Genomic DNA, 411,084 nt, shown 5'->3' on the forward strand with positions numbered 1-411,084 from the left:
GATCGCGGAGCACTACGACCCGCGCTACCGCAGACCCAGCCGCGAGACGCGGGAAGAACTCGGGGTTGTGGCGCTGGACACGCTGTCCGAGGCCGCGCTGGCCCGCGCCTCAGAGCGCGTGAGAGAGCTTTCCGGCTGATCGCCCGCACAGGAGGGTCGACCCAATCGCGAACGGCTGGAAATCAGGGGGATTGGGATCGCGGGCGCCCGTGAATAGACGTCCTATCTCCCTTGATGAGGGACGGTCGCCCGCGCGCGCCTCCCCTCATCTTGCCTGAAATACCTCGGGGGTCCGGGGGCAGAGCCCCCGGCGCTGTCCTCCCATAGGCAAGCCTCTGGCGGTTTCGATCACCGCTTCAAATCAATGCGATCCGCGGAGGCCCCGATAGGCCGGGGCCCGGCTGGGCCCGCGTAGGTCGCCCTTCTGGTCCGGCGCGTCAGAGCCCCCGCGCCTCTTCCCGCAGGCGCACCTCGAAGGCTGTGCTCAGATGGTCGCGCAGCGCCTGGGCGGCGCGGTCGCCGTCGCGGGCGGCGATGGCGTCGACGATCGCCTGATGCTCGGCCAGCGCCGTCTCGCCGCGGCCCTCGGCAGCCAGGGACGTCTTCGCCATCAGCGCCATGGAGCGATGCACCATTCCCAGTTGCTGCAACAGATAGCGGTTGTGCGAGGCGCGGTGGATCTGCGCGTGGAAGCGGCGGTTGGCCTTGGCCAGCGCCTGGGGATCGCCGAGCAGGGCGCGATCCTCCTCGACCATGGCGGCGAGCACGGTGATCTCCTCCCGCGCCGCATGCTGCGCGGCCAGCCGCGCAGCCAGCGCCTCCAGCTCCGTGCGCACGGCGTAGAGCTCGGCCAACTGGTCGTGGCTGAGCGAGGCGACGATCAGCGAGCGTCCGTCCCGGGTCAGCAGCGCCTGCGTCTCCAGCCGTTGCAGCGCCTCGCGAATGGGCGTGCGGCTCACGCCGAAGCGGTCGGCCAGTTCGCTCTCGACCAGCCGGTCGCCGGGGCGGTAGACCCCTTGGTCGATCGCCTCCACGATCAAGGTATGGGCATCCTTCTGGGCTGGCTGCACGCGCGATCCTCCTGAAACGGTCGGCGCAAGGTAGCGGCGGGGCGCGGGCGGGGCAACGACTCGACAGGGCGGGCCCGGACGCCTATGGCCCGCCTATGCAGCCCGACTTCGCCCATGTGACGACCTGGGTCTTCGACCTGGACGAGACGCTCTATCCGCCCTCCATGCCGCTCTTTCCCCAGATCGAGGCGCGGATGGTGCGCTGGATCATGGATTTCCTGAAGGTCGACGAGGCGCAGGCCGACACCCTGCGCGCCCGCTGGTGGCACGATCACGGCACCACGCTGGCCGGGCTGATGCGGGAGCATGAAATGGACCCGGACCCGTTTCTGGAAGACGTCCACGACATCGACTTCTCAGTGCTCGCCCCCGACCCGGAGCTGCGCGCCGCCATCTCGGCCCTGCCCGGCCGCCGCATCATCTTCACCAACGGGACCGAGCCCTATGCCCGGGCCGTCCTGGACGCGCGGGGCCTCGACGGTCTTTGGGACGCGATCCACGGGATCGAGCACGCGGATTACATCCCCAAGCCGCACCCGGCGGCCTATGACGCGATCTTCGCCCGCGACGGGTTGGACCCGCGCCGCGCCGCCATGTTCGAGGACATGGCCCGCAACCTGGAGGTGCCCTGCGCCCTTGGCCTCGCGACCGTCCATGTCGCGCCCGAGCGTGCGCCGGGCGACCATATCCGCCATCACGCGCCGGACCTCGCGGCGTTCCTCCGCGGCATCCTGGCCCCTGGTTCCACGGCCCAGGCCGTATAAGTGATGGATATGGAGCACGACACCGATATCCTGATCTCCGGCGCGGGCCCCGCGGGTCTCGCAGCCGCCTGCGTGCTGGGCGCCGAGGGCCACCGGGTCACGTTGGTCGACCCGGCCCCGCCCATCACCGGCGAGGACGCACCCGGCGCGGACCTGCGCACGACCGCCCTGCTGCAACCGGCCCGCACCCTGCTGGAGCGGGCGGGCGCGTGGGACGGACTGGCGGCCCATGGCACGCGGCTGGACGTGATGCGCATCGTCGACGCCTCGGTGAAAGCGCCCGCCGCGCGCGACTTCCTGGCCAGCGATATCGGTGAGGAGACGTTCGGGTGGAACCTGCCCAACTGGCTGCTCCGGCGCGAGCTGCTGGCCCGGTTGGCGGAGCTGCCCAATGTCGAGACGCGGTTCGGGCAAGGCGTCGTCGCTCGCTTCGCGCGCTCCTCCGCCGCGCGCGTGACGCTGTCGGACGGGGCGGGGGTGACGGCGGCTCTGGTGATCGCCTGCGACGGGCGCGACTCGCCGCTGCGCGAGATGGCCGGAATCGGAGCGCGCACGGTGCGCTATGGGCAGACGGCCCTGGTCTTCGCGGTGGCCCATGACCGGCCCCACGACCATGTCTCGACCGAGGTACATCTGAGCGGCGGCCCCTTCACCCTCGTGCCTCTGCCCGACCGGGACGGCGTGCACCGCTCCGCCGTGGTCTGGATGGACGAGGACGCGGAGCAGACCCGGCGGATGGCGCTGGACGACGCCGATTTCTCGGCCGAGGCCAATGCGCGCTCCGCCGATGTCTTGGGTCCGCTGCGCGTGGTCAGCCCCCGCGCCGCCTGGCCGATCATCAGCCGCCTCGCCGATCGCCTGACGGCGCAGCGCCTCGCGCTGGCCGCCGAGGCGGCACACACCATGCCGCCGATCGGGGCGCAGGGTCTGAATACCTCGCTCAAGGACATCGCCGCCCTGCGCGACCTGGCCGCGACTCACCCATTGGGCAGCCCCGAGATGCTGGCCGCCTATCAGCGGCGGCGCTGGCCGGACATGGCGGCGCGGATGGCCGGTATCGATCTGCTCAATCGGACCTCGATCGCGGGCCATGCGGGCCTGCACGCGCTGCGCGCCGCCGGGATCCGGGCGATCCACGACATCGCGCCGATCCGGCGCACATTGATGCGGATGGGCCTCGGGAGCTGAGGCGGCCGAAGGCCCGCCCGCCTCAGATGTCTCGGGTCAGCCTGGGAAGACTTGGTCGACGACGCGCTCCAACCGGGCGACGGTCCCGTCCACATCCTTGAGCTTGTCCAAACCGAACAGGCCGATGCGGAAGGTCGAGAAATCCACCGGCTCGTCGCATTGCAGCGGCACGCCCGCCGCGATCTGCATCCCCAGCGCGGCAAAGGCCTTGCCGCTCTTGACCTCGTCCGAGGGCGCATAGCAGACGACGACGCCCGGCGCCGCGAACCCGTCGGCCGCGACCGAGCGCACGCCGCGCGCCGCGAGCATCTCCCGCACCTTCGTTCCCAGCGCCCATTGCGCCTCCTTCAGGCGCTCGAACCCGTATTCCTTCGTCTCCAGGAGCGTATCGCGGAACTGGCGCAGCGCGTCGGTCGGCATCGTCGCGTGATAGGCGTGCCCGCCCGCCAGATAGGCCTCCATGATCGCGGACCACTTGCCCAGGTCGATGGCGAAGCTGTCGGACTTGGTCTCCGCCAGCCGGGCCTTCCCCCGCTCCGACAGCATGACCAGACCGGCGCAGGGCGACGCGCTCCAGCCCTTCTGGGGGGCGGAGATCAGCACGTCGACGCCGGTGGTCTTCATGTCGACCCAGACACAGCCCGAGGCGATGCAGTCCAGCACCATCAGCGCGCCGACCTCATGGGCGGCCTCGGCCAGCGCCGTGATATAGTCGTCCGGCAGGATGACCCCGGCCGAGGTCTCGACATGGGGCGCGAAGACGATGTCCGGCTTCGCGTCGCGGATCCGGGCCGTGACCTCTTCGATGGCGGCGGGCGCGAAGGGGGCGCGGCTGTCATTGCCGGTCTGGCGCGCCTTGATCACCTCGACGCCGCCGGTGAAAGCACCCGCCTCCATGATCTGCGACCAGCGATAGCTGAACCAGCCATTGCGCACCACGAGGGCCTTGGCCCCCTGGCCGAACTGGCGCGCCACGGCCTCCATCCCGAAGGTGCCGCCGCCCGGCACGATGACGGCGTGCTCGGCGTTGTAGACCTCGCAGAGGCCCGCATGCAGATCGCGCATGACCTCCTGAAATGCCTGGCTCATGGAGTTCAGCGAGCGGTCCGTGAAAACGACCGAGAATTCTTCAAGCCCCTGCGGGTCTACGGTATCGAGCAATGCCATGTCATGTCCTCCGTCTCAGCCGGTCTTTCTCATGCGGGATCGAGCGGGGCAAAGACAATCTCATGCGCGGGCCGATTTTGGACCTCGTGACGCAGCCCCCGGCGGGATGTTATCCTGCCGGCGGAGGTGCGCGGTGACAGATCGGATCGACCACGCGAGGGAACAGGCCGGGCCTGCCGTCATCCTGCTGCATTCCAGCGTGGCCGGCGCCGGGCAGTGGCGCCGGACGAAGGCCGCGCTCGGCGACAGGTTTCATTGCATCGCGCCCGACCTCTACGGCTACGGCGCGTCCCCCGGCTGGTGCGGGCCGGGGCGGCAGACGCTGGACGATCAGGTCGCGCTGATAGAGGCCGCGCTGCCGATGGAGGGGTCATTCTCGATCGTCGGGCATAGTTTCGGCGGCACCGTCGCGATGCAGTTGGCGGCCCGCCACCCGGACCGCATCGACCGGCTGGTGCTGATCGAGCCGAACCCCTTCCCGCTGCTGGCCGAGGCAGGACGCGACGCGGCGTTCGGGGAGGCGAAGAGTCTGCGCGCCCATATCGCCCGCGCGGGGATCGACGGAGACTGGGCACGGGCCGCGGAGGTCTTCGCCGATTACTGGACCGGCCTGGGGAGTTGGGCCGCGATGCCCTCGACGCGGCGCGACGCCTTCGCCCGCGCGCTCCGCCCCAACCTGCATGAATGGGATGCCGTCATGGAAGACGCGACGCCCCTGGTCCGTTGGCGCGCCAAGCTGCCGCACAAGACGACCGTGATCTCCGCCCAGGACACCGTCCGCTCGATCCGCGAAATCGTCGCGCTGATGGAGGAGGCCTGCCCCCATTGGCAATTCATCCGCCTGCCCGAAGGCGGTCACATGGCCCCTCTGACGCGTCCGGACGCCGTCAATGGCCGTCTTGCCGAGATCCTGGGCGCCCCGCGGTCATAATGGCCCCGGCCGCCGTTCCTCGCTCAGCATGACATTGGCCTCCACCTCGCCCACGCCGGGGAGGCCCATGATGCGGCGGCGCAGGACGCGCTCGAAATCGGAGAGATCGCGGGCGACGACACGGAGGCGGTAATCGTAGCGGCCCAGAACATGCTCCACCCGCCGCACCTCGGGGATGGCGGAGACGGCGCGCTCGAACCCATCCAGATCGACACGGCCCTTGGCCCCCAGCTTCACGCCCAGAAACACGGTGACGCCAAAGCCCAGCTTTTCCAGATCCAGCGACAGCTCCCGCCCCGTCAGGATGCCCGCCTTGCGCAGCCGGTCCAGGCGCCGCCAGGCCGCCGCCTGACTGAGCCCCACGGCACGCCCCACCGCCCCCGCCGAAAGCGCGGCATTGGCCTGAACCACCTTCAGGATCGCCCGGTCGAGATCGTCCATTCCGCCCCTTCTTCTGGCCGAAAGTACTCCGGAGAGCGCGAGAGGAGACCTCTCGCAGGCGCGCGCGGGGCTCGATGCCCCGCGCGCGCCTCCTCCCTCAGACGGGCAGCACCGCGTCCGTCTTGACCCGCGTGACATGCATCAGCGCCTCGATATCGGCGATATGCGGCAAGGTCAGGATGCGGTCGCGGTAAAGCTCCCTCCAATGCGCAAGATCGCGGGCGATGACTTGCAGCCGCGCATCGACCCGGCCGAGGAAGGTCTGGATCTCGATCACCTCGGGCACCTCGCGCGCGGCGGCGAGAAAGCGGTCCAGCGCCCGCGGCTCCGCCTTGTCGAGGGTGAAGCGCAGCGAGACCTCAACCTTGTAGCCCGCCGCCTTCCAGTCGATCACGCCATGGACGCCGCGCAGCACCCCGTTTTCGCGCAGCCGTTCGATCCGGCGGGCGACGGTCGCGGGCGGCAGACCGAGCTCGGCCGCGAGGTCACCGGCCGAAAGCTCCGGCTCGGCTTGCCAACGGCGAAGGAGGGCGCGCTCCTGGTCGGTGAGCATGATTTCTCCGTTTGCTGCCGGTTTCGTGCATGACTTTCTCGCAGATCAGCATTCGACATGCCAGCCTCGCATGGCCCGCGCCAGGATCCACGCCTAGACGGTGCGTCATCTGAGCGAGGAGACAGACAATGCGCGTTTACTACGACCGCGACTGCGACGTGAACCTGATCAAGGACATGAAGGTGGCGATCCTGGGCTACGGCTCCCAGGGGCATGCCCATGCGCTGAACCTGCGCGACTCGGGCGCCAAGAACGTGGCCGTCGCGCTGCGCGAAGGCTCGCCCAGCCGCAAGAAGGCCGAGGCCGAGGGCCTTCAGGTCATGGGCATCGAGGAAGCCGCCGCCTGGTGCGACCTGATCATGTTCACCATGCCCGACGAGCTTCAGGCCGCGACCTACAAGGCCCATGTCCACGACCACCTGAAGGAAGGCGCAGCCATCGCATTCGCCCATGGCCTCAACGTCCATTTCGGCCTGATCGAGCCCAAGGACGGCGTCGACGTCATCATGATGGCGCCCAAGGGCCCCGGCCACACCGTGCGCGGCGAGTATCAGAAGGGCGGCGGCGTGCCCTGTCTCGTGGCCGTCCATAACGACGCCTCGGGCCGCGCGCTGGAGATCGGTCTGTCCTACTGCTCCGCCATCGGCGGCGGCCGCTCGGGCATCATCGAGACCAACTTCCGCGAGGAGTGCGAGACCGACCTCTTCGGCGAGCAGGCAGTGCTCTGCGGCGGCCTGGTCGAGCTGATCCGCATGGGCTTCGAGACGCTGGTCGAGGCGGGCTACGCGCCCGAGATGGCCTATTTCGAGTGCCTCCACGAGGTGAAGCTGATCGTGGACCTTATCTACGAGGGCGGCATCGCGAACATGAACTACTCGATCTCGAACACCGCCGAGTATGGCGAGTATGTCTCGGGTCCGCGCGTCCTGCCCTATGACGAGACCAAGGCCCGGATGAAGGCGATCCTCACCGACATCCAGACCGGCAAGTTCGTGCGCGACTTCATGACCGAGAACGCCGTGGGCCAGCCCTTCTTCAAGGGCACCCGCCGCCTGAACGACGCCCACCAGATCGAAGAGACCGGCGAGAAGCTGCGCGCCATGATGCCCTGGATCTCCGAGGGCAAAATGGTCGACAAATCGCGCAACTGAGCCGCAATTGTTGACGGGACGGCCGCCGAATGGGGCGGCCGTCTCATCTCCGGGCCGTCCATGCCGCCTCGACGGGGCCAATCGGCCTGGAGAGCAACGGGGGCATGACTGAGCCAACTGCCCCCACCCGCATGACCCGGGACCATGCCCGACTTCTGCAAAGCTATGCCCGCGGCACCGGCGCCGCGCGCCCTCCGGCCGCGACCTTCCTGCTCGGCGTCGCGTCCACGCTGCTTCTGACCCCCGTCGGCCTCGGCCTGTTCATCGCCGCCTGCGCCGCGCTCCTGGTGGCGGAGCGGATCGGCGGGGTCGCCGCCGACCCGCTCCCCTGGGCCGCCCTCCTCGCCATGGGCGCGGTGAGCGTCCGGCAGGCCTCCCATGTGCGGCGAGCCCCGGGCCGGAGCCGCCTGCGGCGGGCGGGGATCGCGGCGGATCGCGCCGCGGGCGAGGTCGAGGAAGAACGCCACACCATCGCCGAAGCCCGCCTCCTGCGAGACCCCGACCAAGGCGGCCGGATCCTGCTTGTCCACACCGAGGACGACCGCGTTTTCGCGACCTACGATTACGCCAGCTTCGCCGGCCCCGAGGCCGACGCGGCCGCTCCCGGGATCACGGCACGGCGCGAGATGCGATTCGTCCGCTTCCCGCAAAGCGGCATCTAGGAAGTGCTCTTCGAGGGCGAGGCGGTCCCGACCCGCCCTCCGCTCGTTCTGGAGGCCGATCCGGACGACTGGCCGGTCGATGGCGCGTGGTGGGACGTGCCCTGGGACGCCGTGCCGGAACGCGCCATGGGCCTCTGAGCCGGACCACCCCCCGCGCGGGGGCGGCATCGGCCCCTGCGGACCGGGGCGGGGCCGCGATCAGACGTCGGCTGGCGTGCCGAAGCTGTCCTTGTCGGCTGCCAGCGTGGATTTCGGGGCTCGCGGATCCTTCATCCGTTCGATGGTCTTGTGCTGCGCGACCAGCGCAAAGAGCACGCCGGTCAGCAGGGTGCCAAAGGCGAGAACGGGGAGGAGGAGGTCGGTAAGCATCTCTGTCTCCAACAATTTCACTTGTCGGCCAACGCGGGTGCGAAAGCAGTGGTTCCCCTGGACCGCCGGGCGCGCTAGTCCGCCGCACATGGCGCAGACCACAGATACGCCGGTTTCGGCCCCCACGGCCGGGAACTGGGCCTCCATGCTCTCCCTCGGCGTGATCTGGGGCGGGAGCTTCATGGTCGTGGCCATCGCCTTGCGGGGCTATGGGCCGGTCACGGTGGCCGCAGCGCGGACGGGCCTCGGCGCGCTGTCGCTGCTGGCGCTGGCCCTGGCGCTGGGACGGCCGCGGCCGCGCTGGGACCCGGTGCTCGCGGGCTTCGTCGTCGCGCTGGGATTGCTGACGGCGGCGCTCCCGTTTCTTCTGCTGGCCTGGGGGCAGCAGCATGTCTCCTCCGCGTTCGCCGGGCTGGCCATGGCGGTCCTGCCGCTCTTCCTTCTGCCGCTCGCCCATCTCTTCGTTCCGGGCGACCGGCTGACGACGCGCAAGGCGGGCGGGTTCGCGTTGGGACTGGTGGGCGCGATGGTGCTGCTCGGCCCAGGCATCACCGCCGCGGGCAGCGGGGATCTGGTGGCGCTGGGGCGCATCGCCTGCGTGGGCGCCACGATCTGCTATGCCTTCGGCTCCATCCTCACCCGCCGCTGTCCCGAGATCGACGCGCTGTGGCTTTCGGTGCTGACATTGCTCGTGGGGGCCGCCGCGCTGGTGCCAGCCATGCTGGCGATCGAAGGCGTGCCGGGCGCGGCCCCGCCGCTGGTGCTGGGCGCGATCCTGTTCCTCGGCCTGGTGCCGACGGCCTTTGCCGCGCTCTTGCGCGTGCAGGTGATCCGCAGCGCGGGGCCCAGTTTCATGACCCTGGTCAATTATCAGGTGCCGGTCTGGGCGATGCTTTTCGGTGCCTTGATCCTGGGCGAAGACCTGCCGGGCCGCTTCTATCTGGCGCTCGCGCTCATCGCCTGCGGATTGGCGGTCAGCCAATGGCGCCGCGGCCATTGACAGCCGCGTCCCCGCGCCGGAGACCCATGGGATGATCGACTTCCGCCCTGTCGGCTACGTGATCGGCCTTCTGCTGCTGGCCCTGGGCGCGTCCATGGCGCTGCCGATGCTGGCCGACATCATGCAAGGCAACGGCCATTGGCCCGTCTTCTTCGAGAGCGGGATGATCACACTCCTGGTGGGTATGTGCCTCGCGCTCTCCTGCTCGAACGCGGTGCGCGACCGGCTGTCACTGCAACAGACCTTCCTGCTGACGACCACCGTCTGGGTCGCCCTGCCGATCTTCGCCGCCCTGCCCTTCATGCTGGGCGCGACAGAGGTCAGCTACACGGACGCCTTCTTCGAAGCGATGTCGGGCCTGACCACCACCGGCTCGACCGTGCTGACGGGGCTGGACACGCTGCCGCGCGGATTGCTGCTCTGGCGGGGGATGCTGCAATGGTTCGGCGGGATCGGGATCATCGTCGTTGCGATGGTCTTCCTGCCGGAACTCAGGGTCGGCGGCATGCAGATCTTCCGCTCCGAGGCGTTCGACACGATGGGCAAGGTGTTGCCGCGCGCCGCCGAGATCGCCTCGCAGATCAGCACCATCTATATCGGGATCACGCTGGCTTGCGCGCTCGCCTATTCCGCGGGCGGGATGGGGCCGTTCGATGCGGTGGTCCACGCGATGACGACCGTGTCGACCGGCGGGTTCGCCAATTACGACGCCAGCTTCGCGCAGTTCTCGGGCGGGCTCGAATATGTGGCGACCGTCTTCATGCTGGCAGCGGCGCTGCCCTTCGTGCTCTATGTGCAGCTTCTCAACGGGAACGGCAGGCCGCTGATCCACAACAGCCAAGTCCGCGCGTTCCTTGGAGTGGCGGCGGCCCTGACGTTGGTCATCGCGCTGGTCCTGATGGTGCGCGCGAGCTTTCCGGCGGAGCAGGCGATGCGCGAGGCGCTGTTCAACATCGCCTCGATCCTGACGGGAACGGGCTATACCAGCGTCGACTACATGAATTGGGGGGCCTTCGTCATTGGCCTGTTCTTCTTCATGGGCCTGATCGGCGGCTGCGCCGGCTCGACCTCCTGCTCGATCAAGATCTTCCGCTACCAGATCCTTCTCGCGGCGATCAAGGCGCAGATCCGGCGGGTCCATTCCCCCCACGGCATCTTCATGGCGCGCTACGACGGGAGAACGGTCACCGAGGACGTGCTGTCCTCGGTGATGGCGTTCTTCGTGCTGTTCATCGTGACGCTGGGCGTCTTCGCGGTGGCGCTCGCGATGACCGGGCTCGACTTTCTGACCTCGGTCTCCGGCGCGGCGACGGCGGTGGCGAATATCGGGCCGGGCCTGGGGCCGGTGATCGGGCCGTCCGGCAACTTCGCGCCGCTGAACGATGTGGCCAAATGGCTGCTCTCGGCGGCGATGCTGATCGGGCGGCTGGAGCTGGTGGTCGTCTACGTCCTGTTCACGGCGCGCTTCTGGCGGGGGTAACCGCCCGGCCGAGAGGGCGGAGGGGGCTCTGCCCCCGCCTTCGGCCCCCCGGAGTATTTCCAGCCAGAAGAAGAGAGGACGCCGTCAGGTGCGGGTGGGGCAGTCCGCCCGGAGGCATGGCGGGGAGGGCGGCACCGCGGGTTCGGTGATCGGCAGGCCCTGGATCTTCGGCGGCACGACCGGAGCGGCGCCGGGGGCGCAGGGGAGCAGCATCAGGGTCAGGGCGAATTTCATGCCCTCTCAACGCCACCGGACCCGGCCGGTTCCCGGGCGCGCGGAGGCCTCACTCCTCGGAGACGTTCTTCGTCGCCTTCTGCTCCCACTTGCCGGACTCCTCGGACCAGTAGCGCGCGGGGAGCCCGGCCGCGACCAGCTCCTTCCACTGTTTGCGCGCCCGGGTCAGCGCCTCTCCGTCGAGCCCGTCGAAGATCACGCAGGTCCGCGTGAGGCCGCGGACCTCCTCGGGCGGGGCCTCCGCCCCGTCCAGCGCCATCAGCACGGTGGCGCCATTGGACGCGACGCCCGTGGTCAGCAGGATCGGCTGCGCCGCGTCATGGGCGCCGCCCGCCAGCCCATGCGGCAGGAACGCGTCCGACGGGCCCAGCCACAGCGCATCGTCCAGCGCGCGCAGACGCTTCGCATCCGGGCTCCGCACCGCGATGCGCCAGCCCGCCGACAGGCAGCGGGGCAAGAGCGTGTGGAGCGTCTCCGCCGGCGAGCGGCGGGTGAGGTGGTAGAACCAGACCTCACCCATTCTCGTAAGCGTCGCGCACCAGCCGGTCGAGCGCACGCACGCCCCAGCCGGTGGCGCCCGCGGGCGACAGGTCGGTGCCCTTGGAGACCGAGGCCACGCCTGCGATGTCGAGATGGATCCAGGGCGTGCCGTCCTTGACGAAGCGTTGCAGGAACTGCGCCGCCGTGATCGAGCCCGCGGGCCGCCCGCCCACGTTCTTCATATCGGCCACGCGGCTTTTGAGCTGCTTGTCATAGGCCTTGCCCAGCGGCATCCGCCAGGCGCCCTCGCCCTCGGCCTCGGCGGCCTTCAGGAAGGCGCCCGCGAAGGTGTCGTCATTTGAGAAGACGCCCGCGTTCTCGTGGCCCAGGCCGATGATGATCGCGCCGGTCAGGGTGGCGAGGTCGACCATGCCCGCGGGCGAGAACCGCTCTTGGGCGTACCACATCACGTCGCACAGAACGAGGCGGCCCTCCGCGTCGGTGTTGATGATCTCGACTGTGTCGCCCTTCATCGAGGCGACCACGTCGCCGGGGCGGATGGCGCCTCCGTCGGGCATGTTCTCGACCAGGCCGACGAGGCCCACGACATTGGCCGTGGCCTTGCGCTTGGCGATGGCGTGCATGGCGCCCGCGACGGTGCCCGCGCCGCCCATGTCCATCGTCATGTCCTCCATCCCCGCCGCGGGCTTGAGCGAGATGCCCCCGGTGTCGAACACGACGCCCTTGCCGATCAGAGCCAGGGGGGCCTCGTCCCCACCGCCCTTCCACTGCACCACGACGACCTTGGAGGGCGAGACGGAGCCCTGCCCCACCGCCAGCAGGCAGCGCATGCCGAGTTCGGCCAGCTTGTCCTCCTCCAGCACCTCGACCTCGCAGCCGAGATCCCGCAGCGCCTCCAGGCGCGCGGCGAACTCGGTCGTGGTCAGCACGTTGGAGGGTTCGTTGACCAGATCGCGGGTCAGGAACACGCCCTCGGCCTGCGCGGCACGGTCGACCCAGGCGGCGGCCATCTCGTCGGGCTTGGCGCAGAGCACGGAGATCCCGGCGGCAGGCTTGGCCTCGTCCCCGGTCTTGTGGTCGGTGAAGTCGTAGCCGCGCAGCGCAGCGCCGAGCGCGAGGTCCAGCGCGGCCCCATGCCCGCCCGCGATCAGCGTCAGCGGCTTCGTCCCCCGCTCCCCGGCGAGCTTCGCCCCCGCGCCCAAGGCCGTCTCGCGATCGGCTTTCTTGTCGAGGCGGACGAGGACGACGCGCTCGGCCTCCATTCCCGACGGAAAGCCCAGGGACATCACCTCCCCAGCCTTCATCTTCTCCCAGCCCTCGGACTCGACCGCCCGCTTGATGGCGCCCTTGGTCAGCCGGTTGAGCCGGCGTGCGCCCTGGTCGAGCTTCCCGTCCCCGGGAATGAGGGCGGCGACGACCCCCTCGGCGGAGGCGAGCGCGTCGAGATCCAGCGCGGAAAAGGAAACGGCGGCGGGGTGTGTCATCAGCGGCTCCGAAGTTGAGATCGCCGCGAGGGTAGTGCGCGGAAGAGGGGTTTTCCAGGCACCATCGGACGCGAGGGTTTGCCGCCCGCGCGGGCTGCGTCTAGAGAGGAGGGACTCACGTCCTGAGGGGGGCAATGGGCACGTTCGACCGATACTTGGCGGGCCAACTTCTGACCTATTTCGGCTTTTTCAGCTTGGTGCTGGTCGCGGTCTACTGGGTCAATCGCGCCATCGGCCTGTTCGACCGCCTGATCGAGGGCGGCGCGGGCCTCGGCCTGTTCCTGGAGTTCACGGCCCTGTCGCTGCCCAATGTGATCTTCATCGTGCTGCCGGTCTCGGCCCTGGTGGCGGTGCTCTACGGCATCAACCGGATGAGCGCCGACAGCGAGATGGTCGTGGCGCAGACGACCGGCCTGGGCCCCTGGCATCTGGCGCGGCCGGTGGCGATCTTCGGGTTGATCGTGGCGCTGATGGTGACGGTGCTGGCGCATCTGCTGGTGCCCGCCTCGCGCACCGCGCTGGCCGAACGCGGCGCGGCCCTGAGCCAGGACGTCACCGCGCGCTTTCTCAAGGAAGGCGAGTTCCTGCATCCGGGCGACGGCGTCACCGTCTATGTCCGCGAGATCACCGAGGCGGGGGAACTTCTGGGGCTGTTCCTGCAAGACCGGCGCCATGGCGAGACGCGCACCTCCTACACGGCCGAGCGGGCGCTGCTGGTGCGGGGCGATGCGGGGACGCGGCTGGTCATGTTCGACGGGATGGCGCAGACGCTGACGGTGGCGGACCGGCGGATCGTGACGGTCAGCTTCGAGGATTTCGCCTACGATCTGGCCGGGCTGACCGAGGGCGCGGGCGACCGCCGCCGCGACCCGCGCGAGCTGCCGACCCTGGCGCTGCTGCGCGGGGATGCGGCGGCGCAGGCCGCCACCGGGGAAGGCCCGGCCGTGCTGGTCTCCGAGGGTCATATCCGGATCGTGGAAGCGATCTTCGCCTTCTCCGTTCCGCTCCTGGCCTTGGGCTGCCTGCTGCAAGGCGGGTATTCCCGCCTGGGGCTCTGGCGGCAGATCATGGTAGCCGTTCTGTTGGCAATCACTCTGAAGATGCTGGTCAACGCGGCAGAGAACGCGGCGCGGGACGATGGGGCGCTCTGGCCGCTGCTCTATGTGCCGCCCGGGCTGGGCCTGGGGCTGTCGGCGGCCTTGCTGTGGCGCGCGGCGGTCGGACGGCGGCCCTTCGCGCGAGGGTTGCCCGCGTGATCCTCGATTTCTACCTCGCGCGCCGCTTTCTGGGCCTCGTGATCATGGTCACGCTGGTTTTCGTCGGCCTGCTGCTGCCCCTCGACCTGATGGAGCAGCTCCGCCGCCTCGACGACGAGGGCGCGGGGATCGGCGACGGATTGCGACTGGCGGCGCTCAACCTGCCGGCGGCGCTCTATCAGATCCTTCCGCTGATCGTGATGCTGGCGACGCTGGCGCTGTTCCTGTCGCTCGGCCGTTCTTCGGAACTGGTGGTGATCCGGGCGGCCGGACGCTCGGCCGCGCGGGCCGTGCTGGCGCCGGTGGTGGCGGCCCTCGCGCTGGGCGTGCTGGCGCTCGTGATCGTGAACCCGATCGTCGCCGCCACCCAGGACGTCTATGAGCGCGAGCGGGACCGCTTCCGCAGCGGCATTTCCTCGATCCTGTCGGTCAGCGAGGAAGGCGTCTGGCTGCGCCAGGGCGACCGCGACGGGCAGACGGTGATCCGGGCCGCGCGGTCGTCGCTCGATGGGACCGTCCTGTTCGAGGCGACCTTCATCGCCTTCGACGGCAACGGATCGCCTGAGGAACGGATCGACGCGGCGCGCGCCGAGCTCAGCGATGGCGCCTGGACTTTGGAGGACGCGAAGCGCTGGCCGCTGGGCCGGTCCGACAATCCCGAGCGGGACTCGCAGGCGGTCGCCTTCGCCACGATCCCATCCAGCCTGACGGAGAACCAGATCCGCGACAGCTTCGGGGTACCCTCCTCGATACCGATCTTCGAACTTCCCGCGTTCATCCGACAACTCGACGCGGCCGGCTTTTCCGGCCTCACCCATCGGGTCTGGTTTCAGACCGAACTGGCGAATCCGGTGATGCTGGCCGCGATGGTGCTGATCGGCGCGGCCTTCACCATGCGCCATGTCCGATCGGGCGGCATCGGACGCATGGTGCTGCTGGCCTTGTTGCTGGGCTTCGGCGTGTTCTTCCTGCGCAGCTTCGCTCAGACCCTGGGCGAGAACGGACAGCTGCCCGCATGGCTGGCGGCCTGGTCGGCGCCGCTGGCGGCGGTGATGCTGGCGCTGGGGGTCATCCTGCAACTGGAGGACGGGTGATGCGGCAACTGGCGCTGGCCTTGCTTTTGTGGCTGCTGCCGCTCGCGGCGGCGGCGCAGACGGGCCCGGCGACTCTCGTCGCCGACCGGATCGATTTCGACCAGGGCCGTCTCGTGGCCTCGGGCGATGTCGAGATCTTCGCCGATGGCCGCATTCTCAGGGCCGAGCAGATCACCTATCTGCGCGAAGAGGACCGGCTGCTGGTCGAGGGGCCGCTGGTCCTGGTCGATGGCGACGACGCCGTGCTGGTCGCCGATTTCGCCGATCTCTCCGCGGATCTGCGCGGCAGCGTCTTGCAAGGCGCGCGGCTGGTGCTGGCCGACCGGTTGCAAATCGCCGCCGCCGAGATCGCCCAGGGCGAGGACGGGCGCTACACGCAGCTCTACAACGCCGTCGCCTCCTCCTGCACGATCTGCGAGGATGGCGAGGTGCCCACCTGGCAGATCCGGGCCCGCCGGATCGTCCACGACCGCGAGGAGCGGCAGATCTATTTCGATCAGGCCCGCTTCGAGGTCGCCGGCGTGCCGATCGCCTGGCTGCCCCGTTTGCGCCTGCCCGACCCGACGCTGGAGCGCTCCTCCGGGTGGCTCCGACCGCGCTTTTCCTCCGACAATCTGCTCGGCACCGGCGTCACCGCCCCCTATTTCTTCACGCTAGGCCCCTCCCGCGACCTGACCCTGAGCCCCTTCGTCACCAATCAGGAGACGCGGAGCCTGGGCTTCCGCTACCGTCAGGCCTTCGACGCGGGCGAGGTGACGGTCGAGGGCGCCATCGGCCAGGACGGGATCCAGAAGAACGGCACGCGCGGCTACGTCTTTGCCGAAGGGACTTTTGCCCTGCCCCGCGACTACCGCCTCGTCTGGGACCTGGAGGCGGTCAGCGACGACGACTACCTCGTGCAATATTCGATCACCGATCGCGACCGTCTCGACAGCCGTGCCGCCATCGAGCGGATCGACCGCAACAGCCGCATCGTGGCCGAGACGATCCTCTACAAATCGCTGCGCGACGGCGAGTCGAACCGTTTCATCCCCACCCGCGTCCTGACCGTCGAACGTCAGGGCCGCGTTCGGCCCAACCTGCTGGGGGGGCAGCTGCTCTGGACCCTACAGGCCCATGGGCGGGAGCGGACGGCCACCCATGTGCCCGAAGGCGAGGCCGAGAACGCCGCGCGCGACGTGCTGCGGGCCTCGGCCGCCGTCGATTGGCGCCGCAGCTGGGTGACGGGAAACGGGCTGGTCTGGACCAGCCTCGCCGGGATGCACCTGGATGCCTATAGCGTGCGCCAGGACGCCAACTTCGAGGACACCACCTTCGCCCGCGCCGTGCCCTATGCCGGCCTGGAGTTGCGCCTGCCCCTGGAGCGGCACTCCGACGGCACGCGGGAGGTGCTGGAGCCGGTGCTCCAGTTCTTCCTGGCGCCGGACAGCAAGCGCCGCACCCCGGACGAGGACAGCCTGACGCCGGAATTCGACGGCGGAAACCTGTTCGCGCCCAGCCGCTTCGCCGGCCGCGACACGCGCGAGCTGGGCAGCCGCATCAATCTGGGCCTGGGCTACACCCGCTACGACGCCTCCGGCTGGGTGGTGGGGGGCCAGGTGGGCCGCGTGATCCGCGCGGGCGATCTGGGGCAATTCCGCTCGGGCACCGGGCTCGACGGGGATGCGTCGGATTGGCTGGTCTCGCTCCGCGCCGCCTATGGGGAGCGGCTCCAATTGCTGAGCCGCTCGACCTTCGACGACGGGTTCACCTTTTCCCGGTCCGAGACCTCGCTGCGCTGGATCGGCGCGCGCTATGAGCTCGACACGCAATACACCTGGCTCGAAGCGGACGAGGAAGCCGGGCGTCCGATCGACACCTCCGAATGGACCGTCGACGCCTCGCTGGCGCTGGGGGGCGACTGGACGGGCCGGGTCAACTGGCAGTATGACTTCAACACCAACGACGCCAGCCGCGCCGGGCTGGGCCTGACCTACCGAACCGACTGCGTTTCGGTGGATTTCGACGTGGAGCGCCGCTTCACTTCGACGACGACCCTGCGCCCCTCCACCAGCTTCGGGCTGTCGGTCGGGCTGGCGGGTTTCGGGGCCGAGGACCGGGCGAGACGGGCGCGCAAATGTGGGCTTTGAGAGGGCCGGGCGGCAGATGACAAACGGATTTCTTCGTGGGCTCGCATTGGCGCTGGCGCTTGCGGCGGCGCCTGTGGCGGCGCAGGCCCAGGGGCAACCCTTTGCCCCCGCGGTGATCGTCAACGGCCAGGGCATCACCAACTGGCAGATCGAACAGCGCGCGCGGTTCTGGGCCCTGCTCAACGCACCGAACGCGACCTTCGAGGGCGCGCGGGAGGCGATGATCAACGAGACGCTTCAGATCCAGGCCGCCCGCAATGCCGGGCTGCAACTGACGCCCGAGGAACTGGACCAGGGCATGGTCGAGTTCGCCGCCCGCGGCGGTCTGGAGCCGGAGCAGTTCATCACGCTTCTGGAACAGGCGGGCGTCGCGGGCGAGACCTTCCGCGACTTCGTGCGGAACGGCCTCTATTGGCGGCAACTCGTGCAGCAGCGCTTCGGCCCCCGCGCGCGCCCCACCGATGCCGAGGTCGAGCGCGCCGTCGCCCGGGGCGGCAGCGGCGCCGGCGGTGTGCGCGTGCTGATTTCCGAGATCTCCATCCCGCAGACCCCCGAGACCCGCGACGAGGTCGCGGCCCTGACCGAGCGCCTGTCCGAGGAGATTTCGGGACAGGCGAGCTTCGAGAGCGCGGCGCGGCGCTTCTCCCGGTCTTCGAGCGCCGGACGGGGCGGACGGCTGGAGTGGCGGCCGCTCTCGACCCTGCCGCCGCAGATCGCGAGCCGCGTTCTGGCGCTGGAGCCGGGCGAGGTCTCGGACCCGGTGGATCTGGGCAGCTTCGTCGGCCTCTTCCTGCTCCGCGACTTGGACGAGAGCGGCGCGACCACGCCCGAGCCGATCTCCATCGAATATGCCGAGTATCTGATCCCCGGCGGCCGGTCCGAGGCCGCGCTGGCGCAGGCGGCCCGGATCGACGCGAACACCGACACCTGCGACGACCTCTATGGCGTGGCTCAGGGCCAGCCGCCCGAGGTGCTGCGCCGCGAGGTCGCCCCGGTGGAGGAGATCCCCGCCGACCTGCGCGCCATCCTGGCCACGCTGGACGAGGGCGAGGTCTCGACGCTGCTCAGCACGGGCGGCGCGCTGCGCCTCGTGATGCTCTGCGGCCGGGTGGCCGAGATCCCCGAGGATCCGGATGGCGCGCTGCAATCGGCGGGTCAGGCGATCCTGAACCAGCGGCTGGAAGCCTACGCACAGGGCTTCCTGGACGAGCTGAAGGCCGACGCGATCATCACCGATGGCTGAGCGCCCCATCGCCGTCACCTGCGGCGAGCCTTCGGGCGTCGGCCCCGAGGTCATCGCCGCCGCGCGCCGGGCGCTGCCGGACCTGCCCTTTTTCGTGATCGGAAATCCGCAGCACTTCATGGGCCTTGAGGTCGACGTTCAAGTGATCTCCGCGCCGGAAGAGACATCCGGCACGGCGCTCTCCGTCTTGCCCCACGACATTCCCGGCCCGCGCCGCCCCGGCCTGCCCGACCCCGCGCAGGCGGCCGGCATCGTCTCAGCCATCGCGCGGGCGGTGGAGCTGGTGCAGGACGGCGCGGCCTCCGCGCTCTGCACCGCGCCGATTCACAAGAAGGCGCTGAAGGACGGGGCGGAGTTCGCCTATCCCGGCCATACCGAGTATCTCGCCGCCTTGGCCGGCGATGTGGACGTGGTGATGATGCTCGCCTGCCCGGAGCTGCGTGTCGTGCCCGCCACCATCCACATCGCGCTGGACCGGGTCGCCCAGGAGCTTACGCCCGACGTGCTGGAGACGGCGCTGCGCATCACCCATGCGGGGCTGCGCCGCGATTTCGGCATCGACCGACCCCGCATCGCCGTGGCGGGACTGAACCCCCATGCGGGCGAGGGCGGCACGATGGGCCGGCAGGAACAGGAGTGGATCGACGCGCTGGTGACGCGGCTGACGCCCGAACTGGGCTGCTTCGGGCCGCTCTCCGCCGACACGATGTTCCACGCCAAGGCGCGCGCGGGCTATGACGCGGCGGTCTGCATGTATCACGACCAGGCGCTGATCCCGATCAAGACCATCGACTTCGCGGGCGGCGTGAACGTGACCCTGGGCCTGCCCTTCATCCGCACCTCGCCCGATCACGGAACCGCCTTCGACATCGCGGGCAAGGGGCTGGCCGATCCCACCTCGATGATCGCGGCGCTGCGGATGGCGGCCGACATGGCGGCACGGCGGGCCGCGTGATCGACGATCTGCCCCCGCTGCGCGAGGTAATCGCGGCCCATGACCTGCGGGCCAAGAAGTCCATGGGCCAGAACTTCCTGCTGGACCTGAACCTGACGGCCCGCATCGCACGTCTCTCGGGGCCGTTGGAGGGCGCGCGGGTGCTGGAGGTCGGCCCCGGCCCCGGCGGCCTGACCCGGGGCCTGCTGGCCGAGGGCGCGGCGCAGGTGCTGGCGATCGAAAAGGATGCGCGCTGCCTGCCCGCCCTGGCGGAGATCGCGGCGCATTATCCCGGGCGTCTGACCGTCCTGAACGCGGACGCGCTGGAGGTGGATGCCGCCGCCTATCTGGACCCGCCTTGGCGCATCGTCGCCAACCTGCCCTACAATGTCGGCACCGAGTTGCTGGTCCGCTGGCTCACACCCGCCGAATGGCCCCCGCCCTGGGAGAGCCTGACCCTGATGTTCCAGAAGGAAGTGGCGGAGCGGATCGTCGCCGGGCCCGGCTCAAAGGCCTATGGCCGCCTGGCAGTTCTGGCGCAGTGGCGCTGCGACGCGGCCATCGTCATGACGCTGCCGCCCGAGGCGTTCAGCCCGCCGCCCAAGGTGCATTCGGCCGTCGTGCATCTGACCGCCCTGCCCGCGCCCCGCTTCCCCGCCGATCCCGCCGTTCTGGAGCGGGTCGTGGCCAAGGGCTTCGGCCAGCGGCGGAAGATGCTGCGCGCGGCGCTCAAGGGGCTGGTGCCGGATGTGGAGGACCGCCTGCGCGCCGCAGGAATCGCCCCGACCGAGCGGGCGGAGCGTGTCGGGCTGGAGGCCTGGTGCGCGCTGGCGCGGGCCGTGGCCGAGGGCTGAGCCCTCAGACCTCTTCGGAGGGTTGGGTGTCGGCCTTCCCCTCGGCCTCCTCGACGGGGGCCTTGCGGCGGGCGCGGCTGCGCTTGGGCTTCTCGGCCTTCTCTTCGGCGGCAGGCGCGGCGGCGGCGGCCTCGTCCTCTGCCTTCGGCGCTTCCGCCTTGACCTTCGCACGGCTGCGCTTGGGCTTGGGCGGCGTGTCTTCGACCGGCGCGGACTCCGCGGCCGTCTCGGGCGTCTCGACCAGTCCGCTCTCGCGGTCGCCGGTGTCGATCACCTCTTGGGAGGTATCCTGCTGCCGGTCACTGCGGTCTCGGCGGCGGTTCCGGCTCTCGCCGCGATTGCCCTGCTCGCCACCCTGGCTGGCCTGATCGCTCCGCCCGGTCTGCGAACCGCCGGAGCTCTGCTGGCCTTGCCCGCCCGGCTGGTTGCCGCCCTGCTGCTGCTGGCGGGCCTCGATCTCCTTTTGGGCGGCGGCGAGCATCCGCGTGTAATGCTCGGCATGCTGCTGGAAATTCTCGACCGCCACCCGATCGCCGGACAGCTGCGCGTCGCGGGCCAGCTGGTTGTATTTGTCGATGATTTGCTGGGGCGTGCCGCGCACCTTGCCCTCCGGTCCCGAGCTATCAAAGACGCGGTTGACGATGTTGCCGCCCTGGGGGCGGTTGTTGCGGTTCTTGTTGCGCGAGCGCGACTTGGAGCTTCTCATACCGGGATAGGGTCCGCTTTGATTTTGCCGGGGACCCTGCCCGACATCACTGCGGGTCGATGGGTCCGGGTTTCTCGGGCGTTGCATCCGGGGCGGAGGCTGCGCCTTCCGTCATCCGCTGGTTGCAAGAGAGTTATGGGTGCCGGGACGGCCGGATACAAGTCGAATGTTGCGTTTAGCGCGGCTTTTTGCCCGAAACGACACGGTTTCTGCCGTCCAGGTCGTTCAAAAGCTGAATTTCGGTCAGCCCCGACTGCTCGAACAGGGCGTGAACGGCCTGTCCCTGGGTCGGCCCGATCTCTACCATCAAGCGCCCGCCAGGGGCGAGTCGCGCGGGCGCATCCCGGGTGATCACGCGATAGGCGGCAAGGCCGTCGCCCCCGGGGGTGAGAGCCAGATGCGGCTCGTGCAAGACCTCGGGCGAGAGCCCGGCCATCTCGGCCTCCGCGATATAGGGCGGGTTCGACACGATCAGATCGAAGGTGCCGTCGATGCCATCGACCCAATCCGCCTGGCGGAACGCGGCGCGATCCGACAGGCCCAGCCGGGCCGCGTTGCGGGTGGCGACCGCCAAGGCCGCTGGCGACAGATCGGTGCCCAGCCCCCGCGCCTGCGGATAGGCGTCCAGGATCGAAAGCAGGATACAGCCGGAGCCGGTGCCCAGGTCGAGGACGCTCGACAGAGCGGACGAGACGGCCGCCTCCACAAGCGTCTCCGTCTCCGGCCGCGGATCGAGCACGTCGGCCGTGACCTCGAACTCGTGCTTCCAGAAGGCCCGGCGACCGAGGATGTGAGAGACCGGTTCGCGCGCGGCGCGGCGGGCGATGGCGGCCTCCAGATCGGCCCCTTCGAAAGCGCGCTTCAGGCGGCGCAGGTCGCCCGCCGGATCGGGCACGCCCGCCGTCGCGAGCCGCGCAATCGCGTCGCTCACGCGCCCATCTCGGCCAGTTGCGCGGCCTGCCTGTCGGCGATCAGCGCGTCGATGATCCCGTCGAGATCGCCCTGCATCACCTGTGGTAGCGAATAGAGCGTCAGGTTGATGCGGTGATCGGTCAGACGGCCCTGGGGAAAATTGTAGGTCCGGATCCGCTCCGATCGGTCGCCGGAGCCGACCTGGGACTTGCGGTCGGCCGAGCGCTCCGCATCCGCCGCGGCGCGTTGAGCGTCGTAGAGCCGCGCGCGCAGCACCTGCATGGCAATGTCGCGATTGCGGTGCTGGGATTTCTCGGAGGAAGTGACGACGATGCCGGTCGGGAGGTGCGTGATCCGCACCGCCGAGTCGGTCGTGTTGACATGCTGTCCCCCGGCCCCGCTGGCGCGCATCGTGTCGATGCGGATGTCCGAGGCGGGGATGTCGATATCGACCGCTTCGGCCTCGGGCAGGACGGCGACGGTGGCGGCGGAGGTGTGGATACGCCCGCCGGATTCGGTGGCCGGAACCCGCTGGACGCGATGCACGCCGCTCTCGAACTTGAGCCGGGCGAAGACGTTGTCGCCTTCGATCCGCGCGACCAGTTCCTTGACGCCGCCCAGGTCGGTCTCCTGCCGCTCTACCACATCCATCGACCAGCCGCGCGCCTCACAATAGCGGCGATACATCTGCTCCAGGTCGCTCGCGAAAAGCGCGGCCTCCTCGCCACCGGTGCCGGGGCGGATCTCCAGGATGGCCGGGCGCGCATCGGCCGCGTCGCGCGGCAAAAGCGCGATCTGGAGGTCGGCCTCCGCCTGTTCCAGCGCGGCGTCAAGCGTCGCGATCTCGTCGCGGGCCAGCGCGGCCATCTCCGGGTCCGACAGCATCGCCTCGGCCTCGGCGCGCTGGGCCGTGAGGTCGCGATAGGCGCGGACCTGCTCGGCCACGGGCTTGGCTTCGGCATATTCGCGGGTCAGCGGCCCGATCTCGGCGGCGTCGGGGCCAGCATTCAGCCGCGCTTCGAGATACTCGAAGCGAGCGAGGATCTGATCGAGGCGGTCGGAGGGGATCATCCGGCGGACATGCGGCGAGACGCGCGGGGGGTCAAGGGCGGCTGTAGCGGGTCAAGGCGCGATAATCCTTGCGCGGCCCCGTGACGCGCCACCGGACCGACCAGGCCGGCCAGGCAGAGACGTCGTAACGCAGGCGGTAGTCGTCGGGCGGGCAGTCGTGTTCGGCGTCCAGGGCGGGCCAGAATCGGTGGAACGGCCGCCCGTCGCCGAAGGCGACGACGATGGCTTCGCCTTCCTGTCGCCACAGCGTCTCGCGCCGCGCCTCGAACGCGCCGCCACCCTGGCTCAGCCGCCCCGTCTCCACGCAGCGCCAGCTTGCGCCCTCCGGCAGCCACTCGGCCAGCCCCTCGAACCGCGCCGCTCCGCCGCCCGTATGGCGGATCACCCGCGCCACGCGCCAGCGCCCTGCCAGATCCTCCACCCTCATCGCAGAAGCGCGTCCACCACCGCCCAGACCGCGTGTCCGCCAAAGATCAGCAGCGCACAGAACACAGCGAAGCTGCCGAGGTCTTTCGCATGCTTGGCGAAATCGCTGATTTCGGGCGAGACCCGATCGACGATCAACTCGATTGCGGTGTTGAGCGCCTCGATCCCCAGCGAGGCCAGAAACAGCGCCACGGCCACCGCCCATTGAATCGGCCCCACCCCGGCCAAAGTGAAGGCTAGGGCCGTTCCCGCCATCATCCCCGCCTGCAATTGCGCCGCCCGCTGCGTCATCAGGTAGCGGCCTCCGGCGAGCGAATATACCAACGTGTCCCAGAGATGCGCCCAGACGGGTTTCGTTCCCTTCGGCGGCGGCTGGGTCATGGGCGTTCCCTTTCCCGGCGGGTCGGCGTAACAGGCCTGCGTCCGACCTCAAGAGGCCCGCGCATGATCCCCCGCTACTCCCGCCCCGAGATGGTGTCCATATGGTCGCCTGAGTCCAAGTTCCGCATCTGGTACGAAATCGAAGCCCATGCCTGCGATGCCATGGCCGCGCTCGGCGTCATCCCGAAGGAAAACGCCGAGGCCGTCTGGAAGGCCAAGGATGTCGAGTTCGACGTCGCCCGCATCGACGAGATCGAGGCCGTGACAAAGCATGACGTCATCGCCTTCCTCACCCATCTCGCCGAGCATGTCGGCAGCGAGGAGGCCCGCTTCGTCCACCAGGGGATGACCTCGTCGGACGTGCTGGATACGGCACTGAACGTGCAGCTGACCCGCGCCGCCGACATCCTGATCGCAGACCTTGAAGGGCTGCTCGCGGCGCTGAAGCGCCGGGCGATGGAGCACAAGGACACGATCCGCGTCGGCCGCTCCCACGGGATCCATGCCGAGCCCACGACGATGGGCCTGACCTTCGCCCGCTTCTACGCCGAGATGGACCGCAACCTGCGCCGGATGCGGACCGCCCGCGAAGAGATCGCGACCGGCGCAATTTCCGGCGCGGTCGGGACCTTCGCCAATATCGACCCCCGTGTCGAAGCGCATGTTTGCGAAAAGCTGGGCCTGATCCCCGAGCCGATCTCCACCCAGGTGATCCCCCGCGACCGCCATGCCGCGTTTTTCGCGACCTTGGGCGTGATCGCCAGCAGCATCGAGAACGTCGCCATCGAAGTGCGCCACATGCAGCGCACCGAGGTGCTGGAGGGGGCGGAGTTCTTCTCGCTCGGGCAGAAGGGCTCCTCGGCGATGCCGCACAAGAAGAACCCCGTGCTGACCGAGAACCTGACCGGGCTCGCCCGGCTGGTGCGAGGCATGGTCGTGCCCGCGATGGAGAATGTCGCGCTCTGGCACGAGCGCGACATCTCCCATTCAAGCGTCGAGCGGATGATCGGACCGGATGCCACGATCACGCTGGACTTCGCGTTGGCGCGGCTGACGGGCGTGATCGACAAGATGCTGATCTTCACCGAGAATATGCGTTCCAACATGGACACCTTCCCGGGTCTCGTGATGTCCCAACGCGTGCTGCTGGCGCTGACCCAAGCGGGGGTCTCGCGCGAGGACGCCTATGCCATGGTGCAACGCAACGCGCTCAAGGTCTGGGAGGACCGGGTCGATTTCCGCGAGCAACTCCTGGCGGACGAGGCGGTGGTCGCGGCGCTCGGGAAAGAAGGCATCGAGGCGCAGTTCGACGAGGCCTATCACACCAAGCATGTCGACACGATCTTCGCCCGGGTGTTCGGGGACTGACCCCGCCTTACCTGCGACAGAATGTTATTTTGCCGCGCCACCCGGCCGCGCTATCGTTACGTCACCCAACAGTGATAGACGGAGACGACGATGACCAAGCTGAAGATGATCCTCGCCGCCGCCGCCCTGGTTGCCGCGCCTGGACTGGCCTCGGCCCAGTGCAGCTGGGGCAAGTCCGAGCAGGTGACGATGTCCTGCGCGCCGGGCACGACCTGGGACGCGACCGCCGGGGTATGCGTGCCCGAAGCGACCGGCTGAGCCAAGGCGCGACCTCGACAGAAGGCCCGGCCCCCAGGCCGGGCCTTTCCTATTTCATCGCTTGCCCCGCGACATAGACCTGGGCCACCGCCCGATCGTCCCCCATCATGATCGTCGGAAAGACCGCCTGCCACAGGTCTTCGGCCCGAGCGGCACGCTGCGCGATGGCCGGCGTCGACGCTAGGTCCAGGACCACCAGATCGGCAGCCGCTCCGGCGGCCAGCGTCCCGACCTCGTCCTCCGCATGGAGCGCGCGCGCGGATCCTTCGGTCGCGAGCCACAGCAGCTGCGCGGGATGCAGCGCCGTCCCGCCGAGCTGCGCGATCTCGTAGGCCGCCGCCATCGTCCGCAACATCGAAAAGGAGGAGCCGCCGCCGGTATCGGTGGCCAGCCCCACGCGATGCGTGCCGAAGAGCGAAGGGTCGAACAGCCCCGACCCTATGAACGTGTTCGAGGTCGGGCAGTGAACGAGGGCCGCGCCGATCTCCACCAGCCGCGCCCTCTCCCGCTCCGTCAGATGGATGGCGTGGCCGTAGAGGCCCCGCGCGCCCAGCAGGCCATGCGCCTCATAGGTGTCCAGATAGTCCCGCGCCTCGGGGTAGAGTTCGGCGACCCAGACCAGCTCATCGGTCTGCTCAGACAGATGGGTCTGCATCAGGCAGTCGGGATGCGCCGCCCAGAGCGCGCCCAGCGCCTCCAGCTGCTCCGGCGTCGAGGTCGGCGAGAAGCGCGGCGTGATCACATAGCGGGCCCGGCCCTGCCCGTGCCAGCGGGCCAGCAGCGCCGCGCTATCGTCATGGGCCGACTGCGCCGTGTCCCGGAGATCGTCCGGCGCGTTGCGATCCATGCAGGTCTTGCCCGCCCAGACCGCCATCCCCCGCGCCGCACCCGCCTCGAAGATCGCGTCCACGCTTTCGGGATGGATCGTGCAATAGCTCGCGAGCGACGTCGTCCCATTCGCCAGCATCAGGTCCAGCGTCCGCCCGGCGATCTCGGCGGCATAGGCGGGATCTCCGAACCGCGCCTCCTCCGGGAAGGTGTAGCCGTTCAACCAGTCGATCAGCCGCTTCCCCCAAGAGGCGATGATGGCCGTCTGCGGGTAATGCATATGCGCATCGACGAAGCCCGGCAGGATCAGACCCGCGCCGTGGTCGATCTCCGCCGCGCCGGGATGGGCCGCGCGCATCGCATCGACCGGGCCGTGACCAAGGATGCGCCCGCCATCCACGGCGACGGCACCCCGGCTGTCGTGCCTTGCCGTCGCTTCCGGCGGCGCCTCAAAGGGACTTCCATGAAACTTGAGCACCTGCCCCAGGATGAGCGTCGTCATCGTCTCGCCTTCCCGCTCCGACTGCCCGAAGATCGCCAGGGCGTCCGTCGCGACCGCCCCCATTCTTCCCTGCTTAAATATCCCGGGGGTCCGGGGGCTGGCCCCCGGCTCCGTCCGCTCAACACGCGCCACAGCCAGGGGATCGCCGCCGCTCTTAGCCCGGCCGCGAAATCCCCGCTACCCCTTCCGCGCCCCCCGCGTTATCAGCCGCTTGTGCAGAGCGGGAGCACGCCATGACCGATCCAGAGACCGAAATGCTGGCCGAGGAACCGGAAACGGAGGCGGAACTCGACGAGCCCCGCCTCTCCGCCATCCGGGACGCGCTGTCGGACCGCGACCGGACGGCGCTGGACGATCTACTCGAGCCGCTCCATGGCGCCGACATCGCCGACCTGCTGGAGCAGATCGACGAGGGTCAGCGGATGGTGCTGATCGAGCTCTGGTCGGGCCAGATCGACGGCGAAATCCTGTCGGAGTTGGACGAGTCGCTTCGCCAGGAGGTGCTGAGGGCGCTGCCGGCCGAGGACGTGGCCGAGGCCGTGCGGGAACTCGACACCGACGACGTGGTCGATCTGGTCGAGAACCTGGAGGACGAGGACCAGGCCGGCGCCATCCTGAAAGCGCTGGACGACATCGACCGCGTCGCGGTCGAACAGGCCCTCACCTATCCGGAATACTCCGCCGGGCGCCTGATGCAGCGCGAGGTCGTGATCGCGCCCTCGTTCTGGACGGTCGGTCAGACCATCGACCACCTGCGCTCGGCCGAGGATCTGCCACAGCAATTCTACCACGTCATCCTGGTCGATCCCCGGGTCCGGCCGGTGGGCTACGTGACGCTCGGCAAGATGTTGTCGAGCCGGCGCGACACGCCGCTGAGCGAGATCGAGGAAGAGAGCTTTCGCACCTTCGAGGTCACCGACCCGGAGGAGGACGTGGCCTACGCGTTCAACCAATACCACCTGATCTCCGCCCCCGTGGTGGATGCGGATGACCGGCTGATGGGCGTGATCACCATCGACGACGCGATCCGCATCCTCGACGAGGAAGCCGAGGAAGATATCCTCCGCCTCGCCGGCGTGGACAGCGAGGAGGCGATCTCCAACCGGACTCGCGACGTGGTCCGGCGGCGCTTTCCATGGCTGGCCGTGAACCTCGTAACGGCGATCCTGGCCTCGATCGTGATCGCGCAGTTCGATGCGGTGATCACGCAGATCGTGGCGCTGGCGGTGCTGATGCCGATCGTGGCGTCTATGGGCGGCAATGCCGGGACGCAATCGCTGACGGTCGCGGTCCGCGCGCTGGCGACGCGCGACCTGACCGGGGCCAATGTCTGGCGCGTCATCCGTCGGGAGGTGGCCGCGGGCGCGATCAACGGCGCCGCCTTTGCCGTGATCATGGGGATCGTAGGCGTCGTCTGGTTCGGCTCGCCGATGCTGGGGGTCGTGATCGCGGTGGCGATGGTGATCAACCTCGTCGTCGCCGGGCTGGCCGGAGTGGGCATCCCGGTGGTCCTGGAAAAGGTCGGCATCGACCCGGCCCTGGCCTCCGGCGCCTTCGTGACGACGGTGACGGATGTGGTGGGCTTCTTCGCCTTCCTGGGGCTCGCCGCGCTCTGGCTGCTGTGAGGGGGGCGGGGAAATCCCCGCCCTACCTCGCGTTGCCACGTAGGGCGGGGGTCTCCCCGCCGCTGGCGGTCACGCCGCCGCGTCCAGGAGGGCCTGGGCCGCGCCCCGGGCCGCGTCCGTGATGGTGTCGCCCGCCAGCATCCGTGCGATCTCGTCCACCCGATCGGCCTTGGCCACCGGAACGACCGTGGACGTGGTCACCTCGCCGGCCACCCGCTTTTCGACCCGCCAGTGATGCGCTCCGAGCGCCGCCACCTGCGGCGAGTGGGTCACGACGAGAACCTGCCCGCCCTCGGCCAGCGCCTTGAGCCGACGGCCCACCGCATCCGCCGTCGCGCCGCCGACGCCGCGGTCGATCTCGTCGAAGATCAGCGTCATGGAGCGGTCGCCCCCGGTCAGGCAGACCTTGAGCGCCAGCAGAAAGCGCGACAGCTCCCCGCCCGAGGCGATCTTGTTGAGCGGCCCGGACGGCGCGCCGGGATTGGTCGCGACCTCGAAGGCGGCGGAATCCACGCCCGTCGGGCCCGGCGTGCCCGGCTCGAGCAAGGTGGTGAAGGTGGCGCGGTCCATCTTCAGCGGGGCAAGCTCCGCCGCCATGGCGCGGTCGAGACGCGCCGCGGCCTCCTGGCGGCGCGCCGTCAACGCGGCCGCGGCGGCGTCGAACGCGGCCCGGGCGTCCGCGACAGCGGCGCGCAAGCCGCTCAGTTCGCCGCCGGACGCGTCGAGAAGGTCGAGCCGGCTGCGCAGATCGGCGGCGAAGGCGGGCAGGTCGTCGGGGGCCACGCCATGCTTGCGGGCGGCGGCGCGGATGGCGAAGAGCCGCTCCTCCGTCTCCTCCAATTCGCGCGGGTCGAAGGAGAGCCGGTCGAGGCAGGCTTCGACCCCGGCCTGCACCTCTCCCAACTCGATCATGGCCCGGCTCAGCGCATCCAGCGCCGGGCCCAGCGCATCCCCTGCCCCTTCCGCCGCGCCGTCGAGCCAGCGGGTCGCGTCCATCATCTGCCCCTCGGCGCCCTGCGGCCCGATCGCTTCGAAGGCGCGGGCGACGTCGCCCTTGATCCGCTCGGCGTTTTGCATCAGGCGGCGAGCGGAATCGAGCGCCTCGTCCTCGCCGGGCTGGGGGTCGAGTTTGTCCAACTCGTCGGTGGCGTAGCGCAGGAAGTCCTCCTCGGCGCGCGCCTCCTCGGCCTTGGCCTCCGCCTCGGCCAGGGCCTTCTGCGCGGCCGAAAGCGCGCGCCAGGCGCGGCGCACCTCGGAGGTGTCTGCCCCCGCGAAGGCGTCGAGCAGCGCCAGATGCCCCCGCACGTCCAGGAGGCCACGGTCGTCATGCTGGCCATGCAACTCCAGCAGCGTATCCGAGAGCGCGCGCAGCACCTCGCCCGTCACGCGAGTGCCATTGACCCAGGCGGTCTTGCGCCCGTCCCGGGTGTTGACCCGGCGCAGGATCAATTCGCCGTCCTCGGCCTCGATCTCGTATTCCGCCAGAACCGTCCGGGCCGGGTGCCCTTCCGGCAGCTCGAACACCGCCGTGACCTCGCCCTGCTTGGCGCCCTGCCTCACAAGCTCCGCCCGGCCGCGCCAGCCCAGCACGAAGCCCAAGCTGTCGAGCAGGATCGACTTGCCCGCTCCCGTCTCGCCGGTCAGCACGTTCAACCCGCCACCGAACTCCAGCGAGAGGCGGTCGATGATGAGCATGTCCTTGATGTCGAGCGAGCGAAGCATGGCGCATGAATTAACCCGCGCCAGCGTCCTTGGCGAGGGTCGTCAGACGCGGCGCGGTGACCGTCACGCCCAGAAGAGGTCGTCGAACTCGATCCTGGTGCCCGCGCCAAGCTCCGCCACCACTTCCAGCGTTCCATCCCGATCCCAGTCGATGGAAATCTGGCCTGTGGATTTGCGATAGGCCGCAACGCCGCTTTCGAGAAAACCGACAACCTCTGCCTCGGTCATCGCCCGGACCCGCGGATCGGCGGCGGTGTCGTCGAGCAGCAGCGCGTCGTCGAAGACCAGCCGGTCCATATCGTCGAAATCGGTGATCGTGACGCGAAGATCGTCCTCCTCCTCGATGAACGGGTCGCCCCCGATCACGAAGTAGTCCCGGCCCGCGCCCCCGGTCAGGACGTCCATCCCGCCCCATCCGATCAGAACGTTCCGCCCTTCGTTGCCGACGAGCTCGGTGTCTTCTCGCGCATAGGGGGGTTCGGCGACGAGCCACATGCTGCCAGCGCCGGGCACGGCAACGATCCGGTCGATGCCGCTCATCTGGATTTCGACGTCACCATATTGGAACACGGTGTCAAAGCCCGCATCCGTGAATATCGGCAGATGGTTTTCGGGACCGGTGCTCATGTCGTCCCGCGTGCGCGGGTTGAAGTCATCGATCCCGACGGGAAACACGTGATAGACGTCATCGCCGGGCCCACCCCACATGGACGTGCCATTTGCCCCGGAATAGAGGGTGTCGTTGCCCTCACCGCCCCAAAGGATAACGTTCGGAGTATCGCCCCGCTCCAACGACCCGATCAGGACATCGTCCCCGGGGCCGCCGATCCCTTCCCCCACCGGCGTGCCCGCATAGAGCGTATCGTTTCCGCCCAGACCGTCGGTGCCGCGCTCGCCATAGATGGCGAAGTCTTCGCCATCGAGGTTCGTATGCTGGAACGAGAGATAGTCGTCTCCCTCGGTCGGTGTGGTGGAGACGCCCGGCTCCGGGCCGGTCAGGAATGCGAGGCGCGGATCTGGGAGGCCGGAAGGAAGGGGACACATCGCAGCACTCCATTGGCAGTGTGGCATGCGCACTCAATCCTAGAACGAATTTGGGCGCGAGGACAACCGGTCTGGCCCCTCCCCCGTGTCTTGCGCCCTACAGCCAGCGAGAGACGGTCGATGATGGGCGGGGTCGCGGATATCGGCGAGGCGGAGCAGGACGCGATAATTTCCTGGGATCGGTCCCCCGGATTTCCGTATCACGCCCATCCGCGGGCAGGGGGTTTGGCATCACTCTCTGTGCTGCGCAACGTCCGGCTTTGTGACGCGTTCCGGGCGACATCGGGGTGCGGAATTGCGGAAAGGATCTCGGACTTGTCCGACAGTACGACCGAAGCGATCCGTAATCGTTGGAACCGCCAGCAAGCCCCCAACAGCCGCGTGCACCCCCGATGGTGGAAGAGCAAGGCCGTCTGGACTCATGTCAATCGGACCGCCTTTGGGATCATCCGGGATACAGGCCGTTACGAATACGACACCTGGCTCTCGCCAGTCACCTGTCAGACGCACCATACGAACGTGGCATCTCCGTCGGCTGCGGTATCGCGACGAAAGAACTCAATCTGCTGAAATCCGGGTTGGCAAAGCAGTTCGACCTCTACGACCTCACTACGGCCCGCAGGGACGAGGCGCTGCAGGATGCCGCCAAGCTCGGGCTGGAGGATAGAGTTACCTTCGGGACGAGCGATGCATTCGAGACGCAGCCGGAAGAGGTCTACAACCTTGTCTATTGGCACGCCGCACTGCACCACATGTTCGACGTCCCGGCCGCTGTAGCCTAGTCTCATAGGGCCATGCGGCCTGGCGGGGTTTTCGCCTTCAACGAGTATGTCGGCCCCGCGGCGCTTCCAATGGCCGGAAGAGGATCAAGAGATCGCGCAAATGGCCCGGCGGTCGATCCCGAAATCGACGCGCGCGCCTGCGCTGGAACAAGGCTACCGACTGAAATCGGCGATCTGGTGCCCGATCGAGGAGGAGATGATCGACCATGAACCCTCCGAATCCGTTGATAGCGAGCGGACCCTGCCCGCCATCCGCGCGCAGTTCTCGGACAGGACGATCCAACCCATTGGCGGCCTGATCTATATGATGGCGCTGGGAAACGCCGTCTCCTACGCAAAGGGCGAAAACGAGCAGCGCTGGCTGCGCGATTGGCTGCATGTCGATTGGGGGGCTCGCCATGGCCGGCAAAACCTATTTCGCCGCGGGCATCTGCCGAAAGTAGACCGGCCTCAAGGCCGGCGCAGTGGTAGCAGCCCCGCTACAGCCAGCGTCCCCGGATCGTCCGGTCATAGATCGAGCGCAGCCAACCCGTCCCTGCGGCTTCGGGTGCCAACCCCTGGCCGGTGAGCTGGCGGTAGGCGTCGTCGTAGAAGGGCGAGGACTGGAAGTTGTAGCCCAGGATCGCGCCGGCCGTCTGCGCCTCGTCGGTCAGTCCCAGGGCGAGATAGGCCTCGACCAGCCGCATCAGCGCCTCGGGCGTGTGGGTCGTGGTCTGAAACTCCTCCACGACGGCGCGGAAGCGGTTGATGGCGGCCGGGTAGTGGCCCCGCTTCAGGTAGTAGCGGCCGATCTCCATCTCCTTCGACGCGAGATGGTCGAAGGCCAGATCGAACTTGAGGATGCTGGAGCGCGCGTATTCGCTTTCGGGATAGCGCTCGATCACGGTGCGCAGCGCCGAGAGCGCCTGGAAGGTCAGGCCCTGGTCGCGGCCGACCTGGTCGATCTGGTCGTAATAGGTGAGCGCCAAGAGATACTGGGCGTAAGCCGCGTCCTCATCCGCCGGATAGAAGTCGATGAAGCGCTGCGCGGCGGCGCGGGCGTTCTCGTAGTCGCGGTCGGCATGGTAGGCGAAGGCCTGCATGATCAGGCCGCGCCGCGCCCATTCGGAGAACGGGTAGAGCCGCTCGATCTCGGCGAAAAGCTGCGCGGCGTCGTCGGGATCGCCGCGATCGAGCTCCCGCTCGGCCTGCTGGAAGATGACCTCGGGCGCGGTGTCCTCGATCGACAGCTCCTGGTCGCCACGACCGCAGGCGGCCAGCACCAGCGCGCCGCAGATGGCGATCACCGGGGCGCTTCTCAGCCTGCCCGTCCGGCTTGTCCTCATGGTCGCGTCCCTTGCCCGGTCTGCCCTGTCGGGCGTGTCGCAGGTATAGGCGGGACCGGCGGGGGTGTGAAGCATCGGGCGGAGGATCATCCGTCAGAGATGCGCGAACACATCCTTTTCCAGCCCCGCGCCGGGAAGCACGTCGCACTCCCCTTCGGAGAGGGTGCGAACCCGGTAGGCGAGCGGGTCGGCAAAGAGCGCATGCAGCAGACGGTTCGTCATCTCGTGCCCGCCGCGGATCGAGGTGAAGCGGCCCAGGATCGGCGCACCGGCCAGAGCCAGATCGCCCAGCGCGTCCAGCATCTTGTGGCGCACCGCTTCGTCCGCGTGGCGCAGGCCGCCCGGATTTACCACCCGGTCGCCATCGAACACCACGGCATTGTCGAGCGAGCCGCCCAGCGCCTTGCCGGCGGCGCGCATCGCGTCGACATCCTGCTGACGGCAGAAGGTCCGGCTGTCGCAGAGCTCGCGCACGAAGGTGCCGTTCGACAGCCGCAACACCTTGTGCTGCCGGCCGATCGCCCGGTCGGCGAAATCGATCGAGAAGTCGATTTCCAGCTCGCTCGCGGGCTCCAGAACGGCGGTCCGCTCTCCATCGGTCACCGAGACCCGGCGCAGCACCTCGATGGCGTGGACGGGCATGGCCTGGCGGCGGATGCCGGCCTTGAGAATGGCGCGCACGAATTCGGCGGCGGAGCCGTCGAGGATCGGCACCTCCGGCCCGTCGATCTCGACGATCGCGTTGAGGACGCCGCAGCCGGCCAGCGCGGCCATGACATGCTCGACCGTCGAGACGGACACCCCGGCCTCGTTGACGAGCAGCGTGCAGAGCGGCGAGGTCTGCACGAGGTTGTGACGGGCGGGGATCATGTTGTCCCCGTCGACATCGGTGCGGCGGAACCAGACCCCGTGATGGGCGCCGGCCGGATGGATCGCGATGCGGGCGGGCAGGCCGGAATGGAGACCGACGCCGCTGAGCCGGATGACGGATTTGACCGTGGTTTGCATCTGCGTCGACCTCGTCTTTTTGGCGGGAGGTCGTGGCGCCTCCTCTGTCGAGGGTCAGCTATGGCGGTGCGGTCCGCAGCACAATTCAACCATGGTTACGGACTGAAACAGGCCACCGAGGGCAGTGGCGGAAATGCGCCGATCCCAAAGATGCGCTCTAAATTTGCAGAGAAATCAACGTCACATCCGGGCACGGATGCGTGACCCGGTGCCTTGCCGGCGCCCCTTCGTGATGACGTGGGAACGGAATTACGTCAGTCCGTTGCCATCCCGAGACAGTCGAGGCGCCCGCACGTCCGGTCCGAAACGGATGACGGCGGCCCCCCGAAGGAGGCCGCCGCCCGTCGCTTTGGGTCTTTGAAGACTGCGGTCAGTTGGCCTGACGGCGCAGGAAGGCCGGGATCTCGATCCGCTCTTCTTCGGGCTCGGCGGCAGCGGCCGGGCGCTTCGGCGCCTGAGGCTCGACCGGAGCGCCATCGCCGGACCCGGTCATCCGGTTGATCAGGGAACCGATGCCGAAGCGCTGGCCGTGATGCTCGCCCGACGGCGCGGAGGGCGTGCGGGGAGCGGCAGCGCGCGGGGCGGCGGGCGCTTCGGCGCCCCGCTCGGAGCGCTCACCGCGCAGCACGGCAGCGCGCAGGCGCTCCATGGTTTCGGGCGACGGCGAGCCGGGGCGCGGGGCGGTGAAGCTCGCCGCGGGCTCGGCCGCTTGCGCCGGCTCGCTCTGCGCCGCGGCGCGATAGACGGGCGCCTCGGGCTGGGGCGACGGGCGGTGGCTGAAGAAATCCTCGACCGGGACTTCCTCTTCTTCGGCCGCCGCGGCGGCCGCGTCGAAGAAGTTCGGCTCCTCCGGTTCGGTCCGCGCGGCGACGGGCGCCGGGGCAGGCTCGGGCTCCGGCTGGCGGGCGACCGGGGCGGGCGCGGCAGGCGCTTCCACCGGGACAGCGGCCTCGGACAGGCGGCGGCGCGGGACCGGCATCTCCTGGCTGGCGGCGGCGTCGATCCCCGTGGCCACGACGGAGACGCGCATCATGCCTTCCATCTCAGGCTCAAGCGTGGAGCCGACGATGATGTTGGCGTCCTCGTCCACCTCCTGGCGGATGCGGTTCGCGGCCTCGTCCATCTCGAACAGCGTCAGGTCGTAGCCACCGGTGATGTTGATCAGCACGCCCTTGGCGCCCTTCAGCGACAGCTCGTCGAGCAGCGGGTTGGCGATGGCCTTTTCGGCGGCCTCGATGGCGCGGTCCTCGCCCTCACCCTCGCCGGTGCCCATCATGGCCTTGCCCATCTCGTCCATGACGGAACGGACGTCGGCGAAGTCCAGGTTGATCATGCCCGGACGGACCATGAGATCAGTCACGCCCTTGACGCCCTGATAGAGCACATCGTCGGCGAGCGAGAACGCCTCGGTGAAGGTCGTCCGCTCGGTCGCAAGGCGGAACAGGTTCTGATTCGGGATGATGATCAGCGTGTCGACGACCTTTTGCAGCGCCTCGACGCCGGCCTCGGCTTGGCGCATCCGCTTGGCGCCCTCGAACTGGAACGGCTTGGTGACGACTCCGACGGTTAGGATGCCTAGCTCGCGGGCGGCCTGCGCGATGATCGGCGCGGCGCCGGTGCCGGTGCCGCCGCCCATGCCGGCGGTGATGAAGCACATATGCGCGCCGTCGAGACGGGCCACGATCTCTTCGATGGATTCCTCGGCGGCAGAGGCGCCGACCTGCGGCCGCGCGCCCGCGCCCAGACCCTCGGTGACGTGCACGCCCAACTGGATGCGGGCCTGGGCCTGGTTCTGCTGGAGCGCCTGAGCGTCGGTATTGGCGACGACGAACTCAACCCCCTCCAGATCTTTCTGGATCATGTTGTTGACGGCATTCCCGCCCGCCCCTCCGACACCGAAAACGGTGATACGCGGACGGAGGTCGAGCTCGGCGGTCCCGCCGGGCATGGAGAGATTCAATGTCATCGTTGATCCACCTGTATTGATGGCCCGCCACAGGCCTCTGCTCACGTTCTCGGACGATCTCGCGTCGCCTTCTTAGCGTCACAGTTTAGCGAGGGTGTTGCCACGCGTCACCACCAAAAACGAATCGGCATGTCGACTTTTGGCAGATCAGCAACGCCGCCATCCGGCGCCGCAGCCGAGCGCCGACCGCCCTGCCCCGCCCCCCCGTGTCGGCCTTGCCAGAACGCGGGCGCGGAGCGATGCTGTCTTCGCTACATCAAGGGAGGTCTCGACATGACCGTAGAGCGAACGATCCTTCTCGTTGTCGGCGTCATTGTGCTGGCCAGTGTCCTTCTGGCGGTCACCGTCAGCATCAAATGGCTCTGGCTGACCGGCATCCTGGGCGCGCATCTGATCCAGGCATCCTTTACCGGCATCTGCCCGGTGGTGATGACGCTCAAGAAGATGGGGCTGCCGACCAAGGCCGGCTTCGCCTGATCCGCCCCATCACCAATTGTCCTTGAACCAACGCACGGCGCGGCGCAGCGGCGCGCCGTGGGTGCGGGCGGGGATGTAGTCGAAATCCCAGAATTCGTCCTGCGGCTCGGCACCCTGCATGCAGAGCCCCACACAGGCGGCGAAAGCAGGCCCCTTGGCCGCCTCGGGCAAGCCCTGAACCCTGAGCGGGCGGCCAAGACGCACCTGATTGCCCAGCACCCGCGCCGCCAGCGCGTCGAGCCCCGGGGTCTGGGACGCGCCGCCGGTCAGCACGATCCGCTGCGACGGCAGATCGCGGAAGCCAGCCGCGTCGAGACGCGCGCGCACCTCCTCCAGGATCTCCTCGACCCGGGGCCGGATGACACCGATCAGATCGGTCCGCGTGATGGTGCGGCGGTCATGGTGCCAATCGCCGGTCTCGCCCTCCAGCGCGATCTGCTCGCGGTCGTCCATGCCGGTGGCGACGACGCCGCCGTAGCGCGTCTTGATCATCTCGGCCATCTCGCGCGGGATCAGGAAGCCTTGCGAGATATCGGAGGTCACATGGTCGCCGCCCATCCGGACGGTGTCGGCGAAGACCATGTGCTTGCGCATGAAAATCGAGATGCCGGTGGTCCCGCCGCCCATGTCGATGCAGGCGGCGCCGAGTTCCTTTTCGTCCTCGACCAGCGCGCTGGTGGCCGCCGCATAGGGGGCGGAGGCCAAACCCGCCAGCTCAAGATCGCAGCGGTGAATGCAAGTGAGCAGGCTCTCGATGGCGAAGGCGTCGACCGAGAGCATGTGGACATCGGCCCGCAGGATCTCGCCGGTCTGGCCCCGGGGATCGCGGAGGGTCGTGCGGTGGTCGATGCCGAAATTGACGGGCTGGGCGTGCAGGATCTCCCGCCCCTCCCCCAGATCGGGTGCGTCGACCGAGGCCAGAACGCGGCCCACGTCGTGGACGGTGCAGGGGCCGGATTCCAGCATGACCTCGCCCGAAAGGCCCAGGCTGCCGGGCCGGCCGCCGGAGAAGCAGGCGATGACATGATCGACGCGCACCCCCGCCATCTTCTGCGCGCCCTGCACGGCGGTGCGGATCGCGCGCTCGGTCTCGGGCATGGCGTCGACCTCGCCCATGCGGATGCCGCGGGACCGCGTCGTGGTGGCGCCGATCACCCGGAAATTCGACTGGCCGGCCATATGGCCCACGCCCTCGCCCTGGGGCGTATTCTCCTCGAAGCGGAGGACGAGACAGGCCGTCTTATGCGTGCCCACGTCCAGGATCGCCACGACGCCACGTTGCAGCGCGGCCTGACGCTTGCGGCGCATCGCGCGCTGGGCTTGGAACACACGGCTCATTCGTCGTCCTTCTCATAGCTCAGCCGTTCGAGATCCTGGAGGCGCTTGAGCTCTTCGCGCGCAGGGTCGGACAGCCGGAGGGTGGGGCGGTCGCCGAGCCTGAGGTCCACGACGGTCACGTCGCGGGCCAGCAGGTCGGTCGCGGAATGCATGGCCAGCACGCGGTCGAGCGCGGCGGCGGGCGCCTCTTCGGGCAACAGGATGCGCTGGTCGCGGGTCAACACCACGTCCCAGCGGCGCGCGCCGACACGGGTCAGCCCGACCAGCCGGTCGGCCACTGGGGCGGCGGCGGCGATCAGATCCAGCGCCTGCGCGGCCTCGCGATCAGCGCCCTCGCCCGCGATCAGCGGCAGGGCTCCGGCCATGGAGATGTCGTCGAGCTGGGCCACGTGATGGCCCGTCGCATCCAGCGCGGTGATCCGGCCCTCGTGCTTCCAGGCCAAGGCCGGCTCCCGCTCCGTCACCTTGAGCAGCAGAACGCCGCCGGAGCGGATGCGCACCTCGGCGCGCTTCACCGGGTCCAGTTCTTCCAGCTTGGCACGCAGCGCGGCGGTGTCCAACTGGAACTGGGACAGCGGCAGATCGACGGGGAGCACTTCCTGGATGTCTTCCTGGAGCTGCTTGGACGCGCCCTCAATACGCAGGAGCGAGACCATGAATTCCGGCCGGTCCTGCACCGAACGGATCAGCTCCTCCCAACGGTCGACGATGGCGGTCTGGCGTGCCTCGTCGTCGATGTACCAGACCGCCGCCGCCAGAACGGCGAAGCCCGGAAAGCCCCAGCGCACCAGCCAGCGGAACATGGGCGTCAGCCACAGACGCTGCATCCGGTAGTCGAGCTTGGAGGGCGCGGGGTCCTTCACCGGTCGCATGACGCGTCCTCCACCAACCGGACGCAGAGCTGCCCGAAGGTCAGCCCCGCATGCTGCGCCTGCTCGGGACTGAGAGAGGTCGGCGTCATCCCGGGCTGGGTGTTCGTCTCCAGAAGGATCAGCCCGTCCAGGCCCCGGCTCTCGTCCCAGCGGAAATCGGTGCGGCTGATCGACCGGCAGCCCAGCGCGCGATGGGCGCGCAGCGCGTAGTCCTGGCAGGCCGTGAAGATCTCGGCGGGCAAATCGGCCGGCAGCACATGAGCGGAGCCGCCCTCGGCATATTTCGCCTCGTAGTCGTACCAGCCGTCGGTCAGAATCTCGGTGACTGTCAGCGCCTCGTCGCCCAGCACGGTGCAGGTCAGCTCGCGCCCGGGCGCGTAGGTCTCGACCATGACCTCCGCCGGCATGGTGTCGGCCAGCTTGGGCGGGCCGTTCGCCCCCTCGTGGACGATGTAGATGCCGACCGAGGAGCCCTCGGCATTCGGCTTTACGACATAGGGCGGGGTCATCGCATGGGCCGCCTGCGCGGCATCGCGGCTGACGATGATGCTGTCGACCACGGGCAGCCCGTGGGCGCGGAAGATGTCCTTCGACCGCGTCTTGTCCATGGCGGTGGCCGAGGCCAGCACGCCGGAATGCGTATAGGGCAGGCGCAGCCATTCCAGCAGCCCCTGAACGCACCCATCCTCGCCCCAGCGCCCATGCAAGGCGTTGAAGACGATATCCGGCCGTAGCTCCGCTAGGCGCTCCGGGAGATCGGCGCCCGCGTCGACTTCGAAAACGCGATAGCCTTCTCCGCGCAGCGCTTCAGCACAGCCACGGCCGGTGGAGAGCGAGACGTCGCGCTCCGAGGAGGGACCGCCCATCAGGACGGCGATTTTCGAGGATGCCCTGCCCGACATACCTGCTTTCCTGCGCCTCACCGGGTCGCTTTCTTGCGCCTCGGCTTATTGTGTTTGCCCCGTGCCCAGTGCGGGCGATCTCTGACGGACCTGATCGGGGATCGGGGCCCTCAGTCCCCGGCGGGCTCTCCGACCCGCTTGATCTCCCATATTAGCGATATTCCGCTCGTCTCGTGAACCCTCTTTCTGACGTCTTCGCCAAGTGATTCGAGATCGGCCGCCGTGGCGCCGCCCCGATTGACGAGGAAGTTCGAGTGCTTGGGCGACATGATTGCCCCACCCTTTGTCGCGCCGCGCATCCCGGCCTCATCGATGACCTTCCACGCCTTGAGCTCATGGGTGTCGTCGGCGCGGCCGGTCGAGGAGTATCCGGCGGGGTTGCGGAAGGTGCTCCCGGCGCTGCGCTCCTTGGTGGGTTGGGTCGCGTCGCGCTTGGCGATCTGCTCGGCCATGCGGGCCTCCAGGGCGGCGGGGTCGCCCGCCGGCGCGCGGAAGGTGGCGCGGGTAACGACGGCGCCGTCAGGCAGGTCCGACGACCGGTAGGCGAGGTTCAACGCCGCGGCCGGCAGCGTCAGGGTGTGACCCGCGCGACTCACTGCCTGGATTTCTACGAGGTGATCCGCCACGTAAGTTCCGTAGCACCCCGCATTCATCGCCACCGCCCCTCCGATCGACCCCGGGATCGTCCGCAGGAAGGTGAGATCCCTGCCCGCCTGCGCCGCGCGGCGCGCGACATGCGCATCGAGCGCCGCGGCCCCCGCATGAACGAGGTCGCCCTCGATCTCGATGGCGTTGAAGCCCCGCCCCAGGCGGATCACCACGGCCCGCAGGCCGCCATCCCGCACGATCAGGTTCGAGCCGACGCCCATCGGGAAGACGGGCACGGACGGGTCGAGCGCGGCGAGAAACTGCGCGAGATCGTCCCGGTCGGCGGGCTGGAAGAAGGCATCGGCGGGTCCGCCGACCCGCAACCAGGTGAGGTCGGCGAGGGGACGGTCGGTCGTCAGCGGGCCACGGGTCTCGGGATAGGAGGTCATGCCGGTGGGGATATTCAGCCTGTCGCGCCAGGACAAGCGACCGGGTCAGGCGCGCGGGCCGGAAAACCGGACGCCCTACTCCGTCGGCCGTCCGAGCCGCGCCATCACCCAGCGCCAACCATAACGCAACGGCCAACGCAGCACGCTGCCCATGACCCCGGCTCCGATCAGCGCCCAGACCCAGCCCTGGCTGACCCAGATCCAGACCAGAAGCGGTACACCCACGGCGATCAGCCCGTAGGCGGCGGGCCAGGATTGCTTGGAGGTTAGGACGACCATCAGCACCCAGGCCACGACCACCCAGAGGCAGAGCGCGACTAGGGCCACGGGATCAGCCCCCCAGCGCCTCGGGTAGGGCATTGGCCCAGGCCGAGATCGTGCCGGCGCCCAGGCAGACCACGATGTCGCCGGGCCGCGCCTGCTCCTTGACCAGCCGTGCCAGGTCGGCCTCGTCGGTGACAGCGCGGGCGTGGCGGTGGCCGGTGCGGATCAGCCCGTGCACGAGGTCGTCGCGGGACGCGCCCTCAATCGGCTCCTCGCCCGCGGGGAAGACCTCCGCGATCCCGACCACGTCCGCCTCCGAAAAGCAGCCGCAGAACTCGTCGAAGAGCGAATGCAGCCGCGAGTAGCGGTGGGGCTGATGGATGGCGATCACGCGGCTGCCTTCGGCGATGGACTGGCGGGCCGCCTTGATGACGGCTGCGATCTCCACCGGGTGGTGGCCATAATCGTCGATGATCGGAACGCCGTTCCATTCGCCCACGCGGGTGAACCGGCGGTTGACCCCGCCGAAGCGCGCGAGGCCCTCTCGGATGACGTCGTGGGGGACGCCCAGCTCCCGCGCGACCGCCACGGCCGACAGCGCGTTGGAGACATTGTGATCGCCCGGCATTGGCAGCGAGCAGCCCTCGATCACCGCGCCTTCGCCCTGCAACTGGATGTCGAAATGCGCGACCCCGGCCTCATAGCGCAGCCCCACGGCCCGCACATCCGCCTGGGCGTTGAAGCCGAAGGTCACGACGCGCCGGTCGGTGACGCGGCCGACCAGGGCGCGGACCTCGGGATGGTCGGTGCAGCAGACGGCCAGCCCGTAGAACGGGACGTTGGAGACGAAATCGGTGAAGCCCTTGCGCAGGTTCTCGATGGTCCCCCAATGCTCCATGTGCTCGGGGTCGATATTCGTCACGATGGCGATGGTCGCGGGCAGGCGGTTGAAGGTGCCGTCGCTCTCATCGGCCTCCACCACCATCCACTCCCCCTGCCCCATGCGGGCGTTCGAGTCGTAAGCATGGATGATGCCGCCATTGATCACGGTCGGGTCCATCTCGCCCGCGTCCAGCAGGGCGGCGACCATCGTCGTCGTCGTCGTCTTGCCATGCGTTCCGGCGACGGCGACATTGGACTTGAGCCGCATCAGCTCCGCCAGCATTTCGGCGCGGCGGACGACCGGCAGGCCCTGGGCGCGCGCGGCGTCCAACTCCGGGTTGCCCGGCTTGATCGCCGAGGAGATGACGATGACCTCCGCGCCCTCAAGGTTCTCGGCGGTCTGGCCGACGAAGACCTTGGCGCCCAGCTTCTCCAGCCGCTTGGTGATCTTCGACGCCTTCAGATCCGAGCCCTGGACCGTGTAGCCATGTGACAGGAGCACCTCGGCGATGCCCGACATGCCGATCCCGCCGATCCCCACGAAGTGGATCGGGCCCATCTTAGTCGGAAGCTTGGTCGCTTTCATCTGGAAGATCGCATTCATCTCTGGTGGCTCACGGATTGGACGAGGTCCGCGAGCCGCATAGCCGCATCCGGCACGGCGGTCGAGTGCGCGGCGCGGGCCATGCGCGCGGCCCCGTCTGGGTTGGAGAGGATCAGCTCGGCCTGCTCGGCGAGGCTGGCGGCGGTGAGTTTCGATTCCGGCATCATGATCGCGGCCCCGGCCTCGACCAGGCCGCGGGCATTGGCCGTCTGATGATCGCCCGCCGCGGCCGCGTAGGGGATCAGGATCGAGGGGCGGCCGATGGTCGCCAGATCGGCTACGGTCGAGGCGCCGGAGCGGCAGATGACGAGCTGCGCGTCGGCCATTCGTGTGGGCACGTCGTCGAAGAAGCTGCGCACCTCGGCGTCGATTCCGGCCTCGGCGTAAAAGGACGCGACGCGCGCCTCGTCCTCGGGTCGGGCCTGATGGGCGACCCGGATGTGGCGGCGGATGGCCTCCGGCAGATTGGCCAGCGCTTCGGGCACCACGTCCGAAAGAATGCGCGCGCCCTGGCTGCCGCCAATCACCAGGATCGACATCGGGTGATCGCCCGGCGCGATATAGGGCGCGTTCGCGCGGCGCAGGATCGCGTCGCGGACCGGGTTGCCGACATGCAGGCCCTCGACCCCTTTCGGCAGGGCGGTCGGCCAGGTGCCGCAAGCGACGGCATCGACGCGGGGGGCGAAGATCTGGTTCACGCGGCCCAGGATGCCGTTCTGCTCATGCAGGAGGCGGGGCAGCTTGAGCAGCACCGCCGCCGCCAGCGCCGGAATCGAGGGGTAGCCGCCAAAGCCCGCCACCGCCGCCGGTCGGTCGGCGCGGAAATTGCGCAGCGCGGCCATCACGCCGCCGGTCAGCTTCAGAGGCACGCGCAGCTTGGCCAGCGCGCCGCCACGGGCGAAGGTGGCCGAGGGCACGACCTCGATATCGACATCCTCGGGGAAGTTCCCCGCGTAGCGCGCGCCCCGATCGTCGGTCGAGAGCTTCACCCGCCAGCCACGGCGCAGCATCTCCTCGGCGAGGCTCTGGGCGGGGAACATATGCCCGCCCGTGCCGCCAGCGGCGATGACCAGCAGCGGGCTCATCGGTAGCCGTTCGATAGCAAGTGGTCGCCGATCTCGGCCTGCGGCCGCTGCCGCGTGAACGACAGGAGCATCCCCATCAAGAGCCCCATCGCGATCAGCGAGGAGCCGCCATAGCTGACGAAGGGCAGCGTCATGCCCTTGGCGGGCAGCAGGCGGACGGCGACGCCCAGATTGATGAACGCCTGAGAGGCCAGAAGCACGGTCAGCCCCGTCCCGGCCAGCCGGATGAACACGTCCCGTTCCGTGCACAGACGCAGGAGAGAGCGATAGGTGATGGTGGCGAAGAGGATGATGACGGCCAGCACCATGATCATGCCGTATTCCTCGGCCGCGACGGCGATGATGAAGTCCGTATGCGCGTCGGGCAGCGTCCACTTCACGCGGCCCTCGTTGACGCCGGTGCCGAGGAAGCCGCCCTCGCGGATCGCGTCGATCGCATAGCCCATCTGGGTCCGGGGATCGACCTCGGGCGTCAGGAAGCCGTCGATGCGGCGGGCGAAGTGCTCGGAATTCTGGTAGGCGATCACACCGACCGCGCCCACGGCGGCGACCACGCCGGTTAGCAGCAGAATGGGCGCTCCGGCCACGAAATAGACCGCCGACCAGGCGACGATGGTCAGCATCGCCTGTCCGAAATCCGGTTGAAGCGCCAGAAACCCGACGACGATGCCCAACAAGGCGAAGCTAATCGTCTTGCCCGGGGGACCGCCCGGCTCCACGCCGGCGGCCATCAGCCAGGCGGTGACGGTGATGAAAACGGGCTTGAGAAACTCAGACGGCTGCAACGAGGCGAAGCCCAGCGAATACCAGCGGGTCGCCCCCTTGCCGAAATCCGTGCCCAGAACCGGCAGAAGCATCACCGCGACCAGCGCGGCGGCAAAGCCCAGCACCGCCAGACGGCGCACCAGGAGCGGCGACATCGCCGAGACCGCGAGCATGACCGCGAAGGCCATCGCACCGAAGATGGCCTGCCGCTCGACATAGAAGAACTGGGGCTGACCGTTGCGCTCCGCCAAGGGCACGGACGCGGCCAGCCCGAGCACGATCCCGATGGCGAACAGCATCGCAACGCAGAGCAACACGCCCTTGTCCAGCGTCCGCCACCATCGGGAAAGGATGGCCTCGCCCGGAAGGACGACGACCGCGCCATGCGCAATCTCTGTCATTGGTCCGCCTGCACTCGACTGCCCGTCCGGTTGTCCGGATCTGATCGGGTCAGTGTAGCTGAGCGATTCGCGCCGCGCTACCCTTCGCCGCAGCCACTGGGGGAGTGTGGCCGAACGGCGCGCGGCGGCCCCATAGGTGGCGGTTAGAGAACCGCGGCGATCTTGGCCTTGGCCTCGTCCGCGGCGGTGCCGTAGGGGATCAGGTCGACCACCTCGCCGCGGGCATTGAGCACGAAGATCGAGGCGTAGTGATCCATCGTGTAGTCGCCCCCGTCCAGAGGCCGCTTCTGGAAGTAGACCCGCCAGGACTTGGCCATGTCCCAGACCGCCTCCGGTTCGCCGGTGATGCCGAGGATTCGGTGGCTCTGCGGTTCCAGGTAGCTCTTGAGGAATTCCGACGTGTCCCGCTCGGGGTCGATGGTCACGAAATAGGCGCCAAGCGCTTCGGGGGCCACGTCCATCTCGCTCAGCCAGGTCTCCATGTCATAAACCGTGGTTGGGCAGATCTCGGGACAGTGGGTGAAACCGAAGAACAGCAGGCTGGGCCGGCCCTGGAAGGCCGCCTCGGTGATGGGCTGGCCGTTATGGTCGGTCAGGCGGAAGGGCGCGCCGAGCTTGGTGCCCGTCACGCGCGCGGCGCGGCGGCTCTCCATCACTTGGCGGACGGCGACACCGGCGCCGAGGGCCAGCACGGCCACCCCGCCGCCCAAGCCCAGGGTCAGAAGCGTTCGACGATCCATGCGCTCAGTTCCCGTGGGCTCCTTGGCCGGTCTGGGAGGCAGCGCGAATCTCAGGCAGGGTCATCACGGGAAAGACCAGCGTCACCTCGCCGGACTCGGCGAAAGTCAGCGTCACCTCATGGGCCTCGCCAGCGGTCAGCGGCGCGGTCAGGCCCATCAGCATCAGGTGCAGCCCGCCGGGGGCCAGCGTCACCGTCTCGCCCGCGGGGACGGGGATCCCGCCCTCGACCTCGGACATGGACATGACGCCCTCGCTCATCCGCATCTCGTGCAGTTCGACCCGAGCCACGAAATCGCCCGCGACCGAGGCGGCGATCAGCGTGTCGTCGCTGTCGCCCCGGTTCTCAATGGTCAGGAAGCCGCCCGCCACGGGCGCGTTCGGCGGGGTCTCCCGCAGCATCGGTGCGGAGAGGTGGAGTTGGCCCAAGGTCGCGGCCGGACCGCTGGCCCAGAGCGGCGAGGTCACGGCCGCGACCGAGAAGACGGTCAGGGCGCAGGCAGCGAGGGGGTTCCGCATCGGGCGACTCCGAATTGTGCATCGAAGGCCACATGGCACCCGCCCCCGGCAATTCCAAGAGCGACACCCGGTCGCAACCTTCCAGCCCTGGAAGGTTGCGACCGGCGCGCTTCAGTTGCCGTAGGCGACCGAGGGCAACCAGGTCGTGAGCGCAGGGAACATGAACACGATCGCCAGGCCCGTGAGCTGCAGCAGCACGAAGGGGATGACGCCGCGGTAGATGTGACCCAAGCTGACGCCCGGCGGGCAGACGCCCTTGAGGTAGAACAGCGCGAAGCCCACGGGTGGCGTTAGGAACGATGTCTGTAGTGTCACCGCCACGAGGATCGCGAACCAGACCACCGACGGGTCGGCCACTACATCGAAGCTGGGCACCGCCAGGGTTAGCCCCTGAATGATCGGCAGCATCAGTGGCATGATGATGATCGTGATCTCGATCCAGTCCAGCAGGAAGCCCAGCAGGAAGACGATGAACAGGATGAACAGGACGATCATGTAGGGGTTCTCGAAGATCCCCAGAACATGGCTCTGCACGATCTCGTCCCCGCCATAGCGCCGCAGCACCAGCGCGAAGAAGTTCGCCGCCAGGAAGATGCCGACGATGTAGCCTGCGGTGTTCAGGGTGGACCGGGCGACCTCCTTGAAGACCTTGAAGCTAAGCTTGCCATTGGCCAGCGCCAACAAGGTCGCCCCCATCGCGCCGAGGCCGGAGGCTTCCGTCGGCGTGGCGAGGCCCGCGAAGATCGAGCCGAGCACCAGCAGGATCAGGAAGAGCGGCGGGACGACGGCCAGCAGCACCTCCTTCACGATCGGCCAGGAGATCTCGCCCGCATCGGGCGGGACCGGCATGGCGCTCGGCTTGATCAGGCCGAACACAACGATGAAGGCAATGTAGAGGCCGCCAAGGATCAGCCCGGGAAAAAGCGCGCCCATGAACAGGTCGCCCAGCGAGATCGCCAGCTGATCCGACATGATGACGAGCATGATCGAGGGCGGGATCAGGATGCCCAGCGTCCCGGCCGCCGCGATGGTCCCCGTGGAAATCTCCTTGGAATAGCCCTGCTGCATCATCTGCGGCAGCGCCATCACGCCGAGCAGCGTCACCGAGGCGCCGATCACGCCGGTGGAGGCAGCCAGGATGATCCCGATCAGCAGAACCGTCAGCGCGAGGCCGCCCCGCAGGCCGCCGAAGAGCTTCTGCATCGAGACCATCATGCGCTGCGCCACACCGGATTGGTCCAGCATCAGGCCCATATAGATGAACATCGGCAGCGCCACGAGGACCGGGTTCTGCACGATATTGCCGAACAGCCGGTTCGAGAGAACCGAGAGGCGTTGGTAATCGATCCCGGTCCGGTCGAACTCGATGATATCCTCGAAGGCCCGGCGATAGGGGTCGAGGAAGATCTCGGCGAAAAGCGCATAGATCAGCGACACGCCGACCAGGGCGAAAGCCACCGGGATGCCGCGGAACAGCATCCAGATGAAGGTCAGGAACATGACCAGCACGACCAGCTCGTTGAGGGTCATGATCTGGCCGATAAATCCGAGCAGTCCCATCAGGCGGCGTCTCCGTCCTTGTCACGCGTCAGGTAGACGACCGCCAGCACCGCCGCCGTGACGATCAGCGTGGTGAGAACGGTTATCTTCATTTCTTGATTGAACGGCAAATCGATCTCGTCGAAGAACCATGTCCGGCTGGCTTCCCGCGCTGTCTCGGCGTCGGTCACGAGCATCGCGATGCCGAGCGCGGCGTAGTAGATCGCGAGGTTGATCGCGAAGGCCACCGAGGGCAGCGCATAGACCAGCTGGTTCCAGAGCGTCGGCTTCTTCACCTTCGCCAGCATCCGCAGATAGGCGAACCAGGTCGCGACGGCGACCAGCAGGAACGCCACGTTCACAAAGCTCTTGAGGAAGTAGAGGCCGTGGAGGCCGTTCGGGCTGCTCGATCCTTCGCCGGAGGCGATGGATTGGAGCGCATAGGCCAGCGTCACGTCCCAGCATAGGATGATGAAGGGCAGGAACAGCCAGGACAGGCCGAATATGTCGATCCAGCGCTGCTTCCGCTCCGGATAGCCGTCATAGAAGATGTCGACGCGCACATGGGAGTTCGTCGTGACCGCATAGGCCACGCCGATCAGGACGGCGGCGCCGTAGAGCCACCATTGCAGATCGTCCATCCAGGCCTGGTTGCCGGGTCCGATGCCGATCCGTCCGAGGTTCCGCAGTAGCACCTGCGCCACGATCACCACCATCAGGATGGGAAAGATCCAGGCGAAGAAGTTCGAGACCTGCACGATGAAGCGGTCGCCGCGATTATGCTCGGCGCGACCGACCTCACCGGGGTCGGAGATGGCGACGACCGGGCCGCCCGCGTCCTGCGCGACCGTCTCGGCCTGAATAGCATCGCTCATGGATGTCCCCCTCGCATCAGGGCGGCGCGCCGCCCACGGTATAATGTCGAGGCGGACGGCTCGCACCGCCCGCCTCGGGGTCTGGTCGGGATCGACCCGAACCCGCGCCTTCACCTCCGTCGAGACGCGGGCGGTCGATCAGTTGCGCGGACGCGGCAGGTAGATCGTGTCACCCCAGGTCTTGTAGCCGGCGCGATATTCCTGAAGGTCGGCCCACACCTCGGCGAAGTAGGCGTCCTCGGCGGCGAGCTCGGCGGCGACCTCGTTCCAGGCATCTTCGAAGGCGGCCAGAATCTCGGGCGACCAGGTCTTGATCGTCACGCCGTTCTGCTCGGTGTTCTCGACCATGGCCGAGAAGTTCGTCGCCTCGCCTTCGGCGAAGTTGGTGGTGATGTTGGCCAGGCAGGCGACGCGGATCTGCTCCTGCGTGCGCTCGTCCAGGTCTTCCCAGCGGTCCTTGTTGATCAGCAGTTCGAACAGCGTCGCGGGCTGGTGCCAGCCGGGGAAGTAGTTGTACTTCGCGATCTGGTGGAAGCCGAGCCGCGCGTCGATGCGGGGCATGGAGAACTCGGTCGCGTCGATGGCGCCGCGCTCCAGAGCCGGGAAGATGTCGCCGCCGGCCAGCAGCGAGGTCGACACGCCCAGCTTCTGCATCACCTCGGCGCCCAGGCCGAAGAAGCGCATGTTCAGGCCTTCCAGATCCTCGAGCGAGTTGATCTCGTTCTTGAACCAGCCCGAGGTCTCGGGCGCGATGATGCCGCAGGGCAGGACCTGAACGTTGTAGCCGTTCTGGTCATACATGCGCTGGAACATCTCGGCGCCGTCGTCATAGAGCATCCAACCCAGGAACTCGCCCGCCTCGGGGCCGAAGGGCACGGCGGCAAACAGCGAGGCGGCCGTGATCTTGCCCTGCCAATAGCCCGACGTCGTATAGGCCGCATCGACCGAGCCGTTGGACACGGCGTCCAGCGCCTCCAGCGTCGGCACCAGCTCACCCGGATCGAAATGCTCGAACTCCACCTCTTCGGAGATCGCATTGATCTTCTCGACGAAGTCGACGCCGGCGGTGCCGAGGATCGGCAGGTTCCGCGCGAAGGCGGAGGTCATCTCGAAGACCTCCTGCGCCTGCGCGGCGCCGACGATAGAGGTCGCGGCCGTGGTGGCCAGGGCGATTGCCTTGAGTTTCATATCCTTGGTTCCTCCCTATTGAACCCAAACAAGCGGGGCTTTGCCCCTGCGCCGGGGTCTCCCGCCCGACTGGTAAGGTTTCTTTACCGCTCCGCGCCGCTGGGGGCCAGCACGAATCAGCCGATTTGAGGCGTTGACAGGGCAATAATCTATCTGATCGCCAAGTAATTGCTGGGTCTTTGCCCTCCCCCTCCGGTCGCGGCCGCGTTACGGTCCCGGCAAGAGGAGGGCCCGCCCATGGCAGAAGAGCCGCCGTTCACCATCGGCATCGAAGAAGAATATCTGCTGGTGGACGCCGAGACCGGCGCCCTGGCCGAGGCCCCGGCCGAGTTGATGGACGAGGCGCAGGAGAGGTTGGGCAAGCAGGTCTCGCCGGAATTCCTGCAATGCCAGATCGAGGTGGGCACGGGCGTCTGCGCCTCCGTGGCCGAGGCCCGCACCGACCTCGCGAATCTGCGCCGCACCGTGGCCGATCTGGCCGGGCGCCACGGCCTCGCCCCCATCGCCGCCTCCTGCCACCCGTTCTCCGACTGGCGCGACCAGCATTTCACCGACCGCGACCGCTATCGCGGGCTGGCGCGGGACCTGCGCGGCGTGGCCGACCGGATGCTGATCTGCGGCATGCATGTCCATGTCGGCATCCCCGCCGAGGAGGACCGAATCGACCTGATGGGCCAGATGGCCTATTTCCTGCCGCATCTGCTAGCGATGTCGGGGTCGTCGCCGTTCTGGCAGGGGCAGGATACGGGCCTGTCGAGCTACCGACTGACCGTCTTCGACAACATGCCCCGGACCGGGTTGCCGCCGCTCCTGTCGAACTGGTCGGACTGGCGGCGCTCGGTCGAGACGCTGGCTCAGCTGGGGGTGATCGAGGACGGGACCAAGATCTGGTGGGACCTGCGGCCCTCGGACAATTTCCCGACGCTGGAGACCCGCATCTGCGACATCTGCCCGCGGATCGAGGATGCGCTGACGCTGGCGGCCCTGCTGCAATGCACGCACCGGATGCTCTGGCGTCTCAAGCAGCGCAACCAACGCTGGCGCGTCTATGACCGCTTCCTTCTGGAGGAGAACCGTTGGCGGGCCATGCGGCATGGTGTGCGCGAGGGACTGATCGATTTTGGCCGCCATCGGATCATCCCCCTGCCCCAACTGGTCGATGAATGGCTGGAGCTGATCGCCGAGGACGCCGATCAGCTCGGATGTCAGGCCGAGGTGGCCCGCGCCCGCGCGCTCGTCCGGGCGGGCAACGCCTCCGACCGGCAACGCGAGATCTTCGAGGCGGCGGGCGGCGGGGCCGAGGGCGGGCGCGCGGTCGTGCGGCACCTGATGGCGGAATACCGGGAGGGGCTCTAGGCGGCCGGGCGCGCCGCCACCACCGCTGCGGTCGTTGGACCGGCCTGCATCATCACGGGTTCACAAATACTCCAGATCCCACGGCCTGACCTGGGCGCGGGCCTGACCGAGGGGCGGGTTCCCTGCCCCATCGCCCTTGCCAACGCGCCCTTTCCCGCGTTAATTGAACGCGTGTTCTATTCCTAGCGGCGCGGGAGGGCCCCATGGACTTCGCACTCTCCGAGGAAAGCTCCGCCGTCTTCGACATGGCCCGCGATGTGGGCCAGGCCGAGATCGCGCCCCATGCCCGCGCCTGGGAGGCGGAAGGCTCGATCCCGAAGGACCTCTGGCCCAAGCTGGCGAAGTTGGGCTTTGGCGGGCTCTATGTCACGGAGGAGTCCGGTGGTTCTGGGCTGACCCGGCTGGACGCGACGCTGGTCTTCGAGGCGCTGTCGATGGCCTGCCCCTCGGTCGCGGCCTTCCTGTCGATCCACAACATGTGCGCCAAGATGATCGACGGGTTCGGCTCGGACGAGCTGAAGGCGAAATACCTGCCGAAGGCGCTGACCTGCGAGACCTTCTTCTCCTATTGCCTGACCGAGCCGGGCAGCGGCTCGGATGCGGCGGCGCTGAAGACCAAGGCGGTGAAGACCAACGACGCCTACCGGCTGACCGGCACCAAGGCCTTCATCTCGGGCGGCGGCTATTCCGACGCGTATATCGTGATGGCCCGCACCGGCGAGGCGGGGCCGCGCGGCATCTCGGCGCTGGTGGTCGAGGACGGGGCCGAGGGCCTGTCTTTCGGTGGGCTGGAGGACAAGATGGGCTGGCGCTCGCAGCCCACGCGCCAGGTCCAGTTCGACGACTGTCCGACGCCGCTCGGGAACCTCCTGGGCGAGGAAGGGCGCGGCTTCTCCTATGCGATGGCCGGGCTCGATGGCGGGCGGCTCAACATCGCGGCCTGTAGTCTGGGCGCCGCGCAGCAGGCGCTGGACCAGACCGTCGCCTATGTGAAGGAGCGGAAAGCCTTCGGCCAGAGCCTCGCGGAGTTCCAGAACACCCAGTTCCGCCTGGCCGAGATGGAAATCGAGTTGCAATCCGCCCGCGTTTTCCTGCGGCAGGCGGCCTGGAAGCTGGACCAGAGCGCGCCCGACGCGACGATGCATTGCGCCATGGCCAAGAAACTGGTCACCGAGGCCGGGAGCCGCGTGGTGGACGGCTGCCTGCAACTGCATGGCGGCTATGGCTATCTGGGCGATTACGGGATCGAGAAACTGGCACGCGACCTGCGCGTCCATCAGATTCTCGAGGGGACCAACGAGATCATGCGCTTGATCGTCGCACGCGGGATGCTGGCGGCGTGATGCGGCCTCGGACCGCTGGCGCGGTCCGACCCGCCGGGGGGCTTTGCCCCCCGGACCCCCCAGGATATTTAGACAGGGAAGAAGAGGGGGCGGCGTGACCGAGATCGATATTCGTCAAGACGGCCGGGCGGGGCGCATCACGCTGAACCGGCCGGACGTGCTCAACGCGCTCTCCTGGGAGATGTGCCTGGCCATCGAAGCGGCGCTGGACGGCTGGGCGGAGGCGCCCGGGATCGACCTCGTGCTGATCGAAGGGGCGCCGGGGCGCGCCTTCTGCGCCGGGGGCGACATCCTGGAGATGCACAAGGCGGGGACCGAGGGGCGCTACGAATACGGGCAACGCTTCTGGCGCGACGAATACCGGATGAACGCCAAGATGTTCCGCTTTCCGAAGCCGGTGGTCAGCTTCCTGCACGGCTTCACCATGGGCGGCGGCGTGGGCGTTGGCTGCCATGCGTCCCATCGGATCGTGAACGAGTCGAGCCGCATCGCGATGCCGGAATGCGCCATCGGGCTGGTACCGGATGTGGGCGGTTCGCTGATCCTGGCGCGGGCGCCCGGACGGTTGGGGGAATATCTTGGCACCACGGGCATGCGAATGGGGCCCGGGGATGCAATCCATGCGGGCTTTGCCGATCTCTACGTGCCGGAGTGCTGGGACGACTTGAAGGCGCGGCTCTGCGAGAGCGGAGATGTCGGGCTGGCGGATGCGGCGGGAGTCACCCCGCCCGAGGCGCCGCTGGCCACGATGGCTCAGGAGATCGACGCGCTTTTCGGTGGCGAGACGCTGGGCGATATCGCGCGGGCCTGCGCGGCCTCCGAAAGCGAGGTGGCCCAAGGCGCGATGAAGGCGCTTCGGGCCAATTCCCCGCTATCGATGGCCTGTACCGTCGAGATGCTGCATCGGCTGGGGGACGACCCGACAATCGACCAGGCTCTGCTGCTCGAGTACCGCTTTACCCATCGCGCACTGGAGCATGCGGATTTCGTCGAGGGTATCCGCGCCCAGATCGTCGACAAAGACCGCACGCCGCGCTGGCGTCATGCCGGGCCCGACCAGGTGCCCCCCATCGACGTCTCGGCCATGCTGCGGCCGCTGCCCAAGGACACGCCACTTCCGGAGGTCACCCCATGAAAATCGCGTTCATCGGCCTGGGCAACATGGGTGCGCCCATGGCCCGCAATCTTATCGCCGCGGGGCATGACGTGGCGGGCTACGACACCGCCGCCACACCCGAGGGCATCGACATGGCGGCGAGCGCGGCGGCGGCCGTGGCGGGGGCGGAGGTGGTCATCACCATGCTGCCCAATGGCGGGATCCTGCGCGCCGTGGCCGAGGAGATCGTCCCCGCAATGGGCGCCAGCGCGGTGTTGCTCGACTGCTCAACCGTGGACGTCGAAAGCGCCCGCGCGGTCGCCGCGCAGGCCGAGGCGGCGGGGCTGATGGCGCTGGACGCGCCCGTCTCCGGCGGGATCGGCGGCGCGGAAGCGGGGACGCTGACCTTCATGGTGGGCGGCGCACCCGAGGCGCTGGAGATCGCGGCACCACTGCTCGACGTGATGGGCGGGCGGACGGTCCATTGCGGGCAGGCGGGCAGCGGGCAGGCCGCGAAGATCTGCAACAACATGATACTGGGCGCGACGATGGTGGCGACCTGCGAGGCCTTTGCGCTGGCCGACAAGCTGGGGCTCGACCGGCAGGCGATGTTCGACGTGGTCTCGACCTCCTCGGGGCAGTCCTGGTCGATGAACACCTACTGCCCGGCCCCGGGGATCGGACCGAAGAGCCCGGCAGACAACGATTACAAGCCGGGCTTTGCGGCGGAGTTGATGCTCAAGGATCTCGACCTCGCCCGCCAAGCGGCAGAGGAGGCGGGAGCAGCGACGCCCATGGGCGATGCCGCGCTGGCCGAGTACCGCGCTTTCGTCGAGGGGGAGGACGGGCGAGGGCGCGACTTCTCGGCGATGCTACCGAGGTTTCAGGGCAAAACGCGGGGCTGACGCGCCCCGCGCGGGCTCACATCAGGCGCTGCACATTCACACCGAAGGTGACGGCGCCGATCTTCTCGCCGGTGTCGGGATCGACGATCGGCATCGACGCCTGGATCTGGTAGTAACCCGTGCTGTCGTCGAACTCGACCTCGCTGATGTGCAGCCCGCCATCCTCGCGGTCGTAGGTCTCCTGCCACTTGGCCTCGTCGCCCTGCCAATAGTCGGAGGTGACGGCGCTCTGCGCCACGTTCAGCCCGCGATTATCCATCACGAAGGCCTCGGTGACGAAGCCCGCCGAGCCGCGCTGCCGCTGCGCCAGGGTGAGGGACGCGTCGCGGGTCATAAGGTCTTCGATCAGAGGTCCACCGCCGGACTTGGCCTGGGCGCGCCATTCCCGGTCCAGGGCTTCGATATCCTCGAGCTTCAGCTCGGCATGGGCGGCGTTCTGGGCGCGGATGGCGGCGATCAGCTCCGGGTCGGTCAGCCAGGAGCTGAGCTCCCGCTCGACATAGGCGGCCAGCGGCACCTTGTAGACGTCTTCCTGGCCGGGCGACGAGATCATCGTGAGCGTGACCACGTTGCGCATGTCGTCGGACAGCCCGCTGGTGAGCGAAGCGACCTGGGCGAGGTCGCTTTCCCGCGCGCTTCCGAGAGCGACGAGACCATTGAGAAGGGTATGTGCCTCCGACCAGCGGTCATACATCGCGCTCAGCTCGTTGCGGACGATGTCGGTCCGGGGCGGGTTGATACCCGCCTGCGGCATGCCGTCCCGCAGCGCGACGAGGGTCGCGTCGAAGGTAGAGACCGCCGCGGCGAGATCGCCGCCCGTCCCGAAGGCATCGATGCCGGCGCTCATCCCGCAAACGATGCGGTCCATCTCCGCCAGAAGCTTGGTCTGGCGGCCCATGAAGTTGAGCGCGACCGCATCCACCTGCAAAAGCTCCTGCGGGTTGGAGTAGCGGCCGGAGACGTCGGCCAGCAGGCTTTCGGCCGAATCCATCAGGTCCGCATGGGTCGTGGCGACCGCCGAGAGCGCAGCGGGCGTGGGCGTCCCGGTCGCGACGGCACGGATCGGCTCCCAGGCGCTCTCCATGGCGTCGAGACGGCGGACGATCCGGCCGTTCGTTCTCGGTCCCGGAACACCGAGCGCCGGGTCGCCATCGCGCAGACCGGCGACGACGAAATCGAACAGCGTCGTCGCCTCCCGGCGCGCATCCGCACTGATCGCGGGATCCACGCTGGCCCGACAGGCGGTCGCGACAGCCTGCTCTCCGAGAGAGCGGAGGTTGGCGGACAGGAAGACCCGTGCCTTGCTGCCGTCATAGACCGCCTCTTCGGCGAAAGCGGGGGGAGCGGCGACCGTTACGCAAAGAACCGCGACGGCGCTCAGGCAGGCGGACGAAAGAGCCTGCGGGCGGGGCGGGAAAAACAAGGCGACTCGAGATAAGGGCATTGGACAACCCTCCTCGATCTGGTTCGATTCGACCCTGATCGGGGAGGTGGGCAAAACGATGGCCGAAAGGGCGAGCAGGCGGGGCTCTGCTGCGCTCGGCACAGCCGTCCTGCAACCGGACACGGGCAGAACGCAGTTCCAAAACGCTTGACCGAGAAGAATGGCGCGGTTGACGGGGCTCGAACCCGCGACCCCCGGCGTGACAGGCCGGTACTCTAACCAACTGAGCTACAACCGCGCGTGAGCGGCTCGATAGCGACCTCCGTGGGGGGGGTCAATGCCCTCTGCACATCCTTTGTCCAAACGGCGCGTCACATCGCCGGCAAGTCCCGGATCGGCCCGCGATCCAGGCGCCACGCCTCGGGCCCGGCCGAAGGAAAGAGGGTCCGCACCAAGGGATCGTGCCCCGGCACCACGAGACCCGGAGCGGAGGCGAGGGCCTGGATCGTCGCGAAGCCTTCCAGCATTTCTTCGACATCAACGACGATGGGGAACGGCTTGGCGGCCCGGTAGTTCTCATAGAAATGCGCCGCGTCCGAGGCGAGGCAAAGCCATCCGACCTCGGTGCGGACCCGCACGGCCTGCAACCCCTTCGAATGGCCGCCGATACGATGCACCGTCACGCCCTCGGCCACCTGCCCGTCGCCCTGGTGAAAGACGACCCGGCCCGAATAGAGCCGCCGCACCGCCTCGCAGATATGGTCGCCGGTAAACGGCATGCGCAGCGCGTCGTGGCACATGCAAGGTCCGGTGGCATAGGCCATCTCGGCGGCCTGGATGTGCAGCGTCGCGTTTGGAAACAGGTGCAGCCCGCCCGCATGGTCGTAATGCAGATGCGTGACGATCACCCGGTCGACGGCCTCGGCGGCAAGACCGAACGGGGCCAGCGCCTCCCGCGGGTCGCGCTGAATCGGTCGGGACCGGCGCGCGCCCTCTTCCGCGTCATAGCCCGTATCGACCAGGATCGTCTCCTCGCCGCGCCGGAGCAGCCAGATGAAGTAGTCGATCGGATGCCGCGCCGCGTGGTCGTCGTCGAAGAGAAAGCTATCCCCCCGCACCCGCGCGGTCCGATCGCCATAGCGCAGCGCGAAAACCTCCCAGCTCATCCCTCGACCCGATCCCAGGTCTTGACGTGCTTGGCCACGATCATCGGCGTCACCGCCGCGTCGAACACCTTGTAGTGCTGGGTCTGCCGATGGGCGTCGAACCCCGCCGCGTCGTCGTAGATTTCATAGAGAAACACCTCGTCGGACCGGGACGGGTCGGTCAGCACGTCGAATCGCAGGCAGGCGGGCTCTCCCAGGGACGCGCGCGCATTCGCCATCAGGGCGGGCAAGAAGTCGGGCATCCGGCCCGAGGCGACCTCGATGGTGACGGTGACTGCGAACATGCTTTTCCTCCCTGCGCGCATGCGCCTAACTGCGCCCGACTGTCGCAGGGAGGGCACGGAATGTCCAAAGAGTTCGAGATTGCGGTGTTTCATGGCGACGGCATCGGCCCCGAGATCATGGCACCCACGCTGCGCCTCTTGGACGGGCTGTCGGGGGCCTATCGCTTCGCCTGGCGCGACTGCCCGGCGGGGGCGGCGAGCTATCTCGACTGCGGCTCCGATCTGCCGGAGGCGTCGCTAGAGACGGCGCGTCGGGCGGACGCGATCCTGCTCTCGGCCCTGGGCGATCCGGCGGTGCGCTACCCGGACGGCACCGAAATGACGCCGCAGATCGACATCCGCATTGCGTTGGACCTCTATGCGGGCGTGCGCCCGGTCCGCATCGTCCCGGGAATGCGGACGCCGCTGGCCTTGCCGGAGGGCAAGGTCGTGGACTTCGTCCTGGTCCGGGAATCGACCGAAGGTCTGTTCCATACCCAGGGCAAAGGCACCGTCACCGCCGACATGGCCGAAGAGACCCTGCGCCTCACCCGCCGCACCACCGAGAAGGTGTGCCGCTTCAGCTTCGACCTGGCCCGGGCGCGCAAGGCGGAAGGCCACCGGGGCCGCGTGACCAGCGTGGACAAGGCCAATGTCTTCCGCGCCTTCGCCTTCTGGCGGGAGATCTTTGACGGGGTGGCCCGGGACTACCCGGACCTGACCGCCGACCATGCCTATGTCGACGCGATGGCGCTGTGGTTCGTGCTGAAACCCTGGGACTGGGACGTGATGGTGACCGAGAACATGTTCGGAGACATCCTCTCGGACCTGGGCGCGGGGCTGATGGGCGGGCTCGGCATGGCGCCCTCGGCCGATATCGGCGACGACCATGCGGTGTTTCAGCCCTGCCATGGCTCCGCGCCGGATATCGCGGGCCAGGGGATCGCCAACCCCTTCGCGATGATCCTGTCGGCGGGGATGATGCTGGATTGGCTGGGGCGGCGGCACGCGGTGCCCGAGATGATCGCCGACGCGGCGCGGGTGCAGGCCGCCGTCGATGGCTGCCTCGCCGCCGGAGAGACCACCGGCGATCTTGGCGGGACGCTCGACACCGAGGGCGCGGCGGATGCCGTGATCGCCCGCCTGTGACGCTGCGGGTCGGATTGCTGGGGCTGGGCTATTTCGCGCAGTTCCACCGGGAGGCCTGGGGCCGCATCCCTGGCGCGACCCTGGCCGCGACGGCCGATGGCGACCCGGCGAAGGGAGCGGACCATCCCGACCTCGACGGCTTGCTGGATGCGGGGATCGACCTGCTGGACATCGCGACACCGCCGCCGACCCATGCCGCCGCCATCCGCGCCGCCCTGCCCCGCGGCTTGCGCGCGATCATCTGCCAGAAGCCGTTCTGCACCTCTCCCGAAGAGGCCCGCGCCGTCACCGAAGCGGCCGAGGCGGCGGGCGTCCCGCTGATCGTGCACGAGAACTTCCGCTTCCAGCCCTGGTTCCGGACGATGCGGGCGGCGCTCGACGCGGGCCGCATCGGCCGGCCGCTGTCGTTGACGTTCCGCCTGCGCCCCGGCGACGGACAGGGGGAGGATGCCTATCTCGCGCGGCAGCCCTATTTCCGGACCATGCCGCGCCTGTTGATCCACGAGACGGGCGTGCATTATCTCGACGTCTTCCGCTACCTGATGGGCATGCCGGACGGGATCTATGCCGATCTGCGGCGGCTGAACCCCGCGATCCGGGGGGAGGACGCGGGGCTGGTCGTGCTCGACTATGGCGGCGGCGCCCGGGCCGTCCTGGACGGCAACCGGCTGCTCGATTTCGACACCGACGATCCGCGGCGGACTTTCGGGACGGCTCTCCTGGAAGGCACGGAGGGCAGTCTGCGGCTAGCGGGGGATGGCGCGGTCACCTGGCGCCGCTTCGGCACGCGCGAGACCGAGACCCTGCTTCACGCGCGGGACTGGCCGGGCTTCGCCGGCGACAGCGTCCACGCGCTGCAATCCCACGTCGTGCGGGCGCTGAGCGGCGCGGGCGCGCTGGAGAACACCGCGCGGGACTATCTGGAGGTCATCGAGATGGTCGAACTGGCCTATGCCGCCTTCGAGGCGAGGACGCGCCTGCCGCTCCGTTGACGGATCGATCGAATGCGATGTGTTCGTCGCAGGGCGTTAGGGAAGCCTTTATCTCTCCCCTCCATCCTGCGCGGGCCAACCATCATGTGAAACATGACGAATCGAGGCTGCGATGATCCGTGTGACCTTCTGGGCGAGGCGAAGTTCCTACGTCCAGACACTGGAGATGAAACTGGCTATCCTGTTGCTATGCCTCTTTTTGGCGCTGCTCGGGCTGATGCCCGTGGCGACCGAGGCCGGAAGAGACTGTGAGGAGGACGGTGGCGACATCTGTGCGCCAGCGCCCTAGTCGCGGCGGGCGGCCTCGGCCGCACTGCGGATCTCGCGGATGGCGCGGCCATAGCCCTCCGGGTTGTCGACCGTGCCATGCTTGAACACCGCGGACCCGGCGACCAGAACATCCGCCCCGGCCTCAGTGACCAGAGGGGCCGTGACGGGGTCCACCCCGCCATCGATCTCGATATGAATGGGTCGGTCCCCGATCATCTCGCGCAGACGCCGCACCTTGGCGATCTGCGAGCGGATGAACTTCTGCCCGCCGAAGCCCGGATTGACGGTCATCACACAGATCAGGTCCACTTCGTCCAGCAGCATCTCCACCGCCTCCGCCGGCGTGCCCGGGTTCAGCGCCAGCCCCGCGCGCACCCCCGCCCCGCGAATCGCCTGGAGTGTCCGATGCACATGCGGCCCGGCCTCCAGATGCGCGGTCAGCACATCGGCCCCCGCCTCGACGAAGCCCTCCAGATAGGCGTCCACTGGCGAGATCATCAGATGCACGTCCATGACGCCGCGGATATGCGGCCGGATCGCGGCGCAGGTCGCGGCGCCAAAGCTGATATTGGGCACGAAATGCCCGTCCATCACATCGACATGGACCCAATCGGCCCCCTGCCCTTCGATGGCGGCGCATTCGGCGCCAAAGTTGGCGAAATCGGCGGCGAGGATCGAGGGGGCGATCTTGATGGAGCGATCGAAGGTCATGGAAGTCTCCTGAGGGGTCAGTCCGCCCCGACCACGCCGCGGTCGGTCACGATATAAGGCAGCAGCACGTCATGGGGGCCGCGCGGGATTTGCGGCAGGCGTTGCGCCTCCACCGCGAGGCCCACGATCAGCGCGTCGGACAGGCCCGCCAGCGTCCGGTCATAGAACCCGCCGCCATAGCCCAGCCGCGCGCCCGAGGCGTCGAAGCCGCACATCGGCACGATCACCACGTCCGGCACGCGCCAGCCGCCCTCGACCGGCTCCGGCACGTTGAAGGCCCCCGGGGCCATTTCGCAGCCTGGCGTCCATTCGCGGAACCGCAGCGGCGCGCCCTTGGAAGTGACTACGGGCACGCAGATCCGGTTGTCGAGGCTAAGGGCCCGCATCACGCGGGTCGGGTCCACCTCGGAGCCGATAGGCATGTAGCCCGCGATGGTCCGCCCCTTCAGATGCATCAGCCGGGCATAGAGCCGCACCGCCGCCGCCGCGCGCGCGGTGATCGGGGCCGCCTCGCGCGCGGCAAGGCAGCGCTTACGCAGTTGCGCCTTCATCTCCCGAAGCCTAGCGTCCGCGGTCATGGCCACCTTCGATCACTTCGCCGTCTCCGCCGCAACGCTCTCCGAGGGGGTCGCGCATGTCGCGGCGGTGTTGGGCCTGCAGATGGGGCCTGGGGGAAAACACGACCTGATGTCTACCCATAATCGCCTCTCGGGCCTGGGCCCCGGCGAATACATGGAGGTCATCGCCATCGACCCCGACGCGCCCCCGCCCGGCCGTCCCCGCTGGTTCGACCTGGACCGGCGGTCGGGGCCGCCCCGGATCGGCAACTGGATCGCGCGGGTGAACGATCTGGACGCGGTGGTGGCGCGCTGGCCGGAGGCGGGACAGCCGCTGTCGTTCCAGCGCGGCCCGTTCCGCTGGCGCATGGCCGTTCCCGATGACGGGATCCTGCCCTTCGACGGCTGCTTCCCCGCCCTCATCCAGTGGGAGAGCGCCGCGCCCAGCTTCGACGACGTGGGCCTGCGCCTGACGGGGCTGGAGCTGCGCCATCCCGAAGGCGCGGCTCTGGCCGAGGTCCTGGCCGACCTGATCCGCGACCCGCGCATCCAAGCCGCCACCGGCCCGCGCCGGATCACCGCGCATCTCGACACGCCCGACGGCCCCCGCACCCTGTCGTGAGCGACGCGCTGCCCCCCAGCCTGGACGAGATCGAGGCCCTGGCCCAGGCCACGCGCGACGCCCTGCCCGCCCCCTTCGCGGGTCTGGCCACCGAGGTCCGCCTGGTGGTCGAGGACTGGCCCTCGGAGGAGATCCTCGACGAGATGGAGATCGAGGACGCCTACGACCTGACCGGTCTCTACGAGGGCGTGCCGCTCATCGAGCGCTCGGTCGAGCACCCCGAGCCGCCCTCGACCGTCAGCCTCTTCCGCCGCCCGATCCTGGACGAATGGGCGGCACGCGGCGACGTGACCCTGGGGGAGCTTGTCGCCCATGTCACGGTCCACGAATTCGCCCATCATTTCGGCTGGTCCGACGAGGAGATCGCCCGAATCGACCGCTGGTGGGAGTGAGCCCCAGGCCAGCGCGACGTCCAGCGGCTCCGGATCGGCTAGCCTCCGCAGATAAGCCAGGGGCGCGCATGGCCTGCGCCATGGCCTAGATCCCGGTCGCAATCTCTTCAAAATCGAAACGCTTGGCGCGCGCTCTCCCGGGCGAGACGGTCCGAGCGCACTCCACCGACCGCCCTCCCCTGCGGTTCGCGCCGATCATGCGCCGCCACGGCGTCCGAAGCCGGCCTGCGCGCCCCGCGCGAAGATCGAGCCGCAGCGCCGATGGCGGCGCCAGCCATCCGCTCAGGATTCCCTGCTTCGTCTCCGTTTGGGGCCGGTCATCTGGCGGCGATCCCGCTGACCTGGACGAATCGGCCGCAGCCTCCAAAACGCAGAAAGCGCCCCGCGGGGCGCTTTCGACCAGCCCTTGCCGCTGGTGGATCAGGCGGCGGCGCGCGACGACAGGATATCGTCCACCGCTTTCAGAGCGCCGTCCTCGTCCATGTCGTTCACGGCGGCGAGTTCCCGGGTCAGACGGTCGAGCGCGGCTTCATAGAGTTGCCGCTCGGAATAGGACTGCTCCCGCTGTTCGTCGTTGCGGTGCAGGTCGCGCACGACCTCGGCGATGGCGATCAGGTCGCCGGAGTTGATCTTGGCCTCGTATTCCTGCGCGCGGCGGGACCACATGGCGCGCTTGACGCGGGCCTTGCCCTTCAGCGTCGACATCGCCTTGGTGACGATATCGGGCGAGGAAAGCGCGCGCATGCCCACATCCGACGCCTTGTTGGTGGGCACGGAGAGCTTCATCTTGTCTTTGGTGAACTGGACGACGAAGACCTCCAGTTCGTAACCTGCCACTTCCTGCTTCTCGACGGCGACGATCTGGCCCACGCCATGCGCGGGGTAGACGACGAAATCGTTCGGGCGGAATTCGGGCTTCTTGGCCATGGGCATCCTCATACTGGGTCGCGCCCGCCGGGGATCGGCGACAAAAATCCGCGCCCGTAGCAAAGCGACGGGGCACGGGTTCGGCGTGACGATGTTGACCCGCTGCCCGGAAGGGGTCGGATCGGGTCGGCAGACAGACACGGGCAGACGCCCGATATCAGGATGACCATATCATATTTCAAGGCCCTGCGGAAGCGTCTGCCGCGCGGCCTCCGAGTCAGCCGCCCTCGCCCGGCGCCTCCGAGAAGAGCTCCATCTTGCCAGGCTTGCCATCCATCTCCTCCGCGTTGGGCAGAGGGTCCTTCTTGGTGATGATGACAGGCCACGCCTCGGAATACTTGCGGTTGAACTCGACCCACTTGTCCATATCCGGCTCGGTGTCCGGGCGGATCGCGTCGGCGGGGCATTCCGGTTCGCAGACGCCGCAATCGATGCATTCGTCGGGATGAATGACCAGCATGTTCTCACCCTCGTAGAAACAATCCACGGGGCAGACCTCGACGCAATCGGTGTACTTGCAGGCGATGCAGGCGTCAGTGACGACGTAGGTCATGGGCGCTGTCCTTTCCGATGTCGGTGCGGGCTTAGCGGGCGGGAACGGCGCGTGCAAGTCGCGGAGAAGGGCCGTTCGTCACAGGGCCGCGAGGGGCCGGCGGGCGCTGATCCTCGGCCCAGTCGCGGGCTTGGTCCAGGCGTCGGCGATCCCGGCCGGTGGGGCGGGGGCCGACACGCGGCACAGGAGCAGGCGAATTGTCCGTGTAGGCGGCTTGCGCCTCGGGAGCGGGGCCCCGGCGGCTGAGCAGCGCCTGGATCTCGATCACGCGCACGCGCGACCCGGCGGCAAATGTGAGCGTGTCGCCCGGGGCCACGCCATAAGCGGGCTTGGTGACGCGTTCGCCGTTCACGCGGACATGGCCGTCGCTCACGGTCCGCGCTGCGAGGCTGCGTGTCTTGAAGAACCGCGCCTGCCAGAGCCACTTGTCGAGCCTCTGGCGGGCGGGTGCCTCGCTCACTTGTCCTTGAGGGCCGCGAGGGCCGCGAAGGGATTGTCCGGATCGATGGCCTTCTCACGCTTGGGCCGCGATTCGAAGGTGCGGGGGCCCTGCTCCTTGGGCGGGCGTTTGCCCTTGGGGCCCTGCCCCTTCGCCCCCTTGCCCTGCGGTTTGCCACGTCCGCGATTGCGGTCGCCCGGTTGCCCATCGCGACGTGGGCCGCGGCCGCCCTGGCGGCGAGGCGCCCAGGTGAAAATGTAGAAGGACTCGGTCTCCGGCGCGGCGTCCTCGGCCGGTGCCTCCGTGGCAGCTGCGTCCTCGGTCGGTGCGTCCGTGGCAGGCGCTTCCGAGGCCGCCTCCGTCTGCGTCTCGGAGGGCGCCGCGTCGGTCGGCGTCTGCGCCCCCTCCTCCGAAACGGTCTCCGGCGCGGGCGCGGCCGCCTCTCCGTCCTCGGAGACGGGCGGTGCGGTCTCCGCGCCCTCGGGCGCCGGGGTCGCGTCGGACTGGGTCTCAGCGGCCGGCTCCGCCGGCGTCTCTGCCTCGGCCTCGAGCTTGGCGGCGGGCTTGGCCTTGGGCCGCTCGCCCTTCTCGGCCTTGTAGCCCAGGCCGCCCATCAGGTCGGCGAATTGATCCAGCGTCATGCCGGTGATCGAGAGCATATCCGCCGTCGCTTCGAACCCGCCGCGGCTGTCCATCGGGCGGATCATGTCGGCGAGACGCTCCAGCATGTCGATGCGGATCGCCCGCTCGCCCGCGAGGCGATACCCGGCCATCGGATAGTATCCCTGCGGCGCGCCCTTGACAGCCGGGACGGTCACGAGGCCCGGCGGCGGGGCCTCGGGAAACTCGTCGATCCCCTGCCAAAGCGACCAGAGCACGAGGCGCAATCGGGTCGGCGCGGGCTTGAGCAGGAGCTGCTGGAAGATGGTGAACTGGCCGAAGCGGACGCCGTGCTTGCGGAGCTGCCCACGCGCCTCCTGGTCGAGCTCCTTGACCTCGGCCGCGACCTCGGCGCGCGGAATCACGCCCATCCCCTCCAGGAGGCGGAAGGCGAAGCCACGCGCGAGCCCGGTGACGGCCTCGTCCTTGGACAGGGCAAGCAGCGGCTCGAGCGCGGCATTGACCTTGCGGTCGATGAAGTGTTGCAGGCGGCGGCTCACCTTCTGCATGACCTCGGGGCCCGCTTCCTCGTCGACGAAGGCCTCGACGCCGGGCTTGAGCGGATCGTCGCCCTTCACAAGCTTGCCCACCGCCTGGTCGCCCCACATCAGGCCGCCCTGCTCGGTGAAGTCCATCTCCGTATCGGGCGCGTTGTAAAAGCGGTCGGCGCGCAGGTGGAACTCCGGCCGCAGGGCCTGGGTCGCGGCCTGCCGCACGGTCTTGGCCTCGTCCGGCGTCGTGGTCCCGGTCTGGTGAAAGCGGAAGCCTTCGAGGCGGCCCAGCGCCTCGCCCTCGACCGTCACCTGTCCCTTGTCGTCGATCTGAGCCAAGAGGCCCTCCTTCATCTTCAGCCGCCGGAGCAGCACGCTGGTCCGCCTGTCCACGAACCGGTTCGTCAGCGCCTGGTGCAGCGCGTCCGACAGGCGGTCTTCTACCTTGCGCGTGGCCTCGCGCCAATGGGCCTCGTCCTCAACCCAGCCTTTGCGCTGCGCCACGTATGTCCAAGTGCGGATATACGCCAGTCGTTTCGACAACATGTCGATATCGCCCTGGGTCTTGTCGATGCGCTTGATCTGGCGCGCGAACCAATCTCGGTCAACGCGGCCCTTTTCGTGCAGAAAATCGAAGATCCGCGCGAGCAGGTTGGTGTGCTCCCCATGGCTGATCCCCTGAAAGTCGGGGATGCGGCAGACATCCCAGAGCAGGCGCACGTCCCTTGCATCGCGGATGCGCGCGGCGACCGATTCCAGCTGCCACAGCGTCTTGAGCGATTGCAGGTCGTCCGCCTCGCGCCCCTTGGTCAGGATCTGCTCCGGGCTGGGCGCCTCCAGCGAGGCGATCAGCGCGTCGGGCGTGCCGAAATCGAGCCGGTCGTTGCGCCAGCAGAGCCGGTCGATGGGCTTGAACTTGTGGTTTTCGATCGCCTCGGCGAGGCCCTCGTCGAGCGGCGCGGCCTCCCCGGTGGTGCCGAACGTGCCGGGCTCCGTGTAGCGGCCCGCCCGGCCCGCAATCTGAGCGAGCTCATGGGGCATCAGGGGCCGCATGCGGCGGCCGTCGAACTTGGAGGTGGCGGAAAACGCCACATGCTTGATGTCGAGATTAAGCCCCATGCCGATGGCGTCGGTGGCGACGAGGTAATCCACATCGCCGTTCTGATACATCGCCACCTGCGCGTTGCGCGTGCGCGGCGAGAGCGCGCCCATCACGACCGCCGCGCCGCCTTTCTGACGGCGCAGCAGCTCGGCGATGGCATAGACGTTCTCGACCGAGAAGCCGACGATGGCAGTGCGGCCGGGCATCCGGCTGATCTTCTTCGATCCGCTATAGGTCAGATCGCTGAACCGCTCCCGCCGGGCGAATTGCGCTTCGGGGACAAGCTGCGCGATGGCGGGCCGCATCGTGTCGGAGCCCATGAACAACGTCTCGTGCAGCCCCCGCATGTGGAGCAGCCGGTCGGTGAAGACATGGCCCCGGTCCGGGTCGGCGCAGAGCTGGATTTCGTCCACGGCCACGAAATCGGCGCCGAGGCCTTGGGGCATCGCCTCGACGGTGCAGACCCAATAGGCCGCCCGGGGCGGGACGATGCGTTCCTCGCCGGTCACGAGCGCCACCACCGAGGGCCCCCGCGCGGCGACCAGCCGATCATAGACCTCCCGCGCGAGCAGGCGCAGGGGCAGACCGATCACGCCGGTGCGATGGGCGAGCATCCGCTCCAAGGCGTAATGCGTCTTGCCGGTATTGGTCGGGCCGAGGACCGCGGTGATGCGGCCTTTGGTCATGGTCATTACGGGTCTCGTTTAGGCCGGTTCGCTCTGTCTCCGGCGATGCGCCGGAAGAGAATGCGGGACCGGGGGCCAGCCCCCGGACCCCCGGGATATTTTTGCAGGGAAGAAGAGGGGCGCGGGAGAGTTACGGACGGGGAAAGATCGGCGCGGGGGGCGTCAAAGGGCGCGTTCGCCGACCTGGCGTTCGAGGCGCTCGACGGCGGCGTTCACATTGTCCTCGGCCGGGAAGACCTGCTGCGCGCGGCGGAAGGCTTCGAGCGCCTTCTCGCTCTCGCCCAACTGTTCCATGATGATGCCAAGCCCCGCGAGCGCGCCGAAATGGCGAGGCTCCAGAATCAGGGTCTGCTCGATATCGGAGATCGCGGGGCCGTAGCGGTCGGTCAGATAGAAGGCGGTGGCGCGCAGGTTCCAGGCGGCGGCCCAGTCAGGCGCGTGGTCGGTCAGCGCAGTCAGATGGGCGAAGGCGCGGGACCAGTCTTCGGCCTCGATGGCGTCGCGGCCGCGCTGCAAGAGAAGATCCATCGCGGCGGAGCCGGAATGCGACCACCGCTCCTCGATCTCGCGGGAGAGGCGGCGGGCCTCGGCCCTATCCTCGGGCGCCGTGAGCGTGCCCAGACGGTTGAGCAGCACGTCCGGATCGTCCGACAGCACCTCCTGCGCGGGGAGGGACGTGGCGTAACCGATCGCCAGAGCCGTTACGAAACCGTTGAAGGTGACGCGAAGGTCAATCATCTAATGCCTATCCTTCCTGCCGCGTCCTGCGGCCCCCAACCCGTGAGGACCTCATGAGCGATATCGTCACCGAAGCCGTCACCCAGCTCTCCCAGAAGATTGGCACCTTCGACGGCAGCGTCAAGTTCGTGATCGAAGACGAGGGCGCCGTGATGGTCGATCAGGACGGCGTACGCGCCAGCGACGAGGAGGCGGATTGCACCATGACCGCCGATGCCGAGACCTTTCAGGGTATTCTCGCGGGCGAGGTCAACCCGACCGCGGCGTTCATGTCGGGCAGGCTCAAGGTCGATGGCGATATGGGCGTCGCGATGAAGCTGGGTGGAGCGCTGTCCTGAAGCTCGACGCCCCTTTCCTGGCGGCGCTCGCCGCCGGCCCGCCGGAGGGCCACGCGGTCTGGCTTCGCGCCTCGGACAGAGTGCGCGTGCGCGCGGGCATCTGGCCCGAGGGGCATGCGGGAACTGTCTTCGTTTTCCCGGGGCGCACCGAGTGGGTGGAGAAATACGCCGACGCGGCCGCGCATCTATCGCGGCACGGCTTGGCCTCCATCGCGCTGGACTGGCGGGGCCAGGGCCTCACGGAGCGGCCCAAGCACAATCGCCTGATCGGGCATGTCCGCGACTTCCGCGACTATCAGCGCGACCTTCGGGCGGCTATGAGCCATGCGGACGCGATCGGGCTGCCGCGCCCCTGGCACCTGCTGGCCCATTCGATGGGTGGCCTGATCGGGCTGCGCGCCCTGATGGATGGGACACCGTTTCAACGCGCCGTATTCTCGGCGCCGATGTGGGGGCTGCCCCTGGCGCCGCATGTGCGGCTGACGGCCTGGACCGTGTCCTCGCTCAGCTCTGCGCTGGGTCTGGGCGAGATGAACACGCCCCGGGCGGGCAAGGCCTCCGACCCGGGCAACACGCCTTTCGAGGGCAACCTGCTGACGCGGGATGCCGAGATGTTCGCCTGGATGCAGTCGCACCTGCGGGCCGAACCGGACCTGGCGCTGGGCGGCCCCTCGCTGGGCTGGCTCAACGCCGCCCTGCGCGAGATGCACGGCCTGGCCCGGCGGGCGACGCCCCAGGTGCCCTGCCTGACGCTGCTGGGCACCGACGAGGCGATCGTCGACCCGGACGCGATCCATATCCGCCTCGCCACCTGGCAGGAGGCACATCTGGAGATCGTCGAAGGCGGGCGACATGAGGTGCTGATGGAGGATACCGGCCTGCGGACGCGGCTCTATGACCTGATCGGGGCGCACCTGGCCGGATAGCGACCTCTTCGTGTCGCCCCCATGCGCGGGTCAGGCCAAGCGCCCTGCCTCAAGCCGCAGCACCCGGTCCATGCGGCTGGCCAGGTCCAGGTTATGGGTGGCGATCAAGGCGCCCATTCCCGTCTCTCGCACCAGCGCCATCAGCGCGTCGAACACGGTATCCGACGTGCCTGGGTCCAGATTGCCCGTAGGCTCGTCCGCCAGCAACAGGTCCGGCGCATTCGCGAGCGCCCGGCAGAACGCCACCCGCTGCTGCTCGCCCCCCGACATCTCGGCCGGACGGTGATCCAGGCGATGGGAGAGGCCGACCCGACCCAGCAGGTCCACCGCCCGGTCGCGCGCCGCCCCCTGGCCGACCCCGTCGGCGAGTTGCGGCAGGAGGATGTTCTCGGTCGCCGTGAACTCTGGCAGGAGATGGTGGAACTGGTAGACGAAGCCGATGCGCTTTCGGCGCGCGCGGGTCCGCGCCCGGTCGCCCTTGCCCGTCATGTCCTCGCCCGCGATCAGCACCCGCCCCGCATCGGGCGCGTCGAGCAGTCCCGCGATATGCAGGAGCGTCGACTTACCCGCGCCGGACGGCGCGACCAGGGCGCAGACCTCGCCCGAGGCGACCGCCAGATCGACGCCCGACAGCACGGTGATCTCGTTCGGCTTGCCCAGGTGGTAACTCTTGGCGATGCCCTCCAGCCGCAGCGCGTCACTCATAGCGCAGCGCCTCGACCGGGTTCATCCTAGCGGCGCGGCGGGCCGGGAAGATCGTCACCACGAAGCTGAGCGTCAGCGACAGCGCCACGGCGGTCAGTACGTCGTCCCATTCCAGCCGGGCCGGCAGTTGCGAGATGTGACGGAACTGCGGATCCCAGACACCGCCTCCGGCGATGTAGTTCACGAGATCGAAGATCTGGTCGATATAGATCGCGAAGAGGCAGCCCAGCGCGACGCCGATCAGGGTGCCGATCACGCCGATGGACGCGCCGCAGAGGAAGAACACCCGCAGGATCGTCCCCTCGGTCAGGCCCATGGTGCGCAGGATGCCGATGTCACGGCCCTTGTTCTTGACCAGCATGACCAGGCCGCTGGTGATGTTGAGCGTCGCGATCAGCACGAGGATCGAGAGGATGACGAACATGATGTTGTCCTCCATCGTCAGCGCCCGGAGGAACGCGCCCGAGCTGTCCTGCCACGTCCAGAGATAGGCGCCCTCCCCCGCCGCCTGGATCAGGGCGGGGCCGTAGAAATCGACGCGTTCCGGATCGTCGACCGCCACCTGCACCTCGTCGGCGACCCCGGTGCGGTTGAAGTAGAGTTGCGCCTCCTCGAAGGGCATGTAGACGCGGGTCGAGTCGATGTCCCAGCGCCCGACCTGGAAGACGAAGACGACCGGATAGGCCTTGATCCGGGGGCTGGTGCCGAAGGCCGTGCGCACCCCATCCGGAGAGATCAGTCGGATGCTGTCGCCCACGTCCACGCCGAGTTGCCGCGCGACGCCGGTGCCGATGGCGATGCCCTGCTGGTAGTCGGCGAGCGAGCCCCGCGCCTCCTCCGGCTCGGCGATGCGCGGCACCTGGGCCAGATCCTCGCCCCGCATCCCCACGACCTGCACGCCCGTGTTGCGCCCGTTCGCCGTGGCCATCACTTGGCCCGAGACCACGGGCACGGCGCGCTCCACCCCATCGACCTGCGCCACAGCGGCGGCCACCTCGTCGTAATTGGCCATGGTGCGGGTCAGCGCGCCGTTCGGCAGCACCTCGCCATAGGCCAGCACGCTGACATGGGGGTTGGCGCCGATGATGGTGTCGACGAACTCATAGCGGAAGCCCGACCGAACGGCGAGCGTGGCGATCAGCGCGAAGACGGCGAGCGCGATGCCGACCAGGCTGATCCAGGTCATCACCGAGATGCCCCCCTCGGAGCGCTTGGCCCTGAGATAGCGCCAGGCGATCATCCATTCGAAGCGTCTGAACATGGGGCCTCCGCCGGTCCGATCAGAGCCTCAAGTGCGGGGTCCGGGAGGTATGGTCAAGGCGGCGATGAAACCGGGTGAGCGACCTTGGCTCTTGAACGACAGTAGAGGGGCAAGAAACTCGTCCGGACCTGACGGGCTTGGGGATCTACATATTTCAGGCAGGACAAAGGGACAGTTCGCGTCCGAGCTGAACAACGACTCGTTTCGCCCAGATTGCCGCACGCGGCCGAGCAGGCGGTAGCAATCGGTATACGGGAACCGTTGCCAATACACGCAACTTCAATCTACCGTCATCGAATGCAGCTTTATTCCGGTAAGAGAACCGACTCTTCGAGATGGTTCGAGTTCCCGCTCCGCCCAGGCGATGTCATTGTCTCGACGCCGCCGAAATGCGGTACGACCTGGACGATGGCCATCGTTGCGATGTTGCTGCACGGCTCTACTGAACTGCCGGCGCCGCTCAGCGAACTCAGCCCATGGCTGGACTATTCACCGATGCCACTCGATGAAGTCGTTGCCGCATACGGATCGCAGCAAGGGCGACGCCTGATCAAGACGCACACGCCGTTGGACGGCCTGCCTATCACGGATGGAGTATTCGCCATCTCGGTGTTGAGAAACCCGATTGATGCCATGCGTTCGATGCGCAGACATGTCTTGAACATGGCCAAGGCACCGGAGCACGATCCTTTCTTGGCAGACGAAGAGACCGTGATTGCGCGAGGGATTGATCTCCCTTTCGAGCCAACGAATGTAGACGATGTCTCGCTGGGGTTGCTAGCGCGACATCTCCGCGCCGCAATAGAAGCGAAGGCCGAGGCCAACGGCTTTGTGACCATGATCCATTACAGCGACATGAAACGGGATCTGGGCCAGGTCGTCGCTCACATCGCCGCTCATATCGAAGTGGACGCGCCGCCTGATCTACTCGCCGAAATTGTCGAGGCCGCTTCGCTCGCGTCAATGCGTGCCAAGGCCACGCGGTTCGCGCCCCTGGCCAAGGCGGGGCACTTCAAGTCACCGGAGGGATTCTTTGCAACTGGAGAACGGGGTGACCATGCTCAGATTCCACTATCTCTCATGAAACAATATGCGGAGCGAATGTCCGAGTTGCTCTCGCCCGACGAAGCAAATTGGCTCCAGGACGGGGGCTCAGACTCCGTTACGGCTTGAAGAGCCGCGCCCTTGGTCTGCGGCGCGGCGGTCGCACTTATAAGTGCTCTCGCGATCCAAGAACGTCCGCTTCGCTATCCTGCGCATCATCGAGCGCCCGCAAAGTCCTCCCTGAGACGCGAGAAGACGGCGAGCACAAAGTCGACGAGGCTGATCCCGGTCATTCCGCTGATGCCGCCTCAGAAGCGCTTGGCCCGCAGGTAGCGCCACGTGACCGTCCATTCGAAGCGTCTGAACATGGGGCCTCCGGGGCTGTTCAGCGTCTCAAGTGCGGCGGATGGAGAGCGGGGACAAGATGGGGAGGCAACTCGATTGGCGAGGACCGGCGGGGGGCTAAGGTCAGCTTTGAGCCCAAAGTAGCAACTTCCAATCTCCTTGATTGTTTGTGGTGGGCCGACCTACGCTCGGGCAAAGATGAATTTGGAGGAAGCAACCTTGGAAAAGATAGTTGTCGAGCATGCTGACATGCCAGCGCCATACGGCGCGTATTCAACCGTCGTCCGCGCCGGTGACTTCCTGTTTGTATCGGGGCAGGCGGGCATAATTCCCGAAACAGGCGCTAAGGCAGGCGAAGATTTCGAAAGCCAAGCAAGGCAAGCCTTTGAAAACCTAGAGACCTGCCTCCGGTGTTCAGGTTGCTCCATGGACGACATCGTAAAGGTGATCACCTGGCTCGGTGATGCCAACGAAAGGTCCGCCTTGAATGACATTTTCGGAGAGTATTTTCCGAACAAGCCGCCAGCCCGTTCGACGCCAATAGTGGACCTCCCTATGGGCCTCTTGCTTTCGATAGAGGCAACGGCAATCGCGCGGTCTTGAATTCGCCAATCGAATGGCAGCAATGTCCGCGTAGCGGACGTTCGACCCGGCTTACGCCACCCCGGCGTACACCTCCCTGAGCCGCGAAATCGCCGCCTCGGGCGCCATCTCCTCGCTCTCGCCCGTCCGGCGCGAGGTCAGTTCCACCTTGCCCGACGCCAAGCCCCGCGGCCCGACCGTGATCCGCCAGGGCAGGCCGATCAGGTCCATCGTGGCGAACTTTGCGCCCGCGCGCTCGCTGCGGTCGTCGTAGAGCGGGTCCAGGCCGGCCTTCACCAGTTCCGCATAGATGCCTTCGCAGGCGCTATCCGTCGCCGCGTCCCCCTGCTTGAGGTTCACGATCCCCGCGTGGAAGGGCGTCACGCCCTCGGGCCAGATGATGCCCTTGTCGTCGTGGCTGGCCTCGATGATCGCGCCCAAGAGGCGCGACACGCCGATCCCGTGCGATCCCATGTGCAGCGGCACGGGCTTACCGTCCGGCCCCTGCACCGTCGCGCCCATCGGCTCGGAATATTTGGTGCCGAAGTAGAAGATCTGGCCGACCTCGATGCCGCGCGCCGTGCGCCGCCGCTCCTCGGGGACCTGGGCGAAGACCGCCTCGTCATGGGTCTCGTCGGTGCGAGCGTATTTCGACGTGAACTCCTCCAGGATGCCCTGGCACTGCTCGACGCTGTCGTAGTCGATCTCCCGGTCGCCGAAGGTCAGGTCGGTGACGGCGGAGTCGTAGAACACCTCCGACTCGCCCGTCTCGGCCAGCACTAGGAATTCATGCGTGTCCTCGCCCCCGATCGGCCCGCTATCGGCCCGCATCGGGATCGCCTGCAGCCCCATCCGCTCGTAGGTGCGCAGGTAGCTGACGAGGTGGCGGTTATAGGCATGGCGCGCCGCCGCCTCGTCCAGATCGAAGTTATACCCGTCCTTCATCAGGAATTCCCGCCCGCGCATCACGCCGAAACGGGGCCGCATCTCGTCGCGAAATTTCCACTGGATGTGGTAGAGCGTCAGCGGCAAGTCCTTGTAGCTGTTGACATGGGACCGGACGATGTCGGTGATCATCTCCTCGTTGGTCGGCCCATAGAGCATGTCCCGATCCTGCCGGTCACGGATGCGCAGCATCTCCGGCCCGTAGGCGTCGTAGCGGCCCGACTCCTTCCACAGCTCGGCGGATTGCAGCGTCGGCATCAGCATCGGGATATGACCCGCGCGCTGCTGCTCCTCGTGGACGATCTGCTCGATCCGGCGGAGCACCTTGTAGCCCAGCGGCAGCCAGGAATAGATGCCCGCACTCGCCTGCTTGATCATCCCCGCGCGCAGCATCAGCCGGTGCGAGACGATCTGCGCCTCGGCGGGCGTCTCCTTGAGGACGGGCAGGAAATAGCGGCTCAAGCGCATCGGGGGCCTCCTATTGATCGTCCCTGCGATAGAGCCGGCGCGCGCGGGGGGCAAGCGATCACATCGCCGCGAGGCGGCTGGCGGGCGGCGGGGATGGTCGTAGCTTCCGGGGCTTGCAGACCGACGGATCTCCGCATGACCCTCAAAGCCCTCGGCGCCGAGCTCTGCCTCGCCACGCCGACCTCGGCCGCCTCGCTGGCGGAACTTGTCCGCGCCGATGCGCGTCTCTCCCTTCTGGCGGCGGCGCTCGACGCCGCGGGCTTGACCGGGACCATCGCGCAGGAGGGCCGCTTCACCGTCTACGCCCCCACCGACGACGCCTTCGCCGCCCTGCGACCTGGCCTGTTCGAGGCGCTCCTGGCCGCGGAAAACCGCGCCCAGCTGACCGAGCTGCTGCGCTACCATCTCGACGACAGGGTGCTGACGACGCGGGATTTGCCCAACCGCGTCATCCGCGTGCAGACCCTCCTCGACAAAAGCCGCATCTGCCTGGAGCGACGGGGCGACGGCATGGTCGTGATCGACGCCAATGGCGGCATGGCGCAGGTGACCGAGGCCGATATCCGCGCCGATAACGGCGTGCTGCATGTGATCGACCGGGTGCTGGTGCCCGGCGGCATCCCGGTCTGCGAGGACTTGGCCGACTAAACCCGTCAGGCGCGGCCGATCCGCACTTTTGGCGCGCAGCCCAGCGACGCGGCGAGCGACCGGAACCGCGCCTCCGCCACCTCGCCATAGAGCGCTTCGCCATCGCCCTTGGGCAAGGCGAGTTCCAGCTCGCCCCGCTTGGGATAGAGCTTCAGGCGTCCCATCAATTCCGGATCCTGGGCGGAGAACATCGCGCCGAAGCGCATGGCCTTGCCGACGACCTCCGCCTCTTGCGTGTCCGCCTCGTTCAAGAGCGGCGCAAGCGCCTCGAACGGCGTTCCCTCCCGCTTGTTGCGATAGCGGTGCAGCAACGCGAGGCCCAGGAACACCCGTTCGGAATGCGTCAGACCGCCCAGATTGGCGCGGGTCGCGTTGTCGAAGCAGATCTCGGCCCGATAGTCGGGATGCGCGCGCCAGGAGACGTCGTGTAGCAGACAGCAGGCCCGGATCAGCCGCTGGCGCCGCTCCGAGGCGCGGGAAAAGAGCGGCGAGATGAATTTGTAGAGGATGCGGCCAAAGCCCGGCAGCCGCGCCGAGGCCGCTTCCGAGGCGCGGCAGGACTCGATCAGCGGATCGCGGGCGCGCAGCACGTCGGGCATCCGCTCATAGAGCAGGCCCTCGCGGATCCCGTAGGACGAGATCGCGATTTCCTTTGGCCGGAACGTTTTGACCACGCGGGACAAAACCTCGGCTGCGAGCGGCACCAGCGACATCCGTGCCGAACTCGTCCGCGTCTCCTGCCGCAACGTCTCCATGTCGGAGGCTTCGATCAGATCGAAGGTCGCGCGCAGATCCTTGGGCGTCATCGTGTATTCATGGAGCACATGAAGCGGATAGCCGCGCCGGTGCATGTCCACCCGCGCGATCGCCCGCCAGGAGCCGCCGACCAGAAAGAGCTTGTCGCTACGGTCCTGGCCCAGCACCTCGGCCATGGCCTTGACCCCGGCATCGATCTCGGCCCGGCGCGCGCCCTTGCCCTTCACGTTCTGCAACTTGAGCGGGCCCAGCTTTCCGGAGACGGTCGCGCCCACCTGCCCGCCCCCGGGCAGCACCGCCAGTTCCATCGAGGAGCCGCCGATATCGCACATCAGCCCCTGCGCCTCAGGCCAGCCCAGCAGCACGCCCTGGGCGGAGAGCCGCGCCTCCTCGGTCCCGTCGATCACCCAGAGCTTGAGGCCCGTCGCGGCCTCTACCTCCGCCTCGAAGGCGGGTCCGTCCGAGGCTTCGCGCACGGCGGCCGTGGCGACCGCCGTCAGGGAGTTGACCTCCATGCCCCGTGCCAGGATGGCGAAGCGGCGGAGCGCGACCATCGCCCGCTCCCGGCCGTCGGGGTTCAGCCGGCCCGTCTCGGCCAGCCCGGCCCCGAGCCCGCAAAGGATCTTTTCGTTGAAGAAATAGGCCGGAGAGCGGGCCGCCCCGTCGAAGACCACCAGGCGCACGGAGTTAGAGCCGACATCGATCACCCCCACCCGGCGCAGCGCCCGGGCTTCGGGCCCGTCGAACAGGGGCGCACCGAACGGGCCGTATTCCTCGGCCTCGGCTGCGTCGAGCTTCATGGGTCTCTCCCCCTGCGGCAGTCTTTCGCGCGGTTTGGCACGGTCGGCGCCGCGGGGTCAACGCGCGCCGATAGGTCGCGGGACGCCAGCGGCCAGCCGGGGACAGACGCCACGGCTTGGGCGCCGCCCCGTCCGCGTGAACCGCTCCGGGACTACTCCGCCGAGTGAGTCAGTTCCGGCACATCCTTGGCGCCCGCGCTGCCTCGGCCCGAAAGCGACGGGTTCTCCATGAAGAACCGGTGGCAGCTGAAGGGGTTCTCGATCTCCGAGAGGTCCGCACGGGTCCAGGCGCCCTCCGCGCCCAGAACCCAGCTTTGCGCGACATCCGCCAGGTTCGCGGCCATGATCTGGCTGACGATCTGCGCCTTCACGGTGGGGTTGGTGCATTCCACCAAGGTCTCGATCCGGCGGTTCAGATTGCGCCCCATCCAATCCGCCGAGGAAATATGCACCCGCGCCTTCTTGGACGGCAGCCCATGGCCGTTGCCGAAGCAGACGATGCGCGAATGCTCCAGGAAGCGGCCGACAACCGACTTGACCCGGATGTTCTCCGACAGGTCCTTCACCCCAGGCCGGAGCCCGCAAATCCCCCGGATCACGAGGTCGATGCGCACCCCCGCCTGGCTCGCGGCATAAAGCGCGTCGATCACGTCCGGCTCGATCAGGGAGTTCATCTTGGCCCAGATCGCCGCCGGACGCCCCGCCTTGGCATGGGCGATCTCGCCCTCGATGGCCTCCAGAAGGAAGGATTTGAGGCCGAGCGGCGAGATCGTCATCGCCTCCAAGCCTTCGGGAGGGGCGTAGCCCGAGATGTAGTTGAACACCTTGGTGGCGTCCCGGCCCAGCGCCTCGGAGCAGGTGAAGAGCGACAGGTCCGTATAGATGCGCGCCGTGATCGGGTGGTAATTGCCCGTCCCGAAATGGGTATAGGTCACTAGACGGTCGCCCTCCCGCCGGACGACCGTGCTGATCTTGGCGTGGGTCTTGTAGTTGGTGAAACCATAGACGACATGCGCGCCCGCCCGCTCCAACCGCCGCGACTGGCGGATATTGGCGGCCTCGTCGAACCGCGCCTTCAACTCGACCAGCGCGGTCACCTGCTTGCCCGACTCGGCCGCCTCGCAGAGCGCGGCGACGATCGGGCTTTCACGGGAGGTGCGGTAGAGCGTCTGCTTGATCGCCAGCACATTCGGGTCCAGCGCCGCCTGCTGCAAAAAGCGGATGACCATATCGAAGGTCTCGTAGGGGTGATGCAGCAGCATGTCCTTTTGGCGGATCGCCGCGAACATGTCGCCGTCATGGTCCTGCACCCGTTCGGGGACGCGGGGCGTGAAGCTGGGCCAGAGCAGATCCTTGCGGTCGTCCACCACCAGTTCCTTCAGGGCGGCGAGGCCGATCAGCCCGTCGACCTCGATGATCTCGTTCTCGTCGACGCCGATCTCGTCGACGATCTCACGGCGCAGCCCCTCGGGGGCGCCCGCCGTGATCTTCATGCGCACGATCTCGCCCCGGCGGCGGCGCTTGAGCGCGGTCTCGAACTCGCGCACGAGGTCTTCGGCCTCCTCCTCCAGTTCCAGATCGCTGTCGCGCAGAACCCGGAAGGCGCAGTTCCCCTTGAGCGCGTAGCCGGGGAACAGCCGCTCGATCTGCATCAGCAGCAGCACCTCCAGAGGCAGAAAGCGGATCGTGTCGCCATCATCGGGCAGGCGGATGAAGCGGTCGATCTGCGCCGGGATCGGCAGCAGCGCGCGCAGCAGACGCTTGTCGGCTTTCCGCTCCAATTCGACGGCCAGGGCGAAGCCCTCGTTCGGGATGAACGGGAACGGGTGCGCCGGGTCGATAGCCAAGGGCGAGACGACCGGAAACACGTTGCGCAGGAAGTAGTCGGCCATGTCGGCCTTCTCGGCCTTCGAGAGCGCGTCCTCCGACAGCAGGCGGATACCCGCCTGCTCCATCTCGCCACGGAGCGTCTTCCAGGTGTCCTGCTGCTCGGCCAGCAACCGGCCCGCATCCTCGTCGATCAGCACAAGCTGCTCGGCCGGGCTACGCCCGTCGGCAGCGGGAGTGCGGTTGCCGGCCCGGGCCAGTTCGCGCAGACCCGCGACGCGCACGGTGTAGAACTCGTCCAGGTTCGCCGCGCTGATCGACAGGAAGCGCAGACGCTCCAGCAGCGGAAGGCGCGGGTTCGCCGCCTCGTCCAGCACCCGCCAGTTGAACGCCAGCCAGGACCGCTCGCGGTTGAAAAAGCGCCCCGGTCCCGTCCTCCGCGCCTCGTCCAGCTCGACGGGCTCGGGCAGAGGGGCGCGCAGGAAATCGGCGGGGGGGATGTCGGATCGGTCAAGCATGGGCGGCGGCTACCGGGCGGAGATGTCGGAGAAATGACAGCGTAACCGCAAGAACGGGGCCGGTCCAGGAAAGCCGGATCAACTCCGCATGCGGGCGTGGCCGGGATCGTAGGGGCACGGGGGAATGACCCGCGCCGGGACGGGATGACCCAGGATATCGACGGTGAGGGCGGTGCCGGGCGCGGACTGTCCGGGCCGGACGAAGGCATAGGCCAGATTGAGCCCGGTCCGGTGCCCCCATTCGCCCGAGGTAACCGTGCCGACGATCAGTCCGCCCGCTCGGACCGAAGCCCCGCCCGGCGCGGGCGCCTCCGCCGTCTCGATACTCAACGTGACCACCTTACGCCTTGGCCCGTCCGCGACGCGCCTGCGGAGCGCGTCGCGACCGACGAACGGACCCTTCTCCAAGGCCACGAACCGGTCGAGCCCGGTCTCGTAGGGATCGAACTCCGTCAGGATATCGGCCTTCCAGTGGAGGAATCCCTTCTCCAGCCGCATCGACTCCACCGCGCGCGCTCCAAAGAGGCGCAGACCATGGGCCGCGCCCGCCCGCCGCAGCGCGTCATAGGCGGCGCGCAGGGACGGGTTGGGCACGTGGATCTCATAGGCGAGTTCGCCCGAAAAGCTCACGCCCATCACCGTCGCGGGCGCGATGCCGACATGCGCCTCGCGGACCGACAGCCAGGGGAAGGCGTCCTTGGACCAATCGCCCCGCGCGGCTGCCGACAGCACGTCCCGCGCCTTTGGCCCGGCCAGGACCAGGGTCGTCTGCGCGTTGGTCAGCGACCGGATCCGCACGTCCTCGCCGGGGCGCAGATGGGCGGTGAGCCAATCCATGTCATGGACCTCGCTCGCCGCCGCCGAGCCATACCAGACCCGTTCGGGGCCGCGCGTGGAGGGCGGCAGATTGGCCAGCGTCGCCTCCGCCTTGAGGCAGCCGTGATCGTTCAGCAGGTAGGCAAGCCCGACCCGCCCGGCGGCCCTCGGCACCCGGCCGCAGGTCATCCGGTCGAGAAAGCCCGGAACATCCGCCCCGGTCAGCTCGAAGCGGTTGAACCCCGAGATCTCGGTCAGCCCGACGCCCGTGGCGACCGCCTCGACCTCGGCGGCGACGACCCCGTTCACCTCGTTGAAGCGGAAGCCCAGCGTCTCGACGAAACCCGGCGCCGGTTTGACGTAGTCCACCCGCTCCCAGCCGCTCACGATCCCCATCTCGGCGCCCTCGGCGATCAGCACATCGGTCAGCGGCGTGGTCTTGATCGGCCGCCCGGCGGGCCGATGCTCATGCGGGAAGTGGAAGCGGAATTCGTTGCGGTAATCCTCGACGGCCTTGAGCGCCGTCAGCTCCACCGTCGCGTGCTTGGCAAAGCGGCGCGGGTCCAGGCACCAGGTGTCGTAGCAGGCCTCCCCATGGACGATCTGCTGCGCCAGCAGCCAGCCATGGCCACCGCCCTCCCCCAGCCCGGCGCGCAGCCCGACGATGCAAAACGCGTTGCGCTTGCCCGGGACGGGGCCGACCAGCGGCGCGCCGTCGATGGTGTAGGTGATCGGGCCGTTCACCACCTCGCGGATGCCGGTCTCCATCAGGCAGGGCATCCGGGCGAAGGCGCCCTCCAGCACATCCGCCACCCGGTCCAGATCGTCGGGGCAGAGATCGCTGGAAAAGCGCGGGTCGATCCCATCGAGGCCCCAGGTCCGGCAGTCCTGCTCGTAGAAGCCCACCAGCAAGCCGCCCTTCTCCTGCCGGGAATAAAAGTCGCTGATCGGGCAGCGCAGCAGCGGAATGCGGTGCCCCGCCGCGGCGATGGCGGGGATGTCCTCGGTCAGGACATATTGATGCTCCATCGCGGCGACGGGATGCTGCACGCCCATCATCGCGCCGATCTCGTTGCAGCGGTAGCCGCCCGCGTTGACGACGATCTCGCAACGCACGTCGCCTTTTTCGGTATGCACGGTCCAGGACTGGTCCGCGTGCTGCGTCAGCCCGGTGACCGGCGTGTGCCGGTTGACCTCGGCCCCGGCCAGCCGCGCCCGCCGCGCCAGCGCCTGACAGAGCTGCGCGGGGTCGATATGCCCGTCAGCCGGATCCCACAGCCCGCCCAGCAGGTTCTCGGTCGAGATCAGCGGATGGCGGCGGGCGCATTCGGCCGCGTCGATCACCTCGAAGTCGATACCGATCCCTGCGGCCATGGACGCGAAATGGCGGTAGCCGTCCATCTGCGCCTCGGTATTGGCAAGGCGGATGCCGCCATCGCCGTAATTGTAGCCCACCGGATAGTCGGGATCGTCCCGGAGTTCCTTGTAAAGCGCGATGGAATGGGCCTTCAGCCCCACCATCGTCTGGTTCACCCCGAAATTCGTGACCTGCGCGGCGGAATGCCAGGTCGTGCCGGAGGTCAGCTCGTCCCGCTCGATCAGCATCACGTCCGACCACCCCTCCCGCGTGAGGTGGTAGAGCACGGAACAGCCCGCGATGCCTCCGCCGATCACGACAACCCGCGCCTGGTCCCGCATTCGCATCCCCTTCCGTCGCCCCCACGCAGCTTTTCGCGGGCCGGGCGACAATGCAAGGGAGCGCGCCGCTCCGGGTTAGCCCCGCGACTCCAAGGCCGACAGCCAGCGCTCCACCCGCTCCCGGTTCACGCCCAGGTCGGAATGGCCATAGCGCGAGCGGCTCCAGACGCTGACGCGGGCGCCGTCGCCCTCGGGCGAGACCTTGACCGAGATCGCGTCGGGAAAGCCCATGAGCCGCGAGCGCTGGACATAGGTCACATGGCCCTCGTCGGGCGATCCCGCGATGCGCTCGACCCGCTCATCGGCCATCGCGATCTCGTCGAACTGCGCCGCGACCTCCTGCGGCGCGCGGTCGAGGCGCAGCGCGGGCCGGTCGCCGCCCTCCGCCACCAGGTAGTCGTTGGGCTTACCCGTCCGCGCGCCCGCCTCCGGGTCGGCATGCCACGTCTCGGGATCCATCGGCGCGGTCCGCACGAAGCCCGCGCCTGCGACGGCGGCCAGGCCGCCCAACAGAAGAAGTCGTCTTACCATGGCCTGGAGATAGGGCGACGGACCGCCCGCGTCACCCCATCCGCAGGATTTGCAGATCGGCGACATTGGTGCCCGTCCCGCCGGTGATCAGCAGATCGCCCGTCGCCTGCAACACGGGATAACTGTCATTCTCGGCCAGCCGGGCCGCGACGTCGATCCCCGCCGCTCGGGCGCGCGCCAGGGTGCCGTCATCGACCAAGGCCCCGGCCGCATCCGTCGGACCGTCCCGCCCGTCCGTGCCCCCCGAAAGGAAGGCCCAAGGCCGGCCCACCCCCTCCAGCGCGAGCGCGACGCGCAGGGCCAGCTCCTGGTTGCGCCCGCCGCGCCCGGAGCCGCGCAGCACCACCGTCGTCTCCCCGCCCCAGAGCCGGGTCCCCGGGGCCGCCGCCCGCGCCACGCGCGCCGCCGCCTCGGCGACATCGCCCTCCAGGGGCACGGGGTCGAGCACGGCGCCCGGCGCGGCGGCGGCCATCGCCTCCGCCGAGAGCCGGTTCGAGCCGATCAGGCGCGTCTCCATCGCCGGGGTCTCGACAGGCTGCGCCTGTGCCAGCGCCACGCGGCAGCTCTCCGGCAGCCGCTCCCAAAGCCCTTCGCGACGGAGCAGCGCCACCGCCTGTTCCGGAGGCCCCAAGGGCGGTACACAAGGCCCCGAGGCGATGGCCGAGAGGTCGTCGCCCACCACGTCCGACAGGATCAGCGCCGTCCCCGTCGCGGGCGCCAGCGCTCGCGCCAGCCCGCCCCCCTTGATCCGGCTGAGCGACTGCCGCACCAGGTTCATCGCGCGGATGTCCAGCCCGGCGCTCAACAGCTGGCGCGACACCTCCGCCTTGTCCGCGAGGCTGACGCCCGCGACCGGCGCCACGGCCAGCGCCGAACCGCCTCCCGAAATCAGCACCAATGCGCGCTGGCCCGATCCAAGCCGTCCCGCCCAATCCAAAAGCGCGGTCCCGGCCCGTTCAGACCCGTCGTCGGGAACCGGATGGCCGCCCAGGATCACCTCGGCCCCCGCGATCTCGGCGGCATTCTCCGGGTTGGTGACGACGAGGCATGGCACGCCCGGAAAGCGGGCCAGGGCAGCCCGGGACATCGCCCCCGCCGCCTTGCCCACGGCCAGGATCGCGTCGGGCCGCGCGACGTCCGTCAATGCGCCGGTCACAGCCGCGACCGGGTCCGCCCGGCGCACGCCCGCCATGAAAATGTCAATCAAGCCGTCGCGCATCGCCCCCTCCGCGGACCGTCATCGCCAAAGGCGGCCGGCCACGGCGAAGGTGGTGCGGGTGAAGGGACTCGAACCCCCACGCCTTGCGGCGCCAGAACCTAAATCTGGTGCGTCTACCAGTTCCGCCACACCCGCTCGCGGTCCCCTTAGCACCCGAAAACACCGGCGGGAAGGGCCACGAGGAGTCCGCGCCCTTGCCCCTGTTGTGCCGCATTTCGGGCGCATCTTCGAACAATCCAGGCCGAGTCGCCCATCGGGAGAAACGCCATGACCGTCCAACTCCGCATGAACGCAGAAGAGCTCATCCGCCGTGCCGCACGGCCTGTGGGACCGACCGCGCGCGGCGGGATTGTTCGTGGAACCCGGATCCTCACGGCAAGGGGCGAGATCCCGGTCGAATGCCTCCGCCCCGGCGATCGGGTCATCACCCGCGAGGCCGGCATGCGCCCGATCCGCGCCATCGCCCCGGCGGACGCGCCGGTCTACCGCATCGCCGCCGACAGCCTGGGCATCGCCCGACCCGAACGCGAGACCCGCGTCGCAGCCGATCAGCATCTCGTTCTCCGCGACTGGCGCGCCTCCGCGCTGTTCGACGCCGAGCGCGCGTTGGTCCCCGCCGCGCGCCTGCGCGACGCCCGGCAAATCGTGCCCGCCGGCCGAGACGAGGTCTACCGCCTCGACCTGGGCCGCCCCGCGACGATCTGGGCGAATGGTCTGGAACTGCCCACGGGACGCAGCGAAGCCGGCGTGGTCGACGGCGCGGATGCGTGAGGACGGCTGACCGCGGGGAGCAGGTCGCGGCCCCAAGCCTCCGGGCCTGACCGCGCGGCTGCGCCCCGCTACGTTTGCATCATCGCATCGCGCGCCAGACCGCCCCCAGACGGAACCACAAAGATCTCGCCGCGCTGCCCAGACGGGGTGTGGCGGCGCCCACCGCGCTCGGACGCAGTCGCCCGCCCCAAGGATGACTTCGGCTCTTGACGCCCTACCCTCGCCGGGATCCTGACCTGCAAGGAGAACCCTATGCGTTTCGTCACGTTCATGGCGCTGCTGGTCCCGGCCGCCGCCTGCGCTCAAACCTTCACCTGGGGCACCCGCAACACCGATTTCGAACCCGCTTTCCCCGAGCAATTCCGCGCGGAGCTGGTCTCTTCCGGCGTCTCGCTCTCGCGCGAGGTTCTGGCCGATGGCCTGGTCCATCCCTGGGGGATCGCGACCCTGCCCGATGGCGCCGGATGGCTCGTGACCGAAAGGCCGGGCCGCCTGCGTCACCTCTCCTCCGACGGCACCCTGTCCGATCCGATCGCCGGCACGCCCGACGTAGTCGCACGGCGGCAAGGCGGCCTCCTGGACGTGGTGCTCGCCCCGGACTTCGCCGAGACGCGCACCATCGTGGTGACCTATGCCAAGCCGGTCGATGGCGGCTCCGCCACAGCGGCGGCGCGCATGATCCTGTCCGACGATCTGAGCGCCGTCTCCGAGGTCGAGGACATCTTCGTGCAGACCCCGCCCAGCGCCAATCCGATGCATTTCGGCAGCCGCGCCGTGTTTCTGCCCGACGGCACACTCGCCATCACCACGGGGGAGCATTTCTCCGACGAAGAACGGCCCTTCGCGCAGGATCTCGACAAGACCTATGGCAAGGTCATCCGCGTGACGCTCGACGGCGCGGCGCCCTCCGACAATCCCTTTGTCGGCGATGCCGACGCGATCGACACGATCTGGTCTTACGGCCACCGCAACATCCAGGGCGCAGCCGTGGACGCGGACGGCACGTTCTGGACCATCGAGCACGGACCGGCCGGCGGCGACGAGCTCAACCGCCCCGAGGCGGGGGCGAATTACGGCTGGCCGCTGGTGAGCTATGGAAAGCGCTACGGCTTCTCCGGAGGCGGCGCGATCGGCAGCGGGCAGGCGTCGATGGAGGGTGTCGAGGAACCCGTGTATTTCTGGGACCCAGTGATCGCACCCGGCGGCATGGCCTTCCATTCCGGCGCGTCCTTCCGGGAGTGGAACGGTGACATCCTGGCATCGTCGCTCAACCCCGGCGGCGTGGTGCGGCTGGAGTTGGAGGACGGGCTGGTCGTCGCCGAGGAGCGCCTGCTGCGCGATCTCGGACGCGTCCGGGATGTCGAGGTGCAGCCCGATGGCAGCTTCATCGTGCTGACGGATTTCCAGGACGGGTCGGTCTTTCACATCACGCCAGCAAACCCGTCCTGAGCGCCGCGGCAAGAAAAAAGGGCGCCCCGAGGGGCGCCCTGATCCTGTCGCGGCGCCGTGGCCTCAGATCTCTTCGAGCTTCTCGACCTCGGCCTGAAGCTCTTCCTTGGTGATCGGCTTGTCAGTCACGTCGGCTTTCTCAAGCACGACGTCGATCACCTTGTCCTCGAAGAGCGGCGCGCGCAGCTGCTGCTGCGCCTGGGCGTTCTGCTGGATGAACTGGAAGAACTCCCGCTCCTGCCCCGGATATTGGCGCGCCTGATTCATGATGGCCTGGGTCATCTCGGCATCGGTGACCTCGACCCCCTCCTTCTGGCCCAGCTCGGCCAGCAGCAGGCCAAGGCGCACGCGGCGCGTGGCGAGCTTCTTGTGCTCTTCGGTGGGCTCGATCTCGGGGTGGTCGTGGCCCTGCACGTCCGGGTTTTCCTCGTGCCAGAGCTGGTGGGCGATTTGCGCCGCCTCGGCCTCGACGAGGCTGGGCGGCAGGTCGAAGCTGACCAGATCGTCGAGCTGGTCGAGCAGCTGGCGCTTGACCACCTGACGCGCGGCCCCCTGGTATTCCTGCACGAGGCGGCCGGAAATCTGCTCCTTCAGCGCGTCCAGGCTCTCGGCGCCGAATTGCTTTGCGAGTTCGTCGTCGATCGTAGCCTCGGCGGGCTTCTTCACTTCCTTGACCTTGCACTCGAAGACAGCGGCCTTACCCGCAAGATGCTCGGCCTGATATTCCCCGGGGAAGGTGACCTCGACGTCCTTCTCCTCGCCGGCCTTGAGCCCGATGAGTTGGTCCTCGAAGCCCGGGATGAAGCTGCCGGAGCCCAACTCCAGCGGGAAATCCTCGGCCGCGCCACCGTCGAAGGCCTCGCCATCGACCTTGCCCAGGAAGTCGATCACGACCTGATCGCCCTTGGCCGCCTTGCCCTTCTTGGTCTTGAAGGTCTTGGCGTTGGAGGCGAGGCTTTCCAGCGCCTCCTGGATGTCGGCCTCGGCGGGCTCGACCGTCAGACGCTCGATCTTGACGCCGGAGAAGTCGACCTCGGGCACGTCGGGCAACGCCTCGTAGGACAGGGTGACATGGACATCGTCACCCTCTTTCCAGTCCTGATTGGCCATCTCGATCTTGGGCTGCATCGCGGGACGGTCGCCCGACTCCTCGAAATGCTTGGTGGTCGCGCCGTCGATCGCTTCCTGCATGGCCTCGCCCAGCAGGCGCTGGCCGAACTGGCGCTTGAGCAGGGCCATGGGAACCTTGCCCTTGCGGAAACCCTTCATCTCGATCTCGGGCTGCGCCTCGGTCAGCTTTTCGTTCACCTTGGCGTCAAGGTCGGCGGCGGGGACCGTGATGGTGTAGCCGCGCTTGAGGCCTTCGTTCAGGGTCTCGGTCACCTGCATGTCGCGTCGTCCTTAGCTCATTGGTCAGGGGCGCGCCGCGCCCCATAGGTCAAAGGCCCGCCAATAGGGCGGGCCGAAATCGAGCGCCTGTCTAGGGAGAGCGACCGGGGGGCGCAAGGGGATTTGCAGGACGCTCGTCCGGCGTATCCGCCGTCCTCGCCATGTGGCCGCCAAGAGCGGGCGGAAACCGCGGCTCCGCCGATCGGCGCGAGGGGGCGGCGGTGCCGATGCCGGGACGCGCGCCGATTGACGGGCGTCAACCGCCGCACTCCGTCCAATGTCACACTCTGCCCGGGACCAAGGCGAGAGAAGCGGAGACACGAATGACCAACGCGACCCCCCATGTCCTCGACTTTGCGGAGGTGCGGCGCGGCGATGTCGCCCGCGTCGGCGGCAAGAACGCCTCCCTGGGTGAAATGATCGGCGCGCTGGTGCCCAAGGGGATCGCCGTGCCGCCGGGCTTCGCCACCACGGCGGAGGCGTTTCGCGAATATCTCGCCTTCAACGAGCTGAACGCCGCGATCGCCGAGGAATTGGACGCGCTCGCCGCCGGGCGGATCGCGCTGTCTGTCGCCGGGGAGCGCATCCGGGCGATGATCCTGTCGGGCGACTGGCCCGCCGGGATCGCCGAGGCGATCCGAACCCACTACCGCGCACTGGGCCACGGGGTTGGGCAGTGGGACGTCCCCATCGCGGCGCCTGTCGCCGTCCGCTCCTCCGCCACGGCCGAAGACCTCCCCGACGCGAGCTTCGCGGGCCAGCAGGAGACGTTCCTGAATGTTACCGGAGATGAGGCTCTGCTCGACGCCTGCAAGCGCTGCTACGCGTCGCTCTATACCGACCGGGCCATCGCTTACCGGCAGATGAAGGGCTTTGCCCACGACCAGGTCGCGCTTTCGGTGGGCGTGCAGCGCATGGTCCGGGCCGATACCGGCGGGTCCGGCGTGATGTTCTCGATCGATACGGAATCCGGCTTTCCGAACGCCGTCCTCATCAACGCAGCCTGGGGCCTGGGCGAGAACGTGGTGCAAGGCGCGGTCGACCCGGACGAGTATCAGGTCTTCAAGCCGTTCCTGAACGATCCGGAGCGCGCGCCGATCCTCGAGAAGGCGATGGGCGCGAAGGCGATCAAGATGGTCCACGGGCCGGACGGCGTCCCGCGCAACGTGCCCACCTCGAAGGCGGAGCGTGCCCGCTTCGTGCTGAGCGACGCGGAGATCGTCGACTTGGCCCGCCAGGCCGTCGTGATCGAGGATCACTACGGCTGTCCGATGGACATGGAATGGGCGCGCGACGGCGAGACGGGCAAGATCTATATCGTGCAGGCAAGGCCCGAAACGGTGCAGTCGCGGGCCGATGCGGGCAAGCTGCGCTCCTATGCGGTCAGCGAGGCGGGCCGCGTCCTGACCGCGGGCCTCAGCGTCGGCAGCGCCGCCGTCACGGGGCGCGTCTCGATCATCGAGGATGCCGCCGATATCGACCGCTTTGTGGATGGCTCGGTGCTGGTCACGAGCACGACCAACCCTGACTGGGTTCCGATCATGAAGCGCGCGGCGGCCATCGTCACCGATCATGGCGGACGCACGTCGCATGCCGCCATCGTCAGCCGGGAACTCGGCCTGCCCGCCATCGTCGGCTGCGGCGACGCGACCCGCGTCCTTCACGACGAGCAGGAGGTCACCGTCTCCTGCGCCGGCGGCGAGCGGGGAGAGGTGACCGAGGGCGCCGCGCGGATCGCCGTGACCGAGGAGGCGCTGGGCGACCTGCCCCGCCCCGCGACGCAGGTCATGCTCAACCTCGCCAATCCCGGAGCCGCCTTTCGCTGGTGGCGCCTGCCCGTCGATGGCGTGGGCCTCGCCCGGATGGAGTTCGTGGTGAACAACACGGTGAAGGTGCACCCGATGGCCCTGATCCATCCCGAACGGGTGACCGACCCGGAGGCCCGCGCGCGCATCGATACGCTGACCGCCGACTACGCCAGCCCCCCGGACTACTTCGTCGAGCGCCTGGCGCAGGGACTCTCGCGGATCGCGGCCTTCTGTCACCCGAAGCCCGTGATCGTGCGGATGAGCGACTTCAAGACCAACGAATATGCCGACCTGCTGGGCGGGCGGGACTTCGAGCCCTCCGAGGAGAACCCGATGATCGGCCTGCGCGGCGCCTCGCGCTATGACAGCGATCTCTACCGGGAGGGCTTCGCCCTGGAATGCCGGGCCATCGCCCGGCTGCGCGGGGTCATGGGGTTCGAGAACGTGATCGTCATGATCCCGTTCTGCCGCACGCCGGAGGAAGCCGATCGGGTTCTGGCCGTGATGGCGGAGCACGGGCTGGAGCGGGGGCGCGACGGGCTGCAAGTCTACGTCATGGCCGAGATCCCGACGAACGTGATCCGCGCCGCGGAGTTCGCGCAGCGCTTCGACGGCTTCTCCATCGGCTCGAACGACCTGACGCAGCTGACGCTCGGGATCGACCGCGATTCCGACGCGCTGGCCGCATCGTTCCGGGAGGACGACCCTTCGGTGCTGTGGATGATCGAACGGCTCATCGGCGAAGCGCATGCGGCGGGCGTGAAGGTCGGCTTCTGCGGGCAGGCGCCCAGCAACGATCCGTCCTATGCGCGGCGGCTGGTCGGGTTCGGGATCGACAGCATCTCGGTGACGCCGGACAGCTTCGCCCAGGTCTTGCGGAACGTCTCCGAAGCGGAAAACGAAGCGTAGCCTCCCGACGGGCGGGGCCGCGCCTCGGCGGGCGTGCCGCCCGCCAAGGGGGCGACGCCTCAGCCGCCGCGCGTGGCGTCCGCCAGCCGGAGGAGCGCGGCGAGAATCGCCTGCGACAGCACCGGCGAGCGTCCGGAGCCGATGACGCGGTCGTTGTCGCGGGTGTCGCCCTCGCGCAGGGTGCAGCGCCAATGGCCGTCCTTGTCGTTGGCGCGTCCATGCACGTTCACGGCCCAGTTCGGATAGGCGAGATCGGCGACATGCATGACGCCGTCCGTCTGATCGAGATGGCGCGCCGTCGCCTTCGGGTCGGTGACGATATCGGGACGCAAATGGCTCAGCGCGAGCGCCACCGAGGACAGATCGCCCAAGGTCAGGTCGCTTTGCGTCTCCAGCCGGTCGATCAGGACATCCAGTTCAAGGTCGCTCATCGGGTCTCTTCCTCTCTGTTGCGTCGAGGGCGAGCTCGACGGCGGCCTGCCTTCCATCGGCTGAGGTGCGATGCGGGACCGAAGGCGTACTGCCCATGGCGGCACGCCTGCCTGCATCGCGCGATCCCCAGACCTCCGGGCGCCGAGCTGAGACTACCCGGATCGGGCGCGCGCCCGGTTTGACCGCTGTCAAATCCGAGTCCGGTTGCGGCGGTTCTAATCCGGGCATCCGAAACCCGCTTCAGGAGAAGGCCGATGTCCCGAGCGATGCCGCGCAGACCGACCCTGGCCCGCCTCCGGGCCCTGCCCGCCCTCTCGGCGCAGATGGTGGCGGATCTCACGGAGCGCGTCCGGCCCTGAACCGACCGCGATCCCGACCCAGATACGGAGCCCTAGCCATGACATCCCACGCGAACCTGACCGGCGGCGACCCGGACACGCCGCGCCCCCCCGACGAAACGCCCCCGCCCGCGGAGCCGGAACTGCCCCCATCAAGCGACCCGGTCTCGCCGGAAGGGCCGCCGGAGGAACCGCCGACGATCGATCCCTCGCCGCCGTCGATCTCGCCCGAGATGCCCCCCGATCCCGGGCCATCCGAGTTCGAATGACGCGCGCTCCAGCCCGCGCCGAGCAGCGCACGGCAGAGGACGACCCGGCCTCGCCCGGAGGCCGACACGTGACAGGAAAGGGGCGCGAAATGGCGCAATCCACGGTTCTTCTGATTACCGACATGAACCTGACGGACGAGGCTCTACGGCGCGCCCTCGACGACCTCGATCCCGCCGCGTTCCACATTCGCGTCCTCCTCACCGAGAGAAGCGAGCCGCTTCCCGTGCTGTCGCGGGGGTCGCCGCCTTACGGGCCGATCGTCTTCCCGGAGGATTGGATCGCGCGCTTGAGCGACGAAGCCGACATCATGGCCAGCCGAGCCGCGAGCCTCCGGGAGATGCTGCGTGAAATGGGCTTCGACGGGGAGGTCGCCTCGGTCCTGGAGGAGCCATCGACGCTCGGCGAAGCCGTCACGCGCCGCGCGGCGTTCTGCGATCTCGCGGTGCTGGACGTCCTCGCTCGTCAGGAATTGCTGTCCGAGATGCTGTTCCACGGCGCCGTGGGCGTCGTGCTGAACGCCCCCCGACTGAGCGCCGCGCTCGCCCCCCGCCATGCCGCCCTCGCCTGGGATGGAAGCATGCCCGCCCTGCGGGCGATCCACAGGGCGCTGCCCATCCTGAGACGGACGGAAAGGGTGACGATCCTGCGGATCGAGGAAGCCGGCATAAGTGGCGCGTCAGCCGACGCCGCCGTGCCGGATTTGCGGGATTGGCTGACGCGGCATGGATGCACGGTCTCCGTCGAAAGGCGCGAGATCGAACCGGAGGGTGTCGCCGAGACGCTGCTGGGCTCCTGCCGGGATCTCGACGCCGATCTCCTCGTCCTTGGCGCCTTCGCGCGCTCCCGCGCGCGCCAGTTCCTTCTCGGAGGCACGACCCGGTCAATCACGCGTCAGGACCGGCTTCCCGTTCTGCTCTCCCACTGATGCCCGCAAGCGGCCACCCGACTCCGCCCGGGCGTTCCGGGCCGGAGGCACGCCTTCGCTGAGATGCCACACGTCCCCCGGAGCGGTCAGCGAGGACCGCGCTCCGGTCGGTGCCACGCCATCGGACCGAGTCGCCCTTTGGCAGGTCGCCAAGGGGGCGAAGGGTGCCGCGCATCACGCTTTCCGCCGGGTGCCGGTTGTTCGGGTTCGTGCCCGTCCGGCGGCCGGGATCGGCCCGCCCTGCCCGCCCAGTCTCGCATATCCGGGGCCGTCGTCGGAGGGGCGGGCCACCGCCCAGTGCCGCCCCACCCGGGAGACGCCGAACCGCGCCGCGGTCGCCCCGGTTGACGAGCGTCAAGCGCGGCGCTGGTGAATCGCTATGCTGGGTGCGAACGGAGCGGAGACCCTGAGACCGATGCACCTGACTTGGACCCGGCACAAAGCGGCGATGGCCGGCATCGAGGGGAGGCGCGCCGGTTCCCCGAAGGCACCCGCTTGTCAGGGCTGGATGAGCCGCTCTCGCAGAGTGATCTTCGCCCTGGCGGCGTGCCTGCTGGCCGTCTCCGCGCCCCCCGGCCCGGCCGAGCCCCTTCGCCAGGACGCGACATTCCAGGCGCTGCTCGACGCCCATGACATCCCGCTCGTGCTCCCCGAGCGCGGCAAGGCGATCGTCGTCAATATCCCGGCCTTCGAAATGATCGCTTTCGAGGACGCCGTGCCCGTCCTGCGCAGCCGCGTCATCGTCGGCACGCCCTGGCATCGCACCCCGCGGCTTGAGACCTACGCCACTGTCGTGCGGTTCCGCCCGACCTGGCGGCCGACGCCGTCCATGGTCGCGAGCGGCGAGTATCCCAACCGGATCTGGCCGGCCGGACCGAACAATCCGCTGGGCCTCGCCGCCGTGCGGCTGCAGCCGGGTCTCCTGGTCTACCTGCACGACACCAACAGGCCCGAGCTGTTCGAAAAGGAGGTCCGCGCCCTCTCCCATGGATGCGTCAGGGTCGAAGCCTGGGACCGATTGATTGCCTGGCTTCTCGACTGGCCACTGGCCGAGGTCCACCGGCTCGCCCAGGGAGGGCGGACGACCGACGTCCCGACGGAGCCGGTTCCGGTGGTCCTGGCCTATCTGCGGCGCTTCCCGGACGAGACGGGCACGGTGGTCGAGCATCCGGATATTTACGGGCTGAGCCCGTCGGCGAAGCTGGAGGAGGCGGGCTGCCTTGAAGTCGACTCCGGGTGACGGTCGCCAGCCCCCGACCCCTGCCGGACGGCGCGACGGCCGCCTCCTCCTGTCCCAGGGACGCGGCCTCGGTTTCCCGGCGCTGGCGCAATCCGCCTCCCGACCGCAGATAGCTTATTTGCCCGAAAGCGGGCCGCGGCGTTCGCCTCCCAAGGCGCGGCAGAACTTGGCGCCGTCTTCGTGGTGAACCAAATTCACGACCCGGTCATATGTCCGATCAAGGTCGTGCGCGCGCGGTGTTGGAGAAAAGCGCCGCCAGATGCCAGTCGCCGCGCTGCCTGGCGCCGTAGACCGATCCCGAGCACTTCGGTGTCGCCGAGACGGAGCGCGGCTTCGGAAATGCTCACGCCTTGCGCCTGCAGCACCTCAACCTACCGCAGTTTCACGACGAAATCCTCGGTCTTTTCTCGCGTCCCAGCCATTTCCTTGGTCCCCCAAACTTCGGTGCAGAATTGCGCCAGTCGCTGGACCAATTCTGTGGGGGCAATCCGGTCTTGCCACTCAGTCCTGATCTTCACAAACATCGCGTCGACGCCCCGCCGCCAGCCGCCGGACTTCAGACTTCATCCTCGCGGTAGCGCGCTTGCGGATCTTGGCGACGAGCATCAGGCCAAAGCCATGCCATCAGAGCCGACAGTCTCATGGCTGATCTCAAGGCCGCGCCCGTAGAGCGGATCCCTCGACAGTACGGAAAAAGGAAACCGGACATAGGGCATCACCGCCAGCCGTGCTATTTCGGAGCTGGTCCTGAACCACGTCAAAGGGTTGGGCTCGGTGTTGGCAGTATCTGACCGAGCGCTCAGCCCCGGCGCAGGCCAGGTTTTTCTAACAGAGCCATTGAGCGCGTTGATTGGCCGTACCTGCCAGTCAGTTTCCTTCAGAGTAGCAGCCCCCGCCTGTGCCAGACCGCTCGCAACCTTTCATGTTTGAAGCTTACGCCCCCTGGGCGGCGCGCGCCCTTGGAGCGCGGGATCGGAATTCTGGCGCGTAGCCTGCGTTGCGGAGGTCGTTTCGGCATTCGTCTGGTGCGAAGAGGCGGCAGACGGAGCCGATTGCGTCCGAGAGTTGGTCGAATGGCCGAGCTGCGTCCTGCACGTCTTCTGCGTCTCTTCGCGTCCTCCGGCTGACGGGCTCTGGCACTGGCTGTCCCAGCTCCGATCGGCAGGACGCCCGGACCCGCTCCGGCCGTCCCCTCTGACGAGGGGAGGATCGGCAACGCCGGTCCGCGGCAGACCTGCACATGCAGGGGAAGACGAGGGTATCGCGCGCGGGTCGGCGAACGCGACCGTCAGACCCGGGCATTCATGGGATAGACGATGTCCATCACGCCCTCTTCGAAATGGTCGAAGCTCTTGCGCCAATCGGAGCCCGGCCACATCACGTCCATCTGCCCCGCTTTCGGGCGGTAGGCGGCCGTGTAGAGCGTGCCGAACCCCTCTCCGAAGGCGACCGAATAGAGCGGTGGACGCAAGAAAGAGGCGATGAATTTCTCCGGGGTTTCCGGATGGAGCGTCAGACGGTGCAACAGGAAGCGTTCGCGCTCGACGGTGGCGGTCAAGCGGGCGTGGCTCTGCCACTCGACGCGGTCCTGATGGTTGGTGGCGACGGCGGCGTGGCTCAGGACCGTGGGCCGATCGGGTGCCAGATAGGCCGTCAGATAGCGGCGGCGGGCGTCGAGCACGGTCACGTTGTAGCTCATGTGGCAGGGCACCCGTTCGAGCACCCGGCCCGCTTCCTCCGCCGTCTCGCAGGTTTGCAGGATGTAGCGCAGGATCAGCGGCACGCCGAAGCCCTCCCCGACCGCGCGCCGGCCGCCGAAGGTCAGCGAGACGGCCAGCCCCGCGTCGTTCATCCCATCGACGAGGCCGAAGAGACCGTCCGCCATTCCCATCACGCCGCGCCCTTGCCACCGCGTCTTCAGGAGAACGGCGTCGAAGGCGGTCACGTCGTAGTCGTAATTGCGCACGAGCAGCGGCTCTTCGCCGGGCCAGATCGCCTGGCTGCATCCGGCGAGATAGCGCGGCGGGCAATAGTAGCTCAGGAACCGGGCCTGGCTGTCGCCACCCCCGACCAGCTCGCACAGTTCCTCATAAAGGGGCACGATCTCGGGCATGTGCGTGCGTAGGGCGGTGAGGCTCTCGCGGTAGGTGGGCCGGCCGCTCAGGCCCTCGCGCGACCACCATCTCCGATAGGCGGGCCAATACTCGTTGAAGAGCGCCGCCCATTTCGGCCCGGGTGAGTCCTCACTGACTGCGCGGAACACTGTGCCATCCTTCTCTGCCGCTTGGGGTCGCAGCCGGGCCGCCTGCTGGGCCGCGTCTCGCGCCGGCCCAAGGATCCAGGCCGGGCCGGGGGATGCCCGGCCCGGCCAAGAAACGGCCCTCGATCATGTCTCCTACATGATCTTGAACGCGTAATCCTCCGCCGCGCGGGCCGACGGCAGGGGCCGGGCCGTATAGGCCGATTTGATCCCGTCGATCCACTGTTTCGCTTTCGGCGTGAGTTGGAAGTTCTTGGTCATGGACCGCCCCCGCGTCACCAGGATGCCGAGGTCCGCGCCCTCATAGCGGTAGTCTCCGACATTGGAAATCCGCAGGAAGAAGGCTTCGTCTTCGGTTTCCACGGCGCGGCGGTGATAGTCGAACCGGTCATAGACGACCTGCCCATCCGGCAGCATCTTGTAGATGCCGGACTGGGGCGCGCTGGTGATGATGTCGACATTGTCCTCGGTGTGCTTGATGACCATCTGCGACCAGCTGTCGATCATGTCCGGGTCCGCCCAGCGGGCGTTCAGCTCATCGACATCGAGCGAGAACGGTTTCTTCGAGAACTCCAGCAGGTGGAACAGGAAGAGCGGCGCGTCCGCATGGGCGAAGGCGGCGTGATTGGTCATCGAGGACGCGCCGGTGATCCGTGGGTTGAGTTCCCCCAGCCAGATGTCGTCGTTCTTCTTGTCGATCAGGAAATCCAGCTCGAAATAGCCGCGATAGCCCTCCTTGCGGAGCTGCTCGCCGAACTGGAAGGTCAGTTCCCGCGCCTGCTGCCGCTGCTTGGGCGAGAAGGCGGTGGAGAAGATCTCGTTGCCGCACCAGCCGCCGCGATAGGGGGTCAGCTCCTTGAAGCCCACGAGTTCGGTCATGAGCGGGCCGACGATGGTCCCCTGCGAGGTGGCGCAGGCCTCGATCGCGGAGCCCCGGCAATCGATCCGCTTCATGATCTTGATCTCGCCTTCGCCGACGATCTCGTGCTCATGCTTGCGGAAATCAGCCTCCGAATTGATGAAGAAGGTCGTGTGCCCGCTGTCGCCGAAGGCCGATTGCAGCACGAGGTCGGTGCCGATGCCGGCCTTCTCGGCCGTCTCGACCAGGTTCTCCCATCCGGTGACCTCGGCCAGGGTGTTGGGCACCGAGGGCACACCCGCCTTGTTGCCGACGCGGACAGTCTCGATCTTGTTGTCCATCGACTGGCGTAGCTTGGCCTTGGGGAACCAGACCTCGCCGCCCAGTTCCTTGACCAGCTTTTCGGTCTTTTCGTCGAACATCAGGAAGACGAATTTCGGCTTTCCGCCGCGCGCCGTCACATAGTCGATCACCTCCTTGTGGGAGAGGAGGTAGTTGTTGATGTCCTCGATCGACTGGAACTCGTCATGGGGCAGCTCTGACGGGCAGAGCACATTTGGATGGCGCCCATCGAAGCAGTCCATGTAGCAGATATACTTGAAGTTCTTCACCCATTCGTCGATCCCGAGCAGGTTGAAGTTGGTCGCCGAGACGAAGTAGATCGGGTCCTTGTTGGTGTGAAAGTACCGCCGGATTTCCGAGATGTTGCTCAGTGTTTTCTTAGGCATATCGGTCCTGTTGCTCCCGTCTTCGGTCCTTGTGCCGGCCCACTCGAGCCGTCCTCGTTTGTCGCATTTGGTCAGCGTCGCCTTCAGACGCTGACCACGGTCTTAAGCGCCTCCGGCGTGAAAACCCGGAGGCCCAGATCCGCCCGGAACCCGTGGATCTCGCTCACGTCGAGCGCGCGCATGAACGCCATGATTTCAGGGCTGATCACCTGTCCGGGCACGAGGATGGGAAAGCCCGGCGGATAGGGGATGATGAAGCTCGACGACACCAGCTCCTCGCCCGCCTTCACCCGCTCGTGGGTCTCTTCGAGCGACAGATAATCGCAATTCTCTTCGTCATAGGCGAGGAAGAACGCGGTCCGGATGTCGCCCTCCGGCGTCGCCCCATCGGTGCGGAACGCGTCGTGAAACCGCGAGAAATCCGGAAGCGGCGGCACATGTTCGACCAGTGCCGCGACCCGGTTCTCGAAGGAGCGCCGCTCCATCTTGGACGCATCGTCGAGCAACTCGTCGAGTTCCCGCGCGATTTCCACCAGAACCTCGATCAGATAGGCGACCGACGAGCGCGTCGTGCCGATATTGGTCATGAAGAGCACGGTGTTGCGCGACGTCTTGTTGATCTGGATCCCGTATTTGTCCATCAGGATCTTGGTCTTGAACGTGTCCCCGTCCCAACCCGTTCCGCCGACGGCGAGGGTGATGCGGGTCGGGTCCAGGACGAATTCGTCCTGATTCCAGACCTCCCAGATGTCCGACCAGCCGTGCTCAGGGTCGAAATAGCTCTCGACCCCGCTCTGACGGTGCTCGGCAGGTATCATGTCCTCGGCGGTCAGAATCTTGAAATACTTGTTCAGAAGCGGATGCGTCGAAACGGCGCGCCGGATCGACATGGCGCTTTCCACCTGCCGCTGCGTGAACTCGAAGCCTTCGAGCTCGACCTGTCGCCGCCCCACATCGAGCGAGGCGATGATCTGGTAGTTCGGAGAGGTCGAGGTGTGGGTCATGTAGGCTTCGTGGAAGGACTGCTCCACTTCACCTTTGAAGTCCTGATCGTTGACATGGATCATCGAGCCCTGGCGCAGTGAGGTCAGCGTCTTGTGGGTCGATTGCGTGGCATAGACCCGGACCCGCGCGTCGGGCGGCGGCACCAGCCTTGTCTCCAGCCAGGCCTCCTCGTCGGCGTTCTCCAGGGCCTTCTGCTGATCCTCATAGGCGGCGGCGGCCTCCGGCGTCCGCAACGTCTCGCGCAGGGTATTGGCCACGCCCATCGCCGTCCGCTGCCGGTAGGTCGGCCCGAAGCGGGCAAAGGCGAACCAGGCCTCGTCCCAAAGGAAGATCAGGTCCTTCTTGATGGCGAGGCATTCCTCCATCACGCGCTGCACATTGTAGACGAGCCCGTCGAAGGTGCAGTTCGTGAGCAGGACCATGCGCACGCGGTCCAGCTTGCCCTCGGCCTTGAGCTTCAGCAGGTGATGCTTGATCTCGCGCGTGGGCACCGCGCCATACATCGAATACTCGCTCAGCGAGTAGCTATCCATGTAGACGACCCGCGCCCCGGCCAGGACCATGCCGTAATGGTGCGACTTGTGGCAGTCGCGGTCGACCAGCACGATATCGCCGGGCCGCACCAGCGACTGCACCACGATCTTGTTGCAGGTCGAGGTGCCGTTGGTGGCGAAGAAGGTCTGCTTGGCGCCGAAGGCCCGCGCTGCCATGTCCTGCGCTTCCTTGATCGGGCCGCGCGGCTCCAGCAGGCTATCGAGCCCGCCGGACGTGGCCGAGGTCTCGGCAAGGAAGATGTTGGGCCCGTAGAACGCCCCCATATCCTGGATCCAGTGCGACCGGCTGATCGACTTGCCCCGGCTGATCGGCATGGCGTGGAACACCCCGGTGGGCTGGCGCGAATACTCCTTGAGCGCGGTGAAGAAGGGCGTCTTGTAGCGCCGGTTCACGCCCCGCAGGATGTTGAGATGCAACTCCAGGAAGTCCTCCTGGTTGTAGAACACTCGACGGCAGCGACCGAGATCGAGCCCCGCGATATCCTCGGCGGAGCGGTCGGTGACCAGATAGGCGTCGAGCTCAGGCCGGATCTTGGCGATCAAGCGGCACGTCTCGGGACCGTATTCATGCGGGTCGATATCGTCCACGCCCTCATTGCCCACGGGCCGGAGATAGCGGTTGAGGATCGGCAGATCGTTGCGCGACTTCAGCCGGAGCCCGGGCCGAACGACGACCGCCTGAACGTTGTGATTGAAGAGGATCCCGATCAGCGCGTCCTCGAGCGAAGGCACGACCACGGGCTCGTAGATGAACGGATCCTCCGCCCGGCGCATCCTTTGCAGATTGGCGCGCAGGAACCGTTCCTGCTGCTCGTTGACCTCATCGACGATCATCACCTCGAAATAGGGCCGCCCCAGGGCGCGCGCCTCGGGCGAGAGCGAGGCTTCGTCCTCGTAATCCTCGTTGTCGACCTCGTCGGTCCCCAGCGGGATGCGCCGCCGCCGATAGGCCCCGGAGGTCAGCGCCCGCGCAACGCGGCGCACCCCGACGGCAAGCTCTTCGGCATTTCCGTGGTTGAGATGCCGCCGCAGCATGTCGAAGGCATCGCGCCCGGGAAACGCCCAATAGGTCTCGATCGGGGTCAGTTGCTCGAAGAGTTCCTCGGCGCGCAGCAGCAGGCGCTTGAGCTGCGCGCTCTCCGGCTCAGCGGAGTGCAGCCCCTCCGCCACTTCCCGCAGGACCGACCATCGATCCGCCCGCAGCTGTGTCGCGCTATAGTAGTCGCGGATCGAGGACAACTTTCGTTCTGAAGACTGGAGGTTCATCCGGCCGTACTCCCTTTGGCCAAGCCTGCATGTCCGTGTCGGCACGCGGGTCGCTTTGTCGTGTCAGTCCGATCCCATTTTGCCGCCGACGACGGAAAAGGCCGGTGGCGGGGCCTCTGGCTCCCGGCTGTGTTCGAGCGCGGTCCTTGGATCGGCGGCCCCGAGGCCGCTCTGCGCGCCTTGCTTCGGCGTCTCGAGGGGACCGAGGGTGTGAAGGTAGGCATCCGCCCCGCTCTGCCGGTCATAGACCGAGAACTCGGCCTCGCGATCGCGGAAGGATTTCAGCACCTGCCCCAGCCCCCGCAGACCGGTCTCCCGCTGACGCCGCACCTGGTCCATGTCCACTTCGATCGGGAACATGTCCTCCTGACCGGCGGACTGGTGCAGAACGGTCGCCGTCGGATCGACGACGATCGAGCGGCCGACGCCCCCCGCCGCCAGCCCGTTGACCGCGAAGACGTAGCATTGGAACTGCGCCGCGGTGGCCCGCGCGATGGACAGCTCCGCGTCGCGGTCCGTCGTGCCGGTCAGCACGGGGTTGAGCAAGACCTCGACCCCCTGGCTGGTCAGCTGCCGCGTCGTCTCCGGGAACCAGATGTCATAGCAGATCGACAATCCAAAGCGGCCGACATCCGGCACGTCGAAGATGCAGAATTCGGTCCCTGCCTCAACGCCCTCCTCGTAGGGCCGGAACGGAAACATCTTGCGATAGGTCGCGACGATCTCACCCTCGGGATTGATCACCACGGAGGTGTTGTAGACCTTGCCGTCCGCCGTCTTCTCGAACATCGAGCCGGGGATTAGCCAGATCCGATGGCGCTTCGCGTCCTCGCGGAAGCTGTCGAGCGTCTCGTTCGGGAAGAACTGCGCATATTGATGGAGCGGGCCGAACGGCGCCAGCTCGCTGAAGAGCACCATCTGCGTCCAGGGAAAGCGCGCCATCAGGATGTCGAGGCGGTGCCGCATGCCCTCCACGTTGGAGTGGAGGGCGGAGACGTGCATCTGAACGCCGGCGATTGCGAAAGGTGTCATATTTTCTTTTTTCTCTTGCTCGCGAATGCCGGGCGCCGGGCGCAGGCCGTAAGGCCCGGCGCCCTGCGCCCGGCGAAACTCATCGGGCCACCAGAACGGGGATCGGGCTGTGCCGGACCACCTTGTCGGCCTGGCTGCCCACCAGCAGGGTCCGAAGCTCGTTCGGCGGGTGCGAGGCCATGACGATGAGATCGGCGGACAGGCTCTCGGCGATCCGCAGGATCGTCTCGGCCACATGGCCGACGGCGACGTGAACCTCGACGCTCTTGGCCTCGGAGAGTTCTTTCTCCGCGAGGGCCTCGAGCTCGGACTTCACATGCTCCATCGCATGCTGGACGTAGTTCTCCGGCAGGTAGTTCGCCACGAGCGGGCCGCCGACATCATGGACGATTCCCAGGAGGTGGATTTTGCCCTCTCCCGCGGCGCATCTCAGAGCCAAGGGCACGGCCTGCTTCCAGCTCTCGTCATGCGCGGGATCGACGGGCAGTAGGATGTTTTCGAACATGGTCTTTGCCTTCCGTCGTTATGCCTGCGCCGTCTCGCGCCGCGCCGGGGGCGGCGTTCTCGCCGCCCGGCCCCGCTGGAGCCAGACGACAAGGGCCAGGAGGGCCAGAGCCGGGATGAACATCAAGTATTTCGACGGGGCCGGAACCGGCTGCAGGACGCGCAGCACCTCCTGATCCCAGTCGAGACCGGCATCCTGCGCCACCGAGCCGAAGGCAACGTTGTCGATGATCATCCGGTCGCCATCCTGGATGAACTCGATCCCGGCATCCATGAGACGGTCCTCGCCGGTCGCCCCGTCGCCCATCTCGATGAGGGCCACGAACTCGATCGGGTCGCCGATGTCATTGAGGCCAGCGACCCGGATGCGAAGATCCTCGCCCACTGGCGTGTTGGCCGCGGCCTCCACGATCTGCGCGGGCGGCACCTCCTCGAAGGGGGGCGCGATCATGTCCATCCAGAAGCCCGGACGGAACAGCGTGAACGCGATCAGCAGCAGCGCGATCGTCTCGTAGATGCGGTTCTTGGCCAGGAACCAGCCCTGCGTCGCCGCCGCGAAGAGAAGCATCGCGACGGTGGCGACGATGAAGACGAATATGCCTTGCGCCCAGCCCACCTCGATCAGGAGCAGCTCGGTGTTGAAGATGAACAGGAAGGGCAGCGCCGCGGTCCGCAGGCTGTAGAAGAACGCCACGACCCCGGTGCGGATCGGATCGCCCCCCGAGACGGCGGCGGCCGCGAAGCTGGCCAGACCCACAGGTGGCGTCACGTCCGCCATGATCCCGAAGTAGAACACGAAGAGATGCACCGCGATCAGCGGCACGATCAGCCCGTTCTGCTGGCCCAGCGTGACGATGACCGGGGCGAGCAGGGCCGAGACGACGATGTAGTTGGCCGTCGTCGGCAGGCCCATACCCAGGATCAGCGAGAGGATCGCCGTCAGGAAGAGGATGGCCAGGATATTGCCGCCCGAGAGCACCTCCACCACTTCGGCCAGGGCCGAACCGACGCCGGTCTGGCTGACCGCGCCCACGATGATGCCGGCGGTCGCCGTGGCGATGCCGATGCCGATCATGTTGCGCGCGCCGGTCTCCAGCCCCGAGACAAGATCCTTGAAGCCTTCGACGATCGCGCCGCCGAAGGCGCCCTCGCCGCGCATCAGCGCCAGAAGGGGCTTCTGCGTGACCAAGATGAAGATCATGAACCCCGTCGCCCAGAAGGCCGAGAGGCCGGGGCTCAGACGGTCGACCATCAGCGCCCAGACCAGCACCACGACCGGCAGGATGAAATGCAGACCAGACCGCGCCGTGGGTCCCGGCAGCGGCAACACGGTGACCGGCGCGTTCGGGTCGTCGAGCTCCAGCGGCTTTTCGCGCGAGGCGACGTAGAGCAGGCCGATATAGACCAGCGCCAAGAGCACGAAGAGGATGTAGCCGGCCGTATTCGGGAAGGCGGGCCGCAGCCAGCCGATGCCGTAATAGGTCGCGAAGGACACCACGCAGATGACGACGATCGCGAAGGCGATGCCGATGAGGCGCCGCACCAGAGGCTTGGGCTCATAGGCGCGCGGCAGACCCTCCATCCCCGCTTTCACCGCCTCCAGATGCACGATGTAGACCAGCGCGATGTAGGAGATGACGGCGGGCAGGAAAGCGTGCTTGACCACGTCGAAATACGGAATGCCGACATATTCGACCATCAGGAACGCCGCCGCGCCCATCACCGGCGGCATGATCTGGCCGTTGACCGAAGAGGCCACCTCGACCGCGCCGGCTTTTTCGGCGGAGAAGCCGACTTTCTTCATCAGGGGGATCGTGAACGTGCCGGTCGTCACCACGTTGGCGATGGAGGAGCCGGAGATCAGGCCCGTCATGCCCGAGGACACCACCGCCGCCTTGGCCGGTCCGCCCTTCATATGGCCCATCAGCGAGAAGGCGACCTGAATGAAGTAATTGCCCGCGCCCGCCTTATCGAGCAGCGAGCCGAAGAGCACGAAGAGGAATACGAACTGGGTCGAGACGCCCAGCGCGATGCCGAACACGCCCTGCGTCGTGATCCAGTGGTGGTTGACGATCTGGCTGAGGTTGTTGCCGCCATGGGCGATGATCGACGGCATGTAGGGCCCGAGCACCGTATAGAGCAGGAACACGCTTGCCACGATCATCAGCGCGGGGCCAAGCGAGCGGCGCGTGGCCTCCAGCAGCAGCATCATGCCGACGACGCCCGCCACGAAATCCGCCGGGATGGGCGCGCCGACCCGGTTCGCGATCGCGTCGTATTGCACGAGGATATAGAGTGACGCGCCAGCGCCGATGATGGCCAGCGCCCATTCCCAGGGCGGGATGTTGTCCTTCGGCGAGCCCAAGACCACCGCGCCGACGATCCCGATCATGACGATCGGAATCCACCAGGACGGCTGCCCGTCGCCCGCGGAGATCATAAAGAGCGTGCCGATCAGCAGTGGGATGCCGATGCCAAGGACCATCTGTACCTTGGTGCGGGCCGCGGGGAAGGCCGCGAAAGCCAGGAACAGCGCAAAGGCGAGATGGATCGAGCGCGCCTCGGTCGAATTGAACACGCCGAAGCCGAAGATGAACGGGAGGGGGGAGGCGTACCATAGCTGGAACAGCGACCACGCGACGGCCACGAGCATGATGAACTTGGCGACGCCCGGCGACCCCGCGCGCCCACCCGTATCCGAGGAGGCGACAAGTTCGTCGAGTTCGGCCTGGCTCAGCCCGCCGCGCCCGGCGGCGGCATTCTCGACCGCCGCAGCCTGCGTCTGGTCGGCGTCACGCTTGTCGTTATCCGTCATGCTGTCCCCCTTGAGACCGGCGCCCTGGCGGATCGGGTCGCCTTACGGAACCCAGACGGAGGCGCATGCACCCCGCGCCCACCGGGTTCGTCCTGCGGTCAATGACTTCCATGCCAGCTCCGGTGACCGCGATCCCAGACTGGCGACTTCCAGTATGTCCGCCCCGAAAAGTCCGGGGCGGACAGGGGACGGCGTTACTCGATCCAGCCGCGCTCGCGGTAGTACTGCTCCGCGCCCGGATGCAGCGGCGCGGACAGGCCGGCCGAGATCATCTCTTCCTCCTTCAGGTTCGCGAAGGCGGGGTGCAGGCTGCGGAAACGATCGAAATTGTCGAAGACCGCCTTGACCATCGTGTAGACCACCTCGTCAGGCACCGTGGCGGAGGTCACGAAGGTCGCGCGGACGCCGAAGGTTGTCACGTCCTCGTCGGTGCCGGCATACATGCCGCCCGGGATGGTCGTGTAGGCGTAGTACGGGTTGGCATCGACGAGACCGTCGATCCCGCCGCCCTGCACGGAAATCAGGCGCGCATCGACGGTGGAGGTCGCTTCCTGGATGGAGCCGTTCGGGTGACCGACCGTGTAGATGATCGCATCGACATTGTTGTCGCCGAGCGCCGCGGACTGCTCCGCGGGGGCCAACTCGGAGGCGAGGGCGAAATCGTCCATCGTCCAGCCCAGCGTGTTCATGACGATTTCCATCGTCGCCCGCTGGCCGGAGCCGGGTGCACCGATATTGACGCGCTTGCCCTTCAGGTCGTCGAAGGTCTCGATGCCGCTATCGGCGCGGGCGACGACCGTGAACGGCTCGGGATGCACGGAGAAGACGGCGCGCAGATCCTCGAACTGGTTGCCTTCGAACTGGGAGCTGCCGTTATAGGCGTGGAACTGCCAGTCCGACTGCGCGACGCCCATTTCCATGTCGCCGGCCATGATCGAGTTGATGTTGGCGATGGAGCCACCGGTGGAGGGCGCCGTCACCCGGATCCCGTGATCGCCAGTGCCACGGTTCACCAACCGCGCGATCGACTGACCCACCACGAAGTAGACACCGGTCTGACCACCGGTCCCGATGGTGACGAATGTATCCTGGGCCGAGGCTGCGGTCCCGCCAAAGGCGGTCACAGCCGCGAAGGCGGCGATCTTTGCGAGTTTCATCTATGTCTCCCTGACATCGATACTTGGTTTTGGTTTTGGCGGCTTTCATGCCGCTTCTTTCCCGCTCGACGGCATCGCTCCCACCGCGCGATTGCCTCGCGCCGGCCGGCGATGCCTTCTCGTTGGCCGTCAGCGCGCGCCAATTCGAGCACCTCTATGGTTTCGCATTTTCTGGAAAATGCAAAGACCAGATGAAACGACCCGCCTCATCAGAAGGTCGGCGGCGTGCAAGCGCTTACGATCACGCAGTCCTGCGACCCGATATTTCGGAAGCGATGCGGCAGGCGGCTGTCGAACATGTAGCCATCCCCCGGGTTGAGGACGCGCGTTTGGTCGGCGACGGTGACCTCGACGATTCCCTTGATGACGACCCCCGCCTCCTCGGCCTCGTGCCGCAGCATTTCGGCGCCGGTATCGGCCCCGGGCGGATAGGTCTCGTAGAGCACCTGAAGCGAGTGCCGCGCCGCGTTGCCGAGCTGGCGCAGAGAAACCTTGGCGGTTTCGCCCAGCCCCAGATCCTGCGGCGAAAGCTCGGTGAACTCGTCGGCGGCGTAGAAATATTTGGGCGCCCCATCCTCTTCGATCTCGGCGAAGAACTCGCTCAGAGGTATGTCGATGGCGTCGAGGAGGCTCTTGAGGGAGGCGACGGACGGGCTCGATCGGTTCTGTTCGATCTGGGAGATCGCCCCGCCGGTGAGCCCGGCACGCTGCGCCAGCTCCCGCTGAGACAGCTTGCGCGCCTCGCGCACCGCCCGCAATCGACCGCCGATATCCAAGCGCAAACCTCTAAGCATCCGTCCACTATACTAAGCAACACATACGGGCAGCCCGTCAAGCTCCCAAAATAAACGTATTATTTGCGATACTTAACATAATGCACCGCCGGATCGATCCGCGGGACACGCGGGGCAATTGACAAATAATCTATTCATCGATTAGAAAATTGAGCACTCCGATCCTCTGCCCCAGGATAGCCCAACATGCCCGACACGATCCAGAAGCCCGCCCCCGCCAAGCGCAGCAAAGCGCGCAAACCTGCCGCCAAGCGCAGCACCGAGAAGGCGCCCGCAGCGGCCCCGGTGACGCCCCCCGCCGCCGCGCCGCTGACGCCGCAGGCGACCAACGCCGCTCTGCTCGCGCGCCGCGACGCCGCGGTGCCGCGCGGCGTGGCCTCCGCCGCGCCGGTCTTCGCGGCCCGCGCCGAGAACGCCGAACTCTGGGACGTCGAGGGCAACCGCTATATCGACTTCGCAGGCGGCATCGCCGTTCTCAACACCGGCCACCGCCATCCCGGCGTCATCGCCGCGGCCAAGGCGCAGGAGGATCTCTACACCCATACGTCCTTCCAGGTTGTCCCCTACGAGCCTTACGTCGCGCTCGCCGAAAAGCTAAACGCGCTCGCGCCGGGCGACTTCGCCAAAAAGTCGCTGCTCGTGACCACGGGTGCCGAGGCGGTCGAGAACGCCGTTAAGATCGCCCGCGCCGCCACCGGCCGCCCCGGCATCATTGCCTTCTCCGGCGGCTACCATGGCCGCACGCTGATGACGCTGGGCCTGACCGGCAAGGTCACGCCCTACAAGAAGGACGTGGGCCCCTTCCCCGCCGACATCTTCCGCGCCCCCTTCCCCGACGCCCGCAACGGGATCACCGTCGAGGATGCGCTGCGCGGCCTAGAGACGCTCTTCCTCACCGATGCCGACCCATCGCGCGTCGCGGCCATCATCCTGGAGCCCGTCCTCGGCGAAGGCGGCTACCATCCCGTCCCGGCCGAGATGTGGCAGGCGCTGCGCGCGATCTGCGACAAGCACGGCATCCTTCTGATCTCGGACGAGATCCAGGCGGGCTTCGGCCGGACCGGCACCTGGTTCGCCATCGAGCATTCCGGCGTCGCGCCGGACCTCATCACCGTGGCGAAATCCATGGCCGGCGGCTATCCGATCGCCGGCGTCGTGGGCCGCGCCGAGGTTATGGACGCGCTCGCCCCCGGCGGGCTGGGCGGCACCTATGGCGGCAACCCGGTGGCCTGCGCCGCCGCCCTCGCCGCCATCGAGGCCATCGAGAGCGAGGGCCTGCTCGCCCGCTCCACCGCTTTGGGCGAGACCATGCGCGCGCGCCTCGCCGAGATGGGCGCCCGCAGCGCCCCGTTCCGCATGTGGGACATTCGCGGCCTCGGCGCGATGCTGGCCGTCGAATTCGTCTCCGATTTCGAGACCGCGAGCCCCGATGCCGCCTTCACCAAATCGGTGATCGCCCATGCGCTGCGCCGGGGCCTGATCCTGTTGTCCTGCGGGATGCATGGCAACGCGGTGCGGATCATGGTGCCGCTGACCGCCTCCGACGCGATCATCGAGGAGGGGCTGTCGATTTTCGAGGCAGCCCTGGCCGACGCGGTTGCGGAAGGGATGCTCACCGCGGCAGAGTAGAGATACGTAGGGGGCTGGGCTATAGCCCGGCCCCACCCCTCGCTCCGAAGGGACCAGACCCATGGGTCATGTTTTTCCCCGTCACACGCGTCAAACGCTCCCCGTCGCCGTCGGCGGCGACGGATGTTACCTCATCGACCACACGGGAAAGCGCTATCTCGACGGATCGGGCGGCGCGGCGGTGTCTTGCCTGGGTCATAGCGACGCCGATGTCGTCGACGCGATCAAGGCGCAGCTCGACAAGATCGCCTTCGCCCATACCGGCTTTATGACCTCCGAACCGGCCGAGACGCTGGCCGATCTGCTCATCGAACACGCACCGGGCGATCTCGATCGGGTCTATTTCGTCTCCGGCGGGTCCGAGGCCACCGAGGCCGCCATCAAGCTCGCCCGGCAGTATTTCGTCGAAAAGGGCGAGATCGGACGCGGCCGCATTATCGCCCGCAAGCAGAGCTACCACGGCAACACCATCGGCGCCCTCTCGGCGGGCGGCAACGAATGGCGGCGCGCGCAGTTCGGCCCACTGCTGTTGGATGTCAGCCATATCGACCCCTGCTACGAGTACCGACTGCGCCGGGACGACGAGAGTCCCGAGGACTACGGCCGCCGCGCCGCGAACGCGCTTGAGGAGGAGCTGCTCCGGGTCGGGCCAGATACGGTCATGGCCTTCATGGCAGAGCCCGTCGTCGGCGCGACCGCCGGCGCCGTGCCTCCCGCGCCAGGCTATTTCAAGCGCATCCGCGAGATCTGCGACAAGTACGGCGTCCTTCTGATCCTAGACGAAGTCATGTGCGGCATGGGCCGCACCGGCAGCCTCTTCGCCTGTGAGCAGGACGGGATCGCCCCCGATATCGCCTGCATCGCCAAGGGCCTCGGCGCGGGCTACCAGCCCATCGGTGCGATGCTCTGCACAAGCGAGATCTATGACACCATCGCCGCCGGGTCCGGCTTCTTCCAGCACGGACACACCTATATCGGCCACCCGACGGCAACGGCCGCGGGCCTCGCCGTGGTGCGCGCGATGCTGGACCGCGGGTTAATTCCCCGCGTGGTCGAACAAGGCGACAAGCTGCACCGGAAGCTGACGGATCGGTTCGGCCAGCATCCCCATGTCGGCGACCTGCGCGGGCGCGGTCTGTTCCGCGGGATCGAGCTGGTCGAGGACCGGGCGAGCAAGGCGCCGTTCGACCCGTCGCGGGGCGTGGCCGGGAAGATCAAAAAGGCGGCCTTCGAGGCCGGCCTGATCTGCTACCCCATGTCCGGCACGATCGACGGGCGGACCGGCGACCACATCCTGCTGGCCCCGCCCTTCATCATCGAGGACGACCAGCTCGACGAATTGGTCGACAAGCTCGACACGGCAATCGCCGCGGTGATCTGACGCGAGGGGGGCCGATCCCCCCCCTCACTGTCCCCCTCCAGGTTCCGCCCCATGCCCGACCCGCTCCATCCCGACCGCTGGCCGCCCGAGATCGCCGACATGGCCGGCGGCTATGCGGGCCGGCTCAATGTCTATCGCATGATCGCCCACCATCCGGCGCTTCTGCGCGCCATGGACACGCTGCGCGAGCATGTCGTGAACCGGACGGCCCTGGGCGCCGAACGGTCCGAGGTCGCGATCCTGCGCGGGGCGCATCGGCTCGGGTCGAGCTATGAATGGGACCAGCACATCCTCCGCGCCCGGGCACGCGGCCTGAGCGACGCGCGCATCGCGTCGATCCGCGGGCCGCTGGAGGAGATGGGCGACGAAGACCGGCTGATCGTCCGCGCCGTCGATGAGCTATTCGACGACCGGATGCTGTCGGCGGACACCCTCGCGGCGCTCGACCCTGTCCTGGGGGCCGAGGGCATCCTCGATCTGATCGCGACCGTCGGATATTATTCCGTCCTCGGCTACACGCTGAAGAGCTTCGCTGTTCCCCAAGACGAGGACATCGCTGCGGCCTTGGCATCGCGCCCGCTGGGGGACGCGGAGGGCTAGTCGGGTCAAATCGCGCCCGGCGCGACAGGCCCGTCAGCCCAATTCCAGCGTGCCCACCGCATAGATCGCACCGGACGGCACCGGCGGCCTGCCCCGATACATCCGCGCCGTGTCGAAGCCCGGCGTCATCCCCGAGGCCGCGCAATGCGACGCGAGCGCCGTCGAGGCCCCGGGCACGTCGATCACGACCTCTCCGGGATGGCGCGCGGCACAGGCCGCGATCAGCCCCGCCGCGGTCTCCAGATCCTCGGCGACCAGCGGGCCGATCTTGACCCCGTCGCGGCACCGCCGGACGGTCGCGAAGCCCTCCACCTTTCCCGCGCGCTCGGAGACGAGCGTCTCGCGAGTCGCGCTCCCGCTCAGCCAGGGCCCCATATATCTGGGCTTTTCGACGCCCGAAGCCCGCCCCTCCATCTCGATCAGCAAGGGCAGGTCGGCGGCTTGGGCGGGGCGGATGCCGGGCGTCTCGCCGGGCGCCGGCCGCCCGGCGAAGCGGACCGTGCCGGACACCGGCTCGAACCCGGAGGCGGCGTAATTCGCCTGCTGCGCCGGCACCCCGTCCAGCCCGATGGTCCGGTCTCCGGCATGGGCGATCGCGTGGTGCCAGAGCGCCAGTCCGATCCCCTGCCCCCGCCAGTCGGGCCGCACGAGATAGAGGCCCAGAAACGCGAAAGCCTCGGTGTGATTGACGACCGAGATCGCGGCGACCGGGCCGGACTCCGCGTCGGCCAGGAAGAAGCCGCTCGGGTCTGCGGCCAGAAACGCCGCGGCATCGTCCAGGCCAGGGTTCCAGCCTTCCGCCGCGGCCCAGTCGAGGACTTGGGCGAGATCCGCCTCTGTCATGGTGCGATGCCGGATCATCCCCGCCCCTAGCGCACGTGCTGCGGCGCGACCCGCGCCACCGCAGGGCGGGCCAGAACGCGGTCATGCAGGGCCATCAGCCGTGGAAAGTCCGCCACCGCCACGCCATCCCCTTCCAGCCAGCGGAGCACCGTCCAGAGGTAGATATCGGCCACCGAGAACGTGCCCGCGACCCAGTCTCCCTCCATCCGCGATTCCAGCCAGCGGGCCGAGTCGGTCATCGTCTCGGGCACCTTGGCGCGCATCGACTCCTGTGCGGCCGGATCGTCGGACCAGCGATGGCCGCGCATCTTATGCGCGTGGTTCACATGGGCGGTCGAAGCGAGATAGGTCATCGTCTCCCGCGCGCGGGCGCGGAGCCAGGGGTCCGAGGGCATCAGCGCCGGGGCCTGGGTCTCCGCGATCCATTCCAGGATCGCCATGGTTTCGGTCAGGATGCCCTCGGGCGTCTCCAAGGCGGGGACGCGCCCCTTGGGATTGACCGCCAGATAGGCATCGGAGGTCTGGTCCCCGGCCTTGAAATCGAGCCAGTGCAGCTCGTAGTCGGCCCCCGCCTCCTCCAGCGCCGCATGGACGGCGAGAGAAATCGTGCCGGGGGCGAGGTGGAGTGTCAGTGTCATGGACGGCCTTTCGCGTTGTCGAGCACGATCTTGCCGACATGGCGCTTGGATTGGAATGCCTCCTGCGCGGCGGGCAGGTCCGCGAGCGCGAACCTAGCCGCCACGGACGGCACCAGCCGTCCCGCCTCGACCTCGGCGATGATCTCCGGGAGGGCGCTGGCCGGCTGCTCGGTCGAGCCCAGAAAGGTCAGGTCCTTGAGGTAAAGGTCGCGCAGGTCCAGCGGCACGATCGGCCCGGCGATGGCGCCCGAGACGACATAGCGGCCCCGCCGGACCAGCGCCGCGATCAGCGCGGGCCAAGCCGGGCCGCCGACGAGGTCGACGATCACGTCCGCGCTGTCTGGCGCGGGCGTGTCATCGCGGGAGATCGTGGCGGACGCCCCCAGGGCGCGGACGGCCTCCGCCTTGGCCGGCGCGCATTGCGCCACCACCTCCGCCCCGCGCAGCGCGCAGAGCTGCACCGCCGCCGCCCCCACGCCACCCGACGCGCCGGTGACGATGACCCGGTCGCCCGCCGAGACCGCGGCCCGAGAGACCATCGTCTGCGCCGTGCCGTAAGCGCAGGGCAACGCCGCCAGCACCGTGTCCGGAAGGTTCGACACGACGTCCAGCGCATCGACCGAGCGTGCCACGGCGTAATCCGCGAACCCGCCATCGCATTCGGCACCGAAGGTCCAGACAGGCGCGTCCTCCCGCTGCTGGAGGGCGCGGACCAAAACGCGCGCGCCGATCCGTGCCTCGGCCACGTCCGCACCGACCGCGACGATCCGGCCGCAGCAATCCGCGCCCTGGACCCGCGGTAGCGACAGCGCCGATCCGGCCCAGCCCGCCGCCGCATCCTCCGGTGTCGCCACGTTTGAGGTCGCGCCGGTGACGGCCTTGGAATACCAGCCGACCCGCGTGTTGATATCCGTGTTGTTCACCGAGGAAGCCCCGACATCGATCAGCACCTCGCCCGGCCCGGGCCGCGGCACCGGCAGGTCGGTCCGCCAGGACAGCATCTCCGGCCCGCCATGGCCGGTCAGGTGCCATCCGCGCATCACCTCGGGCAGATCGGTCATATCAACGCTCCTGGACAGATGGCGAAGCGGTCGCCGGTGCGAGCCAAGACGCGCGTGGCCCCTTCTTCAGGCATCTCGCTTCGGTCTGCGACGGCCCAGGTCTCAGGCCATTCGCACGCGCGTGCAAGGGTCCGCGCCGCGTCCCCGGCGCTGGGAGGACCGGAGCACGGTCCGGCTGCAGGCCCCGCGGCACGGATCGGCCGAGGACTTGCCGGCCAGATCGGGCCAGGGCGGAGGGACGACCGCGTCCGGCTAAGCAGAGCCGTGCGGACGGCCCCCGCCGGACCGATCTCGACCGCCCGAGGCAGCGACCTCAGCCGGCGGCGAGCTGATTGTGCTTGCGCGCCATGAATTGCTTGGCCGTCTCGACCGCGACGGCCGCGTCGCGGCAATAGGCATCCGCCCCGATGGCGCGCCCGAACTCCTCGTTCAGGGGGGCGCCGCCCACCAGGACGGTGTAATTGTCGCGAATGCCCTTCTCGACCATCGCGTCGATCACGACCTTCATGTAGGGCATCGTCGTGGTCAGCAGGGCCGACATCCCCAGAATGTCAGCGTCTTCCCGCTCGATCGCCTCCAGATAGCTCTCGACCGCGTTGTTGATGCCCAGATCGACCACTTCGAAGCCGGCGCCCTCCATCATCATCGAGACCAGGTTCTTGCCGATGTCGTGGATGTCGCCCTTGACCGTGCCGATCACCATCTTGCCCACGCGCGGCGCACCGGTCTCGGCCAAGAGCGGCTTGAGGATCGCCATCCCGCCCTTCATGGCGTTCGCGGCCAGCAGCACCTCGGGCACGAAGAGAATCCCGTCGCGGAAGTCGTGGCCCACGATGGTCATGCCGCCCACCAGGGCCTTCGTCAGAATGTCGTAAGGCTCCCACCCGCGCTCCAGGAGGATGGTGACGCCTTCTTCGATCTCCTCCTTGAGACCATCGTAGAGGTCGTCGAACATCTGCTGAACGAGCTCGTCGTCGTTCAGTTCACTCAGGACGATGTCGTCTTCTTCGTCGGACATGCGGATTCCCTTTCGCCGGCCCAAAAGCCCCTTGACCAAGATGTCGCACCCCGTCCGATGACGAACGCGGCGAAAACCGACAGCGCACGGTCCCCAGGCGACCCTGAGATCCTTATCTGCCGATCCGCCGTCGCACGAGACGCGATCTGCGTCCAATCGAAGATTCTCGCCTCTTGCATGAAACGCCCTCATGTTCTATTTTTGTTCCCATGCTCGACCAGATGCTCCCGACCCCTGTCGCGACCCGGGGCGCGCTGTCCAACGCGGCCAGCCGGTTCGATCCCTACACGCGGGAGGTCGCGATGCCCGACCGCCCCAGGACCGAAGTGCGGGAGGAAGCGTTGGGGCGCGCTATCACGCGGAACAGCTCGCCCGATCTGGGCTTCGACCGGTCGATCAACCCGTATCGGGGCTGCGAACATGGCTGCATCTACTGCTATGCGCGGCCCAGCCATGCATATCTCGGCCTGTCGCCCGGGCTCGACTTCGAGACGAAGCTAATCGCCCGGCCCGGCGCGCCGGAGGCGCTCGCGCGGGAATTGCGGGGCAAGGGCTACCGACCCGCCGTGCTGGCCATCGGCACGAACACGGACCCCTATCAGCCGATCGAGCGGGACCGCCGCATCATGCGCGGCCTGCTAGAGGTTCTGCGCGACCATCGCCACCCGGTGGCGATCACCACCAAGGGCACGCTGGTCGAGCGCGATATCGACATCCTGGCCGAGATGGGGCCGGAACTGTGCCGCGTGGGCATCTCTGTGACGACCCTCGACGACGCACTCGCCCGCAAGCTGGAGCCCCGCGTCCCCGTGCCCTCGCGCCGACTGCGCGCCATCGCGCGGCTGGCCGAGGCGGGGGTCGTGGTCCGGGTGATGGTCTCGCCCATCATCCCCGGGCTGACGGATCACGAGGTTGAGACGATCCTGGCCGCCGCCCGAGACGCGGGCGCGCAGGCGGCCAGCATGATCCCCTTGCGCCTCCCGCTCGAAGTGGCGCCGCTCTTCGAGGAATGGCTGCGCGAGCATGTGCCCGACCGGGCGCGCAAGGTCTTGAACCGCGTGCGGGAATTCCACGGCGGCAAGCTCTATGACGCGGGGTTCGGCCAGCGGATGCGCGGGCGCGGCGTCCATGCGGATCTGCTGCAGGCGCGCTTCCACCGGGCCTGCAAGCAGTTGGGCCTGGCCTATAAGCTGCCGCCGCTGCGCAGCGACCTCTTCGAGCGGCCGGGCCGTGCGGGGGACCAACTCACCCTTTTCTGAGGCCGCTAATCGGGCCTCCCGGCCCTCTTCGCCCCGAGCGAACCCTCAACTGTCGGACGGGCAGCCCGATGGCGCGGCAGGGCCCAGCTCGGCCAGCAGCGCGTTGTGATCCGACCCGTGGCGCCCGCCGCGCGCCGTCGCGACCTCCAGCCGTGCGTCCGCGACGAGGTGGTCGATGGGCAAGCGCAGCCACCCATCCGCCAAAGTGTAGGTCGTGTGCAGGCCGCCCGTGACCTCGCCCCGCGCCGCCCGCGCCACGCGGCCCGCGGCGTCCGACCAGGGCATCTGGTTGAAATCGCCGCCCAGCAGGATCGGCCCTGGCAGAGCGGCGATCTCGGCCACCAGCCCCGCGAGTTGCCGCGCCTGCGCGCCCTCGCCCGCGGGCCAGGGCCAGAACAGATGGACCGAGACGAGTGTCAGCGCCTCCACCTCGCCGAAACAGTCCGGCGGACGAAGCCGGATCCAGGCCGCCCCCGACGGCGTGCAACCGCTGTCGAGCACGGGCAGCCGTGTCAGCGCCGCCGTCGACACCCAGCCCGGCCGAGGACAAATCCGAAGATGCCAGCCCTCCGGCCGACCGGCGAGCGCATGGATCGCCTCGCCGACCTCTTGCAGCGTGACGGTCTCGACCTCGGCCATCCGGTCCAAAAGATCCGGCGCCCTATTGCCCAGATGCAGGTTGTGCTGAAGATGCCGGATCGCCGCGCCTTCGGCCGGGCGCCCGGGGTCCACATGCCGCAGCACGTCCCAAGCGCCCAGCGCCGCGAGACAGATCATGGCGCCCCGCAGGACTCCCGGCAGAATGGACGGCAGCGCCAGCCCCAGCAGCACGACAACGAGATAGGGCTGCACGATCGCGAAGCTGTCGAGCGGCAGCCAAACCCGTCCCAGCAGCCCCGCGGCCAACGCCGCCAAAAGCACCAGCGTCAGGGCGGCGAACGCCAGGTTCACTCGCGCGCGCGACGGCGGCTGCGCCGCTCCCGGGTGGGGCCACGGCCGTCGGTTCCGTCGCTGTCGGACGAGAACCCGCCCAGCGCCTCAGTCACATCGGCCAGGTCGGGGATGGGACCGCGCGGCGTCGATTCGAGCGCCGCGCGCATGGCCCGCAGATGCTCCGGCGTGGTCCCGCAGCATCCCCCGATGATCGTCGCCCCCGCATCGCGGGCCAGGGTCGCGTAGCGCGCCATCAACTCGGGCGTGCCGTCATAGTGAATGTGACCGTCGTGATATTTCGGGATGCCCGCATTGCCCTTGGCGATCACCGGCAGCGATCCGGTGAACCCCATGACGGTGCGGATGAGGTCGGCGGCGCCGACGCCGCAATTCGCGCCATAGGCCAGCGGAGGATGCGGCAGACGGACAACCAGCCGGGACAGATCGGCCGAGGTGGTGCCCATCATCGTGCGCCCGGCCGTGTCGAAGCTCATGGTCACGCACCAGGGCATGTCGGCCAGCCGCGCGGCCTCGCCCGCGGCCTTCAACTCCTCCGGGGCGCTGATCGTCTCGACCCAGAGCACGTCGGCCCCGCCCGCCTTCAGCCCCTCGGCCTGCTGGTGGAAGATCTCGACCGCGGCCTCATGAGTCAGCGGGCCCATCGGCGCCATGATCTCGCCCGTGGGCCCCATGGAGCCCGCCACCACCACGGGCCGCCCGGCCGCATCCGCGATCTCGCGCGCGATCTCGGCGCCCATGCGCGACAGCTCTCCGGCGCGGTGGCCCGCATCGTGCAGCTTGAGCCGCGCCGCGTTGCCGCCGAAGGTGTTGGTCAGGAACAGATCGGACCCGGCCTCGACCGAGCCCCGATAGAGCGCGCGTACCTTGTCCGGCTCCGTCTCGTTCCACAGCTCCGGGGCGTCGCCGGATTGCAGCCCCATATTGAAAAGGATCGTCCCCGTCGCGCCATCGGCCAGCAGCCAGTCGCGGTCGCGCAGGAGGGTCGAGAGAGATGTAGCCATGGCGGACTCCGATCGGGCAGTCCTCTCTATGACCGCGCCCGGCCCCGGGGGCAAATCGAAATCCCTCATGTGGGAGGTGAGCCGCGGCACAAGTGGCGAAAAGCTGTTTAGAATTCGAGGCATCCTCTCCGTTTGTGCCCCGATTTGTGCCATGATCCAGCCCGCCGGGCGGGGCACCAGAGACCCAGGTCACCAATTTCGGAGGCGGCTATGCCACAGTTCACCGATCTCAGAGCGGTCAGCCGTCACGGCCCGGGCTTCCTGACGGCGCGGGATGTCATGTCCGTCGCCATGATCGTTGCCGATGCCGATGGTCGCAGCGGAGAGGACGGCGCCGAGCGCGTGATCGAAACCCTTGGCGCGCTGCCCGGGCTGGAGGGACTCGACCGCGACGCGATCCGGGTCGCCGGGCAACAGGCCAGCGAGGGGATCGCGCGCAAGGGGGTCGAGGCCGTGTTTTCGGACGCGGCCGAGCGGATGGACGCCCGCACCGCCAATGCCGCCATCCTGCTGGCCTGCCGCGTTGCCATGACCGATGGCGAGATCAGCGCCGACGGCGACGCCGTGCTGCGCCCCATGGCGCGGCGGCTGGGGATCGGCCGCTCCCGCCTGGAGGCGATTCGCGTCCTGGCCGCCCGCCGCGAAGCCCATGGGGAGACACGGTCATGAGCGCGCCCCGCCAATGGACCGCCCATCGCCCCCGCGGCGAGGGCGCGCGCCGGCTGGCAGCCCCGTTCCGTATCCTCGTCCTGCTGGAGGACCGCCTGACCCTGCGCCTGCACGAGTTGCGCGATGCCCTCCAGGAGGATTTCCCGCAGATGGACTGGCCCGACGATCCCGCGGTGCCGGATCTGCATTTCGACACGGTGGATGCCCCGGTCGGCGTCGTCAGCTGTGGCCGCGCGGCGGCGCCCGCGGCGATCACCGCGCATCGCCGGTCCGACATCGCCTGGGCGGAGCTTTTGCCCCGCAACCGTCTGACGCCGGTGGACCGGCTCGCCCGCCGCCTCGCCGCCGCACACACCCATCTGGAGATCGCGGTGACCAGCCGGGGCCCCACTCTGGCCGACCGGCTGGAGGCCGCGCGGCGCGCGACCGCCATCGCCGCCGTCTTTGCCGACTTGCCCATCGCAGCCGGGGCGATCCAGCTCTGGTCCGACCGCGTGCTCTCGCCGCAACAGACCATCGACCTCGCCGCCTCCGCCGCCGCGGGCGAGGTGCCGCTGCTGGACTGGACGCTGCCGCTTCTCTTCGATCACGATCCCACCGACGAGGAGGCAGGACTCTCCAGCGGCACCACTGTCGGGCTCTCGGCGCTTCTGGGTTACGAATTGGAACTCCGCCAGAGCCCGGAACCGCCGGGCCTGGTAATCGCCGCCATCATGAGCGTCGCGCAAGAGCTGGTCACAGGTGGGGTCGTCTTCCGCGACGGGGGCGAGATCGCGCCCTTCGGCTCGGACGCCGCGATGCACCGGACACGGCTGGTGCCCGAAGGCGTGCTGGGCAACGACACGGATCGCTGGTCCCTCGTCCACCCCGAGAGCGCCTTCGACGATCAGACGATTCTGGGCCGTACCTTGCCGGAGTCCCCCGAACGCGGATTCATGGGGCGCGCGATGGACTTTCTGACGGAAGGGCGCCTGTCACGCCTCGCCAGCCGCAGCGCACCGGGACGCATCTAGCGCCCGCAGACATCGCGGGGGCCGACCGATGGGGCGTTGTGGTGCGCCGTCCCGGCATCGGGGCGGCGGGTAAAAAAAACCGATCGGTGCGAGACCGAGACATGCGAAGGGGACGGCCAAACATCTCCCCCCGCGCTCCGGCCCGCGCCGGGCATTCCGGCCCGCGCCGGGCATCTCGATGCGACGGCCCGAATCGGCACTGCCTCCAGGTGTGGCGCGCCGGTCCGGGACTCGCCGCCGGAGTTTACTCCAGCTCGGTCATGACCTGCTGCTTGGCGGTCTCCATGAGCTCCGTCATCTTCGCCCGAATCTCGGACTCCTCGGCCTTGCCCGACAGATCGCCCGAGACCTTGCGGAACACGTCCTCGTCCCCGGCTTCCTCGAAATCGGACTTCACGACCTCCGTCGCATAGAGCTTCAACTCTTCGCCCGACTTACCCAGCTTCTCGCCGGCCCATTCGCCCAGCAAGCGGTTGCGCCGCGCCTCGACCTTGAACTGAAGCTCTGCATCGTGGGCGAACTTGTTCTCGAAGTTCTTCTCGCGATCCTTGAAATTGTCCGACATGGCCGTCTCCCGTTTGCTGCGCCCCCGATATGGGCCGGTCCCGCGCAGCAGGCAAGGCCAGTGCGCGCCCCGGCCAAAGCCGGCCGGCGCTTGCGGCGAGGCCGCGCAACGCCTATGTGGCCGGGGTCCCCAACTCCTGGAGAGCACATGGCCCGGCGCAAGAAAGTCTACGAAGGCAAGGCCAAGATTCTCTACGAAGGGCCCGAGCCCGGCACCCTGGTCCAGTATTTCAAGGACGACGCCACCGCCTTCAACGCGGAGAAGAAAGCCACGATCGACGGCAAGGGCGTGCTTAACAATCGCCTGTCCGAGTTCTTCATGAACGGACTGGCCTCGGTAGGCGTACCAACGCATTTCATCCGCCGCTTGAACATGCGCGAGCAACTGATCCGCTCGGTCGAGATCATCCCGCTCGAAATCATCGTGCGCAACGTCGCGGCGGGCAGCCTGTCCAAGCGCCTCGGCATCGAGGAGGGCACCCCCCTGCCCCGCCCGATCATCGAATTCTGCTACAAGGACGACAAGCTCGGCGATCCCCTTGTGGCCGAGGAGCACATCATCGCCTTCGGCTGGGCTAGCCAGCAGGATCTGGACGATATCGTCGCCCTCGCGCTGCGCGTAAACGACTTCTTGTCGGGCTGCATGCTGGCCGTGGGCATCAAGCTGATCGACTTCAAGATCGAGGTCGGGCGCATCTGGGAGAACGACTTCCCCCGCCTGATTCTGGCCGACGAGATCAGCCCCGATTCCTGCCGTCTCTGGGATATCGAGACGGGCAAGAAGCTGGACAAGGACGTGTTCCGCCACGACCTGGGCGATCTGGCCGATGCCTATACCGAGGTCGCGCGGCGACTCGGCGTGCTCCCGGCCAATTCCGCGCCATTGACGCGGCCCAAGCTGATAAACTGAGCGCGCGCCGGGCGGCGGCCGGGGAACCGTCCCCAACACGAACGCGACAGGTATCCGAACCCAACGATCCGGGGGCCGAAGCCATGCCTATTCTGCCCCCTCTCGCGCGCACGGCCCACCGTCGCGACCGCCGGTGGCCACGTGACCGCCAGCCTCGCCGGTGAGGTGTTTCCAACCGAGGGGGCTCAGATCGGCTCCGTCTCGGTGCGCGACAGGTCCGGCGGCGTCATCCACCCCATCGTCCAGGTTTGCGATTTCTTCTCCACCGGCGGCCATGTCGCGGGCGACGCGACTCAGGGCCGCCTCCGGGCGATCTGCCCAGCGCCGTTGTTGGCGAGCATGGCGGCTTATCGATCGAAGTCTGGGCGCGATCCGACCTGTCCCCGGCGATGCTGACCGATGGGGACGGGGCCGCCCTGATCGTCGATACCGCCGCCGAAGACTATGTGAGCCAGCCCAGCCGCACCGCCGAGGCCCGCTTGGCCTGCACCGTGCTGGATGCCGAGCCCATGCGTAGCGAGACCCGATCATCCCGGCTGGGTGGCGCGCGCCAGCAGCAACGCCGCGCCGCCGAGCAAGCCCCCGAACAGGCGGTTGAGCCAAAGCCGACCCCGGGGCGTCAGCGCGCCGCGATGCATTAGCGCGCCCGCCCCGATCCAGACCAGCGCCGCCAGCGCCTCCATCACGATGTAGAGCACGCCCAGCGCCAGCAGTTGCAGCAGCGGATCGCCCGTCGTCAGGAATTGCGGCAGGAAAGCCGTCATCAGCAGATAGGCCTTGGGGTTTGCCATGCAGGTGAGAAACTCCCGCCAGCCGCCCGAAGACGGGTCCGGCCCGCCATCGACCGGCGCCGTCCAGGTCCGCCAGGCGAGATAGCAGAGATAGGCGACGCCGCCCCATTTGAGCACCGCGAAGGCCAGTTGAGATCCGGCGAGCAGCCGGTCCAGGCCGAACGCCACCAGGATCACCAGGATCGCGAAGGCCGCGCAGCGCCCCCCGAGACCGCGCAGCGCAGGCCCGGGGCCCGCGCGGCCCGCCGTGGCCATCGCAAGGAAGTTGTTCGGCCCGGGAGTGAGCCCCATCAGAAAGGCCGCCGGAAGAAACACCGCCACCTGCCAGGCGGCCAGCGGAAACTCGGTCATAAGCTGCCCCTCAGGGTTGACGCCTTGGTGACGATGAGGATCGCGGAGCGATTGGCAACTCCGGCAGCGCTGCCCATATAGCGGTCAGGAGACCTCTGCCATGCCGCTAGATCGCCTCGTGCTCATCATCGTTATCGTCCTGATCGCCGCCCTGGCGACGGTCGGGCTGGGCGCGCTCGTGGTGTCGGCCACAGCGGTGCCGCTGGGATGGCTCGGGCTGATCCCCGCCACGCTCGCCGCCTATATCGGATGGCGCGTGCTCTCGGATCGGCTGCGCAGCGCCGCGGACGACCACTACGACCGGATGGAGTGAGCCCATGGCCGATCTGATCCTGGCCACGACCGAAACCGTTGCTGGCCGCGAAATCGTTCAGACCCTCGGGCTGGTGAAGGGCTCCACCGTGCGCGCCAAGCATATCGGCTCCGACATCGTCGCGGGCCTGCGGAACCTGGTGGGCGGCGAGGTCAAGGAATACGCATCGCTGCTGGCCGGCGCGCGGGAGCAGGCGATCGACCGCATGGCCGAGGAAGCGCGGCTCATGGGCGCGGATGCCGTCGTGGGGCTGCGGCTGGAAACCTCAACGATCGCCCAGGCCGCGTCCGAGGTGATAGCCTACGGCACGGCGGTCAAGCTGCACTGACGGCCGGGTGTCAGGGGCGCCGCGCCGCCCCGGAGAGGTGCGTCACAGGTTCGCGTCGTCCCGCGACAGATCGGCGGCCGCGAAGAGGATGGGGACGAACCCGTCCTGCATCCCGTTCACCTCGCCTTCGATGCCGGCGCCGTATTCCGGCGCGACCTCCAGCACCTCGACGAAGCCGTCGCGGTCGGCATCGGCCGCGAGGGTCGGCGTGGTCGAATCGATCGCCTCGCCGGTCTCGGGATCGACCAGCCTGTGGATGTGCTGCACGTGCAGGACGTTCGGCGTCAGATTGTAGGCCGACAGCGAGACGTTGAGATACGGCACCGCGTCGGCGAAGCTGATCGCGACGGGCGCCGTGCCCTCGACCCCGGAATTGTTCAGCGCCATGAGGTTGACGCCATAGACGGCGTCGGCGCGGCCGAGGAAGGTCTCGTAGGACGTGAATGAGGATCCCAAGTGAGCCATTGATATTTCCTTGTCTCGCGCAGAGATGACTGCGCAGGTGCCCCTAGACACGAGCCGGATCCGGAGAAATTTCAGTGCGCTCCAAAGCTAATTCAAAGCGGGTGCTCGTCGTCGCCTGCGGCGCGTTGGCCCATGAAATCAGGGCCATCTGCGAGATGTCGGGGCTCGACCATCTCGACCTCCACTGCCTGCCGGCGATCCTTCACAACCGGCCCGACCGCATCGCCCCCGCCGTGGACGACTGCCTGCGCGAGCGGGCCGGCGCCTATGACAGCGCCTTCGTGGCCTATGCCGATTGCGGCACCGGCGGCGCGCTGGCCGAGGTCTGCGCCCGCCACGGGGTGGAGATGATCCGCGGGCCCCATTGCTACGCCTTCTTCGACGGGCAGGAGCGCTTCGCGGCCCGGGACGAAACCACGGCCTTCTACGTGACCGATTTCCTCGCCCGTCAGTTCGACGCCTTCGTCACCCGGCCCCTGGGGCTCGACCGGCATCCCGAGTTGCGGGACATGTATTTCGGCAATTACGAGACGCTGGTCCTGCTCGCCCAGACCGACGACCCGGACCTGACCGCCCGGGCCCGCGCCGCCGCCGAGCGGTTGGGCCTGAAATTCGAGCGGCGCTGGACGGGTTACGGCGAATTGACGCCGATCCTGTCCGCTCTGTGACCGGGCCATCGGTTCCGCTTTGACCGGCGGGGGGCTTGCGATAGATTCGCTATAGCAAACGATGGGAGGCGAAATGCGCGCCGCTCTGCTCAGCCTGCTTTTGGCGGGGGCCACGCCGGTCGCCGCCGAACATGTCCCGCTGCGCTTCGAAGAGGCGCAGAGCTTGATCGGCCGGCCCGTTCTCTCCGCCGACGCGGTTCCGCTGGGTCGCCTGGTTGCCACGCGGGCTCTGCCGGATGGCGGCTTCCATTCCATCGTCTTATTGGACGAGGCGCTGGAGGCCGGGATCTCCGCCCTGATCGTCGAGGGGCTCGCCCGCGCGCCGGACGGGTCTCTGCGCCTCGCCGAGGCGGCCGATGTGCTCGCCGACCGGATGCAGCTTCGGATCGGAGACGGCTAAGGAGGCCTTTGCCTTCGGGCGCCGCACCGTTAAGGAAGCGGCGCACCGCTGGAGACCCTGCCCCATGCAAGACCCCGCTCTGACCCCCGACCTGATCGCGGCTCACGGGCTCAGCCCCGACGAATACGACCGCATCCTGGAGATCATGGGCCGGGAGCCGACCTTCACCGAGCTCGGCATATTCTCGGCGATGTGGAACGAGCATTGCTCCTACAAATCGTCGAAGATCCATCTCAAGAAGCTGCCCACGACCGGGCCGCAGGTGATCTGCGGGCCGGGCGAGAATGCGGGCGTTGTCGATATCGGCGACGGGCAGGCCGTGGTCTTCAAGATGGAGAGCCACAACCACCCCTCCTATATCGAGCCCTATCAGGGCGCTGCGACCGGCGTCGGCGGCATCCTGCGCGACGTCTTCACCATGGGTGCACGGCCCGTCGCGGCGATGAACGCGCTCAGCTTCGGGCGGCCCGATCACCCGAAGACCCGGCAACTGGTCCATGGCGTCGTCGAGGGCGTGGGCGGCTATGGCAATTGCTTCGGCGTCCCGACCGTGGGCGGCGAGGTCCGGTTCCACCGCTCCTACGACGGCAACTGCCTGGTCAACGCCTTCGCGGCGGGAATCGCGGATGCGGACAAGATCTTCTATTCGGCGGCCAGCGGCGTCGGCCGCCCGGTCGTCTATCTGGGCGCCAAAACGGGGCGCGACGGGGTCGGCGGCGCGACGATGGCTTCGGCCGAGTTCGACGACACGATCGAGGAAAAACGCCCGACCGTGCAGGTCGGCGACCCCTTCACCGAAAAGCGGCTGATGGAGGCCACGCTGGAGCTGATGGCGACCGGCGCGGTGGTGTCCATCCAGGACATGGGCGCCGCCGGTTTGACCTGCTCGGCGGTCGAGATGGGCGACAAGGGCGGGCTCGGCATCCGTCTGGACCTAGACCGCGTGCCCGTCCGCGAGGCGAACATGACCGCCTACGAGATGATGCTCTCGGAGAGCCAGGAGCGGATGCTCATGGTGCTCGACCCCGCGCTCGAGGCCGAGGCGCGCGCCGTCTTCGAGAAATGGGACCTGGATTTCGCTGTGGTCGGCGAGACGATCGCGGAGGACCGCTTCCTGATCGTTCACAACGGTGAGATCAGGGCCGACCTGCCCTTGTCCACCCTGGCCTCCTCCGCCCCGGAATACGACCGCCCCTGGGAGGACACGCCCCCGCCCGAGCCGCTGGGCGAGTTGCCGGAGGTCGACGCGATGGAGGCGCTGCGCAGCCTCATCGGATCCCCGAACTATTGCGCGCGCGATTGGGTCATTCAGCAATACGACACCCAGGTCATGGCCGATACGGTTGTCCTACCCGGTCTCGACTCGGGCGTGATCCGGGTCCACGGCACGGAAAAGGCCCTGGCCTTCACCTCGGACGTTACGCCGCGCTACGTGCTGGCCGACCCGCTGCAAGGCGGACGGCAAGCCGTGGCCGAAGCCTATCGCAACCTTGTCGCCCGCGGCGCGCGGCCGCTGGCCACGACCGACAACCTCAATTTCGGCAACCCCGAAAAGCCCCGGATCATGGGCCAGTTCGTCCGCGCCCTCCAGGGCATCGGCGAGGCCTGCGTGGCGCTCGACATGCCCATCGTCTCGGGCAATGTCAGCCTGTACAACGAGACCGACGGCAAGGGCATCGACCCCACGCCCACGATCGGCGGCGTGGGTCTGATCGAGCGGTTGGACGACCGGATTTGCGGCGTGATCCAGCCGGGCATGCTGGCGCTGGAGTTAGGCGGCGCTGGCACGCATCTGGGCCGCTCCGCCCTCCTGGCCGAACATCTGCGGCAAGAGGCCGGCGCGCCGCCGCCGGTCGACCTGGCAGCGGAGCGCGCCAATGGCGAGTTCGTCCTGGCCAACGCGGCCTGGATCACCGCCTGCACCGACATCGCCGATGGCGGGCTGGCCTATGCCGCCTTCACCCTGGCCGAATCGCACGGTCTCGGCGTGACGCTGGATGTCCGCGAGACCGAAGCGCTCTTTGGCGAGGACCAGGGGCGTTACCTGCTGGCCTGCACCTTCGACTGTGCCGAGGCGCTGATGGTGGCCGCCGGGCAGGCCGGCGTGTCGCTGACAATGGTGGGCCAGTTCGGCGGCGATCACGTCAAGCTCGGCGGCCGGCAAGCCACGCTGGCGTCGCTCTCGACCCTCTATCGAAGCGCCTTCGAAACGACGTTCGGCTAGGTCTCGGCACGGTTTAGCGTGCAACTCTAAAAGGTTACGCCCTGCGCTCGCGCGGGGCGCGTGTTCCTGTGTTTTCAAGCGCCGTCCTGTTAGGCTTATCTCCTTCGATCCCGAGACCGTTCTCGGTGGGCCGACCCCTGCACGGAATCGTTCCGTTGTCGGTGTGGGGTAACGGAGCGGCGGTTCTGGCTTTCATGGCCGAGGCGGGCCGCTTCGGCGGCGGCGGGCCTATGGCGGGCCGCTTGGCACGGACCATGCCTTCGACCCCGCCCCGAGCGCGCATCCGGATACCGACTCCACCCCCGATGACGAACGGGTCGGTTCCGGGCAAATCGCCCCCGCCCACCTCGCCAGGCAGGCTCGCCAGGACGAGCCGACCTCCGCCATGGACACCCGGCGACTCGCGGTCACGATCGGGCACGGGGGCAGCCATCAGGTCCTGGACGACACCGGCACGGAGATCTTCAAGCCGACCCGCATTTCGTCCTTCGCGGATCAGGCCGTGGTCTTCCGGGCCATCGAGGTCTCTCGGACCGATGTCGGCGCCTCCCCGTTCGCCTGGAGCAACACCGAGGAGGAATTCTTCCGCTCCGATCCCGAGGGCGGCAGGTCCGATCTCAACACCGCCGTCTCCCCCGCCGATTTCGCGGGCGCGCCCTCGGACCTGGCCTGAGGACGGGATCGACCGGGACAGGATGGAGAGCGGCATGGAGAATTTACTCTCCCCGATCCGCGTTTTCGGATGCTAGCTTTTCGGATGCTAGCCTTGTGTGGCGGCAGCTCGCCAAAAAGCGCATTGAGAAGGAGACCTTGGAATGACAGACTTGATAAACGGCCTCGGCGGTCCGGTTGGCTTCGGCGACCTGGCGGAATTCGAAGACCTTTTCTTCGGTACCCAGACGATCGATATCACCCCAGTATTCGAGGGAGGGCTAACGGTCCTTGGGGAAACCTATGACGAGATCATCGTCAATGACCGCGGTATTGCGCGCTTGAGCCAGTCGGACGGCGACGGCTCCGGCAATGATCCGCTGTTTCGCCTTTTCCCAAGCGATCACTGGCTCGTAGCCGGGCCAAGAGATACGACAGCAGGACAAACGACGCCCACACCCGGCGGCACATCCCAAGGCAGCGGGTGGATCTATTCCGATCTCGATCCTGCGACGGGAAGCGTGACATTCACGTTCGACGACGTGGCGTCCATCTTCGGGGACAGCGAACTCCGGAACGCCTATCAGATCCGCTTCCTCGATCTTCCCGGCGGATCCGAGGGCGCATTTGCCGTCGAGTATCGCTACGAAGCCATTAACTGGGGCGAGAGTTGGGACTTCTGGGATTTGCCCGGATTGCGTCTCCCCGACCCGAGGGGCGATGACTACTACTGGAGCATCAACGAGTTCGATCTCGTCGAATCGGACGACCCGGACGAGATACGCATGCTGACCGAGGCCGGCGTGATCCGCTTCGAATTCGACGGAGAAGACGTCACCAGCAACCTGCCGGGCCGCGAAACCCTTACGATCTATTCGGATCCGATCTCGGGGACGGACGGCGCCGACGTCATCGTCGGTACAGATGGGGCGGATCTCATCGAAGCGGGCCGCGGCAAGGATATCATCCGACCGGGCGAGGGCATCGACGTGATTTCCGGCCTTGCCGGGGCGAACACGATCCGCGGCACCGCAGACGAACTGCTGGGCGACAGGATCTTCGGCTCCATCAGGGACGACCGCCTGCTTTTCGAGGAGGCGGTGTTCGGGCGCGGTGACATCGAGATCGGCGAATTTCAAGGCGCGCTGATCTTTGACGTCGACGGCAACGGGGTCGCCGATGGTGAGATCGGGATGAATCTGTACGACTTCCCGTCGCGCTCGGTCCTGACGGCCACCACCGCGCAAGGCACCTACGTGACCACTGTGGTAGAGCTGCCCGAGCCCGACGATTTCTTCCGCCCGAACAATTATGATTTCGACCAGAACACCCGGGCCTATCTGCGCGGCGACGGCCAGTCCGATTTCGCATTGCGGCTCGACGGCGTCTCGACGCTCGAGTCGGATGGCACGGCTCTGGGCTTCTACCTCTATGACCGGGACGGCATGATCTCGGATGTGCAGCTGTTGACCACGAACGTGAAAGCCGCGGGCGATGCGGAATTCCTGGTGGAAGACGTGGCGCGGGGCGAGAATATCGGCGTCTTCGTGCTGACCCCCGACGAGGCCGGTGCGCTGGACGATTACGACAGCTTCGCCTTCGTGGACGAGACGGGCGGCGAGGCCAGCTTCGACGACCGCAGCTACATCTTCGCCGAGGTCGATGGCGAGATCATCTCCGCCGACCTGATCCACGTCGCCAACAAGCGGCTGAATATCGACCAGGCCCAGCACGCCCTGATCGGCATGACCGAGCGCGAAGGGCTCACTATCGCGATCGAGGACACGCTTTTCGGCCCGAGGGGCGATTTCGACGACATCGTCCTGTCGATCGAGCGCCTCGCGGTCGATCTGGCCTGAGCGGCGGTCGGACCGCACGGGGGCGCACTCCCCGCGCGGCCGAACTTCTTCGTTGAGCCAATTCTTTACCCTCTTTTAAGGCTGAACACCCGGGGCTGGGCAGAAGCCTTGAAAATAAAGAGTATTTTCAATGACGGACCTATTGAACAACCTGGGCGGACCCACGGGATTCGGGGAGAACAGAGGCCCGCGCTTCGACGACGCGATCGTTCGCGGGATCGACATCACCTCTGTGTTCGAGGACGGCCTGACCGTCTTTGGCCAGCGCTAAGAGACGATCTCCATCTCCTCGAACGGTTTCATGCTGCTCGGCAACGGCTGGGAGAGCCTCAATGGCCAGCAGATCCGCCGGAATGACGGGGCCGGCTTCTACCTGCTCTGGGACGACCATCTGCCGCGCCGCAGCGCGGACGACCTGCCCGACACGCCGAGCGTGACACCCGGCGGCACCTCCACCGGCTCCAACGCGATCTGGTATGACCTTGATCCGGAGGCCGGAACCCTGACGATCACCTATGACGACGTCGCGCCCTTCAGCGGCGACCGGTCTCAGCGGAACGCCTATCAGCTTCAGTTCACCGATCTCTCGGATCAGCCGGGCGCGTCGGAGGGCGACTTCTCGGTGGAATACCGCTACGAAGCCGTCGAATGGGCCGAGCCGCGCCAAGGGGCGGCGGGATTCTCGCTCGGCGACGGCTTGAACGCCTTCAACATCCTGGGCCCCAACGATGAGGCCGGGTGCCGCGCTCTGCCCGAGCAGGGACCGATCCTCTTCACCTTCGACAGCGACAGCGACAGCGTCGCCAGCAACCTGCCCGGCCTCGAAGAACTCCCGCTCTTCGGGCCGCCGATCCGCGGGACCGCGAGCCGAGATCTGCTCGTGGGATCGGACGAGCCGGAGGTGTTCCGACCGGACCGGGGCCGCGACACGCTCAAGCCCGGCCTGGGCGAGGACATCATCGACATCGGACCCGGCGCGAACACCGTGCGGGGCAGCATGGACGAATTGCTGAACGACACGCTGCGAGGCGGGTTCGACAACGACCGACTGCCCTTTCAGGGGGAGGCCATCGCGCCGGAGGCGATCAGCTTCGACAGGGGGCGCGACGCGATCCTGCTCGATCTCGACGGGGACGGGACGCCCGATGACGGAATCGCGGTCGAGGGGGTGTACGACAGGGTGTCCGTTCTGACGCCCCCCCTCCGGCACCTATGCCGCGCTGATCCGTGACCTTCCAAATTTCGGAAACAGGAATTTCGAATAAGAGCGATGGATTGGGAATCCGAACACCCAGGCCTATCTCCGCGGCGATGGGCGCGCCGATTTCCTGCTGCGCCTCGACGACGCCTCCACCACCCGAAAGGACGGGCTAGCGCTGGGCGTCTATACCTACGATCGCGAGGGCACGATCTCGAACGCGCGCCTGCTGACGACCGATGTGCGCGAGACGGGCGAAGCGGAGTTCCTGCCGGACGATATCGGGCAGGGCGAGACCATCGGCGTCTTCGTCCTGAACCCGGACGAGGCCGGCGCGCTGGACGATATCGACAGCTTCGCCTTCGTCGACGAGACCGGGGGCACGGCCGGGTTCGACGATGGCAGCTACGTCTTCGCGCAGGTCGACGGAGAGACCATCTCGGCGGAGGTAATGCACAGCGCCTGCGCCAGCCTCAACCAGGACCTCCAGCAACGCGCGCTGATCGGCATGAGCGACCGGCTGGGCCTGACCATCGTGATGGAGGACGGGCTGTTCTCGGGCCGGGACGTCAACGATGTCGCCTTGTCGATCGAACGGCTCGCGGTCGATCTAGCCTGACCGCACCCGCGCCGGGGGGACTGGCCCCCGGCGCGGGCCTTCCCTACATATGGGAGAGAATACCACGGAGCCCGCCCATGCCCATGCAAGCCCACGAAATCGAGGCCCTTCTGCGCGACGCCTTCCCGAACGCTCAGATCCAGGTATCGGGCGATGACGGGGTGCATATGGCCGCGATGGTCGTCGACCCGTCCTTCAAGGGCCAGTCACGCGTGGCGCAGCAGCGCGCCGTCTATGCCGCACTGAAAGGCAAGATGGACGGTCCCGCCGGAGAGTTGCACGCGCTGGCCTTGACGACCCGCGCGCCGGACTGATCGGACACCCACATGACCACGCTCTCGATCTGGCTGGCCGCGGCGATCCTGGCCCTCCTCATCGGACGGGCCGCCTGGATCCTGCGCCGGGAGGCGCGGCAACCCGATGGCGGACGGCCCCGCGGGATCGACCCCGGCGAGGGCTATATCGAGATCGAATCGGACTATTCGTCGGGCGTGGGTGGCGGCCATCAGCTGACCAGCCGCGTCCCGCGCGACCCACAGGAATACGCGCGCAGCTTCGTGCCGCGCCGCAAACGCTAAGGAGGCAAAGCGATGACCGACGCCAAGACCCAAATCGACGAGATGGTGAAATCCAACGACGTCGTGCTGTTCATGAAGGGCACCAAAGCGATGCCGCAATGCGGCTTCTCCAGCCGTGTGGCCGGGGTGCTGAACTACATGGCGGTGGATTACTCGGACGTGAACGTGCTGGCGGACGAGGCGATCCGCCAGGGCATCAAGGACTATTCCGACTGGCCCACCATTCCCCAGCTCTACGTCAAGGGCGAGTTCGTGGGCGGCTGCGACATCATCACCGAGATGACCCTCTCGGGAGAGCTGGACACGATGCTCGCCGAGAAGGGCGTGGCCTTCGACAAGGCCGCCGCCGACAAGATTCGCGAAGCCAACGCCTGAACGCGAAGAGGCCGGGCACTTGGCCCGGCCTCACGCCATGTGGCGTGTCTTAGGGATCAGTTCCCGAAGGTCGTGTTGATCTGCTGACCCTGCAGCTGGGTCTGAATATCTCCCGACAGGTTCTCCAGGCCGGTGGAGATCACGGCCATGACGGCCAGGCCCAGGCCGACCAGGGCCGCGGTCAGGACCACCCAGTCGACGGTGACCGCACCATCTTCAGCGGCGAGGAAGCTGCGGAAGTCGAATTTCGTCTTGGTCATAGCGTTTCCTTTCGTTTCGCTGACGACGTTGTGCCCCCCGCCTTGGGAAAGTCCGCGCCCGGAATCCGGCGGGATCTTGTGCTTTCCTTATGATTTATATCGAAGTTTAACCCGCGACCTCGGGGGCCGAACGGTCGGCCGCGATCCGGAGACCTCCCGGATGCAAGGCGCGCTCCAGCGCAGCTCCGCCGCGAGGCCCCCTGCAAAGGCATGCGAACGGCCGCAAGCTTCCGCCACAACGGTCGGTGCCCGGAGACGGGGCGTCGGCGCCCGCCTCACGGCAGAGGGCTGGCGCTGGCACGACACAGCCTCGACGGAAGGAAACCGGTCGCCATGTCCCTCTTGCGTTTGTCTCGCGCGGCCCTTCGGTCCCTCGTGGTCGGAGCCGCGATACTCACCGCCACCATCGCGGGCTCCACGACAGCCGATCCGCCGGCCATGACGATCACCTTCACGGATCGGCCGCTGGACGGCGTCGTGGATCTTCATGCGCAAGGGGCGCTGACGGTGTCCGCCTTCACGCTCTTTTTCGACGACTCGAACTCGTTCAAGGTTCCGCAGATCCGCCCCTCCTCGGGCGATCTAAGCTTCGGCCCAGGCGAGACCGGCCTTCAGGACATCTATGACGTGCCCGTAGGCACCGTCCCGGCATTCGGCACCAATACCTCGTCGGTGAACTGCTCCGGTTTCAGCGGTGACCTCTTCAAGCCGTCGCGGGTGAACTCCAGCGTCGACTCGGTCTATGTCGCCCCGGACTACATGGATGGCGCGCCGATCGACAGCCGGATGACCTGCGCGGGGAGCTTTGCGAGCCTTGGCATTTCGGGCGACCCGCTGTCGATGTTCCTGCCGGGCGAGCAGCGCGTCGATTATGTGTTCACCACGACGGCGGCCGTGCCCCTGCCCGCCGCTCTCTGGCTCCTGCTGGGCGGTCTCGGCGCGGTCGCGGCGCTGGGCCGCTCCCGCCGGGGCTGATCCGCTCCCGCCCCAAGACGGAGCGGAACCGGGCGGCCAACGCGGGCGGCGTCAGTCCTTGCGCCGCCCCTCGACATGCTTGCGCAACCGCGAGGCCTGGGGCCGCTTGCGCCCCTTATAGGGGTTGGCATCCCCCTGCCCGCGCAGATGCAGCCGGATCGGCGTGCCGGGCATGTCGAAATCCTCCCGCAGCCCGTTCACGAGATAGCGGGTATAAGCCTCCGGCACCGCCTCGGGATGGGAGCACATGACGACGAAGCCCGGCGGGCGCGTCTTGGCCTGTGTCATGTAGCGCAGCTTGATGCGGCGGCCCTGGGGCGCGGGGGGCGGGTGCTGCTCCAGCATGCCGGTCAGCCAGCGGTTCAGCGTCGCGGTCGGCACCCGGCGGTTCCAGACTTCATGCGCCCGCAGGATCGCGGCATGGAGCCGGTCCAGCCCCCGCCCCGTCCGGGCCGAGACCGTGATCAGCGGCGCGCCGCGTAACTGCGGCAGCAGCCGGTCGAACGCCTCCTTGAGCCCGGCCAGCTTCGCCTGCCGGTCCTCCTCCAAATCCCATTTGTTGACGGCGACGACCACGGCCCGCCCCTCGCGCGCGGCGAGATCGGCGATGCGCAGGTCCTGCTGCTCGAAGGGAATCGCGGCATCCAGCAGCACAACGACCACCTCGGCGAACTTGACCGCCCGCAGCCCGTCCGAGACCGAGAGCTTCTCCAGCTTCTCGGTGATCTTGGCTCGCTTCCGCATGCCGGCCGTGTCGAAGATGCGGGTGGGGGTTCCGTCCCAATCCACGGCGAGCGAGATCGAATCGCGGGTGATGCCCGCCTCCGGCCCGGTCAGGAGCCGGTCCTCGCCAAGGATACGGTTGATCAGGGTCGACTTTCCCGCATTGGGCCGCCCGACCACCGCGATCTTGAGCGGGCGCTTGGGCGTCGGCGCCCAGTCGGCCTCCATGTCGTCCTCGTCGATCTCGACCTCGGCCTCGGCCTCCTCGGTCTCGACATGGGCCTCGACATGGGGGCGCAAGGCCTGGGCCAGATCGGCCATCCCCTCGCCATGCTCGGCCGACAAGCCGATCACGTCGCCCAGGCCTAGGGAATAGGCCTCGAACATGCCGGCCTCGCCCAGCCGCCCCTCGGCCTTGTTGGCGGCCAGCAGGACGGGCCGCCCCGACCGGCGCAGGATGTCGGCGAAGACCTGATCGGCCGGCGTCACGCCGACGCGCGCGTCGATCACGAAGAGCGCGGCATCGGCCATCTCCACCGCCCGCTCGGTCAGCCGCCGCATGCGTCCTTGAAGCGAATCGTCCGTGGCCTCCTCCAGCCCGGCCGTGTCGATCACGGTGAACTTGAGATCGCCCAGCCGCGCCTGCCCCTCGCGCAGGTCTCGTGTCACGCCGGGCTGGTCGTCGACCAGGGCCAGACGCTTACCCACGAGGCGGTTGAACAGGGTAGACTTGCCCACATTGGGCCGGCCGACGATGGCGAGGGTGAACATGGCACATGCTCCGGGGAGTGAAGCCGGGCGTGTAGCGCGAAGGCCGCCCCGGGGGAAGCCTCAGCGGAAGGCGTGCAGTTCTCCGTTCCGCCCGACCACATAAAGCGCATCGCCCAGAGCGATCGGACGGGAGGCGGCGCCGCCGGGCACCTCTGCCTGCGCGGCGAGCTCTCCGGTCTCGGGATCGAAGCCGCGGAGCGCCCCGTCCGACGACGCGACCCAGAGCCGCCCGCCAGCGAGCACGGGGCCGTAATGCACGAACACGCCCTCCCGCCGCCGCAGCCGGATCGAGCGGTAGAACGGCAGGTCGGTGCGCCAGATGACTTCGCCCGTCTCGGCCTGGAGGCGGACCAGCTGCGCCCGATCCGTCACCGCGAAGATCGACCCGCCCGCGGCCACGACGGGGCTGACCGCGCCGTCATCGGCGGTCCAGCGGCGCAGGCCCGAGGCCCGCTCCAACGCGACGAGCCGGCCCGAGGTGGTGCCCGCATAGACCGAGCCGTCCGCCACCACGGGATCGCCGGTAATGTCGCCCACGAAGCCCGAGGCCACGCCCCGCCGCTGCCCCGCGACCGAGCTGCCCCAGACCCGGATGCCGGACTGCCGCAGCGCCGCGATCACCTCGCCCGAGGCGAAGGGGAAGATCACCAGCCGGTCGGTGAGCGCGGGGGCGGGCGCGGTGGCCATCGCCGCCTCGGAGGGTCCGGCCGGAATGTCCCAGCGGATGCGGCCGGTATCGGCCTCGATCGCCCAGGCCCGGTTGTCGCGGCTGACGACATAGACCAGCCCGCCCGCCACCTTGGGCGTGGTCAGCGGCGCGTCGAGCTCCTGCACCCAGCGGCGCTCTCCAGTGGCGGCGTCCAGCGCGTGAAGCTCGCCGAAGCCCGTCGTGGCATAAAGCGTGCCATCGACCGCCGCGAGTCCTCCGCCCGCGGCATCGCTCGCGTTTTCGGTGACGGGCACCAGGGCGCGGGACCAGACCCGCTCCCCGGCGAGGGTCGTCGCCGCCACGCCCGACTGCGCGTCCATCGTGAAGATGCGTGATCCGTCCGAGACGGGATCCGCGGCGATCCGCAAACGTCTGCTGTCCCCCGCGCCAATATCGGCTGTCCAGACGCGGCCGGGCTCGGCGGCGAGGGTCGCGTGCGGCGGATCGTTCGCGGCATTGCCCACGCGCATCGGCCAGGCGTCCAGCCGCTGGGGCGGAGCGAGGGTCAGGGGGACGAGCTCGGAAGAGACATCCTGCGCGGCCTCGGCCAGCACGCTCCCGACCTCGCCGGGACGGACGGCAAGCCGCTCTCCGGGCAGGATCTCCTCCTTCTCGGCGCAAGCCGCGAGAGCGAGCGCGGCCGTGGCGAGAAGGAAGCCTGTCCTGAGCGTCATATCGTCTGTTCCGTTCCTGCGCGGGGTGCCGATGGCAAGGCCGATCAGGCCGGATCGGGCGAGGCGCCCAGGGCCACGATGGTCTCGGCGGCCCGCCGACGCAAGTCCGCTGTGGCCGTCGCGTCCTCGGTCAGCGCCCGCAGCAGCGTCACCGCGGTCGCCATGTCGCCCGCCGCCATGGCCTGCACCGCCTGCTGCTCGATCGCGAGCGGGCGGAAGGGAGCGCCCGGCAGGGCCAGCGTCTCCAGAATGGCGGCGTCCTGTGCGGCATCGCCGGTGCCGCCGAGCATGATCGCCTTGAGGTTGGCGATATCCCGGTAGAGCGGTGCGAGACCGGGCGTCTCGGCCAGTTGCAGCAGGCGCGCGCGGGCCGCGGCCGGATCGCCGCCCTCGCCGTTGTTCAGCGCCGTGGCATTAAGAAGCGCCAGGATCGCCTGCTGCTCCTCCCGCGCGGGTTCCACCGCGGCGATGGCGTCCCGGCGGGCGGCGATGTCCTCGCCCCCCAGCGCGGTGATGAGCGCGTCGCCGAAGGCCTGGGCCTGCGATTGCGCGCTGGCCTTCTGCCATTCGTTCCAGGCGGCGCCGCCGACGATCACGACGACGACCGCCAGCGCGACGGGGCCCCACCGCTTCATCAGGGCCATGGTCCGGTCGCGGCGGACCTCCTCGGTCACCTCTTCGATGAAACTCTCGGGGTTGGACATGAACGCCTCCACAGGTGTCGCAGGCTGTCTAACGGCTTCGGGCAACAGGGCCAAGGTGCAACGATTCTGCAACTCGGCCCTGCGTCTTCGTGAAGTCTAGCCACTTGCAAGGCTGGGCCGCGACGCGTAGCACGAAAATAAATCTGAACCGAACGGTTTAGCGTAATGCGTGCGACTCGCCCCTGGGGGCGATAGCCGATCGAGGTCCGTGATGCGTTTCTTTCCCCTGCTGACGGCCGCGCTGGTCTGTGTGGCACTGTTCTTTCTCGTCTTGCAGCGAGAGACCCTGTTGGACTTCGCCCGGTCGCTTGGCGGGGGCGCGCCGGTCGAAGAGGTGGCCGAGACTGGCGAGACGGCCGAGACCGGTCCCGTCGCCATCGCCACGGTCGAGGCGGCGCAGGCCGATGAGACCGTGCATGTGATCGCACTGCGCTCCGAGGCGCGCGAGGTGCCGGACGCGGTGATGGTGCGCGGCCAGTCCGAAGCCGCGCGCGAGGTCGAGGTGCGGGCGGAGACGACGGGGATCGTGATCTCCGAGCCGTTGCGCAAGGGTCGGTTCGTCGAGGCGGGCCAGTTGCTTTGCGAGATCGATCCGGGCTCGCGCGCGGCTACCCTTGCCGAGGCCGAGGCGCGCCTCGCCGCCGCCCGGGCCGCCGTGCCCGAAGCCCAGGCCCGCGTTCCCGAGGCCCAGGCCCGCGTCGCCGAAGCCGAGGCGCGGCTGGAAGAGGCCCGAATCAACCAGAACGCCGCGTCCCGCCTGTCCGAAGGCGGCTTCGCCTCCGAGACGCGCGTCGCCAATGCCGCCGCCGCCTTGCGCGCCGCCGAGGCCGCGCTGACCGCCGCCGCGACCGGCTTGGAGACGGTCCAGGCCGGGATCGAAGCCGCCAGCGCCAATGTCCAGACCGCCGAGGCCGGCGTCGAGCGAGCCAGCCAGGATATCGACAAGCTGTCCATCGAGGCGCCCTTCTCGGGCCTTCTGGAGACGGACACGGCCGAACTCGGCGCCTTGCTCCAGCCCGGCTCCCCCTGCGCGACGGTGATCCAGCTCGATCCGATGAAGCTGGTCGGCTTCCTGCCCGAGGCGCAGGTGGACCGGGTCGAGGTCGGCGCGCGCGCGGGCGCGCGGCTGGCCTCGGGCGGCGATGTGGCGGGCGAGGTCACGTTTCTCAGCCGCTCCGCCGACGACATGACCCGCACCTTTCGCGTCGAGGTCACCGTGCCCAACCCGAACCTCGCCATCCGCGACGGCCAGACCGCCGAGATCCTGATCGAGACGGAGGCCAGTCGCGCCCATCTCGTGCCTGCCTCGGCGCTGACGCTGAACGATTCGGGCACGCTGGGCCTGCGCATCGTCGGTGAAGACGGGATCGTCGGCTTCGCCCCGGCGACCATCGTGCGCGACACGCAGGATGGCGTGCTGCTCAGCGGCCTGCCCGAGAGGGTCGACGTCATCGTGGTCGGCCAGGAATACGTGACCGAAGGCGTGCCCGTGCGCGCCACCTTTGAGCCCCTCGGCGCGCTGCGCGAGACGGCGGAGGCGACTCAATGACCGGCATCATCGATTGGGCGGCGGGCCGGGCCCGCATGGTTCTGGCCTTCGTGGTGCTGTCCATCGTGGCAGGCACCGTGGCCTATGTCTCGCTCCCCAAGGAGGGCGAGCCGGATATCGACATCCCCGGCATCTTCATCACCGTGCCCTTCCCCGGGATCAGCGCGGTCGATGCGGAAAAGCTGCTGATCAAGCCGATGGAGACCGAGCTCAAGGAGGTCGACGGGCTCAAGACCATGACCGCCACCGCCGCCGAGGGCGCGGCGCTGATGTTCCTGGAGTTCGAGTTCGGCTGGGACAAGTCCGCCACCATCGCCGATGTCCGCGACAAGATGAACAACGCCGAGGCGCAGTTTCCCGACGGCGCGGACCAATACGTGATCGACGAGATCAACTTTTCGGAATTCCCGATCCTGATCATCTCGCTCTCGGGCCAGGCGCCCGAGCGCACGCTGCTGCGTCTCGCCAACGACATGCAGACCCGGCTGGAGGGGATGCCCGCCATCCTGGAGGCCGGGCTCGCCGGCCATCGCGACGAGATGCTGGAGGTGCTGATCGACCCGCTCGCGCTGGAGGCCTACAACGTCACGGCGGGCGAGTTGATCAACGTCGTCGCCAACAACAACCTGCTGGTGGCGGCGGGCGAGGCGCGCAGCGCGACAGGCTCCTTCGCGGTCAAGCTGCCCTCGTCCTTCGACAAGCCCCAGGATGTCTACGACCTGCCGGTCAAGACCGATGGCGACCGGATCATCACGCTGGGCGATCTGGCGACGATCAATCTGACCTTCCAGGACCGCGAGGGCACGGCGCGCTACAACGGGGACACCACGGTCGCGTTGCAGGTGGTCAAGCGGAAGGGCTTCAACATCATCGAGACCGCCGCCGAGGTCCGCGCCGAGGTCGAGCGGGAGGTCGCCGCCTGGCCCGACGAACTGCAACAGGCCGTCCATGTCGAGGTGACGATGGACCAGTCGCGCACCGTCCGCTCCATGGTGTCGCAGCTGGAAGGCTCGGTCCTGACCGCCATCGCGCTCGTGATGATCGTCGTGCTTGCGACGCTCGGCACCCGCTCGGCGCTGCTGGTGGGCTTCGCGATCCCGACCTCGTTCCTGCTGGCCTTCGCGATCATGGGCGCGGCGGGGCTGACGATCTCGAACATCGTGATGTTCGGCCTGATCCTCGCCGTGGGGATGCTGGTCGATGGCGCCATCGTCGTCACCGAATATGCCGACAAGCGTATCTCCGAAGGCGCGGGCCCGATGGACGCCTATACCAAGGCGGCCAAGCGGATGTTCTGGCCGGTCGTCTCATCCACGGCGACCACGCTCTGCGCCTTCCTGCCGATGCTCTTCTGGCCCGGCGTGCCGGGCGAGTTCATGGGGATGCTGCCCGTCACCCTGATCTTCGTTCTGTCGGCCTCGCTGGTGGTGGCGCTGGTCTACCTGCCGGTGCTGGGCGGCGTCTTCGGCCGCGTCTCCCGCCGGATCGAGCGTGTGTCGAACGCGCTGCGCCGGACCCTGCCTTGGGTGCTGCGCGTGACGCTCACGGCGGGCGTGGCCTGGATCATGGCCGTGGCGATCCTACAGACGCTCAACCCGCAGCTGCTGCTCCCCGAGACGGAGCCCGGCTCCGTCACCGCCGCGATCCCCGGCGCGCTGGCCTTTCTCGCAAGCTGCCTCGTGCTTTCGGCTCTGCTGGGTTCGATCACCTGGCAACGGCGGCCGCGGCGGGTGCAGGCGGGCTATCGCCGCTCTCTCTTCGGCCATGTCGTGAACCTGATCGTCGGCAATCCGATCGGGCCAGTGGTCGCCATCGCGTCGGTCGGCGCGGTGGTGGTGTCGGTATTCATGTATTTCGGCACCCACAACAACGGCGTGGAGTTCTTCGTCGAAAGCGAGCTGGAGCAGGCCAATGTCTATGTCCGCGCCCGCGGCAACCTCTCGCTGGAGGAGCAGGACGCGCTGCTGCGCCGCGCCGAGCGGATCGTTCTGGAGACGCCCGGCATCCAGTCCGCCTTCGCCTTCGCGGGCGACGGGGGGCTCAACACCGGCGGCCCGGGCGGCGGCGGCGGGCCCTCGGACACGATCGGTCAGATCCAGATCGAGATGGTCCCGTGGGAGGACCGCCCCACCATCCCCGAACCGTGGTTCGATATCTTGGGCTTCACGGTCCACACCCAGGTCGTGGACCCGGCTTATGACGGCGACGCAATCGCCGACGCTCTGCTGGCCCGCCTGCGGGAACTGCCGGGCGTCAAGATCGACCTGTCGGCCAACAATCGCGGCCCGGCCCAGGGCAAGCCCGTCCATCTGCGCCTCAAGGGCGAGAACTGGGAGGAGTTGCAGCAGGCGACCCGCGGCATGGTCGAGGTCTTCGGCGACACGCCGGGGCTGATCGACATCGAGGACACGCTCCCCCTGCCCGGTATCGACTGGGAGATCGACGTCGACGTCGAGAAGGCCGGCCGCTTCGGTGCCGACGTGGCCACCGTGGGCGCGATGGTGCAGCTGGTGACGCGGGGCATCCTGCTCGACACGATGCGCGTGCCCTCCTCGGACGAGGAGATCGACATCCGCGTCCGCCTGCCCGAAGAGGACCGGGTGCTCTCGACGCTCGACACGCTCAAGGTCCGCACCGCCGACGGGCTCGTCCCCCTCGCCAACTTCATCACGCGCCGCCCCGTACCCCAGCTGGCCCAGATCGACCGGGCCGACGGAGAGCGCTATTTCGACATCAAGGCGGACGTGGCCCCGGACCTCGTGGCCGTGACCCTCGACGAGGCGCCGCTGGGCGTCTTGCGCGAATTGCCCGAGGGCGCGGAGGCCCCCCTCACCGCCCCTGACGGCAAAGTCTACCGGATCGTCGCGGCCGAGGCCCCCCAGACCCTGACCGAGGCCGTGCGGGCCGGAGACGCCACGATCCTGCCCGTGACCGCCAGTGAACGGATCTCGGTGCTGACCGACGCGCTCGAGTCCGGCAAGCTGCTGCCCGCCTCCGTCGCCTGGGAATGGACCGGCGACCAGGAAGAGCAGGCCGAATCGGGCGCCTTCCTGATGAAGGCCTTCGCCGGCGCGCTGGGGCTGATGTTCATCATCCTGCTGGCTCAGTTCAATTCGATCTACAACTCGGTGCTGGTCCTGATCGCGGTGGTGCTGTCCACCACCGGCGTACTGGTGGGGATGCTGGTCATGGACCAGGCCTTCTCGATCATCATGACCGGGACCGGCATCGTCGCCCTGGCCGGGATCGTGGTGAACAACAACATCGTGCTGATCGACACCTACCAGGAGTATTCCCGCTACATGCCGCGGATCGAGGCGATCACCCGCACCGCCGAGGACCGCATCCGCCCCGTGCTGCTGACGACGCTGACGACGATGGCGGGCCTTGCGCCGATGATGTTCGGATTGTCTGTGGACTTCATCGGCGGCGGCTACTCCATCGGCTCGCCCACGGCGCTGTGGTGGATCCAGCTGGCCACGGCGGTGGTCTGGGGCCTGGGCGTGGCCACGGTGCTGACGCTGCTCTTCACGCCAGCGATGCTGGCCGCGCGCGTCTGGGTCGTGACCTATGCGTTGGCGCTGTCGCGGCTGGTGGGGCGGATGGGCTTTGGCCGGGCCAGCCGCGCGGGCCGCGACTGGGCGCTGCGCCGCAAGGCGCGGCGGGTCGAGGCGCCGATCCTGCTCTGGGCGGACGAGGACGAGGTGGACGCCGCCGCGCCGGGCCCGCAGCCGAAGCTCCCCTACCCGCCGCTTCGCGCCGCGGAATGACCCGAGGCCCCGTCCCCTGCGCCCGGACGGGGCGCGGGGGACGGGACTATTGCCCCCCCGCATGCTAGGCCCATCCGCCGCACGCGCGCCCTGGCCCAGCCTCGCCACCTCTGGACTGACGTGGCGGCATCCCGGTCAACTCGTGCCGCATCGTCCCCGCGCGCCGATGCGGCGCGCCTCGTGGCGCTCGTGGCCGCTCAGCAACGATTGGCGTCTCCTCACCCGAGACGCCCGGAAAGGGGGCAATCCGCGAATTCCGGATCGACCAAAGGCGCGCCCCCAATCCTAATTTTCTTTCTTTCTGAGCCAGATCGCACTTTTTCTGCGTCTGCATCATTGACCGTTCTGCGCCGCAGCTTAGAACTAGTCACATCGAAGCGACGGACCTCTCCTCCTCCCTGGTCGCGCCGCTTCGCGGAAGTCCGCGGTCTCGCCCTCCTCCTCCTCCCTGGGCGAGACCGCAACTTCCTAAGCCTTCATCTTTACAATCGGTTGGACCCACTAGCGCGTTGGGCTGGTATGACGCAGAAGCCCAAGCCGCCCGCTCGTCCCAGTCCTGGCCGCCCCAAGCCGAAGCCGGTGCGCTTCAGCGATTGGGCCGCGATCTAGGGCTGGACGAAATCGCGCGGGCCGGGGCCTAATCGGGCCATGCCGTCCCGCACGCCGATAACCGCCCTGCCCGGCCTGGGCCCCGCCTTCGAGGCGGAATGCCGCCGCGCGGGGATCGACTCGGCCGAGGCGCTTCGGGCGCTGGGCACCGACGCCGCCTATGCGCGGCTGCTGGCCGCCGGGACGCGGCCGCATTTCATCGGCTTCTACGTGATCGAGATGGCGCTCCAGGGCCGCCCTTGGAACGATTGTCACGGCGAAGAGAAGGCCGCCCTGCGCCGCCGCTTCGACGCGCTGAAAGCCGCGGGTCCGAGCGCGACGGAGGACGCGGCTTTCGAGGCGATGATGGATGCAATCGGGGTGATCGACCCCGCCCGTCAGCGCGACGTGTAGATCACACCCTTCAGGCGGCGCGGCGAGTCGTTCGTCCAGATCGCCTGGGACTGGTAGTCCCCTTGCAAGGTGCGGGGCCCGCGATGCGGGTTGAGCCGCCCGTCGTCCCAGGCCGTCCTGTAGCCGCGCGGCGGCGTGCTGACATCGAAGGTGGTGCGGGCGGCGGGGACGACGACGACCTGCGGCCGCTCCGCGATTTCGGCGGGCAGGCGCGTCACGATCTCGCCGCCGGGTCGCCCGCAGTCACCGACGCAGTCGCGCGGGGCCGGCGCGGCGATCCCGGCGACCCCCACCGCGCGATTGGGAGAGGGCGTCTCCGCGTCGATCCGAACGGCACCGGCCGGGGGTGTGAAGCGGGTCACGACCTGCTCATTGGCGCGGAGCGGGCGGGAGGCGGTGAAGTACCGTTGCGTCTCAGCAGGCGCGACCGTCACGGCGGCCGCCGTCAGAGCCGGAGTGGAGGCCGAGGTCAGCGCCTCCGTGCAGCCGGGGATATAGCGCGCCGATAGAGCCGAGGCACCGCAGCCGGGCGGGAGGTTGGCGGCCTGCATCGGCATCGCGGCCTGGGGCGCAGGCTGCGCCATGGCGGCCGGCCGGGTCATGGGGGCGGCCCGCATCGGCGCCGGAGCGGCGGTGCGGAGCGGTTGCGACGCCGGAGCCATGGGCGCGGGACGCGCGGCCTCGATCTCGCGCGGCGCGGCGGGCGCCGGCGTGCGGCGGATCACCGGCGCGGTGGCCCGCACCGGCGGCGTGGCCGCGCTTGGCCGCGCCCCGCAGACAGGCGTGCGGTCGCGATTCACGCGCGGCACCCAGCGGGTGTTGCCGTCGATCCCGGTGCGGATGAAAACGCAGCCCGTGCTGTCGACGAACTGATCGCCGCGGAACGTCTCCGGAGGCGTCTCGGCCGGCCCGGCGAATTGCGCCAGGGCGGGTCCGGCCCACAAGCTTCCCCCGAGCAGAAGGCAGACCCCCAGGCGGCGTGCGGCACGAATCATGGCGAAAGTCTCCCAAGGGCGGCGGCTCCTAGGCGGAAATGTGGCGCGGACGAGGCGCCGGGTCCAGCGCCTCCCTCCGAGACAGATTGTTTACTTCGTTCCGTACATCCGGTCGCCCGCGTCCCCCAATCCGGGCATGATGTAGCCTTTTTCGTTAAGCTTTTCGTCCACGGCGGCGGTCACGATGGGCACGTCCGGGTGCGCCTCCTTCATGCGCGCGATCCCTTCGGGGGCCGCCAGCAGACAGAGGAACCGGATGTTCTTGGCCCCCGCCTCCTTGAGCTTGGTGACGGCCGCGGCGGAGGAATTGCCCGTGGCGAGCATCGGATCGACGGTGATGACCAGGCGCTCGCCCAGAAGTTCCGGCACCTTGAAGTAGTATTCCACCGGCTGCAGCGTCTTCTCGTCGCGGTAGAGTCCGATGAAGCCCACACGGGCGGACGGCACGAGTTCCAGGATGCCGTCCAACAGCCCATTGCCCGCCCGCAGGATCGACACGAGGGCGAGTTTCCGCCCGGCCAGCACAGGCGCATCCATCGGCGCGAGCGGCGTCTCGATCCGTTTTTGCTCCATCGGCAATTCGCGCGTGACCTCATAGGCCAGCAGCTGGCTGATCTCGCGCAGGAGTTGGCGGAAAACGGCCGTGGGCGTCTCCGCTTCGCGCATCAGCGTCAGTTTGTGCTGGACCAGCGGATGAGTGACGACGGTGAGATGATCCATGATGGGTGCTCCATTCGGGGCGGTCCGCCCGGTGTCGAGGCCGGGACCGGGGGCCAGCCCCCGGACCCCCGGGATATTTATACAGGGAAGAAAGACAGAGGTGTCGAGGTCGGTTGAGGTGAGGTCAGGCGTCCAGGCGATCGAGCAGGCGTTGGCGGGTGGTGGCATCGCAAAACGCGGCCTGAGCGGCGGTGCGGGCGATGTCGGCGAAGAGGCTCTCGTCCCAGTCGAAGGCGGCGTTGAGCGCGGCGTATTCCGCCTCCATCGTGGTATGGAAGAAGGGCGGGTCGTCGGTGGAGACCGTCAGCGCCACGCCTCGGGCGCGCAGGCGCTCGATCGGGTGCCGGCGGATATCCGGGTAGAGCCCGAGCACGACATTGGAGCCGGGACAGACCTCCAGCACGATCCCGTCCTCGGCCAACCGGTCGACCAGGGCGTCATCCTCGATGGCGCGCACGCCATGACCGATGCGAGTGACGCGCAGGTCGTCCAGCGCCTGGCGGACACTTTCGGGCCCGCCGAACTCGCCCGCATGGGTGGTCAGGCCGAGCCCCGCCTCGCGGGCGCAATCGAAGGCCCAGGCGAAATCGCCCTGACTGCCGATCGCCTCGTTGCCGCCCATGCCGAATCCGGTGACGAAATCGCCCGCGGTCTCGGCCGCGCAGAGCGCTGTCTGCCGCGCGCTGTCGGGGCCAAAATGGCGGATGCAGGTAACGATGCCGCGCATCTCGACCTCGGGCACCTCGGCGGCCCCCTCCCGGATGGCGGCGAGGTAGTCGCGCCAAGCCGCGAGGTCGCGGCCGCCGCAGAAATCGGGGCTGAGGAAGGCCTCGGTGTAGATCACGCCGTTCTCGGCCGATTGCTCCAGCACGGCGCGGGTGAGACGGCGGTAGTCGTCGGGGGTCTGCAGAACTTCGGTCGCGGCCTCGTAGACCTGCAGGAAATGGCCGAAATCCCGGAAGGCGTAGTGGCCTCTGGCGTCGAAGACGCCTGTGAGGTCGATCTTCTTCTCAGCGGCGAGGCCGCGGATGAAGGCGGGGGGCGCGGCGCCTTCCAGATGCAGGTGAAGCTCGATCTTGGGGGTCACAGGGCGCTCCTTCCGGGGCCGACCGGCGGCACGCCCAGATGGGCGCAGACCGTGGCGGCGATATCGGCGAAGGCCATCTCGCCCCATTCGCCCGTGGCGCCCGCCGCGACCACGGGCACCCGCTCCCGCGTGTGGTCGGTGCCGCGCCAGGTCGGGTCGTTGCCGTGATCGGCGGTGAAGATCATCAGGTCGCCGGGGCGGAGCGCGTCGAGGATGGGCGGCAGGCAGGCGTCGAACCATTCCAGGTGCCCGGCATAGCCCAGCACATCGCGGCGGTGACCGTAAAGGCTGTCGAACTCGACGAAATTGGCGAAGGTCAGGGAGCCGTCGGGCGCGTCGCGCACCGCGTCCTCCAGGTGGCGCATCAGAGCCGCGTCGGGCCCCTTCGCCACGCTGTCGATGCCCCGCATCGAGAAGATGTCACCGATCTTGCCGATGGCGTGGACCTTCCGCCCAGCCCCTTGCACCGCATCGCAAAGCGTCGGCGCGGGCGGCATGATAGCGAAATCCTTGCGGTTGGCGGTGCGGTGCCAAGGCCCCTCCCCGACGAAGGGCCGCGCGATCACGCGACCCACGCGCATCTCGTGCAGGGTGGGCGCGAGCGCGGCGCAGAGGGCGTAGAGGCGGTCCAGGCCGAAATGCTCCTCATGGGCGGCGATCTGGAAGACGCTGTCGACGGAGGTGTAGCAGATCGGCCAGCCGGTGCGGATATGGGCCTCGGCCTCCTCCTCGATTATGTTCGTCCCCGAGGCATGGCGGTTGCCGAGGATGCCGGCGGTGCCCGCGTGCTTTTCGACCAGCGCCACGATCTCGGGCGGGAAGCAGGGCTTGGTGTCCGGGAAATAGTGCCAGTCCCAGGGGACGGGCAGGCCCGCCAACTCCCAATGGCCCGAGGGCGTGTCCTTGCCGGGGCTGACCTCGGTCGCCGCCCCCCAGGCGCCGGTGGGCACGGCGTCCAGTCCCGGCGTCTCGGCCCCCGAGGCGAGGCGCACGGCGGCGCCGAGGCCCAGACCGTCGAGCACGGGCATGGCCAGCGGCGCGCCGCGCAGGCCCGGCAGCGCCTGGGCGATATGGCCCAGCGTGTTGGCGCCCGCATCCCCGAACGCGGCCGCGTCCGGCGCGCCCCCGGCTCCGACCGAATCCATGACCACGAGAAAAGCGCGGCTCATCTGAGCGTCTCCCGGATCAGCGGCGGCGGGGTGACGGCGCCGGGCGCGAAGCCGATGGCCGCCGCTACGCGGGCGGCGGCGCGCTCCGCAGACTCGCCGTCGGCAGCATGGACCCGGGCCAGCGGCTGGCCCTCGCCCACCACCGAGCCCAGCGACACGATATGGCTGATGCCGACGGTCGGGTCGATGCGGTCGTCCTCCCGCAGGCGGCCACCGCCGAGCTCCACCACGGTCTCGCCCAGAGCTCGGGTGTCGATGCGGGCAACGACGCCCGGCCGGTCGGCGCGCAGCTCGGCTACGACGGGCGCGGCGGGCAGCCGGTCGCGCCAGCGCTCGGGGAAGTCGCCGGGTCCGCCTTGGGCCTTGACCATCCGCCCGAAGACCTCGGCCGCCTCACCCGAGGCCAGCGCGCGCGAGATGCGCTCCGCCCCGTCCTCCGCGTCCTGGGCCAGCCCGCCCAGCGCCAGCAACTCGCCGCCCAGCACCTGGGTCAGCGTCACCAGCCGCAGCGCGTCGCGCGCGCCGGGCTCCGTGAGGGCCTCCATGGCCGAGATCACCTCCAGGGCGTTGCCCGCGGAAGTGGCGGCAGGCTGGCTCATGTCGGTCAGCACGGCCGAGGTCATCACGCCATTCGCTTGTGCCGTCTCCACCAGGGCGGCGGCCAGCGCGCGCGCCGCCGTCTCCTCCGTCATGAAGGCGCCGGAGCCAGTCTTGACGTCCAGCACCAGCGCCTCGGGCCCCTCGGCAAGTTTCTTGGAGAGGATGGAGGCGACGATCAGATCCAGGCTCTCGACGGTGCCGGTCACGTCGCGCACGGCATAAAGGCGCCGGTCGGCGGGCGCGATATCGGCGCTGGCGCCGACAATGGCGCAGCCGACGCGCGCGACGACGGATTGCAGCTCATCCACCTGCATCTCGGTCCGGAAACCGGGGATCGCGGCCAGCTTGTCCAGCGTCCCGCCGGTATGGCCCAGCCCGCGGCCGGAGATCATCGGCACATAGGCCCCGCAGGCCGCGAGCGCGGGCGCAAGCACCAGCGACACGCAATCGCCCACACCGCCGGTCGAGTGCTTGTCCACCACGGGCCCGTCGAGATCCCAATGCAGCACCTCGCCCCCGTCCCGCATCGCGCGCGTCAGCGCGGCACGGTCCGGCGGGGCGAGCGGTGTGTGGCAGACGCCCATGGCGAAAGCCCCCGCCTGCGCGTCCGAGACGGAGCCATCGGCGAGGCCCTCGGCGAACTCCGTCAGCGCCCGCGCCCCCGGTGCCTCGCCCCGGCGCAACTGCAAGAGTGTGTCGCGCGCGCTCACGCCATATGGCCCGCGTCGAAGGCGCCCGGCAGCAGCTCCGCCACCGTGGTGCGGCGCTCCGCCCCTTCTACCGTGGCCAGTGTCACCGGCACGTCGCCCGCGCCGAACTCCGCGAGTTTCTGGCGGCAGCCGCCGCAGGGGGGCACGGGGCTCGGCGAGGCGGCGACGACATAGACCTCGGCCAGCTCGCGCGCGCCCGCCGCGCACATGGCGGCGATCGCTCCGGCTTCGGCGCAGGTGCCTTCGGGATAGGCGACATTCTCCACGTTGCAGCCCGCATAAACCGCGCCGTCCCGCGTGCGGAGCGCCGCGCCGACCTTGAAGCCGGAATAGGGCGCATGGGCATTCTCGCGCACGGCGAGCGCGGCATCGCGTAAAGGATTGGGCATGACGGCCTCCGGGGCTTGGGTCGTGTCCGTGCTAGTCCCGCCGGGCGGGACCGGCAAGGCCCGCGCCTCGCGCATCGGTGAACCGGCTTGATTGGCGTTGCGGGGTCGGGTCGGGCAGAGCGCCCGTCAAAAGGAGATCTCCCATGGACATCACCCGACGCGCGCTTTTCCTCGGCGGCTTCGTCGCGCTCGCCGGCGGCGCCCTCGCCGCCGGGGCCGTTCTGCGCCCCCGACAACTGGCCCCCGCACGGGTCTATAGCGAGCGAGGCCTCGCCATCCGCGGCACCGACCCCGTGGCCTATTTCACCGAAGGCCGCCCCCGGGCGGGCGATCCCTCGATCACCCATTTGTGGACCGGCGCGACCTGGGCCTTCGTGACCGCCGAAAACCGCGACCGTTTCGCCGCCGAGCCCACCGCCTACGCCCCGCAATATGGCGGGTTCTGCGCTTGGGCTGTGGCGGCCAAGGGCCAGCTCTTCTCCACGCAGCCCGAGAACTGGGCGATCGTGGACGGCAAGCTCTACCTGAACTTCAACGACGACGTGCAAGCGACCTGGGATGCGGACCGCGCGGGTTTCATCTCCCTGGGCGACATGCGTTGGCCGGAGATCGTCGCGGAGACCTGACGCGCGAGGCCTGGCCCCACGGCCCGGAGAAATGCGCCGTGGCAGCGCAAAGACCGATCCGCCCTTTGGCGATATGTCTCGTCGCACCTGTCAATGCGCCCCGCAACGCCTTCAGAACGGCGCGCAAGCCACGGCAGTCATGCCTATCGCCGGCCCTCTGTCAGCCTGTCGTAATCGGGGATGGTGCCTTGACCCGTATGGCGGCGAACGGCGTCCCTGCCCTGCCCAGCAAGTCCGTCAGCATCTTCGCCCGGCTCGCCCCTGCCCTGCCCGCGTGAGCCAGTCCTGACGCATGTAACCCGACGGGCGCACACCAATATGGACCTGCGGCAAGAGCCGATCCGGGCACGCCACCCACGGTCCGATCCAAATTCCCCCATCACGGGTTCGCAAATACTCCGGGGGGATTTTCAAGGGGCCCCGAAGGCCCCTTGAAGCAGGGGGTGCGGGGGACGGAAGTCCCCCGCTTTCCCCATCACAACATCAGCTGATAGCTCTCCGGGATCCAGCGGAACCCGTCGCCATTCGCCTCGACATAGCCCATCGCCGGAAACGGCATGTGGTAGCCCAGCATCGGGATCCGCTCCGCGGCGACCATGCCCAGCACCCGGCGGCGGGTGGCGGCAGCGGCCTCCTTGTCCATATCGAAGCGCACCTCCCAATCGGGATGGGCCAGCGACCAGACATAGTGGTTGGTCATGTCCGCCGTGATCAGCAGCGACTTGTCGCCCGAAGACAGCATGTAGCCCATATGGCCCGGCGTATGTCCGGACATGTCCATGGCGGTGATGCCCGGCGCGATCTCTTCGCCATCGCCGACGAAGCTCATCTTCTCGGCCAGAGGTTGGACATTGCCGGTGAAGCCGTCATTCGGGTTGGCGGCCCAGTGGTCGTATTCTGCCTGGCCGGTGACGTAGACGGCGTTGGCGAAGGTCGGCGTGCCCTCGTTCATCAGACCGCCGATATGGTCGCCATGCATATGAGTGATAACCACATGCGTCACGTCGCCCGGCGCGATGCCGGCCTGCTCCAGCGCGGCGGTGATGCCGCCGGCGTTCAGGCCGGTGTCGAACAGGATCGTGTTTTCGCCGGACTGCACGACCGTGGGCGTGAAGAAGAAGGTCGCGGCATCGGTCGGGATGAAGGCGTTGCGGGACGCTTCGGCGAAGGCCTCCGCCGAGACGTTCATGCCGAACGTGCCCTGCATGTCGCCCTCGCGCACGGCCGAGCCGGCCAGAAGCGCGGTCGCGGTCATATCCCCCAGCGCGATGCCGCGCGCCTTGGGCTGGACGGGCCCGGAGGCGTGCCCGCCGGCGCGGGCCACGGAGGCGGGAACGAGGGTCGCGGCGGGAAGCATGGCTCCGGCGGCCAGAGCCGCGCGGCGGGTCAGAGTCGGCATGTGACATCTCCGTGAAGTGGTCAGATGCGGGGCAAGTAGTCCGCCCATGCCGCTCGCCCAGATCAACTTCTCGCGAGGCGCGGCACTGGACACCCCCCCGCCCCGGTGGCAAAGCCGCGCCCAAAGGAGCCCCGAGATGTCCGACACCGTCACCCGCTTCGCCCCCTCGCCCACGGGGCACCTGCATGTGGGCAACCTGCGCACGGCGCTGCTCAACTGGATGATCGCCCGCAAGGCCGGCGGCACCTTCATCCTGCGCCTCGACGACACCGACCCGGAGCGGTCGACCGAGGCCTTCGCCGACGCGATCCGCGAGGATCTGGAATGGCTCGGCCTGACCTGGGACCGGGAGGAGCGGCAATCGGCCCGGCTCGACCGCTATGCCGCCGCCGCCGACGAGATGCGCGCCCAGGGCCGCCTCTACGAAGCGTTCGAGACCCCGACCGAGCTGGACCTCAAGCGCAAGAAGCAGCTCAACATGGGCAAGCCGCCGGTCTATGACCGCGCCGCCCTGGCGCTCTCGGACGAGGAAAAGGACCGGCTGCGCGCCGAGCGCGGCGGCCATTGGCGCTTCAAGCTGGATCAGGAGCGGATCGAGTGGGCGGACGGAATCCTCGGTCCCCTCTCGATCGACGCGGCCTCGGTGTCCGACCCGGTGCTGATCCGGGGCGACGGCCAGGTGCTCTATACGCTCGCGAGCGTCGTGGACGACACCGAGATGGGCGTGACCCATGTCGTGCGCGGCTCGGATCATGTGACCAACACCGCGACCCAGATCCAGATCATGGCGGCGCTGGGCCACGCCCATCCGCGTTTCGCGCATCATTCGCTGCTGACCGGGCCGCAGGGTGAGGCGCTGTCGAAACGGCTCGGCACGCTGTCTTTGCGCGACCTGCGCGCGCAGGGGGTGGAGCCGATGGCGCTGCTCTCGCTGATGGCGCGGCTGGGCTCGACCCATCCGATCGAGGTTCGCGACACGCCCGAGGACCTGGCGGCGGGCTTCGACCTGAGCCAGTTCGGCGTCGCCCCGACCAAGTTCAACCCGGCCGATCTGTGGCCGCTGACCGCCACCGTCCTGCAGCGCACCCCCTATGCTGCCGTCGCGGCGGAGATCGCCGCGCTGGGCGTCCCCGACGCCGATGCGGAACGGTTCTGGACGGTCGTGCGCGACAACATCTCCAGCCGCGCCGAGATGGCGGGCTGGTGGAAGGTGATGTCCGAGGGCGCGCAGCCCGAGATCGCCGCCGAGGACGCGGAATTCGTGCGCAGCGCGCTGGCGCTGCTGCCCGACGGGCCCTGGACCGATGCGACCTGGGGCGAATGGACGGCGGCGGTCAAGCAGGCGACGGGCCGCAAGGGCGCGGGGCTGTTCAAGCCGCTGCGCCTTGCGATGACCGGATCGCACCAGGGGCCGGACATGGCCTCGCTCATGCCGCTGCTGCGCGCGCGGCCCAAGCTCTAGGTCCGGGTGGCTGGACCGCCGCGCGCGGTCCGGCGGCGCCTCGGGCCAGTTCGTGCGCTCCCGAACGGTCACCCTTGCGTGACGCGGCATCCACCGCCCTTGCCCGACGAGGGGATGGCGGCGCAGATGAGGGCCAACCGAAAGGACCCCCGGATGCCGACCGAACGCTTTACCTTCACGGGCCATGATGGCGGCCAACTGGCCGCGCGGCTCGACCTGCCCGACGGACACATCTCCGCGACCGCGCTGCTGGCGCACTGCTTCACCTGCGGCAAGGACATCCCCGCCGCCCGCCGGATCGCCGCCCGCCTCGCCGCCATGGGGATCGCGGTGCTGCGCTTCGACTTCACCGGGCTGGGCCATTCGGAGGGGGAGTTCGAGAACACCTCCTTCACCTCCAATGTGGCCGACCTGAAGGCCGCCGCGGCGGCCCTGGCCGGGCGCGGCTTGGCCCCGCAGATCCTCATCGGCCACTCGCTGGGCGGCGCGGCCGTCCTGCGCGCCGCGCCCGAGATCGACAGCCTGAAGGCGGTCGTCACCATCGGCGCGCCCTTCGACCCCGCCCATGTCACGCATAATTTCGGCGGCGCGCTCGAGGAAATCGCGGAGAAGGGGGCGGCCGAGGTCAAGCTGGGCGGGCGCATCCTGCGCATCGGGCGGAGCTTCGTCGAGGACGTGTCCGATCAGCGTCTCGCGCCGGCCATCGCGGGCCTGGGCCGCGCGCTGCTCGTCCTGCACGCGCCGCGCGACGAGGTGGTCGGCATCGAGAACGCCACGCAGATCTTCACCGCCGCCAAGCATCCCAAGAGCTTCGTCACCCTCGACGATGCCGACCATCTGATCACCCGCGCCGCCGATGCCGACTACGCCGCCGACGTGATCGGCGCCTGGGTGACGCGCTACGTGAAGATCACGCGCCCCGCCCCGCCCATCGGCGCGCCCGAAGGCGTCACCCGCGTCTCCGAGACCGATCCGAACGGCTTCGCGCAGGATGTGGTGGCGGGCGGCGTCCACCATGCCAAGGCAGACGAGCCGGCCGCCTATGGCGGCACCAATCTCGGCATGACGCCCTACCAGTTCCTCGCGGCCTCCCTGGGCGCCTGCACCTCGATGACCCTGCGCATGTATGCGCGACGCAAGAACTGGCCCCTGCGCCATGTTTCGGTCGACGTCTCCCACGACCGGATGCATGCGCAGGACGCCCCGTCGGCCTCGGAGCGGATCGACCGTTTCCGCCGGCGGATCTCGCTGCTGGGGCCGCTCGACGAGGCGCAGCGCGCGCGTCTGCTGGAGATCGCCGACCGCTGTCCGGTGCACCGCACCCTGGAGACGGGTGCCCATGTCGAGACCGAGTTGGTCGCCCCCGAACCGCAGCCGGCCTAGGGCAGTGCCCGAAGCGCCGCGCGGAGCTCGCCCAACCGGCCCAGGCAGACCTTTGCGGCGATCCCGCTAGCGGTGACGTCCCGGGCGCGGCTGAGGTCCAGGAGACGCGCGGAGGCCTCCTGGAGGGGGATCGCGCCAATCGTTCCCCCGAGCGACAGCAGGACATGACTCTGGGCGTGCATCCCGTCGAGATCACCGGCCGTCAGCGCTTGGCCCAGGGCGGTATCGGCGGCATCCAGGTCATCGATCAGCCGGGCGAAGAGCGTCGTCCCCTCCTCCCCCGCGAGGCCCATCAGCTCGGTCAGCAGCTCGCGATTGAACGGCGGCGCCATTGCGGGCGTCCAATCGGACAAGTCCGGCGCACCAGAAAGAAAACCGGCGAGCACGCGGCCGAAAACGTCGAGTTCGGGTAACGGCTTGGCCAAGATTCCATCGGCGCCCGCGTCGCGAATCTCGTCCTCGACCTGGGATCCGGGATGCGCCGTCATCGCGATAATCCGCATCGGCGGCGCGATCCCGCGGTCCTGCCGTCTCCTCACCGAACGAATGACGTCCAATCCGCCCAGCCGCGGCATTTCCAGATCGATCAGGGCCAAGTCGAAGCGCTCCCGCGAGAACAGATTGAGCGCGTCGATCCCATCGCGTGCGCCTTCGCACTCCATGCCCAACCGCGCGAGCATCGCCGCCGTCAGCGTCCGCGTCGTGCCGCTGTCATCCGCGACCAGAACGCGCCGGCCGGTGAGATCGACGGCGCCGCCGCCCTGTTCCGGGGCCTTCCAGACATGCGCAGGAATGGTCACCACCACCTGCGCCCCGCCATCGGGCAGGTTCCGAAGCGTCATCTCGCCGGACAGCTCCGCGACATGGAAGCGGGCGATCCGCAGCCCCATGCCGGCGCCGTCCGGCTCACTGGCCCCGGTCGGGGCCCCAGGGGCGCCGCGCGAGAGAACCTCAGGCGGAAATCCGGGGCCGTCATCGCAGACCGAGATCGACAGGCTGCCATCCTCCGCGGCCTCCGCCCGCAGCTCGACCGAGCCGCCATCGGCATAGCGCATGGCATTGCCCATGAGGTTCGCCACGATCCGTCTGAGCCTGAGCCCGTCCAGCCGGACGAGATTGGGCAAACCGGGGCCGCGGATCAGCTTGACCTCCGTTTCGATCGGCCGGCCAACGGCCTGCCAGCGGCGCAGTTCATCGAGCAGGAAGCGGTCGAGCTCCAACGCCCCGAACGCTTCCAGCGGCCGGGGGGCATCGCCCAGCAGTTCTTCGACCAGGCGCGCTATCAATTCGGCGGCGACGCGCACGCGGGTGCATTGCTCACGCGCCGGGGCGGGCAGCGACGCCGTGTCGACCAGACGCAAGCCGCCGATCACATCGGCGACGGCGGCGCGAATATCATGGGCCAGGAAGTCACGTCGGCCGGACGAGTCTTCCGGGCGCCCCATCTGTCAGTCCCTGGCCGGATAGCCGAGCGAGGCGGCCGCCGTCTCGATCTCGGCCATGATCCCTGGATCGTCGATGGTTGCAGGCATCTTCCACTCCGCTCCGTCGGCGATCTGGGCCATGACCTTACGCAGGATCTTTCCCGACCGGGTCTTGGGCAGCCGGTCCACGACCACGGCCAGCTTGAAGGCCGCGACGGGGCCGATCTTTTCGCGCACCAGGGCCACGGCCTCCCGCGCGATCTCCTCGTGGGGCCGGTCGACGCCTGCGGTGAGGCACAAGAACCCCATCGGCAACTGTCCCTTGAGCGGATCGGCCACGCCGATGACGGCGCATTCGGCGACATCCGGGTGGCTGGCCAGAACCTCTTCCATGGCGCCGGTCGACAGGCGATGGCCCGCCACGTTGATGACGTCATCGGTGCGGGCCATGATCCAGAGATAGCCGTCCTCGTCCAGCATCCCGGCATCGCCGGTCTCGTAATAGCCGGGGAAGGTCTCCAGGTAGGACTTCTTAAACCGCGCCTCGGCCTGCCACAGGCCCGGCAGCGTGCCGGGGGGCAGCGGCAGCTTGACCGCGATGGCGCCCAGCGTCCCCGGCGCGACCGGGTGGCCGCCATCGTCCAGTACTTGCACGTCGTAGCCCGGCATCGGCACGGAGGGAGAGCCCAGCTTGCCCGGCAGATGCTCCAGCCCGATCGGGTTGGCGGCGATCGCCCAGCCGGTCTCGGTCTGCCACCAATGGTCGATGACGGGCACGCCGGCGACGCGGCCGATCCACTCCACGGTATCGGGGTCGGCTCGCTCCCCGGCGAGGAAGATGGCCCGCAGATTGGAGATGTCGTGCCCCTCCATCTGCAGCGCCTTCGGATCCTCCCGCTTGACCGCCCGGAAGGCGGTGGGGGCGGTGAAGAAAACCCGCACGTCATGGTCGGCGATCACCCGCCAGAAGGCGGAGGCGTCGGGCGTGCCGACCGGCTTGCCCTCGTAGACGATGGTGGTGCAGCCATGGATGAGCGGCGCGTAGCAGATGTAGCTGTGCCCCACGACCCAGCCCACATCCGACGCGGCCCAATAGGCTTCGCCCGGCCGGACGCCGTAGACATTGGTCATCGACCAGTCCAGCGCCACCAGATGCCCGCCGGTGGCGCGGACCACGCCTTTGGGCGCGCCGGTCGTGCCGGAGGTGTAGAGGATATAGGCCGGATGGTCGCCGTGCACGGGGACGCAAGCATGCGGCTCGGCCGCCGCGACCGCCTCGGCCCAATCGACGTCGCGCGGGCCCAGCGGCGCGTCGATCCCGTCCCGGGCGAGGACTATGCAGACATCCGGCTTGTGGCTGGCGAGGTCGATGGCCGCGTCCAGCAGCGGCTTGTAGGGCACCACGCGGGAGGGCTCGATCCCGCCGGCACCGGCCAGCACGGCCTTGGGCTTGGCGTCGTCGATGCGCACCGCCAATTCGGCGGCGGCGAACCCGCCGAACACCACGGAATGGATTGCTCCGATGCGCGCGCAGGCTAGCATCGCCTCCAGCGCCTCCGGCACCATGGGCATGTAGATCACGACCCGGTCGCCCACCGTGACGCCCCGCGCGGCCAAAGCCCCCGCGAGACGCGCCACCCGGTCCTGAAGCTCGCCATAGGTGATGCGCGTGATTGAGCCGGTGACGGGGCTGTCATGAACGATGGCGATCCTGTCGCCATGGCCGGCAGCGACGTGACGATCAATCGCGTTGTGACAGGCGTTCACCATCCCGTCGGCGAACCACTCGGGCACCGGCCCGCCTTGGTCGTGCAGTGCCTTCGACGGGGGCGTGTCCCAGTCGATGGCTTGTGCCGCCTCCATCCAGAACCCCTCGGGATCGGTCTTCGCCCGGTCCCATTCCGACTGCCAGCCCATCGTCGCCCCTCCGTCGCGTGCTCAGGCAACATCTAGGCCCGCGCCGAACGAGGGCGCAAGTCGCCGAAATCCAGGGCCTTCCCCTCACCGCATTGCCAATCCCCGCTTCCTGCGGCAGGAGGATGGCCCTGGATCCTGGACCCCGACATGACCCGATCCGCAAAGAACGCCGCCCTCCGGGCCTGGGCCCGGTGGCGCGCGGTCCTGCTGCACATCTCCGCGCCCAAGCTGCTCTTGATGGGCTATCTCAGCTACATGCTCCTGGGTTGGGCACTGTTGTCGCTGCCCGTGGCGCAGGCGGTGCCGATCTCGGCCATCGACACGCTCTTCATCGCGACCTCGGCGGTCTCGACGACCGGCCTCGCCACCATCGACCCGGGCGGCAGCTTTACGTTCTTCGGGGAGGCGGTTCTCCTTCTAATGATCCAGATGGGCGGCTTGGGCTATATGACGATCGGCGGCTTCTTGGCGCTGCACCTCGCCAACCGCTTCGACCGGCTGCGCGCCGAGACGACACGCCGGGCCTTCAATCTGCCCGACACCGTCGAACCGGCGGCCTTCGTCAAGGCCGTGGTCGTCTTCACCCTGATCTGCGAGGCCATCGGCGCGGCGGCGCTCTGGATCATATTCTCGGCCGAAGGGATCGAGGGGGCGCTCTGGTCGGCGATCTTCCATTCGGTCTCGGCGTTCGCGACGGCAGGCTTCAGCCTCAACCCGACCTCCTTCGAGAACTTCGCGGATCGTCCCGGCCTTGTCCTGACGTTTTCGGCGCTGTCCCTGCTGGGGGCGATGGGCTTTCTGATCGTGGTGGACTTCTGGCGCACCCTGACCGGGCGGACCCGCTATCTCGGCTTCACCTCCAAGGTGATCTGGCGCATCACGCTCAGCTTTCTGGTGATCGGAACCGCCCTGCTCTTCGTGGCGGAGCCGAGCTACCGGGGGATGGCGCCCGAGGATCGGCTGATGGCCAGCTTTTTTCAGGTTATGACGGCCTCGACGACCGTGGCCTTCAACAGCACGCCCATCGGCGCGCTGGCGCCGGCGGTGCTTGTGGTGATGCTCTTTCTGATGATCGTCGGCGCATCGCCGGCGGGCACGGGCGGCGGGCTCAAGACCACGTCCTTCGCGGCGCTCGTGGGCCTGGTCCGATCCACGCTCAAGGGGCGCGACCGGGTGCGGTTCTCCAAGCGAGAGATCCCGGACGAACGGCTCTAGACCGCGACGGCCTCGCTGGCCTTCTACATGGGGCTGCTGCTGATCGCGACCTTTCTGCTCTTGCTGTCCGATCCGGGGCTACCCTTCGAGGCGGTCATGTTCGAGGCGGTCTCGGCGATGGGGACGGTGGGGCTGTCGATGGGCATCACCGGCGAGTTGACGGGGCTGGGAAAGCTGATCGTCATCGTCCTGATGACCGCGGGGCGCGTCGGCATCCTGACCTTTGGCATGGCCCTCGCCTCCCATGACGAGAGCCGAGCGGAGGAAGCGGATAACGACCTCGTCCTGTCAGGGCAGACGCGGCCGGCAAGGTTTGTCCCGAGCGGCCGAGCAACCGACTCCGAGGTCGACCGGGCTGTAGGGTGGGCATCGCCATGCCCACCGCGGCGAGCGATACCGCGGGGAAGGTGGGCATAGCGATGCCCAACCTACGGCACTCCGCCAGGCCGGTCGGAGGGGCGAAGGCCCCACAACGCGCTCCTGGCCAATCCCGCCCCCACTGCCGCATCGCCATGTCTCCGGCCCAGCAGAGAAAACCGCACGCGCCGAACCCGGGAGGACGAGCACCCTCAGCCCGGCCCGATGCATGGCCCCAAGCCGGGTTTACCTTGCTGGGGGCAGCGTCCATCATTCGCCCATCTTCTATCTCAGAGGCCGCCAATGGACCTTCGCCCTCTCGACGACACCGTCTCCGTCGCCCCCCAGCTCGATCCCGAGGACATGGCAACGCTGGCCGCGGACGGCGTTACGACGATCATCTGCAACCGCCCCGATGCGGAGGTGGCGCCCTCCCACCAGGCCGCGGCGATGCAGGCGGCGGCGGAAGCGGCGGGCATGGCCTTCACGTTCAATCCCGTGGCGATGCCCCATCTGACCCTGGATACGGTCGAAGAGCAGGCCGACGCCATCGCCGGCGCCGACGGCAAGGTGGTCGCCTATTGCGCCTCGGGCACGCGCTCGGCGGTGCTCTGGGCGTTGGCTGTGGCGGGAAAGATGCCGGCAGACGACATTCTCGTCGCCTGCCGGTCGGCGGGATATCAGCTCGACGGGCTTCGGCCGCAGATCGAACAGCTGGCCCAGGGCTAGGTGCCCGTCCCCTGCGGTCACGACGCCGACATGCCGACTGCGCCCAGGGGAGCTGCGCGACTCGTCACCTCACCGTAAGCCGTCCGGTCGGATCTCATGGAAAGACTGCGACGGTCTTGCCCGAGCGTTTCCGAACGCCTCGACCGTCAAGCGGTCGGTGGCGGGCAAGCCACCCGCTCCGGCGCCGGACCCCGCCCTTGACCTCGCACGAAGGATACGCCCCAATCCGGGTCAGCGAAGGAGGCGTCAAATGGCAGATCCGCATGACGGGACAGAACAAGGGTCGGCCCGGCCCTTTGCTCCCGCCTCCAGCGACCCTTCCCGCCGCTGGCACGACATGGGCGGCACCCTCGCCGGACCCGTCCCCGGCGACGAGCACGACTTCGCTCTGTGGGAAAAACGCGTCGACGCGCTGGTGATCCTGTCCGGGCTCAAGGGCGTGTTCACCGTCGACGGCCTGCGCCGGGTGCTCGAGGACATGGGCGAGGAGGCTTTCGAGACGATGACCTATTACGAGCGCTGGGTCGCGGCGTTGAACCAGAACCACCTGGAGCAGGGCACCTATACCGTCGCCGAACTGGGCGCGAAGATGGAGGAAGTCCGCGCCCGCGGCGAGACCTACGCGGATGCCGCCGATGCCTCTTGAGCCCGGGACCCGCGTCCGCGTGAAGACCATGACCCCTCCGGGCCATATCCGCACACCGTTCTACCTGCGCGGCAAGACCGGCGCGGTCGAGCGCGTGCTGGGGCCTTTCGCCAACCCCGAAGAACTGGCCTATGGACAGGACGGGCGCGCGCTGCCGCTCTACCGCGTCCGGTTCCGCATGGCAGATGTGTGGGCGGACGCCACGACCCCGACCGACACGATCGACGCCGAGATCTACGCCCATTGGCTGGAGCCCGCCTGATGCCGCATGACCATCCCGACCACGACGACCATCTCAGCCCCTCGGGCCACCCCTACCGGCCCGACCAGGACACCGGCCTGAGCTATTGGCAGGTCATGGAGATCGCCACCCGCGAACTGATGATCGAGAAAGGCGTCGTGACGGCCGGCGAGGTCGCGGCCCAGGTCGAGGCCATGGACGCCCGCTCGCCCGCGCAGGGCGCGGCTGTCGTGGCGCGGGCCTGGACCGATCCGGATTTCCGCGAGCGGCTGCTGGCCGATGGCTCCGCCGCCTGTGCGGAGATGGGATTCGACGTGGGGCCGATGCGGCTGATCGCGGTCGAGAACGACGCGGCCACCCATAACGTCGTCGTCTGCACTCTCTGCTCCTGCTACCCGCGCAACCTGCTCGGCCTACCGCCGGACTGGTACAAGTCGCGCGCCTATCGGTCCCGCACCGTGCGGGAGCCGCGCAAAGTGCTGGCGGAGTTCGGCCTGGACCTGCCCGAGGACGTCACCGTCCGCGTCCACGACTCGACGGCCGACATGCGCTACCTCGTCGTCCCCGCCCGGCCCGCCGGGACCGAGGGGATGGACGAGGTGGCGCTGGCCGATCTGGTCACGCGGGACTCGATGATCGGGGTGGGCATCGCCAAGACGCCCTGAGCGTCCCGCGCGCGGGACGCCCGCGCTGGGGCGGCAGGCTGGTCGAAGGCTTTGCCCTTCACCGCCCCCGGATGCGCGGATCGAGCGCGTCGCGCAGGCCGTCGCCCACATAGTTGATCGACAGCACGACGAGGCTGATCGCGAGGCCGGGCCAGAACACCCGCTCGGGATATTGCTGCAAGTAGGGCACCCCGTCGTTCAGCAGCCGCCCCCAGGTCGGGAAGTCAGGCGGGAATCCCAGCCCGAGGAAGCTGAGCGCGCTTTCGGTGATGATGGCGGTGGCGATACCGAGCGTGGCAGAGACCATGATCGGAGACAGCACGTTGGGCAGGATGTGGCGCGTGATGATCCGTCGCGGCGGCGTGCCGATGGAGCGGGCGGCCAGAACGAATTCGCGTTCCTTGAGCGCCAGCACGTCGCCGCGCACGATCCGAGCGGTCTGCATCCATGACGTGATGCCGATGGCAGAGACGATCAGGATGAAGATCCCCATCTCGACCCCGAACACGGCCGTCAGCGGCTCCCGGAAGAGGAGCACCATGACGAGCAGCAGAGGCAGCAGCGGCAGGGCGAGGAACAGGTCGGTCAGGCGCATCAGGAGGCCATCGAGCCGTTTGAAATAGCCCGCCAGCACGCCGATCAGCGTGCCCAGAACGAGGCTCAGCAGCATCGCCGCCATGCCCACGGCCAGCGAAACCCGCCCGCCCTCGATCATGCGGGCGAAGATGTCCCGGCCCAGCTGATCGGTGCCGAAAGGGTGGGTGAAGGACATGCCCTGGTTGCGCGACCGGATGTTGGTCTTGGTCGCCTCCAGCGGCCAGAAATACGGACCCAGCACGACCAGCGCCACGATCAGGATGAAGAACCCCGCCCCGATCAGCGCGCCCTTGTGGCTTCGGAACTGGTCCCAGACGTCCCACCACTGGGAGCGTGCCTCGGTGTTGAGCAGGACCGGCTCGGTCGCCGCGAGGGAGGCGGAGGCGGCGGTCACGACCGTATCGTTGCCGGAATGGGTCGAAGGGTCTCGAGCGTCAGTCATAGCGGATCCGGGGGTCGAGGATGCCGTAAAGGACGTCGGCGATCAGATTGAACAGAACGATCAGCACGGCGAAGATGAAGGTCAGGGTCTGCACCATGGGCAGGTCGTTGGCCTGGATCGCGGTGATCAGAAGCTGCCCGATCCCGTTCACCTTGAACACCTGCTCGGTGATGATCGCACCGCCGAAGATCGCCGGGATGCCCAGGGCGATCACGGTGACGACCGGGATCATCGAGTTGCGGAGCACATGGACCAGGACGACAGCCGTCTCCTTGAGCCCCTTGGCGCGGGCGGTGCGGACATAGTCCTGGTTGAGATTGTCGAGCATGGAGGCGCGCATGAAGCGGCTCAGCTGCGACGTGATCTGAAGCGCCAGCACCATCACCGGCAGGAACATCTGCCGGACCTGGATCACGAAGCTGTCCCAGTCGGTGACCGCGTGGCGGGTATCGTAGATCGAGGGGAACCATTGCAGCTGGACCGCGAAGATGACGATCACGAGCACGCCCGAGAAGAAGGGCGGGACCGAGAAGCCGACCATGGTCACGAAGGTGCCGGCCTGGTCAAAGATCGAATACTGCTTGTAGGCCGAATAGATCCCCACCGGGATCGCGATCAGGATGGCGACGACATAAGCGGTCCCGACCACCCAGAGGGTCTGGGGGATGCGCTCGGCGATGGCGATGAAGACGGGCGCGCGGTTCTGCCAGGAGATGATCCGCAACTCACCCTCGGCGAAGGTCGTGCCGAACATGTGGTCGAAGACGTTGAGCGGCTCGACCCAGAAGAACTGCCGGATCCAGAGCAGGAAGCGGACGGGGGCGGGCTCGTTGAGGCCCAGCGCCTGGCGCATCTGCTCCTTGACCTCGTCGGGGACCGTGAGGGGGACGTTGGCCATCGGGTCGCCGGGGGCGAGCTCCAGCAAAAGGAAGATCGCGAGCGCGATGAAGAGCAGCGTCGGTATCGCGAAGAAAAGGCGTCGGATGGTGAAGGTCAGCATGGGCCGCATTCCGTCAGGGGGGGCGGGGAAACCCCCGCCCTACCAAAGGGAAGGACCGTCAGCGCGCTGCCGGTCCCGGTCTCGCAGTAGGGCGGGGTTTAACCCCGCCCTACCAGCGGGATCACCCGCCGATGCGGTACCAGTCGGCGATGTTCCACAGCTCCGAGTCCCAGACGTTCAGCTTGATGCCGCCCAGATCGTTGGCATGGGCCGAGAGGCGGCCACGGTGCACGAGCGGGATCCGCGCGCCGTTCATGATCTGCATGTCATTGAGCTGCTTGGCGATCTCGGCGCGCGCCTCGACGCCCGAAGTGCGGGCGAGTTCGGCCCAGAGCGCGTCATACTCTTCCATGCAGAAGCGCGTGATGTTCTCGCCCTGCCACTGGCTAGCCGGGCTGGGGATCTTGTTGCAGAGATCGCCGCCCAGATAGGCCTGCGGGTCGGTGCCGTTGAAGGTATTCGCGTACATCTCCACGTCGGCGTAGAACTTCTGGAAGGTGTCGGGCGAGCCCGCATCCCCGCCGAAGAACACGGAAGCGTTGATGTTGCGTAGCTCGGTCGCGATGCCGATTTCTTCCCACCATTCCTTGATCAGCGCCTGGAAGTCCTGACGGACGGCGTTGGTCGAGGTCTGGTAGAGGACGCGCAGCTCGACGCCGTCCTTCTCGCGCACGCCGTCGCCATTGCTGTCGACCCAGCCGGCCTCTTCCAGCTTGGCCTTGGCGCCTTCGAGGTCCTGCGTCGAGCAGTCGATCGTGTCGGAGTTGAAGATCTCCGGCGCGGGCACGAGGTTGCAGGTCACCCGGCCGGCCTGGCCGTAGCCGATCTCGACCAGCAGCGGCCGGTCGATGGCCATGGACATCGCCTCGTAGACGGCCGGATCCTGGAGGAACGGGTGCGGCCGGATGACCGAACGCTCGTCGGGGCCGAGCGCCGGATCGGGGTTGGTGTGGTTGAGCTCGATGCGCTCCACCAGCGGGCCGAAGCCCACGACCGGCTGGCCCTGGCCGCCCGCTTCCATCTGCGCGATCACCTCGGGGGCGAGTTGCAGGTTCCAGGCGTAGTCGAACTCGCCGGTCTGCATCACGGCACGGCCCGCCGCGTCGGCGTCGCCGCCGCCCTTGAAGTTGACCGTAGCGAAGGCAGGCTTGTTCGGGTCGCGGTAATTCTCGTTCGCCGCATAGGCGATCACGTCGTTGGTGCGGAATTCGGTCACCACGAAGGGGCCGGTGCCGATCGGGCCGAAGTTCTGCTCGGTGCAGGTCGAGACCGCCGCGCCGATGCAGTTCTCGAACTGGGCCTTCTGGATGATCGGGCTCTCGCCTCCGACGAAGGCGGTGTAGGGATAGGGGGTCGGCTCCTTGAAGTTGACGACCACGGTCAGGTCATCGGGGGTCTCGACGCTTTCAACCGGCTCGAACTTGGCGGCCTGGGCGCAGCCGCCCTCGGGATGGGTGCAGTACTCGTAGGTGAACTTCACGTCCTCGGAGGTGAAGGGCGTGCCGTCCGACCAGACGAGACCGGGCGTGATCTTCCAGGTGATCTGGGTCAGGTCCTCGGTGACGCCGCCATTCTCGACGGTCGGGATCTCGTCGACCAGCCAGGGCTGGATCGTGCCGGTCTCGTCGAAGCGCGCGAGCGGCTCGAGGATGAGCGACGCGGCCTCGATATCCTTGGTGCCGCTCGACAGGAACGGGTTCAGCGTGGAAGGCGCCTGCCAGTAGATGATCGAGACCTCGCCGTCGCGGCCCCGCTCTCCGACATGGCCGTCGGCCACGGCCATGGCTGGGATCGCGAGCGCGACGCTCGTCAGCAATGCTGTCCTGATGGTCATACGTGTGAACTCCCTGTTCGCGCGGTCCGGGCATTCTGTCGGGCCCAGATCCGCCAATAGATGCACAAGCGCTGTCGCGCCCGGACGCCCGTCCCGAGGGCCGGATGCCGATCAGACAAGCAGGTTACGCCGGGAATGCAAGCGTGATCGCCCTAACCGCGTCGTCAGGTCACCGGACCGGGCGCGTGACTTTACATCCCGCGCCGCCTCGTGTTCGCTTTCTCATCACTCCTTGAACCAGCCCGAGGCCCCATGCGCGACGTACTCGACGACCCCGCGACCGATGCCCCCGCCCCCGTCGCCCGCATCGAGCGGCTCAGGGTGGAGTTCGAAACCCGGGGCGGCACCGTCGTCGGCGTCTCCGATGTCAGCTTCGAGATCGCACCGGGCGAGACCGTCGCGGTGGTGGGCGAATCCGGCTCCGGGAAGTCGGTCTCGTCGCTGTCGCTGATGCGGCTGGTGGAGTTCGGCGGCGGCCGGATCGCGGGCGGGCGGCTGCTGTTCGACCGGGGCAAGGGCCACAAGATCATCGACGTGGCCGAGGCCGACCAGTCGGAAATGCGCGCCATCCGCGGCAACGAGATCGGCATGATCTTCCAGGAGCCGATGACCGCGCTCAACCCCGTCTTCACCGTCGGGCGCCAGTTGATGGAGGGCCTGCGCGTCCACAAGGGCATGGGCGAGAAGGCGGCGCGGGCGCGGGCGTTGGACCTGCTGCGCCAGGTCCGCATCCCCGAGCCGGAGCGGCGGCTGGACCAATATCCCCATGAGCTGTCGGGCGGCATGCGCCAGCGCGTCGTCATCGCCATCGCCCTGGCCTGCGAGCCGCGCCTGCTGATCTGCGACGAGCCGACCACGGCGCTCGACGTGACGATCCAGGCCGAGATCCTGGCCCTGATCGACCGGCTCAAGCGTGAGACCGGCACCGCAGTGATGTTCATCACCCACGACATGGCCGTGGTGGCGCAGATGGCCGACCGCGTCGTCGTGATGTTCCGCGGCACCAAGGTGGAGGAAGGCCCGGTCGAGCAGATCTTCGCCAACCCGCAGCACGACTATACCCGCGCGCTGCTGGCCGCCGTGCCCCGCCTGGGCGAGATGGCGGGCACCACCCTGCCCGCGCCGATGAAGCTGATGGGGCGCGAGGACCAGGATCTGACGCCGATCGAGGGCACGAACGAGCCGCTGCTCAAGGTCAAGAATCTCTGTGTCCGCTTCCCGGTCCGCGGCGGTCTGCTGCGGCGCCATATCTCCAACGTGCATGCGGTGGAGGACGTCTCCTTCACGCTCAACAAGGGACAGACCCTCAGCCTCGTGGGCGAATCGGGCTGCGGTAAATCCTCGACGGGCCGGGCGGTGCTGCGCCTGGTGGAGCCGACGTCGGGTGAGGTGAACCTGGACGGCAAAGACGTGATCGCCATGTCCTCGGCCGAATTGCTGCGCGCGCGCCGCGAGATGCAGATGATCTTCCAGGATCCCTTCGCCTCGCTGAACCCGCAGCTGCAACTGGCCGATCAGGTCGAGGAGCCGCTGGTCAACTACAAGATCGGCACCGCGCAGGACCGCCGAAAGATCGTTGCCAACCTCTTCGAGCGCGTCGAACTGCCCGCGAGCTTCATGCGCCGCTACCCCCACGAGCTGTCGGGCGGCCAGCGCCAGCGAATCGCCATCGCACGGGCGCTGGCGCTCAACCCCAAGCTGATCGTCGCGGACGAGGCGGTCTCGGCGCTCGACGTGTCGGTGCAGGCGCAGGTGCTGAACCTGATGATGGAGCTTCAGCGCGAACTTGGCCTCAGCTACCTGTTCATCTCCCACGACATGGCCGTGGTCGAGCGGGTCAGCCACCATGTCGGCGTCATGTATCTGGGCCGCATCGTCGAACTCGGCCCGCGCGCCGCGATCTTCTCGGACCCGCAGCACCCCTACACGCGCCAGCTGATGAAAGCGGTCCCGGTGGCCGACCCGACCCAGCGCAAGTCGGAGCGCGACCTGAACTTCAAGCCGATCCCCTCGCCGATCTTCCCGACGGACTACACGCCCGAGCCCTCGACCTATGACGAGGTGACGCCGGGCCATTTCGTGCTGCGCGGCGATTGGGGCGGCTTCTCCCGCAAAGGGGCCTGACATGACCGAGACGCTCTCCGCTCGCGCCATCCTCGACCGCCTCGTCGCCTTCCCGACGGTCAGCCGCGACAGCAATCTCGATCTGATCGACTGGGTCGAGGAATATCTGCGCGGCCATGGCGTATCCGCACGCCGGGTCTATGACGCGACCGGCAAGAAGGCCGCGCTCTATGCCAATGTCGGGCCCGAGGTCGAAGGCGGGATCGTCCTGTCGGGTCATACGGATGTGGTGCCGGTCGATGGGCAGGACTGGTCCACCGATCCCTTCACGGTCGTCGAAAAGGACGGCAAGCTTTTTGGCCGTGGCACTTGCGACATGAAGGGCTTTGACGCCCTGGCCCTGGCCATGGTCCCCTATGCGCTGGAGCGCGGCGTCACCCGACCGCTCCAGATCGCGCTGAGCTATGACGAGGAGGTCGGCTGTGTCGGCGCCCCGCCGATGATCGACGACATGATCCGGCACCTGCCCCGCGCCGCCTCGGCCGTGATCGGCGAGCCGACGATGCTGCGCCCGGTGACGGGGCACAACGCCTCGGTGATGTTCCGCATCCATGTGAAGGGCTTCGAGGTCCATTCCTCGAAATTGCCCGAAGGCGTGTCGGCCGTGCATGAGGCGGGGCGCATCCTGCATTGGGTGAACGAGATCAACGACCGCATCCAGGCCGCCGAGCCTGACCCGGTCTCCGCCCTCTTCGATCCGCCCTTCACCACCTGCCATGTCGGCATGATCCATGGCGGCACGGCCCATAACATCACCGCGAAGGACTGCCACCTGAACGTGGGCTTCCGCTGCCCGGCGGGCGACGACCCCGAGGCCTATGCCAGCGAGCTCGTCGCCTTCCTCGACGACCTCAACGCCCGGCTTCGCGCCCGCCACCCGCAGGCAGGCATCGACTACGACCGCAATTTCGGCGTCCCGGGGCTCAAGCCGGAACCCGAGGGCCGCGCCGAGAGCCTGATCCGCCAACTCACCGGCGATAACGGCACCCATGTCGTCACCTACGGCACCGAGGCCGGGCAGTTCCAGGAACGCGGCTATTCCGCCGTCGTCTGCGGGCCCGGCGATATCGCGCAGGCGCATCAGCCCGACGAGTGGATCGCGGTCGATCAGTTCGAGAAGGGCGAGGCCCTGCTGCGCCGGGTGGTCGATACGCTGGTCTGACGCGGCGCGCGTGGCGGCGCCCCCCGTGATCCTGCGCGCCTTCAGGCGACGACGGGCAGCGCCGTGGCCGTGTAGTTCAGCGTCATCTCGCGCCCCAGCACCGGGTCGCTGAGGCTGCCCCGGAATTTGGACGCCGGACGGACACCGCCGATGGCCGGAACGGTTCCGCAGAGCAGCGCGCCGCTCTCCAGACCGGCGCCGGCCCGCAACTCCTCCAGCGGCCGGATCTGGCCCAATGTGCCGTCCTGGTAGGGCACCCAGGCCCCGTCCTCTTCGATCCAGGAGCGCAGGGCGAGCCGGTCCGCATGCGCCGCGACCTCGGACCAGCGCCACAGTGTCGTCGCGCAGGGCTTGGCACAGATCTGCTTGGACGCCGCAACCGAGACCGCCTCCAGCCCGCGATCGGTGTGGTCCGAGGCCAGGCCCAGCCAGACCTCTCCATCGGCGAGCAACAGCATCGGCTCCGCCTCGCCCGACGTCTCGGGGCCCAGCACCTCGATCTCCTCCGCCTGGGTCAGCAGGGACGCCGCGCCGCGATAGTAGAGAGGCACCTGCGAGGGCGGCGCCACGCCGATGGCCGCCAGTTCCTCGATATGGTGCTGGACCGCCGCCGGGTCGCGCCCGGTCCAGCCCGCGACCACGAGACGATCGACCGCGACGCGCAGCGGCCCATCCTCCGTCTGAAACTCCATCTGTCCGCCTTTCCTCGGGGCGCCCTGCCTTGCAGCCGCGCGCGCGCTGGTTACGTTAGCCGCGAAACGCCTAGGAGTGCCGCCTCATGCCCGTCAAGAACCGCTTCGCCGAACTGCTGCCCGAGATCACCGAGTGGCGCCGCGATCTGCACCAGCACCCGGAGATCCTGTTCGAGACCCATCGCACCGCCAAGATCGTCGCCGACAAGCTACGGGAGTTCGGTTGCGACGAGGTGGTCGAGGGGATCGGGCGTACCGGCGTCGTGGGCGTCATCAAGGGCAAGACCGATAGCGGCAAGGTGATCGGCCTGCGCGCCGACATGGACGCGCTGCCGATCCACGAGCAGACCGGCGCGCCCCATGCCTCCAAGACGGCGGGCGCGATGCATGCCTGCGGCCATGACGGGCACACCGCGATGCTGCTGGGCGCGGCCAAGTATCTCTCGGAGACTCGCAATTTCGACGGCACCGTCGTCGTTATCTTCCAGCCCGCCGAAGAAGGCGGCGGCGGCGGCAAGGAGATGTGCGACGACGGAATGATGGACCGCTGGAACATCCAGGAGGTCTACGGCATGCACAACTGGCCGGGCCGCCCGGTCGGCAGTTTCGCCATTCGCCCCGGCCCCTTCTTCGCGGCGACCGACCTGTTCGAGATCACCCTGGAAGGCAAAGGCGGCCACGCGGCCAAGCCACAGGAGACCGTGGACACCACCCTGATGGCCGCGCAATTCGTGACCGCCGTCCAGAGCATCGTCTCGCGCAACGCCGACCCGATCCAGAACATCGTCGTCTCCGTCACCTCCTTCGAGACCTCGTCCAAGGCGTTCAACGTCATCCCCCAGCGGGTCGAGATCAAAGGCACCGTCCGCACCATGGCGGCCGAGATGCGCGACCTGGCCGAAAAGCGCATCCGCGAGATCGCTAATGGCATCGCCGCGACCTTCGGCGGGACCGCAAAGGTGGACTACCAGCGCAACTACCCGGTCATGGTGAACCACGAGACCGAGACCGAGCACGCCATCGCGGCGGCCCGCGCCGTCTCGGGCGATTGCGACGAAGCGCCGTTGGTCATGGGCGGCGAGGATTTCGCCTTCATGCTTGAGGAGCGTCCGGGCGCCTATATTCTGGTGGGCAATGGCGACACCGCCCCGGTCCATCACCCGGAATACGACTTCGACGACGAGGCGATCCCCGCCGGCTGCTCCTGGTGGGCGGAGATCGTCGAGCGGCGGATGCCCGCCGCCTGAGCACGCCTTTGCGGGCCCGGGATCCCGGGCCCGCATCCTCCAAGCCCGGCCTTGCACCCCGGCGGGGCGATGCCCTATCGGCCCCGAAAATAGCCAGGGAGACCCTCATGACTCAGCAAGACTGGTGGCGCGGCGCCGTCATCTATCAGATCTATCCGCGCTCCTTTCAGGATGCGGACGGCGACGGGATGGGCGACCTCAAGGGCATCACCCAGCGGCTGGACCATGTGGCCCGGCTGGGCGTCGATGCAATCTGGGTCTCGCCCTTCTTCAAGTCGCCCATGGCCGATATGGGCTATGACGTTTCCGATTATTGCGATGTCGATCCGACCTTCGGGACGCTGGACGACTTCGAGGCCATGGTCGCCCGCGCGCATGAATTGGGGCTGAAGGTCATCATCGACCAGGTCTTCAGCCATTCCTCGGACCAGCACCCCTTCTTCGAGGAAAGCCGGTCGAGCCGCGACAACCCCAAGCACGACTGGTATGTCTGGGCCGACCCCAGGCCCGACGGCAGCCCGCCCAGCAACTGGCAAGCCATCTTCGGCGGCCCGGCCTGGACCTGGGACGTGCGCCGCCGGCAATATTACTTCCACCAGTTCCTGCCGCAGCAGCCCGACCTCAACGCCCATAACCCCGAGGTTCAGGAGTGGATCCTGGAGACGATGGAGTTCTGGCTGGAGAAGGGCATCGACGGGTTCCGCCTCGACGCGATCAACCACTTGTTCCACGATGCCGAACTGCGCGACAACCCGCCCGACTGGCGCCCGAAATCGGAGCCGGACTACAAGCCCTTCGAGATGCAATATCCGATCATGTCGAAGAACCAGCCCGAGACGCTGGTCTTCCTCGAACGGGTGCGCGCGCTTCTGGATCGCTACGGCGCGACCTCGGTCGGCGAGATCGGCGAGGGTCACCACCCGGTCGAGCGGCTGATGGAATATACCGCGCCCGGCCGGCTGCATATGGGCTATTCCCTGGCGCTGACCGGCGCGGAGTTCACGCCAGAGCATATCCGCACCCAGCTTGAGGACATGTTCGCCGGCGGCGACGGCTGGCCCTGCTGGGCCTTCTCCAGCCATGACCATAACCGCCCGGTCACCCGCTGGGCCCGCTACGGCGCCTCGCCCGAGGCGATGGCCAAGCTCACCGCGTCGATCCTGCTGACCCTGCCTGGCTCGATCTGCATGTATCAGGGCGAAGAGTTGGGCCTGCCCGACACCGAGCTCGAACGCCACGAGATCGTCGACCCCGAGGGCAAGGCCTTCTGGCCGCATGTCAAAGGCCGCGACATGAGCCGCACGCCCATGGTCTGGGAAGCCGCGGCCCCGAATGCCGGCTTTTCGCAGGCGAACAGCACCTGGCTGCCGGTCAAGCCGCCCCAGGCGGAACGGGCCGTCGACACCCAGGAGGGCGTCGGCGGGTCGGTGCTGGAGACCGTGCGCGCCCTGCTGGCCCTGCGCAAGGATCCGGCGCTGCGCGGCGCCGAGACCGTCTTCCACGACGTGCCCGACCCGGTCCTGGCCTATACGCGCGGGGACAAATTCCTTTGCGTGTTCAATATCGGCGCCGAGCCAGTGCATCTGTCTGACCTGCCGCTGGGCGAGGCGGTCCTGACCATCGACGCGGAGGCGGGCGAGACGCTCTGCCTGGGTCCGAACGGCGTCTGGATCGGGCACACGGCGTGACCGAGCCCTGGTGGCAGCGCGCGACCGGCTATCAGATCTGGCCGCGCAGCTTCCAGGATTCGAACGGCGACGGCATCGGGGACATCCCCGGCATCCTGTCGCGCCTCGACCACCTGGAGGCGCTGGGCGTCGATTTCGTCTGGCTCTCGCCGGTCTACGCCTCGCCCCAGGCCGATATGGGCTACGACATCGCCGATTACCGGGCCATCGCCCCGGAATACGGCACGATGGCGGATATGGACCGTCTGATCGCCGAGGCGGGCGCGCGCGGCATCCGCATCGTCATGGATCTGGTCGTCAACCATTCCTCCGACGAACACGCGTGGTTCCAGGCCGCCCGCGGCGACCGGAGCGCGCCGACCCGCGACTTCTACATCTGGCGCGATCCGGCGCCGGATGGCGGCCCGCCCACGGACATGCAGTCGATCTTCGGCGGCCCGGCCTGGACGCTCGATGAGGGCAGCGGCCAGTATTATCTCCACCTGTTCGACCGCAAGCAGCCCGATCTGAACTGGACGAACCCCGCGCTGCGCGCCGAAATCTGGGACATGATGACCTGGTGGCTCGACCGGGGCATCGGCGGCTTCCGGATGGACGTGATAGAACTCATCGGCAAGGACCCGGATCGCGGCATCACCACCAACGGCCCCAAACTCCACGACTACCTGAGCGAGATGCGCGCCAAGGTGCTGGACGGCCGCGACGCGATCGCCATCGCCGAGGCCTGGGCCGCCGGCACCGAGGACGCGAGGCGCTACTGCGAGACCCTCTCGATGGTCTTCCAATTCTCGCACATCCTCGCCGGCTGGCACCCGGAATTGGGCAAGTGGCACCCCCTGCCCCACGACCTCGCAGGTCTCAAGCGTGTGTTGTTCGACTGGCAGGAGGCGCTGGAGGGCGCGGGCTGGAACTCGCTCTTCTGGGGCAATCACGATCTGCCGCGCGCGGTGTCGCGCTATGGGTCCGAGACCCATCGCGGCGCCTCGGCCAAGGCGCTGGCGACGGTGTTGCACCTGCTCAAGGGCACGCCCTTCATCTACCAGGGAGAAGAGATCGGGATGACGAATGCCGGTTTCACCCGCATCGATCAGTATCGCGATGTCGAGACGCTGAACTTCCACGCCCTGCGCGCGGCAGAGGGCGGCGACATGGCGGCTTTCCTGGCGGGCGCCGCTCAGACGGCGCGCGACAATTCCCGCACTCCGGTGCAATGGGAGGCGGGCCCCCAGGCGGGCTTCACCACCGGCGCGCCCTGGATCGGGCTGGCGCATAGCCACCCGGAGGTGCACGCCCAGGCCGACCGTGCCGACCCAGAGGGCGTCTTCGCCCGCTACCGCGCCCTTACCGACCTGCGCCGCACCTCCCCAATCGTCCGCCACGGACGCACCGTCCCCCAGGACGCCGCGCACCCGCAGGTCTTCGCCTACACCCGAGAGCATCCCGAGGGCCGCATCGCCGTCGCCGCGAATCTCGGCGACGCTCCCCTCCGCTGGACGGTTCCCGAGCACATGCGCGGTACCGGCACCCCGCTCTTCGGCGGCCCCGCCCTCTTGGGAGAGACGCTCGACTTCGCGCCGTGGGAGGTGGTCGCCCTTCGCGCCTGAGCTCCGACCCCACCCTCTTCTTCTGGCCCAAAATACTCACGGCCGGACGGCGGCCGCCTGGACCGCCGCCGGGGGATCGCAGCCCCCGTCTACCGCAGCCCGTCCTCGCCCACGGCCGCCTCGGCGGTCAGCCCGCCTACCCGTGGCAACGGCCTTCCGCTATCGGTAACGGCGACCGCGACCATGATCTCGCGCGCCCGGGGCGCGTCGTTAATCGCCACCTCGATCCCGTCGAAATGAGAGCGGACATAGGCCGCGTCCTTGTGGCCCAGCGGCACGTCCAGCACCTGCCCTGGCCCGCCCATCTTCTTGGAGGACGGCACCAGCGCGGCGCCTTTCTCGACCGCCGCGCGCAGCGGCGCGCCGAGCTTCGGGTGCAGGATCGCGGCCGCGTGCTCCAACTCGCCGGCCTCGCCGACCATGGCGGACTTGCCGTAGCTCTCCGCCGCGCCGGGCGCGATGCCCAGCGCCTCGACGCAGCGACGGCCCAGCAGGCCCCCCAGCTCGGCGCCGATCTCCATCAGCGGGGTGAGGTCCTCGACATACTCCCCGGCGAAGGGGTTGACGATCACGGCTACCGCCACGGCCTTGCGAGTGGGCGGGTCGATCGGGCGGCCCATCTCGCGATGGGTCTCCTCGACGGTGACCACGATCTTGCGAATCTCGGCGCTCATCTCAGCCCGTCCTTTCCCTCGATATCGGCGGCGGCCAGCCCGCCCGCCCTGTCATGGATGCGCGCGCCGGTGGTCATCACCAACACGACCGCCATCTCGCCCGCGCGGGGCGCATCAGCGCAGCCCACCTCGATCGCGTCGAAATGCCCGCGCACATAGGAGGCGTCCTTGTGGGTCACCGGCACGTCCAGCCGCGCCCCCAGACCGCCGACCTTCTTGGTCGAGGGCACGATGGCCTTCGCGCCGCCCAGCACCTCGCGCATCGCGTAGCCGCCGGGCGCGTGCCAGAGCGCGCCATGCTCGATCTCTCCGGCCTCGCCGACGATGGCGCCTTTGCCATAGCCTTCGATGGCGCCGGGGCCGCCCAGCGCGGCGGCCAGCCGGTTCGCCATGTCGACGCCAAGGGGTTTCAGCTCCTCCATGAAGGGCTGGATGTCCTCGTGGTAAGTGCCGGCGAACGGGTTTTCGATCACCGCCATGATCCAGCCGCGCAGCAGCGGGCGCTCGGGCGGCGGGCCGCCCTCGTGGAAGATGTCTTCGCGCGACAGGATCGTCTTGCGCAGGATCAGATCAGGCATGGGCGGGTCTCCGCAGGAAAAGGGGGCCAGTGGTCACCGTGTCGGAACCCAGCGTCAGCGAGGCGGCGGTGATGCGCCCGGCCGCGCGCAGCGCCTCGGCGCGCGCCCGGCCCGCCGCGAGCGCGCGGGCCCGCGCGCCCCGGTCGAGCGGCGCAACGCCGGTGACGACCGGACGGGGGCCGAGGTCGCTATCGGGGTCGAGTTCAATCGCCGGGAGTCGGCGGATGGCCGGATGCCCGGGCAGGTCGACAGCATTGGCGATCAGCGTTGCGGCCACGTCGGCGGCGGCGGCGTCGTGGGCCAACACCGTCACGCTGTCGGCGATGCCCAGCGACAGGCTCCGCCCGTGCCGCCCGGAGGTCGCGATGCCGCCCACCCCGTCATCGGCCCCGATGTCGATCCGCCCGGTCTCGGCGCCGTCCACGCGCATCATCGCGCTACAATAGCGGGCGCCGGGGGCGAGATGCAGGGCGATGTCCCCGCCATCGTTGACATAGGCGCGGGTCAGGTCGAACGCGATCATCTCGGCCAGCAGCGCATCGGCCACCGCGCCCGCGACCGCCGCCATCGGCGTGACGAAGACGTCCCCGTAGGGCGCGACCGCCCGCGCCATGCCCCGGGCGACGGGACCGGCGAAGGGGGCGCCGCCCACCAGCGGGCGGCGCAACGCGCCCAGCTCAGCCACCAGTTCCGGCAGGATCGTGGGGAAGCGGGCGCGCGCCGCCGCCAGCGCCGCCGCGCGCCCGGGCCCCTCGGCCGACAGCACCGCGTCGATCGGGCCGTGCTGCAAGTGCAGCCGCCCGCCGGAGAGCCAGGCCGCAGCCGCGCCGCTCACCCGCGCCACCGGTAATGGGTGGGGTCACGCGGATCGGCCCGGTCCTCCGCCCGCGCGACACGCCGGGCGCGGCCCATATCCACGTCCTCCAGTGCCACGACCGCATCCGTGTATCCCCCCAGCGCCGCGTAATCCTCGGCCCGGAGCGTGAACTCGATCGGCGCGACCAGGGCGGGCGTGGGGACGTAGCCGAAGCTCTGCTGCGGCATCTCGGCCACGTCGACCATCACGGTGATGCCGCCGCCGGGCCAGACATAGGCCTCCGCCCCGCCGCAGGTGACATGGGTCAGCGCCTCGCGCACGGAGCGGGTCAGCCGCACCGGGTTCTCGGTCACGCCCGCGCGCAGGCTGCCGCCCGCCCCGGCCATGAACAGCACCGAACAGACCGAGGGCTCGCAATTCTCGGCGATCAGGTCCGAGGCCGCGCGCAGCGCCTCGGGCATCTCCGCGGGGCGCGGCACGAGGTCGGCGTCCAGTTCGTAATAGGCCGATTGCTCGCCGGTGGTGGAGACCATCAACAGGCGCAGGCCCGGCCAGGCCACCTTCGGCTTCCAGTCCTTCAGGATCGTCAGCGGGTCGGAGATGTCCGTCCCGCCCCAGCCCGTGCCCGGCTGCGCGACCTGGAAATAGCGGCCCGGCGTCGACCGCCGGCCGTTGAGGCGGATGCCTGTCGGCGGCACGCCCAGCTGCTTGCCCGCCTCGTGTTCCGACAGCACCCCGGTGATATGGTCGTCGACGACCACCACCTCATCGGCATGGCCCAGCCACTGCTTGGCGAACATCCCGATCGTGGCGGAGCCGCAGCCCACCCGCATCAGCCGCTCCGCCTCGCCATCGATGATGGGCGGCTGGCCGGACTGGACGACGAGGCGGATCGCGGGCTCGCCGATCTCCAGCTCCACCGCCTCCCGATTGCAGAGCGCCATCAGCGCATCGCAGGTCGCGCGGCCCTCGGGCTTGGTGCCGCCGGTCAGGTGCTCGACTCCGCCGAGCGAGAGCATCTTGGAGCCGTATTCGGAGGTGGTCACATGCCCGACCGGCTCGCCACGGAATCGCACAACGTCGCATTCGTGGCCGATATGGCGGTCGGTGTCGATCTTCACCTTGACGCCGCAATAGCTGAAGATCCCTTCGGTCACGACGGTGACCATGTCGACGCCCTCGATCTCGGAGGAGACGATGAAGGGCGCGGGCTTGTAATCCGGGTAGGTCGTCCCGGCGCCGATGGCGGTGACGAAGGGCTTGGCGGCGACCGGGTCCCCGTCCCAGTCGGAGCCCAGGAACGGGACCGCCGCGCCCCCGGCCTCCAGGACGGTCAGCGGGTCGAGCCGGACGAGTTCGCCGCCATGGTTGGCGTATCGGTCGCAGGCACCGGAACGGCCCTCGGCGATGTAGCACATGACGGGACAGGCGTCGCAGCGGATCTTCTCGGCGGTCATTGGGGGCATCCCAATTGGATCGGGTTGCGCCTGCCGCATGGTTCGGAACGGGGGCTCTGCCCCCGCTCGCTACACGAGCCCCCCCGAGGTATTTTCGGCAAGATGAGGACCGGCGGGAGCGCGTTAACCTTGATGAAGCGTGAAGGGGCGCGGGCGGTCATGGCTTGGCCTCCAGCAGGGCGGCCCGCAGGCGGGCGGGCGTGACCGGCAGCCGGGTCATCCGCGCTCCCGTCGCGTCGGCGATGGCATTAAGCAGCGCGGGCGCGGTAGGGATCAGGACATGCTCTCCCAGGCCCTTGGCGCCGTAGGGGCCATGCGCGTCGGTGCATTCGACGATGATCGTCTCGACCGGGGGCATGTCGCCGATGGTCGGGATCAGGTAGTCGTGCAGGTTCTCGGTGCGGCCAGGCAGGTATTCCTCCATCAGGGCCATGCCGAGGCCCTGGGCGATCCCGCCCTCGACCTGGCCCTCGATCAGCAGCGGGTTGACGGCGCGGCCCACGTCATGGGCGGCGACGAAACGGAGGGGGTGCACGGTGCCCATGGCGGCGTCGATTTCGACCACGGCGAGATGGGCGGCATAGCCGAACTGAGCATAGGGCGCGCCCTGGCCGTTCGCGTCGAGCGGCTTGGTCGGCGGATCGTAGGTTTCTTCGGCGCGGAGAACGTAGCCCTCCGGATCGGCGGGCATCGCCGTGAGGTCCAGCCGGTGGGTCCGGGCGCCATCGGTGATGGCGAGCGCGCCTGCGTCGCGCCGGATCACCGCCCCCTCGCCCGCATTGGCCCGCGCCAGGATCGCCGCCCGCAGGGACTCCCCCGCGAGCCGCGCCGCATTTCCGGAGACGAACGTCTGGCGCGAGGCGGAGGTCTTGCCGCCATCGGGCGTCAGGTCGGTATCGGCGCCGATCAGCGTCACATCGGCCACCTCCACCCCCAGCGCGGTGGCGAAGATCTGGGCCATCACGGTGCTCGCGCCCTGTCCGATATCCATCGCGCCTTGGTGCAGCACGATCCGTCCGTCAGGGGTCAGCCCGGCCTTGAAGGTCGAGGGGTTGGGCAGCGAGGTGTTGCCGCAGCCATACCAGCCCGCCGCGACGCCGACGCCGCGCAGGCGCGCGCCATGGGGGCGCTGGCGCGCGCGCTCCTCCGTCCAGGCGGGGCGCAGGGCCTCCAGGCAGGCGCGGATGCCGACGCCCTGGGCGAAGATCTGGCCGCAGACGGTGGGCTGGCCGTCGGTCAGGGCGTTCCGGATGCGGAACTCCAGCCGGTCGAGGCCCAGACGGTCCGCCAGCATGTCGAACAGGCTCTCCTGCGCGACGGCGGCCTGGGGCACGCCGAAGCCGCGGAACGCGCCTGCGGGCGGGTTGTGGGTGTGAATGCCGCGCGCCTCGGCCCGGTAGTCGGCGATCCGGTAGGGACCGGAGGCGTGGACCGGCACGCGCGTGGCCACGGTCGGGCCCCAGGACGCATAGGCGCCGGTGTCGAAATCGCCGTCGAAGCGCATCCCCAGGAGGCGTCCATCGGACGTCGCACCGATGCGGACTCGCATATCGGCGGGGTGGCGCTTGGTGGTCGACTGCATCGACTCTGCGCGGCTGTAGGCGAGACGCACGGGCCGGCCCGTCTTGAGCGCGGCCAACGCGAGATATGGCTGCACCGACAGATCCAGCTTGGAGCCGAAGCCGCCGCCGACGCCGGTCGGGACGATGCGGATATCGGTCTCGGGCCGACCCAGGATCGCAGCCAGTGCCTCCCGATCCATCATCGGGGCCTGGGTGCAGGCATGGACGGCGATCCGCTCGCCCTGCATCTCGGCATAGCCGGCTTCGGGCTCGATATAGGCGTGCTCGACGAAGCTGGTGGTGAAGCGGCCCTCGACGACCGCGTCAGCGCGGGCGAGCGCGGCCTCGGCGTCGCCGCAGGCGACGAAGCCCGTGCACATGAGGTTGTCGGCCCGGTCCGCATGGAGTTGCGGCGCGCCAGGCGCGCGGGCCAGGTCCGGCGTCTCGGCGGCCGGACGCGGCGACCAGTCGATGGGGATCGTGGCTTCGTCCAGGGCCGCCACCGCTTCGGGTTCGCCCACGATGCAGGCGACGGCTTCGCCGCGGAAACGGGCCTCGCCCTCCGCGAAGACGGGCTGGTCGGCGAAGGCCGGAATGACGCCGAAACGGTTTTCGCCGGGGATGTCCGCAGCGGTCAGGACGCAGACGATGCCGGGCGTGCTCCGGGTCCACGCGTCGAGGTCGCCGAAGGCGAAGGCGGCGCGGGCATGGGGGCTTCGCAGGACGCGGAGCACGAGCGCGTCGGGCGGCGCGACATCGTCGCCGAATCGCTCGGTCCCGGCCGTCTTGCCCGCGCCGTCGACCCGGCGCATCGCCGTGCCGACATGGCCCGGCCCGGCGGGCTCATCCGCCCTGGCGGCCGTCTTCGCCCCGGTGGCGACCACGGCGGCCACGATCTTGCGATAGCCGGTGCAGCGGCAGAGCACCCCGCCCAGCGCGTCCATGACCTCTGGCTCCGACGGCGCGGGCGTCTCGCTGAGCAGCGCCAGGGCCGAGACCATCATGCCCGGCGTGCAGATGCCGCATTGCGCGGCGCCATGAGCCTCGAACGCCTCGGCCAGTCGCGCATGCAGCGGGTCGACCGCGAGGCCGCGCAGCGTCTTGACCTCCCGCCCTTCCGCCGCGTGGGTGGGCATGAGGCAGGCGCAGACCGGCGCGCCGTCCACCAGAACGGTGCAGGCCCCGCAATCGCCCGCGTCGCAACCGACCTTGACGTCGCGCGCGTCCAGACGCTCCCGCAGGGTGTGGGACAGACGCTCTCCGAGGCGGGGTCGGGCCGTGACCGGCATGCCGTTGAGGTCGAAGGCGACCGCTCCGATGGCGAGCGGCTTATCCATCGCAAGCGACCGTCAGAGCGCGGGAAATCTGATGCGGGACGATCTCCGCCCGGTAGGCCGCATCGGCGCGGACATCGTCGATCGGGGCCAGCGGGGCGAGATGGGCTTGCGTTACGGTGACATCCGCGGGGCGGCGGCCCAGCATCTCGGCCTCCAGCGCCGGGAGGCGCCTGGCGACCGGCGCGCAGGCCCCGACGGCCACGCGGGCATGGTCGATCCGGCCCTCGGCGTCCAGGCCCACCGTCACCGCGGTCATCGCGATGGAAATCACGAGGTAGCGCCGCGCCCCCGTCTTGACGAAGGCGCCCCGCGCATGGGCGGGCTGCGCCGGGATGTGCAGCGCGACGACCAGTTCCTGCGTCCCGCGCGCCGTCTGGCGCGGCCCTGTCACGAAGTCGGCGAGCGGCAGGCGGCGCCGTCCCGCGGGGCCGGCCAGCTCCACCTCCGCGTCCAGCGTCAGAAACGGCGGCATACCATCGGCGGCAGGCGAGGCGTTGCAGAGATTGCCCGCGACCGTCCCCGCGTTCTGGATCTGCACGCCACCCACCTCGCGCGCCGCCGCGCGCAGCCCGCCGAAGACCGGCGGCAGGTCGGCCCGGGCGATCTGCGTCCAGGTCGTGGCGGCTCCGATGCGCCAGCCCGCGCCGTCGCGGTCGATGCCGCGCAGCTCGGCCAGGCGGGTCACGTCCAGCACATCGCCAGAGACAGGCGTGCGGCCGCGCGCGGGGAACCAGTCGGTCCCGCCCGCCACGACGGAGATCTCCCGCGTGCCGAGCAGGCCCAGCGCCTCCTCCAGATCCGTCGGTGCGTAATACGCGGCGTCCATGGCCCCCTCGGCATGCCCCATGAAGAGACGGTAGGAGGGGGCCCCACGCGCTGTCAACGCAGGCTCAATCGGGGGAGAAGCCGGTCACTTTGCCGAGATGGAGAAACTGGGGATCGAACCGCCCCATCCGGCGCAGACCGTCATGGTCGTGGATCGTAACGCGCCCGCTCTCGACCGTGCACAGCCCCGCCTGCCGCAGCTCGCGCAGCATCCGGCTGACATGGACGGAGGTCATGCCGCAGGCCTCTCCGATATCGCTCTGCGTCATCGGCAAGCGGAATTGCCCGCCTTGCGAGCGGTCGGCCAGCCGCAGGCGCAGCTCCATCTCGCACAGGAAATTGGCAACCGCCGCGCGCGCGCGGAGCGCTCCCATCCGGAAGGACCAATGCCAATGGATCGTCGCGTCGATGGTCGTCAGCTCCCAAAGGGCCATCGCAAGGACATGGTCCCCCGCGATCAGCTCTCTGAGGCGCGCGTTCGGAAAAGCGGCGACGGTGACCGGCGTGATCGCGATCACGTCGTGATCCAGGACTTCCTGGGGAAAGCTGTGCAGATCGACGAAATCTCCGGGCACCTGCAGCGCCACCATCTGCCGGACCGAACCGTCTGCGCCGGGGACGCTGCGGCCGATCAGACCGTCGAGCAAAAGCTGACTGGAGGGGATCGGGTGGCCCCTTCGGGAGAGGACCGCCCCAGCGGGCAACTCCCGCAGGCCGGCGCAGGCCGTCATCAGCTTGGCCTAGTGGTCGTCGGAGAGACGGCGCACCATGCCGACCGGCACGACTGCATCGCCCGTCCCCTCCGTCCCCCCGATCGGCGCGCGCCCGTTCGACATACGCGACGAGAAGGAGCGGTTAGCGGCGTGACAAGACGTCGCAGACTGGGGGCGCAGCCCTAGATGCGGTCTCAGCCGGGCAGCGTGCCCCGCTCCACATAGGTCAGGATCTGCACGACCTGCTCCGGGCGCTCCACCACGGCGAGCGCGGCGGCGTCGACCTCCTTGAGGGCGTGCTGATGGTCGGGGCCGTGCATGACGATCAGGGACTTGCCCCAGGCCGAGGCGAGCCCGGCATCGAAGGCGGCGTTCCACTGCTTGTACTTGTCGCCGAAGCGGACGACGACGATGTCGGCGTCCTGGATCCCTTTCCGCGTGCGGATGGCGTTGAGCTTGGCGCCCTTGTTGTCGTGCCAGAACTTGTTCGGCTCCGCCCCCATGATGGCGACGCCGCAATCGTCCGAGGCGGCGTGATCGGTCACCGGGGCCGAGACGGTCACATCGAGCCCCGCCGCCTTGCAGCCGGCGACGATCTCGTCGCGCCAATCGGTGTGAATCTCTCCGGAGAGGTAGACGGACAGGGTCATGGGCGGGCCTCCTTACGCGTGGGCCTCCGTCATGTCGGTCGCGGGCGCGGGCTGCAAGACTTGCACATGCGGGGTGCTGCGCTAAGGGGCGCGGGATGGAGCAGTTTGACGCGATCGTGCTGGGGGCCGGCGGAGCGGGCCTGTTGGCCGCCGCGACCGCCGGGCAGGCGGGCGCGCGGGTGCTGGTGCTCGATCACGCGGACCGGCCGGGCAAGAAAATCCTGATCTCGGGCGGCGGACGCTGCAACTTCACCAATATGGGCGTGGAACCGGAGTGCTTCCTCTCCGAGAATCCGCATTTCGCCAAATCCGCGCTGGCCCGCTACACGCAATGGGACTTCCTCGCGCTGGTCGAGCGGCATGGCATCGCTTGGCACGAAAAGACCCTCGGGCAGCTCTTTTGCGACGGCTCCGCGCGGCAGATCGTGGCGATGCTGATGGCGGAATGCGCGGCGGGCGGGGTCGAGGTCCGGCTCTCGACCGGGATCGGAGAGATCGGCCATGGCGATGGCCGCTTTCGGGTGGCCGGGGCCGAGGCTCCGGCGCTGATCGTGGCCACGGGCGGGCCGTCGATCCCGAAGATGGGCGCGACCGGCGTGGCTTATGATATCGCCCGGCGATTCGGGTTGTCCGTAGTGGACCCGCGTCCGGCGCTGGTGCCGCTGACCCTCTCGGAGGGGGAGATGCCGTTTCGCGCGATCTCGGGCGTCGCCTGCCCGGCGGTGGCGCGCGCGGGCGGCATGGCCTTCGAGGAGGCGGCGCTGTTCACGCATAGGGGGCTGTCGGGCCCGGCGATCCTCCAGGTCTCGTCCTATTGGCGCCCCGGCGAGGCGGTGTCCCTGACGCTGGTGCCCGGCGCGATGGACGCCCTGCGGGAAGCCCGGCGCCGGATGCCCCGCGCGCGGCTCAAGGCGGCGCTGGCGGAATGGCTGCCCGCGCGGCTGGCCGATGCGCTGGCCGGTCGAATCGGCTTGGAGCGGGAACTGGGCAACGCCTCCGACGCGGATCTCGCCCGCGCCGCCGAGACGCTGGAGGCGCTCACCTTCCACCCCACGGGCACCGAAGGCTATGCCAAGGCCGAGGTCACCGCAGGGGGCGTGGATACCGCCGCGCTGTCGTCGCGGACGATGGAGGCGCGGTCGGTGCCGGGTCTCTATGTCGTCGGCGAGGCGGTGGACGTCACCGGATGGCTCGGCGGCTACAATTTTCAATGGGCCTGGGCCTCCGGCGTCGCGGCGGGCCGGGCGGTCGCAGCCAAGCGCCGATAAACCGGCGGCAGGCGGCGGAGGCTTGCCGGAAAAGGGCGAAGCGCAAGCCAGGGGTCGCGCTTCCCCAATTTTGTCCTAAATCGCGGCTATCACGCAAAAGGCCAGTCGCGCGCCCCCCTGATCCGGCAGAGAAGGCACACGGAGCGCGGCCGGTTGTGATAGCCCGGCATCCCGTCGCGACGCCCCGATCGAGGGTCGCATCGCTTCGGGGTGCCGGGTCCTTTATGCGCCCCTCGGCGGTCCGATCGGTCAGAACGCGACCGAAAGGACCACAATCATCGCCAGCGAATAGACCAGCAATCCGCCGCCGATCAGCAAATAGTGGAAATTGCCGGCCGCCTGGGCTTTGAGCATCGCGCCCATCTGGCCGATCAGCTCGGGCCACGTGTAGCTGACGAAATCGCCTTGGGTGAACACGGCCTTGATCCGCTTCTCCGCATCCACTACCGGCAAGCGGCGGAAGCGCTCATTGGACATGATGCGCAGCCAGTCGAGCATCTGGTCCGTCTCGCGCGCGAGGCGGGGTTCGGCGGTCATCACCTCGCTCAGCTTGGTGGTCGTGGGATCGAGCCCTTTACCGACCACCTTGTTCATCACGTCGCGCTCGGTCACGACGCCGGTCACCTTTTCTTCGGGATCGACGACGACGACGCAGCCATAGTTCTTGTCAGACATCGCGGCCACGGCTTCGTGCACCGTGCTGTCGGGTCCGCGCGTCAGAGGTCTGGGCTTGCTGGTATATTCCGGCCGATCCATCAGGCGGCCGCCGGGACGTGCGTCTTCGGTCATTTCGAGCTCCTCGATCTGTCCAGGACCGATGACCTAGGCGGCCTGCCTCCGGCGTCAAAGAGCCCGCCCGCTCGCTAGGGGGTCGGCCGCTTCAGCCGCTCCCGCACCGCTTCGGCCAGAGCCAGCCCGAGACTCCGCTGCGCCTCGGCGGTGAGGTGGACGCCATCGACGGGATCGACCGCGCAGACCCGCCCGGCATCGAAGAAGCCGCATCCCAGCCGCGCCGCCTCGTCCCGCAGCGCCGGGGCGATGGCCCGGGAGCGGGCCGGCCCGCCCTGGAACATCTCCGCCAGCACGCCGGCCTCCTCGACCGGAACCGGCGCGATCAGCATCACTTCCGGCGCGCGCCCGCCCGGCCCCGCCGTCGATGCCAGCACGATCTCGGCCAGCCGCGCCGCCCCCGCGGCGATGTCCCAGCCCCGCAGCGCGAAGCGGGACTGGCAATCGTTGGTCCCCAGCATGATCATCACCAGGTCCAGCGGACGGTGGCTTTCCAACAGGGCGGGCAGGACGCGAAGGCCCGTCTTGTGCTCCCCTTTGAGCGGGTCGTCATAGACCGTGGTGCGGCCCGGATGGCCTTCGCAGACGACCTCGACATCCAGTGCGCGCTCCATGACGACGGGCCAGCGGGAGTCCCTGGGAAAGCGCCTCTCCTGTCCCAGCTCGGTCAGCGCGGGCGTGCCGTGGCTGTTGCTGTCCCCGAAGACGAGAATGGTCGTCATGACCCCTCCTGCGGTTTTCGCAAAACGCTAGCGGCGGCGTGGCGGGCTGTCACGCGCGTTGACCTCGGCGGCCCTCCCCGGCCAGATGCGCCCATGATCGATCTTGCCCCCCGCCCCTGGCTCTCCTCCACCGCCGCCGCGCGGGTGGACGCCCTGCCCCTGCCCGCCGATCCCGCGGGCCGAATCGAAGCCCTCGCCGCCGCCGCCCGCGCCACCCATGACGCGCGCTGCTTCAACCTGAACCCGGCCACGAACGTGATGAACCCCCGGGCCGAGGCGCTGCTGGCTTCGGGGATCGGCTCGCGCCCCTCGCTGGGCCATCCTGGCGAGAAATACGAGATGGGCCTCGACGAGATCGAAGAGATCGAGGTCATCGCCACCCGCCTCGCCTGCGACGTCTTCGGCGCGCCCTATGCCGAGCTGCGCGTACCGTCGGGCGCCATGGCCAACCTCTTCGCCTTCATGGCCTGCGCTCGCCCCGGCGACGCGATCGTGGCGCCGCCGGCCGAGATCGGCGGCCACGTGACCCACCACGCGGCGGGCTGTGCCGGGCTCTTCGGGCTCCAGGTGCATCCCGCCCCGGTGAATGCCACGCGCTACACCGTCGACCTGGACGGGGTGGAGACGCTGGCCCGCCGCGTGCGGCCCCGCATCATCACCATCGGCGCCTCGCTGAACCTGCTGCCCCATCCCGTGGCGGAACTGCGCGCCATCGCCGACGCGGTGGGCGCGGTGCTGATGTTCGACGCGGCCCATCTCTGCGGGATGATCGCGGGCGGGGCCTGGCCCAACCCGCTGGCGCAGGGCGCGCATGTGATGACGATGTCGACCTACAAGTCGCTGGGAGGCCCGGCCGGCGGGATGATCGTGACCAACGACCCGGAGATCGCGGAGCGGCTGGACGCCATCGCCTTCCCCGGCATGACGGCCAATTTCGACGTGGCCAAGACTGCGGCGCTGGGCGTCACCCTGGAGGACTGGCGGCGGGAGGGCGCGGAATATGCGCAAGCCATGAAAGACCTGTCCCGGGCGCTTGCGGACGCCGCGCAGGCCGAGGGGCTGGACGTCTTCCGCACGGAAGAAGGCGTGACCCAGAGCCACCAATTCGCTCTGCGCGCGCCCGCTGGCGGTCAGGCGATGGCACGGCGGCTGGAGGCGGCGGGGTTCCTGACCTCGGGCATCGGCCTACCCGAGGCGCCGGTGGCCGGTGACATGAACGGGCTCAGGCTTGGCACGCCGGAACTGGCCCGGAGGGGGGTGACGCCTGAGGACGCGCCCGCCCTCATGGGTCTCTTCGCCCGCGCGCTGCGCGAAGATCCGGCCGCCATCGCGCCGGAAACCGCATTGCTGCGGGGCCGGTTCACCGAATTGCGCTACGCAGGCTGAGGGCGGCTCACTCGGCGGCCCGCGCCGAGGCGCGGCGCTCGGACATCCAGGCGTCGAGCACCTCGACCTGTTCGGGCGAAAAGCGCAGGCCCAGCTTGGTGCGGCGCCAGAGCACATCCGCCGCCTCGCGCGCCCACTCGCGGTCCATCAGCCAGGCGACCTCGGTCCCGGTCAGCGTCGCGCCGAAATCCGGGCCCAGATCCTCGGCCGAGGTCGCACCGCCCAGCATCTCCTTGGCCTGCGTGCCATAGGCCCGGATCAGGCGCAGCGCCCAGTGATCGGTCAGGAAGGGATAGGCCTGCTTGAGCGCGGTGACCTGATCCGCCACGCCCGAGACCGGAAAATCGCCGCCGGGCAGCGGCGCGTCATGGGTCCACTGCCCCTTCTTCGTCGGCAGATGCGCCGCGATCTTCTCCAACGCGCCATTGGCGAGCTTTCGATAGGTCGTGATCTTGCCGCCGAAGACGTTGAGCAAGGGCGCCCCGGAATCCTCGACCTTGAGCACATAGTCCCGCGTCGCTGCCGTGGCCGATTTCGCCCCGTCATTGTAGAGCGGACGCACACCGGAATAGGTCCAGACGACGTCGTCCTCGGTGATCTCTTTCTTGAAATAGCCGTTGGCGAAGTCGATCAGGTATTTCTTCTCCTCGGGCGTGCAGACCGGTTTCTCATGCGGGTCGTGGTGCTCCGCGTCGGTCGTGCCGATCAGGGTGTAGTCGTATTCGTAAGGGATCGCGAAGATGATCCGCCCGTCCGAGCCCTGGAAGAAATAGCACTTGTCGTGGTCGAACAGCTTCTTGGTCACGATATGGGAGCCGCGAACGAGGCGGACTCCCTCCTTCGCGTTGGAGCGCACGACGCCCTGGATGACGTCGCCGACCCAAGGCCCGGCGGCGTTCACAAGCATCTTGGCGCGAACCTGCCCCGTCCGCTCGCCCTTGAGCGTCACGAGCCATTCGTCGCCATCGCGCTCCGCGCTGACGACGCGGGTGCGGACGTGAATATCGGCGCCGCGATCCGCCGCGTCGCGGGCATTGAGCGCGACGAGTCGGCTGTCCTCGACCCAGCCGTCCGAATATTCGAACGCCTTGACGAAGCGATCCTTGAGCGGCGCGCCCTCGGGCGTCCCCTTGAGCGAGATCGTGCTCGTGCCGGGCAGGATTTCCGACTTCGCCAGCGAATCGTACATCAGAAGGCCCGCGCGGATCAGCCAGTCGGGCCGCTTGCCCTTGAGCCAGGGCATCACCGTGCCGAGCAGCTTTGAAGTCGGCGTGCCGCCCTCGAAGCGCATGTCCTTGGAAAGCGGGAGCACGAAGCGCATCGGCCAGGAGATATGGGGCATGTTCTTGATGAGCACGTCGCGTTCGCGCAGCGCTTCGCGGACCAGGCGCACTTCCCAATATTCCAGGTAGCGCAAGCCGCCATGGAACAGCTTGGTCGAGGCCGAGGAGGTCGCGCCGGCGAGATCGCCCATCTCGGCCAGCCCGACCGTCAGCCCCCGGCCGGTCGCGTCGCGAGCGATGCCGCAACCATTGATGCCACCGCCAATGACGAAGAGATCATATGAATCGCGCAAGGCTGCCTCCCAAAAACGAACTTATACGAACAGCTACGGTTTCGTTCCTGCGCGTTCAAGCAAAAGCCTTCCCCAACGTGGCGCAGGGGCACGCGCCTGCCAAGAGACAGACGTTTGACGTGGCCACCAAGTTCCCCGATGGCGCCGCGGACGAGGCGGGCCGCCGCTCAGGACGCGGCTTTGGGCCAGACGGTGGGGAACCAATCCTCGCGCAGGCGATCGCCCGGGCGCATGCCATGGCCCGGGAATGGCGGCGAGGTCGGACCGGGCCGCGTGACATAGGTCGCGTCATCCCCGACATAGCGCAGCGAGAAGGCCCGCCGCTCGGTCTGCGCGGCGTTTCCGCGGGCGCCATGCAGCGTGTCGAAGGAGAAGGCGACGGCATCGCCGGGCGCCATCTTCCATTCCAGCACCCGCATCCCCTCCGCGTCGGGATCGGGCACCGGCAGGTAGTCGCCGGGAAAGAAGGCCTCCTCCGAGAGCCAGCGGGTCGGCAGCACCGGGCGCTCCCAGAGATGCGAGCCCGCGACGAGACGAAGCGTCGCATCCCCCACCGGGTCGAGCGGCACCCAGAAACTGACGGTCTGCCGCCCGGACACGAAGTAATAGGGCCCATCCTGATGCCAGGGCGTGGCCCGCGCGGTGCCGGGCCATTTCACCAGGACATGATCGTGGAACAGCTGGACCCGCTCCGACCCCATCAACTGCGCCGCGGCCCCCGCGATGGCGGGATCGCGGGCGGCGGCCTCGAATTGCGGAATGCGCTGCCAGTTGACGTAATCGTCGAAGAAGCGCCCCGCCTCCCCCGCCACCGTGTTTTCGGCCGCGTAGGGGCCGGGCTCGGCGAGGTTCGTCGCAACGCCCTCGCGCAGGGCTTCGACATGATCGGCAAAGAGGCCCCGGAGCACACAGGCACCATCGGCGGTGAAGGCATGGCGGGTGGCGGCGTCGATTTCCATGGGCGCAGGGTGCGCCAGCCGGCGGCCGGGCACAACTCCGTTCGCACGCAGCGCCCTGGCGGACTGAACCGAACGGTTTACCTCGCGCCGGGCCGAGGCTATCCCGAACCGTCACAGGAGGTGCGGCCATGCGGATCAGAGTGAACGGGACCGATCACGAGGTCGATTTCGAAGAGGACATGCCGCTTTTGTGGCTGCTGCGCGACGAGCTTGGCATCCACGGGCCGAAATATGGTTGCGGCATCGGACAATGCGGGGCCTGCACCGTGCATCTGGACGGAGTCGCGGTGCGCGCCTGTCAGGTCTGGGCCGCCGATGTGGGGGCGGCCGAGGTCACGACGATCGAAGGGCTGGGCACGGAGGACGCGCCACACCCCGTGCAACAGGCCTGGATCGATCTCCAGGTCGCGCAATGCGGCTACTGCCAGCCCGGTCAGGTGATGCAGGCGGCGAGCCTGCTGAACGAGACGCCCAATCCCACCGACGCGGAGATCGACGACGCGATGTCCGGCAATCTCTGCCGCTGCGCCAGCTATCCGCGCATCCGCGCCGCCGTGCGCCGCGCCGCCGGGCAGGAGGGCGCGTGATGGGCCTGGGCAAGATCGCACGCCGGAGCTTCCTGATCGGCACCGCTGCCCTCGGCGCGGGCGTGGCCTTCGGCGTTTATTCCTACCGCCGGGAGGGGGAGAACCCGCTACGCGCAGGGCTCGCGCCCGATGCGGCGGCGCTGACGCCTTACGTCCTGCTCGACCCGGAGGGCGTGACCCTCATCACGCCGCGCGCCGATGTGGGGCAAGGCGCCGCCTCGGTCCAGGCGCATCTTCTGGCCGAGGAGTTGGACGTGGACCCGGCGGAGGTCCGCCTGTCCCCGGGGCCGGCCTCGCCGGTCTATCACAACGGCAAGGTCGCGGCCGAGGGGATGCCCCTGGCGGCCTGGGATGACGGCTTCGCCGCACGCACCGGGCGGGCCGCCTCGGAGGTGGCGGGCAAACTGATGGGGCTGCACCTGACCGGCGGCTCCACCACCGTTCCGGACATGTATGACCGCTTGCGCGCCGCCGGCGCCTCCGCGCGCGAGACCCTCAAGGCGGCCGCGGCGGCGCGGCTGGGCGTCCCGGCGGAGACGCTCCGCACCGAGGGCGGGCGCGTGATCTGGGCCGAAGGCGCGCTGCCTTACGCGGAGCTGATCCCCGCCCTGGCCGAGGTCGAGGTGGTCCAGGACGTGCCGCTGCGCGATCCCTCCGACTGGCGCCATCTGGGCCGCCCGCACCGGCGGGTCGATATCGTGGCGAAATCGGTGGGCACGTTCCGCTATGGGGGCGATCTCGTACTCGAGGACATGGTCCATGCGACCGTGGTCACCAATCCGACGCGCGGCGGCGGCGTGGTTTCGATGGACGCCTCCGAGGCCGAGGCCATGCGCGGGGTCGAGGCGGTACTGCCGATCACCGACGGCGCCGCCGTGCTGGCCGACAACGACTGGCGCGCCTTCAAGGCGGCGCGGGCGCTCCGATTCGAATGGGGCGGCGCTGGCCCGCGGGACGACTCCTTGTTGGAGATGCACGCCGCGGCGCTGGACGGCGACCGCGACAGCGCCTTCACCGACGAAGGCGACGTGGATGCGGCCCCCGGCAAGCGGATCGAGGCGGAATACCGCGTCCCCTTCCTGCACCACGCGCCGCTGGAGCCCGCGACCGCGACCGTGCGTTACACCCCGGAGGCGACCGAAATCTGGGTCGCGACCCAGGCGCCGATCTTCGTGGCCGAGGCGGTCGCGCGCCTCACCGGGCAGGACCGGGAGCAGGTGACGGTCCACGTCCTGCCCGCGGGCGGCAGTTTCGGCCACCGGCTGGAGCACGAATGGGTCGAGCAGGCCACCGAGATCGCGCGTCAGGTGCCCGGCCGTCCCATCCGCCTGATGCTGAGCCGCGAACAGGACATGACCCATGGCTTCTACCGGCCGATGGCGATGGCGCGCGGGCGCGGGACCGTCGAGACCGGCCAAGTGCGGTCCCTCGATCTGGCCGTGGCCGCGCAATCCGTGGCCGAGAGCCAGCTGGGCCGGCTGGGCTATCCGGCGCTGGGCCCGGACGTGGCCATCGTCGCGGGGGCCTGGGATGCGCCCTACACCCTGCCCGACCGGCGCATTACCGGCCATCGCGTGCCCGCGACCGTGCCGGTCAGTTCCTGGCGGTCGGTCGGCGCCTCCCATAACGGGTTCTTCCTGGAGAGCCTGATGGACGAGTTGATCCACGAGGCGGGCGCCGACCCGGTCGAGGAGCGGCTGCGCCTGCTGTCCCACGCCCCCTCCCGCCGGGTGTTAGAGACAGTGGCCGAAATGGCCTCCTGGAACGGGCCGGAGGGCAAGCGGGGCGTGGCCTTCGCCTTCAGCTTCGGCGTGCCTGTGGCGCAGATCATGGAGGTCCGGGAGACGTCGCAGGGCATCGTCATGGACCGGCTCTGGATCGCCGCCGAACTCGGCCGCGTGCTGGACCCCGTCAACGCGGAGGCACAGCTGTCGGGCGGCGCGCTATTCGGCATCGGCCACGCCATCGCCGCGGAGATCACCTTCGGCGGGGCCGGGCCCGAGCAGCAGAACTTCGACACCTACGAGAGCCTGCGGCTGTGGCAGGTGCCTCAGGTGGAGGTGCGCGCCCTGGGCTCCGGCGGGTCGATCCGGGGCGTGGGCGAGCCGGGGCTGCCGCCCGCAGCCCCGGCGCTGGCCAACGCGATCTTCGCCGCCACGGGCACTCGGCTGCGGCGGATGCCGTTTTCGGCCGAAATGCGCTTCGCATGATCCCGCAGGCCGTCATTTTCGACCTCGACGGGACGCTGATCGACAGCGCGCCGTCGCTGCACCGGGCCGCGGCGGAGACCATGAAGACCCTCGGTCACCGCCCGCCCAGTCGGGCCGAGGTCGAGAGCTTCGTGGGCGACGGCGTGGGCATGCTCGTCGCCCGCTGCCTCGCCGCCGCCGGGGCGCCCGCTGACGCGGAGGACGCGGTCCGCGTCTTCCGCCAGATCTACGACGCCGACCCGCTGACCGGTGTGTTCGTGATGGACGGGGCCCGGGAGATCCTCGCCGCGCTCACGGCGCGGGGCATCCGGCTGGGGCTTTGCACCAACAAGCCGCTTGCGCCGACGCGGACCATCCTGACCGGGCTGGCCCTGGGCCCGTTCGACGCCGTGGTTGCGGGCGACAGCCTGCCCCAGCGCAAGCCGGACCCGGCCCCGCTGCGCCATGCCGTCGCCTTGCTCGGCGTCGCGCCGGCGCAGGCCGCTTATGTCGGCGACAGCCATGTCGATGCGGAGACGGCGGTGGCGGCCGAGATGCGATACCTCCATGTCGAAGGCGGCTATCTCTCCAAGCCGCTGCCTCCGGGCACGACCCGGTGCAGATCGCTCTCGGGCGCATTGGCCGAACTGTTCGATGATTGAGCAGAATTGCGCGCCGCGACTGGAAGTGCCATATTGTCGCAATAACTTACCGATAACGAGGCCCGAGCGTAAGCGGGCCCGCGATAGCTTGAGGCCATAGCCGTGAAGGAAGTCAGACAGCAGATCGCAGCCATGCCGCTGCGTTGGAAAGGCGAATCCGTCCAGGTCCTGATGGTGACGACACGGGACACCAAGCGCTGGATCGTGCCGAAGGGGTGGACCATGAAGGACGTGAAGCCCTGGGCCGCCGCCGCGACCGAAGCCATGGAAGAGGCCGGCGTCTCCGGCCATGTCGCCAAGGAAGTCTTCGGCACCTTCACCTACGACAAGCGGCTCGACAACGGAGATACCGTTCCCTGCCGGGTGCGGGTCTATCCGATGATCGTCGAGGACGAGCACAAGCGCTGGAAAGAGAAGTCCGAGCGCAAGCGCGCATGGTTCGACGTCAGGAAGGCGGCCAAGCTGGTGGACGAGCCGGAATTGGCCGATTTGCTGCGGAGCTTGGCGAAAAAGCCCAAGAAGGTTCCGGTGGTGGGGCCGATCCTGCGGCGCGCGGCCTCCTGACGAGGGCGGGGCGGGGTCTCAAAAGACGACGCTGACCCGAAAAAGGCCGGCGTCGCGGCCGGCCCCAACATCTAGCGATTGCGGGCTTTCAAACGGGTCGGAGGCCGTTGGCCCCGATCAGCGGCGACGACGGGGATCGTCGCGGACAGGGATCGGGATCACGTCAGGCTGCGGAGCAAGGGCGCCCATCACCTCGGCGAGCTTGTCCTTCAGGATATCCGTCAGTTTGGCGAGGGGTCCGCGAGTCTTGGGCATAACCGTCTCCTTCCAGACATAAAGTGGACCGACCGACCCGAGGATTCAACCTACCAAGCATATTGGGCGGGATTTTGCCGCAGTTGTGCCCATTCATGGCGCGCATCCCGCCAATTCCACCGCGCCGGACAAGCCGATCACCGTGATACGCACCTCGGACGGGTCCAGCCGCACCCGTCGCCCCCCGGCCTGCATCAACTCCGAGGAGGCGATGACGACATCCCCGTCCCGCCGCACCGCAGCGTCGGTCACCCATACGGAGGGGTAAGGGACCTCAAAGACCACCGCCTCGGGGCCGCCCAGCGCCGGCAGCGCCACCTCCGCGGTCAGTCGCAGCCCGTCGGGCGTTGGGTTCACCCGGCAGTCGGCTCGAAGCTCCGATCGTCGGGGACCATCGGCCAAGGCCGCAGCCAGATCCGGATCAGGCGCACCGCTGGATGGCAGATAGGCCTCCACCTCCAAGCGGACCGGCAGGCAGATCTCGGCGCAGACCCCCAGATCGAGCCGCCCCCGCAACACCGCCGGGCCGGGCGCCGTTTCGACGATCAGCGGCAGGACGAAGCCCCGATCATAGCCGATCGACAGGTCGCCCCCCTCGCGAAAGAGGCGCGGAACCGGCCAGATGGGCGAGACGGAGCGGACGTTCCGTGACCCGCTCCATCCCATCCTCGGGGAGATCCCGGCCGAGCCGGCACTCCGCCAGTAGGTGTACCAGCCCGGCTTCAGCCCGACGCGCAGACCGGCCACATGCCGCCCCGGCGCGTCCCGCCAACCCGGGACCGGCGTTACGGAGATCACCTGCGCGACATCGGCGACAGACTGCGCCGCAGCAGTGCCCCCCAACGCCCAGATCACGCCGGGAACGAAGCTGGCAAGTAGGGCGGCACCGCGCAGGGCTGAGAGAAAAGGCTGGATCATCGACGCTAGATAACCTCCGCCCGGGCCTCGGCCCAATCACCTCTCCGGCACCGCGACGTGAGACCGCAGCCCGACAGGGATGCAAAGGCGCGCGCGCAAAGAGGCACGTTGCCTGTCAACTTGAGTGGACATATAGATGTGTCATGACGCGCATCGAAACCTCTCTTTCGCCCCTCGCGGGCCGTCTTCTGGTGGCGATGCCATCGGTGACGGAGCGGGCGTTTCGCAAATCGGTCGCCTTGATCTGTGCCCATTCCGAGTCCGGGGCGATGGGGCTTCTGATCAATCGACCGGCGACGAACATGACGTTGCGGCGCCTTCTGAGCGAGGGCGGGATGCCGCCGCCTCAGGTGGCGATCGGCGTCCCGATCCATGCGGGGGGTCCGGCGGATATCGAGCGTCGATTCATCCTGCATTCCGAAGACTACGACCTTCCTGCGCATACGTTAAAGGTCTGTGACGGGATCTGGTTGACGCCCCATGAAGATGTTCTGATTGACATCGGCCGCGGACGCGGCCCGGCGCAAGCCTTCATCGCGATGGGGTATTGCGGCTGGGGTCCGGGCCAGTTGGAAGAAGAAATCGCGGGCGGGGCCTGGCTCACCAGTCCGGCCACACCCGACATGGTGTTCGACCTGCCCTCCGAGGACCGCTGGCCCAACAGCATGGAGCGCATGGGCATCGCGCCGTCCAGCCTGTCGATCCTGTCGGGCCACGCCTGACGGCGCGGGCCCGCAGGTCGCTCAGTTCATGCCGAGCGCTTCCTTGTACATCTCCAGAATCGCCTCTTCCTCGGCGATGTCATCGGCCTCGCGCTTCCGCAGAGCGATGATCTTGCGCATGATCTTGGTGTCGTATCCGCGCCCCTTGGCCTCGGCCATGACCTCTTTGACCTGCTCGGCGATGTCCTTCTTCTCCTGCTCCAGCCGCTCGACCCGTTCGATGAACTGCCGCAATTCGTCGGCCGTGACCTTGTAGCTGTCCGCCGGTCCGTCCTCGACTACCTTCAACTCCGCCATCTCGTCGTCTCCCGTTCTTCTTGTCTTGCCTGCGCTCGAGGGGTAGCGCCGGGCGCGACGGGGCGCAACGCGAAGGAGCGATGATGACGGCACTCGTGTGGATCGGAGCACTCCTGGCCTTGGCCGGGCTGGCGGGTCTGGGCTACTGCATCGCGGTGGCGGTTCGGGCCAAGCGCGAGGGCCTGGAGGGCCCCGAGATGGAAGCGCGGCTGCGCAAGCTGGTCGCGCTGAACCTGGGCGCGCTGGGCGTGTCGACCCTGGGCCTGATGCTGGTCATCCTCGGCGTCTTTCTCTGAGGCCGGAGGGGCGGGGCGCCCCCCGCCCTACGAGACCCGGCGCGCGGTAGGGCGAGGATTTCCCCGCCGCCCCTCAAGGCGCGGGCGGCGCCTTTTCGCCCCTGTCGAAGGCCTCCCACCCTTCGCCGGCGAAGACGTCGACGCCGAGCTGCGCGAGCACATGCGGGAAATCGACCATCACGTAATTGTCCACGATCTTGCCATCCACGACCTTCCAGAAGTCCATATAGCGGATCTCGACCCGCTTGCCCGTCGCCGCGACCCCCATGAAAGTGCCGCGATGGGTCGCCTCCTGCCGCCCGAAGGCCGCGGCCCATTCCCCCATGTAAAGGCGCGCCTCGTCGATGCAGACCTTGTCGCCGAACGCGGCCTGAAAGGGCTTCTGCCAGTTCTCCTGGAAGTCCCGAAGTCCCTGCTTCGTCCCGCAGCCCCGGTTGCCCATCCAGCGGAACCCCTCGGCGAAGAACTCCCCGATATCGGCGATACGGTGATCGTTGAGCCCGTCGACCATGGATTCGATGACACGGCGCGTCTCGTCGGTCTTGGACATGTCGGTGTCGCGGGTCAGCACCGCTTGCTCCGGTCTCGCTCCGGCCATCGATTTTCTCCTTCGTTTTCACATTAACGTGACTTGCTGCGCGACGCGGCCGCGGCTTAGGCCGCGCGCCTTCAGCGTCAACGCGGCGCCATATCGCGTGCGCGAAATTCCCCCATCTTTTCCGCTCTCTACCCTCGCCCATATCCCCCCCAGCGACGCCAAGAGGCGCGTGTTCAAAACGGAGATGATACACATGATCCGCAAGACTCTTATCGCTCTGACGGCCACTTCCGCACTGGCGGCCCCCGCTTTCGCCGACGGCCACGCCATGAAGAAAGACATCGTCGATACCGCCGCCGAAGCTGGTAGCTTCACCACGCTGCTCGCCGCCGCCGAGGCCGCGGGCCTTGTCGAGACGCTGAAGGGCCCCGGTCCGTTCACGATCTTCGCGCCCACCGACGAGGCCTTCGCCGCCCTGCCCGAAGGCACGGTCGAGAGCCTGCTTGAGGAAGAGAACCGCGACCAGCTGGTCAACATCCTGACCTACCACGTCGTCCCCGGCGCCGTGATGTCGACCGACCTGAGCGACGACATGATGGCGACCGCCGTCAACGAGGGCACGCTGACGATCGACCTCGACAACGGTGTGATGGTCAACGACGCCACCGTCGTGAGTGCCGATATCGACGCCTCGAACGGCGTGATCCACGTCATTGACTCGGTTCTGCTCCCCGAGGGCTGAGACCGACCGCGAGGGGGCTCGCCCCCCTCGCATCCCCTCAGGCGGCGATGCGTTCTCCGGTCTCCGTGTTGAAGAGATGGCAGATCGACGCCGGCACATGCGCCGAGAAGGGCGCTTTGATCTGGGTCCGAAACTCCTTGGGCGCCTTTACCGCCACGAGCGCGCCCCCGGCACGCACGGTGACCATGGTCGAATCTCCCAGCAGCTCCATCGAGTAGACCGGCGCGCCGACCTCGCCTTCCCCCTCAGCCACCGACGCATCCTCGGCCCGGAAGCCGCAGGTCACCGGACCGGACACGCCCGAGAAACCCGGGATCGAGACGCCCTCGGCCTTGAAGGTCCCGTCCACCACTTCGCCGTCCATCAGATTCATCGCCGGTGAGCCGATGAAGCCCGCCACAAAGGTATTCGCCGGGTTGTCGTAAATCTCGGTCGGCGTGCCGACCTGCTGCACGATCCCCTGCTTCATCACCACGACCCGATCGGCGAGCGTCATGGCCTCGATCTGGTCATGGGTCACGTAAATCGTCGTGACTTGGAGCTCATGGCTGAGATTCTTGATCTGCGCGCGGGTCGAGACGCGCAGCTTCGCGTCCAGGTTCGAGAGCGGCTCGTCCATCAGGAAGACCTTGGGCGTCCGCACGATCGCGCGGGCCAGAGCCACTCGCTGCCGCTGGCCGCCCGAAAGCGCGGCGGGCTTGCGATGCAGGAAATCGTCGAGCTCGACCATAGCGGAAGCGCGCCTCACCCGCTCCTCGTGCTCCTCCTCGGGAACCTTTCGGACCTTGAGCGGGAAGCGGATGTTCTCCCACACGTTCATGTTCGGGTAGAGACCATAGGATTGGAACACCATGGCCACGTCGCGGTCCTTCGGATCGAGATCGTTGACGCGGCGGCCCCCGATCAGGATGTCCCCGGAGGTCGGATCCTCCAGCCCCGCGATCATCCGCATCGTCGTGGTCTTGCCGCAGCCCGACGGCCCAAGCAGCACGAGAAACTCCCGATCCGCGATATCAAGGTCGAATTCATGCACGCCAACGAAGTCGCCCCAGCGTTTCGTGACCCGCTTCAAATTGATCTCGGCCATGGCGTCCCCCTGTTACCCGTTGCACCCTAGACAGGGCTGCACAGCCCGGGCAAGCATTTTGCAATCGTATGCAGAAGCGGAGCGGAAGATGGACGGAGAATCGCCGCGAGGCGTGCAGAACCTGCCTGTCGATGAGGCGGAGCTGCCCTATGGGACGACCGACTCCCGTCGGGACGCGCTAGCGGCACTGGAGCGGCTCGCCGCAGGAGACCTGTCCTGCCTTGCCCCCGACTCGGTCGCTCATGCCGCCCATCCCTGGGGGACGCGCCAAGGCGCCGCCGTCCCCGCGCTTTGGTCGGAGCTGCGCCACGCCCTGCCCGACTTGGAGCGGCGCGACACCCTGTTCCTCGCCGGATCGAACCAACCGGACGCGCGCTGGACCGCGCCCCGCGCGCCGCATCTGGTCGCCTGCTGCGGCAGCTATCTCGGCACCTTCCGCGAACCGCTCGCGGGCATCCCGCCCACGGGCGGCCTCGTCCGCCTGGACTACGGCGAAGCGCATCACTTCGAGGACGGCAAGCTCGTCGCCTCCTGGCTGCTCTGGGATCTGGCGGCGCTGATGATGCAGACCGGCGCCTGGCCGCTGGGCCGCCCCACCGGAACGCCGGGCCATTGGCCCGCGCCGAAGGGCGGCCAGGGCCTCCGCCTCACACCCGAGCCGGATCAGGGCAGCCTCGCCCGGGTCTTCGCCATGCATGACGCCCTGCACAGCTTCGACGGCGTCGACATCAACTCGATGGACATGCACCACTGGGCCCCGGACTTCACCTATTGGGCGGGCGGGTTCATCGGCGCGTGCCGCGGCCTCTCGGGCTTTCGGGCGCGCCACCAGATCCCCTTCCTGCGCGCCTTCCCGGACCGCCGGGGCGCAGGCCATTTCGTCCGCCTCTCGGACGGGCCCTTCGCGGTCACGGGCGGGGATGTCGCAATCACCCATACCGGCGCCGAATATATGGGCGTGCCCCCCTCGGGCCGGGCGCTGACCTTCCGGGTGATGGACTTCTACCGCTTCGATTCCGCGGGCCTCATCGCCGAGAACTGGCTCCCCAACGACACGCTGGGCCTTTTGCACCAGATGGGGCTCGACGTACTCGGCCGCATGGCCGAGCTCACCGGCGAGGGCCCGCGCCAGATCTAGCCCCCGGCGCCGTCGCCCTCACCGGCCGGCGCGCGCCACGCGCTCCCGGGCCGACGACGCCCAGCCCCCTGCCTTCTTCCCTGTAGAAATATCCCACGGGGGGTCCGGGGGGTGTGAAACCCCCCGGCGCTCTCGGCCAGACCTCCGTCAGCCGTAATGCGCCACCGGCGTCCCCGCCAAGGCGGCAACGTTCAGCAGGCCCCGGGCGGTGATCGAAGGCGTCACGATATGCGCCTTGTTCCCCATCCCCATCAGCAGCGGCCCGACCTCCAGCCCACCGGCCCGGGCCTTAAGGATGTTGCGCGTGGCGCCCGCCGCGTCGGTGGAGGCGAAGACCAGGACGTTGGCCGCGCCGTCCATCCGGTTCTCGGGCAGGAACCGCGCGCGCAGATCCGGGTCGAGCGCGGCATCGACATTCATCTCGCCCTCGTATTGGAAATCGAGTGCCATCGCGTCGAGCAGCGCCAGCGTCTCGCGCATCGTCCGGCCGGAGGCCGAGTCGAGATTGCCGAATTGCGACGCCGAACACAGCGCGATCTTCGGCTCGATCCCGAAGCGGCGGACATGGCGGGCGCAGGCAACGACCGTCTCCGCGATCTGGTCCGGCGAGGGCTGGGCGTGGACATGGGTATCGGCCACGAAGAGCGGCCCGTCCTCCAGAATGATGAGCGACAGCGCACCGACCGGGTGCAGATCCCCCTGCCCCAGCACCTCGGTCACGTAGCGCAGATGCCAGAGGAACTGGCCGAAGGTGCCGCAGATCAGCGAGTCGGCCTCGCCCCGTTGCACCATGACGGCGGCGATGGCGGTGCTGTTGGTGCGCATCACGGCGCGCGCCAGATCGGGGGCCATCCCGCGCCGGGCCATCAGCTGATGGTAGGTGCCCCAGTAGTCGCGATACCGCGGATCGTTCTCGGGGTTCACGATCTCGACGTTGCGGCCCGGCTCCAGGGTCAGCCCCGCCCGCGCGACGCGGGTGGCGATGACCTCCGGGCGGCCGATCAGGATGGGGATGTCGGTCGTCTCCTCCATGATCGCCTGGCAGGCCCGCAGCACCCGCTCATCCTCGCCCTCGGCGAAGACGATGCGGCGCTCGGCCTGGGCGGCGGCGGCGAAGACGGGCCGCATGATGAGAGCCGACTTGAAGACGCTGGCATCGAGCTGGGCCTTATAGGCGGCCAGGTCGTCGATCGGGCGGCGGGCCACGCCGCTCTCCATCGCGGCCTTGGCGACGGCGGAGGCGACAACGCCCATCAGCCGCGGGTCGAAGGGCTTGGGGATCAGATAGTCGGGGCCGAAGGTCAGCTGCTCTTCCTGGTAAGCGGCTGCGGCCTCGGCCGAGGTCGTGGCGCGGGCCAGCGCGGCGATGCCCTCGACGCAGCCGACCTTCATCGCCTCGTTGATCTCGGTCGCGCCGACATCCAGCGCGCCACGGAAGATGAACGGAAAGCAGAGGACGTTGTTCACCTGGTTGGGATGGTCGCTGCGCCCGGTGGCGATGATCGCATCGGGAGCCACGCGCCGCGCCTCGGCATAGGCGATCTCGGGGTTCGGGTTGGCCAGGGCGAAGATGATCGGCCGCTCGGCCATCTTTTCGACCATCTCGGGCTTGAGGACGCCCGGACCGGAGAGCCCCAGAAACAGGTCCGCGCCCTCGATCACCTCCGACAGCGAGCGCGGCCCGCCCGGCTGGGCGAAGGCGGCCTTTTGCGGGGTCATGTCCTCCTCCCGGCCCTCGTGGACGAGACCGGCGAGGTCGCAGAGCCAGACATTCTCGCGCTTGACCCCGAGCGTCAGCAGCATGTTCAGGCAGGCGATGCCCGCCGCGCCGCCGCCGGTCGAGACAACCTTGATGTCCTCCCAGTTCCGCTCCGTCAGCTTGAGCGCGTTCAGCGCCGCCGCGCCCACCACGATGGCGGTGCCGTGCTGGTCGTCGTGGAAGACGGGAATGTTCATCCGCTCGCGGCAGATGCGCTCGACCACGAAGCAGTCGGGGGCCTTGATGTCCTCCAGGTTGATCGCGCCGAACGTCGGCTCCAGCGCGCAGACGATCTCGGCGAGGCGCTCCGGGTCGGCCTCGTTCAGCTCGATGTCGAAACAGTCGATATTGGCGAATTTCTTGAACAGGACGGCCTTGCCCTCCATCACCGGCTTGGAGGCCAGCGCGCCGATATTCCCCAGCCCCAGCACCGCCGAGCCGTTGGTGACGACCGCCACCAGGTTACCGCGCGCGGTGTAATCGGCCGCCGCGTCCGGGTTGGCGTGGATCGCGTTGGAAGCCTCGGCCACGCCCGGCGAATAGGCGCGGGCCAGGTCGCGCCCGTTCGCAAGCGGCTTGGTCGCCCGGATCTCCAGCTTTCCGGGTTTCGGATAACGATGGTAGTCCAGCGCGGCCTCGCGCAGGGCCGCGTGCTGGTCTTCGGTGCGCTCTGTCATTGGGCCCTCCTGCCTCTCGGCCTCCTCGTAGCACCGGCAGAAGCCGGGGGTCGACCGTTGTCCTTTCGCGTGATCCTATGCCCCCATGCAAGACGAGACCGAGATCGTGCTGGCTGCCCCCGATTTCGGGGCCGAGTTGGCGTTCTGGACCGGGCGGGGCTGGCGGCTCGACGCAATCTGGCCCGCCGACGACCCGGCGGTGGCGCGGCTGGGCGGCACCCCGCGCCTGCGGCTGGAGCGGGCGGCCGAGGGCCGGGTGACGCTGCGCCAGTCCGAAGGGGAGGCCGCGACCTCGCCCGCCGGGCACCGAATCGAAATCGGGCCGGCCGTGCCGGAGCAGGCCATGCCGCCGGTGCAGACCGGGTTCGGCTTGCGCCGGCTGGCCGATGGCGCCCCCTGGGTGATCGGGCGGGCGGGCATGCACTACCGCGATCTGGTGCCCGACCGGCTAGGGGGCGCGATCATCGCCTCCCATATCCGCATCCCGGATGGCGGGCCGGTGCCGGACATGATCCATTACCACACGATCGGGTTCCAGCTGATCTGGTGCTATCGAGGCTGGGTCGACCTCGTCTACGAGGACCAGGGTCCGCCCTTCCGCCTGACCGCCGGGTCTTGCGTCATCCAGCCGCCGGAGATCCGGCACCGAGTGCTCCACGCCTCGGACGGGATCGAAGTGGTGGAGATCGGCGTGCCGGCCGTCCACGTGACCACCATCGACCATGCGATGGAACTGCCCAACGGGCCCGCGGTGCCCGGGCGGCGGTTCCAGGGGCAGACCTTCGTTCACCACCGGGCGGAGGGCGCGGCTTGGACCCCGTCGGAGCTCAGCGGGTTCGAGGCCCGCGAGACGGGGATTTCGGAGGCGACAGGCGGCGTCGCCGGCGTGCGCGTCTTGCGGAGCGACGGGCGCCCGGCGCGGCTCACGCCCGAGGCGGAGATCCATTTCGTCTTCGTTCTGGAGGGCGGCCTGACCCTGGAGCGGGCGGGCACGAGCCATCCCGTCGCGCCCGCGGACGCCTTCGTCCTGCGCCCCGGAGAGACGGTGGAATTGACCGACATTCAGCCGGGGACGGAATTGCTGGAAGTGACCCTGCCGGGACGCTAGCCCCAGGCGTCCCTTCGGACCATGCCAACGCCTCCGGCTCCGCCGGATCGGCCCCTCAGGCGTCCAGGCCGCGGCGCATATCGGGGGGCAAAAGCTCCTCGAAGGGCTGGGTCATCCGGCGGCTCTCGGCGATGCAGAGCAGGATCTGGTTGCGGGTCAGCGCCCGTCCCTCGATATGCCGGAAATCGGTCGCGTTGGTGAGATAAAGACCCACCGCCGAGATCACCTGCTTGTCCGACAGCTCCATCGCCTCGCGCAGATACCAGGCAGTCACCTCCGCCTCGGTCCGGCCGAGCAAGGCGGCGTGATCGGCCGCCCACCCGTTCGGGCAGAGCCCACCTTCGAAGTCCACACCGATCACCGCCTTGCGCAAGGCATCCTCAGTCAGCACAACCGGCGCCAGCGTCGCTTGCGCCACCGTCACGCCCAAGGCCAAAGCCATCCCGGCCAGTCCCATCGCCATGCAAAGCGCCTCCGTTCGTGAGGCGTCCTGCAGTTGCGCCCGCAGGCTCGCCGTCATTCGCTTCACCGCACCGGCCAAAGCCCCGGTCAAAGACCGTTCTCGGGACTCGGGGCGGGAAACATATGTCATTCGTACGGCACCAGGGGGTAAACGTGTCCGATTTGGCACGAGAATGGGGCCAAATTGTGGCATATTCGCCGGGTCTCTTTTCGCTATCCTGGACAATACTTCGTTCAATCAGGATTTGTCGCCGCAGCGCGCGAGCCCCATGGTCAAATGCGGCGCGGCGGTGTCTTAGGAGCGCATGTCGCTCTGGATCGTCGCCACCCTCTTCGCAGCCGCAATCCAGGCGGTCCGATTCTACCTGCAAAAGCGCATCTCCAGCGCGGGGCTCGGCCCGGTCGCGGCGACCTTCGCCCGCTTCGTCTACGCCCCTCTCCCCATCGCGCTGGGGATCGCGGCCTGGGCCGTGACCACCGGCGGGGACCTGCCCGGCATCGGCGCCGGGTTCTGGCCCTTCGCCATCGCGGGCGGCATCGCGCAGATCCTGGCGACGATCTGCGTCGTGGCCCTTTTCGCGCGGCGCAACTTCGCGGTAGGGATCGCCTTTTCCAAGACCGCCGTCCTGCTGACGGTGGTGACGGGCTTTCTGCTGCTCGGGGAGTTGGTGACCTGGGTGGCGCTGGCGGCGATGGCCGTGGGCTTCGTCGGCGTGCTGCTTCTCTCGCTGCCCGAGGGCCGTGGGCTGCGCGCCAACCCGTTCAACATCGCCTCGGCGCTGGGGCTGGCCTCGGGGGTGTTCTTCTCGATATCGGCGGTGGGCTATCGGGGCGCGTCGCTCGCCATCGAGACGGACGCGCCGCTCTTGCGGGCGGCGATGACGCTTTGCTTCGTGACGCTGCTCCAGACGGCGCTGCTGGCCGCGTGGCTCGCCTGGCGGGACCGGGCCGGGCTGATCGCCGTGTTCCGCAGCTGGCGGGCGACGGCGCTGGTGGGGCTGACCTCGATGCTGGGCTCGCTGGGCTGGTTCACGGCCTACACGCTCCAGACGGCGGCCTATGTGAACGCGGTCGGTCAGGTCGAACTGATCCTCTCGATGCTGATCTCCCGTTTCGCCCTGGGGGAGCGGCAATCGCCCCGCGAACTGACGGGAATCGTCCTGGTGGGCGTCAGCGTCGTCGGGCTGATCCTGCTGGGCGCTTGACCGTCAGAGCCGGGAGAAGACCGAGCTTTCGCCCGAATTGTCGAAGAACGGCACGCCTTGCGGCTCGGCGCCCTCGGCGATGGCGGCGATCTCGGCCAGGACGACTTCGGTAATGAAGGGCATGTCCAGCGCCCGAGCCTCGGCCACCGGAACCCAGTGGAGGTGGCTCAGCTCGTCCTCGGCGGCGGAGAAATCGTCCGGGTCGCCGATCAGAGCCTCGGCCGGGGCGAGCAGGAAGCGCGCGTCGAAGCGCCGGGGCCGCCCCGGCGGCGTGATCGCACGGAAGACGAAGCGGAGTGCGCCCGCATCGGGCGCATGACCGGCAAAGCCCGGCCAAGGCGGGCTGACCTCCGAGGGTGTCGCAACGATCTGGCCAGTCTCCTCGGCTAGCTCGCGCAAGGCGGCCGCCGCCAGCGCCTCCGGCGACAGCGCGCTACGCGCCGACAGTGCAGCGTGGACCGGAGCGCTGAGCGGCCGCCCGAGCTGAACCTCGGCATCGGCCGCGTCCACCGCGCCGCCCGGAAAGACGAACTTCGATGGCATGAACGCCGCCTTGGCCCCGCGCTGCCCCATCAGGACGGCCGGGCCCGACGGCCCCTGCCGCAGCAGCACGATCGTCGCCGCGTCCCGGATCGGCACCGCGCTCACGGGTGACCGAATCCGTGCATCCGGTTGGCCCATTGAACGCTGACGATCAGCCCTTTGAGCCGTGGCAGGAACCACAGCGACAGGGCCGTGGCGGAGACCATGAAGATCGCCATGAAGGTGTAGGGGTCCGGCTCGAAGCGGACATAGAACCACAGCATCGCCGGGCCGATGATATGTCCGACGATCAGCAGCGTCAGATAGGGCGGGCCGTCATCGGCGCGGTGATGATACAGCGCCTCGCCGCAGACGGGGCAGTTGTCGCGCACCTTCAGGTAGCCCTGCATCATGGGGCCGGAGCCACAACACGGGCAGCGGCGGCGGAAGCCGCGCAAGATGGCCTGCCGCGTCGGCCGTTCGGCCGTCGGGTCCGACGGGCAGAGCGCCGGATCGACGCTGTCGGATTGCGGGCTCGGAGGGGAGAGATCACGCATGGCGAGTTCCTTTCGTACGCCCTCTACCTTGGCCCGCGCGTCGCTTCCAGGCGACAGGTTGGCACTGGGAAAAAAAGACGCGGAGGGGGCGACGGAATCGGCGCGGCCCCGCGTGTGAAGAGGGACGGTGCCGGAGAGGACGGCCCGCGCGATGCAACAAAGGACGCGATCATGACAATTGACCCTCTTTTCAAGCGCCTCATTCCCGGACTTGCCGCCGGTGCGGCCATGCTGACCCTGACCTCCATGGCGGATGCGGCCGGCCCGCGCCCCGCCTTCTCGGAGGTGGATGCCAATGGCGATGGCGCGGTGACGCAGGATGAGCTGCGCGCCCTTGCGCGGGGCCGTGGCCGCGACAGGCTGGCCGCCGCCGATGCCGATGGCGACGGCGTGCTGACGCGGGACGAAGCGCTGGCGGCCGCGCAGGAGCGTGCCGCGGACCGGGTGAACCGCATGTTCGACCGGCTCGACACCGACGGCGATGACGCTCTCACCGAAGCGGAGCGCATGGCCGGCCGCGAGGCGCACGGGGACCGGATGCGCCATGGCGGCGGGCGGATGTTCCAGCGGGCCGACGCGAACGGCGATGGCAGCATCGACTCGGCCGAGTGGGACGCGCTCCCCCGTCGGCGCTAAGCTCGAATGGGGGCGGCCTGGACCGCCCCCTGATCTGGAGGTTTCGGGTGCGCGATGCGGCCACCGAGGAAGCGGATCTGCTGGCGCGCGCGGTCGATGGCGACCGCGCGGCGGCCGCGGTGCTGGTCGATCGTCTGGGACCCAAGCTGATGGCCTTCAGCCTGAAGATGACCGGCGGCGACCGGGCCGAGGCGGAGGAGATCGTCCAAGAGGCCTTCCTGCGTCTTTGGCGCAAGGCGCCGGATTGGACGGGGGACGGGCCCGCGCGCCTCTCGACCTGGCTGGGGCGGGTGGCCGCGAACCTCGCCGTGGACCGGCACCGCAAGCGCGGCCGGACAACGCCGCTCGACGAGGACGCCCCGCTGCCGGATCCGGATCCCGGCGCCCTCGCCGGGCTGATCGCCGCCGACCGGCGCGCCGCCATCCAAGCCGCGCTCGCCGCGCTGCCCGACCGGCAGCGGCAGGCGGTCGTGTTGCGCCTCGTGGAGGGCTATTCGAATCCCGACATCGCGGCGACCATGGGCACCGGTGTCGAAGCGGTCGAAAGCCTGATCGCCCGCGGCAAGCGGCGGCTGGCGACGCTGTTGCGCGGGCTGGACGAAGAAGAAAGGAACGGGACCGATGGCTGACGACCGCGAGATCGACCGCTGGCTGGCGGAGATGGCCGAGGACGAAGCGCCGCTCTCCCCCGGCCTCCGCGCGGCCATCCTGGACGGGCTGCCCGCGCCGCAGCGCTGGGTCTGGTGGCGTCCGGCGCTGGTTTGGACCGGCCCAATGGCGGCCGCGCTCTGCGGGATCTGGCTGGGTTTGGCCCAACCGGCGCTGGTCTTGCAGGCCGTGCCCGGCCTCGGGGAGCCAGTCGCTGTCGGGGGGGCGGACCCGCTGGACGAGTGGGAGGGATGGCTGTGAGTCGAAACTGGACCAAGCCCGCCCTCGCCGTTTCGCTGGCGATCAACCTGCTGGTCGCCGGGGCGGTGGGCGGCGCGCTGCTGACGGATCGCGGCCCTGGGCGGGGCGGACCCACGGGCGGCCCGCCGGAGCTGCGCAGTTTCGAGAGAGGATTGGAGCCCGAGCGCCGGGACGCGCTGCGCGCCCGGCTGCGGGAGGACCCGGCGCTGCGCGGCGGGCGCGCGCGTCTGCGGGCGACGCGCGGCGAACTCGTATCGGTCTTGCGCGCCGAGCCGTTCGACGCCGATGCCTTCCGCGCGGCGCTGTCGGCGCAGCGCGCGGTCCAGACCGAACTGGTCACGCGCGCCTTGGAAGCGATGGTCCTCACCGCCCAGGAGATGGCACCTAATGAGCGCGCGGCGCTGGCCGACGTGCTCGCCCGCCGGCGCCGCTAGAGCGCGCGGCGGGTGCCCTGCCGCCAAGATCGCCAAGACGCCGGGGATCGAGGCGCGGCGGGGTCCGTGCAGGCTCTTTTCGCCCTGGGCGCGCGTCGAGAGCGGGGTCGCCCCTCCGTCAGGCCGTCTCTGCCAAAGCCACCTGATTCCGTCCCGCGCCCTTGGCCGCATAAAGCGCGCGGTCGGCAATCGTGAGCACGTGATCGGCGGCGTCGTCGCGGTCTTCGAGCATCGCCACGCCCAGCGACATCGTCACCAGGAGCGGCGTGCCGTCCTCCAGCCGCAGATCCATCGCCTCGATGGCGCCGCGCAGGCGCTCCGCTACGGCGCGGGTCTGCTCCAAAGTGCTGCCGGGCAGGATCGCCAGGAATTCCTCCCCGCCGATCCGGCAGGCGATATCCTCCAACCGGAGCCGGTCGCGCATGACCTGCGCCACGCTCGCCAGAACCCTATCGCCCACGATATGCCCGTGGGTGTCGTTCACCGCCTTGAAGTGATCGATATCCATCAGCACCACCCCCGCACGGACGCCCTGGCTCCGGCAGCGGGTCGAAACCTGGGACAGGTGATGCAGCCCCCAACGGCGATTATGCAGCCCCGTGAGCGGGTCGATCGATGCCAGGCGCAGGCCGGTTTCCAGCGTGTCGCGCAGCCGGTCGGCCCGGCTCTTGCGCGACAGCTGCGTCCGGATGCGCATCGCGATCTCCTCGGCCGAACAGGGGCGGTAGGCGACATCCGACGCCCCCAGGTCCAAGGCGGTCGCGGCCCGTTCGCTATCGGCGGCGGGCAGCAAGACGATCACCGCGGAATGCCGGGTGGCCTGACGCGACCGCAGCTCGGACATCAGCCGCAGACCGGCATTCGGCGCCGCGAGATCGGCCTCGACGAGGAAGAGGTCGGGCGCCGCCTCGCGGGTGATGGCCAGGGCCGCGTCACGCTTGAGGATGGACAGATTCTCCCGGAAATGCGGCCGCAACTGCTCGCGCAGACGCAGAAGCCAGGCCGTGTCCCCTCCCGCGATGAGCGCGACCCGGCCTGCCGGGCTTTGCGTGGCATAGGAAGCTTGCCCCGCAGGCTCCCCGAACCCGGCGGGCGCGAGGGCTTCAGGGCCCATGCAGAGCAGCGCGCCGGACTGAGCGGCCACCATCCGCTCCTCCTCATGGCTGCGCAGGAGGGAACGGACCCGCGCCAAGAGCGCGACATCGTCGACGGGTTTCTGCAGAAAATCGTCCGCGCCCGAGGCCAGGCCTTCCATCCGCGCCGCATCGTCCATGGCGGCCGTGACGAGAATCACAGGAATCGCGGCGGTCGCGGGATCTGCGCGCAGCCGGGCACAGGCCTCGGCGCCGCCCATTCCGGGCATCATCATGTCCATCACGATGAGGTCGATTCCGCCCCGGCGCGCCGCCTCGAGCGCGGCCTCGCCGGACTCGACGCATTCGACACTGTAGCGGGCCGCGTTCAATTTCACCTTCAACACGATGCGACTCGTCGCTACGTCGTCGACGATGAGGATGCGTCCGGTCATTCCCGCCCTTCTGGATATCGCGTCGGTGCCCGTCGGTGGTATTCTTAACCGTTCGGTCAGCTTTGTTATGTTAGGGTGAAGGTTAACAAATGGTTTCCAATGCGCGAAGTTCTCCCTGCGGAACGAAGGTAAACCGATGGCCATGACCCCCGATCGTGCCGAAATCGTCGCACTTCATGCGCTTGGCTGGCTCGCATCCGCCGATCTTCTGGACGCCTTTCAAGGCGCCACCGGCGCGGATCGTGCTCAGATCGCCCAAGCCGCGGGCGACCCGGTCTTCCTGGCGGCCGTCATGGATTTCGTTCTGACATCAGATGGATGGGTGCAGGGCGCCTGCGCGGCGCAGGATCTGCCCTTCGAGCAGTTCCTGGCCGCGCGGGCCGCCTTGCCGGGGGGCGATCTGCCGCATTGGACCTGAGCGCCGCGCACCCCGCGCCGCTTACTCCTCGAACCACCAGATATCCGGCTGGAAACCGATCCAGTCGCCATAGATCGGCAGCCGGTCGGCCGGGTATTTGAGCTTCGCGTCATGGGCGATCCAGCTCACCGGGTTATGCCAGATCGGAATGACGTAGCGCCCCGCCGTCAGCACCCGGTCGAGCGCGCGGATGGCGGCGACGTAGTCCTCCTGCGTCTGGGCCGAAAGCATCGCCTCGATCATCGCCGCGATGGCCGGGTCCGAGGCGCCCATCAGGTTGCGGGTGCCGGGCGTATCGACGCCTTGCGGCCCCCAATAGGCCAGCTGCTCGTTGCCCGGAGAGAGCGACAGGCCCCAGCGGTAATAGGTCATGTCGAAGTCGTAGGCGTTGATCCGCTCCTTGAACTGGGCGTCGTCGATCCGCGAGACGGTCGCCTCGATCCCCAGCCGCTCCAGCGCCTCGACATAGATGTCGACGATCGAGTCGACCTCGGAAGAGCCCGATTGCAGCAGGATCTCGAAGGTCACGGGTCCCTCCGGCCCGGTCAGCACCCCCTCCGCGACGCGATAGCCCGCCTCTTGCAGGAGCGCGGTCGCGGTGCGGAGGCCGCCGCGATTGGCGGCGCGGCCATTCGTCACCGGAAAATCGTAGCCCTCAAGGGTGCCCGGCAGCAGATCGGACTGCGCCGCGAGCAATTCGGCGACGCGGCCCCCGGCGGGACCCTCCCGCATGCCCAGGGGCGAGTTGTCGAAATAGGAGGTGATGCGCGGCTGGCCGCCCCCGTTGATGACCCCATCGATATACTCGAAGTTGAATGCCTGGATCATCGCCTCGCGCACGCGCCAGTCGTCGAACGGCGCCACGCGGGTGTTCATCACCAGCCCCGTCATGCCCGTGGGCCGCTGATGCGGGATCTCGGAGAGCACGACATCGCCCGCCCGAACAGCCGGGAAGTCGTAATCCCGCGCCCATTTGGCGGCGTTGGTCTCGCGCATGGTCGACAACTCGCCCGCCTTGAACGCCTCGAAATGCGCGGTGGCGTCGCCGAAGAACTCCATCCGGATGGTATCGACATTGTTGGTGCCGACACGGAACGGCAGGTCCTCGCCCCAGTAGTCCTCGTCGCGGCTGAGCTCGACATAGCGGCCCGCGTCGAAATCGGTGATGACATAGGGCGCGGTGGTGATCGGGATCGTGTCGAGGCCGGAGCGGAAAAACGCGCTCTCGTCCTCCTCCCATTGTGACTTCTTCATGACCGGGCGCAGCCCGAGGATCATGAGCAATTCGCGGTCCGGCGCGTCGATGGTGAAGCGCACGCCGCGCTCGCCCACCTGCTCCAATCCGGTCACCTTTGAGAAGGCCGTGCGGTAGCGGCCATGGGCCCCTTCCTGCCCCAGGATGTTGAAGGACCAGATCACGTCCGCGGGCGTCACCGGCGTCCCGTCGGAGAAGCGCGCCTCGGGATGCAGCTGGAACGTCACCTGCGTGTGATCGTCGGACAGCTCGACCGTTTCGGCCAGCAAACCATAGAGCGTGAAGGGCTCGTCATAGCTGCGGCCCAATAGCGACTCATAGGCCAGAAAGCGCAGCTGCCAGGGCACCCGGCCCTGGAGGATGTGCGGGTTCAGGCTGTCGAAGCTGCCGACCTGCCCGTCCGAGAACGCGCCGCCCCTGGGCGCGTCGGGGTTCACATGAGGCAGATGCGCATAGTCCGGCGGCAGAGCCGGCTCGCCATAGAGCGCGACGCCATGGCTCTCGGCAACCGCCGCAGAGGCCGGGCCGAGGGCCAGAAGGACGGCGATTGCGCGCGCAGAACGTGATCCCATGGTTAGGCAACGATGAACGGTCATGGCTGCGATTGTCTCCCGGATGCCTGTATTTATTGGCCGAGTGTAGCGGCTCGGGAATCCGACCGCCAAAACTTTCTCTTTGCAGCCGTGGCGTAAACGTCTATAAACAGGGCACTGCTCGATAGGTTTCTTGCCTGTATGAAACCTGCCTCAATGACTTGACGCCCGCCTCGTGCGGGCGTTTTTTTTGGTCCGCGCCCGCTGCGCCGTCAGCTTCCCCTTGCCTTGCACCTTCAACGAGCTAGCAATTTTTGCGTCAAGACGCTGATACATTTGCCTTGATCGCTCTGCGTGACATGCTTCACTGCCACCACGGCACGCCAGGACGGCACCGCTCTGACAGCCGAAGAGTTACCGAGCGTTCACAAAGTGATTCGCTCATTCACGGCTCGATCCAGGCACGAAATCACCGTCACTCCTTCTCTGGACCGGCCCGCATTTTGCGCAAACCGCATTCGCAGCTTACACAAAATGGTGTGCCGCGGCGCAGCACTTCCCCTCGCGGGCGCAGTGTCTATAGTCCGGTCGGTGAAGATATGTCAGGACCGGAGCCCTCGATGACCGCTGCCTCCCCTCTCATCGGTAAGACCGCCATCGTCACCGGTTCCAACTCGGGAATCGGTCTTGGAATCGCCCGGAGTTTTGCCGCGGCCGGGCTGGACGTGATCCTCAATTCCTACACCGACGACGACGCCGATCACGCGCTCGCGGCCGAGATCGCGGCCGAGACGGGCGCCGCGGTCCGCTACATCCAGGCGGATCTCTCCGACGGCGATCAGGCCCGCGGCCTGGTGGAGAAAGCGGGCGCCTGTGACATCCTGGTGAACAATGCCGGCATCCAGCACGTGGCCAGCATCGACGAATTCCCGACCGCCAAATGGGACGCGATCATCGCGATCAACCTGAACTCCGCCTTCCACACCACGGCGGCCGCCCTGCCGATGATGCGCAAGGCGGGCTGGGGACGCATCATCAACATCGCCTCGGCCCACGGCCTGACCGCCTCGCCCTACAAATCCGCCTATGTCGCCGCCAAACACGGCATCGTCGGGATGACCAAGGTCGTGGCCCTGGAGACCGCGGAAGAGCCGATCACCGCAAACGCCATCTGCCCGGGCTATGTGATGACCCCGCTGGTCGAGGCGCAAATCCCCGACACGATGGAGAAATACGGCGTAGATCGAGAAACGGCGATCCGCGACGTCATGCTGACGCGCCAGCCCTCCAAGGCATTCGCCACCACCGAGCAACTCGGCGGCACGGCGCTGTTCCTGTGCTCCGACCACGCCGCCCAGATCACCGGCACGACGATCAGCGTCGATGGCGGCTGGACCGCATTGTGAGCTCCGGCCGCAGCTTTCGCGACCGCGACATGAGCGGGTCGACCTTCGAAGCGGTCGACCTGTCGGGCGCCACCCTTTCGGATGTCTCCCTGGCCGGCGCGACCTTGGAGAACGTGGATATGGCGGCCTGCACCCTGACAAACGCGAACCTGTCGGGTGCATCGCTGCGCGATGTGAATCTGTCGGGCGCGGTGCTGTCGAACGCCAATATCGACGGAGCGACGCTGGACGGCATCCTGCTGACCGATCTTCTGGCCCGCTGGCGGGATGGCTGAGCCCCGGCGCGTCAATCTGGCGCTGCAAGGCGGTGGCGCCCATGGCGCCTTTACCTGGGGCGTGCTGGACAAGATCCTCGAAGACGACCGGCTCGAAATAGCGGGGATCTCGGGCACGTCGGCCGGGGCGCTCAATGGCAGCGCCCTCAAATGCGGCCTCGCCCGGGGCTCGCGCCAGTTCGCGCGGGAGACGCTGGACTGGGTCTGGACCCAGGTCGGCGCGATCTCGGACGAGCGGATCACGGACTGGTTCGCCGCGCTCTCTCCGATGGCGGTGAGCCACGCGATCGAAATGTCGCCCGGCTATCAAGCGCTCGATCTCTTCAACCGCGCAGTCTCGCCCTACCTGCGGCCGGACGTGGCCGAAGGGGCCCTGGCCCGCATCGTGGAAGCGCTCAACTTCGAGGCCATCTGCTCCGACCGCGGCCCGCAATTCCATGTCGGCGCGACCAATGTGCGCACCGGCAAGATCCGCCTCTTCACCCGCGAGGAGATCACGCCTGCCGCGATCCTGGCCTCCGCCTGCCTGCCCACGCTGTTTCCAGCCGTGGAGATCGACGGGGAGCATTATTGGGACGGTGGCTATACCGGCAACCCGGCGCTCTTTCCGCTCTTCGACCCACAACTGCCGCGCGACATCCTGATCGTGAACATCAACCCGCTGGAGCGGCCCGAATTGCCGGTCACGGCGCGGGACATCCAGAACCGGATCAACGAGATCAGCTTCAACAGCTCGCTCCTGCGCGAGCTGCGCGCGATCGCCTTCGTGCAGCGCCTGGTCCGCACGGGCGCGATCCCGGAGGGCGCGATGAAGGACGTGCTGGTCCACATGATCGCCGATGACGCGCTGATGCGGCAACTCTCCGTGGCGACCAAGTCGGTGCCGAACCCCGCCGTCCTCGAATCGCTGCGCCGCGCCGGGCAGGCCGCCGCCGCGCGCTTCCTCGACCAGGATTTCGACGCCATCGGAGAGCGGTCGACCGTGGATCTCGAAGAGATGTTCGCCTGAGGAACCGGGCCGCCAATCCCCGCGTTCGCCCGACAGCACCATCTGGAGGGTTATCCATGAGCCGCAAAGGCTTCACTGCCGATTGGACACCGTTCCGCGACGCCCTGCTCGGCCGCTTTCCCGGCCTGACCGAAGCGGATCTGGCCGACGCCGATGGCTCCATTTCGGCGCTGGCGACCCGTCTCGCGCGGATCGACGGCATCGCGCCGGCCGAGGCCGAGCAGATGCTGAACGCGTTTTCTGAGCGGCCCAATGCTCGCAGATGCCTATGCGGCGCCCCAGCATGACAATGCGGCGGCGATGGCCTCCGGGGCCTATCTCCCCGAGGGCGAGGATTCGCTTGCGGACGACCGACGCTTCGGCGACGACGATCTGCCCGAGCGGCCCATCGGCCGGGCCGCATCATGAGGCCGTTGGCCTTCGCCGCAGCCCTGGCCGCTGCCCGGCGCGGCTTCGGCGGATGATCCGAACGCGCGGGGCACCTTTGCGCCTCGGCCTGTTTGAGCTTCCGCCTTTAACAGGCCGGTCGGGGCCAATCGCCTCATCCGCATCGTGACCCAACCCGGCCATAGTCGCGCGGCGCTGACGCTCGACCCTGCCGACGCCTACCAGACGGCCTATCGCCGGCATCTGGGGCGCCTCGGACCGCGCGCCGGTGGCGGAGCCGGACTCTCGATCCCCGCTCAAGCGCCCCGGGGTCCGGGACAGATCCGCCCCCCGCGTGGCGACCACCGAGCAGACCCGCCCCCAGAGGCCGCCCGCCCCGCCATGGCTCGTAGCGGCGCAAGGGGCGCGCATTCCGGTCTGACGCGTCGGGAGTGCCCCTGGACGCGGACGAGTCAGGCCCCGAAAGCCGTCTCGTCTCCCGCGCCGCTCCAGGAACCGCCCCGCACGGCTCGCGGCACGGCAGCGTCCATCGAGGCTCGGAACGCAGGGGAGAGACCGCGAGCCCGCGAGATTGCGCGCCTTCGCCTCGACCAGGAGCGGGTCCGGCCCCGGATCGGCAGAGCGCGGGCAGACCTTCGCCACCAGCCCAGCGCGAAGGAAGCCGGCGCGGCCCGGGATTTGACTGGCCAGACACGGCGCGCCCCCTCGCGGAGGTCGCCACCACGCTTGCCCTGGAGCAGCGGCGCGACTCCCTGCTGTCCGCCGGTCCCTGCCGCGCCGCCCCCGCTTGACCCCACGCGCCCCGCGCCGCACCGTCCCACCCAAGGAGGAAAGCCCATGCCCAAAGCCTATTGGATCGCCCATGTCACGGTCACCGACCCGGACCCCTACGCGCTTTATGCCAAGGGCGCGACCGAGGCCTTCGCCGCCCATGGCGCCCGCGTCTTGGCCCGGGGCGGCCGCGTGGTCGGGCTTGAAGGCGAGAGCCGCCCGCGCAACGTGGTGATCGAGTTCGATAGCCTGGAGGCCGCGCAGGCCTGCTACGACTCCGCCGAGTATCAGGCGGCGCGCAAGCACCGGATCGGCGCCGGAGACGCGCAGATCATCCTGCTAGAGGGAACAGACTGACCCCCGGACCTCGGATCGAGGGCGGCTGGGTCAATGGACGATGCGCTGCGACCACGCCGCCCCCGACGTAAAATTCTGCTGGTTTGACCGATGGAGCGCTCCCGGGGTGTAGCTCCGGTGTGTCCGTGATGCCGGTCAACGCCCCCCCGCGACGGAATGCCCTGGGCACGGCACCGGCTGTTTGCCCGGTCCGGTTGCGATCGTGGTCGCCGCTTGGGATCCGGGCCGCAACGGCCCGGTTGACCTGCCCGGCCTGTCCGCGCCCTGCATCTCCGGCGTGGCGAAGTTCGACAGCTTCGTCGCCGGCACGATCGCTTCTGACCGCGCCGCCCCAAGCTTCGGATCGTCCGGTATCGGCGGGCTGCGACGCTTCGAAAGCGGCCAGAGCGATACGGCCAACACCTCCAGATTGGCCATCCTCGCCAGGGCGCCTGTAGGTCCATTGCAACCGGCCGCGACTTCTGAAGCAGCGACGCTTGCGGTGGCGGTGGCGCGGGCGACCGCCTCGGAGGCTGCGGCACCGGGCTTTCCGAGTCCCGCCTCGCTCCGCGCGCTCGTGCAGCGGCTTGACCCTTCGATGGGCCGGCGTTGCCCGGCCCGTGTGTCACGCGCTATCTGACGGCCATGACCGACCGTGCCGCCCCGCAAGAACCCAGCCTGATCCGCATCGCCCGCGAAAACGGCGAACCCGCCAAGGCCGAACCGCTCGACCTCGGCCCCCGGGTGCGGGACCTGCGCAAGGCGCGCGGCTGGACGCTGGAGCAGGCCGCACAGCAGGCCGGACTGGCCCGCTCGACCCTGTCCAAGATCGAGAACGGCCAGATGTCGCCCACCTACGACGCGCTCAAGAAGCTCGCCGTGGGCCTGGAGATCGGCGTGCCGCAGCTCTTCACCCCTCCGAAGAAGGACCAGGTCACGGGCCGCCGCGCCATCACCCGGCTGGGCGAGGGCCAGGCCCATCCGACCGCCACCTATGAGCACGAGTTGCTGGCGAGCGCGCTCACCACCAAGCGGATGCTGCCCTACCGCGCCCGCATCCGCGCCCGCGCCTTCGAGGAGTTCGACGGCTGGGTCCGCCATGACGGGGAGGAGTTCCTGCTGGTTCTGACCGGTACGATCCGCCTGCTGACGGAGTTCTACGAACCCGTGGAGATGCGCCGCGGCGACAGCGCCTATTACGACGCCTCGATGGGTCATAACGTGATCAGCACCTCGCCCGAGGACGCGACGATCCTGTGGGTCACCTGCCTGGACTGACCCGAGGGGCGCGCGCGACTGCTCCATCACCGGTTCCAAAATACTCATGTCGCCCAGATTTCTCGCAGGCGTGCCGTCGCGGTCGGCGCGCGCGGGCTTGACCGGCGGCCCCTCGCTCCGATTGACTGCAAGGCAAGGCGGGAACGAAATTTTACCAGTTGATAAAATTCTTGGACCTGCCAACCTGTCCTGAACAGATCAGGGAGACAGACCATGACTGAAGCGTTCCGCCAGACCGGCATCCGGGCCGGGCGCCTAGGCCCCGACGACCTGGCGCGAAACTTCTCCGATCTGCATGCGGCCTATGACCGCCACGAGGCGACCGTGGCCGCGGACCGCTGCTATTTCTGCCACGACGCGCCCTGCATCACGGCCTGTCCCACCGATATCGACATCCCGCTCTTCATCCGCCAGATCCAGGCGGGCCAGCCCGAAGCGGCGGCCCAGACGATCTTCGACCAGAACATCCTGGGCGGCATGTGCGCCCGGGTCTGCCCGACCGAGACGCTCTGCGAACAGGCCTGTGTGCGCGAGGCGGCCGAGGGCAAGCCGGTCGAAATCGGACGCCTGCAGCGCTATGCCACCGACTCCATGATGGCGGCGGGCGAGCACCCCTATACCCGCGCCCCCGCGACCGGGCGGAAGGTCGCCATCGTCGGCGCCGGCCCGGCCGGGCTGGCCTGCGCCCATCGGCTGGCCATGCATGGCCATGACGTGGTCGTCTTCGACGCCCGCCCCAAGCCCGGCGGCCTGAACGAATACGGGATCGCCGCCTACAAGACGCCGAACGGCTTCGCCCAGGCGGAGGTCGACTGGCTGCTCAAGATCGGCGGGATCACCCTGCAACATGATCGCGCCCTGGGCCGCGACCTTACCCTTGAAGAGCTGCGCCACGACCATGACGCGGTGTTCCTGGGCATGGGGCTCGGCGGCGTCGGCGCGTTGGGGCTGGAGGCCGAGGACCTGACCGGCTGCGAGAACGCGGTCGATTTCATCGCCACCCTGCGCCAGACCGAAGACCTGACCACCCTACCCGTCGGACGCCACATCGTCGTCATCGGCGGCGGCATGACCGCGGTCGATGCCGCTGTGCAATCCAAGCTGCTCGGCGCGCAATCGGTGACCATCGCCTATCGCCGCGCGCAGGACCGGATGCCCGCCAGCCGCTACGAGCAGGACCTCGCCGCGACACACGGCGTGCAGATCCTGACCCATGTCGTGCCCGTCGCGCTCCATGGCGAAGGGGCGCTGCGCGAGGTCGAGCTCGCCTATGTCGACGCCGACATGACCCAGACCGGCGAGACGATCCGGCTGGCCGCTGACCAGCTCTTCCGCGCCATCGGCCAGAAACTGGAGACGGTCGAGGGCCTCGCGATCGAGGGCGGCAAGATCGCCGTGACCGGCGCGGGCCGCACCTCGGTCGAGGGCGTCTGGGCCGGGGGCGACTGCGCGGCGGGGGGCGAAGACCTCACCGTGACCGCGGTGGCCCAGGGCCGCGACGCGGCGGAGGACATCCACGCCATGCTGACGGGGGCGGGGTGACGGCCCCGCTTTCCCCACAGGAGCGGAAGGTCGTCGACCTGATCGCAGGTATGGACGATCCAGAAAAGCTCCGTAAGTTGATCGTTAACGCGAGGCGACAGAAATCCTCCGCAGTCGAAGCCGCTGCCTTCGAACGTCTCTGTTTCGTTCAGCCCGAAGCGACACCCGGAACAGTCGAGCATGATGTCTGGCAATCCATCCACGCCCTCGAAGAGATGCTTCTCGAGGAACGTGGGAAGACCGTCCGGCTATCGCGCACCCGCCAGAAGATAGCACGGGACGGCGAGGCCAAGACCGCGTCGGACCTTACCTTGAAGCGCGATGCTTCCGCGGGGTTCCAAGATCTGATCTCCCGCGGACATCCTGAGCTGACCTTCGAGGCAGTGGCGTTACGCCACCCCAAGACATTCGACGAAGACGTTCTTACCGCCGCACGTGATCGCCTGACCGAAGCCGGCATCGACCCCGACCAATTCCAACCCGGAGGCAAGTGACATGGCCGACCTCACCACCGACTTCGTGGGCATCAAATCGCCCAACCCTTTCTGGCTGGCCTCCGCGCCGCCGACCGACAAGGAATACAACGTCCGCCGCGCCTTCGAGGCGGGCTGGGGCGGCGTCGTCTGGAAGACGCTCGGCGCCGAGGGCCCACCCGTCGTCAACGTCAACGGCCCCCGCTACGGCGCGGTCTATGGCGCCGACCGGCGTCTCCTGGGCCTCAACAACATCGAACTGATCACCGACCGGCCGCTGGAAGTGAACCTGCGCGAGATCAAGCAGGTCAAGCGCGACTATCCCGACCGCGCGATGGTCGTCTCGATCATGGTCCCCTGCGAGGAGGAGGCCTGGAAGGCGATCCTTCCCCATGTCGAAGAGACGGGCGCCGACGGGATCGAGCTGAATTTCGGCTGCCCGCACGGCATGTCCGAGCGCGGCATGGGTTCCGCCGTGGGACAGGTGCCGGAATACATCGAGATGGTCACCCGCTGGTGCAAGATGTACACGCGCATGCCCGTCATCGTGAAGCTGACCCCCAACATCACCGATATCCGCAAGCCCGCCGCCGCCGCCAAGCGGGGCGGCGCTGACGCGGTCAGCCTCATCAACACGATCAATTCGATCACCCATGTGGACCTCGACATCTTCGCGCCCGAGCCGACCATCGACGGCAAGGGGTCGCATGGCGGCTATTGCGGCCCGGCAGTGAAGCCGATCGCGCTGTCGATGGTCTCTGAGATCGCCCGCGACCCCGAAACACACGGCCTGCCCATCAGCGGCATCGGCGGGGTGACGACTTGGCGCGACGCGGCGGAGTTCATGGCGCTGGGCGCGGGCAACGTGCAGGTCTGCACCGCCGCGATGACCTATGGCTTCGGTATCGTGAAGGAGCTGAAGGCGGGCCTGAGCCGCTATCTCGACGAGAAGGCCATGGCCCTGCCCGACCTCGTCGGCCGGGCCGTTCCCAACGTCACCGACTGGCAGCATCTGAACCTGGAATACGTCACAAAGGCGCGGATCGACCAGGACGCTTGCATCAAATGCGGCCGCTGCTACGCCGCCTGCGAGGACACCTCGCACCAGGCGATCTCGATGTCCGCTGACCGCACCTTCGAGGTGATCGACGCGGAATGTGTGGCCTGCAATCTCTGCGTCGATGTCTGCCCCGTCGAGGACTGCATCACGATGGAGCGCCTCGCCCCTGGCACCGTCGACCCCCGCACCGGCAAGACCGTTCAGGCCGAGCCCGCCGACTGGACGACCCACCCCAACAACCCCTCCTCGCCCAACTACGTGCCCGACGGACAGACGCGGATGGTGGAGGAACCGGCGGAGTGACAGGCGAAACCGGGGCTCGGAGCGGAAGGGTATTCTCGTCCGAGCCCAAATCCGGCGACCGTCGAACATGACGCGCTGTGGCTTCGAGGAAAGCCCAGTTCAGACCGAACCAACAGCGAGCGCGTCTCCTCGGAAGGGCCCAAAAGGCGCATCCTGTCCAAGCGAGGCCGCCCGGACAGAAGTGCCTCACGGCAGAGTGGGCGGCGCCTGCGGAGACCTGCCCTATCAGACCTGACCGCCGCCAAAGAACGAGGCCAGTCCCAAGACCGCGAGGACGGCAATGATCTTGCTCGACTTGCGCGTCGCCTGCCTTGCCATGGTGTGGGCTGCTTCGCTGCGGTGGTGACGCCCCTTGGCGAGGTAGAATTGCGTGTCGATCGAGCCATCGGGGCGGTAGCGGATGTTGGCTGTGTCAGTCATCTTGTCCTCCATAGGTTACGGGGATCACCTTGGAGGGGTTTGCAGCGCCGCGCTTGAAGGCGAGCTTCAGATCTTCTTAAGAAGTCTGCAGAAGCCCTTCGAAACGCTTGAGGGAGCGCTGGAAACTACGCATGGTTTCCTTCATGCGCTACCGTTTCTCCGATTGCGAGCTTGATACAGCGGCCCATGAGCTCAAACGACTTGGCCAACCGGTCCATGTCGAACCCCAGGTCTTCGACCTCATCCTCGCTTTGGCGGAAGCTGGCGGTGACCTTGTGAGCTATGACGGCCTGATGGAACGCATCTGGGCTGGCCGCATCGTCTCCGACGCGACGATCGCCACCCGGGTCAGCGCGGCAAGGGCTGCCGTTGGGGACAATGGAAAACGGCAATCCGTGATCCGAACGGTGCCGCGGCGTGGAATTCAGATGGCCGTTCCGGTCGTGCACGCGCCGCACGGGTCCGAAGCTACAGTCACGGTAAGTGTCCCCGAACCGGTCACTCCACAGGACGGACCACCACAGGAGATCAGGTACGTTCGTTCAGCTGACGGCGTGAACATCGCCTTCGCCGTCAACGGAGCGGGACCACCGCTCCTACGCGTCGGTCATTGGCTCACGCATCTCGACCTTGATTGGCACAGCCCGATCTGGCGCCCCTTGCTGGATCGTCTGGGGGCCCACCATACTGTCTACCGCTATGACCAGCGTGGAACCGGAATGTCGGACAAAGACTTTCCGGGAAAAGGCATCGAGGAGTTCGTTGGCGATTTGGAGGCAGTGGCCGACCAGGCCGGCCCCGAGCCAATTCCGATCTTCACCGCGTCTCAAGGCGTGGCAGTCGCTTTGAAGTTCGCCGCGGATTATCCGGAACGCGTGAGCCGGCTCGTCCTATATGCTGGGTATGCCCAAGGACGGTACCGGCGCGGAACGGAAGCCGCGCGACAGGAGGCGAAGGCGCATCTGGAACTTGTGCGGACAGGCTGGGGACAGCCCGAGAGCCTGTTCCTCAAACTGTTCACGCAGATCTACCTGCCTTCGGGATCCCGCGATCAGGTCGAACATCTGATTCAAATGCAGCTCGCCTCCGCAAGCGCCGCCCGCGCCGCACGGCTGCGCGACATCATCGATCACTTCGACGTCTCGGACATATTGGAAAAGGTCGAGGCCCCCGTGCTCCTGCTGCATGGGCGTGGGGACGCGGTCCACCCGATCGAACAAAGCGAGATGATGGCGCGGCGCTTGCCGAACGCAGTCTTCGTTCCCCTCGACACCGACAACCATGTGCCCCTGCCAGGTAGCCCGGCCTGGGAGGTCATCCTTTCCGAGACCGAACGATTCCTGCAGTCGTAGCAAAATTCGAGGTCTGCCCGCGGTGCCCGCATCGCAGGCAGCCAATCACTCCGCCGTCAGAACGCGCCGGAAATGGGTTTCCAGATGCGCTTCCGCCTCGTCCCAAGGGCCGCGGCCCGGCCCCAGGACAGCGCGGACCTGCACCTCGAAATCGGCATAGTGCTGCGTCAGCGCCCAGATCGAAAAGATCAAGTGGTGCGGGTCCGACGGCGCAAGTCGCCCGGCGTCCATCCAGCCCTGGATCACCACGGCCCGGGCATCCACCAGACGGCGCAGCTCGCCCGACAGCGCGTCGCCCATCTGCGGCGCGCCGCGGAGGATCTCGCCGGCGAAGAGGCGGCTCTCCCGCGGGTAGTCGCGCGACAGCGCGAGCTTGCGCCGCACGTAGCCCAGCATCTCCTCCAAGGGCGTGCCCTCGGGGTCGAGCGCGCGCAGCGGATCGAGCCAGGTCTCCAGCAGGCCGTCCAGAAGCGCCCGATAGATCGCCTCCTTGCCCGGGAAATAGTAAAGCAGGTTGGGCTTCGACAGCCCGGCCTCCCGCGCGATGTCGTCCAACGTGGCACCGCTGAAGCCGTCGCGGGAAAAGACCTCCAGCGCGGCCTCCAGGATCAGCGCCCTGTTCTTGAGCTGAATGCGCGTCGCGCCACCATCTTCCGGCATGTCCGCCCACCCCCTCGAAGCGCATGGGAGTCGTTTTTTGGCCCGTCGCCCGCATCTTGGCAAGGTTGGCCCCTGCGGAAACGCGCCCCGGTTCGCGGCCCGGTTGACTGCCCCCCGCCGGGTGGTAGCGTCAGCGTCAGACACGAGACCTGCGGGGGAAAGACATGGACGCGACGCCGGGACAGAACATGCGGGTCGATCCCGACCGGCTCTGGGACAGCCTGATGGAGATGGCCAAGATCGGCCCCGGCGTGGCGGGCGGCAACAACCGGCAGACCCTGACCGACGCGGATGCCGAGGGCCGCGCCCTGTTCCAGTCCTGGTGTGAGGCCGCGGGGCTGACCATGGGTCTCGATAAGATGGGCAACATGTTCGCCCGCCGCGAAGGGACCGAGGATCTGCCCGCCGTCTATGTAGGGTCCCATCTCGACACCCAGCCCACGGGGGGCAAATACGACGGCGTTCTGGGCGTGCTGGGCGGGCTGGAACTGATCCGGACACTCAACGACCTCAATATCAAGACCCGCCATCCGATCGTCGTCACCAACTGGACCAACGAGGAGGGCACGCGCTTCGCCCCCGCCATGCTGGCCTCCGGCGTCTTCGCGGGCGTCCACGACCAGGCCTGGGCCGAGGACAAGACCGATGCCGAGGGCAAGCGCTTCGGCGACGAGTTGGACCGCATCGGCTGGCGCGGCGACGAAGAGGTGGGCGCGCGTCGGGACGACATGCGCGCCTTCTTCGAGCTGCATATCGAGCAGGGCCCGATCCTGGAGGCCGAGGGAAAAGACATCGGCGTCGTCACCCATGGGCAGGGCCTGAGCTGGACCCAAGTGACGGTGACCGGCAAGGAGAGCCATACCGGCTCCACCCCCATGCCGATGCGCAAGAATGCGGGGCTCGCGATGGCGCGTATCCTCGAAAAGGTCGAGGAGATCGCCCTGGCGCACGCGCCCCACGCCGTGGGCGCCGCCGGCCATATCGACATCTACCCGAACTCTCGCAACGTGATCCCGGGCAAGGCGGTGTTCACCGTCGATTTCCGCTCTCCGGACCTTGCCACCATCGAAGAGATGGAGGGCGAGATGCGCATCGCCGCCCAGAAGATCGTCGATGACATGGGCCTGACCGTGGAGTTCGAGAAAACCGGCGGCTTCGACCCCGTCACCTTCGACGAGGGCTGCGTGACCGCCGTGCGCAACGCGGCCGAGCGGCTGGGCTACAGCCACCAGAACATCATCTCGGGCGCGGGCCATGATGCCTGCTGGATCAACCGCGTCTGCCCCACCGCGATGATCATGACGCCCTGCGTCGACGGTCTGTCGCATAACGAGGCCGAGGAGATCACCAAGGACTGGGCGCGGGCGGGCGCGGATGTGCTGCTGCATGCCGTGGTCGAGACGGCGGAAATCGTGTCCTGATGCGGGAGAGGCTGTCTCCGGGGCGTGGGCGGAGCGCAGGAAGCCCGCGCTGGCGCGCCTCTGCCTGCGGCGCATCGGGCGGAGCCTCCGCGTGACACTAGGACGCGGCTGGACAGAGGTGAAACGCGGTCCGCGCGTGGCGCGGGACGCCCCTATCGGCCCCATGACCGGATCGGCGGGATCGCGGCTCGCCTCTCCCCGATCGACAGCCGATGCCCGGGCGGGCGCGCACCGATGAGCCCGACCCGCCGCATCGCCACCTTCGCGGCGATCTTCTTCCTCGTGAACCTCGCCTTCGACGCCTATCGGGCCGGGGGCGTGACCGTGGGCGCGCTCGGCTCGGCCCTTTTCATTACAATCGCCGGAACGGTCATCTATGTTCTGGTCCTGCGCTGGCAGGCGCGTCGCGACAAGGAGTAGCCGCAATGCTCGACACCACCGAGACCGAAACCCAGCTGCGCATCGATCTCGCCGCCTGCCTGCGCCTCGCCGCGCGGGAGGGCTGGAACGAGGCGGTTGCCAATCACTTCTCCGCCGCCGTCAGCGAGGACGGCAAGCGGTTCCTGGTAAACCCGCGCTGGAAGCATTTCAGCCGGGTGAAAGCCTCGGACCTGCTGCTGGTCGATGCCGACGATCCCTCGACGATGGACCGCCCCGACGCGCCGGACCCGACCGCCTGGAACATCCACGGCGCGCTCCACCGCCGCCTGCCGAACGCGCGGGTCGCGCTGCATCTGCACCCGACCTATCTGACGGCGCTGGCGGGGCTGAAGGATCCGCGGATCCTGCCCATCGATCAGGTCACGGCGCGCTGGCACAACCGGCTGGCCTACGACATGGCCTTCGGCGGCATCGCCCATGAGGCCGAGGAAGGCGAGCGGATCGCCACCACCTTCGGCAATCACGACGCTGTCCTGATGGGCAATCACGGCGCCACCACCATCGGCGCCACCGCCGCCGACGCCTATGACGCGATGTACCACCTGGAGCGGGCCGCCCGGACGATGGTGCTCGCGCTCTCGACCGGCCGCCCGCTGGCGGTGATGGATGACGCGCTGGCGGAACAGACCGCCCAGGGCTGGGAGACGGACGGCGCCGAGCGGCAGGCCCATTTCGCCGAGATGAAGGCCATTCTCGACGTCGAAGAGCCGGACTACGCCGAATGAGGCGTGCCGCGCCGCTGGTTGTGATGGCCGCGGCTCTTGCGGGCTGTGTCGGCCTGTCCGGCGCAGTGCCGCTCCGCCCTGGTCTGGCCGGGGGCGAGACGCCGGCGGCGATCCAGCCCGGCACGGTCTATCGCTGGTCCGTGAGCGGCGAATTCGGCGGCCAAGCCATCCCGTCGGGCACCATAACCCTGCGCGCGGTCTCGGTCACCGCCGAGGAAGCGCGCCTGACCGGCACGATTGCCCTTCCCCTCGGCGAGGAGGCCGACCTGACACCGGAACGCCAGCGCGAGGCCATCGCCGCACTCGACGCCGTCATCGGCCGCGACACGGAGGCCGAGATCGTCGATGGCGCGCTCCGCTTTCCGGCGGAGATCGTGCTGGACGCCGACCGCCGCGCCGTCGCCTCGCTCAGCCTCTCGCCCCGCGTTCGGCACGAGCCGCATGATTGCAGCCGGGTCCCGGGGGACTGCGTGACGCGCACCATTCTGCCCGATGGCAGCGCCATCCGCGTCGAGATCCGCCAGACTGAGCGGGACGGCATCTGGACGGCCCGCAGCCGCGCCGATGACGGCACGGCCACGACAACCCGCTATTCCGTGGACCCAAGCGGCGTCCTGCTCGACAGCGTGCTGGTTCAGCGCGCCGCCGGGGGCCGTGGCACCTTCACCCTTCGGAGGCTCTGACATGCCCTATCGCCTCGTGCCCCTCGTCCTTGTGCTGGCCGCCTGCGCCACCCCCACGCGCCCGCCCCCGGTCGACCGGCCCGACCTCTACGAGACCACGGATGCGCCGATTCCCTTCGCCGTCCGACAGCTCTTGCCCCGCGGCGTCCTGCCATCGGATGTCCGCGTCCGCGCCAATTGCTACGGCTACGCCGCCGGCGGCACCGTCTATCCCGTCCTCGTCCCGCGCAGCGGGCAGTACTGCATCTAACCGGAGGCCCTCATGTCCAAGGTCATCAAGAACGGCACCATCGTCACCGCCGATCGTCAGTGGAAGGCCGACGTGCTGATCGAAGGCGAGAAGATCGCCGAGATCGGCGAGAACCTCTCGGGCGACGAGATCATCGACGCCTCCGACGCCTATGTGATCCCCGGCGGCATCGATCCGCACACCCATCTGGAAATGCCCTTCATGGGCACCACCGCCGCTGAGACCTTCGAGTCCGGCACCTTCGCCGCCGCCGCCGGCGGCACGACCATGCTGGTCGATTTCTGCCTGCCGGGCGAGGATGGGAGCCTGCTCAACGCGGTCGATGCCTGGGACGCGAAATCCAAGGACCAGATCTGCACCGACATCTCCTACCATATGGCGATCACCGGCTGGAACGAGACCATCTTCAACGAGATGGAGACCGTCGTGAAGGAGCGGGGGATCAACACCTTCAAGCACTTCATGGCCTATAAGGGCGCGCTGATGGTGGAAGATGACGAGATGTTCGCCTCCTTCCGGCGCTGTGCGGAACTGGGCGCCCTGCCCCTGGTCCATGCCGAGAACGGCGACGTCGTGGCCGCCCTGCAAGAGAAATACATGGCCGAGGGCATCACCGGCCCCGAGGGCCACGCCTATAGCCGTCCGCCCGAGGTCGAGGGCGAGGCCGCCAACCGCGCCATCATGATCGCCGACGCGGCGGGCTGCCCGCTCTACATCGTCCATGTCTCCTGCGAGCAGGCGCACGAAGCCATCCGCCGCGCCCGCCAGAAGGGCATGCGCGTCTATGGCGAGCCGCTGATCCAGCACCTGACCCTCGACGAGAGCGAGTATTTCAACAAGGACTGGCAATACGCCGCCCGCCGCGTCATGTCCCCGCCCTTCCGCTCCAAGGAGCACCAGGACGGGCTCTGGGCCGGGCTGGCCGCCGGGTCGCTGCAAGTCGTGGCGACCGACCACGCCGCCTTCTCGGACGAGCAGAAGCGCATGGGCGTCGGCGACTTCACCAAGATCCCCAACGGCACCGGCGGCCTGGAGGAGCGGATGGCGATGCTCTGGACCAAGGGCGTCGAGACCGGCCGCCTGACGCCCGAGGAGTTCGTCGCCGTCACCTCGACCAACATCGCCAAGATCCTCAACATCTACCCGCTGAAGGGCGGCATCAATGTCGGCGGCGATGCCGACGTGGTGGTCTGGGATCCGTCGATCCACCGAACGGTCTCGGTTTCGACCCAGAAGTCGATCATCGACTACAACGTCTTCGAGGGCATGGAGCTGAAGGCGGCCCCCCGCTACACGCTAAGCCGCGGCGAGGTCATCTGGGCCCATGGCCAGAACTCCCAGCCCCGTCCGGGCCGGGGCAAGTTCATCAAGCGCACGCCCTACGCCTCGGCGTCCAAGGCTCTGTCGAAGTGGAAAGCCCTGAACACGCCGCGCAAGATCGAGCGCGACCCGATGAACATTCCAGCGGGGGTGTAGACCCCCGCTTCGCGCCGGCCACGGGCGCGGTGGGCATCACCCTGCCCGCCGCCCTTCCGGCCACACCGCCCCCGAGCGCGGCGCAATCTCCGCCGGGGGATCGTCCGCGCTCAAGCGGGCACCAGCGCCTCCAGGTCGGGCATGAGGTCGACGCTCTCCTGCTCGTGCGGATCGGTCCGGGCGATGATCGCGACGGCGTCTTCAGTGCCGGGGTTCAGCGGCAGATGCGGCACGTCGGCGGGGATGTAGATCAGATCGCCCGCGCCCATGGTCATGCGATGCTCGAGCCGGTCGCCCCAATACATCTCCGCCTTCCCCGAGATCACGTAGATCGCGGTCTCATGCGTCCTGTGCCTGTGCGCGCGGGCCCGTCCGCCGGGCGGCACGCGCAGCAGATGCATGCAAAGCGCGTCGGCCCCCACCGTCTCTCGCGAGATCCCCTCGAGATAGCTGAACCCCTGCTTGCCCTCGTAGCTCGTCTCGGCACGGAGCTTACGGCACTCCTTCGACATTGCAGACCTCCCTCGGCGATGCGCGGCGCGTCCAGCTTAGCAGGAATCCCGTCGCCGGTCGCGCGGGAAGACGTCTCTGGCGTCGCGCCCACCTCCCGGCAGACTGGATGGCCATAGCCATGACCGCGTTCCCGGCGTAAGGCCCATGCCATGGCCCTCCCACTCCGTCTCGCCGTCCTCACCTACGCCAACGCGGCGCTGGTCTACGGGCTGGTCACCTACCCCGAAACCGGCAGCCTCCCCGCCTCCCTCCAGAAGGTCGCCGTCAGCCTCTGGTGGCTGATCCCGCTCACCACCCCCTTCGCCGTGCTCTTCGCCCTCGCCGGGGCGCCGGTCGTGCGCGCCACGCTCGCCCACACGGCTCATTTCGGCCGCTGGCGCTCGGGCACGCTCGCGACGCTCGCCTTCCTGATCCCGGCCGCAGCCCTCGTGGAGGCCGCTCTCGCCCTCCGCGACGGCTTCTCCCCAGTGCGCTTCGCGATCCAAATCGCGGGCGGCCTGACGCTCGCCGCGCTCTGGGCCACGGTCAGAGGCCGGTAGCCAGCACCAGCTCGGTCTGCGACACCGCCTCGCGGACCCGCTTCGCCTCCGTGTAGCCCTCCGACTCGTAGAACGCGCGCGCAGTCCCCGGATCGTCGAACTCGACGATGATCACGAGCCCCTCGGCCGCGCCCTCCCGCACGTCCGGCGCCGGATCGCGCACCAGCACCCGGCCGCCATATTCGGCGATCACGGGCCCGGACAGCCGTTTGAATTCCTCGAACCCGTCCTTGTCCTGCACGCGGATGCGCGCGACGACGTAACCCTTGGGCATGCCGCCCTCCTTCCTTGCAACCAGCGCAGCCTAGCACGCCGACACCCGGTCAGGCGACACATCGCCTTGGCACCCCGGAGAGCCGCCGCTAGGGTCCGTCCGATCCGCCCGCCACCCGAAGGAAGCAGATGCCTGACCCCGTCATCCGCGCCGACCATCTCGACCTCACCTTCCAGACCGGCGATGGCCCCGTTCATGCGCTGAGCGACGTCTCGCTGGACGTGGCAGAAGGGGAGTTCGTTAGCTTCATCGGCCCCTCGGGCTGCGGCAAGACGACATTCCTGCGCTGCGTCGCCGCCCTGGAGCAGCCCACCGGCGGCACGCTGACCGTCAACGGCATGTCGCCCGACGCGGCCAGACAAGCGCGCGCCTATGGCTACGTCTTCCAGGCGGCGGGGCTCTACCCCTGGCGCACCATCGGCGAGAACGTCACGCTGCCGCTGGAGATCATGGGCTACCCCCGCAAGGAAAGGCAGGAACGGATGCGCCGCGTCCTGGAGTTGGTCGAGCTCGACCAGTTCGCCAACAAATATCCCTGGCAGTTGTCGGGGGGCATGCAACAGCGCGCGTCGATCGCCCGCGCGCTGGCCTTCGACGCGCCGATCCTGCTGATGGACGAGCCTTTCGGCGCCCTCGACGAGATCGTGCGCGACCGCCTCAACGAGGAACTGCTGAGCCTCTGGGCGCGCACCAACAAGACCACGCTCTTCGTGACCCACTCCATCCCCGAGGCCGTCTACCTGTCGACCAAGATCGTCGTCATGTCCCCGCGCCCGGGCCGCATCACCGATGTGATCGACTCGCCATTGCCCGCAGAGCGGCCGCTCGACATCCGCGACACGCCAGAGTTCCTGGCCGTGGCTCACCGAGTCCGAGAGGGCCTGCGCGAGGGGATGGAGGCGGCATGAGCGACCGCCTCTCCGTTCGGGCAGATGTCGCGGCGGGCGCGGTGACCCTGCACGGGTCTGCCGGCTTGGCGGGCGATGGCCCGGCCGTCCTGACCGGACAGGCGCCACCCGGCCGAGCGTCGGTCGCAAGGGAGGCGATGCCAGCCAGCCTCGGCGCGGGTCACGCAAGATCGCACCGTCCGAGATCGCGGCGAAACGAGGATAAAGATAGGTTTCTGCTCCCCTGCCCTCGGCGTTTCGAGTCGGGGGAAGTGGGCCGGCGAGATCGCGGACCGAGCGATCGACACCATGCGCGCGCTAGCCGGCACGACGGTCGCCCCGCAAACCGGCGTGTGCTTCGCGCCGTGATCCGGGGTGAGACGTCGGGCGCTTCCGCGGTTCGTGGGATCTGGACGCCCCTCCGCCGGCCGGGCGCCTGGGCCAGGAAAGCCGAGGGGTTGTCTTCGTTCGTTCGGAACCGCCGACCGATGCGGGCAATCCGCCTCACGATCATGCCAGCAATGGATCCCCGATGAGTCCCGTTGCCCGCATCGTCATTGAACTGGTCTCCATCGCGGTCGCGCTGTGGTTTCTGTTGTCACCCTCCTTCGACGATCTTCCGGCAAAGCGCGCGCTCGACGCCGTTGCGATCTTCGTCATCGGCCTGGCGCTTTGGCGGCTGTTCCAGTTGTGGCGGACGCGATGATCGTTCGACGCGCCACCGCCGAGGACGCTCCCGCCTGCGCGGCCATCGTCCGCCGCTGGCTGGACACATCCGATTGGATGCCAGACGGCCCGAGCGAGGCGGACCTCACCCGGAGCATGCGCGCGGCTTTCCCCCTCCGGGAGGCCTATGTCGCGGAAGATGGCGCGATGATCCTCGGCTATCTCTCGCTCGACCCAGACAGCGACCATATCCGCGGCCTCTATGTCGGCACGCCGGGGCGCGGGACGGGGCGCGCGCTGGTCGAGCGGGCTAAGGAGGGGCGCGACCGGCTGACCCTGAACAGCCACATGCCGAATACAAGGGCACACCGATTCTACGCCCGCGAGGGCTTCGTGACAGTGGAGACGGACCTCCCCGGATCGGACGGCGTGGCGGAGCATAAGATGGAGTGGCGGCGATGATCCTCCGGACGAAGGACACGGGGGGCGCATGGCCCTCCGCATCACGGGTTACGGTCATCGGCTCTCCGGCCTGTACCGCGGACCGAGCCTACCCGGAGAGAGGTAAAGACCCCGTTAACGCTGCGCCCCCGGAAAGGTCGGATTTGAGTATTTTCGAGCCCGTGATGAGACAGACGCCCCCGCTTCTGAACGCTGCGTTAAGGTTAACGCGCGCCCTCTTCATCACGGGTTCACAAATACTCAAATCCCGTCGTCCAACGCATGTGCAACGGAGGATGGGATGACCGACGCGACCGCTCCCGGGGCCGCCATCGGGCGGACGCCACTCCTGGCCCGCATCGCCCATGCCGCAGGTCCCGTCCTCGCCGTCGTGGCCGCGCTGGTCGCCATCTGGTACCTCGCCTGCATCCCGATGAACGCCGCGCAATCGGCCCTGGACGCCGAGCGGGCGGGTTCGGAGCTGTCGACGACCGCGGCCGACCGCCGCAGCATGTCGGGCCTCTCCGTCGCGCTCGCCCACCCCTCCGAGGCCCTCGCAGGCGCCTTCGCGCAGGAGCGGCCGCGCCTGCCCGCGCCGCATCAGGTCGTGGCGGAACTCTGGGACAGCACCGTCGACAAGAAGATCACCTCGCGGCGCAGCCTCGTCTTCCATGCAGGCATCACGCTCGGCCCGACGCTCTTGGGCTTCGCTATCGGCTCGGGCCTGGGCATCCTGCTCGCCATCGGCATCGTCCACAGCCGCGTCATGGATCTGAGCGTCATGCCCTGGGCCATCGCGTCGCAGACGATCCCGATCCTGGCCATCGCGCCGATGATCATCGTGGTGCTGAACTCGGTCGGGGTGCAGGGCCTGATCCCGAAGGCGATCATTTCCGCCTATCTCAGCTTCTTTCCGGTCACGGTGGGCATGGTGAAGGGTCTCCGCGCGCCCTCCCCCGCCGATCTGGACCTGATGCGGACCTGGAACGCGAGCGGGATGCGCACGCTGATCTCCCTGCGCCTGCCGAGTTCGCTGCCCTATCTCTTCGCCTCGCTCAAGATCGCCATCGCCGCGGCCCTGGTCGGCGCGATCATCGGCGAGTTGCCCACCGGAGCCGTCCGCGGCCTGGGCGCGCGCCTGCTCGCGGGCAGCTATTACGGGCAGACCGTGCAGATCTGGTCGGCGCTCTTCGGCGCGGCCATCGTCGCCGCCGCCCTGGTCGCGACCGTGACCCTGATCGAGCGCATCACGCTCAAGCGCATGGGGCTGGCACGATGACCGGGACGCGCAGCTGGATCGTTCCGGTCGCGGGCGCGGCCCTGGCCTTCGCCCTTGCGGCCGCCTGGCTCGGCCCGGTCGCCCTGGTCCTCGTCACCTGGCTTGCGCTCTGGGCGCTGAACGCGCGGCTGGCCGAAGCGCCGGCGGCACGCCTGATCGCGCCCGTCCTGTTCGGGGTCACGCTGCTGGTCCTGTGGGAGATGACGGTGCACCTGCTGGAGGTGCCGACGGTCATCCTCCCCGCGCCAAGCCAGATCGGCGTCGCCTTCTCCAAGAACCTGCCGACCCTCTGGGCCGATTTCGTCCAGACCGTGCTCAAGGGCGCTCTGTCGGGCTGGCTGATCGGCTGCGCGGCGGGGGTCGCGACGGCGCTGCTGGTGGCGCGGTCGGACGTCTTGCGCCGGGGGCTGCTGCCGGTGGGCAACTTCATGGCCGCGCTGCCTATCGTAGGCACCGCGCCGATCCTGGTCATGTGGTTCGGCTTCGGCTGGGAGTCGAAAGCCGCCGTCGTCGTGGTGATGGTGTTCTTCCCGGTGCTCGTGAACACGGTTGCGGGTCTTCAGGACACCGACGCGATGCAGCGCGACCTGATGCGGACCTATGGCGCCTCCCCCGCGCAGGAGCTGCGCTATCTCAAGATCCGCGCCGCCCTTCCCTTCGTGTTCAACGGGCTCAAGATCGCGACGACGCTTGCCCTGATCGGCGCCATCGTCGCCGAATTCTTCGGCAGCCCGACGGTGGGCCTGGGCTTCCGCATCTCGACGGAAGTGGGCCGCTTGAACCTGCCGATGGTGTGGGCCTCGATCACGGTCGCCGCCTTGGCGGGCAGCCTCAGCTATGGGCTCATCGCGCTGCTTGAGCGCCGCCTGACCTTCTGGCACCCTTCGCAGAGAGCGCGTCGCTAGACAGGCGCGCCGCCAACAGGAGAGACCATGAAGACCATCACGACAGCCGCAGCCCTGACCTTGGCCGCAACGACTGCTTTTGCCGATGGGCATGCCGACAATTCCGTCACGCTCCAGCTGCAATGGGTCACCCAGGCCCAGTTCGCCGGCTACTACGTCGCGCTCGAGAACGGCTATTACGAGGACGAGGGCCTCGATGTCACCATCCTGCCTGGCGGCCCCGACATCGCGCCGCCCCAGGTGCTGGCGGGCGGCGGCGCGGACGCGATGCTCAACTGGATGCCCTCGGCGCTGTCGGCGCGCGAGAAAGGCCTGCCGGTCGTCAACATCGCCCAGCCCTTCAAGTCGTCGGGCCTGATGCTGACCTGCTGGAAGGACACCGGGATCACCGGCCCCCAGGACTTCAAAGGCAAGACCATCGGCGTCTGGTTCTTCGGCAACGAGTTCCCGTTCCTGTCCTGGATGTCCCAGGAAGGCATTCCCACCGATGGCGGCGAGGACGGAGTCACGGTCCTCAAGCAGGGCTTCAACGTCGACCCGCTGCTCCAGCGCCAGGCCGACTGCATCTCGACCATGACCTATAACGAATACGGTCAGGTCCTGGATGCGGGCGTCTCCGAGGACGAGCTGGTGACGTTCAAATACGAGGATATGGGCGTGGCCACCCTGGAGGACGGCATCTACGTCCTGGAGGAGAACCTCGAAGACCCGGCCTTCGTCGACAAGATGGTCAAATTCGTCCGCGCCTCGATGCAGGGCTGGAAATGGGCCGAGGAGAACCCGGAGGAAGCCGCTGGGATCGTCCTGGACTATGACGAGACCGGCGCCCAGACCGAGGCCCACCAGGTCCGCATGATGGGCGAGATCGCCAAGCTGACCGCGGGCTCGGACGGCTCGCTCGACCCGGCCGATTTCCAGCGCACGGTCGATACCCTGCTGGCCGGCGGCTCCGACCCGGTCATCACCAAGCAGCCCGAAGGGGCTTGGACCTCGGTGGTGACGGATCAGGCGCTCAACTGAGCCACGAGGGGCGCCCGGCCGGGCGCCCCTTCCGCCGCGACCGACCGCCGCAGCGCGGATCCGCCGGGTATCTAGGCGCGTAGCCAGGGTATGACTTACGACAGACATAAACCCGCCCCGACCGATCTCGGCGATCAGCGGACCGTTCCTTCCATCGACCGCGCCGACGATCCCTCGCTGACCCATGCGGAGCGCGGCGCGCTCAAGCTCGCAGCGGACCGCTCCCGGCATCGCCGCTTCACCGCCCTCTATGACGATCTGATGTCATGACCCAGCCGATCCTCGTCATGGGCGCGACCTCGGGCATCGGCAAGCTCGCCGTCGAGGAGGCCCTGGGCCGCGGCCTTCCGGTGCGCGCCTTCGCGCGCAGCGCCGACAGTTTGCAACGCACCGATCTGCTGGAGCCCTGGCCGGGCGATGCCCGCAGCGCCGAGGATCTCGCGGAGGCGCTCGCCGGATGCCGCGCCGTGATCTACGCGCTGGGGATCCGCGAACGGCTCGCCATGCTCTGGGAGACGGAGACGCTCTTCTCCGACAGCACGCGCCTGCTGATCCCCGCGATGGAGGCGGCGGGCGTCACGCGCCTCGTGGCCGTGACGGGCTTCGGCGCCGGACGCAGCCGCGCGGCGATGAGCGCCCTCGAACGGCTGGGCCACGGCGCCGTGCTGGGCCGTCCCTATGCAGACAAGGATCGCCAGGAAGAGTTGATCGTCGAAAGCGACCTCGACTGGACCATCGCGCGCCCGGTCATCCTGACGAATGGACGCGCGGAGGGGCCGATCCGTGCGCTCGACGATCCGGCAACCTGGCGGAATGGGTTGGTGCCCCGGGCCGGCGTGGCCCGCTACCTCGTGGACGCGGTGGAACAGGGGCTCCACATTCGCCAGGATGTCGTTCTGACCCGCTGACACGCCCATTGTCTCGGGGCGCCGTCCGGGCGAGACTCCGGCCGATGGATCATTTCGCACCGGGCAAGGCCTTGGGCCAAAGCGCGCGCCGCGCGGCCCGGGCAGCCGCCCCGCCCCCTGGCCGGCGCCGATGATCTGGCAGTCGATCCTGCTGCTGGCCCTGGCGGTCGCGGCCTCGGTCTTCGCCACGCTTCAATTCGGGGACGAGGTGCTGATCGCGCTGGGTCTGATCCTGGTGAAGGTCAAGCTGCTCTGGGGCAAGCTGCTCTCGATCAAGCCGCCCGCGCTGTGGTCCTGGCTCAAGCAGCAGGGCGCGGTCTTTCTGCGCAAGGATCTACCCTACAAATATCTCTCCTCGGTGGTGGTTCCGATGACGCTGGGGCGGCGATTGCTGCGGCGGATATCGGAGACGATCTCGCGGCTGCTGGCCCCGGTCACGCGAACGCAGGCGCGGATGATGGCTTGGTATGGACGGCAGACCGGGCTGGCGCGGGCCTGCCTGGCCGTCGCGCTGCTGGGTCTGACGCTGGCGCTGACGGTGAGCACGATCGGCTTGTGGCTGATCCTGTTCTCCGTCAGCATTCCGTTATGGCTGGCGGCGCTGGGGCTGACGCTCGGTCGGATGCTGCTGGCCAGTGCGCAGAAGACGGTCTTCAAGATGATCGCTTTCCTGCAACTCAAATGGCTCTGGCGCGGGCTGCGGCGGCTTCTGCCGCAGGGCTGGCTGGACCGGCAGCGGCGCCTCAATTACCGGCTGGCGCGGGCGGTGATCCGGCGGCGGAAGCTGACGGCGCGCACGCTTGCGGGGCGCAAGGACGAGCTGCGCTATCGCCTCGGCCTGATCCTGGAGATCCTGGCGAGCCGGTTTCGCTGACGGCTCTCGCCGGTCCGGTCAGGGGACCGTGAATTCCAGAGTAGCGACGACCGGCGCCCCACCGGACAGATAGGGCCGGTGATCGTGGGTGTTGAGCGCGACCGACAGCACGTATTCGCCGGGCGAGAGCGCCCCGATCCCCATCGTCGCGGCATAGACCCGGCCGAGCTTCAGCCCGTTGAGATAGAGATGGGCGTGGCCTTCGCCGGAAATATGGGCCGTTCCCTCAGGCATCTCCCGAAAGAGGATGTCTGTGGTCTCGACCTCGATCGTGAACCCGTCCGCGTCGATCTCGTCCGGCACGCTCAGGGTGACGGTCGGAGCCGGGTCGGCCTCGACCCCCGGCATGGCGCCGTGATCCATCGCCGTCTCATCCAGCAGCCGGACGCGGGTGGTGATCTCGCCCGCCTTCTCGAAAAGCAGCGGGAGCGGCACGAGCGCGCCCGCAGGCTCCCGGCTGAGCAGCATGGCGTGAACCCCGTCCATGGCCAGCTGCGCCTCGTCCCCGCCGGGCACGATCAACGGCTTGCCGGGGGCGGTGAGCCCCGACAGCATCCCGACATCCCCGCCCGGCACGCCCAGCAGACGGTCGGGCGGGCCGTCGTTGCGGAGCGTCAGCGCCACCATCCAAGCGCCCTCGCGCCCCGCCATCGGCATGCCGACCGCGTCCAGCACCGCGATCTGCGGCGCCCGCGTCAGCAGCGTCCAGGCGATGGCGCCGAGCGCCGCCAAGAGCGCGGTCAGAAGAAGGGCTCGGATCATCGCTTGCTCCCAAGGCGCGGGTCGGGGCTATGCTACGCCGATGCGTCGATTTGGAAAGATCCTTCCCTGCCTCCTGGTCGCCCCCAGCCCGGCCCTGGCCCACGCGGCCGAGCAGGGCTTCGTCCTTCTGCTGCCCACGGATGTCTACGGCGCCGCGGGCACGGCGACGGTGGCGGCCTCGATGCTGCTGATGGCGGCGGTGCCGGGGCGGCTGGCCGTGGCTCTGTTCCGGCCGCTCAAGACCCCGCTCGCGCCCGCTGGCCCGGTGACGGCCAGTTCTCTGGCGGCCACGGCCGTCTTCCTGACCCTCGTCGCCATCGGGCTGCTGGGGCCCACCGATCCGCAGATCAACCTGATGCCGCTGACCCTCTGGACGGTGTGGTGGATGGGGCTGCTGGTGGTGCAGGGCGTAGCCTTCGACGTCTGGCGCTGGGTGGAGCCGTGGTCCGGGCTCACCCGCCTGCTCTCCATCCCGCCGCCGCTGCGCCTGCCCGCCTGGCTGGGCGCCTGGCCCGCGGTCGCGGGGCTGATCACGTTCCAGGCCTTCGTGCTGATCGACATCGCGCCGAACGACCCGGCGCGGCTGGCCACCGTGGCGCTGAGCTATTGGGCGGTCACGCTGGCCGGGATGCTGGTGTTCGGGCCGGACTGGCTGGCGCGGGCGGAGTTCGTCACCGTCACCTTCCGCCTGATCGGCCGGTTGCGGGCCTGGCATCGCCCCGGCCTGGGCCTGCCGGGCTGGGCCGCGTTGGAGGCCCCGCCTGACCGGGCCCGGGCCGTGCTCTGCCTCACGATCCTTGCCACGGGCAGTTTCGACGGCCTGTCCGAGACCTTCTGGTGGCTCGGCCGCCTGGGCATCAACCCGCTGGAGTTCCCCGGCCGATCCGCCGTCGCGCTCCCGAACCTCGTGGGCCTCGTGGCGGCCATAATTCTGCTGATCGCATTGTTCGCCGCCGCGGTCTGGGTCGGCTGCGCGCTCTCGGCAAGGCTCGGCGCGCCGGTGCCCGTCGGACGCGCCTTCGACGCCTTCGCGGTGACGATCCTGCCGATCGGGCTGGGCTATCACTTCGCGCATTACGTCGTGACCTTCCTGGTGCAGGGCCAATACGTGCTGGCCGCCCTGGCCGACCCCTTCGCCCACGGCTGGTCCCTGCCGCCTTTCGACGCAGTGCGCATCCGGACCGGGTTTCTGGCCACACCGGGTCCCGTCCGCACGATCTGGCTGATCCAGGCGGGCGCCGTCGTCGCAAGCCACGTCCTGGCGGTGCTGATGGCGCATCGGGTGGCGGCGAGGCTGGCGCGGGGCCATCGCGCCGTCGTCGCGCTGCAACTTGGATTGGCGGTGCTGATGATCGGCTACACGATTTTCGGCCTCTGGCTGCTTGCCTCTCCAAGGGGCGCCTGAGGTCCTGCACGGGTTCACAAATACTCAAATCCCGACCCAGCCGGCCCGCGCCCCCCTCGAATGTCTAGAAAATCCTAGACACCCTCCCGCCGCCGACCACAGAGTGACGCCAAGGACCAACGGGGGACAGACCATGCCACTTACCAAGATCGACCGCCGCAGCACGCTTCTCGGCCTTGGCGCCTCGGCCGGGGCGTTGGCGATGGGCACCCGTTTCACCCACGCGCAATCCGCCGCGCCGATCAAGATCGGCTTCCAGAAGCACGCCACGGGCATCGGCGCGGCCTATGGCCGCTGGTACGACGCCACCACCCAGGCCGCCGCCGCCCGCATCAACGAGATGGGCGGGATCAACGGCCGCCCCCTGGAGATCGTGATCGAGGATGACGGCACCGATCCCAAGCGCGGCGCCGAGGTGCTGGAGAAATTCGCGAGCCAGCATGAATGCGACGTGGCCTTCGGGACCTTGTTTTCTCATGTCGTGATCGGCTCCGCCCCCCGCGCGGGTGAGTTGAAGCTGCCCTATTTCGTCGTCTCGGAGGGCCATCACGTCGCTTCCGGCATGCTCAACCGCTACACGCTCCAGCCCGGCATCACCGACGTGAAGAGCCAGGTGCAGTCGATGGCGCCCTTCGTGGCGAACAATCTCGGCAAGAAAGTCACGATGATCTATCCCGACTTCGCCTTCGGCCACGATCACCGCGATTACTTCTCGGCCGCCATCGCGGCACAGGGCGGCGAGGTCGTGGCGAAGATCGCGATCCCGCCGACCGAGACGTCCTTCACCCGCTATTTCCCGCAGATCCCCCGCGAGACGGAAGTGATCTATCACGTCATGGTCGGCCCCGCCGTGCTGACCTTCGTCAAGGAGATGGGGGAGTTCTTCGGTCCGTCCCGCCCCGAGATCTTCGGCTTCATCGACAGCCTGGAGGCGGTGGCCATCGACAGCCCGGGCCTCGAATTCCTGGAAGGCACCTATTTCTGGGAGGGCGCCCCCCGCCATGCCCAGGCGAACCAGACCGAATACGACGCGGCCTTCCGCGCAGCGGTCGGCGTCGACGATCGGGGCGCGTCGGTCGACGATCCGCGCGACATCTCGACCTATGCCCATATGTTCGGCTGCTGGGACACGCTCAACGTCATCAAGGCCGGGATGGAAGCCTCCGGCTATCGGGGGCCGGGCGACCGCGCCGCGCTGATCGAAGCGGTGGAGGCGATGACCGACATGCCGCTGGGGATGGACCACCCGACGGGCGCGAAGCTCTTCAACGGCAAGACCCACCAAGCCTTCGGCGAGCAGCACATCAGCCGCGTCGAGGATGGCAACCTCGTCGTGGTGCACACGGCCAGCATCGAGGACGGGCTCTATGAGGACGAAGTGGACTACACCACTCAGTCGTTCTGAGCGTCATGTCCGTGACATCCCCGCGCGGCCGTCCCCGAGGCGAAGAGGCGCGCGCAGCGCCGATGAGCGGCCGCGCCCTGGCCTGACATGGAGTTCGGCCCCCACCTCCTGCTCGCGGTTCTCGAAGGTCTCGTCACCGCTTCGATCCTTTCGCTGACCGCGATGGGGCTGTCGCTCGTGTTCGGCGTGATGCGGGTGGTCAACGTGGCCCATGGCGAGGCGTTCATGCTGGGCGCGGTGCTGGCCTGGTGGGTGACCGGGCTGGTCGCCGGGCATCCGGCGGTGGGCTTCGTCCTCGCCGCCCTGACCGCGCCGCTGATCGTGGGCGCGCTGGCGGCGGCGTCTGACCGGCTGGTCCTCAAACGGCTGAACTACGACCCCGACCGGACCATCGTCGCGACCATCGGCCTGCTTTATATCGCGCAGCAGACCACGCTGATGACCTTCGGCCCCGATGCGCGGCCCGTCGAGCCACCCTTCAACCAGCGCATCGCCCTGCCCTGGCTGGAGCGGACCGAGGAGGGTTGGACCTGGTTCTATCCCTGGGGGCTGTCGATCACCTCCTACAAGCTCTTCGTGATCGCCGCCGCCGCGGCGATCCTGGTGGCGATCTGGCTGGTCATCACCCGCACCCGCGCGGGCCTCCTGATGCGCGCCACGCAGCAGGACAGCGAGACGGCGCAGGCCTTCGGCATCCCCGTCGGCACGGTCTACAGCGTCGTCTTCGGCATCGGCGCGGCGCTGGCCGCCTTGGGCGCGGTGCTGGTCGTGCCGATCCAGCAGGCGCATTACCTGATGGGGGGCGAGCCGCTCCTGCTCAGCTTTATCGTCGTGATCATCGGCGGGCTGGGCTCGCTGCCGGGCACGGTGATCGCGGCGCTGCTGATCGGGCTGTCGGACGGCATCATCTCGGTCTTCTTCTCGCCGACGCTCGCCAAGATCATCGCGACGCTGCTGGTGGCGATGGTGCTGGTGTTCCGGCCGCAGGGCCTTTTGGGCAAGGCGCAGACGTGACCGACCGGCTGCGCACCGATCTGCTGCATCTGGGCGTGATCGCGGCTCTGGTCGTGCTGTTCCTGACCTTGCCGACCTATTACGCGGGCAATCTCAGCCGGATCATGGTGCTGGCGATCTATGCCATCGGCTACAACCTGCTGTTCGGCTATACGGGGCTGCTGAGCCTCGGCCATGCGATGTTCTTCGCCGCCGGCATGTATGGCTACGGATTGACCGCCCAACTGGCGGGCGTGCCCGCCCTGCCCGCCTTTGCGCTGGGCATCCTCGCCGGGGCCGCGCTGGGTCTGGTCGTGGGGGCGTTGGCGCTCAGGACGGCGGGCGTCGCGTTCATGATCGTGACGCTGATGTTCGCGCAGGCGGCCTATCTGACGATCCTGCATTTCGGCACCTATACGCGGGGCGACGAAGGGTTCGTCGTGCCCTCCGAAGCACGGATCGTCTTTGGCATCGACCTCTCGGGCGAGACCGAGCGCTTCGCCGCGGCGCTGATCCTGTTCGCCTTGGTCCTTCTGGCGACCGGGCGGCTGGTGCGGTCGCGCCTGGGCCGCACCCTGGTCGCCATCCGCGAGAACGAGGAGCGGACGCGGATGCTGGGCTATGACGCGACGCGGCTGAAGCTGATCGCGATCACCCTCTCGGGCGCGCTGTCGGGACTGGCCGGGGCGGCCTATGCGCTGCTCTTCGGCTATGTCGGGGCCAGCTTCGCCGCCGTGCCCTATAGCATCTTCCCGCTGCTCTGGGTGCTCTTGGGCGGGGCGGGCACGACCATCGGCCCGCTGATCGGGGTGTTCTTCATGTTCTACCTGATCGACACAGCCTCCGGCATCACGTTGGCCTATCTGCTCATCGTTGGCGTGGCGCTGGTCTTGTTGACGCTCTTCGCGCCCCAGGGCATCGCCGGGCTCATCAAGCGGAGGCTGCCATGGCTTCCGTGATTCTGGAGACCAAGGGCCTAACCAAGCTCTATGGCGGTCTCGCCGCGAATACGGACGTGGATTTCGAACTGCCGCGCGGCCGGATTACCGCGCTGATCGGGCCGAACGGTGCGGGCAAGTCCACCTTCGTCGGCATGGTCACGGGGCGCATTCCGGCCACGCGGGGGCAGGTGATCTTCGAGGGGCGCGACATCTCCGCCCTGCCCGCCCATGCGCGGATCGCGCTGGGCATGGCCTATACGTTCCAGATCACCTCGATCTTCCCGGGTCTCGACGTGGCCGAGAACGTGGCCCTGGCCGCGCGGCGCACCACCGACGCGGCCCATCTCGACGCGAAGGTTCGCGACACCCTGGCCCGCGTTGGGCTGAACGGGCGCGGCAACGCCTTGGCGGGCGATCTGAGCTACGGGCACCAGCGCCTGCTGGAGATCGCGATGGGCCTGGCGCAGGACCCGCGGCTCTTCATCCTGGACGAGCCGACCCAGGGCCTCGCCGAGAGCGAGGTCGCCGGCTTCATCGACCTCGTCCGCGGGCTGGCGGGCGAGGCGACGATCCTGCTGATCGAGCACAATATGGATGTGGTGATGCAACTCGCCGACCATATCGTCGTGCTCGACCAGGGACAGGTGCTGGCCTCGGGCGCGCCCGAGGCGATTCGCGCCGACCGGGCCGTGCAGTCTGCCTATCTGGGGACGGCGGATGCTTGAGGCGACCTCGCTCCGCGCCGGCTATGGCCCTGTCGAGGTGCTGCACGACGTCTCCCTGACCGCGCGGGCGGGCGAGATCACCTGCCTTCTGGGGCGCAACGGCGCGGGCAAGACCTCCACGCTCAAGGCGCTGATGGGGCTGTTGCCGCTGACCTCCGGCACGGTCACGCTGGACGGCGAGGCGCTCCACGACCTGCCCGCCCACGAGATCCCGAAGCGCGGGATCGGCTACGTCCCCCAGGGCCGCCGCCTGTTCAAGGAATTGACCGTGGCCGAGACCATCGAGGTCGGGCTGATGACCCGCGGCGAAGGGCGCGCCACCCGGGAATGGGTGCTCGATCTCTTCCCCCGCCTGCGGGAGCGGCTGAACCAGCAGGCGGGCACGCTCTCGGGCGGGGAACAGCAGATGCTGGCGACCGCCCGCGCGCTCTGCCTGCGGCCCAAGGTGCTGCTGCTGGACGAGCCGACCGAAGGGCTTCAGCCCTCGATGATCGAGCTGATCCGCGACGTGACCGTGAAGATGCGCGACGAGGGCTATGCCATCCTGCTGGTCGAGCAGCGGATGGACGCGATCCTTGCACTCGCCGACCGGGCCGTCTTTCTGGAGACCGGACGTTCGGTCGAAACCGCCGACGCGGCGCGGCTCCACGCCGATCCCGACCTCCTCCACCACCGCCTGGGAGTCTGACATGGCCAAGCTCGTCATCCGCAACATCGGAAGCATCCTTTCAGGCCGAATCGAAGAGCCGCGTCTGGACGGCGACACGTTGATCGCCGTGGATGGGCGGATCACCGAATGGGGGAGCGATCTCGACACCGAGGGGGCGGATGTCACCGTCGACGCCAATGGCGTGACGCTCTGCCCCGGCCTGATCGACAGCCATGTCCACCCGGTCGTGGGCGACTACACGCCCCGGCAGCAACAGCTCCACTGGATCGATTCGACCCTGCATGGCGGCGTGACAACGATCATCTCGGCGGGCGAGGTGCATATGCCCGGCCGCCCCAACGACCCCGTGGGCACTGTCGCCATGGCGATCGCGGCGCAGCGCTGGTACGACAACCTCCGCCCCTCGGGCATGAAGGTCCATGCGGGCGCGCCGCTGCTCCAAAAGGGGCTGGAGCGGCATCACTTCGAGCAGATGGCCGAGGCAGGCGTGCGACTGATCGGGGAGGTGGGCCTCGGCACCGTCAAGGACGGGACAACCGCCAACGAGATGATCGGCTGGGCGCGGGAGCTGGGCATGAAGTCGACGATCCACACGGGCGGGCCGTCGATCCCCGGCTCGGGCCTGATCGACGCGGATATGGTGCTGGAGACCGGGACGGACGTGGTGGGCCATATCAACGGCGGCCACTCTGCCCTGCCCGACGACCAGATCTGCCGGATCTGCGAACATGCGACAGCGGCGCTGGAGATCGTCCATAACGGGAACGAGCGCGCGGCCCTGCTGACTCTCAAGACCGCGCAGGAGTTGGGCAAGCTCGACCAGATCATCCTCGGGACCGACGGGCCCGCGGGCTCGGGCGTGCAGCCGCTGGGCATCCTGCGGATGGTGGCGATGCTGTCGAGCCTGGGCGACGTGCCCGCCGAGATCGCCTTTTGCTTTGCCACCGGCAACACGGCGCGGCGGCGCGAGCTGGATGTCGGCATGATCGAGGCGGGGCGCGCGGCGGATTTCGTGCTCATGGACCAAGCGCAGCATGCGCCGGGGGCGGATCTGCTGGAATCGGTGAAGCTCGGGAACCTGCCCGGCGTGGGCATGACCATCATCGACGGGAAGGTCACCTCCATGCGCAGCCGCAACACGCCGCCCGCAACGCGGCTGCCCTCGGTGGTCTGAGCGCCCGCATGCTCGATCACCGGCCGGACGGTTCTCAGCGGAGGGAGGGTCCGGACCGTCGCAACAGAGGGCTGCGCTCGGCCTACGCGAAAACCGGCAACCTGTTGCACGGATGTCGCAGCTTCACGAAGGGGCGTGACGTTCGGGGCGTCGCAGGATACATGCGCAGCGACGCTGGCGTCTTTCGTCCGGCCCCCAAAGCGCTTCGGACCCTGTCCGCGCCTTGAAGGATCAGCTTCATGCCAAAAGACACGATCACCCCGCCTACTGCCGAAGCCCTGGCTCAGGACGTGCTCGCGCACCTCCAGACCACGCTCGCCAAGCGGCAGTCCTCGGCCACCGACCATGACTGGCGCGTGGCCCTGTCGCTCGCGATCCGCGACCGAGTCGTCACGCCCTGGCTCGACAGCCTTCAGCGAACCTCCGAGACCGGCGGCAAGGAGGTCTATTACCTCTCGCTCGAATTCCTGATCGGCCGGCTGATCGAGGACGTCACGATAAATCTCGGCCTTGAGGACGTCGCCCGCGAGGCGATGGCGCAACTGGGCCAGGACTATACCGCCCTGGCCGCGCAGGAGCCGGACGCCGCCCTGGGCAATGGCGGCCTGGGCCGTCTCGCCGCCTGCTTCATGGACAGCCTCTCGACTCTGGGCATCCCGGCCCATGGCTATGGCATCCGCTATGAACACGGCCTCTTCGAGCAGCATTTCCAAAAGGGCGTGCAGGTCGAGACCGCCGAGGCCTGGCTCGCCGAGCAGCATGTCTGGGAATTCGAGCGCCCCGAGGTCGCCTACCGCATCGGCTTCGGCGGCCATGTCGATTACGACGCCGAGGGCCGCGCCACCTGGCACCCCGCCCAAGAGGTGATCGCCCAGGCCTATGACACGCCCACGGTGGGTTGGCAGGCCAAGTGGGTCAACACGCTGCGCCTCTGGTCGGCGAAGCCCGTGGTTCATTTCGACCTCGCGGCGTTCAACCGGGGCGACTATATCGGCGCCTCCGCCTCCGAAGCGCTGGCCCGCACGCTCAGCCGCGTCCTCTATCCCGACGACACCACCGAGCAGGGGCGCGAGCTGCGCCTCAAGCAGGAATATTTCTTCGTCGCCGCCTCGCTGCGCGACCTCGTGCGGCGGCACCTGAAGGAGGGCCGCGCGCTCTCGACCCTGCCCGACTATGCCGCGATCCAGCTCAACGACACCCACCCGGCGCTGGCCGGGCCGGAGCTGATCCGCCTGCTGGTGGACGAGCACGGGATGGAATTCGAGACAGCGGTCAAGACCGCGCGCGCCTGCCTGGGCTACACTAACCACACCCTGCTGCCCGAGGCGCTGGAGCGTTGGTCCGAGGGCCTGATGAAGCATGTCCTGCCCCGGCACTATGCAATCATCTGCCTGCTCAACATGGCCTCGCTGGACGAGACCGGCACCGCAATCCTCGATCATGGCGAGGTGCGGATGGGCGAGTTGGCCTTCGTGATGGCGCATAAGGTGAACGGCGTCTCGGCGCTGCATACCGAACTGGTGAAGGAGACGCTCTTTGCCGACCTGCACAAGGCTTATCCCGACCGGATCGTGAACCAGACCAACGGCGTCACGCCCCGGCGCTGGCTGCATTCCGCCAACCCGGCGCTCTCCGCGCTCATCACCGAGACGATCGGCGAGGGCTGGGTCGCCGACCTGGAGCGCCTGCGGGAGCTGGAGCCGCATATCGGCACCGCCGCCTTCGACGCCCGCTTTGCTGATGCCAAGCGCGCAAACAAGGCCAAGCTGTCGGACTGGCTGCGGCAGGTCCACGGGGCGTCGGTCGACCCGGACGCGATGTTCGACATCCAGATCAAGCGCATCCACGAGTATAAGCGCCAGCTGCTCAACATCCTGGAGACCGTCGCGCTGTGGAACGACATACGTGACAACCCGAACGGGGACTGGACGCCGCGGGTGAAGATCTTCGGCGGCAAGGCCGCGCCCGGCTATGTCATGGCCAAGTCGATCATCCGGCTGATCAACGATGTCGGCGCCACCATCAACGCCGATCCCGTGACGCGCGACCTGCTGCAGGTGGTCTATCCCGAGAACTACAACGTCTCGATGGCCGAGCGGCTGATCCCCGCCTGCGACCTCTCGGAGCAGATCAGCACGGCCGGCAAGGAGGCGTCGGGCACCGGCAACATGAAGCTCAGCCTCAACGGCGCGCTGACCATCGGCACGCTGGACGGCGCCAATGTCGAGATCCGAGAGCATGTGGGCGCGGAGAACTTCTTCCTCTTCGGCCTGACCGCCGAAGAAGTCCGCCAGCGCCGCACCAAGCCCGGCCATGCCCGCTCCGCCATCGAGGCAAGCCCGCGGCTCAAACGGGTGCTGGGTCAGATCGCGAACGGGCTCTTCACGGGGGGCGAGGCGCGCTATGGCGACATCCTGGGGATGTTGTGGGACAGCGATTACTTCCTCGTCACCGCGGACTTCGACAGTTATTACGCCACACAGAGAGAGATCGACGCCGCCTATCGCGATCAGTCGGACTGGACGCGCAAAGCCGCGCTGCAAACGGCGCGGATGGGCTGGTTCAGCTCGGATCGCACGATCTCGGGCTATGCCGGGAACATTTGGAACGCGGCGTCGTTGCTGTAAGGGGAAATCAAAGGGGACCGCATGACCGGACTATCCGAGCAAGACATCGATCGCCTCGTCGCAGGCACCCATGACGACCCGTTTTCGGTACTGGGCCTGCACGAGGTCGGAGGAAAGCTCGCGATACGCGCCTATATTCCGGGCGCGGTATCCATCACGGCGCGGGACGCCAAGACAGGACGCCGGATCGCGGAATTGAATCCCGTCCGCGACGGCGTCTTCGAGGCGGTGACGCGCCGCAAGAACCGCTTCGCCTACCGGCTGCATGTGACCAATCACGACAGCAGCTGGGAGACGGGCGACCCTTACGCCTTCGGCCCCGTCATGGGCGATCTCGACGAGCATCTCATCGGCGAAGGCTCCCACCGGCAGCTGTGGCGCGTCCTGGGCGCGCATGTGATGACCCATGAGGGCGTTCAGGGCACGCATTTCGCGGTCTGGGCGCCGACCGCCAAGCGGGTGTCGGTCGTGGGCGATTTCAACGTCTGGGACGGACGGCGCCACGTCCTGCGCCGCCGGGGCGCGACCGGCGTATGGGAGATCTTCATTCCCGAGATCGGCGACGGGGAACGCTACAAGTACGAGTTGCTCGGGCCCGACGGGCATCTCCTGCCGCAGAAGGCCGACCCGTTCGGTTTCGGGGCCGAACATCCGCCGGCCACCGCCTCCATCGTGCGCAGCCTGGACGGCTTCGACTGGTCCGACGCCGACTGGATGGGCACGCGCGCCGACCGTATCGCCATCGACGCGCCGGTCTCGATCTACGAGGTGCATCTCGGCTCCTGGAAGCGGGTCCCCGAGGAGGGCAACCGCCCGCTCTCCTACCTAGAGCTGGCGCGCGATCTGACGGCTTACGTCAAGGATATGGGCTTCACCCATATCGAGTTGATGCCGATCAGCGAGTTCCCTTTCGACGGCTCCTGGGGGTATCAGCCCATCGGCCTCTATGCGCCGACCATCCGCCACGGCACCCTTCAGGAGTTCCGCGCCTTCGTGGAGGCCTGCCATGCGACAGGTCTGGGTCTGATCCTGGACTGGGTGCCCGGGCACTTCCCCGAGGACCAGCATGGCCTGGGCTGGTTCGACGGCTCGCACCTCTATGAGCATGCCGACCGGCGGGAAGGCTTCCACCCGGACTGGAACACGCTGGTCTTCAATTACGGCCGGCGCGAGGTGTCCAACTATCTGACGGCCAACGCGCTCTATTGGCTGGACGAGCATCACGTGGACGGCTTGCGCGTCGACGCGGTTGCCTCGATGCTCTACCGCGACTACAGCCGCAAGGACGGGGAGTGGATCCCCAACAAGGATGGCGGCCGAGAGAACCTGGAAGCCATCGCCTTCCTGCAATCGACCAATATGACCGCCTATGCGGAGCACCCGGGCTGCGTCACCGTCGCCGAGGAGTCGACCGCCTTCCCGGGCGTGACCGGCATGGTCGATGGCGGCGGGCTGGGCTTTGGCTACAAGTGGAACATGGGGTGGATGAACGACACCCTCCGCTACATGGCCGAAGACCCGATCAACCGGAAATACCATCACGGTCTGATGACCTTCGGGCTGCACTACGCCTTCTCGGAGAATTTCATCCTGCCGATCAGCCATGACGAGGTGGTGCACGGGAAGGGCTCGCTGCTGGACAAGATGCCCGGCGACGGCGACCAGAAATTCGCCAATATGCGCGCCTATCTCGGCTTCATGTGGGCGCATCCGGGCAAGAAGCTTTTGTTTATGGGCTGCGAGTTCGCCCAGGGGCGCGAATGGAACCATAACGCCTCGCTCGACTGGCATCTGCTGGACCACCCGCTGCACAAGGGCATGCAAGACCTCGTGCGGGATCTCAACGCCACCTACCGCGCCGTCCCCGCGCTCCATGAGCGCGACACGAAGGCCGAGGGCTTCGATTGGGTCGAGGGCGGCGCGGTCGAGGAATCGATGTTCGTCTGGCTCCGCCAGGGTGCCGAGGGCACGCCCCCGGCCCTGGTCGTGTGCAACATGACGCCGGTGCATCGTCCCGGCCGCCGGATCGGCGTGTCCGAGCCGGGCCGGTGGGTGCTGCGCATGAACACGGACGCCGCCGCCTATGGCGGCACCGGCACGCAAACCGCGGACGCGCACATGACGGAGGAGGTGGCCAGTGCGGGTCGGCCGCACTCCATCGTGATGGACGTGCCGCCGCTCTCGACGCTCATCTTCGAGCTGGAGCGTTAAGGAACAAAAGGGAGGAGGAGACCCGCAATGAGCAACGATCGCGAAGCGCTGCGCCTGGCACAACAAAGCATGGCCTTCATTCTGGCCGGAGGCCGGGGCAGCCGTCTTTACGAGCTGACGGATATCCGCGCGAAACCGGCGATGTATTTCGGCGGCAAGACCCGGATCATCGACTTTCCGCTGTCGAACTCGGTGAACTCGGGCATCCGCCGCATCGCCGTGGCCACGCAATACAAGGCGCATTCGCTGATCCGCCACCTTCAGCGCGGCTGGTCCTTCTTCCGGGCCGAACGCAACGAAGGGCTCGATATCCTGCCCGCGTCGCAACAGATGGGGAACGACAACTGGTATAAGGGCACGGCGGACGCGGTCGCTCAGAACATCGCCATCATCAAGGGATACGGGCCGAAATACATCCTGATCCTGGCCGGGGACCATATCTACAAGCAAGACTACTCCCTGATGATCAAGCACCATGTCGACAGCGGCGCCGACGTCACCGTCGGCTGCGTCGAGGTGCCCCGGGAGGAAGCGTCGGCCTTCGGCGTGATGCATGTCGACGAGAACGACAAGATCCTGGACTTCATGGAAAAGCCGGCCGATCCTCCGGCGATGCCCGGCCATCCGGATCTCGCTCTGGCGTCGATGGGGATCTACGTCTTCGAGGCGGAATACCTATATAAGCTGCTCGAAGAGGACGCGGCCGACGAGAGCAGCGAGAACGATTTCGGCAAGAACATCATCCCCAAGATCGTCGAGACCGGCTTGGCCGTCGCACACCCGTTCAGCCGGTCCTGCGTGAAGACCGGCATCGAGAAGAAGGCCTATTGGCGCGATGTCGGCACGGTCGACGCCTTCTGGCAGGCAAATATCGACCTGACCGATTTCACGCCTGAGTTGGACCTTTTCGACAACGAATGGCCGATCTGGACCTATTCCGAGCTGACACCCCCCGCCAAGTTCATCCACAATGAAGAGGGGCGGCGCGGGTCTGCGACATCCTCGATGGTCTCGGGCGGGTGCATCATCTCGGGCTCGTCCCTGGACCGCTGCCTGCTATTCACCGGCGTGCGGGCGCATAGCTATTCCGAGCTCTCGGGCGTTGTGGCGATGCCCTATGCCGAGATCGGGCGGAAAGCGAAGCTGAAGAACGTGGTCATCGACCGGGGGGTCAAGATCCCCGAGGGCCTGACCGTCGGCTATGACGCCGAGGCGGACGAACGGCGCTTCCGCCGGACCAAGAATGGCGTCTGCCTGATCACCCAGAAGATGATCGACGCGCTGGACGCCTGATGCAGATCCTCTTCGTCGCCTCGGAATGCGCGCCCTTCGTAAAGACGGGCGGGCTGGCCGATGTCATCGGCGCGGTGCCCAAGGCGCTGGCGCCGCTGGGTGCCCGCGTCCGCGTCCTGCTGCCCGCCTACCCCGCCCTCTCGGCGCAGGTCGCGCAGGGCGCGGAGGTGATGGCGCTCGACGACCTGATGGGCGGGCCCGCGCGCGTCCTGGCGATCGAGGCGCAGGGCGTCGACCTGCTCCTGCTCGATGCGCCGCATCTCTACGACCGGCCGGGCAATATCTATCTCGGCCCCGATGGGCGGGACTGGCACGACAATTGGGCACGCTTCGCCGCCCTGTCGCGCGTCGGCGCGATGGTGGCCCAGGGCGCGCTGGGCGATTGGGCGCCGGACGTGGTCAACGCCCATGACTGGCAGGCGGGGCTCGTGCCCGCCTATCTGGCCGAGGCGGGCACGCGGGTGCCTTCGGTCGTGACCATCCACAACATCGCCTTCCAAGGTGTATTCGGCCCCGAGATCCTGGGGCAGATTGGCCTGCCGGGGCACTGGCACAGCGTCGATCGGGGCGAGTATTATGGCGGCTTCAGCTATCTCAAGGCCGGGCTCATGGCCTGCGACCGGATCACCACCGTCTCCCCGACCTATGCGCGCGAGCTGATGCGTGGAGAGTTCGGCATGGGGCTGGACGGCGTGATGCGCGCCCGCCGCGCGGACCTGTCGGGGATCGTGAACGGCATCGACCTGGACGCCTGGAACCCCGAGACCGACCCAGCCCTGCCTGCGCCCTACGGCGCCCGCACCCTGGGCAGGAAGGCCGCCAATCGCGACGCGCTCATGGTCCGGTTCGGGCTGGAGCCCGGCAGCGGACCGCTCTTCTGCGTCGTCTCGCGCCTGACCGAGCAGAAGGGACTGGACCTGCTGCTGGAGGCGATCCCGACCCTGCTCGCGCGGGACGCGCGCCTGGCCCTGCTGGGCAGTGGCGAGAAATGGATGGAGGACGCGTTCTCCGGTGCGGCCGCACGCCACGCCGGCCGGATCGGCACGGTGATCGGATATGACGAAGGTCTGTCCCACCTGATGCAGGGCGGCAGCGACGCGATCCTCATCCCCTCCCGCTTCGAGCCCTGCGGGCTGACCCAGCTCTATGGATTGCGCTATGGCACGGTGCCGGTCGTCGCCCGCACGGGCGGCTTGGCCGACACGGTGATCGACGCCAATCCGGCCGCGATCGAGGCGGGCGTGGCGACGGGCGTGCAATTCTCCCCCATCGACGCGCTGGGCCTGCAAGACGCCATCAACCGGACCTGCGATCTCTTCGAGGATCAGACGGGCTGGGCCGCGATGCAGCGCCGGGGAATGAAGCAGCCGGTCGGGTGGAATTCGTCAGCACAAGCTTACCTCTCCCTCTTCCGCTCTCTGGGCTGACATGACCACCTATGACATCCGGGCCGGCACGGCCCATACCATGGGCGTGACCCATGACGGGGACGGCGCGAATTTCGCCGTCTTCTCCGCCAATGCGGACCGGATCGAGCTGTGCCTCTTTTCCGAGGACGGCCGCAAGGAAACCGCTCGGCTGACCCTGCCCGAGCGCACGGGGCCAGTCTGGCACGGCTATGTCCCCGGCCTGCCCTATGGCACGCTCTACGGCTACCGCGCCCATGGGCTCTATGCGCCGGATCAGGGCCATCGCTTCAACCCCCACAAGCTGCTGATCGACCCTTACACGCGGGAGCTTTCGGGCGACTTCACCAACGATCCCGCGACCTACGGGTTCGACCTCGCCCACCCCGAACGGGATCGGACCCCGTCCAAGGCCGATAGCGCGGCCTATGTCCCGAAATCCGTCATCTCCCATCCTGATCTGTTCGAGCCAGCGCTCGCGCCGCTCGACGGTCGCCCCCTGTCGGAGCTGATCTACGAAGCCCATCCCAAGGGCCTGACGATCCAGCATCCCGACATCGAAGAGCGCCTGCGCGGCACCTATGAGGGGCTCTGCGCCGACCCGATCCTGGACCATCTCGACAAGCTGGGTGTGACCACGGTCGAATTGTTGCCGGTGCATGCCTTTCCGGATGACGGATTTCTGCTCGACAAGGGGCTGCGGAACTACTGGGGCTACAACACCATAGGCTTTTTCGCCCCCAGCCCGCGTTACTTCGGGCCTGCGGGTTTCGCCGGCTTCCGCCACATGGTGCGGCGCTTCCACGAGGCGGGGATCCGGGTGATCCTGGACGTGGTCTACAACCACACCGCCGAGGGCGACCATCTGGGGCCGACGCTCTGCTATCGCGGTCTCGACAATGCCAGCTATTACCGGTTGATCCCGGGGCAGCGGCGGTTCTACGTGAACGACACGGGGACCGGCAACACGCTGGACCTGACGCGACCCTATGTGCTGCGCATGGTGCTGGACAGCCTACGCTTCTGGGTCACGCAGATGGGGGTGGACGGGTTCCGCTTCGACCTCGCCACGACGCTCGGGCGCGAGGCGCATGGCTTCGACCCGCATGGCGGCTTCTTCGACGCGCTGCGGCAGGACCCGGTCCTAAGCAAGACGCGGCTCATCGCGGAACCCTGGGATATCGGCCCGGGCGGCTATCAGCTGGGCAGCTTCCCGCACGAGTTCAGCGAGTGGAACGACACCTTCCGCGACACGGTGCGGGGCTATTGGCGCGGCGATCCCCATGCGACGCAAAGCCTGGGCGGCAAGCTGCTGGGCTCCGCCGACCCGTTCGACCGGGACGGGCGGCGGCCCTGGGCCAGCGTGAATTTCGTCACCGCCCATGACGGCTTCACCCTGGCCGATACCTGCGCCTATGCCGAAAAACACAACGAAGCCAATCTGGAGGACAATCGGGACGGCCATTCCCATAACGTCTCGGACAATATGGGCGTGGAAGGGCCGACCGACGACCCGGAGATCCTGGCCGCCCGCGCCCAGCGCGCGCGCAACCTGCTGGCCACGGTTTTCCTGTCCCAAGGGACGCCGATGATCCTGGCCGGGGACGAGATGGGCAATTCCCAAGGCGGCAACAACAACGCCTATTGCCAGGACAACGAGATAGGCTGGGTGGATTGGACGGGGGATGCGGCGCTGACCGCCTTCGTCTCGCGCCTTTCGGCCTTCCGCCGCCAGCATTCGGTGCTGCGGCAGCTTCATTTCCTGCACGGGCGCAAGCGCGCGGCCGATGCCCTGCCCGATGTGGTGTGGCGCGACTTCGCGGGTCAGCCGCTGGAATGGCGCGACCCCGGGCTCGATCGCTTGGTGCTGGTCCTGCGCTCCTCGGCCGAGACCACCGTGGGCGAGGACGATGCCGACGCCGTGCTGCTTGCCTTCAACCGCTCGGAAAAGCCGGGCCGGGTGAAGCTGCCGCGCCCGCCCTCGGGCGGGCGCTGGGTTCGCAGGATCGACACCGCCGCCCCCGACGCGGCCCCCACCGCCGAGACCGGCACGGCCGCCATCGCGGGCGCCTCGGTCCTGGCCCTCTCGATTGACATGACAGGAGGTCCCCTATGACCCGCCACGCCACCCAGCCCATCGACGGACAGAAGCCCGGCACCTCGGGCCTGCGCAAGAAGACCCGCATGTTCATGCAGCCCGGCTATCTGGAGAATTTCGTCCAGAGCATCTTCGACGGGATCGGCGGGGCAGCGGGCAAGACCTTCGTCGTCGGTGGCGACGGGCGCTATTTCAATGCCGAGGCGATCCAGACGATCCTCAAGATGGCCGCCGCCAACGGCGCCGCCCGGGTGATCGTGGGCCAGGACGGCCTGCTCTCGACGCCCGCCGCCTCGCATCTGATCCGGCTCAACAAGACCGATGGCGGGATCATCCTCTCGGCCAGCCACAATCCCGGCGGGCCCGACGAGGATTTCGGCGTCAAGTTCAACACCCCCAATGGCGGCCCCGCCCCCGAAGGCGTGACCAACGCGATCTTCGCCCGCACCAAGGAGATCGACGCCTATCACAAGCTGGACGTGGCCGATGTCGATCTCGGCACGCTGGGCGAGACTTCGGTGGGCGACATGGCCGTGACGGTGGTGGACCCGGTCGCGGATTACGAGGCGCTGATGGCCTCGATCTTCGACTTCGGCGCCATTCGCGCTATGATCGCCGGCGGCTTCACCATCAGCTTCGACGCCATGCATGCCGTCACCGGCCCCTATGCGACCAAGATCATCGAAGGCACGCTGGGCGCGCCCGCGGGCTCGGTCGTCAACGGCACGCCCAGCCCGGATTTCGGCGGCGGCCACCCGGACCCGAACCCGGTCTGGGCCAAGACGCTGATGGACAGGATGATGGGTCCGAACGCCCCCGATTTCGGCGCCGCCTCGGACGGCGACGGCGATCGCAATATGATCGTCGGGCGGGGCTGCTATGTGTCGCCCTCGGACAGTCTCGCCGTGCTCGCCGCCAACGCGACCCACATCCCGGCCTATGCCAAGGGCCTCGCGGGCGTGGCGCGCTCCATGCCGACCAGTGCCGCCGCCGACCGCGTGGCCGAAAAGCTCGGCATCGGCATCTACGAGACGCCCACCGGATGGAAGTTCTTCGGCAACCTGCTGGATGCCGGCAAGGTCACGATCTGTGGCGAAGAGAGCGCCGGGACCGGCTCCGACCATGTGCGCGAGAAGGACGGGCTCTGGGCCGTGCTGTTCTGGCTCAACCTGCTGGCCGCGCGGAAGGCGTCGGTGGCCGAAGTGATGCAGGACCACTGGGCGACCTATGGGCGCAACTACTACACAAGGCTCGATTATGAGGCCGTCCCGACCGAGGCCGCCAGCGCCCTGATGGACGGCGTGCGCGACCGGCTGGGCGCCCTGCCCGGCCAGAGCTTCGCGGGTCTCACCGTCGAGAAGGCCGACGAGTTCAGCTACCACGACCCGGTCGATGGCTCAGAGAGCCACGGCCAGGGCCTGCGCATCTGGTACGAGGGCGGCGCGCGCGCCGTTCTGCGCACCTCAGGCACGGGGACCGAGGGCGCGACGATCCGCTGCTATCTGGAGGCGTTCGACGGCGAAGTGCTGGACGACCCCACCAAGCTCGACGCCGTGCGGGCGGCGACGATGGAACTGGCCGGCTTCCAGAGCCATATCGGCCGGACGGAACCCGACGTCACGACGTGACCCCGCGCGGGCGCCCTCGGGCGCCCGCCTCCGGCCTCATTAGGCCCGGCCTCAGTAGCTCCGGCGGCAGAAGCCCGCATCGTCGCAGAACACACCCGCCAGGCCCCCGATGATCGCGCCACGGTCCCCGTTGCCGTCGATGGCCCGCGCCGTGCCATAGCCGACAGCCGCGCCGACAAGGCCGCGCTCGACATCGCTGTCGATGAAGCCGGTATTGCAGCCCGCCAGCAGGGACGTGGCGAGGGCGAGGGGAAGGAGGGTCTTCATGGATCTTATCTCCGTGACGGGATTCATATGTCGGACCGTGGCGCGGCGAAGGGGACGCTTTCACCCCGCCGCCACGCACTAAGAACAGGCCCATCCATGCCGCCGGTGGCCCCGGATATGCGATCACGGCAGGCCCGCCGCCGCGTGTTATCCGATGACGGAGCGCCGTCCCCCCGTGACACGGCCCCCGCGAGCGCCTAAGCCGACCCCATGAAAATCGCGACCTTCAACGTGAACGGCATCAAGGCGCGCTATGGCGCCGTCTCCGACTGGCTGCGGGAGGACGCGCCCGACATCGCCGTTCTGCAAGAAATCAAATCGACGGACGAGGCCTTCCCCCGCGAGATCGCGGAGGAGGCGTGCTATGAGCTGCACACCCACGGGCAGAAGGGCTTCAACGGCGTGGCCCTGCTGTCGAAGACGCCGCTGGAAGACGTGACGCGGGGCCTGCCCGGCGACGACGCGGACGAACAGGCCCGCTATATCGAGGGCACGGCCATCGGCGCGGGCGGCGCGGTGCGCATCTGCGGCCTCTACCTGCCCAACGGGAACCCGGCGCCGGGACCGAAATACGACTACAAGCTTGCGTGGATGGCGCGGCTGGAGGCCCGCGCGCGGGAGCTGCTCGCCGCCGAAGAGCCTTTCCTGATGACCGGCGACTTCAACGTCATCCCCGAAGATCGCGATGCCGCCCGCCCCGAAGCCTGGGCCAAGGACGCGCTCGGCCTGCCCGAGACCCGCAGAGCATGGCGCCGCCTCCTCAATCTCGGCCTGACCGACGCCTTCCGCGCCCGCGTCCAAGGGCCGGGCCATTACAGCTTCTGGGACTACCAGGCCGGCGCCTGGAGCCGAAACGACGGCATCCGGATCGACCATTTCCTGCTCTCGCCCGCCGTGGCCGACCGTATGACCGACTGCACCATCCAGACCGAGCTGCGCGGCCGCGAGAAGCCCTCGGACCACGTGCCTGTGTGGCTCACCCTGGACGCCTGACCTCCCAGCGGGATCGCCCGGCCGCGCCGTGCGCCTCCGGCGGGGATATTTGAACAGGGAAGAAGAGCGCGCGCCGCTGCTCCCATCACGGGTTCGCAAATACTCACGGCGGGACATCGGCCGCGGGCGCGGCGCGGCTGAGGGGCGCATCGGCCCGGGATCGGGGGTCCGGGGGGCGTCCCCCGGACCCTCCTTCCGCGCCAGACTTTACCTCCGGCGCGCATCCCCTACTCTCCGCCCATCACCGCAAGAAGAGGCACGCGATGCGCACCGTCCCCCTGGGTCCGAACGACACCATCTCCGAGATCATGCTCGGCACCATGACTTTCGGCACCCAGACCTCGGAGGCGGACAGCCACAGGCAGATGGACATGGCGGCCGAGGCGGGCGTGACCTGGCTCGACACTGCCGAGATGTATCCGGTCAACCCGGTCACCAAGGAGACCCTCGGCCGCACCGAAGAGATCGTGGGCAACTGGCTCGCCAAAGGGAATGCCGGGCGGCTGCGGGTGGCGACCAAGCATCTCGGGCCCGGTGACTATTCCGGAGAGATCACCGCCGAGACGATCCCCGCCGCCATCGAGGCCAGCCTGAAGCGCCTGCAATCCGAGACCATCGACCTCTACCAGCTGCACTGGCCCAATCGCGGCTCCTACCATTTCCGTAAGAACTGGACCTACCGGCCCGAGGGGGACCGGGCGGCCATCCTGCAGAACCTCGCCGATTGCACGGCCGCGCTAGAGCGGGAGGTGGCGCGCGGCACGATCCGGTCCTTCGGCCTGTCGAACGAGACGACCTGGGGGCTGGCGCAGTGGCTTCGGCTGGCGGGGGACGGGTCCGCACGACCGGTGTCCGTGCAGAACGAATACTCGCTGCTCTGCCGCTTCGCGGACACGGATCTGGCGGAACTGATGTATCACGACCAGATCACGATGCTCGCCTTCTCGCCGCTGGCGACGGGGCTTCTCACGGGCAAGTATCAGGGCGGAGCGATCCCCGAGGGCTCGCGCCGGTCGATCAGCCCCGGGCTCAGCGGGCGCTGGTCGGACCGGGTGGATGCGACCGTCGCGGCCTATCTGGAGCTCGCGCGGACCCATGGGGTCGATCCCGTCCATATGGCGCTGGCCTGGTTGCAGAGCCGGCCCTTCGCCTGCTCCGCCATCATCGGGGCAACGACCGTGTCGCAGCTGGACCATGCGCTGAAGGGCGCGGGCCTTGTGCTGTCGGAGGAACTGGTCGCCGCGGTCGACGAGGTCCATCGGACCTATCCGGCGCCCTATTGAGGGGGCGGTGCCGGCCGCGGGCGGCGCGCCCTGAGTATTTTTGGCCAGAAGAAGCAGGGGGACGCAGGCGCTTTTGGGCTGCGACCTTCCATCAGCGCCAGAGACGCACGGCCCCCACGGCGATATCCGCTCTGAACTCCCGCCCGATGGCGAGGACGCCGATGCGGCGGAGTTCGGCCGGGTCGAAGGGCGCGGAGGTGCGATGCGCGGCGAAGCTGTCCCAGGAGGCGCGGAGCGTCCCCCAGGCCGAGGGGGCTTCGAAAGACAGGCGGTAGGACTGCCAGGGCCGGGTGAGGGCCGTGGTGCGCAGCCGCAGGTCATAGATCTCGCCATTGCCGATCACGTCGATCTCGATCCCGGACCAGGCGGCGGCGTCGACGCCCTCCGGCAGATCGGCGGCGATCTGGATGAAGCCGCCATTGTTCGCGGTCGAGACCTCGCCCGTCAGACGCGCGGCTTCGGTTCCGGACAGACGCGCCCGCGTGAGGCGGCCGGTCGAGACGCCCCCCATCACCGTGTCGGCGACATAGCCCCAGTGGAGAGCGAGCGACGCGCTTGTCTCCGCGGCGGGAAGGCTGCTGGCCAGCCCGCTGGCGGCGGCGGAGGCGAGAAGGGTGCGGCGGGTCATGGCGGGCACTCCGGTCCTGGCCGGGACGTAGCGTGGGGCGGGCCGGATTCTACGGCGCGTCGATCTCCAGGAGCCTGCGGGCGAGCGGCACGTCGACGGCCCGGCCCTGGGCCAGCGCCTCCCGGTCGAGGCGGTCGACGAGGGCATGGGCGGCGGCGAAGCTGCGCTCCATCCGCGGCAGCAGATACTGCACCAGGGCGGGGCGCGGCGCGATCTGACGATCCGCGAAGAGCTTTAGCAGCACGGCTTGCAGCAGCGCTTCGTCCGGCTCGCCCAGGCGGGCGGGGGTGAGCGAGGCAAGGCGCGAGGCAAGGTCCGGCAGCCGCACGCCCCAGTCGGACGGCGCGCGGCGCCCCGTGAGCAGCAGGCTCTGCCCGGCCGCGCCTAGCGTGTTCCAGAGGTGGAAAAGCGCGCGCTCCCGCTCAAGCGTGAGGCCGCGATCGGCGTCCTCGACCGCGACGGGGCCCTCGGCCAGGGCGGGGATATCGTCTTCGGCCAAATCGGCGGCGGCCACGACCCGCGCGCCCGTCCTCCCGGCCCAGGCGGCGGCGAGATGCGACTTCCCCGCCCCCTCCGGCCCAACGAGGGCGAGGCGCCGGTCGGGCCAGTCGGGCCAACGGTCGAACAGTGCCAGCGCCGTCTCGTTGACGGGGGAGGACATGAAATCCGCCCGGCTGCGCTGATTCAGGCGCGGCAGGTCGATGATGGTCTGGCGCGGAGTCACTCGGCAGCGTCCCTCGGGTCGGAGCGCGGATCCGTCAGGGTCGGTGGCGGTGCCTCCGCCTCGGGGTGGCGGCCGCGATAGAGCAGGCTTGCCTTATATTCCCCCACGAGGAAGCGTGTCACCACGCCCAGCGCCGCCGACACCGGCACCGCGACCAGCATGCCGACGAAGCCATAGATCGCCCCGAAGGCCGACAGCGCCAAGAGCAGCCAGACCGGGTGCAGGCCAACGCTCTCGCCCACCAGCTTGGGCGTCAGGATATTGCCCTCCAGGAACTGCCCGGACACGAAGATGGCGGCGACCAGCCCGATGGACGTCCACTCCCCCCAGAATTGGAACAGCGCGAGGCCGATGGCCAGCGCCCCGCCGACCAGCGCGCCAACATAGGGGATGAAGGTGATGAGTCCGGCCACCGCCCCCACCACGAGACCGAATTGCAGCCCCACCGTCATCAGCGCGACGGAATAGAACGTCCCCAGAATGAGGCAGACCGTCCCCTGCCCGCGCACGAAGGAGGCGAGGGTCGCATCCACCTCGCGCGCGAGACGGCGGATGGTATCGACATGGTCGCGGGGCAGCAGGTCGTCGATGCGGGCGACCATGTTGTCCCAGTCGAGCAGCAGGTAGAAGGCGACGACCGGGACAACAACGATGAAGACCAGCGCGTTGACCACGCCGAAGACGCCGGCGACCAATTGCTGCGCCAACTCGCCGCCGCGGGCGCGCAGCAATTCGCCCAGATCCGACAGGCCGGTGCGCACGAGGCTGCCGTCTTCGACCAGCGACGGAAAACGCATCGTGAGCCATTCCCGCAGCGCCTCGAAATAGGTCGGCGCGGCCCGAACGAGGGAGGTCGCCTGATGAATCAAGGTCGGGATGACGAAGGCGATCACCAACAGAAGGCCGAGGACGGCGACGAGGGTGATCAACGCCGTCGCAGCCACCCGCGGCAGGCCCAAGCGCTGCAGCCGGTCCGCGATTGGGTCCAGCATATAGGCGATGGCGCCCCCCACGACGAAGGGCAGCAGAATCGGCCCCAGGAACCAGAGGATCGCGAGAAAGGCCGCCGCGGCCGCCCCCCAATATGTCACCTGTTGCCGCACCGGCAGCGCCATGACCGTCCCCTTATGAAATGCCCCTCTCAGATGGCCGCGCGCGGCGATCCATGCAAGGGCGAGGCCCGCATGGCGTCAGGCCAAGCGCGCTTTCACCATCGGGCCGGCCTTGCCGAAATCCATCTGGCCCGGATGGCGGCTTTTCAGCACCCCCATGACGCGGCCCATGTCGCGCAGGCTGGTCGCCCCGGTCTCCGAGATCGCCCCGTCGATCGCGGCCTCGACCTGTTCCTCGGACAGTTGGCGTGGCAGGAACTCCTCGATGACCTTGATCTCGTCCTGCTCCTGCTGGGCCAGTTCCAGACGGCCCGCCTCTTCGTAGGCGCGGGCGCTTTCGTGGCGTTGCTTGACCATCTTGGCGAGGATGGCGGTGATCTCCGGGTCGCCCACGGTCTTGTTCTGTGTCCGCAGGGCGATGTCCTGGTCCTTGATCGCGGCGTTGATCAGCCGCAGCGTGCCCAGCCGGACCGCGTCCTTCTCGCGCATCGCAGCCTTCAGCCCGGCGGTCAGCTTGTCGCGCAATTCCATGGCTCGTCCTTTCCCAGGGAGGCGAACCGCCGCATTACCCGGTCCGGGCGCGGCCCGCAACGCCCCGCGCGCCGGCTTGACGCCCCGGGCCCGCGCTCCTACACGCGGATGCGTTTGCCCGCCCCCCTTCGACCCAGGACATGCCCCATGGCCCAGACCCCGACCGCCTGCCTCGCCCTCGCCGACGGAACGATCTTCATGGGCCGAGGCTTCGGCGCAACGGGGACCGCGGTGGCGGAGCTGTGCTTCAACACCGCGATGACCGGCTATCAGGAGATCATGACCGACCCCTCCTATGCAGGGCAGGTCGTGACCTTCACCTTCCCGCATATCGGCAATACCGGCATCACGCCCGAAGATGACGAGACCTCCGACCCGGTCGCCGCGGGCATGGTGGTGAAGTGGGACCCGACCGAGCCGTCGAATTGGCGCGCCACCCGCGACCTGGAGAGCTGGCTGGCCGCGCGGGGCCGGATCGGGATGGGCGGGGTCGATACCCGCCGCCTGACCCGCGCCATCCGGCAGCAGGGCGCCCCGCATGTGGCCCTGTGCCATGATCCCGAAGGCAAGTTCGACATCGAGGATCTCGTCGCCCGGGCCCGCGCCTTCCGCGGGCTGGAGGGGATGGATCTGGCGAAAGAGGTCACCACCGCGCAATCCTACCGCTGGGACGAGACGAAATGGTCCTGGCCCGATGGCTATGGCCGGCAAACGGCACCGAAATACAAGGTCGTCGCCATCGACTACGGCGCCAAGCGCAACATCCTGCGCTCGCTGGCCCATGTCGGCTGCGACGTGACGGTGCTGCCGGCCACGGCCACCGCGCAGGAGATCAAGGCGCTGAACCCCGACGGGCTGTTTCTGTCGAACGGGCCGGGCGACCCGGCGGCGACGGGGGAATATGCCGTGCCCGCCATCAGGGAGATGGTCGAAACCGGCCTACCCGTCTTCGGCATCTGCCTCGGCCATCAGATGCTGGCCATGGCACTGGGCGCGCGGACGGTGAAGATGAACCACGGCCATCACGGCGCCAACCATCCCGTGCAGCGGCGCAGCGACGGCAAGGTCGAGATCACCTCGATGAACCACGGCTTCACTGTCGACGCCCAGACCCTGCCGGCGGGGGTGGAAGAGACCCATGTCTCGCTCTTCGACGGGTCGAATTGCGGCATCCGCCTCTCCGGCCGGCCGGTCTTTTCGGTGCAATACCACCCGGAGGCGAGCCCGGGCCCCCATGACAGCGCCTATCTTTTCGACGATTTCGCCGCCGCGATGGAAGCTGCGCGCGGCTGACGCCGGTTTCGGCGGGGTGTTAACCCTAACTTAACGACAACAGGGCCAGTGTAGGACGTCACTATTGCAGGGCGTCCATGTCCCCGCCGTTCCCCCCTCACGGCTACGCCCCGCGTGAGCCCTCCGGCGGTGCGCCCGGATCCCCCGGTCCGGCTGCATCGCCCAAGGTGATTCCCTTCCCCGGGCAGTCCCGGCGGCCCTTCCTTCCCCGTCGGCTCACGCTGGCGACGCCGCCCGACCGCGCGGCCGAGCCACACCCCAGCCCGGCGGAGCGGCCGACGCTGAGCGCGACGCTGTCCCGCAAGGGGGCGATCTCGGAGATCGCTCTGGCGCGGGCACGCCTCGCGCTCAGCGACACGAGCGTCGACCTCGCGGACCATCTCCTGCGGACGGGCCAAGTCGATGAGGCGGCGCTGACCGAAGCGCGCGGGGCCCGGTTTCGCATGGGCCGGGCCGGGCCGGTCCCACGCGACCAGCCGGGACTCGACGCCTGGGCCAAGCGCCTGCCCCTCTCTCTCGTGCTGGAGCACCGCGCCCTGCCCTGGGCGCGGGTCGGGGGGCGCAGCCTGATCGGCGTCACCCGCCCCGATCGCCTCGACGCGCTGGAGGCGGCCTTGCCCGAGAGCTTCGGCAGCAAGCTCTTCGCCATCATTCCCGACAGCGCCTTCGACGCGCGCCTGGGCGAGCTGCATGGCGACTCCCTGGCCCGCGCGGCCGAATGCCGTGTGGCCCGTGCCGATAGCTGCCGCGCGCTCACCGCGCGGGCGGGCGCCACATCGCTGACGGTCGCTCTCATGCTGATTTTGCTGCTCGCCGTCCTGAATCCGGCGGCGGCGCTCCGCTGGGCGGTGGTCGCCGGGGTTCTGGTGCTGCTCGGCAATGCTGCGCTGCGGATTGCCGCCTATGCGACGCTCTGGCGCGACCAGCGCGGCGGCGGTGCCTTCCGGTCGATCCGCCCGGCCCGCGCCCCGCCGCGCAGCTTGCCGACCGTCTCGGTGCTCATTCCGCTCAACGACGAACCCGAGATCGCACCGGCGCTGACCGCCCGCCTGTCGCGGATCGACTACCCCCGGGACCGGCTGGACGTGATCCTCGTGGTCGAGGCGGGAGACCGGCCCACGCGCGACGCCCTCGCCGCGACCGCCCTGCCCCCCTGGATGCGGGTGATCGCCGTGCCCGAGGGCCAGCCACGCACCAAGCCCCGCGCGCTCAACTACGCGCTGCCTTTCGTCCGGGGCAGTATCGTCGGCGTCTGGGATGCCGAGGACGCGCCCGCGCCGGATCAGCTGCGCCGCGTCGCCGCCCGCTTTCGCACAGCCCCGCCCGAGGTCGCCTGCCTGCAAGGCCTGCTCGACTACTACAATCCGACGCGCAACTGGCTGGCCCGCTGCTTCACCATCGAATACGCCAACTGGTTCCGCTTCCTCTTGCCCGGCATCGCGCGGCTGGGGCTGGTCATCCCCCTGGGCGGCACGACGCTCTTCTTCCGCCGCTCCGCGCTGGAGCGGATCGGCGCCTGGGACGCCCATAACGTCACCGAGGATGCCGATCTGGGCATCCGCCTGGCGCGGCGCGGCTTTCGCACCGAGATCCTCGACACCACCACCCTGGAGGAGGCGAATGCCGACCTGCTGGGCTGGGTGCGCCAACGCTCCCGCTGGATGAAGGGCTACATTCTGACCTGGGCGGTCCATGCGCGCCACCCGGTGGCGCTCTGGCGCGATCTGGGGCCGCGGCGCTGGCTGGGCTTTCACCTGCTCTTCGTCGGGTCGATCCTGAACGCGCTGCTGATGCCGGTGATGTGGTCGACGCTGGTGATGGCCTTCGGCCTCTGGCACCCGATCCAGGACTGGCTGCCGGGGCACAGCGCCTGGCCGCTCTGGCTGTTCTACGTCACGGTCACGCTGCTGAATATGGGGCTGGCCATGGTCGGTTGCGCGGCGCCGCATCACCGGCATCTGCGCCGCTGGGTTCCGGCGATGGAGTTCTACTTCCCGCTGGCGACGGTGGCCGTGTGGCGGGCGCTCTTTGGCATCCTCCTGCGCCCCTTCCACTGGGACAAGACCCCTCATGGCGCGTTCGGCGGGCGCGAGGCCATGCAGGAGATCGAGGCGCTCCATAACGGCCTCGCCGCGCGCCTGGACCGGCCCCCCTGACCGTCAGACCAGGATCAGCCCGAGCCGCTCGACGACGCTCCCGATCCGGGCAGCGGCGTGGCCAAGGTCGCGCAGTTGGGCGACGAGACCCTCCGCCTCCCACTCGGGAACTGCGGCAAGCAGCCCGCCCGCGGTCTGCGGATCGTGCAGCAGATCGAGCAGCGGGCCCGCGGCGCCCGCCACCGGCGCGGCCCGCGCATTTGAGGCATGGATCGTGGAGCGGTGGCCCGCCGCCATCGCCTCCAGCGCCCCCGGATAAACAGGAAGGGCCGCCGCCGACAGCCGCGCTCCCAGACCGGGCCCCAGCAGCCGCGTCAGGTGGCCGGCCAGACCGAACCCCGTCACATCCGTCATCGTATGCGCTGACGCGAGTAGCCGCGCGGCATCGCCCTGCGGACGCGCCATCGCGTGCAGCATGTCGAGCACATCGGCCCCGCGCGCCCGCCCGGCCATCTCCGCCACCAGCACCGTCCCGGTCCCCAGCGGCCGCGTCAGGATCAGCGCATCCCCCAGGCGTGCCCCGCGATGGAGGATCGGCGTCTCGCTCAGCCCGGTCAGCGTCAGGCCCAGCATCGTCTCGGCCCCCATGGTCGAGTGCCCCCCGACCAGATCGCAACCCTCGGCGGCCAGCATCTCGGCCACGGCGCCCAGCATCTGGTCCAGGCTGCGGGCCTGCAACGCCTCGGACATGCGAGGCAGGACGACGCTGGCCAGCGCCGCCTGCGGCGCCGCGCCCATGGCCCAGACATCGCCCAGCGCATGCACCGTCGCGATGCGAGCGAAGAGGACCGGATCGGCGCAGACCGCGCGCAGGTGGTCGGTGGTCAACACCTGCGCGCCCGTTCCATGGGCGAGCACCGCCGCATCGTCGCCCGGTCCCGACAGAACGTCGCCTCGGACAGGCGCGGGCAGCCGCGTAAGGGCCGCGCCCAGGGCGTCCGACGCGACCTTGGACCCGCAGCCGGTGCAGAGCGGCTGGCCCATCTCGCGCACGCCGCGCGCCGTCTCTCGCGGGAAGTCGGGCGGAGCCATACGCGGCAGGTCGATCAGCTTCGACATGAAGGCCCGGTCGATCCGGTCCTTCTGCCGCCAGAGCCAGGGGCCGGCCAGGGTCACCCCGGCCTTCTCGGCCACGGCCTCCTTGGCCCCGAGGGAGATCAGCTTCAGATACCCCGCTTGGGGCGTATAGGGCCGCAGCCCGCCCATGCCGCGCAGCGCCGCGCGCAGATTGTCGTGGAGCACGGGGGCCTGCCGGACCGCATAGACCCCTGCCTTGGGCCGCGGCGCGTGGGTCATGTGGGCGCAGTCGCCCACCGCAAAGAGGCCGTCGCGCCCCTCGACGCGCAACCGGCTGTCGACGCGGACGAAGCCGTCCTCCAGCGGCAGGGGCGCGGCGGCGAGCCAGGGATGGGGCCGGGCGCCAGCGGCGCCGGTCACGAAGGCGGCGGGCACGGCCGCGCCCTCCTCCAAGGAGACGCGGTCGGCATGGACGCGTTGCGCCCGGGCGCCCCTCAGCAGCCGGACGCCATAGCGGTCCATCGCCGCGCGCAGGTGCCGGGACGCCGGAGCCCCGACGCCGCTCAGGCCGGGGCCGGCCTCGATCACCGTCACTTCGGGCACAAGCCCGGCCTCCCGCATCGCGTGGGCCATGGCGAGCGACAGCTCAGCCCCGGCCACGCCACCGCCCAGCACCGCCACTTGGGGCGGGCAAGCACCCGAGGCGGCCCGCGCGAGAAAGCCGCGCCAGGCCTCCGCGAAACGGCCCAGCGGCTTGGCGCCCACCGCGTGCTCGGCGAAGCCCGGTAGGTCGGGCATCTCGGCATGGATGCCGACATCCAGCGAGGCCACGTCATAGGCAAGCGGCCCCCGTCCGGGGATGGTGACGGTCCGCGCCTCGGGGTCGATCCCCGTCACCTCCCCGTCGATCAGCGCGGCGCCCGCGAAACGCGCCAGCCGCACCAGATCGATATCCAACTCGTCGCGGGTATAATGCCCGGCGACATGCCCCGGCAGCATCCCCGAATAGGGCGCCGTCGGCCCCGGATTGACCACCGTCACGCGCACCCCTGGCAGCGGGTCCATCCCCCAGCGGCGGAGGACGAGGGCATGGGCATGCCCCCCTCCGATCAGGAGAAGGTCACGGGTCAGGGGCAGATCGGGGGACATGTCGGCTCCGGATGGAAGGGATAGGATCGGGTGTAGCATGTCGCACCCCAGGCGCGAGCGGCGCGGCGCTCACAACTCAGTGGGCGATGGGCCGGGGCATCCGGCCCTCGCGCCAGAGCGTGAAGACCCCCGCCCCCAGGATCAGCGCGGCGCCGGTCAGCGTCAGCAGGTCGGGCCGCTCCCCGAAGACGGTCACGCCCAGCAGAAGCCCCCAGAGCATCGCGCTGTAGCGGAACGGGGCGACCGCCGACATCTCACCGGCGCGCATCGCGAGGATCGAGGTCAGATAGGCGGCCAGGATGAACACCGCCGCCAGCGCGATCAGCGCCCCCTGCCCCAGGCTGGGCATCTGCCACGGCTCCCGCAGGGACAGGACGAGACCGAGCACGGTGACCCCAGTCGCGGTGAAGGTCGCGACCTTGAGGCTGGGCACCCCGGGGCTGAGCCTGCGGGTCACCAACTCCCGCCCGGTGATGATGAGAACGGTCGAGATCGCCAGAAGCGACCAGGCGTCGAACCCGGCCGAGCCCGGCCGCACGATCAGCAGCACGCCCACAAGCCCCACCCCGATCGCAGCCCAGCGGCGGGGGCCGACATACTCCCCGAGAAAGATCGCCCCGGCGGCCGCGATGGTCAGCGGCAACACCTGGAGGATCGCAGTGATGTTGGCGAGCGGCATATGCGTCAGCGCGATGACGAATGGCAGAAAGGCCGCGACCTCGGCCGCGACGCGCAGGGCCACGCGCCCCCGGTCGCCCGCCGGGATCGGCTGCGCCCAGGCGCCCGTCGCCCGCGCCAAGAGCAGAAGCAACGCGGTGGCGGCGAGGCCCCGCAGCGTGACGACCTGAAAGGTCGGCAAGCCCTGGGACAGGAACTTGATGCAGGCATCGTTGAGCGTGAAGGTCGCCATCGACGCCATCATGAACACCGCGCCGCGCGTGTTTTCTCTCACGAAAGCGCCCCCTTGGCCTTGCCCGCCCGGCCCGACCCCGGTGCCTCGGGCATCAGCGCCAGCGCCACGTCCGGGTCCAGGCCGAACCGCTCCGCCAGCAGGCGGCGGCCCTTGCGGGTGGCCAGTTCGACGGCGTGGCGCGGAATGGTCCGGCCGCTGTCGTTATGGCCGTGCAACGTGCGCAGGAACATCGGATCGGGCCCCGGCTCCATATAGGTGGGCACGTAGCAGCCCAGCCGCCGATGGTTGTAGCGGTAGATGCAGGTCGGCAGATCCGCCGTGGTGATCATCGCGCAGGCGAGGCCCAGCGGCTGCGCCTCCCGGAAGCTGTAGAAGGGCTGCGCGGGGTCGTGGAGATCCCAGTAGATGCCTTGGGAAAAGGCCAGGGCGGTCGGCTGGGTGGCCAGTCCCGCCGCGATAAGACGGTCGGCCACGGCGCGGGTGCGGGCGATGTAGTCCAGCGCCACCGCGTCGTCATCGTCGATGCGAAAGCCGGTGACATGGGTCGCGCCCTCCTCCAGCCCGCGGCGGAACGCGCGCTTGGCCGCGCCCAAGGCGCCCATCCGGTCGAGAAAGACAACCTTGAGCCAGGGCGTCGCCTCCTCCAGGGCGCGCAGCCGCTTGCGGTGGGGCATCGGCAGCGAGCTGCCCGACAGGATCACGAGGCGGAATCCCAGATCGGTCTGCGCGGCCAGCGACGGCAGCGTGATGGTCTCGAGATACCTAAAACGCTGCGCGATCCGCGCCGCGTCGTAGAGATGCGCCTCCAGCGCGTCCTGCTCCAAACCACTGACGGCAAACCCCTCCTTCGCGGGGTAGGAGAAGCGCATGACGCCGATGATCTGGTTATGGAACGCGGTCATGGCCTTCGGTGGCATGGGGACACGAAGGGGGCAAGCAATGACCACATTCTCGCCCGATTTCGCGCCAATCTGGCCGCATTGCGGTGTCACCAAGGTAAACGAGAGTTTCAGACGGAGGGGGTCTCAATGGGATATGCAGCGATCGGCTTTGCCTTCGGGATCGTGATGTTCGTCTCAGCTTTGGTCTCTGGCTGGGGTCTGGGCCTTGCGTTGCTGATCGGGTGGCTGGGTGCCTCTCTGGGCGTCGTGGCCGTTGTCGCGCTGGCCGCGATGCGCCTGTCCGCCTCCTCCGACACCGCCGAAAAGGATCCGCTGGAAGTGTAGTACCCCGAACTTCCGGCACACTGCCGGCCCGGGCGCCCAGACGCGGCGTCCGGGCCTTTTTGCGTGTGCCGCGCGACATTGCCGCAGCGTGACGCGGCCAAAAGAAAGGCCCCCGCCGGATCGCTCCGACGGGGGCCTTCAGCCGTCATGTGACGGAGATCACTCGCCCGGGGTCTCTTCGGGGGTCTTTTTGAAGATGTCCTCCGCGCTCTCGGTCGGTTCGGGCGCGGCCAGCGCCGCGGCCTTCTCGGCCTCGATCCGGGCCTCTTCGATCACGACGTTGTCGCGGCTCTGAGCGATGGCCCGCATCTGCTGGGTCGCGCCACCGGTGCCCGCCGGGATCAGGCGGCCGACGATGACGTTCTCCTTGAGGCCGACGAGCTTGTCCTTCTTGCCCTGCACCGAAGCCTCGGTGAGCACACGGGTCGTCTCCTGGAAGGAGGCGGCCGAGATGAAGGACCGGGTCTGCAACGACGCCTTGGTGATGCCCAAGAGGATCGGCTCGGCCACGGCCGGGCGGTCGCCCCGCTTTTCGGCCTTGGCGTTCGCCTCGTCGAGCTCGATCTTGTCGATATGCTCGCCCTTGAGCAGCGTCGTGTCGCCGGACTCCAGCACTTCGTACTTCTGGAGCATCTGGCGGACGATCACCTCGATATGCTTGTCGTTGATCTTAACGCCTTGCAGTCGATAGACGTCCTGCACCTCGTCGATGAGATACTCGGCCAAGGCCTCGATCCCGAGGATGCGCAGGATGTCATGCGGCGCGGGGTTGCCATCCATGATGTAATCGCCGCGCTGGACGAAATCGCCCTCGGCCACCGGGATGTGCTTGCCCTTGGGCACCATGTAGTCGATCGGCTCCAGGCTGTCGTCGGTCGGGACGACCGTGATCCGGCGCTTGTTCTTGTAGTCCTTGCCGAATTTCACATAGCCATCCTGCTCGGCGATGATCGCGTGATCCTTGGGACGGCGCGCCTCGAACAGTTCCGCCACCCGCGGCAGACCGCCGGTGATGTCCTTGGTCTTGGTGCCTTCCCGCGGGATCCGCGCGACCACGTCGCCGGCCTTGAGCTGCTGCCCGTCCTCGACCGACAGGATCGCGTCCACCGACATCTCGTAGGTGATCGGGTTGCCCTGGTCGTTGCGCACCGGCTCCCCGTCCTCGCCCGCGATGATGATCTGCGGCTTGAGCTCGTTCCCCTTGGGGGCGGAGCGCCAGTCCGAGACGATCTTCTGGGTCATGCCGGTCGCATCGTCGGTCTCGTCGCGCACCGAGATGCCCGCATAGAGGTCGACGAACTTCGCGCGGCCATCAGCCTCCGCGATGATCGGCAGGGTGAAGGGGTCCCACTCGAACAGCTTGTCACCGCGGGAGACCTTCTGACCTTCCTCGACGAAGAGCGTGGTGCCGTAGCCGACCTTGTGACTCGACAGCTCGGCGCCCTGCCCGTCCTCGATCACGACCTGCATGTTGCGGCCCATCACGATGGTCGTGCCCGCCTCGGAGGTCAGCACATTGGCGTTGCGATAGGCGATCACGCCCTCGACAGACGCCTCCATGAAGGATTGCTGGCCGCCCTGCGCCACGCCGCCGATGTGGAAGGTCCGCATCGTCAGCTGGGTGCCCGGCTCGCCGATGGACTGGGCCGCGATGATGCCGACGGCCTCGCCCAGGTTCACCTTGGTGCCCCGCGCCAGGTCCCGGCCGTAGCAGGCGGCGCAGACGCCTTCCTCGGCCTCGCAGGTCAGCGGGCTGCGGATACGGACCGAGGGCACGTTGGCCGCCTCGATGGCGTCGGCCTTGCGCTCGTCGATCAGCTCGCCCGCGCTCACCAGCAGCTCGTCGGTGCCGGGGACGGTCACGTCGTCGGCGGCGACCCGGCCCAGCACGCGCTCGCCGATCGTCGCGACGATCTCGCCGTCATTGACGGCTGCCGAGGCGGTGACGGCGCGGTCGGTGCCGCAATCCTCGATCCGAACGATGCAGTCCTGGGCCACATCGACCAGACGGCGGGTCAGATAGCCCGAGTTCGCCGTCTTGAGCGCCGTGTCCGACAGACCCTTCCGCGCGCCGTGGGTGGAGTTGAAATACTCCAGCACGGTCAGGCCTTCCTTGAAGTTCGAGATGATCGGCGTCTCGATGATGTCGCCATTCGGCTTCGCCATCAGGCCGCGCATCCCGCCCAGCTGCTTCATCTGCGTGACCGAGCCACGGGCGCCGGAATGGGCCATCATGTAGACCGAGTTCGGCTCGTTCTCGGCGCCGTTCTCGTCCACGCCGGCCTCGCTGATGGTCGACATCATGGCCTCGGTGACCTTGTCGTTACACTTCGACCAGGCGTCCACGACCTTGTTGTACTTCTCGCCCTGGGTGATCAGGCCGTCCATGTACTGCTGCTCGAAGTCCTTGACCTGCTCGCGGGTCGCTTCGACGATCGGCCATTTCGACTCGGGCACGACCATGTCGTCCTTGCCGAAGGAGATGCCGGCCTTGAACGCCTCGCGGAAGCCCAGAGTCATGATCTGATCGCAGAAGATGACCGACTCCTTCTGACCGCAATAGCGGTAGACAGTGTCGATGACGTGCTGGACGTCCTTCTTGCGCAGCAGGCGGTTGACCAGGTCGAACGGCGCCTTGGCGTTGAGCGGCAGATGCGCGCCCAGCCGGACGCGGCCCGGGGTGGTCTCGAAGACCTTCGTCACCTCCTGCCCCATCTCGTCGATCTGGGTGATGCGCGCCTTGATCCGCGCGTGCAGATGCACTTCGCCGGCTTCCAGAGCGTGGGTCACTTCGTCGATGGAGGAGAAGACCATGCCTTCGCCCTTCATCCCCTGACGCTCCATCGAGACGTAGTAGAGGCCCAGAACCATGTCCTGCGACGGCACGATGATCGGCGCGCCGTTGGCGGGCGACAGCACGTTGTTCGTCGACATCATCAGCACGCGCGCTTCCAGCTGGGCCTCCAGGCTCAGCGGGACGTGCACGGCCATCTGGTCGCCGTCAAAGTCGGCGTTGAAGGCCGAGCAGACCAGCGGGTGCAGCTGGATCGCCTTGCCCTCGATCAGCACGGGCTCGAAGGCCTGGATGCCGAGGCGGTGCAGCGTGGGCGCGCGGTTCAGCAGGACCGGGTGCTCACGAATGACCTCGTCCAGGATGTCCCAGACCTCGGGACGCTCCTTCTCGACCAGCTTCTTGGCCTGCTTGACGGTGGACGACAGGCCCTTCGCCTCCAGCCGCGAGTAGATGAACGGCTTGAACAGTTCGAGCGCCATCTTCTTGGGCAGGCCGCATTGATGCAGCTTGAGCTCGGGGCCGGTCACGATGACCGAGCGACCCGAGAAGTCCACGCGCTTGCCGAGCAAGTTCTGCCGGAACCGGCCCTGCTTGCCCTTCAGCATGTCCGACAGCGACTTCAGCGGGCGCTTGTTGGCGCCGGTGATGACCCGGCCGCGGCGGCCGTTGTCGAAGAGCGCGTCGACGGATTCCTGCAGCATCCGCTTTTCGTTGCGGACGATGATGTCGGGCGCGCGCAGCTCTATCAGCCGCTTGAGGCGGTTGTTGCGGTTGATGACCCGGCGATAGAGGTCGTTGAGGTCGGAGGTCGCGAAGCGGCCGCCATCCAGCGGCACCAGCGGGCGCAGCTCGGGCGGGATGACCGGGATCACGGTCAGGATCATCCATTCGGGCCGGTTGCCCGACTCGATGAAGTTCTCGACGATCTTCAGGCGCTTGATGATCTTCTTCGGCTTCAGCTCGCCGGTGGCCTCCTTGAGGTCCTCGCGCAGCTGCGCGGCCTCGGCCTCCAGGTCGATGGCGGCGAGCATCTCACGGATGGCCTCGGCGCCGATATTGGCACTGAACGCATCGGCGCCATAGGCGTCCTGCGCGTCCATATACTCCTCTTCGGACATCAGCTGCCCGTATTGGAGGTCGGTCAGACCCGGCTCGATGACGACATAGTTCTCGAAATAGAGGATCCGCTCCAGGTCGCGCAGCGTCATGTCCAGCATCAGGCCGATGCGGGAGGGCAGCGACTTGAGGAACCAGATATGGGCGACGGGCGAGGCCAGCTCGATATGGCCCATGCGCTCGCGCCGGACCTTCTGGAGGGTGACCTCGACGCCGCATTTTTCGCAGACGACGCCGCGATACTTCATGCGCTTATACTTGCCGCAGAGGCACTCGTAATCCTTGATCGGCCCGAAGATACGGGCGCAAAACAGGCCGTCGCGCTCGGGCTTGAAGGTCCGGTAGTTGATCGTCTCGGGCTTCTTGATCTCGCCATAGGACCACGAGAGGATCCGCTCGGGGGAGGCCAGCGAGACCTTGATCTCGTCGAACACCTTCTGCGGTGCGACGGGATTGAACGGGTTGTTGGTCAGTTCCTGGTTCATTGAATTACCTCAGAGGGTTGTGCGGAAAGAGAGGGCGGAGGTGGGCATGGTGATGCCCACCCTACGGAGCCCGGTAGGGTGGGCATCACCATGCCCACCGCCACCGGCCCCGTTCATTCCGACTCTTCCTCCGCATCCAGGAGTTCCATGTTCAGACCGAGGCCGCGGACTTCCTTGACGAGCACGTTGAAGCTCTCGGGAACGCCCGCCTCGAAATTGTCCTCGCCCTTGACGATCGACTCGTAGACCTTGGTCCGTCCGGCCACGTCGTCGGACTTCACCGTCAGCATCTCCTGCAAGGTGTAGGCCGCGCCATAGGCTTCCAGGGCCCAGACCTCCATCTCGCCGAAGCGCTGGCCGCCGAACTGCGCCTTGCCGCCCAGCGGCTGCTGGGTGACGAGCGAGTACGGGCCCGTCGAGCGCGCGTGGATCTTGTCGTCCACCAGGTGGTGCAGCTTGAGCAGGTACTTCACGCCCACCGTCACCTGACGCGAGAACTTTTCGCCCGTGCGCCCGTCGAACAGGTCCGACTGGCCCGAGGTGCTGAATCCTGCGCGGGTCAGAGCGTCGTTGACGTCCCCTTCCTTGGCGCCATCGAAGACCGGCGTCGCGATCGGCACACCGCGCGTGACGTTGGATGCGGCCTCCAGGAAGCCCTCCTCGTCCATCTCGGCCAGCCAGCGCTCATAAGCCTCTTCGCCATAGGCGATCTTCATCGCGTCGCGCACCGGCGTCATGTCGCCCGAGCGGCGATACTCGTCCAGCGCCTCGTCGATCTGGATCCCCAGGCCGCGCGCGGCCCAGCCCATATGGGTTTCGAGAATCTGACCGACGTTCATCCGCGAGGGCACGCCCAGCGGGTTGAGCACGAAGTCGACCGGCGTGCCGTCCGCGAGGAAAGGCATGTCCTCCATCGGGACGACCTTGGAGATGACGCCCTTGTTGCCGTGACGGCCGGCCATCTTGTCGCCCGGCTGAAGCTTGCGCTTCACCGCGATGAAGACCTTGACCATCTTCATCACGCCCGGCGGCAGATCGTCGCCGCGGCGGACCTTCTCGACCTTGTCCTCGAACCGGGCCTCGAGGCCGCGCTTCAGGATCTCGTACTGCTCGTTGAGCGCTTCGACCTGCTGCGCGGTCTCCTCGTCCTCGATGGCGATCTGCCACCACTGGCCGAAGCTCAGCTGCGACAGCGCCGCATCGTCGACCACCGAACCGGGCTTGAAGCCGCGGGGGCCTTTCACGCCGACCTTGCCTTCGATCATGCCGCGCAGGCGGGCATAGATGTTGCGGTCCAGGATCTCGCGCTCGTCGTCGCGGTCGCGGGCCAGACGCTCCACTTGCTCGCGCTCGATCTGGAGCGCGCGCTCGTCCTTCTCGACGCCGTGACGGTTGAAGACGCGGACCTCGACCACGGTGCCGTAGTCGCCCGGCTTCACGCGCAGCGAAGTGTCGCGCACATCCGATGCCTTCTCGCCAAAGATGGCGCGGAGCAGCTTCTCCTCCGGGGTCATCGGGCTCTCGCCCTTGGGGGTGATCTTGCCCACCAGGATGTCGCCCGGCTCCACGTCGGCGCCGATATAGACGATGCCGGCCTCGTCGAGGTTGCGCAGCGCTTCTTCGCCCACATTCGGGATGTCGCGCGTGATCTCTTCCGGGCCGAGCTTGGTGTCACGGGCGGCGACTTCGAACTCCTCGATGTGGATCGAGGTGAAGACGTCGTCGCGGGCGATCCGCTCGGAGATGAGGATGGAATCCTCGTAATTGTAGCCGTTCCACGGCATGAACGCGACGACCACGTTCTTGCCGAGCGCCAGTTCGCCCATATCCGTGGACGGGCCGTCGGCGATCACCTCGCCCTTCTTGACGGTGTCGCCCACCTTCACCAGCGGACGCTGGTTGATGCAGGTGTTCTGGTTGGAGCGCTGGAACTTGCGCAGGCGGTAGATGTCCACGCCCGCATCGCCGAGGGCCAGATCCTCGGTCGCGCGGATAACGATCCGCTGCGCATCGACCTGGTCGATGACGCCGCCGCGCTTGGCCATGATCGAGGCGCCGGAATCGCGCGCCACGACCTCCTCCATGCCAGTGCCGACATAGGGCGCGTCCGCCTGCAAAAGCGGAACGGCCTGCCGCTGCATGTTGGAGCCCATCAGTGCGCGGTTGGCGTCGTCGTTCTCGAGGAACGGGATGAGGGCCGCAGCGACGGAGACCAGCTGCTTGGGCGAGACGTCGATCAAGTCCACGTTGTCCCGGGATTGCAGCATGTAGTCGCCGGACTGACGGGTGGAGACGAGTTCGTTCTCGAAGGTCATCTCGGGCGTCAGCTTGGCGTTGGCCTGCGCCACCGTGTGCCGCATCTCCTCCGTCGCGGACATGTACTGGACTTCATTCGTGATCTTGCCGTTCTCGACCTTGCGATAGGGCGTCTCGATGAACCCGTACTTGTTCACGCGGGCGAATGTCGCCAGCGAGTTGATGAGACCGATATTCGGGCCTTCCGGCGTCTCGATCGGGCACATCCGGCCGTAATGGGTCGGGTGCACGTCGCGCACCTCGAAGCCCGCCCGCTCGCGGGTCAGACCGCCCGGCCCGAGGGCCGAGAGACGGCGCTTGTGGGTCACTTCGGAGAGCGGGTTGGTCTGGTCCATGAACTGCGACAGCTGCGAGGAGCCGAAGAACTCGCGCACGGCGGCGGCCGCGGGCTTCGCGTTGATCAGGTCCTGCGGCATGACCGTGTCGATCTCGACCGAGGACATGCGCTCCTTGATGGCACGCTCCATGCGCAGGAGACCCACGCGATACTGGTTCTCCATCAGCTCGCCGACCGAGCGCACCCGGCGGTTGCCGAGGTGGTCGATATCGTCGATCTCGCCGCGGCCGTCGCGCAGCTCCACCAGGGCCTTGACGCAGGCCATGATGTCCTCGTCGCGGAGCGTGCGCACGGTGTCGTCGGCGTCAAGGTCCAGGCGCATGTTCATCTTGACCCGGCCCACGGCGCTGAGGTCGTAGCGCTCGCTGTCGCGGAAGAGCTGGTCGAACAGGGTCTGCGCGGCCTCGACGGTGGGCGGCTCGCCCGGGCGCATGACGCGGTAAATGTCCATGAGCGCGCTCTCGCGGTTCATGTTCTTATCCGACGCCATGGTGTTGCGCATATACGGGCCGACGGTGACGTTATCGATGTCGAGCACCGGGATCTCGTCGATGCCCGCGTCCAGCAGTTCCTTCAGGACACCGCCGGTGACTTCGCCGTTCTTGTCGACTTCCCAGGTGAGCTCGTCGCCCGCCTCGGCATAGATCGCGCCGGTCTCTTCGTTGATGATGTCGCGCGCGACGAAGCGGCCGACGATCGCGTCGAAGGGCACCAGCACGTTCTGGACCTTGTCGTCCTCGCGCAGCTTCTTGACCTGGCGCGGCGTGACCTTCTTGCCCGCCTCGACGATCACCTCGCCGCTATCGGCGTCGATCACGTCCATCGCCGGACGCGTACCCGACAGACGCTCCGGGAAGAATTTGGTGGCCCAGCCCTCACCCTTGCGGTGCGCATAGGTAACCGTGTCGTAATAGGCATTCATGATGCCTTCCTGGTCCAGCCCCAGGGCATAGAGCAGGGTCGTCACCGGCAGCTTCCGGCGGCGGTCGATGCGGCAGAACACGAGGTCCTTGGCGTCGAACTCGAAATCCAGCCAGGAGCCGCGATAGGGGATGATCCGGCAGGCGAACAGCAACTTGCCCGAGCTGTGCGTCTTGCCCTTGTCATGATCGAAGAAGACGCCCGGGCTCCGGTGCATCTGGGAGACGATGACCCGCTCGGTGCCGTTGACGATGAAGGTGCCGTTCGGCGTCATCAGGGGCATGTCGCCCATGAACACGTCCTGCTCCTTGATGTCCTTGACGGACTTGGCGCCCGTGTCCTCGTCCACATCGAACACGATCAGGCGCAGCGTCACCTTCAGCGGCGCGGCATAGGTCATGTCACGCTGCTGGCATTCCTCGACATCGTATTTCGGCGCTTCCAGCTCGTATTTCACGAATTCCAAGATCGCGGTCTCGTTGAAATCCTTGATCGGAAAGACCGACTGGAAGGTCCCCATCAGGCCCTCGCCATCGGTGGGCGTGTCGGCCTCGCCGGAGCGGAGGAACAAGTCGTAAGAGGATTTCTGCACCTCGATGAGGTTCGGCATCGCCAGAACCTCCTCGATCTTGCCGTAATAGCGGCGGATGCGCTTGGAGGACGCTTGCGTCTGAGCCATGGGGTCTCTTTCTCTCGTCTCGCGCCAGCGGCCGTCCGTCGGGCATCGGACGCCGCGGGCCAGCGATAGGCCGTCTGAGGCGGAACCATCTGGCACCCCGTCCCACGGGGGCGCCTTCGTTCCAGTCTCCTGACCTGTCAAAGCACCCAGCCGGCCGGGCGCTTGGAGAGATCAGCGATGCGAAGGTTTGGGACGAGTCAAGGACGGTCCACGCGCAGTGAAGCGCTGAACTAAGCGGGATTCGACCGAACTTCAAGACCCAGATCGCGTCAATCGCGAAAAGCACGCGGGTCCGCCCGAAAGAAGGCGTCGCGTGCGTCTGTCTGATGAAGATGCTAGCACGATTTCCGCGTCACAGGAAGCGTGTCGTGCCCCACAAAAAAAGGGCGCGCCAAACCCGGCGCGCCCGATCCGTGGCCGAGGGATCGCCCCCCGACCGTCCGCCCCGCAGGGCGGCGCAGATCACTTGAGCTCGATTTCGGCGCCAGCGGCTTCCAGCTTGCCCTTGATCTCTTCGGCTTCGGCCTTGTCGACGCCTTCCTTGACGGCCTTGCCGCCGGCCTCGACCAGCTCCTTGGCCTCTTTGAGGCCCAGGCCGGTGATCGCGCGGACTTCCTTGATCACGTTGATCTTGGAGGCGCCGGCCGACTTCAGGATGACGTCGAATTCGGTCTGCTCTTCGGCAGCGGCACCGCCGGCGTCGCCAGCCGGGCCCGCCATCATCACGGCGCCGCCGGCGGCGGGCTCGATGCCATACTCGTCCTTGAGGATGGTCTTCAGTTCTTGGGCTTCCAGCAGGGTCAGGTTGACGATGCTTTCGGCGAGGGCTTTCAGATCGGCCATTGTTCAGATTTCCAGTTCTGTAAGGTTGGTGTTCCGATGTCGCGGCAAAGCCGCGAGGGACGCGAGGATCAGGCGGCTTCGCCCTTCTCCTCGATCGTCGACAGGATGCTCGCGATGTTCGAAGCAGGCGCGCCGATGGCACCGGCGATGTTGGAAGCGGGCGCGCCGATGCAGCCGACGATGCTCGCGATGAGCTCCTCGCGGCTGGGCATCTGCGCGACGGCCTTCACACCGTCGACGTCCAGAGCAGTCTCGCCCATCGCGCCGCCCAGGATCACCAGCTTCTGGTTGTCCTTGGCATACGCGTCGATGACCTTGGCCGCAGCCACGGGGTCCTCGGAATAGGCGAGCACGGTCATGCCCTCGAGATACTTGGAAATGCTGCTGGCAGCCTTCCCCTCGAGAGCGATCTTGGCGAGCTTGTTCTTGGCGACGCGAACGGAGCCGCCCGCTTCGCGCATGCGCGAACGGAGGTCCTGCATCTGAGCGACCGTCATTCCCTCGTAGCGGCTGACCACCACGACGCCAGAGCTTTCGAAGATCTGGCCGAGTTCCTCGACCACTTTCTCTTTCTGGGCTCTATCCACGGTTCTTCTCCAAGTATGGAGGGATCGACCCTCCGGCTCATTGAAGCCGGTGCGCAAAGGCCCCGGCCATCGGGTCCTTACGGGTCCGCCCAAGATCGGCCGGCACGCGCGCGCGCCGTCGGAAATCTGGCACTTTCCCGTCTCGGGCAGGACTTAGCGTGTCACCACAGCCCACCGTCTCGGACAGAAGGACGCCCGGCCGAATCGACCGCGCGCCCTGGCGATTGCCCTACCCCGCGCGCCCGGACTTGCCAAGAGGCGGGGGAGAGGCAGCCGCGCCCTCGCAAGGGCGCGGAATGGTCAGGCGGGATCGTTGCCCGTCGCGCTTTCGACCGACACGGTCACGCCCGGTCCCATCGTAGAGGCGAGCGAGATCTTCTTGAGGTAAGATCCCTTGGCGCCCGACGGCTTGGCCTTGGACACCGCATCGACGAAGGCCAGCACGTTCTCGCGCAGCTTATCGGCGTCGAAGGAGACCTTGCCCACGCCGGCATGCACGACGCCGTTCTTCTCGGCCTTGAACTGGACCTGGCCACCCTTGGCGGCCTTGACCGCCTCGGCGACATCCATCGTCACCGTGCCGACCTTGGGGTTCGGCATCAGGTTGCGCGGACCCAGCACCTTCCCGAGACGACCGACGATCGGCATCATGTCGGGGGTGGCGATGCAGCGGTCGAACTCGATGGTGCCGCCCTGGACAGTCTCCATCAGATCCTCGGCGCCGACGATATCCGCGCCGGCCGCTTTCGCCTCATCGGCCTTGGGGCCGCGGGCGAAGACCGCGACGCGCACCGTCTTGCCGGTGCCGTTGGGCAGGCTGACGACGCCGCGCACCATCTGATCGGCGTGACGCGGGTCGACGCCCAGGTTCATCGCGATCTCGACAGTCTCGTCGAACTTCGTCTTGGCGTTGGTCTTGATCAGCGACAGGGCCTCGTCGACCGTGACGTTTTCCTTGCCGGCGAACGCCTCGCGGGCCGCCTTCGCGCGCTTTCCGAGCTTCGCCATCACTTCACCTCGATGCCCATGGACTTCGCCGAGCCCACGATGATCTTCATCGCCTCTTCCACGCTATGCGCGGAGAGGTCCTTCATCTTCGCTTCCGCGATCTCGCGCACCTGCTTGACGGTGACGGTCGCGATCGTCTCGCGGCCGGGCTTTTCGGCCCCGCGCGGACGGTTGCGCTTGCCCACCGGCTTCAGACCGGCGGCTTTCTTGAGGTAGTAGGACGCGGGCGGCGTCTTGATCTCCATCGTGAAGGACTTGTCCTGGTAATACGAGATCACCGTCGGACAGGGAGCGCCGGGCTCCATCTCCTGCGTCTTGGCGTTGAACGCCTTGCAGAATTCCATGATGTTGATGCCGCGCTGGCCCAGGGCGGGGCCCACGGGCGGCGACGGGTTGGCCTTACCTGCAGGGATCTGCAGCTTCATCGTGCCGACGAGTTTCTTCGCCATGCTCTTCTCCTATCGGCGGCGGGGACATCCCCGCCCTACATTTGCGCCCGAAAGCGCGCTCATGCCGTGGTTGGGCTTTCGCCTCCCACGTCCGTGGACCCGAAGGCCCCTTGCGCCACGACCGCCGAAGCGGCCCCCGCGCGTCACGCGGCCTTGGAGACCTGCGTGAATTTCAATTCCACCGGAGTTGGTCGGCCGAAGATCGAGACCGATACCTTCAGCGACTGCGCCTCGTCGTCGACCTCCTCGACCTCGCCATCGAAGCCCTCGAACGGGCCATCGGAAACCGAGACCTTCTCGCCAACCTCGAAGGTGATAAGGCTGCGGGGCGCCTCTTCGCCTTCCTGAACGCGGTTGAGGATCTGGTTCACCTCCGCATCGCGCATCGGCATCGGACGGCCCTGGGGACCGAGGAAGCCCGTGACGCGATTGATGTTCATGATCAGGTGATAGCCCTCATCGGACATCTCCATCCGAACCAGGACATAGCCCGGCATGAAGCGCCGCTCGGAAGTCACCTTCTTGCCGCGACGAACCTCCAGCACCTCTTCCGTGGGGACCAGAACCTCCTCGATCTGATCCCCGAGGCCCTGCTCCTCGACAGCCTGACGAATCTGCTCTGCGACGCGCTTCTCGAAATTCGAGAGGACGCTGACCGAGTACCACCGCTTCGCCATCTTCTCCGTCCGCTCCGTTCGACCTAGCCGTTCATCGGGCCGACCCTATCGGCCCCGATAAGATGAAAGAGGCGCGTGCCTCGTTCGCCACGCGCCACATCCTCAAGTTCAGCGTCGCCTTAGCCCTCGTCGGGAGCGGACGCAAGGGGAAGCCTTCAGAATGCCTCGAGGACCGTCGTCAGACCCGACCGAATCAGGAAATCGACAAGGAAAAAGAACGTCGCGGCGATCACAGCCAAGAGGAACACCATCACGGTCGTAAGCGCGACCTCGCGGCGGCCCGGCCATGCGATCTTGGCGACCTCGGCCCGGGTCTGCTGGACGAACTGAATCGGGTTGGTGCGTGCCACGGCCTGTCCTCACGTTTCTGGGGAGGCAGATAGGCCCAGAGACGCCGAGGTGCAAGACGCGCGGGGTCAGCTGGATGCATCGGGGTGTCGCGGCTTTGGGCGGCCATCCGCCCTTTCCGTCCGGCCAGCCGGAAAGGTTGGGTTCGAGGCAGCGAGCGCCACGCAGGCGCTGGACGCATCTCGGGACGGGACAAGGGACAGACAGCCGGACGGATCGCTATCGCCGGACAAGCGCGGCCCCATCGCCACCCAGGCGTTCCCCCTCCCGAGCCTTCGGCCCAGGCCGGCCCATGTCGTGCGAGGAGAGTCTCGGCTCGCCCTCCGGCCGCCGCGCCGGATTCCGATTCCCGCGTTCGGAGGCCCTCCGGAGCCGTCGCACGGGACTCTCCGGCGCGGCGTCCTGTTCCCTGGCCGGCCGCAGTCTATACGATATCGGGGCCAACCTTTCCGCGGGTTCCGCCAGCCCACCTCACCGGCGGCGGGTTGCGCGGCCTCACGATCCGGCCGCCGCCGCTGAGGGCATCCGGTCGAGTGCCAGGTCCCAGCGGCGCACCTCTTCGGCATCCGCGACCGGGATGCCGAACTCGTGAGACCGCATCCGCCCTTTGTTCGCGCCCTGATCCGCCGCCGCTTGGTGAAAGCTTGCGGCATCCGCCCGGCCAAACCGTTCGATCAGCGTGAGCATCTGGGTGGCCGCGCTCTTGAGCGAGAGGTTGGCCGTGGACATTTCCTCGAACATGGCTGTGTTCTGCTGTGTCGCGCTGTCGATCTCGCCCATGGCACGGTTGATCTCGACGACGGAGCCGGATTGGTTCTCGGCCGCCCTTGAAATCTCGGCCACCTGATCGCCAATCTTCTGGACCCGCTCCCCGAGCGTCACGAGGGTATCGCCAGTCCGCGCGACGCGCTGCACACCCAGATTGATCTGGTCCGAGCTCGACTTGATGAGTGTGCCAATCTGTTGCGCCGCATCCGACGCGCGTTGGGCCAGTGCCCGGACCTCGGAAGCGACGACGGCAAAGCCGCGGCCCGCCTCCCCCGCGCGCGCAGCCTCCACGCCGGCATTGAGCGCCAGCAAGTTCGTCTGGAACGCGATGTCGTTAATGACCGTCAGCGTGCGAGAGATCTCGGTCGAGGCGGCCTGGATCTCGCGCATCGAATCGATCGCCTCGCGGACTACAACGTCGCTTTGCCGAGCATCCTCGCGCGCCTCCTCCGTCGAACTAAGCGCATCCTTGGCCAGTTGCGCGGTCGCTGAGATCGAGTCGGTGATCTGGTCAAGGGCGCCGGTCGTTTCCGCCACCGATTCCGCCGTGCGTTCCGTTCGCTTGGACAGGTCTTCCGCCGAGGCGGAGAGGTCGCCCGTTTCGTCCTGCACCTTGGTCGCATGGCGCACCAACCCGCGAAGGGCGTCCTCCATGCCCTCCACCGCGCGGTTCAACGACCGCCGCGTTTCCGCAAAGGCCCCCGCTCCGCTCGTCCCGAGCCGCGCACCCAAATCGCCTTGGGCGATCCGATCCGTGACGGAAACGACCTGCCCCAACTCGTCCTCGATCGAGGCCAGGAGGCGGTTGAGATCGGCGCGTATTGCGTCATTCCCACTTTCGCCGACGGGCGGAAGTCGATGGGCAAACCCGTCCCGGAGCACCTGATCGACAAAGGCCGACAGGTCCTGTGCAAGCTGAGACTCGGGGGCGGCAGCGGGCAACACGAGCTCCGGCTGGTCGGCCAGCGCGGTCTCGAGTTCCGAGACTTTGGCGCGGAGGGCCGCGACCTCGTCCTCGGCGATGGCGAGAGCCGCCCCATCGGTTTCGGCCTGTGCGCGCCATTTCGACCCGGCCGCCAACGCATCCGCGATGGCTTGAACGGAGTTCCGCACCGAACTGCTGTCCACGCCCTCGGGCAAAAGAGGGGACGCGCTCTCTTGCAAGGCCGCCAGAAGGGACAAGGCTGTGCGCCGCGCGCCGATGAGGGCGACGACCCACCCGGCCAGGGGTGCGAAACACAAGAAAATCACGCCCCATCGCCAGCCAGATGCAACCGAGGGCGCCGACGTGACCGCATAGATAGCCGCCGCAAGAAGGAGCGAGATCAGAAGCGCTATACCCGTCGCAATCGACGCCGCGCGCTTGGGGTCGAACCGGAGCGTGTTCCGTTGGTCGGGAGCCGGCATCTCCGATGCGGCTGCTCTGGTTGTGGACGACATGCTTGCCTCCCGAAAGGTCTCCTCGGGATCGGATAACGCAGATACCTGAACAAACCCTTTCCATGGATTGGAAACAGGCAAGCGAAATGTCTGGAGACGGTCTGGCAGGGGCAGCAGGATTCGAACCCGCGACCTGCGGATTTGGAATCCGCTGCTCTACCAACTGAGCTATACCCCTGTCGGGAGCGGTCGTATCCTGCAGCCGGGCCGGAGGCAAGACGCGAAGCGCATCGTGACGCCTTGGCCGCCACTCGAATCGTGGCTTCGGAGCGACTCGTTCTCGGGCGGGCAATTCCCGCCGGCCCACAGCATCTCGACGACCATGCCAAGCGGCGGAGCCGGGACGATCATCCTCCCCAACCGATCCGCGCGATGACATGCGGTCGGGCGGCGCAAGAAGCGCGTTCGGACCTGTATTCTGCTGGCCGCAGCGCAGCGCGCGACCGGTCTGGGCCTTGGCAAAGGAAAAGGGCCGCCTTAGGAGGCGGCCCTTCCAGTAGGTCGGGGTCGTCTGTCGCGCCCTGGCAGTCCGGGCGCGTCAGATCATCGATTACTCGATGATCTTCGACACAAGCCCCGGGCGCGTCAGATCATCGATTACTCGATGATCTTCGACACGACTCCGGCGCCGACGGTGCGGCCGCCTTCGCGGATGGCGAAGCGCAGGCCTTCCTCCATCGCGATCGGCGCGATCAGCTCGACGCCAAAGCCGACATTGTCGCCCGGCATCACCATCTCGGTCCCTTCCTTCAACTGAACCGTGCCCGTCACGTCCGTCGTCCGGAAGTAGAATTGCGGGCGGTAGTTCGCGAAGAACGGCGTGTGGCGGCCGCCCTCTTCCTTGGTCAGGATGTAGGCCTCGGCCTCGAACTTCGTGTGCGGCGTCACCGATTTCGGCTTGCACAGAACCTGGCCGCGCTCCACGCCGTCCCGGTCGATGCCGCGCAGCAGCGCACCGATATTGTCGCCCGCCTCACCGCGATCCAGCAGCTTGCGGAACATCTCGACGCCCGTGCAGGTCGTCTTCTGGGTGTCGCGCAGGCCGACGATCTCGATCTCGTCGCCCACATTGATCACGCCGCGCTCGACCCGGCCCGTCACAACGGTGCCGCGGCCCGAGATCGAGAACACGTCCTCGACAGGCATCAGGAAGGGCTGGTCCACCGCGCGCTCCGGCGTCGGGATCCACTCGTCCACGGCCGCCATCAGCTTGCGGATCGACTCCTCGCCGATCTCCGGGTCGCGGCCTTCCATCGCGGCCAGAGCCGAACCGGCGATGATCGGAATGTCGTCGCCCGGGTAGTCGTAGGAGGACAGAAGCTCGCGCACTTCCATCTCGACCAGCTCCAGCAGCTCCTCGTCATCGACTTGGTCGACCTTGTTGAGGAACACGACCATCGTCGGGATGCCGACCTGGCGGCCCAGCAGGATGTGCTCGCGGGTCTGCGGCATCGGGCCGTCGGCCGCGTTCACAACCAGGATCGCGCCGTCCATCTGCGCCGCGCCCGTGATCATGTTCTTCACGTAGTCGGCGTGGCCGGGGCAGTCGACGTGGGCATAGTGCCGGTTCTCGGTCTCGTATTCCACGTGGGCGGTCGAGATCGTGATCCCGCGCGCCTTCTCCTCGGGCGCACCGTCGATCTGGTCATAGGCCTTGAAGTCGCCGAAATACTTCGTGATCGCCGCCGTCAGCGTCGTCTTGCCGTGGTCCACGTGACCGATCGTGCCGATGTTCACATGCGGCTTCGTGCGTTCGAACTTTGCCTTCGCCATCGAAGGTCTCCTCTCGTCTCAAAGGGAAGGCGGGGTCACCCCCGCCCTACGGGTTGGGTCCGAGGTAGGGCGGGGATGTCCCCGCCCCGCCTGCGTCAGGCGAACTTCTTCTGGATCTCTTCAGAGATGTTCTGCGGAACAGGGTCGTAATGGTCGAACTGCATCGTGAACTGCGCGCGGCCCGAGGACATCGAGCGCAGGGTGTTGATGTAGCCGAACATATTGGCCAGCGGCACGAAGGCGTCGATCGCAATCGCGTTGCCGCGGGTGTCCTGGCCGTTGACCTGGCCCCGGCGCGAGGTCAGGTCGCCGATGATGCCGCCCGTATACTCCTCGGGGGTGATCACCTCGACCTTCATCACCGGCTCAAGCAGCTTGGCGCCAGCCTTGCGCATACCTTCGCGCATGCACATCCGCGCCGCGATCTCGAAGGCCAGGACCGACGAGTCGACGTCGTGGAACTTGCCGTCCAGCAGCTCGACCTTGAAGTCGATCACCGGGAAGCCCGCGAGCGGGCCCGAGTCCATGACCGAGCGGATGCCCTTCTCGACGCCGGGGATGTATTCCTTCGGCACCGCGCCGCCGACGATCTTCGACTCGAAGCTGTAGCCTTCGCCGGGTTCCGTCGGGATGATGTTGAGCTTCACTTCCGCGAACTGGCCCGAGCCGCCGGACTGCTTCTTGTGCGTATAGGTGTGCTCGACCGAGTGACCGATGGTCTCGCGATAGGCCACCTGCGGCGCGCCGATATTCGCCTCGACCTTGAACTCCCGCTTGAGGCGGTCGACGAGGATGTCGAGGTGAAGTTCGCCCATGCCCTTCATGATGGTCTGACCGGACTCGAGGTCGGTCTCGACGCGGAAGGACGGATCCTCGGCGGCCAGACGCGCGAGGCCCTGGGACATCTTCTCCTGGTCGGCCTTGGTCTTGGGCTCGACCGCGATCTCGATGACCGGATCGGGGAAGGTCATCGTCTCCAGCACGACCTGATCGTTCACGTCCGACAGCGTGTCGCCGGTGGTGGTGTCCTTCAGCCCGGCCAGCGCGATGATGTCGCCCGCGAACGCTTCCGTGATTTCCTCACGGTTGTTCGAGTGCATCATCATCATCCGGCCAACGCGCTCTTTCTTGCCCTTGGTCGTATTCTGGAGCGTGTCGCCCTTGTTCAGAACGCCCGAGTAGATGCGCGTGAAGGTGAGCGAGCCCACGAAGGGGTCGTTCATGATCTTGAAGGCCAGGCCGGCGAACGGCATGTCGTCGTCCGCGCGGCGGGCGACGTTGCGCGTCTCGGTCTCGTCATCGGGGCGGAAGCCCATGTAGTCGACCACGTCGAGCGGGCTGGGAAGATAATCGATGACGGCGTTCAACAGGGGCTGCACGCCCTTGTTCTTGAACGCGGAGCCGCCGAGCACGGGAACGAAGTGCAGCGCCAGCGTGCCCTTGCGGAGCAGCTTGCGCAGCGTGTCCACGTCGGGCTCGTTGCCCTCCAGGTATTCCATCATCGCGTCGTCGTCTTCTTCGACGGCCGCTTCGATCATCTTGCCGCGCCATTCGTCGGCAAGCTCCTTGAGCTCGTCGCGGATCGGCTGCTTGATCCAGGACGCGCCCAGATCCTCGCCCTTCCAGACCCACTCTTCCATGGTCACGAGGTCGATCAGGCCCTCGAGCTCGTTCTCGGCGCCGATCGGCAGGGCGACGGGCACGGCGCGGGCGCCGGTGCGGTCCTCGATCATGCGGACGCAGTTGAAGAAGTCGGCGCCGATCTTGTCCATCTTGTTGACGAAGACGATGCGCGGAACCTTGTAGCGGTCGGCTTGGCGCCAGACGGTCTCGGTCTGGGGCTCCACGCCGGCATTGGCGTCGAGCACGGCGACGGCGCCGTCGAGCACCGCGAGCGAGCGCTCCACCTCGATGGTGAAGTCGACGTGGCCCGGCGTGTCGATGATGTTCATCCGGTACTTGGTATCCGACGTGCCGTCCTTGGTCGGCTCTTCCTGGCGCTGCCAGAAAGTCGTCGTCGCGGCGGAGGTAATGGTGATGCCCCGCTCCTGCTCCTGCTCCATCCAGTCCATCGTGGCAGCGCCGTCATGGACTTCGCCGATGTTGTGGGACTTGCCGGTGTAGAACAGGATGCGCTCGGAGCAGGTCGTCTTGCCGGCATCGATATGCGCCATGATGCCGAAGTTGCGGTAGCGTTGGAGCGGATAGTCGCGGGCCATTTGGCTTTACCTCGAATGGGAGGAGAAAACGGGTGCGGGGGCCTTGAGCGGCCCCCGCGACATATCGGTCGTGTAAGGCGCGGGCCTTACCAGCGGTAGTGGCTGAACGCCTTGTTGGCGTCGGCCATCTTGTGGGTGTCCTCGCGCTTTTTCACCGCGGAGCCGCGGGACTGGACGGCGTCGATCAGCTCACCGGCCAGACGCTCTTCCATGGTGTTTTCGTTGCGCGCGCGGGCGGCGTTGATCAGCCAGCGGATCGCCAGGGCCTCGCGACGCTCAGGGCGGACCTCGACGGGGACCTGGTAGGTCGCGCCGCCGACCCGACGGGAGCGGACCTCGACGGAGGGCTTGATGTTGTCGAGGGCCTCGGTGAAGACCTCGATCGGCGAACGCTTGATCTTGCTCTCGACGCGATCCATCGCGTTGTAGACGATGCGTTCGGCGACCGACTTCTTGCCGTCGATCATCAGGTTGTTCATGAACTTCGTCAGCACCTTGTCGCCATACTTGGCGTCGGGCAGGACTTCGCGCTTATCGGCTGCGTGGCGGCGGGACATCTCGGTATCCTTCGTTTCTCGGGCATCGCGCCCCGGACCTGATCCGGGGCCTCTGTGTCTGTCGGGCGGTGGCCTGGGCGCGGTGCCGGATCGGTCTGCCAGGGCCAACGGGACCCCGGGTCGTGCCCGGGGTGATCGCTCAGGCGATCACTTCGGCTTCTTGGCGCCGTACTTGGAGCGGCGCTGCTTGCGGTCCTTGACGCCCTGGGTGTCGAGCACGCCGCGCAGGATGTGATAGCGCACGCCCGGAAGGTCTTTCACACGACCGCCGCGGATCAGGACCACCGAGTGCTCCTGCAAGTTGTGGCTCTCGCCCGGGATGTAGGAAATGACCTCGAAGCCGTTGGTCAAGCGGACCTTGGCGACCTTCCGCATGGCCGAGTTCGGCTTCTTCGGGGTCGTGGTATAGACGCGGGTGCAGACGCCGCGCTTCTGGGGGCACGACTCCAGGTGAAGCGACTTGGAGCGCTTGACCTTGGGCTGACGCGGCTTGCGGATAAGCTGCTGGATGGTGGGCATGTAACTGGCTTCCGTCTCTTTGTCCTGTCTCTCGTCCGGCACGACCGACCCGGACAAAACACGTCGGGCCGCAAGCGCCCGGAATTCCGACCTGGACGATGCGGTTGGCTGACAGAGGATGCGGGAAGCAGTATCCCGGATCTTGACCGACGGTTCTGGCGTGCCGGACAGACCGCGCGCATGCGCAGCCCGACCGAATTGAGGCGGCTCATAAGCGATCGGCCGGGGGGTGTCAACGCGCAGCCTTGCCCGTGACACAAGGGCGGTCCAGCCTGCCGCCCATGGCCGATTTCCAGATCCTAGCCCTCGTCCGCTTCGCCTATCCGGGCCTCGGCGCCTTCCAGACCGAGCACCGCAGCGTAACCGAACGCGCCGCCCATCTCTGGGCCCCCGCGCGGATGGAGGCGCGGCTGCGCACGCTCGAGCATGTCTGCCTCGGCACGCTCCGGCGTCAGACCGATATGGGCTTCCGGACCCTGATCGTCACCGGCGACCGACTGCCGGAGCCATGGCGCGGCCGCCTTCTGGCGCTGGCCGGAGAGGTGCCCGGGGCCGAGGTCGTCTTTCATCCGCCGATGAATCAGCGCGACGCCATGGGCCAAATCGTGAGCGCCCGCCTGCGCGCCCCCGGCCCGCCCTCGATCCAGTTCCGCCAGGATGACGACGACGGGGTGGCGCTGGATTTCGTGGAACGGCTCAGGTCGGCGGTGACCGACGCCCTGCCCCTCTGGAGGCGCCACGGGAAGATGGCGGTGGATTTCAACCAGGGCTATTTCCTGCGCCTCACCCCGGCGGGCCCGCTGGTGGAGGAGGTGACGCGCCCCCATCTGGGCGTCGCCCAAGCCCTGGTGCTGCGCCCGGGCGCGCGGCGCACCGCGCTGCACTTTCCCCATCATAAGCTGGCCCGCCTGATGCCCGCGCTCACCTTCCCCGAACCGCGCATGTGGCTGCGCGGGATCGACGGGACGAATGACAGCCACATGCCCGACGCGCTGGGCCGACTGCGCCCGGCAAGCCCCGCACAGGCCGCGGCGCTGGAGACGCGGTTCGGGCTCGACCTTCCGGCGATCGCCCGCAGCTTCGCGGCCGGTTGACGCCCGCGCCGGCTCAGCCCCTTTCGCTCACCTCCAGCCCCCGGATGGCGAAGCGACGGGCCAAAGGCGCGAGCTTCGCCGCCTCCGGATCCGCCGCGGAGCCCGCCGCGGCCCGGTCGGCGATTCCCACGAAGATCACTGCGAAGCGGTAGAGCGCGAAGGCCCGATGGAACGGCAGGAGCGGCGCGGAGCCCGGCCGGACCGCCATGTAGCGGGCAACGAAGGCGGACTCCTCCGGAAGGGACCGCGCCACGAGATCGAGGCCCAGCAGCCCGCCATATTCCTCCGGCGCCGTGTGCCAGGGCATGCAGCAAAAGCCGAGATCGGCCAGCGGATGGCCGAGGGTCGACAGTTCCCAGTCGAGAATCGCAACGACGCGCGGCTCGGTCGGATGAAACAGCATGTTGCCCAGCCGGAAATCGCCGTGGCACAGGGCGACGGCCCCGTCATCCGGTGGCTGGTTCGCGGTGAGCCAGGCATGCAGGTGGGCGATCTCGGGAATCGGCTCCGAAGGCGAGGCGCGATATTGCCGGTCCCAGCGCGCGAGTTGCCGCTGGAAGTAATCCCCCGGGCGGCCGTAATCGCCGAGGCCCACCGCCTGCGGGTCGATCCCATGCATCGCGGCCAGCGCGTCGGCCACCGCCATCCAGGTCGGAATGCGCTGGTCCGGCGGCAATTCGGCCAGCGCGGTGTCGGTCAGGACGCGGCCCTCGACCCGCTCCATCAGGTAGAAAGGCGTGCCAAGCGGCTCGGGGTCGGCGTGGTAGAGGACCGGGGCCGGCACCGGCACGTCGGTCGGCGCGAGCGCTTCGAGCACGCGATATTCGCGGTCGATGGCATGGGCGCCCTTGAGGATCGGCCCGTCGGGCTGCTTGCGCAGCACCAGGCGCCGCGCGCCATGGTCGAGAAAGAAGGTCGGGTTGGACTGCCCCCCGCTGATCGGGGTCAGCTCGAACCGGCCCGCATCGGGGCCGAGTCGCTCGGCCAGGAGGCGTCGCAGGGCAGTGACGTCCATCAGGCCCGCCATCCCGAGGCCGGTGCCGGGTAGCGTGCGGCGCACCATGAGTATTTTCGAACCCGTGATGGGTGGCGGGGGCGCGCGGGATCGAGGCCGGTCATTCGGCCGTCTCCCAGCGCCAGAAGTCCCGGCCCTCGGCCACCAGGGTCTTGTGCAGCACCATCTTGTGGACCTCGTCGGCGCCATCGACCAGCCGCGCCTGCCGGGCGTAGCGGTAGATCCACTCCAGCACCGTGTCCCGGCTGTACCCCCGCGCGCCGTTGATCTGGATCGCGACATCCGCGGCCTTGTGCAGCAGGTTCGCGACCTGGACCTTGGCCATCGAGACCTCCTTGCGGGCATAGCCGCCGCGGTCGATCTCCCAGGCGGCCTTCATGGTCAGCATCCGGCCGATCTCGATCTCCATCGCCAGGTCGCCCAGCATGACCTGCACGCTCTCCCGGTCGGCCAGCCGCATGCCGAAGCCTTCGCGGGTGGCGGCGTAGTCGGTGGCGATCTCGACGCAGCGCTTGGCGAGGCCCAGCCAGCGCATGCAATGGGTCAGCCGCGCGGGGCCAAGGCGGGTCTGGACCACCTTCAGGCCCCTGCCCTCCGCCAAGAGAACGTTCTCGGCCGGAATGCGCAGCCCGTCGAAGCGCAGCTCGCAATGGCCGCCATGCTCCTCCGGGCCCATGATCGGGATGCGGCGGAGGATCTGCCAGCCGGGATCGTCACGGTGGAACAGGAAAGCGGTGTGGCCGCGCCGCGCGTCCTCGGAGGTGCGCGCGAGCAGGATGAAGTGCTCGGCCAGCTCCGCGCCGGTGATGAACCATTTGTGCCCGTGCACGACATAGGCGTCGCCGTCCCGCGTGGCGGTCGTCCGCATCATGCCGGGATCGGAGCCGCCGCCGGGCGCGGGCTCCGTCATGGCGAAGGCGGAGCGGACCTCGCCCGCGACGATCGGGGCGAGCCAGCGGGCCTTCTGCGCCTCGGTCCCCAGCTGGGCCAGCACCCGCATATTGCCATCATCGGGGGCGGCGGCGTTGAAGCAGACCGGCCCGAAAATCGAGCGGTTCATCGCCTCGTAGAGAACGGCGATGCCGCGCATGTCGATCCCCTGTCCGCCGACCTCCGGGGCGAGGGAGAGGCACCAGAGCCCCTCGGCCTTCGCCTTGGCGCGCATCTCGGCCAGAGGCCCCTCGGCGATGTTCTCATGCGCGTCCCAGGCCGAACGATCGGACTCGAGGGACAAAAGGTGGTCCTCGACGAACGCGTCGATGCGATCGCGCAGGCGCGCGATCTCGGGCGGGATGGTCAGGTCCATGGCACGGGCTCCGGCTGCGGGAGGGCCAGACTGCGCCGCCCGCCCGCCCGAAGCAAGCCGCCCGTCAGTTGCCGGCGATCATCGCCTGCAACGCGTCCTTCTCCATCGACACTTCGCTGAGGCGCGCTTTGACCACGTCGCCCAGCGAGATGAGCCCGATCAGCAGCCCGTCCTCGACCACCGGCATGTGGCGGAAGCGGCCATCGGTCATGCTCTGGAGCACCGCTTCGGAGCGGGCGTTCGGCGCGCAGGTCTCGATCTTGCTGGTCATCAAGTCCGACACCTTCTTGGCCAGCACGTCGCCGCCCGACTTGCCCATCTCGCGCACGATGTCGCGCTCCGACAGGATCCCGTCCGCCGTGCGACCGTCTGCGCTGACGACCAGAGCACCGATGCGGCGAGCGGCGAGTTCAGCCACGGCGTCGGCAATGGAGGCGCCGGGGTCGATGGTTAGCACGCCCTTGGTCGCCTTCTGGTCCATTATCTTCGTGACGAACATGTCGTGGTCCTCCCAAACCTCCAGATGTCAACTCAGCGTCGGGCTGACCGGGCATCAAGTCAAGCCTGCGTGACAGCGGCGGCGTCCCGCGCCAGGATGCCGCCGATGGACCGACTGACCGACGACGATCTTGGCGCGCTGATCGCGCTGCGCCGCGACCTGCATCGCCGCCCCGACTTGTCGGGGGCCGAAGCGGCGACCGCAGCGACCGTCGCCCAGGCGCTGAGCGCCCTCGGGGTGGAGGTGGTGACGGGCCTGGGCGGGCATGGCGTGGCCGGGATCGTGCCAGGCGGCGCGCCAGGGCCGACGGTGCTTCTGCGCTGCGAACTCGACGCGCTGCCCATCGCCGAGACCGGACAGCCCGCCTGGCGGTCCGAGACGCCGGGTGTCGCGCATCTCTGCGGCCATGACGGGCATATGGCCACGCTCCTGGGCGCCGTGCGCCTGTTGCGGCGCGATCCGCCGCCGCGGGGTCGCGTGATCGCGATGTTCCAGCCGGCCGAAGAGGACGGCTCCGGCGCAATCGCCGTCTGCGAGGATCCGCGATTCGCCCCGCTCGCACCGGATTGGGCCTTCGCGCTCCACAACTTGCCCGATCTGCCGCGCGGCGTGGCGCATGTGCCCGATGGCTTGGCCAGCGCCGCCTCCGTCGGCCTTGCCATCGCCCTGACGGGGGTGGAGGCCCATGCCAGCGCGCCCGAGACCGGACGCTCTCCCGCGCCGGAACTCGCCCGGCTGATGGACACCCTGCCCGCCCTCTCCCGCGCGGTGTTTCCCGCGCCGGATTTCCGCCTCGTCACGCTGACCCATGCGCGGCTGGGGGCGCCGGCTTTCGGGATCGCGCCGGGCCGAGGGGAGGTCTTCGCCACCCTACGGACGAGCTCGGACGCGGCCTTGGCTGCGTTGGAGGCCGAGGCCCGCGCCCTGATCGGCCAGCCGGACGGTCTGTCCGTGGAGATCACGGAACACGACCGCTTCCTGGCCGGGGTCAACGACCCCGAGGCGGCGGCCTTGTTGCGGGAGGCGGCGAAGGCGGCGGGGCTGGAGGCGCTGCACGGCACGCCTCTGCGCGCGTCTGAGGATTTCGGCCGCTTCGGCCATGACTGCCCCGCCGCGATGCTGCTGCTCGGAGCGGGACCGGGCCCGGCCCTGCACAATCCGGACTACGATTTCGACGACCGCTTGATCGCGCCGGGCGCGGCAACCTTGGCCGGGACCGCGCGCTTGGCGCTCAGCCGTGGCGGCTGACGGGGCGCGCGGACCGGCGCCGCCCGGTCAGGTGATGCCGCGGATCGTCTGGATGCAGCTGGCTTCGATGGCCTTCCGGAACCCGTCGATGACGCTCTCGCGGCCCAGCCGGGTCTCCTGGATGGGCACCGAGTAGGCCTCCGAGATCAGGGCGCGGAAGACCTGGACCTCCTCCCCCTCCTCGGGGGCCAGCGCCAGCATGTCAGCGCGGGACACGCCATATTGACGGTTCTGCATCACCGAGACGGCAAGTGCTCCCATCGATCCGCACAAGACCTGCGGTGAGGCGACCTGGGCCTGGGCGGCCGGGGCAAGCAGCAGGGCGCAAAGCGCGGCGGAAGCGAAACGGAGCATCATCGGACATACCTTTCAGCGAACTGCCTTAGTCATGGCACCGTCCGCCCCATTCTGGCCACGATTTTTCCGCAACCCGGCCGTGTTCACTCCGTTTCCAACCGCGCGACGTCCGCCCGCACGCCCTCGGCCAGCAAGTCCGCGACGCGCGTGACCAGCGGCCCCGCCGCATCGCGATGGCGGGTCAGGTGGTAGGCGCGGGTCAGCCGCACATCGTCCGGGAGCACGCGGGTCAACTCCGGCGCGGCGGGCAGCATGAAATCGTGGACGATCCCGATCCCGCCCCCCGCGCGCAGCAGCCCCAGTTGCACCGAGGCGGAGTTGGAGGCGAGCCCCGGCGTCTCGGCTCCGACCTCTCCGAGATAGTCGAGATCGGCGTCGAAGATCATGTCGGGGATGTAGCCCACGATCCGGTGGCCGCGCAGATCGTCGCGGGTGCGGATCGGCGGATGGGCGTCGAGGTAGTCGCGGCGCGCCGCGAGACTGAGGCGGTAATCGCAGAGCTTGCGCACCATCAGCCTGCCCGCCTTTGGGGGAGAGACGGTGACGGCCAGATCCGCCTCCCGCCGGCCCAGATCGAAGACGCGGGGCAGCGCCACGATATCGAGCCCCAGCCCCGGATGCGCGCCGGCGATGCGCGCGGCCACGCCGGGCAGAACGTAGTTGGCGATCCCGTCCGGCGCGCCGATGCGGACCCGGCCGCGCAAGGCCTCGCCCCCGGCCAGCGCCGCCTCCCCCGCCCGGGCGCGCGCCTCCATCCCCTCGGCATGGGGCAAGAGGCGGTGCCCCGCCTCGGTCAGCGCGTAGCCGCGAGGCGATTTCAGAAACAGCGTCGCGCCCGCCGCCCGCTCCAGTCGCGCGATGCGGCGGGACAGCGTCGCCGGGTCCAGCCGCAACCCCTTGGCCGCCTCCGCGAGAGAGCCGCTCCGGGCCACGCCCAGGAACACGCGCAGATCGTCCCAGTCCATGCCCCCTCCTTGCATATCCGCAAGACCAACCTGCCCAGCCGCCCCTATCGCCGCAAGACCGCCTGCGCTAGACCGCGCCCAAAGAGGAGGACTCCAGATGCAGCAGATCGGACATTGGATCGACGGCGCCCAGGTCAACGGCGCGGACCGCCACGCGGACGTCTACAACCCCGCCACCGGCGAGGTGCAGGCCAAGGTCGCGCTTGCCACCGCGAACGATCTCGACCGCGCCGTCGAGGTGGCCAAAGCCGCGCAACCCGCCTGGGCCGCCACCAACCCCCAGCGCCGCGCCCGCGTGCTGATGAAGTTCGTGGACCTGCTCAACCGCGACATGGACAAGCTGGCCGAAGCGCTCTCCCGCGAGCACGGCAAGACCCTGCCCGACGCCAAGGGCGACGTGACCCGGGGCCTGGAGGTGGTCGAGTTCTGCATCGGCGCGCCCCACCATCTGAAGGGCGAGTTCACCGACAGCGCCGGCCCCGGCATCGACATGTATTCCATGCGCCAGCCGCTGGGCGTGACCGCGGGCATCACGCCCTTCAACTTCCCCGCCATGATCCCGATGTGGATGTTCGCGCCCGCCATCGCCTGCGGCAACGCCTTCATCCTCAAGCCCTCCGAGCGCGACCCCTCGGTGCCGATGATGCTGGCCGAACTGATGGAAGAGGCGGGCCTGCCGAAGGGCGTGCTCCAGGTCGTCAACGGCGACAAGGTCGCGGTCGACGCGATCCTCGACCATCCGGACATCGCCTCGGTGGGCTTTGTCGGCTCGACCCCGATCGCGGCCTACATCTACGAGCGCGCGGCCGCCAACGGCAAGCGCGCGCAATGCTTCGGCGGCGCCAAGAACCACATGATCATCATGCCCGACGCGGACATGGATCAGGCCGCCGACGCGCTGGTCGGTGCGGGCTACGGTGCCGCGGGCGAGCGCTGCATGGCGATCTCGGTCGCGGTTCCGGTGGGCGACGAAACGGCCGACCGGCTGATCGAAAAGCTGGTTCCCCGGATCGAGTCGCTCAAGGTCGGCCCCTACACCGCGGGCGACGACGTCGATTTCGGCCCCGTGGTCACGGCGGCCGCCAAGGAGAACATTCTGCGCCTGATCCAGTCCGGCGTGGACGCGGGCGCGGAGCTCGTCGTCGATGGGCGCGACTTCAAGATGCAGGGCTATGAGGATGGCTTCTTCGTCGGCGCGCATCTCTTCGACCGCGTCACCAAGGACATGGAGATCTATCAGAAGGAGATCTTCGGCCCCGTCCTGTCCTGCGTGCGCGCGCAGTCCTACGAAGAGGCGCTGGGCCTCGCCATGGACCACGAATACGGCAACGGCACGGCCATCTTCACCCGTGACGGCGACGCCGCCCGCGACTTCGCCAAGCGCGTCAATGTCGGCATGGTGGGCGTCAACGTGCCGATCCCGGTGCCGCTGGCCTATCACACCTTCGGCGGCTGGAAGAAATCCATGTTCGGCGACCTGAACCAGCACGGGCCGGACAGCTTCCGCTTCTACACCCGCACCAAGACGGTCACCGCCCGCTGGCCCTCGGGCATCAAGGAAGGCGGCGAGTTCTCGATCCCGCTGATGGAGTGATACCGCGCCCGCGCGCCGCCCTGTCGGGGCGCGTGGGCGAGAGGCCCCATATCGCATGCCCGCGATGCGCGGACGAGGCGCGCCGGTCCCCGACCGGCGCGCCTTCGTCTTTCGGGGCTATGAGCCGCCTTCCATCCGCGATTGGCGCAGGGCGCGCAGCGCATCGGCCCCACGGAGCTCCGAGAGCGGGTCGCGCGGCACAACGGGCAGGTCGCTGCCCCGGATCGACGCTTCGCGCCGCACGCTTCGGCCCGGGCCGAAGCGGTTGCGGTGCATCTGCCCCGGCGCGGCCAGCGGCACGATCAGGAAGATCACGCCCACCACCGGCACCAGCGCGATCCAATACCACCAGCCGCTGTGATCGGTGTCATGCAGCCGGCGCACCGTGACCGCGCAGCTCGACAGACCGACAGGCACGCAGAGCAGGAGAAAGGCGATCCAGCCAATCAGGTTCTGCTCGAAGGCCGGGCGGAGATCGGGGAAGGGGATCGGCTGCACGGCGCGGATTTCCTTGTAGGCCCGGTCCTGCTCGGCCTGCATGGCGGCCTCCCAGGCATCGATCTCGGCGAAGACGGGCCAAGCGAGGTAGGTCAGCGCCAGGATCGACGCGCTGACCGAGACGAGCGTGAACCACCAGTATTCGCCGGGCCCTGCACGCCCGCTCCAGGTAAACGGCGCCGCGAGACAGCTCAGCGTGACGCGGAGCGGGCCCATCTCGACGGGTGCGCGCAGCGAGGGGTCCAGCGGCGGCGGGTCCTGTGCCCGAACATCGGCGGGGCGGCCCACCTCGCCGGGCGCATAGCCCGACCCGCCGCCCGGCGGCTTGCCATTGGCGTTGCGCCCGGGATCGCCGGGGAGGATCAGCAGAACCAGCAGGATGAGCCAGCCCACGAAGGGCACGAGCTGGATCCAGTACCACCAGCCACTGCGGTCGGTGTCGTGCGGTCGCCGGACCGCGACCGCCAGCGCGTTGAGCATCGGCCAGGTACCAAGCACGGTCGCCCAGCCCAACATGATCAACCGGTCCCGCATCAGCACCGGGTCGATCCGCTGCGGCATTCCCTGCGCCTCGAGCCAGGCCAACTCGAGGAACGGCCAGAGCAGGCCCAGCCAGACCGCGCTCCCGAAGATCCAATAGACGAGGGTGAACCACCAATATTCCGACGGCGCGGCCCGGCCGCTCCAGCTGAAGGGCCGCGCGAGGCAGCGGAGTGTGGCGTCTATCGGGCCCATAATAACTTCTCCGGGTAATGTCCCCGAGGGGGCTCGCATCAGAATGAGGCCCGGATCCTGCGATTGTCCGGTGCCGGTTCGGCAATTGCCCGCGCAAGGATGCCTCACCCGCGCAGTTGTGAACGCCCCTCCCGTTGAGACGGCGTCTCGAAAGAGTTAACGTCCCGGCCTGACCGGAGACGTATGGAGACCCCCATGGCCAAAACGACCCGCCGCAGCCTTTTGCTCGGGGCGACCGCCGCATTGGCGGCACCCTCCGTGCTACGCGCGCAGACCCGCGCCCTCGAAGATTTCGGCGGTATGACCCCTCCGACCGAAGCCCGCCGGAATATCTCCAGCTTCCAGCGGATCGACTGGCGCGACCATTTCGACAGCCTCGGGAAGGCGACGATCATCTGCGACACCGTGAGCCGCGCGCTGCATTACTGGGATGCGACCGGCACGGATTACCGCCTCTATCCGACCTCGGTGCCGATGACCGACGAGCTGACGCGCACCGGCTATACCGAGATCGTCCGCAAGAAGGTCGGGCCGACCTGGACGCCCACGCCCAGCATGCGCGAGCGCGACCCCTCCCTGCCCGATTTCATGCCCGCCGGACCCGGTAACCCGCTGGGCACCCATGCGATGTATCTCAGCTGGCCGGCCTATCTGATCCACGGCACCCACGACACGCGCAAGATCGGGCGCCGGTCGTCCTCGGGATGTATTGGGCTCTATAACGAAAAGATCGCGGAGCTGTTCGAGATCACTCCGATCGGCGCCCAGGTCCGCGTGATTTGAGCCTGCCTCCCGGTCGCGGCAGACCTTAACCCCGGACCTGTCCCCCCCGGGCTCGGGTTCGTCGGCGCTCGGACCGAGATCGAGGCCGCGCGGTGCCGCCCTAATCAGTCCGATTTCGGCCGCGGCGCGCTGTCCCGCGGCCTTTTCGTTTTGAGGACGCTCTTTCTTCTCCATCGCGCGTCGTCGACATGACCCGCGTAAGCGCGTCCAGGGGCGATCCTGGCCCCCCACATCGCCGATCCACCGGATCCGCGCCGGGCGGTCGCGGTCACGAATTTGTGGACGCTGGGTCAATCCACGCCTACGATGGCGAGCAATGGGTCAAGGAGGACGTGCCGTTACGCCGCGGTTTCCGATCGCGGCTCCGGGATGTCCTCAAGACCGCTCCACCACCGCGCCTGCGGTGCTGTCGCAGGAGGATCATCGTGACGCCGACAAGCAAGTTCGCGCTCAGCACCCTCGCGCTGCTGATGATCAGCGCCTGCGTCCCGCCTGACGCGCCCGACAGGTCCAACATGGCCGCAACTGCCAATGGCAGTGACGACGGGGACGGCGTATCGGCCAGCCGTCAAAGCAGCCCGCCTCCGCCACCGCCGTCCTCACCACCGCCGCCGCCGTCCTCACCGCCTCCGCCGCCGCCGTCTTCACCGCCTCCGCCTCCGCCGCCGCCCGCCTCACCGCCGCCGCCTCCACCGCCGCCACCTCCACCGCCGCCTCCGCCATCTCCCGATCCTTGGGATTGAGGCGATGCGACGGAGAGAGGCCCTCCTCGGTTCAAGCCTCCTGGCGCTCGCCTGCGTGACCGCCCACATGGCTGCCGCGCAGCGCGGCAGCGCGCTCGAGGAACTGGTGCAGCCCACCGCCAGGATCGCGCCCCTGCGAAACTTCGATCCGGCGACCCGTCCGTCGCGGCGCTATGCGGTTGTGATCGGCAATTCCGACTACGCAAGCATCCCGGACCTGCCGAACGCCCATGCCGACGCCCGCGCCATGGCGGCGTTCCTCCGCACGCAAGAATACCAGGTCGCCTACCACGAGGACATCGACAAGCTGGGCTTCGAGAACGTCCTGCGCCGCGTCCTGTTCGACGTGGATGAGGATACGGAAGTGGTCGTGTTCTACGCCGGCCACGGCTTTCAGATCGGGTCGGAGAACTATCTCGTCCCCGTCGATGCCGATTTTGACAGCCCCTATGACGTGCCGTTCGAGTCCGTGTCGCTCGGCTCCCTGGTGGGCATCGTCGGGGCGCGGGCGCGGCTTCAGATCGTGATGCTCGACTCGTGCCGGGACAATCCCTTCGCCGGCCGCGTCGCCATGACCGAACGCGGCAGCGACCTGCGTGAGACGCGGACCGGCTTCACTTCCCAGGCGGCACCGCTCAACTCGATGCTGGTCTTCTCGACGGCGCCCGGCTCCGTCGCCTTTGACGGGGAGGGCGAAAACAGCCCCTTCACCGCCGCCTTCGTCACCGAAGTCTCCGAGGATGCGGATGCGGGCGTCTCCGAGGTCTTCGAAGGCGTGCGCCGCCGGGTCTATGCCCAGACCCAGGGCCGTCAGATCCCCTGGGACAGCTCGACCCTGGTCGAGCAGGCGAGCTTCGGCATCGGCGCCGCGCTGGAGCGGCCGATCCAGGTCGCCTCCTCCGGCACGGGCCAAGCCCGCGGCCTCGCCATGATCGCGGTGACGGGCGAGGAGATCCGGGACAGCCTCCCGACGCAGGTGGCGGCCCATGCCGCCGCGCGCATCGCCGCGGAATTCCGGCCCCAGGTCGCCATCGGCCCGGCCCTCGCCGAGGCGCTCGACCTGTCGCCCGAGGCCCGTATCGCGGTGACCGCGCCGCCCGAGACGGGACGCCTGACCTTGCGGGACGACCGCGGCGTGGACCGTGACATGGTCGGCCGCAGCCTGAGCGCGGCGGACTTGCCCGATCTGATGCTCTCGAACCGCTCGCTGCAACGGCCCGCGACCTCTTTCGAGGAGCCGCTGATCGCCGACCGCTTCGAAATCGAGGTCGACGGCCAGCCGCGCACCGTCCTGCTCGATCTGGCCATCGACCCTTGCGACTTCGAGGCGGGCGACCATCTCGATCCCGATGGGATGGGGATCACACGCTACCCCAACGAACTGCGCCCCGAGATCGCGCTGGCCGCTTGCGACGCGGCCATCGCCGCGCAGCCCGAGGTGGGCCGCTTCCACTATCAGCGGGGACGTGCGCTCACTGCGCTGCTGCGCTTCGACGAGGCGCGCGACGCCTTCGCAGCGGCCCGCGAGCGGGGCCATACCCGCGCCTGGTATGCGCTCGGCGCTTCGCTCTTCGACGAGGAGCGGCGCTCGGGCGGCTATGGTTATCGCAAGGCGTCCGACGCGGTCCTGCAACTCTACGCGCGCGGCGCGCAGGAGGGCGATCCCTACGCCTTTCACGCGCTCGGCCGCCAGCTGATGGAATTCGGCGAAACGGACGCGATCCAGATCGAGGGCTACGACCTGATCATGCGCGCCATGGAGGTCGGTCACACCTTCGCGATGAACGCCATGGCCGCGATCTATCTGCGCGAAGGCACGGAGGAATACGACCCGGACCGCGCCCTGCGCTACTACCGCGAGAGCGCCCGGCGCGGCGATGTCTACGGCTATTACGGCATGGGCTATGCCCATTCCATCGGCCTGGGCGCGTTGGCGCCCGACCCGGGCGAAGCCTATCGCTGGATGCGCCGCGCCGCCGAGGGCGGGCACCCGTTCGCGCCCTATTCCGTGGGCGTCGCCCTGGCCGATGGGTCCGCCACCGGCACGCCCGACCCGGCCGCGGCGCTCGGCTATTACTTACAGGGCTTGGAGCGGGGCCACGCGCTCTCTGCCGTGGTCGCGGTAGACCTGCTGCGCGGGACAGGGGTCGAGGGCTATACGCCGTTCGACGCCGCCGCCATAGCCGCCAAGGGCGCGGCGCTTGGCAATGCCCGCTACGCCCCCGACGCGCGGGCGCGGCTCGACGGCTTCGGGGCGCGGGAGATCGATGGCGGCGCCCAGCTCCTCTTGCGCGACCTGATCGAGTTGACCGGGATCGAGGGAGAGATCGCCGTCGACGGCGCCTTCGGCCCCGACAGCCGGACGACGCTGGCGCGCGTGGTCGACCGGCTCGACCCGGGCGCCACGGTGCCGACCGACCCGGCGGAGCGGGCGGTCTATCTCGCCAGCCTGTTCTGGAAGGAACAGCCCTTCCGCGTCGATCTCTACTGACCCCCGCGCGATGACCGAACTCCGCTGTCTCACCCTCGACGGGCATACGCTCGACATCCGCCCGGCCCCGGGCAAGCGGGACTGGATGGAGGCCACGCCCCAACGCTTCGCCTATCGCTGCCTCCCGCTGACCCTCGCCAATGCCTGCGGCTGGGAAATCCTGGTGCCCGAGACCTTCACCGCGGTCTGGACCGGCAAACCGGGGCTCGACGCCGTGATCCTGTCGGAGACGCGCGGTACCCCCGCGCTGAGCCATTTCGGAAACGGGGTCCTGACCTTCCACGTCAACGCGCTGTTCCGCACCGATCCCGGCATCAGCCTGATGGTGCGCGGCCCGATGAACCGCCCCAAAGATGGGATCGCGGCCCTGGATGCCGTGGTCGAAACTTGGTGGAGTCCCTTCACCTTCACGATGAACTGGATGTTCACCCGTCCGCATCATCCCGTGACCTTCGAGGCGGGCGAGCCCTTCTGCCACCTGTTGCCCATCGACATCCCCGCCATCGCGGCGACCCGGCCCATCCGCAAGCCGCTCGCCTCCGAGCCCGAAACCAAGCGCAAGCTCGACGCCTGGAGCGCCTCGCGGGAGGCCTTCAACCAAAGCCTGAAGGACATCCCCTCGGAGCAGATCAAGGAGGACTGGCAGAAGCATTACAGCCAGGGCGTCGATCTGGACGGGGACGCACCGGATGGGCGGCACTTCACCAAGCTCCGTCTGTCGCCCTTCAAGGACGAGAGCTGAGCGCGCCCGTCCGTGGATGAACGTCAGATCGGCTGCCCGTAGGGCGGGGATTTCCCCGCCCCCAGCCGAAGACAGGAACGGCGCGCCGAACCCCGCCCTAGGCCATCGCGCGCGACGCTCAGAACAGCAGCACGTCCTGCGCGCCGATCGGGCCACCGCCCTCGATCACGGCGACCGCAATCGGGGCCTCGGTGCCTTCGGCCCCGTCCCGGTCGATCCGGATCTGACCGCTCTCCCTGTCGTAGAGGAACTGCCCCGACCGCACCGCAGCCCCCGCCGCCGCAGCCGAGACCTCGCGGAAATCGACGGACGCACCACCCAGACCGAAGAGTTGGTCGTCCAGCGCCAGCCGGTCGCCCGCCTCGAAATCGGAGATCGTCACGACGCCCTGAACCCCGGCCCGCAGCTGAAACATGTCGGCCCCCGCGCCGCCGACATAGACGCTCCCGTCGCCACCGCCGGAGATCGTGTCGTCGCCACCGAGACCGCGGATCAGATCCGCCCCTCCACTGCCGCCATCCAACCGATTGCCGTTCGCATTGCCCGCGATGTCGTCGTCGAAGGCGGAGCCCTCGACCGCCCCGATGGAGATCAGCACATCGCGCCCGCCCCAGCCGTCGCGCATCGCGCCTCGGCCGTCCGGCCCGCCCTCCAGCCGGACCACGACGCCACCGGGCGCCGCCACATCCGCGCGCACGAGATCGCCGCCCAGAGCGCCGTGGAGCGTGTCGTCGCCCTGCCCCCCGATCAGCGTGTCGGCCCCGCCCGCTCCGTTGAGACTGTCGTCTCCGGCACCGCCGGACAGGAGATCGGCGAACCGGCTCCCCAGAATGTTGTCGGCACGCCGCGTGCCATCGACCCCGGTGAAGCCTGTCACGCTGTCGCGGAATCCGAACGCATCCTCGGCGAAGCGCTCGATGAGGTTGACGACGACGCCCCGATCCCCATCGAGCATGTCGAGCACCGCGCCGCCGAAGCCGCCGTCAATCGTATCCGCCCCCGCCCCACCGGACACGGTGTCCGCGCCGGCCCCGCTGTCGATCGCCTCCCCCAGCGCGCCGCCGCGAATGACGTTGGCCCCCGCATTGCCCGAGAGCATGACCGTCCGTTCGTTGCCGGTCAGATCGACGTCGTCTTCCCCTACGAGAATGCCCGCCTCGACCCAGATACTCGTCAGATTGAGATCGACGGAAGCAAAGACGCTGTCCTCCCCCAAGTCGCCCGGCGCCTCCAGGATCAGGTCGCCCGGATCGTCGACGTAATAGGCGTCGGAGCCCCATCGCCCGATCATGGTGTCGGCGCCGGACCCGCCATAGAACGTGTCGTCGCCGATATCGCCGGATAACAGATCGTCGCCGCCCTCCCCGGACAGCAACCCGCCCCGTGCCTCGGGCGGCAGGCCTGCGGGCAGGGTCACGGCCAGGACATCGTCCTCTGCCGTCCCGGTCAGCGGGCCCCGATCGACCGGTCGGGAGGTCACCTCGACGGGCAGGTCACGATAGATCGTTCGGGTCAGATCGACGGTCTCGCGCCCCTCCCCGACGAGGCGCAGCGCCATCACGCCGCCGCCGGACAGGGGGACGAGCGCGAAGTCGCCGTATCGGACGGTCTCCGCCCAGGTGCTCAGGTCCACGCCTCCGGTGAAGACCAGAGGCGCGGGCGCGTGAAGCGGGGTGAGATCCGGAGCGAAGCTGGACAGGCTGCGCAAGTCGAACTCGTCGAAGCTGTCGAAATCGGGAAAGACGCTGGCGATCCCGACCGTCTCGACGACGATGGCGCCCTCCGCGGTTTGCGCGAGGCGCTTGGACGTATCCCAGCCGAGCCCGACGCCGGTCCGATCCGCGGTCGCGGTCCCGTCGGCATCGAAGGTCTGGAGGTAGGCGCCCTCATAGGCCCCCGTCCAGGACACCGCGTAGTCGCCGTTCGAGAGCGCGATGACATGCGGCGCAATGGAGCCGGTGCCCGCGACCTCGAAGGCGCCGCTCCCTCGCAGAAGCGTGGGGCCGCCGACTTGTATGCCATCGGCATCGAAGGCCTGGAGATAGGCATCGAAACGGATCGACACTTCGTCGACGAGCGAGAGCGCTTCGGCGTCACTGGCCTCGTAGACGACGGCGAAGCCGCCATCGGGGCTGCGTGCCAGACCGGTGACGGTGTGATCGCTGTCCGGGTCGTCATCCGCCAGCGGCAAGAGGCTGCTCGGCCCGACAGGCACCAGCTCCGAATTCAGGCGCAGGAGCTTCAGGTCGGCCCCGTCATAGGTCGCGGCAGGACTGGAATTGCCGCGCGGCGGCGCCAGTTGCGCTTCGCCGAAGACGATGGCGTAAGCCTCTGCCGTCGCGGCGATCTTGGGCGCGGTCAGATAGGCGCGCATGTCCGCGACCACGGCGACCTCGGAGGCCGCCCGCCCGGTCGCGTCGAAGTTCTGCACGCGGATCTGCGCCCCGGTCCGGTCGGGATCGAAATCCGCGTAGCCCGGATCCCCCTGCGCCAAGGGGACGCCGTCCGAGACCAGGCTCACCGCCACGAATCCGCCATCCGCCGTGGCCGCCACGTCCGAGACCGCGCCGAGCCCCTCGAAGGTGAAGGGCCGTCCGGCGATCCGGCCCTCCGCGTCAAGGAAGGCGGCGCGCGTCACGCCTGCCTGCGTCAGTAGTCCGAGAACCCGACCGTCGGACAGGATCTCCGTGTCGATGCTGGCCCGATTTCCGAAGCTGGCATCCAGGCCGCGGAGGAGGATGTCGCCGGGGGCGTCGAAATTGGTCACGGCGGCGCCTCCATGAAAGGTCGGACTGAAGTCTGCCCTGGGATCTGTCATCGCGGGCGGCCTGACGGTCGCGCCGTCCGTCTGGCGGCAGCCGTGGACGAAGCCTGCAAACTCTTCCTCCGAAGGTCAAACTCTTCCTCCGAATGTCTAGTAGGCGCCCCCCAGGGGCGCATTGCGACCTTGGCAAGACCGCAGGCCAATTCCCGGTTACCTCACCCGCCGACGGCCTGACGGGCGCAATCGCTGCGTGGGCTCTGGCTCGGGGGGGCGAGCGAGAGGGACTGATGCAAGTCGAGAACAAAAAAACACTATTTTCAAATGCTTTTCTATAGCTTGCGGTGCCCTGCCCCACCTGCAGAACGTAGGCTGTTCCGTCCGTCCGCGTCTGGCCGTGCCCGTCCGTATCCAGTGAAACAGGGTAGTTGGAAGGATCCGGGGGAAGCGCGCCTCGATGCACTATTGGGCGATGGTACATAAGGGCGCGCAATCGAATTTCCCTGCCCTCCTGTGGAATGCCCCTTGCTGGGCTCCCACCGTGATGCCCCCCGCGAGAACGCGACGCCTTGGAAGACGATCGCCGCTGGTGCCGCAGCCCAGACCGAGGCCCTGCGCTCACGAAGCGTGCGGCCCGCGCTCCGTGGCGAAGAAGATGCCCTGCGTGAACCTGCCGGCCAGCGGGCTATGGAACGGGACTTCCGCCGCCGGCGGGACGCGGAATTCCATCACCGCATTGCCGTCCGGACCGGTCCCACGCAGACAGCAGACCCGTCACAGAGGCCCTGGGGACAAACCCGCCTGGGAAAGTAGGCCCTCGGCCACAGCCGACTTGTGCAACGAGGTCAGGGGCCGCTGCTCGCCGCGCTGCTGGTCGGCTTTGCCACTGAAGGGAAATTACAAGGTAACATCATGCCCGCGGAATCTCTGTCGCAGAAACACACGTTCAGCATAGACGACATTACGACGACGTTCTCCGGACTGACCATCGCGGCTGGTCGAAGATCAACGGCACCGCGCTCGGTGCGGGCGACGCCATGCCGGTGGGTCCGATCTTCAGCGCGGTCACCCCAAAGGGTATGCACCTGTCCCAAGACTTCCTGGATACCGCCATCTACATCAAAGGCGACCGGCAGGACTCGGCCAAGATCTACGACATCCAGCTGGAAATCGAGTATTTCACCGATGATTTGTTCCTGATCAACGATACCGGCTACGAGATCGTGGGCGCCGGCGCGCCTCGGGATTTCGGAACGTCGGACGTGTCCGAGGACGGCTCCAGCCTGACCGTCGCCGACAATGGCTGGAAGATGGCCATGCGCGACACCACGATCACCAGCGAAACCGTCATTTCCTTCGACTTCGAAGCGACGGAGGAAGCTGAAATCTACGCTATCTCGTTCGGGTCCTGGGATTCCTCGGACTCCCCCCAGACGTACACGTTCCAGATCGGCGGATCGAAGATCTGGGGTAAACAGGCCTTCAACACCTAATCCGTCGGCGACGGGGTGCAGCATTTCGACATCAATGTCGGCGACTACTTCACCGGCGAGTTCGATAGCATCGTGTTCATCGCCGATGACGACGCGGACGGGGTGAGCGAAGCGACCTTCTCCAACATCAACCTGTTCGACGAAGGTCTGGAAGCTCCCATGGCCGCCCCGGTGATGGATAACTTCCTCTTTGCCTGAGCCGGCGGAGATGTCGTGAGAAGCTGCGATAACTCTTCGTCCTCCTGAGAGTTATCGCATCGCTTCCGAAAAATGCAGGGCAGTTCGGGAAACCGTGCTGCCCTGCATCCGTTTGATGGCAAGATGGCAGCCATCACGCGGACGGGGAATGCTAAAGCGCCGCCCGATCCTTGGACCGGCACCGACCGTGTCCGCGCTCCGCTCCGGTCGGGCTCGCGCCCGTTCGAGAGCCGCCAGAGGGGTCAGTTGGCGTGCCGTCCACGACAGCCAGGGCCTGGGTATCGAAGCGGAGGCGATACTTGCCCGGCAGGCTGACGTAACGGAGGCGCAGATGGTCCCAAGGCGCGTCGGGATGCGGTGCCGCCTGCTGCGCCCTCGACGTCGCGACCGCAGCCGCCCTCGTGCGGAGCGGAGACATGAGTCGCCGCGCATTGCGGTGGTGGGACAAGCCTCCAGGAACCCGAAGCGAGCGGCAGAAGGCCCGCTTCTTCGCCAATGTGAACGAGCAGTTCGGTCTCGGGCAGAGTCTTCGCCTCCATCTCTCCGCAATTCAACTGATGAAAGAGTAGAGGCTAGGTGTGGAAGTGGTGCCGCTGAAGGGACTCGAACCCCCGACCCCATCATTACGAATGACGTGCTCTACCAGCTGAGCTACAGCGGCGACCTTCCTTCTCACCGGCCCTACAATGGCCCTGCCCCAAGCTCAACCCGACCGGTTGGACCGTCCTGTGAACCTTCGGACGGGGCCCGGTCATGCCGCCTCGGCAGCCCCACATAGGCACCGTGGCGCGGCTCTTAGCAGGGGTACGAGGCTTGGGCCAGACCCGAATTCACCTCCGCGTGCAGAAGATCCGAATGCCATCGGCGGAGACCGCCTTGGACCGATGGCACCGGGGTCGGTCGGGCCGCCTCAGGGGCCATAAAGCGGGGCGCCGCCCGGTTCCGGGTGGCGCCCCTGGGGACAGGCTCCAGCCCCGCGCGCGGGTGGCCGCCGGAGCGGCCTGCCGTCAGCTCCGGGAAGCGGCGGAGGCCGGTGTCTCCGCTTCATTCGTGTTCGCGGGTGCGCCCTCGACCGGCACGGAGACCGGCTCGGTGACGTCGCGGGTCGTGCCGACCACGTTCGGGTCGGTCACGGTGGCCGGCGCGGCGGGAGCCGGGCTGACCTCCTGCACCGCAACGGGCAGGTCCTCGCCCGGCGCGGGGCCGCCGACGAGCAGCGGCAGCATCTCGCTGGGCAGCGCGCTGGTCGCCGATTCGGTGGCGGGCGGCTCGGTCCAGCTCAGGCTGTCGAACGCCTCACAGGAGGTGCAGACGGGCACCCAGGCGGAATGCACGGTGCCGCAATTCTCGCAGACCCATTGCGGCCCGCGCGACGCGCCCAGCGCCTTGGCGAGCCAGGCGCGGACCACCGTGTCCGATTCGCCCTCGCCCCGCTCGATGGCGGCCATCAGCGACAGGGACCGCGCGGTGGGATGGGTCTCATAGGTCTTGCCCAACGCCCGACGCGCGGCGGGGAAGTCCTCGGCGGCGAGGTGCAGCTCGGTCTCCAGCAGCTTCGCCTCGGGCGCGTTCGGCACCACGTCCAGCAGCGCGCGGAAGCGGCGGATGCGCGCCTCGGGCGTCTCGGACGGCTCGATATCGGCGAAGGCCGCGGCGAGATCAGGATGCTGCGTCTTCTGCCAAGCGGCCTTAAGCACCTTGGCGGCGCGGCGCTTGTCGCCCGTCTCGATATGCATCCGCGCGGCAAGGACGGCGGCGGGCACGAGTTCGGGCGCGAGGCGGTTGGCCTCCAGCGCTTCGGCCCGGGCCTTGTCGGTCGTGCCATTGGCCAGCTGGGCGCGGGCATCGGCGAGCGACAGGACGGCCTCGCGGCGCTTGTAGACATCCTTGGGCAGCACCCCGGCCTTCAGCTTGGCCGACAGCACTCTGCGCGCGCCGTCCCAATTCTCGTCCCGGGCCTGCAACCGCAGCAGGGTGTCCTGCACTTCGACATGGCGCGGCTTGATGGCGAAGGCCTTCTCCGCGAGCTTCATCGCGGTGTCGGTGTCGCCCTCTTCCAGACGCTGGCGCATCAGGCCGAGGACGCCGACAAAACGCGTCTTGTCGTGCTTCACCAGGGTCTTGTAGGCCTCTTCGGCGCGCGCATGGTCGCCCGCCGCCTCGGCGGCTTGGGCCACAACCAGGGTCGTGACCTCGGGACGGTTCAGATATTTCTCGGCCTTCTGCGCCTTGACCGCGGCCTCCCGCGCCTCGCCCGCGGCGAGGGCGACCAGACTTTCGGACAGCGCCTCATAGCCTTTCCGCTGCTTGTTGCGGGCGAAATAGGTGCCAATCGCGGTGTCGTCGCCATTAATGAACTTCAGCACCGCGACGAGGAAGCCCAGGATCTTGAACAGGACATAGAGCGCCACGACAGCGACCAGCCCCGCCATGAGCACCTGCAACGGCGACAGCACCGCCTCCTGCCCGTCGAACCGCACGATGACCTCGCCGGACAGCGCCATCATCCACTGGACGCCGAAAGCGAGGGCGACCACGAGGGCGACGAAGAGGAGGATCTTGAAGAGAGACCAGAGCATTTGGGATCCTCACTCGGTTCCGAGGTAATCAGGAAGGGCTGCGCGCGCTGCGGCGCGGATGCGGGCGTCGGCGATCCAGTCGGCCATGGCGTCCTGCGCGACGGCGGGCAGCGCGTCGATCTCGGCCAGGGCCGTCTCGACATCGCCCACACGGATCGCGGCTTCGGCCCGGCTGAGTACGGCGTCGGCGTCGTCGCCTTCCCGCGGCTCCAGGGAGCGGGCGCCGGTGGAGCGGCGGATGAAGCCGGTCAATCCGCCCTCGCCCGGCTCGACCCGCCGCGCCTCGGCCAAGGCGTCACGCGCGGCGTCGGGGAAAGCGGCGACGAGCTCGCCATTGGTCGGCAGGCCCGTCTCGGCATTCTCCGCCAGAACCGCAGGCGCATCGCCGAGGACCGCCAGCGGTTCGGCGAAGGGCACGCCGGAGTCGACGGCGAGACGGATCTGGTTGGCCGCGGCCTCCCGCGCGAGCTGTTCGGCGGAAATCTCGACCGCCTGCGTCTCCTGACCAAGCGCCGCGAGTTCCGCCTCCAAGGCAGCGACCCGGTCGCTCATGTCCGGCGGCGGCGCGGGCAGGCCCGCGACCGTCGCGGCCAGATCGTCCATCCGCGCGGCAAGCCCGTCGACCTGCGCGGCAACCGCGTCGACCCGCTCGGCGACCCCGTCGATCTGTCCGGCGACCGTATCGACCCGCGTCCCGACGCCCGAAAGGCCTTCGAGTTCCGCCTGCAAAGCGGCAATCGCCTCCGCATCGCCGGACGGCTGGGCAGTCGAGGCCCCGGAGGCCTGTTCGGCTGCCGTCACCGGGCGCGCTTCGAGCGCATCGAGGCGAGCCGCCAGCCCATCGACCCGCTCCGACAATTCCGCTTGTGCGGTCTCGATAGCGGAGAGATCGACGGGGTCGCCCTCTGTCGGCAAGGCGTCGACCCGCGACTGGAGCGCGGCAAACGCCGCCGGATCGACCGTTTCGGGCGCGGGCGGCGAGACGAATGTCGGGATCGCGTAGCCGATGGCACCGGCGAGCAAGCCGCCCAGCACCAGCGGGACAAAGCCCGGGCCGGACTTTTCCACGACCTGAGGCTGCGGGGCCGGAGACGGCGCGGCAGGGGGCGCGCGCTCGGGCTCGGGCGCATCTGCGGGGGCCTCGGCCATCTCTTCGGGTGCCTCCGCCTTGGCTTCGGCCTCGACCTTCTCGGGGTCGGCGCCATCCAGGCGGGCCAGGTCGGCGAGATCGGCGTGCTCCTCGGGCGGGACGGTATCGTCGCCCATCGGCGCTTCCGCATCGGTGGCGGCCGCATCCTCCGTAGGGGCGGCCTCACCGGGTTCCGGCTCGGATGCCGCCGTCTCGCTCTCGGGCTCATCGGCCGGCAGCGTCACATCTTCCGAGGACGCAGCCTCGGCCTCGGAGGGCGGGATCGTATCGTCGGCAAGGATCGGCGCATCGTCGGGCAGAGACTCGGAGCCTTTCGGCTCTTGATCGGACACGATCTCCGCGTCTTCGATCTTCTCGGCCTGTTCGGCCTCGGCGATCGTCTGGGCTTCGGTCTCCGATACGGCAGGGGCCGGTCTCGTGGTTCTCGGTTTCCTGGTCTTTCGCGCCAAGGCGGTCCCTCCGATAGGCAGGATCCGGGGCGAAATCCCGGATAGTGCCCGACACACCTAATCCGATCCCGCCCGCCCCTCAACCGCCCATGCGGCAAGGACCTGCTCCAACAGCCGCCACATCGCCGCGCCGTCGGGCGTTTCGGCGATTTCGGAGGCGACTGGCAAAGCCGCGGCCACGGCCGGGCTGAGCGCCAGCAGCCGAAGGCGCGGCCAGGCGTCCTTTGGGCAGGCGGCGGCGAACAGCGCCGCGGTCCGCGGAGAATAGAGCGGCACGATGGCCGGGCCTCGCAGAGCGCGGCGGCCGGCGTCGCTCAGCGGCACGGGCACCTGATCGTAGATCACGGCATCCCGCGCGGTGAGCCCGCGGGTCCGCAGATCCGCCGCGAGATTGCCGCGCTGCACCGCCCCCCGCAGATGCAGCAGCGGCGGCGCATCCGGCGGGATCGCCACAGCCAGGGACGCGGCGTCGGTCGCCACGCCCATCACCCGCAGGCCCGCCGCTTCCGCCGCGCGCGCCGTGCGCGGCCCCACGCACCAGGCCGGGCGCCCTTCGTCCCCTCCGAGCGCGCGGTAGGCCGCGACACCGTTGGCCGAGGTGAAGATCAGTCCCGGGGCCAGATCCGGCAAGGACTCGGCAGGGACGATCCGCATCAGCGGGGCCTCAACAACCTCCACGCCGCGCGCGCGAAGACAAGCCGCCAAACGGGCCGAGGCCTCGGCGGGCCGGGTCAGGAGAACGGGCGGCACGATTGTTCCCCCCTCGCGCAGACCATAAGTGGAGAGGACACGATGGAATCCAGCGGCGCATGGCACAAGACCTCACCATCCTCGGACTCGAAAGCTCCTGCGACGACACGGCCGCGGCGGTGACGCGCGGGCGGGCGATTCTGTCCAATGTGGTTCTGCGTCAGGACGACCTGCACGCGGCCTTCGGCGGCGTCGTCCCCGAAATCGCCGCCCGCGCCCATGCCGAAAAGATCGACCTCGCGGTGGAGCAGGCGTTGGCCGAGGCCGGGCTGCGCCTGAGCGACTGCGACGCCATCGCGGTGACGGCCGGGCCAGGCCTGATCGGCGGCGTGCTGGCGGCGGTGATGTGCGCCAAGGGGCTGGCGGCGGCGACCGGCCTGCCGCTGGTCGGCGTGAACCACCTGGCCGGGCACGCGCTGACGCCGCGGCTGACCGATGGGCTGGCCTTTCCCTACCTGATGCTGCTGGTCTCGGGCGGGCATTGCCAGTTTCTGAGGGTCGACGGCCCCGACGCCTTCGCCCGCCTGGGCGGAACGATCGACGACGCGCCGGGCGAGGCGTTCGACAAGGTCGCCCGGCTGCTGGGCCTGCCCCAGCCCGGTGGGCCTGCCGTCGAGGCCGAGGCGGCGCGCGCCACCGGCACCGTTGCCCTGCCCCGGCCGCTGCTGGACCGGCCGGGCTGCGACCTCTCCTTCTCGGGCCTCAAGACCGCGGTTCTGCGCGCCCGCGACCAAGCGGTCGCCGCCCATGACGGTCTGCCGCGCGCCTTGCGTGCCGATATCTGCCACGGCTTCCAGTCCGCGGTGCGCGATGTGCTGGCCGAGAAATCCCGCCGCGCCATCGAAGCGAGCCCCGGCATCACCGCCTTCGCGGTCGCTGGCGGGGTGGCGGCCAACGGCCCGCTGCGCGCGGCGCTGTCGGAGGTGGCGGAGGCGGCCGGCCTCCCGTTCACCGCGCCCCCGCTCGGGCTCTGCACCGACAACGCGGCGATGATCGCCTGGGCCGGAAGCGAGTTGTTTGCCGCGGGCCAGCGCGACGACCTGACCCTGGCGGCCCGTCCCCGCTGGCCGCTGGACCGGACCGCCCGGCCGATGCTTGGCTCCGGCAAACGCGGGGCAAAGGCGTGACCCGGCCGGGGCGCCTGCCCGTCGAGGCTACGCGATGATCGCCGTCCTGGGCGCAGGCGCCTTTGGCACGGCGCTGGCCGTGACCCTCGCCGCGAACGGCCCCGTCCGGCTCTGGGCACGCGACGCAAGCTCCCTGCTTCGAGACCGCGTCAGCCCCCGCCTGCCCGGCATCCACCTGCCGGACGCGGTGTGTCCGACGGGCGATCTGGACGAGCTCGACGGACACGACCTTCTGCTGGCCGTGCCGATGCAGCAGCTGCGCAGCCTGCTGCCGCGTCTCTCGGACCTTCACGTGCCCCACGCCGTGGCCGCCTGCAAAGGCATCGACCTTCAGACCCTCCAAACCCCCGCCGATCTCATCGCCGACGCCCTTCCCGACACTGTCCCAGCTCTCCTCTCCGGCCCCAGCTTCGCCGCCGATATCGCGCGCGGCCTGCCCACGGCGCTGACGCTGGCCTGCGCCTACGACGCGGCTGGCGCGCGCCTGCAGGCGGCGCTCTCGACGCCGACGCTGCGCCTCTACCGCAGTACCGACATGACCGGCGTGGCGCTGGGGGGCGCACTCAAGAACGTCGTCGCCATCGCCTGCGGCGCTGCCATCGGGGCCGGGCTGGGCGAGAGCGCGCGCGCCGCGCTGATGACCCGGGGCATGGCCGAGATGATGCGGCTCAGTACCGCCTTGGGCGCGCGGCCCGAGACGCTGATGGGGCTGAGCGGCCTGGGCGATCTCGCTCTCACCTGCGCCTCGCCGCAGTCGCGCAACTTCGCCCTGGGCCTCGCGCTCGGCCGGGGCGATCCGCCGCCCGACGCCACCACCGAAGGCGTCGCCACCGCCCGCGCCGCCTTGCGCTTGGGCGCGCGGCACGGCATCGACTTGCCGGTAACCCAGGCCACTGCGGGCCTGGTGGACGGCACGCTCACGGTCGAGACCGCCATCCAGAGCCTGCTCGCCCGCGACCTGACCACGGAGACACCGCCATGATGCACGCCCTGATCTGCACCGACAAACCCGGCCACCTGGAGGTCCGGAAGGCCAATCGCGATGCCCATCTCGCGCATCTCAAGGCCGACGCCCATGTCGTCCAGGCCGGTCCGTTCGTGAACGCGGACGGAGAGATGTGCGGCTCGCTGATCCTCTTCGACACCGACGACCGCGCCCATGTCGAAGCCTTCGCCGACGCCGACCCCTACGCCAAGGCGGGGCTCTTCGAGGATGTCCGGATCGAGACCTGGAATCGGGTCATCGGCGGATGAGATACTGGCTCTTCAAGTCCGAGCCCGGCACCTGGTCGTGGGACGACCAGGTCGCCAAAGGCGATGCGGGCGAGGAGTGGGACGGGGTGCGCAACTATCAGGCGCGCAACGTCATGCGCGAGATGGCCTTGGGCGATCTGGGCTTCTTCTACCATTCCCAGGCGGAAAAGGCCGTCGTCGGCATCGTCGAGGTCTGCGCCACGTCGCATCCCGACAGCACGACCGATGACGACCGCTGGGACTGCGTCGACATCCGCGCGGTTGAGCCTTTGCCCACCCCCGTGACCCTGGCCCAGATCAAGGCCGAACCCGACTTGGCGGAGATGGCGCTGGTGCGTCAGGCGCGCCTTTCGGTGCAGCCGGTGACCGAGGCGGAATGGCGGGCCGTGCGTAAGATGGGCGGGCTCGATTGACGCAAGGGAACCAGACGGGCGCGACGGGGTTTGACTTGCGCAAGGAGGGCCCGGTCATGCCAACCCATCGCGTAATCCATGTCGAGAACATCCGCCACGACCCGCTGCTCGGTCGCCTGTCTGGAACGGTGATCCACCGCGACCCCGAGGGCGACCTGATGCGCCAGACCGTCACCACGCCGGTGGAGAAGCCGAGCCTCGCGCATGCCGAGGCCGAGGCGCATCTGCGCCGGGCCGCCGACCAAGGCTGACCCGGCGCCCCTGGACAAGCCGCGATCCGCCCCCTACCCCGCCGGCACGTCCCTCTCAGCCGGAGTACCGCATGTCCGACGAACGTCTCATCGTGGCCCTCGACGTGCCCGACGCCCTGTCGGGTCTGCAACTGGCCGACCGGATCGGGGACGCGGTGTCGTTCTACAAGATCGGTCTGGGGATGCTGACCGGCGGCGGGCTCGCGCTCGCGCAGGAACTCAAGGACGAGCGCGGCAAGCGCATCTTCCTCGACATGAAACTCTTCGACATCGGCGCGACGGTCGAGGCCGCCGTGCGGGGCCTGTCGCGCTTCGATCTCGACTTTCTGACCGTCCATGGCGACCCGCATGTGGTGACCGCCGCCGCTCAGGCGAAGGGCGACATGAAGATCCTGGCCGTCACGATTCTTACCTCGCTGGACCGCGCCGATCTCGATGACGGGCTGATGGTTCCGGGCGACGTGCCGGACCTGGTGGTCGAGCGCGCCGCCCGCGCCTTCGCCGCGGGAGCCGACGGGGTGATCGCCTCACCGCAGGAAGCCGGCGCCATCCGCGCCCTGCCCGAAGCCGAGGGCCGACTGATCGTGACCCCGGGCGTGCGCCCCGCGGGCGCGGCCCGGGGCGACCAGAAGCGTGTGACGACCCCGGCCGAGGCACTGCGCGCCGGCGCGGATCATCTCGTCGTCGGCCGCCCCGTCCACGCCGCGCCCGATCCGGCCGAAGCCGCGCGCGCCATCCTCTCCGAGATCGCGGACGTCTGACCGGCGGAGGCGCCGTCAGGACGGGGCCCCGCCCCCCTCATCACGGGTTTCCAAATACTCAAATCCCGACCGGCGCGCCGCGCGCACCGGCCGGTTCGCGCGCGCTCAGCCCGCCAGCTTGGCCAGCCGCGCCATCAGCGACGATGTGTCCCAGCGGCCTCCATCCATCGCCTGCACGTCCTTGTAGAACTGGTCGATCAGCGCCGTCGCCGGCAGCGGCGCGCCGATGGTCTCGCCCTCGGCGAGGCAGATCGCGAGGTCCTTGCGCATCCAATCGACGGCGAAGCCGTGGTTCCACTCCCCCGCGAGCATCGTCTTGTGGCGGTTGACCATCTGCCAGGATCCGGCCGCGCCGCCCTGGATCACCTCGACCACCGCTTCGCCGTCAAGCCCGGCCTTCTGCGCGAAGAGCATCGCCTCGGAGAGCCCCTGCAAAAGCCCGGCGATGCAGATCTGGTTCACCATCTTGGTCAGCTGGCCCGCGCCGATCTCACCCATCAGCCGCGTGGCCTTGGCATAGGCCGCCATCACCGGATCGGCCCGGTCGAAATCCGCCTGGGCGCCGCCGCACATGATGACGAGCTGCCCGTTCTCCGCTCCGGCCTGGCCGCCCGAGACCGGCGCGTCGACGAAAGCGATGCCCTTGGCCCCCGCCGCCTCGGCCATCTCGCGGGTCACGCCCGCCGAGACGGTGGTGTGATCGACGAAGAGCGAACCCTCGCCCATCCCGGAAAAGGCCCCGTCCTCGCCCGTGCAGACCGCGCGCAGGTCGTCGTCATTGCCGACGCAGGCAAAGACGATCTCCGCCCCCTCCGCCGCTTCGCGCGGCGTCGGCGCGGACCGGCCGCCGTGCTTGTCTGCCCAGGCCGCCGCCTTGGCCGCCGTGCGATTATAGACGCAGACCTCGTGCCCGCCCCCCGCAAGATGTCCCGCCATCGGGGCGCCCATCACGCCCATCCCCAAGAATGCCACCCGAGCCATAGCCAGCCCTCCCTTTGCATCGTCATTCGCCCCCGGTTAGATGCCTTTCCGGGGCGAAGGGTCAACATGAGGGCGTGCGCGCATGGAAAAGCTCTTCCGCTGGTCGTTCCGAGCGGTGACGTTCACGCTGCTGCTCGGCGGGGCCGCGATGCTGCTCGCGCTCTGGCTGACCTCGCGCTCGATCCCCGATTACGACCGAACCGAAGAGGTGCGCGGGCTCAGCGCGCCGGTCGAGATCGTGCGCAACACCCACAACGTGCCGCATATCTTCGGCGAGACCGACGCGGATGTGTTTTTCGCCCTTGGCTACGCCCATGCGCAGGACCGGCTTTGGCAGATGACGCTCCTGCGGCGCACCGCCCAGGGCCGCCTGTCGGAGCTGTTCGGCCGCCGGACGCTGAGGACCGACGAGTTGCTGCGCCGTCTGGGTCTCTACCGCGCCGCCCGCCGCTCCGCCGAGGTGCAAGCGCCCGACGTGACCGCGATGCTGGAGGCCTATGCCGCCGGGGTGAACGCCCGCATCGACGTCATCAACCGCGATGCCTCGGGCCGGGGGGCGCCGGAATTCTTCCTGTTCGAGCCGCAGATCTCCCCCTGGCGGCCGGCCGATTCCATCGCGCTGGCCAAGCTGATGGCGCTCCAACTCTCGGGTCATGTCGGCGAGGAGGTGCTGCGGGCGCGGGCCTCCCTGGTGCTCGACGACGACCGCCTGGCCGACCTGCACCCGGACGCGCCCGGCGACGGCGTGGCGGAGCTGGCCTCCGCCCGCGATCTCTTCCCGACGCTCCGCCCGACCGACCACGCCTCGGTCCGGCCCGACATGTGGCCGGTGCCGCGCCGGGGCCTGGAGGGCGCCTCCAACGTCTTCGCCGTCGCGGGCGACCACGCGGCCGCGGGCGGCGCCCTGCTCGCCACCGACCCACATCTGGGCCTGCAAGCGCCCACGCTCTTCTACCTCGCGCGGCTGGAACTCAGCACCGGCGGCGTGATCGGCGCGACGATCCCGGGCATGCCGGTCATGCCCGTCGGCCGCTCCGAGGCGATCGGCTGGGGCCTGACGACCAGCTACATGGACGACCAGGATATCCTCATCGAAGAGCTCAACCCCGAGAACCCCGAGCAATACCGCACCCCGGACGGCTGGGCCGAATTCGAGACCGAGCGCGCCATCGTCACCATCGCCGACGACGCGCCCGTCACTCTCACCCTGCGCCGCACCGTCAACGGGCCCGTCCTGACGGCCAGCCAGTTCGACCTGGGCACGGTGACGCCCCCGGGCCATGTCGCCGCGCTGGCCTGGACCGGCCTGTCGGAGGCGGACAGCTCCCTGCGCGCCGGACTGGAGCTGATGCGCGCCCGCTCCATCGAAGAGGCGATCACGGCGACCCGCCATCACATCGCCCCGGCGCAGAACCTGATGCTGGCCGGACAAAACCGCATCGCGATGCAGGTGATGGGCCGTCAGCCCGACCGCGATCCCGCGCACCAGTCCCAGGGCCGCATCCCCGCCCCCGGCTGGATCGAGGCGAACCGCTGGAAGGGCCTGCGCCCCTTCACCGACAACCCGGTCTGGCTCGACCCGCCTTCGGGCCTGTTGGGAAATACCAACAACAAGGTCGTCGACCGGCCCTTCCCGGGCCATATCAGCTTTGTTTGGGGAGACACGCAGCGGGTGCAGCGCATGGAGCGGCTGATCGAAGGCCGCAACATCCACACCCGCGAGAGCCTGATCGAAGCGCAGCTCGACACGGTCTCGAATGCCGCGCGCTCGCTCTTGCCGCTGGTCGGGGCCGACCTCTGGTTCACCGGCGAGGCCGCCCCCGACGGCACACCCGAGCGGCGGCGGCAGACCGCGCTGCAGCTGCTGGCCGCCTGGAATGGCGAGATGTCCGAGCACCTGCCCGAGCCGCTGATCTACGCGGCCTGGATGCGCGCCCTCCAGGACCGGCTGATCCGCGACGAGATCGGCCCCCTGGCGGATGAGTACACCAGCCTCCAGCCGATCTTCATCGAGCGCGTCTACCGCAACACGAACGGCGCCGCAGCCTGGTGCGACGTGATCCAGTCCTCGGTCGTCGAGACCTGCGCGGATATCGCGCGCCTGGCCCTGGACGATGCGCTGCAATGGCTGGATGAGCGCTATGGGGGGCGGGTGGAGGCCTGGCGCTGGGGCGATGCGCACGAGGCGCGGCACGATCATACCGTCCTGGGCGATATCCCATTCCTCGGGGCCTTGGTGAATATCCGCCAGTCCAGCTCGGGCGGTGACAACACCCTCCGCCGCGGGCGGTTGTCGGGCGAGTTGCCCGACCCGTTCGCGAATGTGCACGCGGCGGCTTTCCGCGGGGTCTACGATTTCGCCGACCCCGATAGCAGCGTGTTCATCACCGCGACCGGCCAGTCGGGCCATCCGCTCTCGCGTCATTACGACGATCTCGGGGAGCTCTGGCGCCGGGGCGAATACATCCCGATGACGCTGGACCCGGACCTCGCGCGCGCCGGCGCAGTGGGCATCACCACCCTGACGCCCGAGCGGTGACCGGCAGCGGCGGGGGGAATCCCCACCCTACGCGGCCCGTAGGGCGGGGGTTACCCCGCCTCCAGCGCCTTGCCCAGCCGCGGGAGCTTGGCCCGCTTCAGCAGCGGCCGGAGCGGCTGCGCCTCACCCGACAGCGCCACGGCCGTCGCGCGCACCCGTTCCACGGCGGCGGCCACAGCGTCGGGCGCCGCCAGCCACAGCTCCATCAGGAACGCGTCGGGCGCCTGGAGCGCGATGCCTTCGGCCGCGACCTCGCCGCGCGGAAAGTCCCGAACGTTCAGCGTCACCAGCCGATCAGCCCCCGCATCCGAGGCCGCCGCAAGGACATGGACGTCATTCGGGTCGGGCAGCCACATCCGCGCCTCGGTCGCCGCGCCGGGCCGGACCTCCGCCTCGGGCCAGCGGGCGCGGAGCGCGGCGATCTCGCCGCGGGCCACGGTCTCCCCATCGGGCAGCTTTCGCGCCGCACGCGCCCATTCCTCCAGCACCCGCGGCGACCAGAGCGGCCGATAGAGTTCCGCCCCCGCGCAGCCCAGGAGCACCTCCCGCAACACCGTCGGATAGAGGACGCAGGCGTCCAGGAAGACCTTCACGGCAGCAACCGGAAGGTCAGCGCCTTGAGATAGCCGCTTTCGGCCAGCTGCGGATGGACCGGGTGGTCCGGCCCGGCAAAGCCCGTCCGGATCAACTGCGCCTGTCGCCCCGCGCGGCCGATCCCACGAATGCAGGCGGCGCGGAATTTCGTGAGCTCCGCCGCATGGCTACAGGAACAGAGCGTCAACGTGCCTCCGGGCGCGACCAGGGGCGCGGCCAGCTTGGCCACCCGCTCATAGGCACGCAGTCCGGCGGTCAGGGCGGGCTTGGCCGGCGCGAAGGCCGGCGGGTCAGCCACGACGAGATCGTAGGTCTCTCCGTCCTCGGCCAAGGCGGCCATCTGCGCGAAGGCATCCCCCTTGCGCGTGATCAGGGACCGGCCCATCGCGCGCGCCCCGCCCAGCGCGAGGTCCAGCGCGGGGGCGGAACCGTCGATCGCGGTGGCCTCCGTCGCGCCGGCAGCCAGCGCGGCCAGGGCGAAGCCGCCGACATGGGAGAAGACATCGAGAACGCGCGCGCCCTCGGCCAGCCGCGCGACGAAGGCATGGTTGGGGCGCTGGTCGTAGAACAGGCCCGTCTTCTGTCCGCCGGTCAGATCCGCGAGATAGATCGCCCCGTTCATCGGCACCTCGACGGGCGCATCGACGCCGCCGGCGAGCCAGCGGCTGGCATCGTCCAGCCCCTCGGAGGTCCGGGCCCGACCGGAGGCGTTCAGCAGAACGTGGCGGAGACCAAGGGCCTGGAGCGCCGTGGCGAAGTCGTCGGCGCGCAGGTCGGCCCAGGCCGCATTCGGCTGAAGCACCGCGATGTCGCCGAAGCGGTCGATCACCACGCCGGGCAACCCATCGGCCTCGGCATGGATCAACCGGTAGAAAGGCGCGTCATAGAGCCGATCCCGCAGCTGGGCGGCGACGCGCAGGCGCGTCTCGATCCAGCGGGCATCGATAATTGCGGCCGGGTCGCGGTCGAGCATCCGCGCGGCAATGCGCGAACCCATGTTGACGGCCGCGAGGCCGAGCGGACTGCGCTCCGCATCCTCCAGAACCGCGAGAGAGCCGGGGGCAAGCGCTCGGCTGCGGCGGTCCGCGACCACGTCGTCGAGATAGGCCCAGGGATGTCCGTGACGAATACGCTGGGCGTCGGCCTTGGGCCGCAGGCGCAGGGAGGGAAGGTCGGTCATGCCCCCGCCTATCGCGGGGGCAGGTCCAGGATCAATCCACGGTCACACGCGGGCAGTGCGATAACCGGGACGCAGGAGCCCGACCAGCTTGCCGATCAGGCGTAGGAAATGGGCGGAACGGAGGGCGCGGGCGCGGCTCTCGATGGTAACGATATCGATTTCAGGGTGGGTCATTTCGGCTGTCCTCGGTTGCTCGATCAGGATCAGTGAAGGAGCTATGGTCGCGACCTGCAGACTACCAATGCCGAGCCTGAAACCCTGTCTTGCACCCGCAGCATGGCACCTGCAGCATCGCCTGGGCATCTGGGCATCGCGCCGCAAGGCGCGGCGGCGTGCCGGGTGATCGGCGAGAGGCGACGTCACACGTGACCGGACCGCGCCCGGCCGGCACAGCCCTGGTGCCGCCGGTCGCGCCATGCGGCCCGGAACACCGTTCGGCCGGGTCGTCGAACCGCCTGCGTCTCGGCCACCGAGCTCTGCCGGTTGGTTCGGGTCGCGCGTCTGGGACGCGCGATGCCCCGCGATTGCGTCCCCCTTACAGACCCGGTCAGACGAATTAGACGTCAGGTCAGATCCGAGAGATCCGGCAAGTCGGGCAGATCCGGAAGATCCGGAAGATCCGGCAGAGCCAGGGGATCGTCCTCTTCGGGAAGATCGGGGAGATCGGCTAGGTCTGGAAGGTCGGGCAGATCCGGGAGATCCGCCGCCGCGTCCCCGCCCGACAGCGGCGCCGTGTCTGGATCCGGCATGTCCAGCCCGGCGGCGGCCGATCGGTCGGCGCCGGGCAGCGCAAGCGACGGGGCGCGCCCCGGCAAGGGCACATCAGCGTCGTCTCCACCCATGCTCCGGTCCACCGGGCAGCCCGGATCGGCCATGAGCCTCACGGCCCGCGCCGCCCCGAAACGCCCCAGACGGGCCGAGAGCGTCAGGCCATAGGGCATCCGCGCCCGGGCGGCCCGCCCCCGTCCCGAGGCGCCGGAGATCAGGCGAAGGTCCTCCAACGGCATGCCGTCCAGCGCGATCACGTCCCCGGGTGCGAGTCCCACGAGATCGGCCAGGGTCATCCGCACCGGCGGCAAAACCGCGTCCAGCCGCACCGGCGCGCGCCGGGCCGCCATCTCCATCGCCGCCGCCCAATCCGGGTCGGGCAACGAAATCTCCTCGTCCACGCGCGATTCGTCTGAAGCGTTGGCGGCGTCCGGCAGCAGCAAGTCAATGCGCGCCGGCCGCACCCCATCGCCCAGGGCGACCTCCAAGGTGACCGTCAGCCAGGTGGACGCGGTGAGCGCGACGGGAAGGGAGCCGGTGCCCGCGAGGAAGGTCCCCGTACGCATCGGGCCAGGGCGCGGGCCGAAATGGTCGCGGGGCAGCTGAGACGCCACCTCTTCCAGCAGGGCGGTGGCGAAGGGCTGGGACAGGGCCGCGTCGATGCGGGTCGGCCGCCGCGCGGGCCGGGCCGGCCCGTCGATACGGCCGATCGTCTGAAGCTCCACCAGGCTGTCGACCAGGGCCGGGTCGAGAACCAGCGTCCCGGTGGCCACGGCGAGCGCCTCCGGCCCCGGGCGCGGACTGCCCGGCGGCAGGAGCGGATCGACCATCAGGCAGAGGCCCAGCGGCGGCAGCGTCTCGAACGCGGCCTCGGCCGAAAGCGTGGCCGAGCGCCGGGCGGTAACCGACAGGCCCAGGCCCGACAGCCCATCCGCCACCCGGAACGCGGCAGTGGCGAGCGCCCGCTCCACCGGAGAGGGCGTGGCATCGCTCACGGCGGGTGCGACGTCGCCGTCACAGCCGGCCATCCGGCGAAGGAGAAGGGAGGATCGGGAGATCGGCATGACTCGCGCAGACAGGCTGTTGCCCCTCCGTTCTGCGGGATTCGAGTTAACGAACCGTTGCTAGATCTCCGACAGGCGCCCCGACTTGCAAAAGCGGCAGACGAACCCGGAAGGCCCCGCCCCCGCGTCCGGGCAAATAGTCGATGCCGCCGCCCAGCCGCGCCATCACCTCGCGGCAGATGGCCAGACCCAGCCCGGCGCTCCCCGCCGAAGACTGGTCGCTGAGGCGGGCGAATTTCTCGAAGATCAGCCCCCGGTCGCGCGGCGCGATGCCCGCCCCGTTGTCGATAAAATCGACGCGCAGCTCGCCTCGGGCCTGGCTGACCTCGATGCGCAGCTCCGGCCGGGCCGCATCGCAATACTTGGCCGCATTGGTCACCAGATTGATGAAGACCTGCGCCAGCCGGTCGGCATCCGTGACGATCTCGATGGCCTCCGCCTCCCGGTCCCGGATCACCTGCAGGCGCGCCGCCGCCGCGGAACTCGATGCCATCACGGCGCGGTCGATCACCGTGGAGAGGTCCACGCGCGCGGCGTTCAGCTCCACCTGCCCGTTCTCCAGCACGCTGAGATCGAGCAGATCGTCGAGCAGCCGCGTCAGCCGTTGGCTCTCTTCCAGGATGATCCCGCTATATCGCGCCTGCTCCGTCTCGTCCAAACCGCCCCCGCGCAGGATCTCCGAGAAGGCGCGGATCGAGGTCATCGGCGTGCGGAGCTCGTGGCTGACCTGGCTAAGGAAGGCGTCCTTCTGCTGGGCGAGCAGGGTCAGCTTGTCGTTGGTTTCACGCAGTTCGCGCGCGGTGCGGGTCAGCTCGGCCTCGCGGGCCTCCAGCCGGGCTGAATATTCCATGACCTGCGCGGTCTCGTCGGCCACCGCGATGAGATCCTCGACCGAAACGGCCGAATCGCCCGTGATGCCGGAGACCATCGCATGGGCCGTCGCCGCGCCGACCGAGCCCGACAGCTCCCGCTCCAGCCGCTCGATCAGCGCCGGGGTCGGCTGCGGCAGATCGCTCGGGCGGCCCTGGGCGCGGGCCTCGGCGGCGAAGATCGCCTGCGCCTCGCGCGCGCCCAGGATCCGCTGTGCCATGATCAGAAGCTCATCCGCCCCGGCGCGCCCGCCCGCGCGCGCCCGCGGCGCGGCGGCGCGGTCGAAGACCTGCACGAAGCGCGGTGCCTGAAGCTGCTCCATCGGTGAGGGGCGCGAGGCCAGGGAGACCGCGCAGAAAGCCATGCAGTTGAGCCCCAGCGTCACGATCACCGCCGAGAGCAACGGGTCGCCAGAGATCCCGAACATCGCCTGCGGACGCAGCCAGGACAGGCCCCAGGGGCCTTCTGTCATCAGCGGGCTGCCCTCGGCCCCGAAGACCGGCACCAGCATCGTCCAGGCCCAGAGCGCGAAGCCCGTCACGATCCCCGCCGCCGCCCCGCGCGCCGTCGCGCCCCGCCAGAACAGCCCGAAGACCAGCGCCGGCAGCACCTGGGCCATCCCCACGAAGGAGATCAGCCCGATCGAGGCCAGGGCCGCCGTGCCGCCCGTCACCTGGAAATAGAGATAGCCCAGCCCCAGCACAGCGAGGATCGAGAGGCGCCGCGCCCGCAGGATCACCGTGCGCACATCGCCCGAGATCTGCGCGCCCTGCGGCTCCCGCGAGGCGAGCCAGAGCGGCATGACGATGTGGTTCGACAGCATCGTGGCCAGCGCCACGGCCGCCAGGATCACCATCGACGTGGCCGAGGAGAAGCCGCCGAGGAAGGCCAGCATCGCCAGCCCGTCGCGCCCCTCCGACAGAGGCAGCGTCAGCACGAAGAGATCGGGGTTCGAGCCCTCGGGCAGGCGCGCGAGGCCGATCACGGCGATCGGCACAACGAAGAGCGACATGGCCATGAGGTAGAGCGGGAAGGCCCAGGAGGCCGTGATCAGGTGCCGCTCGTCGGTGTTCTCGACCACCAGCACCTGGAACATGCGCGGCAGGCAGATGATCGCCGCGGCCGAGACCGCAATCAGCCCCGCCCAGCGCCCCGGCGCCGCGGTCCAGTCGGAGATGGGCGAGGCGTCGATGGCGCTCAGCACGGCGGCCGGCCCACCCGCGAGGCCCCACACCACGAAGACGCCGACCGACAGCAGCGCGACCAGCTTGACCACCGCCTCGACCGCGATGGCGCCGACGATGCCGTGATGGCGCTCGCCCGCATCCAGGCGCCGGGTGCCGAAAATGATCGTGAAGATCGCAAGCCCGACCGCGACCCAAAACGCCGATCCGGCCAGGTCGGTGCTGGAACCGCCGGGGGCGAAGACCCCGAAGGAGGATGTGACCGACTGCAATTGCAGCGCGATATAGGGCGTCGTGCCGACCACCGCGAGCAGCGTCACCAGCACCGCAAGCCCGTTCGACTTGCCATAGCGGGAAGAGATCATGTCGGCGATGGAGGTGATCCGCTCCGCCCGGCCGATCGCGACCAGCTTGCGCAAGACCCACCACCAGCCGACGAAGACCAGGGTAGGGCCGAGATAGATGGTGATGAACTCCAGCCCCGAGCGCGCCGCATAGCCGACGGCCCCGTAGAAGGTCCACGCCGTGCAGTAGACCGACAGCGACATGGTATAGATCCAAGGCCCGCGCAGCAGCGTCAGGCGCCCCCGCTCGGCCGCGCGCTCGGACAGGAACGCCACGACGAACAGGAACGCGACATAGGTCAGGCAGATCGCCAGGAGCAGGTTCAGCGTGAGCATGCCGCCCTAGCCGTCGCTGGAAGAGCTGTCGGTCTTCGCAAGCGCCCGGGCGACGCAGACCGCCAGCGCCACCAGCAGGGCCCAGGCGCCGAACAAATACAGCCCCCAGGGCCGCGTTGCCCCCTGCCCCGCCTCCGGATCCGCCAGGATCAGATCCGGCAGGAGAATCAGAGCCAGTCCGAAGACCGGCAGCAGACACGCGGCATCGCGCACCCGGTCGCGGCGCCAGGCGCGGCGCTGCGCATCGGAAGCGGCACGGCTGGGCCGGATCGGGGCGCCGCGCATCGCGCTCAGCCGGGCCGCGCGGGAATGTCGAGACCGCTGAGTTCCGCCACCGCCGAGAGCAGATCGGCATTCGAGAACGGCTTGGTCATGAAGCGGCTCACGCCCAGGGCCTCGGCCCGCTCCCGGTCCTTGGCCTGGCCCTTGGCGGTCAGCATCAGGACGGGCAGCTCGGGCCGCGGACCGGAGCGGATCTCGCCCAGGACGTCGAACCCGGATTTGCCCGGCAGCATCACGTCAAGCACCACGACATCGGGCGCGTGCCGCGCCACGGCCTCCAGCGCCGTCGCCCCATCCGAATGGGTCGAGACCCGGAACCCTTGGCGCTGAAGGATGAAGGACAGGGCCGTCGCGATGTTCGGCTCGTCCTCCACCAGCAGCACGCGGGGCCGTGCGGACTGGTCGAGTTGGGTCAAGACAGGCCTCCCCCTGAATTGCACCTTTTCCTTAGCCTCACCTACCAAAAGGCTTCTGTCCAGGGGGGGACGCGGCGCTCAGCCCGGCAGGACCGACGGCTCCCGCCGGGCGGCGCAGTCGCCGCGGGGACAGACCCGGCAGCCCGGCCCGACGGGCACGGCCGGTCCGGTCTCGCGCACCGCGCGGGTCAGCAGCATCGTCGAGCGCGGCGTCGGCACCGCGTCGAATCGCGTCTGCGGCAGCGGCGCGGCCACCGCGTGAGCGATCCAGGTCGCGCCGTCCGGCATCTCCAGCCGCCGCACCAGGGCACGGCCCGGCTGCGACAACGCCTCGTAGAGCGGCCAGAGCGGGCAGCCCGCCCCGATGACCGGCAGGCTGAACCCGGCCACGGCCTTGCGCCGGATCAGGGCGCCCGAGGCATCGCAGACGACCAGACCGCGGGCCGGATCCGTGACGCCGAGGCGGCGCAGCACAAGGGCGGCATCGCCGCGCGCGGCCTCCAGCAGGTCGTCGGGCTGCTCCGCCTCGGCGAGGATCTCCAGAGGCAAGCGCGCCGCGTCCTCCGCATCCGCGGTCAGCACCTCGGCGGCGAGCGCCCTTGCCTCGGGACTGGCCAGCCCGGCCACCAGCTCAGGAATGGCATCGGCGCCCCGCGCCTCCAGCTCCGCGAAGGCGTGATCGCGGCCGTCGAGGAATTGCGCGACGGTCTCGCTGGGCGTCAGGCGGGCCTCGTCATTGCCCGCCCCGGCGCGGTCGAGATAGCTGACGACCGCCTCCGCCCCATCGGCCAGACGGCGACTGTCGGCGTCGAGATTGGCGTGGAAGCGGCGCAGCCAGTTGGCGTCGATTTCCGGCGTGCTCGCCAGGATCGAGGCGGTGGAACGGACGACGGCGACGGTAGAGAGCAACTCGTGCATCGCTTCGGCCAGGGCCGGGTCGTGGGACAGCCGGTCCGACAGCGCCTCGATCGTATCGGCCTGCGCCGCCAGCCGCTCCGCCTGGGCGGCGATCACGCGGGCCCAGCCGGGGTAGCGGCGGGCGAACTCGGCGGCGGAGGTCAACTCCTCCGAGGGCAAGTTCTGGGCCGCGCCCGCCGCGCGCAAAACGTCCAGAAGCGATTCGTCCACATCGGCCGAAAGCATCGTGCGCGAGACATCGAGCGCCTCGGCGATCCGCCCAAGCAAGGCGCCGCCGATCGGGCGCCGATCATGCTCGATCAGGTTAAGATAAGAGGCGGAAATGCCTGCCTCAGCCGCCAGATGCGCCTGCCGGATGCCCAAGGCCAGCCGCCGCTCGCGGATGCGCCCGCCGGTCGAGCCACGTCCCTTTGTTGCCACCGCGTCGATTCCCCCCGGTTTTCTCGGCACTTGCTGCGTCCGCAAAAACGGGTTCGCCGCATCCGCGCGCAAATGAATTTACAACCTAGGCCGAAATCCTGTCATTGTCTTTACAAATAAGGCACTGCTGCGTCAGCCGCTTGTTGAAACGATTTCGGATCCGGGCAGATACTGAGCTCGGCCTGTCAACGACCGGCACCCGTCCGCGTAGGGAGACGTGGGCGGAGCACAACCATCAGGGAGGTCTTCAATGACCAAGTCGAACTTCACGCGCCGCGGCGTGTTGAAGACCGGGGCCGTTGCCGGCGCCGGCCTCGCAACACCCACGATCTTCACGGGCGCGGTCTGGGCCGACGCCCATTCCGGCTTTACGAACGCGCCCCAGGGCGACACAGTCACGCTGGGCTTCAACGTCCCCCAGTCCGGCCCCTATGCCGATGAAGGCGCCGACGAGCTGCGCGCCTTCGAGCTTGCCGTCGAGCACCTCAATGGCGGCGGCGATGGCGGTATGCTGAACACCTTCTCCTCGAAGGTTCTGGACGGCACCGGCATCATGGGCAAGCGCGTGGAGTTCGTCACCGGCGACACCCAGACCAAGTCCGACGCCGCCCGCGCCTCCGCACGCTCGATGATCGAGAAGGACGGGGCGATCATGGTCTCCGGCGGCTCGTCCTCGGGCGTGGCCGTGGCCGTGCAAGCGCTCTGCCAGGAGGCCGGCATCATCTTCATGGCCGGTCTGACCCACTCCAACGACACCACCGGCAAGGACAAGAAGGCCAACGGCTTCCGCCACTTCTTCAACTCCTACATGTCGGGCGCCGCGCTCGCGCCGATCCTGGCCGCGCAGTATGGCACGGACCGTAAGGCCTACCACCTGACAGCCGACTACAACTGGGGCTACACCACCGAGGAAGCCGTGCGCTCCTCGACCGAGGCCCAGGGCTGGGAGACGGTGAACTCGGTTCTGACGCCGCTGACGCAGACGGACTTCTCGTCCTACATCGCGCCGGTGCTGCAGTCGGACGCCGACGTTCTGGTGCTGAACCACTACGGCGGCAACATGGTCAACTCGCTGACCAACGCCGTGCAGTTCGGCCTGCGCGACCGGATGGTCAACGGCAAAAAGTTCGAGATCGTCGTGCCGCTCTACTCCGAGCTGATGGCGCGCGGCGCGGGCGAGAACATCGCCGGCATCCTCGGCTCCCAGAACTGGGACTGGAAGCTGGAGAACCAGCTGGGCGCCAAGTATGCGGGCACCAACGCCTTCGTGCAGTCCTTCGGCACCAAGTACGGCTTCCCGCCGTCGCAGGCCGCGCATACCTGCTATGTGCAGACGCTGCTCTATGCCGACGCCGTGACCCGCGCGGGCTCGTTCAACCCCTGCGCCGTCGTGGAGGCCCTGGAGGGCTTCGAGTTCGACGGCCTCGGCAACGGCCCGACCCTCTACCGTGCCGACGACCACCAGTGCTTCAAGGACGTGGTCGTGGTGCGCGGCAAGGAGAACCCGGAGAACGAGTTCGACCTCGTGGAGATCGTCGAGGTCACCCCGGTCGACCAGGTCACCTACGCGCCCGACCATCCGCAATTCGCGGGCGGTTCGCTGGGCACCTGCAACCCGGGCGCCTGACGCCCGGGCCGTGCGCGCGCCCTCGGGCGCGCGCCTCCTCCCGACATGATCCGCGGGGAACCGGCATCCGGTCTCCCGCCCCCCGCGCTCCGGCCCGTCTGCGGGCCGCCACTCTCATCGCGCGCCCACCCCATCCAGCGGAGCTGCTCAGATGGAAGCCATTATCCTCCAAGTCCTGAACGGGTTGGACAAGGGCTCGGCCTATGCGCTGATCGCCCTGGGCCTGACCCTCATCTTCGGCACGCTCGGCGTCGTCAACTTCGCCCACGGCGCCCTCTTCATGCTGGGCGCGTTCTGCGCCGTCACCTTCTCGCGCCTGATCCAGGTCTCCCACACCGTCATCGACGAGACGCAGAAGGACTTCCTGGGCAATCCGCTGAAGGTCGACGTCCCCTATATCTACGATTTCTTCGGGCAGGCCGCCGGCGACGTGATGATCGACTGGGCCGTTCCGCTGTCCATCCTGATGGCGATCCCGGTGATGATCGGGATCGGCGTGCTCATGGAGCGCGGCTTGATCAAGCACTTCTACAAGCGCCCCCATGCCGACCAGATCCTGGTGACCTTCGGCCTGGCGATCGTCCTGCAGGAGATCATCAAGTATTTCTACGGCGCCAACCCGATTCCGACGCCCGCGCCCGACGCGCTGGTCGGCAGCTTCGACTTCGGCGTGATGCTCGGCTTCGATCCGGGCGGGATCGTCTATCCCTACTGGCGTCTGGTCTACTTCCTCTTCGCCGCAATCGTCATCGCCGCGGTCTTCGCCTTCCTCCAGTTCACCACCTTCGGGATGGTCGTGCGGGCCGGCATGGCGGATCGCGAGACGGTCACGCTTCTGGGCATCGACATCGACAAACGCTTCACCATCATGTTCGGCCTCGCGGCCGCGGTCGCGGGCTTGGCGGGGGTGATGTATACCCCGATCAACTCGCCCAACTACCATATGGGCATGGACTTCCTGGTCCTGAGCTTCGTGGTGGTCGTGGTCGGCGGCATGGGGTCGCTGCCCGGCGCGGTGCTGGCGGGCTTCCTCCTTGGCATCATCGAGGCCTTCGCCTCCATGCCAGAGGTGCTGAACGTCCTGCCCGGCATCAACCAGATCATCATCTACCTCGTGGCCATCGTCGTGCTGCTCACCCGCCCCCGTGGCCTCATGGGCCGCAAGGGCGTGATGGAGGACTGAACCAATGACCGATCAAACGTCCAATGCGGGGGCCGTGCGCCCCCAGACATCCAAAGCCGAGAAATCGGGTCTCTTCGGCCTGCGCGGCAAGGACGCCTCGCTGCTGATCCTGGTGGCGATCCTGACGCTCTGCGCGCCCTTCATCCTGAACCCCTTCCCCGAAGGCTCGGCGATGGCGCAGTTCAACGCGGGCTACCCGGACCTGATGCAGCGCTTCGTGATCTTCGGGATCTTCGCCATCGGCTTCAACATCCTGTTCGGGCTGACCGGCTACCTCTCCTTCGGCCATGCGGCCTTTCTCGGCGTGGGCTCCTATGCGGGCATCTGGTCGATGAAGCTGCTGACGCTGAACGTGATCCCCTCGATCCTGGTCTCGATCGTCGTCGCGGGCCTCTTCTCGCTGATCGTCGGCTGGATTTCGCTGCGCCGGTCGGGGATCTACTTCTCGATCCTGACGCTGGCCTTCGCGATGATGTCCTTCGCCCTGGCCTACTCGGTGCTGACGCCCATCACCGGCGGCGAGACCGGGTTGCAGCTGAAATATTTCGACCCGCGCATCCTGGATGGCGCCCTGGCCGAAGGCACGACGCCGCGCGCCAATCTCTTCGGGCTCGAAATGGGCACCTCCTATGAGCTTGCCGTGGGCAACTGGCTCTTCACCTTCAACGCGGGCTACTACATCGCGGCGATCTGCATGCTGGCGGCGTTCTACCTGTCGATCCGGATCTTCCGCTCGCCCTTCGGCATGATGCTGCGGGCGGTGAAGTCGAACCAGCAGCGCCTGAACTACACCGGCATCTCGCCCAAGCCCTACACCCTGGCGGCCTTTGTGATCTCGGGGATGTATGCGGGCCTCGCGGGCGGCCTTCTGGTGGCCATGGACACCCAGGTCGGCGCGGAGCGGATGTTCTGGACCGCCTCCGGCGAGGTCGTGCTGATGACCATCCTCGGCGGCGCGGGCACCCTGATCGGGCCGGTGCTTGGCGCGGGTTTCATAAAATACATGGAGAACATCGTCTCGACCATCAACAAGACGACGCTGGAAGGCTGGTTCGCCTTCATGCCCGACGGGCTGTCGGACGTCTTCGTGACGATCGTCTATCCCTTCGTCGGCAAGGGCTGGCACCTGACGCTGGGCCTGCTGTTCATGGCCGTCGTCATCTTCCTGCCGGGCGGTCTGGTGCAGGGCGGGCAGAAGCTGGCCGCGATGTTCCGCCGTGACAAGTCCGGCACCGGCGCAACCAAAGCGGCGAAGGAGTGATCCGATGGGCATCCTAGAAGTCAAGAATGTCGGCAAGCGCTTCGGCGGTCTCCAGGCCCTGAGCGACGTCAACCTCTCGGTCAAGGAGGGCACCGTCCACGCCATCATCGGCCCCAACGGGGCGGGCAAGTCCACCCTGCTCAACTGCCTCGTGGGCAAGCTGATCCCCGATACCGGATCGGTCAGCTTCGAAGGCCAGTCGGTGCTGGGGCGCAAGCCGCACGAGATCAACCAGATGGGCATCTCCCGGGTGTTCCAGACGCCCGAGATCTTCGGCGACCTGACGGTCATGGAGAACATGATGATCCCCTGCCTCGCCAAGCGCGACGGTGCCTTCTCCATCTCCGCCTATGGCGCGATGATGGACGACCGCGAGATCGTGGAGCGGGCCGAGCACATGCTCGAGGACATGCGGATGATCGACAAACGCGAGATGCATGCCTCCTCCATGTCCCGGGGCGACAAGCGCCGGCTGGAGATCGCGATGTGCCTCGCGCAGGAGCCGCGGCTCCTGTTGCTGGACGAACCCACGGCGGGCATGGCCCGGGCGGACACCAACAACACGATCGACCTGCTGAAGGAGATCAAGGAAACCCGGCCGATCACCATCTGCATCATCGAGCACGACATGCATGTCGTCTTCTCGCTATCCGAGCGGATCACGGTCCTGGCCCAGGGCACGCCCCTGGTCGAGGACACGCCCGACAAGATCAAGGGCCACCCCAAGGTCCGCGAAGCCTATCTGGGCGAGCAGTCCGGCCATTGACGGGAATGGCGGGGAGACCCCCGCCCTACCCATCCCGTAGGGCGGGGGTCTCCCCGCCGTCCCCAGGAGGAAACCCATGAACGTCAAACCCGACTTCACCCGCAGCGCGAACCAGGCTGCGACCGCGCCGGCCTATTTCTCGATCCACGACATCCACGCCTATTACGGCGAAAGCTACATCGTCCAAGGCGTCAGCTTTAACGTCCACGAGGGCGAGATCCTGGCCCTGCTCGGCCGCAATGGCGCGGGCAAGACCTCGACCTTGCGGGCTTGCGCGCGCGTCGGATCGCCAGAGCTTCGCAAGGGCGAGATCTGGCTCGACCACCAGCCGCTCCACACGATGAACGCGAACCAGGCCGCGCAGGCGGGCCTGGGCCTCGTCCCCGAGGATCGGCGCATCATTCCGGGGCTAACGGTGGAGGAAAACCTCAAGCTCGCCCAGATCGCGCCGCCGCTGGGCTGGTCGATCGAGCGTGTCTACGAGCTGTTCCCCCGCCTGGGCGAGCGCCGCAAGCAGGAGGGCGTGACCCTCTCAGGCGGCGAGCAGCAGATGCTGTCCATCGCCCGCGCGCTCTGCCGCGACATCAAGGTGCTGCTGCTGGACGAGCCCTATGAGGGCCTCGCCCCTGTCATCGTCGACGAGATCGAGAAGACCCTGATCGAGGTGAAGAAGCTCGGCATGACCACCGTGCTCGTCGAGCAGAACGCGATCCGCGCCTTGGAACTGTCGGACCGGGCCGTCATTCTCGACACCGGCGGCGTCGTCTTCGACGGCTCCGCGGCCGAGGTGCTGGCCGACGAATCGCTCCGGGCCGAATATCTGGCGATCTGACCGCCGATCTGTCAGACCCCTACCCGAGGGCGGGGCCCGCAGGGGCCTCGCCCGGACCGACGAGGAGGACCCCATGCTCGACGACAAGACCCCGACCTACCCGCCATCCGACGAGATGGCCGCCGCCGCCCATATCGACCGTGCCAAATACGACGAGATGTATGCCGCTTCCATCGCGGACCCCGAGGCGTTCTGGAGCGAGCACGGCAAGCGGATCGACTGGATCAAGCCCTATACGAAGGTGAAGAACACCTCCTTCGCGCCCGGCAATATCGACATCCGCTGGTTCGAGGACGGCACCCTGAACGTCGCCGCCAACTGCATCGATCGGCATCTGGCGGAGCGCGGCGACCAGACAGCGATCATCTGGGAGCCGGACGATGCCGAGGCCGGGGCCCAGCACATCACCTACAAGCAGTTGCACGCGCATGTCTGCAAGATGGCCAACGTCCTCAAGAAGATGGGCGTGGGCAAGGGCGACCGGGTCGTGCTCTACCTGCCGATGATCCCGCAGGCGGCCTATGCGATGCTGGCCTGCGCGCGGATCGGGGCGATCCACTCCATCGTCTTCGCCGGCTTTTCGGCGGATGCGCTGGGCGCGCGCATCAACGGCTGCGACGCCAAGGTCGTCATCACCGCCGACGGCGCGCCGCGCGGCGGCCGGGTCACGAACCTCAAGGACAACGTCAACAAGGCGCTGCTCCATTGCGACGATGCGGTCCAGTGCCTGATCGTCAAGCGCACCGGCCAGCAGGTCGCGATGCGCGCGTCCGGGGACCACTGGCTGCACGAGATGGAGGCCGAGGTCTCCAACGACTGCCCGCCCGAGGAGATGGGCGCCGAGGATCCGCTCTTCATCCTCTACACCTCCGGCTCCACCGGCCAGCCCAAGGGCGTGGTGCACACCACCGGCGGCTACATCGTCTACGCGTCGATGACCCATGAATATGTCTTCGACTACAAGGACGGAGAGGTGTTCTGGTGCACCGCCGATGTGGGCTGGGTGACGGGCCACAGCTACATCGTCTACGGGCCGCTGGCGAACGGCGCCACGACGCTGATGTTCGAGGGCGTCCCGACCTACCCGGATGCCGGCCGGTTCTGGAAGGTCTGTCAGGACCACAAGGTCGCGCAGTTCTACACCGCGCCCACCGCGATCCGCGCGCTGATGGCCAAGGGCAACGACTACGTCACCAAATATGATCTGTCGTCGCTCCGTATTCTTGGCACGGTGGGCGAGCCGATCAACCCGGAGGCCTGGAACTGGTATAATGAGGTCGTGGGCGGCAAGCGTTGCCCGATCGTCGATACCTGGTGGCAGACCGAGACCGGCGGCCACCTTCTGACCCCGCTTCCGGGCGCTATCGCGACCAAGCCCGGCTCGGCCACCTTGCCCTTCTTCGGCGTCCATCCCGTCGTGCTGGAGCCGACCAGCGGCGAGGAAATCCACGAGACCGCGACCGAGGGCGTGCTCTGCATGAAAGACAGCTGGCCCGCGCAGATGCGGACGGTCTGGGGCGATCACGCGCGGTTCGAGAAGACCTATTTCTCGGATTACAAGAACTACTACTTCACCGGCGACGGCTGCCGCCGGGACGCGGATGGCTACTACTGGATCACCGGCCGGGTCGACGACGTCATCAACGTCTCGGGCCACCGCATGGGCACCGCCGAGGTCGAGAGCGCTCTGGTCGCCCATGAGAAGGTCGCCGAAGCGGCCGTGGTCGGCTACCCGCACGAGGTCAAAGGCCAGGGCATCTATGCCTATGTGACCCTGATGGAGGGGCAGGAATATACCGACGATCTCCGCAAGGAGCTGTCGGACTGGGTTCGCGCCGAGATCGGGCCGATCGCCAAGCCTGACCTGATCCAGTGGGCGCCGGGCCTGCCCAAGACCCGCTCGGGCAAGATCATGCGGCGTATCCTGCGCAAGATCGCCGAAGACGATTTCGGCGCGCTGGGCGACACCTCGACCCTGGCCGACCCGTCGGTGGTGGACGATTTGATCGAGAACCGGATGAACCGGAAGGGCTGACCCGTCCGTCCGACCGACCGGATAGGGGCGCGCCCGGCAACGGGCGCGCCCTTTGCTTGTCAGCCGATCTTCGAGCCGACCAGGATCACCGGTTTGGCCCCGTAGAAGTTCGGGATGTCCTCCAGAAGCGGCCCGGCGGCGGCCATGGCAGCATCCATCGCTGCCTGGTCCGCAAACACCACAGTTGCGATCGCGTGGAAGTCCGGCGCGCCTCCATCACCGCTGGCGACGCCCCTGGTGATGAGACCGTCCGCCATGTGCGGCCCCCAATGCTCGCCTACCATCGGCAGGTGAGTCCCCGTGTAATAGTCCATATCGAATGTAACTCCGTCCCCTGTCGGGTAGAGCACTTGTACCGTGACCGTCATGTTTGCCTCTCTTCTTCGTACCGGCGAGGCTACCACGAACCGCCAGAACGCCATGCCTGAAAACGCTTCTCCGGCGCGCGCCAATAATGCTTAGCGATCCGGTCCCGCCGCGTCCGGCCTCACATGCGTTAACACTCTGGTAACACTGAACTTCGCGAATCGTCGCGTCATACCGGGGCAAGTGTTAATTTCTAGCCAAGGGGGCTCAGACAAAAGGAGTCATCTTGCCATGTCCTATCTTACCTCCATCTCCGGCGTGATCGGCTCGGCCAATGCGCAGCCTGGCCCGGCGCCGTCACCGACCCTAGTCTCGCAGGCCAATGCGCGAACGGCCCCTCCGGCCACCACGACGGCGCCCGCCGACATGGGCGCGACGGCCCCTGGCGAGATCACGCAAACCGCCTCCCGGATGCCCCAGGTCACGGGCGCGCGCTCCGTCAACGCCAGTTCCGCCGCGCGCCAATAATGCTTAGCGATCCGGTCCCGCCGCGTCCGGCCTCACATGCGTTAACACTCTGGTAACACTGAACTTCGCGAATCGTCGCGTCATACCGGGGCAAGTGTTAATTTCTAGCCAAGGGGGCTCAGACAAAAGGAGTCATCTTGCCATGTCCTATCTTACCTCCATCTCCGGCGTGATCGGCTCGGCCAATGCGCAGCCTGGCCCGGCGCCGTCACCGACCCTAGTCTCGCAGGCCAATGCGCGAACGGCCCCTCCGGCCACCACGACGGCGCCCGCCGACATGGGCGCGACGGCCCCTGGCGAGATCACGCAAACCGCCTCCCGGATGCCCCAGGTCACGGGCGCGCGCTCCGTCAACGCCAGTTCCGCCGCGCGCCCCGGCGGCGATGGCCAAGCGGGGCTCCCCCGGCCGGATGCCGAGCGGGACGATATCGCCAAGCGCGAAGAAGAGGCGGCGCTGCGCGAACTGCTCCAGAAGGAGCTCCTGTCCCGTATCCCGGTCCCGGTCCAAGCCATTCCGAAACTGGCGGGCGACCTCGAACAGGTCCGCGCCATCGGGGAGAAGGACGGAACCCACCCCGCCAACGACCCGACCCGCCCCACCGATCCGGCGGCCTGAACGTGGCTCAGGCGCCGAAGCGCGCCCTGAGATCTGTCTTCAGCACCTTGCCATAGGCGTTCTTCGGCAAGGCCTCGACGAAAGCATAGCGGCGGGGCAGCTTGAACCCGGCGATCCGCGCCCGACAATGGGCGTCCAGCGTGGCCTCCGACGCGGTGCCAACGATCACAGCCATCACCCGCTCGCCCCACTCGGCGTCCGGCACCCCGATCACGCTCGCCTCCGAGACATCGGGATGGGTCAGAAGCGCCTCCTCCACCTCCCGCGGATAGACATTATGTCCGCCGGAGATGATCAGATCCTTGGACCGGTCCACCAGCGTCAGATAGCCGCCCTCCAGGCGCCCCACATCCCCGGTGCGCAGCCAGCCGTCCCGCAGCGTCTCCGCGCTGGCCTGCGGGTTGCGCCAATAGCCCGGCATGACCGGCAAGCCGCGCACCAGGATCTCTCCCGCCGCGCCCGGTTCCGCCTCTACCGCGACCTCGACGACCGATTGCGCGCGCCCGACCGAGCCCGCCCGCGCGGCCCAGCCCGGCGCCACCCGATCCGCGATCTCGTCCCGGGACAGCGCCGTGATCGCCATCGGACATTCGCCCTGCCCGTAGATCTGGACGAATTTCGGTCCGAACCAGTCCAGCGCCGCCTCCAGATCCGCCAGATACATCGGCCCGCCGCCATAGACGATGGTGCGGATGCCGTCGCCCCTGTCGCCCGCCGCCCGTGCCGCCCCCAGCAGCCGATGCACCATGGTCGGGGCGAGGAACATGGACGCGCGCCCGACCTCGGCGGTCAGGCGCAGAAGCTCCGCCGGGTCAAAGCCGCCCACCGGCACCACATGCCGCGCCCCCGCCAGCAGGTGCGGCAGCGCATAGAGCCCCGCTCCGTGTGACATCGGGCCGGCATAGACCGCCGCGTCCTCCGCCGAGAGAGGATCGACGTCGACGGGATAAGCCAGCGCCATGGCGGTCAGCATCCCATGGGTGATGCAGACGCCCTTCGGCCGCCCCGTCGTGCCCGACGTGTAGAATAGCCAGGCCAGATCGTCCGACCCGCGCGAGACCAGCGGCAGCGGCTCGCCCATCGGGAGCGCACCGATCTCGACCGCGCCCGCCCGTCCCTCCGGCCGGTCCGTCACCAGAAGGGCCGCGCCGCTATTCTCCAGGATCCAGTTCAGTTCCGCCGCATGCAGCCGCGCGTTCACGGGCACCGCCGCTGCCCCGGCCCACCAGATGCCGAGCAGCGCCACCAGATAGTCCGGCGCATTCTTGGCCCAGATCGCGACGCGGTCGCCTGGGCTCACGCCGCGCGCGGCCAGCGCGCCAGCCAAACGCGCCGCCCGGTCGGCCCAAACGGCGTGATCCGCCACGCAGGTCGCCCCCAGATGCAACGCGGGGGCACGGGGTCTACGCGCCGCGGCCCGCTCCAACCAGACGGCAAGGTTCATGGCACTCCTCCTCACGGGACAGAGTCCGGATCCGCCGAGCCGGGATCAAGTGCTTTCCCTGCGTCTCGGCCTGCGGTAGTCAGCGCTTCAAACGGGGCAACGAGGACGCCATGAGCAAAGACCACGACAGCGACGTCGCCTTCATCCGGGCCTTGGCCGAGCTTTTGCGTGAGAACGACCTCACCGAACTTCAGGTCAAGCGTGACTATGGCGAGGACGACAGCCTCAATGTCCGCGTCTCCCGCCAGACCGTCCTTGCACCCGCCCCGGCCCCGGCCCCCGTTCCACAGATGACCCCGCCGCCCCCCCCTCCGACGCCGCATGCGCCCGGCACGCCCAATGCGCAGCCCCCCGGCGGCGGCGACCCGGCGCTGGATCCGGGTGCGGTAACCTCGCCCATGGTCGGCACGGCCTATCTGTCGCCCGAGCCGGGCGCCGCCCCCTTCGTCTCCATCGGCGACACCGTCTCCGAAGGGCAAACCCTGCTCATCGTCGAGGCGATGAAGACCATGAACCAGATCCCCTCCCCCCGCGCAGGCACCGTCAAACGCATCCTCGTCGAGGATGGAGCCCCGGTCGAATATGGCGCGCCGCTGGTGATCCTGGCCTGATGTTCAACAAGATCCTCATCGCCAATCGCGGCGAGATCGCGCTCCGGGTGGTGCGTGCCGCGCGTGAGATGGGCGTGTCGACCGTCGCCGTCCACTCCACCGCCGATGCCGACGCCATGCATGTGCGCATGGCCGACGAGTCGATCTGCATCGGCCCCGCCCCCAGCACACAGAGCTACCTGAACATCCCGGCCATCATCTCCGCCTGCGAGATCTCGGGCGCGGAAGCGGTGCATCCCGGCTATGGCTTCCTCTCCGAGAACGCCGCCTTCGTGCAGGTGCTAGAGGATCACGGGATCACCTTCATCGGCCCCACGGCGGAACATATCCGCATCATGGGCGACAAGATCACCGCCAAGGACACGATGAAGAAGCTGGGCGTGCCTTGCGTGCCCGGCTCGGACGGCGGCGTCCCCGATCTCGACACGGCCCGCGACGTGGCCAAGGAGGCGGGCTACCCGGTCATCGTCAAGGCCACGGCCGGCGGCGGCGGGCGCGGGATGAAGCTCGCCAAGTCCGAGGCCGAGCTTGAGACAGCCTTCCGCACCGCCCGCTCCGAGGCCAAGGCCGCTTTCGGCAATGACGAGGTCTATATCGAGAAATATCTCGGTCGACCGCGGCATATCGAAGTGCAGATCTTCGGCGACGGCAAAGGCCGTGCGGTGCATCTGGGCGAGCGGGATTGCTCGCTCCAGCGCCGCCACCAGAAGGTCTTCGAGGAGGCCCCGGGCCCCTGCATCACGCCCGAGATGCGCGCCGAGATCGGCGCCACCTGCGCTGAGGCCGTCGCGCGCATAGGCTATGCCGGCGCGGGCACCATCGAGTTCCTCTACGAAGACGGCGAATTCTTCTTCATCGAGATGAACACCCGCCTCCAGGTCGAGCACCCGGTGACCGAAGCGATCTTCGGCGTGGACCTCGTGCGCGAGCAGATCCGCGTCGCGGCGGGTCTGCCGATGTCCTTCCAGCAGGAGGACCTCAAGATCAACGGCCACGCCATCGAGGTCAGGATCAACGCCGAGAAGCTGCCGAACTTCTCCCCCTCCCCGGGCAAGATCACGCAGTATCATGCGCCGGGGGGTCTGGGTGTGAGGATCGACAGCGCGCTCTATGACGGCTACCGAATCCCGCCTTATTACGACTCACTCATCGGCAAGCTGATCGTCCACGGCCGCGACCGGGACGAGGCGCTGGCGCGGCTCAAGCGCTCTCTCGGGGAATTGATCGTGGACGGGGTCGACACCACCCTGCCGCTCTTCGAAGCGCTGGTGGAGGAACCCGCGATCCGCTCCGGCGACTACACGATCCACTGGCTGGAGCGGTGGCTGGAGCGCAACCTCGGCTGAAGGACCAGACTTTTCATTGAAAAGTCTGTCAAAAATCTTCGTTGAAGATTTTGGCCCCGACCGCGGCAACCGCGCCCTTCCTTCGTGGACACGCGGCGTCTAGGTAGGGTCCATGCCCCGCGACACGCCCGAGCTGAGCGCCGAGACACTGCTGATGGCCTATGCCAGCGGCGTCTTCCCCATGGCCGAGGCACGGGAGGACGACGCGATCTTTTGGGTCGATCCCAAGCTGCGCGGCATCATGCCGCTGGACGGCTTTCACCTGTCCCGCAGCCTGGCGCGCACGATCCGGCAGGAGCGCTTTCTGGTCACCGTCGACGAGGCCTTCGACCGGGTCGTCGAGGGCTGCGCCGGACGGGAGGAGACATGGATCAACCAGCCGATCGCCCGGCTCTATGGCCAGTTGCACCGCTTGGGCTTTGCCCATTCCATCGAGATCTGGGACGGGGAAGACCTCGCCGGCGGTCTCTATGGCGTGGCGATGGGCGCGGCCTTCTTCGGCGAGTCGATGTTCTCGCGCCGCCGCGACGCCTCCAAGGTGGCGCTGGCCTGGACGGTCGCCATGCTGCGCCTGGGCGGCTTCCGCCTGTTCGACACGCAGTTCCTGACTGACCACCTGGCCTCGCTCGGCGGGAAGGAGATAGCGCGCGAAACCTACCACGCGCGCTTGCGTCAGGCGCTGGCGCTGCCGGCGGCGCTTCCCGCTGAGGTACCGGATGCGGAAACCGTGCTCGCCCTGCTCAGGGCAAATCGGTGAGGCAGCGCAAGATCCAGACGTCATAGCGCCGGTGCTCCAACGCGTTCAGCGCCGGAGAGGACGCGACCATCCAGCCCGCGAACAGCTCTTCCACGGCGCGGGCATCAACGATCTGGATCAGGGCGAACGCATCGCCCGCCGGGTTGACGGACGGGTAGCGGCATTCGTGCAGCGTCACTTGCAGCGGCCCGTAGGCCATGGTCTGGCCGATCGCCATCTCGACATCGATCACCTCGCCCGAAACCTTGTCGAGCGTGCGCAGCACCGCGCCCGGGCCTTCGCCGGTGCGCACGGCGTCCTGCGCCTGCGCCGTCCCGGCCAGAAGGACGGCCGTCAGAACGGCACGGATCACTCGGGGCTCCAGGCCTCGTAGTCGCGCTGCGGGGTCACGTCCGCGCGGCGGATCGAGCCCTTTCGAAGGAACGCGCCCTCCGATCCGGTGAGATTCGGCTGATGGGGTTTTTCCCAGGGCTTGTGGGCGATGGGCATCTCGGTGGGCGGCTGCTTGAACGTGTGGTGCAGCCAGCCATACCAGTCCGGTCCGACCCGGGTGGCGTCGTTCGAGCCGTCATAGATCACCCAGCGCCGCGTGTCGTCGGCGTTGCGGTAATAGACATTCCCCTCCGCATCCTCGCCAACCTTGGTGCCGTAGCGGTTGGTGAAGAGTTGCGTGCCGATGGACGTCCCGTCCCACCAGGCGACAAGACGTTTGAGCAGGCTGGCCATTGCGTCCTCCGAAGGTCTGTCTCTCTTCCCTACACCGCCGCCCCGCGTGGTCAAGGCGACAGCGCGGCGCGGCGGGCTTAGAGCCCCAGCGCCGCGCGCGTCTCGGGCGTCCAACCCAGATGCAGCGCCCCGCCGGACTCCACCACGGGGCGCTTGATCAGCGCCGGATGGGCGACCATCAGCGCGACCGGCTCCTCCGCCCGCTCCGCCTCGGACAGGCCGCGCCAAGTGGTCGAGCGGGTGTTCAGCAGGCCGGCCCCCAGCGACTCACGCCAGCGCGCCACCTCCGCCGCATCGGGCGGCGTCTCTCGCAAATCCCGAAGCACTGCCTCTTTTCCAGCCTTTTGCAGAGCCTTTAGAGCCTTGCGGCATGTGTCGCATGCCTTCAATCCATTCAGAACGATCATAATCTTCGCCCATTCCCCTAGGTCAGCTCAGTTCCCCTTGACCTGCGTTCAGCAACATATAGCTGAAAGACGTGTCCGTCGGTCATGCAGGTTCCTAACCCTAGGGGCTTACGCGCACCACCACCGCCGCGATACTGCGGGCGGGACGATCTACTTCGAGGAGACACGGTCATGGCCACTGGCACCGTGAAATGGTTTAACACCACAAAGGGATACGGCTTCATCGCACCCGACGATGGCGGAAAGGACATTTTTGTCCACATCTCCGCGGTCGAACGCGCCGGATTGACCGGCCTGCGGGACAATCAGAAAGTCGAATACGAAATGCGCGAAGGCCGTGATGGCCGCTCGTCCGCCTCCGACCTGGTCGCTCTGGACTGAGCCCCTGACGGAATGCCGCCCGGCCATTACAGACCGGGCGGTGCCTAGGACGCCTGCCCTCGCAGGCGTCTTTTGTTTCCGGAGTCCGGCCTACTTCGTCATCCGGCCGCCGGACAGGATGACTGGATCGACGGCAATCACATCGACAAGGCCCGAATCCGAGAAACCAAGCGTCTCGCAAAGCCTGGCCGATGCGGCGTTGCCTTCACGAATGCCCGTCCCGAAATGCGTGACACGCGCGCGCTCCGAGATGTCCACCAGGGCTTTCGCGCCGAGATGCTTGGCAACACCATGTCCGCGCCACGCCTCCGCGGTCGAGAGCATGCCCCACCAGACGTGGCCCTCATGGGGAGTTCCGGGCGGGGTCTGCGCCACGGCGGCGGCGGCGCCGGCGACATCTCCGGCCTCGGTCTCGGCATAGAGACACACGGCCGGGCAGACATCGCCGAGAAGGAAGCTGGCTGACGGGAGCAGGACGCCGCAGGATTGGGTCAGCGCGTCGAGCCGGTCGTAGACCTCGTCCGTTGTCTCCGGTCCGACGCGCGCGACAGAAAGTCCGTCCGGCAGGGCGTGACCGGCGAGAAACCGCTCCGCAACGGCCACGGCGGAGGCATCGGCGGTCCAGTGGTGATAGGTATCGACCACCAGACCGGCCCGCTCGATCCCGGTGATACGCGCTTGCGCGACCTCGGGCGTCAGCCGGTCGGAAGGCCCGACCCCTTGGAGCCGCGCCAGCGCGATCTGGAGACCGACCGCCTCGGCGCTCCGATCCGCCAAGGCCACGGCGCGCCCATGACAGGAATATCTCGGATCCCCCGATACGATCTGCCAGAGCGCGTCCGCCCGGGCTTCCAGAGCCTGCTGGGCGGGAGTTCCAAAATAGCGGTTCGCCTGCTCGCCCGTCCGATCCGATGCGACCATCCGTCCCCGTTCTCCCAACAAAACCGATGCGCCATGGCATCGAGGCCCCCCGCTCGGCGGCGCCGAGCAAGCGGGTCTTGCTACTCGGCCCACTCCCACGGACGGGTGTAATTGCCCATGACGGCGATCACCTCCCGTTCCTCGACCTCACCGGTCTTCTCAAGCCGCGCCACCAACCCGCGACGCTTGTCCTCGACCACCTCGGCGACCCGCGCCGCCACGCCCGCATCGGCCAGCGCCGCGTCATAGATGCGGGTAATCGCCCGTTTGCGCAGATCGGGCTTGAAGACCTTGCCGACGGCCGTCTTGGGCAGTTCCGTCAGGATCTCCACATGCTTGGGCCGGGCGGCGCGCTCATGGACATGGCTCTCGCAATGCTTGACCAATTCCTCGGGCGTCGCCGAGGCTCCGGCGACCAGTTCCACATAGGCGCAAGGAAGCTCGCCCGCGAAGGCGTCGGGCTGGCCGATCGCGCCCGCCATGGCGACGGCCGGATGGCCCGCCAGGGCCTCCTCGATTTCGGCGGGGTCGATATTGTGGCCGCCGCGAATGATCAGGTCCTTGGCGCGGCCCGTGATCCAGAGATAGCCATCCCCATCGACCCGCCCCAGATCGCCGGTGCGCAGATAGGTGCGGTTTCCGACCGTGTAATAGAGATCCTTATTCTTCTCCGTCTCGGTATAGGTCCGCCCCGCGTAGACGCCGGGACTCGAGACGCAGATCTCGCCGACCTCGTCGATGCCGCATTCGCGCGGACCGTCGCCATTGCCGATCAGGATCTTCACATCCGTATGCATGAAGGGAATGCCGACGGAGCCGATCTTCTTTTCGCCCTCGACCGGGTTGCAGGAGACGAGACAGGTCGCCTCCGTCAGACCATAGCCCTCGACCACGGTCACGCCCGTCTCCTTCTCGAACCGCTTGAACAGCTCGACCGGCAGCGGCGAGGAGCCGGAAAACGCCGTCTTGACCGTCGAGACATCCGCATCGACCTTGCGCTGCATGAGCGCCGACATGGCGGTGGGCACCGTGATGATGAAGGTCACGCCCCAGCGCTCGACCAGCTTCCAGAAATTGTCGAACACTCCCTCGCCGCGATAGCCCTGCGGCGTCGGAAAGACGACATGGGCACCCGACGCGACCATCGCCATCAGGATGACGTGGCAGGCGAAGACGTGGAACAGCGGCAGCGGGCAGATCACCACGTCCTTCTCGGTGAAGAGCAGGCGATGCCCGATCCAGCCGTTATAGATCATGCCGGAATAGGTGTGCTGCGCGACCTTGGGCATCCCGGTGGTCCCGCCGGTGTGGAAATAGGCGGCGACCCGATCCTCGGTCGCGTCCGGGAAGTCCAGCGCATCTGCCCGCTGCTTGGCCACCTCAGCCGACCAGCTCAGCACACGGGCCTTGTGGCGGATCTCGAGCTTGGGACGGATCAGCGGCACGATGAACTTCTTGAGCCCGGTCAGATAGCGGTGGAGGTCCACCTCGAGGACGGTCTGGACATTCGGGGCCAACTCGACCGCCTTCGCCACTTTCTGCGCCACGTCGGTCTTGGGGAAGGCGCGCAGGGTCACGACGACCTTGGCGTTGGTCTCGCGCAGGATGGAGCCGATCTGTTCGGCATCGAGCAGCGGATTGATCGGGTTCACGATGCCAGCGACGGCCCCGCCCATAAGGACGGTCGCCGACTCCATCGCGTTGGGCAGGACATAGGCGACGCTGTCGCCCTCCTGCACGCCGAGCTTGCGGAAGAGGTTCGCGGCCTGGGTGACCTTGCCCTTGAACTGGGACCAGGTAAGCGTCTCGGCCGGATCTGTGGGCCCGGAGAAGAGCTGATAGGACACCGCCGGACGGTCACCATGCTTGGCCGCGGTCTTCGACAGGAGCTCATAGACGGTCTTGGCCGGTTGGACATTCTCCCAAGGCTCCGCGGCCTGGATATCGAGAATGTCCTGTCTGTTCCGAAACGTCATGAAGTCCTCCCCTGGGCCATCCCACGACCCTTCCCGCCGCAGGTTCGCGCGTATGTGAGGATCGCACAAGGCGAACGCAAGCGAGACGCTACGGCGCGACCGCGCGGAGCCGCTCAGACGGCGTGGGCAGTCACGACATGGATGCGCGCAGGAACGCGGACGCGGCCCTCGGAGTCCTGCCCGCGATAGGTCTCGACCAGCGCGGCCTCGATCCGGGCCAAGTCGCTATCGCTCACCTCCAGGCCCCGAAGCATCATACCGACATTCAGAGTCAGAACGAGGGCCGCCACCTGCTCCGGCGGGCCAGGGGGCAGCAGGAGCAGGTCATGCGTCTCGACCCGGGGGGCCCATCCCCCGCTCTCCAACTGTTCCAGCAGGCCCGAGGGGTCGCCGAAGCGCATCGGCCCCGGCCCCAGGGGATCGGGCCGAGGGATGTCCGGCACGATGCCGTCGACGATGGCACGAGGGACGGAGAACCACGGATTGTCGGGCGGCGTTCCCCAGACCGTCGCGGCCAACCGCCCGCCCTTGCGCGTCGCGCGGCGCAGATTGGCAAAGGCGGCGGGGCCGTCCTCGAAGAACATGATCCCGAAATTCGAGAGCACCGCGTCGAAGATCCCCGGCGCGAAGTCATGTCGGCCCGCATCCCCCTCGATCAACGCGACCTCGTCGCCCACCCGCTCCCGCGCGCGGGCGAGCAATGGCGGGGCGATGTCGATCCCGGTGACTTGACCGTCGGGCCCCACCTTTTGTTTGATGAGGGGCAGCGTCGGCCCCGTCCCGCAGCCTACATCCAACACGGCCTCGCCCGGGCGCAACGCCGCAGCGCCGAAAAGCGCGTCGAAGATCTGGGCGAACGCGACCTCCACATCGGGCGCCGTCGCGAGCCACCTCTTGGCCATCTCGTCCCAGTCCATGGCACCCTCCCCAGTTAGGCTTGGGGCGACGATACCTTGCCTGGACCGCCCGACCAAGCATGGCGAGCCTCCGGTCGGCCATGGCGGCCTATTCGGCGGCCAGGCCGTCCGTGAACTGGAGACGGGCGAGGCGGGCATAGAGACCGCCCTGCGCGACCAGTTGGTCATGGGTGCCCTCGGCCGCGATGCGGCCATCCTGCATCACGATGATCCGGTCGGCTTGCTTCACCGTCGCCAGGCGGTGCGCCACGATGATGGTCGTCCGCCCCTCGGCCAGCCGCGCGACCGCGTCCTGAACGGCCCGCTCGCTCTCGGCGTCGAGGGCGCTCGTGGCCTCGTCCAGCAGCAGGATCGGCGCGTCCCGCAGGATCGCGCGGGCGATGGCGATGCGCTGCTTCTGGCCGCCCGAGAGCATCACGCCCCGCTCGCCGACATAGGTATCGTAGCCATCCGGCAGCGCGGTCAGGAAGTCATGCGCCGCCGCCGCCCGCGCGGCGGCCTCCACCTGCGCGTCGGTCGCGTCGGAATTGCCGAAGCGGATATTCTCGCGCGCCGAGGCGGCGAAGATCACCGGATCCTGCGGCACCAGCGCCATGCGCGCCCGGAAGGCATCGCGCGCCAGGTCGCGCAGATCGGTGCCGCCGAGGGTGATGCGGCCCCCATCCGGGTCGTAGAAGCGTTGCAGCAACTGGATCATCGTGGACTTGCCCGCCCCGGACGGTCCGACCAGCGCCACCGTCTCACCCGGCTGGACGGTCAACGACACGCCCTCCAGCGCCGCCACCTCGGGGCGCTGCGGATAGCGGAAGGTGACGTTCTCGAACGCGATCTCCTCGCCCGCGGGCAGGGGCGCGGGCGTCTCGGGATCGCGCACATTGTCCTCGGCGTCGAGCAGCTCGACCAGCCGCTCGGTCGCGCCCGCCGCGCGCTGCAACTCGCCCCAGAGCTCGGAGAGGGCGGCGACCGATCCCGCGACGAGGATCGCGTAGATCAGGAACTGGATCAGCTCACCGATGGTCATGATCTCGGCGCGCACGTCCCGCGCCCCGATCCAGAGCACGCCGACGATCCCCACGAAGGTCAAGGAGATCACGATCACCGTCATGATCGCCCGCACCCGGATGCGCGTGCGCGCCGAGCGGAACGATTCCTCGGTGACGTCATGGAAGCGGCTCGCAGCCTCGCGCTCGAAGGTATAGGCCTGCACGGTCTGCGCCGAGAGCAGCCATTCCGACGCCTTGCCGGAACTCTCCGCGATCCAATCCTGGTTCTGACGGCTCAGCTTGCGCAGCCGCCGCCCGAGCACGATGATCGGGACGATGACGGCGGGCACGATCAGCAGGACAAGCCCCGACAGCTTGGGCGCCGTCCACAGCATCAGTGCCAATCCTCCGCAGAAGATCAGCATGTTACGCAGCGCGACCGACACCGAAGAGCTGATGACCGACAACAGAAGCGTCGTATCCGTGGTGATCCGGCTCAGCACCTCTCCGGTCAGGATGCCGTCGTAGAAGTCGGGCGACATGCGGATCATGCGGTCGAACACGGCGGTCCGGATGTCGGCGATCACCCGCTCCCCTAGCCGGGTGACCAGGTAGTAGCGGAGCCCCGTCCCCAGCGCCAAAGCGCCGGCGATAATGAGCGCGGCGGCAAAATACTGGTCCAAAAGCTCGGCCGTGCCGGTCTGGAACCCATCGACCACGCGGCGCACCGCAAGCGGCAAGATCAGCGAGATCCCGGCCGTCACCACCAGCGCGGCCAGCGCCGCGATCACCATCCCGAGATGGGGGCGGAAGAACGGCACGAGGGCGCGCAAGCTCCCGATCCGCTTCGATCCCGCGCGATCTGCCTGCTTGGCAATCTCGGCCATGTCCTTCTCCGTCTCGTCGCGCGATGGGCGTAGCCGGGGGGGGGCCACTGTGCAACCGGGCAAAGCGTCCGGGCACGCCGGCATTGACGCCGCGCGGTCCAGCGGCGACGGTCGAGAATGGCCCCCTCGCAATGGATGTACGAGACCGTGTCGGACATCGTCGATATCACAACACTGGTCTTCTATGGCATCGTCTGCACGTTTCTGGCCGCGTTTTCGCCTCCGCGCGCCTCGATCTGGCTCCGCTCCGCCATCGGAGGCATGGTGGGGATCGGCGCCGCCTTTTGCCTGCCTTGGATCCGCACGACCCTGGGCGTCTGACCCTATTTGCGCAGCTTCCACCCCGTGCGGAAGATGATCCAGATCGCGCCCAGGCAGAGCGCCAGGAACACCAGGATCATCGCCAGGGACACGCCCACCGCCACATCCGCCTGACCGAAGAAGGACCAGCGGAATCCCGACACGAGATAGACCACCGGGTTGAACAGCGAGACCGTCTGCCAGGCCGGCGGCAGCATCGTGATCGAGTAGAAGGACCCGCCCAGGAACACCAGCGGCGTGATCACCAACAGCGGCACCAACTGCAACTGGTCGAAATTCTCCGCCCAGATGCCGATGATGAAGCCCAGAAGCGCGAAGCTGAGACAGGTCAGCACCAGAAAGGCCGCCATCCAGAGCGGATGCGCGATGCTCAGGTCGACGAAGAAGAAAGCCGTGCCGAGGATGACCAGCCCGATGAACAACGCCTTGGTCGCCGCCGCCCCGACATAGCCCAGGGTCACTTCGAAGAACGACATCGGCGCCGACAGCACCTCGTCCAGCGTACCGATGAATTTCGGGAAGTAGATGCCGAATGCGGCCGCCGAGGTGGCCTGCGTCAGCACAGTCAGCATGATGAGCCCCGGCACGATGAAGGCCCCGTAAGGCACGCCCTCCACCTCTTCGATACGCGACCCGATCGCCGCGCCGAAAACAACGAAATAGAGCGAGGTCGACAGCACCGGCGAGATCAGCGACTGCCCGATGCTGCGGAGCGCGCGTGACATTTCAAAGAAATAGATCGCGCGGATGGCGGTCAGGTTCATCGGGCCTCTCCGGTCTCGGCGGCGTTCGTCAGCCCGACGAATATCTCTTCCAGCGAGGATTGCCGGGTGGTCACGTCGGTCACCCGGACGCCGGTGGCGAGCAGGTCCGAGAGCAGGCGCGTAAGCCCCGTCCGCTCGGCCCGGGAGTCAAAGACATAGGTCACGGCATAGCCGTCCTCAGACAAGGTCAGGCCATGCTCGGCCAGGGTGCCGGGCAGCGTCTTTATCGGATCGGCAAGGGTCACTGTCATCTCCTTGCGGCCCATTCGGGCCATCAGCGCGGCGGTCTCCTCGACCAGACGGATGCGGCCCCGGTCGATCACCGCGACCCGGTCGGCGATGGCCTCCGCCTCTTCGATGTAATGCGTGGTCAGGATGATGGTGACGCCCTGGGCCTTCAGATCGGCCACCACCTCCCACATGCCGCGGCGCAACTCCACGTCGACACCCGCCGTGGGCTCGTCGAGGAACAGGACGCGCGGCTCGTGGCTGAGCGCCTTGGCGATCAGCACCCGCCGTTTCATGCCCCCCGAAAGCGCCATATTGGGCGTGCCGGCCTTGTCGCCCAGCGACAGGCTGTCGAGCACCCGCTGGATCAGCGCCGGGTCGTGCGGCTTGCCGAAGAGTCCGCGAGAGAAGGCGACGGTCTTGGCCACCATCTCGAAGGGCTCCAGCTTCACCTCCTGCGGGACGAGGCCGATCAGATCGCGGGCGCGCCGCCAATCCGTCTGGGTGTCGTGCCCGCCGACGGTGATCGTGCCCGAGGTCGGCCGGGTGATCCCGCAGATCGACGAGATCAGCGTCGTCTTGCCCGCCCCGTTCGGGCCGAGAAGGGCGAGAATTTCCCCCTCCCGAATGTCCAGATCCACGCCGCTGAGCGCCTCGAACCCATCATCGTAGCGCTTGACGAGATCGCGGATCGTCACGATGGGCTCTGGCATGGGCGGCTCCTTTCGCGATCGACTTAGCGGACGGCTCCCCGTGCGAAAGCCGCATAAACGCACATGGCTGTGTTCAGGGAAAAGTCCCGCGAAAGCTCTGCGCGGGCGGGGGAAGCCGACCCCGCGACATCAGCCTGCACGACCGAGGCTGGAGCCGAGGCATCTCTTTCAAATCAGTATCTTGTTTCGGGAAAAGCGTGTATCCAGTGGTGGAAAGTCCGATTGGAGTGTTGGAGCGGGCGGCGGGAACCGAACCCGCGTCATCAGCTTGGAAGACAGACGCTCATACCCAGTTTTTATTACTGTATTCAAAGTTTTGCCTCATGGCGGGCAATGACTTTGTCGGCAGTCTGTCGGAACTGATTTTTTGGAGCGGGCGGCGGGAATCGAACCCGCGTCATCAGCTTGGAAGGCTGAGGTCTTACCACTACACAACGCCCGCGCTCGAAGCATGTCACTATTCGAGCGCTCGCGGAGCGTCAAGTCCAAGGCCTTCCCACCCGGCGAAGCTCGTGGCTCTTCCGTGCGAGCTGGGGTTCAGGGGAGTAGATGCGGAGGAGCAGGAGGCCGCGGATATCGGGGGGTGTCCGGATCGGCCTTCAGGGGCTGACCGCTCCGCGACGGGATTTCATATAGTAAGCTGGGTCAGCGACTGTCCCCGGCGGAGAGGGGTCATGTCGGAGAGCACCACGACTCGTGGCTCGATCTGGCGAAGAACGGGGTCTAGGTGGACCGGTGGACGCGTCGGGGCGCGCTGGGCTGCGCATGCAAATGGCGGCGCATACATTTGGCGCCGGATCGTGGGCATGCATGCCCGCCAAAGCGGCGGACGTCCGGTGCAACTGCCAGCAGCAGGCCGTCTTTGCGATCGCACTGGTCTCGCAAAACCGAGCAGCAAGTCAGTTCGCGACGCGGCTGAGCTCCTGTCGTTGTCTTGCGGCTCTCCTCGTGGTCTGGAGCTGTCGTCTGTCGTTATTGATGCCCATGCCCCGGCGACAGTGCGCTTCGTCCCGATCGGATTGGAGAGAGTGAATGCCTGATCTCGTCACGCCATGGCGCAGCGTCGCCGCCGCCTTCGCCCTGAACGGCGTGCTGCTGGGCTGTTGGGCCTCGCGGGTCCCGGCGATCACCGCGGATTTCGGCCTCGACGAGAGCGCGCTCGGACTGCTGCTGCTGGTCATGGGGATCGGCGCGCTGGTCTCGTTTCCCGTCGCGGGCAAGCTCGCCGATCGGTTCGGCGCGGTGCGGGTCACCCGCTGGATCGCGCTCGTCTATCTTGTCTCCATCGCGCTGGTCGGACTGGCGCCGGCGGTGCCGACGCTCGCACTGGCGCTGTTCCTCTTCGGCATGTGCCATGGCGCCATGGACGTCGCGATGAACTCGTGGGGCGCCGAGGTGGAGCGGCATATGGGTCGGTCAGTCATGTCGTCCTTCCACGCGATGTGGAGCCTCGGCGCGGGGCTTGGGGCCGCGGGCGGCTTCGTCGCCGCGAGCCTTGCCGCCCCGGTCTCGCTCCATTTCGTCTTGGCGGCGGGTCTGGCGGCGCTGCTGCTCGGGCCGTTCCTGCGGATCGACTGGATCTCCCGGACGGCGATGGGCGGTGCGGGCGACCCCGTCTTCGCCTTCCCGCGCGGCGCGCTGATCGTCGTTGGTCTGATCGCGCTTGGCGCGGGCCTCGGCGAAGGGGCCGCGGTCGACTGGAGCGCGGTCTTTCTCGCCGACGTTCTCGGCGCCGCCGAGGCGCACGCGACGCTGGGATATGCGGCCTTCTCGGTCACGATGGTCGCGATGCGACTCTGTGTCGACCGGCTGATCACAGGGTACGGGCCGCAGCGCGTGGCTCTGACGAGCGGGGTGCTGGCGGCATCCGGCTACATGCTCTGCGCCGTGGCGTGGACACTGCCCGTGGCGCTTGGCAGCTTCGTGCTGATGGGCATGGGCTATGCGGCCGTGATCCCGCTGGCGTTCAGCCGCGCGGCTGCCGATCCCGTGGTCCCGGCTGGCCAGGCCATCGCCTCGGTCGCCACGCTGGGTTATGGCGCGATGCTGATGGGACCACCGGCGATCGGGTTCATCGCTGACGCCAGTTCGCTGCGAGTATCCTTCGCGCTTGTGGGCCTTTTTGCATTGCTGATCGCTGTTCTGTCACCGGTGCTCGGGCGCGCTCGCCCGACGACACAGGTTGGCTGAAGCGACAAGATGCGCCGCGCCGGCCGCTTGAGCGGCACGATCACGGCGGCGGACGGCAGTCGTTGCGGCAGATTTAAAGGAAGCTTCATCGCCGTCCGGCCCTGGTGGGGCGTCATCGACCCTCGCTCAGCAGTGCGGGACGAAAGTGCCAAGCCTTGGCCACCGCCTCAACCGATGCGACCGGCCCAGAGCCGCCGTTCGACAGCGCGACTGTCGCTGCGCCGCGGCTTCTCCGAAGCGGTCATTTGGACGCGGACGCAGCACGCAGGGCTCATGGAGGTCCGCAATGCGGACGAAGCGGACATTGCAGCCCGAACGATCGATGGCAGCTTTCGACTTACAGCAGATGCTGCCATAAGCCCCCCCGTCGGATAGCCGGCATTCGCTGCTCCGGGCGGACAGAGATTACCGCTGTACCGGTCTACAGTTTTGAGACAGCGAACTGGGCTTATGCGGCGCTTTGCATGTTCGTGGTTTGTTCTCGCCTGATGTCGGCTGGTGGTCGATGGCCGTGGCGCTCTATGAGCCACTGCTCGTTGTAGGTATTCTGGAACGCGAGCAGGGCGTGGCGCAGCTCCTCGATGTTGTCGAACCAGCGGACCCAAAGCAGGTTCTCCTTCAGCGTCCGGATGAAGCGCTCGGCACAGCCGTTGCCTTCGGGGGCACGTACGAAGGCCGGGGAACTCTCGGCGCCGAGGAAACGGAGCTCGCGCTGGAAGTCTCGGCTCATGTACTGGCTGCCGTGATCGTGGCGGATCTTCAGGCCCTTCGCGACATCCTTGCCGACCGCCCCGAAGCTGCGGCGGACGCCTTGGCGGATCGGCTCCAGCGCCTCGTGGCGCGTGGCCTGCGCGCTGGCATGGATGCCCATGCATTCCGCGGAACAATGGTCGACGGCGATAAAGACGGCGGTTTGGCCCTCGCCGGTGGCGACAGCGGTCATATCGGTCCCCCACATCTCGTCCACGCGGTCCGTCGTGATCGTGCCGTCATGGGCGCGCGGGCCGCGTGGCGCCCCAGAGCGCTGATGCGCCAGAAGGCCATGGTCCCGCATGATGCGCAGCACGCGGCGCGGGCTCGTTCGGATCCCGGCATGGCGCAGCCTCGCCCAGAGCTTTCGATAGCCCTCGCCGTGGAACGGGCTGGCAGCCAGCAGCGCCCGGATGCGCCCAGCCAGATCGGTGTCGGACATCGCGCCTTGTGGCCCTCTGCGCAGCCGGGGAGCATCGGGGCGGTTGGCAGCAGCCAAATGCCGATGGAACGTCGCCCGGCTGACGCGCCAGCATCGGTCCGAGCCGGGCCAGGCCGTAGCGGCGGCGTGCGGAGATCGAGAAGGCCTGGCTCATGTCTTCAACCTCCGATGCCGAAAAGGGGCGCCCGCCTCCAGCCGGTCGATCTTCGCTTCCAGTAACTCGTTGGCCATCGTCATCTGGCCGATCTTTTCGCGCATGGCCCGCAGCTCCCGCTCCCGACCATCCTCGGGCCGGCTCTTCAGCGAGGCCGCGCCCGCTGCCAGGAAGTCGTCCCGCCAGCCGCTCAGAGCGGCCGCGGTGGTGCCCAGCTCACGGCTGACCAACTCGAGGTCCTCGCCGCGCAGGACCCGCAAGACGGCCTCCTGTTTGCGCTGCGCCGACATGCGCCGCTGACGCGGCGCGGCGGGCTCGCCTCCGCCAGCGTGATGGGCGCGCTCCGGCAAGCCCGCCCCCGTGCTCCGTTCGTCCGTCATGGCTCCTCCTTGCGGGAGCCGCATAAAGCCAGATCTAGTGTCTCAAGAAACCGTACACCGGGGGACCGCCGGCACAGATGAACCCATTCTTGAAAGGGCATGGGGCCCTCGAATCTTGTCGGTATCTTCTGGTACGTTCTTGTCTTTGCGGCCAAAATGAAACTCCAGGTTATCGAAAGCCAGATCGGGACAGAGTTCGGTGTCATCCTTCCGCTTCGGCGAATTCATCCTCGCGCCGGACGAGCGCAAGCTGACCCGCGATGGGATCGAATTGCCTTTGGGCGCCAGGGCTTTCGACATGCTGTGCTTCATGGTCGCGAACCGACACCGCGTAGCGACCAAAGCAGAGATACTCGATGACGTCTGGCCGGACATCGCGGTTGAGGAAAGCAACCTAACCGTTCAGGTCTCGGCCCTGCGAAAGGTGCTCGGACCAAAGGCGCTGGCAACGATACCTGGGCGGGGCTACCAGTTCGTGCTCACTGTAGAAGAGTACACGCCTGTCCCTGTGCCTGCCCCTGACACCGGCAAACGCGAAACCGCGGTCCCCAGGGTCCTTGTGCTCCCCTTCACCAACACCTCAAGCGATCCCGATCAGGAATATTTCTCCGACGGGATCACCGAAGACATCATCACGGATCTCTCCAAGGTAGCGGCCCTGTCCGTGGTCGCCCGCAACACGGCCTTCACCTTCAAGGGACGCGCCGTGGATGTCGCGCAGACGGCCCGGGATATGAACCTGACCCATGTGGTCGAGGGCAGCGTGCGCAAATCCGGCAATCGCATCCGCATAAACGCCCAGCTAGTCGAAGGCGCGGCCGGGCATCCGGTCTGGGCGGAACGCTTCGACCGCGACCTGACCGACATCTTCGATCTTCAGGATCAGATCACCGAGGCCATTGTTGCTGCGCTCAAGGTCAGGCTTGTACCGTCCGAACGGAGGGCGATCCAGTCGCGGCCGACCGACAACCCCGAAGCGTATGAGCTTTATCTCCAGGCGCGCTATCACCATACGCGTCTGGACAGACAGAATTTCGCTATTGCCAGCCGCCTTGCGCAACAGGCGCTTGAAATCGACCCTGAGTACGACCTGGCATGGGCGCTTCTGGCCATCAGCCAGACCGGGCTTTTCGGGCTTTCGGCTTCGGCCGAGCATGGCCTCCAAGCGGCGGAACGTGCTCTCGCTCTCAATCCGGATTTGTCCGAGGCCCTGGCTGCCAAGGCTTTCGTGCTTGCCGGTCTCGGTCGCTTTGACGAGGCTTTCGAGCTTCACGAACGCTCGCTTCAACTCGATCCGAATTCCTACGATGTTCGCTTTCTCTATGGGAGAACGTGTTTCCAGACCGGACGGCACGAAGAAGCCATTTTACACTGGGAACGCGCGACCGAACTTTCGGAAGCGGATCTGGCGGCCTCCTCCCATGTCGCCATGTGCTACAAGGCAACGGGCCAGCTTGAGAAGGTGCTGGACACCGCCCGCCGCACGCTCGTGCGGGCCGAACGCGTGCTTGCAGAGAATTCGTCAGATTCCTACGCACTGATCACCGGTGTAAGTGCCCTTGCGAAGCTGGGCGACGCCGAACGCACCAAGCAATGGTCCCTGCGGGTCAAGGCCGTTGATCCCGATGATCCAAGCATCGACTACAACATCGCTTGCGCCATGGCGCTGCTCGGTGAAACGGAGACCGCACTCGATACGCTCGAAGACTGCCTGCCGCGGGTCGATGCCGTCACCTTCTCTGTCTGGATTAAACAAGACAACGACCTCGACGCCCTGCGCGATCTTCCTCGCTTCCAGCGCCTCGTGGGCGACCTTAACGCGCGTGCGGCCGCCGCAACGGCGTAACCGCGCTACCCGGCCCCTCGGGGTCGGGCCATCGCAGCGCGTGGCTGCCCTCAACCCATAGTCGCCAATATAGAATCTGTCGGCCCTTCCGGCCCGTTTGGAAGTTTTCGGAACGCTTCGGGCCGTTTCAGGACATTCACCCTTCTGGCTGCCAGCCTGGCTGCACAAACCGGCCATTCCGGCAAGATAATCAGAAGGATACCAGACATGACCGATCTTTCAGCACCGCTGCAGTCCCGCAAACTGAAGTCGCCCCTCGCGCGCGCCCTGCGCCTTCCACTGGCGCTCGTAAAGTCTCTCTTCGGACCGCGCCCCGGCTCCGATGTCGACCTTCGCCACGTCAATGAGCGTTTCCTCAGAGACATCGGCCTGCGCCGCTGAATTTGTACCGCGCCAATGCCCTTGCCGTTCCGGAAACTTGTAAGGCAGCAATTTCGGCCATCATTTGGTCAGTTGGCCGAAACCGGGCATTCGCCGCGAGACAGAAAATCGCCAGAATGGGCTCGAAGCCGACGTGCGGCATTGCGGCATCAGACCCTTCGCCGAGTGACCCATCGACGTCGCTGACGGCCCACAGGAGACATTCGATGGGTCAGCTCTTGCCGCGGTGCAGCTTTCGCATTGTGGCCATTCGTGCATCGCGCAGCATGTTCGGTGGGTGAAGGAGCACAAGCGGGACAGAGCTGCCCTTGGAATTGCACGGTCTAACGACCTCTCCCGACCTGCAACTGAGTGATCATCGGACGCCGAAGCTATGCTCTTCGGCCCAAGGTTGACCCATCATGAAATCGACGAACAGGTGTGCGAGCCCATCTTTCGGGCTGTTGGCCGGGTAGATCGCGTAGACGTCGATCGGACGGAGTTTGACGCGCGGCACCAATTGGACCAGGCGCCCCGCGCGGAAGTCATCCGCAACGAGCGGGTAGGTTTCGATCATGAACCCCAGACCCTCTTCGACGAACTTCCGGGCCAGCGCAAAATTGTTGCAGGTCGCGACGACCCTGGGAGACCGACTGGGAGCAGTGCCGTCAGCCAAGGTCGCAAATGCGGACCAAGAAATGGGCGGGCTTTGAATCCAGTCCCAGTCGGCAAGATCCTCCATCGACTGCGGTTTTGGTCGAGCGTGCACGTAGGACGGCGCGGCGAATACACAGAACTGAACTTTGCCCAGCTTGCGTACCTTGTAGCTGCTGTCGTCGAGGTCGTGCGTGCGACCGCGAATGGCCACATCGACGGTCGATCCCTCCAGAGGAACAGTGGTGTCATCCAGCTGAACCTTCAGATGCACGTCAGGGAATGTCTGCGCGAAGCGGGTAAATGCCTCGGCATAGGGGCTTTGTGAGAACGGGGTCGCAGCCGCGATCGTCAGTGTTCCCGTGGGCTGTTTCGCGCGCCGCTGGACGGCCGACAGCCCATCCAGAGCGGCGGCGGTCATCCTTTGACTGGCCGCCAGCAGCTCGGCTCCCGCATCGGTCAGCGACATGCGGCGCGTGGAACGATAGAGGAGCGGCGTGCCCAACTGATCCTCGAGCGTCGAGACGTGATGGCTGATCACCGACGGCGACAGGTTTAGCGTCTTGGCGGCCTGCCGGAACGATCCAAGCTCGGCCACCGCCTGAAAGATTGCCATGGTCCTGAGTTGATCAATCATTGTTCGATCTCATGGAACGATAAACACGATAATGCAGGTATACTCGCGCAAACCCGATCGTGTCACCCTTCAGCATGCCCGGCCGGACGCTAGGGCACCCATCGTTTGAAAGGACACACCATGACCCTGCTCGTATCCGTTTGCCGCGTCTCGCATACCCCCGTCGGGGCCGAGCTTGAAGACTTCCACGCCGCGCACAAGGAGGTGTTCGGGGACGCCGTCGGCGAGATGACTTTCCTGCGCGACCCGCAGGATGCCAATCAGGCCGCCGTCGTCGGCAAGGTGCACGACCTCGAAAAAATGCGCGAGATCAGTCGCTCCCCGGCAGGCGATGCGATGATGCGCAAGTTCGGGTTCATCGAACAACTCTCGTATTTCCTGGAAGAGGCGTAGGCCATGTGGTTCTGGCGCTCCAAGACCCGACCCGCGAAGCAAAAAGCAGGGGGCGAACGGGTCTCTTCGACGGCCGATGGGTCAGCAAACGATCGCTTCGACCTGCGGCTCGTGGAGTTGACTTTCGCGCGGCAACATTTCCATTGCTTTCCGATCCATGGCTTCTGACTTTCAGACAGATTGATCGATTTGCGCGGCCTAAGAGGCCCTGCCGGCCGCGCAATTCTCCCCGCCCCCAAAGTCGTCAAAAGCCGCAATTGCGATGGATCGTGAAGAAGGCGGACCCTCCAATTCGAGGCGCCAGTCAATTTGGGCTCGGAGCGGTCATGCGACGGTGCGTCAGGGTCGGCCCGCCGCGAGGCGACTAACGACTTCGGGGAGGTCAGAGAAGGTGATGCTCGCACGGGTGCTGAAGAGACGCGTCCCGTGCTTTGGGCGGTGCAGCGACATCACTTCGCGCCGTCCCTGAAAGAAACAGCGTTCGTGTGGAGCGAATCGCGTGCTCAACCTCTGGCGCCGAGCGGCAGATGTAGCTCTGCCATCAGCGACATTGAGTCGGAATGTCGAAACAAACATCGTGTTTCTGTCAAGGAGCGCTAAAGTCAGGGACGTGGCTCGCCGCCAGCGAAGTGCGCCTTGAAGCGGGGCGCGGCAAAAGCCATGAACGCTTTTACCTCAGGGCGACGATATGCTGCGGCGCCAGCCAGCAGCCAGATCTCCATCTCCGACCCCTCCGGCGGCGGGAAGCAACGGACGAGTCGGCTCTCGCGATCCCCCTGGATCGTGGGCACCGGGCCGATCCCGCGCCCGGTGAGGATGGCCATGACAAGGGCGCTCGGGGAGTCGAAGAACAGCACGTTCCGCCGTGCGGATGGGATGTGCTCCAGCATCACGACAGTGTGGTCGTCTAGGTCGTCGTCGTAGCACGCCGGCAAACCGCGCGCAGCCGCGTAGGCCTCCGAGGCGTAGTACGTCCACTCCGTCCGCCCGACCTGGCGGCCCACGAGCGCCGAATCCGGCGCACGTGCGCATAGGCGCAGCGCTACGTCGGCCTCGTCGGCGGTCAGGTCGAGGTTGCGCTTGGACGTCATGAACTCGAACGAGACGCCGGGCATATCGGCCACAAAACTGACGAAGACGTCTGACAGCTCCGCGTTGATGGCATCGTCCCAGGATGTGAACCTGACAGGCGCCCGGGCCTTGGTTCGTTGCGATCGTGCCAACTCCTCCAGCGCGCCCGCGGCCTTGCGCAGGTCTTCGGCGGCGGGGCGCAAGGCCGCGCCCTCCGCGGTCAGGCGGAAGCCGCGCGTATCGCGGGCGAACAGCCTTAGCCCGAGCGCACGCTCCAAGGCATCGACCCGGCGCGCGACCGTCGTTTGCGCCAGCCCGAGCACGCGCGACGCCGCCAGGGTGGATCCTTGCTCGGCCACGGCAAGGAAGATGCGGGCGTCGCCCCAATCGTGAAATCGGTTCTTCATTTTCGCAGAGCAGCACATCGTCCCGACGGATACCAGATCTCCGATGCCTTGCCGTAGCCTGACCGGGACACAGAGCACGAAAGGACTGCGCCATGACCGCCATCGGCATCGCTGCTTCCCAAATCCGTCGCCCCGCCTTCGCCGCCATCCTGCGCCGCGTGGCGGTCGGCCTTGCCCCGGCGGCACCCGATGCGGACGAAGCGCGCGCGCGCCGGGCCTTCGTGCAGGAGATGATCGCGCGCAACCCCGACGCCTTTTCGAGCGATCTCGACGTTCACGCGCTGATGCAGCACTATCCCGGCCAGCTCTGAGCCGCACGGAGCGCCAAGATGATCCCAACCGTCGCGCGGGCCACCACCCGCGAAGACCTCGACGCCGTGCGAGACCTGATCCGCGCCTTCGCCGCCTGGGGCACGGAGCAAGAGAAGCAGATGGGAGGGTCCGGAACCCCAAAGGTGTTCGCCGATCTAGATGTCGAGCTTGCAGGGCTGCCCTGCCCCTTCGGCCCGCCCGGCGGCTGCCTCGTTCTCGCCCGGCTCGACGGCGCACCTGCGGGTTGTGTCGGCTTCCGCGACCTCGGCCGAGGCACGATGGAGGTCAAGCGCATGTTCGTCCTTCCGGAGATGTGGGGCCGAGGCGTGGGCGGCGCGATGCTCGATGTTCTCCTTATCGAGGCGCGTGCGGCCGGACACGCCCGCGCCGTCCTATCGACCCATCACGCGCTACTCGCCGCGCAGACGCTCTATGCGCGCAAAGGTTTCCGTCCCATGCCACCGACGGGGGAACTTCCGGGCATAGAGCCCGATATCGAGATATTCATGGCGATGCTCCTTCACACGCCGGACCGGATTTGAAGCATGACAGACCCCCTTTTCCATCACCCCGAGTTGCGCGACCGGATCGAGGATGCGGAGACCTCCTTCTTCCGCCGCTTCACCATCGACGCCGTGGTCGCGCAGTATCCGCATCTGGAAGCCTTCCGCGCCTTCACCCAGAGCGACGAGGTGCGCGAGGCGCTCCGGGCCGAGGCGCTCGCCGGGCACGAGGGGGACCTGTGGGTCTTCGCCTATGGCTCGCTGATCTGGAAACCCGGCGCTGCGCTTCGCCGAGATCCGGCGCGCCTATGCGCCGGAGCATGAGCGGCGATTCCACGGTCGATCCCCGCCGACCGCCTGCTCGTCTTCACGCCCGCCAACGGGTGTAAGCCGCTTTGCCGCTTCTTGGGTGTCCCGGTCCCTGAAACGGACTTCCCGCGGAGCAATGCGCGCGATGAGTTCTGGGCGATGTTCGGGGGCGAACCGATCACGGCGTGCGCAACGGAGCCTAGTTCCGAAATTGCCTTGGACGCGGATTGTCCATCTGCGCGCCCGAGCAAGATCGCGCCAGCAGGGATCGCCTGAGGGACGTGATGGTCCGACGGCGCCGAACGGCGAGGGCCTGGAGCTTAGGGGCGGTATCGGCGGTGCATCGCCGCCGAGACCGCCCACCCGGTGTCGCACATCCTCGGCCTCCCTTCGCGACGGGCGCGCCCGACCGGCCGGAGCGGTCGGGGCAAGCCGCGGCGGGCCGGATCAGGCGCCGGTCGGGAGCATCTTGACCGGGCGGGCCGGCGCGGCGCCATGCGGTGCGCCGCGATAGCGCAGTGCGGCGGGGGCGATGCGGGGTGCGGGTCGCGTTGAGAGACCGTCATGGCGGACGCCGCGGTAGATCAGGTCGCGGGCGCAGGGCGCGGCCGGGGCGGTCTCGGAGGCGGTGTAGGCGAAGCCGCGGTAGATCAGCGTGGTCATGGGTCCGTTTCCTTCTCTGACTGCGCATCATCGCGCTGAGAAGGACATCGCAGATCCCGTGGGGCCTCCGCTGTGAACGCGATCACAAGGGGTCCGCACACCGCCGATCCGCATCGGTCCAGACATGCAGGCGGGCCGTCCTGCCCCGCAAGCGCCGCAGACCGGCCTCTCCCAGGCGCAGCCGGTCGACCCAGGCCCGCGGGCTTGCGGTGGCCTGCAAAAGCGCGTCGGAGACGGCGACCCGCGCGCCATCCGCCCTGGCCACCTCCTGGAGGCGGTTCGCGGTGTTGACCACGTCGCCGGTGACCGTGACGTGGCGCTGCCTGGCGCCGCCGAGTACGGCGGCGCGGACACGGCCCATATGGGCGCCGATGCGGATCGGGATCGGCGGCGCCTCCCGCGCGGTCTCCTCCAGCAGCGCCTGGACGCAGGCGAGGGCCGCCTCGGCGTCGTCGTCTCGCGCCTCGGGCAGGCCGAAGAGGATCATGGCACCGTCGCCAGCGAACTGCTCGACCACGCCGCCCGAAGCGATGGCGGCCCGCTCGACGGCGCCGTGGAAGCGGGCAAGGAACCGTTCCGCCCCATCGGGCCCAAGCGCCTCGCCAGTCGCCGTCCAGCCTGCGACATCGACGAAAAGCGCCGCGGCGAGCTGCGCGCGGCCCTCGAAGGCGGGGGACGCGGCCTCGGAGAGCGCCTCCGTCAGCAACGGCGAGGTGTAGCGCGCGAGGTTTTCGGCGCGCCGTCTCGCCCGCGCCGCGCGCAGCCCCATACCGAGGGTCGCGCTGCCGGCGAAGGCCAGCGCCAGCGTGACCGTGTCGAGCCACCAGCCCGCCGCGAGCGCGGCCTGCGCCGTTCCGCCCAGCAGGAACGCGCCGCCGATCAGGGCCGGCCCAACGCGCACCGCACGAGGCCGCGTTGCGGCGAGCAGACCGAGCGCGCCCGCGGCAAGACTGCCCAGGATATCGAGCAACCACGCCGCCCGATCGCGGCGCAACGCACGACCTTCCTGCAAGTTGGCGGCGAGCGTGGCATGGAGCGCAACGCCCGGTAGCGCCGCATCGAAGGCGGTCGGGTGACGGTCACCCAGACCCGTCCCGGTGAGGCCGAGGAAGACCACGCGTCCCGCCAGTTCGGCCCGGCCCACCTCGCGCAGGGACCAGGTCGGGATCGTGCCGGCGGGGCCGTAGGGGACGAGCGGGATCGCCCCGTCCGGGTCGAGCGCGACTTCCCTGGCCCCAGCCGTGACGGCGCCGTCTCGCGCGCGTCCGGGGCCTCGCAGCACGAGCGGCGCACCGGGACCGGCCGCGCGCATTGCGGCGAGCGCCAGTCCCGGCACGCGGATCGACCCGTCACCGGTGGTCACCGAGATCCATGCGGGAAGACGGCGCATCCTGCCGTCCGGATCGGGCCGGGCGTTCACGTGCCCCAGCCGGACCAAGCCGGCGAGCGCGTCGGTCGGTCCCTCCATGCCCGCGGGAAAGCCCGGGGGCATACCGACCGTGGCGTCGAAGCCGCTGCGGCGCGCGGCCTCCGCCAGGGCGGCGGAGGCCGCCGCGTCCGGTTGGCCGAGCGCGACGGACGCGACCATTCCGGGTGCCTGCGCCAGCGCCCGCGCCAGAACGGCGTCGCCCTGGCGCGGATCGATCAGCAGCAGGTCCATGGCGATCGCGGCGGGGCCTCGCTCCGAGATCGCGTCGACCGCCGCGGCCAGCGCCGCGCGCGGCGGGGGAAAGCCGCCCATGGCCGTCAGGTCGGTCTCGTCGATCAGCACGATGGCGGTTCCCTCAGGCGGCGGCAGCGGCCCGCGCAGCGTCATCCGTGCGTCAAGCAGGCGGCCCTCCACCGCCGCGCCCGGGCCGGTCGTGCGACCTGGATGCCAAACCCCAATCGCGAACGAGAGCGCCAAAGCCGCGATCCAGGGAAGCAGCGCGCGGCCAGGCCACGGGCTCATCGCGACCGCCGGGCCTGCCAAGCCGGGCCGATCCGGGCGCCGAGGGCATCGACGCGCTCCGCGTCCCAGCTCTGGACGGGGCCGAGCGCGCCCTGGGCCGTCACCTCGACGCCCTCGCCTGGGCCCAACAGCACGACGCTCCGGCGCCCGCCCACCGCGACGCGTCCTTCGCGCACGAAAGCGGTGGTGGCCTCGCCGGACACCTCCACCGCCCATTCGGTCGAGCGCACGGCGGCCACGGCCGAGGGCGTGCGCACCTCGAACCCGCCCGAGCGTGGCCGGGGCAGCAGGAATCCCGCGACGCCCCTGAGGAGCCGCACCGCGCCGCCCTCCTCGGGCGGCACGAGTAGCGCGTCGAGATCGATCCGCGTGTCCGGCCCCACATCGACCGTCAGCCCCGAATCGCACAGGATGCGGACACGCGCCGCGGCCTCGGTGCGGATGCGGTCGCCGGTCGCCAGCACATGGCCTACAACCGCCGTCACGCGAGTCCGGCCGCGCTGGATCGTCGCGGCGCCGATCGTCACCTCGACGACCTGGCAGAAGGTCTCGCCCTGAGCGCGCGTGCCGCCCGGTGCGAGCAGAAGGAGCGCGCAGAGCAGGCTGCGGCATGTTGGTCCGGTCGGCATCGGGGCTCCCGCGTGGCGGCCCGGTCGGGCGTTCGGCCAAAGCCTAGCAAAGCGACCGCGAGTTGTATCGCCTGCCGTCCCTTTGGGCGGAGGGCTCTATCCAACCCGCCCGGATATTGACCACACCGAGGCTTCGGAGCCAAATGGCGGGCATGCGGGAGGACGAGAAAATCGCGGCGCTTGCGCGCGCTTACGTCCTCGCAGGACTGGATACGCGCGTCCTGTCGGTATTGGCGAGGGACAGCCGGGCGGTCCCGCACGCATCGGGCGAGGTGCTGTTCCTGGCCGGCGACGCGCCTGACGGGATGCGGATCGTTCTGTCGGGGCTCGTCCGCATCTGGATCTCGGACGCGGAGGGTCGGGAGCTGACGCTCGCGCTCCTGGAGCCAGGCGACGCCTTCGGCGAGATCGCCCTGCTGGACGGGCTACCGCGCTCGGCCGGGGCGACCGCAATCGAGGCGGGCAAGTGCCTTCTGCTTCCCGCGCGCGGCTTCTCCCGCGCGCTGCAGGCCGAGCCGGTGCTCGCGCGCCATCTCGTCGGGGTCCTCTGCGAGACGTTACGACGCAACACCGAGGCGCTCGGCGCCTTCGCCTTCCTCGGACTCGACGGACGGCTCGCACAGAAACTGCACGACCTCGCCGCCGACCATGCGGTCGCCGAGGGCGCGGGCGCACGCTTCGTGCGTCGCTTCTCTCAGGGCGACTTGGCGCGGATGCTGGGCGTGAGCCGGGAGGCGGTCAACAAGCGCCTCAAAGCGCTCGTGCATGACGGCATCGTCCGCGTAGAGGATGGCCTGCTGCGTGTCCCCGACCTCAGCGCCCTGGCCGAGCGTGGGCGCGCAGAGGCCAGCCTGAGCGCCTGAGTTCCCCGTTGCGCGGTGCCTCCGATCCTGGCCAGCCGACGCGCATCCCCGGGGCCTTGAGGGCGTCACCGCCGGCGATCGAGTGGTCGGTCACCGACCGGGGCTACGATGCCGACTGGTTCCGCGACGCCCTGAAAGACAAGGGTATCCGGCGTTGTCGCAGAACTCTGGCCGTCGGGAACTCACGTCATGACTCCTCGCGGTTGGTTAGACGGGCTGGATGAGCAAGCCCACGCCCGCCAGCTACCGCACGACGAGCTGGTCCAGCTCCAACGCCGCGCTCGGCAACCCTGGGTCGCTGATGATCTGACTGGACAAGGAGATGGCTTGGCACGCGCGGGATGAGGGCCGCCAAGGGCGCCCGCCGGCCCTCTCGAAGGCGGCGAACCAGTTCTGCCTGTCGATCGAGACGCTGTTAAAGCTGCCGCTCAGGCAGACCGCCGGGATGGTTGCCAGCCTGCTGCGCTTGGCCGGGCTGGACTGGCCCGTCCCGGACTACTCCACGCTGTCCCGCAGGCAGAAGACTCTGACGGTGCAGATCCCGTATCGCCGTGCCGGCGGGCCGCTGAACCTGCTGGTCCCCTCTCGTGACATCACGTCTTGATGCACTGCCGGGCAATGGACAGCACCCGCATCAAGTTTCTTGGCGGCGGCGAATGGCAGGCCCGCAAGCACGGTGCTAAGGGCCGACGCCAATGGCGCAAGGCCCATCTGGCCAGGGATACCGCCACCTCCGACATCCGCGCGGTCGAGTTCACCCCCAGCCGGGAAGGCGACAGCCCCGTCCTGCCAGACCTGCTGGACCGGCTCGTGGACGGCGAAGACATCGGCACAGTAACCGCGGACGAGGCCTACGATACACGACGCTTGCACTGCGCCATCATCACACGCGGCGGCACGGCGATCATTCCAATCCGAAAGAAAGGCCGGGCTTGGAAAGAGGACTGCCCAGCTGCGCGCGCCATGTTCCTCGGACCAGTGGCCGACACTGTCTCGCCGCGCAATGAAACCCTCCGGGCCAGGCGTCACTACGGCCGCGGGTTCTGGAAGCGCTGGACCGGATACCACGCCCGCAGCCGCGTCCAGGCCAGAATGCGGGGCTTGAAGGCCTTCGGCGAGCGCATCGCCGCGCGAGACCCCGACCGCCAGACCGCCAAAATCCACATCCGCGTCGTCCTCATCAACGGCTTCAACGCCCTCGCCACCGCCGAGAGCGTCCGCGTGGCCTGATCCTGAAGGGGAAGGGGGACGTCATGCCTCAAGCCGCCTTTCTGCAGCAACGCCCCCTCGTGGCCAAAATCCTACCAACGCTCCTGCGCATCATGGGCGAAACGATCCCGATCCCGGCGCCAACCAACCGTCAGATCGCGTCCACAGCATGATGTTAAGGACGGACTCTTCATATACCTCTGAAATCAAGAGGCTAATCTCGAGCGGCCTTCACAGGATCTCGCCCGCGGTCAAGCGACAGCGATGGACTTCTTGGGATCGTAGAATGGACGCTCGACGATTGTGGCCTTCGTCGGCCCCGAGCGAGTCACGACCTCGACCGCCATGCCGATATGGGCGACGTTCGCGGACACCATCGCAAGCGCGATGTTGCACTCCAGCCGCGGCGAATAGACGGCCGAGGTCACCTTGCCGACGCTCTCGCCATCCGCATTGACCGCCCAGAAGGTCGTGTTCGGACCTTTCAGCGGGTCGCAGTCGATGATGAGGCCGACCTGCTTGCGGGCCACGCCCTGCTCCTTGATCCGGCGCAGCGCGGCCTTGCCGATGAACTCGGCCTCCATGTCAAGATCGACCAGCCGGTCGAGTCCCAGCTCGTAAGGATTGGTGTCGATGTCGGCATCGGCGTGGTAGGAGAGCATCCCGCCCTCGATGCGCCGGATGGAGGAGGTGTGGCCAGGCTTCAGGCCGAACTCCATGCCCGCTACCATGATCAGCTCCCAGAGCGCGTCGCCATAGGCACTGTCACGGAGGTAGATCTCGTAGCCCAATTCGCTGGACCAGCCGGTGCGAGACACCAGGAGCGGAATGCCGTCGAGGCTCAACTCGCGGTGCCAGTAATATTTCAGATCCAGTATGCTGTCACCGAAAAGCGATTGCATGATGAGGCCCGATTTCGGTCCCTGCAGTTGCAGAGGCGACACGTCCGGCTCACCGATCGTCACATCCATCCCGGAATTAATGGCAAGGCCCTCCGCCCAGAGCCTGATGTCACTGTCGGCAAGCGAGATCCAGAAGTGGTTCTCGGCCAGCCGCAGCAGGATCGGGTCGTTCAGAATGCCACCCTTCGCGTTCGTGATGAGGATATACTTGCACTGGCCGACGGCCATCTTCGACAGGTCGCGCGGCGTGAGCATCTGGACGAAACGCGCGGCATCCGGTCCGGTGATCTCGACCTGGCGCTCGACACCGACATCGCACAGGATCGCATCGTTGACGAGGTTCCAAAAGTTCTGCTCGGGATCGCCGAAATCGCGCGGGATATACATGTGGTTGTAGACCGAGAACCCCTTGGCCCCCCAACGCACTGTGGCATCGAAATAAGGGGATTTTCGGATCTGCGTGCCAAAGCCGAAGTCGTCTGCGCGCATGAATTTCTCCCTTGCTTTTCGTCGGCCCGGTGGGTCGGAGATCGATTGAGCCTGGCGCAGATCTACACTCAAAGCCCGTGGCGGCGCGGACTAAAAAAAAGGCGGCTGAAGACCTGACGGACTAGTTTTGAGGCGGAGTTCAGGCCGTTTGGTCCGCCGGCATCACCGGACGCCTCGGGCTGCCAGCGCGGCCAAGTTAGGACGACCTGCCTTCACTCTACGCATGGCAATGTATGTCATATAGCGATCAACCCCCAACGCGGCGTCAAGCATCGCCTGCATAAGGCTCTCGAACGCGGCGAGGGTCGGGCTGATCACCTTCATGACGTAGTCCATGCCACCCCCGGTCGCGATGCATTCGGTGATCTCGTCGCGGTCACGCACGAAGGCTTCGAAGCGGTCAAAATCGGCTTTGCGGTGGCGAATCAGAGCGACGGTCACCACGACCTCCGTGAAATCGCAGATCCTCGCCAGCGCGATGTCGGCGTGGTAGCCGAGGATGAAGCCCGCCGCCTTCAGCCTGTCGAGGCGGGCCCAGCATGGCGTTTGCGAAATGTTGGCCATCTCTGCGAGTTTGGCCTTGCTCAACTGACCGTGTTGCTGCACCGCGCTGAGGATCCGAATGTCCGTCGCATCGAGGCCAATACGCTTCATCGGTCGGACACCTCGCCATGCCTTGCAAGCATCAGGAAGACGGCAACCCCTTGCCGGATGCCACATCTTACCGCGCAGTCTTTCGGCGCAGCTACGAGCTTGCGACTATTTCTTGCGCATTGGCGTCGGAGGACGTCGACTCAAGCAGTCCTGTCCTGAAGTCGCCTACTCTCGTTCACCCTCAAGTCTTTGGCGAAGCGACCCGGCGGATTGATTGAATAGGACGGTATTATTGTCGGCTCGATGCCGGCCCCTGTTCTGCTCCGACTTGTGCAGGTCGATGGCGCGCTGCACGGCAGGGCGTTGCTTGATCCGCGCGCGCCAGTCGGCCACGCGCGGGAAAGCCTCCAGCGACGCGCCGAGGGGCTTGGCGATGAAGGCCCAGGGGAAGGCCAGCATGTCGGCGATGGAATACTCTCCAAGCAGGTAGTCGCGTTCCGCGAGGCGGCTCTCCAGCACGCCGAGGTTCCGGTCGTACTCGCCAAGGTAGCGCTTGAAGCCGTAATCGCGGTCGCCCTCCGGCGCGTAGTTGCGGAAATGGCTGAGTTGCCCCGCCATCGGCCCCTGGTTGCCCACCTGCCAGAAGAGCCATTCCATCAGCTCCTTGCGGGCGCGCGGATCGCTCGGCGACGGTGCGAACAGCCCGGTCTTGTCCGCGAGGTAGAGCAGGATCGCAGCCGACTCGAAGACCGTCACCGGGTCCTCGCCCCATTCCGGTGCCGGGGCGTGATCGAGGATGGCCGGGATCTTGGCGTTGGGGCTGATGGCCAGGAACTCGGGCGAGAACTGGTCGCCCTCTGCGATCCGCATCAGGATCGGGCGGTACTCGATGCCCGTCTCCTCGAGCATGATGGCGGCTTTCCAGCCATTCGGCGTGGGCGCGAAGTAGAGATCGATCAAGGTGCACTCTCCTGCGTGTCGGTCGCGATGCCATGCGCGATCATGTCGTCGATCGCCTCGGCGTCGTAGCCCGCCTCCGCCAGCACCGTCCGGGTGTCCTCCCCGAGGCGCCGCGCAGGCGCCGGGTCGCCGATCGGCGTCGCCGAGAAACGGGCCGGGGTGCGGGCCTGACGGATTCGCCCGGCCTGCGGGTGCTCCTGTTCCAGCACCGTCGCGTTGGCCTGCACTTGCGGGTGCGTATAGACTTCGGCGCGGGTCAGGACCGGAGCGCAGGGCACGTCATGATCGGTCAGACGCCGCATCCAGTTTTCGGTCGTGTCCTTGAGCAGCGCCTCCTGCGTCAACTCCAGCCGGACGGGCTTGTTCTCCTCCCGCGCGGCCACGGTGACGAAGCGGGGATCCTCCAGCCAGTCGGGACGGCCCACCGCCGCCGACAGGCCCGCCCAGGTGCTGTCGGTATGGGCCGAGACCGCCATCCAGCCATCGGCGGTCTGGTAGATGAGTTCGACGAAGGTCTGCGCGTCCCCGTCCCGTGCGGGCTCCAACTCGTCCCCGACGAAGGTGTAGCCGGCCATGTCGGAACTCCAGAGGAAGGCGAGCACGGTGTCCAACATCGAGATCTGCACGTGGCTTCCCTCGCCCGTCCGGGTCCGGGCCAGCAGCGCGGCGGTGATGGCCTGGGCGGTCTGGATCGCGGTCAGCTTGTCGGGCAGGATCGTACGGACGAGGCGCGGCCGCGCGGCATCCGCGCCGCCCTGGACGCTCGCCAGCCCCGACAGCGCCTGGATGAGCGGATCGTAGACGGGTCGGCGCGCCCACTCCCCAGTGAAGCCGAACCCGGCGATCGACGCGTAGATCACATCGGGCCGCACCGCGCGCACCGCCGCCTCTCCCAGCCCGATCCGGTCGACCACGCCCGGGCGGAAGTTCTGAATGACCACATCCGCGGTCTCGCAGAGCCGCAGCGCGGCCTCGACGCCGCGCGGGTCCTTGAGGTTCAGCGTGACCGACTTCTTTCCCCGGTTGTTGTTCAGGAAGGACGCCGACATGCCCCCACGCCGCCCGGTGACCTGGCGGCTGTGATCGCCGCCCTTCGGATGCTCGATCTTGAGGACCTCGGCGCCCTGGTCGGCGAGCGTCATCGTGGCCAGCGGCCCCGAGATCATCGTAGTCAGGTCGATGACCCGAATTCCTTGCAGCGGTCCCGCCATGCTGGTCCTCCGGTCTTGGATAAATGGTGCGCGCGCCGGGCGTCAGTTCCGCATCGGAATGCCGTCCTGCCAGCGGAAGCCGACGCCGCCTGCGTGCCAAACCCCCTCGCCGATCGGGTTCGGCCCGTCGATCCCCACGTGCTGCGGCAGGTCGAAGCCGGGCGCAAGATCCTTCACGCCCTTCACGGTGCTGCGATGCATGATCCGCAGGCCCTGGCGCTCGACCGGCATGTGAGCCTCGGGCGCCGCGCGATGGGCCACGGCGAGGTTGTCGATGAAGACGCAATCGTTCTCGGCATACTCAAAGGCCATTGCATAGCCGTTCGTCAGCCCGGCATCGAGGATGTCGTTATACTCCCGGCAAAGCTGAGCCAGCTCGTCGGCGTGAAGGAGCCGGAAGGCGTCCCTGTCCGGGAGCTTCTCGATCACCGCGCCGGTCATGCCCAGATGCAGCCAGATGCAGCGCTGTCCCGAGACGGGATGCACGTGCACGACCGGGTGTACGACGCCGGAGGCCGAGTTCACCGACGACAGGCGCTGCCAGCGTTCCCGACGGTCCTCGGGTAAGGCTGCGAAGGCGCGTCCCTGATGCGCGAAATGGGTGCCGCCGCCGTTCTCGGCGGGCCGGATGATATGGTATCCCGAATGGGAGAAGGTCGCCGGAAGGAAGCTCCCGTCGTTGTGCCATTGCGGACCGACATCGGGGATGCCGTGGCGCGGATCGTTGGACAGCCGGAAGATGTGCGGATTGCCGCCGGGGGTCTGCGGATGCACGCCATGGGTGCTGTGCAGCTCGCGCCCGCCCCAGAGGCAACTGGCGCGCAGGAAATCCTCCGGCTCGAGAGACCGCGCATTTTTGAAGACGAGAAAACCGCGCTCCGCCATCTCGCGTTCCAGCACATCGACCAACTCGGGCGGGAGCGTGTCTGCGGCGGAAAGGTCGATCCCCGACACCTCCGACCCGATCGGATCGAGAGCCCGGATCGTGCCTCCGAACATTTCGATGACGGCGGCGCGCGCCCTTTCGACCTGGACGGGATTGCTTGCATTCGTCGTCAAGGGTCACCTCCTTTTCGATCTCTCAGACCTAGGAGGACAGAAGCGAGAACGAAAGCGGGCAAGCCCGATGAACACAGCGCATGCCGCCGAACCGAGACCAAGGCGTGCGACAGCGCGGACCCAGCCGCGCCCGGCCAGCCAGGATCCAATCGCGATCCTAGGGATGGAACTCTGACGCATATTCAAGCCCGCGCCGCCTCGCATCCGCGTCCCGAACGGGTCGACGCATCGGCAGCGAGGTGGACGTTGCTCTAGACACGGCCCTTTGGGCTGCCGTGCTTGTGCGGAAGCCGTCGGATTTCGGCCACGAGTTCCATCGCATTGGTCTCTACGAGAAGGTGGAAAGGCGGCTCAGATGGTGCGACCGCCCCCCGACGGCATCTGTCGTGTCACGGTGGGTCAGCGGCAATCCACGGGGGCTATGACACTATCACGGCCGCCCGGATCGTCACAACGTCTTGAGATACTCGATCAGGGCGGCCCGGTGCGCGGGGCTCAGATCCGACCCGTACTCATGCCCGCCATTGCCGTATCCGCGCAGCGTCGTGTCGTAGGTGGTGCGGCGCACCTCGGGGTCATCTTCCGACGCTTGTCCGGCGTCGAGCGTCTCGAAGCGCCAGCCCATCGCGTCCCTATCATAGCTGCGAGGAGCGGTGAGGTGGCGCCAGAAGCGCGGACGTGTCGCGGGCGCGAGCAGCGCCGCCATGCTGGGCACCGATCCGTTGTGCAGATAGGGCGCCGTCGCCCAGACGCCGTCCAGCGGCGGCGCGATATAGCCGGGCGCCGGGGCCGCGGTGTGGACGTCGCCATAGGGGGACCGGGCGACCCAGTCGTAGAACCGGTCGCGCGAGCCGTCCGTCGCCGCGGTGGCGTAGGCCGGATCGGTGCCGATCTCGTCGAGGTCGTAGATCCGGTTCGGATAGGTCTCCTCCGCGCCGTAGGTCCCGTGGCAGGCGCTGCATTCGTCGGCGTAGATCGCCTCCCCCTCGGCCGCGCGCCCGGCATCGATCGGCCAGGGCCAGGGTGGGGCTTCGAGCGAGGAGATATAGGCGCGGATATCGGGCGCGTAGGCGTCGATCCGGGCCAGCTCCTCCACCCCCTCGACACAGAGCATCGAGGCGAGCAGCATGAAATGGGCATGATCGCCGCGCCCGATGGTCGTGTAGAACATCGCCGACTTTTTGCGCATGTTCCACCAGGGCGGCACGCTGAGCGGGAGCGGCTCCTGCGGCGGCGGGTCGATCAGGGGCGCCTCCGACCAGGCCAGGGTCTCCGGGTCGCGATGCGCCATCAGCGCCCAGGTCAGGTTGGTCGCCGGGTTCACGCCCACCGTGCGGGTCTGGATGTAGGGGGCGATCCCCTCCAGCCGGTCGGCCCAATGGGCCCAGGCTTTCGTCTCCGCCTCCCCGCGCACATAGGTGCCCGATTGCAGCGCCAGGCGCCGGGGATCGGCCGTGAAATCGCCGAATGCGTCGCCGAGGCCGACGATCAGCTCCCCGTCGATGCGGCCGGCGTGACAGGTCAGGCAGTTGCTCGAGACGATCTCGACCCCGTCCGCGTTCACATGAGACGTGAGGGCATAAGGCAGCTCGGCATTGCGCCCCTCTCGGTCAGGCATCCGGTCCGCCGTCGGGGTCTCCGGGGCGACCCTACGATAGGCGTCGTAGGGGATCCCGCAGGAGACGTAGGGTTCGTTCAACAGCGCCCGCTCCCCCGCGGCGGGGTCGCCGGGCCGCTGCTCGCTGGCGGAAACGGCGCCGATCTCGGAGCGGTAGAGCCGCGCGCCTTCCTCGTCCTTGCAGCCTGTGAGAAGGAGCACCACGACCGCGGCGAGTCCGGGGAGCGCGCGAAACGGCATCATGGCGTCTCGTATCCAGTCATCTGCAACGTTCCGAGACCGGTCACCGGCACGCCTGCGCGTTCCCCCTCGACGCGCACCGGCACGGTCCACCCGCCGACCACGAAGGAGACCTCCCGGTCAGGCCCAAGGGCCTCGACCTGGAGGTCCAGTTCCGGGCCGGAGACGCGCCAGACGCGCGGAAAGCCGACGAGTGCGGGCCTGGTGGCATCCGCATTGTGTTGCGCCATGGACAGAACGTCCTCCGACAGCGTCTCCGCCTCGCCTGCGGGATCGAAGAGGAGGCCGTCGACCGTCACAACGCCGCGTCCATCGCGCCGCCGGGTCCGGACGAGTGACAGGTCGCTGCCGTCATCGAGTTGAACCTGGAGCCGGTCGTATCCGAGCGGACCGCCGGGCAGCGGCAACTCTCCCCAGGCGCGGTCGAGCCATGCCGTTCCCGAAACCGGCGTCACACCGTCCTCCGTTTCGATGCGGCCCGACACGGTCAGCCGCGGGACGACAAACCCGCGAAAAGGCTGATCGGCGTCCGCCGTCTGTTCCGGAGGTTTTGCCATGGTGAGCTCGAGTGCGACCCGGACGGAGTCCAGCCGCGCAGTGAATGTCAGGTCTCGAGCGCCTTCCTCGGTCGCGTAGGAGAGCGTCCAGTCATCGAGCCAGACCTCTCCCGCCTCCCCGTCCTGGCCGGCAGCGCCCGCGCCGCGGCTGAACCGTTCCTCAGCATGCATTTCAGCCCCGCCGCCCTGCCAGACCGCCACCGCCGCGTGATAGAGCGAGCGCAACTCCCAACTCACGGCTGCGGCGTCTGGCGTTTCGGGAGCGAGGCCGAAGCGGCTCAGCGCGAACTGGACCGAGGCGGGTTGCCCCTCCGCGTCCTCGAGATGAGCCGCGAGCACCCAGGTCTCGGCCCGTGACAAGGAATGTCCGCCGTGATCCTCGGGAAGCGCCAGTTGCCACGTGCCGGAGGGCCGCACGAAGCCGCTCTCCTCCGTTCCCGCGAGGAAGGCCTCCACCGCCTCGACCGATAGCGCGACGGAGCCAAGGCCCGCGTCGCCGCCCGATGCGCCCTCGGACCCGCCGATGACCCGCGTCACCCCGACGGCCAACGCGCCAAGGACGGCCAGGCAAAGCCCCGCCATCCCCACAGTTCTCGTGCTCAGCTTCCCGATCATTCCATCCTTCCAGCATGACTCGCACCGTGCTGTCACCCACCGGCCAGCGGCCCGAGCGCGCGCCTTCGGGCGCGACGACGACGAAGCCCCGGCCGCCGTAGGACCGCAACGGCCGCAGATCCTCCGCCAAACGCGCCTCATCATCGGACGAGACGAAGGTCCAGAGACGCCCGTCGGCATCGCGCTCCACCCAGATCCGACTGACACTCTCGCGCCGGCGATGTCGGGCGCCGCACCACCCGACCGGTGCGATCGCTGGGCCGAGATATCGGCCGTCGTCCCGATCGCGAGGATCAAACCCATCTCCGGCAAAGGTTCGTAGGGCAAGATGGGGGTCGGACCCTTGCCCTCGCCCATCACTAGGCCCGCGACCGCCATCGGGGCCTCCAGCCGCTCGCCGTCGGTCAGAGCGATCGGCGCCCCAGCCCGCCGGAGATCCCGCGCCATCGGGGGCAGTTCCCCATCCAGCAGCTCGCGGGCGACGTCAAACTCGGGACCGACGGCTATGGCGGTCGGACGGTCCGACACGCCTATCGCAACCGTCGCCGCCGACGACGCCAGCGCGACGATCTGTCGGACTGGCCCGCTCTCGGTTTCGACGACGATGGCCCAGGGGGAATAGCGTGTTGGTCCTACCCTCAGACAGGTCGCTACGCGCCTTTCGGTAAAGGGCGATCAGCCGCTTGCGCATCTGGTCGCACGGCAGCGGGCTACATGGATCGCCTCGAGCGAACGAGTCGCGGATCAGGCACGCGTCGATGTCTTCTCCGGTCTCGCGGCGGTCGGGGTCGATACCGAGACGCGGATTCTCGTCGTTCAAGCTGATCAGCTTGAACGACCGCTGCTCGGTCAGCTCGTCCTCCAAGGTCCACGCGCTCGCGGACCGCCGGTGCCGCCCCGCCCGGTTGATGCTGACGGGGGCAACGTCGCCGACTGCACCGCGGCCGAGGTGCTGCTCAAGCGCTCGCCAGCGGACGCCCTCATTGTGGTGGAAGACAAGGGCTACGATAGCATCGCCGTGCGCGAGCAGGTGAAGGGGTCGGCGCGTTCCCGAATCTCCCGCCGAGGAACAACCACAAGCGCGGCATCTTCTGGCGCCGGGACTTCTTCCGCAATCGCAACGCCATCGAGCGCATATTCGGCCGCCTCAAGGACTTCCGCCGGATCGCCACGCGCGACGATCGCAGGGCGGACGTCTTCTTCTCCGCCGTCGCATTGGCTGCGACCGTCAGCTACTGGTGATGAGTCCAGAGCCTAATAATCCAAGGCAAAACTTTGCTGGTCAGGGGATCTTCTGTGAACCCCTGAAGACAATAGCTTTCGTTGCAGCGTCAGATACGAAAGGCGCAAAACGCCTCCTGCGGTAATTTCCGATCGGCAATGCAAAGGGCCGCTCGCCTTGGCTCTTCGCACCGTTCGGCGCGTTGGTTTCTCGCCACGGGATCATTCGATCCGCGCGGCGCGCTCTTGTTGTGCAAGACCTACCTCCGCCGCGAACGTGATCTCGGGTAGCACGGTTTCCCATACGTCACGACGGAACGTCGGATGGAACTTCGGGTCGCTATCGACCCTGCGCCAGCGGATGACCGCGCCGACCGTCGCACGCACGATCCGGGAGCCAGGCGGCGGGAACCAGGCGCGCGCCATCCGGCCGAGCACCCGACCTGTCTGGTCCAGGATGACCCAGTTGCGGTCCCGCCGCTCCAGCTGCAAGGCATCGCCGACCCGCGCCTGCGCGACCGCGTCGTGGATCGGGTGGCCGTCCCGCTGGCGCCCGGCATAGCCGAGATCGACGCTGCGCAGCGTCGGCATCTCATAGGTCTGTGCAAGTGTGGCCTGTCGCGCTCGGTCAATGGCCGCGGGCCGCGCCAGCAGCCCGTCCACGCCATCCAGGAAGCGATGCTCTCCCGTCGCGGTCGCCGTCAGCGTCCGTCGGGCACGGGTCATGGCGACATAGAACAGGCGGCGGGGCGCCTCGGCATCCTCGCCGCGAGAGGTCTTGTACCAGCCGCCGTCCAGCACGACGACATGATCGAACTGGAGGCCTTTGGCCCGGTGCGCGGTAGTCAGGAGAAGGCCACGCTGCTCGCCGCGGGTGTCGCGGGACCACTCGGCGAGCCATTCGACGACGTCGGGCGCCGGCATGGCAGCCCTGCCCAGCTCGCGGGCGAGGTCGGCGATACCCTCGGCCAGAAGCTCCGTCCAGCGGTTCGACGCCTGCGCGTTCAACAGTTGGAGAAGGTCTTGGACGGTGAGCATCGCGCTCCGATCCTTTCGCAGTCCGTCTATCAGCAATTGAGCCTCGCGCAGGCGCCAGACAGGGGGCATCTCCTCGCCTGCCATCTCCACCTTGATCCCGAGTGTCTCGGCATAGCTGCGCACGGGGGCCAGACGCTTCCACTCGCGGGCGATCACGGCGCAGCGGTCCCAACGGAAGTCGGGGTCGAGACGACTGAGGCGCATGAGCTCATCCACGGCCGCCGCCGCATGGGCGGCCACGTCGGGCGGGCAATCGAGACGCTGGACGCGCCCCTTCCCCACCGGATCGGCCTCGGCCATCGCGCCGCCTGGCGGATCCTCCGCGCGCGCCGCGTTCACGGTGATCGCGTGCGTGGCCTTCATTCGGTCCGGCGCCCTGGCGATGACGGCGTTGGAGGCCGCCACGATGGCGCCGGTGGAGCGGTAGTTCTCGACGAGGAAGGAAGGCCGCGCCCGATAATCCGCCTCGAAGCGGCGGATGTAGTCCACGGAGGCGCCCGCAAAGGCGTAGATGTTCTGGTCGTCGTCGCCCACGGCGAAGAGGCTGAGCTTGCGATCGGGATCCTCCAGCGAGCGGCCCGCCACGGCGGCGATCAGGGCGTATTCCTCCGGGCCGACGTCCTGGTATTCGTCGACAAGGATCCACCGATAGCCCTGGATCAGCGCGTCGCGCTGCGCCTCGGCCTCGGCACGGCCGAGGCCCTCGCCTTCCAGCATGCGCACGGCATCCAACACCACGCGGTCGAAATCGGGTGTCGCGCCTTCGCCTGCGAAACTCGCGCCGACCAGCCGCATGGCAAGCGCATGGCACGTGGATACCGTCACGCCGCGAGCATCGTCGCCCACGAGGTGACGCAAGCGAGCGCGGATCTCGGCGGCGGCGTGGCGGTTGTAGCTCAGCACGAGGATGCCACGCGGGTCCTCGCGGCGAACGCGCAGGAGATAGGCGATGCGGTGGACCAGGACGCGCGTCTTGCCTGAACCCGGGCCGGCCAGGACCAGCACGGAGGTCTGCTCCCGATCGTCGGCGACGATCTCCTGCTGTGTGCGATTGCCCAGATCCTCGACGATGCGCCTGTAGGAAGCACTGGTCGTGCGCCGCCGCAATTCCGGGCCGCGACCGGGCAGCCAGCGCCTGAGGAAGGCGTCCCGGTCCATGGCGAAGTAGTCGGTCGACAGCCGTTCCGCCTCCGCCATCCCCGCAAGCCCGCGCTCGGCATAGGCGGCCATGACGTGGGTCTGGATGGTCTGCTCTTCATAGTGCTCTTCGAGAGGACGGAAGTTCTCCTGGGTGAAGCCCTGCCGGCGGGTCTCGGGATTGACGTTGACAGTAATGGCGGGGTGGAAAACGGTGAGGCCCTTGCCCAGCGTCACCACGCCCTGCTCGTGCAGCCAGAGCAGCGTCCGGCCCATCAGCTTGCCCATGTCGCGCACGCCCGAGGCGCGCAGCAGCGCATCGCCGTTGAGTGCCGCCAACATGTCGCCCACGGTCGTCTCGACCTGGAGATCCTTGCCCCGCGCGCCCTGGTCGAGCTTGCCCGTCAGATGCGCCAGCAACCGCTCTGCCGCTTGGCGGCGCAACTCGGCGGTCCGTTCCAGCACGTCCCAGGAACGCAGGAGGTGAATTCCCAAGACGTTGCGCGAGGCCTTGCGCAGACGAAGGTTGCCGGTCCCCCCGTCTTCATCGCGCCCGTCCCGGACCATGCCGCGCAGAAGCTTCTCTATCACGTCGGGACGGGCGCTGGAGTGGCCGTCGTCGCGCAGGCGTTGGCACGCTTCGGCGAGGTGCAGCGGGAGACCCTCGGCATCTGCATCCGGCGCGGCTTCGCGCATGACGGAGAGCAAGGCGGTCTCCAGATCGGACGCGGCAGCCAGGCGGACCGTGGAGGCGTCCTTCGTGCCGAGATGGACAAAGGCCGTCATGGTCATGTCGTTGCGCGCCAAGCCGAGCGTCTCCAGGTCCGACATCGCCTTGGAGAGCTTCGCATGAGAGAGCCCGCTCGCCCCGCTCAGCTCGTCAGTGCTGACGCCTAGATCGGCCGGCGCGTTCATCAGGTGGCGGATGATGCCGAGCAACGCCTTGTGCCGCGTCTGCGTCAGCCCGGCCGCGCTCAGCGACCGCTCCGCCTCCTCCACGGAGCGGACGAGCAGCGAAGACGGAAAGACCTGTACGCGGTTCTCCTCGCGGCTGACGAGCTTGGCCTCCTCTAGCCAGGACACCGCCGTCTTGACCCGTGTATCGTCGGTCGCGTCGTCTCGGACGAACGCACGTTCCATCTCGGCGCGGAGGATCTCGCCCGGGGTGGCGACGACTGTGCCGGAGCGGCGCGTGCGGTCGTCGATGCCCCGGAGCGCACGGAGGATCGCGCCGATCTCATGGCGCGCGAGGCGGGAGCGGGCGGTGAGCGAGAACTGCCGCTCCACGTCGTCCCTAGCATAGAGCAGCACGCAGTTGGCAGGATCGCGATCCCGGCCCGCGCGGCCAGCCTCTTGCAAATAGTTCTCCAGCGAGCCGGGGATGTCGGCATGAACCACGAGCCGCACGTCCGGCTTGTCCACCCCCATCCCAAACGCGTTGGTCGCGGCGATCACGCGCAGCTCGCCCACGCGGAAGGCCTCCTGGACCCTGGCTTTATCGTCAGGCGTCATCCCCGCGTGGAAATGCGCGGCGGCCATCCCGCGCTCGACTAGGAAGGCGGCCACCCTTTCCGTGTCGCCGCGGGTCGAGCAATAAACGACCGCGCCCGATGCGCCCTCGGCCGGCAGCCCGGCCTCGATGGCGTCTAGGATGTCCGAAAGCTTTGTCGCCTTGCCCGTCTCACGAACGTCGAAGCTGAGGTTCGTCCGGCTTGCACCGCCATCGCGGAGGGCCAGCTCGACGCCCAGGCGGTTTCGGAAATGATCGCGGATGTCGCGGATCACGTCCGGCTTGGCCGTGGCCGTGAGGCAGATCACCGGCGCGGGCGCCTCGTCGCCCGAGAACTCGCGAATGAAGCGGCCGACATAGCGATAGTCAGGCCGGAAGTCATGGCCCCATTTCGACACGCAATGCGCCTCGTCCAGCACCCAGAGCCCGACCTCGCGCTGCTTCAGGACCGACCGCACGGACACGCTGCGCAGCTGCTCGGGCGAGATGATCAGCATCGCCGCCTCGCCCAAGCGCACGCGGTCCAGCGCCTCTTGCCGCTCCGGCATCGAGAGCATGCCGTTGACGGTGACGGCGGACGTGATTCCTGCCCGCTCCATCCCCGCGACCTGGTCGGCCATCAGCGCGACGAGCGGCGAGATCACCACCGTCAGCGCGCCGATGCGATCGAACTTGGCAAGCGCCGGGATCTGGTAGCAGACCGACTTGCCGGTGCCAGTGGGCAAGATGCCGAGGAGGCTCCGGCCCTTCAGCCCGTCATCCACGATCCGCTCTTGTAGCGGGCGGCCATCCTCGCCCACGGGTTCGGGGCGAAAAGCGGGAAAGCCGAACCAGCGGGTGAGGGCCGCGACGGGATCGGCGGTCTCCCGGCACCAAGCGCAGGCGGGGTCGCCGCAAGCGGTGTCGCGCAATTCGCGCACGAGGCGGGCGGCCTCGGGGAACTGCATCCTCACCCAGGGCGGCATGACCGAGTCCCCGCCAGCTACGCCGATCCAAGAGAGCGCGTAGGCCAGGGGCCAACCGCGTGCGGCGTCCTCAATCCCGGCCACGACCTCATCGACCGCGTGGAGGCAGGCCCGGCCCTCCAGCAGGCGCCGGATCGCGGCCTCGGCCGCCTTGAGGCTGGGCCGCTCCGCATTGCGCGCCTCGCGGAACACGGCGTCGAAGCCGCCTGCTCGGTCGCCCAGCGTGCAGAGGACGTGGTAGGCCGCGACCGCATCCCGGTCCGCATCGCCCATGGCGCGCAAGGCGCCCATTTGGCTTTGCAGCACCTCGAAGACGAGCCGCGCGTCCCGCTCCGGGTCGTTGACGGCGCCCGACAGCAGCCGCCCGTCCTGATAGTGCTTCACCAACCGGTGGTAAGGATTGCGTGGAAAGGCCAGCGGGTTCAGCCAAAGCGTGTCGATGGGCGCGTCGGCCAACCCGTGCAACCTTGGCCTGGCGGCGGCCAGATATGCCAGGTCGTGCCGCAGGACATTGTGTCCGATCAGATGCGCGGCGCCCGCGACCTGTGCTTCCAGCCGGTCCAGCGCCTCGTCCAGCCGCCCGGGCCGAGAAATCAGAGCGGGCCCCTCCCCGGCCCCAACGGCGGCCAGCGCGAACACCCGTGCGGTCGAGGGATCGACCTCGAGATCGACCGATATGCATCGGTCGAGCAGTCCCATTTCGCCGGTCCGATCGTGCTCGATCCCATCCATGCGCATGACACTGCACCGAACATCTCGACAGGGTAAATCCGCGGTGACGATGTGGAATATTCAGGGCCAGCCGCGACGCGGGGCGCACGCGATGCCCGGCGCGGGCTGTCCCGCTCCGGAAAGGCTACGAAGGTGACGCAGGGAGGTAAGGGGGCGGGCAAGGCGCCCGAAGTAGACGCGGAGACGTTGCGCGATCTGCATGCCGAGATTGGGGATCTCACGGTCTGCCGTGACGCATGCGATCGGCTCGTCCGCGGAGATCTGCGACAGCAGGCCGGGCTGCGTCGGCGCATCGCCCACGCCGCTATCGGTACTCTCGACAGGCCGAAGAGAACCTTGATCGTGAGACAGGCTTGGACCGCGGCGTCCGAGAAGGTCTGCTGACGCCCGCGCTTGCCCGAAGGCGTCGCGTGCCAGGCCATGCCAGGGTCGAACCAGACCGTCAGCGACCCGCGCTGACGCAGTGCGGCGTTGTAGGCGGGCCAGTTCAGGGTGCGGTAACGAGTGGGTGCAGGCTTGGGCATGCCGCCAAGCTATGTCGCTGGATTCGCGATGTGAATCCCTCGTGGCAGTTGCGCAACAAGGCCGTTCAACGCCACAAAGGGTGGAGTTGACCCGTTTTCACGGACAGGTTTCGGGTTTGGGCGTGGCCGTCGGGGCACGGTCGGGTTGATGGGCGGCTTCGAACTCGGCGGGTGACAGGTAGCCGATGGACGAGTAGCGACGCGACGGGTTGTAGAAGCCCTCGATGAAGCGGAAGACGGCGATCTGGGCTTCGGCCTTCGTCGCGAAGCGGTGCCGGTCGATCAGCTCGCACTCAAGGGTGGCGAAAAAGCTCTCGCACATGGCGTTGTCGAGGGCGTCGCCCGCGGTCCCGGTCGATGGCCGGATGCCTGCCGCTCGGCAGCGATGGCCGAACGCCCAGGATGTGTACTGGCTGCCCTTGTCGCTATGGTGGATGACGTCCTTCGGCTTGCGGGAGGCCACGGCCATGTCGAGGGCGTCGAGCACGAGCCGGGTCTTTAGATCGTGGCTGAACGCCCACCCGACGATCCGTCGGGACCAAGCGTCGAGAACGACAGCGAGGAAGAGGAACCCTGCCGCGGTCGGCACGAACGTGATGTCTGCCACCCATAGCCGATTGGGCCCATCCGCGGTGAAGTCCCGGCGGACCAGATCCCCAGCCGAGGTATGTTCCGGGGCCGGGACTGTCGTTGTAACGGTTCTTCGCCTGCGGCTGACACCCGCGATCCCAGCCTCGCGCATCAGCCGCGCCACGCGCTTGCGCCCGACCTGGACGCCTTCGGCCCGCAGCTCGGCGTGGACGCGCGGTGCACCATAGGTCTTGTGTGAGACGGCGTGGATGGTGCGGATACGGCGAAGAAGGGCGGCATCGCTTCTCTGCCGCTTCGATGGCTGACGGCTGCGCCACGCATAGAAGCCGGAAACTGAGACCCTCAGCACGCGGGCCATGACGCGGATCGGACGCACGGCCTGGTTCGTCCGCATCAGCTCATACGCCCGTTCGGGCTCGCCGCGAACCAGGCCGTAGCCTTTGCCAGTATGTCCCTCTCTTGGCGGAGCTGGCGGTTCTCACGACGGAGACGCGCGAGTTCCTCGCGCTCGGCTGCCGTCATCACATCAGGTCGCGCACCGTCCTCGGCATCGGCGCGACGGACCCAGCCGGCGATCGATGCAGCACTCGGCTCGAACTCGCGCGACAGCTCCTCGGGCGTGCGACCAGATCGAACCAGATCAACCATCTGGCGTCGGAACTCCGGCGGATAGGCAGGGCGGTAGCGGGTCATCAGGAACACCTCCGGCTGAACTCTCAGGGTGTCCGTGAAACAGGGTCAACTCCAGGGCTTCGGGTTCATCGAACCGGAGACAGGCAGCAGGGATGTGTTTGTGCATATCAGCGCTGTCGAGCGTTCCGGCCTCACTGGTCTCGCTGACAACCCTAAAATTTCGTCTGACGTGCGGGCCGGCTGGGACGGACGAGAGAAAGCAGAAGACCTGCGGCTCGTTTAATCGAGCCAGATCGCGATCTGTGGGGCGGTGCTGGAGCGATCCGGCCCGCCGTTCTTCTTTTTCAAGGGTCTGGGCCCCGATGAACGGTAACGAAGTCCGCAGATCAGTCTTTGCCGCTGCACTGGATGCCGCATAGTCGGTGGACGCGATCACCGTGTCGGTCGGCTACGAGGACCCGGCCGCCTTACGAAAGGTGTTACGCAAACTGACCGGGATCACGCGCAGTGACTATCGCGCGCGGTTCGGGCGCGCGCGGTTCGGGATCAAGGCCTGAGCGCCGGTCAGCGCGCGGATCGTCTCGACCTCGGCTTGGTCGTAGGGGGTTCCGTCGGGGTGAAGCAGGTCGTGGAACCATTCGTCCCCGGTCGTGCCGCCATGGGCCGAGACGAGTGCGGCGGGCCAAGGCAGGTGCGTCTGCGTCCGGCCCCGCACGAGGCCCCATTGGAAGCAGCCGACATCGCGCTCGTGGAAAAGGGGCAGCTGGTCGGCAATTCGGCTGCCCACGGCGCGGGCCATCCATTCGGTGCAGAGCATCGGGCGGTTCAGCGGCTCCAGGTAGTCGATGAAGCGCTCCACCTGCTCGGCGGCCCAATAGGCATGGAAAGTGACGATGTCCGATAGAGCGAGGGCCGTCCGGTCGATCTCCGTCTGGTAGGGATGGGCGTCCTCGCCCGGCAGGGGCGTCACCCAGGCAGCGACGCTGAGGGGCTGCTCCGGCGCTTCGGCGCGCGCCCAGTCGAACGCGGCCTCCATCAGCGACAGGGAGGCAGGCTCGAGCCCTGCGTCGTACATGGTGAAGCCGCCCGCGGAGAACTCCATGCGGTTGCCGGGCTCGTTGTATAGGTCCCAGAAGAGCACGCGCGGGTCGGTGCGGAAGGTGGCGATGATGTCGCGGACGTAGCGCTCCAGCGCGGGACGTGCGGCGGGGTCGCGCACCGCGGCGCGTCCTGGGGCGGCGATCGCGCGGCTGTTATGGACGCCCGGCACCGGGTCGGGCTGCCTGGCCCAGACGGGCTCCGCGCCGCCAAAACCGCAATCGTCGAAGAGGGTTGGGACGGTGCTAATCCCGTGGCGGTCGGCGACCGCCATCAGTCGGTCGAGCCGGTCCATCAGCCCGTCGCGGTCGTGGTTCCAGACCAGCGGATGCAGGTTCACGCGGATCGCGTTGAAGCCGATCGCTCCGGCCCAACCGAGCTCGCGCTCGATAGTGGGCAGGTCGAAGGTCGCGGCGTGCCACATCTCCAGGAAATTGACGGCCGAGGACGGCAGGAAGTTGAAGCCGCAGGTCCAGGGCTTCGACCGTCCCCAGTCCCGCGCATCCGTCTCGCTCCAGCGTGTCATTGGCACCTCCGGGTGTCTGTCGGGCCACCCCACTGGGAGGTCGGGCGGCCCGGGTCGCCGATCAACGGTCCAGCAGGTCCTGGACTTCCACCTCGGCGTCCGAGAGCGCGGCCGAGACGTCCTTGCCCGTCAGCCAGATCGCCTGAAGCTCGCGGTTAAGCACGTCCTGGATGGCGCCGTAGCGCTCGGACGGCGGGGTGTCGCGGGCGATGGCGGCTGTGCCGGCATATTCGTCGCGATGGGGCAGCGACGTATAGGCGTTGCTTTCGACCACGGAGGTGCGGACGGCCATGTGGCCCGTCCGCGCCCAGTCGATGTTGTGCTCGTTGATGAAGGCCAAGACCTTCAGCGCGGCCTCACGATCGGCGCCCTCAAGCGTAGACGGCATCGCCCACATGTGGCTGTCAGCCCAGGTTGCGCCGATCTCGAAGAGCGTCGGGAAATCGGCCACGTAGTAGTCGTCGAGCGCGACCTCCTCCTTCGCTGCCTCGGCAGTGTAGAAGTCCACAACCCAGGTCCCGTTGACGAGGATCGCGGCCTCGCCGTTCAGGAAGGCCTGCTGGCTGTCGGCGTAGTTGAGCTGCGGGTTCGCCAGTTCCGCGTCGAAGAGCTGGGTGATCGCGGTGACGGCGTTCTGCCCCGCCTCAGTGTCGATGGTCGCCGTGCCGTCCTCGGTGAAGATGTTTGCGTCCTGCTGCCACATGAGCGCAAGCACCAGCCGCACGCCGATAGGGAACTGGGCGAAGTCGGCGGCGAGGTAGTCCTGGCCCGTCGCCTCTTTCACCTGCTGGGCGTGGGCGAGCAGCTCCTCGGGCGAGGACGGCAGGACCGGCACGCCGTCCTCGACGAGGCCCGCGGCTTCCATCAGCTCCATGTTCACGTGCCAGAGGTTGGCGTGGAAATCCATCGGCACGCCGTAGATGCCCCCGTTGTAGGTGACAGCCTCGCGCGCCGTCTCGGACCAGTCAGAGGCGTCGATGCCCGCGGCCTCCAGCTCGCCGGAGATCTCCGCCAACGCGCCGATCCCGGCGAACTCGGGGATGCGGTGGCGGTGCATGACGAAGACGTCCGGGGCCGAGCCGCCCGCGAAGGCCGCCTTGACCTGGTCGTAGTAGTTGCCCCAGTCGGTCGGCAACGTCTCGATCGACACGCCGTCGATCTCCGCGTCGGCGGCGTTGATGATCGACTGGATGATGCAGGCCTCGCCCGTGGACGTGGTCGTGTCGGTGCCCGCATCCTCGCAGGCGCCGAAGAAGCGCGCGAGCGTGATCTCCTGCGCGGGCGCGGCGCCCGCCAAGACGGTGAGCGCGGCGGCGGTGAGCATCAGGTGTTTCATCGTATTCCTCCCGTAGTTCTCGTTGGTTATCCCTTGGACCCGCCGACGGTCATGGCTTGCACCACGTAGCGCTGGAAGATCAGGAACAGGATGACGACCGGAAGCGAGGCGATGACGCCCGAGGCCATGACCCGGCCCAGGCCTTCCGATTGCGCGAAGTTGGATTGGATGGAGGCGAGGCCGAGCGTGATCGTGAAGTAGTCCCGGCTCTGCGCGCTCACGAGCGGCCAGAGATAGTCATTCCAGGCATAGAGGAAGGTCAGGATCGCGAGCGTCATCATCGCGGGCCGCGCCAGCGGCAGCATGATGTACCAGAAGATATGGAGGCGGCCCACGCCGTCGATCAGTGCCGCTTCTTCGATGTCTTTCGGGATGGCCTGGAAGAACTGCATCATCAGGAAGACCCCGATCGGCACCGCCATGCGCGGCAGGATCAACGCGTGGTAGGAGTTGTGCCAGCCGAGATCCGCGAACATCGTGTAGAGCGGGATGAAGACAGCCTGCTCGGGCACCATCAGGCCGACGAGGCAGATCACCATGACGGTCTTCTTGAACGGGAAGTCGAGCCGCGCCAGCGCATAGCCCGCCGTGGTCGAGACCAGCAACACGCCGAGCGTCATGCCGACCGCCACGATCAGCGAGTTGAGGAACCACCAGGGCGTCTGGCCGAAGGCGAAGAGGGCGGCGTAGTTCTCGGCAGTAAACGGGATCGGGATCAGCCCGAAAAAGGTGGTCGAGGTCGTCCGCGCCAGCACCTCGTTGGGCTGGAAGCTGAGCGAAACCATCCAGAGCGTCGGCACAAGCCACAGGAAGGCCGGGACGGCGAGCGCGAACACGAGCCAATAGTAGCCGCGATCCATCAGGATTTCTCCCGCCCGACGGCGAACTGGATGAGGGAGAAGGCCCCCATGATGAGGAACAGGAACACCGCCATGGCCGAGGCGCGGCCGAGCTCGCTGTCACGGAAGCCCGTCTGGTAGATGTAGCGCACCAGAACCTGCGTGCTGTCGTTGGGCCCGCCCTGAGTCATCAGATGCGCCTGCCCGAAGACCTGGAAGTGCAGGATGATCTGGAGCACGACGACCAGCGTGATCGTGCGCTTCAGGTTGGGCAGCGTGATGTACCAAAAGGCCTTGACGCCGGTCGCGTCGTCGATGGCGGCGGCCTCGTAGATGTCCTTCGAGATGTCCTGAAGCCCGGCCAGGAACAGGATCATCGCGATGCCGAGCGACCACCAGATCGTGGCGATGACGATGGCCGCCATGGCGAAGCGCTCGTCGGTCAGCCAGTTGATCGGCGAGGCGCCGAGGACGCCGGTGACGTTGGCGATCAGGCCCTGGCGGGGCGAGAACATGATCTGCCAGATCAGCGTGACGACCGTGACCGACAGAACCTGGCTCAGGAAGAATAGCGTGCGCAGCGTGCCCATCGCCCGCGTCTCGCGGTTGAGGCAGGCGGCGAGAACCAGCGCGGTGAATGTTACGCCCGGCACGGCAAGCGCGACGAAGAGGATGGTGTTGCCGACTGTGGGCCAGAAACGGCGGTCGTACCAACGGCCCTCCTCGTCCGGATGGAAACCGGGCAGGACAATGAGCAGGACGGAGACGACGGCCAGGACCACTGCGTTGAACCGGGCGATGCGTCCCGTCAGGTAGGCCCAGGCCGTGGCGGCGAGGCCAAGCGCGCCGAGCGTCTGGAGCACCGGCGAGGCGAAGCCCCAGGCGATGTCGCGGCCCCACATGACCCGCTCGTAGTTGCGCAGGCCGACGAACTCCTTGGCGTCCGGGTTGAAGGCGACGGCCAGCAAATTCCAGTCGTGCAGGCTGATCCAGATGCCGCGGAAGAACGGGTAGACCAGGAACAGCGCGTAGGTGACGAGGAACGGCGCGAGCAGGATCAGCGCGGTTTGACGCTCGGTCAGCGGTCTGCGGGCCTTCGTCTGCATCCCGTCCTCCCAAACCGGCTGCGACTGTTGTGCTAAAATTATTAGCAATATTTATTAGCAGTCGCAAGAGGGATGTGAGGGACCATGGCGGAGAAGAGCGGAGCACGGGTCACGATGAAGGACGTGGCGGTCGCGGCGGGCGTGTCGCAGTCCACCGTTTCCTTCGTCCTGACCGGGGCGGTGGACATGCGGATCAGCCGCGAGACCCGCAAGCGCGTGCTCGCCGCCGTCGAGGCACTCGGCTACCGCCCGCGCGGCGCGGGACGGCCGCCCAAGCAGGCCGGCGCGGGCACGATTGGGATGCTGTTCGACGAGATCGCCACCAGCCCTTTCGCCGCCATCTCCATCGAGGGCGCGCAGGAGGAGGCGTGGAAGCGCGGCCACGTCCTCGAGGTCGCCATGACCGGTGGCGATGCGCGCTACGAGGAGGCGGTTCTGCGCAAATGGGCGGGCGACGGCGTGGTCGGCGTGATCTACGGCGCGATCCTGACCCGCGGCGTCACGCCTCCGGACGGGCTGGGCCGACACCGCGCGGTCCTGCTCAACTGCTACGACGAGGCGGGCGCGCTGATCTCCGTCGTCCCCGCCGAGCGCCGCGGCGGCGAGCTTGCGACCGCCGCCCTGATAGAGGCGGGCCACCGCCGCATCGCCTTCGTCTCGGGCGAGCCGTGGATGGAGGCCTCCGACCAGCGGATGGAGGGCTACGAGCGCGCGCTGCGCGCCGCCCGCATCCCCGTCGACCCCTCGCTGATCGTCGAGGGCAACTTCCTGCCCTCGGGCGGCCGCGCAGCGACCCTGCGCCTGATGGAGCGCGAACGCCCCGACGCGATCTTCTGCGCCAACGACCTGATGGCGGTCGGCTGCTACGAAGCCCTAAAGGAGCTTGGTGAGCGCCCCGGCGAGACCGTCGCGATAATGGGTTACGACGACCAGGAGATCGCCCAGCATCTCTCGCCGCCGCTCTCCACCGTGCTGCTGCCCCACCGGGAGATGGGGCAGTGGTGCGTCGAGCGACTGCTGTCGGTAGACGCTGCGCCGGTCGCAGAGCGGATGGCATGCCCGCTCGTGCTGCGACAGTCACACAAGCTTCGGGGCATTCGCTGAAACATTACAGTCGGTGAGGCCGTCCGAAAGAGCGGACCTTCGACAGGTGCCGATCACCGGCAGCTTCGTCCACTTTTCGGAAATCGACGAGCCTTCAAGTCTCGCTCGCGCAGCGAATGTCCGGTGAGCGGGATGCAAACGCAGCATTAAAGCATTTCGCCTGAACGCCGGGTCGTAAGGGATTCCCGCTCGCGCGTCTCGGTATGGTTCACTTCCGGGAGGGAGGCGGATTATGTCGGCACCATTGGCCCGAGAAGCTTCATGCAGCTCATCTTGGTTTCGATACGGCTGCGGCGGCGGTAGCGACGCGATCGGCGCGTCGGCGGGGATCTGCGACAGCAAGCCGGGCAGCATGAGTGCGTCGCCGACGCCACTGCCAGTGATCTCCACAGTTCGGATCTCCATGGCCGCGTCGTCGATGGCGAGGGGGACCTTCCGCCACACGCGCCGCTTGGCCCTTCCGTGCCTGCGCGCATGCCACTCGCCCGCGCCTCGGACCTCGAGGCCCGGGCTGTCTATTGCCCGGCAGGGCATCGCGCAGCGATGTCCCGAGAGGGCACGAGCAGGTGTAGCGGCGCGCCAGAGCCCCGTTAGGGCAGCTGCACCGCCAACGTCTTCTGGCGCCGGCAGAGCGTCGAGAAGTCCGGCACCGGCCAGTCGAGCCCCGCCGGCGTGAGCAGGCTCGCCATAAAGCCGGTCGTCTGCCGAAGCGGCAGGCCGAACAGGACCCTTATCGTCAGGCAAGCCTGGATCGCCGCGTCCGAGAAGGTCTGCTGACGGCCGCGCTTGCCCGACGGCGCCGCATGCCAGTCCATGTCCGGGTCGAACCGGACGCTCAGCGAGCCGCGCTCACGCAACGATGCGTTGTAGCTGGACCGGTTCAAGCTGCGGTAGCGGGTGGGCGCGGGCTTGGGCATGCCGACCAGCTATGCCGCTGGACTCGCGATGTGAATCCCAGGCAGGCTTTGCGCAACAAGGCCGACCCGTCCCGATCAGTCCTCCGCAGAGGGGGAAGACCGGAGAACGAGCCGAAACGAGCCGAGAGCGACGGCAGTGTCCAGGCTGCGATATTGTTCTCCGTAGAAATTCACGAGTATCCCGTGCTCAGCAGTCGGCGCAAAGACTGTGCAGGAGCCGCGGGCGAGCATACTCCCCTCTTCTCCGCGGGACACCATCACATGGCTGACATTGCCTGCATCGAAGCACACGACATAGCTGCCCTCCGCTCCACGCCCGGCAAGAACAAACGCATTTTCCGGAATTTCAGAGTCAAGAGCCCACTGCCCTGAATAGCTGGTCACATCGCCTGCAACTGCGGAAAGACCGGACATAAAGGACAAGAGCAGAAACGCTAAAGCGCCGGTTCTGATCGACATTCGAGCCCCCCCAGCCTAGTAAGTGATTGGAGCGTAGCAGAGCAGGATGGGGCGCACCAGATTTCTTGCCGCGAACTCTCAGCCCCATCGGCTTCCGAGCTTAGACAAAAAGCGTTAAAGAAACGTTAAGACTGGCGGCAACAGACTGGTTCGGCTCGGGTTCGGTCGGACGAGGGACCGGGATCATCGCGAAGTTCCCACGATCAAGCCGTCCTCTCGAGAAAGTGTCAGGCGACGGGTCGTCGACGCAATTTCATCTCCATCGCTGCGAAGCAAAGTTAGCAAGACCAGGGGGCCTTCCAGCACGTCTCCCAGGTCGATCGTTCCTCCGAAGCTGCGCGAGGCAAGCGGCATCAAGGGGCCCGTAACCTGGCTCGTCAGGGTGCCGCGCATCAGCTCTTCGCCCGCCTCGTCGAGCAGAACGTAGGACACGTCGGGCCGAAACAAGACGTTCCCGACATTCACCGCCTGGAGCGAGAGCGCATAGAGGTCTTCCTCCCCCAACGAAGAGACTGCGAGCGGGGCCAACTCCACGTCGGGCATGTCCGTGCCCTCAGGCCGCGTCACTTCGACCAAGGCGGAGGCCGCCCCCGCGCGCTGGCCATCTGTGTAGGTGGCCTCCAGCCGCAGTTCAGCATAGTAGTTCTGATGCTCCGCCGCCGCGTTCGGCAGGTTCGCCAAAAGGCGAACATTCCGCGACTGACCGGGCCTGAGCGTGAAGCGGGCGGGAGCGACTTCGATCCAATCTGCTGCCGAAAGATCCGCGCCCTTTAGCGTCGCCGTGGCCCTGTCGGCCATCTCGTCCGGTAGCGCGACGTCCACCGATACCTCGATCGGATCGATCGACGGGTTTTCGACCGAGATCATGCCGGTCCTGCGCGCGCCGGCCAGGTATTCGTACTCGAAGACCTCCGGCGTGACGCTAATATCAACATCGGTCACGAGACCCCGCACTTCCGGATGTCCGACGAAGTCGAACTCCCGCCGGAGCGGGACCGTTCGGCGGCCGTCGACGTAAAGCTCTCCCCGGAAACGATATTCGCCGGTCGGCAGCAGACGGCCGAGGTCTACCGGAACGCGCACACTCGTCTCAGGTAACAGCCGCATCTCCCGGATCGGCGCCCGTCGGATCTGCCGCCACTCGCCGGACTGGTCTTTGTAATCCACCCAGACATGTCCGCTGAACCGCGAATATCTTCCGCCACGATTTTCAACTAGCGCACCCACGACTGTCGTTTCCGGAAGCGGGTCGCCTTCTTCCATCGCGGCGCCGCCGCCGGAACTCGCGGGAAAGGCGTAGAACAGGCTGGCGTCGGTCAGCTGAACGTCCTGTCGGGCCGGGCGGCCTTCCGTTCCGACGATGATCGGGATGAGAATGCGGATGGTCAGACGCAATCCATCGGCACCCTCGGGCGGGCGCGCCGTCAGCAGGAGACCGGCGACATGGGTTCCACGTGCGCCGACAGGCACCTGCATCTGGGTCTCGAGGATCGAACGCTCGCGCACCTCGACGCGGACTTCCGGCGGGGCCGTGATCCAGGACGCGGCCGAGCGCGGAAGTAACTCGCCCCCCGCTTCGAACGGAACGACGGTGAAGGTCCCGTCAGACGCCTGCGCAAGCTGCACGACGTCCACCTCCAGGGTGCGCCCCTCCAACTGAGAAGTCCCGGTAATCTCAATGGGTATGTCCACGGTCACGCCGGGAGGCACCTCCCCCTCCACCGACAGCGGACGCACCTGAAATCCTTGCGCCAGCGCGCCGGATACGATCGGGAAAAGCGCGATAATGGTGAGGAAGAGGATCAGGGCGGCGCGCAAGTCACTTTACCTTCTACAGTTTCGGCCGCCGGCTGACTGGGCGGACCTGTCAATCGTAAGGCTAGGCAGGTGCGACTTTCAACGCCGCTCAATACGGCTGTATGATGATCTCGACATCGACGCTATAGGTGTCGGGCACAGGGAGGCCCGATGGGGCGTCCGTGAAAAGGGGCGCCAGATCGGCGCCAAGCGCGAAGAACGCCTCCCCCATGCTGGCATCGACGACGATCCGGCCCTCTGCTGTCTGATAGATCCGGCCCGTCTCGCCGGGCTTCCCGCGCCCGCCTGGGCCCCAGCGGCGTCCCTGATAATCCACCCAGTCCGGTCGGCCCGGTTCTCCGACCCAGGCGGGTCGGCCCGGGTCTCCGACCCAGGAGGGGGGACCGGGCTCGTTTCCTCCAGTCTGCCGGCCGCGTTCTGTGATCTCCAGGAACAACCGCCCGCCGATCCTGAAGGTGCCGTTCGAGAAGGCCGGCTGAAGATACGCGGCCGGTGCAGGCGCATCCGGCTGCCAGTTGGAAAACAGGGCCGTGACCACGAAGGGCATGTCCGCGGCCACCAGGAATTGGATGGTTCCCGTCGTCTCCTGATAGCCTGGCGGACCGCTCAGATCTTCGACTGTGTAGTCGACTTCGGTCTCGAGAAATTCGACGACGAGCCGGTCGCCGCGTGGCGGACCGCCGCCAGGACGGTTTGCCGCCACACCGGCGCGCCCCTCGTTGCCGGTCACATCAGTCGGACGATTGCCCTGACCGTGAACGGGCGTCGACGCGGCGACGCCGAGCGCGAGAAGCATCGCCGTGAGTGAGGCAGACTTCGACATGATCGACGCAGCTAAGCCCGGCGATGTATCGAGCGCAACACAGCCGCGACGCAATTGAATACGCGCGGACTGCAGTAGTTGCCCCCGACCCTCACGTCGAAGTCGTGACCTCAGCGATAGGTCAAGATTTGGAGACCGTAACCTCGACGTCGAGCGAGTAGATACCGGGCGCTGCCACGCCATCATCGCAATCGGTAATGTTGGGGGCGGCCTCGGTGTTCAAACCGTAGGTAGCAATGCCCCTCGGAAAGGCCGTGAGGCTGCCGCCAGGGGTCGGGGAGAAGGGGGCGCCATTGACGCCGCGCTGCACGTCATCGGCCGAGGCGGTGAACGGGTCAGGATCGAAAGAAACCGTGCCGCCGAATGCACACTGAACGTCCGTCGCGGCGTTGTAGTAATACGCCTGCACGACACCTGCGGGCGCGCCAGCCGGCAAAGCCGGCGTATCTGTTGCGCCCCAAGTCTTCCAGTTCAGCGCGATGTTGTAAGCGACATTCGCCGTTACCTCGAACGTTGCCTTGCCGTTTTCGGTCGCGCTGACGTTGTTGTTGGCGGCGACTTCAGATCCTGCGGAAATATCGAGATCGCCGATGATGCTGTCGGTATGGTCGGTGATCGCGAGATACTCGCCGACGGTGGCGTTCAGCGTCACGGTCTCGGTGTCGGTGAGGGATTGGGCGGTGGCTCCTGTGGCCAGAAGCACGAAGCCGGTGGCGGCGGAAGTCAGGAATTTCATATCGGGTCTCCGATGCTCGTAGCGTTGCTCAAGCGGTTTCATATGGGCGCGCAGCCATGCGCCGCCCGGTGGATTGTTTGTTAACCAAGAGAACGGCCAGAAATGGCGGGAACGGTGGCTGGAGGGAGAACCTGATGGCGATACCGGGGTCATTTTGGGACAGCGGACCAGAGCCTCTCCGGTGGTCGCCATCGCTGGACATCGCATGATAAAAGTGGGCGCGTCCTGCTCAGCGCTCCGGGCTCGTAGAACAACGGGCCGCGCTTTCGGATGGGCGAGACCCCTGCTGCGATCCAGACATTGGGCGGCTCGACCAGGACCGGAGGTGGCATTTTGATGACACCGCATAGGCATGGGGCGTCCGGATCTATTCAGCCCCAGTCTCGGATGATACATTTATTTAAAATCAGCCGTCGTTTGTTGCCGGAAAGAGCGGCGCGACGGCAAAAAGACAAGCCGGACCCACCGGCTGCCGTGAGGCGGAGTGAGCAGGTGATATCTAAGATCAGCAAGCTGATTGCGTGTGGGCTGTGCTCGCTAAGCATCGCAGTTTCTGCCCATGCCCAAGGCCGGGTCACGGTGGACAACGTTTTCTTTCAGACCGATCTGCGTATGGCTCTGGAGGACATCGCCGCCCAGACCGGCGTGAACATCGTCGCCGATCCGGGCGTTCAGGGCGTGGTCACAGTCACGATCCAAGACGCCAGCATCGAGGCTGCACTCGATCTGCTGTTGGCCGGGACCAATTACCGTTCCGTGCGTCGGGCGGACTACTTTCTTGTCTTCACGCCCGACCCGCGCGCAGACCTTTTTGCGGAGGTCTCCGAGACCCGCATGATATCGCTGTCTGGCCTGGAAGCCGCCGCCGCGCGGGATCTTCTCGTTGAGCCCTTGCGGAAATACGTCCGCGCCGACAACGAGAACCGGCGGCTCGTCGTGACCGCCCCGCCCGATCTGGTCGAGTTAATCGTCCGAGATATCGAAACGATCGACCGCCCGAGGCTCGACGAGACGGTCTTCTACGCCCTGACTTACGTCTCCGCCACCGGCGCGCGCGATCTTCTGCCCGACGGACTGCAGTCCTATGTGCGCGCGGACCAAGTGCGTAACAGCCTCTCCATCACTGCGCCGCCAGCGGTTCGGCAGGAGTTGCTCCAGCTTCTGCGGCGTCTCGACCAACCGCTTCCGCCGACGAATGTCGATGGCCGGGACGTCTTCGACACAGGGATATTGGAGTTGAATTACGTCACCGCCGAAGCGGTGACGAACCTCCTGCCCGAAAACCTGTCCCAGTTTGTGCGGGCCGACAAGGTCTCGAACACGGTCTCGATCCATGCGCCGCCTGCGATCGCTCAACAGATCCATTCAGATATCGCGCGCATCGATCAACCGCGGCAGCACATCATGCTGGAAGCCAGGGTGGTCGTGCTGGACACTACGGCATTTCTCAATCTCGGAACGAATTTCGACGCCCCCGGCCTGAGAGCCGGCCTAAACCGAACCGAAGGCGGGACGGACATCTCGGAGATCGCCCTGGGTTACACGAGCTCTCGCAGTTTCACCAACGCCCTGGGCTTGACCCTGAACCTGCTGTCTCAGAACAATCAGGCGTCGATCATCTCTAGCCCGCAAGTTCTGGCCCAGGATGGTATCGAGTCCGTCATCCGCGTGACGACCGCCGAATTTTTTCAGATCCTGACCGAGGATGACAGCTTCATCCGCAGCGATCTGGAGGAGATCGAGACGGGGACGATCTTGCGCATCACGCCGCGCCTCGGCCGAGACGGGACGCTGACACTGAACATGGAGCTCGAAGTGTCCGACGTCGTGGCGCGCGGCAACCAAAACCTGCCGGTCGTCAATCGCCGCACCGTTCAAAACACGGTGCAGATTGAGAATGGCGGGACCGCCGCAGTTGCCGGCCTATCCGATCTGCGCAATCAGCAGGGCCGCAGCGGCATCCCGGGGCTCCGGAACCTGCCGTTGTTCGGCCGGACAAACACGATGGAAAGCCGGACGCGCCAGCTCGCCATCTTTATCACCGGGACCCTGGTCGATCCGGACGAACGTCGCTTCAGGACCGGCAATGCCGATCCAGTTCCGCTGGGCACGGTCGACGAGGATCTGTTCCGCGCCGAGCTCGCCGCGTCCATCGAGCGGCTTGGCTACAGATGAGGTTTTCCAGGAACATGACGCGAATCCTGTTGCTTACGAGTCTTTTGGCAGCGGCGTCCTGCACCGACGTTAACGTCCGCCGCAACAACGCGGGAGTCGTCTCCCTTTCGGGCGGACATACGGCGCGCATTTCGGCGGACGACCTCGTGATCGTGCTGGGCCGCAGCGGTTTCTCGCCCGATGAGATCCTCGAGCACGGCCCTGGTGTGAGGAATGCACTCGCCATGCGGGGAGGCGCCGAGGTCCGCAAGGACGGCCAAGTCGTTGCTATGATGTCGGTGCTCGACGGAGCGCTTTACGTCGTGAGCCAACGAGGCGGCAGCTATGTCCATGACCTCTACGAGTAAAGGCCATACCGGCCTGCCGTCCGGCTCACCACAACCGGCGGCGAAAGTTTCGGGGTAGCCTTTCCCCTGCCAGACGAATGCTCTTCGTCTTGAGGTGGAATTCCTCCGGTTTCGTGGACACGCTTTGACTGAGGTGGACAGGCGTTCGGATGCGACGGACACGAACTCCGGCCCCGGCGGCTTTCCTGGAACAGAGTGTCGAGATTCACAGAGCTTGGGCGGAGCGCCGAGGGCCTCTCGCGGGAGTTCGACCCCCGTGTCGCGACGATCCATACGCCGCAGGTCGAGGGCGCGGTGGCGACTGGATGCGCGTTGCCCGCGGCGCAGCGATCGACGCCAGGCTCCGGCCCCATGAACCCTCTCGCGTCGTCAGCCTGTTCGTGAGTCACGCCGCCCCTCCTTGGCGGCGTCCTGTCAGAGAACCTGTTCTGGCTGGGCGAGGCGCAGATGGAGCGGCTGCGGCCGAACTCGCTCGACAAGGTCCAGGGCGTGCCGCATGTGGACCGGATCGCCGAAATCCGGGGCTATCTCTGCATGATGGTCAGCGACAACTCGCCCGAATGAGCTGATCTTGAATGCCGTCCTGAACTGGCAGGAGGATCTGGTAGCAGCAAGTCATCGTGACGCGTCGAAGCCAGAGCCGCTTGCCGCCTCTATCCATCCCGCATCGCTCGACTGGGCATGCCTGTGCTTACAGGCGACCCAGCAACAGCTGGATGCGGTCCTCGGCACCGAAGATGTCTGCGCCGGGTTGCGTCCATGCAAAGATCACGCCTCCGGGCGCGGCCACCATTCGCGGGAAATTGAGCGAGCCGGGACCAGTATGCAGATGAAGGCGTGTCGGCGAAGGACATCCCTCGTCGAGAGTGACGCGGCATACCATCAGGGCTTCGCCTTCTTCGGTCCACTCCACCCAGGAGACGAGCGCGGTCTCGTCCCCCAGCATGATCGTGTCCACCCGTCCGATCGCTCCGCCCAGGTCCAAGCGGTGCGGAGGCAAGAAACTGCGTCCACCGTCCTCCGAAAAGGACGCCATCACCGCAGGCTTGTCGTCCGGCGCCGTAAACCAAGCGACGACCGCATTCCCGCCCCGAGCATCTACCGCAGGGCCGTTCACCGGGCAGCCCGCGATCTGCCATCCATCCCTGTGGACAGTCACCGGCTCGGACCAGCCGTCCTCGCTGTATCGGACCACCGAGATATCCCGGATCTCGGTCTCCGTGCGGTCGCGATAGGCGACGATCGCCACGCCGTCTCCCGTCAGCGCCGCTGAGGTCTGGCAGCAGGAACAGGTCCGCGCGTCGACAGAGATGTCCTCCGAAAGGTCGCCCTCGGCGGTGAGTCTCGTTGCCCGGAGCTGCATGGAGTCAGAAAAACCGCCCTCCGGCGCGTCCGCGCCGCCGCCCGCATACTCTCTCCCGTCCAACCAGATGACGAGCATGTCCTCGCCGCGGGGCAGGAGAGAAACGAAGCCGTGCTGCACCCCTTGGCGATCCTTGTGGGGCACGATCGGATCGGCCCAGCTTTCCCCGCCATCCTTCGAGAGTGAGAGGACCACATTGTACGCGTAAGTCGCGCGACCCGCTCGCTGCAACCAATGCGCCGCAAGGGTCCCATCTTCGAACGCGACGACCGAAGGGATATCGACCCAATTCACAAACAGCTCGTCGGACGTGATGATAGTCTCCGCAGGCGCCCATGTCGCGCCGTCAAATAGGGCCATCCTGACTGCGAAGCCGGCCCCCTCCGGTTCGGTCCAGCTCATCAAGACGTCACCATCCGTAGTCGCAAAGACGGACGGCTCGCGTCCACCAGCACCCGCGGGCGAGGGGACAGAAGCGATCGTCGTGAAAATGCTATCGAGGGAGGCCGTATCGGCCTGGCTCGTCGTCGCGACGGATGTCAGCATGAGAAGCCCCGTCGCAGCGCGGCCCCATCTCAGTTGCCCCCGAGATCCTTTCACGATGGTCTCCGATTTTGCCGCCGCAGATCGAAGGGTGAGGGAGCGACCGCAAAATTGCAACAAGGCGCTCCGTTCGCCGCCTGACTGCCGAAAGCCCGGTGCGGCCGTAGCTGATCTCTCAGGACAGCGCGTCGAGCCGCGACCGGCGTAAGCGTCCGGCCTGGCTGCCTATCGTCTTCCCGGCTATCCCTCCTTCGCGAGCTTGAGGACGTCGAGGCGGAGCTCGTCGGAGGGCGAAACGTCTCGGTCGAATGGGTCGCCACGCAAGTCGAGGAGTTCGGCTTGCTTCGTACCGTTCGGTTCGTTGGGGATATCGAGAAAGCGCGCGTCGCCGGGGGAGCCGCCAACGTCTTCTGGAGGGCAGCAGTCCTCGACGTCGGTCAGACGGGAATGGAGATGCCCGGGGCCCGGCTCGATCCGGTCTTCGACGAGGAGGCGATGCTGCCAACTGTCGACGAGATCGCCGACGACGCCGCCATCCGCGCGCCCCACTGCACCGGCAAGCGACGCCTTGGCGGCGGGGCGGATGTCGTCGCTCCAGTCAGGGTCCAGCACGCCCCGGCGGATGCCGCCGGCCTCGAACTTCCAGAGGTGAGAGGTCTGCCAGGTCATGGTCGCCTCGAGCACCAGGTGCGGGGGGTCGAGGCGCCTGGTCTCGGGCACTTCGATGCGACGAGTGCCCGTCTGCCCTATTTCCTCGCGCGCGGGCGCGGGATGCGAACACCTCCCGGGCCATGGCATCAGCTCGTCCAGCTTCGTGATCTTGTGGTCCAGGATTCAGGCTAGAGCGTCTGCGAGCGAGGCATGCGGATCAACGTCTTTCAGCTTGGCCGTCTCGATCAGCCTGACTGCGAGCCGGCGAAGAGCGCGTCCTTGCCGCCCAGGACGCAGGCGCGCATGGCGCACTCGGCCCTGCTGTTGTCGATCTCGATTGAACCGTCCGACGGGAATGGCCTGAGCCGCGGCAGGCGGGTCTTCGCCATGCTTCCCTCCCCACACGTGACTTGTGACGCTGCGTCCGCGCCCGCGCTTTGGGACCGTGCCAGCCGGATCGACCGTCAGGCGGCGCGCGACGGCGAGAACGAGTTTCATGCCCGCGGGCAGGCCGGGATGGTCGAGCTCGATGCGGAGCCCCCCGAATTACTCCTCCGGCATACCCCACGCCCAGGCGTGATCGCGATGGGCAGAAAAGCAGCCGGAGCCTCATTCAGCGACGACGCGTCGGCTGCGATCAACTCGCGCTCGTCCACCTCGAATTCGCTTTCGTCGGGCTGGATCGCGTCGTGATACTCGAGCGGCGCCCGAATCCCGTGCTCGGGGAATTTCCCCGAGAGATCAGGATGTTCAAGGACCGGAATAAATGGAAAATGCGACATCTGCCCGCCTGACACAACATGCCTCGATCATTCGGCAGACCGGTCTCAAGACCGTCGACGGCTGCGGGCTACCGATTATTGGAGAGAAACCACGCCACCCGCGCGTCGTCGATCCGGTCGGCGACCCGCGCCCTGACGGGCGGTCGGCTCCGGTCGCACCGCAAACCGTCGACGCCGTATTTCCGGGAACCGTTCCTGCCAGCGCCAGACCTTGTCTTTGCGATGCCAATCGCGGCCACGATCGCGTTCGTGCCGATGCCGTCCGCGCTCAGCAGCACGATCCGGGCCTGCCGGAGATGCGTCTGCGGCGTGTCGCGATCGCCCGAGACGATCTCGAGACGGCGGCGATTGGCGGCCATGAGCGCATGCAGCCGACCCGCACACGAAGCGCTGAGAGAGACTCCTCATCCGGGACTGGTCCGTCCCGGTCAGACCACTAGTCCGTTGCCATGACCCCCGCAGCGACGATGCCGAAGGCGGCCGCCAGGTTCTTCACGCTGACCGTCTTGCTGTCGTAGCAGGCCATCGCGTCCTCCGGCAGGATGTACGGGTTGAACGCGTCGCGGTCGGCCCGTCGAAGGATTTCCTCGATGGAGCGGTCGATGACGATCGATTCCCCGGTCATTGGGTTGCGCGAGAACAGGACCGCGCGGCGGTTCGCGTTGGTCAGCTTAGAGCCGCCGACACAGTTAAGACCGAACACCGCCTGCAGGAAACGCGTCCCGTAGCGCATTTCGCGCGCGTCCGGGATCGCGCCGGGCGCGTTGGCCAGCACCGTCTCGGCGGTGTTCGACAAGAATACGGTCACGCCCGGCGGCGAGATTGAGCTCGGGACCATCAACCAGTCCTGGAAGCAGCCACGCGACGGCACCTCGACCCGGTCGCCCGCGATCACGATCGGGTCCGCGAATGGCCGTCCCCTGGGCGCGCCGCTCAGGTCGAAGACGCGCCGAGTTCCGCCCCGGATCAGGGTGACACGGGCCAGATCCGCATCCGGACGCACACCGCCGGCACTGCGCAGCGCCGCCGATAGCGTCCGAAAGCTGGTCGCGGCGCCCCGCGCGCTCTGGCGCAGCGGGTCGCGGGTTTGCGCGTTGGAGCCGCCGACGACGACCTGTCGCGGCTCGAAGACGGCGCCCGAAACGAACACCGCCGCCTCGGCGTAATCGCCGAGCAGCACCGAGACGCTGGGGGTGTCGTCGTAGATCTGCTCGGCGACGAGCGCGGCCGCGATGGCCGCCTCGACCTCCGCCGGGCTCCGCCCCGCCGCGGCGACCGGACGCGCGAAGGGCATCCGGACCCGTCCGTCCACGCCGATCACGTAGTCGCCGGTGAAGACGTCGTCCTGCTCGACGAAGATCTGCAGGAGATCCCCGGGCGAAAGCACCTCCACCCCCCGCGTCCCTGCGGGGTCCAGCGCGTCGGCGAACTTGTTTGCCGCGGCATCGTCTCGGATCCCGCCATCGGTGCAGCGGACGCCCTCGGCAAAACCGGACGGCGCGCGTGTCCCCGGGGCGCGATAGGCGCTTCTGAACCAGCTGCGGGCGATCCTGCTCGAGCGAGGGCACGTCTTCCGGCAAGGCCGCAAGGTGCTCGAGCGGGAGGTGGACGCGCTGCTCGACTCGCCGCCCGCGGACGTGTCGCCGTGCATCCTCGCGCTGGTCGCCGACATGCGGGCGGAGTGGCGGGCGCTCGACGGCCGGACCGACGCTTTGAACGACGACTTGGCCGGGCACGCGCAGAGGGACGAGGCGGCGCGCCGGCTGACGACGATCCCCGGCATCGGCGTCCTGAGCACCACGGCGATGGTCGCGGCCATCGGCGACGGCAAGAGCTTCCGCAGGGCGAGCGACCTTCCGGCTTGGCTCGGCCTCACGCCGAGGCAGATGACGACCGGGGGCAAGCCGAAGCTGCTCGGGATCACCAAGCGGGGGAACACCTACCTGCGCATGTTGCTCATCCACGGCGCGCGTGCGGCGCTGCCGGGGCTCGCCAAGCAGCACACGCCGCTGGGCGCATGGCTGCGCGGCCTGCTCGCTCGGGCGCATCGGAACGTGGTGATCGTCGCGCTCGCCGCGAAGCTCGCGCGCATCGCCTGGGCCACCATCATCGCGGCGTGCGCTTCGACCAGGCAGGCGGCTCCACCGTAGTCACATGACGAGAGCGGTGGCGAGATAGGGAACGGCCCCGGCGGCGCCGGGACCGCGTGAGGTTGGCGACAAGGAGGCTGATGGCCGGAAGGATCGAACACCCGCGTCCCTGGAAGCCTGGTTCAAAAAACGGCGCAGATGTCTCCGGGCAGCGATGCCGGGCCTTTCACGAGGGCCAGGACGCGCGGATCTCCATCATGGCAAGGGCCACCGTGCCCCTACGCCGGATACGTTTGCGCACGACCAGCCCGAGCCAGATGCAACCGACTTGCCAACGGGGCGGGCCATACGTTTGAATGCCTCCTGCGCCTCCATGTCCCGCCTGGGGTGGTGGGGACGCACGGACAGTCTCCGGAAGCCCAGGGCGGCCAGCTGCTTGCCCACGGTCCGCTCGTGCATCTCCACGCCGAAGCGCTCGCGGATCACCCGTTGCAGGCCCACCCGCCGCCACCGCACCACCCCGTCGGTGGCCAGGTTGGGCCCCCTCTCGACGATCGCCGCAAGCTCCGCCTTCTGCTCGGCGCTCAGCCGCGCCGGCGGGCCGACCGGCCCGCGCCGGTCCGACAGCCCGTCCAGCCCCTCGTCGTTGTAGCGGTGGACCCGTTCGTCGGGGGATCGGTCCCCCGGACCGATCCCTGATCCTCCTCACCGCAGCGCCTGCCGGTCCATCCCACATGCCTCGGCCGCCGTCCGGCGATCCGCCCCCTCGAGCACCATCGCCAAGGCCAGCATCCGACGTGCCGCCCGCGCGTTCCGCCGCGCGTTTCGGCTGCGCGCCGCCGCCTTGCGCAGACCCGTCGCGTCCAACTCATTCCGCGTGATCGAAACCGTCATCGTCGGCCCTCCCATCAACGAAAGAACCGAATCATGGCCCGCCGGTGCGCGCATCTCACAATCGAGTCAGCGAACGAGGCCGCTGGGATCAGTCGGTGGGTTTACGATTTTGGTCGTCAGCAGCGCTTAGCTCCAAAATATTCTGGTCATCTCGACATCTTTCCACGAGTGACAATTTTTTCGTCCACAAAGTTGGAAGGGTATCTTGAGGGGCGAAATGTTCGCGATCGAACATGTGCGCGAATTTCGCGGCAGTCGTTGCGATGCGTGCTGGAGGCAACGTGCCCAATCGATGTGCAGGAGCCACGAGGCCTTGCGCTCAAGGTTCGGCAGCGAGCAGCCAGGTTCACTCCCTGGCACGGCACGAGTCACAGGCGAATTGAAGAATTTATGGGACCGATACAAGCAGACTTCTTGCTACTTCGGACAATCTCTAACGGACAGGTCGACAGGGTTCGAAGTTATATTGAAAATTGATTCTGATTCCGGGCCATGCAGACGATTGAGATTCCGAAGAGAGATAACGAATTGTTCGCTTGGGTCCTTCTCCAGGCGGGGGGTCTTCCGGGGGGGGCGCAGAGCGCGGGATTCGACGATTCCGCACAGAACTCCGGGGGTAAAAGTCCCCCAGGTGCGATCATGTTCATGTCACAGCCGGTTTCCTGCAATTCTGTTCATGTTTGCCGGTCAAATCGGCCTCCAATCGTGCGCTCATGCACATGAACGGCCACACCCCCACAGGAAGCCGGGCTCCGGGGCGTCCTGGTGATCCCGCTCGATCTCGGGCGCCGTGCTGCGAGGCCGCACGTCAGCCGGGGGTCGGGCTCTCAATTTTCTGCGGTGCAGCACGGCGAGACAAGAGGCCCCGGCGGGTGTCCCATTGAGCCATTGCGTCCGAAGACAACGAACGGTTGATAGGACGGGTTTTCCTAATATCTTACAAGGGGTTCCGGTGAACTGTCCCATTGTCCTATTAGTATTCTTAGAAGGCAGTCTTAGAAATATAGACATATAGGGTATGGGGTATATAGACACCCCACGAATCTGTAATGTCTACCTTGGGACCCGTTACATAAGAGACCGCCAATGGGACAACCGGACGCCGCGGCGTAAGCCCCGGAAAGTATGACGAAAAACCGCGTCCCCTTATTCGCCCTGTCCTATGGGACACCTTGGGGTTCCGGTCTCCAGCCGCCTTCAACCGGAATCTCTGCACCGCGGCATCCCGGAAATCGGTCAACCCGGAGGCCGCGCGCGAAGCGCCGGAAAGCCCGCCCGGCTGCCGCTCTCCACCCCCGCCGCGCCGCGGAATCCGCCCCCGAGAACGAGAAAACCCGGCCACGAGGGCCGGGCTTCTACACTTGGTTGTGCCGTTCGGAGTCGGACTCAGGCGAGCAGGTCTTCTACCGTTCTCCCCGAAGAACGGCCCGAGATCGCTGCGATCCGCCGTTTTGCGAGCGCGGCGTAGTCGGGGTTTACCTCGCACAGCACCCAACGTCGCCCATGTTTCTCGGCTACGCCGGCTGTTGTTCCCGAGCCGCCAAAGGGGTCCAGGACGGTGCCGCCTCGCGGGGCTCCCGCCAAGACGCACGGCTCGATCAGGTCTGGCGGGAAAGTCGCGAAATGCGCTTCCTTGTAAGGCGCGGGATTGACCGACCAGACAGAACGCTTGCGGCGCGTGGTCCCAACGACGATCTCCCGTTCGACTGGCGTTTTCCGCCCCTCGTCGACTCCCCCGGCGGTCTTTACGCGCCGGAACGCCGTTGCCGCTTTCCGTCGCTGGTTGGGGTACTTCGCGGGTTCTTCTATCGCTCGATAGTCGTAGGCGTATCGGGGCCGCTTCGAGAACAGGTAGATCATCTCGTGGGCGGCGACTGTTCTATCCTTGACCGGGGACGGCGTCGTCCTCGGCTTATGCCATATCACTTCGTCGCGCAGCAGCCACCCATCGGCTTGCATCGCGAGAGCAACGCGCGCGGGAACCAGGAGTCGTTGCTTCTTGACGTAGGTGTCCCCGATGTTCAGCCACAACGTCCCGTCGTCCCGCAGCACCCTGCGAACCTCGCGGAAGACATCAACCAAGCGGGCGATGAACGCTTCAACGGTGTCCTCTCTGCCGATCTGGCCCTCGACGCCGTAGTCACGCAAGCCGAAGTACGGCGGACTGGTTACGCATGTGTGGACTCTGCCCGCGGGCAATTCCCGGAGCCGGGTGGTCGCATCTCCGACGAGGATCATGCCAGCAGGTCCTCCAGGTTGTCGCCTTCGTCCTCCGGCTCCTCCTCCTCGGGCGCCGGCACCCAAAGGGGCCCGTCCTCCCCTCGGACGAACCAAGCCGCCCGCTGGTCGTGGCGGCGCACCCTGCCGATGTCCCGCCACCCCGGCACGAGCGCCAGGGCCTTGCCGTAGGTCCGCACGTCGGCGTTCCTGTAGGCGCGCAGCGTGGGCTCCTGGGACAACGCGTCGAAGGCATCCTTTGCCGTCACCATGTTGCGGACCATCGGCGTCGTGTCGCCCTCGTAGCCGTCCAGCGTGAGGCCCGAGGCATCGACCATGACCTCCTCGGCAGGCCGAGGCTTGTCGAGCCAGGAGCCGATCTCCTCGGCGATCATCTCGGTCGCCGTCAGCTTCCGGCTGCCGCCCGCGATCCGGTCGCGCTCCTTCTGGACCTCCGGGTCGCGGAGATCGAGGTGCAGCGCGCCCTCCGGCTTCGCCACGCGCATGTCGAGGTACGCCTGGTAGGTCTCGCCCCATAGCTGCCAGAGCATCCCATGGAGCCGGTCCGTGTCGATCGGGTCGGCCTCGGTCTTCGGAGTGCGCCAGACCCAATAGCGGCGGCTGGATGTGGGGTCGGTGAGGTAGTCGTCCTCGTTGGAGGTGCCCGCGAAGACGTTCTGGCGCGGGTAGGTGTCCTCCCGGCGCCCGTAGGCGAGCCGGTGGGTGTCGGAGGCCGCGGAGAGCGTCCGCTTGAGCGTGTTCGCGTCGGCGCGCTTGGCGACCTTCATCTCGGCCATCTCCTTGCACCACCACCCGCGGATGTTCTCGATCAGGCGGCCGGTGTCGTCGAGATCGCAGTCGAGGTCCGAGGAAAGCCCGTTGAACAGGACCTCGAAGAAGGTGGACTTGCGGGAGCCGGTGGGCCCTTCGAGGATCAGCATCGCGTCGAACTTGCAGCCGGGCTCGTAGATGCGCGCCACCGCGCCCAGCAGGTACATCCTGGCGCTCTCCCGGTGGAACGGGGTGTCCGGGCATCCGAGCAGGTCTGCCGCCAGCCGGGCGACCGCGCCCTCGGGGCGGCCCCGCTCGATCCAGGTCCGGTGGCACCCCTCGATGAAGTCCTTGACCGGGTGGAAGCGGTTCAGCTTGCCGGCCGACAGCACGGCGTCCTGGATGTTGTCCTTCGTGAACTCGACCTCGTAGCCGCCGCAGGTCGAGTTGTAGGAGGCGATCAGCTTGATCGAGGTGTCGTCCGAGTCGGACCATTTCCGCCCGGTCGCCCGGTCCTTCTTCGGCACGGGCTCCGAGGGCGTCTCGATCTTCTTCGAGCGGATCGGCTTGCGGCAGATCGGCGACAGCGTGAACTCGTTGTAGGCGATGCACGGCGCGATCCGCGGGTCATTCTGGCAGATCAGGGTGATGTTCGACAGCCGCGGCTCGATGTCTCCATTGGCCTTCCGCAGCAGCTTCGCCAGCCACCGCTTCTTCTCCTTCTTCGCGTCCTTCTCGGCGCGCTCCTTCGCGGCGTCCTCGTCCTCCTCCTCGTCGTCGAGGTCGTCCAACTGGCTCCCGAGGGGATCGTCCGGGTCGATGTCCTTCGACGGGCCCGGGGCCGGCGCGTCGTCCGTCTGCGAGGAGATCGGGTCGTCCTGGTCCTCCTCCTCCTCCTCGTCGTCCGTTTCGTCCCCCAGGTCGTCCAGGGCGTCGCCCAAGGCGGAGAACTCCTCCGCGGTCACGTCCTCGTCACCGCGGCAGAACTCCACCATCGCCTTGAAGCTGGGCATGTTGCCCGGGCTCGTGTTTCCGTGCGCCGCGTCGTCGAGGTGCCCGAACTTGTGGATGCGGACCAGGTCGAAGGCGTTGTGCATCCCCTCGGCGGGGTCCGAGGCGTGGAGCGAGAGCAGGAACAGCCCGTCGTCATAGACGATCGCGCCGTTGTTCGCCGAACCGGGCACGTAGTTGTAGCGCACGTCGGCCGCGTTGAGGCTGCGTTCGTAGACCTCGGGCAGGAACGTGTCGATCGCGTCCTCTACCGAGTAGGTGCGGCAGAAGGCGCCGATCGGCTCGGCCTTCTCCCGGGGGTCCTCCATCTTGACGGAGGGGTCCTTGAGGCCGCGCTGCTTCTCGTCCTCGCGGTAGGGCAGGCTCTCGTAGTTGTCCCAGCCAGGGTGCCGCGCCAGGAACTCGTCAACGTCGAGGATCGCGCCGCGGTTCTCGTCCCACCAGTAGTCCTGGCCCTTCGAGATCGACGGCCAGAACATCGTCTGGTTCGGCCGGAACGTGACCGAATCGACGATCTCGATCCCCTCCTGCGGGTCGTCCAGGAGGTAGGTCGAGAGCAGCCGGAGGCAGGCGTGAGCCTCCTCGGGCGTCATCTCCCGGGAGACCGGGAACGCGAGGCGGAACTTCGGCTTCTCGGGGTAGTGCGAGCGCGAGGTGTGGGCCAGCCAGTAGAACTCGCTGCACGGCGTCAGCCCGGCGCGGATGTCGGCGGTCTGGTCGGGGTTCGCGTGGTCGATGTCGAGGACCAGCATTGTCTTCGCCACGATGTCCGTGACCTTGCGCTTCTTCCCCGAGTAGCGCGCGGCCGTCCAGTTGCCGGCGGACCGCTTCATGTCGAGGATCGCGTCGTTGGCTTCCTTGTGCCGCGGGTTCTTGAGGTCCGCCGCGATCGCTTTCAGCTTGAGGTACCTGGGGAACGTGGTGTTCTGATCGACCATCGGCTCGCGGAACTTCTGCCGCAGCTTCTTGATCGTCCAAGGCTTCTGCTCGACCTTGCCAAGCCCGGTCCCCCTGCCGGAACTCCGGCCCGTGGACAGGACGACGCGCTTGGCGTCGACCCATTCTTCCTGCTTCAACATGACCACCTCCGGGCCGAAGTCGATTTGACCTAGGCAACAGGTCATTTGAGAAGCTCATTTTCTTCATTGTCTTCGCCGGGCAGAAACTCATCCACTTCATCAGGCAGCTGAAAGTCCGCGATGAAACGGTTGCTGAGATCGGCAGGGACTTTGTCCAGAACAAGCTTTACCGTCAGCCCAAGCTCACCATTGTCGATCCATTCGATCCCAGCGAGTAGAGCGGCGTCGGCTCCGACCTGGCGCGCAAGCTGCTGCCGTTGTTTTGCTTCGAGGATCGCGAATAGCCGTGCGGCTTGCCGATCCATGCCATGGGCCACCAGACGGCCAAACCGCGAATACCTCATTGACGCCAGATCGTCTTCGCAGATCGCAGGACCTCCTGGCAGGTAGTTATCTTGAGTCATGATGATCTTATCCCTGTCGCTTCCTGAGAAAGACGGCCCTTCCATTCCAATGGTCATGGAGGAGGTGTCGGTCCTCATTTCATTGGATCACGAAGCCGTTCAGCCAGGCATCGAGATCAGCGCGGCGGTAGAGAACGACGCCACCGCGCTTGATGAAGACCGGTCCGCAGGCACGCTTGTGCTGCATGCGAAGCTTGGCCAAGGTCGACTCGGAGTGCCCGGTGTACTTTGCGGCCTCCGACGGACGGAGGTAGTCGGTGCTCTCGGGTCGCCGGCCATCGTTACCGAAGTCATTTCGCTGATTTGCTTGAGAGGTCATCTCGGAGGCTCCAGTTTGCTGCTGATGCCTCGTGATGCCTCCCTGTACCGGCCGGATCGTCCCAAATATTGACCGCTTCAGGATTTCCCTACCCTCGATCATGGCTCGGTCTGCGACGATGACGAACGGTGCTAAGGCAAGACTACGACCAGGATCAAGACTACGACCAGGATATCGTCCTCCTGGCGATGGTTAGGCGAGCTCGACAGCCAAGAAGAGGCCATCTAACGTGCGGCATCCTTGGCAACCCTTTATGCCGCCGGACAAACTACACTTGAGGCGATCGCAGTAAGGGACGAGGCAGCGCCCCGACTGTGGCATAGAGGGCCGCGGGCGGATTCTTTACCTGACCGCAGCGCATGATCGAGGGGCGCTCACAGTCGTTCGCGGTGTCAGAGGCGATGCAAAGCTCACAACCTTACGTTCCTCATCGTCGGCCGTGTCACTGAAGTTTCCGGAGTACTGGTTTGGCAATGGTCCTCGCCATCTGCGGCTGGACTGGCAGGAGCTTGCCCTCGAACGTGCGACTCCCGTCATGGTAGCCCGACGACTCGACTATGCTCTATTCATTCACTCGTTTCAGTTTCCTAGAGCCCGAAAGGGCGCAGGTCGCAGCGGGGTATGGAGCCAAATTACAGATTGATCTGACCACAGCGCAACTCAGACGCGATTTAAATCGTCCAGATCATCCAACATCCCAACAAGATAAAGCGACCGCGCCTCACTGTGATCCTCTCGCTTCTGAGATTTTTCCCAAATGGCTTCCACGGTCCTTCTTTTCATGCCCCCAATTCTTGTGTGTGGCAGGGCAAGCTCGAGTATCTCACTAGCTGAAGCGAAGCTTTTCCTGACGTCTCCCTTTTCCCGATTTGCCAGAGGACGACGCCATGTCTTGTAGTCATCTGGATCGCCGAACATGACAAATTCCATCGCATTGATTATGATAAAATCTCGGCCCCAGTTCTTTTTTCGACCCACCAGACCTGGAGGACGCCTGCTCACGCCAGACTCAATATCTTTGAAGAATTCGAACAGAGGCCCTGCCAACTCAACTCCTGCCTCATGTTTGGATTTGACTATGAAGGACACGAGATCGAAGACGTCTGACTTCAACTTTGCTTCGGTGACCAGCTCCGCCAAATTATCGCGGGGCACCGTCACATGTTTTGGGGCCTTCGTCGACCACTTGAGGTCATAACAGTACCATGCCTTCAACCACTCCTCTGGAAAGTCGAGAAAACCTTCCCCAATGAGGTGGTTCATAATCGACACCGCGGAATCAATATCCGATTCACTTGGCCTTTCGCGCTTCCCTTGGGAATCTTCTCGATCTCTTTTCACTAAGTGACACCTCTGAAGAATTGCACTGCGATGCCATCGCGAATGGATGCTTCCGCCCTGCCCTTTGGCGTGGGGTAAATCGAAAAGATCATTTGCACGAATGCCGTCATTGTGGATTTTACGAGCCCAAATTTGGACTGGTTGCCTACTCCTTGAGGTTCGACCGGCTGCGGCACCTTCAGTAGCCATAGGGCTAGCCGAAGGCTGGCTCGATCAGGGGGCCTCAGGAGGCAAGTCTCCCCTGAAGCTTGGTGCAGGTCAGTTCCATACTCGGAACCAGCGCCGCAGTGGACGGACGGACATATCTCTGGCCCGTGATCGAGAGCGGCGTGTGGTTCAGCAGGCGGCCCACAAACTCCTCGAGCACCCCGGCTTCCATCGCAACGGTCGCAAAGGTCCGCCGGTGCGCATGTGGCGACCACTTCATTCGCTGCGGAGACGTCATGCGACCGTCAGGTCCCTTGGACGAGGGAAACACCCAGCGACGGTGGAGACCCCGAACAGGGGCCAGGATCTCGTGATGTACCTGCAGGATGGGCAGGTCGAAGCTTCGGCCGTTCTTCGTCATCGGCAGGTGAATGCGATCCTCATGAACGTTCTTCCACTCCAGCGTCAGCGCCTCGCTCTTTCGAAGCCCGGTGAACAACAGGAGTTCGAAGAACGCCGAATGGATCGGGTTCGGCAAACCTTCGATGGTCCGTCGCCACTCTGCGAGATCCTCGATCACCGATCCATTCGGACGCTCCTCGTACCATTCGATCGCCATGGTCGGGCACTCGGGCAGATCGGCGGTGCGGCGTGCATGGTTCCAGACGGTGCGGAAGTACTTGAGCAGGTGGTTGGCGGCCGACGGACGATCCGCCATCGAACGATGCTTGGCGACGACCATGGACTTCGTGATCTCATCGAGCGGAAGCCTCATCCACTCTTTCAGGTGGAGATCGAACTGCTGCCGAAGGCCAAGGCGATGAGTGTCCGATCTGAGCTTCGGGCGCGCCAGATAGGCGTCCATCGCGGCCTGCAGGGTCGGCGCCCCGATCTGGATGGTCTTGCCTGCGCCACGCCCCCACTCAAGCGCAAACCCGAGCGCCGTCTGCCGCGCCGTCGCGGCGGTGATGACCGGGTGGCGGCCGATCAGCGCGCGCCGAGTCCGACCGCCGACATCACGCTGGTAGTACCAGGTCTTCGATCGCTTTCCGACATAGAGCACGAAGCCTCGGATCTCGGTGTCCCAGTACTTCTGCGTGCCTTGACTGGCTTGAGGAAGCTTGGTTGCGAAGGTCTCGGTCAGCTTCGGCATGGTGTCGGCTTTTTGTCGGTTTCTACAGCAATCTATAGGAACCGAGTGGACATGATCGGACAGATCTATGTCAACGAAAAGAACGGCTTGGAATGGAAACGAACCGTCCGGAAAAGAAGGCGCCTTGTTTGGAAGGCTGAGGTCTTACCACTACACAACGCCCGCTCAGCGCTTTACGAGCTATGGGAAGCGACCTGCGAGGTCAAGCGGGTCTCCGGGCTTTGGGGGAGGAGACGATGGATAAACCGCATGCCGTCATCATCGGGGTCGGGGACGGGCTGTCGGCCTCGGTAGCGCGGGAGCTGGCGCAGGATCACACGCTGACGCTGGCCGCGCGGAGCCCGGACAAGATGCGCGACCTCGCCGCCGAGACCGGGGCGGAGACCGTTCTGCTCGACGCGACCGACGAGGCGGGCGTGGCGGCCCTGTTCGATGCCCTGCCCCGCCCGCCGCGGGTCGTCGTCTACAACCCGTCCATGCGAGTGCGGGGGCCCGTGGCGGAGCTCGACGCCGACGAGGTCCGGCGCGCGGTCGAGGTCACGGCGATCGGCGCGTTCCTGGCGGGGAAGCACGCCGCACGGCGGATGCTGGACACCGAGCCCGTCGACGGCTGCCGCGGCACGATCCTCTTCACCGGCGCCTCGGCGGGCGTGAAGGGCTTTCCCCAGTCGGCCCCCTTCGCCATGGGCAAGTTCGCGCAGCGCGGGCTGGCCGAGAGCATGGCGCGGGAGTTGCACCCCAAGGGCATCCATGTCGCCTGGATCAATATCGACGGCGCCATTCTGAACCCAGGCGTCAGCGAACCCGCCGACCGTCCCGGCTCCAAGCTGCGCCCCGAGGCCATCGCCCGCACCTACCGCCATCTCATCGAGCAGGACCGCAGCGCCTGGACCCACGAGATCGCGGTCCGCCCCTGGGTCGAGACCTTCTGACCTTGCATGGCGGACCCGGTCCCGACCCTCGCCGTCTTCCGGAACCCCGCGTTCCGCAATCTCTGGGTCGCGACGCTGGCCTCCAATTTCGGCGGCATCGTCCAGGCCATCGGCGCGGCCTGGCTGATGACCTCGCTCACCTCCTCCGAGAGCATGGTCGCGCTGGTCCAGTCCTCGGTCACCCTGCCGATCATGATCTTCTCGCTGGCGGCCGGCGTCTTCGCCGACAATTTCGACCGCCGGAAGGTCATGCTCGGGGCGCAGGCCTTCATGTGCGTGAGTTCCATCGGCTTGGCCTTCCTCGCCTTCGAGGGCTGGCTCACGCCCTGGCTGCTGCTGGCCTTCACCTTCCTGATCGGCTGCGGCACCGCACTCAACAACCCCTCCTGGCAGGCCACCGTCGGCGACCTCGTGAGCAAGGCCGAGCTGCCCGCCGCCGTCTCGGTCAACTCCATCGGCTTCAACATGATGCGCAGCGTCGGCCCGGCGGCAGGGGGCGCCATCGTCGCCGCCTTCGGGGCCGCCGCCGCCTTCGCCGTGAATGCTGCGAGCTACATCGCGATCATCGCCGCCCTCTTCGCCTGGAAGCCAAAGCCAAAGGCGAGCCGCCTGCCCCGCGAAGCCTTCGGCAGCGCCTTCGCCGCCGGGCTGCGCTATGTCGCGATGTCGCCGGGCCTGGTCCGCACGATCCTGCGCGCCTTTCTCTTCGGCCTGTCCGCGATCGCGCTCCAGGCCCTGCTGCCGGTGATCGTCCGCGACACGCTGGGCGGCACCTCGCTCACCTACGGCCTCCTGCTCGGCGCCTTCGGCGTGGGCGCCGTGGCCGGCGCGATGGCCAACCAGCGCCTGAGGCAGCGCTTCGAGAACGAGGCGATCATCCGCATCGCCTTCGGAGGCTACGCGATCTGCTACCTCGCCCTGGCCCTCTCCCCGCCGGTCGTCGTCGCGGGCGCCGTCCTATTCCTCGCCGGATCCTGCTGGGTCATCGCGCTGTCGCTCCTGAACACCACGATCCAGCTCTCGACCCCCCGCTGGGTCGTGGGCCGCGTCCTGGCGCTCTACCAGACCGGCACCTTCGGCGGCATGGCCGCGGGCAGCTGGCTCTGGGGCGCGCTGGCCGAAGGCAGCAGCATGGGCGTCGCCCTCATCGGCGCGGGGGTCGCGATGGGGCTCGGCCTCGCCTTCGGCTTTCTATCCCCCATGCCCGACCGCGCCGAGATGCGCCTCGACCCGGCGGGCACCTTCGTCGAGCCCACGCTGTCGCTCGACATCCAGCCGCGCAGCGGGCCGGTCATGGTGATGGTCGACTTCACCATCGACGAGGCCGACGTGCCCCGCTTCCTCGCGCTCATGGCCGACCGCCGCCGCATCCGCATCCGCGACGGCGCCGGCCAATGGACGCTGCTGCGCGACATGGAGAACCCCGACATCTGGACCGAGAGCTACCACGTCCCGACCTGGGTCGAATACATCCGCCACCACGAACGCCGGACCGAGGAAGACATCGAGAACTTCAAGCAACTCCGCGCCCTCCACCGCGGGCCGGAGCCGATCCGCGTCCACCGCATGATCGAACGACACTCCCTCGCGGAGCTGCGCACGACGCCAGGACGGCGGGCAAGCAAGGGGGTGTGAGGAGGGACCAAGGCCTTGCTGTCCTACGACTGCCTCGCCATGAACGGCAGGAGAGAGCTCCCCGGATCGACCTGCAGGCGCACCGAACTAATCGGAGAGGCAGCATTTGGGGCTTTACCGGTATCGGCCCAGACCTGCCATTGAACACCTGCAGAGCAAATGTCAGCTTCCCATCGACTTTTCGCCGGCGCGCCGCAGACTGCCGGCCAGCGCGCCGACGTCGATCGGCTTGCTGAGGTAGTCATCCATGCCTGCCTCGATATACCGGGTCCGCTCTGCGCTCATTGCGTTGGCCGTCAGCGCGACAACGCGCGGCATCTCGTTCTCCGGCAGCTTCTCCCTCAGCTGGGCGTTGTTGCACGAAGCGGATCCTGGGGTTCACATCGAGAGTCCAGCGACATAGCTGGGTGGGATGTCCAAGCCTGCGCCCGTCCGCTACCGCACCCTCAACTGGTCGAGCTACAATGCCGCGCTTCGTAGGCGCGGCTCGCTGACGGTGTGGTTCGACCCTTCGACGCCATGGCATGCGGCGCGCTCGGGCAGGCCGGCGCGCAGCCGGTCTACAGCGACGCCGCGATCCAGGCATGCCTGACAGTGAAGGTCCTGTTTGGCCTGCCGCTGCGCCAGACGACGGGCTTCGTCGCCAGCCTGCTGAAGCTCGCGGGCCTGGATTGGCCGGTGCCGGACTATTCGACGCTGTGCCGAAGGCAGAAGACGCTGGCCGTGCAGCTGCCCTACGCCGAGCGCCCGTGACCTGCCCCCACCGAGTGGTCCGATTTCAGTGTTAGTGCATGACGGGCCTCTGATCTATCGGGATGATGCTTTCCGGGGCTGGCGGGC

At 67.9% G+C, this 411,084-nt stretch carries 381 protein-coding genes, 5 tRNA genes and 9 pseudogenes (1 of these 395 running past the window's edge); 187 read left to right on the forward strand and 208 right to left on the reverse strand.

The window, feature by feature from the left end:
* A protein-coding gene (gene mnmH / locus DTQ71_RS06100) for a tRNA 2-selenouridine(34) synthase MnmH (protein WP_109563391.1) crosses the window boundary here: on the forward strand, positions 1 to 139 show its final stretch. 902 nt of this gene lie to the left of the window's left edge; 139 of the gene's 1,041 nt are visible here — the last part of the coding sequence; its start codon lies off the left edge, out of view; it ends in the stop codon at positions 137 to 139.
* A 298-nt stretch (positions 140 to 437) separates the two neighbouring features.
* Here the strand turns inward: mnmH and DTQ71_RS06105 are convergent, their stop codons facing one another.
* Entirely contained in the window at positions 438 to 1,070 is a 633-nt protein-coding gene (locus DTQ71_RS06105; protein WP_109563392.1) for a GntR family transcriptional regulator, read from the reverse strand.
* 95 nt (positions 1,071 to 1,165) lie between these two features.
* On the opposite strand from DTQ71_RS06105, the gene DTQ71_RS06110 reads away from it, so the two are divergent.
* On the forward strand, positions 1,166 to 1,834 hold the full coding sequence (locus DTQ71_RS06110; protein WP_109563393.1) for a pyrimidine 5'-nucleotidase: 669 nt from the start codon (positions 1,166 to 1,168) through the stop codon (positions 1,832 to 1,834).
* Positions 1,835 to 1,837: 3 nt separating this feature from the next.
* Positions 1,838 to 3,022, forward strand: a complete 1,185-nt coding sequence (locus DTQ71_RS06115) for an FAD-dependent monooxygenase (RefSeq protein ID WP_342768108.1) — start codon at positions 1,838 to 1,840, stop codon at positions 3,020 to 3,022.
* Positions 3,023 to 3,058: 36 nt separating this feature from the next.
* Here DTQ71_RS06115 and DTQ71_RS06120 read toward each other — a convergent pair whose 3' ends face one another.
* The gene (locus tag DTQ71_RS06120; RefSeq protein WP_109563394.1) at positions 3,059 to 4,189 is read right to left on the reverse strand and encodes an aminotransferase class V-fold PLP-dependent enzyme; all 1,131 of its coding nucleotides are present in this window, start codon (positions 4,187 to 4,189) and stop codon (positions 3,059 to 3,061) included.
* 133 nt (positions 4,190 to 4,322) lie between these two features.
* Here DTQ71_RS06120 and DTQ71_RS06125 point away from each other — a divergent pair, with 133 nt between their 5' ends.
* A complete protein-coding gene (locus tag DTQ71_RS06125; RefSeq protein WP_170125310.1) occupies positions 4,323 to 5,120 on the forward strand; it encodes an alpha/beta hydrolase in 798 nt (265 codons plus the stop codon).
* On the opposite strand, the gene DTQ71_RS06130 is transcribed toward DTQ71_RS06125, so the two are convergent.
* On the reverse strand, positions 5,115 to 5,561 hold the full coding sequence (locus DTQ71_RS06130; protein WP_109563396.1) for an Lrp/AsnC family transcriptional regulator: 447 nt from the start codon (positions 5,559 to 5,561) through the stop codon (positions 5,115 to 5,117). The genes DTQ71_RS06125 and DTQ71_RS06130 overlap by 6 nt on opposite strands.
* Before the next feature lie 97 nt (positions 5,562 to 5,658).
* A complete protein-coding gene (locus tag DTQ71_RS06135; RefSeq protein WP_109563397.1) occupies positions 5,659 to 6,114 on the reverse strand; it encodes an Lrp/AsnC family transcriptional regulator in 456 nt (151 codons plus the stop codon).
* 128 nt (positions 6,115 to 6,242) lie between these two features.
* Here DTQ71_RS06135 and ilvC point away from each other — a divergent pair, with 128 nt between their 5' ends.
* From ilvC to DTQ71_RS24565, 3 genes are all read left to right on the forward strand, one after another.
* Positions 6,243 to 7,265, forward strand: coding sequence for a ketol-acid reductoisomerase (gene ilvC / locus DTQ71_RS06140; RefSeq protein WP_109563398.1), 1,023 nt, complete (start codon positions 6,243 to 6,245; stop codon positions 7,263 to 7,265).
* 104 nt (positions 7,266 to 7,369) lie between these two features.
* Positions 7,370 to 7,927, forward strand: a complete 558-nt coding sequence (locus DTQ71_RS06145; protein ID WP_146204805.1) for a hypothetical protein — start codon at positions 7,370 to 7,372, stop codon at positions 7,925 to 7,927.
* A gap of 3 nt (positions 7,928 to 7,930) precedes the next feature.
* Entirely contained in the window at positions 7,931 to 8,065 is a 135-nt protein-coding gene (locus tag DTQ71_RS24565; protein WP_281271225.1) for a hypothetical protein, read from the forward strand.
* Positions 8,066 to 8,125: 60 nt separating this feature from the next.
* Here DTQ71_RS24565 and DTQ71_RS23390 read toward each other — a convergent pair whose 3' ends face one another.
* The gene (locus tag DTQ71_RS23390; RefSeq protein ID WP_170125311.1) at positions 8,126 to 8,296 is read right to left on the reverse strand and encodes a hypothetical protein; all 171 of its coding nucleotides are present in this window, start codon (positions 8,294 to 8,296) and stop codon (positions 8,126 to 8,128) included.
* Between the two features lie 88 nt (positions 8,297 to 8,384).
* Here DTQ71_RS23390 and DTQ71_RS06150 point away from each other — a divergent pair, with 88 nt between their 5' ends.
* On the forward strand, positions 8,385 to 9,296 hold the full coding sequence (locus DTQ71_RS06150; RefSeq protein ID WP_109563400.1) for a DMT family transporter: 912 nt from the start codon (positions 8,385 to 8,387) through the stop codon (positions 9,294 to 9,296).
* A gap of 31 nt (positions 9,297 to 9,327) precedes the next feature.
* Complete coding sequence (locus tag DTQ71_RS06155; RefSeq protein ID WP_109563401.1) at positions 9,328 to 10,776, forward strand: TrkH family potassium uptake protein; 1,449 nt, start codon at positions 9,328 to 9,330, stop codon at positions 10,774 to 10,776.
* Positions 10,777 to 10,860: 84 nt separating this feature from the next.
* Here the strand turns inward: DTQ71_RS06155 and DTQ71_RS23395 are convergent, their stop codons facing one another.
* Genes DTQ71_RS23395 through DTQ71_RS06165 form a run of 3 tightly spaced genes read right to left on the reverse strand, consistent with a single transcriptional unit; the run spans position 10,861 to position 12,995 of the window.
* Complete coding sequence (locus tag DTQ71_RS23395; RefSeq protein WP_170125312.1) at positions 10,861 to 11,010, reverse strand: hypothetical protein; 150 nt, start codon at positions 11,008 to 11,010, stop codon at positions 10,861 to 10,863.
* Between the two features lie 49 nt (positions 11,011 to 11,059).
* Positions 11,060 to 11,530, reverse strand: a complete 471-nt coding sequence (locus tag DTQ71_RS06160; protein ID WP_109563402.1) for a DNA polymerase III subunit chi — start codon at positions 11,528 to 11,530, stop codon at positions 11,060 to 11,062.
* Positions 11,523 to 12,995: a leucyl aminopeptidase gene (locus DTQ71_RS06165; protein WP_109563403.1), complete on the reverse strand. Its 1,473-nt coding sequence runs from the start codon at positions 12,993 to 12,995 to the stop codon at positions 11,523 to 11,525. Before DTQ71_RS06165 ends, DTQ71_RS06160 begins: the two co-directional genes overlap by 8 nt.
* A 134-nt stretch (positions 12,996 to 13,129) precedes the next feature.
* Here DTQ71_RS06165 and lptF point away from each other — a divergent pair, with 134 nt between their 5' ends.
* The 6 genes from lptF to rsmA are packed head-to-tail and all read left to right on the forward strand — an operon-like array spanning position 13,130 to position 20,505.
* Positions 13,130 to 14,251: an LPS export ABC transporter permease LptF gene (lptF, locus tag DTQ71_RS06170; RefSeq protein ID WP_109563404.1), complete on the forward strand. Its 1,122-nt coding sequence runs from the start codon at positions 13,130 to 13,132 to the stop codon at positions 14,249 to 14,251.
* The gene (gene lptG / locus DTQ71_RS06175) at positions 14,248 to 15,345 is read left to right on the forward strand and encodes an LPS export ABC transporter permease LptG (RefSeq protein ID WP_109563765.1); all 1,098 of its coding nucleotides are present in this window, start codon (positions 14,248 to 14,250) and stop codon (positions 15,343 to 15,345) included. Before lptF ends, lptG begins: the two co-directional genes overlap by 4 nt.
* A complete protein-coding gene (locus DTQ71_RS06180) occupies positions 15,345 to 17,474 on the forward strand; it encodes an LPS-assembly protein LptD (protein WP_170125313.1) in 2,130 nt (709 codons plus the stop codon). The genes lptG and DTQ71_RS06180 overlap by 1 nt, the downstream gene beginning before the upstream one ends.
* A gap of 16 nt (positions 17,475 to 17,490) precedes the next feature.
* A complete protein-coding gene (locus DTQ71_RS06185; protein ID WP_109563406.1) occupies positions 17,491 to 18,717 on the forward strand; it encodes a peptidylprolyl isomerase in 1,227 nt (408 codons plus the stop codon).
* On the forward strand, positions 18,710 to 19,672 hold the full coding sequence (gene pdxA, locus DTQ71_RS06190; protein ID WP_109563407.1) for a 4-hydroxythreonine-4-phosphate dehydrogenase PdxA: 963 nt from the start codon (positions 18,710 to 18,712) through the stop codon (positions 19,670 to 19,672). The genes DTQ71_RS06185 and pdxA overlap by 8 nt, the downstream gene beginning before the upstream one ends.
* Complete coding sequence (gene rsmA / locus DTQ71_RS06195; RefSeq protein WP_109563408.1) at positions 19,669 to 20,505, forward strand: 16S rRNA (adenine(1518)-N(6)/adenine(1519)-N(6))-dimethyltransferase RsmA; 837 nt, start codon at positions 19,669 to 19,671, stop codon at positions 20,503 to 20,505. Before pdxA ends, rsmA begins: the two co-directional genes overlap by 4 nt.
* Before the next feature lie 4 nt (positions 20,506 to 20,509).
* Here the strand turns inward: rsmA and DTQ71_RS06200 are convergent, their stop codons facing one another.
* The 5 genes from DTQ71_RS06200 to DTQ71_RS06220 form a co-directional block, all read right to left on the reverse strand.
* Positions 20,510 to 21,211, reverse strand: a complete 702-nt coding sequence (locus DTQ71_RS06200) for a DUF4167 domain-containing protein (RefSeq protein WP_109563409.1) — start codon at positions 21,209 to 21,211, stop codon at positions 20,510 to 20,512.
* 175 nt (positions 21,212 to 21,386) lie between these two features.
* Entirely contained in the window at positions 21,387 to 22,142 is a 756-nt protein-coding gene (gene prmC / locus DTQ71_RS06205; RefSeq protein WP_109563410.1) for a peptide chain release factor N(5)-glutamine methyltransferase, read from the reverse strand.
* Positions 22,139 to 23,194, reverse strand: coding sequence for a peptide chain release factor 1 (prfA, locus tag DTQ71_RS06210; RefSeq protein WP_109563411.1), 1,056 nt, complete (start codon positions 23,192 to 23,194; stop codon positions 22,139 to 22,141). The genes prmC and prfA overlap by 4 nt, the downstream gene beginning before the upstream one ends.
* A 31-nt stretch (positions 23,195 to 23,225) precedes the next feature.
* Positions 23,226 to 23,621 carry a DUF6314 family protein gene (locus DTQ71_RS06215; RefSeq protein WP_109563412.1) on the reverse strand — a complete coding sequence of 132 codons (396 nt, stop codon included), beginning with the start codon at positions 23,619 to 23,621 and terminating at the stop codon, positions 23,226 to 23,228.
* Complete coding sequence (locus DTQ71_RS06220) at positions 23,618 to 24,001, reverse strand: diacylglycerol kinase (protein ID WP_109563413.1); 384 nt, start codon at positions 23,999 to 24,001, stop codon at positions 23,618 to 23,620. The genes DTQ71_RS06215 and DTQ71_RS06220 overlap by 4 nt, the downstream gene beginning before the upstream one ends.
* 63 nt (positions 24,002 to 24,064) lie before the next feature.
* On the opposite strand from DTQ71_RS06220, the gene purB reads away from it, so the two are divergent.
* Together purB and DTQ71_RS06230 are read left to right on the forward strand one after the other, a co-directional pair.
* Positions 24,065 to 25,369 carry an adenylosuccinate lyase gene (gene purB / locus DTQ71_RS06225; RefSeq protein ID WP_109563414.1) on the forward strand — a complete coding sequence of 435 codons (1,305 nt, stop codon included), beginning with the start codon at positions 24,065 to 24,067 and terminating at the stop codon, positions 25,367 to 25,369.
* Between the two features lie 90 nt (positions 25,370 to 25,459).
* Positions 25,460 to 25,627, forward strand: a complete 168-nt coding sequence (locus DTQ71_RS06230; protein WP_109563415.1) for an adenylosuccinate lyase — start codon at positions 25,460 to 25,462, stop codon at positions 25,625 to 25,627.
* 49 nt (positions 25,628 to 25,676) lie between these two features.
* Here DTQ71_RS06230 and guaD read toward each other — a convergent pair whose 3' ends face one another.
* The gene (gene guaD, locus DTQ71_RS06235; protein ID WP_109563766.1) at positions 25,677 to 26,957 is read right to left on the reverse strand and encodes a guanine deaminase; all 1,281 of its coding nucleotides are present in this window, start codon (positions 26,955 to 26,957) and stop codon (positions 25,677 to 25,679) included.
* Between the two features lie 233 nt (positions 26,958 to 27,190).
* Between guaD and mgtE the strand changes: the two genes are divergently transcribed.
* Positions 27,191 to 28,582 (forward strand): magnesium transporter, encoded by a 1,392-nt coding sequence (gene mgtE, locus DTQ71_RS06240; protein WP_109563416.1) that lies wholly within the window; start codon positions 27,191 to 27,193, stop codon positions 28,580 to 28,582.
* Between the two features lie 69 nt (positions 28,583 to 28,651).
* Here the strand turns inward: mgtE and recN are convergent, their stop codons facing one another.
* Together recN and DTQ71_RS06250 are read right to left on the reverse strand one after the other, a co-directional pair.
* Complete coding sequence (recN, locus tag DTQ71_RS06245; RefSeq protein WP_109563417.1) at positions 28,652 to 30,304, reverse strand: DNA repair protein RecN; 1,653 nt, start codon at positions 30,302 to 30,304, stop codon at positions 28,652 to 28,654.
* A gap of 63 nt (positions 30,305 to 30,367) precedes the next feature.
* Complete coding sequence (locus DTQ71_RS06250) at positions 30,368 to 31,348, reverse strand: calcium-binding protein (protein WP_170125314.1); 981 nt, start codon at positions 31,346 to 31,348, stop codon at positions 30,368 to 30,370.
* A 578-nt stretch (positions 31,349 to 31,926) separates the two neighbouring features.
* Between DTQ71_RS06250 and DTQ71_RS23400 the strand changes: the two genes are divergently transcribed.
* Complete coding sequence (locus tag DTQ71_RS23400; RefSeq protein WP_109563419.1) at positions 31,927 to 32,130, forward strand: hypothetical protein; 204 nt, start codon at positions 31,927 to 31,929, stop codon at positions 32,128 to 32,130.
* 46 nt (positions 32,131 to 32,176) lie between these two features.
* Positions 32,177 to 32,698, forward strand: coding sequence for a hypothetical protein (locus tag DTQ71_RS23105; RefSeq protein ID WP_146204807.1), 522 nt, complete (start codon positions 32,177 to 32,179; stop codon positions 32,696 to 32,698).
* On the opposite strand, the gene DTQ71_RS06260 is transcribed toward DTQ71_RS23105, so the two are convergent.
* The 3 genes from DTQ71_RS06260 to ftsZ all read right to left on the reverse strand — a co-directional run bounded on the left by DTQ71_RS06260 (position 32,610) and on the right by ftsZ (position 36,429).
* Positions 32,610 to 33,455: an outer membrane protein assembly factor BamD gene (locus DTQ71_RS06260; protein ID WP_109563767.1), complete on the reverse strand. Its 846-nt coding sequence runs from the start codon at positions 33,453 to 33,455 to the stop codon at positions 32,610 to 32,612. The two genes, DTQ71_RS23105 and DTQ71_RS06260, sit on opposite strands and share 89 nt — an antisense overlap.
* Positions 33,456 to 33,548: 93 nt before the next feature.
* On the reverse strand, positions 33,549 to 34,463 hold the full coding sequence (lpxC, locus tag DTQ71_RS06265) for a UDP-3-O-acyl-N-acetylglucosamine deacetylase (RefSeq protein WP_109563420.1): 915 nt from the start codon (positions 34,461 to 34,463) through the stop codon (positions 33,549 to 33,551).
* Positions 34,464 to 34,833: 370 nt separating this feature from the next.
* Positions 34,834 to 36,429, reverse strand: coding sequence for a cell division protein FtsZ (gene ftsZ, locus DTQ71_RS06270; RefSeq protein WP_109563421.1), 1,596 nt, complete (start codon positions 36,427 to 36,429; stop codon positions 34,834 to 34,836).
* Between the two features lie 273 nt (positions 36,430 to 36,702).
* Between ftsZ and DTQ71_RS06275 the strand changes: the two genes are divergently transcribed.
* Entirely contained in the window at positions 36,703 to 36,906 is a 204-nt protein-coding gene (locus DTQ71_RS06275; protein WP_109563422.1) for a YgaP family membrane protein, read from the forward strand.
* 9 nt (positions 36,907 to 36,915) lie between these two features.
* Here the strand turns inward: DTQ71_RS06275 and ftsA are convergent, their stop codons facing one another.
* The 13 genes from ftsA to DTQ71_RS06340 form a co-directional block, all read right to left on the reverse strand.
* The gene (gene ftsA, locus DTQ71_RS06280; protein ID WP_109563423.1) at positions 36,916 to 38,244 is read right to left on the reverse strand and encodes a cell division protein FtsA; all 1,329 of its coding nucleotides are present in this window, start codon (positions 38,242 to 38,244) and stop codon (positions 36,916 to 36,918) included.
* Positions 38,241 to 39,116: a cell division protein FtsQ/DivIB gene (locus DTQ71_RS06285; RefSeq protein WP_109563424.1), complete on the reverse strand. Its 876-nt coding sequence runs from the start codon at positions 39,114 to 39,116 to the stop codon at positions 38,241 to 38,243. Before DTQ71_RS06285 ends, ftsA begins: the two co-directional genes overlap by 4 nt.
* Positions 39,104 to 40,018 (reverse strand): D-alanine--D-alanine ligase, encoded by a 915-nt coding sequence (locus DTQ71_RS06290; protein WP_109563425.1) that lies wholly within the window; start codon positions 40,016 to 40,018, stop codon positions 39,104 to 39,106. The genes DTQ71_RS06285 and DTQ71_RS06290 overlap by 13 nt, the downstream gene beginning before the upstream one ends.
* A gap of 110 nt (positions 40,019 to 40,128) precedes the next feature.
* On the reverse strand, positions 40,129 to 41,055 hold the full coding sequence (murB, locus tag DTQ71_RS06295; protein ID WP_109563426.1) for a UDP-N-acetylmuramate dehydrogenase: 927 nt from the start codon (positions 41,053 to 41,055) through the stop codon (positions 40,129 to 40,131).
* A 75-nt stretch (positions 41,056 to 41,130) separates the two neighbouring features.
* On the reverse strand, positions 41,131 to 41,382 hold the full coding sequence (locus tag DTQ71_RS06300) for a DUF2484 family protein (RefSeq protein ID WP_170125315.1): 252 nt from the start codon (positions 41,380 to 41,382) through the stop codon (positions 41,131 to 41,133).
* A gap of 4 nt (positions 41,383 to 41,386) precedes the next feature.
* On the reverse strand, positions 41,387 to 42,787 hold the full coding sequence (gene murC, locus DTQ71_RS06305) for a UDP-N-acetylmuramate--L-alanine ligase (protein ID WP_407066397.1): 1,401 nt from the start codon (positions 42,785 to 42,787) through the stop codon (positions 41,387 to 41,389).
* Positions 42,788 to 42,801: 14 nt separating this feature from the next.
* Positions 42,802 to 43,890, reverse strand: coding sequence for an undecaprenyldiphospho-muramoylpentapeptide beta-N-acetylglucosaminyltransferase (gene murG / locus DTQ71_RS06310; protein ID WP_109563429.1), 1,089 nt, complete (start codon positions 43,888 to 43,890; stop codon positions 42,802 to 42,804).
* Entirely contained in the window at positions 43,887 to 45,056 is a 1,170-nt protein-coding gene (locus DTQ71_RS06315) for an FtsW/RodA/SpoVE family cell cycle protein (RefSeq protein ID WP_109563430.1), read from the reverse strand. The genes murG and DTQ71_RS06315 overlap by 4 nt, the downstream gene beginning before the upstream one ends.
* A gap of 143 nt (positions 45,057 to 45,199) precedes the next feature.
* Positions 45,200 to 45,796: an SCO family protein gene (locus tag DTQ71_RS06320; RefSeq protein ID WP_109563431.1), complete on the reverse strand. Its 597-nt coding sequence runs from the start codon at positions 45,794 to 45,796 to the stop codon at positions 45,200 to 45,202.
* A gap of 4 nt (positions 45,797 to 45,800) precedes the next feature.
* Positions 45,801 to 46,313 (reverse strand): copper chaperone PCu(A)C, encoded by a 513-nt coding sequence (locus DTQ71_RS06325; RefSeq protein WP_109563432.1) that lies wholly within the window; start codon positions 46,311 to 46,313, stop codon positions 45,801 to 45,803.
* Between the two features lie 111 nt (positions 46,314 to 46,424).
* A complete protein-coding gene (locus DTQ71_RS06330; RefSeq protein ID WP_109563433.1) occupies positions 46,425 to 47,873 on the reverse strand; it encodes a TRAP transporter large permease in 1,449 nt (482 codons plus the stop codon).
* Positions 47,873 to 48,727 carry a TRAP transporter small permease subunit gene (locus DTQ71_RS06335; RefSeq protein ID WP_109563434.1) on the reverse strand — a complete coding sequence of 285 codons (855 nt, stop codon included), beginning with the start codon at positions 48,725 to 48,727 and terminating at the stop codon, positions 47,873 to 47,875. The genes DTQ71_RS06330 and DTQ71_RS06335 overlap by 1 nt, the downstream gene beginning before the upstream one ends.
* A 138-nt stretch (positions 48,728 to 48,865) precedes the next feature.
* Positions 48,866 to 49,915 carry a TRAP transporter substrate-binding protein gene (locus DTQ71_RS06340; protein ID WP_109563435.1) on the reverse strand — a complete coding sequence of 350 codons (1,050 nt, stop codon included), beginning with the start codon at positions 49,913 to 49,915 and terminating at the stop codon, positions 48,866 to 48,868.
* Between the two features lie 237 nt (positions 49,916 to 50,152).
* Here DTQ71_RS06340 and DTQ71_RS06345 point away from each other — a divergent pair, with 237 nt between their 5' ends.
* From DTQ71_RS06345 to mmsB, 4 genes are all read left to right on the forward strand, one after another.
* On the forward strand, positions 50,153 to 51,271 hold the full coding sequence (locus DTQ71_RS06345) for a carboxylate-amine ligase (RefSeq protein ID WP_109563436.1): 1,119 nt from the start codon (positions 50,153 to 50,155) through the stop codon (positions 51,269 to 51,271).
* A 203-nt stretch (positions 51,272 to 51,474) separates the two neighbouring features.
* Entirely contained in the window at positions 51,475 to 52,614 is a 1,140-nt protein-coding gene (locus DTQ71_RS06350) for an acyl-CoA dehydrogenase family protein (protein ID WP_109563437.1), read from the forward strand.
* Positions 52,615 to 52,708: 94 nt separating this feature from the next.
* Positions 52,709 to 53,749 (forward strand): enoyl-CoA hydratase/isomerase family protein, encoded by a 1,041-nt coding sequence (locus DTQ71_RS06355; RefSeq protein ID WP_109563438.1) that lies wholly within the window; start codon positions 52,709 to 52,711, stop codon positions 53,747 to 53,749.
* The gene (gene mmsB / locus DTQ71_RS06360; protein ID WP_109563439.1) at positions 53,746 to 54,615 is read left to right on the forward strand and encodes a 3-hydroxyisobutyrate dehydrogenase; all 870 of its coding nucleotides are present in this window, start codon (positions 53,746 to 53,748) and stop codon (positions 54,613 to 54,615) included. The genes DTQ71_RS06355 and mmsB overlap by 4 nt, the downstream gene beginning before the upstream one ends.
* 16 nt (positions 54,616 to 54,631) lie before the next feature.
* Here mmsB and DTQ71_RS06365 read toward each other — a convergent pair whose 3' ends face one another.
* The 4 genes from DTQ71_RS06365 to DTQ71_RS06380 all read right to left on the reverse strand — a co-directional run bounded on the left by DTQ71_RS06365 (position 54,632) and on the right by DTQ71_RS06380 (position 57,449).
* A complete protein-coding gene (locus DTQ71_RS06365; protein WP_146204808.1) occupies positions 54,632 to 56,059 on the reverse strand; it encodes a PDC sensor domain-containing protein in 1,428 nt (475 codons plus the stop codon).
* 161 nt (positions 56,060 to 56,220) lie between these two features.
* Positions 56,221 to 56,297 (reverse strand) — tRNA-Asp (locus DTQ71_RS06370).
* Between the two features lie 73 nt (positions 56,298 to 56,370).
* The gene (locus DTQ71_RS06375) at positions 56,371 to 57,165 is read right to left on the reverse strand and encodes an N-acyl homoserine lactonase family protein (RefSeq protein WP_109563441.1); all 795 of its coding nucleotides are present in this window, start codon (positions 57,163 to 57,165) and stop codon (positions 56,371 to 56,373) included.
* Entirely contained in the window at positions 57,162 to 57,449 is a 288-nt protein-coding gene (locus DTQ71_RS06380) for a putative quinol monooxygenase (RefSeq protein ID WP_109563442.1), read from the reverse strand. Before DTQ71_RS06380 ends, DTQ71_RS06375 begins: the two co-directional genes overlap by 4 nt.
* A gap of 60 nt (positions 57,450 to 57,509) precedes the next feature.
* Here DTQ71_RS06380 and DTQ71_RS06385 point away from each other — a divergent pair, with 60 nt between their 5' ends.
* A complete protein-coding gene (locus DTQ71_RS06385; RefSeq protein ID WP_109563443.1) occupies positions 57,510 to 58,577 on the forward strand; it encodes an isocitrate/isopropylmalate dehydrogenase family protein in 1,068 nt (355 codons plus the stop codon).
* Entirely contained in the window at positions 58,574 to 59,569 is a 996-nt protein-coding gene (locus tag DTQ71_RS06390; protein ID WP_109563444.1) for a Gfo/Idh/MocA family protein, read from the forward strand. Before DTQ71_RS06385 ends, DTQ71_RS06390 begins: the two co-directional genes overlap by 4 nt.
* 285 nt (positions 59,570 to 59,854) lie before the next feature.
* Here the strand turns inward: DTQ71_RS06390 and rpe are convergent, their stop codons facing one another.
* Together rpe and DTQ71_RS06400 are read right to left on the reverse strand one after the other, a co-directional pair.
* Positions 59,855 to 60,550 (reverse strand): ribulose-phosphate 3-epimerase, encoded by a 696-nt coding sequence (rpe, locus tag DTQ71_RS06395; RefSeq protein ID WP_109563445.1) that lies wholly within the window; start codon positions 60,548 to 60,550, stop codon positions 59,855 to 59,857.
* 17 nt (positions 60,551 to 60,567) lie between these two features.
* The gene (locus DTQ71_RS06400) at positions 60,568 to 61,128 is read right to left on the reverse strand and encodes a 5-formyltetrahydrofolate cyclo-ligase (protein WP_109563446.1); all 561 of its coding nucleotides are present in this window, start codon (positions 61,126 to 61,128) and stop codon (positions 60,568 to 60,570) included.
* Here DTQ71_RS06400 and DTQ71_RS06405 point away from each other — a divergent pair.
* Positions 61,127 to 61,729, forward strand: coding sequence for a VOC family protein (locus DTQ71_RS06405; protein ID WP_109563447.1), 603 nt, complete (start codon positions 61,127 to 61,129; stop codon positions 61,727 to 61,729). The genes DTQ71_RS06400 and DTQ71_RS06405 overlap by 2 nt on opposite strands.
* Positions 61,726 to 62,121 (forward strand): metallopeptidase family protein, encoded by a 396-nt coding sequence (locus DTQ71_RS06410; RefSeq protein WP_109563448.1) that lies wholly within the window; start codon positions 61,726 to 61,728, stop codon positions 62,119 to 62,121. Before DTQ71_RS06405 ends, DTQ71_RS06410 begins: the two co-directional genes overlap by 4 nt.
* 420 nt (positions 62,122 to 62,541) lie before the next feature.
* Here the strand turns inward: DTQ71_RS06410 and DTQ71_RS06415 are convergent, their stop codons facing one another.
* The 5 genes from DTQ71_RS06415 to DTQ71_RS06435 all read right to left on the reverse strand — a co-directional run bounded on the left by DTQ71_RS06415 (position 62,542) and on the right by DTQ71_RS06435 (position 67,717).
* Entirely contained in the window at positions 62,542 to 63,054 is a 513-nt protein-coding gene (locus tag DTQ71_RS06415; protein WP_109563449.1) for a CarD family transcriptional regulator, read from the reverse strand.
* Positions 63,055 to 63,265: 211 nt separating this feature from the next.
* Positions 63,266 to 63,601: a ferredoxin FdxA gene (gene fdxA / locus DTQ71_RS06420; RefSeq protein ID WP_109563450.1), complete on the reverse strand. Its 336-nt coding sequence runs from the start codon at positions 63,599 to 63,601 to the stop codon at positions 63,266 to 63,268.
* A 31-nt stretch (positions 63,602 to 63,632) separates the two neighbouring features.
* On the reverse strand, positions 63,633 to 64,061 hold the full coding sequence (locus DTQ71_RS06425) for an RNA-binding S4 domain-containing protein (RefSeq protein ID WP_109563451.1): 429 nt from the start codon (positions 64,059 to 64,061) through the stop codon (positions 63,633 to 63,635).
* A complete protein-coding gene (locus tag DTQ71_RS06430) occupies positions 64,058 to 66,979 on the reverse strand; it encodes a helicase-related protein (protein WP_109563768.1) in 2,922 nt (973 codons plus the stop codon). The genes DTQ71_RS06425 and DTQ71_RS06430 overlap by 4 nt, the downstream gene beginning before the upstream one ends.
* Positions 66,980 to 67,141: 162 nt before the next feature.
* Positions 67,142 to 67,717, reverse strand: a complete 576-nt coding sequence (locus tag DTQ71_RS06435) for a tetratricopeptide repeat protein (protein WP_245947283.1) — start codon at positions 67,715 to 67,717, stop codon at positions 67,142 to 67,144.
* Between the two features lie 53 nt (positions 67,718 to 67,770).
* Between DTQ71_RS06435 and DTQ71_RS06440 the strand changes: the two genes are divergently transcribed.
* On the forward strand, positions 67,771 to 68,055 hold the full coding sequence (locus DTQ71_RS06440; RefSeq protein ID WP_109563452.1) for an SCP2 sterol-binding domain-containing protein: 285 nt from the start codon (positions 67,771 to 67,773) through the stop codon (positions 68,053 to 68,055).
* 86 nt (positions 68,056 to 68,141) lie between these two features.
* Entirely contained in the window at positions 68,142 to 68,981 is an 840-nt protein-coding gene (locus DTQ71_RS06445; protein ID WP_245947285.1) for an alpha/beta fold hydrolase, read from the forward strand.
* A gap of 30 nt (positions 68,982 to 69,011) precedes the next feature.
* On the opposite strand, the gene DTQ71_RS06450 is transcribed toward DTQ71_RS06445, so the two are convergent.
* Positions 69,012 to 69,686, reverse strand: a complete 675-nt coding sequence (locus DTQ71_RS06450) for an ABC transporter ATP-binding protein (RefSeq protein ID WP_109563453.1) — start codon at positions 69,684 to 69,686, stop codon at positions 69,012 to 69,014.
* Positions 69,679 to 70,947, reverse strand: coding sequence for a lipoprotein-releasing ABC transporter permease subunit (locus tag DTQ71_RS06455; RefSeq protein WP_109563454.1), 1,269 nt, complete (start codon positions 70,945 to 70,947; stop codon positions 69,679 to 69,681). The genes DTQ71_RS06450 and DTQ71_RS06455 overlap by 8 nt, the downstream gene beginning before the upstream one ends.
* A gap of 297 nt (positions 70,948 to 71,244) precedes the next feature.
* On the opposite strand from DTQ71_RS06455, the gene DTQ71_RS06460 reads away from it, so the two are divergent.
* A complete protein-coding gene (locus tag DTQ71_RS06460) occupies positions 71,245 to 72,120 on the forward strand; it encodes a sulfotransferase domain-containing protein (protein WP_109563455.1) in 876 nt (291 codons plus the stop codon).
* A gap of 414 nt (positions 72,121 to 72,534) precedes the next feature.
* Positions 72,535 to 72,939, forward strand: a complete 405-nt coding sequence (locus tag DTQ71_RS06465) for a RidA family protein (protein WP_211317104.1) — start codon at positions 72,535 to 72,537, stop codon at positions 72,937 to 72,939.
* A 51-nt stretch (positions 72,940 to 72,990) separates the two neighbouring features.
* Here the strand turns inward: DTQ71_RS06465 and proS are convergent, their stop codons facing one another.
* Positions 72,991 to 74,331, reverse strand: coding sequence for a proline--tRNA ligase (gene proS / locus DTQ71_RS06470; RefSeq protein ID WP_109563457.1), 1,341 nt, complete (start codon positions 74,329 to 74,331; stop codon positions 72,991 to 72,993).
* 135 nt (positions 74,332 to 74,466) lie between these two features.
* Between proS and DTQ71_RS06475 the strand changes: the two genes are divergently transcribed.
* Positions 74,467 to 74,979: a fasciclin domain-containing protein gene (locus tag DTQ71_RS06475; RefSeq protein ID WP_170125316.1), complete on the forward strand. Its 513-nt coding sequence runs from the start codon at positions 74,467 to 74,469 to the stop codon at positions 74,977 to 74,979.
* Positions 74,980 to 74,984: 5 nt separating this feature from the next.
* Here DTQ71_RS06475 and DTQ71_RS06480 read toward each other — a convergent pair whose 3' ends face one another.
* From DTQ71_RS06480 to DTQ71_RS06505, 6 genes are all read right to left on the reverse strand, one after another.
* Positions 74,985 to 76,535 carry a Ppx/GppA family phosphatase gene (locus DTQ71_RS06480; RefSeq protein WP_109563459.1) on the reverse strand — a complete coding sequence of 517 codons (1,551 nt, stop codon included), beginning with the start codon at positions 76,533 to 76,535 and terminating at the stop codon, positions 74,985 to 74,987.
* 152 nt (positions 76,536 to 76,687) lie between these two features.
* Entirely contained in the window at positions 76,688 to 78,880 is a 2,193-nt protein-coding gene (locus DTQ71_RS06485; RefSeq protein WP_245947287.1) for an RNA degradosome polyphosphate kinase, read from the reverse strand.
* Positions 78,881 to 78,958: 78 nt separating this feature from the next.
* On the reverse strand, positions 78,959 to 81,394 hold the full coding sequence (locus DTQ71_RS06490; protein WP_109563460.1) for a GcvT family protein: 2,436 nt from the start codon (positions 81,392 to 81,394) through the stop codon (positions 78,959 to 78,961).
* Between the two features lie 75 nt (positions 81,395 to 81,469).
* Entirely contained in the window at positions 81,470 to 81,925 is a 456-nt protein-coding gene (locus DTQ71_RS06495) for a DUF1499 domain-containing protein (RefSeq protein WP_170125317.1), read from the reverse strand.
* Positions 81,926 to 81,956: 31 nt separating this feature from the next.
* On the reverse strand, positions 81,957 to 83,144 hold the full coding sequence (locus DTQ71_RS06500; RefSeq protein ID WP_109563462.1) for a glycerate kinase type-2 family protein: 1,188 nt from the start codon (positions 83,142 to 83,144) through the stop codon (positions 81,957 to 81,959).
* Positions 83,145 to 83,194: 50 nt separating this feature from the next.
* Positions 83,195 to 83,279, reverse strand: a tRNA-Leu gene (locus tag DTQ71_RS06505).
* Between the two features lie 132 nt (positions 83,280 to 83,411).
* Here DTQ71_RS06505 and DTQ71_RS06510 point away from each other — a divergent pair.
* Positions 83,412 to 83,915 carry a Hint domain-containing protein gene (locus DTQ71_RS06510; RefSeq protein ID WP_109563463.1) on the forward strand — a complete coding sequence of 168 codons (504 nt, stop codon included), beginning with the start codon at positions 83,412 to 83,414 and terminating at the stop codon, positions 83,913 to 83,915.
* Positions 83,916 to 84,167: 252 nt separating this feature from the next.
* Entirely contained in the window at positions 84,168 to 85,364 is a 1,197-nt protein-coding gene (locus tag DTQ71_RS06515) for a PQQ-dependent sugar dehydrogenase (RefSeq protein ID WP_109563464.1), read from the forward strand.
* Between the two features lie 63 nt (positions 85,365 to 85,427).
* Here DTQ71_RS06515 and tig read toward each other — a convergent pair whose 3' ends face one another.
* Entirely contained in the window at positions 85,428 to 86,753 is a 1,326-nt protein-coding gene (gene tig / locus DTQ71_RS06520; protein ID WP_109563465.1) for a trigger factor, read from the reverse strand.
* Positions 86,754 to 87,076: 323 nt separating this feature from the next.
* Here tig and ppsA point away from each other — a divergent pair, with 323 nt between their 5' ends.
* Positions 87,077 to 89,470, forward strand: coding sequence for a phosphoenolpyruvate synthase (gene ppsA / locus DTQ71_RS06525; protein WP_109563466.1), 2,394 nt, complete (start codon positions 87,077 to 87,079; stop codon positions 89,468 to 89,470).
* A gap of 59 nt (positions 89,471 to 89,529) precedes the next feature.
* Here ppsA and DTQ71_RS06530 read toward each other — a convergent pair whose 3' ends face one another.
* Positions 89,530 to 89,901: a hypothetical protein gene (locus DTQ71_RS06530; RefSeq protein ID WP_109563467.1), complete on the reverse strand. Its 372-nt coding sequence runs from the start codon at positions 89,899 to 89,901 to the stop codon at positions 89,530 to 89,532.
* Positions 89,902 to 90,299: 398 nt separating this feature from the next.
* Here DTQ71_RS06530 and DTQ71_RS06535 point away from each other — a divergent pair, with 398 nt between their 5' ends.
* The 3 genes from DTQ71_RS06535 (at position 90,300) to DTQ71_RS06545 (ending at position 92,675) form a co-directional block, all read left to right on the forward strand.
* Entirely contained in the window at positions 90,300 to 90,509 is a 210-nt protein-coding gene (locus DTQ71_RS06535; RefSeq protein WP_109563468.1) for a hypothetical protein, read from the forward strand.
* Between the two features lie 89 nt (positions 90,510 to 90,598).
* Positions 90,599 to 91,435 (forward strand): universal stress protein, encoded by an 837-nt coding sequence (locus DTQ71_RS06540; RefSeq protein WP_109563469.1) that lies wholly within the window; start codon positions 90,599 to 90,601, stop codon positions 91,433 to 91,435.
* A gap of 508 nt (positions 91,436 to 91,943) precedes the next feature.
* The gene (locus DTQ71_RS06545) at positions 91,944 to 92,675 is read left to right on the forward strand and encodes a L,D-transpeptidase family protein (RefSeq protein WP_170125318.1); all 732 of its coding nucleotides are present in this window, start codon (positions 91,944 to 91,946) and stop codon (positions 92,673 to 92,675) included.
* Between the two features lie 1,288 nt (positions 92,676 to 93,963).
* Here the strand turns inward: DTQ71_RS06545 and DTQ71_RS06550 are convergent.
* The 8 genes from DTQ71_RS06550 to DTQ71_RS06585 form a co-directional block, all read right to left on the reverse strand.
* The gene (locus DTQ71_RS06550) at positions 93,964 to 94,938 is read right to left on the reverse strand and encodes a C45 family autoproteolytic acyltransferase/hydrolase (RefSeq protein WP_109563471.1); all 975 of its coding nucleotides are present in this window, start codon (positions 94,936 to 94,938) and stop codon (positions 93,964 to 93,966) included.
* A gap of 132 nt (positions 94,939 to 95,070) precedes the next feature.
* Positions 95,071 to 96,522, reverse strand: a complete 1,452-nt coding sequence (locus tag DTQ71_RS06555; protein ID WP_109563472.1) for a biotin carboxylase — start codon at positions 96,520 to 96,522, stop codon at positions 95,071 to 95,073.
* Between the two features lie 83 nt (positions 96,523 to 96,605).
* Entirely contained in the window at positions 96,606 to 99,347 is a 2,742-nt protein-coding gene (locus DTQ71_RS06560; RefSeq protein ID WP_109563473.1) for an aminotransferase class I/II-fold pyridoxal phosphate-dependent enzyme, read from the reverse strand.
* 63 nt (positions 99,348 to 99,410) lie between these two features.
* Positions 99,411 to 100,379: a carbon-nitrogen hydrolase family protein gene (locus DTQ71_RS06565; protein ID WP_109563474.1), complete on the reverse strand. Its 969-nt coding sequence runs from the start codon at positions 100,377 to 100,379 to the stop codon at positions 99,411 to 99,413.
* A gap of 79 nt (positions 100,380 to 100,458) precedes the next feature.
* A complete protein-coding gene (locus tag DTQ71_RS06570; RefSeq protein ID WP_109563475.1) occupies positions 100,459 to 100,884 on the reverse strand; it encodes a universal stress protein in 426 nt (141 codons plus the stop codon).
* A gap of 18 nt (positions 100,885 to 100,902) precedes the next feature.
* Positions 100,903 to 103,698 (reverse strand): TRAP transporter permease, encoded by a 2,796-nt coding sequence (locus DTQ71_RS06575; RefSeq protein WP_109563476.1) that lies wholly within the window; start codon positions 103,696 to 103,698, stop codon positions 100,903 to 100,905.
* Between the two features lie 194 nt (positions 103,699 to 103,892).
* Positions 103,893 to 104,855, reverse strand: a complete 963-nt coding sequence (locus tag DTQ71_RS06580) for a TAXI family TRAP transporter solute-binding subunit (RefSeq protein WP_109563477.1) — start codon at positions 104,853 to 104,855, stop codon at positions 103,893 to 103,895.
* A gap of 209 nt (positions 104,856 to 105,064) precedes the next feature.
* Positions 105,065 to 105,631, reverse strand: coding sequence for a cupin domain-containing protein (locus DTQ71_RS06585; protein ID WP_109563772.1), 567 nt, complete (start codon positions 105,629 to 105,631; stop codon positions 105,065 to 105,067).
* A gap of 204 nt (positions 105,632 to 105,835) precedes the next feature.
* Between DTQ71_RS06585 and gabT the strand changes: the two genes are divergently transcribed.
* The 3 genes from gabT to DTQ71_RS06600 all read left to right on the forward strand — a co-directional run bounded on the left by gabT (position 105,836) and on the right by DTQ71_RS06600 (position 109,259).
* On the forward strand, positions 105,836 to 107,278 hold the full coding sequence (gabT, locus tag DTQ71_RS06590) for a 4-aminobutyrate--2-oxoglutarate transaminase (RefSeq protein WP_109563478.1): 1,443 nt from the start codon (positions 105,836 to 105,838) through the stop codon (positions 107,276 to 107,278).
* Between the two features lie 61 nt (positions 107,279 to 107,339).
* On the forward strand, positions 107,340 to 108,659 hold the full coding sequence (locus DTQ71_RS06595) for an aspartate aminotransferase family protein (protein ID WP_109563479.1): 1,320 nt from the start codon (positions 107,340 to 107,342) through the stop codon (positions 108,657 to 108,659).
* Positions 108,660 to 108,710: 51 nt separating this feature from the next.
* Positions 108,711 to 109,259: a carboxymuconolactone decarboxylase family protein gene (locus tag DTQ71_RS06600; RefSeq protein ID WP_109563480.1), complete on the forward strand. Its 549-nt coding sequence runs from the start codon at positions 108,711 to 108,713 to the stop codon at positions 109,257 to 109,259.
* A 33-nt stretch (positions 109,260 to 109,292) separates the two neighbouring features.
* Here DTQ71_RS06600 and DTQ71_RS06605 read toward each other — a convergent pair whose 3' ends face one another.
* The 4 genes from DTQ71_RS06605 to DTQ71_RS06620 all read right to left on the reverse strand — a co-directional run bounded on the left by DTQ71_RS06605 (position 109,293) and on the right by DTQ71_RS06620 (position 112,819).
* Positions 109,293 to 110,120: a GNAT family N-acetyltransferase gene (locus DTQ71_RS06605; RefSeq protein ID WP_109563481.1), complete on the reverse strand. Its 828-nt coding sequence runs from the start codon at positions 110,118 to 110,120 to the stop codon at positions 109,293 to 109,295.
* Between the two features lie 8 nt (positions 110,121 to 110,128).
* Positions 110,129 to 110,740 carry a glutathione S-transferase family protein gene (locus tag DTQ71_RS06610; protein WP_109563482.1) on the reverse strand — a complete coding sequence of 204 codons (612 nt, stop codon included), beginning with the start codon at positions 110,738 to 110,740 and terminating at the stop codon, positions 110,129 to 110,131.
* On the reverse strand, positions 110,737 to 111,801 hold the full coding sequence (locus DTQ71_RS06615) for a zinc-binding dehydrogenase (protein WP_109563483.1): 1,065 nt from the start codon (positions 111,799 to 111,801) through the stop codon (positions 110,737 to 110,739). Before DTQ71_RS06615 ends, DTQ71_RS06610 begins: the two co-directional genes overlap by 4 nt.
* A 313-nt stretch (positions 111,802 to 112,114) precedes the next feature.
* Positions 112,115 to 112,819 (reverse strand): corrinoid protein, encoded by a 705-nt coding sequence (locus DTQ71_RS06620; RefSeq protein ID WP_109563484.1) that lies wholly within the window; start codon positions 112,817 to 112,819, stop codon positions 112,115 to 112,117.
* Between the two features lie 209 nt (positions 112,820 to 113,028).
* On the opposite strand from DTQ71_RS06620, the gene DTQ71_RS06625 reads away from it, so the two are divergent.
* Positions 113,029 to 114,078, forward strand: coding sequence for a PA0069 family radical SAM protein (locus DTQ71_RS06625; protein WP_109563485.1), 1,050 nt, complete (start codon positions 113,029 to 113,031; stop codon positions 114,076 to 114,078).
* 45 nt (positions 114,079 to 114,123) lie between these two features.
* Here the strand turns inward: DTQ71_RS06625 and DTQ71_RS06630 are convergent, their stop codons facing one another.
* Both DTQ71_RS06630 and bmt read right to left on the reverse strand, forming a co-directional pair.
* Positions 114,124 to 115,029: an endonuclease/exonuclease/phosphatase family protein gene (locus DTQ71_RS06630; RefSeq protein WP_109563486.1), complete on the reverse strand. Its 906-nt coding sequence runs from the start codon at positions 115,027 to 115,029 to the stop codon at positions 114,124 to 114,126.
* The gene (gene bmt, locus DTQ71_RS06635; protein ID WP_109563487.1) at positions 115,026 to 116,033 is read right to left on the reverse strand and encodes a betaine--homocysteine S-methyltransferase; all 1,008 of its coding nucleotides are present in this window, start codon (positions 116,031 to 116,033) and stop codon (positions 115,026 to 115,028) included. Before bmt ends, DTQ71_RS06630 begins: the two co-directional genes overlap by 4 nt.
* A 210-nt stretch (positions 116,034 to 116,243) precedes the next feature.
* On the opposite strand from bmt, the gene DTQ71_RS06640 reads away from it, so the two are divergent.
* Together DTQ71_RS06640 and DTQ71_RS06645 are read left to right on the forward strand one after the other, a co-directional pair.
* Positions 116,244 to 116,702 carry a tellurite resistance TerB family protein gene (locus DTQ71_RS06640; RefSeq protein WP_109563488.1) on the forward strand — a complete coding sequence of 153 codons (459 nt, stop codon included), beginning with the start codon at positions 116,244 to 116,246 and terminating at the stop codon, positions 116,700 to 116,702.
* Positions 116,699 to 117,715 carry a hypothetical protein gene (locus DTQ71_RS06645; protein ID WP_109563489.1) on the forward strand — a complete coding sequence of 339 codons (1,017 nt, stop codon included), beginning with the start codon at positions 116,699 to 116,701 and terminating at the stop codon, positions 117,713 to 117,715. The genes DTQ71_RS06640 and DTQ71_RS06645 overlap by 4 nt, the downstream gene beginning before the upstream one ends.
* A gap of 244 nt (positions 117,716 to 117,959) precedes the next feature.
* Here the strand turns inward: DTQ71_RS06645 and DTQ71_RS06650 are convergent, their stop codons facing one another.
* Positions 117,960 to 118,280 carry a DUF1476 domain-containing protein gene (locus DTQ71_RS06650; protein ID WP_109563490.1) on the reverse strand — a complete coding sequence of 107 codons (321 nt, stop codon included), beginning with the start codon at positions 118,278 to 118,280 and terminating at the stop codon, positions 117,960 to 117,962.
* A gap of 147 nt (positions 118,281 to 118,427) precedes the next feature.
* Between DTQ71_RS06650 and purC the strand changes: the two genes are divergently transcribed.
* On the forward strand, positions 118,428 to 119,189 hold the full coding sequence (gene purC / locus DTQ71_RS06655; protein ID WP_109563491.1) for a phosphoribosylaminoimidazolesuccinocarboxamide synthase: 762 nt from the start codon (positions 118,428 to 118,430) through the stop codon (positions 119,187 to 119,189).
* A 527-nt stretch (positions 119,190 to 119,716) separates the two neighbouring features.
* Here purC and DTQ71_RS06665 read toward each other — a convergent pair.
* Entirely contained in the window at positions 119,717 to 120,331 is a 615-nt protein-coding gene (locus DTQ71_RS06665) for a LysE family translocator (protein ID WP_109563493.1), read from the reverse strand.
* A 100-nt stretch (positions 120,332 to 120,431) separates the two neighbouring features.
* Here DTQ71_RS06665 and DTQ71_RS06670 point away from each other — a divergent pair, with 100 nt between their 5' ends.
* Positions 120,432 to 120,644, forward strand: coding sequence for a hypothetical protein (locus DTQ71_RS06670; RefSeq protein ID WP_109563494.1), 213 nt, complete (start codon positions 120,432 to 120,434; stop codon positions 120,642 to 120,644).
* A 4-nt stretch (positions 120,645 to 120,648) separates the two neighbouring features.
* A complete protein-coding gene (locus DTQ71_RS06675) occupies positions 120,649 to 120,972 on the forward strand; it encodes a YbjQ family protein (protein WP_170125319.1) in 324 nt (107 codons plus the stop codon).
* A gap of 42 nt (positions 120,973 to 121,014) precedes the next feature.
* Here the strand turns inward: DTQ71_RS06675 and DTQ71_RS06680 are convergent, their stop codons facing one another.
* Positions 121,015 to 121,437, reverse strand: coding sequence for a hypothetical protein (locus tag DTQ71_RS06680; protein WP_109563495.1), 423 nt, complete (start codon positions 121,435 to 121,437; stop codon positions 121,015 to 121,017).
* A gap of 74 nt (positions 121,438 to 121,511) precedes the next feature.
* Here DTQ71_RS06680 and DTQ71_RS06685 point away from each other — a divergent pair, with 74 nt between their 5' ends.
* The 11 genes from DTQ71_RS06685 (at position 121,512) to grxD (ending at position 130,009) form a co-directional block, all read left to right on the forward strand.
* The gene (locus DTQ71_RS06685) at positions 121,512 to 122,105 is read left to right on the forward strand and encodes a DUF1638 domain-containing protein (RefSeq protein WP_245947288.1); all 594 of its coding nucleotides are present in this window, start codon (positions 121,512 to 121,514) and stop codon (positions 122,103 to 122,105) included.
* A 73-nt stretch (positions 122,106 to 122,178) separates the two neighbouring features.
* Entirely contained in the window at positions 122,179 to 122,505 is a 327-nt protein-coding gene (locus DTQ71_RS06690; protein WP_109563496.1) for a hypothetical protein, read from the forward strand.
* A gap of 64 nt (positions 122,506 to 122,569) precedes the next feature.
* Positions 122,570 to 124,729 carry a phosphoribosylformylglycinamidine synthase subunit PurL gene (gene purL / locus DTQ71_RS06695; RefSeq protein WP_109563497.1) on the forward strand — a complete coding sequence of 720 codons (2,160 nt, stop codon included), beginning with the start codon at positions 122,570 to 122,572 and terminating at the stop codon, positions 124,727 to 124,729.
* A gap of 385 nt (positions 124,730 to 125,114) precedes the next feature.
* The gene (locus DTQ71_RS06700; protein WP_109563498.1) at positions 125,115 to 125,402 is read left to right on the forward strand and encodes a hypothetical protein; all 288 of its coding nucleotides are present in this window, start codon (positions 125,115 to 125,117) and stop codon (positions 125,400 to 125,402) included.
* A 142-nt stretch (positions 125,403 to 125,544) separates the two neighbouring features.
* The gene (locus DTQ71_RS23825; protein WP_109563499.1) at positions 125,545 to 127,239 is read left to right on the forward strand and encodes a hypothetical protein; all 1,695 of its coding nucleotides are present in this window, start codon (positions 125,545 to 125,547) and stop codon (positions 127,237 to 127,239) included.
* Between the two features lie 130 nt (positions 127,240 to 127,369).
* Positions 127,370 to 127,510 (forward strand): hypothetical protein, encoded by a 141-nt coding sequence (locus DTQ71_RS23410; protein ID WP_170125320.1) that lies wholly within the window; start codon positions 127,370 to 127,372, stop codon positions 127,508 to 127,510.
* Positions 127,511 to 127,540: 30 nt separating this feature from the next.
* Complete coding sequence (locus DTQ71_RS06710) at positions 127,541 to 128,470, forward strand: hypothetical protein (RefSeq protein WP_109563500.1); 930 nt, start codon at positions 127,541 to 127,543, stop codon at positions 128,468 to 128,470.
* Positions 128,471 to 128,678: 208 nt separating this feature from the next.
* Entirely contained in the window at positions 128,679 to 129,056 is a 378-nt protein-coding gene (locus tag DTQ71_RS06715; protein ID WP_109563501.1) for a hypothetical protein, read from the forward strand.
* Positions 129,057 to 129,133: 77 nt separating this feature from the next.
* Entirely contained in the window at positions 129,134 to 129,370 is a 237-nt protein-coding gene (locus DTQ71_RS06720; protein WP_109563502.1) for a BolA family protein, read from the forward strand.
* A gap of 12 nt (positions 129,371 to 129,382) precedes the next feature.
* Positions 129,383 to 129,634 (forward strand): hypothetical protein, encoded by a 252-nt coding sequence (locus tag DTQ71_RS06725; protein WP_109563503.1) that lies wholly within the window; start codon positions 129,383 to 129,385, stop codon positions 129,632 to 129,634.
* 12 nt (positions 129,635 to 129,646) lie between these two features.
* Positions 129,647 to 130,009 carry a Grx4 family monothiol glutaredoxin gene (gene grxD, locus DTQ71_RS06730; RefSeq protein ID WP_109563504.1) on the forward strand — a complete coding sequence of 121 codons (363 nt, stop codon included), beginning with the start codon at positions 129,647 to 129,649 and terminating at the stop codon, positions 130,007 to 130,009.
* Positions 130,010 to 130,065: 56 nt separating this feature from the next.
* On the opposite strand, the gene DTQ71_RS06735 is transcribed toward grxD, so the two are convergent.
* A complete protein-coding gene (locus tag DTQ71_RS06735; protein ID WP_109563505.1) occupies positions 130,066 to 130,269 on the reverse strand; it encodes a pilus assembly protein in 204 nt (67 codons plus the stop codon).
* Between the two features lie 333 nt (positions 130,270 to 130,602).
* Here DTQ71_RS06735 and DTQ71_RS06740 point away from each other — a divergent pair, with 333 nt between their 5' ends.
* A complete protein-coding gene (locus tag DTQ71_RS06740) occupies positions 130,603 to 131,244 on the forward strand; it encodes a VPLPA-CTERM sorting domain-containing protein (RefSeq protein ID WP_170125321.1) in 642 nt (213 codons plus the stop codon).
* Positions 131,245 to 131,295: 51 nt separating this feature from the next.
* Here DTQ71_RS06740 and der read toward each other — a convergent pair whose 3' ends face one another.
* Genes der through DTQ71_RS06755 form a run of 3 tightly spaced genes read right to left on the reverse strand, consistent with a single transcriptional unit; the run spans position 131,296 to position 134,825 of the window.
* Positions 131,296 to 132,738 carry a ribosome biogenesis GTPase Der gene (gene der, locus DTQ71_RS06745; RefSeq protein WP_109563507.1) on the reverse strand — a complete coding sequence of 481 codons (1,443 nt, stop codon included), beginning with the start codon at positions 132,736 to 132,738 and terminating at the stop codon, positions 131,296 to 131,298.
* Between the two features lie 60 nt (positions 132,739 to 132,798).
* Positions 132,799 to 134,121, reverse strand: coding sequence for an outer membrane protein assembly factor BamB family protein (locus DTQ71_RS06750; RefSeq protein ID WP_109563508.1), 1,323 nt, complete (start codon positions 134,119 to 134,121; stop codon positions 132,799 to 132,801).
* 44 nt (positions 134,122 to 134,165) lie between these two features.
* On the reverse strand, positions 134,166 to 134,825 hold the full coding sequence (locus DTQ71_RS06755) for a hypothetical protein (protein ID WP_109563509.1): 660 nt from the start codon (positions 134,823 to 134,825) through the stop codon (positions 134,166 to 134,168).
* A gap of 211 nt (positions 134,826 to 135,036) precedes the next feature.
* On the opposite strand from DTQ71_RS06755, the gene DTQ71_RS06760 reads away from it, so the two are divergent.
* The 3 genes from DTQ71_RS06760 to DTQ71_RS06770 all read left to right on the forward strand — a co-directional run bounded on the left by DTQ71_RS06760 (position 135,037) and on the right by DTQ71_RS06770 (position 141,146).
* On the forward strand, positions 135,037 to 136,374 hold the full coding sequence (locus DTQ71_RS06760; protein WP_109563510.1) for an efflux RND transporter periplasmic adaptor subunit: 1,338 nt from the start codon (positions 135,037 to 135,039) through the stop codon (positions 136,372 to 136,374).
* Positions 136,371 to 140,144 (forward strand): efflux RND transporter permease subunit, encoded by a 3,774-nt coding sequence (locus DTQ71_RS06765; protein WP_109563511.1) that lies wholly within the window; start codon positions 136,371 to 136,373, stop codon positions 140,142 to 140,144. The genes DTQ71_RS06760 and DTQ71_RS06765 overlap by 4 nt, the downstream gene beginning before the upstream one ends.
* Before the next feature lie 648 nt (positions 140,145 to 140,792).
* On the forward strand, positions 140,793 to 141,146 hold the full coding sequence (locus DTQ71_RS06770; protein WP_109563512.1) for a TfoX/Sxy family DNA transformation protein: 354 nt from the start codon (positions 140,793 to 140,795) through the stop codon (positions 141,144 to 141,146).
* Here DTQ71_RS06770 and DTQ71_RS06775 read toward each other — a convergent pair.
* From DTQ71_RS06775 to DTQ71_RS06800, 6 genes are all read right to left on the reverse strand, one after another.
* The gene (locus tag DTQ71_RS06775) at positions 141,131 to 142,141 is read right to left on the reverse strand and encodes a hypothetical protein (protein ID WP_109563513.1); all 1,011 of its coding nucleotides are present in this window, start codon (positions 142,139 to 142,141) and stop codon (positions 141,131 to 141,133) included. The two genes, DTQ71_RS06770 and DTQ71_RS06775, sit on opposite strands and share 16 nt — an antisense overlap.
* A gap of 90 nt (positions 142,142 to 142,231) precedes the next feature.
* Positions 142,232 to 142,864 carry a uracil phosphoribosyltransferase gene (gene upp, locus DTQ71_RS06780; RefSeq protein WP_109563775.1) on the reverse strand — a complete coding sequence of 211 codons (633 nt, stop codon included), beginning with the start codon at positions 142,862 to 142,864 and terminating at the stop codon, positions 142,232 to 142,234.
* 121 nt (positions 142,865 to 142,985) lie between these two features.
* Positions 142,986 to 143,948 carry an adenosine deaminase gene (locus DTQ71_RS06785; protein ID WP_245947290.1) on the reverse strand — a complete coding sequence of 321 codons (963 nt, stop codon included), beginning with the start codon at positions 143,946 to 143,948 and terminating at the stop codon, positions 142,986 to 142,988.
* Positions 143,945 to 145,117 carry a phosphopentomutase gene (locus tag DTQ71_RS06790; RefSeq protein WP_109563515.1) on the reverse strand — a complete coding sequence of 391 codons (1,173 nt, stop codon included), beginning with the start codon at positions 145,115 to 145,117 and terminating at the stop codon, positions 143,945 to 143,947. Before DTQ71_RS06790 ends, DTQ71_RS06785 begins: the two co-directional genes overlap by 4 nt.
* A complete protein-coding gene (locus DTQ71_RS06795) occupies positions 145,114 to 146,427 on the reverse strand; it encodes a thymidine phosphorylase (RefSeq protein ID WP_109563516.1) in 1,314 nt (437 codons plus the stop codon). The genes DTQ71_RS06790 and DTQ71_RS06795 overlap by 4 nt, the downstream gene beginning before the upstream one ends.
* Complete coding sequence (locus tag DTQ71_RS06800) at positions 146,424 to 146,891, reverse strand: cytidine deaminase (protein WP_484131333.1); 468 nt, start codon at positions 146,889 to 146,891, stop codon at positions 146,424 to 146,426. The genes DTQ71_RS06795 and DTQ71_RS06800 overlap by 4 nt, the downstream gene beginning before the upstream one ends.
* 68 nt (positions 146,892 to 146,959) lie before the next feature.
* Here DTQ71_RS06800 and DTQ71_RS06805 point away from each other — a divergent pair, with 68 nt between their 5' ends.
* The gene (locus DTQ71_RS06805) at positions 146,960 to 147,442 is read left to right on the forward strand and encodes a YHS domain-containing (seleno)protein (protein WP_109563518.1); all 483 of its coding nucleotides are present in this window, start codon (positions 146,960 to 146,962) and stop codon (positions 147,440 to 147,442) included.
* Between the two features lie 475 nt (positions 147,443 to 147,917).
* Here the strand turns inward: DTQ71_RS06805 and DTQ71_RS06810 are convergent, their stop codons facing one another.
* Entirely contained in the window at positions 147,918 to 148,841 is a 924-nt protein-coding gene (locus DTQ71_RS06810) for an MBL fold metallo-hydrolase (protein ID WP_109563519.1), read from the reverse strand.
* A gap of 136 nt (positions 148,842 to 148,977) precedes the next feature.
* Between DTQ71_RS06810 and gltX the strand changes: the two genes are divergently transcribed.
* Both gltX and DTQ71_RS06820 read left to right on the forward strand, forming a co-directional pair.
* The gene (gene gltX, locus DTQ71_RS06815) at positions 148,978 to 150,303 is read left to right on the forward strand and encodes a glutamate--tRNA ligase (protein WP_109563520.1); all 1,326 of its coding nucleotides are present in this window, start codon (positions 148,978 to 148,980) and stop codon (positions 150,301 to 150,303) included.
* Between the two features lie 153 nt (positions 150,304 to 150,456).
* Positions 150,457 to 151,686, forward strand: a complete 1,230-nt coding sequence (locus DTQ71_RS06820; RefSeq protein WP_109563776.1) for a bifunctional alpha/beta hydrolase/OsmC family protein — start codon at positions 150,457 to 150,459, stop codon at positions 151,684 to 151,686.
* Here DTQ71_RS06820 and DTQ71_RS06825 read toward each other — a convergent pair.
* Positions 151,683 to 153,131: a response regulator gene (locus tag DTQ71_RS06825; RefSeq protein ID WP_109563521.1), complete on the reverse strand. Its 1,449-nt coding sequence runs from the start codon at positions 153,129 to 153,131 to the stop codon at positions 151,683 to 151,685. The genes DTQ71_RS06820 and DTQ71_RS06825 overlap by 4 nt on opposite strands.
* A gap of 3 nt (positions 153,132 to 153,134) precedes the next feature.
* Positions 153,135 to 155,027 carry an AMP-binding protein gene (locus DTQ71_RS06830; RefSeq protein ID WP_109563522.1) on the reverse strand — a complete coding sequence of 631 codons (1,893 nt, stop codon included), beginning with the start codon at positions 155,025 to 155,027 and terminating at the stop codon, positions 153,135 to 153,137.
* 255 nt (positions 155,028 to 155,282) lie between these two features.
* Between DTQ71_RS06830 and DTQ71_RS06835 the strand changes: the two are divergent.
* The 5 genes and pseudogenes from DTQ71_RS06835 to nthA all read left to right on the forward strand — a co-directional run bounded on the left by DTQ71_RS06835 (position 155,283) and on the right by nthA (position 158,880).
* Positions 155,283 to 156,659, forward strand: a pseudogene (locus tag DTQ71_RS06835) (TrkH family potassium uptake protein).
* 243 nt (positions 156,660 to 156,902) lie between these two features.
* Complete coding sequence (locus DTQ71_RS06840; RefSeq protein ID WP_109563523.1) at positions 156,903 to 157,328, forward strand: protein tyrosine phosphatase family protein; 426 nt, start codon at positions 156,903 to 156,905, stop codon at positions 157,326 to 157,328.
* Between the two features lie 337 nt (positions 157,329 to 157,665).
* Positions 157,666 to 157,974: an SH3-like domain-containing protein gene (locus DTQ71_RS24760; protein ID WP_109563777.1), complete on the forward strand. Its 309-nt coding sequence runs from the start codon at positions 157,666 to 157,668 to the stop codon at positions 157,972 to 157,974.
* Positions 157,964 to 158,236: an SH3-like domain-containing protein gene (locus DTQ71_RS24765; RefSeq protein ID WP_342768109.1), complete on the forward strand. Its 273-nt coding sequence runs from the start codon at positions 157,964 to 157,966 to the stop codon at positions 158,234 to 158,236. The genes DTQ71_RS24760 and DTQ71_RS24765 overlap by 11 nt, the downstream gene beginning before the upstream one ends.
* Positions 158,236 to 158,880: a nitrile hydratase subunit alpha gene (gene nthA, locus DTQ71_RS06855; protein WP_109563525.1), complete on the forward strand. Its 645-nt coding sequence runs from the start codon at positions 158,236 to 158,238 to the stop codon at positions 158,878 to 158,880. Before DTQ71_RS24765 ends, nthA begins: the two co-directional genes overlap by 1 nt.
* 58 nt (positions 158,881 to 158,938) lie before the next feature.
* On the opposite strand, the gene DTQ71_RS06860 is transcribed toward nthA, so the two are convergent.
* From DTQ71_RS06860 to DTQ71_RS06870, 3 genes are all read right to left on the reverse strand, one after another.
* On the reverse strand, positions 158,939 to 159,919 hold the full coding sequence (locus tag DTQ71_RS06860) for an ABC transporter permease (protein WP_109563526.1): 981 nt from the start codon (positions 159,917 to 159,919) through the stop codon (positions 158,939 to 158,941).
* Positions 159,912 to 160,919, reverse strand: coding sequence for an ABC transporter permease (locus DTQ71_RS06865; RefSeq protein WP_109563527.1), 1,008 nt, complete (start codon positions 160,917 to 160,919; stop codon positions 159,912 to 159,914). The genes DTQ71_RS06860 and DTQ71_RS06865 overlap by 8 nt, the downstream gene beginning before the upstream one ends.
* Positions 160,920 to 161,040: 121 nt before the next feature.
* On the reverse strand, positions 161,041 to 162,753 hold the full coding sequence (locus DTQ71_RS06870; RefSeq protein WP_109563528.1) for a peptide ABC transporter substrate-binding protein: 1,713 nt from the start codon (positions 162,751 to 162,753) through the stop codon (positions 161,041 to 161,043).
* A 252-nt stretch (positions 162,754 to 163,005) separates the two neighbouring features.
* Between DTQ71_RS06870 and DTQ71_RS06875 the strand changes: the two genes are divergently transcribed.
* Entirely contained in the window at positions 163,006 to 164,877 is a 1,872-nt protein-coding gene (locus DTQ71_RS06875; RefSeq protein WP_109563529.1) for an ABC transporter ATP-binding protein, read from the forward strand.
* Between the two features lies 1 nt (position 164,878).
* Positions 164,879 to 166,039, forward strand: coding sequence for an acetylornithine deacetylase (argE, locus tag DTQ71_RS06880; RefSeq protein ID WP_109563530.1), 1,161 nt, complete (start codon positions 164,879 to 164,881; stop codon positions 166,037 to 166,039).
* Positions 166,040 to 166,080: 41 nt separating this feature from the next.
* Here argE and DTQ71_RS06885 read toward each other — a convergent pair whose 3' ends face one another.
* Positions 166,081 to 166,731: a DUF2848 domain-containing protein gene (locus DTQ71_RS06885; protein WP_109563531.1), complete on the reverse strand. Its 651-nt coding sequence runs from the start codon at positions 166,729 to 166,731 to the stop codon at positions 166,081 to 166,083.
* 86 nt (positions 166,732 to 166,817) lie between these two features.
* On the opposite strand from DTQ71_RS06885, the gene DTQ71_RS06890 reads away from it, so the two are divergent.
* The 3 genes from DTQ71_RS06890 (at position 166,818) to DTQ71_RS06900 (ending at position 171,270) form a co-directional block, all read left to right on the forward strand.
* Positions 166,818 to 167,978 carry a M20 aminoacylase family protein gene (locus tag DTQ71_RS06890; RefSeq protein ID WP_109563532.1) on the forward strand — a complete coding sequence of 387 codons (1,161 nt, stop codon included), beginning with the start codon at positions 166,818 to 166,820 and terminating at the stop codon, positions 167,976 to 167,978.
* Between the two features lie 107 nt (positions 167,979 to 168,085).
* Complete coding sequence (locus DTQ71_RS06895) at positions 168,086 to 169,666, forward strand: alpha-glucosidase (protein WP_109563533.1); 1,581 nt, start codon at positions 168,086 to 168,088, stop codon at positions 169,664 to 169,666.
* The gene (locus tag DTQ71_RS06900; RefSeq protein WP_109563534.1) at positions 169,663 to 171,270 is read left to right on the forward strand and encodes a glycoside hydrolase family 13 protein; all 1,608 of its coding nucleotides are present in this window, start codon (positions 169,663 to 169,665) and stop codon (positions 171,268 to 171,270) included. The genes DTQ71_RS06895 and DTQ71_RS06900 overlap by 4 nt, the downstream gene beginning before the upstream one ends.
* 89 nt (positions 171,271 to 171,359) lie before the next feature.
* Here the strand turns inward: DTQ71_RS06900 and DTQ71_RS06905 are convergent, their stop codons facing one another.
* From DTQ71_RS06905 to DTQ71_RS06940, 8 genes are all read right to left on the reverse strand, one after another.
* Positions 171,360 to 171,944 carry an amino acid synthesis family protein gene (locus DTQ71_RS06905; RefSeq protein WP_109563535.1) on the reverse strand — a complete coding sequence of 195 codons (585 nt, stop codon included), beginning with the start codon at positions 171,942 to 171,944 and terminating at the stop codon, positions 171,360 to 171,362.
* Positions 171,941 to 172,522: an amino acid synthesis family protein gene (locus DTQ71_RS06910; RefSeq protein WP_109563536.1), complete on the reverse strand. Its 582-nt coding sequence runs from the start codon at positions 172,520 to 172,522 to the stop codon at positions 171,941 to 171,943. Before DTQ71_RS06910 ends, DTQ71_RS06905 begins: the two co-directional genes overlap by 4 nt.
* Complete coding sequence (locus tag DTQ71_RS06915; protein WP_109563778.1) at positions 172,515 to 173,357, reverse strand: UPF0280 family protein; 843 nt, start codon at positions 173,355 to 173,357, stop codon at positions 172,515 to 172,517. The genes DTQ71_RS06910 and DTQ71_RS06915 overlap by 8 nt, the downstream gene beginning before the upstream one ends.
* Positions 173,354 to 174,796, reverse strand: coding sequence for a 6-hydroxynicotinate reductase (locus tag DTQ71_RS06920; RefSeq protein WP_245947292.1), 1,443 nt, complete (start codon positions 174,794 to 174,796; stop codon positions 173,354 to 173,356). The genes DTQ71_RS06915 and DTQ71_RS06920 overlap by 4 nt, the downstream gene beginning before the upstream one ends.
* Before the next feature lie 157 nt (positions 174,797 to 174,953).
* Positions 174,954 to 177,695: a molybdopterin-dependent oxidoreductase gene (locus DTQ71_RS06925; protein WP_109563538.1), complete on the reverse strand. Its 2,742-nt coding sequence runs from the start codon at positions 177,693 to 177,695 to the stop codon at positions 174,954 to 174,956.
* Positions 177,688 to 178,542, reverse strand: a complete 855-nt coding sequence (locus tag DTQ71_RS06930; RefSeq protein ID WP_245947294.1) for an FAD binding domain-containing protein — start codon at positions 178,540 to 178,542, stop codon at positions 177,688 to 177,690. The genes DTQ71_RS06925 and DTQ71_RS06930 overlap by 8 nt, the downstream gene beginning before the upstream one ends.
* A gap of 43 nt (positions 178,543 to 178,585) precedes the next feature.
* On the reverse strand, positions 178,586 to 179,251 hold the full coding sequence (locus tag DTQ71_RS06935) for a Crp/Fnr family transcriptional regulator (RefSeq protein WP_109563540.1): 666 nt from the start codon (positions 179,249 to 179,251) through the stop codon (positions 178,586 to 178,588).
* Between the two features lie 176 nt (positions 179,252 to 179,427).
* Positions 179,428 to 179,883, reverse strand: a complete 456-nt coding sequence (locus tag DTQ71_RS06940) for a YtoQ family protein (protein ID WP_109563541.1) — start codon at positions 179,881 to 179,883, stop codon at positions 179,428 to 179,430.
* A gap of 95 nt (positions 179,884 to 179,978) precedes the next feature.
* Here DTQ71_RS06940 and DTQ71_RS06945 point away from each other — a divergent pair, with 95 nt between their 5' ends.
* Entirely contained in the window at positions 179,979 to 181,151 is a 1,173-nt protein-coding gene (locus DTQ71_RS06945) for a BaiN/RdsA family NAD(P)/FAD-dependent oxidoreductase (protein WP_109563542.1), read from the forward strand.
* A 249-nt stretch (positions 181,152 to 181,400) separates the two neighbouring features.
* On the opposite strand, the gene DTQ71_RS06950 is transcribed toward DTQ71_RS06945, so the two are convergent.
* Complete coding sequence (locus DTQ71_RS06950; RefSeq protein ID WP_109563543.1) at positions 181,401 to 181,940, reverse strand: CBS domain-containing protein; 540 nt, start codon at positions 181,938 to 181,940, stop codon at positions 181,401 to 181,403.
* 74 nt (positions 181,941 to 182,014) lie between these two features.
* Entirely contained in the window at positions 182,015 to 182,662 is a 648-nt protein-coding gene (locus DTQ71_RS06955) for an SGNH/GDSL hydrolase family protein (protein WP_109563544.1), read from the reverse strand.
* A gap of 93 nt (positions 182,663 to 182,755) precedes the next feature.
* On the opposite strand from DTQ71_RS06955, the gene DTQ71_RS06960 reads away from it, so the two are divergent.
* Positions 182,756 to 184,048: a serine hydroxymethyltransferase gene (locus DTQ71_RS06960; RefSeq protein WP_109563545.1), complete on the forward strand. Its 1,293-nt coding sequence runs from the start codon at positions 182,756 to 182,758 to the stop codon at positions 184,046 to 184,048.
* Between the two features lie 7 nt (positions 184,049 to 184,055).
* Here the strand turns inward: DTQ71_RS06960 and glpD are convergent, their stop codons facing one another.
* Positions 184,056 to 185,624, reverse strand: coding sequence for a glycerol-3-phosphate dehydrogenase (gene glpD, locus DTQ71_RS06965; RefSeq protein ID WP_109563546.1), 1,569 nt, complete (start codon positions 185,622 to 185,624; stop codon positions 184,056 to 184,058).
* A gap of 167 nt (positions 185,625 to 185,791) precedes the next feature.
* Entirely contained in the window at positions 185,792 to 186,583 is a 792-nt protein-coding gene (locus DTQ71_RS06970; protein WP_109563547.1) for a phytanoyl-CoA dioxygenase family protein, read from the reverse strand.
* Between the two features lie 128 nt (positions 186,584 to 186,711).
* Between DTQ71_RS06970 and DTQ71_RS06975 the strand changes: the two genes are divergently transcribed.
* From DTQ71_RS06975 to DTQ71_RS06990, 4 genes are all read left to right on the forward strand, one after another.
* Positions 186,712 to 187,170 carry a (2Fe-2S)-binding protein gene (locus tag DTQ71_RS06975; RefSeq protein ID WP_109563548.1) on the forward strand — a complete coding sequence of 153 codons (459 nt, stop codon included), beginning with the start codon at positions 186,712 to 186,714 and terminating at the stop codon, positions 187,168 to 187,170.
* Positions 187,170 to 189,380, forward strand: coding sequence for a xanthine dehydrogenase family protein molybdopterin-binding subunit (locus tag DTQ71_RS06980; RefSeq protein WP_109563549.1), 2,211 nt, complete (start codon positions 187,170 to 187,172; stop codon positions 189,378 to 189,380). Before DTQ71_RS06975 ends, DTQ71_RS06980 begins: the two co-directional genes overlap by 1 nt.
* Entirely contained in the window at positions 189,377 to 190,021 is a 645-nt protein-coding gene (locus DTQ71_RS06985) for an HAD family hydrolase (protein WP_109563550.1), read from the forward strand. The genes DTQ71_RS06980 and DTQ71_RS06985 overlap by 4 nt, the downstream gene beginning before the upstream one ends.
* Before the next feature lie 102 nt (positions 190,022 to 190,123).
* Positions 190,124 to 190,585 carry an NUDIX hydrolase gene (locus DTQ71_RS06990; RefSeq protein ID WP_245947297.1) on the forward strand — a complete coding sequence of 154 codons (462 nt, stop codon included), beginning with the start codon at positions 190,124 to 190,126 and terminating at the stop codon, positions 190,583 to 190,585.
* Positions 190,586 to 190,702: 117 nt separating this feature from the next.
* On the opposite strand, the gene DTQ71_RS23415 is transcribed toward DTQ71_RS06990, so the two are convergent.
* Positions 190,703 to 190,840, reverse strand: a complete 138-nt coding sequence (locus tag DTQ71_RS23415; RefSeq protein WP_170125323.1) for a hypothetical protein — start codon at positions 190,838 to 190,840, stop codon at positions 190,703 to 190,705.
* Positions 190,841 to 190,933: 93 nt separating this feature from the next.
* Positions 190,934 to 191,758 carry a protein-disulfide reductase DsbD domain-containing protein gene (locus DTQ71_RS06995; protein ID WP_109563552.1) on the reverse strand — a complete coding sequence of 275 codons (825 nt, stop codon included), beginning with the start codon at positions 191,756 to 191,758 and terminating at the stop codon, positions 190,934 to 190,936.
* Positions 191,759 to 191,901: 143 nt separating this feature from the next.
* Between DTQ71_RS06995 and DTQ71_RS07000 the strand changes: the two genes are divergently transcribed.
* Positions 191,902 to 192,480 carry a YqgE/AlgH family protein gene (locus tag DTQ71_RS07000; RefSeq protein WP_109563553.1) on the forward strand — a complete coding sequence of 193 codons (579 nt, stop codon included), beginning with the start codon at positions 191,902 to 191,904 and terminating at the stop codon, positions 192,478 to 192,480.
* Between the two features lie 21 nt (positions 192,481 to 192,501).
* Here DTQ71_RS07000 and DTQ71_RS07005 read toward each other — a convergent pair whose 3' ends face one another.
* Positions 192,502 to 192,777 (reverse strand): DUF2312 domain-containing protein, encoded by a 276-nt coding sequence (locus tag DTQ71_RS07005; protein ID WP_172500045.1) that lies wholly within the window; start codon positions 192,775 to 192,777, stop codon positions 192,502 to 192,504.
* An 83-nt stretch (positions 192,778 to 192,860) separates the two neighbouring features.
* Between DTQ71_RS07005 and DTQ71_RS07010 the strand changes: the two genes are divergently transcribed.
* On the forward strand, positions 192,861 to 193,073 hold the full coding sequence (locus DTQ71_RS07010) for a hypothetical protein (protein ID WP_109563780.1): 213 nt from the start codon (positions 192,861 to 192,863) through the stop codon (positions 193,071 to 193,073).
* A gap of 73 nt (positions 193,074 to 193,146) precedes the next feature.
* On the opposite strand, the gene DTQ71_RS07015 is transcribed toward DTQ71_RS07010, so the two are convergent.
* The gene (locus DTQ71_RS07015) at positions 193,147 to 193,671 is read right to left on the reverse strand and encodes an ester cyclase (RefSeq protein WP_109563554.1); all 525 of its coding nucleotides are present in this window, start codon (positions 193,669 to 193,671) and stop codon (positions 193,147 to 193,149) included.
* A 193-nt stretch (positions 193,672 to 193,864) separates the two neighbouring features.
* Here DTQ71_RS07015 and DTQ71_RS07020 point away from each other — a divergent pair, with 193 nt between their 5' ends.
* The gene (locus DTQ71_RS07020) at positions 193,865 to 194,353 is read left to right on the forward strand and encodes a fasciclin domain-containing protein (protein ID WP_109563555.1); all 489 of its coding nucleotides are present in this window, start codon (positions 193,865 to 193,867) and stop codon (positions 194,351 to 194,353) included.
* 37 nt (positions 194,354 to 194,390) lie between these two features.
* Here the strand turns inward: DTQ71_RS07020 and DTQ71_RS07025 are convergent, their stop codons facing one another.
* Positions 194,391 to 195,440 carry an ABC transporter ATP-binding protein gene (locus tag DTQ71_RS07025; RefSeq protein WP_109563556.1) on the reverse strand — a complete coding sequence of 350 codons (1,050 nt, stop codon included), beginning with the start codon at positions 195,438 to 195,440 and terminating at the stop codon, positions 194,391 to 194,393.
* An 88-nt stretch (positions 195,441 to 195,528) separates the two neighbouring features.
* Between DTQ71_RS07025 and DTQ71_RS07030 the strand changes: the two genes are divergently transcribed.
* Positions 195,529 to 196,578, forward strand: coding sequence for an ester cyclase (locus tag DTQ71_RS07030; RefSeq protein WP_170125324.1), 1,050 nt, complete (start codon positions 195,529 to 195,531; stop codon positions 196,576 to 196,578).
* Positions 196,579 to 196,725: 147 nt separating this feature from the next.
* Here the strand turns inward: DTQ71_RS07030 and DTQ71_RS07035 are convergent, their stop codons facing one another.
* Positions 196,726 to 199,014 (reverse strand): NADP-dependent malic enzyme, encoded by a 2,289-nt coding sequence (locus tag DTQ71_RS07035; protein WP_109563558.1) that lies wholly within the window; start codon positions 199,012 to 199,014, stop codon positions 196,726 to 196,728.
* Between the two features lie 85 nt (positions 199,015 to 199,099).
* Here DTQ71_RS07035 and DTQ71_RS07040 point away from each other — a divergent pair, with 85 nt between their 5' ends.
* Positions 199,100 to 200,122 carry a cupin domain-containing protein gene (locus tag DTQ71_RS07040; protein WP_109563559.1) on the forward strand — a complete coding sequence of 341 codons (1,023 nt, stop codon included), beginning with the start codon at positions 199,100 to 199,102 and terminating at the stop codon, positions 200,120 to 200,122.
* 55 nt (positions 200,123 to 200,177) lie between these two features.
* Here the strand turns inward: DTQ71_RS07040 and DTQ71_RS07045 are convergent, their stop codons facing one another.
* Positions 200,178 to 200,642 carry a hypothetical protein gene (locus DTQ71_RS07045; RefSeq protein ID WP_146204811.1) on the reverse strand — a complete coding sequence of 155 codons (465 nt, stop codon included), beginning with the start codon at positions 200,640 to 200,642 and terminating at the stop codon, positions 200,178 to 200,180.
* 247 nt (positions 200,643 to 200,889) lie between these two features.
* Between DTQ71_RS07045 and DTQ71_RS07050 the strand changes: the two genes are divergently transcribed.
* Positions 200,890 to 201,789: a DMT family transporter gene (locus DTQ71_RS07050; RefSeq protein WP_109563561.1), complete on the forward strand. Its 900-nt coding sequence runs from the start codon at positions 200,890 to 200,892 to the stop codon at positions 201,787 to 201,789.
* Between the two features lie 3 nt (positions 201,790 to 201,792).
* On the opposite strand, the gene DTQ71_RS07055 is transcribed toward DTQ71_RS07050, so the two are convergent.
* Both DTQ71_RS07055 and DTQ71_RS07060 read right to left on the reverse strand, forming a co-directional pair.
* On the reverse strand, positions 201,793 to 202,470 hold the full coding sequence (locus tag DTQ71_RS07055; RefSeq protein ID WP_109563562.1) for an NUDIX domain-containing protein: 678 nt from the start codon (positions 202,468 to 202,470) through the stop codon (positions 201,793 to 201,795).
* Positions 202,434 to 202,868: a DUF983 domain-containing protein gene (locus tag DTQ71_RS07060; protein WP_109563563.1), complete on the reverse strand. Its 435-nt coding sequence runs from the start codon at positions 202,866 to 202,868 to the stop codon at positions 202,434 to 202,436. The genes DTQ71_RS07055 and DTQ71_RS07060 overlap by 37 nt, the downstream gene beginning before the upstream one ends.
* A gap of 171 nt (positions 202,869 to 203,039) precedes the next feature.
* Here DTQ71_RS07060 and DTQ71_RS07065 point away from each other — a divergent pair, with 171 nt between their 5' ends.
* The 4 genes from DTQ71_RS07065 to DTQ71_RS07080 are packed head-to-tail and all read left to right on the forward strand — an operon-like array spanning position 203,040 to position 204,847.
* Entirely contained in the window at positions 203,040 to 203,504 is a 465-nt protein-coding gene (locus DTQ71_RS07065) for an EF-hand domain-containing protein (protein WP_109563564.1), read from the forward strand.
* Between the two features lie 47 nt (positions 203,505 to 203,551).
* Positions 203,552 to 204,133, forward strand: coding sequence for a sigma-70 family RNA polymerase sigma factor (locus tag DTQ71_RS07070; protein WP_172500046.1), 582 nt, complete (start codon positions 203,552 to 203,554; stop codon positions 204,131 to 204,133).
* Positions 204,126 to 204,413, forward strand: a complete 288-nt coding sequence (locus DTQ71_RS07075) for a hypothetical protein (protein WP_109563565.1) — start codon at positions 204,126 to 204,128, stop codon at positions 204,411 to 204,413. The genes DTQ71_RS07070 and DTQ71_RS07075 overlap by 8 nt, the downstream gene beginning before the upstream one ends.
* Positions 204,404 to 204,847 carry a periplasmic heavy metal sensor gene (locus DTQ71_RS07080; RefSeq protein ID WP_109563566.1) on the forward strand — a complete coding sequence of 148 codons (444 nt, stop codon included), beginning with the start codon at positions 204,404 to 204,406 and terminating at the stop codon, positions 204,845 to 204,847. Before DTQ71_RS07075 ends, DTQ71_RS07080 begins: the two co-directional genes overlap by 10 nt.
* Before the next feature lie 118 nt (positions 204,848 to 204,965).
* Here the strand turns inward: DTQ71_RS07080 and DTQ71_RS07085 are convergent, their stop codons facing one another.
* Complete coding sequence (locus DTQ71_RS07085) at positions 204,966 to 206,375, reverse strand: diguanylate cyclase (RefSeq protein WP_170125325.1); 1,410 nt, start codon at positions 206,373 to 206,375, stop codon at positions 204,966 to 204,968.
* A 136-nt stretch (positions 206,376 to 206,511) separates the two neighbouring features.
* Between DTQ71_RS07085 and DTQ71_RS07090 the strand changes: the two genes are divergently transcribed.
* Positions 206,512 to 206,793 (forward strand): DUF3572 family protein, encoded by a 282-nt coding sequence (locus DTQ71_RS07090; protein WP_109563568.1) that lies wholly within the window; start codon positions 206,512 to 206,514, stop codon positions 206,791 to 206,793.
* A gap of 21 nt (positions 206,794 to 206,814) precedes the next feature.
* Here the strand turns inward: DTQ71_RS07090 and DTQ71_RS07095 are convergent, their stop codons facing one another.
* Entirely contained in the window at positions 206,815 to 208,620 is a 1,806-nt protein-coding gene (locus tag DTQ71_RS07095; RefSeq protein WP_109563569.1) for an extracellular solute-binding protein, read from the reverse strand.
* Between the two features lie 581 nt (positions 208,621 to 209,201).
* On the opposite strand from DTQ71_RS07095, the gene DTQ71_RS07100 reads away from it, so the two are divergent.
* The 10 genes from DTQ71_RS07100 to preA all read left to right on the forward strand — a co-directional run bounded on the left by DTQ71_RS07100 (position 209,202) and on the right by preA (position 217,421).
* Complete coding sequence (locus DTQ71_RS07100; protein ID WP_109563570.1) at positions 209,202 to 209,987, forward strand: 3-hydroxybutyrate dehydrogenase; 786 nt, start codon at positions 209,202 to 209,204, stop codon at positions 209,985 to 209,987.
* A gap of 29 nt (positions 209,988 to 210,016) precedes the next feature.
* Complete coding sequence (locus tag DTQ71_RS07105) at positions 210,017 to 210,262, forward strand: pentapeptide repeat-containing protein (protein ID WP_146204812.1); 246 nt, start codon at positions 210,017 to 210,019, stop codon at positions 210,260 to 210,262.
* Positions 210,255 to 211,271, forward strand: a complete 1,017-nt coding sequence (locus tag DTQ71_RS07110) for a patatin-like phospholipase family protein (RefSeq protein ID WP_109563572.1) — start codon at positions 210,255 to 210,257, stop codon at positions 211,269 to 211,271. Before DTQ71_RS07105 ends, DTQ71_RS07110 begins: the two co-directional genes overlap by 8 nt.
* A 56-nt stretch (positions 211,272 to 211,327) precedes the next feature.
* Positions 211,328 to 211,558 carry a hypothetical protein gene (locus DTQ71_RS07115; protein ID WP_109563573.1) on the forward strand — a complete coding sequence of 77 codons (231 nt, stop codon included), beginning with the start codon at positions 211,328 to 211,330 and terminating at the stop codon, positions 211,556 to 211,558.
* Positions 211,524 to 211,679 carry a hypothetical protein gene (locus tag DTQ71_RS23420; protein WP_170125326.1) on the forward strand — a complete coding sequence of 52 codons (156 nt, stop codon included), beginning with the start codon at positions 211,524 to 211,526 and terminating at the stop codon, positions 211,677 to 211,679. The genes DTQ71_RS07115 and DTQ71_RS23420 overlap by 35 nt, the downstream gene beginning before the upstream one ends.
* Before the next feature lie 816 nt (positions 211,680 to 212,495).
* Positions 212,496 to 212,786 (forward strand): DUF1330 domain-containing protein, encoded by a 291-nt coding sequence (locus DTQ71_RS07125; RefSeq protein WP_109563574.1) that lies wholly within the window; start codon positions 212,496 to 212,498, stop codon positions 212,784 to 212,786.
* 624 nt (positions 212,787 to 213,410) lie between these two features.
* On the forward strand, positions 213,411 to 214,043 hold the full coding sequence (locus DTQ71_RS07130) for a helix-turn-helix domain-containing protein (RefSeq protein ID WP_109563782.1): 633 nt from the start codon (positions 213,411 to 213,413) through the stop codon (positions 214,041 to 214,043).
* 213 nt (positions 214,044 to 214,256) lie between these two features.
* On the forward strand, positions 214,257 to 215,585 hold the full coding sequence (locus DTQ71_RS07135; RefSeq protein ID WP_109563575.1) for an NAD(P)-dependent oxidoreductase: 1,329 nt from the start codon (positions 214,257 to 214,259) through the stop codon (positions 215,583 to 215,585).
* Positions 215,582 to 216,079, forward strand: coding sequence for a hypothetical protein (locus tag DTQ71_RS07140; protein WP_245947301.1), 498 nt, complete (start codon positions 215,582 to 215,584; stop codon positions 216,077 to 216,079). Before DTQ71_RS07135 ends, DTQ71_RS07140 begins: the two co-directional genes overlap by 4 nt.
* Before the next feature lies 1 nt (position 216,080).
* Positions 216,081 to 217,421, forward strand: coding sequence for an NAD-dependent dihydropyrimidine dehydrogenase subunit PreA (gene preA, locus DTQ71_RS07145; protein ID WP_109563576.1), 1,341 nt, complete (start codon positions 216,081 to 216,083; stop codon positions 217,419 to 217,421).
* A 225-nt stretch (positions 217,422 to 217,646) separates the two neighbouring features.
* Here the strand turns inward: preA and DTQ71_RS07150 are convergent, their stop codons facing one another.
* Positions 217,647 to 217,841, reverse strand: a complete 195-nt coding sequence (locus DTQ71_RS07150; protein ID WP_109563577.1) for a hypothetical protein — start codon at positions 217,839 to 217,841, stop codon at positions 217,647 to 217,649.
* A 143-nt stretch (positions 217,842 to 217,984) separates the two neighbouring features.
* On the opposite strand from DTQ71_RS07150, the gene DTQ71_RS07155 reads away from it, so the two are divergent.
* Positions 217,985 to 219,193: an alpha/beta hydrolase gene (locus tag DTQ71_RS07155; protein ID WP_170125327.1), complete on the forward strand. Its 1,209-nt coding sequence runs from the start codon at positions 217,985 to 217,987 to the stop codon at positions 219,191 to 219,193.
* Between the two features lie 45 nt (positions 219,194 to 219,238).
* On the opposite strand, the gene DTQ71_RS07160 is transcribed toward DTQ71_RS07155, so the two are convergent.
* Positions 219,239 to 219,853, reverse strand: a complete 615-nt coding sequence (locus DTQ71_RS07160; RefSeq protein WP_109563579.1) for a TetR family transcriptional regulator C-terminal domain-containing protein — start codon at positions 219,851 to 219,853, stop codon at positions 219,239 to 219,241.
* A gap of 164 nt (positions 219,854 to 220,017) precedes the next feature.
* Here DTQ71_RS07160 and DTQ71_RS07165 point away from each other — a divergent pair, with 164 nt between their 5' ends.
* The 6 genes from DTQ71_RS07165 to hydA all read left to right on the forward strand — a co-directional run bounded on the left by DTQ71_RS07165 (position 220,018) and on the right by hydA (position 224,849).
* Entirely contained in the window at positions 220,018 to 221,274 is a 1,257-nt protein-coding gene (locus tag DTQ71_RS07165) for a Zn-dependent hydrolase (protein WP_109563580.1), read from the forward strand.
* Between the two features lie 234 nt (positions 221,275 to 221,508).
* Positions 221,509 to 221,694 (forward strand): hypothetical protein, encoded by a 186-nt coding sequence (locus DTQ71_RS07170; protein WP_109563581.1) that lies wholly within the window; start codon positions 221,509 to 221,511, stop codon positions 221,692 to 221,694.
* Between the two features lie 5 nt (positions 221,695 to 221,699).
* Positions 221,700 to 222,440: a class II aldolase/adducin family protein gene (locus DTQ71_RS07175; protein WP_109563582.1), complete on the forward strand. Its 741-nt coding sequence runs from the start codon at positions 221,700 to 221,702 to the stop codon at positions 222,438 to 222,440.
* Positions 222,437 to 223,123, forward strand: a complete 687-nt coding sequence (locus tag DTQ71_RS07180) for a hypothetical protein (RefSeq protein WP_109563583.1) — start codon at positions 222,437 to 222,439, stop codon at positions 223,121 to 223,123. Before DTQ71_RS07175 ends, DTQ71_RS07180 begins: the two co-directional genes overlap by 4 nt.
* 1 nt (position 223,124) lies before the next feature.
* On the forward strand, positions 223,125 to 223,373 hold the full coding sequence (locus DTQ71_RS07185; protein WP_109563584.1) for a hypothetical protein: 249 nt from the start codon (positions 223,125 to 223,127) through the stop codon (positions 223,371 to 223,373).
* A 12-nt stretch (positions 223,374 to 223,385) separates the two neighbouring features.
* A complete protein-coding gene (gene hydA, locus DTQ71_RS07190) occupies positions 223,386 to 224,849 on the forward strand; it encodes a dihydropyrimidinase (RefSeq protein WP_109563585.1) in 1,464 nt (487 codons plus the stop codon).
* 110 nt (positions 224,850 to 224,959) lie between these two features.
* On the opposite strand, the gene DTQ71_RS07195 is transcribed toward hydA, so the two are convergent.
* The gene (locus DTQ71_RS07195) at positions 224,960 to 225,361 is read right to left on the reverse strand and encodes a cupin domain-containing protein (RefSeq protein ID WP_109563586.1); all 402 of its coding nucleotides are present in this window, start codon (positions 225,359 to 225,361) and stop codon (positions 224,960 to 224,962) included.
* Between the two features lie 150 nt (positions 225,362 to 225,511).
* On the opposite strand from DTQ71_RS07195, the gene DTQ71_RS07200 reads away from it, so the two are divergent.
* Complete coding sequence (locus DTQ71_RS07200; protein WP_109563587.1) at positions 225,512 to 225,901, forward strand: hypothetical protein; 390 nt, start codon at positions 225,512 to 225,514, stop codon at positions 225,899 to 225,901.
* Here the strand turns inward: DTQ71_RS07200 and DTQ71_RS07205 are convergent.
* On the reverse strand, positions 225,888 to 226,175 hold the full coding sequence (locus tag DTQ71_RS07205; protein ID WP_109563588.1) for a DUF1330 domain-containing protein: 288 nt from the start codon (positions 226,173 to 226,175) through the stop codon (positions 225,888 to 225,890). The genes DTQ71_RS07200 and DTQ71_RS07205 overlap by 14 nt on opposite strands.
* Before the next feature lie 128 nt (positions 226,176 to 226,303).
* On the opposite strand from DTQ71_RS07205, the gene DTQ71_RS07210 reads away from it, so the two are divergent.
* The 9 genes from DTQ71_RS07210 (at position 226,304) to DTQ71_RS07245 (ending at position 233,155) form a co-directional block, all read left to right on the forward strand.
* On the forward strand, positions 226,304 to 227,083 hold the full coding sequence (locus DTQ71_RS07210; RefSeq protein ID WP_109563589.1) for an ABC transporter ATP-binding protein: 780 nt from the start codon (positions 226,304 to 226,306) through the stop codon (positions 227,081 to 227,083).
* A gap of 511 nt (positions 227,084 to 227,594) precedes the next feature.
* Positions 227,595 to 227,768: a hypothetical protein gene (locus DTQ71_RS23425; protein WP_170125328.1), complete on the forward strand. Its 174-nt coding sequence runs from the start codon at positions 227,595 to 227,597 to the stop codon at positions 227,766 to 227,768.
* Positions 227,765 to 228,190: a GNAT family N-acetyltransferase gene (locus tag DTQ71_RS07215; protein ID WP_109563590.1), complete on the forward strand. Its 426-nt coding sequence runs from the start codon at positions 227,765 to 227,767 to the stop codon at positions 228,188 to 228,190. Before DTQ71_RS23425 ends, DTQ71_RS07215 begins: the two co-directional genes overlap by 4 nt.
* Positions 228,191 to 228,470: 280 nt before the next feature.
* On the forward strand, positions 228,471 to 229,448 hold the full coding sequence (locus tag DTQ71_RS07220) for an ABC transporter permease (protein ID WP_109563591.1): 978 nt from the start codon (positions 228,471 to 228,473) through the stop codon (positions 229,446 to 229,448).
* On the forward strand, positions 229,445 to 230,353 hold the full coding sequence (locus tag DTQ71_RS07225) for an ABC transporter permease (RefSeq protein ID WP_109563592.1): 909 nt from the start codon (positions 229,445 to 229,447) through the stop codon (positions 230,351 to 230,353). Before DTQ71_RS07220 ends, DTQ71_RS07225 begins: the two co-directional genes overlap by 4 nt.
* A gap of 27 nt (positions 230,354 to 230,380) precedes the next feature.
* Complete coding sequence (locus DTQ71_RS07230; protein WP_109563593.1) at positions 230,381 to 231,373, forward strand: ABC transporter substrate-binding protein; 993 nt, start codon at positions 230,381 to 230,383, stop codon at positions 231,371 to 231,373.
* 90 nt (positions 231,374 to 231,463) lie between these two features.
* The gene (locus DTQ71_RS07235) at positions 231,464 to 231,643 is read left to right on the forward strand and encodes a hypothetical protein (protein WP_109563594.1); all 180 of its coding nucleotides are present in this window, start codon (positions 231,464 to 231,466) and stop codon (positions 231,641 to 231,643) included.
* Positions 231,640 to 232,281, forward strand: a complete 642-nt coding sequence (locus DTQ71_RS07240; protein WP_109563595.1) for an NAD(P)-dependent oxidoreductase — start codon at positions 231,640 to 231,642, stop codon at positions 232,279 to 232,281. The genes DTQ71_RS07235 and DTQ71_RS07240 overlap by 4 nt, the downstream gene beginning before the upstream one ends.
* A 130-nt stretch (positions 232,282 to 232,411) precedes the next feature.
* Positions 232,412 to 233,155, forward strand: coding sequence for a hypothetical protein (locus tag DTQ71_RS07245; RefSeq protein ID WP_109563596.1), 744 nt, complete (start codon positions 232,412 to 232,414; stop codon positions 233,153 to 233,155).
* 18 nt (positions 233,156 to 233,173) lie between these two features.
* Here DTQ71_RS07245 and DTQ71_RS07250 read toward each other — a convergent pair whose 3' ends face one another.
* Complete coding sequence (locus DTQ71_RS07250; protein WP_109563597.1) at positions 233,174 to 233,917, reverse strand: copper chaperone PCu(A)C; 744 nt, start codon at positions 233,915 to 233,917, stop codon at positions 233,174 to 233,176.
* A gap of 40 nt (positions 233,918 to 233,957) precedes the next feature.
* On the opposite strand from DTQ71_RS07250, the gene DTQ71_RS07255 reads away from it, so the two are divergent.
* From DTQ71_RS07255 to DTQ71_RS07315, 13 genes are all read left to right on the forward strand, one after another.
* Positions 233,958 to 235,322, forward strand: coding sequence for a hypothetical protein (locus DTQ71_RS07255; protein WP_109563598.1), 1,365 nt, complete (start codon positions 233,958 to 233,960; stop codon positions 235,320 to 235,322).
* Positions 235,323 to 235,455: 133 nt separating this feature from the next.
* Positions 235,456 to 236,727 (forward strand): ABC transporter substrate-binding protein, encoded by a 1,272-nt coding sequence (locus DTQ71_RS07260; RefSeq protein WP_109563599.1) that lies wholly within the window; start codon positions 235,456 to 235,458, stop codon positions 236,725 to 236,727.
* Between the two features lie 87 nt (positions 236,728 to 236,814).
* The gene (locus DTQ71_RS07265) at positions 236,815 to 237,741 is read left to right on the forward strand and encodes a branched-chain amino acid ABC transporter permease (protein ID WP_109563600.1); all 927 of its coding nucleotides are present in this window, start codon (positions 236,815 to 236,817) and stop codon (positions 237,739 to 237,741) included.
* 8 nt (positions 237,742 to 237,749) lie between these two features.
* Positions 237,750 to 238,679 (forward strand): branched-chain amino acid ABC transporter permease, encoded by a 930-nt coding sequence (locus DTQ71_RS07270; protein ID WP_109563784.1) that lies wholly within the window; start codon positions 237,750 to 237,752, stop codon positions 238,677 to 238,679.
* Positions 238,667 to 239,386 carry an ABC transporter ATP-binding protein gene (locus DTQ71_RS07275; RefSeq protein ID WP_109563601.1) on the forward strand — a complete coding sequence of 240 codons (720 nt, stop codon included), beginning with the start codon at positions 238,667 to 238,669 and terminating at the stop codon, positions 239,384 to 239,386. Before DTQ71_RS07270 ends, DTQ71_RS07275 begins: the two co-directional genes overlap by 13 nt.
* Complete coding sequence (locus DTQ71_RS07280) at positions 239,379 to 240,074, forward strand: ABC transporter ATP-binding protein (RefSeq protein ID WP_109563602.1); 696 nt, start codon at positions 239,379 to 239,381, stop codon at positions 240,072 to 240,074. The genes DTQ71_RS07275 and DTQ71_RS07280 overlap by 8 nt, the downstream gene beginning before the upstream one ends.
* 1 nt (position 240,075) lies before the next feature.
* The gene (locus DTQ71_RS07285) at positions 240,076 to 241,230 is read left to right on the forward strand and encodes an amidohydrolase family protein (RefSeq protein ID WP_109563603.1); all 1,155 of its coding nucleotides are present in this window, start codon (positions 240,076 to 240,078) and stop codon (positions 241,228 to 241,230) included.
* A 239-nt stretch (positions 241,231 to 241,469) separates the two neighbouring features.
* Positions 241,470 to 243,857: a glycogen/starch/alpha-glucan phosphorylase gene (locus DTQ71_RS07290; RefSeq protein WP_109563604.1), complete on the forward strand. Its 2,388-nt coding sequence runs from the start codon at positions 241,470 to 241,472 to the stop codon at positions 243,855 to 243,857.
* 21 nt (positions 243,858 to 243,878) lie between these two features.
* Positions 243,879 to 246,068 carry a 1,4-alpha-glucan branching protein GlgB gene (gene glgB, locus DTQ71_RS07295; protein ID WP_109563605.1) on the forward strand — a complete coding sequence of 730 codons (2,190 nt, stop codon included), beginning with the start codon at positions 243,879 to 243,881 and terminating at the stop codon, positions 246,066 to 246,068.
* A gap of 27 nt (positions 246,069 to 246,095) precedes the next feature.
* The gene (gene glgC / locus DTQ71_RS07300; protein WP_109563606.1) at positions 246,096 to 247,361 is read left to right on the forward strand and encodes a glucose-1-phosphate adenylyltransferase; all 1,266 of its coding nucleotides are present in this window, start codon (positions 246,096 to 246,098) and stop codon (positions 247,359 to 247,361) included.
* Complete coding sequence (gene glgA, locus DTQ71_RS07305; protein ID WP_109563607.1) at positions 247,361 to 248,788, forward strand: glycogen synthase GlgA; 1,428 nt, start codon at positions 247,361 to 247,363, stop codon at positions 248,786 to 248,788. The genes glgC and glgA overlap by 1 nt, the downstream gene beginning before the upstream one ends.
* A gap of 1 nt (position 248,789) precedes the next feature.
* The gene (gene glgX, locus DTQ71_RS07310; protein WP_109563608.1) at positions 248,790 to 250,883 is read left to right on the forward strand and encodes a glycogen debranching protein GlgX; all 2,094 of its coding nucleotides are present in this window, start codon (positions 248,790 to 248,792) and stop codon (positions 250,881 to 250,883) included.
* On the forward strand, positions 250,880 to 252,493 hold the full coding sequence (locus DTQ71_RS07315; RefSeq protein ID WP_109563609.1) for an alpha-D-glucose phosphate-specific phosphoglucomutase: 1,614 nt from the start codon (positions 250,880 to 250,882) through the stop codon (positions 252,491 to 252,493). The genes glgX and DTQ71_RS07315 overlap by 4 nt, the downstream gene beginning before the upstream one ends.
* Before the next feature lie 51 nt (positions 252,494 to 252,544).
* Here the strand turns inward: DTQ71_RS07315 and DTQ71_RS07320 are convergent, their stop codons facing one another.
* Positions 252,545 to 252,760 carry a hypothetical protein gene (locus DTQ71_RS07320; RefSeq protein WP_109563610.1) on the reverse strand — a complete coding sequence of 72 codons (216 nt, stop codon included), beginning with the start codon at positions 252,758 to 252,760 and terminating at the stop codon, positions 252,545 to 252,547.
* Between the two features lie 210 nt (positions 252,761 to 252,970).
* Here DTQ71_RS07320 and xth point away from each other — a divergent pair, with 210 nt between their 5' ends.
* The gene (xth, locus tag DTQ71_RS07325) at positions 252,971 to 253,753 is read left to right on the forward strand and encodes an exodeoxyribonuclease III (protein ID WP_109563611.1); all 783 of its coding nucleotides are present in this window, start codon (positions 252,971 to 252,973) and stop codon (positions 253,751 to 253,753) included.
* A gap of 263 nt (positions 253,754 to 254,016) precedes the next feature.
* On the forward strand, positions 254,017 to 255,036 hold the full coding sequence (locus tag DTQ71_RS07330; protein ID WP_109563612.1) for an aldo/keto reductase: 1,020 nt from the start codon (positions 254,017 to 254,019) through the stop codon (positions 255,034 to 255,036).
* 91 nt (positions 255,037 to 255,127) lie between these two features.
* Here DTQ71_RS07330 and DTQ71_RS07335 read toward each other — a convergent pair whose 3' ends face one another.
* The 4 genes from DTQ71_RS07335 to DTQ71_RS07350 form a co-directional block, all read right to left on the reverse strand.
* On the reverse strand, positions 255,128 to 255,664 hold the full coding sequence (locus tag DTQ71_RS07335) for a CIA30 family protein (RefSeq protein ID WP_109563613.1): 537 nt from the start codon (positions 255,662 to 255,664) through the stop codon (positions 255,128 to 255,130).
* Between the two features lie 49 nt (positions 255,665 to 255,713).
* Positions 255,714 to 256,388, reverse strand: coding sequence for a P-loop NTPase family protein (locus tag DTQ71_RS07340; protein WP_245947303.1), 675 nt, complete (start codon positions 256,386 to 256,388; stop codon positions 255,714 to 255,716).
* Positions 256,385 to 257,503 (reverse strand): AI-2E family transporter, encoded by a 1,119-nt coding sequence (locus DTQ71_RS07345; RefSeq protein ID WP_109563614.1) that lies wholly within the window; start codon positions 257,501 to 257,503, stop codon positions 256,385 to 256,387. Before DTQ71_RS07345 ends, DTQ71_RS07340 begins: the two co-directional genes overlap by 4 nt.
* A gap of 75 nt (positions 257,504 to 257,578) precedes the next feature.
* Positions 257,579 to 258,031 carry a GatB/YqeY domain-containing protein gene (locus DTQ71_RS07350; RefSeq protein WP_109563615.1) on the reverse strand — a complete coding sequence of 151 codons (453 nt, stop codon included), beginning with the start codon at positions 258,029 to 258,031 and terminating at the stop codon, positions 257,579 to 257,581.
* A 147-nt stretch (positions 258,032 to 258,178) separates the two neighbouring features.
* On the opposite strand from DTQ71_RS07350, the gene carA reads away from it, so the two are divergent.
* Together carA and DTQ71_RS07360 are read left to right on the forward strand one after the other, a co-directional pair.
* Complete coding sequence (carA, locus tag DTQ71_RS07355; protein WP_109563616.1) at positions 258,179 to 259,324, forward strand: glutamine-hydrolyzing carbamoyl-phosphate synthase small subunit; 1,146 nt, start codon at positions 258,179 to 258,181, stop codon at positions 259,322 to 259,324.
* Positions 259,325 to 259,491: 167 nt separating this feature from the next.
* Positions 259,492 to 261,480: a glycosyltransferase gene (locus DTQ71_RS07360; protein ID WP_109563617.1), complete on the forward strand. Its 1,989-nt coding sequence runs from the start codon at positions 259,492 to 259,494 to the stop codon at positions 261,478 to 261,480.
* 3 nt (positions 261,481 to 261,483) lie between these two features.
* On the opposite strand, the gene selD is transcribed toward DTQ71_RS07360, so the two are convergent.
* From selD to DTQ71_RS07375, 3 genes are all read right to left on the reverse strand, one after another.
* Positions 261,484 to 263,646 (reverse strand): selenide, water dikinase SelD, encoded by a 2,163-nt coding sequence (gene selD / locus DTQ71_RS07365; protein ID WP_109563618.1) that lies wholly within the window; start codon positions 263,644 to 263,646, stop codon positions 261,484 to 261,486.
* A gap of 76 nt (positions 263,647 to 263,722) precedes the next feature.
* Complete coding sequence (locus DTQ71_RS07370; protein WP_245947305.1) at positions 263,723 to 264,598, reverse strand: DMT family transporter; 876 nt, start codon at positions 264,596 to 264,598, stop codon at positions 263,723 to 263,725.
* Positions 264,595 to 265,461, reverse strand: coding sequence for a glycosyltransferase (locus tag DTQ71_RS07375; RefSeq protein ID WP_170125329.1), 867 nt, complete (start codon positions 265,459 to 265,461; stop codon positions 264,595 to 264,597). Before DTQ71_RS07375 ends, DTQ71_RS07370 begins: the two co-directional genes overlap by 4 nt.
* A 126-nt stretch (positions 265,462 to 265,587) precedes the next feature.
* Here DTQ71_RS07375 and DTQ71_RS07380 point away from each other — a divergent pair, with 126 nt between their 5' ends.
* Complete coding sequence (locus tag DTQ71_RS07380; RefSeq protein ID WP_109563621.1) at positions 265,588 to 265,785, forward strand: hypothetical protein; 198 nt, start codon at positions 265,588 to 265,590, stop codon at positions 265,783 to 265,785.
* Positions 265,786 to 265,944: 159 nt separating this feature from the next.
* On the opposite strand, the gene rpoC is transcribed toward DTQ71_RS07380, so the two are convergent.
* The 14 genes from rpoC to rpsL form a co-directional block, all read right to left on the reverse strand.
* A complete protein-coding gene (gene rpoC / locus DTQ71_RS07385; protein WP_109563622.1) occupies positions 265,945 to 270,180 on the reverse strand; it encodes a DNA-directed RNA polymerase subunit beta' in 4,236 nt (1,411 codons plus the stop codon).
* 113 nt (positions 270,181 to 270,293) lie between these two features.
* Positions 270,294 to 274,433: a DNA-directed RNA polymerase subunit beta gene (gene rpoB / locus DTQ71_RS07390; RefSeq protein WP_109563623.1), complete on the reverse strand. Its 4,140-nt coding sequence runs from the start codon at positions 274,431 to 274,433 to the stop codon at positions 270,294 to 270,296.
* Between the two features lie 462 nt (positions 274,434 to 274,895).
* Positions 274,896 to 275,276: a 50S ribosomal protein L7/L12 gene (rplL, locus tag DTQ71_RS07395; RefSeq protein WP_109563624.1), complete on the reverse strand. Its 381-nt coding sequence runs from the start codon at positions 275,274 to 275,276 to the stop codon at positions 274,896 to 274,898.
* 68 nt (positions 275,277 to 275,344) lie between these two features.
* Entirely contained in the window at positions 275,345 to 275,863 is a 519-nt protein-coding gene (gene rplJ, locus DTQ71_RS07400) for a 50S ribosomal protein L10 (RefSeq protein WP_109563625.1), read from the reverse strand.
* Between the two features lie 300 nt (positions 275,864 to 276,163).
* On the reverse strand, positions 276,164 to 276,871 hold the full coding sequence (gene rplA / locus DTQ71_RS07405) for a 50S ribosomal protein L1 (protein ID WP_109563626.1): 708 nt from the start codon (positions 276,869 to 276,871) through the stop codon (positions 276,164 to 276,166).
* Positions 276,871 to 277,320, reverse strand: coding sequence for a 50S ribosomal protein L11 (rplK, locus tag DTQ71_RS07410; RefSeq protein ID WP_109563627.1), 450 nt, complete (start codon positions 277,318 to 277,320; stop codon positions 276,871 to 276,873). Before rplK ends, rplA begins: the two co-directional genes overlap by 1 nt.
* Positions 277,321 to 277,463: 143 nt before the next feature.
* Positions 277,464 to 277,997 (reverse strand): transcription termination/antitermination protein NusG, encoded by a 534-nt coding sequence (nusG, locus tag DTQ71_RS07415; RefSeq protein WP_109563628.1) that lies wholly within the window; start codon positions 277,995 to 277,997, stop codon positions 277,464 to 277,466.
* Positions 277,998 to 278,152: 155 nt separating this feature from the next.
* On the reverse strand, positions 278,153 to 278,347 hold the full coding sequence (gene secE, locus DTQ71_RS07420; protein ID WP_109563629.1) for a preprotein translocase subunit SecE: 195 nt from the start codon (positions 278,345 to 278,347) through the stop codon (positions 278,153 to 278,155).
* 493 nt (positions 278,348 to 278,840) lie between these two features.
* Positions 278,841 to 280,241 carry a methyl-accepting chemotaxis protein gene (locus tag DTQ71_RS07425; RefSeq protein WP_170125330.1) on the reverse strand — a complete coding sequence of 467 codons (1,401 nt, stop codon included), beginning with the start codon at positions 280,239 to 280,241 and terminating at the stop codon, positions 278,841 to 278,843.
* Between the two features lie 414 nt (positions 280,242 to 280,655).
* Positions 280,656 to 280,731: transfer RNA gene (locus DTQ71_RS07430), tRNA-Trp, on the reverse strand.
* Between the two features lie 419 nt (positions 280,732 to 281,150).
* Positions 281,151 to 282,326, reverse strand: coding sequence for an elongation factor Tu (gene tuf / locus DTQ71_RS07435; RefSeq protein ID WP_109563631.1), 1,176 nt, complete (start codon positions 282,324 to 282,326; stop codon positions 281,151 to 281,153).
* 95 nt (positions 282,327 to 282,421) lie between these two features.
* Entirely contained in the window at positions 282,422 to 284,545 is a 2,124-nt protein-coding gene (gene fusA, locus DTQ71_RS07440) for an elongation factor G (protein ID WP_109563632.1), read from the reverse strand.
* An 86-nt stretch (positions 284,546 to 284,631) separates the two neighbouring features.
* Positions 284,632 to 285,102 carry a 30S ribosomal protein S7 gene (rpsG, locus tag DTQ71_RS07445; RefSeq protein WP_109563633.1) on the reverse strand — a complete coding sequence of 157 codons (471 nt, stop codon included), beginning with the start codon at positions 285,100 to 285,102 and terminating at the stop codon, positions 284,632 to 284,634.
* A 147-nt stretch (positions 285,103 to 285,249) separates the two neighbouring features.
* Complete coding sequence (rpsL, locus tag DTQ71_RS07450) at positions 285,250 to 285,621, reverse strand: 30S ribosomal protein S12 (protein WP_109563634.1); 372 nt, start codon at positions 285,619 to 285,621, stop codon at positions 285,250 to 285,252.
* A 281-nt stretch (positions 285,622 to 285,902) separates the two neighbouring features.
* On the opposite strand from rpsL, the gene DTQ71_RS07455 reads away from it, so the two are divergent.
* The gene (locus DTQ71_RS07455) at positions 285,903 to 286,715 is read left to right on the forward strand and encodes a glycosyltransferase (protein WP_109563635.1); all 813 of its coding nucleotides are present in this window, start codon (positions 285,903 to 285,905) and stop codon (positions 286,713 to 286,715) included.
* A gap of 13 nt (positions 286,716 to 286,728) precedes the next feature.
* Here DTQ71_RS07455 and DTQ71_RS07460 read toward each other — a convergent pair whose 3' ends face one another.
* The 3 genes from DTQ71_RS07460 to DTQ71_RS07470 form a co-directional block, all read right to left on the reverse strand.
* Positions 286,729 to 287,778, reverse strand: a complete 1,050-nt coding sequence (locus DTQ71_RS07460) for a phosphotransferase family protein (protein ID WP_245947307.1) — start codon at positions 287,776 to 287,778, stop codon at positions 286,729 to 286,731.
* Between the two features lie 52 nt (positions 287,779 to 287,830).
* Positions 287,831 to 289,036 carry an acyl-CoA dehydrogenase family protein gene (locus tag DTQ71_RS07465; protein WP_109563636.1) on the reverse strand — a complete coding sequence of 402 codons (1,206 nt, stop codon included), beginning with the start codon at positions 289,034 to 289,036 and terminating at the stop codon, positions 287,831 to 287,833.
* 64 nt (positions 289,037 to 289,100) lie between these two features.
* Complete coding sequence (locus DTQ71_RS07470) at positions 289,101 to 289,535, reverse strand: CBS domain-containing protein (protein WP_109563637.1); 435 nt, start codon at positions 289,533 to 289,535, stop codon at positions 289,101 to 289,103.
* 105 nt (positions 289,536 to 289,640) lie between these two features.
* Between DTQ71_RS07470 and DTQ71_RS07475 the strand changes: the two genes are divergently transcribed.
* Positions 289,641 to 290,783 (forward strand): amidohydrolase, encoded by a 1,143-nt coding sequence (locus DTQ71_RS07475; protein WP_109563638.1) that lies wholly within the window; start codon positions 289,641 to 289,643, stop codon positions 290,781 to 290,783.
* 27 nt (positions 290,784 to 290,810) lie between these two features.
* Here the strand turns inward: DTQ71_RS07475 and DTQ71_RS07480 are convergent, their stop codons facing one another.
* Together DTQ71_RS07480 and DTQ71_RS07485 are read right to left on the reverse strand one after the other, a co-directional pair.
* Positions 290,811 to 291,137, reverse strand: a complete 327-nt coding sequence (locus DTQ71_RS07480; protein WP_146204813.1) for a hypothetical protein — start codon at positions 291,135 to 291,137, stop codon at positions 290,811 to 290,813.
* Between the two features lie 86 nt (positions 291,138 to 291,223).
* Positions 291,224 to 292,105 carry a LysR family transcriptional regulator gene (locus DTQ71_RS07485; RefSeq protein WP_109563640.1) on the reverse strand — a complete coding sequence of 294 codons (882 nt, stop codon included), beginning with the start codon at positions 292,103 to 292,105 and terminating at the stop codon, positions 291,224 to 291,226.
* A gap of 97 nt (positions 292,106 to 292,202) precedes the next feature.
* Between DTQ71_RS07485 and DTQ71_RS07490 the strand changes: the two genes are divergently transcribed.
* Entirely contained in the window at positions 292,203 to 293,699 is a 1,497-nt protein-coding gene (locus DTQ71_RS07490) for a CoA-acylating methylmalonate-semialdehyde dehydrogenase (protein WP_109563641.1), read from the forward strand.
* Positions 293,700 to 293,816: 117 nt separating this feature from the next.
* On the opposite strand, the gene DTQ71_RS07495 is transcribed toward DTQ71_RS07490, so the two are convergent.
* Positions 293,817 to 294,932 (reverse strand): DUF805 domain-containing protein, encoded by a 1,116-nt coding sequence (locus DTQ71_RS07495; RefSeq protein ID WP_170125331.1) that lies wholly within the window; start codon positions 294,930 to 294,932, stop codon positions 293,817 to 293,819.
* A gap of 195 nt (positions 294,933 to 295,127) precedes the next feature.
* On the opposite strand from DTQ71_RS07495, the gene DTQ71_RS07500 reads away from it, so the two are divergent.
* The 3 genes from DTQ71_RS07500 (at position 295,128) to DTQ71_RS07515 (ending at position 299,691) form a co-directional block, all read left to right on the forward strand.
* Positions 295,128 to 295,715, forward strand: coding sequence for a L,D-transpeptidase (locus DTQ71_RS07500; protein WP_109563643.1), 588 nt, complete (start codon positions 295,128 to 295,130; stop codon positions 295,713 to 295,715).
* Between the two features lie 810 nt (positions 295,716 to 296,525).
* Entirely contained in the window at positions 296,526 to 298,949 is a 2,424-nt protein-coding gene (locus DTQ71_RS07510; protein WP_170125332.1) for a caspase family protein, read from the forward strand.
* 10 nt (positions 298,950 to 298,959) lie between these two features.
* A complete protein-coding gene (locus DTQ71_RS07515) occupies positions 298,960 to 299,691 on the forward strand; it encodes a DUF6065 family protein (protein WP_109563646.1) in 732 nt (243 codons plus the stop codon).
* A gap of 118 nt (positions 299,692 to 299,809) precedes the next feature.
* On the opposite strand, the gene DTQ71_RS24570 is transcribed toward DTQ71_RS07515, so the two are convergent.
* A complete protein-coding gene (locus DTQ71_RS24570) occupies positions 299,810 to 302,458 on the reverse strand; it encodes a calcium-binding protein (protein ID WP_109563647.1) in 2,649 nt (882 codons plus the stop codon).
* Positions 302,459 to 303,531: 1,073 nt separating this feature from the next.
* Between DTQ71_RS24570 and DTQ71_RS07525 the strand changes: the two genes are divergently transcribed.
* Positions 303,532 to 303,945: a hypothetical protein gene (locus DTQ71_RS07525; RefSeq protein WP_146204814.1), complete on the forward strand. Its 414-nt coding sequence runs from the start codon at positions 303,532 to 303,534 to the stop codon at positions 303,943 to 303,945.
* A 15-nt stretch (positions 303,946 to 303,960) separates the two neighbouring features.
* Positions 303,961 to 304,143, forward strand: a complete 183-nt coding sequence (locus DTQ71_RS07530) for a hypothetical protein (RefSeq protein WP_109563649.1) — start codon at positions 303,961 to 303,963, stop codon at positions 304,141 to 304,143.
* A gap of 585 nt (positions 304,144 to 304,728) precedes the next feature.
* Here DTQ71_RS07530 and DTQ71_RS07535 read toward each other — a convergent pair.
* From DTQ71_RS07535 to DTQ71_RS07550, 4 genes are all read right to left on the reverse strand, one after another.
* Positions 304,729 to 304,804, reverse strand: a tRNA-Thr gene (locus tag DTQ71_RS07535).
* Between the two features lie 346 nt (positions 304,805 to 305,150).
* Positions 305,151 to 306,722: a heme biosynthesis protein HemY gene (locus tag DTQ71_RS07540; RefSeq protein ID WP_109563650.1), complete on the reverse strand. Its 1,572-nt coding sequence runs from the start codon at positions 306,720 to 306,722 to the stop codon at positions 305,151 to 305,153.
* A gap of 9 nt (positions 306,723 to 306,731) precedes the next feature.
* A complete protein-coding gene (locus DTQ71_RS07545; protein ID WP_109563651.1) occupies positions 306,732 to 308,321 on the reverse strand; it encodes a COG4223 family protein in 1,590 nt (529 codons plus the stop codon).
* A gap of 57 nt (positions 308,322 to 308,378) precedes the next feature.
* Positions 308,379 to 309,071, reverse strand: coding sequence for a uroporphyrinogen-III synthase (locus DTQ71_RS07550; RefSeq protein WP_170125333.1), 693 nt, complete (start codon positions 309,069 to 309,071; stop codon positions 308,379 to 308,381).
* A gap of 59 nt (positions 309,072 to 309,130) precedes the next feature.
* Between DTQ71_RS07550 and tsaD the strand changes: the two genes are divergently transcribed.
* The 6 genes from tsaD to pyrF all read left to right on the forward strand — a co-directional run bounded on the left by tsaD (position 309,131) and on the right by pyrF (position 312,877).
* Positions 309,131 to 310,198 (forward strand): tRNA (adenosine(37)-N6)-threonylcarbamoyltransferase complex transferase subunit TsaD, encoded by a 1,068-nt coding sequence (gene tsaD / locus DTQ71_RS07555; RefSeq protein WP_109563652.1) that lies wholly within the window; start codon positions 309,131 to 309,133, stop codon positions 310,196 to 310,198.
* A gap of 34 nt (positions 310,199 to 310,232) precedes the next feature.
* Entirely contained in the window at positions 310,233 to 311,180 is a 948-nt protein-coding gene (locus DTQ71_RS07560; RefSeq protein WP_109563653.1) for an NAD(P)H-dependent glycerol-3-phosphate dehydrogenase, read from the forward strand.
* A complete protein-coding gene (locus tag DTQ71_RS07565; RefSeq protein ID WP_109563654.1) occupies positions 311,177 to 311,452 on the forward strand; it encodes a YciI family protein in 276 nt (91 codons plus the stop codon). Before DTQ71_RS07560 ends, DTQ71_RS07565 begins: the two co-directional genes overlap by 4 nt.
* Positions 311,449 to 311,865 carry an EVE domain-containing protein gene (locus DTQ71_RS07570; protein WP_109563655.1) on the forward strand — a complete coding sequence of 139 codons (417 nt, stop codon included), beginning with the start codon at positions 311,449 to 311,451 and terminating at the stop codon, positions 311,863 to 311,865. The genes DTQ71_RS07565 and DTQ71_RS07570 overlap by 4 nt, the downstream gene beginning before the upstream one ends.
* A gap of 56 nt (positions 311,866 to 311,921) precedes the next feature.
* Entirely contained in the window at positions 311,922 to 312,116 is a 195-nt protein-coding gene (locus DTQ71_RS07575; protein ID WP_109563656.1) for a hypothetical protein, read from the forward strand.
* A gap of 71 nt (positions 312,117 to 312,187) precedes the next feature.
* The gene (gene pyrF / locus DTQ71_RS07580) at positions 312,188 to 312,877 is read left to right on the forward strand and encodes an orotidine-5'-phosphate decarboxylase (protein ID WP_109563657.1); all 690 of its coding nucleotides are present in this window, start codon (positions 312,188 to 312,190) and stop codon (positions 312,875 to 312,877) included.
* Between the two features lie 105 nt (positions 312,878 to 312,982).
* Here the strand turns inward: pyrF and DTQ71_RS07585 are convergent, their stop codons facing one another.
* The gene (locus DTQ71_RS07585; RefSeq protein WP_109563658.1) at positions 312,983 to 313,858 is read right to left on the reverse strand and encodes an NAD(P)-dependent oxidoreductase; all 876 of its coding nucleotides are present in this window, start codon (positions 313,856 to 313,858) and stop codon (positions 312,983 to 312,985) included.
* Between the two features lie 82 nt (positions 313,859 to 313,940).
* Between DTQ71_RS07585 and DTQ71_RS07590 the strand changes: the two genes are divergently transcribed.
* Positions 313,941 to 316,397 (forward strand): penicillin acylase family protein, encoded by a 2,457-nt coding sequence (locus DTQ71_RS07590; RefSeq protein WP_109563659.1) that lies wholly within the window; start codon positions 313,941 to 313,943, stop codon positions 316,395 to 316,397.
* A gap of 50 nt (positions 316,398 to 316,447) precedes the next feature.
* On the opposite strand, the gene DTQ71_RS07595 is transcribed toward DTQ71_RS07590, so the two are convergent.
* The 8 genes from DTQ71_RS07595 to DTQ71_RS07625 form a co-directional block, all read right to left on the reverse strand.
* Positions 316,448 to 316,990, reverse strand: coding sequence for an RSP_2648 family PIN domain-containing protein (locus tag DTQ71_RS07595; protein ID WP_109563660.1), 543 nt, complete (start codon positions 316,988 to 316,990; stop codon positions 316,448 to 316,450).
* Entirely contained in the window at positions 316,987 to 318,171 is a 1,185-nt protein-coding gene (locus tag DTQ71_RS07600) for an RSP_2647 family RNA methyltransferase (protein WP_109563661.1), read from the reverse strand. Before DTQ71_RS07600 ends, DTQ71_RS07595 begins: the two co-directional genes overlap by 4 nt.
* 42 nt (positions 318,172 to 318,213) lie before the next feature.
* A complete protein-coding gene (locus DTQ71_RS24575; protein WP_281271227.1) occupies positions 318,214 to 318,345 on the reverse strand; it encodes a hypothetical protein in 132 nt (43 codons plus the stop codon).
* A 389-nt stretch (positions 318,346 to 318,734) separates the two neighbouring features.
* Entirely contained in the window at positions 318,735 to 319,967 is a 1,233-nt protein-coding gene (locus tag DTQ71_RS07605; protein ID WP_146204815.1) for a flagellar motor switch protein FliM, read from the reverse strand.
* A gap of 82 nt (positions 319,968 to 320,049) precedes the next feature.
* Positions 320,050 to 322,737, reverse strand: coding sequence for a sensor histidine kinase (locus tag DTQ71_RS07610; protein WP_109563663.1), 2,688 nt, complete (start codon positions 322,735 to 322,737; stop codon positions 320,050 to 320,052).
* 6 nt (positions 322,738 to 322,743) lie between these two features.
* Positions 322,744 to 323,022 carry a hypothetical protein gene (locus DTQ71_RS07615; RefSeq protein WP_109563664.1) on the reverse strand — a complete coding sequence of 93 codons (279 nt, stop codon included), beginning with the start codon at positions 323,020 to 323,022 and terminating at the stop codon, positions 322,744 to 322,746.
* Between the two features lie 5 nt (positions 323,023 to 323,027).
* Positions 323,028 to 323,435 carry a response regulator transcription factor gene (locus DTQ71_RS07620; protein ID WP_109563665.1) on the reverse strand — a complete coding sequence of 136 codons (408 nt, stop codon included), beginning with the start codon at positions 323,433 to 323,435 and terminating at the stop codon, positions 323,028 to 323,030.
* Positions 323,436 to 323,513: 78 nt separating this feature from the next.
* Complete coding sequence (locus DTQ71_RS07625; RefSeq protein ID WP_109563666.1) at positions 323,514 to 324,773, reverse strand: short-chain fatty acyl-CoA regulator family protein; 1,260 nt, start codon at positions 324,771 to 324,773, stop codon at positions 323,514 to 323,516.
* Positions 324,774 to 325,023: 250 nt separating this feature from the next.
* On the opposite strand from DTQ71_RS07625, the gene DTQ71_RS07630 reads away from it, so the two are divergent.
* The 6 genes from DTQ71_RS07630 to acs all read left to right on the forward strand — a co-directional run bounded on the left by DTQ71_RS07630 (position 325,024) and on the right by acs (position 332,477).
* The gene (locus tag DTQ71_RS07630) at positions 325,024 to 326,400 is read left to right on the forward strand and encodes a substrate-binding protein (protein ID WP_109563667.1); all 1,377 of its coding nucleotides are present in this window, start codon (positions 325,024 to 325,026) and stop codon (positions 326,398 to 326,400) included.
* 151 nt (positions 326,401 to 326,551) lie between these two features.
* Positions 326,552 to 327,583, forward strand: a complete 1,032-nt coding sequence (locus tag DTQ71_RS07635) for a branched-chain amino acid ABC transporter permease (protein WP_109563668.1) — start codon at positions 326,552 to 326,554, stop codon at positions 327,581 to 327,583.
* A gap of 4 nt (positions 327,584 to 327,587) precedes the next feature.
* Positions 327,588 to 328,844 (forward strand): branched-chain amino acid ABC transporter permease, encoded by a 1,257-nt coding sequence (locus DTQ71_RS07640; protein ID WP_109563669.1) that lies wholly within the window; start codon positions 327,588 to 327,590, stop codon positions 328,842 to 328,844.
* Positions 328,845 to 328,848: 4 nt separating this feature from the next.
* Positions 328,849 to 329,610, forward strand: a complete 762-nt coding sequence (locus DTQ71_RS07645; protein WP_109563670.1) for an ABC transporter ATP-binding protein — start codon at positions 328,849 to 328,851, stop codon at positions 329,608 to 329,610.
* Between the two features lie 76 nt (positions 329,611 to 329,686).
* Positions 329,687 to 330,442, forward strand: a complete 756-nt coding sequence (locus tag DTQ71_RS07650; protein WP_109563671.1) for an ABC transporter ATP-binding protein — start codon at positions 329,687 to 329,689, stop codon at positions 330,440 to 330,442.
* Between the two features lie 73 nt (positions 330,443 to 330,515).
* On the forward strand, positions 330,516 to 332,477 hold the full coding sequence (gene acs / locus DTQ71_RS07655) for an acetate--CoA ligase (protein ID WP_109563672.1): 1,962 nt from the start codon (positions 330,516 to 330,518) through the stop codon (positions 332,475 to 332,477).
* 59 nt (positions 332,478 to 332,536) lie between these two features.
* Here acs and DTQ71_RS07660 read toward each other — a convergent pair whose 3' ends face one another.
* Positions 332,537 to 332,845 (reverse strand): EthD family reductase, encoded by a 309-nt coding sequence (locus DTQ71_RS07660; RefSeq protein ID WP_109563673.1) that lies wholly within the window; start codon positions 332,843 to 332,845, stop codon positions 332,537 to 332,539.
* Positions 332,846 to 333,074: 229 nt separating this feature from the next.
* Between DTQ71_RS07660 and DTQ71_RS07665 the strand changes: the two genes are divergently transcribed.
* Positions 333,075 to 333,311, forward strand: a complete 237-nt coding sequence (locus DTQ71_RS07665; RefSeq protein ID WP_109563674.1) for a hypothetical protein — start codon at positions 333,075 to 333,077, stop codon at positions 333,309 to 333,311.
* 142 nt (positions 333,312 to 333,453) lie between these two features.
* Positions 333,454 to 333,927 (forward strand): hypothetical protein, encoded by a 474-nt coding sequence (locus tag DTQ71_RS07670; RefSeq protein ID WP_109563675.1) that lies wholly within the window; start codon positions 333,454 to 333,456, stop codon positions 333,925 to 333,927.
* Between the two features lie 7 nt (positions 333,928 to 333,934).
* On the opposite strand, the gene DTQ71_RS07675 is transcribed toward DTQ71_RS07670, so the two are convergent.
* On the reverse strand, positions 333,935 to 335,371 hold the full coding sequence (locus DTQ71_RS07675) for an AMP-binding protein (protein WP_109563676.1): 1,437 nt from the start codon (positions 335,369 to 335,371) through the stop codon (positions 333,935 to 333,937).
* 110 nt (positions 335,372 to 335,481) lie between these two features.
* Here DTQ71_RS07675 and accB point away from each other — a divergent pair, with 110 nt between their 5' ends.
* The 3 genes from accB (at position 335,482) to aat (ending at position 338,085) form a co-directional block, all read left to right on the forward strand.
* Positions 335,482 to 335,982 (forward strand): acetyl-CoA carboxylase biotin carboxyl carrier protein, encoded by a 501-nt coding sequence (gene accB / locus DTQ71_RS07680; RefSeq protein ID WP_109563677.1) that lies wholly within the window; start codon positions 335,482 to 335,484, stop codon positions 335,980 to 335,982.
* Entirely contained in the window at positions 335,982 to 337,328 is a 1,347-nt protein-coding gene (gene accC / locus DTQ71_RS07685; protein WP_109563678.1) for an acetyl-CoA carboxylase biotin carboxylase subunit, read from the forward strand. The genes accB and accC overlap by 1 nt, the downstream gene beginning before the upstream one ends.
* A gap of 112 nt (positions 337,329 to 337,440) precedes the next feature.
* Complete coding sequence (gene aat / locus DTQ71_RS07690) at positions 337,441 to 338,085, forward strand: leucyl/phenylalanyl-tRNA--protein transferase (protein WP_109563679.1); 645 nt, start codon at positions 337,441 to 337,443, stop codon at positions 338,083 to 338,085.
* Here aat and DTQ71_RS07695 read toward each other — a convergent pair.
* The 3 genes from DTQ71_RS07695 to DTQ71_RS07705 form a co-directional block, all read right to left on the reverse strand.
* The gene (locus DTQ71_RS07695; RefSeq protein WP_109563680.1) at positions 338,069 to 338,437 is read right to left on the reverse strand and encodes a DUF2155 domain-containing protein; all 369 of its coding nucleotides are present in this window, start codon (positions 338,435 to 338,437) and stop codon (positions 338,069 to 338,071) included. The genes aat and DTQ71_RS07695 overlap by 17 nt on opposite strands.
* Entirely contained in the window at positions 338,434 to 338,811 is a 378-nt protein-coding gene (locus DTQ71_RS07700; RefSeq protein WP_109563681.1) for an NADH:ubiquinone oxidoreductase subunit NDUFA12, read from the reverse strand. The genes DTQ71_RS07695 and DTQ71_RS07700 overlap by 4 nt, the downstream gene beginning before the upstream one ends.
* Positions 338,812 to 338,888: 77 nt before the next feature.
* Positions 338,889 to 339,218 carry an arsenate reductase family protein gene (locus tag DTQ71_RS07705; RefSeq protein ID WP_342768110.1) on the reverse strand — a complete coding sequence of 110 codons (330 nt, stop codon included), beginning with the start codon at positions 339,216 to 339,218 and terminating at the stop codon, positions 338,889 to 338,891.
* A 171-nt stretch (positions 339,219 to 339,389) separates the two neighbouring features.
* Here DTQ71_RS07705 and DTQ71_RS07710 point away from each other — a divergent pair, with 171 nt between their 5' ends.
* Entirely contained in the window at positions 339,390 to 339,599 is a 210-nt protein-coding gene (locus DTQ71_RS07710) for a cold-shock protein (RefSeq protein ID WP_109563682.1), read from the forward strand.
* 90 nt (positions 339,600 to 339,689) lie between these two features.
* On the opposite strand, the gene DTQ71_RS07715 is transcribed toward DTQ71_RS07710, so the two are convergent.
* The 4 genes from DTQ71_RS07715 to DTQ71_RS07730 form a co-directional block, all read right to left on the reverse strand.
* Positions 339,690 to 340,520: a GNAT family N-acetyltransferase gene (locus DTQ71_RS07715; protein ID WP_109563683.1), complete on the reverse strand. Its 831-nt coding sequence runs from the start codon at positions 340,518 to 340,520 to the stop codon at positions 339,690 to 339,692.
* 80 nt (positions 340,521 to 340,600) lie between these two features.
* Positions 340,601 to 342,496 (reverse strand): acyl-CoA synthetase, encoded by a 1,896-nt coding sequence (locus DTQ71_RS07720; protein WP_109563684.1) that lies wholly within the window; start codon positions 342,494 to 342,496, stop codon positions 340,601 to 340,603.
* A 113-nt stretch (positions 342,497 to 342,609) separates the two neighbouring features.
* Entirely contained in the window at positions 342,610 to 343,413 is an 804-nt protein-coding gene (locus DTQ71_RS07725) for a class I SAM-dependent methyltransferase (protein ID WP_170125334.1), read from the reverse strand.
* Between the two features lie 88 nt (positions 343,414 to 343,501).
* The gene (locus tag DTQ71_RS07730) at positions 343,502 to 345,283 is read right to left on the reverse strand and encodes an ABC transporter transmembrane domain-containing protein (protein ID WP_109563686.1); all 1,782 of its coding nucleotides are present in this window, start codon (positions 345,281 to 345,283) and stop codon (positions 343,502 to 343,504) included.
* A 117-nt stretch (positions 345,284 to 345,400) separates the two neighbouring features.
* On the opposite strand from DTQ71_RS07730, the gene DTQ71_RS07735 reads away from it, so the two are divergent.
* Positions 345,401 to 345,604 carry a hypothetical protein gene (locus DTQ71_RS07735; RefSeq protein ID WP_146204816.1) on the forward strand — a complete coding sequence of 68 codons (204 nt, stop codon included), beginning with the start codon at positions 345,401 to 345,403 and terminating at the stop codon, positions 345,602 to 345,604.
* A 2-nt stretch (positions 345,605 to 345,606) separates the two neighbouring features.
* On the opposite strand, the gene DTQ71_RS07740 is transcribed toward DTQ71_RS07735, so the two are convergent.
* The 3 genes from DTQ71_RS07740 to DTQ71_RS07750 form a co-directional block, all read right to left on the reverse strand.
* Positions 345,607 to 346,368, reverse strand: coding sequence for an ABC transporter permease (locus tag DTQ71_RS07740; protein WP_109563688.1), 762 nt, complete (start codon positions 346,366 to 346,368; stop codon positions 345,607 to 345,609).
* Positions 346,365 to 347,309: an ABC transporter ATP-binding protein gene (locus DTQ71_RS07745; protein WP_109563689.1), complete on the reverse strand. Its 945-nt coding sequence runs from the start codon at positions 347,307 to 347,309 to the stop codon at positions 346,365 to 346,367. Before DTQ71_RS07745 ends, DTQ71_RS07740 begins: the two co-directional genes overlap by 4 nt.
* Before the next feature lie 368 nt (positions 347,310 to 347,677).
* Positions 347,678 to 347,751 (reverse strand) — tRNA-Gly (locus DTQ71_RS07750).
* A 590-nt stretch (positions 347,752 to 348,341) separates the two neighbouring features.
* Here DTQ71_RS07750 and DTQ71_RS07755 point away from each other — a divergent pair.
* On the forward strand, positions 348,342 to 349,499 hold the full coding sequence (locus tag DTQ71_RS07755) for an MFS transporter (protein WP_109563690.1): 1,158 nt from the start codon (positions 348,342 to 348,344) through the stop codon (positions 349,497 to 349,499).
* Positions 349,500 to 349,947: 448 nt separating this feature from the next.
* Here DTQ71_RS07755 and DTQ71_RS07760 read toward each other — a convergent pair.
* Positions 349,948 to 351,225: pseudogene (locus DTQ71_RS07760) on the reverse strand (IS3 family transposase).
* Between the two features lie 199 nt (positions 351,226 to 351,424).
* Here DTQ71_RS07760 and DTQ71_RS07765 point away from each other — a divergent pair.
* Together DTQ71_RS07765 and DTQ71_RS23430 are read left to right on the forward strand one after the other, a co-directional pair.
* On the forward strand, positions 351,425 to 353,071 hold the full coding sequence (locus DTQ71_RS07765) for a winged helix-turn-helix domain-containing tetratricopeptide repeat protein (RefSeq protein ID WP_109563691.1): 1,647 nt from the start codon (positions 351,425 to 351,427) through the stop codon (positions 353,069 to 353,071).
* 207 nt (positions 353,072 to 353,278) lie between these two features.
* A complete protein-coding gene (locus tag DTQ71_RS23430) occupies positions 353,279 to 353,452 on the forward strand; it encodes a hypothetical protein (RefSeq protein ID WP_170125335.1) in 174 nt (57 codons plus the stop codon).
* A gap of 355 nt (positions 353,453 to 353,807) precedes the next feature.
* On the opposite strand, the gene DTQ71_RS07770 is transcribed toward DTQ71_RS23430, so the two are convergent.
* Positions 353,808 to 354,722, reverse strand: a complete 915-nt coding sequence (locus DTQ71_RS07770) for a LysR family transcriptional regulator (protein WP_109563692.1) — start codon at positions 354,720 to 354,722, stop codon at positions 353,808 to 353,810.
* Between the two features lie 120 nt (positions 354,723 to 354,842).
* Here DTQ71_RS07770 and DTQ71_RS07775 point away from each other — a divergent pair, with 120 nt between their 5' ends.
* Positions 354,843 to 355,115 (forward strand): hypothetical protein, encoded by a 273-nt coding sequence (locus DTQ71_RS07775; protein ID WP_109563693.1) that lies wholly within the window; start codon positions 354,843 to 354,845, stop codon positions 355,113 to 355,115.
* Positions 355,116 to 355,717: 602 nt separating this feature from the next.
* On the opposite strand, the gene DTQ71_RS07780 is transcribed toward DTQ71_RS07775, so the two are convergent.
* A complete protein-coding gene (locus DTQ71_RS07780) occupies positions 355,718 to 356,593 on the reverse strand; it encodes a LysR family transcriptional regulator (protein ID WP_170125336.1) in 876 nt (291 codons plus the stop codon).
* 92 nt (positions 356,594 to 356,685) lie between these two features.
* Between DTQ71_RS07780 and DTQ71_RS07785 the strand changes: the two genes are divergently transcribed.
* The 4 genes from DTQ71_RS07785 to DTQ71_RS23435 are packed head-to-tail and all read left to right on the forward strand — an operon-like array spanning position 356,686 to position 357,993.
* Complete coding sequence (locus DTQ71_RS07785) at positions 356,686 to 356,904, forward strand: hypothetical protein (RefSeq protein ID WP_109563695.1); 219 nt, start codon at positions 356,686 to 356,688, stop codon at positions 356,902 to 356,904.
* 18 nt (positions 356,905 to 356,922) lie between these two features.
* The gene (locus tag DTQ71_RS07790) at positions 356,923 to 357,447 is read left to right on the forward strand and encodes a GNAT family N-acetyltransferase (RefSeq protein WP_109563696.1); all 525 of its coding nucleotides are present in this window, start codon (positions 356,923 to 356,925) and stop codon (positions 357,445 to 357,447) included.
* A 3-nt stretch (positions 357,448 to 357,450) separates the two neighbouring features.
* On the forward strand, positions 357,451 to 357,732 hold the full coding sequence (locus tag DTQ71_RS23835) for a gamma-glutamylcyclotransferase (RefSeq protein ID WP_211317107.1): 282 nt from the start codon (positions 357,451 to 357,453) through the stop codon (positions 357,730 to 357,732).
* A gap of 18 nt (positions 357,733 to 357,750) precedes the next feature.
* Complete coding sequence (locus tag DTQ71_RS23435; protein ID WP_281271229.1) at positions 357,751 to 357,993, forward strand: sulfotransferase; 243 nt, start codon at positions 357,751 to 357,753, stop codon at positions 357,991 to 357,993.
* 171 nt (positions 357,994 to 358,164) lie between these two features.
* Here the strand turns inward: DTQ71_RS23435 and DTQ71_RS07805 are convergent, their stop codons facing one another.
* The 3 genes from DTQ71_RS07805 to DTQ71_RS07815 all read right to left on the reverse strand — a co-directional run bounded on the left by DTQ71_RS07805 (position 358,165) and on the right by DTQ71_RS07815 (position 360,960).
* A complete protein-coding gene (locus DTQ71_RS07805; protein ID WP_109563698.1) occupies positions 358,165 to 358,380 on the reverse strand; it encodes a DUF4278 domain-containing protein in 216 nt (71 codons plus the stop codon).
* An 82-nt stretch (positions 358,381 to 358,462) separates the two neighbouring features.
* The gene (locus DTQ71_RS07810; protein ID WP_170125337.1) at positions 358,463 to 360,331 is read right to left on the reverse strand and encodes a CHASE2 domain-containing protein; all 1,869 of its coding nucleotides are present in this window, start codon (positions 360,329 to 360,331) and stop codon (positions 358,463 to 358,465) included.
* Positions 360,328 to 360,960 carry a FecR family protein gene (locus DTQ71_RS07815; RefSeq protein WP_109563700.1) on the reverse strand — a complete coding sequence of 211 codons (633 nt, stop codon included), beginning with the start codon at positions 360,958 to 360,960 and terminating at the stop codon, positions 360,328 to 360,330. The genes DTQ71_RS07810 and DTQ71_RS07815 overlap by 4 nt, the downstream gene beginning before the upstream one ends.
* A gap of 152 nt (positions 360,961 to 361,112) precedes the next feature.
* On the opposite strand from DTQ71_RS07815, the gene DTQ71_RS07820 reads away from it, so the two are divergent.
* From DTQ71_RS07820 to DTQ71_RS07830, 3 genes and pseudogenes are all read left to right on the forward strand, one after another.
* Complete coding sequence (locus DTQ71_RS07820) at positions 361,113 to 361,823, forward strand: Crp/Fnr family transcriptional regulator (protein WP_170125338.1); 711 nt, start codon at positions 361,113 to 361,115, stop codon at positions 361,821 to 361,823.
* A 53-nt stretch (positions 361,824 to 361,876) separates the two neighbouring features.
* Positions 361,877 to 361,981 (forward strand): annotated as a pseudogene (locus tag DTQ71_RS07825) (IS5/IS1182 family transposase); the annotation flags it as partial.
* 62 nt (positions 361,982 to 362,043) lie between these two features.
* A pseudogene (locus DTQ71_RS07830) lies at positions 362,044 to 363,053 on the forward strand (IS5 family transposase).
* A 230-nt stretch (positions 363,054 to 363,283) separates the two neighbouring features.
* Here DTQ71_RS07830 and DTQ71_RS07835 read toward each other — a convergent pair.
* The 10 genes and pseudogenes from DTQ71_RS07835 to DTQ71_RS07885 all read right to left on the reverse strand — a co-directional run bounded on the left by DTQ71_RS07835 (position 363,284) and on the right by DTQ71_RS07885 (position 379,688).
* The gene (locus tag DTQ71_RS07835) at positions 363,284 to 364,423 is read right to left on the reverse strand and encodes a glycine cleavage T C-terminal barrel domain-containing protein (RefSeq protein WP_109563702.1); all 1,140 of its coding nucleotides are present in this window, start codon (positions 364,421 to 364,423) and stop codon (positions 363,284 to 363,286) included.
* Between the two features lie 162 nt (positions 364,424 to 364,585).
* Positions 364,586 to 365,077 carry an Lrp/AsnC family transcriptional regulator gene (locus DTQ71_RS07840; RefSeq protein ID WP_109563703.1) on the reverse strand — a complete coding sequence of 164 codons (492 nt, stop codon included), beginning with the start codon at positions 365,075 to 365,077 and terminating at the stop codon, positions 364,586 to 364,588.
* Between the two features lie 165 nt (positions 365,078 to 365,242).
* Positions 365,243 to 365,977 (reverse strand): glutathione binding-like protein, encoded by a 735-nt coding sequence (locus DTQ71_RS07845; protein WP_109563704.1) that lies wholly within the window; start codon positions 365,975 to 365,977, stop codon positions 365,243 to 365,245.
* On the reverse strand, positions 365,974 to 367,188 hold the full coding sequence (locus tag DTQ71_RS07850) for a CaiB/BaiF CoA transferase family protein (RefSeq protein ID WP_109563705.1): 1,215 nt from the start codon (positions 367,186 to 367,188) through the stop codon (positions 365,974 to 365,976). Before DTQ71_RS07850 ends, DTQ71_RS07845 begins: the two co-directional genes overlap by 4 nt.
* A gap of 42 nt (positions 367,189 to 367,230) precedes the next feature.
* Positions 367,231 to 368,247 (reverse strand): TauD/TfdA dioxygenase family protein, encoded by a 1,017-nt coding sequence (locus tag DTQ71_RS07855; RefSeq protein WP_211317108.1) that lies wholly within the window; start codon positions 368,245 to 368,247, stop codon positions 367,231 to 367,233.
* 448 nt (positions 368,248 to 368,695) lie between these two features.
* Positions 368,696 to 370,108, reverse strand: a complete 1,413-nt coding sequence (locus DTQ71_RS07860; protein ID WP_211317109.1) for a c-type cytochrome — start codon at positions 370,106 to 370,108, stop codon at positions 368,696 to 368,698.
* On the reverse strand, positions 370,105 to 371,277 hold the full coding sequence (locus DTQ71_RS07865; RefSeq protein ID WP_170125339.1) for a lipocalin-like domain-containing protein: 1,173 nt from the start codon (positions 371,275 to 371,277) through the stop codon (positions 370,105 to 370,107). Before DTQ71_RS07865 ends, DTQ71_RS07860 begins: the two co-directional genes overlap by 4 nt.
* A gap of 1,443 nt (positions 371,278 to 372,720) precedes the next feature.
* Complete coding sequence (locus DTQ71_RS07875; RefSeq protein WP_245947310.1) at positions 372,721 to 377,886, reverse strand: RecQ family ATP-dependent DNA helicase; 5,166 nt, start codon at positions 377,884 to 377,886, stop codon at positions 372,721 to 372,723.
* 311 nt (positions 377,887 to 378,197) lie between these two features.
* Positions 378,198 to 378,404: pseudogene (locus tag DTQ71_RS07880) on the reverse strand (transposase); the annotation flags it as partial.
* Positions 378,405 to 378,501: 97 nt separating this feature from the next.
* Positions 378,502 to 379,688, reverse strand: a pseudogene (locus DTQ71_RS07885) (IS3 family transposase).
* A 28-nt stretch (positions 379,689 to 379,716) separates the two neighbouring features.
* Here DTQ71_RS07885 and DTQ71_RS07890 point away from each other — a divergent pair.
* Positions 379,717 to 379,911, forward strand: coding sequence for a cold-shock protein (locus DTQ71_RS07890; RefSeq protein WP_109563708.1), 195 nt, complete (start codon positions 379,717 to 379,719; stop codon positions 379,909 to 379,911).
* Positions 379,912 to 380,139: 228 nt separating this feature from the next.
* Here the strand turns inward: DTQ71_RS07890 and DTQ71_RS07895 are convergent, their stop codons facing one another.
* From DTQ71_RS07895 to DTQ71_RS07910, 4 genes are all read right to left on the reverse strand, one after another.
* Complete coding sequence (locus tag DTQ71_RS07895) at positions 380,140 to 381,252, reverse strand: glycoside hydrolase 5 family protein (protein WP_109563709.1); 1,113 nt, start codon at positions 381,250 to 381,252, stop codon at positions 380,140 to 380,142.
* A gap of 61 nt (positions 381,253 to 381,313) precedes the next feature.
* On the reverse strand, positions 381,314 to 382,588 hold the full coding sequence (locus DTQ71_RS07900) for an extracellular solute-binding protein (RefSeq protein WP_109563710.1): 1,275 nt from the start codon (positions 382,586 to 382,588) through the stop codon (positions 381,314 to 381,316).
* A 26-nt stretch (positions 382,589 to 382,614) separates the two neighbouring features.
* Positions 382,615 to 383,448, reverse strand: coding sequence for a carbohydrate ABC transporter permease (locus DTQ71_RS07905; protein ID WP_109563711.1), 834 nt, complete (start codon positions 383,446 to 383,448; stop codon positions 382,615 to 382,617).
* Complete coding sequence (locus tag DTQ71_RS07910) at positions 383,448 to 384,533, reverse strand: carbohydrate ABC transporter permease (RefSeq protein WP_109563712.1); 1,086 nt, start codon at positions 384,531 to 384,533, stop codon at positions 383,448 to 383,450. Before DTQ71_RS07910 ends, DTQ71_RS07905 begins: the two co-directional genes overlap by 1 nt.
* 84 nt (positions 384,534 to 384,617) lie before the next feature.
* Between DTQ71_RS07910 and DTQ71_RS07915 the strand changes: the two genes are divergently transcribed.
* Positions 384,618 to 385,637, forward strand: coding sequence for a LacI family DNA-binding transcriptional regulator (locus tag DTQ71_RS07915; protein WP_109563713.1), 1,020 nt, complete (start codon positions 384,618 to 384,620; stop codon positions 385,635 to 385,637).
* A gap of 309 nt (positions 385,638 to 385,946) precedes the next feature.
* Here the strand turns inward: DTQ71_RS07915 and DTQ71_RS24130 are convergent.
* The 5 genes and pseudogenes from DTQ71_RS24130 to DTQ71_RS07935 form a co-directional block, all read right to left on the reverse strand.
* A pseudogene (locus DTQ71_RS24130) lies at positions 385,947 to 386,554 on the reverse strand (IS5 family transposase); the annotation flags it as partial.
* Between the two features lie 75 nt (positions 386,555 to 386,629).
* Positions 386,630 to 387,013, reverse strand: coding sequence for a hypothetical protein (locus DTQ71_RS23110; RefSeq protein WP_146204818.1), 384 nt, complete (start codon positions 387,011 to 387,013; stop codon positions 386,630 to 386,632).
* 183 nt (positions 387,014 to 387,196) lie between these two features.
* Positions 387,197 to 388,831: a hypothetical protein gene (locus DTQ71_RS07925; RefSeq protein ID WP_109563715.1), complete on the reverse strand. Its 1,635-nt coding sequence runs from the start codon at positions 388,829 to 388,831 to the stop codon at positions 387,197 to 387,199.
* A gap of 88 nt (positions 388,832 to 388,919) precedes the next feature.
* On the reverse strand, positions 388,920 to 389,654 hold the full coding sequence (locus DTQ71_RS07930) for a hypothetical protein (RefSeq protein ID WP_146204819.1): 735 nt from the start codon (positions 389,652 to 389,654) through the stop codon (positions 388,920 to 388,922).
* Positions 389,655 to 389,775: 121 nt separating this feature from the next.
* The gene (locus tag DTQ71_RS07935) at positions 389,776 to 390,390 is read right to left on the reverse strand and encodes a hypothetical protein (protein WP_109563717.1); all 615 of its coding nucleotides are present in this window, start codon (positions 390,388 to 390,390) and stop codon (positions 389,776 to 389,778) included.
* A gap of 387 nt (positions 390,391 to 390,777) precedes the next feature.
* On the opposite strand from DTQ71_RS07935, the gene DTQ71_RS07940 reads away from it, so the two are divergent.
* Together DTQ71_RS07940 and DTQ71_RS07945 are read left to right on the forward strand one after the other, a co-directional pair.
* Positions 390,778 to 392,565, forward strand: coding sequence for a secretin and TonB N-terminal domain-containing protein (locus tag DTQ71_RS07940; protein WP_170125340.1), 1,788 nt, complete (start codon positions 390,778 to 390,780; stop codon positions 392,563 to 392,565).
* A 14-nt stretch (positions 392,566 to 392,579) separates the two neighbouring features.
* On the forward strand, positions 392,580 to 392,912 hold the full coding sequence (locus tag DTQ71_RS07945) for a hypothetical protein (protein ID WP_146204820.1): 333 nt from the start codon (positions 392,580 to 392,582) through the stop codon (positions 392,910 to 392,912).
* Between the two features lie 691 nt (positions 392,913 to 393,603).
* Here the strand turns inward: DTQ71_RS07945 and DTQ71_RS07950 are convergent.
* Entirely contained in the window at positions 393,604 to 394,821 is a 1,218-nt protein-coding gene (locus DTQ71_RS07950; protein ID WP_109563720.1) for a sialidase family protein, read from the reverse strand.
* A gap of 237 nt (positions 394,822 to 395,058) precedes the next feature.
* Positions 395,059 to 395,616: a plasmid pRiA4b ORF-3 family protein gene (locus tag DTQ71_RS07955; protein WP_109563721.1), complete on the reverse strand. Its 558-nt coding sequence runs from the start codon at positions 395,614 to 395,616 to the stop codon at positions 395,059 to 395,061.
* Between the two features lie 63 nt (positions 395,617 to 395,679).
* On the opposite strand from DTQ71_RS07955, the gene DTQ71_RS24135 reads away from it, so the two are divergent.
* Entirely contained in the window at positions 395,680 to 396,162 is a 483-nt protein-coding gene (locus DTQ71_RS24135) for a hypothetical protein (protein WP_245947313.1), read from the forward strand.
* 157 nt (positions 396,163 to 396,319) lie between these two features.
* On the opposite strand, the gene DTQ71_RS07970 is transcribed toward DTQ71_RS24135, so the two are convergent.
* Together DTQ71_RS07970 and DTQ71_RS07975 are read right to left on the reverse strand one after the other, a co-directional pair.
* Positions 396,320 to 396,610 carry a hypothetical protein gene (locus DTQ71_RS07970; protein ID WP_109563724.1) on the reverse strand — a complete coding sequence of 97 codons (291 nt, stop codon included), beginning with the start codon at positions 396,608 to 396,610 and terminating at the stop codon, positions 396,320 to 396,322.
* Between the two features lie 77 nt (positions 396,611 to 396,687).
* Complete coding sequence (locus tag DTQ71_RS07975; protein WP_170125342.1) at positions 396,688 to 397,644, reverse strand: polysaccharide biosynthesis/export family protein; 957 nt, start codon at positions 397,642 to 397,644, stop codon at positions 396,688 to 396,690.
* 133 nt (positions 397,645 to 397,777) lie between these two features.
* On the opposite strand from DTQ71_RS07975, the pseudogene DTQ71_RS07980 reads away from it, so the two are divergent.
* Positions 397,778 to 398,401 (forward strand): annotated as a pseudogene (locus tag DTQ71_RS07980) (IS110 family RNA-guided transposase); the annotation flags it as partial.
* 195 nt (positions 398,402 to 398,596) lie between these two features.
* Here DTQ71_RS07980 and DTQ71_RS24835 read toward each other — a convergent pair.
* The 8 genes from DTQ71_RS24835 to DTQ71_RS08015 form a co-directional block, all read right to left on the reverse strand.
* Positions 398,597 to 399,034 carry a winged helix-turn-helix domain-containing protein gene (locus tag DTQ71_RS24835; RefSeq protein ID WP_109563727.1) on the reverse strand — a complete coding sequence of 146 codons (438 nt, stop codon included), beginning with the start codon at positions 399,032 to 399,034 and terminating at the stop codon, positions 398,597 to 398,599.
* Positions 399,035 to 399,046: 12 nt separating this feature from the next.
* Positions 399,047 to 399,235, reverse strand: a complete 189-nt coding sequence (locus DTQ71_RS07990; RefSeq protein ID WP_109563728.1) for a hypothetical protein — start codon at positions 399,233 to 399,235, stop codon at positions 399,047 to 399,049.
* Positions 399,236 to 400,621: 1,386 nt separating this feature from the next.
* Positions 400,622 to 401,473 carry a DNA-methyltransferase gene (locus DTQ71_RS07995; RefSeq protein WP_109563729.1) on the reverse strand — a complete coding sequence of 284 codons (852 nt, stop codon included), beginning with the start codon at positions 401,471 to 401,473 and terminating at the stop codon, positions 400,622 to 400,624.
* Entirely contained in the window at positions 401,470 to 404,313 is a 2,844-nt protein-coding gene (locus DTQ71_RS08000; protein WP_109563730.1) for a VapE domain-containing protein, read from the reverse strand. Before DTQ71_RS08000 ends, DTQ71_RS07995 begins: the two co-directional genes overlap by 4 nt.
* A 41-nt stretch (positions 404,314 to 404,354) precedes the next feature.
* On the reverse strand, positions 404,355 to 404,774 hold the full coding sequence (locus tag DTQ71_RS08005; protein WP_170125343.1) for a hypothetical protein: 420 nt from the start codon (positions 404,772 to 404,774) through the stop codon (positions 404,355 to 404,357).
* Positions 404,775 to 404,796: 22 nt separating this feature from the next.
* Entirely contained in the window at positions 404,797 to 405,138 is a 342-nt protein-coding gene (locus DTQ71_RS24580) for a helix-turn-helix transcriptional regulator (RefSeq protein WP_342768111.1), read from the reverse strand.
* 558 nt (positions 405,139 to 405,696) lie between these two features.
* A complete protein-coding gene (locus DTQ71_RS23120; RefSeq protein WP_146204824.1) occupies positions 405,697 to 406,299 on the reverse strand; it encodes a hypothetical protein in 603 nt (200 codons plus the stop codon).
* A 301-nt stretch (positions 406,300 to 406,600) separates the two neighbouring features.
* A complete protein-coding gene (locus DTQ71_RS08015) occupies positions 406,601 to 407,677 on the reverse strand; it encodes a tyrosine-type recombinase/integrase (protein WP_109563733.1) in 1,077 nt (358 codons plus the stop codon).
* Positions 407,678 to 407,913: 236 nt separating this feature from the next.
* On the opposite strand from DTQ71_RS08015, the gene DTQ71_RS08020 reads away from it, so the two are divergent.
* Together DTQ71_RS08020 and DTQ71_RS08025 are read left to right on the forward strand one after the other, a co-directional pair.
* On the forward strand, positions 407,914 to 408,609 hold the full coding sequence (locus tag DTQ71_RS08020; protein WP_109563734.1) for an SDR family NAD(P)-dependent oxidoreductase: 696 nt from the start codon (positions 407,914 to 407,916) through the stop codon (positions 408,607 to 408,609).
* Positions 408,610 to 408,615: 6 nt separating this feature from the next.
* Positions 408,616 to 410,244: an MFS transporter gene (locus tag DTQ71_RS08025; protein WP_109563735.1), complete on the forward strand. Its 1,629-nt coding sequence runs from the start codon at positions 408,616 to 408,618 to the stop codon at positions 410,242 to 410,244.
* 162 nt (positions 410,245 to 410,406) lie between these two features.
* Here the strand turns inward: DTQ71_RS08025 and DTQ71_RS08030 are convergent, their stop codons facing one another.
* Positions 410,407 to 410,562, reverse strand: coding sequence for a response regulator (locus tag DTQ71_RS08030; protein WP_109563736.1), 156 nt, complete (start codon positions 410,560 to 410,562; stop codon positions 410,407 to 410,409).
* Positions 410,563 to 410,656: 94 nt separating this feature from the next.
* Here DTQ71_RS08030 and DTQ71_RS08035 point away from each other — a divergent pair.
* Positions 410,657 to 410,982, forward strand: a pseudogene (locus DTQ71_RS08035) (transposase); the annotation flags it as partial.
* Positions 410,983 to 411,084 lie beyond the last annotated feature (102 nt).

Source organism: Jannaschia seohaensis, assembly GCF_900116765.1.
GTDB lineage: Bacteria > Pseudomonadota > Alphaproteobacteria > Rhodobacterales > Rhodobacteraceae > Jannaschia > Jannaschia seohaensis.

What these genes read in the sequence shown, in the direction of transcription:
- DTQ71_RS06110 (WP_109563393.1), top strand. Translation starts at nt 1,166, where the DNA reads ATGCAGCCCGACTTCGCCCATGTGACGACCTGGGTCTTCGACCTGGAC.
- DTQ71_RS06115 (WP_342768108.1), top strand. Translation starts at nt 1,838, where the DNA reads ATGGATATGGAGCACGACACCGATATCCTGATCTCCGGCGCGGGCCCC.
- DTQ71_RS06120 (WP_109563394.1), bottom strand. Translation starts at nt 4,189, where the DNA reads ATGGCATTGCTCGATACCGTAGACCCGCAGGGGCTTGAAGAATTCTCG.
- DTQ71_RS06130 (WP_109563396.1), bottom strand. Translation starts at nt 5,561, where the DNA reads ATGGACGATCTCGACCGGGCGATCCTGAAGGTGGTTCAGGCCAATGCC.
- DTQ71_RS06135 (WP_109563397.1), bottom strand. Translation starts at nt 6,114, where the DNA reads ATGCTCACCGACCAGGAGCGCGCCCTCCTTCGCCGTTGGCAAGCCGAG.
- ilvC (WP_109563398.1), top strand. Translation starts at nt 6,243, where the DNA reads ATGCGCGTTTACTACGACCGCGACTGCGACGTGAACCTGATCAAGGAC.
- DTQ71_RS06145 (WP_146204805.1), top strand. Translation starts at nt 7,370, where the DNA reads ATGACTGAGCCAACTGCCCCCACCCGCATGACCCGGGACCATGCCCGA.
- DTQ71_RS23390 (WP_170125311.1), bottom strand. Translation starts at nt 8,296, where the DNA reads ATGCTTACCGACCTCCTCCTCCCCGTTCTCGCCTTTGGCACCCTGCTG.
- DTQ71_RS06150 (WP_109563400.1), top strand. Translation starts at nt 8,385, where the DNA reads ATGGCGCAGACCACAGATACGCCGGTTTCGGCCCCCACGGCCGGGAAC.
- DTQ71_RS06155 (WP_109563401.1), top strand. Translation starts at nt 9,328, where the DNA reads ATGATCGACTTCCGCCCTGTCGGCTACGTGATCGGCCTTCTGCTGCTG.
- DTQ71_RS23395 (WP_170125312.1), bottom strand. Translation starts at nt 11,010, where the DNA reads ATGAAATTCGCCCTGACCCTGATGCTGCTCCCCTGCGCCCCCGGCGCC.
- DTQ71_RS06160 (WP_109563402.1), bottom strand. Translation starts at nt 11,530, where the DNA reads ATGGGTGAGGTCTGGTTCTACCACCTCACCCGCCGCTCGCCGGCGGAG.
- DTQ71_RS06165 (WP_109563403.1), bottom strand. Translation starts at nt 12,995, where the DNA reads ATGACACACCCCGCCGCCGTTTCCTTTTCCGCGCTGGATCTCGACGCG.
- lptF (WP_109563404.1), top strand. Translation starts at nt 13,130, where the DNA reads ATGGGCACGTTCGACCGATACTTGGCGGGCCAACTTCTGACCTATTTC.
- DTQ71_RS06180 (WP_170125313.1), top strand. Translation starts at nt 15,345, where the DNA reads ATGCGGCAACTGGCGCTGGCCTTGCTTTTGTGGCTGCTGCCGCTCGCG.
- DTQ71_RS06185 (WP_109563406.1), top strand. Translation starts at nt 17,491, where the DNA reads ATGACAAACGGATTTCTTCGTGGGCTCGCATTGGCGCTGGCGCTTGCG.
- pdxA (WP_109563407.1), top strand. Translation starts at nt 18,710, where the DNA reads ATGGCTGAGCGCCCCATCGCCGTCACCTGCGGCGAGCCTTCGGGCGTC.
- DTQ71_RS06200 (WP_109563409.1), bottom strand. Translation starts at nt 21,211, where the DNA reads ATGAGAAGCTCCAAGTCGCGCTCGCGCAACAAGAACCGCAACAACCGC.
- prfA (WP_109563411.1), bottom strand. Translation starts at nt 23,194, where the DNA reads ATGATCCCCTCCGACCGCCTCGATCAGATCCTCGCTCGCTTCGAGTAT.
- DTQ71_RS06215 (WP_109563412.1), bottom strand. Translation starts at nt 23,621, where the DNA reads ATGAGGGTGGAGGATCTGGCAGGGCGCTGGCGCGTGGCGCGGGTGATC.
- DTQ71_RS06220 (WP_109563413.1), bottom strand. Translation starts at nt 24,001, where the DNA reads ATGACCCAGCCGCCGCCGAAGGGAACGAAACCCGTCTGGGCGCATCTC.
- purB (WP_109563414.1), top strand. Translation starts at nt 24,065, where the DNA reads ATGATCCCCCGCTACTCCCGCCCCGAGATGGTGTCCATATGGTCGCCT.
- DTQ71_RS06230 (WP_109563415.1), top strand. Translation starts at nt 25,460, where the DNA reads ATGACCAAGCTGAAGATGATCCTCGCCGCCGCCGCCCTGGTTGCCGCG.
- guaD (WP_109563766.1), bottom strand. Translation starts at nt 26,957, where the DNA reads ATGACGACGCTCATCCTGGGGCAGGTGCTCAAGTTTCATGGAAGTCCC.
- mgtE (WP_109563416.1), top strand. Translation starts at nt 27,191, where the DNA reads ATGACCGATCCAGAGACCGAAATGCTGGCCGAGGAACCGGAAACGGAG.
- recN (WP_109563417.1), bottom strand. Translation starts at nt 30,304, where the DNA reads ATGCTTCGCTCGCTCGACATCAAGGACATGCTCATCATCGACCGCCTC.
- DTQ71_RS06250 (WP_170125314.1), bottom strand. Translation starts at nt 31,348, where the DNA reads ATGTGTCCCCTTCCTTCCGGCCTCCCAGATCCGCGCCTCGCATTCCTG.
- DTQ71_RS23105 (WP_146204807.1), top strand. Translation starts at nt 32,177, where the DNA reads ATGTCGGCCCCGCGGCGCTTCCAATGGCCGGAAGAGGATCAAGAGATC.
- DTQ71_RS06260 (WP_109563767.1), bottom strand. Translation starts at nt 33,455, where the DNA reads ATGAGGACAAGCCGGACGGGCAGGCTGAGAAGCGCCCCGGTGATCGCC.
- lpxC (WP_109563420.1), bottom strand. Translation starts at nt 34,463, where the DNA reads ATGCAAACCACGGTCAAATCCGTCATCCGGCTCAGCGGCGTCGGTCTC.
- ftsZ (WP_109563421.1), bottom strand. Translation starts at nt 36,429, where the DNA reads ATGACATTGAATCTCTCCATGCCCGGCGGGACCGCCGAGCTCGACCTC.
- DTQ71_RS06275 (WP_109563422.1), top strand. Translation starts at nt 36,703, where the DNA reads ATGACCGTAGAGCGAACGATCCTTCTCGTTGTCGGCGTCATTGTGCTG.
- ftsA (WP_109563423.1), bottom strand. Translation starts at nt 38,244, where the DNA reads ATGAGCCGTGTGTTCCAAGCCCAGCGCGCGATGCGCCGCAAGCGTCAG.
- DTQ71_RS06285 (WP_109563424.1), bottom strand. Translation starts at nt 39,116, where the DNA reads ATGCGACCGGTGAAGGACCCCGCGCCCTCCAAGCTCGACTACCGGATG.
- DTQ71_RS06290 (WP_109563425.1), bottom strand. Translation starts at nt 40,018, where the DNA reads ATGTCGGGCAGGGCATCCTCGAAAATCGCCGTCCTGATGGGCGGTCCC.
- murB (WP_109563426.1), bottom strand. Translation starts at nt 41,055, where the DNA reads ATGACCTCCTATCCCGAGACCCGTGGCCCGCTGACGACCGACCGTCCC.
- murC (WP_407066397.1), bottom strand. Translation starts at nt 42,787, where the DNA reads ATGAAAGCGACCAAGCTTCCGACTAAGATGGGCCCGATCCACTTCGTG.
- murG (WP_109563429.1), bottom strand. Translation starts at nt 43,890, where the DNA reads ATGAGCCCGCTGCTGGTCATCGCCGCTGGCGGCACGGGCGGGCATATG.
- DTQ71_RS06315 (WP_109563430.1), bottom strand. Translation starts at nt 45,056, where the DNA reads ATGACAGAGATTGCGCATGGCGCGGTCGTCGTCCTTCCGGGCGAGGCC.
- DTQ71_RS06320 (WP_109563431.1), bottom strand. Translation starts at nt 45,796, where the DNA reads ATGGATCGTCGAACGCTTCTGACCCTGGGCTTGGGCGGCGGGGTGGCC.
- DTQ71_RS06325 (WP_109563432.1), bottom strand. Translation starts at nt 46,313, where the DNA reads ATGCGGAACCCCCTCGCTGCCTGCGCCCTGACCGTCTTCTCGGTCGCG.
- DTQ71_RS06330 (WP_109563433.1), bottom strand. Translation starts at nt 47,873, where the DNA reads ATGGGACTGCTCGGATTTATCGGCCAGATCATGACCCTCAACGAGCTG.
- DTQ71_RS06335 (WP_109563434.1), bottom strand. Translation starts at nt 48,727, where the DNA reads ATGAGCGATGCTATTCAGGCCGAGACGGTCGCGCAGGACGCGGGCGGC.
- DTQ71_RS06340 (WP_109563435.1), bottom strand. Translation starts at nt 49,915, where the DNA reads ATGAAACTCAAGGCAATCGCCCTGGCCACCACGGCCGCGACCTCTATC.
- DTQ71_RS06345 (WP_109563436.1), top strand. Translation starts at nt 50,153, where the DNA reads ATGGCAGAAGAGCCGCCGTTCACCATCGGCATCGAAGAAGAATATCTG.
- DTQ71_RS06350 (WP_109563437.1), top strand. Translation starts at nt 51,475, where the DNA reads ATGGACTTCGCACTCTCCGAGGAAAGCTCCGCCGTCTTCGACATGGCC.
- mmsB (WP_109563439.1), top strand. Translation starts at nt 53,746, where the DNA reads ATGAAAATCGCGTTCATCGGCCTGGGCAACATGGGTGCGCCCATGGCC.
- DTQ71_RS06365 (WP_146204808.1), bottom strand. Translation starts at nt 56,059, where the DNA reads ATGCCCTTATCTCGAGTCGCCTTGTTTTTCCCGCCCCGCCCGCAGGCT.
- DTQ71_RS06375 (WP_109563441.1), bottom strand. Translation starts at nt 57,165, where the DNA reads ATGAGCTGGGAGGTTTTCGCGCTGCGCTATGGCGATCGGACCGCGCGG.
- DTQ71_RS06380 (WP_109563442.1), bottom strand. Translation starts at nt 57,449, where the DNA reads ATGTTCGCAGTCACCGTCACCATCGAGGTCGCCTCGGGCCGGATGCCC.
- DTQ71_RS06385 (WP_109563443.1), top strand. Translation starts at nt 57,510, where the DNA reads ATGTCCAAAGAGTTCGAGATTGCGGTGTTTCATGGCGACGGCATCGGC.
- rpe (WP_109563445.1), bottom strand. Translation starts at nt 60,550, where the DNA reads ATGACCTTCGATCGCTCCATCAAGATCGCCCCCTCGATCCTCGCCGCC.
- DTQ71_RS06405 (WP_109563447.1), top strand. Translation starts at nt 61,127, where the DNA reads ATGGCCACCTTCGATCACTTCGCCGTCTCCGCCGCAACGCTCTCCGAG.
- DTQ71_RS06400 (WP_109563446.1), bottom strand. Translation starts at nt 61,128, where the DNA reads ATGACCGCGGACGCTAGGCTTCGGGAGATGAAGGCGCAACTGCGTAAG.
- DTQ71_RS06415 (WP_109563449.1), bottom strand. Translation starts at nt 63,054, where the DNA reads ATGCCCATGGCCAAGAAGCCCGAATTCCGCCCGAACGATTTCGTCGTC.
- fdxA (WP_109563450.1), bottom strand. Translation starts at nt 63,601, where the DNA reads ATGACCTACGTCGTCACTGACGCCTGCATCGCCTGCAAGTACACCGAT.
- DTQ71_RS06430 (WP_109563768.1), bottom strand. Translation starts at nt 66,979, where the DNA reads ATGACCAAAGGCCGCATCACCGCGGTCCTCGGCCCGACCAATACCGGC.
- DTQ71_RS06435 (WP_245947283.1), bottom strand. Translation starts at nt 67,717, where the DNA reads ATGATTGACCTTCGCGTCACCTTCAACGGTTTCGTAACGGCTCTGGCG.
- DTQ71_RS06440 (WP_109563452.1), top strand. Translation starts at nt 67,771, where the DNA reads ATGAGCGATATCGTCACCGAAGCCGTCACCCAGCTCTCCCAGAAGATT.
- DTQ71_RS06450 (WP_109563453.1), bottom strand. Translation starts at nt 69,686, where the DNA reads ATGAGTGACGCGCTGCGGCTGGAGGGCATCGCCAAGAGTTACCACCTG.
- DTQ71_RS06455 (WP_109563454.1), bottom strand. Translation starts at nt 70,947, where the DNA reads ATGTTCAGACGCTTCGAATGGATGATCGCCTGGCGCTATCTCAGGGCC.
- DTQ71_RS06460 (WP_109563455.1), top strand. Translation starts at nt 71,245, where the DNA reads ATGCAGCTTTATTCCGGTAAGAGAACCGACTCTTCGAGATGGTTCGAG.
- DTQ71_RS06465 (WP_211317104.1), top strand. Translation starts at nt 72,535, where the DNA reads ATGAATTTGGAGGAAGCAACCTTGGAAAAGATAGTTGTCGAGCATGCT.
- proS (WP_109563457.1), bottom strand. Translation starts at nt 74,331, where the DNA reads ATGCGCTTGAGCCGCTATTTCCTGCCCGTCCTCAAGGAGACGCCCGCC.
- DTQ71_RS06475 (WP_170125316.1), top strand. Translation starts at nt 74,467, where the DNA reads ATGACCCTCAAAGCCCTCGGCGCCGAGCTCTGCCTCGCCACGCCGACC.
- DTQ71_RS06480 (WP_109563459.1), bottom strand. Translation starts at nt 76,535, where the DNA reads ATGAAGCTCGACGCAGCCGAGGCCGAGGAATACGGCCCGTTCGGTGCG.
- DTQ71_RS06485 (WP_245947287.1), bottom strand. Translation starts at nt 78,880, where the DNA reads ATGCTTGACCGATCCGACATCCCCCCCGCCGATTTCCTGCGCGCCCCT.
- DTQ71_RS06490 (WP_109563460.1), bottom strand. Translation starts at nt 81,394, where the DNA reads ATGCGGGACCAGGCGCGGGTTGTCGTGATCGGCGGAGGCATCGCGGGC.
- DTQ71_RS06495 (WP_170125317.1), bottom strand. Translation starts at nt 81,925, where the DNA reads ATGGTAAGACGACTTCTTCTGTTGGGCGGCCTGGCCGCCGTCGCAGGC.
- DTQ71_RS06500 (WP_109563462.1), bottom strand. Translation starts at nt 83,144, where the DNA reads ATGCGCGACGGCTTGATTGACATTTTCATGGCGGGCGTGCGCCGGGCG.
- DTQ71_RS06510 (WP_109563463.1), top strand. Translation starts at nt 83,412, where the DNA reads ATGACCGTCCAACTCCGCATGAACGCAGAAGAGCTCATCCGCCGTGCC.
- DTQ71_RS06515 (WP_109563464.1), top strand. Translation starts at nt 84,168, where the DNA reads ATGCGTTTCGTCACGTTCATGGCGCTGCTGGTCCCGGCCGCCGCCTGC.
- tig (WP_109563465.1), bottom strand. Translation starts at nt 86,753, where the DNA reads ATGCAGGTGACCGAGACCCTGAACGAAGGCCTCAAGCGCGGCTACACC.
- ppsA (WP_109563466.1), top strand. Translation starts at nt 87,077, where the DNA reads ATGACCAACGCGACCCCCCATGTCCTCGACTTTGCGGAGGTGCGGCGC.
- DTQ71_RS06530 (WP_109563467.1), bottom strand. Translation starts at nt 89,901, where the DNA reads ATGAGCGACCTTGAACTGGATGTCCTGATCGACCGGCTGGAGACGCAA.
- DTQ71_RS06535 (WP_109563468.1), top strand. Translation starts at nt 90,300, where the DNA reads ATGACATCCCACGCGAACCTGACCGGCGGCGACCCGGACACGCCGCGC.
- DTQ71_RS06540 (WP_109563469.1), top strand. Translation starts at nt 90,599, where the DNA reads ATGGCGCAATCCACGGTTCTTCTGATTACCGACATGAACCTGACGGAC.
- DTQ71_RS06545 (WP_170125318.1), top strand. Translation starts at nt 91,944, where the DNA reads ATGAGCCGCTCTCGCAGAGTGATCTTCGCCCTGGCGGCGTGCCTGCTG.
- DTQ71_RS06555 (WP_109563472.1), bottom strand. Translation starts at nt 96,522, where the DNA reads ATGCCTAAGAAAACACTGAGCAACATCTCGGAAATCCGGCGGTACTTT.
- DTQ71_RS06560 (WP_109563473.1), bottom strand. Translation starts at nt 99,347, where the DNA reads ATGAACCTCCAGTCTTCAGAACGAAAGTTGTCCTCGATCCGCGACTAC.
- DTQ71_RS06565 (WP_109563474.1), bottom strand. Translation starts at nt 100,379, where the DNA reads ATGACACCTTTCGCAATCGCCGGCGTTCAGATGCACGTCTCCGCCCTC.
- DTQ71_RS06570 (WP_109563475.1), bottom strand. Translation starts at nt 100,884, where the DNA reads ATGTTCGAAAACATCCTACTGCCCGTCGATCCCGCGCATGACGAGAGC.
- DTQ71_RS06575 (WP_109563476.1), bottom strand. Translation starts at nt 103,698, where the DNA reads ATGACGGATAACGACAAGCGTGACGCCGACCAGACGCAGGCTGCGGCG.
- DTQ71_RS06580 (WP_109563477.1), bottom strand. Translation starts at nt 104,855, where the DNA reads ATGAAACTCGCAAAGATCGCCGCCTTCGCGGCTGTGACCGCCTTTGGC.
- gabT (WP_109563478.1), top strand. Translation starts at nt 105,836, where the DNA reads ATGCCCGACACGATCCAGAAGCCCGCCCCCGCCAAGCGCAGCAAAGCG.
- DTQ71_RS06595 (WP_109563479.1), top strand. Translation starts at nt 107,340, where the DNA reads ATGGGTCATGTTTTTCCCCGTCACACGCGTCAAACGCTCCCCGTCGCC.
- DTQ71_RS06600 (WP_109563480.1), top strand. Translation starts at nt 108,711, where the DNA reads ATGCCCGACCCGCTCCATCCCGACCGCTGGCCGCCCGAGATCGCCGAC.
- DTQ71_RS06605 (WP_109563481.1), bottom strand. Translation starts at nt 110,120, where the DNA reads ATGATCCGGCATCGCACCATGACAGAGGCGGATCTCGCCCAAGTCCTC.
- DTQ71_RS06610 (WP_109563482.1), bottom strand. Translation starts at nt 110,740, where the DNA reads ATGACACTGACACTCCACCTCGCCCCCGGCACGATTTCTCTCGCCGTC.
- DTQ71_RS06615 (WP_109563483.1), bottom strand. Translation starts at nt 111,801, where the DNA reads ATGACCGATCTGCCCGAGGTGATGCGCGGATGGCACCTGACCGGCCAT.
- DTQ71_RS06620 (WP_109563484.1), bottom strand. Translation starts at nt 112,819, where the DNA reads ATGTCCGACGAAGAAGACGACATCGTCCTGAGTGAACTGAACGACGAC.
- DTQ71_RS06625 (WP_109563485.1), top strand. Translation starts at nt 113,029, where the DNA reads ATGCTCGACCAGATGCTCCCGACCCCTGTCGCGACCCGGGGCGCGCTG.
- bmt (WP_109563487.1), bottom strand. Translation starts at nt 116,033, where the DNA reads ATGGCTACATCTCTCTCGACCCTCCTGCGCGACCGCGACTGGCTGCTG.
- DTQ71_RS06640 (WP_109563488.1), top strand. Translation starts at nt 116,244, where the DNA reads ATGCCACAGTTCACCGATCTCAGAGCGGTCAGCCGTCACGGCCCGGGC.
- DTQ71_RS06645 (WP_109563489.1), top strand. Translation starts at nt 116,699, where the DNA reads ATGAGCGCGCCCCGCCAATGGACCGCCCATCGCCCCCGCGGCGAGGGC.
- DTQ71_RS06650 (WP_109563490.1), bottom strand. Translation starts at nt 118,280, where the DNA reads ATGTCGGACAATTTCAAGGATCGCGAGAAGAACTTCGAGAACAAGTTC.
- purC (WP_109563491.1), top strand. Translation starts at nt 118,428, where the DNA reads ATGGCCCGGCGCAAGAAAGTCTACGAAGGCAAGGCCAAGATTCTCTAC.
- DTQ71_RS06665 (WP_109563493.1), bottom strand. Translation starts at nt 120,331, where the DNA reads ATGACCGAGTTTCCGCTGGCCGCCTGGCAGGTGGCGGTGTTTCTTCCG.
- DTQ71_RS06670 (WP_109563494.1), top strand. Translation starts at nt 120,432, where the DNA reads ATGCCGCTAGATCGCCTCGTGCTCATCATCGTTATCGTCCTGATCGCC.
- DTQ71_RS06675 (WP_170125319.1), top strand. Translation starts at nt 120,649, where the DNA reads ATGGCCGATCTGATCCTGGCCACGACCGAAACCGTTGCTGGCCGCGAA.
- DTQ71_RS06680 (WP_109563495.1), bottom strand. Translation starts at nt 121,437, where the DNA reads ATGGCTCACTTGGGATCCTCATTCACGTCCTACGAGACCTTCCTCGGC.
- DTQ71_RS06690 (WP_109563496.1), top strand. Translation starts at nt 122,179, where the DNA reads ATGCGCGCCGCTCTGCTCAGCCTGCTTTTGGCGGGGGCCACGCCGGTC.
- purL (WP_109563497.1), top strand. Translation starts at nt 122,570, where the DNA reads ATGCAAGACCCCGCTCTGACCCCCGACCTGATCGCGGCTCACGGGCTC.
- DTQ71_RS06700 (WP_109563498.1), top strand. Translation starts at nt 125,115, where the DNA reads ATGGACACCCGGCGACTCGCGGTCACGATCGGGCACGGGGGCAGCCAT.
- DTQ71_RS23825 (WP_109563499.1), top strand. Translation starts at nt 125,545, where the DNA reads ATGACAGACTTGATAAACGGCCTCGGCGGTCCGGTTGGCTTCGGCGAC.
- DTQ71_RS23410 (WP_170125320.1), top strand. Translation starts at nt 127,370, where the DNA reads ATGACGGACCTATTGAACAACCTGGGCGGACCCACGGGATTCGGGGAG.
- DTQ71_RS06710 (WP_109563500.1), top strand. Translation starts at nt 127,541, where the DNA reads ATGCTGCTCGGCAACGGCTGGGAGAGCCTCAATGGCCAGCAGATCCGC.
- DTQ71_RS06720 (WP_109563502.1), top strand. Translation starts at nt 129,134, where the DNA reads ATGCCCATGCAAGCCCACGAAATCGAGGCCCTTCTGCGCGACGCCTTC.
- DTQ71_RS06725 (WP_109563503.1), top strand. Translation starts at nt 129,383, where the DNA reads ATGACCACGCTCTCGATCTGGCTGGCCGCGGCGATCCTGGCCCTCCTC.
- grxD (WP_109563504.1), top strand. Translation starts at nt 129,647, where the DNA reads ATGACCGACGCCAAGACCCAAATCGACGAGATGGTGAAATCCAACGAC.
- DTQ71_RS06735 (WP_109563505.1), bottom strand. Translation starts at nt 130,269, where the DNA reads ATGACCAAGACGAAATTCGACTTCCGCAGCTTCCTCGCCGCTGAAGAT.
- DTQ71_RS06740 (WP_170125321.1), top strand. Translation starts at nt 130,603, where the DNA reads ATGTCCCTCTTGCGTTTGTCTCGCGCGGCCCTTCGGTCCCTCGTGGTC.
- der (WP_109563507.1), bottom strand. Translation starts at nt 132,738, where the DNA reads ATGTTCACCCTCGCCATCGTCGGCCGGCCCAATGTGGGCAAGTCTACC.
- DTQ71_RS06750 (WP_109563508.1), bottom strand. Translation starts at nt 134,121, where the DNA reads ATGACGCTCAGGACAGGCTTCCTTCTCGCCACGGCCGCGCTCGCTCTC.
- DTQ71_RS06755 (WP_109563509.1), bottom strand. Translation starts at nt 134,825, where the DNA reads ATGTCCAACCCCGAGAGTTTCATCGAAGAGGTGACCGAGGAGGTCCGC.
- DTQ71_RS06760 (WP_109563510.1), top strand. Translation starts at nt 135,037, where the DNA reads ATGCGTTTCTTTCCCCTGCTGACGGCCGCGCTGGTCTGTGTGGCACTG.
- DTQ71_RS06765 (WP_109563511.1), top strand. Translation starts at nt 136,371, where the DNA reads ATGACCGGCATCATCGATTGGGCGGCGGGCCGGGCCCGCATGGTTCTG.
- DTQ71_RS06770 (WP_109563512.1), top strand. Translation starts at nt 140,793, where the DNA reads ATGCCGTCCCGCACGCCGATAACCGCCCTGCCCGGCCTGGGCCCCGCC.
- DTQ71_RS06775 (WP_109563513.1), bottom strand. Translation starts at nt 142,141, where the DNA reads ATGATTCGTGCCGCACGCCGCCTGGGGGTCTGCCTTCTGCTCGGGGGA.
- DTQ71_RS06790 (WP_109563515.1), bottom strand. Translation starts at nt 145,117, where the DNA reads ATGAGCCGCGCTTTTCTCGTGGTCATGGATTCGGTCGGAGCCGGGGGC.
- DTQ71_RS06800 (WP_484131333.1), bottom strand. Translation starts at nt 146,891, where the DNA reads ATGCGCGAGGCGCGGGCCTTGCCGGTCCCGCCCGGCGGGACTAGCACG.
- DTQ71_RS06805 (WP_109563518.1), top strand. Translation starts at nt 146,960, where the DNA reads ATGGACATCACCCGACGCGCGCTTTTCCTCGGCGGCTTCGTCGCGCTC.
- DTQ71_RS06810 (WP_109563519.1), bottom strand. Translation starts at nt 148,841, where the DNA reads ATGCCGACTCTGACCCGCCGCGCGGCTCTGGCCGCCGGAGCCATGCTT.
- gltX (WP_109563520.1), top strand. Translation starts at nt 148,978, where the DNA reads ATGTCCGACACCGTCACCCGCTTCGCCCCCTCGCCCACGGGGCACCTG.
- DTQ71_RS06820 (WP_109563776.1), top strand. Translation starts at nt 150,457, where the DNA reads ATGCCGACCGAACGCTTTACCTTCACGGGCCATGATGGCGGCCAACTG.
- DTQ71_RS06825 (WP_109563521.1), bottom strand. Translation starts at nt 153,131, where the DNA reads ATGGGGCGCCCGGAAGACTCGTCCGGCCGACGTGACTTCCTGGCCCAT.
- DTQ71_RS06830 (WP_109563522.1), bottom strand. Translation starts at nt 155,027, where the DNA reads ATGGGCTGGCAGTCGGAATGGGACCGGGCGAAGACCGATCCCGAGGGG.
- DTQ71_RS06840 (WP_109563523.1), top strand. Translation starts at nt 156,903, where the DNA reads ATGGACCTTCGCCCTCTCGACGACACCGTCTCCGTCGCCCCCCAGCTC.
- DTQ71_RS24760 (WP_109563777.1), top strand. Translation starts at nt 157,666, where the DNA reads ATGGGCGGCACCCTCGCCGGACCCGTCCCCGGCGACGAGCACGACTTC.
- DTQ71_RS24765 (WP_342768109.1), top strand. Translation starts at nt 157,964, where the DNA reads ATGCCTCTTGAGCCCGGGACCCGCGTCCGCGTGAAGACCATGACCCCT.
- nthA (WP_109563525.1), top strand. Translation starts at nt 158,236, where the DNA reads ATGCCGCATGACCATCCCGACCACGACGACCATCTCAGCCCCTCGGGC.
- DTQ71_RS06860 (WP_109563526.1), bottom strand. Translation starts at nt 159,919, where the DNA reads ATGACTGACGCTCGAGACCCTTCGACCCATTCCGGCAACGATACGGTC.
- DTQ71_RS06865 (WP_109563527.1), bottom strand. Translation starts at nt 160,919, where the DNA reads ATGCTGACCTTCACCATCCGACGCCTTTTCTTCGCGATACCGACGCTG.
- DTQ71_RS06870 (WP_109563528.1), bottom strand. Translation starts at nt 162,753, where the DNA reads ATGACCATCAGGACAGCATTGCTGACGAGCGTCGCGCTCGCGATCCCA.
- DTQ71_RS06875 (WP_109563529.1), top strand. Translation starts at nt 163,006, where the DNA reads ATGCGCGACGTACTCGACGACCCCGCGACCGATGCCCCCGCCCCCGTC.
- argE (WP_109563530.1), top strand. Translation starts at nt 164,879, where the DNA reads ATGACCGAGACGCTCTCCGCTCGCGCCATCCTCGACCGCCTCGTCGCC.
- DTQ71_RS06885 (WP_109563531.1), bottom strand. Translation starts at nt 166,731, where the DNA reads ATGGAGTTTCAGACGGAGGATGGGCCGCTGCGCGTCGCGGTCGATCGT.
- DTQ71_RS06890 (WP_109563532.1), top strand. Translation starts at nt 166,818, where the DNA reads ATGCCCGTCAAGAACCGCTTCGCCGAACTGCTGCCCGAGATCACCGAG.
- DTQ71_RS06895 (WP_109563533.1), top strand. Translation starts at nt 168,086, where the DNA reads ATGACTCAGCAAGACTGGTGGCGCGGCGCCGTCATCTATCAGATCTAT.
- DTQ71_RS06905 (WP_109563535.1), bottom strand. Translation starts at nt 171,944, where the DNA reads ATGAGCGCCGAGATTCGCAAGATCGTGGTCACCGTCGAGGAGACCCAT.
- DTQ71_RS06910 (WP_109563536.1), bottom strand. Translation starts at nt 172,522, where the DNA reads ATGCCTGATCTGATCCTGCGCAAGACGATCCTGTCGCGCGAAGACATC.
- DTQ71_RS06920 (WP_245947292.1), bottom strand. Translation starts at nt 174,796, where the DNA reads ATGACCGCCGAGAAGATCCGCTGCGACGCCTGTCCCGTCATGTGCTAC.
- DTQ71_RS06925 (WP_109563538.1), bottom strand. Translation starts at nt 177,695, where the DNA reads ATGGATAAGCCGCTCGCCATCGGAGCGGTCGCCTTCGACCTCAACGGC.
- DTQ71_RS06930 (WP_245947294.1), bottom strand. Translation starts at nt 178,542, where the DNA reads ATGGGGCATGCCGAGGGGGCCATGGACGCCGCGTATTACGCACCGACG.
- DTQ71_RS06935 (WP_109563540.1), bottom strand. Translation starts at nt 179,251, where the DNA reads ATGACGGCCTGCGCCGGCCTGCGGGAGTTGCCCGCTGGGGCGGTCCTC.
- DTQ71_RS06940 (WP_109563541.1), bottom strand. Translation starts at nt 179,883, where the DNA reads ATGACCCTGTCCGTCTACCTCTCCGGAGAGATTCACACCGATTGGCGC.
- DTQ71_RS06945 (WP_109563542.1), top strand. Translation starts at nt 179,979, where the DNA reads ATGGAGCAGTTTGACGCGATCGTGCTGGGGGCCGGCGGAGCGGGCCTG.
- DTQ71_RS06950 (WP_109563543.1), bottom strand. Translation starts at nt 181,940, where the DNA reads ATGACCGAAGACGCACGTCCCGGCGGCCGCCTGATGGATCGGCCGGAA.
- DTQ71_RS06955 (WP_109563544.1), bottom strand. Translation starts at nt 182,662, where the DNA reads ATGACGACCATTCTCGTCTTCGGGGACAGCAACAGCCACGGCACGCCC.
- DTQ71_RS06960 (WP_109563545.1), top strand. Translation starts at nt 182,756, where the DNA reads ATGATCGATCTTGCCCCCCGCCCCTGGCTCTCCTCCACCGCCGCCGCG.
- DTQ71_RS06970 (WP_109563547.1), bottom strand. Translation starts at nt 186,583, where the DNA reads ATGGAAATCGACGCCGCCACCCGCCATGCCTTCACCGCCGATGGTGCC.
- DTQ71_RS06975 (WP_109563548.1), top strand. Translation starts at nt 186,712, where the DNA reads ATGCGGATCAGAGTGAACGGGACCGATCACGAGGTCGATTTCGAAGAG.
- DTQ71_RS06980 (WP_109563549.1), top strand. Translation starts at nt 187,170, where the DNA reads ATGGGCCTGGGCAAGATCGCACGCCGGAGCTTCCTGATCGGCACCGCT.
- DTQ71_RS06985 (WP_109563550.1), top strand. Translation starts at nt 189,377, where the DNA reads ATGATCCCGCAGGCCGTCATTTTCGACCTCGACGGGACGCTGATCGAC.
- DTQ71_RS23415 (WP_170125323.1), bottom strand. Translation starts at nt 190,840, where the DNA reads ATGCCCAAGACTCGCGGACCCCTCGCCAAACTGACGGATATCCTGAAG.
- DTQ71_RS06995 (WP_109563552.1), bottom strand. Translation starts at nt 191,758, where the DNA reads ATGATCCAGCCTTTTCTCTCAGCCCTGCGCGGTGCCGCCCTACTTGCC.
- DTQ71_RS07000 (WP_109563553.1), top strand. Translation starts at nt 191,902, where the DNA reads ATGACGCGCATCGAAACCTCTCTTTCGCCCCTCGCGGGCCGTCTTCTG.
- DTQ71_RS07005 (WP_172500045.1), bottom strand. Translation starts at nt 192,777, where the DNA reads ATGGCGGAGTTGAAGGTAGTCGAGGACGGACCGGCGGACAGCTACAAG.
- DTQ71_RS07010 (WP_109563780.1), top strand. Translation starts at nt 192,861, where the DNA reads ATGACGGCACTCGTGTGGATCGGAGCACTCCTGGCCTTGGCCGGGCTG.
- DTQ71_RS07015 (WP_109563554.1), bottom strand. Translation starts at nt 193,671, where the DNA reads ATGGCCGGAGCGAGACCGGAGCAAGCGGTGCTGACCCGCGACACCGAC.
- DTQ71_RS07020 (WP_109563555.1), top strand. Translation starts at nt 193,865, where the DNA reads ATGATCCGCAAGACTCTTATCGCTCTGACGGCCACTTCCGCACTGGCG.
- DTQ71_RS07025 (WP_109563556.1), bottom strand. Translation starts at nt 195,440, where the DNA reads ATGGCCGAGATCAATTTGAAGCGGGTCACGAAACGCTGGGGCGACTTC.
- DTQ71_RS07030 (WP_170125324.1), top strand. Translation starts at nt 195,529, where the DNA reads ATGGACGGAGAATCGCCGCGAGGCGTGCAGAACCTGCCTGTCGATGAG.
- DTQ71_RS07035 (WP_109563558.1), bottom strand. Translation starts at nt 199,014, where the DNA reads ATGACAGAGCGCACCGAAGACCAGCACGCGGCCCTGCGCGAGGCCGCG.
- DTQ71_RS07040 (WP_109563559.1), top strand. Translation starts at nt 199,100, where the DNA reads ATGCAAGACGAGACCGAGATCGTGCTGGCTGCCCCCGATTTCGGGGCC.
- DTQ71_RS07045 (WP_146204811.1), bottom strand. Translation starts at nt 200,642, where the DNA reads ATGACGGCGAGCCTGCGGGCGCAACTGCAGGACGCCTCACGAACGGAG.
- DTQ71_RS07050 (WP_109563561.1), top strand. Translation starts at nt 200,890, where the DNA reads ATGTCGCTCTGGATCGTCGCCACCCTCTTCGCAGCCGCAATCCAGGCG.
- DTQ71_RS07055 (WP_109563562.1), bottom strand. Translation starts at nt 202,470, where the DNA reads ATGGGCCAACCGGATGCACGGATTCGGTCACCCGTGAGCGCGGTGCCG.
- DTQ71_RS07060 (WP_109563563.1), bottom strand. Translation starts at nt 202,868, where the DNA reads ATGCGTGATCTCTCCCCTCCGAGCCCGCAATCCGACAGCGTCGATCCG.
- DTQ71_RS07065 (WP_109563564.1), top strand. Translation starts at nt 203,040, where the DNA reads ATGACAATTGACCCTCTTTTCAAGCGCCTCATTCCCGGACTTGCCGCC.
- DTQ71_RS07075 (WP_109563565.1), top strand. Translation starts at nt 204,126, where the DNA reads ATGGCTGACGACCGCGAGATCGACCGCTGGCTGGCGGAGATGGCCGAG.
- DTQ71_RS07080 (WP_109563566.1), top strand. Translation starts at nt 204,404, where the DNA reads ATGGCTGTGAGTCGAAACTGGACCAAGCCCGCCCTCGCCGTTTCGCTG.
- DTQ71_RS07085 (WP_170125325.1), bottom strand. Translation starts at nt 206,375, where the DNA reads ATGACCGGACGCATCCTCATCGTCGACGACGTAGCGACGAGTCGCATC.
- DTQ71_RS07090 (WP_109563568.1), top strand. Translation starts at nt 206,512, where the DNA reads ATGGCCATGACCCCCGATCGTGCCGAAATCGTCGCACTTCATGCGCTT.
- DTQ71_RS07095 (WP_109563569.1), bottom strand. Translation starts at nt 208,620, where the DNA reads ATGGGATCACGTTCTGCGCGCGCAATCGCCGTCCTTCTGGCCCTCGGC.
- DTQ71_RS07100 (WP_109563570.1), top strand. Translation starts at nt 209,202, where the DNA reads ATGACCGCTGCCTCCCCTCTCATCGGTAAGACCGCCATCGTCACCGGT.
- DTQ71_RS07105 (WP_146204812.1), top strand. Translation starts at nt 210,017, where the DNA reads ATGAGCGGGTCGACCTTCGAAGCGGTCGACCTGTCGGGCGCCACCCTT.
- DTQ71_RS07110 (WP_109563572.1), top strand. Translation starts at nt 210,255, where the DNA reads ATGGCTGAGCCCCGGCGCGTCAATCTGGCGCTGCAAGGCGGTGGCGCC.
- DTQ71_RS07115 (WP_109563573.1), top strand. Translation starts at nt 211,328, where the DNA reads ATGAGCCGCAAAGGCTTCACTGCCGATTGGACACCGTTCCGCGACGCC.
- DTQ71_RS23420 (WP_170125326.1), top strand. Translation starts at nt 211,524, where the DNA reads ATGCTCGCAGATGCCTATGCGGCGCCCCAGCATGACAATGCGGCGGCG.
- DTQ71_RS07125 (WP_109563574.1), top strand. Translation starts at nt 212,496, where the DNA reads ATGCCCAAAGCCTATTGGATCGCCCATGTCACGGTCACCGACCCGGAC.
- DTQ71_RS07130 (WP_109563782.1), top strand. Translation starts at nt 213,411, where the DNA reads ATGACCGACCGTGCCGCCCCGCAAGAACCCAGCCTGATCCGCATCGCC.
- DTQ71_RS07135 (WP_109563575.1), top strand. Translation starts at nt 214,257, where the DNA reads ATGACTGAAGCGTTCCGCCAGACCGGCATCCGGGCCGGGCGCCTAGGC.
- preA (WP_109563576.1), top strand. Translation starts at nt 216,081, where the DNA reads ATGGCCGACCTCACCACCGACTTCGTGGGCATCAAATCGCCCAACCCT.
- DTQ71_RS07150 (WP_109563577.1), bottom strand. Translation starts at nt 217,841, where the DNA reads ATGACTGACACAGCCAACATCCGCTACCGCCCCGATGGCTCGATCGAC.
- DTQ71_RS07155 (WP_170125327.1), top strand. Translation starts at nt 217,985, where the DNA reads ATGCGCTACCGTTTCTCCGATTGCGAGCTTGATACAGCGGCCCATGAG.
- DTQ71_RS07160 (WP_109563579.1), bottom strand. Translation starts at nt 219,853, where the DNA reads ATGCCGGAAGATGGTGGCGCGACGCGCATTCAGCTCAAGAACAGGGCG.
- DTQ71_RS07165 (WP_109563580.1), top strand. Translation starts at nt 220,018, where the DNA reads ATGGACGCGACGCCGGGACAGAACATGCGGGTCGATCCCGACCGGCTC.
- DTQ71_RS07170 (WP_109563581.1), top strand. Translation starts at nt 221,509, where the DNA reads ATGAGCCCGACCCGCCGCATCGCCACCTTCGCGGCGATCTTCTTCCTC.
- DTQ71_RS07175 (WP_109563582.1), top strand. Translation starts at nt 221,700, where the DNA reads ATGCTCGACACCACCGAGACCGAAACCCAGCTGCGCATCGATCTCGCC.
- DTQ71_RS07180 (WP_109563583.1), top strand. Translation starts at nt 222,437, where the DNA reads ATGAGGCGTGCCGCGCCGCTGGTTGTGATGGCCGCGGCTCTTGCGGGC.
- DTQ71_RS07185 (WP_109563584.1), top strand. Translation starts at nt 223,125, where the DNA reads ATGCCCTATCGCCTCGTGCCCCTCGTCCTTGTGCTGGCCGCCTGCGCC.
- hydA (WP_109563585.1), top strand. Translation starts at nt 223,386, where the DNA reads ATGTCCAAGGTCATCAAGAACGGCACCATCGTCACCGCCGATCGTCAG.
- DTQ71_RS07195 (WP_109563586.1), bottom strand. Translation starts at nt 225,361, where the DNA reads ATGTCGAAGGAGTGCCGTAAGCTCCGTGCCGAGACGAGCTACGAGGGC.
- DTQ71_RS07200 (WP_109563587.1), top strand. Translation starts at nt 225,512, where the DNA reads ATGGCCCTCCCACTCCGTCTCGCCGTCCTCACCTACGCCAACGCGGCG.
- DTQ71_RS07205 (WP_109563588.1), bottom strand. Translation starts at nt 226,175, where the DNA reads ATGCCCAAGGGTTACGTCGTCGCGCGCATCCGCGTGCAGGACAAGGAC.
- DTQ71_RS07210 (WP_109563589.1), top strand. Translation starts at nt 226,304, where the DNA reads ATGCCTGACCCCGTCATCCGCGCCGACCATCTCGACCTCACCTTCCAG.
- DTQ71_RS23425 (WP_170125328.1), top strand. Translation starts at nt 227,595, where the DNA reads ATGAGTCCCGTTGCCCGCATCGTCATTGAACTGGTCTCCATCGCGGTC.
- DTQ71_RS07215 (WP_109563590.1), top strand. Translation starts at nt 227,765, where the DNA reads ATGATCGTTCGACGCGCCACCGCCGAGGACGCTCCCGCCTGCGCGGCC.
- DTQ71_RS07220 (WP_109563591.1), top strand. Translation starts at nt 228,471, where the DNA reads ATGACCGACGCGACCGCTCCCGGGGCCGCCATCGGGCGGACGCCACTC.
- DTQ71_RS07225 (WP_109563592.1), top strand. Translation starts at nt 229,445, where the DNA reads ATGACCGGGACGCGCAGCTGGATCGTTCCGGTCGCGGGCGCGGCCCTG.
- DTQ71_RS07230 (WP_109563593.1), top strand. Translation starts at nt 230,381, where the DNA reads ATGAAGACCATCACGACAGCCGCAGCCCTGACCTTGGCCGCAACGACT.
- DTQ71_RS07235 (WP_109563594.1), top strand. Translation starts at nt 231,464, where the DNA reads ATGACTTACGACAGACATAAACCCGCCCCGACCGATCTCGGCGATCAG.
- DTQ71_RS07240 (WP_109563595.1), top strand. Translation starts at nt 231,640, where the DNA reads ATGACCCAGCCGATCCTCGTCATGGGCGCGACCTCGGGCATCGGCAAG.
- DTQ71_RS07245 (WP_109563596.1), top strand. Translation starts at nt 232,412, where the DNA reads ATGATCTGGCAGTCGATCCTGCTGCTGGCCCTGGCGGTCGCGGCCTCG.
- DTQ71_RS07250 (WP_109563597.1), bottom strand. Translation starts at nt 233,917, where the DNA reads ATGATCCGAGCCCTTCTTCTGACCGCGCTCTTGGCGGCGCTCGGCGCC.
- DTQ71_RS07255 (WP_109563598.1), top strand. Translation starts at nt 233,958, where the DNA reads ATGCGTCGATTTGGAAAGATCCTTCCCTGCCTCCTGGTCGCCCCCAGC.
- DTQ71_RS07260 (WP_109563599.1), top strand. Translation starts at nt 235,456, where the DNA reads ATGCCACTTACCAAGATCGACCGCCGCAGCACGCTTCTCGGCCTTGGC.
- DTQ71_RS07265 (WP_109563600.1), top strand. Translation starts at nt 236,815, where the DNA reads ATGGAGTTCGGCCCCCACCTCCTGCTCGCGGTTCTCGAAGGTCTCGTC.
- DTQ71_RS07275 (WP_109563601.1), top strand. Translation starts at nt 238,667, where the DNA reads ATGGCTTCCGTGATTCTGGAGACCAAGGGCCTAACCAAGCTCTATGGC.
- DTQ71_RS07280 (WP_109563602.1), top strand. Translation starts at nt 239,379, where the DNA reads ATGCTTGAGGCGACCTCGCTCCGCGCCGGCTATGGCCCTGTCGAGGTG.
- DTQ71_RS07285 (WP_109563603.1), top strand. Translation starts at nt 240,076, where the DNA reads ATGGCCAAGCTCGTCATCCGCAACATCGGAAGCATCCTTTCAGGCCGA.
- DTQ71_RS07290 (WP_109563604.1), top strand. Translation starts at nt 241,470, where the DNA reads ATGCCAAAAGACACGATCACCCCGCCTACTGCCGAAGCCCTGGCTCAG.
- glgB (WP_109563605.1), top strand. Translation starts at nt 243,879, where the DNA reads ATGACCGGACTATCCGAGCAAGACATCGATCGCCTCGTCGCAGGCACC.
- glgC (WP_109563606.1), top strand. Translation starts at nt 246,096, where the DNA reads ATGAGCAACGATCGCGAAGCGCTGCGCCTGGCACAACAAAGCATGGCC.
- glgA (WP_109563607.1), top strand. Translation starts at nt 247,361, where the DNA reads ATGCAGATCCTCTTCGTCGCCTCGGAATGCGCGCCCTTCGTAAAGACG.
- glgX (WP_109563608.1), top strand. Translation starts at nt 248,790, where the DNA reads ATGACCACCTATGACATCCGGGCCGGCACGGCCCATACCATGGGCGTG.
- DTQ71_RS07315 (WP_109563609.1), top strand. Translation starts at nt 250,880, where the DNA reads ATGACCCGCCACGCCACCCAGCCCATCGACGGACAGAAGCCCGGCACC.
- DTQ71_RS07320 (WP_109563610.1), bottom strand. Translation starts at nt 252,760, where the DNA reads ATGAAGACCCTCCTTCCCCTCGCCCTCGCCACGTCCCTGCTGGCGGGC.
- xth (WP_109563611.1), top strand. Translation starts at nt 252,971, where the DNA reads ATGAAAATCGCGACCTTCAACGTGAACGGCATCAAGGCGCGCTATGGC.
- DTQ71_RS07330 (WP_109563612.1), top strand. Translation starts at nt 254,017, where the DNA reads ATGCGCACCGTCCCCCTGGGTCCGAACGACACCATCTCCGAGATCATG.
- DTQ71_RS07335 (WP_109563613.1), bottom strand. Translation starts at nt 255,664, where the DNA reads ATGACCCGCCGCACCCTTCTCGCCTCCGCCGCCGCCAGCGGGCTGGCC.
- DTQ71_RS07345 (WP_109563614.1), bottom strand. Translation starts at nt 257,503, where the DNA reads ATGGCGCTGCCGGTGCGGCAACAGGTGACATATTGGGGGGCGGCCGCG.
- DTQ71_RS07350 (WP_109563615.1), bottom strand. Translation starts at nt 258,031, where the DNA reads ATGGAATTGCGCGACAAGCTGACCGCCGGGCTGAAGGCTGCGATGCGC.
- carA (WP_109563616.1), top strand. Translation starts at nt 258,179, where the DNA reads ATGGCCCAGACCCCGACCGCCTGCCTCGCCCTCGCCGACGGAACGATC.
- selD (WP_109563618.1), bottom strand. Translation starts at nt 263,646, where the DNA reads ATGTCCCCCGATCTGCCCCTGACCCGTGACCTTCTCCTGATCGGAGGG.
- DTQ71_RS07375 (WP_170125329.1), bottom strand. Translation starts at nt 265,461, where the DNA reads ATGACCGCGTTCCATAACCAGATCATCGGCGTCATGCGCTTCTCCTAC.
- DTQ71_RS07380 (WP_109563621.1), top strand. Translation starts at nt 265,588, where the DNA reads ATGGGATATGCAGCGATCGGCTTTGCCTTCGGGATCGTGATGTTCGTC.
- rpoC (WP_109563622.1), bottom strand. Translation starts at nt 270,180, where the DNA reads ATGAACCAGGAACTGACCAACAACCCGTTCAATCCCGTCGCACCGCAG.
- rpoB (WP_109563623.1), bottom strand. Translation starts at nt 274,433, where the DNA reads ATGGCTCAGACGCAAGCGTCCTCCAAGCGCATCCGCCGCTATTACGGC.
- rplL (WP_109563624.1), bottom strand. Translation starts at nt 275,276, where the DNA reads ATGGCCGATCTGAAAGCCCTCGCCGAAAGCATCGTCAACCTGACCCTG.
- rplA (WP_109563626.1), bottom strand. Translation starts at nt 276,871, where the DNA reads ATGGCGAAGCTCGGAAAGCGCGCGAAGGCGGCCCGCGAGGCGTTCGCC.
- rplK (WP_109563627.1), bottom strand. Translation starts at nt 277,320, where the DNA reads ATGGCGAAGAAACTCGTCGGCACGATGAAGCTGCAGATCCCTGCAGGT.
- nusG (WP_109563628.1), bottom strand. Translation starts at nt 277,997, where the DNA reads ATGGCGAAGCGGTGGTACTCGGTCAGCGTCCTCTCGAATTTCGAGAAG.
- tuf (WP_109563631.1), bottom strand. Translation starts at nt 282,326, where the DNA reads ATGGCGAAGGCAAAGTTCGAACGCACGAAGCCGCATGTGAACATCGGC.
- fusA (WP_109563632.1), bottom strand. Translation starts at nt 284,545, where the DNA reads ATGGCCCGCGACTATCCGCTCCAACGCTACCGCAACTTCGGCATCATG.
- rpsG (WP_109563633.1), bottom strand. Translation starts at nt 285,102, where the DNA reads ATGTCCCGCCGCCACGCAGCCGATAAGCGCGAAGTCCTGCCCGACGCC.
- rpsL (WP_109563634.1), bottom strand. Translation starts at nt 285,621, where the DNA reads ATGCCCACCATCCAGCAGCTTATCCGCAAGCCGCGTCAGCCCAAGGTC.
- DTQ71_RS07455 (WP_109563635.1), top strand. Translation starts at nt 285,903, where the DNA reads ATGGCCGATTTCCAGATCCTAGCCCTCGTCCGCTTCGCCTATCCGGGC.
- DTQ71_RS07460 (WP_245947307.1), bottom strand. Translation starts at nt 287,778, where the DNA reads ATGGTGCGCCGCACGCTACCCGGCACCGGCCTCGGGATGGCGGGCCTG.
- DTQ71_RS07465 (WP_109563636.1), bottom strand. Translation starts at nt 289,036, where the DNA reads ATGGACCTGACCATCCCGCCCGAGATCGCGCGCCTGCGCGATCGCATC.
- DTQ71_RS07470 (WP_109563637.1), bottom strand. Translation starts at nt 289,535, where the DNA reads ATGTTCGTCACGAAGATAATGGACCAGAAGGCGACCAAGGGCGTGCTA.
- DTQ71_RS07475 (WP_109563638.1), top strand. Translation starts at nt 289,641, where the DNA reads ATGGACCGACTGACCGACGACGATCTTGGCGCGCTGATCGCGCTGCGC.
- DTQ71_RS07480 (WP_146204813.1), bottom strand. Translation starts at nt 291,137, where the DNA reads ATGCTCCGTTTCGCTTCCGCCGCGCTTTGCGCCCTGCTGCTTGCCCCG.
- DTQ71_RS07485 (WP_109563640.1), bottom strand. Translation starts at nt 292,105, where the DNA reads ATGGACTGGGACGATCTGCGCGTGTTCCTGGGCGTGGCCCGGAGCGGC.
- DTQ71_RS07490 (WP_109563641.1), top strand. Translation starts at nt 292,203, where the DNA reads ATGCAGCAGATCGGACATTGGATCGACGGCGCCCAGGTCAACGGCGCG.
- DTQ71_RS07495 (WP_170125331.1), bottom strand. Translation starts at nt 294,932, where the DNA reads ATGGGCCCGATAGACGCCACACTCCGCTGCCTCGCGCGGCCCTTCAGC.
- DTQ71_RS07500 (WP_109563643.1), top strand. Translation starts at nt 295,128, where the DNA reads ATGGCCAAAACGACCCGCCGCAGCCTTTTGCTCGGGGCGACCGCCGCA.
- DTQ71_RS07510 (WP_170125332.1), top strand. Translation starts at nt 296,526, where the DNA reads ATGGCTGCCGCGCAGCGCGGCAGCGCGCTCGAGGAACTGGTGCAGCCC.
- DTQ71_RS07515 (WP_109563646.1), top strand. Translation starts at nt 298,960, where the DNA reads ATGACCGAACTCCGCTGTCTCACCCTCGACGGGCATACGCTCGACATC.
- DTQ71_RS07525 (WP_146204814.1), top strand. Translation starts at nt 303,532, where the DNA reads ATGCACCTGTCCCAAGACTTCCTGGATACCGCCATCTACATCAAAGGC.
- DTQ71_RS07540 (WP_109563650.1), bottom strand. Translation starts at nt 306,722, where the DNA reads ATGCTCTGGTCTCTCTTCAAGATCCTCCTCTTCGTCGCCCTCGTGGTC.
- tsaD (WP_109563652.1), top strand. Translation starts at nt 309,131, where the DNA reads ATGGCACAAGACCTCACCATCCTCGGACTCGAAAGCTCCTGCGACGAC.
- DTQ71_RS07560 (WP_109563653.1), top strand. Translation starts at nt 310,233, where the DNA reads ATGATCGCCGTCCTGGGCGCAGGCGCCTTTGGCACGGCGCTGGCCGTG.
- DTQ71_RS07565 (WP_109563654.1), top strand. Translation starts at nt 311,177, where the DNA reads ATGATGCACGCCCTGATCTGCACCGACAAACCCGGCCACCTGGAGGTC.
- DTQ71_RS07570 (WP_109563655.1), top strand. Translation starts at nt 311,449, where the DNA reads ATGAGATACTGGCTCTTCAAGTCCGAGCCCGGCACCTGGTCGTGGGAC.
- DTQ71_RS07575 (WP_109563656.1), top strand. Translation starts at nt 311,922, where the DNA reads ATGCCAACCCATCGCGTAATCCATGTCGAGAACATCCGCCACGACCCG.
- pyrF (WP_109563657.1), top strand. Translation starts at nt 312,188, where the DNA reads ATGTCCGACGAACGTCTCATCGTGGCCCTCGACGTGCCCGACGCCCTG.
- DTQ71_RS07585 (WP_109563658.1), bottom strand. Translation starts at nt 313,858, where the DNA reads ATGGCTCGGGTGGCATTCTTGGGGATGGGCGTGATGGGCGCCCCGATG.
- DTQ71_RS07590 (WP_109563659.1), top strand. Translation starts at nt 313,941, where the DNA reads ATGGAAAAGCTCTTCCGCTGGTCGTTCCGAGCGGTGACGTTCACGCTG.
- DTQ71_RS07600 (WP_109563661.1), bottom strand. Translation starts at nt 318,171, where the DNA reads ATGACCGACCTTCCCTCCCTGCGCCTGCGGCCCAAGGCCGACGCCCAG.
- DTQ71_RS24575 (WP_281271227.1), bottom strand. Translation starts at nt 318,345, where the DNA reads ATGACCCACCCTGAAATCGATATCGTTACCATCGAGAGCCGCGCCCGC.
- DTQ71_RS07605 (WP_146204815.1), bottom strand. Translation starts at nt 319,967, where the DNA reads ATGGCCGGCTGTGACGGCGACGTCGCACCCGCCGTGAGCGATGCCACG.
- DTQ71_RS07610 (WP_109563663.1), bottom strand. Translation starts at nt 322,737, where the DNA reads ATGCTCACGCTGAACCTGCTCCTGGCGATCTGCCTGACCTATGTCGCG.
- DTQ71_RS07615 (WP_109563664.1), bottom strand. Translation starts at nt 323,022, where the DNA reads ATGCGCGGCGCCCCGATCCGGCCCAGCCGTGCCGCTTCCGATGCGCAG.
- DTQ71_RS07630 (WP_109563667.1), top strand. Translation starts at nt 325,024, where the DNA reads ATGACCAAGTCGAACTTCACGCGCCGCGGCGTGTTGAAGACCGGGGCC.
- DTQ71_RS07635 (WP_109563668.1), top strand. Translation starts at nt 326,552, where the DNA reads ATGGAAGCCATTATCCTCCAAGTCCTGAACGGGTTGGACAAGGGCTCG.
- DTQ71_RS07640 (WP_109563669.1), top strand. Translation starts at nt 327,588, where the DNA reads ATGACCGATCAAACGTCCAATGCGGGGGCCGTGCGCCCCCAGACATCC.
- DTQ71_RS07645 (WP_109563670.1), top strand. Translation starts at nt 328,849, where the DNA reads ATGGGCATCCTAGAAGTCAAGAATGTCGGCAAGCGCTTCGGCGGTCTC.
- DTQ71_RS07650 (WP_109563671.1), top strand. Translation starts at nt 329,687, where the DNA reads ATGAACGTCAAACCCGACTTCACCCGCAGCGCGAACCAGGCTGCGACC.
- acs (WP_109563672.1), top strand. Translation starts at nt 330,516, where the DNA reads ATGCTCGACGACAAGACCCCGACCTACCCGCCATCCGACGAGATGGCC.
- DTQ71_RS07660 (WP_109563673.1), bottom strand. Translation starts at nt 332,845, where the DNA reads ATGACGGTCACGGTACAAGTGCTCTACCCGACAGGGGACGGAGTTACA.
- DTQ71_RS07665 (WP_109563674.1), top strand. Translation starts at nt 333,075, where the DNA reads ATGTCCTATCTTACCTCCATCTCCGGCGTGATCGGCTCGGCCAATGCG.
- DTQ71_RS07670 (WP_109563675.1), top strand. Translation starts at nt 333,454, where the DNA reads ATGTCCTATCTTACCTCCATCTCCGGCGTGATCGGCTCGGCCAATGCG.
- DTQ71_RS07675 (WP_109563676.1), bottom strand. Translation starts at nt 335,371, where the DNA reads ATGAACCTTGCCGTCTGGTTGGAGCGGGCCGCGGCGCGTAGACCCCGT.
- accB (WP_109563677.1), top strand. Translation starts at nt 335,482, where the DNA reads ATGAGCAAAGACCACGACAGCGACGTCGCCTTCATCCGGGCCTTGGCC.
- accC (WP_109563678.1), top strand. Translation starts at nt 335,982, where the DNA reads ATGTTCAACAAGATCCTCATCGCCAATCGCGGCGAGATCGCGCTCCGG.
- aat (WP_109563679.1), top strand. Translation starts at nt 337,441, where the DNA reads ATGCCCCGCGACACGCCCGAGCTGAGCGCCGAGACACTGCTGATGGCC.
- DTQ71_RS07700 (WP_109563681.1), bottom strand. Translation starts at nt 338,811, where the DNA reads ATGGCCAGCCTGCTCAAACGTCTTGTCGCCTGGTGGGACGGGACGTCC.
- DTQ71_RS07705 (WP_342768110.1), bottom strand. Translation starts at nt 339,218, where the DNA reads ATGATCGTTCTGAATGGATTGAAGGCATGCGACACATGCCGCAAGGCT.
- DTQ71_RS07710 (WP_109563682.1), top strand. Translation starts at nt 339,390, where the DNA reads ATGGCCACTGGCACCGTGAAATGGTTTAACACCACAAAGGGATACGGC.
- DTQ71_RS07715 (WP_109563683.1), bottom strand. Translation starts at nt 340,520, where the DNA reads ATGGTCGCATCGGATCGGACGGGCGAGCAGGCGAACCGCTATTTTGGA.
- DTQ71_RS07720 (WP_109563684.1), bottom strand. Translation starts at nt 342,496, where the DNA reads ATGACGTTTCGGAACAGACAGGACATTCTCGATATCCAGGCCGCGGAG.
- DTQ71_RS07725 (WP_170125334.1), bottom strand. Translation starts at nt 343,413, where the DNA reads ATGGACTGGGACGAGATGGCCAAGAGGTGGCTCGCGACGGCGCCCGAT.
- DTQ71_RS07730 (WP_109563686.1), bottom strand. Translation starts at nt 345,283, where the DNA reads ATGGCCGAGATTGCCAAGCAGGCAGATCGCGCGGGATCGAAGCGGATC.
- DTQ71_RS07735 (WP_146204816.1), top strand. Translation starts at nt 345,401, where the DNA reads ATGGCCCCCTCGCAATGGATGTACGAGACCGTGTCGGACATCGTCGAT.
- DTQ71_RS07740 (WP_109563688.1), bottom strand. Translation starts at nt 346,368, where the DNA reads ATGAACCTGACCGCCATCCGCGCGATCTATTTCTTTGAAATGTCACGC.
- DTQ71_RS07745 (WP_109563689.1), bottom strand. Translation starts at nt 347,309, where the DNA reads ATGCCAGAGCCCATCGTGACGATCCGCGATCTCGTCAAGCGCTACGAT.
- DTQ71_RS07755 (WP_109563690.1), top strand. Translation starts at nt 348,342, where the DNA reads ATGCCTGATCTCGTCACGCCATGGCGCAGCGTCGCCGCCGCCTTCGCC.
- DTQ71_RS23430 (WP_170125335.1), top strand. Translation starts at nt 353,279, where the DNA reads ATGACCGATCTTTCAGCACCGCTGCAGTCCCGCAAACTGAAGTCGCCC.
- DTQ71_RS07770 (WP_109563692.1), bottom strand. Translation starts at nt 354,722, where the DNA reads ATGATTGATCAACTCAGGACCATGGCAATCTTTCAGGCGGTGGCCGAG.
- DTQ71_RS07775 (WP_109563693.1), top strand. Translation starts at nt 354,843, where the DNA reads ATGACCCTGCTCGTATCCGTTTGCCGCGTCTCGCATACCCCCGTCGGG.
- DTQ71_RS07780 (WP_170125336.1), bottom strand. Translation starts at nt 356,593, where the DNA reads ATGAAGAACCGATTTCACGATTGGGGCGACGCCCGCATCTTCCTTGCC.
- DTQ71_RS07785 (WP_109563695.1), top strand. Translation starts at nt 356,686, where the DNA reads ATGACCGCCATCGGCATCGCTGCTTCCCAAATCCGTCGCCCCGCCTTC.
- DTQ71_RS07790 (WP_109563696.1), top strand. Translation starts at nt 356,923, where the DNA reads ATGATCCCAACCGTCGCGCGGGCCACCACCCGCGAAGACCTCGACGCC.
- DTQ71_RS23835 (WP_211317107.1), top strand. Translation starts at nt 357,451, where the DNA reads ATGACAGACCCCCTTTTCCATCACCCCGAGTTGCGCGACCGGATCGAG.
- DTQ71_RS07805 (WP_109563698.1), bottom strand. Translation starts at nt 358,380, where the DNA reads ATGACCACGCTGATCTACCGCGGCTTCGCCTACACCGCCTCCGAGACC.
- DTQ71_RS07810 (WP_170125337.1), bottom strand. Translation starts at nt 360,331, where the DNA reads ATGAGCCCGTGGCCTGGCCGCGCGCTGCTTCCCTGGATCGCGGCTTTG.
- DTQ71_RS07815 (WP_109563700.1), bottom strand. Translation starts at nt 360,960, where the DNA reads ATGCCGACCGGACCAACATGCCGCAGCCTGCTCTGCGCGCTCCTTCTG.
- DTQ71_RS07820 (WP_170125338.1), top strand. Translation starts at nt 361,113, where the DNA reads ATGCGGGAGGACGAGAAAATCGCGGCGCTTGCGCGCGCTTACGTCCTC.
- DTQ71_RS07835 (WP_109563702.1), bottom strand. Translation starts at nt 364,423, where the DNA reads ATGCGCGCAGACGACTTCGGCTTTGGCACGCAGATCCGAAAATCCCCT.
- DTQ71_RS07840 (WP_109563703.1), bottom strand. Translation starts at nt 365,077, where the DNA reads ATGAAGCGTATTGGCCTCGATGCGACGGACATTCGGATCCTCAGCGCG.
- DTQ71_RS07850 (WP_109563705.1), bottom strand. Translation starts at nt 367,188, where the DNA reads ATGGCGGGACCGCTGCAAGGAATTCGGGTCATCGACCTGACTACGATG.
- DTQ71_RS07860 (WP_211317109.1), bottom strand. Translation starts at nt 370,108, where the DNA reads ATGATGCCGTTTCGCGCGCTCCCCGGACTCGCCGCGGTCGTGGTGCTC.
- DTQ71_RS07865 (WP_170125339.1), bottom strand. Translation starts at nt 371,277, where the DNA reads ATGATCGGGAAGCTGAGCACGAGAACTGTGGGGATGGCGGGGCTTTGC.
- DTQ71_RS07875 (WP_245947310.1), bottom strand. Translation starts at nt 377,886, where the DNA reads ATGCGCATGGATGGGATCGAGCACGATCGGACCGGCGAAATGGGACTG.
- DTQ71_RS07895 (WP_109563709.1), bottom strand. Translation starts at nt 381,252, where the DNA reads ATGACACGCTGGAGCGAGACGGATGCGCGGGACTGGGGACGGTCGAAG.
- DTQ71_RS07900 (WP_109563710.1), bottom strand. Translation starts at nt 382,588, where the DNA reads ATGAAACACCTGATGCTCACCGCCGCCGCGCTCACCGTCTTGGCGGGC.
- DTQ71_RS07905 (WP_109563711.1), bottom strand. Translation starts at nt 383,448, where the DNA reads ATGGATCGCGGCTACTATTGGCTCGTGTTCGCGCTCGCCGTCCCGGCC.
- DTQ71_RS07910 (WP_109563712.1), bottom strand. Translation starts at nt 384,533, where the DNA reads ATGCAGACGAAGGCCCGCAGACCGCTGACCGAGCGTCAAACCGCGCTG.
- DTQ71_RS07915 (WP_109563713.1), top strand. Translation starts at nt 384,618, where the DNA reads ATGGCGGAGAAGAGCGGAGCACGGGTCACGATGAAGGACGTGGCGGTC.
- DTQ71_RS23110 (WP_146204818.1), bottom strand. Translation starts at nt 387,013, where the DNA reads ATGTCGATCAGAACCGGCGCTTTAGCGTTTCTGCTCTTGTCCTTTATG.
- DTQ71_RS07930 (WP_146204819.1), bottom strand. Translation starts at nt 389,654, where the DNA reads ATGTCGAAGTCTGCCTCACTCACGGCGATGCTTCTCGCGCTCGGCGTC.
- DTQ71_RS07935 (WP_109563717.1), bottom strand. Translation starts at nt 390,390, where the DNA reads ATGAAATTCCTGACTTCCGCCGCCACCGGCTTCGTGCTTCTGGCCACA.
- DTQ71_RS07940 (WP_170125340.1), top strand. Translation starts at nt 390,778, where the DNA reads ATGATACATTTATTTAAAATCAGCCGTCGTTTGTTGCCGGAAAGAGCG.
- DTQ71_RS07945 (WP_146204820.1), top strand. Translation starts at nt 392,580, where the DNA reads ATGACGCGAATCCTGTTGCTTACGAGTCTTTTGGCAGCGGCGTCCTGC.
- DTQ71_RS07950 (WP_109563720.1), bottom strand. Translation starts at nt 394,821, where the DNA reads ATGCTGACATCCGTCGCGACGACGAGCCAGGCCGATACGGCCTCCCTC.
- DTQ71_RS07955 (WP_109563721.1), bottom strand. Translation starts at nt 395,616, where the DNA reads ATGCCATGGCCCGGGAGGTGTTCGCATCCCGCGCCCGCGCGCGAGGAA.
- DTQ71_RS24135 (WP_245947313.1), top strand. Translation starts at nt 395,680, where the DNA reads ATGCGGATCAACGTCTTTCAGCTTGGCCGTCTCGATCAGCCTGACTGC.
- DTQ71_RS07970 (WP_109563724.1), bottom strand. Translation starts at nt 396,610, where the DNA reads ATGGCCGCCAATCGCCGCCGTCTCGAGATCGTCTCGGGCGATCGCGAC.
- DTQ71_RS07990 (WP_109563728.1), bottom strand. Translation starts at nt 399,235, where the DNA reads ATGACGGTTTCGATCACGCGGAATGAGTTGGACGCGACGGGTCTGCGC.
- DTQ71_RS07995 (WP_109563729.1), bottom strand. Translation starts at nt 401,473, where the DNA reads ATGATCCTCGTCGGAGATGCGACCACCCGGCTCCGGGAATTGCCCGCG.
- DTQ71_RS08000 (WP_109563730.1), bottom strand. Translation starts at nt 404,313, where the DNA reads ATGTTGAAGCAGGAAGAATGGGTCGACGCCAAGCGCGTCGTCCTGTCC.
- DTQ71_RS08005 (WP_170125343.1), bottom strand. Translation starts at nt 404,774, where the DNA reads ATGACCATTGGAATGGAAGGGCCGTCTTTCTCAGGAAGCGACAGGGAT.
- DTQ71_RS24580 (WP_342768111.1), bottom strand. Translation starts at nt 405,138, where the DNA reads ATGATCGAGGGTAGGGAAATCCTGAAGCGGTCAATATTTGGGACGATC.
- DTQ71_RS23120 (WP_146204824.1), bottom strand. Translation starts at nt 406,299, where the DNA reads ATGAACCACCTCATTGGGGAAGGTTTTCTCGACTTTCCAGAGGAGTGG.
- DTQ71_RS08015 (WP_109563733.1), bottom strand. Translation starts at nt 407,677, where the DNA reads ATGCCGAAGCTGACCGAGACCTTCGCAACCAAGCTTCCTCAAGCCAGT.
- DTQ71_RS08020 (WP_109563734.1), top strand. Translation starts at nt 407,914, where the DNA reads ATGGATAAACCGCATGCCGTCATCATCGGGGTCGGGGACGGGCTGTCG.
- DTQ71_RS08025 (WP_109563735.1), top strand. Translation starts at nt 408,616, where the DNA reads ATGGCGGACCCGGTCCCGACCCTCGCCGTCTTCCGGAACCCCGCGTTC.
- DTQ71_RS08030 (WP_109563736.1), bottom strand. Translation starts at nt 410,562, where the DNA reads ATGCCGCGCGTTGTCGCGCTGACGGCCAACGCAATGAGCGCAGAGCGG.